Annotated in this window: 303 protein-coding genes, 5 tRNA genes, 8 pseudogenes and 2 riboswitches; of the genes and pseudogenes, 103 read left to right on the top strand and 213 right to left on the bottom strand. The window is 70.6% G+C overall.

From position 1 onward, the window contains the following. Together SY2F82_RS32435 and SY2F82_RS32430 are read right to left on the bottom strand one after the other, a co-directional pair. Positions 1-1,042: hypothetical protein (locus tag SY2F82_RS32435; RefSeq protein WP_200422726.1), on the bottom strand; the 1,042-nt coding region annotated here is incomplete at its 3' end. Positions 1,043-1,615: 573 nt separating this feature from the next. Next, positions 1,616-1,918, bottom strand: a complete 303-nt coding sequence (locus SY2F82_RS32430; protein WP_200422725.1) for a hypothetical protein — start codon at positions 1,916-1,918, stop codon at positions 1,616-1,618. Positions 1,919-2,009: 91 nt separating this feature from the next. Here SY2F82_RS32430 and SY2F82_RS32425 point away from each other — a divergent pair, with 91 nt between their 5' ends. From SY2F82_RS32425 to SY2F82_RS32400, 6 genes are all read left to right on the top strand, one after another. Continuing rightward, positions 2,010-4,517 (top strand): toxin glutamine deamidase domain-containing protein, encoded by a 2,508-nt coding sequence (locus tag SY2F82_RS32425; protein WP_200422724.1) that lies wholly within the window; start codon positions 2,010-2,012, stop codon positions 4,515-4,517. A gap of 14 nt (positions 4,518-4,531) precedes the next feature. Next, a complete protein-coding gene (locus SY2F82_RS32420) occupies positions 4,532-6,670 on the top strand; it encodes an SUKH-4 family immunity protein (protein WP_200422723.1) in 2,139 nt (712 codons plus the stop codon). Positions 6,671-6,718: 48 nt separating this feature from the next. After that, positions 6,719-6,967 carry an immunity 49 family protein gene (locus SY2F82_RS32415; RefSeq protein WP_200422750.1) on the top strand — a complete coding sequence of 83 codons (249 nt, stop codon included), beginning with the start codon at positions 6,719-6,721 and terminating at the stop codon, positions 6,965-6,967. A gap of 257 nt (positions 6,968-7,224) precedes the next feature. Then, positions 7,225-8,571: a hypothetical protein gene (locus tag SY2F82_RS32410; protein ID WP_200422722.1), complete on the top strand. Its 1,347-nt coding sequence runs from the start codon at positions 7,225-7,227 to the stop codon at positions 8,569-8,571. A 498-nt stretch (positions 8,572-9,069) separates the two neighbouring features. Beyond that, entirely contained in the window at positions 9,070-9,552 is a 483-nt protein-coding gene (locus SY2F82_RS39260; RefSeq protein WP_236041912.1) for a hypothetical protein, read from the top strand. Positions 9,553-9,659: 107 nt separating this feature from the next. Then, entirely contained in the window at positions 9,660-10,304 is a 645-nt protein-coding gene (locus tag SY2F82_RS32400; protein WP_236041911.1) for a hypothetical protein, read from the top strand. A 48-nt stretch (positions 10,305-10,352) separates the two neighbouring features. On the opposite strand, the gene SY2F82_RS32395 is transcribed toward SY2F82_RS32400, so the two are convergent. The 5 genes from SY2F82_RS32395 to SY2F82_RS32380 form a co-directional block, all read right to left on the bottom strand. Further along, positions 10,353-10,883: a type VII secretion target gene (locus SY2F82_RS32395; protein ID WP_200422720.1), complete on the bottom strand. Its 531-nt coding sequence runs from the start codon at positions 10,881-10,883 to the stop codon at positions 10,353-10,355. 30 nt (positions 10,884-10,913) lie between these two features. Continuing rightward, complete coding sequence (locus SY2F82_RS32390) at positions 10,914-11,345, bottom strand: hypothetical protein (protein WP_200422719.1); 432 nt, start codon at positions 11,343-11,345, stop codon at positions 10,914-10,916. 548 nt (positions 11,346-11,893) lie between these two features. Further along, positions 11,894-12,025: a hypothetical protein gene (locus SY2F82_RS39580; RefSeq protein ID WP_268980415.1), complete on the bottom strand. Its 132-nt coding sequence runs from the start codon at positions 12,023-12,025 to the stop codon at positions 11,894-11,896. A 97-nt stretch (positions 12,026-12,122) separates the two neighbouring features. Continuing rightward, positions 12,123-13,265: a PE-PGRS family protein gene (locus tag SY2F82_RS32385; RefSeq protein WP_200422718.1), complete on the bottom strand. Its 1,143-nt coding sequence runs from the start codon at positions 13,263-13,265 to the stop codon at positions 12,123-12,125. A 20-nt stretch (positions 13,266-13,285) separates the two neighbouring features. Continuing rightward, positions 13,286-13,612 (bottom strand): WXG100 family type VII secretion target, encoded by a 327-nt coding sequence (locus tag SY2F82_RS32380; protein ID WP_200422717.1) that lies wholly within the window; start codon positions 13,610-13,612, stop codon positions 13,286-13,288. Between the two features lie 191 nt (positions 13,613-13,803). Here SY2F82_RS32380 and SY2F82_RS32375 point away from each other — a divergent pair, with 191 nt between their 5' ends. The 6 genes from SY2F82_RS32375 to SY2F82_RS32350 all read left to right on the top strand — a co-directional run bounded on the left by SY2F82_RS32375 (position 13,804) and on the right by SY2F82_RS32350 (position 18,781). Next, entirely contained in the window at positions 13,804-14,322 is a 519-nt protein-coding gene (locus SY2F82_RS32375) for a hypothetical protein (protein WP_200422716.1), read from the top strand. 30 nt (positions 14,323-14,352) lie between these two features. Next, positions 14,353-14,934, top strand: a complete 582-nt coding sequence (locus SY2F82_RS32370) for a hypothetical protein (RefSeq protein WP_200422715.1) — start codon at positions 14,353-14,355, stop codon at positions 14,932-14,934. Between the two features lie 163 nt (positions 14,935-15,097). Further along, positions 15,098-16,375 (top strand): hypothetical protein, encoded by a 1,278-nt coding sequence (locus SY2F82_RS32365; RefSeq protein WP_200422714.1) that lies wholly within the window; start codon positions 15,098-15,100, stop codon positions 16,373-16,375. Between the two features lie 721 nt (positions 16,376-17,096). Continuing rightward, positions 17,097-17,345, top strand: a complete 249-nt coding sequence (locus SY2F82_RS32360; protein WP_200422713.1) for a hypothetical protein — start codon at positions 17,097-17,099, stop codon at positions 17,343-17,345. A gap of 18 nt (positions 17,346-17,363) precedes the next feature. After that, positions 17,364-18,491: a hypothetical protein gene (locus SY2F82_RS32355; protein WP_200422712.1), complete on the top strand. Its 1,128-nt coding sequence runs from the start codon at positions 17,364-17,366 to the stop codon at positions 18,489-18,491. Next, positions 18,488-18,781, top strand: coding sequence for a hypothetical protein (locus tag SY2F82_RS32350; protein WP_200422711.1), 294 nt, complete (start codon positions 18,488-18,490; stop codon positions 18,779-18,781). Before SY2F82_RS32355 ends, SY2F82_RS32350 begins: the two co-directional genes overlap by 4 nt. 202 nt (positions 18,782-18,983) lie before the next feature. Here the strand turns inward: SY2F82_RS32350 and SY2F82_RS32345 are convergent, their stop codons facing one another. From SY2F82_RS32345 to SY2F82_RS32320, 6 genes are all read right to left on the bottom strand, one after another. Then, positions 18,984-20,129 (bottom strand): hypothetical protein, encoded by a 1,146-nt coding sequence (locus SY2F82_RS32345; protein WP_200422710.1) that lies wholly within the window; start codon positions 20,127-20,129, stop codon positions 18,984-18,986. 459 nt (positions 20,130-20,588) lie between these two features. Next, positions 20,589-21,203, bottom strand: coding sequence for a hypothetical protein (locus tag SY2F82_RS32340; RefSeq protein WP_200422709.1), 615 nt, complete (start codon positions 21,201-21,203; stop codon positions 20,589-20,591). 4 nt (positions 21,204-21,207) lie between these two features. Beyond that, complete coding sequence (locus tag SY2F82_RS32335; RefSeq protein WP_200422708.1) at positions 21,208-21,948, bottom strand: hypothetical protein; 741 nt, start codon at positions 21,946-21,948, stop codon at positions 21,208-21,210. Then, the gene (locus SY2F82_RS32330; RefSeq protein WP_200422707.1) at positions 21,945-23,237 is read right to left on the bottom strand and encodes a hypothetical protein; all 1,293 of its coding nucleotides are present in this window, start codon (positions 23,235-23,237) and stop codon (positions 21,945-21,947) included. The genes SY2F82_RS32335 and SY2F82_RS32330 overlap by 4 nt, the downstream gene beginning before the upstream one ends. Before the next feature lie 5 nt (positions 23,238-23,242). Continuing rightward, complete coding sequence (locus SY2F82_RS32325; protein WP_200422706.1) at positions 23,243-23,548, bottom strand: hypothetical protein; 306 nt, start codon at positions 23,546-23,548, stop codon at positions 23,243-23,245. Between the two features lie 872 nt (positions 23,549-24,420). Beyond that, a complete protein-coding gene (locus SY2F82_RS32320; RefSeq protein WP_200422705.1) occupies positions 24,421-24,819 on the bottom strand; it encodes a hypothetical protein in 399 nt (132 codons plus the stop codon). 85 nt (positions 24,820-24,904) lie between these two features. Between SY2F82_RS32320 and SY2F82_RS32315 the strand changes: the two genes are divergently transcribed. Together SY2F82_RS32315 and SY2F82_RS32310 are read left to right on the top strand one after the other, a co-directional pair. Further along, positions 24,905-25,222, top strand: a complete 318-nt coding sequence (locus SY2F82_RS32315) for a type VII secretion target (RefSeq protein WP_200422704.1) — start codon at positions 24,905-24,907, stop codon at positions 25,220-25,222. Positions 25,223-25,343: 121 nt separating this feature from the next. Further along, positions 25,344-25,985, top strand: a complete 642-nt coding sequence (locus SY2F82_RS32310) for a hypothetical protein (protein ID WP_200422703.1) — start codon at positions 25,344-25,346, stop codon at positions 25,983-25,985. Between the two features lie 6 nt (positions 25,986-25,991). Here the strand turns inward: SY2F82_RS32310 and SY2F82_RS32305 are convergent, their stop codons facing one another. The 14 genes from SY2F82_RS32305 to eccB form a co-directional block, all read right to left on the bottom strand. Further along, positions 25,992-26,582 carry a hypothetical protein gene (locus SY2F82_RS32305; protein WP_200422702.1) on the bottom strand — a complete coding sequence of 197 codons (591 nt, stop codon included), beginning with the start codon at positions 26,580-26,582 and terminating at the stop codon, positions 25,992-25,994. 223 nt (positions 26,583-26,805) lie between these two features. Next, positions 26,806-28,005: a S8 family serine peptidase gene (locus SY2F82_RS32300; RefSeq protein ID WP_236041910.1), complete on the bottom strand. Its 1,200-nt coding sequence runs from the start codon at positions 28,003-28,005 to the stop codon at positions 26,806-26,808. Positions 28,006-28,013: 8 nt separating this feature from the next. Further along, a complete protein-coding gene (locus tag SY2F82_RS32295) occupies positions 28,014-28,706 on the bottom strand; it encodes a hypothetical protein (protein WP_200422701.1) in 693 nt (230 codons plus the stop codon). Between the two features lie 670 nt (positions 28,707-29,376). Further along, positions 29,377-29,952: a hypothetical protein gene (locus SY2F82_RS32290; protein ID WP_200422700.1), complete on the bottom strand. Its 576-nt coding sequence runs from the start codon at positions 29,950-29,952 to the stop codon at positions 29,377-29,379. A gap of 328 nt (positions 29,953-30,280) precedes the next feature. Beyond that, the gene (locus SY2F82_RS32285; RefSeq protein WP_200422699.1) at positions 30,281-31,621 is read right to left on the bottom strand and encodes a hypothetical protein; all 1,341 of its coding nucleotides are present in this window, start codon (positions 31,619-31,621) and stop codon (positions 30,281-30,283) included. Positions 31,622-31,698: 77 nt separating this feature from the next. Then, positions 31,699-32,823 carry a WXG100 family type VII secretion target gene (locus SY2F82_RS32280; RefSeq protein WP_200422698.1) on the bottom strand — a complete coding sequence of 375 codons (1,125 nt, stop codon included), beginning with the start codon at positions 32,821-32,823 and terminating at the stop codon, positions 31,699-31,701. Next, complete coding sequence (locus SY2F82_RS32275) at positions 32,820-33,158, bottom strand: hypothetical protein (protein WP_236041909.1); 339 nt, start codon at positions 33,156-33,158, stop codon at positions 32,820-32,822. The genes SY2F82_RS32280 and SY2F82_RS32275 overlap by 4 nt, the downstream gene beginning before the upstream one ends. Before the next feature lie 1,394 nt (positions 33,159-34,552). Then, positions 34,553-35,902, bottom strand: coding sequence for a type VII secretion-associated serine protease mycosin (mycP, locus tag SY2F82_RS32270; protein WP_236041908.1), 1,350 nt, complete (start codon positions 35,900-35,902; stop codon positions 34,553-34,555). 87 nt (positions 35,903-35,989) lie between these two features. Then, the gene (locus SY2F82_RS32265) at positions 35,990-37,543 is read right to left on the bottom strand and encodes a hypothetical protein (RefSeq protein WP_200422696.1); all 1,554 of its coding nucleotides are present in this window, start codon (positions 37,541-37,543) and stop codon (positions 35,990-35,992) included. A 41-nt stretch (positions 37,544-37,584) separates the two neighbouring features. After that, positions 37,585-37,950 (bottom strand): hypothetical protein, encoded by a 366-nt coding sequence (locus tag SY2F82_RS32260; protein WP_200422695.1) that lies wholly within the window; start codon positions 37,948-37,950, stop codon positions 37,585-37,587. Between the two features lie 51 nt (positions 37,951-38,001). Continuing rightward, positions 38,002-39,339, bottom strand: a complete 1,338-nt coding sequence (gene mycP, locus SY2F82_RS32255; protein ID WP_236041907.1) for a type VII secretion-associated serine protease mycosin — start codon at positions 39,337-39,339, stop codon at positions 38,002-38,004. Positions 39,340-39,539: 200 nt separating this feature from the next. Further along, the gene (locus SY2F82_RS32250; protein ID WP_200422694.1) at positions 39,540-39,827 is read right to left on the bottom strand and encodes a WXG100 family type VII secretion target; all 288 of its coding nucleotides are present in this window, start codon (positions 39,825-39,827) and stop codon (positions 39,540-39,542) included. Positions 39,828-39,958: 131 nt separating this feature from the next. Next, positions 39,959-40,270, bottom strand: a complete 312-nt coding sequence (locus SY2F82_RS32245) for a WXG100 family type VII secretion target (RefSeq protein WP_103843682.1) — start codon at positions 40,268-40,270, stop codon at positions 39,959-39,961. A gap of 208 nt (positions 40,271-40,478) precedes the next feature. Continuing rightward, positions 40,479-42,077, bottom strand: a complete 1,599-nt coding sequence (gene eccB, locus SY2F82_RS32240) for a type VII secretion protein EccB (RefSeq protein ID WP_200422693.1) — start codon at positions 42,075-42,077, stop codon at positions 40,479-40,481. Positions 42,078-42,571: 494 nt separating this feature from the next. On the opposite strand from eccB, the gene eccE reads away from it, so the two are divergent. The 3 genes from eccE (at position 42,572) to SY2F82_RS32225 (ending at position 47,914) form a co-directional block, all read left to right on the top strand. Beyond that, entirely contained in the window at positions 42,572-43,888 is a 1,317-nt protein-coding gene (gene eccE / locus SY2F82_RS32235; protein WP_200422692.1) for a type VII secretion protein EccE, read from the top strand. Further along, positions 43,888-44,730, top strand: coding sequence for a hypothetical protein (locus SY2F82_RS32230; RefSeq protein WP_200422691.1), 843 nt, complete (start codon positions 43,888-43,890; stop codon positions 44,728-44,730). Before eccE ends, SY2F82_RS32230 begins: the two co-directional genes overlap by 1 nt. 235 nt (positions 44,731-44,965) lie before the next feature. Further along, positions 44,966-47,914, top strand: coding sequence for an SCO5717 family growth-regulating ATPase (locus SY2F82_RS32225; RefSeq protein ID WP_200422690.1), 2,949 nt, complete (start codon positions 44,966-44,968; stop codon positions 47,912-47,914). Positions 47,915-48,037: 123 nt separating this feature from the next. On the opposite strand, the gene SY2F82_RS32220 is transcribed toward SY2F82_RS32225, so the two are convergent. From SY2F82_RS32220 to rimP, 9 genes are all read right to left on the bottom strand, one after another. Next, positions 48,038-48,268 carry a DUF397 domain-containing protein gene (locus tag SY2F82_RS32220; protein WP_200422689.1) on the bottom strand — a complete coding sequence of 77 codons (231 nt, stop codon included), beginning with the start codon at positions 48,266-48,268 and terminating at the stop codon, positions 48,038-48,040. Positions 48,269-48,364: 96 nt separating this feature from the next. Further along, positions 48,365-49,321 (bottom strand): bifunctional riboflavin kinase/FAD synthetase, encoded by a 957-nt coding sequence (locus tag SY2F82_RS32215; RefSeq protein ID WP_200422688.1) that lies wholly within the window; start codon positions 49,319-49,321, stop codon positions 48,365-48,367. 375 nt (positions 49,322-49,696) lie between these two features. Next, a complete protein-coding gene (gene truB, locus SY2F82_RS32210; RefSeq protein WP_200422687.1) occupies positions 49,697-50,602 on the bottom strand; it encodes a tRNA pseudouridine(55) synthase TruB in 906 nt (301 codons plus the stop codon). Further along, positions 50,599-51,051, bottom strand: a complete 453-nt coding sequence (rbfA, locus tag SY2F82_RS32205; RefSeq protein WP_200422686.1) for a 30S ribosome-binding factor RbfA — start codon at positions 51,049-51,051, stop codon at positions 50,599-50,601. The genes truB and rbfA overlap by 4 nt, the downstream gene beginning before the upstream one ends. A gap of 45 nt (positions 51,052-51,096) precedes the next feature. Next, a complete protein-coding gene (locus SY2F82_RS32200; protein WP_200422685.1) occupies positions 51,097-51,390 on the bottom strand; it encodes a DUF503 domain-containing protein in 294 nt (97 codons plus the stop codon). Positions 51,391-52,060: 670 nt separating this feature from the next. Continuing rightward, positions 52,061-55,132, bottom strand: coding sequence for a translation initiation factor IF-2 (gene infB / locus SY2F82_RS32195; protein ID WP_200422684.1), 3,072 nt, complete (start codon positions 55,130-55,132; stop codon positions 52,061-52,063). Positions 55,133-55,278: 146 nt separating this feature from the next. Then, positions 55,279-55,590, bottom strand: coding sequence for a YlxR family protein (locus tag SY2F82_RS32190; protein WP_200422683.1), 312 nt, complete (start codon positions 55,588-55,590; stop codon positions 55,279-55,281). Positions 55,591-55,717: 127 nt separating this feature from the next. Continuing rightward, the gene (nusA, locus tag SY2F82_RS32185) at positions 55,718-56,713 is read right to left on the bottom strand and encodes a transcription termination factor NusA (protein ID WP_200422682.1); all 996 of its coding nucleotides are present in this window, start codon (positions 56,711-56,713) and stop codon (positions 55,718-55,720) included. Between the two features lie 2 nt (positions 56,714-56,715). Then, the gene (rimP, locus tag SY2F82_RS32180; protein ID WP_200422681.1) at positions 56,716-57,225 is read right to left on the bottom strand and encodes a ribosome maturation factor RimP; all 510 of its coding nucleotides are present in this window, start codon (positions 57,223-57,225) and stop codon (positions 56,716-56,718) included. Between the two features lie 262 nt (positions 57,226-57,487). Here rimP and SY2F82_RS32175 point away from each other — a divergent pair, with 262 nt between their 5' ends. Genes SY2F82_RS32175 through SY2F82_RS32165 form a run of 3 tightly spaced genes read left to right on the top strand, consistent with a single transcriptional unit; the run spans position 57,488 to position 59,478 of the window. Continuing rightward, entirely contained in the window at positions 57,488-58,015 is a 528-nt protein-coding gene (locus tag SY2F82_RS32175; protein WP_200422680.1) for a hypothetical protein, read from the top strand. Continuing rightward, entirely contained in the window at positions 58,012-58,500 is a 489-nt protein-coding gene (locus SY2F82_RS32170; protein WP_236041906.1) for a ferritin-like domain-containing protein, read from the top strand. Before SY2F82_RS32175 ends, SY2F82_RS32170 begins: the two co-directional genes overlap by 4 nt. Before the next feature lie 57 nt (positions 58,501-58,557). Continuing rightward, positions 58,558-59,478, top strand: coding sequence for an aminoglycoside phosphotransferase family protein (locus SY2F82_RS32165; RefSeq protein WP_200422679.1), 921 nt, complete (start codon positions 58,558-58,560; stop codon positions 59,476-59,478). A gap of 214 nt (positions 59,479-59,692) precedes the next feature. On the opposite strand, the gene SY2F82_RS32160 is transcribed toward SY2F82_RS32165, so the two are convergent. The 7 genes from SY2F82_RS32160 to SY2F82_RS32130 all read right to left on the bottom strand — a co-directional run bounded on the left by SY2F82_RS32160 (position 59,693) and on the right by SY2F82_RS32130 (position 65,819). Next, entirely contained in the window at positions 59,693-60,424 is a 732-nt protein-coding gene (locus SY2F82_RS32160; RefSeq protein ID WP_200422678.1) for an ABC transporter permease, read from the bottom strand. Further along, complete coding sequence (locus tag SY2F82_RS32155) at positions 60,424-61,215, bottom strand: ABC transporter ATP-binding protein (protein WP_200422744.1); 792 nt, start codon at positions 61,213-61,215, stop codon at positions 60,424-60,426. The genes SY2F82_RS32160 and SY2F82_RS32155 overlap by 1 nt, the downstream gene beginning before the upstream one ends. Before the next feature lie 231 nt (positions 61,216-61,446). Further along, positions 61,447-63,147, bottom strand: coding sequence for a proline--tRNA ligase (locus SY2F82_RS32150; RefSeq protein WP_200422677.1), 1,701 nt, complete (start codon positions 63,145-63,147; stop codon positions 61,447-61,449). Positions 63,148-63,220: 73 nt separating this feature from the next. Further along, on the bottom strand, positions 63,221-63,769 hold the full coding sequence (locus SY2F82_RS32145) for a GNAT family N-acetyltransferase (RefSeq protein ID WP_200422676.1): 549 nt from the start codon (positions 63,767-63,769) through the stop codon (positions 63,221-63,223). An 88-nt stretch (positions 63,770-63,857) separates the two neighbouring features. Next, entirely contained in the window at positions 63,858-64,706 is an 849-nt protein-coding gene (locus tag SY2F82_RS32140) for a GNAT family N-acetyltransferase (protein WP_200422675.1), read from the bottom strand. Between the two features lie 106 nt (positions 64,707-64,812). Continuing rightward, positions 64,813-65,013 (bottom strand): DUF397 domain-containing protein, encoded by a 201-nt coding sequence (locus tag SY2F82_RS32135; protein WP_200422674.1) that lies wholly within the window; start codon positions 65,011-65,013, stop codon positions 64,813-64,815. After that, entirely contained in the window at positions 65,010-65,819 is an 810-nt protein-coding gene (locus SY2F82_RS32130; protein ID WP_200422673.1) for a helix-turn-helix transcriptional regulator, read from the bottom strand. The genes SY2F82_RS32135 and SY2F82_RS32130 overlap by 4 nt, the downstream gene beginning before the upstream one ends. Before the next feature lie 135 nt (positions 65,820-65,954). On the opposite strand from SY2F82_RS32130, the gene SY2F82_RS32125 reads away from it, so the two are divergent. Then, on the top strand, positions 65,955-66,419 hold the full coding sequence (locus SY2F82_RS32125; protein WP_236041905.1) for an ATP-binding protein: 465 nt from the start codon (positions 65,955-65,957) through the stop codon (positions 66,417-66,419). 27 nt (positions 66,420-66,446) lie between these two features. On the opposite strand, the gene ispG is transcribed toward SY2F82_RS32125, so the two are convergent. The 5 genes from ispG to dxr form a co-directional block, all read right to left on the bottom strand. Next, positions 66,447-67,604, bottom strand: coding sequence for a flavodoxin-dependent (E)-4-hydroxy-3-methylbut-2-enyl-diphosphate synthase (gene ispG, locus SY2F82_RS32120; RefSeq protein ID WP_103845339.1), 1,158 nt, complete (start codon positions 67,602-67,604; stop codon positions 66,447-66,449). A 174-nt stretch (positions 67,605-67,778) separates the two neighbouring features. Continuing rightward, positions 67,779-69,497, bottom strand: coding sequence for an ABC transporter ATP-binding protein (locus SY2F82_RS32115; protein ID WP_200422672.1), 1,719 nt, complete (start codon positions 69,495-69,497; stop codon positions 67,779-67,781). A gap of 75 nt (positions 69,498-69,572) precedes the next feature. Continuing rightward, positions 69,573-71,387, bottom strand: a complete 1,815-nt coding sequence (locus tag SY2F82_RS32110) for an ABC transporter ATP-binding protein (protein WP_200422671.1) — start codon at positions 71,385-71,387, stop codon at positions 69,573-69,575. A 295-nt stretch (positions 71,388-71,682) separates the two neighbouring features. Continuing rightward, positions 71,683-72,987 (bottom strand): RIP metalloprotease, encoded by a 1,305-nt coding sequence (locus tag SY2F82_RS32105; RefSeq protein ID WP_200422670.1) that lies wholly within the window; start codon positions 72,985-72,987, stop codon positions 71,683-71,685. Then, the gene (gene dxr / locus SY2F82_RS32100; RefSeq protein ID WP_200422669.1) at positions 72,984-74,240 is read right to left on the bottom strand and encodes a 1-deoxy-D-xylulose-5-phosphate reductoisomerase; all 1,257 of its coding nucleotides are present in this window, start codon (positions 74,238-74,240) and stop codon (positions 72,984-72,986) included. Before dxr ends, SY2F82_RS32105 begins: the two co-directional genes overlap by 4 nt. Positions 74,241-74,262: 22 nt before the next feature. On the opposite strand from dxr, the gene SY2F82_RS32095 reads away from it, so the two are divergent. Beyond that, complete coding sequence (locus SY2F82_RS32095) at positions 74,263-74,685, top strand: PIN domain nuclease (protein ID WP_236041904.1); 423 nt, start codon at positions 74,263-74,265, stop codon at positions 74,683-74,685. Positions 74,686-74,692: 7 nt separating this feature from the next. Here SY2F82_RS32095 and SY2F82_RS32090 read toward each other — a convergent pair whose 3' ends face one another. After that, positions 74,693-76,642, bottom strand: a complete 1,950-nt coding sequence (locus tag SY2F82_RS32090) for an acyl-CoA dehydrogenase family protein (protein WP_200422668.1) — start codon at positions 76,640-76,642, stop codon at positions 74,693-74,695. A gap of 471 nt (positions 76,643-77,113) precedes the next feature. Between SY2F82_RS32090 and SY2F82_RS32085 the strand changes: the two genes are divergently transcribed. Continuing rightward, on the top strand, positions 77,114-78,127 hold the full coding sequence (locus SY2F82_RS32085; protein ID WP_200422667.1) for a LacI family DNA-binding transcriptional regulator: 1,014 nt from the start codon (positions 77,114-77,116) through the stop codon (positions 78,125-78,127). Between the two features lie 126 nt (positions 78,128-78,253). After that, positions 78,254-80,296, top strand: coding sequence for a TIM-barrel domain-containing protein (locus SY2F82_RS32080; RefSeq protein WP_200422666.1), 2,043 nt, complete (start codon positions 78,254-78,256; stop codon positions 80,294-80,296). Positions 80,297-80,368: 72 nt separating this feature from the next. On the opposite strand, the gene SY2F82_RS32075 is transcribed toward SY2F82_RS32080, so the two are convergent. From SY2F82_RS32075 to SY2F82_RS32065, 3 genes and pseudogenes are all read right to left on the bottom strand, one after another. Further along, positions 80,369-81,082 (bottom strand): hypothetical protein, encoded by a 714-nt coding sequence (locus SY2F82_RS32075; RefSeq protein ID WP_200422665.1) that lies wholly within the window; start codon positions 81,080-81,082, stop codon positions 80,369-80,371. Next, the gene (locus SY2F82_RS32070; protein WP_200422664.1) at positions 81,064-83,313 is read right to left on the bottom strand and encodes a glycoside hydrolase N-terminal domain-containing protein; all 2,250 of its coding nucleotides are present in this window, start codon (positions 83,311-83,313) and stop codon (positions 81,064-81,066) included. The genes SY2F82_RS32075 and SY2F82_RS32070 overlap by 19 nt, the downstream gene beginning before the upstream one ends. Continuing rightward, a pseudogene (locus SY2F82_RS32065) lies at positions 83,310-83,873 on the bottom strand (beta-galactosidase trimerization domain-containing protein); the annotation flags it as partial. The gene SY2F82_RS32070 and the pseudogene SY2F82_RS32065, both read right to left, overlap by 4 nt. A gap of 379 nt (positions 83,874-84,252) precedes the next feature. Between SY2F82_RS32065 and SY2F82_RS32060 the strand changes: the two are divergent. Continuing rightward, positions 84,253-87,084 carry a glycoside hydrolase family 3 C-terminal domain-containing protein gene (locus SY2F82_RS32060; RefSeq protein WP_200422662.1) on the top strand — a complete coding sequence of 944 codons (2,832 nt, stop codon included), beginning with the start codon at positions 84,253-84,255 and terminating at the stop codon, positions 87,082-87,084. 136 nt (positions 87,085-87,220) lie between these two features. On the opposite strand, the gene SY2F82_RS32055 is transcribed toward SY2F82_RS32060, so the two are convergent. Then, complete coding sequence (locus SY2F82_RS32055; protein WP_200422661.1) at positions 87,221-88,024, bottom strand: tetratricopeptide repeat protein; 804 nt, start codon at positions 88,022-88,024, stop codon at positions 87,221-87,223. A 638-nt stretch (positions 88,025-88,662) separates the two neighbouring features. Between SY2F82_RS32055 and SY2F82_RS32050 the strand changes: the two genes are divergently transcribed. Next, entirely contained in the window at positions 88,663-89,007 is a 345-nt protein-coding gene (locus SY2F82_RS32050; RefSeq protein WP_200422660.1) for a hypothetical protein, read from the top strand. Positions 89,008-89,223: 216 nt separating this feature from the next. Here SY2F82_RS32050 and SY2F82_RS32045 read toward each other — a convergent pair whose 3' ends face one another. The 3 genes from SY2F82_RS32045 to SY2F82_RS32035 form a co-directional block, all read right to left on the bottom strand. Then, complete coding sequence (locus tag SY2F82_RS32045) at positions 89,224-90,669, bottom strand: aldehyde dehydrogenase family protein (RefSeq protein WP_200422659.1); 1,446 nt, start codon at positions 90,667-90,669, stop codon at positions 89,224-89,226. A gap of 181 nt (positions 90,670-90,850) precedes the next feature. Further along, positions 90,851-92,533 (bottom strand): PucR family transcriptional regulator, encoded by a 1,683-nt coding sequence (locus tag SY2F82_RS32040; protein ID WP_200422658.1) that lies wholly within the window; start codon positions 92,531-92,533, stop codon positions 90,851-90,853. A gap of 135 nt (positions 92,534-92,668) precedes the next feature. Further along, complete coding sequence (locus SY2F82_RS32035; protein WP_200422657.1) at positions 92,669-94,786, bottom strand: ATP-binding protein; 2,118 nt, start codon at positions 94,784-94,786, stop codon at positions 92,669-92,671. Between the two features lie 290 nt (positions 94,787-95,076). On the opposite strand from SY2F82_RS32035, the gene gabT reads away from it, so the two are divergent. Continuing rightward, positions 95,077-96,411 (top strand): 4-aminobutyrate--2-oxoglutarate transaminase, encoded by a 1,335-nt coding sequence (gene gabT / locus SY2F82_RS32030; protein WP_200422656.1) that lies wholly within the window; start codon positions 95,077-95,079, stop codon positions 96,409-96,411. Between the two features lie 324 nt (positions 96,412-96,735). Here gabT and SY2F82_RS32025 read toward each other — a convergent pair whose 3' ends face one another. Beyond that, positions 96,736-97,164 (bottom strand): DUF5959 family protein, encoded by a 429-nt coding sequence (locus SY2F82_RS32025; protein WP_200422655.1) that lies wholly within the window; start codon positions 97,162-97,164, stop codon positions 96,736-96,738. Between the two features lie 91 nt (positions 97,165-97,255). Here SY2F82_RS32025 and SY2F82_RS32020 point away from each other — a divergent pair, with 91 nt between their 5' ends. Then, positions 97,256-97,906 carry a phosphatase PAP2 family protein gene (locus SY2F82_RS32020; protein WP_200422654.1) on the top strand — a complete coding sequence of 217 codons (651 nt, stop codon included), beginning with the start codon at positions 97,256-97,258 and terminating at the stop codon, positions 97,904-97,906. Positions 97,907-97,923: 17 nt separating this feature from the next. On the opposite strand, the gene SY2F82_RS32015 is transcribed toward SY2F82_RS32020, so the two are convergent. The 6 genes from SY2F82_RS32015 to SY2F82_RS31990 all read right to left on the bottom strand — a co-directional run bounded on the left by SY2F82_RS32015 (position 97,924) and on the right by SY2F82_RS31990 (position 105,177). Then, positions 97,924-99,342: an FAD-binding oxidoreductase gene (locus SY2F82_RS32015; RefSeq protein ID WP_200422653.1), complete on the bottom strand. Its 1,419-nt coding sequence runs from the start codon at positions 99,340-99,342 to the stop codon at positions 97,924-97,926. A gap of 36 nt (positions 99,343-99,378) precedes the next feature. Beyond that, positions 99,379-100,179: an ABC transporter permease gene (locus SY2F82_RS32010; RefSeq protein WP_200422652.1), complete on the bottom strand. Its 801-nt coding sequence runs from the start codon at positions 100,177-100,179 to the stop codon at positions 99,379-99,381. Between the two features lie 3 nt (positions 100,180-100,182). Further along, entirely contained in the window at positions 100,183-101,115 is a 933-nt protein-coding gene (locus SY2F82_RS32005) for an ABC transporter permease (RefSeq protein ID WP_200422651.1), read from the bottom strand. Further along, the gene (locus tag SY2F82_RS32000) at positions 101,115-102,299 is read right to left on the bottom strand and encodes an ABC transporter ATP-binding protein (protein ID WP_200422650.1); all 1,185 of its coding nucleotides are present in this window, start codon (positions 102,297-102,299) and stop codon (positions 101,115-101,117) included. The genes SY2F82_RS32005 and SY2F82_RS32000 overlap by 1 nt, the downstream gene beginning before the upstream one ends. 5 nt (positions 102,300-102,304) lie before the next feature. Then, positions 102,305-103,552: a spermidine/putrescine ABC transporter substrate-binding protein gene (locus SY2F82_RS31995; RefSeq protein WP_200422649.1), complete on the bottom strand. Its 1,248-nt coding sequence runs from the start codon at positions 103,550-103,552 to the stop codon at positions 102,305-102,307. Positions 103,553-103,623: 71 nt separating this feature from the next. Continuing rightward, positions 103,624-105,177: a gamma-aminobutyraldehyde dehydrogenase gene (locus tag SY2F82_RS31990; protein WP_374707222.1), complete on the bottom strand. Its 1,554-nt coding sequence runs from the start codon at positions 105,175-105,177 to the stop codon at positions 103,624-103,626. A 181-nt stretch (positions 105,178-105,358) separates the two neighbouring features. Between SY2F82_RS31990 and SY2F82_RS31985 the strand changes: the two genes are divergently transcribed. Next, positions 105,359-105,988 (top strand): NADAR family protein, encoded by a 630-nt coding sequence (locus tag SY2F82_RS31985; protein ID WP_200422648.1) that lies wholly within the window; start codon positions 105,359-105,361, stop codon positions 105,986-105,988. Here SY2F82_RS31985 and SY2F82_RS31980 read toward each other — a convergent pair. Next, positions 105,962-106,888 carry a DUF4190 domain-containing protein gene (locus SY2F82_RS31980; protein WP_200422647.1) on the bottom strand — a complete coding sequence of 309 codons (927 nt, stop codon included), beginning with the start codon at positions 106,886-106,888 and terminating at the stop codon, positions 105,962-105,964. The genes SY2F82_RS31985 and SY2F82_RS31980 overlap by 27 nt on opposite strands. 73 nt (positions 106,889-106,961) lie before the next feature. On the opposite strand from SY2F82_RS31980, the gene SY2F82_RS31975 reads away from it, so the two are divergent. Together SY2F82_RS31975 and SY2F82_RS31970 are read left to right on the top strand one after the other, a co-directional pair. Then, positions 106,962-108,116, top strand: coding sequence for an adenosine deaminase (locus tag SY2F82_RS31975; protein WP_374707221.1), 1,155 nt, complete (start codon positions 106,962-106,964; stop codon positions 108,114-108,116). A gap of 71 nt (positions 108,117-108,187) precedes the next feature. Continuing rightward, positions 108,188-108,895, top strand: coding sequence for a glycerophosphodiester phosphodiesterase (locus SY2F82_RS31970; RefSeq protein WP_200422645.1), 708 nt, complete (start codon positions 108,188-108,190; stop codon positions 108,893-108,895). On the opposite strand, the gene SY2F82_RS31965 is transcribed toward SY2F82_RS31970, so the two are convergent. After that, a complete protein-coding gene (locus SY2F82_RS31965; RefSeq protein ID WP_236041919.1) occupies positions 108,877-110,529 on the bottom strand; it encodes an RNA polymerase sigma factor in 1,653 nt (550 codons plus the stop codon). The genes SY2F82_RS31970 and SY2F82_RS31965 overlap by 19 nt on opposite strands. A 429-nt stretch (positions 110,530-110,958) precedes the next feature. Between SY2F82_RS31965 and SY2F82_RS31960 the strand changes: the two genes are divergently transcribed. Further along, positions 110,959-112,113 carry a serine hydrolase gene (locus tag SY2F82_RS31960; RefSeq protein WP_200422643.1) on the top strand — a complete coding sequence of 385 codons (1,155 nt, stop codon included), beginning with the start codon at positions 110,959-110,961 and terminating at the stop codon, positions 112,111-112,113. 341 nt (positions 112,114-112,454) lie between these two features. Here the strand turns inward: SY2F82_RS31960 and SY2F82_RS31955 are convergent, their stop codons facing one another. Next, positions 112,455-113,894 carry a gamma-aminobutyraldehyde dehydrogenase gene (locus tag SY2F82_RS31955; RefSeq protein WP_200422642.1) on the bottom strand — a complete coding sequence of 480 codons (1,440 nt, stop codon included), beginning with the start codon at positions 113,892-113,894 and terminating at the stop codon, positions 112,455-112,457. A gap of 165 nt (positions 113,895-114,059) precedes the next feature. Between SY2F82_RS31955 and SY2F82_RS31950 the strand changes: the two genes are divergently transcribed. The 6 genes from SY2F82_RS31950 to SY2F82_RS31925 all read left to right on the top strand — a co-directional run bounded on the left by SY2F82_RS31950 (position 114,060) and on the right by SY2F82_RS31925 (position 119,518). Further along, the gene (locus SY2F82_RS31950; protein WP_200422641.1) at positions 114,060-114,575 is read left to right on the top strand and encodes an Lrp/AsnC family transcriptional regulator; all 516 of its coding nucleotides are present in this window, start codon (positions 114,060-114,062) and stop codon (positions 114,573-114,575) included. After that, positions 114,560-115,942: an aspartate aminotransferase family protein gene (locus SY2F82_RS31945; protein WP_374707220.1), complete on the top strand. Its 1,383-nt coding sequence runs from the start codon at positions 114,560-114,562 to the stop codon at positions 115,940-115,942. The genes SY2F82_RS31950 and SY2F82_RS31945 overlap by 16 nt, the downstream gene beginning before the upstream one ends. 218 nt (positions 115,943-116,160) lie before the next feature. Continuing rightward, positions 116,161-116,898 (top strand): ABC transporter ATP-binding protein, encoded by a 738-nt coding sequence (locus tag SY2F82_RS31940; RefSeq protein ID WP_200422639.1) that lies wholly within the window; start codon positions 116,161-116,163, stop codon positions 116,896-116,898. Then, a complete protein-coding gene (locus tag SY2F82_RS31935; protein WP_200422638.1) occupies positions 116,880-118,094 on the top strand; it encodes a hypothetical protein in 1,215 nt (404 codons plus the stop codon). The genes SY2F82_RS31940 and SY2F82_RS31935 overlap by 19 nt, the downstream gene beginning before the upstream one ends. Positions 118,095-118,197: 103 nt before the next feature. Then, positions 118,198-118,605: a VOC family protein gene (locus SY2F82_RS31930; RefSeq protein ID WP_200422637.1), complete on the top strand. Its 408-nt coding sequence runs from the start codon at positions 118,198-118,200 to the stop codon at positions 118,603-118,605. A 226-nt stretch (positions 118,606-118,831) separates the two neighbouring features. Then, on the top strand, positions 118,832-119,518 hold the full coding sequence (locus SY2F82_RS31925; protein ID WP_200422636.1) for an LAETG motif-containing sortase-dependent surface protein: 687 nt from the start codon (positions 118,832-118,834) through the stop codon (positions 119,516-119,518). 69 nt (positions 119,519-119,587) lie between these two features. Here SY2F82_RS31925 and SY2F82_RS31920 read toward each other — a convergent pair whose 3' ends face one another. From SY2F82_RS31920 to rpsB, 11 genes are all read right to left on the bottom strand, one after another. Next, positions 119,588-120,028: a GNAT family N-acetyltransferase gene (locus SY2F82_RS31920; RefSeq protein ID WP_200422635.1), complete on the bottom strand. Its 441-nt coding sequence runs from the start codon at positions 120,026-120,028 to the stop codon at positions 119,588-119,590. A 10-nt stretch (positions 120,029-120,038) separates the two neighbouring features. Continuing rightward, positions 120,039-121,070, bottom strand: a complete 1,032-nt coding sequence (locus SY2F82_RS31915; protein WP_200422634.1) for an ABC transporter ATP-binding protein — start codon at positions 121,068-121,070, stop codon at positions 120,039-120,041. A gap of 2 nt (positions 121,071-121,072) precedes the next feature. Next, a complete protein-coding gene (locus SY2F82_RS31910; RefSeq protein ID WP_236041903.1) occupies positions 121,073-122,749 on the bottom strand; it encodes an iron ABC transporter permease in 1,677 nt (558 codons plus the stop codon). Further along, the gene (locus SY2F82_RS31905; protein WP_374707224.1) at positions 122,713-123,753 is read right to left on the bottom strand and encodes a thiamine ABC transporter substrate binding subunit; all 1,041 of its coding nucleotides are present in this window, start codon (positions 123,751-123,753) and stop codon (positions 122,713-122,715) included. Before SY2F82_RS31905 ends, SY2F82_RS31910 begins: the two co-directional genes overlap by 37 nt. A gap of 126 nt (positions 123,754-123,879) precedes the next feature. After that, positions 123,880-123,985, bottom strand: a riboswitch (TPP riboswitch). 32 nt (positions 123,986-124,017) lie between these two features. Then, positions 124,018-125,124 carry a 23S rRNA (adenine(2503)-C(2))-methyltransferase RlmN gene (gene rlmN / locus SY2F82_RS31900; protein WP_200422632.1) on the bottom strand — a complete coding sequence of 369 codons (1,107 nt, stop codon included), beginning with the start codon at positions 125,122-125,124 and terminating at the stop codon, positions 124,018-124,020. A gap of 101 nt (positions 125,125-125,225) precedes the next feature. After that, positions 125,226-125,903, bottom strand: a complete 678-nt coding sequence (locus SY2F82_RS31895; protein ID WP_200422631.1) for a YceI family protein — start codon at positions 125,901-125,903, stop codon at positions 125,226-125,228. 164 nt (positions 125,904-126,067) lie between these two features. Beyond that, positions 126,068-127,195, bottom strand: coding sequence for a phosphatidate cytidylyltransferase (locus SY2F82_RS31890; RefSeq protein WP_200422630.1), 1,128 nt, complete (start codon positions 127,193-127,195; stop codon positions 126,068-126,070). Next, positions 127,195-127,752, bottom strand: a complete 558-nt coding sequence (frr, locus tag SY2F82_RS31885; protein WP_044388432.1) for a ribosome recycling factor — start codon at positions 127,750-127,752, stop codon at positions 127,195-127,197. The genes SY2F82_RS31890 and frr overlap by 1 nt, the downstream gene beginning before the upstream one ends. A gap of 168 nt (positions 127,753-127,920) precedes the next feature. Continuing rightward, entirely contained in the window at positions 127,921-128,679 is a 759-nt protein-coding gene (gene pyrH, locus SY2F82_RS31880; protein WP_103839950.1) for a UMP kinase, read from the bottom strand. A gap of 191 nt (positions 128,680-128,870) precedes the next feature. Then, the gene (tsf, locus tag SY2F82_RS31875) at positions 128,871-129,707 is read right to left on the bottom strand and encodes a translation elongation factor Ts (RefSeq protein ID WP_103839951.1); all 837 of its coding nucleotides are present in this window, start codon (positions 129,705-129,707) and stop codon (positions 128,871-128,873) included. A gap of 219 nt (positions 129,708-129,926) precedes the next feature. Next, the gene (rpsB, locus tag SY2F82_RS31870; RefSeq protein ID WP_103839952.1) at positions 129,927-130,820 is read right to left on the bottom strand and encodes a 30S ribosomal protein S2; all 894 of its coding nucleotides are present in this window, start codon (positions 130,818-130,820) and stop codon (positions 129,927-129,929) included. A gap of 247 nt (positions 130,821-131,067) precedes the next feature. Here rpsB and SY2F82_RS31865 point away from each other — a divergent pair, with 247 nt between their 5' ends. Then, the gene (locus SY2F82_RS31865; RefSeq protein ID WP_200422629.1) at positions 131,068-131,748 is read left to right on the top strand and encodes a M23 family metallopeptidase; all 681 of its coding nucleotides are present in this window, start codon (positions 131,068-131,070) and stop codon (positions 131,746-131,748) included. A 78-nt stretch (positions 131,749-131,826) separates the two neighbouring features. On the opposite strand, the gene SY2F82_RS31860 is transcribed toward SY2F82_RS31865, so the two are convergent. The 18 genes from SY2F82_RS31860 to proS all read right to left on the bottom strand — a co-directional run bounded on the left by SY2F82_RS31860 (position 131,827) and on the right by proS (position 146,500). Next, a complete protein-coding gene (locus SY2F82_RS31860) occupies positions 131,827-132,384 on the bottom strand; it encodes a TetR/AcrR family transcriptional regulator (RefSeq protein WP_200422739.1) in 558 nt (185 codons plus the stop codon). 98 nt (positions 132,385-132,482) lie between these two features. Next, positions 132,483-133,325 carry an RNA polymerase sigma factor WhiG gene (whiG, locus tag SY2F82_RS31855; protein WP_200422628.1) on the bottom strand — a complete coding sequence of 281 codons (843 nt, stop codon included), beginning with the start codon at positions 133,323-133,325 and terminating at the stop codon, positions 132,483-132,485. A 271-nt stretch (positions 133,326-133,596) separates the two neighbouring features. Further along, positions 133,597-134,757, bottom strand: a complete 1,161-nt coding sequence (gene dprA, locus SY2F82_RS31850) for a DNA-processing protein DprA (protein WP_200422627.1) — start codon at positions 134,755-134,757, stop codon at positions 133,597-133,599. Next, a complete protein-coding gene (locus SY2F82_RS31845; protein ID WP_200422626.1) occupies positions 134,754-136,379 on the bottom strand; it encodes a YifB family Mg chelatase-like AAA ATPase in 1,626 nt (541 codons plus the stop codon). The genes dprA and SY2F82_RS31845 overlap by 4 nt, the downstream gene beginning before the upstream one ends. A 1-nt stretch (position 136,380) precedes the next feature. Beyond that, positions 136,381-136,782 (bottom strand): YraN family protein, encoded by a 402-nt coding sequence (locus tag SY2F82_RS31840; protein ID WP_200422625.1) that lies wholly within the window; start codon positions 136,780-136,782, stop codon positions 136,381-136,383. 90 nt (positions 136,783-136,872) lie between these two features. Then, the gene (locus SY2F82_RS31835) at positions 136,873-137,181 is read right to left on the bottom strand and encodes a DUF2469 domain-containing protein (RefSeq protein ID WP_003965949.1); all 309 of its coding nucleotides are present in this window, start codon (positions 137,179-137,181) and stop codon (positions 136,873-136,875) included. 56 nt (positions 137,182-137,237) lie between these two features. Then, positions 137,238-137,774: an NUDIX hydrolase gene (locus SY2F82_RS31830; RefSeq protein WP_200422624.1), complete on the bottom strand. Its 537-nt coding sequence runs from the start codon at positions 137,772-137,774 to the stop codon at positions 137,238-137,240. Then, positions 137,764-138,510, bottom strand: a complete 747-nt coding sequence (lepB, locus tag SY2F82_RS31825) for a signal peptidase I (RefSeq protein ID WP_200422623.1) — start codon at positions 138,508-138,510, stop codon at positions 137,764-137,766. The genes SY2F82_RS31830 and lepB (SY2F82_RS31825) overlap by 11 nt, the downstream gene beginning before the upstream one ends. Positions 138,511-138,588: 78 nt before the next feature. Next, positions 138,589-139,542: a signal peptidase I gene (lepB, locus tag SY2F82_RS31820; RefSeq protein WP_200422622.1), complete on the bottom strand. Its 954-nt coding sequence runs from the start codon at positions 139,540-139,542 to the stop codon at positions 138,589-138,591. Beyond that, positions 139,427-140,515 carry a signal peptidase I gene (lepB, locus tag SY2F82_RS31815; protein ID WP_200422738.1) on the bottom strand — a complete coding sequence of 363 codons (1,089 nt, stop codon included), beginning with the start codon at positions 140,513-140,515 and terminating at the stop codon, positions 139,427-139,429. Before lepB (SY2F82_RS31815) ends, lepB (SY2F82_RS31820) begins: the two co-directional genes overlap by 116 nt. Next, positions 140,508-141,263: a signal peptidase I gene (lepB, locus tag SY2F82_RS31810; protein WP_200422621.1), complete on the bottom strand. Its 756-nt coding sequence runs from the start codon at positions 141,261-141,263 to the stop codon at positions 140,508-140,510. The genes lepB (SY2F82_RS31815) and lepB (SY2F82_RS31810) overlap by 8 nt, the downstream gene beginning before the upstream one ends. A 45-nt stretch (positions 141,264-141,308) precedes the next feature. After that, positions 141,309-141,659: a 50S ribosomal protein L19 gene (gene rplS, locus SY2F82_RS31805; RefSeq protein WP_200422620.1), complete on the bottom strand. Its 351-nt coding sequence runs from the start codon at positions 141,657-141,659 to the stop codon at positions 141,309-141,311. 138 nt (positions 141,660-141,797) lie between these two features. Then, positions 141,798-142,631 carry a tRNA (guanosine(37)-N1)-methyltransferase TrmD gene (trmD, locus tag SY2F82_RS31800; RefSeq protein ID WP_200422619.1) on the bottom strand — a complete coding sequence of 278 codons (834 nt, stop codon included), beginning with the start codon at positions 142,629-142,631 and terminating at the stop codon, positions 141,798-141,800. Next, positions 142,628-143,173 carry a ribosome maturation factor RimM gene (gene rimM / locus SY2F82_RS31795; protein WP_200422618.1) on the bottom strand — a complete coding sequence of 182 codons (546 nt, stop codon included), beginning with the start codon at positions 143,171-143,173 and terminating at the stop codon, positions 142,628-142,630. The genes trmD and rimM overlap by 4 nt, the downstream gene beginning before the upstream one ends. Positions 143,174-143,254: 81 nt before the next feature. Beyond that, the gene (locus SY2F82_RS31790; protein WP_007384965.1) at positions 143,255-143,494 is read right to left on the bottom strand and encodes an RNA-binding protein; all 240 of its coding nucleotides are present in this window, start codon (positions 143,492-143,494) and stop codon (positions 143,255-143,257) included. A gap of 2 nt (positions 143,495-143,496) precedes the next feature. Then, entirely contained in the window at positions 143,497-143,925 is a 429-nt protein-coding gene (rpsP, locus tag SY2F82_RS31785; protein ID WP_200422617.1) for a 30S ribosomal protein S16, read from the bottom strand. Positions 143,926-144,227: 302 nt separating this feature from the next. Continuing rightward, positions 144,228-144,824, bottom strand: coding sequence for a hypothetical protein (locus SY2F82_RS31780; protein WP_200422616.1), 597 nt, complete (start codon positions 144,822-144,824; stop codon positions 144,228-144,230). Positions 144,825-145,084: 260 nt separating this feature from the next. After that, positions 145,085-146,500, bottom strand: a complete 1,416-nt coding sequence (gene proS / locus SY2F82_RS31775; RefSeq protein ID WP_200422615.1) for a proline--tRNA ligase — start codon at positions 146,498-146,500, stop codon at positions 145,085-145,087. 237 nt (positions 146,501-146,737) lie between these two features. Here proS and SY2F82_RS31770 point away from each other — a divergent pair, with 237 nt between their 5' ends. Continuing rightward, complete coding sequence (locus tag SY2F82_RS31770) at positions 146,738-147,598, top strand: SAM-dependent methyltransferase (RefSeq protein ID WP_200422614.1); 861 nt, start codon at positions 146,738-146,740, stop codon at positions 147,596-147,598. Between the two features lie 82 nt (positions 147,599-147,680). Here the strand turns inward: SY2F82_RS31770 and ffh are convergent, their stop codons facing one another. From ffh to SY2F82_RS31745, 5 genes are all read right to left on the bottom strand, one after another. Continuing rightward, the gene (gene ffh / locus SY2F82_RS31765) at positions 147,681-149,231 is read right to left on the bottom strand and encodes a signal recognition particle protein (RefSeq protein ID WP_200422613.1); all 1,551 of its coding nucleotides are present in this window, start codon (positions 149,229-149,231) and stop codon (positions 147,681-147,683) included. 88 nt (positions 149,232-149,319) lie between these two features. After that, the gene (locus SY2F82_RS31760) at positions 149,320-151,764 is read right to left on the bottom strand and encodes a [protein-PII] uridylyltransferase (protein WP_200422612.1); all 2,445 of its coding nucleotides are present in this window, start codon (positions 151,762-151,764) and stop codon (positions 149,320-149,322) included. A gap of 25 nt (positions 151,765-151,789) precedes the next feature. After that, positions 151,790-152,128, bottom strand: a complete 339-nt coding sequence (locus SY2F82_RS31755; protein ID WP_103839971.1) for a P-II family nitrogen regulator — start codon at positions 152,126-152,128, stop codon at positions 151,790-151,792. Next, complete coding sequence (locus SY2F82_RS31750; protein ID WP_200422611.1) at positions 152,125-153,465, bottom strand: ammonium transporter; 1,341 nt, start codon at positions 153,463-153,465, stop codon at positions 152,125-152,127. Before SY2F82_RS31750 ends, SY2F82_RS31755 begins: the two co-directional genes overlap by 4 nt. Before the next feature lie 455 nt (positions 153,466-153,920). Further along, entirely contained in the window at positions 153,921-155,399 is a 1,479-nt protein-coding gene (locus SY2F82_RS31745; protein ID WP_200422610.1) for a hypothetical protein, read from the bottom strand. Positions 155,400-155,847: 448 nt separating this feature from the next. Here SY2F82_RS31745 and SY2F82_RS31740 point away from each other — a divergent pair, with 448 nt between their 5' ends. Then, on the top strand, positions 155,848-156,510 hold the full coding sequence (locus SY2F82_RS31740; RefSeq protein ID WP_200422609.1) for a bifunctional DNA primase/polymerase: 663 nt from the start codon (positions 155,848-155,850) through the stop codon (positions 156,508-156,510). A 116-nt stretch (positions 156,511-156,626) separates the two neighbouring features. Here the strand turns inward: SY2F82_RS31740 and ftsY are convergent, their stop codons facing one another. After that, positions 156,627-157,829, bottom strand: a complete 1,203-nt coding sequence (ftsY, locus tag SY2F82_RS31735; RefSeq protein ID WP_200422608.1) for a signal recognition particle-docking protein FtsY — start codon at positions 157,827-157,829, stop codon at positions 156,627-156,629. Positions 157,830-157,965: 136 nt separating this feature from the next. Here ftsY and SY2F82_RS31730 point away from each other — a divergent pair, with 136 nt between their 5' ends. Beyond that, on the top strand, positions 157,966-158,943 hold the full coding sequence (locus SY2F82_RS31730) for an LLM class flavin-dependent oxidoreductase (RefSeq protein ID WP_200422607.1): 978 nt from the start codon (positions 157,966-157,968) through the stop codon (positions 158,941-158,943). A 136-nt stretch (positions 158,944-159,079) separates the two neighbouring features. On the opposite strand, the gene SY2F82_RS31725 is transcribed toward SY2F82_RS31730, so the two are convergent. The 4 genes from SY2F82_RS31725 to SY2F82_RS31710 all read right to left on the bottom strand — a co-directional run bounded on the left by SY2F82_RS31725 (position 159,080) and on the right by SY2F82_RS31710 (position 165,398). Continuing rightward, entirely contained in the window at positions 159,080-160,498 is a 1,419-nt protein-coding gene (locus SY2F82_RS31725) for a sugar porter family MFS transporter (RefSeq protein ID WP_200422606.1), read from the bottom strand. Between the two features lie 260 nt (positions 160,499-160,758). Next, positions 160,759-164,322 carry a chromosome segregation protein SMC gene (gene smc, locus SY2F82_RS31720; protein ID WP_200422605.1) on the bottom strand — a complete coding sequence of 1,188 codons (3,564 nt, stop codon included), beginning with the start codon at positions 164,320-164,322 and terminating at the stop codon, positions 160,759-160,761. 210 nt (positions 164,323-164,532) lie between these two features. Continuing rightward, positions 164,533-164,739: a hypothetical protein gene (locus tag SY2F82_RS31715; protein WP_200422604.1), complete on the bottom strand. Its 207-nt coding sequence runs from the start codon at positions 164,737-164,739 to the stop codon at positions 164,533-164,535. 377 nt (positions 164,740-165,116) lie between these two features. Next, on the bottom strand, positions 165,117-165,398 hold the full coding sequence (locus SY2F82_RS31710) for an acylphosphatase (RefSeq protein ID WP_200422603.1): 282 nt from the start codon (positions 165,396-165,398) through the stop codon (positions 165,117-165,119). A gap of 139 nt (positions 165,399-165,537) precedes the next feature. On the opposite strand from SY2F82_RS31710, the gene SY2F82_RS31705 reads away from it, so the two are divergent. After that, positions 165,538-166,503 (top strand): CAP domain-containing protein, encoded by a 966-nt coding sequence (locus tag SY2F82_RS31705; protein ID WP_200422602.1) that lies wholly within the window; start codon positions 165,538-165,540, stop codon positions 166,501-166,503. Between the two features lie 91 nt (positions 166,504-166,594). On the opposite strand, the gene SY2F82_RS31700 is transcribed toward SY2F82_RS31705, so the two are convergent. Beyond that, complete coding sequence (locus SY2F82_RS31700) at positions 166,595-167,179, bottom strand: flavodoxin family protein (RefSeq protein WP_200422601.1); 585 nt, start codon at positions 167,177-167,179, stop codon at positions 166,595-166,597. A 135-nt stretch (positions 167,180-167,314) separates the two neighbouring features. Between SY2F82_RS31700 and SY2F82_RS31695 the strand changes: the two genes are divergently transcribed. Next, positions 167,315-167,716, top strand: a complete 402-nt coding sequence (locus tag SY2F82_RS31695) for a helix-turn-helix domain-containing protein (protein WP_200422600.1) — start codon at positions 167,315-167,317, stop codon at positions 167,714-167,716. Here the strand turns inward: SY2F82_RS31695 and mutM are convergent. The 8 genes from mutM to recG form a co-directional block, all read right to left on the bottom strand. Next, a complete protein-coding gene (gene mutM / locus SY2F82_RS31690) occupies positions 167,689-168,549 on the bottom strand; it encodes a bifunctional DNA-formamidopyrimidine glycosylase/DNA-(apurinic or apyrimidinic site) lyase (protein WP_200422599.1) in 861 nt (286 codons plus the stop codon). The two genes, SY2F82_RS31695 and mutM, sit on opposite strands and share 28 nt — an antisense overlap. 461 nt (positions 168,550-169,010) lie before the next feature. Further along, positions 169,011-169,838 carry a ribonuclease III gene (rnc, locus tag SY2F82_RS31685; protein ID WP_200422598.1) on the bottom strand — a complete coding sequence of 276 codons (828 nt, stop codon included), beginning with the start codon at positions 169,836-169,838 and terminating at the stop codon, positions 169,011-169,013. Positions 169,839-169,857: 19 nt separating this feature from the next. Further along, positions 169,858-170,031, bottom strand: a complete 174-nt coding sequence (gene rpmF / locus SY2F82_RS31680; RefSeq protein WP_003951102.1) for a 50S ribosomal protein L32 — start codon at positions 170,029-170,031, stop codon at positions 169,858-169,860. A 2-nt stretch (positions 170,032-170,033) separates the two neighbouring features. Then, positions 170,034-170,678 (bottom strand): DUF177 domain-containing protein, encoded by a 645-nt coding sequence (locus tag SY2F82_RS31675; protein WP_200422597.1) that lies wholly within the window; start codon positions 170,676-170,678, stop codon positions 170,034-170,036. Positions 170,679-170,862: 184 nt separating this feature from the next. Further along, positions 170,863-171,915, bottom strand: a complete 1,053-nt coding sequence (locus SY2F82_RS31670; protein WP_200422596.1) for an ATP synthase F0 subunit B — start codon at positions 171,913-171,915, stop codon at positions 170,863-170,865. A 122-nt stretch (positions 171,916-172,037) separates the two neighbouring features. After that, on the bottom strand, positions 172,038-172,517 hold the full coding sequence (gene coaD / locus SY2F82_RS31665) for a pantetheine-phosphate adenylyltransferase (protein ID WP_200422737.1): 480 nt from the start codon (positions 172,515-172,517) through the stop codon (positions 172,038-172,040). Between the two features lie 26 nt (positions 172,518-172,543). Beyond that, positions 172,544-173,131 (bottom strand): 16S rRNA (guanine(966)-N(2))-methyltransferase RsmD, encoded by a 588-nt coding sequence (gene rsmD / locus SY2F82_RS31660; protein WP_200422595.1) that lies wholly within the window; start codon positions 173,129-173,131, stop codon positions 172,544-172,546. Positions 173,132-173,231: 100 nt separating this feature from the next. Beyond that, entirely contained in the window at positions 173,232-175,448 is a 2,217-nt protein-coding gene (gene recG, locus SY2F82_RS31655; RefSeq protein ID WP_200422594.1) for an ATP-dependent DNA helicase RecG, read from the bottom strand. A 167-nt stretch (positions 175,449-175,615) separates the two neighbouring features. Between recG and SY2F82_RS31650 the strand changes: the two genes are divergently transcribed. Both SY2F82_RS31650 and SY2F82_RS31645 read left to right on the top strand, forming a co-directional pair. Then, positions 175,616-177,472, top strand: a complete 1,857-nt coding sequence (locus SY2F82_RS31650; protein WP_200422593.1) for an HSP90 family protein — start codon at positions 175,616-175,618, stop codon at positions 177,470-177,472. Then, positions 177,469-180,369, top strand: a complete 2,901-nt coding sequence (locus tag SY2F82_RS31645; protein ID WP_200422592.1) for a tetratricopeptide repeat protein — start codon at positions 177,469-177,471, stop codon at positions 180,367-180,369. The genes SY2F82_RS31650 and SY2F82_RS31645 overlap by 4 nt, the downstream gene beginning before the upstream one ends. Before the next feature lie 55 nt (positions 180,370-180,424). On the opposite strand, the gene SY2F82_RS31640 is transcribed toward SY2F82_RS31645, so the two are convergent. Then, the gene (locus tag SY2F82_RS31640) at positions 180,425-182,125 is read right to left on the bottom strand and encodes a DAK2 domain-containing protein (RefSeq protein ID WP_200422591.1); all 1,701 of its coding nucleotides are present in this window, start codon (positions 182,123-182,125) and stop codon (positions 180,425-180,427) included. Positions 182,126-182,411: 286 nt separating this feature from the next. On the opposite strand from SY2F82_RS31640, the gene rpmB reads away from it, so the two are divergent. The 3 genes from rpmB (at position 182,412) to SY2F82_RS31625 (ending at position 186,966) form a co-directional block, all read left to right on the top strand. Further along, complete coding sequence (gene rpmB / locus SY2F82_RS31635; protein WP_003993230.1) at positions 182,412-182,597, top strand: 50S ribosomal protein L28; 186 nt, start codon at positions 182,412-182,414, stop codon at positions 182,595-182,597. Between the two features lie 110 nt (positions 182,598-182,707). Then, the gene (locus SY2F82_RS31630; RefSeq protein WP_200422590.1) at positions 182,708-185,728 is read left to right on the top strand and encodes a BTAD domain-containing putative transcriptional regulator; all 3,021 of its coding nucleotides are present in this window, start codon (positions 182,708-182,710) and stop codon (positions 185,726-185,728) included. Positions 185,729-185,763: 35 nt separating this feature from the next. Continuing rightward, the gene (locus SY2F82_RS31625) at positions 185,764-186,966 is read left to right on the top strand and encodes an FAD-dependent monooxygenase (RefSeq protein WP_200422589.1); all 1,203 of its coding nucleotides are present in this window, start codon (positions 185,764-185,766) and stop codon (positions 186,964-186,966) included. An 11-nt stretch (positions 186,967-186,977) separates the two neighbouring features. On the opposite strand, the gene SY2F82_RS31620 is transcribed toward SY2F82_RS31625, so the two are convergent. Further along, positions 186,978-187,940, bottom strand: coding sequence for a thiamine-phosphate kinase (locus SY2F82_RS31620; protein ID WP_103838079.1), 963 nt, complete (start codon positions 187,938-187,940; stop codon positions 186,978-186,980). A 206-nt stretch (positions 187,941-188,146) separates the two neighbouring features. On the opposite strand from SY2F82_RS31620, the gene SY2F82_RS31615 reads away from it, so the two are divergent. Then, positions 188,147-188,380 carry an Lrp/AsnC family transcriptional regulator gene (locus SY2F82_RS31615; RefSeq protein ID WP_028802415.1) on the top strand — a complete coding sequence of 78 codons (234 nt, stop codon included), beginning with the start codon at positions 188,147-188,149 and terminating at the stop codon, positions 188,378-188,380. 20 nt (positions 188,381-188,400) lie between these two features. Next, on the top strand, positions 188,401-188,883 hold the full coding sequence (locus SY2F82_RS31610) for a DUF3515 domain-containing protein (RefSeq protein WP_200422588.1): 483 nt from the start codon (positions 188,401-188,403) through the stop codon (positions 188,881-188,883). A gap of 36 nt (positions 188,884-188,919) precedes the next feature. Here the strand turns inward: SY2F82_RS31610 and SY2F82_RS31605 are convergent, their stop codons facing one another. From SY2F82_RS31605 to SY2F82_RS31595, 3 genes are all read right to left on the bottom strand, one after another. Continuing rightward, the gene (locus tag SY2F82_RS31605) at positions 188,920-190,077 is read right to left on the bottom strand and encodes a D-alanine--D-alanine ligase family protein (RefSeq protein ID WP_200422587.1); all 1,158 of its coding nucleotides are present in this window, start codon (positions 190,075-190,077) and stop codon (positions 188,920-188,922) included. Positions 190,078-190,159: 82 nt separating this feature from the next. Continuing rightward, the gene (locus SY2F82_RS31600) at positions 190,160-191,170 is read right to left on the bottom strand and encodes an NAD(P)H-dependent glycerol-3-phosphate dehydrogenase (RefSeq protein WP_200422586.1); all 1,011 of its coding nucleotides are present in this window, start codon (positions 191,168-191,170) and stop codon (positions 190,160-190,162) included. After that, entirely contained in the window at positions 191,167-191,937 is a 771-nt protein-coding gene (locus SY2F82_RS31595; protein ID WP_200422585.1) for a 1-acyl-sn-glycerol-3-phosphate acyltransferase, read from the bottom strand. The genes SY2F82_RS31600 and SY2F82_RS31595 overlap by 4 nt, the downstream gene beginning before the upstream one ends. 200 nt (positions 191,938-192,137) lie before the next feature. Between SY2F82_RS31595 and cofC the strand changes: the two genes are divergently transcribed. After that, a complete protein-coding gene (cofC, locus tag SY2F82_RS31590; RefSeq protein WP_200422584.1) occupies positions 192,138-192,785 on the top strand; it encodes a 2-phospho-L-lactate guanylyltransferase in 648 nt (215 codons plus the stop codon). A 349-nt stretch (positions 192,786-193,134) separates the two neighbouring features. Beyond that, positions 193,135-193,338 (top strand): hypothetical protein, encoded by a 204-nt coding sequence (locus tag SY2F82_RS31585; RefSeq protein WP_200422583.1) that lies wholly within the window; start codon positions 193,135-193,137, stop codon positions 193,336-193,338. Between the two features lie 63 nt (positions 193,339-193,401). Here SY2F82_RS31585 and SY2F82_RS31580 read toward each other — a convergent pair whose 3' ends face one another. The 4 genes from SY2F82_RS31580 to leuC form a co-directional block, all read right to left on the bottom strand. Next, the gene (locus SY2F82_RS31580; protein ID WP_200422582.1) at positions 193,402-194,034 is read right to left on the bottom strand and encodes an HU family DNA-binding protein; all 633 of its coding nucleotides are present in this window, start codon (positions 194,032-194,034) and stop codon (positions 193,402-193,404) included. A gap of 127 nt (positions 194,035-194,161) precedes the next feature. After that, positions 194,162-194,392: a hypothetical protein gene (locus SY2F82_RS31575; protein WP_200422581.1), complete on the bottom strand. Its 231-nt coding sequence runs from the start codon at positions 194,390-194,392 to the stop codon at positions 194,162-194,164. A 278-nt stretch (positions 194,393-194,670) separates the two neighbouring features. Further along, positions 194,671-195,264: a 3-isopropylmalate dehydratase small subunit gene (gene leuD, locus SY2F82_RS31570; protein WP_200422580.1), complete on the bottom strand. Its 594-nt coding sequence runs from the start codon at positions 195,262-195,264 to the stop codon at positions 194,671-194,673. A 5-nt stretch (positions 195,265-195,269) separates the two neighbouring features. Beyond that, complete coding sequence (leuC, locus tag SY2F82_RS31565; protein ID WP_200422579.1) at positions 195,270-196,700, bottom strand: 3-isopropylmalate dehydratase large subunit; 1,431 nt, start codon at positions 196,698-196,700, stop codon at positions 195,270-195,272. Between the two features lie 190 nt (positions 196,701-196,890). On the opposite strand from leuC, the gene ndgR reads away from it, so the two are divergent. After that, a complete protein-coding gene (gene ndgR, locus SY2F82_RS31560; RefSeq protein ID WP_023546516.1) occupies positions 196,891-197,607 on the top strand; it encodes an IclR family transcriptional regulator NdgR in 717 nt (238 codons plus the stop codon). Between the two features lie 67 nt (positions 197,608-197,674). Here the strand turns inward: ndgR and SY2F82_RS31555 are convergent. Further along, a pseudogene (locus SY2F82_RS31555) lies at positions 197,675-197,886 on the bottom strand (monooxygenase family protein); the annotation flags it as partial. On the opposite strand from SY2F82_RS31555, the pseudogene SY2F82_RS31550 reads away from it, so the two are divergent. Then, positions 197,884-198,150, top strand: a pseudogene (locus tag SY2F82_RS31550) (transcriptional regulator); the annotation flags it as partial. The pseudogenes SY2F82_RS31555 and SY2F82_RS31550 sit on opposite strands and share 3 nt — an antisense overlap. A gap of 44 nt (positions 198,151-198,194) precedes the next feature. On the opposite strand, the gene SY2F82_RS31545 reads toward SY2F82_RS31550, so the two are convergent. The 6 genes from SY2F82_RS31545 to SY2F82_RS31520 form a co-directional block, all read right to left on the bottom strand. After that, positions 198,195-198,267: transfer RNA gene (locus SY2F82_RS31545), tRNA-Glu, on the bottom strand. A 26-nt stretch (positions 198,268-198,293) separates the two neighbouring features. After that, positions 198,294-198,365: transfer RNA gene (locus tag SY2F82_RS31540), tRNA-Gln, on the bottom strand. A gap of 21 nt (positions 198,366-198,386) precedes the next feature. Next, positions 198,387-198,459: transfer RNA gene (locus SY2F82_RS31535), tRNA-Glu, on the bottom strand. A gap of 23 nt (positions 198,460-198,482) precedes the next feature. After that, a tRNA-Glu gene (locus SY2F82_RS31530) sits at positions 198,483-198,555 on the bottom strand. A gap of 39 nt (positions 198,556-198,594) precedes the next feature. Beyond that, positions 198,595-198,666, bottom strand: a tRNA-Gln gene (locus SY2F82_RS31525). A gap of 91 nt (positions 198,667-198,757) precedes the next feature. Next, positions 198,758-199,489, bottom strand: a complete 732-nt coding sequence (locus SY2F82_RS31520; RefSeq protein ID WP_200422578.1) for an HAD family hydrolase — start codon at positions 199,487-199,489, stop codon at positions 198,758-198,760. A 109-nt stretch (positions 199,490-199,598) separates the two neighbouring features. Between SY2F82_RS31520 and SY2F82_RS31515 the strand changes: the two genes are divergently transcribed. Then, positions 199,599-199,883, top strand: a complete 285-nt coding sequence (locus SY2F82_RS31515) for a type II toxin-antitoxin system RelE/ParE family toxin (RefSeq protein WP_200422577.1) — start codon at positions 199,599-199,601, stop codon at positions 199,881-199,883. A 52-nt stretch (positions 199,884-199,935) separates the two neighbouring features. On the opposite strand, the gene gltX is transcribed toward SY2F82_RS31515, so the two are convergent. The 3 genes from gltX to SY2F82_RS31500 all read right to left on the bottom strand — a co-directional run bounded on the left by gltX (position 199,936) and on the right by SY2F82_RS31500 (position 202,872). Then, positions 199,936-201,411, bottom strand: a complete 1,476-nt coding sequence (gene gltX / locus SY2F82_RS31510) for a glutamate--tRNA ligase (RefSeq protein WP_200422576.1) — start codon at positions 201,409-201,411, stop codon at positions 199,936-199,938. Then, positions 201,404-202,180 carry a fumarylacetoacetate hydrolase family protein gene (locus tag SY2F82_RS31505; protein ID WP_200422575.1) on the bottom strand — a complete coding sequence of 259 codons (777 nt, stop codon included), beginning with the start codon at positions 202,178-202,180 and terminating at the stop codon, positions 201,404-201,406. Before SY2F82_RS31505 ends, gltX begins: the two co-directional genes overlap by 8 nt. A gap of 503 nt (positions 202,181-202,683) precedes the next feature. Further along, positions 202,684-202,872, bottom strand: coding sequence for a hypothetical protein (locus SY2F82_RS31500; RefSeq protein ID WP_200422574.1), 189 nt, complete (start codon positions 202,870-202,872; stop codon positions 202,684-202,686). 601 nt (positions 202,873-203,473) lie between these two features. On the opposite strand from SY2F82_RS31500, the gene SY2F82_RS31495 reads away from it, so the two are divergent. The 8 genes from SY2F82_RS31495 (at position 203,474) to SY2F82_RS31460 (ending at position 213,954) form a co-directional block, all read left to right on the top strand. Next, positions 203,474-207,184 carry a nitrate- and nitrite sensing domain-containing protein gene (locus SY2F82_RS31495; protein ID WP_200422573.1) on the top strand — a complete coding sequence of 1,237 codons (3,711 nt, stop codon included), beginning with the start codon at positions 203,474-203,476 and terminating at the stop codon, positions 207,182-207,184. 9 nt (positions 207,185-207,193) lie between these two features. Further along, positions 207,194-207,607 (top strand): roadblock/LC7 domain-containing protein, encoded by a 414-nt coding sequence (locus SY2F82_RS31490; RefSeq protein WP_103838061.1) that lies wholly within the window; start codon positions 207,194-207,196, stop codon positions 207,605-207,607. 111 nt (positions 207,608-207,718) lie between these two features. Then, a complete protein-coding gene (locus tag SY2F82_RS31485) occupies positions 207,719-208,117 on the top strand; it encodes a DUF742 domain-containing protein (RefSeq protein ID WP_103838060.1) in 399 nt (132 codons plus the stop codon). Further along, entirely contained in the window at positions 208,098-208,673 is a 576-nt protein-coding gene (locus tag SY2F82_RS31480) for an ATP/GTP-binding protein (RefSeq protein WP_054219273.1), read from the top strand. The genes SY2F82_RS31485 and SY2F82_RS31480 overlap by 20 nt, the downstream gene beginning before the upstream one ends. Before the next feature lie 367 nt (positions 208,674-209,040). Then, on the top strand, positions 209,041-212,292 hold the full coding sequence (locus SY2F82_RS31475) for a nitrate- and nitrite sensing domain-containing protein (RefSeq protein WP_200422572.1): 3,252 nt from the start codon (positions 209,041-209,043) through the stop codon (positions 212,290-212,292). Positions 212,293-212,302: 10 nt separating this feature from the next. Beyond that, on the top strand, positions 212,303-212,716 hold the full coding sequence (locus SY2F82_RS31470; protein ID WP_004983065.1) for a roadblock/LC7 domain-containing protein: 414 nt from the start codon (positions 212,303-212,305) through the stop codon (positions 212,714-212,716). A 97-nt stretch (positions 212,717-212,813) separates the two neighbouring features. After that, positions 212,814-213,392 (top strand): DUF742 domain-containing protein, encoded by a 579-nt coding sequence (locus SY2F82_RS31465; RefSeq protein ID WP_200422571.1) that lies wholly within the window; start codon positions 212,814-212,816, stop codon positions 213,390-213,392. Further along, positions 213,373-213,954, top strand: coding sequence for an ATP/GTP-binding protein (locus tag SY2F82_RS31460; protein ID WP_200422570.1), 582 nt, complete (start codon positions 213,373-213,375; stop codon positions 213,952-213,954). Before SY2F82_RS31465 ends, SY2F82_RS31460 begins: the two co-directional genes overlap by 20 nt. 201 nt (positions 213,955-214,155) lie before the next feature. Here SY2F82_RS31460 and SY2F82_RS31455 read toward each other — a convergent pair whose 3' ends face one another. Together SY2F82_RS31455 and SY2F82_RS31450 are read right to left on the bottom strand one after the other, a co-directional pair. After that, the gene (locus SY2F82_RS31455; protein WP_200422569.1) at positions 214,156-214,353 is read right to left on the bottom strand and encodes an acyl-CoA carboxylase subunit epsilon; all 198 of its coding nucleotides are present in this window, start codon (positions 214,351-214,353) and stop codon (positions 214,156-214,158) included. Positions 214,354-214,410: 57 nt separating this feature from the next. Continuing rightward, positions 214,411-216,003: an acyl-CoA carboxylase subunit beta gene (locus SY2F82_RS31450; RefSeq protein ID WP_200422568.1), complete on the bottom strand. Its 1,593-nt coding sequence runs from the start codon at positions 216,001-216,003 to the stop codon at positions 214,411-214,413. A 422-nt stretch (positions 216,004-216,425) separates the two neighbouring features. On the opposite strand from SY2F82_RS31450, the gene SY2F82_RS31445 reads away from it, so the two are divergent. Further along, positions 216,426-217,028, top strand: coding sequence for a YceI family protein (locus tag SY2F82_RS31445; protein ID WP_200422567.1), 603 nt, complete (start codon positions 216,426-216,428; stop codon positions 217,026-217,028). An 81-nt stretch (positions 217,029-217,109) separates the two neighbouring features. Here SY2F82_RS31445 and SY2F82_RS31440 read toward each other — a convergent pair whose 3' ends face one another. Both SY2F82_RS31440 and SY2F82_RS31435 read right to left on the bottom strand, forming a co-directional pair. Next, positions 217,110-218,477, bottom strand: a complete 1,368-nt coding sequence (locus SY2F82_RS31440; protein ID WP_200422566.1) for a hypothetical protein — start codon at positions 218,475-218,477, stop codon at positions 217,110-217,112. Positions 218,478-218,561: 84 nt separating this feature from the next. Then, on the bottom strand, positions 218,562-221,588 hold the full coding sequence (locus SY2F82_RS31435; RefSeq protein ID WP_200422565.1) for a glycoside hydrolase family 3 N-terminal domain-containing protein: 3,027 nt from the start codon (positions 221,586-221,588) through the stop codon (positions 218,562-218,564). A gap of 250 nt (positions 221,589-221,838) precedes the next feature. Here SY2F82_RS31435 and SY2F82_RS31430 point away from each other — a divergent pair, with 250 nt between their 5' ends. Beyond that, on the top strand, positions 221,839-223,701 hold the full coding sequence (locus SY2F82_RS31430; protein ID WP_200422564.1) for a ricin-type beta-trefoil lectin domain protein: 1,863 nt from the start codon (positions 221,839-221,841) through the stop codon (positions 223,699-223,701). 61 nt (positions 223,702-223,762) lie between these two features. Here SY2F82_RS31430 and cimA read toward each other — a convergent pair whose 3' ends face one another. The 10 genes from cimA to SY2F82_RS31385 form a co-directional block, all read right to left on the bottom strand. Beyond that, a complete protein-coding gene (cimA, locus tag SY2F82_RS31425) occupies positions 223,763-225,373 on the bottom strand; it encodes a citramalate synthase (protein ID WP_200422563.1) in 1,611 nt (536 codons plus the stop codon). A 282-nt stretch (positions 225,374-225,655) separates the two neighbouring features. Then, entirely contained in the window at positions 225,656-226,969 is a 1,314-nt protein-coding gene (locus SY2F82_RS31420; RefSeq protein WP_200422562.1) for an MFS transporter, read from the bottom strand. A 164-nt stretch (positions 226,970-227,133) separates the two neighbouring features. Next, the gene (locus SY2F82_RS31415; protein ID WP_200422561.1) at positions 227,134-228,222 is read right to left on the bottom strand and encodes a branched-chain amino acid aminotransferase; all 1,089 of its coding nucleotides are present in this window, start codon (positions 228,220-228,222) and stop codon (positions 227,134-227,136) included. Between the two features lie 298 nt (positions 228,223-228,520). Further along, on the bottom strand, positions 228,521-229,564 hold the full coding sequence (locus SY2F82_RS31410; RefSeq protein WP_200422560.1) for a 3-isopropylmalate dehydrogenase: 1,044 nt from the start codon (positions 229,562-229,564) through the stop codon (positions 228,521-228,523). Between the two features lie 206 nt (positions 229,565-229,770). Next, on the bottom strand, positions 229,771-229,902 hold the full coding sequence (locus tag SY2F82_RS39575; protein WP_103838047.1) for a hypothetical protein: 132 nt from the start codon (positions 229,900-229,902) through the stop codon (positions 229,771-229,773). A 287-nt stretch (positions 229,903-230,189) separates the two neighbouring features. Next, on the bottom strand, positions 230,190-230,729 hold the full coding sequence (locus SY2F82_RS31405; RefSeq protein ID WP_200422559.1) for a GNAT family N-acetyltransferase: 540 nt from the start codon (positions 230,727-230,729) through the stop codon (positions 230,190-230,192). Positions 230,730-230,811: 82 nt separating this feature from the next. Then, a complete protein-coding gene (locus tag SY2F82_RS31400) occupies positions 230,812-231,666 on the bottom strand; it encodes an alpha/beta fold hydrolase (RefSeq protein ID WP_200422558.1) in 855 nt (284 codons plus the stop codon). Between the two features lie 78 nt (positions 231,667-231,744). Further along, entirely contained in the window at positions 231,745-233,376 is a 1,632-nt protein-coding gene (pruA, locus tag SY2F82_RS31395; RefSeq protein ID WP_200422557.1) for an L-glutamate gamma-semialdehyde dehydrogenase, read from the bottom strand. Positions 233,377-233,426: 50 nt separating this feature from the next. Next, entirely contained in the window at positions 233,427-233,567 is a 141-nt protein-coding gene (locus SY2F82_RS31390; RefSeq protein WP_200422556.1) for a hypothetical protein, read from the bottom strand. Further along, entirely contained in the window at positions 233,560-234,486 is a 927-nt protein-coding gene (locus SY2F82_RS31385) for a proline dehydrogenase family protein (protein ID WP_200422555.1), read from the bottom strand. The genes SY2F82_RS31390 and SY2F82_RS31385 overlap by 8 nt, the downstream gene beginning before the upstream one ends. A gap of 161 nt (positions 234,487-234,647) precedes the next feature. Here SY2F82_RS31385 and SY2F82_RS31380 point away from each other — a divergent pair, with 161 nt between their 5' ends. The 3 genes from SY2F82_RS31380 to SY2F82_RS31370 all read left to right on the top strand — a co-directional run bounded on the left by SY2F82_RS31380 (position 234,648) and on the right by SY2F82_RS31370 (position 240,111). Beyond that, complete coding sequence (locus SY2F82_RS31380) at positions 234,648-235,886, top strand: CdaR family transcriptional regulator (protein ID WP_200422554.1); 1,239 nt, start codon at positions 234,648-234,650, stop codon at positions 235,884-235,886. Between the two features lie 101 nt (positions 235,887-235,987). Next, the gene (locus tag SY2F82_RS31375; RefSeq protein ID WP_200422553.1) at positions 235,988-237,175 is read left to right on the top strand and encodes an FHA domain-containing protein; all 1,188 of its coding nucleotides are present in this window, start codon (positions 235,988-235,990) and stop codon (positions 237,173-237,175) included. Positions 237,176-237,246: 71 nt separating this feature from the next. Continuing rightward, a complete protein-coding gene (locus tag SY2F82_RS31370) occupies positions 237,247-240,111 on the top strand; it encodes a protein kinase (RefSeq protein ID WP_200422552.1) in 2,865 nt (954 codons plus the stop codon). Positions 240,112-240,115: 4 nt separating this feature from the next. Here the strand turns inward: SY2F82_RS31370 and SY2F82_RS31365 are convergent, their stop codons facing one another. Beyond that, on the bottom strand, positions 240,116-240,694 hold the full coding sequence (locus tag SY2F82_RS31365; protein WP_200422551.1) for a TetR/AcrR family transcriptional regulator: 579 nt from the start codon (positions 240,692-240,694) through the stop codon (positions 240,116-240,118). A 95-nt stretch (positions 240,695-240,789) separates the two neighbouring features. Here SY2F82_RS31365 and SY2F82_RS31360 point away from each other — a divergent pair, with 95 nt between their 5' ends. Next, the gene (locus SY2F82_RS31360; RefSeq protein ID WP_200422550.1) at positions 240,790-242,322 is read left to right on the top strand and encodes an MFS transporter; all 1,533 of its coding nucleotides are present in this window, start codon (positions 240,790-240,792) and stop codon (positions 242,320-242,322) included. Positions 242,323-242,392: 70 nt separating this feature from the next. Here SY2F82_RS31360 and serA read toward each other — a convergent pair whose 3' ends face one another. From serA to SY2F82_RS31330, 6 genes are all read right to left on the bottom strand, one after another. Further along, positions 242,393-243,982 (bottom strand): phosphoglycerate dehydrogenase, encoded by a 1,590-nt coding sequence (gene serA / locus SY2F82_RS31355; RefSeq protein WP_200422549.1) that lies wholly within the window; start codon positions 243,980-243,982, stop codon positions 242,393-242,395. A 241-nt stretch (positions 243,983-244,223) separates the two neighbouring features. After that, positions 244,224-245,222 (bottom strand): ketol-acid reductoisomerase, encoded by a 999-nt coding sequence (gene ilvC, locus SY2F82_RS31350; RefSeq protein ID WP_200422548.1) that lies wholly within the window; start codon positions 245,220-245,222, stop codon positions 244,224-244,226. A 118-nt stretch (positions 245,223-245,340) separates the two neighbouring features. After that, positions 245,341-245,865, bottom strand: coding sequence for an acetolactate synthase small subunit (ilvN, locus tag SY2F82_RS31345; RefSeq protein WP_166002432.1), 525 nt, complete (start codon positions 245,863-245,865; stop codon positions 245,341-245,343). A 21-nt stretch (positions 245,866-245,886) separates the two neighbouring features. Continuing rightward, positions 245,887-247,734, bottom strand: coding sequence for an acetolactate synthase large subunit (locus tag SY2F82_RS31340; protein ID WP_200422547.1), 1,848 nt, complete (start codon positions 247,732-247,734; stop codon positions 245,887-245,889). Between the two features lie 341 nt (positions 247,735-248,075). Further along, positions 248,076-251,135: an EAL domain-containing protein gene (locus tag SY2F82_RS31335; protein WP_200422546.1), complete on the bottom strand. Its 3,060-nt coding sequence runs from the start codon at positions 251,133-251,135 to the stop codon at positions 248,076-248,078. A gap of 547 nt (positions 251,136-251,682) precedes the next feature. Further along, positions 251,683-252,624: a 2-hydroxyacid dehydrogenase gene (locus tag SY2F82_RS31330; RefSeq protein ID WP_200422545.1), complete on the bottom strand. Its 942-nt coding sequence runs from the start codon at positions 252,622-252,624 to the stop codon at positions 251,683-251,685. A 74-nt stretch (positions 252,625-252,698) separates the two neighbouring features. Between SY2F82_RS31330 and SY2F82_RS31325 the strand changes: the two genes are divergently transcribed. Together SY2F82_RS31325 and SY2F82_RS31320 are read left to right on the top strand one after the other, a co-directional pair. Beyond that, positions 252,699-253,697 carry an aldo/keto reductase gene (locus tag SY2F82_RS31325; RefSeq protein ID WP_200422544.1) on the top strand — a complete coding sequence of 333 codons (999 nt, stop codon included), beginning with the start codon at positions 252,699-252,701 and terminating at the stop codon, positions 253,695-253,697. Between the two features lie 118 nt (positions 253,698-253,815). Then, positions 253,816-254,973 carry a sorbosone dehydrogenase family protein gene (locus SY2F82_RS31320; protein WP_200422543.1) on the top strand — a complete coding sequence of 386 codons (1,158 nt, stop codon included), beginning with the start codon at positions 253,816-253,818 and terminating at the stop codon, positions 254,971-254,973. A gap of 14 nt (positions 254,974-254,987) precedes the next feature. Here the strand turns inward: SY2F82_RS31320 and SY2F82_RS31315 are convergent, their stop codons facing one another. The 12 genes from SY2F82_RS31315 to SY2F82_RS31260 all read right to left on the bottom strand — a co-directional run bounded on the left by SY2F82_RS31315 (position 254,988) and on the right by SY2F82_RS31260 (position 267,304). Next, entirely contained in the window at positions 254,988-255,182 is a 195-nt protein-coding gene (locus SY2F82_RS31315; protein ID WP_200422542.1) for a DUF6191 domain-containing protein, read from the bottom strand. Positions 255,183-255,216: 34 nt separating this feature from the next. After that, positions 255,217-258,261, bottom strand: coding sequence for a helix-turn-helix transcriptional regulator (locus tag SY2F82_RS31310; RefSeq protein ID WP_200422736.1), 3,045 nt, complete (start codon positions 258,259-258,261; stop codon positions 255,217-255,219). A gap of 158 nt (positions 258,262-258,419) precedes the next feature. Then, the gene (locus SY2F82_RS31305; RefSeq protein ID WP_200422541.1) at positions 258,420-258,593 is read right to left on the bottom strand and encodes a hypothetical protein; all 174 of its coding nucleotides are present in this window, start codon (positions 258,591-258,593) and stop codon (positions 258,420-258,422) included. 193 nt (positions 258,594-258,786) lie between these two features. Further along, positions 258,787-259,362, bottom strand: a complete 576-nt coding sequence (locus SY2F82_RS31300; RefSeq protein ID WP_200422540.1) for a hypothetical protein — start codon at positions 259,360-259,362, stop codon at positions 258,787-258,789. A gap of 76 nt (positions 259,363-259,438) precedes the next feature. Further along, positions 259,439-260,014: a GNAT family N-acetyltransferase gene (locus SY2F82_RS31295; protein WP_200422539.1), complete on the bottom strand. Its 576-nt coding sequence runs from the start codon at positions 260,012-260,014 to the stop codon at positions 259,439-259,441. Continuing rightward, a complete protein-coding gene (locus SY2F82_RS31290) occupies positions 259,992-262,232 on the bottom strand; it encodes an MMPL family transporter (RefSeq protein ID WP_200422538.1) in 2,241 nt (746 codons plus the stop codon). The genes SY2F82_RS31295 and SY2F82_RS31290 overlap by 23 nt, the downstream gene beginning before the upstream one ends. Positions 262,233-262,502: 270 nt before the next feature. Beyond that, positions 262,503-264,017 carry an Asp-tRNA(Asn)/Glu-tRNA(Gln) amidotransferase subunit GatB gene (gene gatB / locus SY2F82_RS31285; protein WP_200422537.1) on the bottom strand — a complete coding sequence of 505 codons (1,515 nt, stop codon included), beginning with the start codon at positions 264,015-264,017 and terminating at the stop codon, positions 262,503-262,505. Positions 264,018-264,033: 16 nt separating this feature from the next. Next, a complete protein-coding gene (locus SY2F82_RS31280; protein ID WP_103838024.1) occupies positions 264,034-264,276 on the bottom strand; it encodes a hypothetical protein in 243 nt (80 codons plus the stop codon). Continuing rightward, positions 264,273-265,775, bottom strand: a complete 1,503-nt coding sequence (gene gatA / locus SY2F82_RS31275) for an Asp-tRNA(Asn)/Glu-tRNA(Gln) amidotransferase subunit GatA (protein ID WP_200422536.1) — start codon at positions 265,773-265,775, stop codon at positions 264,273-264,275. The genes SY2F82_RS31280 and gatA overlap by 4 nt, the downstream gene beginning before the upstream one ends. 5 nt (positions 265,776-265,780) lie before the next feature. Beyond that, positions 265,781-266,077 carry an Asp-tRNA(Asn)/Glu-tRNA(Gln) amidotransferase subunit GatC gene (gene gatC / locus SY2F82_RS31270; protein ID WP_004925108.1) on the bottom strand — a complete coding sequence of 99 codons (297 nt, stop codon included), beginning with the start codon at positions 266,075-266,077 and terminating at the stop codon, positions 265,781-265,783. A gap of 329 nt (positions 266,078-266,406) precedes the next feature. Continuing rightward, positions 266,407-266,901: a cupin domain-containing protein gene (locus SY2F82_RS31265; protein ID WP_200422535.1), complete on the bottom strand. Its 495-nt coding sequence runs from the start codon at positions 266,899-266,901 to the stop codon at positions 266,407-266,409. Positions 266,902-266,932: 31 nt separating this feature from the next. Then, entirely contained in the window at positions 266,933-267,304 is a 372-nt protein-coding gene (locus SY2F82_RS31260) for a DUF4267 domain-containing protein (RefSeq protein WP_200422534.1), read from the bottom strand. A gap of 107 nt (positions 267,305-267,411) precedes the next feature. Between SY2F82_RS31260 and SY2F82_RS31255 the strand changes: the two genes are divergently transcribed. Next, on the top strand, positions 267,412-267,996 hold the full coding sequence (locus SY2F82_RS31255; protein ID WP_200422533.1) for a TetR/AcrR family transcriptional regulator: 585 nt from the start codon (positions 267,412-267,414) through the stop codon (positions 267,994-267,996). 16 nt (positions 267,997-268,012) lie between these two features. On the opposite strand, the gene SY2F82_RS31250 is transcribed toward SY2F82_RS31255, so the two are convergent. The 5 genes from SY2F82_RS31250 to SY2F82_RS31230 all read right to left on the bottom strand — a co-directional run bounded on the left by SY2F82_RS31250 (position 268,013) and on the right by SY2F82_RS31230 (position 275,192). Then, positions 268,013-270,346, bottom strand: a complete 2,334-nt coding sequence (locus SY2F82_RS31250; protein ID WP_200422532.1) for a bifunctional diguanylate cyclase/phosphodiesterase — start codon at positions 270,344-270,346, stop codon at positions 268,013-268,015. Between the two features lie 225 nt (positions 270,347-270,571). Then, complete coding sequence (ligA, locus tag SY2F82_RS31245; RefSeq protein WP_200422531.1) at positions 270,572-272,767, bottom strand: NAD-dependent DNA ligase LigA; 2,196 nt, start codon at positions 272,765-272,767, stop codon at positions 270,572-270,574. Positions 272,768-272,782: 15 nt separating this feature from the next. Beyond that, complete coding sequence (locus tag SY2F82_RS31240; RefSeq protein WP_200422530.1) at positions 272,783-273,790, bottom strand: methionine synthase; 1,008 nt, start codon at positions 273,788-273,790, stop codon at positions 272,783-272,785. A gap of 148 nt (positions 273,791-273,938) precedes the next feature. Then, the gene (locus SY2F82_RS31235) at positions 273,939-274,637 is read right to left on the bottom strand and encodes an SDR family oxidoreductase (RefSeq protein WP_200422529.1); all 699 of its coding nucleotides are present in this window, start codon (positions 274,635-274,637) and stop codon (positions 273,939-273,941) included. 15 nt (positions 274,638-274,652) lie between these two features. Further along, on the bottom strand, positions 274,653-275,192 hold the full coding sequence (locus SY2F82_RS31230; RefSeq protein ID WP_200422528.1) for a TIGR00730 family Rossman fold protein: 540 nt from the start codon (positions 275,190-275,192) through the stop codon (positions 274,653-274,655). Between the two features lie 51 nt (positions 275,193-275,243). Here SY2F82_RS31230 and SY2F82_RS31225 point away from each other — a divergent pair, with 51 nt between their 5' ends. Next, positions 275,244-275,567 carry a DUF427 domain-containing protein gene (locus tag SY2F82_RS31225; RefSeq protein ID WP_200422527.1) on the top strand — a complete coding sequence of 108 codons (324 nt, stop codon included), beginning with the start codon at positions 275,244-275,246 and terminating at the stop codon, positions 275,565-275,567. A gap of 36 nt (positions 275,568-275,603) precedes the next feature. Next, positions 275,604-276,386, top strand: coding sequence for an alpha/beta fold hydrolase (locus SY2F82_RS31220; protein WP_200422526.1), 783 nt, complete (start codon positions 275,604-275,606; stop codon positions 276,384-276,386). A gap of 97 nt (positions 276,387-276,483) precedes the next feature. Here the strand turns inward: SY2F82_RS31220 and SY2F82_RS31215 are convergent, their stop codons facing one another. The 3 genes from SY2F82_RS31215 to SY2F82_RS31205 all read right to left on the bottom strand — a co-directional run bounded on the left by SY2F82_RS31215 (position 276,484) and on the right by SY2F82_RS31205 (position 281,507). After that, complete coding sequence (locus SY2F82_RS31215) at positions 276,484-277,233, bottom strand: M48 family metallopeptidase (RefSeq protein ID WP_200422525.1); 750 nt, start codon at positions 277,231-277,233, stop codon at positions 276,484-276,486. A gap of 50 nt (positions 277,234-277,283) precedes the next feature. Further along, entirely contained in the window at positions 277,284-280,853 is a 3,570-nt protein-coding gene (locus SY2F82_RS31210) for a type I restriction endonuclease subunit R (protein ID WP_200422524.1), read from the bottom strand. A 114-nt stretch (positions 280,854-280,967) separates the two neighbouring features. Then, entirely contained in the window at positions 280,968-281,507 is a 540-nt protein-coding gene (locus SY2F82_RS31205) for an ATP-binding protein (RefSeq protein WP_236041901.1), read from the bottom strand. A 256-nt stretch (positions 281,508-281,763) separates the two neighbouring features. Between SY2F82_RS31205 and SY2F82_RS31200 the strand changes: the two genes are divergently transcribed. Together SY2F82_RS31200 and SY2F82_RS31195 are read left to right on the top strand one after the other, a co-directional pair. Continuing rightward, entirely contained in the window at positions 281,764-282,615 is an 852-nt protein-coding gene (locus SY2F82_RS31200) for a Scr1 family TA system antitoxin-like transcriptional regulator (RefSeq protein WP_200422523.1), read from the top strand. 2 nt (positions 282,616-282,617) lie between these two features. Continuing rightward, complete coding sequence (locus SY2F82_RS31195; protein ID WP_308437800.1) at positions 282,618-282,824, top strand: DUF397 domain-containing protein; 207 nt, start codon at positions 282,618-282,620, stop codon at positions 282,822-282,824. Positions 282,825-282,839: 15 nt separating this feature from the next. On the opposite strand, the gene SY2F82_RS31190 is transcribed toward SY2F82_RS31195, so the two are convergent. The 5 genes from SY2F82_RS31190 to mnmA form a co-directional block, all read right to left on the bottom strand. Beyond that, entirely contained in the window at positions 282,840-283,904 is a 1,065-nt protein-coding gene (locus SY2F82_RS31190) for a restriction endonuclease subunit S (RefSeq protein WP_200422522.1), read from the bottom strand. A gap of 124 nt (positions 283,905-284,028) precedes the next feature. Next, positions 284,029-286,644 (bottom strand): class I SAM-dependent DNA methyltransferase, encoded by a 2,616-nt coding sequence (locus SY2F82_RS31185; RefSeq protein ID WP_200422521.1) that lies wholly within the window; start codon positions 286,642-286,644, stop codon positions 284,029-284,031. A gap of 102 nt (positions 286,645-286,746) precedes the next feature. Continuing rightward, on the bottom strand, positions 286,747-287,538 hold the full coding sequence (locus SY2F82_RS31180) for an RloB family protein (RefSeq protein WP_236041900.1): 792 nt from the start codon (positions 287,536-287,538) through the stop codon (positions 286,747-286,749). Beyond that, positions 287,535-288,815: an ATP/GTP-binding protein gene (locus SY2F82_RS31175; protein WP_200422520.1), complete on the bottom strand. Its 1,281-nt coding sequence runs from the start codon at positions 288,813-288,815 to the stop codon at positions 287,535-287,537. Before SY2F82_RS31175 ends, SY2F82_RS31180 begins: the two co-directional genes overlap by 4 nt. Before the next feature lie 159 nt (positions 288,816-288,974). Further along, positions 288,975-290,099 (bottom strand): tRNA 2-thiouridine(34) synthase MnmA, encoded by a 1,125-nt coding sequence (mnmA, locus tag SY2F82_RS31170; protein WP_200422519.1) that lies wholly within the window; start codon positions 290,097-290,099, stop codon positions 288,975-288,977. A gap of 84 nt (positions 290,100-290,183) precedes the next feature. Here mnmA and SY2F82_RS31165 point away from each other — a divergent pair, with 84 nt between their 5' ends. Beyond that, positions 290,184-290,840, top strand: coding sequence for an N-acetylmuramoyl-L-alanine amidase (locus SY2F82_RS31165; protein ID WP_236041899.1), 657 nt, complete (start codon positions 290,184-290,186; stop codon positions 290,838-290,840). Between the two features lie 34 nt (positions 290,841-290,874). On the opposite strand, the gene SY2F82_RS31160 is transcribed toward SY2F82_RS31165, so the two are convergent. The 3 genes from SY2F82_RS31160 to SY2F82_RS31150 all read right to left on the bottom strand — a co-directional run bounded on the left by SY2F82_RS31160 (position 290,875) and on the right by SY2F82_RS31150 (position 292,641). Then, positions 290,875-292,038 carry a cysteine desulfurase family protein gene (locus SY2F82_RS31160; protein ID WP_200422517.1) on the bottom strand — a complete coding sequence of 388 codons (1,164 nt, stop codon included), beginning with the start codon at positions 292,036-292,038 and terminating at the stop codon, positions 290,875-290,877. Positions 292,039-292,125: 87 nt separating this feature from the next. Then, positions 292,126-292,434 (bottom strand): DUF4190 domain-containing protein, encoded by a 309-nt coding sequence (locus SY2F82_RS31155; protein ID WP_374707219.1) that lies wholly within the window; start codon positions 292,432-292,434, stop codon positions 292,126-292,128. A 39-nt stretch (positions 292,435-292,473) separates the two neighbouring features. After that, positions 292,474-292,641: a hypothetical protein gene (locus SY2F82_RS31150; RefSeq protein WP_200422516.1), complete on the bottom strand. Its 168-nt coding sequence runs from the start codon at positions 292,639-292,641 to the stop codon at positions 292,474-292,476. Between the two features lie 134 nt (positions 292,642-292,775). On the opposite strand from SY2F82_RS31150, the gene SY2F82_RS31145 reads away from it, so the two are divergent. Further along, positions 292,776-293,402 carry a TetR family transcriptional regulator gene (locus tag SY2F82_RS31145; RefSeq protein ID WP_200422515.1) on the top strand — a complete coding sequence of 209 codons (627 nt, stop codon included), beginning with the start codon at positions 292,776-292,778 and terminating at the stop codon, positions 293,400-293,402. Between the two features lie 138 nt (positions 293,403-293,540). Here the strand turns inward: SY2F82_RS31145 and SY2F82_RS31140 are convergent, their stop codons facing one another. Then, a complete protein-coding gene (locus tag SY2F82_RS31140; protein WP_200422514.1) occupies positions 293,541-294,506 on the bottom strand; it encodes a YafY family protein in 966 nt (321 codons plus the stop codon). 113 nt (positions 294,507-294,619) lie between these two features. Here SY2F82_RS31140 and SY2F82_RS39255 point away from each other — a divergent pair, with 113 nt between their 5' ends. Beyond that, the gene (locus SY2F82_RS39255; RefSeq protein ID WP_236041898.1) at positions 294,620-295,249 is read left to right on the top strand and encodes a TIGR03086 family metal-binding protein; all 630 of its coding nucleotides are present in this window, start codon (positions 294,620-294,622) and stop codon (positions 295,247-295,249) included. Between the two features lie 442 nt (positions 295,250-295,691). On the opposite strand, the gene SY2F82_RS31130 is transcribed toward SY2F82_RS39255, so the two are convergent. After that, positions 295,692-296,552, bottom strand: coding sequence for a thioesterase family protein (locus tag SY2F82_RS31130; RefSeq protein ID WP_200422512.1), 861 nt, complete (start codon positions 296,550-296,552; stop codon positions 295,692-295,694). Between the two features lie 220 nt (positions 296,553-296,772). Here SY2F82_RS31130 and SY2F82_RS39735 point away from each other — a divergent pair. Next, positions 296,773-297,573, top strand: a pseudogene (locus SY2F82_RS39735) (alpha/beta hydrolase); the annotation flags it as partial. Between the two features lie 289 nt (positions 297,574-297,862). Here SY2F82_RS39735 and SY2F82_RS31120 read toward each other — a convergent pair. The 10 genes from SY2F82_RS31120 to SY2F82_RS31075 all read right to left on the bottom strand — a co-directional run bounded on the left by SY2F82_RS31120 (position 297,863) and on the right by SY2F82_RS31075 (position 309,672). Then, positions 297,863-298,561 carry a trimeric intracellular cation channel family protein gene (locus tag SY2F82_RS31120; RefSeq protein ID WP_200422731.1) on the bottom strand — a complete coding sequence of 233 codons (699 nt, stop codon included), beginning with the start codon at positions 298,559-298,561 and terminating at the stop codon, positions 297,863-297,865. A gap of 68 nt (positions 298,562-298,629) precedes the next feature. Continuing rightward, positions 298,630-300,030 carry a M1 family metallopeptidase gene (locus SY2F82_RS31115; protein WP_200422511.1) on the bottom strand — a complete coding sequence of 467 codons (1,401 nt, stop codon included), beginning with the start codon at positions 300,028-300,030 and terminating at the stop codon, positions 298,630-298,632. A 105-nt stretch (positions 300,031-300,135) separates the two neighbouring features. Then, complete coding sequence (locus SY2F82_RS31110) at positions 300,136-301,665, bottom strand: dipeptide ABC transporter ATP-binding protein (RefSeq protein WP_200422510.1); 1,530 nt, start codon at positions 301,663-301,665, stop codon at positions 300,136-300,138. A gap of 23 nt (positions 301,666-301,688) precedes the next feature. Next, positions 301,689-302,786 carry an ABC transporter ATP-binding protein gene (locus SY2F82_RS31105; RefSeq protein ID WP_200422509.1) on the bottom strand — a complete coding sequence of 366 codons (1,098 nt, stop codon included), beginning with the start codon at positions 302,784-302,786 and terminating at the stop codon, positions 301,689-301,691. Beyond that, positions 302,783-303,781, bottom strand: coding sequence for an ABC transporter permease (locus SY2F82_RS31100; protein ID WP_200422508.1), 999 nt, complete (start codon positions 303,779-303,781; stop codon positions 302,783-302,785). The genes SY2F82_RS31105 and SY2F82_RS31100 overlap by 4 nt, the downstream gene beginning before the upstream one ends. Positions 303,782-303,890: 109 nt before the next feature. Further along, on the bottom strand, positions 303,891-305,681 hold the full coding sequence (locus tag SY2F82_RS31095) for an ABC transporter substrate-binding protein (RefSeq protein WP_200422507.1): 1,791 nt from the start codon (positions 305,679-305,681) through the stop codon (positions 303,891-303,893). A gap of 68 nt (positions 305,682-305,749) precedes the next feature. Next, on the bottom strand, positions 305,750-306,757 hold the full coding sequence (locus SY2F82_RS31090) for an ABC transporter permease (protein ID WP_200422506.1): 1,008 nt from the start codon (positions 306,755-306,757) through the stop codon (positions 305,750-305,752). 321 nt (positions 306,758-307,078) lie between these two features. Then, entirely contained in the window at positions 307,079-307,873 is a 795-nt protein-coding gene (locus SY2F82_RS31085) for an enhanced serine sensitivity protein SseB C-terminal domain-containing protein (RefSeq protein WP_200422730.1), read from the bottom strand. Positions 307,874-308,109: 236 nt separating this feature from the next. Continuing rightward, the gene (locus SY2F82_RS31080; RefSeq protein ID WP_200422505.1) at positions 308,110-308,901 is read right to left on the bottom strand and encodes an enhanced serine sensitivity protein SseB; all 792 of its coding nucleotides are present in this window, start codon (positions 308,899-308,901) and stop codon (positions 308,110-308,112) included. Between the two features lie 66 nt (positions 308,902-308,967). Continuing rightward, positions 308,968-309,672, bottom strand: coding sequence for an AAA family ATPase (locus SY2F82_RS31075; RefSeq protein WP_200422729.1), 705 nt, complete (start codon positions 309,670-309,672; stop codon positions 308,968-308,970). 215 nt (positions 309,673-309,887) lie between these two features. Then, positions 309,888-309,999, top strand: a riboswitch (glycine riboswitch). Between the two features lie 184 nt (positions 310,000-310,183). Here SY2F82_RS31075 and gcvT point away from each other — a divergent pair. The 4 genes from gcvT to SY2F82_RS31055 all read left to right on the top strand — a co-directional run bounded on the left by gcvT (position 310,184) and on the right by SY2F82_RS31055 (position 314,540). Next, entirely contained in the window at positions 310,184-311,302 is a 1,119-nt protein-coding gene (gene gcvT, locus SY2F82_RS31070; RefSeq protein WP_200422504.1) for a glycine cleavage system aminomethyltransferase GcvT, read from the top strand. A 109-nt stretch (positions 311,303-311,411) separates the two neighbouring features. Further along, a complete protein-coding gene (gene gcvH, locus SY2F82_RS31065) occupies positions 311,412-311,789 on the top strand; it encodes a glycine cleavage system protein GcvH (RefSeq protein WP_200422503.1) in 378 nt (125 codons plus the stop codon). 15 nt (positions 311,790-311,804) lie between these two features. Beyond that, positions 311,805-313,067, top strand: a complete 1,263-nt coding sequence (gene glyA / locus SY2F82_RS31060) for a serine hydroxymethyltransferase (protein WP_200422502.1) — start codon at positions 311,805-311,807, stop codon at positions 313,065-313,067. A gap of 105 nt (positions 313,068-313,172) precedes the next feature. Further along, a complete protein-coding gene (locus SY2F82_RS31055; RefSeq protein ID WP_200422501.1) occupies positions 313,173-314,540 on the top strand; it encodes an L-serine ammonia-lyase in 1,368 nt (455 codons plus the stop codon). Here SY2F82_RS31055 and SY2F82_RS31050 read toward each other — a convergent pair. After that, complete coding sequence (locus SY2F82_RS31050; RefSeq protein ID WP_200422500.1) at positions 314,527-314,673, bottom strand: hypothetical protein; 147 nt, start codon at positions 314,671-314,673, stop codon at positions 314,527-314,529. The genes SY2F82_RS31055 and SY2F82_RS31050 overlap by 14 nt on opposite strands. A gap of 200 nt (positions 314,674-314,873) precedes the next feature. On the opposite strand from SY2F82_RS31050, the gene SY2F82_RS31045 reads away from it, so the two are divergent. Then, positions 314,874-315,431: a GNAT family N-acetyltransferase gene (locus SY2F82_RS31045; protein WP_200422499.1), complete on the top strand. Its 558-nt coding sequence runs from the start codon at positions 314,874-314,876 to the stop codon at positions 315,429-315,431. Positions 315,432-315,540: 109 nt separating this feature from the next. On the opposite strand, the gene SY2F82_RS39245 is transcribed toward SY2F82_RS31045, so the two are convergent. The 5 genes and pseudogenes from SY2F82_RS39245 to SY2F82_RS31025 all read right to left on the bottom strand — a co-directional run bounded on the left by SY2F82_RS39245 (position 315,541) and on the right by SY2F82_RS31025 (position 320,692). After that, on the bottom strand, positions 315,541-316,662 hold the full coding sequence (locus SY2F82_RS39245) for a cytochrome P450 (RefSeq protein WP_374707223.1): 1,122 nt from the start codon (positions 316,660-316,662) through the stop codon (positions 315,541-315,543). A 132-nt stretch (positions 316,663-316,794) separates the two neighbouring features. Continuing rightward, positions 316,795-318,159, bottom strand: a pseudogene (locus SY2F82_RS31040) (NAD(P)/FAD-dependent oxidoreductase); the annotation flags it as partial. After that, complete coding sequence (locus SY2F82_RS31035; RefSeq protein WP_200422498.1) at positions 318,156-318,383, bottom strand: ferredoxin; 228 nt, start codon at positions 318,381-318,383, stop codon at positions 318,156-318,158. The pseudogene SY2F82_RS31040 and the gene SY2F82_RS31035, both read right to left, overlap by 4 nt. A 34-nt stretch (positions 318,384-318,417) precedes the next feature. After that, complete coding sequence (locus tag SY2F82_RS31030) at positions 318,418-319,770, bottom strand: cytochrome P450 (protein WP_236041897.1); 1,353 nt, start codon at positions 319,768-319,770, stop codon at positions 318,418-318,420. 433 nt (positions 319,771-320,203) lie between these two features. Then, complete coding sequence (locus SY2F82_RS31025; protein ID WP_200422497.1) at positions 320,204-320,692, bottom strand: hypothetical protein; 489 nt, start codon at positions 320,690-320,692, stop codon at positions 320,204-320,206. Between the two features lie 482 nt (positions 320,693-321,174). Here SY2F82_RS31025 and SY2F82_RS31020 point away from each other — a divergent pair, with 482 nt between their 5' ends. Together SY2F82_RS31020 and SY2F82_RS31015 are read left to right on the top strand one after the other, a co-directional pair. Then, the gene (locus SY2F82_RS31020; protein ID WP_200422496.1) at positions 321,175-322,206 is read left to right on the top strand and encodes a phosphatidylinositol-specific phospholipase C domain-containing protein; all 1,032 of its coding nucleotides are present in this window, start codon (positions 321,175-321,177) and stop codon (positions 322,204-322,206) included. A 96-nt stretch (positions 322,207-322,302) separates the two neighbouring features. After that, a complete protein-coding gene (locus tag SY2F82_RS31015) occupies positions 322,303-322,860 on the top strand; it encodes a glycoside hydrolase family 25 protein (RefSeq protein ID WP_200422495.1) in 558 nt (185 codons plus the stop codon). A 34-nt stretch (positions 322,861-322,894) separates the two neighbouring features. Here the strand turns inward: SY2F82_RS31015 and SY2F82_RS31010 are convergent, their stop codons facing one another. After that, positions 322,895-323,761, bottom strand: a complete 867-nt coding sequence (locus SY2F82_RS31010; RefSeq protein WP_268980416.1) for an NADPH-dependent F420 reductase — start codon at positions 323,759-323,761, stop codon at positions 322,895-322,897. 455 nt (positions 323,762-324,216) lie between these two features. Next, complete coding sequence (locus SY2F82_RS31005) at positions 324,217-324,909, bottom strand: FadR/GntR family transcriptional regulator (RefSeq protein WP_200422494.1); 693 nt, start codon at positions 324,907-324,909, stop codon at positions 324,217-324,219. 209 nt (positions 324,910-325,118) lie between these two features. On the opposite strand from SY2F82_RS31005, the gene SY2F82_RS31000 reads away from it, so the two are divergent. Together SY2F82_RS31000 and SY2F82_RS30995 are read left to right on the top strand one after the other, a co-directional pair. Next, positions 325,119-326,843 (top strand): 2-isopropylmalate synthase, encoded by a 1,725-nt coding sequence (locus tag SY2F82_RS31000; RefSeq protein ID WP_200422493.1) that lies wholly within the window; start codon positions 325,119-325,121, stop codon positions 326,841-326,843. Continuing rightward, positions 326,840-327,628 carry an ABC transporter ATP-binding protein gene (locus SY2F82_RS30995; protein ID WP_200422492.1) on the top strand — a complete coding sequence of 263 codons (789 nt, stop codon included), beginning with the start codon at positions 326,840-326,842 and terminating at the stop codon, positions 327,626-327,628. The genes SY2F82_RS31000 and SY2F82_RS30995 overlap by 4 nt, the downstream gene beginning before the upstream one ends. A 45-nt stretch (positions 327,629-327,673) precedes the next feature. On the opposite strand, the gene SY2F82_RS30990 is transcribed toward SY2F82_RS30995, so the two are convergent. After that, entirely contained in the window at positions 327,674-327,886 is a 213-nt protein-coding gene (locus SY2F82_RS30990; protein WP_200422491.1) for an EF-hand domain-containing protein, read from the bottom strand. A gap of 59 nt (positions 327,887-327,945) precedes the next feature. Beyond that, positions 327,946-328,857, bottom strand: a complete 912-nt coding sequence (locus tag SY2F82_RS30985; protein WP_200422490.1) for a MerR family transcriptional regulator — start codon at positions 328,855-328,857, stop codon at positions 327,946-327,948. Positions 328,858-328,966: 109 nt separating this feature from the next. On the opposite strand from SY2F82_RS30985, the pseudogene SY2F82_RS39235 reads away from it, so the two are divergent. Further along, positions 328,967-329,038: pseudogene (locus tag SY2F82_RS39235) on the top strand (GNAT family N-acetyltransferase); the annotation flags it as partial. 69 nt (positions 329,039-329,107) lie between these two features. Here SY2F82_RS39235 and SY2F82_RS30980 read toward each other — a convergent pair. The 6 genes from SY2F82_RS30980 to SY2F82_RS30955 all read right to left on the bottom strand — a co-directional run bounded on the left by SY2F82_RS30980 (position 329,108) and on the right by SY2F82_RS30955 (position 335,689). After that, a complete protein-coding gene (locus tag SY2F82_RS30980; protein WP_200422489.1) occupies positions 329,108-330,280 on the bottom strand; it encodes a YncE family protein in 1,173 nt (390 codons plus the stop codon). After that, positions 330,280-331,158, bottom strand: coding sequence for a polysaccharide deacetylase family protein (locus tag SY2F82_RS30975; RefSeq protein WP_200422488.1), 879 nt, complete (start codon positions 331,156-331,158; stop codon positions 330,280-330,282). Before SY2F82_RS30975 ends, SY2F82_RS30980 begins: the two co-directional genes overlap by 1 nt. Before the next feature lie 62 nt (positions 331,159-331,220). Continuing rightward, positions 331,221-331,724 (bottom strand): ATP-binding protein, encoded by a 504-nt coding sequence (locus SY2F82_RS30970; protein WP_200422487.1) that lies wholly within the window; start codon positions 331,722-331,724, stop codon positions 331,221-331,223. Positions 331,725-332,037: 313 nt separating this feature from the next. Beyond that, entirely contained in the window at positions 332,038-332,805 is a 768-nt protein-coding gene (locus SY2F82_RS30965) for an enoyl-CoA hydratase/isomerase family protein (protein ID WP_200422486.1), read from the bottom strand. Between the two features lie 87 nt (positions 332,806-332,892). After that, positions 332,893-334,122 carry an Ig-like domain-containing protein gene (locus SY2F82_RS30960; RefSeq protein ID WP_236041896.1) on the bottom strand — a complete coding sequence of 410 codons (1,230 nt, stop codon included), beginning with the start codon at positions 334,120-334,122 and terminating at the stop codon, positions 332,893-332,895. A 352-nt stretch (positions 334,123-334,474) separates the two neighbouring features. Continuing rightward, the gene (locus SY2F82_RS30955) at positions 334,475-335,689 is read right to left on the bottom strand and encodes an Ig-like domain-containing protein (RefSeq protein WP_200422484.1); all 1,215 of its coding nucleotides are present in this window, start codon (positions 335,687-335,689) and stop codon (positions 334,475-334,477) included. 150 nt (positions 335,690-335,839) lie between these two features. On the opposite strand from SY2F82_RS30955, the gene glgX reads away from it, so the two are divergent. After that, positions 335,840-338,101, top strand: a complete 2,262-nt coding sequence (gene glgX / locus SY2F82_RS30950; RefSeq protein ID WP_200422483.1) for a glycogen debranching protein GlgX — start codon at positions 335,840-335,842, stop codon at positions 338,099-338,101. 25 nt (positions 338,102-338,126) lie between these two features. On the opposite strand, the pseudogene SY2F82_RS30945 reads toward glgX, so the two are convergent. Then, positions 338,127-338,369, bottom strand: a pseudogene (locus tag SY2F82_RS30945) (response regulator transcription factor); the annotation flags it as partial. Next, a pseudogene (locus SY2F82_RS30940) lies at positions 338,350-338,718 on the bottom strand (ATP-binding cassette domain-containing protein); the annotation flags it as partial. The pseudogenes SY2F82_RS30945 and SY2F82_RS30940, both read right to left, overlap by 20 nt. A 222-nt stretch (positions 338,719-338,940) precedes the next feature. Here SY2F82_RS30940 and SY2F82_RS30935 point away from each other — a divergent pair. The 9 genes from SY2F82_RS30935 (at position 338,941) to SY2F82_RS30895 (ending at position 356,608) form a co-directional block, all read left to right on the top strand. Next, positions 338,941-340,845, top strand: coding sequence for an ABC transporter ATP-binding protein (locus SY2F82_RS30935; protein ID WP_200422482.1), 1,905 nt, complete (start codon positions 338,941-338,943; stop codon positions 340,843-340,845). After that, positions 340,842-342,710, top strand: coding sequence for an ABC transporter ATP-binding protein (locus SY2F82_RS30930; RefSeq protein WP_200422481.1), 1,869 nt, complete (start codon positions 340,842-340,844; stop codon positions 342,708-342,710). The genes SY2F82_RS30935 and SY2F82_RS30930 overlap by 4 nt, the downstream gene beginning before the upstream one ends. A gap of 48 nt (positions 342,711-342,758) precedes the next feature. Next, on the top strand, positions 342,759-344,489 hold the full coding sequence (locus SY2F82_RS30925; protein ID WP_200422480.1) for an ABC transporter ATP-binding protein: 1,731 nt from the start codon (positions 342,759-342,761) through the stop codon (positions 344,487-344,489). Further along, positions 344,486-346,252, top strand: a complete 1,767-nt coding sequence (locus tag SY2F82_RS30920) for an ABC transporter ATP-binding protein (RefSeq protein WP_200422479.1) — start codon at positions 344,486-344,488, stop codon at positions 346,250-346,252. Before SY2F82_RS30925 ends, SY2F82_RS30920 begins: the two co-directional genes overlap by 4 nt. Before the next feature lie 147 nt (positions 346,253-346,399). Next, complete coding sequence (locus SY2F82_RS30915) at positions 346,400-347,317, top strand: hypothetical protein (protein ID WP_200422478.1); 918 nt, start codon at positions 346,400-346,402, stop codon at positions 347,315-347,317. Then, positions 347,314-351,840, top strand: coding sequence for a caspase family protein (locus tag SY2F82_RS30910; RefSeq protein WP_200422477.1), 4,527 nt, complete (start codon positions 347,314-347,316; stop codon positions 351,838-351,840). Before SY2F82_RS30915 ends, SY2F82_RS30910 begins: the two co-directional genes overlap by 4 nt. 253 nt (positions 351,841-352,093) lie before the next feature. Beyond that, positions 352,094-354,136, top strand: coding sequence for a M4 family metallopeptidase (locus SY2F82_RS30905; protein WP_200422476.1), 2,043 nt, complete (start codon positions 352,094-352,096; stop codon positions 354,134-354,136). 241 nt (positions 354,137-354,377) lie between these two features. Beyond that, positions 354,378-356,036 (top strand): M4 family metallopeptidase, encoded by a 1,659-nt coding sequence (locus SY2F82_RS30900; RefSeq protein ID WP_200422475.1) that lies wholly within the window; start codon positions 354,378-354,380, stop codon positions 356,034-356,036. A gap of 65 nt (positions 356,037-356,101) precedes the next feature. Beyond that, a complete protein-coding gene (locus SY2F82_RS30895) occupies positions 356,102-356,608 on the top strand; it encodes a DUF1990 family protein (RefSeq protein WP_200422474.1) in 507 nt (168 codons plus the stop codon). A gap of 84 nt (positions 356,609-356,692) precedes the next feature. On the opposite strand, the gene SY2F82_RS30890 is transcribed toward SY2F82_RS30895, so the two are convergent. Continuing rightward, complete coding sequence (locus SY2F82_RS30890) at positions 356,693-359,317, bottom strand: glycosyltransferase family 1 protein (protein WP_200422473.1); 2,625 nt, start codon at positions 359,315-359,317, stop codon at positions 356,693-356,695. Positions 359,318-359,726: 409 nt separating this feature from the next. Between SY2F82_RS30890 and SY2F82_RS30885 the strand changes: the two genes are divergently transcribed. Both SY2F82_RS30885 and SY2F82_RS30880 read left to right on the top strand, forming a co-directional pair. Further along, positions 359,727-360,929: a S8 family peptidase gene (locus SY2F82_RS30885; protein ID WP_200422472.1), complete on the top strand. Its 1,203-nt coding sequence runs from the start codon at positions 359,727-359,729 to the stop codon at positions 360,927-360,929. A gap of 233 nt (positions 360,930-361,162) precedes the next feature. Beyond that, positions 361,163-362,163, top strand: a 1,001-nt coding sequence (locus tag SY2F82_RS30880; protein ID WP_200422471.1) for a maltotransferase domain-containing protein, incomplete at its 3' end; no start/stop codon positions are given.

Raw genomic sequence — 362,163 nt, 5'->3', positions numbered from 1 at the left:
AGGGCACCGACAGCGCCTGGGAGGCCATCAAACAGACCCCGCAGACCCTCGCCGAGGGCGTGCGCGACAGCCTGGGCGAGAAGGCCGGCCACCGCGCCCACCACGCCATCGACAGCCGCATCGACGGGCATGAGGCGTCGGGGAGTGAGGGCCGGGACGGCTCGGGCGACGGTGACGGGGACTCCGGCTCGTCCGGGAGCGATGGGGATTCGGACTCCTCCTCGAACAACTCCTCCGACTCGTCCTCCAGCTCCTCGTCCTCCGATTCGTCCTCCAGCTCCTCGTCCTCCACAGATTCGTCCTCCGCCGGCTCCCACTCCGGCTCCGACGGTTCCGACTCGTCCGGGTCGGACTCCTCGCCGTCGACGCGTTCGGACAGCGGCCCGGGCACGAACATAGGCGGCGGGATATCCGCCGACACCGGGGGCACCCACGTCGGCACGCCCGATCTGGGTGCGGGCCCCGACTCCGACGGCTCCGGCCCGGGGACCGGGCAGAACCCTTCCACCTCGGACATCCCGACCCCGAGGCATACGACGTCGCTGTCGGACTTCGACGACCCCTCCCCCGGCACACCATCACACAGCGCCCCGGACGCCACCGGCTCGCCCAACGCTCCCAGCACGTCAGGCCCCACCGGCACCAGCGGCGGCTCTTCCCCGTCCGGTATCTCCTCACCGACACCGCACGCCGCACCCAGCCGCGCCTCCTCCAGCGGTACGGCATCCCCGGCGGAAGGCGGCAGCGGCGGCGGAATCGGCACGTCGATCGACAGCCTGGCGGCCAGCGTCCCCACCCACTCCGGTGCCGCACCCACACCGACGACGAGTGATCCGTCCCCTGCGGCCACCGGTGGCGGGGGCCGTGTGGATGGCGTCTCGGCCATCCCGACGCCTCCTGTCGCGCCTTCCACGACGGGCGGCGTGGCCGGTTCGCACCAGGGCGGGAGTACGTCCGGCAGCGCCTCGCCCGCAGCGACCCCGAGCAGCCCGACCGCCAACTCGGGTGCGGTGAGGGCCGCTTCCGCCAGTACCTCCGGCACGGCTTCCCCCACAGGAACCGGACCTGCCTCCACCCCGAGCCCCACGTCTCCGACGACACCCCGGAGCGCCCCGAGCCCGACGGCGGACGGCCGGGCATCCGGAACGGCGGACGGCCGGGTATCCGGCACGGCGGACAGCCGAGCATCCGGCACCGCGGACAGCCGGGTATCCAGCACGGCCGACGGACGCGTTTCCGGAACAGCGGACGGCCGGGCATCCGGCACGGCCGACGGACGCGTTTCCGGAACAGCGGACGGCCGGGCATCCGGTACAGCAGACGGCCGAATACCGACCCAGCGCACGCCCGGGAGCACGACACCGGGCGACGGCACCACGCCGCGCAACCCGCCTGGTACGACGCCTGGTGACCGCACGTCACCTCGCGACACCCCCGGCACGAGGCCGGGCGACGGGACCACACCCCGCAACACGACCCCGGGCGACGGCACCACACCCCGCAACACCCCCGGTACCACCCCGGGGGACCGCACCGCACCCCGCAACACCACGGACCCGGCTGGCAGCACCCCTACCCGTACTCCGGGCCAGAACCCGAGCACGAGCACCCCGAATCAGAACCCGTCCCAGTCGTCGCCCCCCAGAACCAACCCGCCCTCCACGAGCACCTCCACGACGACGCCCCCCACCTCGAGCGGCACCGGGTCCGAGCGAGGATCGACACCGAGCAACGGCACCTCGGACTCCTCGACACCGAGCAGCCGTACCCCGAATTCCTCAACCCCGCCCGGCCCCGCCGACAGCCCCACCGCCCAGAGCACACCCGGCACCTCCGGTGCCCAGAACCGGCCGGGCACCGACACCGGCTCCGCCCCCACCAGGCCGCCCCAGGAGCCCGCGGGCAGCACGCCCCGCACCCCCAACGCTCCACAGCAGCCTGCCGCACAGCCGAACACGCCGTCGCAGAACGCACCGTCCAACAACCCGCAACAGCAACAACACCACCAGGTGACGGCGATCCCGATCCACACCCCCGTCCACACCCCGAGCGCCTCGGCCTCACCGTCGCACTCGGCAGGGCCTGCCACGCCGCACCACCCGGGCTCCCCCCAGGCCACTCCCGGCACCCCGAACCACCAGCAGCACCCGCAGCAGGACAGCCTGGAGGACATTCGCTCCGACCTGGACCACTACCCGGGAGGCCTGTCCGAACCCGACCCCGCCGACCAGCAGGCACTGGTCGACGCGGTGCCGCACAACGAAGACGGCACCCCGCAACGCTTCCCGGACCCCTTCGGTCACTGGTCCCAACTCCAGAACGACGGCGGCAACACCGTCCCCGGACGCAGCAACAACTGCGCCGACTGCTCCCGCTCGTTCCTCGAGACCTGGTACGGAAATCCCCAGGTCTCGGCGCCCCGCACCCTCGACACCGACGAACACGGCAACCCCGACGTCTGGTCCCCCGAGAACAACGCGAACGACAACCAGATCCGCTGGACGGGCGCCGCCCACACCTACGCCGGCCCCGGTGGCGACCCCGACACCGCCAACAACATCGCCAACACCCTCCAGCAAGCCGGTCACGGCTCAGCGGCCATCGTCCAGGTCGACTGGCCCGGCGGAGGCGGCCACGCCTTCAACGCCGTCAACCACCACGGCGACATCGTCTGGATCGACACCCAGACCGGACAGGTCAGCCACGACCCCATTCACATAGACAACGCCGAGCACGTCTGGCACATCCCGCTGGACGCCGACCGGAACCCCATTCACCCCGCTCAACCCGACACCGACACCTCCCACCAGGAGACGGACACACACCAGGAAGGCGCCGACACTTCCCACCAGGATCCGGACAACTCCTCCCAGGCAAACGGGAGCCCCGAGGCCACGGAGCCGAACCCGTCGGACGGAACCCCGGACAACGTCCCCGGCAAAACCCCGGACCACCCCGAAACCACTCCCACCGCGGAAAAAGAGCCGTCACTCACCACCCCCGACGGCCACACCGAGGACAGCCCGACCCACGCGGACACGCCGAAGTCCGAAGAAACCTCGACTGGTCGCCCGTCCGACAGCACTCACAGGCCGGACGCCAACCCAACGCACACCAGTGGTGGCAGCAGGGACGGGAACGCAAGCGATCGAGAGCCCCTTGCGCGGCACGGCGCGCCGGAAACGAACAGCGGCACACAAACCGACGACAGGACCACGCACAGCGGTCGGACCACCGATACAGCCCCTGAACAGCACACGTCTTCACCGACCAGCCGTCCCGGTGATACCCCGTCCAGCCCCGCAGGCACAGACCATGTGAAGCCCGAGGATCCGGCGGGCACACAGCCGGGCGCCGATTCCAGCGACCCCTGGCACGACGAAGGGGACGGCATCGATGACGGAGAACACTCCGCTGCGCCTCCCGAGAGTTCGTCGCCGTACGAGGAGAAACAGCCGGAGAATCACCAGCACTACGGCATGCTCGGTGACCAGGCACAGCGAGACCTCCGGGACCGGGACGTACACCAAATTGATCAAGAGCGCGTACACGATTACCTGGAAACCCTGGCGAACAATCACAACGATCAGTTGCGCCACCTGCTCGAGGGCAGCGAGAACGGCACCACTTGGCGCCGCAGCGACTTGATGCAGCTCCCCGGATTCGGAGACCTGACGCGCGGGCAGCAATTGGCGACTGTCGCTGTTCTGGCACGGCTGAGCATCCACTTTCATACAAACCAGGGAGTCGGAGCGAGTCCATATGCGCGTGAGGGCGAGAACTCTGCTTACAAATGGCGGGAAGACGCAGAGCGCGAGCCGCTCCGACAGCGCGATGTTCTCCGGCAAAAGAACTACGACGGCGTCGACAACCACAACTCGTCGCGTGCCGCCGGGGTGCGTGCAAAGTCGGACTTCTCCAACGTGGAGGGTTCTGACAACAAGAGCAGCACCCCCGCTCAGCGCACGCGGCACTACCTCGACGAGAAGTACGGCGAGAGCGTGGCCGAACAGGTGGTCGCGGCAACCAGCGACATGAAGCCCGACTTCTCCGGCCGAAACTTTGCCGTTATCGAGGTGTTCGATCCGCACACGCAACAAACACACTACGTGGCTGATAGTTCATTCAGCCACGCCGGACCACGTCCGGCGCACTCGGAACCACATATAGGCGGCTGGATAGAACGCCTCAACGAAGACCGCGCAGCTCAGGGGCAGAAGCCCCTTGACGTGCTGCACATGTACACGGAGCGGGAACCATGTGGACACCCTTCTGAGTCTCCGGGCCACGCCGACTGCTCAGGGTACATCCTGAAGTACCTGCCCAAGGACATGCCGGTAAGCTATGCAACTGGATACCGGAAGGGCGAGCAGGTCGTTCCCTTCACCGACCCCAAGGGGCGAGAGGGCGTGAACACCCCGCGCCAGGCAATGGATGCGGACTTCCAGCATCATCTCAACAGAGTGGCAGACATCCTCAAGGCATACGCTGTCCCGGCGCCCGCGTCGGATTCCTAGAAACGACTCGAGGTATGAGCACATCCGTCCCCGGCCCGAACGAGGTCTCCCGCGAGCTCGCCTTGGACCGCGCACTGTGGTGGATCGACAGGCCACGTGACAGCAGTGCTTGGTTGTGGATCGGCGGCAAAGAAGGGGCCGGCAAGACCGAACTGCTTCGGGAGATCTCAGAGCGGCAGTCCGATGCGCTCTTCTTCGATTGTGCCGGCATGCAGTCGGAGGAGATCGCTCGCAAGCTGGCTGATTTCCTTGGTGTTGCCGCACTCGATACCTATGGCCGCAATTTTGCGGAGGCGGTCGCCAGGATCACCACAGGACCGGTGGTGATCCTGGCAAATACCCAGTGGGCAGGAACTCTCCGCACCACGCGCGAGCCGGAACGACTCATGCATCAGGTGGTGCAGACGCTCATCAGGAATCACAGGCGCAGCGTGCGGATGCGGCTCCTGATCGAGGTCGAGGACACAGCGCAAGCGATGGCGGCTCTGGGCGGCCGCGAGTTGACATTGCGAGGCCACAATGACCACCACGCGTCCCCGACCGACACCGCAAACCCGGTCGAGGCCGCAGCCTTCCGTGCCCTCGCATTGTCCGAATCCCGGGCCGTCCCGCTGCCCGTCTGGCCAATTCTGTGCGCGGCCCAGGGACAGAACGTCCCCGTCGAGCAGTTGGAGCGGCTGGCAGCATCGCACTCAGCAGACATACTGAAGGAAGACAGCGCAGGCTCCGCCTGGTCGAACGTCGCTTTCCGTCGCGAGGCCGTGGCCCAGGTGTGGCGCGAGACGGTCTCCCAGGAAGAAGCGGAGCGCTTTCATGTACAGGTGCTCTCCGCGTTGCGGTCGGCGGGACCGACGTCCGCAATCCATTGGTACGTACATCGTGCGGCAGCCGGCCACGCCGCCGCGGCCGGAGACCTTGAGTCTCTGCTCGACGACGCGCCCACTCTGGTAAAGGTCAGCCATCACAGCCTGTTCGAGGCATTCGAAGCCGCTCACCACAACCGCGCCGTCCCCCCGGCAAGTCTCGCCGCCAACCTGTACTACCTCGCCGAACGCGGTGTCTGGCCCTCCGCACACGGCGAGTGGCTGGCTCTTCTGCACCACTCTCTCCTCAATCGGGGACCATCGGGCAAGGCCTTGGCCGATCGACTTCTCGCCGCTGTCGACACCTCCACGTTGCCATGGCACACCCTGTGGGCACACGGCACCGGTCCCGGGCTCGCCACCACGGACCGCTTGGTCAAGCGGCCGACTGTACGCTCGCTACGAGTGGTACAGGCTGATTCGGGCCCTTTGGCCATTGCCACGGATGGGCAGGGAAACAGCGAGGTGTGGCATCTGGACAGCGGGGACCCCGCTGTCGACCCCGGTGACGCTCCCATGGCGCCTGAGTCTGTCGCGGCGGATCAGGGCCTTTCGGGATGGAGGCCTGCTGGAGCGGCTGAAGGGCACGTGGACCTACCTCGTATGCCGCGTCATGTACGACGTGCCGTTCGTGTAGGTGACCGTGCTGTGATGTCGTCCACTGACGGGGTCTTCGCCGTTGCCATCCGCTCGGCGGAGGCGGGGGCCCAGTCAGGCATTCTGAAGAGAATGCTGCGTACGGCGGCCAGACTGGGAACCGCCCCTCTTCCCGCCAACGTGCTGGGAGCTTCCGCCGAGTGGTTCGAAAACGTATGGGGCGCAGCCCGGGTCAAGCGGGTCGCCCAGGACGCACTGCCCTCGAGCCTCTCCGATGGGGACGCACGCCAGTTCTTGACCGAGGTCGGCTTCCCTCATGTGAGCGGCTTCCTGGAGCTTGAAACCCGGGATCTGACCGCTGCCGGTCTGACGGAGGTCTCCGATTCTCCAGTCGGCCAAGGGTCCGGATTTCTGCTGGGCACCTGGCAAGGAGCACAACTGCTTCTGGACGGGGCCAGTGGGAAGGTCCTGCAGGACGGGTCATCCGGAATCAGTGATCCTTTGGCCGGGAGTTCGCTGCGACAGTTCGTCACCATGGTCCGGCTCTACTACTGGTGGTTCGCCTCCGACTGGCCCATCGAAGATGCTGAAGCCGACCTGCGCTCGTGGCTTGCCCGCATCGACCCCGACGCCTACTCGGCCCAGTGCTGGCAACGTGTCTTCGAGGACTACAACTTTGCTGATCGGCAATGAACCGGTCGGACAGCAGGCTGACGGGGCGAAGACAAGACCCCGACATGCATCCTCATCTCAGGCAAGCTGCGCACGATCCCCTCCACAGGCCCGCATCCGCCGGCCAACGCGGGCAACCGGCTCACCGCCTTCTACTTGGCGCTCGTCTGCCGGGATCACCAACGACTCACAGAGCTGAGCAACGTACCGCTCTCGCTGCTGCGCGAATCCGGCGCGGTGTACGACGAGTACGTCTACGACTGGGTCGACACCCTCCAGACGTGCGCTCCCCGTCGCCTCGGACGAACCGGGCCGTAGCCGAAGCCGACTTCTACCGGCTCCACATGAAGAAGTCCGATCGACGGCCGACGGCCCCGCGCAACCGCGGTCGCTGATGGTGCGTCGTCAAGGAACATGATCCAGACTTCCGATGCCTCCGACCCTCGAACCGCCGAACTGCTCGAGGTTTGGAACCGCGTTCAGGCACATACCGAGCCCGCCGAGGCTGAACCCGTCGTGCTCGACTGCCACGCCGCCTCCTCGCCGATCCCGGTGGTGAGACAGCGCATGTGTGGGTGGCCGGGCTCGCGGAGATGGTCCCCTATCTCGCTGGTCGGCCCAGCCCTGAGGCCGAGCAGGCCGCGGTCGAGGCGCTGCTGGCCGCTGCATCGGAGTTCGGCGAGCGCAGTTGCGAACACGAAGCGCACCCGTACGAGCAGAGCCTCGGCGAGCTCGCCGAGGACGACCCGGGCTGGGCGGGGCTGCGCGCCCGGTACATGTTCGCCGATTCGCCCGGGCGGCCCCGTGGCGAGGCCGACCTGTGCCCGGCCAACATCTCCGGGATCGCCCGTGTCACCGCCGATACGATCCGCCCCTTCGCGGCCGACGGCATACCCGCGGAGGTGCCGGAGGACCACACCTCGTCGGTGGACAGCCTGTCCTCCATCCTCTGGGACTACCCCGGCTCCGACCCCGCCACAGATCTCGAGGTGAATGCAGGCGGCGTGGCCTGGCTCGCCACCAAGGGCGCGCGAGCGGGTTACGTCATCACCCAGCACGCCAGCTGCTGGTACGCCGTGTACCGGATCACGGAGCGGTCGGTCTTCGACGCGATGATCGAGGGCTTGGAGACGGTGCTGCCGATGCTCGGGGACCCCACGGCCTGCACACACGGCGACGACGAACATCCGGACCCCGAGTTCGAGTCGGCCGACATCGCCGAGATCGGCTTCAAGTTGCGCAGCCCCGGAGGCCGGTCCGAACTCCGGGACATCTTCGACACGTACCCACCCGATGCCTGGCTGTGCCCGCGCTATCTGCGCGACCTCGCCGACGAGGCACTCACAGAGTTGCGGACCGCGCACGCGTCGAAGTTCGGCGTACGCGACACCAGCGCCCTGGACAGCACCTGTGTACTGCCCGATGGAACCCTGGACATCGTCACGTTGACCACGTACGTCGTCGACGCCGACGACTTCGACGAGCATGCCGAGAACGTCGCCCTGTGGGCCGCCCGCCGACACCCCACAGCACAAGGTGCGCACGAGCAGCTCGTCCTGCTGCTTCTCGCCCTGTGGGTCACGCAGATCCGCGGCCTGCCCTACGGCGTGGGCCGTGAGGTCCGCGCGCTGCTCCGCACCGTCGATTGCGCGCCGCCGGAAGTGGCCTGCCCGCACGACGACGGCCACCCGGGCGAGGACGTCAGGCTCTGGAACAGCCGCAAGTTCGCGGCACACCTCCACCATCTGTACGCGTCCGACGTCTTCCCCGCGCCCGAAGGCACCTGGTCCGCCGACGTGTGGGGCTGTCCCCGCTTCCTCGCCGCCTGGGCCCGCGACCTCATCCTGGAGCTGAACGGCGAGTACCGGTGGATGGACCAGGAGGACGGCGAGGAGGAGAGCGTGTACAGCAGGGAGCAGTGACACACCCGCCGCGGCTTGCCTGCCCGCGGCACGTTCCGCGCGGGTCGGGCCGGCCCGGGTACCTCGTCAACGGGGAACCGCTTCGGCGCACTTGCCCCTTCAGAGCCCTTCACGCAGCTCGCTCCGGGTCCGACGGCCGCCTCCTGATCTCACTGATAACTTGCTGTTTCTGCCAGTTGACGCCATGGGGGAATCATGAGCCAGCCGCCGTTCCAGCCACCACCACAGCCTCCGCAGCCACCACCGAACCTCTCCAACCCGTACGCCCAGCCTGCCCCGCCGCAGCAGCCGCCGGGATTCGGGCCGCCGACTGCCCCTGGGCAGCCCGCGATGCAGCCCGGGCCGCCGCCGGTTCCGGGGCAGCAACCGGTGCAGGCCGGGTTGCCACCCGTTCCGGGCCAGGCTCCGGTGTACGGCGGGCCGCCGCCCGTCCCAGGTCCGCCGCCGGCGCAGCTGCCCTACCCGGTGCAGCCCGGCCCGCCGTTCCAGGCACGCCCCTTGGGACAGCAGCCGAGCGCGAGCGGTAATCCGGTCGGTGCGGTCCTCCTGGGATTCTTCGTCTCGGTCGTCGTCTCGCTGCTCTACAGCGGTCTCATCCTGGCCACGTACAAGGATCAGTCGCTCACCACGGCCAACACCCTCTACCTGGCGCACGCGCTGCTGAACGGCGCGATTGTCGGCTCCCTCGTCGGCCTGATGGCTCACCGGAGCAACGGCGCCCGCATCGGTGGGGCCGTCATCGCCGCGCTCGGCGCCTTCTTCGGCTACGTCAACGCCATCCCGCTGGTCTTCGCCTGGGAGCGGTCGCCCATGGCCCTCATGGACCTGCTGGAGGCCGAACCCTTCTTCCCGGCCAAGGCCTGGTGGACCAGCGAAGCCCACGGTGGAGTCGACTGGTTCTCCCCACTGGGCCTGGTGGTCGCGGCTGCCGCAGCCTGGGGTCTCGCGTACGTGGTCGGCAACAGGCGCGGGCAGATCTGACGGTTCGCCGGTGCCGGTCCGGGCCGCTGTCCGCGGCCCGATCGGTAGCCGGCAACAATCAACTCCCGGTCGGCTGCGAGCCGATGATGTTCCCTACACTCCTCCTCATGTCGACTTCCCCCTCCCCCACCGCCACTGTCGTGCCCACCGGCCGACGAGCCGCGCGGCGGATGATTCCCCTCGGCATCGTGCTCGCGACCATCAGTGCCCTCGTACTGTTCGGCGGCATCGTGATGACGGCTGGGCTGGGGGACGGCGGCCCGAACCCGAAGGGGATCGGGGGAATCGTCATCGGGCTGTTCATGGGCTTCGTCAGCGTCATGAGCCTGGTCACCGCCTGGTCGGCTCGGAACTCCAGCGTGAGCGTCGACCACATGGGGCTGTGGGTCGGCAACGGCAAAGCGCAGAACGTCATCCCCTGGCAGAGCCTTGCCGGTGTCGGGCTGCACTGGAGCAAGGTGGGCAAGCGCGGCGTGAAGGTGTACTCCGTCGAGCTGTGCCCCAGCGCCCCCGTCGACCGCGACGACCCGGTCCTGTGGCCCCTGGTCCGCGAAGAGGAACCCCTGCACCCCACCCTTCCTCGGCTGCGCTACCGCCTCCCTGTCCCCGCGAGCTCCCGGGTGGCCCTGGTCGCTGCGATCCAGCAGCAGGTCCCCCAGCTGTGGCTCGGCGAGACCGAGCGTGAGGCCGGCTACATGGGCGTTCCGGACCGCAAGGGGCACCGGGAGCGTATGCGCGGATCCTCGCGCTGAGAAGGGCGGCCACGGACGTCCACCGCAGCCTCAGTCACGTGCAGCGAGTCAGCCGAAGTCGTTCGTGCCGGGCGTGGGGCGGGTGCCGACGGTCTCGTCGTATGTCGGCATGTTGGTGCCGTACGAGGTGCGCGGGTCCAGCGGACCGTCGCCGGACGGGCGGCCCCCCGGGTCGAAGCCCGGGGCGGCGCCCGGGTGCCGGACGGGGTGCTGCTCGCCCCCGCGCGGGCGAAGCACCGCGGGCATCACACCGGGGGTGGCCTGCGTCGCGGTGTCCGTGCCCGTCTTCTCGAAGTCCTGGGAGACCCGCTCGTCGTTCCACTCATGGCCGTTTGCCGAGGACCTGAGATTGTCCCCGCCGGCTTGGATACGGGCGTGCAGGCCGTCGAGCGCGGGCTTCCAGCTGGTGGCGATCTCCGCCAGGGCGGGTCCGATCGACCAGCCGGTGAGTGAGGCACCCGCGGTGCCGGTCTCCTTGACCGCCTTGTCGGCGGGGTCCTTCATGGTCCGGGCCATGCCGTCGCAGGCTCCGGCGGAGGCGCGGAGTTCAGCCGGGTCGACGTCGGTGCGCTGGGACACGTGCGGTTCCTCTCAGTTCCTCGTGGCCGTTCAGAACTGCTGCTGCTTCACTCCGGGCGGGAGCATGCAAGGGGTGCGTACGGCGAAGGAGAGTTCCTGTGGCTCCGTCTTGCCCGAACCGACGGTGTCGGCAGTGACCACATAGGAGTTCTTCTTGTTGCGGGCTCTGAACACCGCCGACGCATAAGCGTTCTTGAACTCCCGGTATGAGGTGACCTCGTACCCTTGCCGAGAGAGTTCCCGGCGGAGTGTCCGCACGACGCGTGTGTGCTCCGTCACAGGGGCCGGGGAGTTGACGTAGTAGAAGAGGCTGTACCGGCCGTCCTCGGCGACCTCGTCGTTCTCCCCGATGCACGCCTCGAAATTCACCTTGGCCGTCGAGGGGGTGAGTTCGACATCGGTGAGCCGGGCCATGTACGCGGTGGAGTCCTTGGCCCATTTCACCGCGGCGTCCTTTTCCATGCGGGGCAGCGGAGCGTTCGGGTCGTCACCTTGAGACATACAGCCTCCAGTCAGGAGCAGGGCAGCGGAGACAGCCAGTACCGTGCGGAGGAGGGAGTCAAAGGCCGGATACGATCTGAGCCTCCGGTGGCAGGTCCTCCTTGGGAACCTCCGTAAGCTGCTTCCCCGCGATGACTGCTCCCTGGTTGGCGAGTAGTCCTGTTTCATCAGCCGGGAGAGGTCAGAAGCCACGCCGGCTCCCGGTCGGCCGGGCCGAGTGCCCCTCAGGGCATGGCACGTCCGCCCAAGTGGACACAAGGCAACCCCCGTTGCTCCTGCTCACTCATGAGTTCGAGGCGCACAGCCTATCCGACGGCTTCGTCGCCGGAGCGCTCCCCAACTCGGCCCGGCCGTGGCCCGTTTCGACCGATGCAGGCCAAAGCACCCGCACCGTGCCGCCGTACCGAACGACCTGTTGTTCGGATACTGCCGCCGTACCGAACGACCCCTTGTTCGACATGAGCCGCCGTATCCGAACGGCTTCGTGTTCGGACACAGTCACCCGAAGCTCAGCGCTGCTCCGACCGCCCTCCCCGGTCGGAGCCGTGGACCGGCGCATCCCGCTCGGCACGCTCGGCCTGCTCGGGGTCCCGGGCGATGCCCGTGAGCTCCTCGTCCCGGATCTCCCGGTCGGCAGTCACAGGTCGCGCACGCCCTTCCTGAGGGCGGGGGAGGGCGGGAAGTGCGGTCAGGGCGTGGGGCGATGGCGCGACGGGGCGGTGAAAGGCAGCGTCGGCGTCATCCGAACTCGCTTCGGGCCCAGTCGTCCGTGCTCTCCGAGGTGTTCGAGGAGCTGGAGCGGGCCGCGGAGGCGGTGGCTACGGCTCTGTCGGACGCCTGCGTGGTGCCCGCGGAGCTGGAACCCTCGGTGGAGGCGGTGGCCTCAGCGCCGCCTGACGCCTGCGTCGCATGGGCACCGTGTCCGGCCACCGCGTCGACACCCCGCTGTACGCGGTCCCCGACCGCCCCGCTCGCCTTCTCGGTCGCGCTGTCCACGGCATTGTCCACGTGCCCGGACACGTCGGTGTAGCCGGCGAGCGTCGAACCCTCGCCCCCGGTGACCTCGTTCTTGAGGCCGTCGACGTACTCGCCGGCCGCCGTCTTGGCGACGCCCGCCGTCTCCCCGAGGTCGATGCCGGACCGCGCGTCGAAGTAGGTCTCGATGCTCTGCCGGCCGATGTTCTGCGCCATTCCGATGGCGGCCTCTTTGGCCTTGTCCTTGGCGGCGTCGACCACCTTCTCCTGGACGAACTGCTTGGCCTGCTCCTTGATCTGCTGCTTGGCGTACTGCTTGACCTTCTCCTTGGTGATCTTTTCGAGCTGCTCCTTGGCGATCTTCTTGAGAGCGTCCATGGAGGCGTGCTCCATTGCCTTGGTGATCGCCTCCATGACCTCCCTCTTGAGCTTGTCGAGCAGCTCCCGGACGATCACACGCGTGGCCTGCGTCGCGCCCAGCCCGCCGATCTCGGACAGTCCGAAGGTGAAGGGCGCCGACGCCTGCGCGGCGATGATCTCCAAGGCGAGGGCGACCAACTGCGCGATCACGGACAGCTTTGCCGTGAGGACCGCCACCGCGGCCGCGTCGAAGGCGAGGGCGATCACTTCGCACGCGGTCTTCGCGTCGGGGATGTATCTGTCCTCGCCGTTCGCGCCGGTATAGGCACCCCAGGACTTGCTGAATCCGTCGACGGCCGTGCCTACGTTGGCGGCGACGACGGTGCGGGCGAAGCCTTCGCCCTGCGTCTCTATGTCGTCGAGCGCCTCGCCGAAACTCCGCCAGGCTTCCGCGACCTCGTGCAGTGCTTCTTCGTCGGCCTCGGGCCAGCTGTAGCCGAGGAGGTCGAGCACCCAGACGAGCTCGCTGGGCAGTGTGAGCGACATGCCAATAGCCCCGTATGTGATTAGATGTGGCCGGAAATTCCGTTCAGCAGGTCGCTGTTCGACGCATCCGATCCGTCGTAGTCACGTGCCATGTCCTGCAGGTTGTGCCCGATTTGCTGGAGCCGTTTCGCAAGACTTTCCATCGATGTGAGGATTCCGTCGCGAATCGGGGTGTAGACCTGGCCGAAAAGCTCCCCGAAGTCCGCGTCCTCCCAGGGCTCCCCCAACCCTTCGAGGGTGTCCTGAAGCCCTTTGGAGGCTTTCGAGAAATCACCTCCGAGGTCGACGAAGTTCTGCCCCTGATTCCGGAGCACGGCCGTGTCGACGTCAAAGGTTTCGAACTCCATCGCTCTCCCCCGGGTTCCCCGTTGCTGCAGTTCGCATTGCACGACAGGCCGATACCTTAGACTCCTCGCGCACGACCCAGCCAGCCCGTCAGTCAAGAGATCGTCAAGTCGCCCGGGGGGAACCGACAGTGCTGACAGCACAGCCGAGTTACAGCAGTACAGGGAGCCTGTGGGCGGGAAGACTCCTCGGGTTGGGACTGCTCGTCGTGGCTGCGGTCGTCGCCGCGTTGACCATTCCGGAACTGCGCAGCGAACTCGCCGGCGAGGGCACCGACGGAACCCTCACCGTCTCTTCATGCGAAGCACACACGAAGACCCACTACGGCACGCACAGGCGCACCACGGAACTCAAGTTCAGTTGCACCGGGACCTGGACCGCACAACACGGTGGGGCGACCCACCAGGACGTGACGGTGCAGACTTCGTCGCGTTTCGAGACCGGGACGAAAATCCCCGTTGTACAAGTGGACGACACCTTCGTGCAGCCGCAGGACCGGGATCCCGGAAAGGACGCCGCGATTCTCGCGTTCTGCGTCTCCTTGCTGGCATTCGGCAGTTACTGCCTCCTCACCGGCTTCGGCACACGCAACGGCCCCGGTTTCACGGCCTCCTGGCAGCGCCTGCCGGCCGCGACCGTGACCGGCCCCGTCCTGGGCGGCGTCTTCGCCGTGGGCGTCCTGGCAGCGCTCGTATGCTCATTCGCCCTGTGACGCCCGCATCTCCATCCTGAGGAACCCTCAATGACCCAAGTACACGGGAACGCCGCGACGAATGCCTCCGCATCCGGAGACCGGATGCGCCTCGGCCGCCTCATCGGTGCGGGCCTGATCCTCGTGGGCCTCGTCCTCCTGGCCCTCGGCGCCTTCCTCGGCCCCTACACCTACGCCACGTCCACACCGGGCAAGCTCACCGTCGAGACCTGCACCGTCGACTACAAGTACCGGAGCACGTCGAGCAGTTCACGGAAGAAGACCAGGACCAGGTGGTGCTACGGCACCTTCACCGCCGACGACGGCAGCGTCAAGGACCTCAACGCCGAACTCAAGAGCGACGCCCTGTACCAGCGCGGCCACATCCTCGAGGCCCGCAGGACCGGCGACACCTCCTACCAACTGGACCACGGTTGGGTCGGCGCCATCGCCGTCGGATGCGCATGGTGGTTCGGCGCCCTGATCCCCCTCGCCGTCGGCCTCCTCGGCGCAGTCACCGGCTTCTCCTCCGGGCAGTCGGCGAGCCAGGCCCTGCTGCGCACCACCGTCATACTGGTCGCGGTGGGCGTTGTCGGGTTCGCCATCAGCCTGCTGGTGACGTTCTTCACGTGACGGAGGCCCCCGGCGCGCGTCTGTCGTCCACCCGCCCTTCTGAGGCGGCGCTCCCCGCGCATGCGGGGATGGCCCCTCCTGCTCCGCCGGCCATGCCGACGGTGTCGCCGGCGAGGCACGCCGGGTTGTGCTGCTTGATCGAGTGTGCTTAGTTTTCCGCCTCATGACCATGACACGGAGAACGATCCTCAAGGGGCTGGCCACGGCCCCGTTCGTCGCAGCCGCCGGCAGCCTGACGGTCCCCACCGTCGCCGAAGCGGCCACGATCGACGCGGGACAGTTCAGCCTCAGCAGCCGATCCTCCAACAGTTACGGCGAGTTCGCCGATCTGACCGCCGGTCTGGCGACCAAGCTGACCAAGGTGGACGCGACGGCCGTCATCGCCGACACCAACCGCAACGCCACCCACCTCACCAGCGCCCCCAGCACCGTCGAGGCGTTCGCGACCGGATTCGCCTGGGACAGCGCCGACCAGGCGGTGGACTACTGGATCCCGCAAGGCGTCACGACCAGCGCCGACGCCTACGGCAACGGGGTCTACCCGGCAGGCGGCAGCAACAGGGTCGTCCTCGTCTCCTGGTACTTCGAGACCGACCCCGACGACGACGGCGTCGACGAGTACGCGCTCGACAAGGGCCTGAGGCTGACGTTCGTCGACTACACCACCGCCGGCACACCGACGTACCGGCACGTCCTTCTCGTAGAGCCGGTCATGACCGGCACCGGGGAGTACTCCTTCAACCCCATCCACAAGCATGCCGGCGGCATCATGTGGTACGGCAACCTGCTCTATGTCGTCGACACCTACAAGGGGTTGAGGGTGTTCGACCTGAACACCCTCTTCAAGGTCGCCACCACTCAACCGGATGTGTGCGGACTGCACACCGACGGGTCGTACTACGGCTATGGGTACCAGTACGTCCTGCCGCAGAGCTACGCCTACGACAACGCCGGGAAGTACCTGCGCTACACCACGATCGGGCTCGACCGGGCCAGCAGCCCCGACAGCCTGGTGGTGAGCGAGTACTCCCTGTCCGGGACCGTCGACTACACAGACGGCACCTTCAACGGCACGGGCCCCGGTACGACCACACCCAAGGTGGTCCGCTGGAACCTCGACTACACCGACCGGCAGATCGCCTCGCTCACCGCGTCAGAAGCTGTCACCGTCGCCCAGCAGAAGATTCAGGGAGTGGTGTCGCGCAACAGCAAGCACTACCTGTCGACGAGCGCCGGCACGTCCACGAAGGGTTCACTGCGCACCTTCAACTCCGGCGACTCCACCGCGACCACCGTCTGCGACCTGGCCATCGGCTGCGAGGATCTCAGCTACCACAGCAGTGGCGCGTCCGGCTGGGCCTACAGCGAGTCCGTCATCTGGAACCTGAGCGAGTACGTCGGCAAGAGGTACGTCTACGCGGTCCACGCAGACGGTTCGTAGCCGCGTTGGGGGACGGCCCGAAGCAATCGCTGTCCCCATCCGGCTGCATCCGGTTGGTGGCCACGACCCCGTCCGGGCCGGGCCGGAAGCACACCCCGAGCGGGGTCGGCGCACTGGAAGCAGACGGGGCCTGCTGAGCGGAGCCCGCGGGCAGATGCCCGATCGGCCTCTGCGGCCTGCCGGCTGCAGGCGGTGCAGGCGGTGCAGGCGGCTGCAGCAGCCGACAGGGCCGCCCTGCACCGACAACCTGCCGGCGCGCAGTTGCGGCCCCCATTCCGCGGGAGCTCAGCGTCGCGGTCGGGTTCCGCTCGTCGCCGCGCGCGAGGAAGAGCGACCCCTGACAGCGTCCCGCGCCGAGCCATGTGCACGGCTCCGGCGCGGGCACGTGCCCCGGCGTGTGCGGTTCAGGGAGATGTCACTGGCATGTCAAGTGCCTACTGGCCTACGCTGAGCAAGAACGTTCCTTCCGCACGGGGTGAGGGCCGGCCAACCGGCTCCGGGAAAGGCGACGATGAACCAACCGGTCGATCCGAGGCTGGCCTATGCCCAGGTATCGGCACCAGCCACGACCGCTGCACCGCAGCCTGAGCCGTCGCCCTCGCCGGGCCCTCCGCCCACACCCCCGCCGGCCTCGCCACCGGTCTGGGGCGGCGATCCGGACGTCGGCGTCAGCTCGTCCTTCCTCCGGGCCAGGGCCGGCGTGTGCGACAGCACGTCCGAGATGCTCCGCAAGACGCGGGGCGCGGCCGAGGACGCCGACGGCGACCTGGCGAAGGCGGCGCCCGGATGGTCGTTCGTCGACAGCATCGACGACATGCAGCTCCGCTGGGAGGGCCTGCTCAAAGTCGTCACGGACCGCTTGGCCGAGGCCTCCCAGAACTTCCGCGACGGCGCGGACGCCTACGACCGGAACGAGCTCGCGACCGCCTCGCAGTTCGCCGACCCGCACGCCCCCAACCCGTTCGGCTGAGCCGGAGGCAGCAGCACCGTGGTCACCTTCCACCAACTCATGGAACTCGACGCGAACGCGCTGGAGACGTTCGCCGACAGGTGGAACGCCATCCACCGCAAGATCGACGAAGCCCGTACGGAGTTCCACGACGGCGTGGTCCAGAAGCTGCACCAGGACCACTGGCAGGGCGAGGCCGGTCAGCGGGCGCAGGTGTTCTGCGACCGCGTGCAGATGGACATCGACGCCCTGGACAAGGAGGTCAGGGGGCTGCGCGACTTCATCGACACGGAGGTCGACGGAGCCAAGGGCACCGGCGGGACCAAGGGTTTGCAGGCACTCCAGCGCCAGGCCCAGGAGATCCAGCAGGAGGCCCTGGAGCAGGGCATGACGGTCAGTGCGGACGGTCGGATCGAGTTCTGCGTCGTCGACGACCCGGACGACCCCGAGGTGCACGAGAACTACGAGAAGCACCAGAACACCGCTGACCGCCTCCAGGAGCGGCTGAACAAGGTCCTCGGCCAGGCGAGCGAGGAGGACGAGTGGCTGGCCAAGAGCCTGAAGGTGGTCTTCGGCACGGCCCACAACTTCGAGAGCGAGAACCGGAAGTTCGCCATCGAGGAGCCGGACGCCAAGGACCACAAGGTCCGCAACCAGCTGAACAACGTCGGCGCGTACTTCGCCACGGTCAAGGGCTGGCCCACGGCGGCCGGACTGATCCAGCACTACCTCGACTGCAGTGGCAAGACGGTCGAGGTGGAACCGCAGACCATGATGGATCAGATCCCGGCTTTCCAGTCGGACGTCGACGACACGTTGCGCAAGGACGTCCACGGCCGCCCGGACGGCCCGTTCACGACCGAGTGGAAGTCCACCGCTCCCAATCCCGCGGACGGGGACAGCAGCACGGAGTGGTACTACGCGCTCAACCACTTCCAGTACCGGCTGACCGGCTACGTCCACGACGGGGAGGTCACATACCGGGTCGAGGTCAAGAAGCGCTACGACTGGGGCATTCCCAGCGAGCACCGCGCCAACGCGACCGGGGGCTGGGGGCCGGCCAGCATGAACCTGGAGCAGGCAGACATCGCCCACCTCAACACGGTGGGCATGGGCCGGGACTTCGATGTCGTCGGCACCTCTGACGAGATGACGTCCTGCGCATGACCGGCGGGCACACCCCCAGCAACGACGCTCGCAGGGACTCGGACCCGGACCCGGACCCGGACCGTGACTGGGACCGGGACCCCGCCCCGACAGCCGAGCCGACCCCTGGCCGCCGCGGAGCGGTGAGGTCAGTACTACGGGTCGTACTGTGGCTGGCGGCACTGGCCGCCGTCGCGTTCACCGTCGTCGTGGTCTACGGCTTCATCAGACTCGACCACGACATCGACCACCCGCAGGACGGCTTCTCGGGCTGGCAGTGCGCTAGCCAGTCGGGGACCTGCGATCGGTGAACCCGGCCGGGCGGGTGGGCCAGGTCTGCCGTCCCATGACATCGGTTCTTCGCCGTCAGGCCTGACCGCATCTCACCCCCAGGGACGGCCGTAGGACACCGGCCGCCGGTGCGTGCCACTCTCGCCCTCGCAAGGCACTGGCCACTGGACGGCGTCTGCACCAGGACACACCCCGCTTCCACTGGGGCTCCGGTGCGCCGGATCAGCGTCGCGGGGGTGGGACGATGCCCTGACTCAGCGCCTCCAGAGCCCGGGCCTGCTCCTTGGTCGCCTCGACTGCAGCCATGGAGCCGTCGGCGAAGTGCAGGTCCACGCGTTCCGACAGCGATGTGTGCCGGATGACGACGTTCCGGAGCTGTCCCGGCAGGATCTCGCCCAGACGCCGGGCCTCCCTGAGCGGCGTTCCGGGCGGGACCTTGCCGAACAGGGGCACCTTCTTGGTGGAGACCGTGCACATCAGCAGGATCCTGCGGTCGGTGAAGACCATCAGCGCCCGCTCATTGTCGTAATCCGTGCGCGAGGTGTCGGGTCCGGTGCGCACAGCGATCGCGAACTGGCCGGCCATGCTCTGCCATCCACCCGTGAGACCGGCCCCGCGCACGATACGTCGGAGCCTGCGGATGATGCCGAAGTCGAGGTTCTCGACGGCATCCGCGGCCGAGAGGGCACCTTCGAAGGCGCCCTCCACCGCGCCCCGCGTGCCCGTCCACTGCTTGCCAGTCCGCAACTCGCGAGGCAGGGGGCGGCGGATCAGATCGCTCAGCTTCACTTCGACGATGCCGAGCAGCCGCTCATGCGGCTGCAGCGACAATGCGATCAACGGCACAGGGGAACCGCCGCCGAACAGGCGCGGCTCGAAGACGGGCTGTGGCGGACCGTACTGGCCGGCACTCATCCGAAGTCCTCCTCGATCCGTGTCTTCGGCACACGATACGGGGCCTCGTTCTTGCGCCCGTCGAACTGACCGGTCACGGCGTCGATGGCGGGGTCCTTGTTCAGTCCGTCCGTGACGGCGCTCGTCGGCACCCAGGACTGCCCCGATGCCGCCTGCGATGGTGCCTTTTGCGGCGCCATACACGGCCTTGGTGCCCCTGGCGGCCGCGAACTCCCCGAGGTTCTCCATCGACGGGGAGCGGACCAGGTCCTTGAGCCGGTTGCCGGTGACCTGCTCCAGCATGCCCATCAGCCCGGTGGACTCGAGCGCCGCCTTGACAGGGCTGTCCAGATCTACGTCCAAGCCGTCCACGACGGGATTCTCGATCTTCGGCAGTGGGATCAGCGGCTCGTCGACGAAGTCCCGCGTCCACTTGTACGCGTCGCCGACCTGTTGGAAAGTGCCGCCGCTCACTGTCCGCCCCCGAAGGCGGCCTGGATGTGCACGTCCTGACCCTCGTAGTTCATCGCGGTGTCCTGGAGACCTCACAGGTGTCGCGAAGGATCTCGAGCAAGTCGGCAAAGTTGTCGTGCTCGGCCTGCAGGTGCTCGCGTTACGCCTCGTAAAGGTTGTGTGCGTTCGGCAGCTTGCCGAAGTCGGTCGACGAGAGCGGCACCGACTCCAGCCTCGGCCAGATCCGCGCGACCTGCTCAACCTGGGCCTGGATGACGTTGTCGTACGACTTCAGCGCGCCCGGATGAACCCGACATCCCTGATCCCCCGATGGGCGACGCCGGTCGGTCGATGATCTCGGTCTCCAAGGAGGCGAAGCACCTCTCGGCGACGGCGTTGTCGAGACATAAGCCGGTGCGGCCGCTAGAAGGCCGGATCCCCCACCTCAGAAAGCCGCGCAGGCTGCCGTGGACTCGTAAGTCAGTCAGCGACGCGCGCGCCGATGGCCCGGGCGCGGCGGCGGGCTTCGGGGCTGACGCCTTTCCGGCGAGGGGAGCTTCGGGGATGCCAGGCGGCGGAATCGACCACGTAACTGAGCGACTTCAGCCCCGGCCGGGCCACCACACAGGCGAACCGAGGGTCGCCCGCGTACCAAAGTTCCTCCTGGAAGCCTTTGCGCGCGACGCGGTCCCACAGCTTCAACAAGTTGCCCGGCTCCTTGGGCGACACTGTCTTCTCGGGGCGGTCCGGATCAGGCAAGACGAAGACGGCGGACTTTCCTTTGAGCCGCACGGCGTCCGGCTGCTGCTGCCAGGGGTAAACGGTGAGGATACGTCGCAGCAACCAGACCTTCTTCAGGCGTCGTACCGCCATGGCCACCAGATATCCGGTCACTGCCAGCGGCAGGGTCATGAAAGCGGCCGCCCAGACGGGAAGCATGACCACCGTAATGGCAACCAACGCCCACCACAGCGCGGACCAGCCCACGATCTTCGACACTTGCAGTGCCACCCACCGCACCAATGCACGGGCGGTGCCCGGAGCCTCCCAGGCGACAGGGCCTTCGTAAACCCCCGAGTTTTTGCTCACGTTCATGCCGTCATCCAAAGTCGGCGGTGATGCGGTCAGCGATGCCGTCTCCGCTACCGTCGTCATTGCCACGTGCGGCGCGCTCGATCCCGGGCATGGGGTCGGTGAAAGACACGGTGTACGCGATCGCCTCCATCAGGTCCCGATAGTGCTTGCGAGAGCCGACGGCCGTGGTGCTCAACGTAAGGACGGCCAGCTGTACGCCCGACGGCGCGGCGATGTAAAGATTGCACTGGTACAGCTCCTGTGCGGGCATGCTGGCGAGGGCAGGCATGGTGACCATGGTGTCGGACACCGCACCAGGTCGACCGCCCGGCAGGGTCAATAAGGCGACGTTTTCTGTGCACTCTCGTAGTGAGACCGCTCGGACCACCGTGAGCTTGGGCGGTGCCCATTCGATGTCACGCAGCGCCACAGTAACCACGGAGACGGCCGACGAACCGTCGTCGGCGCGGTGCATGCCGAGCGAGCAGCCGATGATGCCCTCGCGCTGCATCTGTCGCACCATGTACCGCACGTCACGCAACGCGCCCGCGTAACGTTCGCGTTCCGGCTCGGGCGCGCAGTCGGCGATGAGCGCCATGACGTGGTCGAGCTGCGCCTCGTACTCCGAGCCGGGCTCGGCGTCAAGGGCGTCGAGTGGGAGGTCGACGTACCCACCAGGCAGCGCGTACCAGATCTTCGCACTCGGGTCTCGGGCCGAGTCATCTATTACCAGCCGTAGCGGGGTGTTCATGGTCTTCTGCGTCATCCGAACAGCCTCACTGTGTTGCCGATCAAACTGGCCGCGGCAGGGCCGTCGAACAGGCCTGCCCTCCCCGTGTCGATCGCGGTGGCCGCCCCCTTGCCGTCGTTCAGCCCGTCGATGTTGTCGGCCGCGAGTCCAAATCCGGCCGTGCCGACGCCGGCCACCGGTGAGGCGAAGTCCATAGCCGTCTTGAGCCCCTGGCCGCCGCCGACGGCCCGTACAACCAGGTCTCCGACGGGGTTCGCACCCGAGGTCATGATCCTCCCGGCAGCGGTGACGGTGTCGTCGGCGAAGCGCCCGAGGAACTGCCCGGTGCTCACCGCCTCGGATGCGAAGCGCGTCGACTGGACAGCGCCGTTGAGGCCACGTGACACAGCCCCGATGCCCGGCACTGCACCAAGGAAGTCACCAGCGAGCCCCACTGAGTTCTCCCAGAAGTCCGCGTCGAACTCACCCTTGGTGAACCCGTCCTTCAGCGAGGCCCGCACCTGTGGGTCGGAGAGCCTTGATGCCATCGTGGCCACGCTCAGCGCACCCGCGGCGAGCAGCATGGCAATCCCGAATGGCCCGGTGCACAACAGCGCAAGCAAACCTGCCACCGCACCAAGCACACCAAGAATGTTGGTGAGATTGTCACCGATCCAGCCCAGCGCCTTGCTGAGCCACCCCGGTTCCTCCGGCGCCAGGTCCTTCGTGGAGTCCTGCAGCTTCTTCGCGAGGTCCCGCGCCTCTGCCTCGTGTGTCCCCTCCAGTTCCCGCGCCTTGCGCATCACGTCGTCGAGGGCGCCCTGCGCTTTGTTGACCGCCGTGACGGCGTCGTTGAGCCGGGCGGTGGCTGCGTTCAGGCGGGCCTGCGCGGCCTGCAGCTCAGGGCCTTCCTCAAAGGTCTGCCCCGCGAGCTTCAGGTCGGGATCCTGCTTGGCCGCCTCGTGGCGGGAGTTCGCAGCCTTCAGCTCACCCTTGTGGTCGGCCGCCTCGGCGTCATACTTGTGCGCCAACTCCCTGCGGCCGGTCAGGCCTCCGTGCCACGCGCCGAGGTGGCCGGCAGCGAGAGTCAGGGACCTGTGGGCGTCCTTCATGTACTTCGGCAGGTCACCGTCGAGGGCCTCGCGGAAGCCCACAGCGGCGTCGCCCTCCCAGAAGCTGGATTCGCCGAGCAGCCTGTCGATCTTCTGGTACGCAGTTTGTAGTGCGCTCGCCGAATTCACGAGCTGGATGCGGAGCTTCTCGACTTCCCCCGGCTCCCCCGGCACGGGATTCCACCCGAGGTTCACATACGGATTCTGTGCCATCGCAATCACCTCCCCGCAGCCGCGGCGCGCTTGAAGCTCTCCTCCAGGGAGGTTTCAACTTCGCGGTAGTTGTCCGTATTCTTCTGGAGGCCTTCGGTGAGCTTGGCGATGCGATCCTTGATCTGCTCGTTGCCGTACTTCCACCGCTCCTGGAACGTGTCGCATGCCTCGTCCAGCTCCGGCGTCCCGATCTGGTCGGCTCGCACGTGCTGCAGGGCGGTCCGCACCTGCTCAAGGCAGTCGTTGGCTTCCTTGAGGTCCTTGGTGAAAGCGGCGAGCTGATCAATGTCGGTCTTGAAGTGGTCACCCACGCAGGCCTCCTGTTGCGTGTCGACGGTCGCATCGGCAAACGACACGGGCAGTTGAATCGACCGATCATGCCACGGCTCGGCACCAACTCCGCACAAAAGCCGCCAAGTTGGCTTGGGCCGACCTCCCCCCGACTGGACCGCCCGGATCCCGCGACTGGGCACCAGCCGTTACTCAACCGGTCGTCGCAGTTCCGGCCTCCCACCATGCGGGGCGGATCCCGCGCCTCAACAGGCGCCACCTGCGAAGCACTGTCGGCGATCGCGCGGACCCCACCCCTGTTGCAGCACGGTCGATCACTGCAGATGGTCACGGAAGACGCTCGACGCAACGTGACTGAACCCTGCACGGGCCGGTCCGGCGCTTGCTGTCGCGTACAGGGATTAGGTCAGGGACGCAATCGATCATCCACGCGGTTGCCCGCCCACCGCTGTAGTTGCTCGCGCGTCAACCGCTTGCACGAATCCGTTCGGTCGGGATGGCAGCCACACGTCGGCGGATCAGACAGCCAGGCTCGTCAGCCAGATCAGCAGGGCGCCTGCACCGTCCGACACCACCATTGCCAGGCTGGCGAGGGAAACGAAGGACAAGCGGCGCGCCATCGTTTCGCGCGCTGAAGCGCCAGAACTCCGTTGCTCGATCTCTCTTGGGGAGACTACCTGGAAACCTTGCGGTCGACCTCGGTCGGTTCGCCGCAGCGAGGATGGGCGTGCCGCTGCGGGCACTGAGCAGGGCGGCGGGTACGGGACCGGCCGGGCGGGCGCCGCAGCCGCTCATCGGCTTTGTGGGCAACCTCGGCGCCTGGCCTACCAGCCGCTTCCAGCCCGCCTCGCCGCGCGACCGGTGGGAGTCCCGCACCTGCCCCCAGAATGCTTCACAGCTGCCAGCCACGGCTATGGTGCCGGGCTGCCGCACCCTTCTTGCCCGTCCCTCGCTCCCCCTGCCGCTCAGCTTGCTCCCTGTCGATCTCCTTCTGGTACTCGTCCAATTGCCGTTGGCCCTGGGCTTCTGCAGCCCGGCGCTCTTCAGCACTCATCTGCTCGTACGCACGCCTTCCCAGCGTGGCGCTCTCTTGCAGCGCCTCCCGGTAGGCTCCCGTCCGCATCGCTTGGCGCAACCCGACCCTGCCGGTCAGCACTTCGCGGGCCATCTCCCGCAAGGTTTCGTCTCCGCTACCCGCGAGCCTCTGCAGCGACTTGCGCAACGCCCGGGCCCGAGCCGGGTCCTTGGCGATGTCGAGGAATTCGTCGTCTCCGACCTCGCGTTCATCCATGCGCACTGCTCCTCACGTGGGGTTGCTGGACGGGCGCTAGAGTAGCTGGCGGCTGTAGAGCGGAAGCATGTTGACGGGGTGAGGAATGACGTTCGAGGTCAAGCCGGATGATCTTGATGGGTACAGCCGCCAGGTGGAGCGTGCAGCTGAAGACGTACATCAGGCGCAGGAGTACATCAAGAAGTACGGCGATATGGGGGCAGTCACCGGGCAGGGGCTGTTCCTATGGGCGACCGGCATGCATGCGCAGGCAATGGACGGCGTCAACAACGTGGTCACCCGACTTCACGGTCTCCTGACTGCCAGCGCAAAGGAGCTGTCGAAGTCCGCAGAGTACTACCGCACAACCGACCAGGACCAGGCGTCAAAGCTCGACGCCACCTACCCGCCGAGCAAGCGCTGACGCACCTGGAGACCTCACTCACATGAGTTTTACGGACGCTGTCGAACCTGTCACTCACCTCAAGGCACCAAGCCAGCCTGAGGAGTTCTCCAAGGGAATTGTCGGTGACACTGTCAGCACGGTGAGCGACTTCCTCAGCCCCAGCGAATGGGCGCTCTCGACGATTGAGTTCGTCTTCGGCTTCAATCCTTTGGAAGAAGCCATCGCCTGGTTCACCGGTGACTGGGAGTCGTACGTCAAGTGCGGTGAGATGTGGGCAAACACCGGAAAGCTCGCCAAGGACGTAGCAACGAACCTGAAGTCCGGTAACAGAGAGCTGGACGCGACGTGGAACGGCAATGCGGCCGATGCCGCCTACGTCTACTTCAATGAGCTGGCGAAGAAGATCGACTCCCTGGACGGGGACCTGAAGGAGCTTCAGAGCGCCTACAAGGAGGTCGGCCTCGCTGTGGCCAGGGGCGCGGACCTCATCAAGGGCCTCCTTGAACAACTGGCGGATGAGGCAATCATCGCGGAGGTCGAGCTCGCGGCGGGCACACTGCTGGCCGAGACGGGTGTGGGTGCCGTCGTGGGCTATGCGGCTGCTGCTCTGGAAATCGCCGAAATGATCAAGACGTGGGGGCGTATCACCGAAGCGTACAGTGCCGCCCAGCAAGTCGTGGATGTGGCCACGACCGCCAGCGGGTTGGTGGTCGGCAGGCTCAGCGTCGCCCTGAACAGCTTTCCCGAGCCAGGGAAGAGCTATGACAATCCCGCGGTGTAGCCGCCCTCAGCTCAGGAGCCAGGCCAGCAGTGTCAGGAGGAGGCAGACACCAGCACCGGCCAGGCCTCCGCGAACGAACCACTTTCGCACCATGCCGACCCTGGTTCCTGACACCGCCCGGGTGATCAGGGCCACTTGCATCCCGCTGCGGGGGAACATGCCTGTGGCGGCGAACGCCATGCCGAACGCCGCCACAAGCCAGCCGAGGAAGAACATGGCGATCCACCGGGTCGTCTCACCGAAGCCGACCTTCACGTAGCCGCCCCCAGCCTGCTGCACGGAAACCCTGTTACCCGGTTTCACCTTCGCCCGGATGCTCGCCTGATCGTCGATGACCTTGCCGTCGTCGGACCTGAAGGTCCCCCCGCATACCGTGGTGTCGCCGGAGCTGCGGCTACCTTGTTTGACCCAACAGCGCTCCACGGTCAGAGTGCCATGGGTGCCGACGACGCCGGCCGCGTGGGACGCGTTGTAAAGCCCGACCCCGAAGATCACCAGAGCGACAGCGAAGAACAGTCCCCCGAGAGCACGGCCCATGACGCCAGGTTGGGGGAGCGTCGTGATCGGTGCGAGCGGCGTCAATTCCGGCTGCGTCACTACGTGCCCTCTCCCATGTCGTACTTCTCGACCAGCTCACGGTCGCACCTCGTGCCGTCCCTCGGCACCGACTTCACACTGCACCGACCGTGTCGCCCTCTGCCATACGGCCCAAGTAAACCAAGACGCCGGCCCGGCGAGCAGTCCGGGTGTGGAGAACCCGTGGGCGGAAGGCCAAGAACGGACTTCCGCCCACCAGGAGCGTTGCTGTTCGGCCGAGGGTTCAGCCCCGGAAAGCCCCCTGAGGCTGGTGCATGCCAGCTGCCACAGCCGAGTGCTTGCGCCGGCCCCACATTGCAAGTAGTGCACCGCCGATCAGGAACACCAAACCCCCGCCGGCAGCGGCCAGACCCGTCATCCACAGCCCCTGCTCCAGCGGCGCGTTCTTGGTCTTCGGTGTGCCGTCCGGAGCCGCCAGGTGCACCTTGCCTTTGTACGCCACCGGAGCCGTGGTGTCCTTGGGGGGCGAGGCAGCGGCCTTCACCGCTGCGGCCGCGTTGATCGGTCCGTAGCCGAGCAAGGCGCTGCCTCCACCCGCGGGGTGATGGGCGGTTGCGCTCAGGATGTCGTTCGCTTGGGCCGGGGTCAGCTTCGGGTTCTTCGCGTGCATGAGGGCCACGACACCGGCGGCCAGTGCACAGGCCGGCGAGGTGCCATCGACCGTCTCGTAGCCGCCGGTGTTCGTGGCGCTCGTGATGCCCACGCCAGGTGCAGCCACGTCGTTGTAGGTATGCACCGTGGAGAAATCGGCATGCCCGTTGCCGGGTTTGGTGGCGGCCACCGAGATCACGCCCGCGTAACCAGAGGGGTACTGGGCAGCGTTGAGCCCGTCGCCGTCATTGCCGGCCGAGGCGAGCAACGTCACCCCCGCGCGCAGGGCATAGGCCACGGCCCGGGTCTCTTCGGCGTCAAAGCTCAGGAACGTGTCATTACTGCCGAACGACATGGAGATCACGTCGGCTCCGTGGTCGACCGCGTACCGAATGCCTTTGGCGACCCGGCCCTGGCCCTGCTTCATGGCTTCTTCCTGCTCCTTCTCACCAGCCTCCGGAGAGTCCTTGTCGGAGGTGACGCGCACAGAGAGGATTTTGGCCTTCGGGGCCACCTTGAGGACGTCAGAGGCCATGGCGGTCCCGTGCTGCCCCCACTTCGAGTCCCCCGGCTCCAGCCCGTCCTGGCGGTAGTCGGGCCCGGTGGTCACTTTGCCTTTCAGCGCTGGATGGTCGACGTCCACGCCACTGTCGAGCACCGCGACAGTCACTCCCTGGCCCTGGCTAAGCCGCTGCGCTGCCGACAGGCTGAGTGCCTGCCCTTCCCAACCAACTGGCGTACTCGCAGCCTGTGCGGGCCCTGTGGCCAGGGTGCACATCAGACCGGCGAGGGCAACCGCGGTGCCGGTCGCGCGCATGGTCCCGAACTTCACTGCGGGTCTCACCTCTCCAGGTCCCCGATGTTGGAGTAGAAGATCTTGCTGAGGGCGTCGGCCTCAGCCATCCAGGGCATTTTGTCCTGGCCGTTCCCGTCGTACTTGCCGTATTCACCGGGCAGGTCGCCCGTCGTACGGCCGTCGACCGCGCCGGTGGTGACGGCGATGGCATAGGGGGAGTTGTCGCCCAGACCGGTCCCGCCCATACCGTTGCGCCGGTTCGCCTGCCACTTCGCCGCGAGCGTCCCCGGAACTTTCAGCGGCACCACGGCAGCGTCAGGAACATCTTCGCTCTCCTGGTCGTGGAGGTACTCGCCCATCTCCTGCGCTGCGGTTCCTGGGGGCAGCACGATGATGGCGACCGTGGCGACCATCTCACCGCTGAGATCGACGTACGTAGCCCGCAGCACGGCCTTGCACCCGAGCTTCTCAGCCCTCTCCTTGGTCTCCCCGCTGAGCCCTTCGGCGCACGAGGTGTCCTGGGAGATGCCCATCCGGTTCCACTGCGCCGCCTTCTTGTCCGACACCTTGCCGTAGCCGGACGCGTCGCCGACGGTCGCCGGGAAAAGGTTCTCGGCGGTCTCGTTCCGCCAAAGCACCGGCCCGTATGCCTCGGAGTTGGGCACCTGCTGCTGATGGTTGTTGTACGCATGAGCTGCCAGCGCTCCGCCGCCCAGCATGCCGAGTACGCCGAACACGCCGAGCAGACCCCCGAAGACCTGTCGGACAGTACGGCCTCCACCCGAAGGGGGGACTGGTGGCGTCCCGGACACAGGACTCCCAACCGGATAGTAGGCCCCGTGCTGAGATGGCCCCGGCTGAGCGGAAATGCCGGCCGGGTTCACCCCTGGAGGTGCCGTCGGCATCGGCGGCGCAGGACTCGCTCCCTGCCATTGCTGCTGCCAACCACTCTGCGGGGGCGGCTGCCCATACGGATTACCGCCTCCGGGCGGCGTGGGGTAAGACATGGGTTCCCTCTCACAGGCCAATCTGCGAGGAAGCACGCTGGGCGAGTCGGGCCTCACGTGACAGAGCCCACATCTCAACCGACTCGCACCCCAGATTGCTACGAGGCCCAACTACAGCCTGTCGCATACCTCTTGGCGCCCTCGCGAATCTCACGACAGCTTATGACCTTCGCAGACGCAAGTATCTTCAGCTCCGTAGAGCTCATATAACGATCTCGTTGAAGACCCTGACCGATCATGCCCAATGCGACGACTCCATCTGACCGAGCCGGTGCTACCGCTAGGCCGCAGCAGTCGCACTTGCCCAGCATCACCGCCGATCGCGCGCACGCCGCCCGTGTGATCGACATCCACTCACTGGACTGCTACATCATGGGGCGGCGGAGTACGACCACTGCGGCTAAGAAGCAATCGACTCCAGCAGGTTGGCGATCCAGCCCAGGACACCGACAACGAGGCAACCGACGGTACCGAAGCCCATTCGCTGGGCCACCTTCTCGCGCCGCGAAGTATCCCGGCTCCGATGCGCCTTGCCCAACTTGGGGGGCCTGATCACCAGGTACGCCAGCCAGCAGAGAGCGGCCGCAGCAAACCCGACCTGCCACAGCTCCCCCACGACACCCTTGATCCCGGCTCGCTGAATCGTCTGCGGGTCAAGCCCCTGCCGTGCGTCGAACTCGGTGCCGTCCGGGTAGTCATGCCCGGTGTCCTCGAGGTGGACATAGACGGCATCGTCGGCGCTGCCACCCTCCGGAATGAATTTCCCGTAGCAGGAGATGTCAGAGTTCTTACGGCTGTCGTTCGTGTCGTAGCACCTCTCCACCCTGTAGGTGCCTGGCGTGCCGTAGAAGCCCGCGGAAAGAGCGAGATCGGTGGTCGCGGTGACCGCCCAGAAGGCGGCGACGAACGCGGCGATGACGCCGCAAATCCAGAGGATCACCCGGGTGACGGGGCCTCGGGTAGGAGAGATGGTCATGGGGAGCCAGTACTCCAGCAGCCTTTCGTGATCTGGCCTCGTCAGAGGCGTCGCGCGGGGGGGTGGGTGACACGATTGGAGGGCCACCACTCCGGCCGGCGCCATCCAAAGTCGCTCCCAAGCTGAGACGTGCCCTGACAGAAGTGACTCGACCCGTGTCGCTCGCAACCGGCTGCGAGACAATCGCGGAGCGGCTCACCGCTCTCGGAGAAGAAGCCGACTCCGCCCGGCTCCTGCAGACGCATGCCCTTCGCCACGGGCGGCCCGCAGCGCTGCCCGCGAGTCAGGCCACCACGAGCTTTGAGCTGGCGCCCGCTGCCAACACATTTCATTGCGTCCCCGACTTGGCCATTTCGGGGGAAAGACTCACATACGGGCTGGCCCCTGCAACTACGCTGAGCACGCCGACACCTCCAGCTACCCAACGCCACATAATATCCAGATCAAGCGTCAGTACTGCAGCGCAGACAGTGGCCACGAAACAGAGACCGAGAAACAAGGGAGAAATGGACAGTGGCCACTTGGCGCGCGGATCGAATAGCCTGAGAAGGTGATTCCTCTGCACAGAAGAACTGAGCTTTTCAACAGAGGAACCGACGTTTCTCAACGTCTTTACCCCGTCGACATTCAGCATTCCGTGAATCACCCAATCGCTGTCGAAGACCAGCGCAGCCGGCGTCCTCTCCGCAGAGAAACGCCGAGCCTGCGATCCCCGCCGGGCATCCCAGCACAGCCAAAGCGGCTGACCCTCCATTTCCGTTGGCAATCCATAATCGGAAATGTCCGTTAGGAAGTGTATCCACCCAGCATCAGTCTGGATCTCAAGGTATTTGCCGTTGCTCGGCTCCCCGCGCCCCCCGGCACGCTCGTGATGGTACTTACCAGTCCTGACGTACCGCCCTCGAACGGCCTTGTCTCGATCACTCAATCGGGAGAATGCGCGAAATCCGTGCTTCCTCGAAACAGCGTTCAACACGACCGAAACGCCGAGGATCCACAAAGTAATGCAGCCCCACCGGAGATACGCCGGCATCACTTCCCCACGCAGTTCCGTTCCTAGTTTGCGGTCATCTCCCGCCACAGCTCCCAATCGTGGCTCACTCGGGGCATAGAGGACTTCCACACGATCACCAACGTTCAAGCGATCGTATGTTTCTGCTCTAACGGTGGCGTGTACGGATTCACCTTTTGTGGCATCAGGCAGCTGAACCACTACAGTTGCTACATAGGGGTCCTTACCGCTGCGTGAAAGTTGGCGCACATCACTTACTTTTTCCACTGGCACCAATGAAAACTCAGCGCCAGCATCATAGAGACGCTGGACCAGTTCTGACCGTTGCGGCATCCCTGCTGCCAGCGCAACAATGCCGATAATCGCCGTACAGACGCCCACACCCCATAGAAGGGTTCGCTGCTGCTGCCTTCTTCGTGACGGTAGGACACGTGGCAAATCGGCCGAATCGGTGGCGCTGGACCAATTCGCCTGCACCGTCTCAGAGAGCTCTGCCGCGACGACCTCACTGAATGGCTGCCAACCCCCTGCGCGCCGCTGGCGCGCAGCGAGCAATAGCAGGCAGACCAGCGTACAACCCAAGGCCACCAGAATCGCTTTCCGGCGGAGGTCCGGTTCCCTGGAAAACAGCCATAGCACTGGCACAAAAGTGACCACCAAGCAACCTAGGCCAGCACAAAGTGTCTCAGTCGTGCGAGATCCTGTGACGCCCACTGAACGACTCCCCGTCAGCACTAGCCGAAATCCTCGCGAATCCGATCCGTTGCCGACTGGTGGTTCCCCTCGACGCCCCGCTTGGCGGCTTTCTGAGCTTGTCCTGCGCTCTTGTCCACGTCACCGAACCCGTCCTTCGCCGTGTTGGCGGAAACTCCTCCCGCTACGGGAGTAGAACCGCCGAAGGCGGCGTCAATTCCTGCCTGCTGGTGCTCTGGACGATCCACGTTGTAGGCGAAGTCACTGTCGTTTTTCAGACCTCGAGCCATGTCGTCAAAGCCCCTGTCCACCGCCCTTGCCCCGCCACCGAGTCCTCCGGCAGCCCCTCCGGTGACAGCGGTGACGACTTCTTGTCTGATGTCGAAGTCCTCACCCTTGCGTAGAGAGTCCAGGTAGTCTCCGGAGACCCCTCCAGCCGCACCGCTCACCATGCCGCCGACAATATCGCCTGCGCCCAGCGCGTTCACGGCCTTGCCGGCGGCAGTGCCAACGGTCGCACCAGCCAAGCCGCCGATCATGTTGGTCCCGACTTCCCAGCCCTTACCGCTCAGCTGACTGGTAACCATGCCACCCACGGTGCCACCAGCCCAGTTGAGCACTCCCTCAGTAAGGAGCCTCCCCACTTTGCCCATGTTGTAGAGCTTCTCGAATGCGGTCGCGATCAACCGCAGGAGCCTGCCCATCCGACCCGCAGCTTCCAAAGCCCTGGTAACCAACATGGTGACTCGCGCTGTCCCAGCGGCGGCTGACACACCCAGGGTAAGGAATGACATACCTACCGAGACACCAATGGAGATCCCAATCTCCAAGTAGATTTCGTGGACTTCCTCGTTTACCTCACGAATACACTTGGCGGCATCCTCAAGACCTTTGGCAGCCTCGTCAAAGTCTTTTGTGGCGTCCAGTACGGCAGCAGCGAATTCCTCCCAATGGGCCTCGAAAGCATTCGCCGCCTCGCCACGCCACGTATGTCCGACCGTTCTCTTGACTTCCTTGTCCAGGTCCTTGATGAGGCCCTCGACATCGGATTGCAGCTTACGCCACGCCTTGGCTGCTGTTTCCAAGTCTTCCGGGCGACCACCGGGATTGATGACCTCGATACCGAGTTCGATGATCTCTTCAGCCGCCGACTCGTCGCCGCTCACCGGTCACTCTCCGAGTGCTTCCCGAAGAGGACAGCCAGATCATTGTCGGTGACCTCGGTGTTCCTGTTCACCTTACGCAAGGCATCTGCAATCTTGTCCAGGTGCTCATGCACAACCTTCATGGCGCTGGCAACGTCCGAGGAGTAAGCGATATAGGCGGACGTGACCTCCGCGGACTCAGTCAGGACGCCGAATCCGTCAGTGATCGCCTCTTCACCTGTCTTCTCCTGGAATTCCTTGAGGTAGGCCCTCAAGTCATATGCCTGCAGCTCAAACTTGCGGGCCAGTTCCCTTCCCGCTCCGGGTTCGTAATACGAGGTACCATCGTCAGCCATCTACTGTCCTGATCTTGATGATGAGAGTGATGCCGGCCGCGAGCGATGAACGGAACCGGCTACTGGCCTGAGTGTGAGGTCGTTTGTATGTCAGGGTCGGGATGCTGCGCTGGTCATCTCTTGCGAGCGTGGTGGCTTTTGTGGTGGGGCGACCGTCGACCTGAGAGGCCTCCCCGATCAGTCCTTACCGGACCACCCGATCCAACTCCCCCAAGCCATCAGCCCGGCGCAAGATGAGCCACCCGGGGAGATCTCTTGTTCCATCGGAAGTCGGCAAGTAACCGTACTCACGAGCCACCTGTAGAGCTCGTGTCGCCCCCAACTGACGGAAGTAGCTGTTGTGAATCTCTACCCGCCCGTCCCGGTGCCGCCACAGCGTTCCGCTGCTTTGCCGCCCCAGCAGAATCGGTGTCCTGCCGTTGAACAGCCCCCTCAATTGGTCCTCCAACCAAGGTAGGTCAGTCGAAATTTCCCGCACCACCCGCTTGCGATCCAGCCACATACGCCGCCGCCAGCGAAAACGACGCCCGCTTCCGGGCATCCCTGGGGGATCGAGATCCCACACCACACAGAAAGGAAGAAAAGCCAGATACAAGCAGAGCACGATGGCGTACGGCGCAAGCCAGACACCCCTAATACGGGGAACCACAACCACTGAGTGGCGTAGCGAACGCGCGAGGTCACTGGGGACTTCGGGGGTCGCGCACCATGAATAGTGTCTGCTGTGACTTCCAAGGTTCTTCTATTCGGCGTATGGGTTGGGGTGCTGTGGCGGCTGTATAGGAGAAGCAGGGCGCCCGTATCCCTGGTCGGGGGGTGCCGTGAGGAATGACTGTTGGGCCGTCGGGTACGTCGCCTGCTGAGGTGAATAAGCCGTGTTCTGCGTATGTGAGCCACCGTTCCCGATGCTGGAGCGGCCGCGGGTTACCGCAAAGAGGACGGCGACGGCGGCAAGTACGACTCCCATGCAGATAACACCGACGAGAAGGACGATGGCACCCATTGAGGAGATCCCTTCTTGCTCTAGGGGTGGTTCACTAAGCTGTCGTTTTCGCCGACATGCCGTCGGCCAGCGGATCCGGCCGATCCACTCCTGAGTTCTTTCGGCCACTTCAGCACACACAGCGGTAGTCACTCCTGCAAGCGGCGGCCAATCTCCCTGACGAGCGTTGCAGCAACGCTGCCATCACCACGCATACGGCGCGCAGGCAAGAGAGCCCAGAACCAGCTGCCACCCAGCTCTGGGTCGCCAATCCTGGAGAGCGCCATGGAATGCTTACGACTCGCGTGTACCTGAACCATTAGCCGAAGTCCGGGCAAATCCAGGCTGTTGCCCAAGCATGGTTGCCTGAACTTCCAGGATTCCTCCACGGCTGCTGGACCGTGTGCTGCTTCTACTGCCCTTGGTGCGGCGGCTGCTGGGCGTAGGGGTTGGGGTGCTGCGCGTTCTGTCCTGGAGGCGCGGGATATCCCTGGTTGGGGGCTGCGTTGGGGTACGGCTGGTGGCCCGTCGGGTACGGAGGCGGATAGCCCGTACCCTGAGGGGGGACCCCGCCGCCGGAGCCGGGGCCGCCGTTACCTCGGTTGCGACGGCTGCGGATTACCGCGAAGACGATCGCGATGACAACCACGACGGCTGCGATGCCGGCGATGAGGAAGATGCTGCCAGAGGAGGACTTCTTCTCTTCCTTGGCCGGAATCGTGCCGTCGTTACCCTTCGAGGCGCTGCCGGACTGAGTGGACGTGGAAGGCGAGGCCTGGGCGAGAGGGCCTTCTTTGGGGCCGGCGGGGATATTCATCGTCAATGCCTTGTACGGGCGGATGATGCCGTAGCCGTACTTCTCGTCTGGCGCCTTCTTGACATCCTGATTGAGGAAGGTTGCCGACTTGATTAGGCGGTTGATGACCTGGCCTGCGGTCAGGTTGGGGTACTTGGCGCGGATGAGTGCTGCCGTGGCGGAGACGTATGCGGTTGCGTCGGAAGTACCATCAGCTTCTGCATAGCCATTGGAATGACCCGTGTCCGCCCGGACAATGTTCACTCCTGGAGCAGCCAATGTCACTCCGTCACCGTAATTGGAGTCAGACCAGATCTTCAAAGACTCATCAACAGCACTCACCGCCACCACGCCGGGGAGTTTTGCTGGATAATCCAAGCCGGCGTTTCCGTCATTTCCCGCACCGGCCACGACAACAGCGTCGTGCTGCTGAGCATACTTGATAGCCTTTGCCGCTTCCGATCCGGGACGGGCAGAGGAATCAACAAATGACAGGTTGATTACCGATGCTCCGTGATCCACTGCATACCGAACCCCAGATGGCCATCCCTCACCTGCGCCGTCATCTCCGGTCTTAATCGGCAGAATCTTGGCCTTGGGCGCCAAACCGATCACGCCTGCAGAATTGTTTGCTCCGTGCCCATGGCCAGCAATGAGACTTGCCATGCCGGTGCCATGACCATCAGTGTCGTCTTGGGCGTCTCCGCCACTCCCCCCAGTGAAGTCCTTCCCCTTCAACACCTGTCCAGTCAGGTCAGGGTGATTACCGTCCACTCCACTATCGACGACAGCAACCGTGACCCCTTGCCCCTGTGACTCTGTCCAGACTTTCTTGAAATCGATGACGTCAATGACCCACTGCTTGTCTCGGACGTAGTCCGCTGAGGCAGTAGGAGCCGAAGTGAGGAGCAAGGCTCCCGTCAGTGCCACGACACCTGTCGTGGACCAGACTCGCTTGAAACCCAATTCCTTGCTCCTCACTCAGACTTGGCTGGTGCCCCAGCCTTCACACCTGGGCAGACGGCGACTTTCCGTCTGGCCCCTCTTGCGTACTTACTCGATGGTCCGCGGCACGTTGCGGTTGCGGTCCTCTTCCGAAATCCAGGTCTCTTCGTCCTCGACCAAGTAGTCGGGACGGTCGCCCTGGGCATTCCCCTTCTCGGACCGTCGACCCTTGCCGCCCGCTCCGCCGGCTGCGCCGGCCTGCGTTCCGCCTCGGCTGCCGTGCAGGCCTGCCCCGCCGCCGGCACCCTTGCCAGCGCCCTTGGCCGCACCGACCACTCCACCACGGGCTCTCGCGAGGGCTCCACGACCGCCAGCGCTGGCACCGCCTCGGCCAGCTGCGCCGGCTCCGCCACTCATGCCACCCATACCGGCTCGGCCTGCTGTACCGCGGCCTGTTGCCGCGCCACCAGCCAAACCACCGCGTCCGGCTACAGCTCCGATCCCGCCAGCGGAACTGCCCGCAAGGCCCGCAGCCCCACCAGGCACCCTGATGCCTGCGCTCTGTGCACCACCAGTACCGAGGCCGCCACCAGCACCGACGCTTGCTCCGCCAATGCCCGTGCTGGGACCATTCCCAGTCAAGCCGGGGGAGATACTGTCCACGTTCGTCCTGGCCGTCGGGAGCTCTGACGACTTGGCTGTCGGGAGCTGCGAACCTCCGGCGATGCCCGGGTCACGAGGCACCGCAGGGGCCGGCTTGATACTTGTAGTTGGGCCTGCGCTCCACGGCTTGTTAGCCACCCGACCCGCACTGGGTCCCCCCGGCGAAGCGCTCGGGATTGAGATTGGCGGAGGCATTGCCACGTTGTTGTTCGGCGGACTGACGCTTCTTTCGTTTTGGTCAACCCACTTGTTTTTGTTAAGATTCTGCGTATAAACCTTGTAGTTGGTCGCCAGCTCCTCCATCACAGCAACCGCCTGCAGCTTTCGCTCCATCCCCAGCGACAGGTTCTTCTCGTTCGCCTTGGCGACGGTGTCGGCGCTGGCGCCCGCGGCCAGGTCCTTCATCGCCTGGGCGTCGTCGCGACCGTCGTCGTTCATTTTGTCGCCGGCGCTCTCGAGCTTGGACGGTTCGTGGATGTCCTGCATCCTGGTCTTGGCGCTATCGAGGTCGGTGCTGATCGCAAAAAGTTGCTCTGCCGTGAAGTTGGCGTACGCAGCTCCATTCCGAATCTGGACACCGATCTCGCCAGCCCTGCGCTTAAAGGCTTCGGCGGCCTGACCTTCCCAGTGTTCGAGGACGTCGTCTACGGCCTTTTGGAGGTCCCCGGCGATGCTGCCCTTGGCCGATTCCGTGTCCACGGCACCGGCCTTGCCGTCGCCGTCACCGCCGGAAAGGATCTGATGAACGCTCTTCCAGTGATCGCCAACCGTCGAGATTGTTCCGGGATCGGAGTCCAGGATCATCTTGCGCAGGCCGTTGACCGAGTACTCCATGAAGTCCGTCTTGAAGGCCTTGCGGTCGATGGCCTTGCCATGGCGTTTGACCGTGTCGGACTCAATTAGACGGTCATGCTCTTCCTTCTTCTCTGCCTTCTCTTCCTTTTCCCGCTTCTGCTGGGCCTGCATGCCGGCCGGGGTGTCCTGATAACGATCAGCCACGGCTCACTCCCCTCGTCAGTGTTTTTGCCGAACTCGACTACCTAGGAAGCCAACTTGCCCTTAGTAGAGCCACCCGAGTCTCCCCCCATGCCGTGCTTGATCTCGTGCTCCTTGTTGTTGTACCTGTCCCGAACCTGCGAAGTTTTGGTGCTGAAGTCGTCGATCAAGCCGTGGAGCTTCTCGATGATCGCTTCGATCTTGGTCTTCATTTCCCTATGGGCCGCGTGCAGCTCTGCGGCCTCGTGGAACACGCAAGAATCCCCGGTAGCCTGGCCGAACGCGTTCGCCGGGATTTCCGTGCTGTACTTCGACGTGGTGCCGGCCTTGTCCATGTCGTCCAGCAGTCTCCAGAGCCTGCGGATGACCTCATCCAGCGCGCTCAGATCGACACGCATTCCGTTGCTCATACCCCGTTGTCCTCTCCCCTGTTATTAAAGTTCTCAGCACCCGCTCGGTGCTCAAGCCGCCCAGTGATCGCCGGACCGACCGGCCGAATGCACGACCGCGCCACCCCGCCGACTCCGCCAGTCCCGCACAGCCACCCCGCACCCCGCGGCCGTAAGAACCAGGATCAGTCCCGTCCCCAGCACATAAATCGCCGTCCGGCGTTGCCGTTCCGCCTCGCTCTCCCCCATCGTCACCGCCATCGGAATGACTCCGCCAGGCCCGGCCTTCACCGGCGGGTCCGGAGTCGGGGACGAGCCCGGTGTCGAGTCGTCCGACAGTGCCGCGACCGGGTCGACGACCCCCCACCCGATGAAGCGGTTCGGACCACGCCCCGGCCGCTGAGCCGTTTGCTCGATGCGGGTGGCGATCTGGGCCGCCGTCCAGTTCGGGTGCTTCTCCTTCAGCAGGGCCGCCACGCCCGCGACGTACGGGGCCGCGAAGCTCGTGCCGTCGGCGGTGCACTGGCCCCCCTTCGGGACCGTGGAGACCATGCCGACGCCCGGTGCCGCGACGTCGACGAAGTCGCCCGCCTGTGAGAAGAAGGCTCGTTCGTCGTTGCGGTCGGAGGCCGCCACCGCCAGGACGCCCGGGTACGAAGCCGGAAACGTGTCCGCGGATGCACCGTCGGCTCCGTCGTTGCCGGCGGCGGCGACGATCAGGGCGCCCGCATTCACGGCCGCTGCCACCGCGCTCCGCAGGGTCGGGTCGTCCTTCTTGTTCGCGGTGTCCGACGAGATGTTGATGACGTCCACGCCCTTGGCGACCGCGTCGCGGATCGCCGAGGCCATCGTCCCCGAGTTGCCCTGCTTGTTCTCCCCGCCCGTGTAGCGGAGAGAAAGGATCTTGGCGTTCGGAGCGATGCCCTCGAAGCCCGTGCCCTTCATCGGGCGAGCCGCGATGATGCCCGCCACCCGCGTGCCGTGGCCTTCCAGGTCCTGGGTGCCGGAGCCGCCGACGTAGGACTTGCTGCCTGACGCCACGGCTGCGCTCAGCTGGCGGTTGGAGCTGTCCACTCCCGTGTCGATCACCGCGACCGTGACGCCCTTGCCCGTCGCCTGTGCGCGCAGCTGGTCCAGGAGGATCCGCTGGAGTGACCACGGCGTCGACTTGATGACGGGGCCGCCGAACGTGCACTCGCTCGTGGCCGTGTCGCCGGATCCGGGGTCCGAGTCGGTGAGGTGGGTGGGCGCCGCCACTTGGGCCGGGGCCGGGGCGGCCAGTGCCGACGTACCCGGTGCGAGGCAGATTCCCGTGGCTGCGAGCACGCCGAAGGCCCGCCGTACGGCGGCGGTTCCAGCGGTGCGGCTACGCGAACGAGCGGTCGTGCCCCGCATGTTCAGGTCCCCCATGTTCACGCCCTGAGGGCTCTCTTGCTTCCTTGCTTCCTTCGAAGCTTGGTCATGTGTACGTAGATGAAGATGCGCCGACGCGTGTGAAGATTCCAGGGATTTACCGTGCACCGGCCCCGGACAAGGGCTCGGCCCAGCGGACGCCGTGGCGTCGGCTGGGCCGATTCTCCTCATCTCATGTCCCTCGGGCCGCCGACGGCTCAGCCCCAGGTCGAGGCGTTGCTCTTCTCGGTGGCCTGGTAGTTCTCGGCCGCGTTCTGCAGAGCCGCGGCGATCTTCAGCAGCGTCGCGTGCAGGTCCGCGGCGGTCTTGTCCCACTCGCGCTGCTTGCGCTGGTAGCCCTCCTGGGCCTCGCCTTCCCAGGTGTTGGCGACGCGCTTGACCGCGGCCTCGAGGTCGTCGAGCTGCTGCTTGATACGACCGGCGGTGGTGCGCACGTCCGAGGACGCGTTGGTGATGGTGGCGTAATTTACGAGGATGCCCGACATCGTCGTTCCCTTTCAGGAAGAGTCGAAGGAAATCGGTGGCAACCGGTCACAATCGGCGGCAACCGGCGACCACCGCGGAAAGTGGTGAAGAGCTCTGGAGAGCAGGAAGAGTCGAGTCCTGAGCGTTCGGCTCAGCCGAAGTCGGACATGATCTTGCTGATCTCGGAGTTCTGCTGCTCTTCCGACGCGGAGTAGTTGCTCCGCGTGGAGTCCACGGCTTCCTTGATGTCGTTGAGGATGTCGCTCATCCTCTTCGCGTCCGCGTTCCAGCGTTCCTGCAGCTGGTGGTAGGACTGGGCCGCCTGGCCCTGCCAGCCGCCCGCGATCTGGTCGATCACTCCGTTGAGGCGGCGGATCTCGCCCTGAAGCTGACCGTTCACGGTGTTGATGTCGCCGGAGAGCTTGGTCAGTTCATCTTCTGTTACCCGGAACTGGCCGGCCATGTTGAACCTTCCCCCATGTCGTCGTTGATCCGGGAAACCTGCACCAGTACCCGGAGAAGCGGCCCATCCGTGAGCGCTGAAGGCACTCTATCGTCCGGCCGTCACACATCCACAAGCAAGGCCTAGGCGTTACAGGGTTCACACAGTTGAGCGATGATCCTGTGATCCACTACGGCCAAGTAGCGTGTGTTTTCGGCCAGTTGGCCTGTCACTGACTCTGCGGCTGCGCCGCGCTGCCGGTGTCCAGGGTGGGGCCCTTCGGGATGAACGTCGCCCAGGACTGCGGCACGACCGCGGGGTTGGACACCTTCTCGTAGCCCAGCCGGGTGCGCGCCTTGTCCGTCTCGCTCGCCCCCTCCGACGAGGAACTGGCGTCGCCCGAAAGGGACGAGCCGGTGCCGCCGCCCTGCGCGGCGCTGTCGTTGTTCGACGGCAGGGAGTAGCGCAGACCCGTGTCCGTCAGCAGATACGTCGCACCGCCTCCCTGCGCCGTCCCCGTGACCTCCTGGAAGAGCAGCCCGGAGCCGGACGAGACGTAGGCGCTCAGGGAATCCGCGACGACCTTCTTGGGGTAGGCCGTCCCGGCCCAGGCGGCGAGCTGCGGCTTCCGGTCCTCGCCGATGGTGCCGTTGTAGACACTGCACGAGGTGGTGCGGGCCTCCTCGGTCGCCGTCGCCGCGGGGTTGGCCTGCCGGGGAACGGTCTGGGGCCAGCCCTTGTCCGCGTAGAAGGTGTCCGCCTGACCGCCGTTGGCCGCGATGATGTCCGGGGTGTCGACCCGGATGTCGCTGATCGTGTTCGTCCCGTACGCCAGCTTGGCGGAGGGCGCACTCTTGAGCAGGCTGGCCACGAACGGCGTGATGGCGGCGACCCGGTCCCGCAGGACGACGTAGTACTGGATGCCCTGCGCGTCCTGCGCCTTGAGCACCCGGCCCACCGTCCGCGCGTCCTGGGGGAGCCCCGAGACCGAGGTCGTCTGTCCGGCGGACGGAACCTCCGGGAAGGTGATGACCCCGCCTTCGTTGAGGGTGTGCAGCCACTGCTGGCTCACCGGCTGTGGCTTGGCCGTGGTGCCGATGACCGCGGCGCGCAGCTGCTCCATGGTGGTGCTGTCGAGCCCCGAGGGGCCGCCCAGCAGGAAGGCGTTGCCCTTGCCGTCGACCAGGTACTCCCGTGCGGTCTTGGGGTCGACGACGTACAGCGCCTCGCTCGCGTCGACCTTCCCCTCGTTCCCCAGCGTCTTCGCGTCGTCGGCGTCGAGGACGAAGACGGCACGGTCGATGGCGTCGTTCGAACCGGGGGCCGGCCGTTCGCACACCGCCCAGGTCTTCGCCTTCTCCGCGTCCGCCGCGGCGGGCAGCCGGTCGGGGGCGTACGGGATGCCGAGGGTCGCGCCGTGCGGGATGCCGCTCTTGTCGATCTCCTTGCCGGGAACCTCGATGACGCTGCCCTTGCCCTTGTCCAGGAGGAGCTTGGCGGAGGCGTAGTTGAGGACGGGGTGGAGTGTCGGGATCTCCTTGCCGTTCGTCGCCTTGTCCTTGAGGACGACGTAGCGCGTCGTGGAGTCGCTGTCGACGATGATGTACTCGCCGGGAGTGTCCCAGCCCGCCGGCGCCGACGGCTTGATCACGCCCCAGGCGATGAAGCCCACCACCAGCACGACGCCCACCGCGAGGCTGGGCATCACCGTCTGCATGGGGCGCGGCGCGCCTTCGTCCGAGCCCCCCGGCGATGGCGCCAGGAACGCCGCGACGGTGCGCTTGCGAGCGAACGTGTAGGCAGCGAGCTCATCGCGACGCTTTGCCATGGTCCCCAGGTCTCCCGTTGTGTGATGCTCGACGTGCTCGGTTGTGGTGCTCGGTTGCGGTGCTCGATCCAGCTGTGGATCCAGCTGCTCGATCCAGCTGCGCGACCTCAACTGCTCGATCTCAACTGCTCAAGGTCTACTGCTCGATGGAACTGCCGGACGGAGCTGCTCGATGTGCTCGAAGGGCCGCCTCGGCCGAGCAGGCACTTACTATGCCCTGTGCCGTCGGGCGACGTTCCATCAGGTACGTGGCGGGCCCCGCATCTTCACAGAGCCTCAACCCCTGCGCCCCACCATGCGCGGCCGGTCCGTGAAAGGCTGGCCACCTGGGGTTTCGGTGTCCCCTGTGTCCGCCCGCGTGCAGCAGCGGGTACCGTGAGCCACTCGCATGGATGATGTGGGCCATCGGTGCCCCTGGCCGGTCGCCGGGATCTCCAACAGAGGATCTCCGCCCGACATATGGCCACTACTTCGCGAAAGGGATGTCCCGGGGGATGACCAGCGCTACGAGCACTCGGCGCGGAGGCCGCGCACAGCAGCAACAGGACGGTCCGGGCCGCAGACGCGGGCCGGCTCCGGCCCCCGCCGCCGCGTCGCCGCGCATGCTGCCCAGCCCGGGCGGCATGGGCCCGCTGCGGCTGCAGCAGCTCATCCTCGTGGAGCTCGCGGCGGCCGTCATGCTGGCCGCCTGGGCCGCGGACGCGTCCTGGCTGCTGGCCCCGGCCGGTGGGGTGGCGGCGCTGCTGCTGCTCCTGGCGGTCCTGCGCCGGGGCCGCCGCCCGCTGCCCGAGTGGTACGAGACGACGCGCGCGCTCAGGCGCCGCCGGCGCGATGCCAAGCTGCCCGTCCCTCCCGGCACGGACCCGTTGCTGGCCCCCACCGTCGAGTGCGACCCGGCCCTGCGGACGTACCGCTTCGTGTCCCGCGACGATCGCTCGATCGGCATGATCGGTGACGGGACCTTCCTGACCACCGTGCTCTTCGTGCAGCCGGCAGACCAGCCGCTGCGTCCCGAGTCCGCGGGGCGGCAACTACCGCTGCACCTGGTCCAGGAGGCGCTGGAGGTCGACGGGATCCGTCTGGCGTCCGCACAGGTCGTGCAGCACACCCAGCCGGCGCCCGCACCGCATCTGCCCCCGCAGTCGGTCGCCGCGCGGTCGTACGGCCCCCTTCAGGCGCAGACGGGTTCGCCCGCGCTCCGGCTCACCTGGGTCGCCCTCAAACTCGACCCGGAGCTGTGCCCGGAGGCGGTCCAGGCACGCGGGGGCGGCGTTCCCGGGGCGCAGCGCGCACTGCTTCGGGTGGCGGACCAGCTGGCGAGCCGGCTGGCCGGGGCCGGCTTCCAGGCGACCATCCTGGACGAGACCGAGCTGGTGCAGGCGCTCGCGACGTCCAGCTGCCTGAACCCGCGGGCCAACGCGCAGCACGCCCAGGACGGGCGCTCCCCCCAGCGGCGCACGGTCGAGTCGGTACGGAGCTGGCGGGTCGACGACCGGTGGCACACGACGTACTGGCTCTCCCGCTGGCCTCAGTTGGGGAACGGGGGTGTGGCGCTGCCCGAGCTGATCACGCGGTTCACCTCGCTCCCGGTGCTCGCCACGACGTTCAGCGTGACGCTGGGCAAGGCCGGCAGCCGGGGCGTCTCCCTGGCCGGGCATCTGCGCGTCACCGCCCGTGGGGACAGCGAACTCGCCGAGGTCGCCCGTGAGTTGGAGCGGGCCGCGAGTGCCGCGAAGGTCGGTCTGGTCCGCCTCGACCGGGAACAGGTCCCCGGAGCCCTCGCCACTTTGCCGCTCGGAGGTACGTACTGATGTCCCACCCCGCCACGGCCACGGACCCGCGGCAGCACGGCCGGGCCACCGGACGCACGCCGGCGCACGTGGCCTCGCCCACCGACACCGGCATGATCCCCATCATCCGGCAGCCGGAGTCCCCGCAGCAGCAACGGCGCATCTTCAGCCCGGGTTTCGGGCTGCGCGGCCCGCGCCGGAACCGCCATGTCGTCACCGTCGACGAGCTCGCGGCCATCAGCATGCCGATCGGCGACGATGGCGTGATCATCGGTACCGACCCGGAGTCGCAGCCGGCCGTGCTCGGCCTGTCCCGTCCCACCCCCTTCGACGTCGTGCTCGTGGGCGGCCTCTGGCTCGCCCAGGTGCTCGCGCTGCGTGCCGCCGCGACGGGGGCGCGTGTGGGCGTCGAGACGGGCCGTCCGCAGGCCTGGCAGCAGTTGGCCCAGGTCGCGGGTGGCGGCCAGCAGTGTGTGACGGTCTATCCGGTCGGACGGGTGCCCGCGCAGGGACCCTCCGTCTCGAGCCCGGTGGTGTTGATCCGGGACTGCGGCGTTCGTCCGCCCCGCGGGCGGGTCACCTCCCTGCCGTGGCAGGCCGTGGTGACGGTGCTGCCGTTCGTCGGCGAGCACGCGCCGCGTTGGCTGGCCCAGGCCCAACTGGTCGGAATCCAGCGCATCTCGCCCCAGGAGACCGAGATCGTGCGCGACACTCTGGGCATTCCGGACGAGCATCTCCAGCTGCTGCCCACGCTGTACGACGGCGTCGCCCTGTGGTGCACCCGTAAGCATCGAAAGTTCGTCATGACCGAGCCCACCGATGCGGAGACGGGCCTGCTGGGCGTGGCCCGCCGTATGGACTGACGCGTCGTCCGACGGTTCGTCCGACGGCTCGCCCGGCGGCTCGTCCGACGTCTTGTCGTCCCCGGATCGCGGTGCCTGCCGGTCGGGTCGACAGTCACTTTTCCGTACCGCGATCCAAGTGATTAGTCTCTTCTGGTGATGCGGTGACGATCGCAGCCGCGTGGGAATCGCCACTCGGTCCGCCCGGCCGCGACGACGACCAACTCAGCAGCAGTGGCTGACCAGGAGGCAAGCAGTGAACAGCGATCGGTCCGAGTACAACGGCGGCAGCCCGTCCTCGGACGGGGACGATCAAGACGTGGACCTCACCGGCGAGTTCGAAATCGTCTACACCCCTCCCGCCTGGTACGCCCAAAGCACGCAGGGTGGTTCCACGGCCGGCGGACAGCGCGACGCCGGACCGGCCGCGCCGCCTCCGCCGCCCGGCCCACCCGTCGGACCGCCCACGGGACCCCCGGGCGGCCCCGCACCGCAGCCTCCCGCACCGCAGCCTCCCGCACCCCAGGCGACCGCGCCGGCACAGCCGTACACCCAGGGTGCTCCGCAGCAGCCCGCGCAGGGCGTGCCCGGGGCGAGCCAGAACAGCACGGGTGGCTACGGCTTTCCGCAGCCGCAGCCGCAGTCCGCTCCCAGCACCCCGCAGACGGCGGGAGGCGCGCCGGCGCCCGGCGCATACGGCTACCCCCAGCAGACGGGAGCGGGCGCACCCCAGCAGGGCCAGGACACGTCGGTCGGTCACGGACAGCCTCAGCCCCAGGCGCCGGCCCAGCCTCCCGCGCCCGGCTTCCCCGTGCTGCGGCCGGTCGACGAGGACGCCCAGGCCGCCCCGCCCCAGGCCGCTGCCCCGGCGGCCGGAGCTCCCCAACAGCCCGCCCCCGCACAGCCGCTGCCCGCGCAGTCGGTGCCCGAGCCGTCGACGGCGGAGCTCAACCATGCCGCCGCCGACGCCGAGGCGGCGAGGCTGTTCGGCGGAGCCGACGACGACGAGAAGCCGGAGGAGGGGCGGAACGACCAGCCGGAGTCGGGTGACTCCGCCGGATCCGAGGTCTCCGGTCCGGAGGGCGACGAGACGGCGGACGCCCGTTCCGAGGCGGAATCCGCCGCGCGGACCGATGCCGAGGCCCCGTCGGCGACCGGGGAGGCAGAGCCGGAAACAGAGGCGGACACGGAGCCGGCGCCCGCCGCTCCCGAAGCCGCGCCCGCGCCCGCCGCGCAGGGGCAGCAGCCACAGGCGGCGCCCGCTGCACAGGCCCCCGCCGCGCCCCAGGCCGGTCAGCCCTCGGCCGGTCAGCCTCCGGCCGGTCAGGAGCTTCCGCCGCTGCCCCAGGGCTACGTGCCCGCCCAGGGGGCACCGCAGCAGGCAGGGCAGCCGGACCAGCAGGCCGCGGCGGCAGCCGCGCAGGCCGCCGGATACGGCTACCCGCAGCCGCCCGCCCAGCCGGTAGCCGGGCAGCCCGGGTACCCGACGCCTCCGCAGGGCACGTTCGGCCCGGCTCAGCCTCCCGCGTACCCGGCCCAGCCTCCCGCGTACCCGGCGCAGGGCGGGCACCCCGCACCGGGGGACCCGCGGCAGGCGCCCCAGCCCCCGCAGCCGCAGCCGCAGCCGCAGGCCGCCGGATACGGTTACCCGCAGTCGCCGGCCCAGCCGCTGCCGCAGCAGCAGCAGCCCGGACCGGTCGGTTACGGTTACCCGCCCCAGCAGGCGGGCTACGGCTACCCCCAGGCCGCCCCGCCGCAGCAGCCCGCGCCCCAGCAACCGGCTCCGCCCCAGCAGGCCGGCTACGGCTACCCCCAGGCCGCCCCGCCGCAGCAGTCCGCGGCCCAGCAACCGGCTCCGGCCCAGCAGCAGCCCCCGGCACAGCCGCTGCCGCAGCAGCAGGCGCCCCAGCAGACTCCCGCTGCGCCGCCCGCCCCCTACGGCAACCAGGGCTGGACCGCCCCGGTCGGCCCCCAGGCGGGACCCGGCGCCCCCCAGCAGCAGGCCGCACCCGGCACGCCGCTCGGCTACAACGCCGCCGTGGAGCTCTCCTCCGACCGGTTGCTGCGCCATCAGCCGAAGGCGCGCAAGAACAACACGGGTCCGTCCCGTTTCAAGTTCGGCGCCAAGAAGGAGGAGGCCGAGCGGCAGCGGAAGCTGGAGCTGATCCGTACGCCGGTGATGTCCTGCTACCGGATCGCGGTGATCAGCCTCAAGGGCGGCGTCGGCAAGACCACGACGACCATGTCGCTCGGCGCGACGCTCGCCACCGAGCGCCAGGACAAGATCCTGGCGATCGACGCCAACCCGGACGCCGGCACCCTCGGCCGACGGGTGCGGCGCGAGACGGGCGCCACCATCCGCGACCTCGTCCAGGAGATCCCGCGGCTGAACAGCTACATGGACATCCGCCGCTTCACCTCGCAGGCGCCCTCGGGGCTCGAGATCATCGCCAACGACGTGGACCCGGCGGTCTCCACGACCTTCAACGACCAGGACTACCGTGCCGCGCTCGACGTGCTGGGCCGGCAGTACCCGATCATCCTCACGGACTCGGGCACCGGCCTGCTCTACAGCGCGATGCGCGGAGTCCTGGACCTCGCCGACCAGTTGATCATCATCTCCACGCCCTCGGTGGACGGTGCGAGCAGCGCCTCGACGACGCTGGACTGGCTGTCGGCCAACGGCTTCGCCGATCTCGTCCAGCGGTCGGTCACCGTGATCTCCGGTGTCCGCGAGACCGGAAAGATGATCAAGGTGGAGGACATCGTCGCGCACTTCGAGACCCGCTGCCGCGCTGTCGTCGTGATCCCCTTCGACGAACACCTCGCGGCGGGCGCCGAGGTGGACCTCGACATGATGCGTCCCAAGACCCGCGAGGCCTACTTCGACCTCGCCGCCGTCGTCGCCGAGGACATCGCCCGTACGCAGCAGGGCTTCGGCAACCCGAACCTGCACTTCCAGCAGCCCCCGCAGGGATACGCAGCCCCGCAGCAGCCGCAGCAGCCCTACGCCCAGCCCGGCGGCGCCCCGCAGCCGGGGCAGGGCTGGCAGCAGCCCCCGCAGCAGCCCGGACCGGGGCAGGGCTGGCAGCAACAGCAGCCCGGACCGGGCCAGAGCTGGCAGCAGCAGCCGGCCCCGGACCAGAACCCGCAGCAGCCCCAGCCCCCGCAGGGCGCCGTGCCGCCCGGCTGGACGCAGCAGTAGCGAACGGGCCCGCAACGCCGGAGGGCCGGCACCGTCACGGTGCCGGCCCTCCGGCGTTCGCGTAGTACGTCGCGGCGCGAGCGCACTCGTCCCCGGTATCGCTCCGGGAGCACTGCTTCAGCACTACTTCAGGTCGAACTCCCCGTCGCGCGCCCCGAGTACGAACGCCCGCCACTCCGCCGCGGTGTAGCGGAGCACCGTGTCGGGGTCCGCGGAGTTGCGCATCGCGACGGCGCCGCCCGGCAGGTAGGCGATCTCCACCCGCTCGTCCTGGGGACCCTCAGGGGAGCCGACCCACTCGACGCCGCTGATGTCCATGGCGTACAGCGCTTCCTTCTCCTGCTCGGTCGCCACCGGGTCCACTCCGTTCCACCGACCTTACGGACAAGGGGGATTGTACAACTGGGGGCGGCGACGGGGGGTTTGAGCGAACGGACGCGGCCGTCGTTCTCAGGCGGGGTGTCCGGCCGCCGCGATCAGTTCACGGCAGCGCTTCACGTCCTCCGCCATCTGCGCCAGCAACCCGTCCAGCGAGTCGAACCTGGCCTGGCCGCGGACGAACGCCAGGAAGTCGACGGCGACGTGCAGCCCGTACAGATCCAGTCCCACCCGGTCGATGGCGTACGCCTCCACGGTGCGCTCGGTGCCGTCGAACTGGGGGTTGGTCCCGACGGAGATCGCGGCCGGCATCGCCTCGCCCTCGACCTGGAGCCAGCCGGCGTAGACGCCGTCGGCCGGGATCGCGGTGTGCGGGAGCGTCTCGACGTTGGCGGTCGGGTAGCCGAGGTCGCGGCCGCGCTGGGCGCCGCGTACCACCACACCCTCCACCCGGTGCGGACGTCCGAGGATCTCGCGCGCGCCCTCGACGTCGCCCTCGGCGATCAGCCGGCGGGTCAGGGTGGAGGAGAAGGGCTCGCCGCCGCCCGCCTCACCGGTCACGTAGAGATCGACCACCTCTACCTCGAAGTCGTACGTCTTGCCCTGCTCGGCCAGGAACTCCACGTTGCCGGCGGCCTTGTGGCCGAAGCGGAAGTTCGGGCCCTCGACGACGGCCTTGGCGTGCAGCTTGTCCACCAGCACCTTGACCACGAAGTCGGCCGGCGAGAGCCGGGAGAACTCGGTGGTGAAGGGCAGGACGAGGACCGCGTCGACACCCAGTTCGGCGCACAGTTCGGCGCGGCGGTGGTGCGGGGCGAGCAGCGGCGGGTGGCTGCCGGGGCGCACGACCTCGCTGGGGTGCGGGTCGAAGGTCACGACGACCGAGGGAACGCCCAGCTCACGGGCGCGTTCCACGGCATGCCGGATGATCAGCTGGTGACCGCGGTGGACTCCGTCGTAGGAGCCGATGGTGACGACGCTGCGCCCCCAGTCCTCGGGGATGTCCTCCAAGCCACGCCAGCGCTGCACTGTGACCGCTCCTCGTCGAACCCGTGTCCGTCTCTGCCTTGTACGCAGGTCTAAGGGTGCCATGCCGGGCGGCGTCGGCCCGCATCGGCATGGGGGCTGTGACGGGCGGCACGTCGTATCAAGGGAGGCGGCGGGCAGATCACGGGGGGTGGACGGCGGTCAGGCGCCCGCCGTGCGCGACCTGTGGCACCGGCCGGGACGATCGTGCGGTGAACGCGCCCCCTTCCGCTCCCTCGGTTCACTCCGAGCGCCTGCTCCCCGGGGTGAATAGATACGGGCGGATGGATACACCTCTGTGAGGGGGAACCGAGGGGGGACCGTGGAGCGGCGACCGGCATCCCGCGATCGCCGCTCCACGGGCAGGCACGGCGTACGTCAGCCGAACACGGCCACGCTCTTCGCCTTCCCCCGGTGGGCCTCCACGAGCGCCAGGAGGCGGTCTTCGGGGCCGAAGACGGCGACGGGGCCCGCGCCCGCGTACTCGTCGGGCATCTCCAGCCGCACGCCGTTGGCGAGCAGCCGGGCCCGCTTGGCGTCCACGTCCCAGCGCGGGAAGGCGGCCGCGGCGGCCTCGGCGATCGGCATCACGGTCAGCTCCTGCTGGAGCTGCTCCAGGGTGCGGGCGGCGTCCAGCTTGTACGGCCCCACCCGGGTGCGGCGCAGGGCGGTGAGGTGGCCGCCGACGCCCAGGTCCGCGCCGAGGTCGCGGGCGAGGGCCCGGATGTAGGTGCCGGACGAGCAGGCCACGGACACCAGCAGGTCGAGCACCGGGGTGCCGTCCTCGGCGACGGCGTCCCGGACGTCGTACACCGCGAAGGACGAGACGGTGACCGGCCGGGCCGGGATGTCGAAGTCCTCGCCGTCCCGGGCCCGCTTGTACGACCGCACGCCGTTGATCTTGATGGCGCTGACCTTGGACGGCACCTGCATGATGTCGCCGGTCAGCTTGGCGATCCCGGCGTCGATGGCGTCCCGGGTGACCTTGGAGGCGTCGGTGGAGGAGGTGACCTCCCCCTCGGCGTCGTCCGTGACCGTCGTCTGCCCGAGGCGGACGGTGCCCACGTACTCCTTCTCGGTCAGGGCGAGGTGCCCGAGGAGCTTGGTGGCCTTCTCCACGCCGAGGACGAGGACGCCGGTCGCCATCGGATCGAGGGTGCCGGCGTGGCCGACGCGACGGGTCCTGGCGATCCCGCGCATCTTGGCGACGACGTCGTGCGAAGTGAAGCCCGACGGCTTGTCGACGATGACGAGGCCGTCGGGCGTGGTGTGCTGCTGGGTCATTCGGCGGTGTCGTCCGTCTCGTCGTCGGAGCCGGGCTTCCGGTACGGGTCGGCCTCACCGGCGAACGACTTGCCCGTGGCCGCCTCGCGCACCTTCGCGTCGGAGGCGCGCGCCTTGTCGAGGAGGTCCTCGATCGTCCGGGCGGTGTCCGGGAGGGCGTCCGCGACGAAGGTGAGGGTCGGGGTGAACTTCACGCCGGCGGCGCGTCCGACCTCGGAGCGCAGGATGCCCTTGGCGCTCTCCAGGCCGGCCGCGGCGGCCTTCCGCTCCTCGTCGTCCCCGTACACGGTGTAGAAGACGGTCGCCTCCCTCAGATCGCCCGTCACCCGGGTGTCCGTGATGGTGACGTGCGAGCCGAGCCGCGGGTCCTTGATCCCGCGCTGCAGCTTCTGGGCCACCACCTCTCGGATGAGGTCCGCCAGCCTCTTAGCCCGCGCGTTGTCGGCCACTGGTCCGTCTCCCTGTCTTTCCTGTCTGTGTTCTTCGGTCAGTCGTCAGTCGTCATCGCCGTGGAGGCGCCGCCTGACGGACAGCAGCTCCACCTCGGGGCGTCCGGCGACCAGCCGCTCGCACCGGTCGAGTACGTCGGTCAGGTGCCCCGCGTCACCGGAGACCGCCGCGAGCCCGATGACGGCCCGCCGGTAGAGATCCATGTGGTCCACCTCCGCGGCGCTCACCGCGTACTTGCGCTGGAGCTCGGCGACGATCGGGCGGACGACGGAACGCTTCTCCTTCAGCGACCGTACGTCGCCGAGGAGGAGGTCGAAGGACAGGGTCCCCACGTACATGTGTGTCCGGATGACCCGCCGGTACGGGATCGGTGGCCCTGCCGTCGGTGTGGGCAGGGACACGAAAACCGTACAACGAACCCTGCGGGCCACTCGACGGGATTGTTCTCGCCCCCGCCGCCCTTGCCCTTCCCTTCCTCCAGGGGTTCCGCCCCTTCAACCCCACCGGGGCTTCGCCGCGGACCCACGCGGGGACCAGGACCCCAGAACCCTCACCGAGCACCGCTTCCCTGCAACCCGCCGCGACTCCGCCACAGACCCTGCCGGGGACAGCGTCCCGCCGGGGCACCACCCTGCAAGCCACCAGGGCTCCCCCTGGGACCCGGGCCGGGCTTCGCGCTCCGTACTCGGGCGGGGACTACGTCCCCAGCACCCCTCACGGAGCACGCTCGATAAAACCGCTGCGGCTTCGCCCCAGGTCCCGTCCCGGGGGGGGAGCCCCCCGACCCCCACTCCTGAAACGCCGGAGTGCCTGAATTCAGGGCCCCTGCTCGAAGAGCCCGGGGGGTCATGGGACGAGGCCGCAAGGGCCACAACGGGGGCCGGGGGCAGCAGCCCCCAGAGTCGGGAAGGGAAGGGGGCGGCGGGGGCGAGAACCCCTCACCGCCCGGCTGCACGCGACCGCCGGCCGACGGAACCGTGGTTCCGTCGGCCGGCGGTGAGCCCGGGATTACGCCCGCGGCTTCTCGCGCATCTCGTACGTCGCGATGACGTCGTCGACCTTGATGTCGTTGAAGTTGCCGAGGTTGATACCACCCTCGTAGCCTTCGCGGATCTCGGTGACGTCGTCCTTGAAGCGACGCAGGCCCTCGATGGTGAGGTTCTCCGCGACCACCTTGCCGTCGCGGATGAGGCGGGCCTTGGTGTTGCGGCGCACCTCGCCCGAGCGGATGAGGACACCGGCGATGTTGCCCAGCTTGGACGACTTGAAGACCTCGCGGATCTCCGCCGTACCCAGCTCGACCTCTTCGAACTCCGGCTTGAGCATGCCCTTGAGGGCCGCCTCGATCTCCTCGATCGCCTGGTAGATGACCGAGTAGTACCGGACGTCCACACCCTCGCGCTCGGCCATCTGCGCCGCGCGGCCGGCCGCGCGGACGTTGAAGCCGATCACGATGGCGTCGGAGCCCATCGCCAGGTCGATGTCGGACTCCGTGACCGCACCGACGCCGCGGTGCAGGACGCGGATGTCGACCTCTTCGCCGACGTCCAGCTGGAGCAGGGAGGACTCCAGGGCCTCGACGGAACCAGAAGCGTCACCCTTGATGATCAGGTTCAGCTGCTGGACCTCGCCGGCCTTGAGCACCTTGTCCAGGTCCTCCAGCGACACGCGGCGCGTGCGCTTCGCGAAGGCCGCGTTGCGCTCACGGGCGGCACGCTTCTCGGCGATCTGACGGGCCGTACGGTCCTCGTCGACCACCAGGAAGTTGTCGCCCGCACCCGGGACGTTGGTCAGGCCCAGGACCTGGACCGGCGTCGACGGGCCGGCCTCGGCGACGTTGTTGCCGTTGTCGTCGAGCATGGCGCGCACACGACCGTAGGCGTCGCCCACGACCATCGTGTCGCCGACCCGCAGCGTGCCTCGCTGGACGAGGACCGTCGCCACGGCACCACGGCCGCGGTCGAGACGGGACTCGATCGAGATGCCCTGCGCGTCCTGGTTCGGGTTGGCCCGCAGGTCGAGCGAGGCGTCGGCCGTCAGGATCACGGCCTCCAGCAGCGAGTCGATGTGCAGACCCTGCTTGGCGGAGATGTCGACGAACATGGTGTCGCCGCCGTACTCCTCGGCCACCAGGCCGTACTCGGTCAGCTGACCGCGCACCTTGGTCGGGTCGGCACCCTCGACGTCGATCTTGTTCACCGCGACCACGATCGGCACGTCGGCCGCCTTGGCGTGGTTGAGCGCCTCGACCGTCTGCGGCATGACGCCGTCGTTGGCCGCGACGACCAGGATCGCGATGTCGGTCGACTTCGCACCACGGGCACGCATGGCGGTGAACGCCTCGTGACCCGGGGTGTCGATGAACGTGATCTTGCGCTCTTCGCCGTTGACCTCGGTCGCGACCTGGTAGGCACCGATGTGCTGGGTGATGCCACCGGCCTCGCCCGCGATGACGTTCGTCTTGCGGATAGCGTCGAGCAGTCGGGTCTTACCGTGGTCGACGTGACCCATGACGGTCACCACCGGCGGACGGACGACCAGGTCCTCCTCGGAGCCCTCGTCCTCGCCGAACTCGATGTCGAAGGACTCGAGCAGCTCGCGGTCCTCCTCCTCCGGGCTGACGATCTGAACCGCGTAGTTCATCTCGTCGGCGAGGAGCTGCAGCGTCTCGTCGGAGACGGACTGCGTCGCGGTGACCATCTCGCCGAGGTTCATCATGACCGCGACGAGGGACGCCGGGTTGGCGTTGATCTTCTCCGCGAAGTCGGTGAGCGACGCGCCGCGGGAGAGACGGATGGTCTCGCCGTTGCCGCGCGGCAGCATCACGCCGCCGACGCTCGGGGCCTGCATGGCCTCGTACTCCTGGCGCCTCTGCCGCTTCGACTTGCGGCCACGGCGCGCGGGACCACCCGGGCGACCGAAGGCGCCCTGCGTGCCACCACGGCCACCGGGACCGCCGGGACGGCCACCGAAGCCGGGACGGCCACCGCCGCCACCGCCGGGACCACCCGGACGGCCGGCGAAGCCACCGCCGGCGCCACCGCCACCGGGACCACCGGGACGACCGGCGAAACCGCCACCGCCGCCGCCACCGGGACGGCCGGCGAAGCCGCCGCCACCCGGACGACCGCCGCCGCCACCGGGACGACCGCCGCCACCGGGACCGCGGCCGCCGGGGCCGCCGCCGGGACGCGGGCCCGCAGCGGGACGCTGCGGCATCATGCCCGGGTTCGGACGCGGACCGGCGGGGCCGCCGCCGGGACGGGGACCGCCCTGCGGACGCGGCATCGAGCCCGGGGTCGGGCGCGGACCGCCCGGAGCCTGCGGACGCGGACCGCCACCGGCCGCACCCTGCGGACGGGGACCGCCCTGGCCCGCGGCCTGCGGACGCGGACCGCCGCCGGGAGCGCCGGGACCACCCGGACGCGGGCCCTGCGGACGGGGCGCCTGCGGGCGCGCCATGCCGGTGGAGCCACCGGAGGTGAAGGGGTTGTTACCCGGACGCGGACCGGCCGGACGGGCACCCGGACGCGCGCCGGTGCCACCCGGACGCGCGGCGCCGGGACGAGCGCCCTGGGCACCGCCCTGGCCCTGCCCCTGACCGGGCGCGGCCGGACGTGCGCCGGGCTTGGGTGCGCCGGGACGAGCACCCGGGCGCGGGCTGGGAGCGGCCGGAGCCGCCGGAGGCGCCGTGAACTCCGGGGCACCCGGAGCCGGGGACGCCGGAGCGGGCCGCGGCGCGGGCTTGGGGCCCGGCGTCGGGCGCGGACCCGGGGCCGGAGCCGCGGGCTTCTCGGCGGCCGGGGGCTTGGGGGCCGCCGGACGCGGGGCAGCCGGACGTGCGGCCTGCGCCGGGGAGGGCGAGGCCGGCTTCGCCGGGGAGGCCTTGCGCGGGGCGGCGGACTTCGCGCCACCGCCGTTGCCCTGCTGGAGGGCGTCGGTCAGCTTGCGTACTACGGGCGCTTCGATGGTCGAAGACGCCGAACGGACGAATTCACCGAGTTCCTGGAGCTTGGCCATGACGACCTTGCTCTCCACACCGAACTCCTTGGCGAGTTCGTAGACCCGGACCTTAGCCACTTCGCTCCTTTGAGGTCCGGGTTGAAGCCGGACCGTCGCTAGTTCATGGGCGTACTCATCGCGTACTCATCGAGTGCTCATCGCAATCTCGACCTGCTTTCGACTCGCGAGGTACCAGGACCGCACAGGGATCCGTGCGGCACGTCTTACGGTGTTGCCTGCCCAGCTGGCTGCTGCTGACAACTGTCTTCCTGCTCGACGTACTGGCGCAACGCCTTTGTGTCGAGCGGACCCGGGACGCGTAGCGCCCGCGGGAACGCCCGGCGGCGGATTGCCAGGTCGAAACAGGACAGTGCGGGGTGCACGTACGCACCCCGGCCGGGCAGCGTACCGCGAGGATCGGGGACGCAGGCGTCCTCGACCGCCACGGTGCGCAGCAGTTCGATCTTGGCCGCTCGCTCCCGGCACCCCACACAGGTGCGTTCAGGGCATGCTCCGGCGTGCGTCCGGCCAGACACGGTTAAGTCTACCTCCCCGCGCCGACCTCACCCCTTCGGGGCAAGAGTCGAACAGCTGCTGCACACAAAACTGTCGTGATCTCAGCGTCGCACGGCCGGGATCTATTCCCGGCCGAGGTCACGCGCCTCAGGCCTGCCTCTCGGCGGGCTGTTCGGTGTCGGGGCGGATGTCGATCCGCCAGCCGGTCAGCCGGGCCGCCAGACGGGCGTTCTGCCCCTCCTTGCCGATCGCCAGCGACAGCTGGTAGTCGGGGACCGTCACGCGCGCGGAGCGGGCCGCGAGGTCCACGACCTCCACCTTGGTGACACGGGCCGGGGACAGGGCGTTCGCCACCATCTCGGCCGGGTCGTCGGACCAGTCGACGATGTCGATCTTCTCACCGTTCAGCTCGCCCATGACGTTGCGCACACGGCCGCCCATGGGGCCGATACAGGCGCCCTTGGCGTTCAGACCCGAACGGGTGGACCTGACGGCGATCTTCGTACGGTGACCGGCCTCACGGGCGATCGCGGCGATCTCCACGGAGCCGTCGGCGATCTCCGGCACCTCGAGCGCGAACAGCTTCTTCACCAGATTGGGGTGGGTGCGCGAAAGAGTGACGGACGGACCGCGCACGCCCTTCGCCACCCGGACGACGTACGAGCGGATGCGCTTGCCGTGTTCGTACGTCTCCCCCGGCGCCTGCTCCTGCACCGGCAGGATGGCCTCGAGCTTGCCGATGTCGACGAGCACGTTCTTCGGGTCGCGGCCCTGCTGGACCACTCCGGTGACGATGTCGCCCTCGCGGCCCGCGTACTCGCCGAGCGTCGCGTCGTCCTCGGCGTCGCGCAGACGCTGCAGGATGACCTGCTTGGCGGTGGTGGCGGCGATGCGGCCGAAGCCCGACGGGGTGTCGTCGAACTCGCGCGGCTCCTGCCCCTCCTGAAGATCCTCGGGATCCTCCTTCGCCCACACGGTCACATGGCCGGTCTCCCGGTCGAGCTCGACGCGCGCGTGGCGGCGGCTTCCCTCGGTGCGGTGGTAGGCGATGAGGAGGGCCGCCTCGATCGCCTCGACCAGCAGGTCGAAGGAGATCTCCTTCTCCCGTACCAAGCCCCGCAGGGCACTCATGTCGATGTCCACGGCTACGCCTCCTCCTCTTCCTTCATGTCCTTCGTGTCCTTGCGGCTGAACTCCACCTGGACCCGCGCCCTGGCGATGTCGGGGAAGGCGAGTCTGCGGGTGGTGGCCTTGCGGCCCTTCACACCGGGCACCTCGAGGTCGACACCGTCGTCGTCGACCTGCTGAATCCTGGCGACCAGTTCTCCGCCCTCCGCCAGCTGGAACCTCACCAGCCGGCCCAGGGCCCGTACGTAGTGCCGGTGTTCCTGGAGGAGGCGCTCCGCGCCCGGGGTTCCGACCTCGAGGGTGTATTCGCCCTCGCCCATCGCGTCCGTCTCGTCGAGCTTCGCCGAGAGCGCGCGGCTCACATCGGCGATCTGGTCCAGGTCGGCACCGGTGTCGGAGTCGACGACGACGCGCAGCACACGCTTGCGCCCGACGGCGTCCACCGCGATCTCCTCGAGATCGAGCCCCTGGGATGTGACGAGCGGTTCCAGCAGTTCTCGCAGCCTCTCGCTCTGGGTGGTGCTCATCCGGGTGACTCCTCGGCCGCGTGTGCTGTTGTGGGATGGTCGCTGTCAGGTCAAAGGGTATCCGGTCCAGGAGGGTGATGCCGTCCACCTGGGCCGCACGGCGAACGGCGGTCCGGCGGGCGCCACGCGCGCGTGCGCGCTGTCGAGCCGAGCCGATGGCAGGCACGGGCGGGGTACGCGGGTACGGTGATCATCGGGCTCCCGCCCATTCGTCGGGCTCCCGCCCATCCGTTCGTACCGAAGCCCCCGAGGACGGTCTGCCGTGCCCCTCCCCCCGCCTGCACGCGCCCCGCTGCGCAGAAGGAGCCTGTTCGCCTCGGCCGCGGGTGCGGCGCTGCTGGCGGGCTGCTCCGGCGCCTCCGATTCGGGCGCCACGGGCGGCAGTCCGGCGGCCGCCGACCGGGCACGCGCGCGTGCGGCCCGGGACAGCGAGGCACTGGCGGCGCGGTACGCGGCGGTCATCGACGCCCATCCGGACCTGGCGGCGCGGTTGCGGCCACTGCGGGCGGAGGTCGTCCGGCACGCACAGGCGTTCGGCGGCGGGGCCGGCGCCTCGGCGTCCCCCTCCGCCGGCTCGGCCGGCGCCTCCGCGTCCCCCTCGGCCTCCGCCTCCCCCGTACCGGCGGACGCCAAGTCCGCACTGGCCGGTCTGGCCGCGGCGGAGCGCGCCCTGGCCGACCGGCGCGGCAGGGCGTTGCTGGAGGTGCCGGGCGAGCTGGCACGGCTGATGGCGTCCGTGGCCGCGGCCGGGGCCGCGCACGCGTACCTGCTGACGGAGGGCGGAAAGTGAGCACGAGCAGCACCGGCACACCGACGCCCGTGAGCGACGAGCTGACGGCCCTGCGCGCCGCCCTGCGCGCCGAGCACGCCGCCGTGTACGGCTACGGCGTCGTCGGCGGCCGCATCGAGCAGGCGCGGCGCGCGGAGGCGCTGGCCGCCTACGACGCCCACCGCGCCCGGCGGGACGAACTGGCCCGGGCGGTACGGGACCTGGGCGGCACGCCGGACGCCGCCGCGGCCGGGTACGCGCTGCCGTTCCCGGTCCCCGACTCCGCCGCCGCCGTGCGGCTGGCCGCCGAGCTGGAGGAGCGGGTGGCCGGGGTGTACTCGGATCTGGTGCGGGCCTCGACGGGTGCGCGGCGCGGCTTCGCCGCCGGGGCGCTGCGGGAAGCCGCGGTGCGGGCGGTGCGCTGGAGCGGCGAGAGCGTAGCCTTCCCTGGTCTCGCCGAGCGGGCGGCGGCCACCCCCACCCCGTCGGCGACACCGCGAACCTGACGCGTACGCGCTCGACCGTACGCGTGCGAAGCCGACCTGGAAGGGAACAACTCGCGCATGGCTTTCGAACCGCCGCAGCGCCTGGTGAGGGCGCTCGGCGAGACGCAGCGGGACGGTGGCGCCGACTGGCTGGGCAGGCTCCCGGAGCTGGTCCGGCGGGCCGTCGGTCTACGCGAGTTGACCGTGGAGCGGGTGCAGGCGCCGGGCGGCCGCAGCAGTCTGGTGCTGCTGGTGCGGCGGGCCGACGGGACGCCCGCCGTGCTGAAGCTGGTACCGCCCTGGGCCCGTCCGTGCAGCGAGCGGGCCGCGCTCGTGCGGTGGGACGGCTTCGGGGCCGTACGGCTCCTGGATGCGGACGCCCCGGACACCTCGGACGCCGGGGAGGGCGTGCTGCTGCTGGAGCGCCTGCACCCGGAGATGTCCGTGCGGTCGCTGCCGGAGGCGAAGGCCCTGCTGGAGGCGGCCGGCACGCTGCGGCGGCTGTGGGTCGAGCCGCCCGCCGCCCACTCCTTCGAGACGGTGGCCGCACGCACGGGACGGCAGGCCGAGGCGATGCGCAGGAGCGCGGAGACGGACCCGGAGGCGGCGCCGCTGGTCGAGGCGGCGCTGGCGGCCCGTGAGCAGCTGCTCGCCGCCCCGCCCGAGGAGCGGCTGCTGCACGGCACCTTCCGGCAGAGCAAGATCCTCGCCGGGGAGCGGATGCCGTGGCTCGCGGTGGGTCCGGACCCGGTGGTGGGCGAGTGCGCCTTCGACCTGGCCAGGCTGGTGCGCGACCGGGTGGAGGACCTGATCGCGGCGCCCTCCGGAGCGGCGATCACCCGCCGCCGGGTGAAACGGCTCGCGGAGTCCCTGGACCTGGACCAGGAGCGGCTGCGCGGCTGGACGCTGTTCCGGGCGGTGGAGTCGGGAGTGCGGGCGCGCCGGGTGGGCCGCCCGGGGGACGCGGAGCTGTTGCTGGAGTTCGCGAGCTGGCTCTAGACGAGGCGGGCCGACAGCCCCCTCGCCCGCCCCGGTCAGCCGTACCGAAGGCCCGAACGGCCCTGCGCCGGGCGCCTTTCGTCTCCGCCCCTCGCACTGCCGGCGGCGTACGGTCGGGATCAATCTGGCCCGGATCGGCCGCGGACTGCCGACGGCCGTGCGACGCCGGCCCCACGCGCAGAGGTGATCGGGTCGCAACGCCCGCGGCCGGGCGTCAGGGGGTGCGCCGACGAAGGGTGGCGGCCGCGAGTGCCAGGGCGGCCAGGGCGGAACCGGCGATCACCGAGAGGTCGCGGACGAGGTCGGCCGTGCCGGTGGTGCCCGCGGCGGCCCGGCCCAGGGCGTCGACGGCGTAGGAGAGCGGGAGGACGTCCGAGGCCCAGCGGAGCGGCTGCGCCATGTGCGCCCGAGGGACGAACAGCCCGCACAGCAGCAGCTGCGGGAAGACCACCGCGGGCATGAACTGCACGGCCTGGAACTCCGTCCGGGCGAAGGCCGACACGAACAGCCCCAGCGCCGTGCCGAGCAGGGCGTCCAGCACCGCGACCGTCAGCAGCAGGCCCGTCGACCCGGACACCGTCAGCCCGAGCGGCCGCAGGCTCACCCCCGTGACCGCCAGCGCCTGGACCACCGCGAGCAGGCCGAAGGCGCAGCCGTAACCGGTCAGCAGGTCCAGCTTGCTCAGCGGCATCGTCATCAGCCGCTCCAGCGTCCCCGAGGTGCGCTCGCGCAGGGTCGTCACCGAGGTGACGAGGAACATGACGACGAACGGGAAGATGCCGAGCAACGCGGGGGCGACCCGGTCGAAGGCGGCCGCCGAGTCGAACATGTAGCGCAGCAGGACCACGAGCAGGACCGGGACGAGCAGCAGCAGGGCCACCGTGCGCGGGTCGTGACGCAGCTGGCGCAGGATGCGGCGTGTGGTGGCGCGGCTCGCCGAGGTCATCACGGCCCGGTCTCCTCGTTCTCGTGGGGCTGGGTCCCGTGGTGCTGGGTCTCGCGAGGCGCGACGTCCTCTATCAGGCGGAGGAACGCCTGCTCCAGGTCGGCGGTTCCGGTGCGGTCGCGCAGCGCGTCGGGGGTGTCGTCGGCGAGGAGCAGGCCGTCGCGCATCAGCAGCAGCCGTCCGCAACGCCCGGCCTCTTCCATGACGTGGCTGGAGACCAGCAGCGTGGTGCCGTCCGCCGCCAGGGTGCGGAAGAGCTGCCAGAGCTGGTTGCGCAAAACGGGGTCGAGGCCGACGGTGGGCTCGTCGAGCACCAGCAGCGGCGGGCCGCCGAGCAGGGCGGCGGCGATGCCGGTGCGCATCCGCTGGCCGCCCGAGAGGGAGCCGACCGCCTGGTCGCGCTGCCGTTCCAGGTCGGTGGCGGCGATGACGCGTTCGACGTCCGGTTCGGCATGCAGCAACGCGGCGAAGTACCGCAGGTTCTCGGCGACCGTGAGGTCGGGGTACAGGGCCGGGCTCTGGGTGGCGTAGCCGACGCGTCCGCGCAGCCGCCGGGATCCAGCCGGCTCACCCAGGACGGTGACCGTACCGGACGCGGTGATCTGGGTGCCGACGATGCTGCGGATGAGTGTGGTCTTGCCGCAGCCGGAAGGGCCCAGCAGGCCGGTGACCGTGCCTCGGGGCACGGTGAACGAGAGGCCGCGGAGCACCTCCCGGCCGCCGCGGACGACCCGCAGCCCACGGGCCTCCACCGCCGGGGGCCGCAGGCCGCTGCGGTACGGCGCCGGCACGGTGGGGGCCCCTCCTGCCGGTGGCCGGGTACGCCCGTGCCGCAACCGGGCGGGGCCGAACCGGAACGGGTGCCGGCCGGTCGTGTCGGACACGGGCGTCCTCCGGGTGATACGGGTCCGCAGATGCTTGGCGTGCGGGCCTCATCCTGCCGGACGCACCTGCCCGTCCAGTAGGGACAGGTGACGCCCGCCATGGGCTGGTCGGCCCTGGCGGGCGCCCTGAGGCACGGATCAGGCGGTGAGGCGGGCGATCGCCTCGTCCACCGTGAGTTCCTCGCGCTCGCCCGTCCGGCGGTCCTTGAGCTCGACGACGCCCTCGCCCGCACGACGCCCGGCCACCAGGATCTGCGGCACGCCGATCAGCTCGGCGTCGGTGAACTTCACGCCCGGCGAGACACCGGCCCGGTCGTCGACCAGGACGCGGACACCGGCCGCCGCCAGCTTCTCGGAGACGTCGAGCGCCAGCTCGGTCTGCAGGGCCTTGCCGGCGGCCACCACGTGCACGTCGGCCGGGGCGACCTCCTTGGGCCAGCACAGGCCCTGCTCGTCGGCGGTCTGCTCGGCGAGCGCGGCGACCGCGCGGGAGACGCCGATGCCGTAGGAGCCCATGGTGACGCGGACCGGCTTGCCGTTCTGGCCGAGGACGTCGAGCTTGAGGGCGTCGGCGTACTTGCGGCCGAGCTGGAAGATGTGGCCGATCTCGATGGCGCGGTCCAGCTTGAGCGCGGTGCCGCACTTCGGGCAGGGGTCGCCCTCCTGCACCACCACGACGTCCACGTACTCGTCGACCTCGAAGTCGCGGCCGGCGACCACGTTCCGGGCGTGGGTGTGCGCCTTGTTGGCGCCCGTGATCCACGCGGTGCCCGGCGCCACGCGCGGGTCGGCGATGTAGCGGACCTTCTCCAGGCCCTGCGGGCCGACGTAGCCGCGGACGAGGTCGGGCCGGCCCGCGAAGTCGGCCTCGGTGACCATCTCGACGCCGGCCGGGGCGAAGTGCGCCTCGACCTTGTCCATGTCGACCTCGCGGTCGCCGGGGACGCCGACGGCGACGATCTCGCCGTCGACCTTCACGAGGAGGTTCTTCAGGGTGGCCGAGGCCGGGACGCCGAGGGAGGCGGCGAGGGTCTCGATGGTGGGGGTGTCGGGGGTGGGGATCTCCTCGGCGGCCGGGACACCGGAGGCGTCGACCGGCTGGAGCGCGTAGGTGATCGCCTCGGTGTTGGCGGCGAAGTCGCAGTTCGGGCAGTCCGCGAAGGTGTCCTCGCCGGCGCCCGCCGGGGCGAGGAACTCCTCGGACTTGGAACCGCCCATGGCGCCCGCGGTCGCGGCGACGATCCGGTAGTCGAGGCCGAGGCGCTCGAAGACGCGCTGGTAGGCCTGGCGGTGCAGGGCGTAGGACCGGGCGAGGCCCTCGTCCTCCAGATCGAAGGAGTACGAGTCCTTCATCAGGAACTCACGGCCGCGCAGGATGCCCGCGCGGGGCCGGGCCTCGTCACGGAACTTGGTCTGGATCTGGTAGAGGATCACCGGCAGGTCCTTGTACGAGGACGCCTGGTCCTTCACCAGCAGGGTGAAGATCTCCTCGTGGGTGGGACCGAGCAGGTAGTCGCCGCCCTTGCGGTCCTTCAGGCGGAACAGCTCGGCGCCGTACTCGTCCCAGCGGCCGGTCGCGTCATAGGGCTCGCGGGGCAGCAGGGCGGGCAGCAGCACCTCCTGGGCGCCGATGGCGTCCATCTCCTCGCGGACGATCCGCTCCACGTTGGCGAGGACCTTCTTGCCGAGCGGCAGCCAGGTCCACACACCGGCGGCCGTGCGGCGGACGTAGCCCGCGCGGACCAGCAGCTTGTGGCTGAGGACCTCGGCGTCGGCCGGGTCGTCGCGCAGCGTCTTCGCCATCAACTGGGACATGCGCTGGACCGGTGCGTTGGCCATGGTTCTGGTACTCCTGCCGCGTAAGGGTGATGGCTAGGAGGTTAGCCGGGCTTGCCGTGCGGGTGGAAATCCGTTAACGGCGTCGCAGGGGCAGCGGGGCGCCCATCACCGCGTACGGTTTCGGCGCGCTCGGGAAGAGGACCTGCCGCGCGAGATCCACATAGCCCAGCGAGTGGTACAGGCCGCGGGCCGGGCTGTCGGTGTCGATCGCGGAGAGGATCGAGCGGGGCTCGGTGGCGCCGTCGGTGATGGTGGTGATCAGGGCGCGGCCGATGCCGCGGTTCTGGTACCGCGGGTGGACGTGCAGCTCGGTGATCACGAACGAGTCGTCGAGCCAGTCGTCGTGGCCCTGGGCGCGCAGATACGGTTCGACGACGGTGGACCACCAGTGCGCGCGGTCGTTGGGCATGCCGTACACGAACCCGACGAGCCGTCCGTCCGCGGTGGTGGCGCCGAACGCGCGGGCTGCCGGGTAGGTCATGTGCCGCAGCACGATCTGGCGGCGTACGGCGACCTCGTCGGCGCCCAGCCCGAACGCGAGGGCCTGGACGGCGAGCGCCTCGTCGACACGGGCGGACAGGTCCAGGGGGCCGATCACGACGTCGTCGACGGTACGAGGCATGGTCGTGAGCCTACAGGGGTACGCGGTGGGGCTCGGCTGCGGGCCGTCTGCGACGTGCCCTTCAGCGCCCGGGGTCCCTGCGGCGCGCTCAGAACAGGACGCTCATGAACGCCCCGACCTCCTGGAAGCCCACCCTGTGGTACGTCCGTCGCGCGGGGGTGTTGAAGTCGTTGACGTACAGGCTCACCACCGGGGCCACATCGGTCAGCGCGTAGCGCAGCACGGCCGCCATACCCGGTGCGGCCAGGCCCATCCCCCGGTACTCGGGGGCCACCCACACCCCCTGGATCTGGCAGGCCAGTGGGGTCGCGGCACCGATCTCCGCCTTGAAGACGACCCTGCCGCCGTCGTCGAGGCGGGCGAAGGAGCGGCCGGCGCCGACCAGTTCGGCGACCCGTGCCTGGTAGAGCAGCCCTCCGTCGCCGGCCAGCGGGGAGACGCCGACCTCCTCGGTGAACATCGCCACGCACGCCGGCATGATCGTCTCCATCTCGTCCTTGCGGATGCGGCGGACGTGCGGATCGGGGGCGATGTCGTCGGGCATGCGGTCGGTGACCATGAGCGGCTGGTGGGCCCGGACCTCGCGGGCGGGGCCCCAGCTCGGCTCCAGCAGCCGCCACAACTGGGCGGTGGACTCGGCGGGGCCGACGATCGAGGAGCAGCGGCGGCCGGTGCGCCGGGCGCGGTCGGCGAAGGCCCGCACCGCGCGCGGGGTGGCACAGATCGGGACGAGGTTGGCGCCGGCGTAGCACAGCGAGGTCAGCATGCCGTCCTCGTACCAGCCCCACATCTCCCCGCCGAGGCGCCAGGGATCGAGGCCCGCGACATGGACGCGGGACGTCACGAAGGCGTTCGCGACGGGGTCGCGGTCGAGGACGGCGAGTGCGGCGTCCAGGTCACTCGGTTCGAGGACCCGGGTGGTCGTCTGCGTCAACACGTGCGGGAGCCTCACCCTTGGGTCTGCTGATCTCCGCACTGTACCTGCCGCGCCTGGACGGTGCCCCCCGGTGGGGGTCTGCTGTGGCTTTTGGGACCGCCGTGACTCACTGCCGAGCGGTGAACCCTATGAAGGCCTCCCAGGACGCGAACGGGATCATGAGGGTGGGGCCGGTTTCGGGGGTGTGCTTGGAGTCGCGGATGTGGATGGTGGCGGGGACCGTGGCGACCTCGACGCACTGGCCTCCCTGTCCGTCGCTGTAGCTGCTCTTGATCCATTTCAGCCTGGACAAGTCTTCGACGTTCATGTCTCCCCCAGCAGCTTTTCCACGAAGGCCAACGATTCGCGTGGCGTCAGAGCTTGTGCACGCAGGACGCCATATTGCTCTTGGAGCTCCCTGACGGTCCCGCGATCGGTGAACAGGCGGCTGTGTTTGTACGCCTCCACGTAGGCGATCCTGCGCCCTTCCTTCGTCTCGATCAAGGTGAACGGGCCGGTGAGTGCGGCATGTTCTTCACGGTCGGTCGGCATGACCTGGATCTCCACATGCCGTCGCTGCCCGATGAGCAGGATCTGTTCCAGCTGCCCGCGTGTGACCATCCGCCCTCCGAGGCGCCTGCGCAGGACCGACTCCTCGATCACGAAGCTGGTGGTGGGCAGCGGCTTCCTGGAAAAGAACTGTTGTCTGGCCAGACGGGCCGACACGCGCTGTCCAATCGTCTCCTCATCCAGCACAGGGCGGTGCATGGTGAAGACCGAGCGCGCGTAATCCTCCGTCTGCAACAGGCCATTGACGACCCTCGTGTCGTACACATGCCACTCCACCGCCTCCCTCTCCAACTTCGCCGCGTCCCGGAAGAACGGCGGATACTGCGCCCTCTCCATCTCCTCGACCAACTCCAGCAACACCCCGTGCGCCCCGAGCACTTCGTCCGCCCGCGCGATGAACTCCGCCGACGGGATCCGTCTCCCCTGCTCGAACGACGCGATGGTCGACTCGGAGTAGCCCGTCCGCGACCCCAGTTCGGCCCGCCCCATCTCCGCTGCCGTGCGCAACCTCTTCAACTGCCGTCCGAAGATGTGCGGTACGCCCGTCCCCTGTTCCTCGCTCATGCACCCCTCACCGCTCTCGCGCAGCCGTGGTCACGGCTCGCCGCGCGTACAGACGCGACCCTCCCGCGTACAACCCGCGGTGGTCCCGGCTGAGCCCCTGTCCAACGCTACGCAGAGTGCGCGACGGTGAGCGGTATGAAGTCGGCAAGCTCCTCCAACTGGCATATTCAGAACCGCACCGCGCCCGCACACGAGTTCGCCATGCGGTTCACGTCCACTCCGCGCGGCGCGCGGCTCGCCAGGCGTCTGGTGTCCCACCGTCTCGACGAGTGGGGGCACCCCTACGACGGCCCCCTCAACGAGACCGTCACGCTCATCGCCTCCGAGCTGGCCGCCAACGCCGTACGGCACGGTCATGTGCCGGGGCGGGACTTCCACGTACGGCTCACCGAGACGCCGGAGGTGGTGCGTCTGGAGGTCGCCGACACCCGTACGGAGCGGCTGCCCGAGTCCCGGCCTCCGCAGGACCCGGCGAACGACGAGTCCGGACGTGGGCTCCTGCTCGTGGAGGCGCTGGCCGATGTGTGGGGTGTCCTACCGCGCAACCCCGGGAAAGGCGTCTGGGCGGAAGTACGACGGAGTCCCGCCACCGACGGGTGACGGGACTCCGGGAAGAAGAAGCGGTGCTCAGCCCGCGACCGACACCGACGGCTCGCCGGAGGCCGCGCCGTCCTTCTGCATCTGCTCGGCGAGCTTCATGGCCTCCTCGATGAGGGTCTCCACGATCTTCGACTCGGGCACGGTCTTGATGACCTCGCCCTTGACGAAGATCTGGCCCTTGCCGTTGCCGGACGCGACGCCGAGGTCGGCCTCGCGGGCCTCGCCCGGGCCGTTCACCACGCAGCCCATGACGGCGACGCGCAGCGGCACGTCCATGCCGGTCAGGCCCGCGGTGACCTCCTCGGCCAGCTTGTAGACGTCGACCTGGGCGCGCCCGCAGGACGGGCAGGAGACGATCTCCAGGCCGCGCTCGCGCAGGCCGAGGGACTCCAGGATCTGGATGCCGACCTTGACCTCCTCGACCGGAGGCGCGGACAGGGACACGCGGATGGTGTCGCCGATGCCCTGGGACAGCAGCGCACCGAAGGCGACCGCCGACTTGATCGTGCCCTGGAAGGCGGGACCGGCCTCGGTGACGCCCAGGTGCAGCGGGTAGTCGCACTGGGCGGCGAGCTGCCGGTAGGCCTCGATCATCACGACCGGGTCGTTGTGCTTGACGGAGATCTTGATGTCCCGGAAGTCGTGCTCCTCGAAGAGGGACGCCTCCCACAGCGCGGACTCGACGAGCGCCTCGGGGGTCGCCTTGCCGTACTTCTGGAGCAGCCGCCTGTCCAGGGAGCCCGCGTTGACGCCGATCCGAATGGGAGTGCCGTGGTCCTTGGCGGCCTTGGCGATCTCCTTGACCTTGTCGTCGAACTGCTTGATGTTGCCCGGGTTGACGCGGACGGCGGCGCAGCCGGCCTCGATCGCGGCGAAGACGTACTTCGGCTGGAAGTGGATGTCCGCGATCACCGGGATCTGCGACTTCTTCGCGATGGTCGCGAGGGCGTCCGCGTCGTCCTGCGTGGGGCACGCGACACGGACGATCTGGCAGCCCGACGCCGTCAGCTCCGCGATCTGCTGGAGGGTGGCGCCGATGTCCGACGTACGGGTCGTCGTCATCGACTGCACGGACACCGGGGCGTCTCCGCCCACCGCCACAGGTCCGACCTGGATCTGCCGGCTCTTCCGGCGCTCGGCGAGCTTGGTCGGAACGGACGGCATGCCGAGTGAAATCGCAGTCATCTGCTGTGCAACCCCAAGTTGTGGATCAAGGTGCGGTCCCGGAAAACGGCGGGCTCCAGGCTCCGAGATTACGCCACGTACATGAACGCGGAGACACAGCATCCCAGGAGTCCACCCGATGGTGGTCCCGGGTGTGGCGGCCGTCCTCGCCACGATCAGGGCCACCCGGGGGCGTCAACCGGTCGGGGCGTAGGCGTTGGCCTGGATCGAGTACAGGTCGGCATAGCGGCCGCCGAGCAGGACCAGTTCCTCGTGGGTGCCCGCCTCGATGAGTCGGCCGTGGTCCAGGACCAGGATCAGGTCGGCGCCGGTGACCGTGGAGAAGCGGTGCGAGACGATCACGGTGACCGCGCCGGTGCGGGTGGCCAGGTCCCGGGCCCGCTGCATGTAGCGGGCGAAGATGGCGTCCTCGCTGGGTGCGTCCAGGGAGGCGGTCGGCTCGTCGAGGACGAACAGCAGCGGATCGGGCCGCATGGAGGCGCGGGCGAGCGCGGTCTTCTGCCACTGGCCCTCGGAGAGGTCCACACCGTCGAACTCCCGGCCCAGCTGGCTGTCCAGCCCGTCGGGCAGCCGGGCCACCAGCGACTCGGCGTCGGCGGCACGCACCGCCTCGGCGATGCGTTCGCGGTCCTCGACATGCGCGAGGTCGCCGAGCCCCACCGCCTCGGCGAAGGAGGTGTGCAGACGGCCGAAGTCCTGGAAGGCGGCGCTGGAGCGGGAGCGCCAGTCCTCGGTATCCAGTTCGGCGAGGTCCCTTCCGTCCACCGTGATGCGGCCGCTGTCCGGGCGGTAGAACTTGGCCAGCAGCTTGACCAGGGTCGTCTTGCCCGACCCGTACTCACCGACGATCGCGACCACCGAGCCCGCGGGCAGGGTGACATCGACTCCGTCCAGGGCGAGCCGGTCGGTGCCGGGGTAGGCATAGCTGACGTTCTCGAAGGCGATGCCCGCGCGCAGTACCTCGGGTGCCTTCTCGCCGCCCCGGACCCGGGCGCGGTCGGCCGTGACCCAGTCGCGCAACCACAGGTACGGTTCGATGAGCCGGCTCGCACTCGCCGTGTCGGTGGCCCGGACGACGGCGAAGTGCACGGACTCACGCAGGTTGTTGGCCACCGCGACGGTGAGCACGATGTCACCGACCGTGCCGTGGCCGTGCGCCACCCGGTGGGCGACGAGCGCCAGTCCGGCGACGAAGCCCGCGGTGAACAGTCCCCATCCCGACATCTTCCACACCGCGGCGCTGATCCGTGCCCTGGCACGTCCGCGCATCGCCTCGTCCCAGGCCTCCTGCTGGAGCCGGGCCAGCCGGGGTCCGGATCCCGCCACCCGCAGTTCCTTGCCCGCCGAGGGCGAGGTCGCCAGCTCGAACAGATGCCGCTGCAGCCGGAACGCCTCCGCCGTAGCCGTCTCCGCCTCCTTCACCGCCCGCAGGCCGCGCTGGTCGAACCACAGCGGTACGGCGGCGAAGGCGAGCAGGAACAGCAGCCAGGGGTTCATGGTGCCCAGCAGCACCAGCGCGACGATCACCTCCACCACGTTGAACACCGCGTCGACCGAGGCCCACAGGCTGTCGGCGATGCCCCAGGCGGAGTTGCGGACGACGGTGACGCGGTCCAGGAAGTCCGTACGCTCCAGGTGGTCCAGGCCCTCGACGGTGGCGATGTCCCGGTGGATCTGCTGCAAGAGGTCGGTCAGCCCGACCTTTTCCACCAGCAGGATCCGCAGGCTCCCCGTCGCGCCGCGGAAGAGGGAGGTGACACCGTAGGTGAGCGCCGCACCCAGGGCGGCTGCCACGGCCGGGCCCGCGTGGTGGGCGAGGGCCGCGTCGACGGCCTCGCGCAGGGAGAGAGCGGAGGCGGCGACGGCGGCAACGGAGGCCGTCCGGGCCGCCAATAGGCCCCCCGACCAGCCGTGGCTCCTTCCGCCAGGACAGTCGGAAGAGTTCGGCCCACAGGGCCAGATAGCGCTTCACTCAAGCTCTCCGTCCTCGATGCGGTCGTCGAAGCCGGCGACGAAGCGCTCGGCCTGGATGGCGAACATCTCCGCGTAGGAGCCGCCGAGGGCCATCAGTTCCTCATGGGTGCCCGACTCGGTGATTCGGCCGCCGTCGAGCACGACGATGCGGTCGGCCTGGCGGACCGTGGACAGCCGGTGGGAGATCAGCACGACGCTGCCGCTGCCCCGGTGCGCGGTCAGCCGGGAGAAGACATCGAACTCGGTGCGCACGTCCAGGTGCGCGGTCGGCTCGTCCAGCACCAGCAACCGGGCTCCGCTGCGTACGGCATACAGCGCGCGGGCGAGCACCACCTGCTGCCACTGGCCGCCGGAGAGGTCCACCCCGCCGGTGCGCGAACGGGCCACCGGGGTGTCCCAGCCGTGGGGCAGCCGGCCCAGCACCTCGTCAAGGCCCGCGTCTCGGGCGGCGGCTTCGGCGCGGGTGAGGTCGGGGGCGGTGCCGTCGGCCTGCCCGAGGGTCACATTGTCGGCCAGGGTGAGGTGGTAGCGGACGAAGTCCTGGAAGACGACCGAGATCCGGCGGTGCCACTCGGCCGGCCCGAGCTCGGCGATATCGGTGCCGTCGGCAGTGATCCGGCCGGCGGTGGGTTCGTACAGCGAGGAGAGCAGCTTGATCAGAGTGGACTTGCCGGCGCCGTTCAAGCCGACGACGGCCAGCAGTTCGCCGGGACGGATTTCCAGGTCCAGACCGTCGAGGACCTTGCGCTCGGTGCCGGGGTAGGTGAACTCCACCTGCTCGAAGCGGACCAGGGGAGCATCCTTGGGTCGGCTTGCGGGGGCCGCATCGGCCGGGGCGGCGGGAGCCCCGAGCTCCTCATCCAGCTTCCGGGCCGCCTGAAGAACCGGCAGGGCACCGAGGCGGTTGCGCCAGTCGAGGCCGTCGAGTGCGGTGAACACCGACCAGCCCGCCGCGAACACAGCGGTCTCGACCGCCACCGTCGTCGTGCCGTGGGCGGCGTCCAGAGCCACCGGCACATAGGCCGCGACCAGGCCCAGCACCGTCAGGGCGAGTCGGCCCCACTGCCGGTTGAGATCGCGCACGCTCGCCGCCCAGGCGCGGTCGAACATGCCGTGGATGTGGTGCTGCTCGCGTTGCAGCCCCCACTCGGCGAAACCGAAGACACGCACCTCCTTCGCCTCCGCCGGCTGGGTGAGCACCTCCTGCCACATATGGGCGCGACGTCCGTGCGGGACACCGGCCAGCCACAGACGGATGAAGGCCAGGCCCTGCCGGTACCCGACGGACCGGGCGGCGACCGCGGCGAGGAGCACGACCGGGACCAGCCACCAGGCATAGCGGGCGAGCACCAGGCAGGAGGCGGTGATGCCCAAGATGCGGACGAACTCGCCCAGCTGCGCCAAGGCGCCCTGGCCAGGAGTGCGTTCGGTCCAGTTGTCCGGGTCGGCGCGGGCCAGCCGGATCTGCTTTTGGACCTCCGGCCGCTCCAGGGCACCGATGGTGGGGCTGCCTGCCGCGAGCCGGGCGATGCGCGCCCGGTGCGCACCGTCCATCCGGGCCTCGGCGACGAATCGCAGCGGCTCCGCCAGCGCGTCGACCACATGCCCGGCGAGCAGGACCGCGCCGAAAGCGAGCAGTGGCCCCAAGGCGACGGCGAAGACCTCGCCGCTGCTGCTGGTGCCGAGCCGCGAGACCAGCAGCGCCATGGTGACCGCGGTCGCGGCGGGCACCATGGCCTCCGCGATCTTCAGCAGAACGAACCCGACAAGTAGCGGACCTCCGGTGTCTCGTAGTGGTCGCAGAAGCATCCATCGCTCACGAACGGTCAGCCCCACAGCGCCTCCGACAGGCCGGGAAGGCTCCCGATGCTTGTGTCGAACACCTTCCGCCGCAAGTCGTTTACGGTGACTGCAGGCCGGACACGGCAGCTCCGGTTCGTGATCTTCGCCGTCGGCGGTCATGTGGTGGCGGCTGCGGTGACCTCGTTCCAGCGGCGGTGGCAGGTGCCGCGCGGCGTCGTACGCAAAATGCGTGCTCTTCACTCGCGTGAGTTACGCAAGGGAAGAGCACGCACATGGTCATCGCAACAGAAGTGACCGTTTGCTAGCTGATCTTGACCGGGTTAACGACATCCGCGATCAGCACCAGCAGGGTGAAGCAGACGAAGATCCCGGCGACCACGTACGCCACCGGCATCAGCTTCGCCACGTCGAAGGGTCCCGGGTCGGGGCGGCGCAGCAGCTTGGCCAGGTTGCGGCGCAGCGACTCCCACAGGGCACCCGCGATGTGCCCGCCATCCAGCGGGAGCAGCGGAAGCATGTTGAACAGGAACAGGGACAGGTTGAAGCCCGCGACGAGCATGAGCATCATCGCGATCTGCTGGGACGGCGGGATGTCGAGGGTGAAGACCTCGCCGCCGACCCGGGCCGCGCCGACCACGCCCATCGGGGAGTCCGGCTGGCGCGGGGCGTTGCCGAAGGCCGCGTCCCACAGGCCGGGGATCTTGCCGGGCAGGGAGACGATCGACTCGACGCCGTTCTCCATCATGTCGCCCATGCGCTGCACGGACTGGTCGAGGGACTGCTGCACGATGCCGGTGGCCGGGGTGAAGCCGAGGAAGCCGGCGTAGACGTACTTGCCCTCGACGTAGCCGCCGTTGCCGTCCGTCTTGCTGACCTGGTTCTTGATCAGATGGGCGTGCAGGTCGACCGTCTGTCCGTTGCGCTCGACGGTGATCGTGACGTCCTTGCCGGGGTTGGCGCGGATGTCGGACTGGAGGGTGGACCAGTCCTTCACCTGCTTCCCGTCGAACCCGACGATCTTGTCACCCGGCTTCAGTCCGGCGGCCAGGGCGGGCGCGGCCGGGTCGCCCTTCTCGCACTTGGTGCGGTTCTCGCTCTGCTGGATGACGCAGTCGGAGATCTTGGAGACCGTGGTGGTCTGGGTCTGGACGCCGAAGGTCATCATCACGCCGAGGAAGACCACCACGGCGAGGATCAGGTTCATGAAGGGGCCCGCGAACATGACGATGACGCGCTTCCACGGCTTGCGCGTGTAGAAGAGCCGCGTCTCGTCACCGGGCTGCAGCTCCTCGAAGGACTGCGCCCGGGCGTCCTCGATCATCCCCCGCCACGGCGAGGTGGAGCGGGCCTCGATCCGGCCGTCGGGGCCGGGCGGGAACATGCCGATCATGCGGATGTAGCCGCCGAGCGGGACCGCCTTGATGCCGTACTCGGTCTCGCCCTTCTTCCGCGACCAGATGGTCGGGCCGAAGCCGACCATGTACTGCGGCACGCGGATGCCGAAGAGCTTGGCCGTCGACAGATGCCCGAGCTCGTGCCACGCGATCGAGAACAGGAGGCCGACCACGAAGACGACTATGCCGAGGATCATCATCAGGGTCGTCATGCACGAGCCTCCGCCGTTGCCGTCTGTGCCGTCAGTTCCCTGGCCCGGGCGCGCGCCCAGGTCTCCGCTTCGAGGACGTCCGCGACGGTCAGGGAAGTTCCCCGACGAGGGGTGCCGTGCTCCTCGACCACCCGTGTGACCGTATCCATGATGCCGAGATACGGCAGGCCGCCGTTCAGGAACGCGTCCACGCACTCCTCGTTGGCCGCATTGAACACCGCCGGGGCCGTGCCCGCGAGCTGCCCGACGTGCCGGGCGAGTCCCACCGACGGGAACGCCTCGGTGTCGAGCGGGAAGAACTCCCAGGTCGACGCCTTGCTCCAGTCGAAGGCGGGTGCTGCGTCGGGCACCCGTTCGGGCCAGCCGAGTCCGATGGCGATCGGCCCCCGCATGTCGGGGGGCGTCGCCTGCGCCAGGGTCGATCCATCCGTGAATTCCACCATCGAGTGGACATACGACTGCGGGTGTACGACAACCTCAATGCGATCGAAGGGAATGTCGTACAGCAGGTGCGCCTCGATCACTTCCAGGCCCTTGTTGACGAGGGTCGCGGAGTTGACCGTGATGACCGGGCCCATGGCCCACGTGGGGTGGGCGAGCGCGTCCTTGGGCGTCACGTTCGCGAGCTGCGCCTTGGTGCGGCCTCGGAACGGCCCGCCGGAGGCGGTCACGACGAGTTTGCGCACGTCGGCCCGGGTGCCGGAGGCGAGGGCCTGGAACAGGGCGGCGTGCTCGGAGTCCACCGGGATGATCTGGCCGGGCTTGGCCAGGGCCTTCACCAGCGGGCCGCCGACGATGAGCGACTCCTTGTTGGCGAGCGCGAGCGTGCGGCCCGCCTCCAGGGCGGCGAGGGTGGGCGCGAGGCCGATGGAACCGGTGATGCCGTTCAGGACGGTGTGGCCATCGGAGCCGGCGAGCTGCGTGGCCGCGTCGGGTCCGGCGAGTATCTCGGGGAGTGTCTCCCCCGGCCCGTACTGTGCGCTCAGGGCCTCCCTCAGGGCCGGTACGACGTCCTCGCGGGCGACCGCGACCGTGCGCACGCGCAGTCGGTGGGCCTGCTCGGCGAGCAGTCCGACGCGGCCGCCGTTGGCGGAGAGCCCGGTGACGCGGAACCGGTCGGGGTTGCGCAGCACGAGGTCGATGGCCTGGGTGCCGATCGAGCCGGTGGAGCCGAGGATCACGACGTCCCGCACTCCGTCCACGGGGTCGAAGACGAGATGGGGGTCGGCAAGAGGGGCTGGGCTGTCGCTCATCCCTCCATTGTGGCCGTAGGCGGTGCGCGAGCGGTCAGGGTGTCCCTCTCTGGGCGGTGGCGTCGACGGGTCCGTCCGGCAGCCGGCCCGCTCGCTCTGGGACGAACCTCTGGCAGATTGCCTCGTCGCGCGATGCCCGAGTACCGAGATCGAGTTCCTGTACAGCGCGAAGAACACCTCGGACCGCGCACAGTCGGTCGAGGACCTGGACGCACTGCTCGACTGGACACCGCTGGACGACCGCGCACCGACGCGGGCACGGGCCGTACAGCAGGAGCTCACCGCGAAGGGATGCCACCGCTCGGCGGGCGCGGTCGATCCGCTGGTCGCCGCGACCGCCGAGCCGCAGGGTCTCACCGTGCTGCACCATGACAACGACGTCGAGACCATCGCTTCGGTGACCGGCCGGCCGACCCGGTGGCTGATGCCCCCGGGCAGCCTGTAGCCGTAGGTCACCGGATGGGACGGTGGACGTTCTCCTTGCGGGACGGGCCGGGTGCCGCCTCCGCGATCCACGGGCCGTCGCCGGACGGGTCGATGACCCCCTGCTCCAGCCACTCGTACGTGCCGGTCAGCACGCCCTTGACCACCTTGCGGTCCAGGTCGTCCGTGTTGGTCCACAGGCGGTCGAACAGTTCGTCGACGCGGATGCGGGACTGCCGGCAGAAGGCGTCGGCCAGCTGGTAGGCCTCGCGGCCATGGTCCCCGGTCCTGCGCAGGTGCTCGGCGCGTACGCAGGCCGCGGCCATCGCGAACAGCTCGGCGCCGATGTCCACGACCCGGCCCAGGAAGCCCTGCTTGGTCTCCATGCGACCCTGCCAGCGGGACATGCCGTAGAAAGTCGAGCGGGCCAGCTTGCGGGCGCTGCGCTCGACGTAGCGCAGGTGCGCGGAGAGGTCGACCTCCCGGCGGAACTCCCCGAACGCGCCCGGCACCTGCCCCTGCCCGGCGACCAGCTTCGGCAGCCACTTGGCGTAGAAGACGCCCGCGTTCGCGCCCGCCCTCGCCTTGTCGGACAGGGACTTCTCCGGATCGATCAGGTCACCGGCCACCGACAGGTGGGCGTCGACCGCCTCCCGCGCGATCAGCAGGTGCATGATCTCCGTGGAGCCCTCGAAGATGCGGTTGATGCGCAGGTCGCGCAGCATCTGCTCGGCCGGCACGCCCCGCTCGCCGCGGGCCCGGAGGGATTCCGCCGTCTCGAAGCCGCGCCCGCCCCGGATCTGGACCAGCTCGTCGGCCATCAGCCAGGCCATCTCGGAGCCGTACAGCTTGGCGAGGGCGGCCTCGATACGGATGTCGTTGCGGTCCTCGTCGGCCATCTGGGACGACAGGTCGACGACGGCCTCCAGGGCGAAGGTGGTCGCCGCGATGAAGGAGATCTTCGAGCCGACCGCCTCGTGCAGCGCGACCGGTTTGCCCCACTGCTCCCGGGCCGCCGACCACTCGCGGGCGATCTTCAGGCACCACTTGCCCGCGCCCACGCACATCGCGGGCAGGGAAAGCCGGCCGGTGTTCAGCGTGGTCAGGGCGATCTTGAGGCCCTGGCCCTCCTCGCCGATGCGGTTGGCCGCCGGGACGCGCACGCGGTGGAAGCGGGTGACGCCGTTCTCCAGGCCCCGCAGACCCATGAAGGCGTTGCGGTTCTCGACGGTGATGCCCTCGGAGGCCGACTCGACGACGAACGCCGTGATGCCGCCCCTGTGGCCCTCGGACTTCGGCACCCGCGCCATGACGACCAGCAGATCGGCGACGACGCCGTTGGTGGTCCACAGCTTCACCCCGTCGAGGACGTAGTCGTCCCCGTCGGGGACGGCCGTGGTGGCCAGGCGGGCGGGGTCGGAGCCCACGTCCGGCTCGGTGAGCAGGAACGCGGAGATGTCGGTGCGGGCGCAGCGCGGCAGGAACGTCTCCTTCTGCTCCTGCGTACCGAACAACTTCAGCGGCTGCGGTACTCCGATCGACTGATGCGCGGACAGCAGCGCGCCGATCGCGGGGCTCGCGGAGCCGACGAGGGCGAGCGCCTTGTTGTAGTACACCTGGGTGAGGCCGAGACCGCCGTACTTCGTGTCGATCTTCATGCCGAAGGCGCCGAGCTCCTTGAGCCCGGTGATCGTCTCGTCGGGGATCCGGGCCTCGCGTTCGATCCGGGCGCCGTCGATGTGCGTCTCGCAGAAGTCGCGCAGCTTGGCGAGGAACTCCTCGCCGCGCTGCACGGCCTCCTCGGCGGGCATCGGGTGGGGGTGGATGAGGTCGAGCCGGAAGCGGCCGAGGAACAGTTCCTTGGCGAAACTGGGCTTGCGCCAGTCCTGCTCGCGCGCGGCCTCCGCGACCTGGCGGGCCTCACGCTCGGTGACCGTCGGCTTGGTCGGCTTGGGAGTGGGGGCTGTTGGTGCGGTCATGAGGCTCACCTCGCCGCGAATCGGGATGTTTGGGGCGTACACCGCTCGAGGGGCCGTACGGCGACCATGGGTGCCGTACGGCGATCTTGCGGGCGTACGTTACTGACCGGTGCTACTCGATCGTTGGTACCCCGATCCGGGCAAGGTCACCAGTCCTCGCGCAGCGACCGGCCGCGGAAAAACGCTCAGCCGGCGCCCGCCGGGTACATCTCGGTGTCAAGTCGGCCGACTCCCTCGAAGTCCTTGCGCCGGGGGGCCTTCTGGGGGGACGGTTCGGATACGCCCGTTCGGTGGCCGTCAGGAGCCGGTGGGCCCGACTGGCCGCTCGGTGAATCCCGTTTGGCTGTCGAAGCGCTTCGACAAACTATGGACAGCCCACTTCACGTCAAGCTACTGTCGATCCACCCTTACACGTCCTTGTTCCACGACGCGCGCACTGTCGAAGCGCTTCACTCACGCTTGGAGAGCTGGATGGTCACCCTCGCCGAGGTCGCCCAGCACGCCGGAGTGTCGGCGAGCACGGTGAGCTATGTCCTCAGCGGCAAGCGGTCCATCTCCGCGACCACCCGGCAGCGGGTCGAGCGGAGCATCCGGGAGCTCGGCTACCACCCGAACGCCGGGGCGCGCGCCCTGGCGAGCAACAAGTCGAACATCATCGCGCTGATGGTCCCGCTCCGCACCGACATGTACGTGCCGGTGATGATGGAGATCGCCATCGCGGTGGCGACCACCGCGCGCGCTCACGGGTACGACATCCTGCTGCTCACCGGTGAGGAGGGCCCGGACGCGGTGCGCCGGGTCACGGGCAGCGGCCTCGCGGACGCCATGATCCTCATGGACGTCGAACTGGACGACGAGCGGCTGCCCCTGCTGCGTGAGACGGACCAGCCGTCGGTGCTCATCGGCCTGCCCGCCAGCACCTCCGGACTGACCTGTGTGGACCTCGACTTCGGGGCGACGGGCGCGCTGTGCGCCGAGCACCTCGCGGGCCTCGGCCACCGTGACATCGCTGTCATCGGCGAGGCGCCCGCCGTCTACGAACGGCACACCGGCTTCGCTGAGCGCACCCTCGACGGCCTCAGGTCCCGCTCCCGTGAGCTCGGCCTCAGGGTGCTGCACCGCCCCTGCGAGGGCGGGTACGACGCGATGGCCGTGACCCTGGCCCGGATCCTCGACGAGCGGCCGGGGACCACCGGGTTCGTCGTGCAGAACGAGTCCGCGGTCGAACCGCTGCTCGCGCTGCTGCGCCAGCAGGGCCGGGCCGTCCCCGAGGACGTCTCGGTGATCGCCGTCTGCCCGGACCAGGTGGCCACCCAGGCGTCGGTGCGGCTGACGTCCGTCGCCATCCCCGCGCAGGAGATGGGCCGGCGCGCCGTCGAACTGCTGGTCGCGAAGCTGGACGGCCACGGCACGGACGAAGTGGTCCTCCTCGCACCGGAACTCACGGTCCGGGCGAGCACCGGCCCGGCGCCGTCCGCGCCCTGACACCACAGCTCCACGCCCACGGCCGCAGGGGCACCCCACGCCGTACTCCTCCCAGGCGCCTGCCGTTCCCGGCGCCCGAAGTTCCAGGCAACCTTCCTGTCTGCACTCCTCCAGGAGCACCCCACCGTGAATCAGCCTGCCGAAGCCCAGCCCAAGGTCAGCCTCGCCCAGTCCTCCCCCACCGTGGGCACCTTCCGTGAGCGGGACGGTGCGCTGGAGTGGAGCGGACGTCAGGAGACCGTACGCATCGAGCCGTGGGGGCCGGACGCCGTCCGCGTGCGGGCCCGGCTCGGCGGTCCGGTCCTCGACGGGCTGCCGGGCGCCCTGCTCGACCAGCCGCCGGCCGCCGGGAGCACCGTCAAGATAGAGGAGGGGCGGGGGCGGCTCACGGTCGGCGCGCTCACGGTGGACGTGGACGCCGAGGGCCTGATCCGCTTCCTGCGCACGGAGGACGGCGGCGAGCTGCTGGCCGAGGAGCGCGCCCACTTCTGGTGGCCGGGCCCGCGCCTGTACACGGCCGTCGGCAACGGCCACCACCGTCTGGAGCAGCGTTTCGCCGCGTACGACGACGAGAGGCTGTACGGCCTGGGCCAGCACCAGCACGGGCGGCTGGACCAGAAGGGCCTGGTCGTCGATCTGGTCCAGCGCAACGCCGAGGTCTCCGTCCCGGTGCTGACCTCCAGCCGCGGCTACACCCTGCTGTGGAACAACCCGGCGATCGGCCGTGTGGAACTGGCGGGCAACGGCACCCGCTGGGTGGCCGACTCGGCCCGCCAGATCGACTACTGGATCACCGCGGGCACCCCGGCCGAGGCGCAGCGCGCGTACAGCGCGGTCACCGGCCGCACCCCGATGCTTCCGGAGTGGGCGGCGGGCTTCTGGCAGTGCAAGCTGCGCTACCGCACCCAGGACGAACTCCTCGCCGTGGCCCGGGAGTACAAGCGGCGGGGCCTGCCGATCGACGCGATCGTGTGCGACTTCTTCCACTGGACGCACCTGGGCGAGTGGAAGTTCGACCCGAAGGAGTGGCCGGACCCGGCGGCGATGGTGCGGGAGCTGGACGAGCTCGGCATCAAGCTGGTCGTGAGCGTCTGGCCGTCCGTGTCGCCACTGAGCGAGAACCACCCGGTGATGGAGCAGCGCGGCTACTTCATCGGCACCCAGTACGGGCCGATGGCGCACGCCGACTGGCCCGACAAGGAGGTCGCCTCCACCGTCCAGGTCGCCTTCTACGACGCCACGAACCCGGACGCCCGGGAGTTCGTGTGGTCACGGGTGAAGGATAACTACCTCGACCCGTACGGCATCAAGGCGTTCTGGCTGGACGCCTGCGAGCCGGAGCTGAAGCCCGGCTTCCAGGAGAACCTGCGATACTGGGCGGGCCCGGGCCTGGAGGTCGGCAACATCTACCCGGCGGAGAACGCCCGCACCTTCTACGAGGGCATGCTCGCGGCCGGTGAGACGGACGTCGTCACCCTCAACCGCTCGGCGTGGGCGGGCAGCCAGCGCTACGGCGCCGCCCTGTGGTCCGGCGACATCGGCACCGACTTCGCGACCCTGCGCCGCCAGATCGCGGCCGGCCTGAACACCGCGCTGTCCGGGATCCCCTGGTGGAACACGGACATCGGCGGCTTCCACGGCGGCGACCCGGACGACCCGGCGTACCGGGAGGTGATGGTCCGCTGGTTCCAGTTCGGCGCGCTGTCCCCGCTGATGCGCCTGCACGGCTTCCGCGACCCGGGCATGCCGCTGGGCCCGGAGATGACCGGCGGCCCGAACGAGGTCTGGTCGTACGGCGAGGAGGTCTACCCGGTCCTGGAGAAGTACCTGCGGCTGCGCGAGCGCCTGAAGCCGTACGTGCTGAAGGTGATGCGGGAGGCCCACGAGGAGGGTCTGCCGGTGATGCGGCCGCTGTTCCTGGAGTTCCCCGGCGACCGGGCGGCCTGGTCGGTCGACGACGCGTACCTCTTCGGCCGTGACCTCCTGGTGGCCCCGGTGCTGGAGGCCGGCGCCACGACCCGTACGGCCTACCTCCCGGCAGGCTCGCGGTGGACGGACGCGTGGACCGGTGAGACGTACGAGGGCGGTACGGCCGTGACGGTCGACGCCCCGCTGGACCGCATCCCGCTGTTCCTGCGGGACGGGGCGCAGCTGCCGATCGCTCAGTAGCCGCCCCGGACGCGGACGTGCGGCCGGTCCCGTAGGGGAGGGACCGGCCGCACGCTCATGCGCGGGGGCGGCTCAGCTGCTGCTGACGCTCTCGCTGTTGGTGACGAAGTTCAGGCCGCCGGACGAGGACGTGATCTCGAAGCCGAACTGCAGGTCGCCGATGGTGACGTTGCCGAACCAGCCCTTGGTGTCCTTGATCCACTTCAGGATCGGCAGGATGTCGACCGTGCCGGAGCTGGAGTTGGAGCTGCGGACGAACGAGAACACGTCGTTGGAGCCGTTGTTGCCCTTGTAGACGGCCCAGGTCGAACCGCCGAGGGTCACGGTGCCCTGCGAGGTGCCGAGCGGGCCGACGGCTCCGGTCTTGTTGACCCAGAGCATGATCTCGTAGGCGTGGTTGGTGTCCCAGATGTCGTACGAGGTGTTGTACGCGCCGGACGACGGCACCGTGACGTTGTAGCTGCTGGACAGCGAGGAGAGCGAGGTGATCGACTTGTTGATCACCTTCTTGGCGTTCGGGTAGGACTTGATCCCGCCGGTGTTGGGGTGGTCCGCCCACACGCCCCAGTTGGTCCCGGAGTTGGCCCAGATGCACTGGCTGCCGGCGCCGGAGCCCCAGATGTTGTTGTAGAGCGTGTAGCCGTTCAGTGTGGTGCTGCCCCACTGGTCGCAGGAGTTCCACACGGCGGCCTGGGCGGGGGCGGAGGCGATGCCGACGGTGGCGCCGAGCGCGAGCGCGGGGGCGATCAGCGCCTTGGTCAGCCTGTTCAGCGTGCGTATTGCCATGGTGTCCCTTCCATGGGTGGGGGGAATTGCTGCTGGTCCTGCGGCCCCGTGGTGAGGACGCAGTCTTCGCCGGCGACGAGGTCGAGCGGGGTCGCGCCGGCGGAAGTCCTGAGGTCGACGCGGCAGCTGCGGGTGGGGCGCAGTACGGCCGTCGTCCGCTCGGGGCTCCAGATGAGGTCGAGTTCGGCGCCGAACCGGGTGCGGACGCCGAGGAGCCGGCCTCGGGGGTGGGCGGCGGGCAGCGCGGGGAGCAGCACCAGCCGGCCGGGCGTCGACTGGACGAGCGCTTCGATGAGCACGGCCGGGAGCGCGTGGGCCGCGTCGGCGTTGTAGACGTCGAGGTGCGGGTAGTGCGCGCTCATCAGGGAGGCGTGGAAGTAGTCGCCTGCCAGTACCTGGCCGAGGGCGTGCGCGACCCGGGCCGCGTCGCGCAGACGTGCGGCGACGAGCGCGTGGTGCAGGTGGCCGTGTGCCGAGTCGTTCTCGGCGCCGCGCAGTTCGAGCGCCCGGTGGGCGGCCGCGGCGAGGCCGGGCGTGTCATAGGGGTTGATCTCGTCGAGCGGCCACACGCCGTAGAGGTGGCTGAGATGGCGGTGGTCGTAGGTGTCTTCCAGGTCCGGCCAGGCCCATTCGGCGAGGGCGCCGTCGGCGTTGACGCGGTGCGGCGGGAGGCGGTCGGCGAGGGCGCGCCAGTCCTCCGCCCGGTCCGGGTGGTAGGCGGCGGCCGTGAGCAGGGCGTGCCGGGCCGCCGAGAGGTCCATGGCGGCGTTGATCGTGCCCCAGCTCGCGTTCGCCGGACGGTTCTCGGGCGAGTAGGAGGGGACGACGACGAGCCGTCCCTCCTCGTCGGTGCGGGTGAGGAAGTCCTCGTAGAACGCGGCGACTTCGGCGAGGACGGCGGCGGTGCGGGGGTCTCGCCTGCCGTAGGTCTCGTCGTGGTCGACGAGCGGCTTGAGCAGCCAGTCGGCGCCCGCGGTCCACAGGTGCAGCGGGTACTCCCGGCTGAAGTGGTACGCGTAGCCGGACTCCCCGTCGGTGTGCGCGGGGGCGACGACACCCCGGGCGCCGTGGACGGCGCGGGCGTTCTCCCGCCAGTGGTCGAGTTGGCCGTGGATCAGCGCCGCGTGGGCTTCTGTGACCTCGGGCAGGGCTCCCGCCGACGCGGAGGCGGTCTGCAGGTTCAGGTTGGCGTCGGTGGTGAACGCACCGGACCACGCCGTGTTCCAGTCGCCGGTCCACAGGCCGGTCAGGCGGGGCGGGAGCATGCCGCTGGAGCTGAGCAGGTGGTAGCGGCCGGCGGCGAAGAGCCGCTCCAGAAGGGCGGCGCTCGTGGGGCGCCGGAGGAGCTCGCTGCCGGGCAGGGCGCGTTCGGCGGCGTCCGCGTCGAGGTCGAGGGTGGCACGGAGGTAGGCCGGACGGTGGAGCGCCAGATGGCGGTCGAGGAGTCCGGCGAAGGGTTCCTCGGACGGCAGCAGGGCACGCAGGGCACGTGCCTCCGCGAGGGCGTCCAGTTCGCCGGTGTGCCGGTGCACCCGGGTCAGCAGCAGGACCGACTCGGCGTCGGTGATGCGTACGCCCTGCGGGGCGAGGACGGTCGTGCCGCCGGTGACGACGGCCAGCGTCACGCCGGTGTAGGCGCGGTCGCTGCCCGGGTAGCGGGCGCGCAGGGTGAGGAGGGCGCCCTCGGCGGTGAGGGCGGTGCCGTGGCCGACGGCCAGGTGGCGTGGGGCGCCGGGCAGCCGGTGGTCGAGGGACAGCTCGAGTACCGGTCCGGGGGCGGTCACGTACTGCACGATCACGTCGTCCGCGCGCGAGACGAAGACCCGGCTGCACCAGCCCGCGCACCCGGCCGTCATGACGCCCGTGGTGAAGTCCACCGACCGCCGGTAGTCGCGTCCCTCCCCCGCGGGCCGCCGCAGCCGCGTCTGGAACGCCGGGTGGAACGGCTGCACCCACTGCAGCTCCCGCCCGTCGGTGAAGTGTTCGGCGGCGGCGGTCTCGCCCGCGAGCAGCCGGTCCTGGAGGTCTGCGAGCCGGGAGGCCAGCTCGGGCGGCCGTGCGTGTTCGCTGCCGTTGGGGCGCACGAGGGCATGGTGCGTGACGATGACCCGGTCGTCGTTCGGATCACCGAACGCCATGGCGCCATGTCGGCCGTTGCCGCTCAGGAAGGCGTCCTCCCAGCGGGCGGCGGGACGGGGCTCCCAGGTTCCATGCATGACTTCACCGGTCATGGGCGCAGCACCGCCACTCCGTATCGGCCGAGGGTGAGGGTGTCCGTGACCGTCCCGCCGGTGAGCAGGTCGTGGTGGGGGCCCGGCACCGTGACCTGGACCGGCTCGCGCCGGTGGTTGAGCACGAAGAGCAGGTCGCCGCGCCGGACGGCCTCGACCCCGATGGGCAGATCGTCGAGCACGGGCCGTGCGCCCGCGTCGGCGACGATCCCCGCGAGCAGGTCGCGCAGCGCGTCCGGTTCGGGGAGCGTGGAGAGGTACCAGGCGCGGCCGGTACGCAGGACGGCGGGGAGTCCGTCGAGTTCGCCGCCCTTGTAGCGGGCGGCCACGGCGTCCGGATGTGCGGCCTGGAGTTCCTCGGACCACAGCGTGCCGCGGAAGCCGCCTCGGGGGCCGTCGCACTCGACGGTCTCCCCGGCGTCCAGCGGCCACCACTCGTGCAGGGTGCCGATGCCGAAGAGGTGCCGCAGCCATGGGTCCATGCCGCCGGGCCGTATCCGGTCGTCCTCGTCGGCGACACCGGTCAGGAAGCCGCAGACGAGGGTGCCGCCGCCGCGGACGGAGTTCGGCGTCATTGCGTCAACCCTTCGTGGCGCACCAGGACACCCGGCGGAGGAGCCGTCGGCTGCGGTGTCTCGAGTGGAATGAGCTGAAGCGGCGGTGACGGCGGAGGGAAGGGTGAGCACGCTGAGCGGGCCCTCCACAGTCGAAGCGCTTCGATGTTGCTGCGAGGTTAAGTGAACACCTGGGGGCGCACAAGGGTCGCTTCCAAGATTCCTCCCAGGCGCGGAGACACCGGTCGAGCGGGTTGGAAAGGCTTGGAATCACGGTGAGGAAACGGAGTTGTCGTGTCTGGGTGTCTTGACACGCGCCCCGAAGGCGAATGAGCATCGAAGCGCTTCGAAAGCGCCCGTCGCTCGACCTCCGAAGGATCACCACGTGACCGCACAGACGCCACCCGCGCCCTCTTTCCGTGATCCGCAGCTGCCGTTCGCTAAGCGCATCGACGACCTGGTGGCGCGGCTGACGCTCGATGAGAAGATCGCGTTCCTGCACCAGTTCGTGCCGGCCGTCGAGCGCCTCGGCATCGCCGCGTTCCGCACCGGCCAGGAGGCCCTGCACGGAGTGGCGTGGATGGGCCCGGCAACCGTGTTCCCGCAGGCGATCGGGCTCGGCGCGACCTGGAACGACAACCTGGTGCGCCGGGTCGGCGAAGCGGTCTCCAAGGAGGTCCGCGCGATGCGCGCCCGCGACGAGCGCGTCGGCCTCAACGTCTGGTCGCCCACGGTCAACCTGCTGCGCCACCCGTTGTGGGGCCGCAACGAGGAGGGCTACTCGGAGGACCCGCAGCTGACCTCGGCGATCGCGACGGCGTACACACGCGGTCTGCGCGGCGACCATCCGACGTACTGGCGCACCGCCCCGGTCCTCAAGCACTGGCTCGCCCACAACAACGAGACGAACCGCGACACCACCTCCTCCTCGGTCCGTCCGCGCGTGCTGCACGAGTACGACCTGCGGGCTTTCCGTGAGGCCGTTCAGGCGGGCTCGGTGGCCGGGGTGATGCCCGCCTACAACCTGGTCAACGGCCGCCCCAACCATGTCTCGCCGTATCTGCGCGAGCACCTGCGCCGCTGGAGTGACCAGGAGTTGCTGGTCTGCTCGGACGCGGGCGCGCCGTCCAACCTGGTCGACTCCGAGCACTACTTCGACACGCACGAGGAGGCGACGGCCGCGGCGGTCCGGGCCGGCGTCGACAGCTTCACCGACCACGGCACGGACAGCTCGACGATCGTCGCGCGGATCAAGGGCGCACTGGTGAAGGGGCTGCTGAACGAGGAGGACATCGACCAGGCGGTGCGCCGGCAGCTCTCGGTGCGGTTCCGGCTGGGCGAGTTCGACCCGCGCCTGGACCCGCATGCGGGGACCCGGGACTTCGACACCCCGGCCCATCGGGCGCTCGCCCAGGAGGCCGCCGAGCAGGCGGTCGTGCTGGTGAAGAACGACGGCCTGCTGCCCCTCGCCGACGGTGTGCGCGTCGCGGCGGTCGGGCTGCTCGCCGACGAGTGCAAGCTCGACTGGTACAGCGGCACGCTGATCCACCGGTCCACGCCTCTGGAGGGCCTGTACGAACGTTTCGGCGCCGATCGCGTGGAGTTCGCGGAGGGTGTGGACCGGGTACGTCTGAAGACCTCCGCCGGTGCGTATCTGCGAGTGCCCGTGGCCGACGCCGACGACGAGGTGCGCGGCGCGGAGGGCGCCCTGGACCCGGCGCTGCTGCAGGGCCGCACGGACCTGCCGCCGCTCACCGCCGACGAGCACGGCAGCGAACTCGCGCTGATCGACTGGGGCGAGGGCCTGCTGACCTTCCGCGCCCCCGACGGGCGGTACCTCTCGGTCGCCGACGACGGGTACGTCCGCGCGTCCGCGGACCAGCCCGGCGGCTGGGTCGTCCAGGAGACGTTCCGCCTGGAACCCCATGGCAGCGGTCACCTCCTGAAGCACCTCGGGACGGGCGGGTACGTGTCGGTCGCCGCCGACGGCGTGAAGGTTGCCGAGGACCAGAGGGAAGTCTTCGAACTGGAGGTCGTCGAGCGCGGCGAGGAGGCGGTCACCCGGGCGGCCGCGGGTGCCGACGTGGTGCTCGTGTTCGCGGGCAACGACCCGCACCTGAACGGCCGCGAGACCGAGGACCGTACGACGCTGCGCCTGCCCGATCACCAGGAGCGGCTGCTGCGCGCGGCCCGCGCGGCGAACCCGCGCACGGCGCTGGTCCTGGTGTCCGCGTACCCGTACGCGGTCGACCCCGCCGAACTCCCGGCCGTGCTGTGGACGGCACACGGCGGCCAGGCCGCGGGCACCGCGCTGGCCCGGGTTCTGTCCGGCGACGTCTCCCCCGCGGGCCGTCTGCCCCAGACCTGGTACGCAGACGACGCGGACCTGCCCGATCTGCTCGACTACGACGTGATCGGCAGCCGTCAGACGTACCTGTACTTCGAGGGAACGCCGCTGTTCCCGTTCGGGCACGGGCTGTCGTACGCGTCCTTCGCCTACGGCGACCTCGCCGCCCGGGTGGAGGACGGGCGAGTGGCGGTCTCCTTCACGGTGACCAACACGAGCACACGGGCCGCCGACGAGGTCGCCCAGGTGTACACCCGGGCCGTCGATCCGTCGGTCCCGCGTCCGCGCCGCGAGCTGGTCGCCCACCGGCGCGTGCACCTGGCGCCCGGGGCCTCGGCGGAGCTGGCCTTCGAGGTGCCGCTCAGCGCCTTGGAGTTCTGGGACGTGGCGCACGGGCGGTGGCGGCTCGAACCGGGCCCGTACGAGATCCTGGTGGGCGCGTCGAGCGAGGACATCCGGCTGCGGACGACGATCGAGCCGCCCGGTGAGCCGGCCGGACCGCGTCCGGTGCGCGAACGCGGGCTGGAGGCCGCCGACTTCGACGAGCAGCGGGGCACGCTGATCGTCGACCGCACGAAGGAGTCGGGGGACTCCGTGGCACCGGTGGAGGGCAGGACGGGCGAACTGCTCTTCCGTCGCTGCGACTTCGGGGACGGCGTCACGGGCGTGACGGCGCAGCTCGCGGGCGAGGGGACCCTCGAGGTCCTGTTGGACGGTGGCGATCCGTCGGCCGAGCTCACGCTCACCGCGCCCACGGGACCGTACGACTACACCACCGTGGACGCCGCCTTCACCGCCTCAGGTGTGCACGACGTCCGCCTCAGGCTGCGCGGCCCGTTGCGGCTCGCGCGCGTCGGCTTCTCCGGTTGAGGGTCCGGACCAGGCCGACGCAGTTCGGCCGGTCCTGGACCTCCGTCCTGCAGCCACGTGGACGCGCCAGTGGGAGGCAGCGGGGGGTGTGCGGCTCAGGTGGTGTCCGGTGATCGAGGTCTGGCTGGGCACTTCCTCAGGTTCGGCGGCCGCCTAGAACTGTGCCGATCAGGACCTCGGCCGCCCCAGGATCGCCTGCTAGCCGCCCGGCGTCGCGGATCTGCTCCTCGTCCAGGGCCCCGGCCTTCGCCAGCTGGATCGCCTCGTGGATGCCGTTTCCGTCGCCGTGCGCGAGCATGACGAAGAACCAGCGCACTGCCTGCACCAGGTCCGGCGTGGTTCCGAAGCCATCGCGGTACCAGCAGGCGGCAGCGTTCATCGCTCCCGTGTGCCCGCGCTCCGCCGCCCAGACGTACCAGCGCAGCGCCTCCTCGTCCCGGTCCATTGCCGACAGCCGGTCGGCGAGGACGGCACCGGCCGCGACGATCCCCGCGCGTGCGGCAGTCTCCAGCAACTGCAGGGACTCGTTGGGGTCGTCAACCAACTGGGCGAGGTTGAACATGCCGTAGGCGTCCCCGCCCTCGGCGGCCGCCCGGAACAGCTCTGCGGCATGCGCGCGGTCCTCTTCGACGCCGAGCCCCGTCACCAACATGTGCCCGTAGGTGCGCTGTCCGGCCGGAAGCCCGGCCTCGGCCGCCGCGCGGGCGTAACGCACGGCCATGGGTAGGGCCGACTCGTCGAAGTACTCCAGGTAAATCCCGGCGAGCAGCGCGGCGGCCTCCGCCGACCCGCCATCCGCCAGCGGCACCAGCTCGACGGTCACCCGGGTCGCCAGCTCTGCACCCTCCGCGCTGCCCTCCATTGCGGCCCGGACGAAGGCGTGCCCTGCGGCCACCCAGTCCCCGGCTTCGGCTGCCCTTCGACCTTCCTCCAGCTGCATGCGGAAACGTTATGCCATCATCCGGTGGTCATGCTCGGAGCCATAATCGAATCGCCTTCGCTCGACCGTCACCCAGCAGGGCCGTTTCCCGGAACAAGGCCGGGACGGTCCCGACCACAGCATCGATGGTCAACTCGTCGAAGCCCGCTTGATCACGTAAGTTCCGGAAGGCCAAGGCGAACTGGGCTCGCGGCCACATCGTCGGGGTCAAGAGGGCGTTGGACGTCGCGGCATGGCCCCCGGGGCGTTGTCTCGCCAATAGCGCGCGCTTTGTGCTGGGATCGTCTCGCCCCTCTGGGTGCCTGCCACGACGGGCCTCGATCCTGAGATCGTCAAAACGGTCTTCACTGCCTGGCAGTCGCCTCGTCAACCGCTGCTTCAGCAGTGCACGAGTCGCGTCAGAGCCACACCAGCGCGACAATTTCGTTGATAGGGCGACGCACCGGACGAACCGCTCAGGTGGGGGAGGACGGTACAGGATGCAACTTCTTCCGACTACCAGACTCCGCAGTACCGCAACGGTCGCGGCAGCCAGCGGGCTTCTCCTGGCGGGCCTCACCGCCGCCCCCGGTGCTGGTGCGGAAGCGGCGACCGCCGGGGGTCCAAGCGGCGACAAGGCCCCGTACACGACGTGCTATGTGGACGGCCAAAGCTTCGGCGAAGGCACCCCCGTCGGGAGCGGTCCGCTGAAGTGGCAGTACTCCGGGACCCCATGGGCCGGCGCTCGTTACGACCGCTGCAAGAACACGGTCACTCTCTACTACGGCGGCTACAAGGCCCCCGCCTGGTACCAAGTCCGCTGGAGCCTCTCGCCTCAGCAGACCTTGGACACGTACAACACCCAAGGGGCCGGGGCGCGTCACAAGACGATGGTTGCGTCACACGCAGACAACACCACCAGCTACACGTTGCAGGTGCGGGCATGCAGCGGGACCCTCTGCACTCGATGGTCTCCCCTCATCATCCTGTCGTACTACCCCTGACAGGTCGGCGACGGAAGCCGGACGGCTTGTGGGAGATCGCGGAGCCGTTGATCCCGGAGCGACGAACACAGCCGCAGGGCGGTGTTCCCGCCCTGTTCCCACAACCTCGCGAGAACCAGCCGAAATTCAACCGTTGCAGCAGGTCAGGACAGTGGTGTACGCCGACGGCCGGAGCCCCCGCACAGCGGGCTCCGGCCGTCGATCAAGCAGGTGGGGTCAGAGGGCGAGGCCCGTCAGGACCAGCACCCGCTCGTAGGTGTAGTCCTCCATCGCGAACTTCACGCCCTCGCGCCCGACACCGGACAGCTTGGCACCGCCGTAGGGCATCTGGTCGGCGCGGTAGGACGGCACGTCACCGATGACCACGCCGCCGACCTCGAGGGCGCGGTGGGCGCGGAAGGCGACCTGGAGGTCGTGGGTGAAGACGCCCGCCTGGAGGCCGTACTTGGAGTCGTTGACCGCGTCGAACGCCGCGGCCTCGCCGTCCACCTTCTGCACCGTGAGGACGGGCCCGAAGACCTCCTCGCAGGAGATGGTCACATCGGCGGGGACGTCGGTGAGGACGGTCGGCGCGTAGGAGGCGCCGTCCCGCTTGCCACCGGTGAGCAGCGTGGCTCCAGCGTTCACCGCCTCGTCGACCCAGGACTCCACGCGCTTGGCGGCGTCCTCGCTGATCAGCGGGCCGACATCGGTCGCGCCGTCGGAGGGGTCGCCGGTGGCCTGGGCCTCGACGGCGGCGACGATGCGCGGCAGCAGCCGGTCGTACACCGAGGCGTCGGCGATCACGCGCTGCACGGAGATGCAGGACTGGCCGCCCTGGTAGTTGGAGAAGGTGGCGATGCGGTTCGCGGCCCGGTCCAGGTCCTCGTCGCTCGCGTAGTCGGCGAGCACGACGGCCGCGCCGTTGCCGCCCAGTTCCAGCGTGCAGTGCTTGCGCGGCACCGAGTCCATGATCGCGTAGCCGACCTTCTCGGAGCCGGTGAAGGAGATGACCGGCAGGCGCTCGTCCTGGACGAGGGCGGGCATGCGGTCGTTGGGGACCGGCAGGATCGACCAGGAGCCGGCGGGCAGCTCGGTCTCGGCGAGCAGCTCGCCGATGACCAGGCCGGACAGCGGGGTGGCCGGGGCGGGCTTGAGGATGATGGGGGCGCCGGCGGCGATCGCCGGGGCGACCTTGTGGGCGCACAGGTTCAGCGGGAAGTTGAAGGGCGCGATGCCGAGGACGACGCCCTTGGGGAAGCGGCGGGTCAGCGCCAGACGGCCCTGGCCGCCGGCGTCCGTGTCGAGGCGCTGGGCCTCGCCGCCGTTGAAGCGGCGGGCCTCCTCGGCGGCGAAGCGGAACACGGAGACGGCACGGCCGACCTCGCCGCGCGCCCACTTGATGGGCTTGCCGTTCTCGGCGGAGATCAGCTGCGCGATCTCCTCGGTGCGCTCCGCGAGCCGCTTCGAGACGTGGTCGAGGGCGGCGGCACGGACGTGGGCCGGGGTGGCGGCGAACTCGTCGCGCACGGCGTACGCGGCGGCCACGGCGTCCTCGACCTGCGCCTCGGTCGGGACACTGACCTTGCCGACGAGCCGGCCGTCCCACGGCGAGGTGACGTCGAAGGTGGTCTCACCGGTGGCCTGGCGGCCGGCGAGCCAGAAGGCGTGGGTGGAAGTCATAGCGTTCAGTCCCGGCCCTTCCGAGGTTGGCTGGTGCTTGGGGGGTGCGTGGTCCACGGTAGGGCCGGGATGTCCGGGGGTCGTTTGTCCGGGGAGTAGCACTGCCCGGGCGGGCTTCTACGCAATGTACAGCGGGGCTCCGCGCAGGGCCGTACGGCGGTGCTGCCGTACGGCGGTGGCGTCACTCCCCCGCCGCTGCCGTGGCCTTGAGCGCGAGCCACAGTTCCATCCGGACGTCCGGGTCGTCCAGGGAGCGGCCCAGGATCTCCTCGACCCGGCGCATCCGGTAGCGGAGCGTGTGGCGGTGGACGCCGAGGTCGGCCGCCGCCGCGTCCCACTGGCCGTGGCGGGACAGCCAGGCCCGCAGCGAGGCGACCAGGTCGCCGCGGCCCGTCGCGTCGTGTTCGCGCAGGGCGCGCAGCAGTCCGTCGGCGAAGGCGCGTACGGCGTCGTCCTGGAGCAGCGGCAGCACCGATCCGGTCGCCAGTTCATCGTGCTCGACCAGCGCCCGGCCGCGCCGCCGGGCCACCGAGAGCGCCTGTTCGGCCTGTTTGTAGGCGGCAGCCGCGGCGATCGGCCCGGCGGGCGCCGACATCCCGACCACGAGTTCGCCCTCGTCGGTGGCCGACTGCTCGCGGGCGGCGGCCCGGGCCGCCTGGACCGCCGGCGCGTACTGCCGGCAGGCGGCGACGGCGGCGCCCCCGTCGGCGGCGAGGATCACGAGGCGGGCCTCCCCCTCGGGCACGACGAGCACGGCCTCGCCGGTGCGGGCGGCGGCGGACTCCACGGTCTCCGCGAGCCCTTCCAGGGGGTCGCCGTCCGTGTCGGCCGCCGCGAGCACGGCGGCGGTCGGCTGCGCGGTCACCACGCGCGCGTGCCCGTCCGCGTGCGCCCGGGCGGCCGACGCGGACGCCGACTCGGCCACGATCACCCGGAAGGGCGCGTCCAGGAGGTCGCCGTACAGGTCCCCGGCCACGGCGCGGGCGTGGTCCGGCTGCCCGGCCAGCAGCATGCGCAGCACGGCCCCGCCGATCCGCTGCTCGGCGGCGTGCAGGGACCGGGAGCGTTCGGTGGTGAGGGTGAGCAGGGCGATGGCGGAGTGCACGGCGTACCGCTCGGCGGTGCCCAGCGGGGCGGCCGTGCCCACGGCGAGCGCGGCGCGCGGGCGCCGGCCGGTGCCGAGGGAGTGCAGTTCGACCCGGTCCTCTCCGTTCGCCTCTCCGCTCGCCCCGCCGACCACGGACGTGGCCGGCGCGGACCGCTCCCGCAGGCGCTCCACGTCGGCGGTGAGCCGTGCCGCGCGCCGTCCCGCCCACTCGGGCGCGGCGGCGACGACTGCGCCGGAGGCGTCGTACAGCGCGGCCCAGCCGTCGACCTGGGCGGCGAGCGCGGCAAGCAGTCCCTCCGGGCCGTCGCTGAGGGCCTGCCTGGTCAGCTCGCGCTGCGCGGCGAACCCCGCGGTCACGGCCCGGTACTGGTCGGCGGCGAGCGCGGCGGAGACGGCCTTGCTGATGGCGAGGAACGGGGTGCGGCGCGGCACCTCGAGCAGCGGGAGCCCCTCCTCGCGGGCCGCGTCCACGAGGGCCTCGGGTACCTCGTCGTAGTTGACGCCGACGGCGAAGCCGAGGCCGACCACGCCCGCGCCCACCAGCCGCTTCACATAGCGGCGCATGGCCTCGGGGTCCTCCGCGTCCAGCTTCAGCGCGGTGATCAGGAGCAGTTCGCCGCCCTCCATGTAGGGCACGGGGTCGGCGAGTTCGCTGACGTGTGCCCAGCGGACGGGGACGTCCAGGCGGTCCTCGCCCGCGCGCACGGTCAGCTTGAGCGCGGAGTGGTGGACGAGCGAGGCGAGGGTGAGGGGCATCGGGCCTTCGGATCCTGTGTCGTCTCGGCGATCGGTGCGATCATCATGTGATCGTTGTGATCCTTTGGCCGCCGCGTATGAACGACCTATGCCGATTCTGCCTCACCGTAAGGTCGGCGCGTGCCCTGATCCCCCTCAGTTCCGTAGATCCACCAGCAGCGGCGGGGCGTGCTCGCCCTTCACGTTCGTCAGGGAGAGCACCGCGTGCCCCGGCGGCACCGCGTGCGCCAGTTCGGACGCGGACCACCGCTCGCGCTCGACCTGGCGGACGGTCACCGCGCGCGCGGTCGGCGCGTGGCCGGTGATCACCCGGCGCAGCATGTGCAGGGCCTTGCCCGCCGGGGTCTCCGCGATGATCTGCCGATCGGTGACGTCCCGGGTCTCGGTCCACTCCTTGCCCCACACCTCGGCGAAGTCCTGGCCGTCCCAGGGGGTGAGGCCGGACAGCGCCATCCGGCACCCGGTGGCGCCGAGCAGGGGCCCGCGCAGCGGTCGGGGCACGTCGTCCAGGGTGCGCAGGGTGAGGACGACACCGGCGTTCGCGGACCTGAGCCGCTGGATGCCGCGGACGGCATCGGGGGTGACGACCCCGCTCGCGTCGTCGAGGAGCAGGCAGGCGAACAGCGACCGGTCCTCGCGGGCGGCGACACTGGCCGTGAACTGGGCGAGCACCAGTCGCGCGAGGATCCGCGAGGCGTCGGCGTGGCCGCGCTCGGGCAGGTCGATGCGGACCCGCACCGGGTGGTCGAGGGCGCGCAGGGAGAACGGCCGGGTCTGCCCGGAGGTGTCGAAGAACTGTGCGAAGGCCGGCCGGTCGAGCAGCGCGACCCGGTCGGCGAGGACGCCGCCGACGTCGCCGGGGTTCCGGGACTGGCGCTCCCGGGCGTCCAGTTCGCGCAGCAGGGCGTCCTGCCCGGTGTCCTTCAGGGCCTTGCGCAGGGCGGCGAGGGGCCCGGGGGCGCCGTCGAGGAGCTGGCGCAGCTCCGGTACGGACGGGAAGCGGCCGTGGACGGCCCGGTAGGGCCCGAGGAGCTGGGCGAGGACGGTGGTGGAGCGGCGGCTGTCCCCGCCGGGGTGCGGGTCGGCGAGGTCGCCGACGAGCGCCTCGGCGAGCACGGACGCCGCCTCGTCCGGGTCGGTGGTCCCGCCGTACAGGTCCAGGTCGTACACGGATTCGGGGTGTCCGACGCGTACGACGACGTCGTAGGCGTCCGCCGGTCCGAGCCCGGCGCCGGCCGCCCCGACCACGACGACGGCGGCCCGCCCGGTGAGCGCGTGCAGGCACAGCGACTCGGCGAGCGGCCACACCAGCGAGCTGGTCTTGCCGGACCCGGCTGGCCCCACGGCGACCAGGGAGGTGGCGAGCAGGTCGGGGCCGAGGGCGAGCCCGCTGCCGCGGTAGGCGTAGGGGTTGCGGGGGTCGTCGACGGTGGTGCCGAGCCGGACCTGGCCGGTGAACAGGTCGTGGCGGGCGAGCCGGGCGGGCAGGTCCCGCTCCCCGGAGGGGTGCGGGCAGGCGGCGGCGCCGTCCTTGAGCACCGCTCCTGTGAACGTGGCCAGGTCGTGCCGCCCGCTGAGCACGCCCTGCCAGGCGCGGGTGATGCGGGCGTGGTCGACGTCGCGCATCAGCCCGGAGTGCGCTTCGGCGGCGAGCCGGTCGGCGGCCTCGTGCGCCCCGGCGGCGCGGAGCTGGTTGAAACGGGCGGGGTCGTCCTCGGGTGCCGGGGGCTTCTCGGCCTCGGGGGTGGCGGGGCGCCAGGCGGGCGGTCCGAAGCGGCGCCAGACCTCGCCCCAGCGGCCGAGCTTGCCGACCGTGAGCATGATGGCGAGGGCGATCACCGTGTAGTAGCCGTACCAGAGGACGGCGTTGCCGACGCGGTCGTTGCTGTGCCGCCAGGAGTCGGGGGTGAAGAGGTCCAGCGGTACCACCCACCAGCCGCCGAGGTAGCCGTTCCACAGCAGCGACCAGATCAGCCAGCCGACCAGGAAGGCGATCAGCGCTCCGCTGAGCAGCTGCCGTGTCGGGATCCGCTCCGGTTCCTGCTCGGGCCGTGGCCGGTGCCCGAAGCGCCACACGCCGGGCAGCGCGGGCGGGCGTGGCGCCCGCAGCCAGGCCAGGAACGCCGAGCCGTCCGGCCGCGGCGGCAGCCCGGGGGCGTGCGCCGGGCGGGGCGGCACCGGGGGCGGCCCCGCCGGACGCGGCACGGGATCGGCCCGTGTGCTGCGTGCGTCCTGCGTTCCGTCGCTGTCCATCGCCTTCGCCCCCTGACCAGCCGCTCCGTCCACCATCAGCGAGTCAATCTAACGTCCCCGCAAGGGGAGTTCACCGCATACGCGACCGGGTGTCCGATGACGCGTCCCCTTCCGTGGCGTCCACCGCTATGTCCACGGCGGACAAGCGGGCGCGCGCAAGGCGCCCACATGGAGCATGCCCACCCTCCGCGGCCCGTCTTAGCCTGCGAGAAAAGAAGGCAAGCGTCCGAAAAACACCTTCGTCGACACGACCGTCGACATGCCGAACGCAAGATCATCAGGGAGCCCCCATGACCGCACTTCCGCAGGAGCGTCGCGTCGTCACCGCCATCCCCGGCCCGAAGTCGCTCGAGCTGCAGGCCCGTCGCACCGCCGCGGTCGCGCAGGGCGTGGGCTCCGTGCTGCCGGTCTTCACCACGCGCGCGGGCGGCGGGATCATCGAGGACGTCGACGGCAACCGGCTGATCGACTTCGGCTCCGGCATCGCCGTGACGTCCGTGGGCGCCTCCGCGGAGGCCGTCGTACGCCGGGCCTCCGCCCAGCTGCAGGACTTCACGCACACCTGTTTCATGGTCACGCCGTACGAGGGCTACGTGGCCGTCGCCGAGGCGCTGGCCGAGCTCACGCCGGGTGACCACGCCAAGAAGTCGGCACTGTTCAACTCGGGCGCCGAGGCCGTCGAGAACGCGGTCAAGATCGCCCGCGCGTACACCAAGCGCCAGGCGGTCGTCGTCTTCGACCACGGCTACCACGGCCGCACGAACCTCACGATGGCGCTCACGGCGAAGAACATGCCGTACAAGCACGGCTTCGGCCCGTTCGCGCCCGAGGTCTACCGGATGCCGATGGCGTACGCCTACCGCTGGCCGACCGGCCCGGAGAACTGCGGCCCCGAGGCCGCCGCGCAGGCCATCGACCAGATCACCAAGCAGGTCGGCGCGGACAACGTGGCCGCGATCATCATCGAGCCGGTGCTCGGCGAGGGCGGCTTCATCGAGCCGGCGAAGGGCTTCCTGCCCGCGCTGCGGAAGTTCGCCACGGACAACGGCATCGTCTTCGTCGCCGACGAGATCCAGTCGGGCTTCTGCCGCACCGGCCAGTGGTTCGCGTGCGAGGACGAGGGCATCGTCCCGGACCTGATCACCACCGCCAAGGGCATCGCGGGCGGCCTCCCGCTCGCCGCTGTCACCGGCCGCGCCGAGATCATGGACGCCGCGCACGCGGGCGGCCTGGGCGGCACCTACGGCGGCAACCCGGTCGCCTGCGCGGGCGCGCTCGGCGCGATCGAGACGATGAAGGAGCTCGACCTCAACGCCCGGGCGAAGGAGATCGAGGAGACCATGAAGGCCCGCCTGACGGCGATGGCCGAGAAGTTCGACGTGATCGGCGACGTCCGCGGCCGCGGCGCGATGATCGCGATCGAGCTGGTGAAGGACCGTACGACGAAGGAGCCGAACCCGGAGGCGACCTCGGCGCTCGCCAAGGCCTGCCACCAGGAGGGCCTGCTGGTCCTGACCTGTGGCACCTACGGCAACGTGCTGCGCTTCCTGCCGCCGCTGGTGATCGGTCAGGACCTGCTCAACGAGGGACTGGACATCATCGAGCAGGCGTTCGCACGCATCTGACCACCAACGTCAGGGGGTGTGAAGAAGGTGTGCGAGGTGGATGGCGGGACCCGATTCGGACTGTCGGAGCGGTTTTCCCTGCCGTAGGTTCTACCCAGATGAGAGATACACCCGCCCACAGGGGACTGTGGGCGGCACTGGGCCGGGGCCTCCCCAGCTTCGACCTGGTCGTGCCCTCGCGCACACAAGGAGCCTTCGGCTCCGGATCTCCTCATGATCGGACGGCCGCACGCCCCAAACCCCCCGGGGCGGGCGGCAACCCGGTCACTACGGCCGCCCCGGAACCACCCCCCCTGTTCCGGGGCGGCCGTTCCGCGTTCTGCCTCACCCGTTCAGGGGCCAGGCATCCCAGATCAGGTCCAGGCGGTGGTACGCGTCGTCGAACCACTCGTCCTTCAGGGGGACCGTCACGGTCACCGTGGTCAAGGACGTCGAGGCGTCCTCGACGGTGACGCGGCACCGCTCGCCGTCCCCGTCGCGTTCGACGAACAGCCGGGGGCCCCGTGTGCCCTCACGCCAGGCGATGTCCCGGCCGGCGTCCAGCGCGTCCAGGGCCTGCTGCCACTGCCGCAGGTCCTCGGGCAGGAGCCAGGCAGCGACACTGCCCCGCACGAACGGTGTGTCCACCAGGAACTCCCCGGTCAGTGCAGGCGTCGCGTCCGGATCCCTCTGCGGCTCCATACCCGTGATCCTGAGCACGACGCTGTTGCCCTCGCCTTCCAGGCGCATCAGGTCGATCGGCGCATCGGCCATTCCAGCCTCCCCCACTCGAGTGCTGCTCCACACTAACCGCCGCCACCGACACCGGGCGGGACCCGACCACGGCGGCCCGCCCGATGGGAAAATGTCCGATGTGTCGTCGCCCCGAGAACCCGCCCCCCACCGCAGGTGGCCGGCCTGCGTCCTGGCCACCGCCGTCCTCCTCTTCCTCCTCGTCACCTGGCAGGTCGTCGCTCATGGGCCGCTCGCGCGGGCGGACCGGCGGCTGAGCGGGGACCTGGTCCGACCCGACCGGGTCTCCGGGGCTCTCGCCGCCCTGGGGAACGTCTCCGTCGCCGTCCCGGTCCTCGCCGTGGTACTCGCCTGCGTCGCCTTACGTGCCCGGCGCGCCGGTACGCGGCGGTGGTGGCTGCCGTCCGTCGCCGCGGCCGTCCTGATGGCCGTCGTCCCGGTGGTCGTCATCCCGCTCAAGGACATCGTCGCCCGGCCGGGCCCACCCCTGATGAGCCCGGCCATCGGCTTCTTTCCCTCCGGCCACACGGCCACCGCCGCCGTCGCCTACGGTTCTGCGGCCCTCGTCCTGTGGCCCTGGCTGCGCACTGCGTACGCCCGCCGCGGCGTGCTCCTCGCCTGCCTCGCCCTCAACCTCGGTGTGGCCTTCGGCCTGGTCCGCCACGGCTATCACTGGCCCCTGGACGTCGTGGCCAGTTGGTGCCTGTGCACCGTGCTGCTGACCGGGCTCGCGGTGTTCCTCGCCCGACACGACAGACCGTAGGGGTCGGCGGCAGGTCCTCAGCTGTCGAAGCCCAGGCCCAGTCTGTCCATGGCCCTCAGCCACAGATTGCGCCGCCCCGCGTGCGCGTCCGCCCGCGCCAGCGACCACTTCGTCAGCGCGATGCCCGTCCAGGCGAACGGCTCGGGCGGGAACGGCAGTGGCTTCCTGCGGACCATCTGCAGTTCCGTCCGCTCGGTGCGCTCCCCCGCCAGCAGGTCGAGCATCACCTCCGCGCCGAAGCGGGTCGCGCCGACGCCGAGGCCCGTGTAGCCGGCCGCGTACGCCACTCGCCCCTGGTGGGCCGTGCCGAAGAACGCCGAGAAGCGCGAGCAGGTGTCGATGGCCCCGCCCCACGCATGGGTGAAGCGGACGCCCTCCAGTTGCGGGAAGCAGGTGAAGAAGTGCCCGGCGAGCTTGGCGTACGTCTCCGGACGGTCGTCGTACTCGGCGCGCACCCGGCCGCCGTACGGGTAGATCGCGTCGTAGCCGCCCCACAGTATGCGGTTGTCGGCCGAGAGCCGGAAGTAGTGGAACTGGTTCGCCGAGTCCCCGAGGCCCTGGCGGTTCTTCCAGCCGACCGAGGCCAGCTGGTCGGCGGTGAGCGGCTCGGTCATGAGCGCGTAGTCGTAGACCGGAATCGTGTACGAGCGGACGCGTCGCACCAGGTTCGGGAAGACGTTCGTGCCGAGCGCGACGCGCCGCGCGCGCACCTCGCCGTACGGGGTGCGGACGGCCATGCCGGCGCCGTACGGCTTCAGGGTGAGGGCGGGCGTGTGCTCGTGGATGCGGACGCCGAGCCGCAGGCAGGCCCGCTTGAGGCCCCAGGCGAGCTTCGCCGGGTGCACCAGGGCCACGCCCCGGCGGTCGTACAGGCCCGCCAGGAAGGTCGGCGAGTCGACCTGTTCCCGTACCGCGTCCGCGTCCAGGTACTCGACGCCGTCGGCCAGGCCCCGGCGTTCCATCTCCTCGTGCCAGTCCTTCAGTTCCCACGCCTGGTACGTCTCGGTCGCCACGTCGATCTCGCCGGTGCGCTCGAAGTCGCAGTCCAGCGAGTGGCGGGCGACCGCCTTCTCGATCTCGTCGAGGTTGCGGGCGCCCAGTTCCTGCAGCTTGTGGATCTCGTCCGGCCAGCGGGCGAGGCCGTTGGCCAGGCCGTGGGTGAGGGAGGCGGCGCAGAAGCCTCCGTTGCGGCCGGAGGCGGCCCAGCCCACCTCACGGCCCTCCACCAGCACCACGTCCCGCCCGGGGTCGCGCTCCTTGGCGATCAGCGCGGTCCACAGTCCGCTGTAGCCGCCGCCCACGACCAGCAGGTCGCAGGTCTCGGCGCCGGTGAGCGCGGGCTCGGGGCCGGGCCTTGCGGGGTCGTCCAGCCAGTACGGGACCGGCCGGGCTTCGGAGAGGGATCTCGTCCAACGGGTCATGGCGCTCGGGGCCATGATGTCAACTCCCTACGGAATCCAAGGAACGGAGGACTACGCCTTCTGACGCCTTCTGCGGTTGCCGACGGTCATGGACGCCAGCACGAACAGGACGGCGACGATGAACATCGTCGTGCCGATGACATTGATCTGGACGGGCGTTCCGCGCTGCGCCGAGCCCCACACGAACATGGGGAAGGTGACGGTGGAGCCCGCGTTGAAATTGGTGATGATGAAATCGTCGAAGGACAGTGCGAAGGCCAGCAGCGCGCCCGCGGCGATTCCGGGGGCGGCGATGGGGAGCGTGACCCTCAGGAACGTCTGCGCCGGGCCCGCGTACAGGTCCTGCGCCGCCTGTTCCAGCCTCGGGTCCATCGACATCACGCGGGCCTTGACCGCGGTGACGACGAAGCTGAGGCAGAACATGATGTGCGCGATCAGGATGGTCCAGAAGCCGAGCGATGCGCCCATGTTGAGGAACAGGGTGAGCAGCGAGGCCGCCATGACGACCTCGGGCATCGCCATCGGCAGGAAGATCAGCGAGTTCACGGCGCCGCGCGCGCGGAAGCGGTAGCGGACCAGCGCGAAGGCGATCATCGTGCCGAGGACCGTGGCGCCGAGCGTCGCCCACACGGCGATCTGGAGGCTGACCGCCAGCGAGCCGCACATTCCGGCGACGCCGCACGGATCCTTCCAGGCGTCCATGGAGAACTGCTGCCACTCGTAATTGAAGCGGCCCGTCGGCTTGTTGAAGGAGAACACCGTGACGACGACGTTCGGAAGCAGGAGATATCCGAGCGTCAGCAGTCCGGCGACGACGACGAGATGGCGCTTGAGCCAGTTGAAGAAGGTCATCTCTTAAACCAGATCCTCCGTGCCGGACCTGCGGATGTAGACCGTGACCATGACGAGGATCGCGGCCATCAGGATGAAGGAGAGGGCTGCGGCCTTCGGATAGTCGAGGACGGTCAGGAACTGTGTCTGGATGACGTTGCCGACCATACGGGTGTCCGTGGAGCCGAGCAGATCGGCGTTCACGTAGTCGCCGGCCGCCGGGATGAAGGTCAGCAGGGTGCCGGAGACCACGCCCGGCATCGACAGCGGGAAGGTGACCTTCCGGAAGGTGGTGAAGGGCCGGGCGTACAGGTCGCCGGCCGCCTCGTGCAGGCGCGGGTCGATGCGCTCCAGCGAGGTGTACAGCGGCAGGATCATGAACGGCAGGAAGTTGTACGTCAGTCCGCACACCACCGCGAGCGGGGTGGCCAGCACGCGGTCGCCGGAGGTCCAGCCGAGCCAGTTGGTGGCGTCCAGGACGTGCAGGGTGTTCAGGGCGCCGACGACCGGGCCGCCGTCCGCGAGGATCGTCTTCCAGGCGAGCGTACGGATCAGGAAGCTGGTGAAGAACGGCGCGATCACCAGGATCATGATCAGGTTCCGCCAGCGGCCCGCGCGGAAGGCGATGAGGTACGCGAGCGGGTAGCCGAGGAGCAGACACAGCAGCGTCGCGGCTGCCGCGTAGAGGACGGACCGCACGAACTGCGGCCAGTACGCGGACAGCGCGTCCCAGTAGGTGGCGAAGTGCCAGGTGACCTTGTAGCCCTGCTCCAGGGAGCCCGTCTGCACCGACGTGGACGCCTGGTAGACCATCGGCAGCGCGAAGAAGACCAGCAGCCACAGGATGCCGGGCAGCAGCAGCCAGTACGGCGTGAGGCGGCCCCGTCTGCGCGGGGGCTTCTGCTTCTGGGGAGCGGTGGGCGCGAGGGGCGGGGGCGCCTCGGTGACGGCGGCCATCAGGCGGCCACCTCCTCTTCCGGCTCCACGGTCTCGACGCCGGCGTCGCCCGTCGTCCCGGCAAGCAGGGACTGAGCCGCGTCGAGGCCGAAGGTGTGGGCCGGGTTCCAGTGCAGGACGACCTCCGCACCGGGCACCAGACGGGGGTCGCGGTCGATGTTCTGGGCATAGACCGCGAACTCGGGGCAGACCGGGCTGTCGACGACGTACTGGGTGGAGACGCCGATGAAACTCGCGTCGGCGATCCTGCCGGTGATGCGGTTGCGGCCCTCGGGGACCTCGCCCGCGTCGTCGGCGTGGGTGAGGGAGATCTTCTCCGGGCGGACGCCGACGAGCACCTTCCCGCCGTTTCCGGTGGGCGCGGAACAGCGCGCCTCGGGGAGGGTGAGCCTGCCGCCGCCCGCCTTCAGAACGATCTCCCCGCCGTTCTTGGCGTCGACCTCCGCCTCGATCAGGTTGGAGGTGCCGAGGAAGTTGGCGACGAACGTCGTCCGCGGGTTCTCGTACAGGTCGGTGGGCGAGCCGAGTTGCTCGACCCGGCCCGCGTTCATCACGGCGACCGTGTCGGCCATCGTCATGGCCTCCTCCTGGTCGTGCGTGACATGGATGAAGGTGATGCCGACCTCGGTCTGGATCCGCTTGAGCTCCAATTGCATCTGGCGGCGCAGCTTGAGGTCGAGGGCGCCGAGCGGCTCGTCCAGGAGGAGCACCTTGGGGTGATTGATCAGCGCACGGGCCACGGCGACGCGCTGCTGCTGCCCGCCGGAGAGCTGGTGCGGCTTCTTGCGCGCCTGTTCGCCGAGCTGCACCAGCTCCAGCATGTCCTCGACCTGCTTCTTCACCGACTTGATGCCGCGCCGGCGCAGGCCGAAGGCGACGTTCTCGAAAATGTCGAGGTGCGGGAAGAGGGCATAGGACTGGAAGACCGTGTTCACGGGGCGTTTGTACGGCGGCAGGTGCGTGACGTCCTGGTCGCCGAGGTGGACGGTGCCGCTCGTGGGCTCCTCCAGGCCGGCGATCATGCGCAGGGTCGTGGTCTTGCCGCAGCCGGAGGCGCCGAGCAGGGCGAAGAAGGAGCCCTGCGGCACGGTCAGGTCGAGCGGGTGCACGGCGGTGAAGGAGCCGTAGGTCTTGCTGATGCCCGTCAGGCGGACGTCGGCGCCGGTGTCTGTCGTGGTGGTCATCGTCGTCACGCCCCTGTGAGCTTCGCGAACTTCTCTTCGTAGGCCGTCTCTTCCTTCTGCGTCAGCGAGCGGAAGGCGTGGGACTTGGCGGCCATGGCCTTGTCGGGAATGATCAGCGGGTTGTTCGCCGCCGACTCGTCGATCTTCGCGAGGTAGTCCTTCACGCCGTCGACGGGGGACACGTAGTTGATGTAGGCGGCGAGCGCGGCGGCCTGCTCGGGCTCGTAGTAGAAGTCGATGAGCCTCTCGGCGTTGCTCTTGTGGCGCGCCTTGTTGGGGATCAGCAGGTTGTCGGTCGACGTCATGTAGCCGCTGTCCGGGATGACGTAGTCGACGTCCGGGCTGTCCGCCTTGAGCTGGACGACGTCGCCGCCCCAGGCGACGCAGGCGGCCAGGTCGCCCTTGGTGAGGTCGGACGTGTAGTCGTTGCCGGTGAAGCGGCGGATCTGGCCCTTGTCGACGGCCTTCTGCAGGCGGGCCAGCACCGCGTCGAAGTCGTCGTCGGTGAACTTCGCGGGGTCCTTGCCCATGTCGAGCATCGTCATGCCGACGCTGTCGCGCATCTCCGACAGGAAGCCGACTCGGCCCTTGAGCTTGGGATTGTCGAGCAGGTCGGACACCGACCTGACCTCGATGCCGTCCAGGGCCTTCTTGTTGAAGGCGATGACCGTGTCGATGCCCTGCCAGGGGTAGGAGTAGGCGCGGCCGGGGTCCCAGTCGGGGCTGCGGAACTGGGCCGACAGGTTGGCGAAGGCGTGCGGCAGGTTGGACGGGTCCAGCTTCTGCACCCAGCCCAGGCGGATCAGCCGGGCGGCCAGCCAGTCGGTGAGGACGATGAGGTCGCGGCCGGTGTCCTGGCCCGCGGCGAGCTGCGGCTTGATCTTGCCGAAGAACTCGTTGTTGTCGTTGATGTCCTCGGTGTATTTGACCTTGATCCCGGTCCGCCGGGCGAACGTGTCGAGCGTCGGGTGGTGCTTGCCGCTGTCGTCCACGTCGATGTACTCGGGCCAGTTGGAGAAGTTGACGACCTTCTCCTTCGCCGAGAAGTCCTGCGTGGACGTGCCGCCCTGTGTCTTGCCGGCCGGCGGGATGCCGCAGGCGCTCAGCGCCCCCAGGCCGCCCACAGCGAGCACACCGCCCGCGGAGGCGCGCAGCAGCGAACGGCGGGTCAGGGCGGCCCTGCCGCTGCGGAAACTGCGCCGCATGGCGGCCACTTGGGCCGGGGTCAGGCGGTCGGGCTCGTACTGCTCCATGCGCGTGGTGCCCTTTCGGAGGTGGTGGCCTTTGGGGAGGGTGTGCGGCCGCGGGTCGGGCGGCCCGTCTGCTAGCGGTCCCCGAAGATCGTGCGGTGCCAGTCCTTGCGGGCCACCGCCGTGTTGTCGAACATGACGTGCTTGATCTGGGTGTATTCCTCGAACGAGTACGCGGACATGTCCTTGCCGAAGCCCGAGGCGCGGTAGCCGCCGTGGGGCATCTCGCTGATGATCGGGATGTGGTCGTTGACCCAGACGCAGCCCGACCTGATCTCGCGGGTCGCGCGGTTCGCCCGGTAGACGTCCCGCGTCCAGGCGGAGGCGGCGAGGCCGTAAGGGGTGTCGTTGGCGAGCCGGATGCCCTCGTCGTCGCTGTCGAAGGGCAGGACGACCAGCACGGGCCCGAAGATCTCGGACTGGACGATCTCGCTGTCCTGGGGTGCGTCGGCGATCAGGGTGGGCCGATAGTACGCGCCGTCCTTGAGGTCGCCCCCGGGGGCCTCCCCGCCGGTCACCACGCGCGCGTAGGCACGCGCCCGGTCGACGAAGCCGGCCACACGGTCCCGCTGGACGTGCGAGATCAGCGGGCCCAGATCGGTGCCGGGAGCGAACGGGTCGCCGAGCCGGACGGTCTCCATGAGGGCGGCCGTCCGCGCGACGAACTCCTCATAGAGGGGCCGTTGCACGTACGCGCGCGTGGCGGCCGTGCAGTCCTGGCCGGTGTTGATGAGGGCGCCCGCGACCGCGCCGTGCACGGCGGCCTCCAGGTCCGCGTCGTCGAAGACGACGAAGGCGGCCTTGCCGCCGAGTTCCAGGTGGAGGCGCTTGACGGTCGCGGTGGCTATCTCGGCGACGCGCCTGCCGACCGTGGTCGAACCGGTGAAGGAGGTCATGGCCACGTCGGGGTGACCGACGAGATGCTCGCCGGCCTCCTTGCCGGAGCCGGTCACGATGTTGATGACACCGTCCGGGATGCCGGCGTACGTGGCGGCCCGCGCGAAGAGCAGGGAGGTCAGCGGGGTCGGCTCGGCCGGTTTCAGGACGATCGTGTTGCCCGCGGCGATCGCCGGGAGGATCTTCCAGGCGGCCATCTGGAGGGGGTAGTTCCAGGGCGCGATGGAGCCGATGACGCCGATGGGTTCGCGACGGACGTAGGAGGTGTGGTCGCCGGAGTACTCACCGGCGGACTGCCCCTGGAGGTGGCGGGCGGCACCGGCGAAGAAGGCGGTGTTGTCGATCGTGCCGGGTACGTCGAACTCCCGCGTGAGCTTCAGCGGTTTCCCGCACTGGAGCGATTCGACGCGGGCGACGTCCTCGGCGCGGTCGGCGAGGACGGCGGCGAAACGGTGCAGCGCGTCGGAGCGTTCGCCCGGGGTCGCCGCGGACCACTCGGGGAAGGCTGCGCGGGCTGCGGCCACGGCACGGTCGACGTCGTCGGTGCCGGCCAGTTCGTAGGTGTACACCTCGGTGCCGGTGGACGGGTCGATCACCGAGTGCGTACGGCCCGAGGTGCCCGTGGCCGGCCGGCCCGCGATGTACTGCGCACCGTCCGCGAAACGTTCCTGTACCTCGTCCCGCATCGTCGGGCGGGTGTCGGCGTCGCCGGCGTTGCCGGGGTTCTGCATGTCGCTCTCCTCCGCCGCCGGCCCCGCGTGCGCTGCAGAGGCCGGCGTAGCTTCGGCTCGATGTGAGTGCCGATCCTGACAGAGGGAGGGGAGGCCAACAAGTGATTCCGTTGTTGCCTTTTGGTTACGCGACGGAATCTGTCGACCAGGTGTCGAGTGCGGCCTATAAAGGGGGGACGGAATGTCAGTGGTGCCTGCCAGACTCGGCGGCATGGAGAAGATCGGTTCTTGGGACGCCCTGATCGGGGAGGTCCGCGCGGGGGCGAGGATCAAGTACCTCCACTTCTGGGGGCACCGGCCGCGCGGGGACGGGCAGATCGGGGCGAGCTGCCTCAGCCAGTGGTGGCCGTCGCCGTTCACCGTGGACGGCGTGGAGTACGCGACGGCGGAGCACTGGATGATGGCGTCGAAGGCGCGGCTCTTCGACGACGCGGAGGCGGAGCGGAAGGTGCTTCAGTCGCCGGAGCCCGCCCTCGCGAAGAAGGCGGGACGGCTGGTGCGCGGCTTCGACGAGGCCGTATGGGAGCGCGAGCGGTTCGGCATCGTGGTCGAGGGCAGCGTGCACAAGTTCGCCGCGCATGAGGAGCTGCGGGACTTTCTGCTGGGCACCGGGGAGCGTGTGCTCGTCGAGGCGAGCCCGCTGGACCGGGTGTGGGGCATCGGGCTCGCCGCGGACGACGAACGGGCGGCGGATCCGGAGCGGTGGCGGGGGCCGAACCTTCTGGGGTTCGCGCTGATGGAGGCGCGGGAGCGGCTGGCCGCGGGTCAGGGGGTGTCCGATGACTCAGCCGGCGGCGCCCGTCACCAGTGAGGTCGAGTAGCCGTCGTCGGTGCCCGTCCACGGGTCGTCGCCGCTGTCGTCCGGGACGGCGAGGAGGACGATGAGCAGGACGGCGCTCAGGACGAAGCCGACCGCTCCGCAGATGAGGCCGGCCAGGGCCATGCCTCCGTTCGTCGCCTCCCCTCGGCCCGCCCTGCGGCGGCCGATGATGCCGAAGATCACGGCGAGCACACCGACGATCAGGGCCACCGGCCAGAGGCAGAACAGGACGAGGGAGATGACGCCGAGCACCAGCGAGGCGATCCCCATGCCGTTGCTCGGCGGGAGGGGCATACCGGGCCAGCCGTAGCCGGCGCCCTGGGAGCCGTAGGGCGCGCCGTACCCCGGATGTCCGGTGTACTGGGGAAAGCCGTACGGCACCTGCCCCGGCCCCTCGGGCCCGATGGGGGGCGGCGGTACGGGGCCGTCCTGGGCGGCGGGCGAAGGAGCGAAGGGGTTGCCGGGGGCTGCGATGCCGGGGCCCGGAGCGGCGTACTGAGCGGCGTACGGAACGGCCCTGCCGGGTCCCGGAGCGGCGTACGGGCCGGCCCAGGGTCCCTGGGGCGGGGTGCCCGGCAGGGCGGGGCCCGGCGGCGGGACGGCCGTGGGCCGGGCGTGCCCGGAGGGGGCACCGCCGCCGGAGGCCACGGTGCCCTGGGGGTCGACGGGGGGCGCCCACGGGTCGGGGGCGGACTTGTCGAGCCGTACGCCGGAGGGCTGATCGGCGGGGGTGGCGGACGCACCCGGTATCCAGCCGCCCGCACCGTCCGGGGCGCCCGGCGCCTGTCCGCCCGCCACCCTGTCCGTTCCGTCCGTCCCGTGGCCCGCGGAGGCCCACCCGTCCGGAGCCGTGTCCTGAGGTGTTCCCGGGCGCTGGGCGTCGTCGGACATGCGTGGGTCCCCCTCTGTCGAATGTCCCGTCATGCTACGGCCGCGTCTCCCCGACGTCGGTCCGCGTCCTACGATGATCCCGCACGTCACCGATCAGCCGATCACCCGCGTCCCGGCCGAGCCGTGGCTCCACCGCCCGGCGCCGGGACGCCGTTCCCGGGGAGGGACCTTGACCGACCACCGCGACGCTCCCGCCGTGCGCGATCTGCACGCCTTCATCGCCGGACTGCCCAAGGCCGAACTGCACGTGCACCACGTCGGCTCCGCCTCCCCCCGCATCGTCTCCGAACTGGCCGCCCGCCACCCCGACTCCAAGGTGCCCACCGACCCCGAGGCCCTGGCCGACTACTTCACGTTCACGGACTTCGCCCACTTCATCGAGGTGTACCTGTCGGTCGTCGACCTGATCCGGACCCCCGAGGACGTCCGCCTGCTGACGTACGAGGTCGCCCGTGACATGGCTCGCCAGCAGGTCCGCTACGCGGAGCTGACCATCACGCCGTACTCGTCCACCCGCCGCGGTATCGACGAGCGCGCGTTCATGGACGCCATCGAGGACGCCCGCAAGGCCGCGGAGGCCGAGTTCGGGACCGTGCTGCGCTGGTGCTTCGACATCCCGGGCGAGGCCGGGCTCGTATCGGCCGAGGAGACGGTCCGGCTCGCCACCGACGACCGGCTGCGTCCCGAGGGGCTGGTCTCGTTCGGGCTCGGCGGTCCCGAGGTCGGCGTACCGCGGCCGCAGTTCAAGCCCTACTTCGACCGGGCCATAGCGGCGGGCCTCCACTCCGTTCCGCACGCGGGCGAGACGACCGGGCCCGAGACGGTCTGGGACGCGCTGAACGAGCTGCGGGCCGAGCGCATCGGGCACGGCACCAGTTCCGCCCGCGACCCGAAGCTGCTGGCCCACCTCGCCGAGCACCGCATCCCGCTTGAGGTGTGCCCGACCTCCAACATCGCCACGCGCGCGGTCCGCTCGCTCGACGAGCACCCCATCAAGGAGTTCATGCGCGCCGGTGTCCTCGTCACCGTCAACTCCGACGACCCGCCGATGTTCGGCACCGACCTCAACAGCGAGTACGCGGTCGCCGCGCGGCTCCTCGACCTCGACGAGCGTGGTCTGGCCGCTCTCGCCAGGAACGCGGTCGAGGCGTCGTTCCTCGACGACGCCGGCAAGGCGGCGCTGTCGGCCGAGATCGACGCGTACACCGCCGCCTGGCTGGCGCCCTGACGGCCCGGCCGTCTCCCGGCCGCCACCCCCGGCGGGCCGCTGCGCGGCGCCGCACCGTCACAATGAGCCCCATGCGTACCGTGACCGCCGTGGCCCATCGCGGCGACCCCTACCGTCACCGTGAGAACACGATCGACTCGCTGCGTTCCGCGCTCCGGCGTGGCGCGGACGCGGTGGAGATCGACGTACGGCTCACCCGGGACGGTGTGCCCGTGCTGCTGCACGACGGGACGCTGAAGCGTCTGTGGGAGCAGGACCGCCCGCTCGCGGCGCTCTCCGCGGACGAGGTGCGGGGCCTGACGGCGGGCGGTGTGCCGACGCTGGCGGACGCGCTCGCGGCGACCGACGGCAGCCGGGTGATGATCGACCTGCCGGGCGGCCCCTCGTCCCGGGCCGTACGCCGGATCGTCGACATCGTGCGGGACTGCGGGGCGGCGGAGCGCGTGTACTACTGCGCGGGAGCCGAGACCATGCTGGCGGTGCGCGCCGCCGACCCCACGGCGGAGATCGCCCTGACCTGGACGACCCTCGCCCCGCCGCGGCCCGCGCTGCTCGACGCGGTGCGCCCGCGCTGGCTCAACTACCGCTTCGGCCTGGTCGACCAGGACCTGGCGGCCCGGGTGCACCGGGGCGGCCATCTGCTGTCCGTGTGGACGCCGGACACCCGCCGCTCGATGCGGCGCCTGCTCGCGACAGGCGTGGACTCCATCACCACCAACCGCATCGACGCGCTGCATGCGCTGCGCCGGCCCGCGGGCGGCTACACGCGCGAGCGCTGAGGGACCGTGGCCGGGTCGGCCGGGAGGGAGCGGGTGGCGTACTGGGGCACCGGTGCGGTGTCCTCGCCGTTGTCGCGGACCAGGCCGTAGCGGATCGCGCCCCGGGCGGGCCCGGTCATGACGTCCTTGTGGACCTCGTCCCAGCTGGACGGGAAGACGATCAGGCCGTAGTCGCAGCCCCGTTCGTTCTGGGTGAGGGTGACGGAACCGTCCAGGTAGAAGTACTCGTTCTGCCACATCTGCTGGGTGCCGGCCGGCAGGACGGCGTACCCGATGGCCGGTCCGCCCATCCCGGTGGCGTATCCGTTCGGGCTGCCCGGCAGCGGGTCGTCCATGCGGCGCCCACCACCGGACGCGACGTGGAACAGCTTGCCCTCGAGCCCGGTCCAGGTCGGCATGACCAGGGCGCCGGGCCGGTTCTTCGGGGAGATCTGCCAGCGCACCAGGACGTATCCCCGGCCCTTGAGCATGACGCTCTCCCCGCGGTGCTGCAGGACGGCCTTCGGACCTCCGCTGCTGGTGATCCCGGATTCGGGGCGGTGCGGCAGCGCTCCCGGCGGGATGTTCGCGGGGGGCGCGCTGTCGACGGAGTCGACGACGGTGCCGTACAGGTCCACGGTCCTCGACGGTGCCGGGCTCGCCGTCGAGGGGGAGGGCAGGAGGCTCGGCGGGGTGTGCGCGGGCGGGCGGGCCGTGCTCGCCGCGGTGGGTGCGATCCGAGGGGCGGGCGGCGCCTGTGGCGTTCGGGTCACGACGTACGCGCCGCCCGCGGCGATCGTCGCGCCCGCCGTGACGACGACGGCGGGCTTGGTGAGCGCGCCGAGCACCTTGGCGGACCAGCCGACGGAGACGGCCGCCACGGACGTCTTGCCGCCCAGCGCCAGCGACAGGGCGAAGCCGGCCGGGACGGGGACGAGCGCGATCCCGGCGAGCAGCCGTTCGGCGGGCACGACGGCCTTCTCGACCCCGGCGCAGACCGGACAGCCGCGGATGTGCCGGGCCAGCCGCTTGCGCCACACGGAGCCGGGACGGCCGTCCCAGCGGGCGGTGACGGCGGCCAGCTCGGGGCAGGCGCCCTCCAGCGCCCGTACGATGCCGCGCGCCACCTCCAGGCGCGCCTTCATCCGCTGCACCCGGACGGCGGCGTGCTGGCGGCTGATGCCGACGGCGGCGGCCAGCTCCCGGCGGGTGAGTTCGCCCGCGACCTCAAGCCACCACAGCGACAGCAGCTGCCGGTCCTCGTCGTCGAGCCAGCGCACCGCCTCCGCGACCTCGCGCCGCTGTCCCTCCAACTGCAGGCGCAGCACCGTGAGTTCGGCGAAGTCGGCGGCCCGGTCCCCCGCGTCCCCGGCCAGCGGCTCGGACGTCCTGCGGCGCGCCCGCTCCCGTATCTGCCGCATGGCGATGGCGACCAGCCAGGAGCGGAAACTGTCCGGATCGCGCAGGGCGCCGATGTTGCCGACGGCGCGCAGCATCGTCTCCTGCACGACGTCGTCGACGTCGGCATGGCCGTTGAGCGCGCGGCCGACGATGTTGTAGACGAGCGGCAGCCAGCCCGCGACCAGCTCGTCCAGCGCATGCCGGTCACCGGCCTGCGCCGCCGCGATGGTGGAACGCCACTGCCGGGTGTCCACGTGCGTCCCCTCCCTGGTCGTCGTACCGCCCTGCGGACGTACAGCCTCAGCCACGGCCGGGATCCACGGGACGGGCGGTCCACGACGGCTCACGGCGAAACGCCGGATGTCCGTCGATACCGGGACGGGCCATCGGTCGTGGCCGGCGGTGGGGGCGGGTGCGGTCGCCGTGCCCATGCCTCACGCGGTTCGCTCCTGTGCGTCGGGATCCGGGGCGCTGAGGGAGACGGAGGGGCGGGGGCCGGGATAACAGTTTTTCGGGCGCGACGCGGACCACACGCTCCCGCGCTCCCGTGCCGGGCCGGCTCCGTCCCCTAGGGGCGCCCCCCGGCCCCATGCCCGGGGCCGTGCCCTCCTTCGAGAGGATCCCCCACCGCCTGAAGGGTCCGCAGGATGATCACCGACATCCCCTCGATCAGGGAGCATCCCATGCAGTCACGTCCGACCGCCGTCGCCCTCGCCACCGCCCTCACCGTGAGTCTGACCGCCCTCCCCCTGGCGGGAGTCGCCTCCGCCCACTCCGCGGCCGCGGCATCCGCGGCACGGATGATCCCGGCGTCCGCGACCGAGGGACCCGACACCGAGGCGCTGCGCGCCGCGATCGCCGGGCTGCCCGACCACGACGCCACCGCCGCGCTCATCCGCGTGGGCGGCAAGGGCAGTTGGCGCGGCGTCGCGGGGGTGCGCGATGTCCGGACGGGGGCGCCGGCGTTGGACGACGCCCGCTTCCGGGCCGGTTCGGTGACCAAGGTAGTGACCGCGGCGATCGTGCTGCAGCTCGCCGCCGAGGGGCGGATCGGCCTGGACGGAACCGTGCAGCAGTATCTGCCCGGGCTGCTGACCAGGGACTTCGAGCCCATCACCGTACGGCAGTTGCTCAACTACACGAGCGGACTGCAACCGGGAGCGTCCCTCGGGGAGACGGTCGAGGAGGGATACGCGCACCGCTTCGAGACGCTGACACCACGTCAGGTCGTAGCGGCCTCGGCCGCCAAGGGCCCGGAGTTCGCGCCTGGCACACAACAGGACTACTCCAACATCCACTACACCGTCCTCGGCATGCTGATCGAGAAGATCACCGGCGACTCGTACGCGCACCAGGCGGCCGTACGGATCTTCCGGCCGCTCGGCATGCGGAACACCTCGTTCCCGAACGGGTCCGATCCGCGCATCCACGGTCCGCACAACCGCGGATACGACTGGATCGACGGCAGGCTGGTCGACGTGACCGACTGGAACATGTCCGACCGGTGGGCGGCCGGCGACATGATCTCGACGACCGCCGACCTGGAACGGCTGCTGGTGGCGCTGTTCCGCGGCCGCGTCGTGCCCGGACCGCAGCTGAAGGAGATGTTCACGCTCCCCGACGTGCCGGGGGCGCGGTACGGGGCGGCGCTGGAGCGGTTCGAGCTGAACGGCAGGGTGATCTGGGGCAAGACGGGCTCCCGCCCCGGCTACGCCACGGTGATCGCCGCCACCCGCGACCTGTCCCGGACCCTCGTCTACTCCGTCAACGCCACCGACGCGAAGGGCGACGGCGCGGCCGTCGCGCAGCGGTTCGGGTTCCCCGCGTTCAACCGCTGACGTTCGTCCCGGGCTCCCGCAGCCGGCGCTCCCGGCCGCGCCATGGGCGGCCGGGTCGGGGCAGGTGGATGGGGCAGGGGCGCGGGCGCAGACGGCCGGAGGCCGGGGCCCGGACCGGAGCCCGGGCCGGCCATCTCGCCCGCGGCGGCGCCCGGCGCCGCTCTCCCGGCCGGCCTCCACCGCCCACGGACGGCCGTCCTGTGCGGGCCCCCGGCCCCGCCGCTCTCGCCCACCGTCGCCCGGCCACGTGCGGGCCGCGCTCGGCCTGACGCCTTCCGGGCAGGCCACGGCCCCGGGCGGGAACCCTCGCCCGGGGCCGTGCGTTCGCGCCGCCCGGAGGCCTACGCGTCGAGCGACGTCATCACGTGCTTGATCCGCGTGTAGTCGTCGAAGCCGTACGCCGACAGGTCCTTGCCGTAGCCGGACTTCTTGAAGCCGCCGTGCGGCATCTCCGCGACCAGCGGGATGTGCGTGTTGATCCACACGCAGCCGAAGTCGAGGGCCTTGGACATACGCATCGCGCGCGCGTGGTCCTTGGTCCACACCGAGGAGGCGAGGGCGTAGTCGACGCCGTTCGCGTACTCGACGGCCTGCTCCTCGTCGGAGAACGACTGCACGGTGATGACCGGGCCGAAGACCTCGTTCTGGATGATCTCGTCGTCCTGCTTGAGGCCCGAGACGACGGTCGGGGCGTAGAAGTAGCCCTTGTCGCCGACCGGGTGGCCGCCGGCCTCGACCTTGGCGTGGGCGGGCAGGCGCTCGATGAAGCCGGTGACCTGCTTGAGCTGGTTCGGGTTGTTCAGCGGGCCGTAGAGCACGTCCTCGTCGTCCGGCTGCCCGGTCTTCGTCTCGGAGGCGGCCTTGGCGAGCGCGGCCACGAACTCGTCGTGGATCGACTCGTGGACGAGGACGCGGGTGGCGGCCGTGCAGTCCTGGCCGGCGTTGAAGAAGCCCGCGACCGAGATGTCCTCGACGGCCTTGGCGATGTCGGTGTCCTCGAAGACGACGACCGGCGCCTTGCCGCCCAGCTCCAGGTGGACGCGCTTGAGGTCCTTGGACGCGGACTCGGCGACCGACATGCCGGCGCGAACGGAGCCGGTGATGGAGGCCATCGCCGGGGTCGGGTGCTCCACCATCATGCGGCCGGTGTCCCGATCGCCGCAGATGACGTTGAAGACGCCCTTGGGCAGGATCGAACCGATGATGTCGGCGATCAGGACGGTGGACGCCGGGGTGGTGTCCGACGGCTTCAGCACGACGGTGTTGCCCGCCGCGATCGCCGGGGCGAACTTCCACACGGCCATCATCATCGGGTAGTTCCACGGCGCGACCTGCGCACAGACGCCGACCGGCTCGCGGCGGATGATCGAGGTCATGCCCTCCATGTACTCGCCGGCCGAGCGGCCCTCGAGCATCCGGGCGGCGCCCGCGAAGAAGCGGATCTGGTCGATCATCGGCGGGATCTCCTCCGACCGGGTCAGCCCGATCGGCTTGCCCGTGTTCTCGACCTCGGCCGCGATCAGTTCCTCGGCGCGCTCCTCGAACGCGTCAGCGATCTTCAGCAGGGCCTTCTGCCGCTCCGCGGGCGTGGTGTCGCGCCAGCCGGGGAAGGCCGCCGCGGCGGCCGCCATCGCGGCGTCGACGTCCGCCTGCCCGGACAGCGGGGCGGTCGCGTACGCCTCGCCGGTCGCGGGGTTGACCACCTCAGTGGTCCGTCCGTCGGCGGCGTCTCGGTATTCGCCGTCGATGTAGTTGCGCAGACGACGCAGCTCGGTGCTCACTGCGGGCCCTCCAAGTTCGGGTGTCCAATCGCTGAGACACCCACCCTAGTCCGAAGGCCGACGTTTACAACACCCTCGATTGCGCCAGTACTGCGAAATCCGCAGACTTGGATCACAGAAACAACGAATTTCATCGATCCTGCCTTGCGGAACTGTCGATACGTCGTGCACAGTGAGGTCGTGGCCAGTCGAAGCGCAGACCAGAGGGACTCCCGCGAGTCCAAGAACGGCACACCCCAGCTGGACGCCGTCTCCCTCGCCATCGTCGAACAGCTCCAGGAGGACGGCCGCCGGCCGTACGCCGCGATCGGCAAGGCCGTCGGCCTGTCGGAGGCGGCGGTACGCCAGCGCGTCCAGAAACTGCTCGACCAGGGCGTGATGCAGATCGTCGCCGTCACGGACCCGCTCACCGTGGGCTTCCGCCGGCAGGCGATGGTCGGGGTGAACGTCGAGGGCGACGTGGAGTCCGCGGCCGACGCGCTGGCCGCGATGGACGAGTGCGAGTACGTCGTGATGACCGCGGGCTCCTTCGACCTCCTGGTGGAGATCGTCTGCGAGGACGACGACCACCTGCTGGAAGTCATCAACAAACGCATCCGGGCCGTCCCGGGAGTGCGCTCCACCGAGAGCTTCGTCTACCTCAAGCTGAAGAAGCAGACCTACATGTGGGGAACCCGATAGCCGTGAGTACCAAGGACCTCAGCAAGACCGCGTACGACCACCTGTGGATGCACTTCACCCGCATGTCCTCGTACGAGAACGCGCCCGTCCCCACCATCGTCCGGGGCGAGGGCACCTACATCTACGACGACAAGGGCAAGCGCTACCTCGACGGGCTCGCCGGTCTGTTCGTGGTCCAGGCGGGCCACGGCCGCACCGAACTGGCGGAGACGGCGTTCAAGCAGGCCCAGGAGCTGGCGTTCTTCCCGGTGTGGTCCTACGCCCACCCCAAGGCCGTCGAGCTCGCGGAGCGGCTCGCCGACCACGCGCCGGGCGACCTGAACAAGGTCTTCTTCACCACCGGCGGCGGCGAGGCGGTCGAGACCGCCTGGAAGCTCGCCAAGCAGTACTTCAAGCTGGTCGGCAAGCCCACCAAGCACAAGGTCATATCCCGCGCGGTCGCCTACCACGGCACCCCGCAGGGCGCCCTGTCCATCACCGGCCTGCCGGGCCTGAAGGCCCCCTTCGAGCCCCTGGTTCCGGGCGCGCACAAGGTGCCGAACACCAACATCTACCGGGCCCCGATCTTCGGCGACGACCCGGAGGCCTTCGGCCGCTGGGCCGCCGACCAGATCGAGCAGCAGATCCTCTTCGAGGGCCCGGACACGGTCGCCGCGGTCTTCCTGGAGCCGGTGCAGAACGCCGGCGGCTGCTTCCCGCCGCCGCCCGGCTACTTCCAGCGGGTGCGCGAGATCTGCGACCAGTACGACGTACTGCTGGTCTCCGACGAGGTCATCTGCGCCTTCGGCCGCCTCGGCACGATGTTCGCGTGCGACAAGTTCGACTACGTCCCGGACATGATCACCTGCGCCAAGGGCATGACCTCGGGCTACTCCCCCATCGGCGCGTGCATCGTCTCCGACCGCCTCGCCGAGCCGTTCTACAAGGGCGACAACACCTTCCTGCACGGCTACACGTTCGGCGGCCACCCGGTCTCCGCCGCGGTGGGCCTGGCCAACCTCGACCTGTTCGAACGCGAGGGCCTGAACCAGCACGTGCTGGACAACGAGGCCGCGTTCCTCTCCACCCTGCAGAAGCTGCACGACCTGCCGATCGTCGGTGACGTCCGCGGCAACGGCTTCTTCTACGGCATCGAGCTCGTCAAGGACAAGGCGACCAAGGAGTCCTTCGACGAGGAGGAGACCGAGCGCGTCCTGTACGGCTTCCTGTCCAAGGCGCTGTTCGACAACGGCCTGTACTGCCGCGCCGACGACCGCGGCGACCCGGTCGTCCAGCTCGCCCCGCCGCTGATCTCGAACCAGGAGACCTTCGACGAGATCGAGCAGATCCTGCGCGCCACCCTCACGGAGGCATGGACCAAGCTGTGACCCGTCGATGCGGGGTTCATCCTCCCGGATGATCGGCAACGGCCCCGGGCCACCCGTTCGAGTGAGAAACGGGGGTCCGGGGCCGTTCGCTGTCCGGGCTCACGGGTTCCGCCTGCTTAGCGTGCGAGGTGACCGATCGCCCTTGCCATCGTTCGCCCGAACGGGTCCCCCGGACGGGGATCGGCACGGGAAAACGGATCAGAACCGAGGTGTACGCGATGGTGGCCCCGCCGGACAACGACGTGCTCTGGGCACGCGCCCTGCACTTCCAGCACAACGGCTCACCCGCGCTGCGCGGGGTCTCCCTCGGGGTGCGCGAGGGTGAGATCCTGGCCGTCACCGGCCCGCGCGGCAGCGGCAAGACGACCCTGCTGCAGTGTCTGGCGGGGCTGCTGCCCGCCCAGCAGGGCGAGGTCTGGTTCAACAGCACGCCCGTGCACACCATGGGCCCGATCACCCGCGAGAGGCTGCGGCGCGACCGGTTCGGCTGGATCGACCCGGTGCCGATGCTGGTCCCCGAGCTGAACGCCTGGGAGAACGCGGCGCTGCCGCTTCTGCTGCGCGGCACCAGCCGCCGCCGCGCCAAGACCGCCGCGCTCGAGTGGCTGGAACGCCTCGACATCGGCGACAGCGCCCGCAAGCGCCCCCATGAGCTGACCCAGGCGCAGCGGCAGCGGGTCGCCGTCGCCCGGGCGCTCGCCACCTGCCCGACCGTGCTCTTCGCGGACGAGCCAACCGCCTCCCTGCACCGCGCCGACGGCGCCCAGGTGCTGCGCACGCTCACCACGGCGGCCCGCTCACACGGCATCACCGTCGTCATCGCCACCCACCCGGCCCAGGCCGCGGGCCTCGCCGACCGGACGGTGTCGCTGCTGGACGGGCGGCGCGTGAACACCGTCCACCTGCCACCGGTTTCCGAGACGGAAGGCCGTCAGACGTGCTCGCTCTCCGCCTAGCCCGCGGGGCGCGCCCCCTGGTCCAGTTCCGCCGGCTCCTGGTCGTCGCGGCCTCCGCGGGCACGGGCTTCCTGCTGCTGTTCACGCTGGGGTACGCGCTGGGGCACCCGGAGGCGGCGGACGGCTCGACACTGCGGCTCGCCTGGTGCCTCGCGCCGATCGCGGCCACCGTGTACCTCGCGGTGGCCGTGGCCCGCACGGACCCCGGCACCCGTCCACGGTCCGGTCTGGCGGCGATCGGCCTCGGCCCGGCCCGGCTGATGGCCCTTTCGGCGACCACCACGGCCCTCACGACCTCGCTCGGCTCGCTGCTGGCCCTGCTGGGCTTCCTGCACTTGCGCGGCGACCCGACGGGGATGCCGTTCGACGGCGCGGCGTCGGACCTCCTCGCCGCCGACCAGCCCCTGCCCGTCCCCGCGGCGCTCACGCTGCTGGCGCTGGTGCCGTTCACGGCGTCCGTGGCGACCGCGGTGGCGCTGCGCCCGCGAGGCGAACGGCCACCGCGCCGCGGCGACGCCGACACCGAGGCCGACGACTCCCCCGAGATGCCGGCCGAGGATGCGGTACCAGAGCCTCCCACCGCCCCCGAGCCCACCCCCGGCGGCCTGCCCTGGGGTGTGGCCGCGCTCGCCGCGGGGTTCGCCGTCGAGGCGCACGCGAGCCGGCCGGGCCCGGCGCCGAGTGCTCCGCTGCCCGGCGGGCTCACGGGCGGGCCCGTGGCGGTGCTCGCGGGCTGGGCGCTGACCGCTCTGGGGCTCGCGCTGGCCGGCCCCGCGCTGACGCATCTGTGCGGGTGGCTGCTGCAGGCGGTGCGCCCGGGTGCCGTGCGGCTGCTGGCCGGGCGCGGTCTGCAGGAGGAGGCACGGCGGATCGGCCGGCCGCTCGGGGTGGTGTGCGCGGTGGCTTCGGGTTTCTACGCCATGGCGGCGCTGTACGCCGACACGCGCCCGTCCCCGGGACCGCTGACGACGCTGGGCGCGGCGGTGGTGGGGGGCTGCGCGGTCGCGGCCTTGGCGACGGCCGCGGTCGAGGCGAGGCAGGCGCGTACCGACACGGTCGCCGCGCTGGTGCGGCTCGGCGCCCCGGCCACCGTGCTGCGCACCGCGGCACTGCTGCGCGCGGGCGCTCTGGCGGTGGTGTTCACGCCGCTGACCTGGGTCGTCGCGGAGCTGGCGGCGATGCCGCTGACGGGCTGAGAGCATCCCGGAAGGTTTTTTCGCGAGCGGCGATGAGTTTCGCATCGGCGCGCGGTCCATCTCTGCGTACGGCTCATCCGCCACGTTGAAAGAGAGGCCGCCCATGTACCAGCAGATGATCTTCGTGAACCTGCCCGTCGCCGACGTCGAGACGTCGAAGAAGTTCTTCACGGAGCTGGGCTACGCCATCAACCCGCAGTTCACGACGGACGACTGCGCCTGCGTCGTGATCAGCGACACCGTCATCGCGATGCTGCTGAGCCACCGGCACTACGCCAACTTCACCAAGAAGGAGATCGCGGACGCCACCAGGACCAGCGAGGTGCTGCTGTGCCTGAGCGCCGAAAGCCGCGAGAAGGTCGACGAGTTGGTCGACCGGGCGGTCGCCGCGGGCGGCACGGAGTCCGGCGAAAGGCAGGACTACGGCCACATGTACGGCCGTGCCTTCGACGACCCGGACGGTCACACCTGGGAGGTCATGTGGATGGACCCGGCGGCGGTGCAGGGCTGAGCACACGCAGGTGAACGGGGGTACTGCGACGGCGGGTTGAGAACGGTTCTGCGGGTTTCAAACACATGGCCGGTTAATGAGCAGGCAAAGACGACCGTCATGCCGGACATCGGCGTTGACAGCACTTAGCTACCGCTTATAAACCTGTGAGCCTCTCGGGGATGTTGTGACGACAGCGCAACATCTCCCGAACCCCCCGCAGTTGCGCATCCCGTGAAGGGCAATCGTGTCCATATCCTCCCGCACCGCTCGAACGGTGCGCATCCTCGGCGTCGCTTCGGCCTCCGCCGCGCTCGCACTCGGCGTCGCCGGCAACGCGCTCGCCTGCAACATCCGTGACTTCTCGGCCGTCGCCTCCTGCGACAGCGGGAAGGGCAGCATCACCGTCACCGACAAGGACGCCTCGCGCAAGGAGGCGACCGTCAGCGTCTACCTGGAAGAGAACGGCGCGGACGCGAAGAAGGTCGGTGAGAAGACGGTCACCGGGTCCAAGGACGGTGCGATCGTCACGTTCTCCGAGGACTGGGCGGCGAACGCCAAGTACCGCGTCCACATCGACGTCGAGGGCATCCTCCACCAGGACCTCGACATCCTGACCACCCCGTCGACGGCCTGCGCCACCTCGGAGACCACACCGCCGGCCTCCGAGTCCACCCCGCCGGCCTCGGGCACCCCGACCCCGTCGGCCACCCCGTCCGCGTCCGCCACGCCGTCACAGGCGGAGAGCACGGCCCCCGCCACGACCGGGGACAACTCCCCCTCGCCCGCGGCGGGCAGCTCCAACCTCGCCGAGACCGGCGCCGGCTCCAACACGCCCATGATCGCCGGTATCGCCGGCGGCCTGGTCGTCATCGGTGGCGGCGCGGTGTTCTTCGGCATGCGCCGCCGCGGCAGCGCATCGAAGGGCAACTGACGCCTCCGCGCCCGTACGCATCGACGGCCCGCCCCTTCTGCCGGGGCGGGCCGTCGTGCGTGCCGCACATCAGTCCGGCTTGCGAACCATGAACACGTCCACCGGATCCTCGCTCTCCACTGTGAACCCGTGCCGCTCGTAGAGCCGTCGGGCGGGACTGCCCTGGAGCACGTTCAACCGGACCAGGACACCGCGGGAGTCACACCGCTCCAGCAGCTCGCGCAGCACGCCCGAACCGATGCCGCTGCCCTGAAGATCGGGCGTCAGGTAGAAGTGCTCGAGCCAGTGGGCGTCCTCGGCCGGTCGCAGTGCCACGCAGCCGGTGAACGCGCCGCCCACCTCGATCACCCATGTGTGGGCCGGGTCGAATCGGTCCCGCAGCCGCTCCCGCACCCGCTGCTCGTCGTACCGTCCGAGCCGTTCCAGGTCCGCCCGCATCACCACGGCACGCAACTCGACCACTGCCTCGACGTCCGAAACCGACGCCGGGCGCATGTCCCACTCCGCCATGATCGCCACCCTAGGTGGCGGACGCGCCTGCGAGCACCACGATTTCCGCTGCGTCGAACACGACCCCGACCTCGTCCCCGGCTTCCGGCGCCGACCGCAGCGGGCAGGCCGCCTCCAGTGCGGGGGCCTCCTCCGGTTGCAGGCGTACGGCGACGTGGGTGCCGCGGAACGTCCGGGCGGTCACGGTGCAGCCCAGGCCCTCGGTGGGGTCGGTCAGCCGTACGCCCTCGGGACGCACGAGCAGCGTGCCGGGCCCCTGCGGGGAGCCTTCCGGGACCGGCAGCTTGCCCCACGGGGTGTCCGCGGCCTCACCGGCGACGGTCGCCTCCACCACGTTGTCGAAGCCGAGGAAGCGCGCCACGAACTCGTTCGCGGGCCGCTGCCACACCTCGAGCGGCGTACCCGACTGGGCGATCCGCCCGTCGCGCATCACCACGACCCGGTCGGCGAGCGCGAAGGCCTCGCCCTGGTCGTGGGTGACGGCGAGCACGGTCGTGCCCAAGCGGCCGAACAGGTCGCGCAGTTCGACGACGAGCCGCTCGCGCAGGGACCGGTCGAGCTGGCCCAGCGGCTCGTCCAGCATCAGCAGCCGTGGCCGGGGCGCGAGGGCGCGGGCGAGCGCGACGCGCTGCTGTTCGCCGCCGGAGAGCTCCGACACCGCCCTGCGCGCGGCCCCCGGAAGTCCGACCAGGTCGAGCAACTCCGCTGTGCGTGCCTCCCGTTCGGTACGCGCGGTTTTGTGCATGCGCAGCCCGAAGGCGACGTTCCCGCCGACGTCCCGCTGCGGGAACAGCTGATGGTCCTGGAACATCAGGCCCACCCCGCGCCGGTGCGCGGGCACCCCGTCCAGGTCACGGCCGTCGAGGAACACCCGCCCCCCATCGAGGGGTTGCAGCCCGGCCACCGTCCGCAGCAGCGTCGACTTGCCGCTGCCGCTCGGCCCGAGCACGCACACGATCTCCTGCTCGGCGACCTCGAGGTCCACTCGGTCGAGCGCGGTGCGCCCGTCGAAGCGCACGGTCGCGCCTTGCAGCGTGAGCATCGTCAGAACTCCCCCGTCCGATCGGTCCGCAGCCTCTCCAGGACGCCCAGCGCCACCGCGCACACCACCATCAGAATCGTCGACAGGGCCATCGCCTGCCCGTAGTTGAGGTCGCCGGGCCGCGCGAGCAGCCGCGCCACGGCCACCGGCAGCGTGGGGTTGTCGGGCCGCGCGATGAACACGGTCGCCCCGAACTCGCCCAGCGACACGGCGAACGCGAACCCGGCCGCGATCAGCAAGGCGCGCCGCACCATCGGCAGATCGACCTCGCGCCACACCCGCCACGGCGACGCGCCGAGCACGGCGGCCGCCTCCCGCAGCCGTTCGTCCACGGCCCGCAGCACCGGCAGCATGGTGCGCACGACGAAGGGGGCGCCCACCAGCGCCTGCGCGAGCGGCACCAGGATCCAGGAGCCGCGCAGGTCCAGCGGCGGTTTGTCGAGCGCGATGAGGAAGCCGAACCCGACGGTCACCGCGGACACGCCGAGCGGCAGCATCAGCAGCGCGTCGAAACCCCGTACGAGCCGGCCGGCGTCCCTGCGGGTGAGGGCCGCGGCGGCGAGCGAACCGATCAGTACCGCGATGAGGGTGGCCGCGACGGCGTACTGGAGGGAGTTCACGATGGCGTCGACGGGCGGGACGAGGAAGGTGCTGTCGTCGGTGCGGGTCAGCGCCTTGTAGTAGGCGAAGCCGGGCACGTCGAGCGAGCGCTGGACGAGGACGGCGAGCGGCAGGACGAGCAGGAGGGCGACGGTCGCGAGGACCGCGCCGAGCAGCGCCCACTGTGCGGCCCCGCGCGGCCTGCGCGCCGTGCGCGACGGGTCGACCAGCTTCAGCGCGCTCTCCCGGCGGCGCACCGTCCAGGCGTGCACCCCGAGGATCGCGCCCACCGCGGCGAACTGGACGATCGTCAGCACGGCGGCGGTGGACAGGTCGAAGATCTCCGAGGTCTGCCGGTAGATCTCCACCTCGAGGGTGGAGAAGGTGGGGCCGCCGAGGATCTGCACCACTCCGAAGGAGGTGAAGGTGAACAGGAACACCATCAGCGCGGCGGCGGCCACCGCCGGTGCGAGCGCGGGCAGCGTCACCGTCCGCCAGGCCGTGAGCCGGGAGGCGCCGAGCACGCGCGCGGCCTCCTCCTGGCGGGGGTCGAGCTGCGCCCACAGCCCGCCGACCGTGCGGACGACGACGGCGTAGTTGAAGAAGACGTGGGCGAGCAGGATGGCCCACACGGTGGTGTCGAGCCGTACGCCCCACAGGTCGTCGAGGAGTCCGCCGCGCCCCACCAGCGCCAGGAAGGCGGTGCCGACGACGACCGTGGGCAGCACGAACGGGACGGTGACGACGGCGCGCAGCACGTGCCTGCCCGGGAAGTCATAGCGCGCGAAGACGTACGCGCCGGGCAGCGCGATCAGCAGGGTCAGAGCGGTGGACGCGAGCGCCTGCCAGGTGGTGAACCACAGCACGTGCCGCATGTCCGGCTCGGCGAGCACGTCCACGACCCGCCCGAGCCTCCACACCCCGTCCGCCTTCAGACCACGTGCGACGATCGCGGCGACGGGGTAGGCGAAGAGGACCGCGAAGAACGCGACGGGCAGGGCCATCAGCCCGAGCCGCGCCGCGTTCCCCCGCCTGCGTGGGGTCACTTCAGTACGAGCGACGTCCACGACTTGACCCATTGGTCACGGTTGGCGGCGATCTTCGTGGGGGCCATGGTCTCGGGGTCCTTGGCCGCGGGCCCGTACTCGGTGAACTCCGCGGGCACCTTCGCTCCCTCGACCACCGGGTAGACGAACATGTTGAGCGGCATGTCCTCCTGGAACCTCCTGCTGATCAGGAAGTCGAGGAACGCCTTGCCGCCCTTGGTGTTGTGCGCGTTGCTCAGCAGACCGGCGAACTCGATCTGGCGGAAGCAGGTGCCGGTGGCGACACCGGTCGGCGCGGTCTTGGGCCGGGGGTCGGCGTAGACGACCTCGGCGGGCGGCGAGGAGGCGTAGGAGACGACGAGCGGCCGGTCGCCCTTGGCCTTCTTGCCGCCGGCGGAGCCGGAGAACTCCTCGTTGTAGGCCTGCTCCCAGCCGTCGACCACCTTCACGCCGTTGGCCTTGAGCTTCTTCCAGTAGTCCGGCCAGCCCCCGTCGCCGTACTTCGCGGCGGTGCCGAGCAGGAAGCCGAGGCCGGGCGAGGACGTGGAGGCGTTCTCGGTGACGAGGAGGTTCTTGTACTCGGGCTTGACGAGGTCGTCGAAGGACGCCGGCGGGGTCAGCTTGTGGTCGGCGAAGTACTTCTTGTCGTAGTTGACGCAGATGTCGCCGTAGTCGATGGGCGTGACCCGGTGCTTGTCCCCGTCCAGCCGGTACGGGGAACCGACCTGGTCGAGGCCCTTGGCCTCGTACGGCTGGAAAAGGCCGTTGTCCAGCGCCCTGGACAGCAGGGTGTTGTCGACGCCGAAGAAGACGTCGCCCTGCGGGTTGTCCTTGGTGAGGATCGCCTTGTTGACGGCCTGGCCCGCGTCGCCGTCCTTGAGGACCTTGACGGTGTAGCCGGACTCCTTCTCGAACGCCGCGATGACGCTCTTGGAGGCGGCCCACGAGTCATGGCTGACGAGGGTCACGGTCTTGGAGTCGCCGCTGCCGTTCCCGCTTCCGGAACCGGACGACCCGCACGCGGACAGCGTGACCATGCCCAGTCCGACGGCCACGGCCGCCCACTGCTTACCGGTGATGCTCAACTGGATTCCTCCTGGGGGTGACCAGGAAGAGACGCGGCCCTGCCCCGGACCTCGGGGGTCCCGGGCAGGGCGCAACAGCTCGAGTGAAGACCGAACTCCCTACCCAGAATGACCTGGGCGAGGTTCAGAGGGTCTGCGGTCGCTACCGCACTCTCAGCGCTGTGGCGCTCCCCTGTCGGAATATGAAGATGTACGTACTGACTGACGGCCCTCAGACTACCGCTCGGTGGCGGCGAGCTGACCGCACGCCCCGTCGATCTCCTGACCCCGGGTGTCCCGGATCGTCACCGGCACACCGTGGGCGGCGATCGCCTCGACGAACGCCTTCTCGTCCTCGGGGCGGGAGGCGGTCCACTTGGAGCCGGGCGTCGGGTTCAGCGGGATCAGGTTGACGTGCACGGGCTTGCCCTTGAGCAGCCGGCCCAGCAGATCACCGCGCCACGCCTGGTCGTTGATGTCCCGGATGAGGGCGTACTCGATGGACAGCCGGCGTCCGGACTTCTCGACGTAGTCGAACCCGGCGTCGAGGACCTCGCGCACCTTCCACCGCGTGTTGACGGGGACGAGGGTGTCGCGCAGCTCGTCGTCCGGGGCGTGCAGGGAGATGGCGAGACGGCACTTGAAGCCCTCGTCGGCGAACCGGTGGATGGCCGGCACCAGTCCCACGGTGGAGACGGTGATGCCGCGCTGCGAGAGGCCGAGCCCGTCCGGCGCGGGGTCGGTGAGGGCGCGGACGGCGCCGACGACCCGCTTGTAGTTCGCGAGGGGCTCGCCCATGCCCATGAAGACGATGTTGGACAGCCGCGCCGGGCCGCCGGGGATCTCGCCGTCGCGCAGCGCCCGCATGCCGTCCACGATCTGGTGCACGATCTCGGCGGTCGACAGGTTGCGGTCCAGGCCCGCCTGGCCGGTGGCGCAGAACGGGCAGTTCATGCCGCAACCCGCCTGCGAGCTGATGCACATGGTGACCCGGTCCGGGTAGCGCATCAGCACGGACTCGACGAGCGTGCCGTCGAACAGCCGCCACAGCGTCTTACGGGTGGTGCCCTGGTCCGTCGCCAGATGCCGGACGACCGTCATCAGCTCCGGCAGCAGCGCCTCCTGGAGCTTGCCACGGGAGGGCGCGGGGATGTCGGTCCACTGCTCCGGGTCGTGCGCGAACCGCGCGAAGTAGTGCTGCGAGAGCTGCTTGGCGCGGAACGGCTTCTCGCCGATCGCGGCGACCGCCTCCTTGCGCTCGGCGGGCGAGAGATCAGCGAGATGCCGCGGCGGCGTCTTGGCTCCGCGCGGCGCGACGAAAGTGACTTCTCCGGGCTTGGGCATGGTCCTCCCAGTGTCTCAGATCCACTGGTGTGGCCCGCGACCGAAGATGCACGGGGCCGCGAGGGCCGGTTCGGTCTCCTGCCGCCGGCCCGTGTGCTCCGTCAGGTGGTGGCGGTGGTGCGGATGGCCGCGATGTCGAACTGGAGGCGGACCTTCTCGCTCACCATGGCGCCGCCCTCGGCGAGCCTGGCGTTGTAGGTCAGGCCCCAGTCGGAACGGTTGATCGTGGTGGTGCCGTCGAAGCCGACGCGCTCGTAACCGAACGGGTCCGTCACATGGCCGATGTAGGTGAGCTCCAGGTCCACGGGACGGGTGGTGTCCTTGATGGTGAGGTCACCGGTCATGCGGTAGACGTCCCTGCCCGCGAGGTGCACAGCGGTACTGGTGAAGATCATCCGCGGGTAGGTCGCGGAGTCCAGGAAGTCGCGGCCGACCAGGTGCGCGTCGCGTTGCTCGACACCGGTGTCGACGCTGGCGGTGAACAACGCGATGTCGGCACGGGAGCGGGCCGGGTCGCGGCCGTCGAAGTAGAGGCGGCTGTCGTACTGCGTGAAGGCGCCGCGCACCGTCGTCACCATGGCGTGCCGCACGGAGAACCCGATCCTGCTGTGCGCGGGGTCGATCATCCACTCGCCGGTGAGCGCCTGCAGGGCGGGATCAGGCAGAACGCCGGCACCGGTATGCGCCGGGGCGGCGGGGCTCAGTGGGGCACCAGGGGCCACGGGTGCGGCGGGAGCCGCCGCGCGTCGGAGTGGAGAGCTGCGGCCGAAAAGGTTCATGACGCATGTAGTTATGTCAGGTGGACCGGCGCCCGCAAGGGCTGGTCAGGAAACCCGACCCTTCATCGGCAGACCTTCACAGGTGGGCGCATCCGCTGGGTGTCGACATGGCAGAGGGGCCCACCGCCCTGTGGACGACGAGCCCCGTGCCGGGACAGCGCAGGTCAGGCCGACCCGACGAAGATCACCATCAGCAGCCACACCACCGGCGCCGTCGGCAGCAAGGAATCGAGGCGGTCCATGATGCCCCCGTGGCCCGGCAGCAGCGTGCCCATGTCCTTGATGCCCAGGTCTCGTTTGATCATGGACTCGCCGAGGTCGCCGAGGGTGGCGCTGGCCGCGACCGCGAGCCCCAGCAGCAGGCCCTGCCACCAGGAACCGCCGTCGATCAGGAACTGCATGCACAGGGCGCCCGCGCCCATCGCGAAGGTGACCGCCCCGATGAGACCCTCGCGAGTCTTGCCGGGACTGATGCGCGGGGCCAGCTTGTGCCGGCCGAAGCGCCACCCGATGGCGTACGCGCCCGTGTCGCTGACGACCGTCAGGAGCAGGAAGGTCAGCACGCGCTGCGGGCCGTCGCCGGCCGTGAGCATCATGGCGACGAACGTGGCCAGGAACGGCACGTAGAAGGCTGCGAAGACGCCTGCCGTGACGTCCCGGAGGTAGCCGTCCGGCGGTTCCGTCATGCGCCACACCAGGGCCGCGAGCGAGGTCAGCGCCATCGCCACCCAGGCTCCCTCGGCGCCCCGCACATACCCGGCGACGACCATCGCCGCGCCGCCGACCGCGAGCGGCACCAGCGGCGCCTTGATGCCTTTGCGTTCCTCCAGCCGCTTCGTCAGCTCCCACAGGCCCACCACCACGGCGACTGCTATGACGCCGACGAACACGGCCTTGACGATGAACAACGAGGCGACGATCACGACGCCGAGCCCGACGCCGACCCCTATGGCCGCGCCCAGGTCACGGCCCGCACTCTTCTTCTGAGGTGCGGCTGCCGGCTGCGGGGCGTCGGGCATGGGCTCCGTATTCTGCGGCGCCGCCCACGGGGACGGCACCTGCGGCGTCTCGTCGCGGAACAAGGGGCCGCGTCGACGGGCGGCGACCCCCCGGTCGTCATCCTGGTCTCCGCCGGGCGCGGGTACCTCGGGCACGATGGGCATGGGGCGAGTCTGCTGGGCGTCATGCGCATCGTACGCGGGACCCGCCGGGCCGACGCCCTGGCCAGGCCCCTGCTCGGTGGGCCCCCAGTACCCGGCCTGTGGCGGCGCCCCCCAGGAAGAGTCGTTCATCAGACCTCGAGGAGCTCCGCTTCCTTGTGCTTGAGCAGCTCGTCCACCTGCGCGACGTACTTCGCGGTGGTGTCGTCGAGCTCCTTCTCCGCACGGCGGCCCTCGTCCTCGCCGACCTCGCCGTCCTTGACGAGCTTGTCGATGGCGTCCTTCGCCTTGCGGCGCACGGAGCGGATCGAGACCTTGGCGTCCTCGCCCTTGCCCTTGGCGACCTTGATGTACTCGCGGCGCCGCTCCTCGGTGAGCTCGGGGAACACCACACGGATGATGTTGCCGTCATTGCTCGGGTTGACGCCCAGGTCGGAGTCGCGGATCGCCTGCTCGATGTTGCGCAGTGCGCTCTTGTCGAACGGCGTCACCACGGCCATACGCGGTTCCGGCACCGAGAACGAGGCCAGCTGGTTGATCGGCGTCGGTGCGCCGTAGTAGTCGGCCACGATCTTGTTGAACATCGCCGGGTGCGCACGACCGGTGCGGATCGCGGCGAAGTCCTCCTTGGCGACCACGACGGCCTTCTCCATCTTCTCCTCGGCCTCGAGGAGGGTCTCTTCGATCACCACTTGCTCCTGCGTGTCTTGAGTAGGCCCGGCAACGGTCCTCATCGGTCTGCGGCCGGCTGCGTCGCGTCTTCTTCCTGCACGGTTCCCGACCGGCAGGACATTGTCCATCCCTCGGTCAGGGTCCCTCGCCCGGACGGGGTTCACCCCCGACGGGTCTGCCTCCGGTCACTCCCGGCCGCCTTGGTCACCCACGAGTGTGCCGATCTTCTCACCCTTGACCGCCCGGGCGATATTGCCCTCAGCCAGCAGCTCGAAGACGAGGATGGGCAGCTTGTTGTCCCGGCACAGCGTGATCGCGGTCATGTCGGCGACCTTCAGATCGCGGGTGATGACCTCGCCGTAGCTGAGCGAGTCGAACTTGACGGCCTCGGGGTTGGTCTTCGGGTCGGAGTCGTAGACGCCGTCCACACCGTTCTTACCCATCAGCAGCGCCTCGGCGTCGATCTCGAGGGCGCGCTGGGCGGCGGTCGTGTCGGTGGAGAAGTACGGCATGCCCATACCGGCACCGAAGATGACCACGCGGCCCTTCTCCAAGTGACGCACGGCGCGCAGCGGGATGTACGGCTCGGCGACCTGGCCCATGGTGATGGCGGTCTGCACGCGCGAGTCGATGCCCTCCTTCTCCAGGAAGTCCTGGAGGGCGAGGCAGTTCATGACCGTGCCCAGCATGCCCATGTAGTCGGAGCGGGCCCGGTCCATGCCGCGCTGCTGGAGTTCCGCGCCGCGGAAGAAGTTGCCGCCGCCGATGACGACGGCGATCTGGGATCCGTCGCGCACCACGGCGGCGATCTCACGGGCGATGGCGTGCACCACGTCCGGGTCGACACCCAGTCCGGTGCCGCCGGAGAACGCCTCTCCGGACAGCTTCAGCAGGAACCGGCCGCGAACTTTGCCGTCGTCGCTCTTCTCGGCCTTGGTGGTCATGGAGATCTCCTCGTGGTGCACATACGAAGAAGGCCATTGCCGGTGGGGCGTGTTTCGCATCCCATGCGCGGCAATGGCCTCCTCGTCAGATCTGCTGTCGTCCGCCACACGCGTGTGCGGGTCGGCCTACGCGATTGCGCAGACGACTGCTTTCGACCCTACCGGGGTCGCGCGTCGATCGCGGTCCGGACTCAGATGCCGACCTTGATGCGCGTGAAGCGCTTCAGGGTGACACCGGCCTCTTCCAGGACCTTCTGGACGGACTTCTTGTTGTCCAGCGCGTAGGGCTGGCCGAGCAGCGTGGCGTCCTTGAAGAAGCCGTTGAGGCGACCCTCGACGATCTTCGGCAGGGCGGCCTCGGGCTTGCCCTCGGCGCGGGTGGTCTCCTCGGCGATGCGGCGCTCGGACTCCACGACCTCGGCCGGGACGTCCTCCTTGGAGAGGTACTTCGGCGCGAAGGCGGCGATGTGCTGGGCGACGCCCTTGGCGACCTCGGCGTTCGGCTTGTCGAGCTCGACGAGCACACCGATCTGGAACGGCAGGTCGGGCATCGTGCGGTGCATGTACGCCGACACGTAGCCGTCGGCGAACTGCGCGAAGCGGTCGAGGACGATCTTCTCGCCGAGGTTGGCGTTGGCCTCGTCGACGAACGCCTGCACGGTCTTGCCGGGCTCGATCTCGGAGGCGAGCAGGGCCTCGAGGTCGGCCGGGGAGGTCTTGGCGACGTGCTCGGCGATCGCCTGGGCGACGGCCTGGAACTTCTCGCCCTTGGCGACGAAGTCGGTCTCGCACTTCAGCTCGACGAGGACACCGGAGGAGTTGTCGTCGGCGATGATGGAGACCACGGCGCCGTTCTCGGCGGAGCGGCCCTCGCGCTTGGCGACGCCCTTCTGGCCCTTGATGCGGAGCGCCTCGACGGCCTTGTCGACGTTGCCCTCGGCCTCGTCCAGCGCCTTCTTGCAGTCCATCATGCCGGCGCCGGTGAGCTCACGGAGCTTCTTGACGTCGGCGGCGGTGTAGTTCGCCATGATTCTGTGAATCTCTTCTCGGAGTTCGAAGTCTCGAAGCGGCGGCCGCCGACCCGGGGCGGGCGGCCGCCGAAGATCTACGGGCTACGGAGATCTGCTGCCGGTGAAGATCCGCCGATGCGGATCCGTCGGCCTGAAGCAGATCTAAGGGCTGCGGATGAACGGCGGGTGGCGCTCACGGCGCCGCCCGCCCTCACATCAGCCGAACGGCCCTGAAGTTCAGGCCTGCTCGCCCTCGGCGGCCGGAGCCTCCGCAGCCGGAGCCTCGGCAGCCGGAGCCTCGGCGGCCGGAGCCTCGGCCGGCTTCTCGGCCTCGGCGGCGGGGGCCTCCTCGGCCTTCTTCTCGCCCTCGAGCAGGTCACGCTCCCACTCGGCGAGCGGCTCGCCGGCGGCCTTCTCGCCCTTGCCCTCGGCGGCCACGCCGGAACGGGCGATGAGGCCCTCGGCGACCGCGTCGGCGATCACACGGGTGAGCAGGGTGACGGAGCGGATCGCGTCGTCGTTGCCCGGGATCTTGTAGTCGACCTCGTCGGGGTCGCAGTTGGTGTCGAGGATGGCGACGACCGGGATGTTGAGCTTCCGGGCCTCACCGACCGCGATGTGCTCCTTCTTGGTGTCCACGATCCAGACGGCGCTCGGCACCTTCTGCATCTCGCGGATACCGCCGAGGGTCTTCTCCAGCTTGGCCTTCTCGCGGGAGAGGACCAGGAGCTCCTTCTTGGTCAGACCGGAGGACGCGACGTCCTCGAAGTCGATCTGCTCGAGCTCCTTCAGGCGCTGCAGACGCTTGTAGACGGTCGAGAAGTTGGTGAGCATGCCGCCCAGCCAGCGCTGGTTGACGTACGGCATGCCGACGCGGGTGGCCTGCTCGGCGATGGCCTCCTGCGCCTGCTTCTTCGTGCCGACGAACATGACCGTGCCGCCGTGGGCGACGGTCTCCTTGACGAACTCGTAGGCGCGGTCGATGTACGACAGCGACTGGAGCAGGTCGATGATGTAGATGCCGTTGCGCTCGGTGAAGATGAAGCGCTTCATCTTCGGGTTCCAGCGACGGGTCTGGTGACCGAAGTGGACGCCGCTCTCCAGCAGCTCCCGCATCGTGACGACGGCCATGGCCGTTCTCCTTGTGTTTTCTCGGTTGTCCCTGACGCCCGCGTGCGCCGTGCCGCGAAGGACCGAGGAGGCGCTGACACCGGCCCGTGAGGGCCCGTTGTCGGGGCGTGCGAAGTCGACCCGGTGACCCGGATCGCCACAAGAAGTGTACGGGACCGCCGGGGCGGCGGGTGACGCCGCTGTCCACAACCGGGCAGTTGTCCACAGGTTCCGGCAGGCCCGGCCCGTCCTCCGGCACGGTACTCCCATGCGAACGAAACGATCTGTGCGGACATGGCCGACGGCACTGCTGCTGGTCACGGCCGGGGTCCCGGCCTCGGCAGCGTGGGCGGGCGGCTGGCCTTCGGCGGCGGTGCCGATGCCGGCCCGCGGACCGTCGGCAGCGGTGCCTGCGGCGGCCCGGGGACCCTCGCCGGGGACGCCTGCGCCGGACCCCGGCAGCTCGGTGCCGGCCGTGGGCCGACTCTGGCCGGTGGGTGTGCGCCCCATGGTGGTACGGGGCTGGGAACCCCCGGCGACTCCGTACGGCCCGGGCCACCGCGGCGTCGACCTGGCGGCAGCCGCAGGCGATCCGGTACGAGCGGTCGCCGCCGGGCGGGTGACGTTCGCGGGCCGGGTGGCGGGACGGGGCGTGGTCTCGGTCGACCTGACGGGCACCGGCGACCCACCCCTGCGCACGACGTACGAGCCGGTGCGCGCGTCGGTACGGGAAGGGGACGAGGTGGCCCCGGGCGACGTCCTGGGCGTGCTGGAACCGTCGACGGCCCACTGCCCGGGCCCCTGCCTGCACTGGGGCCTGCGCCGAGGGGACACGTACCTGGACCCGCTGTCGCTCCTGCCACCGTGGCTGCTGCATGCGGGGCCGTCTCGGTTGCTGGCCGTGGAGGGGGTGCCTGTGCCGGAATCGGTGTTTGTGCCGGTGCCGTAGGTGGGGCTGTGGGCGGGGGCTTGGGTGGTGGGGGTGGGGAGGGAGGGGGGAGGGGGAGGCCCCCCCAAGGAGTGAAATTCAGCCCCGAACGCCGCGCAGCGTCATCGCCACCGCCACCTCCGTGATCGCCGCCGGATCCTCCGCCGCGCCCAGTTCGATCCGCCGTACCGCCGCGTCGACCACGCCTTGGAGCAGCATCGCGGCCAGTCGGGGTTCGCGGTGGCCCATGTCGCGCAGGGCTTCGACGATCATCGCGACGAGCCCGCCGTGCGCCGCCCTGATCTTCTCGCGGGCCCCGGCGTCGAGTTCGCTGGCCGAGATGGCCACCACGGCCCGGTGGCGCCGGTCCCCCACGAGCGCGAGCTGCTGTCGTACGTACGCTTCGATCTTGGCCTCGGGGCCTTCCGCCGACGCCATCGCGGCTTCGACCTCCGCGGCCCACACGGGGAAGTCGACCGCGCAGAGTTCCTCGACGACGGCCGCGCGGGAGCGGAAGTACTCGTAGACGGAGGAGCGGGCGAGGCCCGTGCGCTCGGCGAGGGCCGGGAAGGTCAGTGCCTCCGTCCCTCCCTCGGACAGCAGGGACCGTGCCGCGTCCAGCAGGGCGGCTCGCTGCATCGACCGGTGCTCGGCCACGGAGGCCGCTCGAATCCTTGGCACGTCCCCCACTGTACGGACGGACCGCCGGTGACGGCAGTCACTCGCGCCACACGCGCCGTTGACGGGATCGCGCCTCAGCGGCCGAAGGCGGCCAGCTTGGCGCGCAGCTGCAGGACCGACTTCGTGTGGATCTGGCTCACGCGGCTCTCGGTCACGCCGAGCACGTTGCCGATCTCGGCGAGGGTGAGTCCCTCGTAGTAGTAGAGCGTGACCACGGTCTTCTCCCGCTCGGGCAGCGTGTTGATGGCTCGGGCCAGGAATCTCCGCAGTTCCCGGTCCTCGGCCACCTCGACCGGGTTGTCGGCGGCGGTGTCCTCCAGCGTGTCCATGAAGCTCAGCCCGTCGCCGTCCTCACCGCCCACGTGCAGCAGTTCCTCCAGGGCGACCACGTTCGCGAGTGACAGCTGGCTGAAGACGGCATGGAGCTCCTCCACGCCGATGCCCATCTCGGCGGCCACCTCCGCCTCGGTCGGGGTCCGCCTCAGGCGCGCCTCCAGGGTCGCGTACGCCCGCTCCACGCTGCGCGCCTTCTGCCGTACCGATCGTGGGATCCAGTCCAGCGCCCGCAGTTCGTCGATCATGGCGCCCCGGATCCGGGTGATCGCGTACGTCTCGAACTTGATCTCCCGGTCGATGTCGAACTTCTCGATCGCGTCGATCAGCCCGAAGACCCCCGATGACACGAAGTCGGCCTGGTCCACGTTGGCCGGCAGGCCCACGCTCACCCGGCCGGCCACGTACTTCACCAACGGTGAGTAGTGCAGGATCAGCTGCTCCCGCAACCGCTCGTCCCCCGTCTCCTTGTACGACCGCCACAACTCGTCGAGCGTCGAGGGAGCGGGCGGGCGCACGCTGCCGCCGTCACGGGCGGCTGGGGGGTGCGCCGCCCGGTCGGACCCGGAGGTGTGCTGGGGCATTCGTTGCCTTGTGCCGTTCTGCCGTGAACTGGTGATGCCTGGGGAGCTGTCGGTCTGGTGTCGAGATGGCCTGTCTGAGTCGGAACCTCGTGAGCGTAGCGTGACTGTGGTGTCGCAGTGTGCGAAGGGCAGCGGATCACCCGTGCGCGAACGGGCCGTGTGGGGCGGTTGCCGCGGGTGCCGTGGTAGCCCTCTGTGATCGCTGGAAAGGGTCAACTGCGGGAAACGCCAAGGCTGTCGGGGGTCGCCCGGACGGCCGAAACACGCTCGGTCAGCACCAGAGGTGATCTTGTCGACTGGCTGTGATGGCCTGGCGTGTCAACTTCCAGCCATCGCCGTGTCGTTCGACGAATCCAAGTGATCGGAGTTCGTACAGTCTCCCGACCGCGTCGTCCTGGGTCGTCTGCGCGCCGCGGGCGATCTCGGCCGCGGACGCGGTGCCGCGTGCGGGCAGGGCGGCCAGGATCCGTCGGGCGGCGGGTTCCAGCAGGTCGCGGGGCAGCACGGGGCCCCGTCGGTCCGGGGCCAGTTCGCCCATGTCGCCGACCAGTTCCACGACGTCGGCTGCGTCGGTGACGAGCAGGGCTTCGCCGCGCAGCAGTTCGTGCACGCCGGCCGAGAGTCCGCTGGTGACGGGTCCGGGGACGCCCATGACGAAGCGGCCGAGCCGTTCGGCGGCACGCGCGGTGACCAGGGAGCCGCTGCGGTGGGCGGCCTCGACGACGACGGTGCCGCGGGTGAGTGCGGCGATGACCCGATTGCGGACGAGGAACCGGCTCGGTGTCGGATGTTCCCCGGGCGGCAGTTCCCCCACGACCAGCCCCTGTTCCGCGATCCTGCCGATCAGCCGGCTGTGTCCGCGTGGGTAGGGCCGGTCGACGCCGCAGGCGAGGACGGCGACGGTGGCGCCGCCGGCCCCGAGGGCGCCCCGGTGGGCGGCGCCGTCGACGCCGTAGGCGCCCCCCGACACGACGACCCAGCCGCGTTCGGCGAGGTCGGCGGCGAGGGTGGCCGTGATGTGTGCGCCGTACTCGGTGCAGGCCCGTGCGCCGACGAGCGCGACGGACTTCAGGGCCCACATCCGCAGACTGGGGTGCCCTCGCACCCACAGCCCGATGGGGCGGGCGTCTCCGAGGTCGTCGAGCTGGGCCGGCCACTCGGCCGTCCCGGGGCACACGAACCTCATGCCGGCGTCTCGGGCGGCTGCCCAGTCCCGCTCCGGTTCGGCTCGTGCGGCGCGCGCGAGCAGTCCCGCCCACCGTTTGTCCGTGACCCCCGGCAGCCGCCTGCCGCCTTCGCGCAGTCGTCGGGCCAGCTCTTCGGGGCCGCGTTCCCGCAGCCAGCGGCCGGCCACCTCGTCTCCGGGTTCGATGATCCGGGTGAGGTAGATCCGGGCGAGGGATGCGGCGTCGAGGGTGCTGTCCTCGTTCACGCCGATGCTCCGATCGTCATCGGCACGCCCCGAGGAACGCCGGTGCGCAGTTGCAGGGCCAGGGCGACGTCCGTGGCGTTGGGCCGGTCGTGGCCCACGAGGTCGGCGATCGTCCAGGCCACGCGGAGCACGCGGTCGAGTCCCCGGGCGGTGAGCACGCCCCGTTCGAGGTTGCGCTCGGCTTCGTCCATGGCGCCGGGCGCGGCGTGCCAGCGGCTGCGCAGTTCGCGTCCCGGCACTTCGCTGTTGGTCCGCCAGGGGGTGTCCGCCAGGCGTGTCGCCGCTCGCTGCCTGGCGGCGTGGACCCGGTCGGCGACGGTCGCGGTGGTCTCGCCTCGGGCTCCGCGGTCGGTGAGTTCGGCCCGGGTGACGGGGTCGACCTCGACGCGCAGGTCGACCCGGTCGAGGAGGGGGCCGGAGAGCCGTGCCTGGTAGCGGCGGATCGCCGAGGATGGGCACTCGCAGTGGGTGTCGCGCCGGGAGAAGCGTCCGCAGGGGCAGGGGTTGGCGGCGAGCACCATGAGGAATTTCGCGGGGAACCGTACGACACCGGCGCTGCGGGCGATCACGACGTGCCCGGACTCCAGGGGTTGCCGCAGGGCGTCGAGGGCGTGGCTGCTGAATTCGGGGGTTTCGTCCAGGAAGAGGACCCCTCGGTGGGCGAGTGACACGGCGCCGGGCCGGGCGACGCCTGGGCCGCCTCCGACGAGGGCCTGCATGGTGGCCGAGTGGTGGGGGGCGCAGTAGGGGGCGGTGTCGATCAGGGGTTTGCCGGGTGGGAGCAGGCCGGCCACGGAGTGCACCGCCGTGACTTCCAGTGATTCCTGTCTGCTGAGTGTGGGCAGGATGGCGGGCAGCCGTTCGGCGAGCATGGTCTTGCCGGCGCCGGGCGGGCCTTCGAGGAAGAGGTGGTGGCCGCCGGCCGCGGCCACCTCGACCGCGGTGCGCGCCGAGTTCTGGCCCACGACGTCGGCGAGGTCGTGGCCGGTGTCGTGCTGTGCGGCGCCCACGCTGTGCATGCCGGTGGCGGCTCCGGTGCCCGGGACGCGCAGGCCGGCGAGGAGGGGATCGGGGCGGCCCTGCACGTCCGGCTCCTCGTCGGGTACGGGCTCGTCGGCGAGGACGGCGATCAGTTGCCGCAGGCTGCGGACGCCGAGTACGGACACGCCGGGTACCAGTGAGGCTTCGGCGGCGGCGCATTCCGGCACGACCACTTGTTCGTAACCCGCGTCCGCGGCGGCCAGGACCGCGGGCAGGATGCCGCGGACCGGCCGGACCCGTCCGTCCAGGCCGAGTTCGCCGATCATGACGATGTCGGCGAGCACCCTGGGGTCGATGCGTTCGGCGGCGCCGAGCACCGCGCAGGCGACGGCGAGGTCGAATCCGCTGCCGGCCTTGGGCACGGAGGCGGGGCTGAGTCCGACGGTGAGCTTTTTCTGGGGCCATTCGCCGCCCGAGTTGACCACGGCGGCCCGGACGCGGTCCCGGCTCTCCGTGAGGCTCTTGTCGGGCAGGCCGACAAGGGTGAATGCCGCGACGCCTGGTTCCAGGTCGGCCTGGACCTCGACGACCACGCCTTCGACGCCGACCAGTGCCACGGAGCATGTGCGTGCGAAGCCCATGTCAGGCCACCCCTCGCGCGTGCTGGACGGCGGGTGCGCCGCGCTGCGGGAGCAGGACGCCGATGAGGTCGATGCGGACGCCTCCCGGTGGGGCGCCGCCGTGGGCCTGGATCCAGCGTTCGGCGAGGTCGCGCAGCCGCTGCGCCTTCTGGGGGGTCACGGCGGCCATCGGGTGCTCGAAGGAGCCGCCCCTGCGGGTCTTCACCTCGCAGACGACCAGGACGTCGCCGTCCCTGGCCACGATGTCGATCTCGCCGCTTCTGCCGTCGCGCCAGTTGCGCTGCAGGATGGTCATTCCGGCGGCCGTGAGGCGCCGGGCGGCCACGTTTTCTCCGTACCGGCCGAGTGCGTTGCGTGCCTGGTGTGTGTTCATGTCGGCACCACCTCCGGCGCCAACCGTCACGCATCGGGCTCCACCGGATGGATCTTGGTGGACTACTCGGCGGTTGTGGAGAACTCCGTCACCCACACGGGTGCGTCACGGGCGTGTTGCTCAGCCGCCCGGCAACTCCAGGTCGCTCTTGTTCAGCTCCTCGATGTTCACGTCCTTGAATGTGAGGACGCGTACCTGCTTCACGAAGCGGGCGGGGCGGTACATGTCCCACACCCAGGCGTCCGCCATGGACACCTCGAAGAACACCTCGCCCTGGACCGAGTGCACCTGCATCTCGTAGTCGTTGGTGAGGTAGAAGCGCCGTTCGGTCTCGATCACGTATTTGAACAGACCGACGACATCGCGGTACTCCCGGTAGAGCTTGAGCTCCATCTCGGTCTCGTACTTCTCGAGGTCCTCGGCGCTCATGGCATGTTCCCCTTCAGCCGTGCGATCCCCCCATTGTGCGCCACTCCTGTGAGGCCCTAGACGATTTCCGTGTCCAGGGTCACAGGTTCGGCGGGAGGACCTTCGTCGAGCAGTGTGCGCAGCAGCTCGGCGAGTCTCTTCGGATACACCGTCTCATGTGCCGCGGCCAGTTCCCCGCACGTCCACCACCGTGCTCCCGCGACGCTGCGCTTTTCCAGTTCCGTGAGGTTCGGCGCGGCCGTGGCCGTCTGGGTCGTACGGGCCAGGTAGTACCACTCGTCCTGGTTCCAGCGGCGGCCCGCGAACGGGAACGAGCACCTGCGACGCCACAGTACGGGGCCCAGGTCGACCTGCGTGATACCGGTCTCCTCGGCCACTTCCCGCAGCGCGGCCTGCTCGCGCGTCTCGTCGCCCTCGACACCGCCGCCGGGGGTGAACCACCAGTCGTCCGCGGGGTCCTCCGGCTCGTGGCCGTGCAGCAGCAGGATGCGGTCGTCGGGGTCGAGCAGCACCACCCGGGCCACTTTGCGCGGCTCGTCGGCGCCCGGCTCGTCGGGCGAGGCGGGCGCGGGCGAGGTTGCCTCAGCGGGCACGGGCCGGCTCCGTCCGCACCGCGGTGCCGCGCCCCCGTCGCGCGAGCCCCGCGATCGGCCCGTAGGCCGCGCCTCCCAGTACCAGCACCGCTCCCGCCACGATCACGCCGAGGATCAGCCGCAGCGGCCCGGGCGACGAGAGGGCGCCCAGTGTCTCGAAGCCCGTCGGGCGGGCCAGCATGCCGTTCATCGGCCACACCACGGCGTCCACACGGGCGTCCACCGCGTTGCGCGGCACCGTGCCGTTGAAGGCCTCGGTGAGGTGGGCGGAGGAGTCCAGGGAGCCGCTGCGCTCGTCGCCGAGCACGAACAGCCGGTCCTTGGGGACCGTGATCGTGGGGATCGTCTTGTACTCGGCGGGCTCGCCCTTGGCGAGGTAGGACTCGTCGATCTGCTTGCCGTTGACGGTCAGCTTGCCGTCGGTGCAGCAGCCGACGGTGTCGCCGCCGACCGCCACGACCCGCTTGACCAGCGGCATGTTGCCCCAGGCCGTCTGGCGGAAGACGACGACGTCGCCGCGCTTGACGTCGGCGCCGTCGACGCGCTGTGCGAGGACCCGGTCACCGGCGGCGATGGTGGGCGACATGGAGTTGGTGGGCACGGTGTAGGGCCGGTAGACGATCGCGCCCCAGACGAACCCACCGAGGAAGAGCACACAGCCGAGGGCCACGGCCAGCCCCGACAGCCTGCTGCCGAGCCGTCCGCGGCCCTTGTCCGCACGACCAGTCCCGCTCATTCCCACAGCTCCCAGGTCGGAGAATCGATCCCGCGGCCACAGCCGGGCCGCGGAAGATCGGCGATCTGGGACGGCACCCTACCCGGCGGTACCGCTGCCGGAAACCCGCGGGTTTCCGTCGGTAAGGCGCGCGGTGAGGCGGCGCCTGCGCCACATCACCAGCGGCACGGCGCCGATCAGGCCGAGGGCGGAGGGGGCCACCGTGTTCAGGCCCTGGTCGAAGGTGTCCGGGATCGGCAGCGTGTCCCAGCGGGTGGGCGGCCAGGCGATCACGATGGCGCGGCCCACGACGTTCCCCGCCGGCACGAAGCCCCGGTACTTGTCCTGCTGGTGGTAGCGGGAGTCGAGCGAGTTCTGCCGGTGGTCGCCCATGACCCAGATTTTGCCCGGGGGAACCGTGACCTTGAACTGGCCGCCCTGGTCGTCGACGCTGCACGGGGTGTTGCCCGGGTAGACGTACGGCTCGTTGAGCGGCTTGCCGTTGACCAACAGCGGGCCGGTGTTCTTGCACTCGATGGTGTCGCCGGCGACGCCGATGACCCGCTTGATGAGGTCCTTCTCCTCGGCGGACGGCATCAGGCCGATCCAGCTCAGCGCCGTCTGCAGGGCGTTCGGCGTGCTGGTGGGCTCGCCCGCCAGCCAGTTGTCCGGGTCGTGGAAGACCACGACCTCGCCGCGCGAGGGCTTGGAGCCGAACCACGGGGTCAGCTTGTCGACGAGGACGCGGTCACCCTGCTGGAGGGTGTTCTGCATCGAGTCCGAGGGAATCGAGAACGCCTGCACCAGGAACGTCTTGATCAGCAGCGCGAGCACCAGCGCGATGCCGATGAGGAGCGGAAGTTCCTTCCAGAAGGAGCGCTGCTTCTTGGGGCCGCCGCCCTGTCCGCCGCTCTCCTGCGCGCCGTGCGCCGGGGAGTCACTCCCGGTGCCGACGTGCTCTTCCGCGGCCGGGGCAGCCGCCTCGTCGGGTCGCTCCGGCCTCTCCTCGGGACCCTCGTGTCCGGACCGTGCGCCGACCGCCAAATCCCCCACATCCACTCCTCACTCCGTACCGCCGCCGGCGCCCCTGTCGACGCAGGCCCACCACTCCCATAACGAGCGGGAGTTCCGCAGGGCTCGGGAGGGGGATCAATCCGTATCGATCCGCGGAGGCCACCCTATGCGACGGACCTGGTGCGCCGACCGCACCGCCCGGCACCGACGCGTAAGTGTCCGGCTCCTTCAATCGGGTCCAGTGCCCAATGGGCCAGGCGATAACCATGGCGCGGCCCACGACGGACTCCTCCGAGACAGTACCGCCGTACGGCTCGTTGCGGTGGTAGCGGGAGTCGGCCGAGTTGGCCCGGTGGTCGCCCATCACCCACAGACGGCCCGGTGGCACGGTCTCCGAGAACGAGAAGTCCGAAGGTTTGTTCCCCGGGTGAATGTACGGCTCATTCAGCGGCACGCCGTTGACCGTGACCCGCCCTTGCGTGTCGCAGCACTTGACGGTGTCTCCGCCGACCGCGACGACCCGTTTGATGAGGTCCTTGTCGTTGTCGGACGGCAGCAGGCCGATCCAGGTGAGCCCTTCCTTGACCTGCTTGACGACGATGGGGTCGTTCTTCTGGGGCGTCTTCTCGCCCGCGAGCCAGTCGCCGGGGTCCCGGAAGACGACGACGTCCCCGCGCTGCGGCTTGGAGCCGAACCACGGGGTCAGCTTGTCGACGAGGACGCGGTCGCCGATCTGGATCGTGTTCTCCATGGAGCCCGACGGGATGACGAACGCCTGCACGAGGAAGGTCTTCAAAACGAGCGCTATGAGGACGGCGACACCGACGAGGAGCGGTATCTCCTTGACGGCGGAACGCCTCCTCTTGCGCTTCACCTTGCGCTGGAGCTTGCGCCGCTCGGCACGGCTGCGTCCGGTGGGGGCCGAGCCGACGGCGCGTCGCGCGCCGGTGGGCAGCAGGTTCTGCGTGGCGGTGTCGGACGGCGCACCGCGCGGTTTGCCGCGGTTACCCATGCGCACCGCCCGCTGTCTGCGGCGGGTTCGTCTCCGGGACGCTCGCGCCGGGCGCGGGCACGCGCGCGTAGGCGCCGGGGCGGGTGATGTGCCTGAAGTGCGCGGAGGGCCAGATCACCCAGTCGGCCCGGCCGATCACCGCGCTGACGGGGACCATGCCGCCGCCCGGCGAGCCGAGGTGGTCCCGGGAGTCGCTGGAGTCCCTGCGGTGGTCGCCGAGGACGAAGAGCGCGCCCTCGGGCACGACGACGTCGAAGGGGACGTCGGACGGACTGTTGCCGGGGTACAGAAACGACGACTCGTCGACCGACCGGCCGTTCACCTCGAGCCTCCCCTCCTTGTCGCAGCAGACCACGTGGTCTCCCCCTACACCCACTACCCGTTTGACGTAGTCGGCGTTCCCGAAGTACCCGGTGCCGTCGAACACGACGACATCTCCCCGCTGCGGCTCGGATCCGAAACGGTACGCCAACTTATCTACGAGAACGCGGTCCCCGATCCTCAATCCGCGCTCCATGGAACCGCTCGGTATGTCGAACGGCTGCATCACAAACGTGCCGAGGGTGAGGAGGAACAGCAGGCAGACCAGCACGGTGAGGGTGATCCGGCCCCCGGGTAGCCAGTCGGCGACACGGGACCGCAACGCGAAGCGCGACCGCTCCTCCGGCCCCCTTGTGTCCGAGGTCTCCTCGGGCTGAGCGGGGTGGGAGGAGCGGTCGCGCTCCACGTGCTGTGCTTCGGTGTCCATCGGGGCCAGATGCTATCCGGCCCCCTTGTGAACTCCCTCAGGCGCTCAGTTCTCGCGCTTCTCCTTGATCTTCGCGGCCTTGCCGCGCAGGTCGCGCAGGTAGTACAGCTTGGCGCGACGGACGTCACCGCGGGTGACGAGCTCGATCTTCTCGACGATCGGGGTGTGCACCGGGAAGGTGCGCTCGACGCCGACGGAGAAGGAGACCTTGCGGACCGTGAAGGTCTCGCGCACGCCGGAGCCCTGGCGGCGGATCACGACGCCCTTGAACTGCTGCACACGGGAGCGGTTGCCCTCGATGACGCGGACGTGGACGTTGACGGTGTCACCGGGACGGAAGGCCGGGATGTCGGAGCGCAGCGACGCGGCGTCGACGGTGTCGAGCAGGTGAGACATTTCGTCTGCTTTCTTCGCCGATGCCACAGGTCATCGGCGGTACGTAGTTTTTTCGGCAAGAGAGTGGTGGCCGTCGTCGGGGCGGGCGTCGTGTCCCCCTGTGGCAGGGGCGCACGCCGGACGGCGGGCAACAGCGCACTATTCTTCCATGCCGTCCGGCCTGCGCCAAAATCGGCCGTGGGGCTTGCCCTCCGGGTCCGGCGTCCAGCCCAGGATGGAGAGCATCTCGCGGTCCTTCTTGTCGAAGGCGGCGGGCTCGCAGCGCTCGATCAGGTCGGGCCGGTTGGCCGTCGTGCGCTTCAGGGCCTCGTCTCGGCGCCAGCGGGCGATCTTCCCGTGATGGCCGCTGAGCAGCACGTCGGGGATGCCCCGGCCGCGCCAGGCGGGTGGCTTGGTGTAGACGGGGCCTTCGAGGAGGTTGGCCATCGCGCCGGGGGCGAAGGAGTCGTCCCGGTGGGACTCGGCGTTGCCGAGGACACCGGGCAGGAGCCGGGCCACCGCCTCGGTGATGACGAGGACGGCCGCCTCACCGCCGGCGAGGACGTAGTCCCCGATGGACACCTCGTACACCGGCATCCGGGTGGCGTACTCGTCGACGACGCGGCGGTCGATGCCCTCGTAGCGGGCGGGGGTGAAGACCAGCCACGGGCGCTCGGAGAGTTCGACGGCGAGCTTCTGGGTGAAGGGGCGGCCGCTGGGGGTCGGCACGATCAGCGCGGGCTCGTGGGAGCCGGTCTCGTAGCCGTCGGCGAATATCTCGTCCAGGGCCTCGCCCCAGGGCTCGGTCTTCATCACCATGCCGGGGCCGCCGCCGTACGGCGTGTCGTCGACGGTGTTGTGCCGGTCGTACGTCCAGGACCGCAGGTCGTGCACATGGACGTCGAGCTGTCCACGCGCGCGTGCCTTGCCCACGAGGGAGACGTTCAGCGGTTCCAGGTACTCGGGGAAGATCGTGACGACGTCGAGTCTCATGCGCCCTCGTCCCTCGACGAGACGATCTCGGCGCGGTCGTCGATCAGCCCGGGCGGGGGGTCGATGACGGCCCGCTGCTGCTCGAGGTCGATCCGAGTGACGATCTCCTGCACGAAGGGGATCATCACCTCGGTCCCGTCCGGGCGCTCGACGACGAACAGGTCCTGTGTGGGCAGGTGCGAGATCTCGGTGATGCGGCCGACCTCGACACCGTCCTCGGTCACCACGTCCAGGTCGATGAGCTGGTGGTCGTAGTACTCGTCCTCGCCCTCGGGCAGCTCGTCGGGGTCGACCTCGGCGATCAGCAGGGTGTTGCGCAGCGCCTCGGCGGCGTTGCGGTCCCTCACCCCCTCGAAGCGGAGGAGCAGGCGGCCGCTGTGCACCCGGCCCGTCTCGATGGTCAGCGGTCCGGCCGAGGCGGGGTCGGTGGCCAGTACGGCGCCGGGGGCGAGCCTGAGTTCGGGCTCATCGGTACGGACCTCCACGGTGACCTCGCCCCTGATCCCGTGGGCGCGGCCGATCCGTGCGACTACCAGCTGCACTGTGCTTGATCTCCTGTCATACGACTACGGGCCGGGGACGGCCCAGTGGCCCTCCCCGGCCCGAGCCGGTGCTGCGTTGGTTCAGCGAACGTGGTCCACGTCGACGAGGTCGACCCGGACGCCGCGGCCGCCGATGGCGCCCACGACGGTGCGCAGAGCACGTGCGGTGCGGCCGTTGCGGCCGATCACCTTGCCGAGGTCGTCGGGGTGGACCCGCACCTCGAGCACACGCCCGCGACGCAGGGTGCGCGAGGCCACCTGCACATCGTCAGGGTTGTCGACGATGCCCTTCACGAGGTGCTCGAGAGCCTCCTCGAGCATGCTCAGGCCTCGGTCGACTCAGACGCAGAGGACTCGGCCGGGGCCTCGTCCTTCTTCTCGGCCTTCTTCTTCTGGGTGATCGCCTCGCCCTTGCCCTCGTCCTCGCCGCTGATGGCCTCGAACGACGGACGCGCGGCCTTGGTCTCCGGCTGCAGCAGCGGCGCCGGGGCGGGCTCGCCCTTGAACTTCTGCCAGTCGCCGGTCTTCTTGAGGATGGCGAGCACGGGCTCGGTCGGCTGAGCGCCGACGGAGAGCCAGTACGCCGCACGCTCGGCGTCGACCTCGATCACCGACGGGTTGTACGTCGGGTGGTACTTGCCGATCTCCTCGATCGCCCGGCCGTCACGGCGGGTGCGGGAGTCGGCGACGACGATGCGGTAGTGAGGCGAACGGATCTTGCCCAGACGCTTCAGCTTGATCTTGACTGCCACGGGAGTGGGTTCTCCTGGATTTGACGTGGTTGGGCACGGCGAAGTGGCCGCGTGGGGTTGCGGTACCCGAGTGCCCGATGGACGCGTCAGCCGGAGGAGAGAGGGGTCCTGTGCGGCTGTCGAGTACAGCTAGCCATTGTGCCATACCCTGCGGGTCGCTTCTGGCCGAGGGGGCGGTGTGCACGGGTGCGGACATGCCGAAGAGGCACCCGGCGCCGGGGTCCCCCGGGCGTTGGTCACGCCACCCGGCGCTCACGGATGCCTGAGCAAGCGAGGTACGGCCGCCACGAGCAGCCGTCGGCTCAGCTTGCCGCCGCTCCCACCGGCTCGGGGATGCGGAAGGGTTTTCCGCAGCCGCCGCACACGATCGGGGCCTGGGCCAGGACCGAGGGGACCACACGGACGTTGCGGCCGCAGTCGCAGACCGCCTTGACGCGGACGCCGCCTCCGGAGGAGCCGTGGCGGGCGGCCGGGCCCCGGAACGTGCGGGCCGTGTCGGCGGCCGTCGCCTGCGAGTGGGCCTTGAGCGCGCGCTGGAGCCGCTCGATCGTCGGGCGGTAGCGCCGCTTCGCCTCGGGGTTGAGCGTGACCAGGGAGAAGCCGCTGCTCGGGTGCGGCTCCTCGGGGTGGTCCAGGCCCAGCTCCTCGGCGATCGCGAGGAATCTGCGGTTGTGGTAGCGGCCGGCACGGGAGGTGTCGCGCACTCCGCGCGCGGCGGCGATGCCGTGGACTGCTTCATGGAGCAGTCGCTCGAAGGAGAGTTCGTGCCCGCAGGCGGACGACGACTCTCCGATCAGTGACTCGGGCGCGGCAAGATCGGGCAGCTCGGGGTGGTACCGCTGAATGTCGGCCCACGCCTGCGCCAGCTCTGCGGCGAGAACAGGTGGTGTCGTGCTCACGTAATGACAACGAGCCTGAGGCCCCCCGTGTTCCTATTCCGGGGCATCCCAAATAATTTGCACGTACCAGTCAGTTGCCGCTGATGCGTCCTGACGAGGGCGGGTGCGCCGAACTGCGGAGAAGCCGCACAGCTCATCCCAAGGTGGTGCGTAGCGACGCCTACGGCCCGGCGCGTAGAGGAACTCCGCACGCCGGGGCTGCTGTGGTCCTCGGATACGCAAGAGGCGTTTCGGCCGCTCTCGGCCCACCGTCCGCTGTCTCAGTAAGCGCGCGCAACGACGGCGACGTTACCGGGTGCGTCGTCGGCGTCGGGAACCGACCCGTCCTCGGCGACCAGACACCGTACGGTCACCGCGTGCTCGGCCAGCCCGGCCTCGCCGTCCTCGCCGAGCACGGCCCACGGGATGCGCGCCCAGCATCCCGCGGCGGCCGCCTCGACGGCCTCCTCGATCGTGGACACGTCCGCCGTGCGGGACTCCCGGCGCTCCCGCGACTGCTCCAGCAGCAGCGCCTGGTCCTCCTCGAGGATCCCGGGCAGCATCCCGGCGAGCGCGTCGACCGGGATCGGCTCCTTGCCTCCGGGGATCCGGCGGACCAGCATCGCGGTGCCGTTCTCCAGGTCACGCGGCCCGATCTCGACGCGTACGGGCACGCCCTTGAGCTCCCAGTCGACGGCGCGGCGGCCGAAGGGGGTGTCGGTGCGGTCGTCCACGTGGACGCGGAGGCCCGCCGCCCTCAGCCGGTCGCCGGTCTCGCGGACCGTGGCCAGAACCGTCTCATCGCCCTTGATCGCGAGCACGACCACCTGGACCGGGGCGAGGCGTGGCGGGACTCGCAGACCGTCGTCGTCGCCGTGCGTCATCACCAGGGCGCCGATCATGCGGGTGGTGGAGCCCCAGGAGGTCTGCCAGACGAGTTCCTGTCTGCCGTCCTTCGCCAGGTACCGCGTGTGGAACGCCCTGGCGAAGTTCTGGCCCAGCTCGTGGCTGGTGACCATCTGCAGGGCCTTGCCGTCCCCCATCATGCTTTCGAGGGTGAGGGTGTTGATCGCGCCGGCGAAGCGCTCCCTGGCCGTCTTGCGGCCGGACACGAAGTCCGTCGCGAGGGCGTTGCGCAGAAAGTCCCCGTAGACGTCGCGGTGGATACGGGCCGCGAAGTCCCGGGCCTCCTCGTAGGTGGCGTGCGCCGTGTGGCCCTCCTGCCACAGGAACTCGGAGGTGCGCAGGAAGAGCCGCGGCCTGAGTTCCCAACGCACCACGTTGGCCCACTGGTTGATCAGGAGCGGAAGGTCGCGGTAGCTCTGGATCCACTTGGAGAAGTACTCGTTGATGATGGTCTCGGAGGTGGGCCGGACGACCGCCGGCTCCTCCAGTTCCTTGCCGCCGCCGTGCGTGACCACGGCGAGTTCGGGCGCGAAGCCCTCGACGTGTTCGGCCTCCCTCGTCAGATACGACTGGGGGATCAGCAGCGGGAAGTAGGCGTTCTGAGTGCCCGTCTCCTTGATGCGGGCGTCCATCTCCTGCTGCATCCGCTCCCACAGCCCGTACCCGTACGGTCGGATCACCATGGTGCCGCGCACCGGCCCGTTGTCCGCCAGTTCGGCCTTGTTCACGATGTCCTGGTACCAACGGGGAAAATCCTCCGCCCGGGGCGTGAGGACGGGCGCCTTTGCCATGGCGCGATGGTACGGGGGCACGCGTGTGCCCGGTGCATCATTTTTCGCCCGGGGGCGGACCAGGGGCGCGCGGACGGCGCACACCGAGTACCCCACGACCCCTGGACGCCACGACGGGCGCGGAGTTTCCTGGCATACGGAGGCCATACGGGGGCCACGGGGGCCGAGTGCGAGGGCACGTCACGGGGGACGGCATCGTCAGACAGCGGCAACTCACGGCGGATTGGGGCGCTTTCGATGACACCTACGCCCGTGCGGCAGCACCTTTCCCACGCGGGCGCGGTTCCTCGCGTGGACCGGGGTGCACGCGCGCGTGACTGGGCGGAGATTCAGGAGCGGATGCTGGTGCCGCTCTACGAGGCCGTCTACGAGCGGCTGGAAGTGGGTTCCGGGACGCGGCTGCTGGGGCTCGGATGCGGTACGGGGCTGGCGCTGCTGATGGCCGCGTCCCGGGGCGCATCGGTCACCGGCGTGGACTGCGGGGCGTGCGAACGACTGGCGCTCGCGCGCGAGCGGCTGGGGCCCGCGCCGTGGGGCACGCGCGCGTGTGCCGGTGCCCGGATCGTGGAGGGCTCGCCACGGGACGCGGCGCCCGCAGCCGATGAGCCGGCATACAACCTGGTGACCGCGTTCGAGCCGATCGGCTGTGCGGCCGGTGACGCCGAGACCCTTGAGGAGCAGCTGGTGGCCGCGGCGCCGTTCACGGAGCGCGGGACGCCGGTGGTGCTCGCCGGATGGGGTCCGCCGGAACGGTGCAGCACCGCGTCCGTCCTGCGTGTCGCCGCCAAACTGGCCGATCCGGAACGTGGCGGGGGCGGTTGGCGGCCGGCCCGGCGCGACGATCTGGAGGAGGCCGCGCAGCGCTGCGGGCTCAGGCCGGACGGGTCGGGGCGGGTCGCCTGCCCCTTCGGATACGCCGACATGGACAGCGCGCTGCGGGGGATGCTGTCGACGGGGTTGTTCGACGCGGCCATCGACACGACGGACCAGGAGCAGGTCGACAAGGAACTGGCGGAGGCGCTGCATCCGCACCGGCGTGCGGACGGCACGGTGTGGATGCCGAACGTCTTCCGCTACCTGATCGCACGCATCCCCTAGACGACGCGCCGGGGGCGCCCCTCCTCAGAGGGGCGCCCCCGGCGTCGTACGAGTCGAACGAGTCGTACGCGTCGAACGCGGGTCAGCCCATGAACTTCTTGAACTCGTCCGGCAGCTCGAACTCCTGACCGCTCTGCTGCGGCAGGCCGAAGGCGCCCCCGCCCTGCGCCGCGGCGGCGCGGCGAGCGGCCTCCTCCTGTTCCTGCTGCTTGCGCTTCATCGGGTTGCCGGAGCGCTGCTTGCCCTTGGCCTTCTTCTGCTGCTTCTTGGCACGGCCGGGGCCGCCGCCCATGCCCGGGATCCCCGGCATGCCGGGCATGCCGCCGCCCTGGGCCATGCGGGACATCATCTTGCGGGCCTCGAAGAACCGCTCGACGAGGTTCTTCACCGCGCTGACCTCGACACCGGAACCCTTGGCGATACGGGCGCGGCGCGAGCCGTTGATGATCGTCGGGTCCTGGCGCTCGCCCGGGGTCATCGACTTGATGATCGCGGCGGTGCGGTCGACGTCGCGCTCGTCGATGCTGTTGATCTGGTCCTTGATCTGGCCCATGCCCGGCAGCATCCCGAGCAGCTTGGAGATGGAGCCCATCTTCCTGACCTGCTCCATCTGGGCCAGGAAGTCGTCCAGGGTGAAGTCCTGGCCCTTCTTGGACGCCAGCTTCGAGGCCATCTTCTCGGCCTCTTCCTGGCTGAACGTCTTCTCCGCCTGCTCGATCAGGGTGAGCAGGTCACCCATGTCGAGGATGCGGGAGGCCATCCGGTCCGGGTGGAAGGCGTCGAAGTCGTCGAGCTTCTCGCCGTTCGACGCGAACATGATCGGCTTGCCGGTGATCTGGCGGATCGACAGGGCCGCACCACCGCGGGCGTCACCGTCGAGCTTGGAGAGCACCACACCGTCGAAGCCGACGCCGTCACGGAAGGCCTCCGCGGTGTTCACGGCGTCCTGGCCGATCATGGCGTCGACGACGAACAGGATCTCGTCGGGCGAGACCGCGTCCCGGATGTCCGCGGCCTGCTGCATCATCTCCTGGTCGATGCCGAGGCGGCCCGCGGTGTCCACGATCACGATGTCGTGGACCTTCTGCTTCGCGTGGTCGATGGAGTCCTTGGCGACCTTGACCGGGTCGCCGACGCCGTTGCCCGGCTCCGGTGCGTAGACGGCGACGCCGGCGCGCTCGGCGACGACGCTGAGCTGGTTGACCGCGTTCGGGCGCTGGAGGTCGGCGGCGACCAGGAGCGGGGAGTGCCCCTGCTCCTTGAGCCACTTGCCGAGCTTGCCCGCGAGCGTGGTCTTACCGGCGCCCTGCAGACCCGCGAGCATGATCACGGTCGGGGGCTGCTTGGCGAAGCGCAGGCGGCGGGTCTCGCCACCGAGGATGGTGACCAGCTCGTCGTTGACGATCTTGAGGACCTGCTGGGCGGGGTTCAGCGCCCGGGAGACCTCGGCACCGAGGGCGCGCTCCTTGACGTTCTTGATGAAGGAGCGGACCACGGGCAGGGCCACGTCGGCTTCGAGGAGCGCGATGCGGATCTCACGCGCCGTGGCGTCGATGTCCGCCTCGGAGAGCCTGCCTTTTCCGCGGAGGCTTTTGAAAGTCGCGCTAAGGCGGTCGGAGAGGGTGTCGAACACGGCGGCGTCGGTCCTCGGGGTCGGGGTCGTCTTGGGCTGCCCTCCAGGGTATCCGGCCGCGCGGGGAAAACGTCCCCGCCCGCCGACCTCACCCCCGCAGCGTCCCCTCCAGGGCCCGTGCCACCGACACCGCGTCCTCCGCCGGCAACGGCGCGCCCGTGCCCGTCGTCACATAGAAGGCGTCCACGGCGTTGGCGCCCAGCGTGGAGACGTGGGCGCTGCGCACCCGCACCCCCGCCTTCTCCAGTGCCCGCCCGATCCGGAACAGCAGCCCCGGTGCGTCCTGGGCGCGGACCTCGATCACCGTCGCGTGGCGGGAGGCCGCGGGGGCGACCGTCACGCGCGGCGGCGGGGGCACCACGCCCCGGCGGCGCGGGTAGGCCGCGTCGCGCTCCGCCAGGCGGGCCGAGATGTCCAGGGAACCGTCCAGGGCGCGTACGAGGTCGGCGCGCAGCCGGGCCGCCTGGGGCAGGGAGCCGTACTCCGCAGCGACCCGCCAGTCGAGCAGCAGCACCGAGCCGTCCATGCCGTCCGGCAGGTCCTGGGCGCGCAGCTCGGCGGTGCGGACGGTGAGGCGGTGCATGGCGAGCACCCCGGACACGGCGGGCAGCACGCCCGGCTGGTCCGGCACGGCGATGAGGAGTTCCACACCGAGGGGTTCCGGTTCGCCGGACGGCTCCTCGGCGGGCGGCTCGGTCTGTGCGCGCAGTGCCAGGACCGGGCCGCCGGTGCGGTACGCCTCGACCGCGAGCCGTTCCTGCTCGGCGGTGGGCGCGGCGGCCTCGGGGTCGGCGGGCTCGTCGCCGGCCAGTACCGCGGAGACCCGTTTCACCAGGTCGGTCACGAGCGCGCTGCGCCAGGTCGACCATGCCGCGGGTCCGGTGGCGAGCGCGTCCGCCTCGGTGAGGGCGTGGAGCAGCTCCAGGGTGCTCTGGGAGCCGACGGCCTCGGCGACGGAACTGACGGTGGCCGGGTCCTCCAGGTCGCGCCGGGTCGCGGTCTCGACGAGGAGCAGGTGGTGGCGTACGAGGGTGGCGAGGACGGCGACGTCGTCGCGGTCGAAGCCGATGCGTCCGGCCACGTCACGCGCGATGGTCTCGCCGGCGAGGGAGTGGTCGCCGGGCCAGCCCTTGCCGATGTCGTGCAGGAGCGCGGCGACCAGGAGGAGGTCGGGGCGGCCCACGCGGCGGGTCAGCTCGGAGGCGCGCACGGCCGTCTCGATCAGGTGCCGGTCCACGGTCCACAGGTGCACGGCGTTGCGCTGCGGGCGGCAGCGCACCCGCTCCCAGTCGGGCAGCAGGCGGGTGATCAGGCCCTCGGCTTCCAGGGCCTCCCAGACCTCGACGGTCGGGCGGCCGGAGCCCAGCAGGGTGACGAGCTGCTCGCGCGCCTCGGCGGGCCAGGGCGTGGGCAGGGGGCGCGCGGAGCCGGCCATGCGCCGCACGGCGTGCAGGGAGAGCGGGAGGCCCGCCTGGGCGGCGGCAGCGGCGGCGCGCAGCGGGAGCACGGGGTCGCGTTCGGGGCGCGCGGCGCGCGCGAGGACGACTTCGCCGTCCTGCTCCACCACGCCCTCGGCCAGGGGGGACCGCTCGGCGACCGGCTTGCCGCCGCCCAGCATGGCGCGCAGCCTCGGCCGTACGGCGCGCGAACGCAGCACACGCCCCACTTCACGCCACGTGACGTCGCTCGCATACGAAATGACGCGCGCCGCCTCGTACACCTGCCGCAGCAGCGTGTCGGCGTCCAGCAGGCCCAGCTCGGCGGCGACCTGGTCCTGCTCCTGCAGTGCCAGCCGGTCGGTGGCGCGTCCGGTGGCCAGATGCAGCGCGTCGCGTACGTCGAGGAGCCTGCGCCGGGCGTCGGCGAGACCCTCGCGCGGGGCGTCCGCGAGCCAGGAGGCGGCGACCGCCCGCAGGGCCGTGGCGTCGCGCAGCCCGCCCCGGGCCTCCTTGAGGTCCGGTTCCAGCAGGTACTGCAACTCGCCCTGCCGCTCGGCCCGCTCGGCGCACAGCTGCTGGAGTTCGGGGAGACGTTTCGGCGCCTGGTTGCGCCAGTCGGCCAGCACGGCCGTCCGCAGGCCCGCGGTGAGCCCGAGGTCGCCCGCCAGGTGCCGGGCGTCCAGCAGGCCGAGCTGCACCTTGAGGTCCTCACCGGCGGTCTTGCGGGCCTCCGCCGGGGTGCGCACGGAGTGGTCGAGGGCCAGACCGAGGTCCCACACGGGGTACCAGATGCGATCGGCGAGGGCGGCGACCGCCTTGCTGTCGCTCCCGTCGTGCAGCAGGAGCAGGTCGAGATCGCTGCGCGGGGACAGCTCGCCGCGGCCGTACCCGCCGACGGCGACCAGGGACACACCGCGCACTCCCTCGGCGCCCGCGGCGAACAGCTCCGCGAGCCAGGCGTCCGTCAGGTCGGACAGGGCGGCACGGCGCGGCGGCCCGGACTGCGCCCCCTCCGTGAGGAGGCGCAGCCGGGCCGCCGCGTAGCCGCTGGGTCCCGAGCCCTCTGCTTCCGTACGTGCGTCCGTACTCGTCACCCAGCGACTCCTGTTCCGTGCGTGTCTAGAGCGCGTCGGGTCCGCGCTCGCCGGTCCGGACCCGTACGGCCGTCTCGACCGGGATGGACCAGACCTTGCCGTCACCGATCTTGCCGGTGCGGGCCGCCTTGACGATGACCTCGATGAGCTGTTCGGCGTCGTCGTCCTCGGCCAGCACCTCGATACGGATCTTGGGTACCAGGTCGACCGTGTACTCGGCGCCGCGGTAGACCTCGGTGTGTCCCCGCTGCCGACCGTAGCCGCTCGCTTCCGTGACCGTCAGTCCGTGGACCCCGAAGGCCTGGAGGGCCTCCTTGATCTCGTCGAGCCGGTGCGGCTTGACGACGGCGGTGATGAGCCTCATGCGTCCACCTTCCTGGTCTCCGTGGCGGCCAGGGCCGAGGCGACGGTCCCGGCGACACCGCCACCCGCGCCGCTGAAGTCGTATGCGGTCTCGGCGTGCTCGGCCTGGTCGATGCCCGAGACCTCCTCGTCCTCGGTGACCCGCATGCCGATGGTCTTGTCGAGGAGGAAGGCGAGGACCGCGGAGACGACCAGGGAGTAGGCGAGCACCGCGCCGACACCGGCGCACTGCTTCCACAGCTGGGTGAAGCTGTGGTCCCCGTAGAAGACGCCCGTGGCGGTGGACTGGCCCTTGCCGGTGGCGAAGAAGCCGATCAGCAGGGAGCCGATGATGCCGCCGACCATGTGGACGCCGACGACGTCGAGGGAGTCGTCGTAGCCGAACTTGAACTTCAGGCCCACGGCCGCGGCGCAGGCGACACCGGCGATGGCGCCGACGGCGATCGCGCCGAGCGGGGAGACCGCACCGCCGGACGGGGTGATCGCGACCAGACCGGCGACCGCGCCGGAGGCGGCTCCCAGCGTGGTGAACGCGCCGTGGCGGATCTTCTCGTAGGCGAGCCAGGCCAGCATGGCGGCGGCCGTCGCGACCTGCGTGTTGACGAACATCAGCGCGCCGACGCCGTCGTCGTTGCCGAGCCAGGAGCCCGCGTTGAAGCCGAACCAGCCGAACCACAGCAGACCCGCGCCGAGCATGACCAGCGGAAGGCTGTGCGGACGCATCGGGTCCCTCTTGAAGCCGACGCGCTTGCCGATGACGAGGATCACGCCGAGCGCCGCCGCACCGGCGTTGATGTGGACCGCGGTGCCACCGGCGAAGTCGATCACACCGAGCTTGAAGGCCCAGCCGTCGGAGCCCCAGACCCAGTGGGCGACCGGGACGTAGACGATCGTGAGCCACAGCGCGATGAACAGCGACCAGGCCGAGAACTTCACGCGGTCCGCGAGGGCGCCGCTTATCAGGGCCGGCGTGATGATCGCGAACATCATCTGGAAGACCATGAACACGAAGATCGGGATCGTGTAGCCGGGCCAGAGCTCGGTCAGGCCGATCTTGTGGAGGCCGAACCAGTCGGAGTCCCAGCCGATGAAACTGTTGTTCGTGCCGAAGGCAAGGGAGAAGCCGTAGAGCACCCACAGAATGGTGATGATGCCCATGCTGATGAAGCTCATCATCAGCATGTTGAGGGTGCTCTTGACGCGGACCATGCCTCCGTAGAAGAAGGCCAGGCCCGGGGTCATGATCAGCACCAGGGCTGAAGCGATGAGCATGAAACCTGTGTTGGCGGACGACAGCTTGGGTGCGTCCGCCGCAAGCGTGATGGCGGCTGGTGCCATCGGCGTCTCCTCGTCGGTTGGTACGGCCCCGTGCGGGCGAAGCCGGAGAGCGGTCCGGTCATGAGGGCGTGGGGGTTATGGGCCACGAGATTGACGCAGCGCCGTTTCGGTCGAAGCCCCTCGATGTTTCACCGCAGTGACGAAGGCGCCCGGCGTGTTACGCGTTGATGAACTGCCGGATGCCGGTCACGCTGATCGTTATCGTGGCGCAACCTTCAGATGGTGGGCAGCACGGCCATCGGCCGAATCACACAGCAACCATCAATTGAGCAACCCCCACGGCGAGCAACCACGTCCGCGAGAGCGGCGCCGGCTTAGGCGCAAAAAGGTGTCCGGCCGCGGCGGCCATCCGATGACCTGGCATGGGGGGAGCCGAGTCGGGCGGTTCGGGATGGCGGCCGCGGCCGGAGTCCCAGGGGCCTTCTGGCCCTGGGAGCCTGGGGCTCGGGGAGGATTCAGACCGCTTCGGCGGTCTCGGGCAGATGGGTGGCGAGGTGGTCGGTGAGTTCGACGATCTCCGTGAGATCACCGAAATCGCGTACAGCCGTGTCGACGGTTTTTCGAATACGAGTGTTGACACGTTCCGAGCGCACTTTTTTGGCGACCTCCAGGGCCCGCTTGGTGAGCACCGCGCTCTGCTCGGGTTCGCGCTGGAGAAGATGCACGGTGGCCATGCCGATCAGGTTGAGCGCGTACGACCGCTGATGCTCGCTGTCCTCGGCGAACCGGTCGACGGCATTCCGCATCAGGGGCTCGGCGAGGGAGGCGTAGGTGGGGCTGCGGCCCGCCACATAGGCGAGGTCACGGAAGGAGTGGGAGTTCTCCGCGTACAGCTCGGCCTCGGAGAAGAAGCGGATCCAGTCGGGGTCCGGCTCGTCCCAGTCCTCGGCGTCGGCGAAGGTGTCCTCGGCCATCCGGACGGCACGCTTGCACCTGCCGGGCTGTCCCATGTTGGCGTAGGCGCGGGCCTCCATCGCATACAGCATCGCCTGGGTGCGCGGGCTCGCGCAGTCACGGCTGCCGTACTGGGCGAGGTGGATGAGTTCCAGGGCGTCCTCGGGCCGGCCCAGGTGGATCATCTGGCGGCTCATGCTGGAGAGGATGTACGAGCCGAGCGGCTTGTCGCCCGCCTCCTTGGCGGCGTGCAGGGCGAGCACGAAGTACTTCTGGGCGGTGGGCTGCAGCCCGACGTCGTAGCTCATCCAGCCGGCCAGTTCGGCCAGCTCGGCGGCGACCTTGAACAGGCGCTTGGCGGTGGCCTCGGGCTGCGGCTCCTGCAGCAGGTCGGTCACCTCGTGCAGCTGGCCGACGACCGCCTTGCGGCGCAGTCCGCCGCCGCACTGGGCGTCCCACTTGCGGAACATCACCGTGGTGGTCTCGAGGAGGTCCAGCTCGGGCTGGGAGAGCCGGCCGCGGGCGCGCCCGGACGGCTGCGGGGGCGCGGTGCCCTCGCGCGGGGAGGCGGGGCTCGGCACCAGCCAGCGCTGCACGGGCTCGATGAGGGACGGGCCCGCGGACAGGGCCAGCGAGGTTCCGAGGAAGCCGCGCCGCGCCAGCATCAGGTCGCTGCGCGAGAACTCGCTGATCATGGCCACGGTCTGCGGGCCCGTCCAGGGCAGGTCGATCCCGGACACGGAGGGTGACTGGTGGGCGGGGCGCAGTCCGAGGTCCTCGACGGCGACGACACAGCCGAAGCGCTCGGAGAACAGCTCCGACAGGATCCGCGGGATCGGCTCGCGCGGGTTCTCCCCGTCGAGCCAGCGGCGCACCCGGGAGGTGTCCGTGGAGATGTGGTTCGCGCCCAACTGGCGCGCCCGGCGGTTCACTTGACGCGCCAGCTCGCCCTTGGACCAGCCGCTGCGCACGAACCACGAGGCGAGCAGCTCATTGGGGCGCTTGTCAGCGTTCGTTGCGCTTCCGTCACTGCCGCCCACTGGAACGCCCCCATCCCTCAGACCACTTGTCGCTGTGCGCGCCAAGCACTACCAGAATGCCGGTGCCCACGGTCCCGCGTCCGGCGGTTCTCACCCCTCGGACGGGAACCGACTTGCCTCCGGCATACCCACGAGTGCATGAGTCCCCAGGAACCGTGCACTCAAAGTAGTCCTACGATCACCCGTCCAGCCATGGCGTACACAGAAACGCCACCATTCGCCACCCCTTCGAATGAACCAAGGGCAGGCTCCGCACGATTCACTTGACACATGACAGCCGGAATCGGGTGGAGGCGTGCACTCACCGGCGCGCACGGACCGCGCACCACCCCGGGATGCAACCGGGCGCTGCCCGGAGCCCCGCAGAGACGACCGACGGGCCGGAACTCAGAGTCACATTCCGCTTTCATGGCGTAACCACCGGCGCGCTGGACCCGTTGGAGGGGGCATGGGCTTCACGATCGGCGGCACGCGGGGCATCCGCGACATCCGCTCCGGTGCTCGGCGCCGGGGCCGCTCGTCGGAGTGCACGGCCGTGGCCGAGTACACGGGACTGTGGGGCTGGGACGTGGTGCCCGGCGCACGGGCGGTCGCCGGGCAGTGCTCCTGCGGCAAAGCGGACTGCGGCGCGCCCGGCGCGCACCCGCTGGACTTCGCGCCCGTCGTGGGCGCCGGCGCGACGCTCGGAGAGGTGACCGAGACCTGGGCCGAGGTGCCGGGCGCCGCGGTGATGCTGCCGGTGGGCCGGGCGTTCGACGTGATCGAGGTCGCCGAGTCGGCCGGGCGGCGCGCCCTGGTCAGGCTGGAGCGCATGGGCCTGCCGCTCGGCCCGGTGGCGGCGACGCCGGAGGGTCGCGCGCACTTCTTCGTCGCCCCCGGGTCAGCCGCGGAGCTGCCGGACCTGCTGTACCGGATGGCGTGGGACGACACCGCCCTCGACCTGCACGCCCTGGGCCCCGGCGCGTACATCACGGCCCCGCCCTCCGACCGCGGCGGCCTCGGCCCGGTCCGCTGGCTCCGCTCCCCCGCCCTGGACTCCGCGACGAGCCCCCCGGCGGCGCGCCTGCTGATCGGCACGCTGGCGTATGTGGCGCATCGCTCACCCGTGTAGGCCGGCCGGTTCGAGAAGGCCGGCTCCCCCGATGCGGAAGGGCCCCGTTCCAGCTGCACCATGGAACGGGGCCCTTCCTTCCTACGGTCACGCACGCACCGCGTGCGTCGGCGTGCTCAGTCCCCGATAAGCGCATCCACGAACGCTTCCGGCTCGAACGGCGCCAGGTCGTCGGCACCCTCGCCGAGGCCGACCAGCTTCACCGGTACGCCCAGCTCCCGCTGGACCGCCACCACGATGCCGCCCTTGGCCGTGCCGTCGAGCTTGGTCAGCACGATGCCGGTGATGTCCACGACCTCGGCGAAGACACGGGCCTGGACGAGACCGTTCTGCCCGGTCGTGGCGTCCAGGACGAGCAGCACCTCGTCGAGCGGGGCGTGCTTCTCCACGACGCGCTTGACCTTGCCGAGCTCGTCCATGAGGCCGGTCTTGGTGTGCAGGCGGCCGGCGGTGTCGATGAGCACGACGTCGTAGCCCATCTCCTTGCCCTCCTTCACCGCGTCGAAGGCCACGGAGGCCGGGTCGCCGCCCTCCGGCCCGCGCACGGTGTAGGCGCCGACCCGCTCGCCCCAGGTCTGCAGCTGGTCGGCGGCGGCGGCACGGAAGGTGTCGGCGGCGCCGAGGACGACGGTGCGGCCGTCGGCCACCAGGACCCGGGCCAGCTTGCCGGTGGTGGTGGTCTTGCCGGTGCCGTTGACGCCCACGACCATCACGATGCCGGGCTTGCTGGACTCCGGCTCGGTGCGGACCGTGCGGTCCATGTCGGTGCCGACCAGCGTGAGCAGCTCCTCGCGCAGCAGACTGCGCAGCTCCTGGGGCGTGCGGGTGCCGAGCACCTTCACACGCTCGCGCAGCCGCTCGACCAGCTCCTGGGTGGGCTGCACGCCGACGTCGGCGGTGAGCAGCGTGTCCTCGATCTCCTCCCAGGTCTCGTCGTCGAGGTGTTCCCGGGACAGGAGGGTGAGGAGCCCCTTGCCGAGCGCGTTCTGCGAACGGGACAGACGGGCGCGCAGGCGGACCAGACGGCCGGCGGTGGGCTCGGGGATCTCGATCGGGGGCGCCTCGACGACGGGCGGCTCCTCGACGGCGACGGGAGCCCCACCGCCCGGAAGATCCACCTCCTCTATCGTCCGGCGTTCCTCGTCGCGCGGCGTCTCGGCCTCGTCGCCGACGTGCGGCTCGGCCGGAGGGGCGGTGAGGTCGGGCGTCGTCGGGGGCGGCGGGGGCAGCGGCTTCCGGCGCCGGCTGCCGACGATGAGCCCGCCGAGCGCGCCGAGCACGACCACGGCGATGACTACAGCAAGGATGACGGTTTCCATAACGCGTCCAGTATGCGCGACCGGGCACCGCCCCGTTCGGCGGCGGCTCCGGGGCTGCACACCCTGGTTGTCTGACGACCCGTCAGTTACTCTCCTCCCCGCACACCCGCCCGGCGAAGGTGAAGGGGGCCTTGTCATGGCCGTATCGGTCGTACGGTTCAACCTCGTCGAGCCCGGTGCGACCCCCGCCTCACTCCGCGCCCGCTACCGGGCCGCGGTGGAGATGGCCGCGTACGCCGACGACCGGGGGGTCACCACCGTGCAGACGGAGGAGCACCACGGGGCGGCGAACAACTGGCTGCCGTCGCCCTTCGTCTTCGCCGGTGCCGTGCTCGGGGCGACCCGACGGCTCACGGTCACCGTCTCGGCGGTGATCGGGCCGCTGCACGACCCGCTGCGGCTGGCCGAGGACATCGCCGTGCTCGACCTGATCAGCGGCGGCCGGCTGGTGACCGTCGCCGGGATCGGGTACCGGCCCGAGGAGTACGCCTCCTTCGGTGTCGACTTCGAGCGCCGCGGAAGCCTCCAGGACGAGCTGCTGGAGACGGTGCTGAGGGCGTGGACCGGTGAGGAGTTCGCCTACCGGGGCCGTACCGTGCGGGTCACCCCGCGCCCGTACACGCAGCCGCACCCCCTGTTGCTGGTCGGCGGCTCCTCGAAGGCGGCGGCCCGCCGCGCCGCCCGGCTGGGCCTGCCGTTCTTCCCGAGCGCGCACCTGCCGGAGCTGGAGGCCTACTACAAGGAGCGGCTGGCGGAGTACGGCAGGGAGGGCTGGACGATGATGCCCGCGGAGAGGACGCCGCTGCTGCACCTCGCGGAGGATCCGGACCGGGCATGGGCCGAGTACGGGCAGCACTTCCTGCACGAGGCGCGGACGTACGCGTCCTGGCAGTCCGGCGGCCGTGGCGTCCGCTCGGCGGTCAGGTCGGCGGCCACGACGGTGGAGGAGCTGCGGGCGGAGGGCGTGTACCGGATCGTGACGCCCGAGGAGTGCCTGGGCCTGGACCTGGACAGCCACGTCCTGCATCCGCTGGCCGGCGGGATGCCGGTGGACGAGGGCTGGCGCAGCCTGCATCTGTTCTGCGAGAGGGTGCTCCCCGGGCTGGAGAGCTGAGCCTCGTGCACAGGGGACCGGCAGAACACCGCCGCCCGGCTCGGGCAGTGGCCGAGCCGGGCGGCGGGAGGGTCCGAGGAGAGGGGCAGCGGGGACTTGGCCCTTCTCCTCGAGTTCGAGGAGCCTCTTGTCAGGCTCAGCCCATCTCCTCCAGCGCCTTGCCCTTCGTCTCCTTCACGAACTTCAGGACGAACGGGATGGAGAGCGCGGCGAAGACCGTGTAGATCACGTAGGTGCCGGACAGGTTCCAGTCGGCGAGCGACGGGAAGCTCGCGGTGATGGCCCAGTTGGCGATCCACTGTGCGGCGGCGGCCACACCCAGCGCGGCGGCGCGGATCCGGTTCGGGAACATCTCGCCGAGCATGACCCAGACGACCACGCCCCAGGACAGGGCGAAGAAGAGGACGAACACGTGGGCGGCGATCAGGGCGACCCAGCCCTGGGTGCTCGGCAGCTTGCCGTCGACCAGGTGGAAGGAGAACGCCCAGGCCTCCAGTGCGAGGCCGACGGCCATGCCGATGGAGCCGATGAGCGCGAGCGGCTTGCGGCCGATGCGGTCCACGAAGATCATCGCGATCACGGTGCCGACGATGTTGATGATCGAGGTGGTGAAGGAGTAGAAGAACGAGTCCGTCGGATCGACGCCGACCGACTGCCACAGCGTCGAGGAGTAGTAGAACGCGACGTTGATGCCGACGAACTGCTGGAAGACCGACAGGCCGATGCCGATCCAGACGATCGGCTTGAAGAAGAAGCCGCCGCCGAGCAGGTCCTTGAAGCTGGACTTGTGCTCGCTCTTCATGGCGTGCTCGATCTCGGCGACGCGGGCGTCCAGGTCGGTGCTCTGGCCCTCGACCTCGGCGAGGATCTCCCGGGCGCGCTCACGCCTGCCGACGGAGATCAGGAAGCGGGGGGACTCGGGGATGGCGAAGGAGAGCAGGCCGTAGAGGACGGCCGGGACGACCATGACGCCGAGCATGACCTGCCAGGCCTCCAGGCCCATCAGCTTGCCGCGCTGGTCGCCGCCGGCGGCGTTGAGCAGGCCCCAGTTGACCAGCTGCGAGATGGCGATGCCGACGACGATCGCGGCCTGCTGGAAGGAGCCGAGCCGGCCGCGGTAGGCGGGCGGGGCGACCTCGGCGATGTAGGCGGGGCCGATCACGGAGGCCATGCCGATGGCGAAGCCGCCGATGACGCGCCAGAGGGCGAAGTCCCACAGCGCGAAAGGCAGGGCGGAGCCGACCGCGCTGACGACGAAGAGGACCGCCGCGATCTGCATCACCCGGATGCGGCCGAGGCGGTCCGCTATGCGGCCTGCGGTGGCGGCGCCGACGGCACAGCCGATCAGGGCGATGGCGATGACCTGGGCCAGCGCTGCGGAGCCGATGTCGTAGCGGTCCCGGATGGCCTCGACGGCGCCGTTGATCACGGAGCTGTCGTAGCCGAAGAGGAAGCCGCCCATCGCGGCGGCCGCCGCGATGAAGATGACGTGCCCGAGATGATCGGGGTGAGCCGTACCGGCTCCCGTCCTGGATGCCTGCGCTGTGCTGGTCAACGTGTACTCCTCGAGCCACCGGCAACGCTGCCGGGGGTGGGTGAGCCCTCTCGGGTATGGCCGGCGTTGCAAGTACCCGGGGAGCACTCGTTAACGCCGCTCATATCTGAAGGTAAAAGCAACGTTGCAGAGACTATGCCTTCAAGTTTCGAAGTCAATACCGCAAGTCTGTGACCTTTACGTCATGCGCAGGAGAGGTTGCGTTCAAGTGTTGAAGATGTGAAAACGTGCCGGTGGCAACTGGTGTAGGGAGCAGCCTTCTAGTGGAGCCGCTGCGAGATGACCTTCGACACACCGTCGCCCTGCATCGAGACGCCGTACAGCGCGTCGGCGACCTCCATCGTCCGCTTCTGGTGCGTGATCACGATGAGCTGCGAGGTCTCCTGCAGCTCCTGCATGATGCGGATCAGCCGCTGCAGGTTGGTGTCGTCGAGCGCCGCCTCGACCTCGTCCATCACGTAGAACGGGCTGGGCCGGGCCTTGAAGATCGACACCAGCAGGGCGACGGCCGTCAGCGACCGCTCGCCGCCGGAGAGCAGGGAGAGCCGCTTGACCTTCTTGCCCGGGGGCCGCGCCTCGACGTCCACGCCGGTGGTGAGCATGTTGTCCGGGTCGGTCAGGATCAGCCGGCCCTCGCCGCCGGGGAACAGCCGGCTGAAGACGCCCTCGAACTCGCGGGCCGTGTCCCGGTAGGCCTCGGTGAACACCTGCTCGACGCGCTCGTCGACCTCCTTCACCACCTGAAGCAGGTCGGCGCGGGTCTTCTTCAGGTCGTCGAGCTGCTCGCTGAGGAACTGGTGGCGCTCCTCCAGCGCGGCGAACTCCTCCAGGGCGAGCGGGTTGACCTTGCCGAGCTGCTGGTAGGCGCGTTCGGCGGCCTTGAGCCGCTTCTCCTGCTCGGCACGCACGAACGGGCGGGGCTGGTTGCGCGGATGCTCCGGGTCCTCGGGCAGCTGCTCGCCCTCGGCGGGCGGGGACGGCGGTACGAGCTGGTCGGGGCCGTACTCGGTGACCAGGACCGTCGGCTCGACGCCCAGCTCCTCCAGCGCCCTGGTCTCCAGCTGCTCTATGCGCAGCCGTTTCTCGGCGCCGAGCACCTCGCCGCGGTGGACGGAGTCGGTGAGCTTGTCCAGCTCCGCCTTGAGGTCGCGGCCGTGCGTGCGGGCCGCCGCCAGCTCCTCCTCCCGGCGTGCCTTGACCGCCTCGGCGGCGGCGCGCTCGGCCTCCGCCCGGCTCAGGGAGACCTCGACATGAGCGAGGAGCTGCCGGGCGCCGGAGGCGACGGCCTCGGCGACGGCCGCCTCGTGGCGCAGCCGGGCCCGACGCTGCTCGGCACGTGCGCGTGCCTCACGTTCGGCGCGGGCGGCCCGGTCCAGGGAGTCGGCGCGTCCGGCCAGGCCCTTGACGCGCTCCTCGTGGGTGCGGACCTGGAGGCGGGCCTCCATCTCGGTCTGCCGCGCGTTGGCGCCGTCGGCGGCGAGGCGGTCGCGTACGGAGGTGTCGGGCTCCTCCTCGACCGGCATCTCCTCGGCGACGGCGAGCCGCTCGGCGAGTTCCTCGACCTCCTGCAGGGCCGCCTCGAGCGCCTCCTGAGCGCGCGCGGCGGCGGCGGTGCTGCGCTCGGCCTCCCCGGCGGCCCCGCGCGCCTGCCCGGCGAGCCGACCCAGCTGCTGGGCGACCTGGGACTTCTCCCGCTCGGCGGCCCGCCGCCGCTCCCCCAGCTCCTCGACGAGCGCGGCACACTCCTTGCGCCGCTCCCCCGCGAACCGCTGCGCCTCGGCCAACTCCTCGCACCGCACGGCGAGTTCCTCCAGCTCGGCTGCGGCCTCGTCGACCGAGGCCTGCACCTCCAGCAGGCTGGGCGCCCCGGCGGACCCCCCGTGCGCGAGGTGCGCCCCGAGGAGATCGCCCTCGGCGGTGACGGCGGTCAGCTCGGGTCGCGCCCCGACCAGCTCCTCGGCGTCCTCGAGGGTGCCCACGACGACGATGCCGCGCAGCAGCCGGCGTACGGCGGGCATGAGGTCGGCGGGACCGCGGACGAGATCGGCGGCGAAGGGATGCCCGTCGGCACCGCCGCTGTCGCGCACGTCCGCCGGCTCCTGAGGCGCCCCCGCCACCAGCAGCGCCGCCCGTCCCCCGTCCTGCTTGCGCAGCAGGCGAAGCGCGTCGGCGGCCGAGGCCGGGTCCGTGACCGCGAGGGCGTCCGCCGCCGTGCCGAAGGCCGCGGCGAGGGCGGCCTCGTGGCCCGGGGTCACGGTCAGCAGTTCCGCGGCCGGGCCGAGCAGGCCGGCCAGGCGGTCCTTGGCGTTCAGCAGGGCGCCGGTGCCGTCCTTGCGGCGCAGGCCCATGGCCAGGGCCTCGTGCCGGGCCTGGGTGGCGGCGCGCCCTCGTTCGGCCGCCGTGGCCGCCTCGCGTGCGGCGGTCAGGGCGGCCTCCGCCTCGGCGAGCGCGGCTTTGGCCGTCTCGTGCCGCTCGGCGAGGTCCGCGTCGCCCGCGTCCAGCCCGTCGACCTCGGCCTTGAGGGCCTCGTACTCCTCCTGGGCGGCGACGGCGCGCTGCTGTGCCTCGTCGCGCGCGGCGGCCAGCCGGTCGATCTCGGCCTGGGCGGCGGCTGCGCGTGAACGGGCGGCGCCCACCTGCCCGTTCAGTCGGGCGAGCCCTTCACGCCGGTCCGCGATGGCGCGCGCCACGTCCTTCAGGCGCCGTTCCTCGAGCGCCAGTTCGCGCTCCAGCTCGGCGCGGTGCGCGACCGTGTCCTCCAGCGCGCGCTCGGCGGCCTCCAGGGCCGCTTCGAGTTCGGCCTCCTGCTCACGGATGCGGGCGGCCTCACGCTCCATGTCCTCGGGGTCGCGTCCGCGCCGCTCCTCCGGCGGCTGGGAGGTGGCGCTCTTGACCCGGGCGTCGGCCAGCGAGATCGTGCCGCGCACCCGCTCCGCGAGCTGTGACAGCTCGTACCAGGTCTGTTGGGCCCGTTGCAGACGCGGCGTCAGCTGCCGTACCTCGTCCTCCAGGAGCGCCTCACGCTGCAGGGCCTTCTTCAGCTCGGCCTCGGCGGCGTCCTTGCGTTCCTTGAGCGCGGCCTCGTCGGCGATCTCGGCCTTGAGGGCCTCCCGGAACCGTACGAGGTCGTCGGCCAGCAGGCGCAGCCTGGCGTCGCGCAGGTCCGCCTGGATCACGGCCGCCCGGCGGGCCACCGCCGCCTGCCGGCCGAGCGGTTTCAGCTGGCGGCGCAGCTCGTCGGTGAGGTCCTGGACGCGGGCGAGGTTCGCCTGCATGGCGTCCAGCTTCCTGAGCGCCTTCTCCTTGCGCTTGCGGTGCTTGAGGACGCCCGCGGCCTCCTCGATGAAGGCGCGGCGGCCCATGGGGTCGGCGTGCAGCACGGAGTCGAGCTGGCCCTGGCCGACGATCACGTGCATCTCGCGGCCGATGCCGGAGTCGGACAGGAGTTCCTGGATGTCGAGGAGGCGGCAGGTGTCGCCGTTGATCTGGTACTCGCTGCCGCCGTTGCGGAACATGATCCGCGTGATGGTGACCTCGGAGTACTCGATCGGGAGGGCACCGTCGGAGTTGTCGATGGTCAGCGACACCTCGGCGCGGCCGAGCGGCGGGCGGCCGGTGGTGCCGGCGAAGATGACGTCCTCCATCTTGCCGCCGCGCAGCGACTTGGCTCCCTGCTCGCCCATGACCCAGCTGAGCGCGTCCACGACGTTGGACTTGCCCGAGCCGTTCGGGCCGACGACGCACGTGATGCCCGGCTCGAACCGGAGCGTGGTCGCCGAGGCGAACGACTTGAAGCCGCGGAGGGTCAGGGCCTTGAGGTGCACGCCGCTGGACTCTACCGTCCGGGTCTGTCTCACTCCATGAACCCGCGGTTTCACCCCTGAACGGGCAGGGCACACCATCCGTTAAAGACAGCGAAGGGGTGCACGGGGGCAAGAAAGAAGGGACGCCGAGGCGTCCCTTGCAATTCTGACAACATCAGCGGTGGGTACGGGCAGCCCGACCACTGCATGTGCCGTGGCGTGATGCAGTGATCAGGTGAGCGCAGGCTCCGCCTGGTGTGCGTCGACGCTCTCCATGATCCTGTCATGAGAAGCGGCAGCCGAGGACAGCGCGTCGTTCTCCGCCTGGATCCGTCCGAGCTCGGCTTCGAGTTCCTGGACGCGCTGCTGAAGCCGTCGCATCTCGGCGAGGAGTCGCGGGTCGGAGCCGCCGACGTAACCGAGAAGCGCCTTTGCCATGATGGATGGTCCTCCACAATGAGTGACCGACCGATGCGGTGTGGGTCGTGAGGGATTCGCACCCGCGGTGCCCGGCATGGTGAGTTCTACGCCGTGCTTCCATGCCAAACAGCTAAGGTGCGCGGGGCTTTCAGCGTCTCACCAAAAAGTTTGACGGTCAACACGATCACGCCCTGCGCTGGCGGGCAACCCAGGGGCGCGCGGCCCTGAGCGGGCGGCGCTGCGGCACCTTCGGGCCCCTGCGGGCGTGGAGATCATCCTTACCCGCGGAGCCTGCCACGACAAGCGGTTCTTGGCAACCACCAGCACCTTTCCGCTCGGGGCAGATGCCGGTGGCACGTCCCTGCCCTTCGCGGCGGGGGTCTTCGGGCTCCGGCTCAGCGGATTTCGAAGCCGTCGTAGCCGCCGCGGGGCGTGTCCCAAATCTCAGTGACTCCGTCCACACGCCCGGGTGTGTCGTCGCCCCGGAGCCACTCCAGCAGACGCTCGCACCCCTTCCGCGGCCCCTCGGCGACCACCTGGACCCGTCCGTCGTCCAGATTGAGAGCAAAACCCTTCAGGTCGCCGATCTCCAGCGCCTTGGCCCGGGTGAACCAGCGGAAACCCACCCCTTGGACACGTCCGCGCACCCACGCGACCAGCCGTGCGTCGTCGTTCATGGGTGCACGCTAACCGGCCAATGTCCCTCCCGGCACATCCGTCCCGTGCGCGATGCGGTACCGTCCCCACCCATAACTCTCACGTGAAACTCACACGATCGTGTGAGTTGCGCCGACCGCAAGACCAGGAAGGCCAGCAATGGGACGCCACCGACGCTCCGCCGCCGGACGCGCCGCCACGGGGGGCCGCGCCAAGAGGGTCACAGAGAGCTACGACATTCCGCCGGAGCGCTACGGCCCGGAGAACCTCTACGGCTTCGCCGCGGTCCTGGAGGCCGAGCGGCGCGCGACCCGCTCGCACCGCAGGAAGAAGGCCCCGACGCCGGTGCGCACGGGCCTGCTGGGCGTCTCCGCCGCCGTGGCGCTGGGCACCGTGGCGGTCGCCACCGGGGTGCTGCCCGGCGGGAACCACTTCTCGGTGAGCGGTGACTCCGGCGATGTGCAGGCCGGCGGCACCACCCCGTCGGGCTTCGCCACCCAGCAGGGCGGCACGAGCGGCACCGCGGACTCCCGAGGGTCCTCGTCCACCAGCCGTGACGCCGACCGCTCGCCCACACCGGCGGCGACCGCGACTCCCTCCGCCCCCTCGGCGTCCTCGGCGGCGCCGACGACCCAGCCCACGCAGACACCGTCCCCCACCGCGACAGGGAGCACGGCGACGACCGCGCCGCCGTCCGAGCAGCCCACGAAGAAACCGGGGACGATCCCGGCCCAGAAGGTGACCTCCGAGGCCGCCGCCGAGGCCGAGGTGCTCAAGCTGGTCAACCAGGAGCGGGCCAAGGTGGGCTGCTCCCCGGTGACCCCGAACGGCCCGCTGCGCAAGCTGGCGGAGGCGTTCAGCGAGGACATGGCCGCGCGGAACTTCTTCGACCACACCGACCTCGACGGCAAGGACCCGTGGCAGCGGGCGGCCGTGCTCGGCATAACGGACCTGGGCGGCGAGAACATAGCCCGCGGCCAGGCCACCCCGCAGGACGTCATGGACGCCTGGATGAACAGCCCCGGCCACCGGGCGAACATACTGAACTGCGACTTCACGACGCTGGGTGTCGGAGTGCACTTGGGTTCCGGCGGCCCCTGGTGGACGCAGGACTTCGGCTACTGACGCACTCCTGTACGGCCACAGCCGTACCAGCCGAACGCTCGTGCCCCCGCCCGGAGTGTCCGGGTCGAGGGCACGGCTGTGTGCGGGAGGTTCAGGCGGCCGCGCGGCCGAGCGTGAAGACGCGTGCCGCCTCCGCGACGCGGCGGCCGAGGTGCCGGGCGGTGGCGATGTCGGCCTTGTGGACGGCCTCCGGACCCTCGTCGTTGTTGGTCTGGGCGGCGGCACCGGCGAAGACGCCGAGGCGGTTGAGGTCGTGCTCGGAGCCGGTGCTCACGTTCCAGCCGGGGTGCAGACCGAGGTTGACCCAGTTCATGCCGTGCTGCGCGGCCAGGATCTGGAAGAACTGCAGGGTGTGCAGCTTGTCGCCGCTCTTGGACCCGGAGTTGGTGAAGCCGGCGGCCAGCTTGTCCTTCCAGTCCTGCCCGAACCACCGCTTCGAGGACGCCTCGGCGAAGACGTGGAAGGCGCCGGACGCGGTGCCCATGTAGGTCGGCGAGCCGAAGACGATCGCGTCCGAGGCGTCGAGGGTCGCCCACTGCTCTTCGGTGATCTCGTCGACCTTGATCAGGTGGACCTGGGCGCCGGCGTCCGCGGCGCCGTCCCGTACGGCCTCCGCGAGGACGGCGGTGTGGCCGTAGCCGGAGTGGTAGGCGATGGAGACAACAGGGGTGGTCACGGTTCGCTCTCCTCAGAGGTCATGAAACGGCGGCCACGACGGAGTGCGCAGCTCACCGGCGGCAACTCAAGGAAAGCACTAACTTTTGGTTAGTGCAACCTGGTGGTTAGCGCTGCGCTCGCGTACGCTGGAAACATGAACGGCACCCAGGAGCGCGCGGAGGAACAGGACCTCGCCTACAACGTGTTCGCCAAGGCATGCCCCTCGCGCGGCACGCTGGAGCACGTCACGGGCCGCTGGGGCGGACTCACGCTCGGCGCGCTGTACGAGGGCTCGATGCGCTTCAACGAGTTGCGCCGCCGGGTCGACGGCGTGAGCGAGAAGATGCTGTCCCAGACCCTGCACGCCCTGGAGCGCGACGGCCTGGTGCACCGCGAGGCCCAGCCGACCAACCCGCCGCGGGTGGACTACGAACTGACCCCCCTGGGCCGCGAGGTCGCCGAGCGCCTGCTGGCCCTCATCCACTGCGTGGAGGGCCGTATGGACGACGTCCTGGCGGCCCGCGAGCGTTACGACGAGACGCGCGGCGCCCTCTGACAGCTCGGGCAGAAGTAGCTGGAGCGGTTCATCCAAGGGCGGCGGCGCAGGGGCGTTGTGCAGCGCCGGCAGGGCTCGCCCTCGCGGCCGTACGCGTCCAGCGACCGGTCGAAGTAGCCCGACTCACCGTTGACGTTCACGTAGAGGCTGTCGAAGCTGGTGCCGCCGACGGCGAGGGCCGCGTTCATCACGTCCCTGATGTGACCGAGGAGTTCCGCGGTACGGGGGCGCGTGAAGCCGGCGGTGGGGCGCTCGTAGTGGATGCGGGAGCGCCACAGCGCCTCGTCCGCGTAGATGTTGCCGACGCCGCTGATCAGCGACTGGTCGAGCAGGGCCCGTTTGATGGTGGTGCGCTTGCGGCGCAGTGCCTGGTGGAAGGCCTCGTCGTCGAAGAGCGGGTCGAGCGGGTCGCGGGCGATGTGCGCGATGACGTCGGGCAGCCCGTCGGGGGCGGTCTCGTGCAGTGAGAGGCCGCCGAAGGTGCGCTGGTCGACGAAACGCAGCTCGGTGGCGAGGGCGTCGTCGAAGCGGACCCGGATCCTGAGGTGCTTCTCGTCCGGCGCCTGGTTCGGCTGGACGAGGAGCTGACCGCTCATGCCGAGGTGGGCGAGGATCGCCGTGCCGGTGGTCTCGACGGGGATCCAGAGGTATTTCCCGCGGCGGCTGGGGGTGCCCATGCGTTGCCCCTTCAGCCGGTGCGCGAAGTCGTCACCGCCGGCCAGGTGACGGCGGACGGACCGCGGGTGCAGCACCTCCGCCTCGGCCACCGTCCGGTGGGCCACCCAGCGCTCCAGCCCGCGCCGCACGACTTCGACCTCGGGCAACTCGGGCACGGACTCCTCCGGAGGGGTGAACAGGGGGCGACGTCCGCAGCGTACCTCTTGGTCCGGAACGGGTGACGCCCCGTCCGGAACGGCGGGACGGAAGCGCGCCGACGGCCGGTGCGTACCGGCGCGGAAGGACGGCGCGACGCGCACGGGAGCGGAGGCAGGCCGTACCGCTCGCCCGGCGGGGTATCGCCTCAGCGCTCCTGGCGCGACGCGCGGACGTCGCGGACCTCGCGGACGTCGCGGACCTCGCGGACGTCGTCGCAGCGTCTTCGGGCGTTCCGAAGCGTCTGCGGGTGTTCCGAAGCGTCTGCGGGCGTTCCGAAGCGTCTGCGGGCGTTCCGAAGCGTCTGCGGGCGTTCGAAGCGTGTTCGGGCGTGTCTGTCAGCACGCCTCCCGGCCGGGTCGTTCCATGAAACGGCCCCTGCCCCGGCGCAGATGCCGGGGCAGGGGCCGTGACGAAGGAATCAGGCCGTGGCCGTGTCGCTGGCCGGAGCCGTGGCGGCGGTCTCGGTGGTCCCGTCGGGGGCCCCCGCTTCGGCCGCCGCCTTGGCACGCTCGTCCGCAGCGGCGCGGATGGAGCGCCAGGCCGACTCCGCGGCCTGCTGCTCCGCCTCCTTCTTGCTGCGGCCGGTGCCGGTGCCGTACGAGACGCCTCCGACGCGGGCGGCAGCAGTAAAGGTCTTCTCGTGGTCCGGGCCGGTCTCCGTGACCAGGTACTCGGGAACGCCGAGCCCCTCGGTCGCGGTCAGCTCCTGGAGGCTGGTCTTCCAGTCCAGGCCGGCGCCGAGATTCGAGGACTTCTCGATCAGCGGGTCGAACAGGCGGTGCACCAGCTCCGCCGCCGATTCCAGCCCCTGGTCGAGATAGACAGCACCGATCACCGCTTCGAGGGTGTCGGCGAGGATGGACGCCTTGTCCCGGCCGCCCGTGCCCTCCTCGCCCCGGCCGAGCCGGATGAAGGAGCCGAGGTCGAGCCCGCGGCCCACCTCCGCCAGCGCACGCGAGTTGACCACCGCGGCCCGCAGCTTGGCCAGCTGGCCCTCGGGCAGGTCGGGGTGGGTGCGGTACAGCGTGTCGGTGACGACGAGACCGAGCACGGAGTCCCCGAGGAACTCCAGGCGCTCGTTCGTCGGCAGACCGCCGTTCTCGTACGCGTAGGAGCGGTGGGTCAGCGCACGCACCAGAAGGGCGGACTCGACCTTGTAGCCGAGCCGCCCTTCCAGAAGCGTGTGGGACGAGGCTGTGTTGTCCGCCTTATTCCTGGCGTTTGGGTCCGCCTTGGCGTCAGACATCAGACCTCTCACCAGCCGCTCAGACCTCGAGGACCTGGCGCTTGTTGTAGGTGCCGCACGACGGGCACGCGATGTGCTGCTGCTTGGGCTCGTGGCAGCGCTCGCACGCGACCAGGGTGGGGACCGCAGCCTTCCACTGCGACCGGCGGTGGCGCGTGTTGCTGCGCGACATCTTCCGCTTCGGAACAGCCACGGCTACTTCTCCTGCTTCTCGTCGACGCCCGCTTCGGCGCCGCTCGTATCGTCCTTGTCGCCACTCTGGGATGAGTCGGCGAATCCCTGCAGTGCCGCCCAACGGATGTCGACGGCGTCGTGGTGGTGGTCCGGGTCGTCCGCGAGCCGCACCCCGCACTCGGAGCACAGGCCCGGACAGTCTTCCTGGCACACCGGCTGCATCGGCAGTGCGAGCACCACCGCATCGCGCAGCAGAGGTTCGAGGTCGAAGAGTCCGTCCTCGAGGAAGAACCTGTCCTCGTCGTCCTCGGCGTCGTCGCCCGGTTCCGCGATCACACGGCCCCGGTCGTCGGCGTCAGGGTACGAGAACAGTTCCTGGAAGTCCGCTTCGAGCTCCAGCTCGACCGGCTCCAGACACCTTACGCACTCCCCCTCGGCCGTGGCACGGGCGGTGCCCGTGACGAGCACCCCTTCCATGACCGACTCCATACGGAGTTCGAGCTCCACCGGGGCGCCTTCCGGCACTCCGATGACCCCGCGGATACCGAAGTCCTTGGGGGCGTCGACCGTGCGGGTCAGGCGCTGCAGCGCACCAGGCCGCCGACCCAGCTCGTGCGTGTCGAACACGAGGGGGTTGCGGTGGTCGAGGCGGGCGTTCAGGGCCATTCCTGCTTTCGGTCTTCGAAGCTCGGGGGACGCTGCCCTCCGGTGTTCCCGGGCAGCGGTGATCGCGGACGTCTACGAAACAGCGTGTGCGTACGCGCGACCGAAGAGCCAGGATACTGGACCTTCCGCTCTCGGCCCAATCCGGTCCGCCCGAAGGGGTTCCGGGCCGCGTGCGTCGAAGCGCTCAGTGACCGCCGCGTTCCTGTTCGTAGGCCCGCAGCTGCTCGGCGCTGATCATGCTGGTGTCGAAGAGGCTGGTCTCGTCGAGGGCGCCTGTCCCGCCGTATCCCTGCCGGCTCTGCCCCTGGTCGTACGCGGCATGCTGGTGCTGGTCGTAGGCCCCGGCCTGCGGGTAGGCGGCGTACGGGTCGGCCTGCTGGTAGCCGTAGGCGTCCTGCTGGGCGTACGTCTGCTGGTAACCGTACTGGTCGGGCTGCTGGTAGCCGTACGGGTCCTGCGCCTGTGCGTACGCCGGCTCCGTCTGCTGGGCCGGGATCGCAGGCGCCGGGTCCGGGGTGTCGGCGAGGGCCGCGAGGTCGGCGAGGTAGTCGGCGTCGCTGGTGTGCCGGACGGTGCTGGTGTCGCCGGCCAGCGCGCCGAGGTCGTCGGTGGCGATCCGGCCGTGCAGCTTCTGGCGGCCCTTGCCGACGGCATCCAGGGTCTTGGCGAGGACGGCCTCGAAGGCGCCTAGCTTGGCGTCCACGTACGCGTCGGCGTCGCGGCGCAGAGTTTCCGGGTCGTGGCTGCGCTCGGGGGCGTCCTCGTCCTCGTAACCGTTCTCGTCCAGGCCGGGGCCGGTGCCGAGGAGCTTCTCGCGGCCGCGGCCGACCGAGCCGAGCGTCTTGGTGAGGACGACCTCGAAGTTGGCGAGCTTGGAGTCGACGTAGTCGTCGGCCTCGGCGCGGATCTCCTCGGCCTCCTGGCGGGCCTCGGCGAGGATCCGGTCGGCCTCCGCCTGGGAGCGGCGGGCGACCTCGGTGTCGGAGATCAGGGAGCCGCGCTGGGCGTGCGCGCTCTCGATGATCCGCTCGGCCTCCTGGCGGGCCCGCTCCACCATCTGCTCCCGGTCGCCGATGAGCTCCTGGGCCTCGGCCAGGGAGTCGGGCAGCGCCTGGCGGACCTCCTCGAGCATCGAGAGCAGTTCGGCGCGGTTGACCACGCACGACGCCGACATGGGCATGGACCGGGCGCTGGTGACCACCGCGACGATCTCGTCGAGCTTCTTCTGCACGTCCACCGTGTGCTCGCCACTCTCTACGGATGTGTTGGAGACGGACGGATCGACTGTACGGCCACTGCCGCACCACCCGACACCGGATGAGGGCCCGTCAGGCTCTCGGGGGTCCCGCCCGGGACCGCTCAGTCCTTCTTCAGGCGCTGGTCGAGGGCCTGAAGGACGATCGGGGGCACCAGGTGGGAGACGTCCCCGCCCCAGGCCGCGACTTCCTTGACGAGCGAGGAGGACAGGAAGCTGTAGGTGGGGTTGGTGGGGACGAAGAGGGTCTCGACACCCGAGAGGCCGTTGTTCATCTGGGCCATCTGCAGCTCGTAGTCGAAGTCGCTGACGGCGCGCAGGCCCTTGACGATGGCGGGGATGTCGCGCTGCTTGCAGAAGTCGACGAGGAGGCCGTGGAAGGACTCCACCGTGACGTTCCCGAACTCGGCGGTGACCTGGCGGATCAGGTCGATCCGCTCGTCGATCTCGAACAGGCCCTTCTTGGCCTTGTTGATCATCACCGCCACGTACACCTCGTCGTACAGCTTGGAGGCGCGGGCGATGATGTCGAGGTGTCCGTTGGTGATCGGGTCGAACGACCCGGGACAGACGGCGCGGCGCACTTGTGATCCCTCGCTCTCCGGTCCGGTCATCGTGCGTCTTCGCACGTAGAGGCGGCGCGACCGTACCAAAACGTGCCCTCGCCGTAGCGACGGGCCCGGATCGCGTCGAAGCCGTCCGGCCACCGGAATTCCCCGCCTCTGGTGCTGCGCTCCACGGTGACGAGGGCGTCGGCCGCGAGCCAGCCCCCCGAGCGGAGTGTGAGCAGAATCTCGCGAAGATCGTCGTCGGACACGGCGTACGGCGGATCGAGGAAGACGATGTCGTACGGGTCCGCCGGCGCCGATGTCCGGATGATCTGTTCCGCTTTGCCCGCCCTGACTTCGGCGCCGGGCAGGCCGAGCGCTCTGACGTTCTCCCGGACGGTGCGGGCGGCGCGGGCGTCGGCCTCGACGAGGAGGGCGTGGCCGGCGCCGCGGGACAGGGCCTCCAGGCCGACGGCGCCGGAACCGGCGTACAGGTCGAGCACCCGTTCGCCGTCCAGCGGGCCACCGAGGAGGGCCTGCCAGGTCGAGAAGAGGCCCTCGCGCGCCCGGTCGGAAGTGGGGCGGGTTCCGTGCCCGGGCGGAACTGCAAGCCGGCGCCCGCCGGCGCGACCGGCGATCACGCGGGTCATCTCTTCGGTCCTTGTCGGTCTTGTCGGTCTGCGTGCGGTGACGTCTTCAGTCTCTCAGCCATGTCCGGCGCCGAGCACGCGCGCCCCGGGAGCGACGGGGTCAGCCCTTTTCCAAGTACTGCTCCCTCTCGTCGTCCAGCAGTGCCTGAAGTGCCGTGCGCAGCCCGGGCAGGTGTTCCAGGTCCGGGTCGGCCGCCACCACCGCCGTGGCCTCCTCACGGGCCTGGGTGATGATCTCCTCGTCATCGATGACGGCGAGCATGCGCAGGGAGGTGCGGGCGCCGGACTGGGCCTGGCCGAGGACGTCGCCCTCGCGGCGCTGCTCGAGGTCGAGCCGGGAGAGTTCGAAGCCGTCGAGCGTGGAGGCGACCGCGGTCAGCCGCTGGCGGGCCGCGCTGGCCTCCGGCATCTCGGAGACCAGGAGGCACAGCCCGGGCGCCGAGCCCCGCCCGACCCGGCCGCGCAGCTGGTGGAGCTGCGAGACCCCGAAGCGGTCGGCGTCCATGATCACCATCACGGTGGCGTTCGGGACGTTGACGCCGACCTCGATGACCGTCGTCGCGACCAGGACGTCGGTCTCGCCGGCGGCGAACCGGCGCATCACCGCGTCCTTGTCGTCGGGCTGCATCCTGCCGTGGAGGACCTCGACCCGAAGGCCCTTCAGCGGCCCCTCGGCGAGCAGGCCGGCCACGTCGAGCACCGCGAGCGGCGGTCGCTTCTCCGCCTCGTCCTCCGGCGACTTCCGCGCCTTCCCGGGGTCTTCCTCCTCGTCGCCGATCCGCGGGCACACCACGTACGCCTGATGCCCGCCCGCCACCTCTTCCCGGACCCGCTCCCAGGCGCGCGCCAGGAAGTGGGGTTTGTCCGCGGCGGGCACCACATGGCTGGCGATCGGCGACCGCCCGGCCGGAAGCTGGTCGAGGACGGAGGTCTCCAGGTCGCCGAAGACGGTCATGGCGACGGTCCGGGGAATCGGCGTGGCGGTCATCACCAGCAGGTGCGGTGGCTGCTTGCCCTTGCCGCGCAGTGCGTCGCGCTGCTCCACCCCGAACCGGTGCTGCTCGTCCACCACCACCAGCCCGAGGTCGTGGAACTGCACCTTGTCCTCGATCAGGGCATGGGTGCCGATCACGAGCCCGGCCTCCCCGGTGGCGAGATCGAGCAGCGCCTGCCGTCGCGCGGCCGCGCCCATGGACCCGGTGAGCAGCACCACCTTGGTGGCCTGCTCGGCCCCGCCGAGCATCCCCGACTCGGCCAGCTCGCCCATCATCTCGACGATCGACCGGTGGTGCTGCTGGGCGAGTACTTCCGTGGGCGCGAGCATGGCGGCCTGCCCGCCCGCGTCGACGACGGCGAGCATCGCCCGCAGGGCGACCAGGGTCTTGCCGCTGCCGACCTCGCCCTGGAGCAGCCGGTGCATCGGGTGCTCCGTCGCCAGGTCGGCGAAGATCTCCTTCGAGACCTCCTGCTGGCCTTCGGTGAGCGTGAAGGGCAGGCGCTCGTCGAAGGCCGCCAGGAGGCCGTCCGGCTTCGGTCTGCGGGCCACCGCCGGGAGTTGGGTGTCCGCGTGGCGGCGGCGGGCCAGGGCCACCTGGAGGACGAACGCCTCGTCCCACTTCAGGCGGGAGCGGGCGTCGGCGATATCCGCCTTCGTGTGCGGGCGGTGGATCTTCAGTAGTGCCTCGGGGAGGGAGATCAGGCCGCGGCCCGCGCGGAGCGACTCCGGCAGCGGGTCGATCGCCTCCTGGGCGCTGGGCAGCACCGTCTGCACCGCCTTGGCGATCTTCCAGGACTCCAGCTTGGCCGTGGCCGGGTAGAGCGGGATCAGGGCGCCCGCCCAGCTGTCCACCGCTTCGGCCACGTCGTCGCCGCGCAGCAGTTCGTAGGCCGGGTGGGCGAGTTGGAACCTGCGGTTGAAGACCGAGACCTTGCCCGCGAACAGCGCGCGGGTGCCCGGCAGGAGTTCCTTGTGGGGCTTGTGCACGCCGTTGCCGAAGAAGACGAGTTGGAGGCGGCCGCTGCCGTCGGTGATGGTCACCTCCAGGCGCTGGCCCTTGCCGCGGGGGGCCTTGGCCGAGGCGAACGTGTGCAGACGGGCGTCGGCGACCTGGGCGACCACCGTGACGTGCTCGTCCATGGGGAGGTCGGCGAGGTGGGTGAGCTGTCCGCGCTCCTCGTATCTGCGCGGGTAGTGGTGGAGCAGGTCGCCGACGGTGTGCAGGCCGAGGTGCTCGGCCATCACCTTCGCGGTGGCGGGGCCGAGCACTGACTTCAGTGGTTGTTTCAGCGGTTCTTGCAGTGCGGGCACGAGATCCATTGCACACCACGGCACCGACAATGCCGTATACGTCTTGCAAAACCGCTGGTCAGCGGGGTGGTTCCGGGCCTACGATGGCCCACCCCCGGCTCGCTCCGCGGTCACCGCCCCACCGGGACCGCCCGACCCCGCGCCGTCGAACGTCCCCCACCCGCGGCGCCGTGACGATGGATTCCCAGACCTCACAGTCCTCACAGGCCTCACAGTCACCCACGTCGGCCCATACTTTCCAGGTCGACCTGCGTGGTCTGGTGGACCTGCTCTCCCATCACCTCTACTCCAGCCCCAAGGTCTACCTGCGCGAGCTGCTGCAGAACGCGGTGGACGCCATCACCGCCCGCCGCGCCGAGCAGCCCGACGCGCCCGCCACGGTCCGGCTGTACGCGGACGGCGGCGCGCTGCGCGTGGAGGACTCGGGCATCGGGCTCACCGAGTCCGATGTGCACAACCTCCTCGCCACCATCGGGCGCAGCTCCAAGCGGGCCGACTCGGCCGCCGGGCTCCAGGAGGCGCGCTCCGACTTCCTCGGGCAGTTCGGCATCGGCCTGCTGGCGTGTTTCGTCGTCGCCGAGCGCATACGGGTCGTCAGCCGCAGCGCCCGTACGCCGGATGCGCCGCCCGTGGAGTGGACGGCCGCCGACGACGGTTCGTACGTCGTGCGCACGCTGCCACCGGACGCCCGGCCCGAACCCGGCACCACCGTGCACCTGGTGGCGCGCCCGGGTGCCGGCGACTGGCTCTCCGCGGACCGGGTTCGGTCCCTGGCACGGGACTTCGGGTCGCTGCTGCCGTACGACGTCCGGGTCGGCGACGAGCCGGTCACGGATCTGCCGGCGCCCTGGGACCGCCCCCACCCCTCCCCCGCCACTCGCAGGACGGCCCTGGCGCGCCACTGTCACGACCTGTTCGGCTTCACCCCGCTGGACTCCATCGACCTGGACGTGCCCCTCGCGGGCATCCGGGGCGTGGCGTACGTGCTGCCGACCGCGGTGAGCCCGGCGCAGCGGGCGGGTCACCGGGTGCACCTGAAGGGCATGCTGCTGACCGAGCGGGCCGAACAGCTGCTGCCGGACTGGGCGTTCTTCGTGCGCTGCGTGCTCGACACGGACAGTCTGCGGCCCACGGCGTCGCGCGAGTCGCTGTACGAGGACGAGACCCTCGCGGCCGTGCGCGACGCCCTCGGGGAGCGCATCCGGTCCTGGCTGACCTCTCTCGCCGCCGGTGATCCCGAGCGGCTCGCCGCGTTCCTGTCGGTGCACTACCTGGGCGTGAAGTCGCTGGCGCGGCACGACAAGGAGATGCTGCGCACGATGCTGCCGTGGCTCCCCTTCGAGACGACCGACGGGCGGCTGTCCCTGGAGGAGTTCGCACAGCGGCACCCCGTCGTGCACTTCACCCGGACGGTGGAGGAGTACCGCCAGGTCGCGCCGATCGCGTCCGCGCAGGGCGTCGGGGTGGTCAACGGCGGCTACACGTACGACAGCGAGCTGATCGAGGCGCTGCCGTCGGTGCGTCCGGGCACGGCGGTCGCCGAACTGGACGCGGACACGGTGACCGCGCACCTGGACGCGGTCGACCCGGCCGAGGAGCTGGCGCTCGCCGCTTTCCTGGCGGCGGCGCGCGCCAAGCTCGACCCGCTGGGCTGCGACGTCGTGCTGCGTGCGTTCCACCCGCTGTCCGTGCCCGCGCTGCACCTGGACGACCGGGAGGCGCGCCACGAGCAGGCACGCGCCGAGGCCGAGGAGCAGGCCGACGAGCTGTGGGCGGGCATCCTGGGCTCGCTGCGGGGCAGTGCTCCCCGCGCGCGTCTGGTGCTCAACCACCTCAACCCGCTGGTCCGCAGGATCAGCTCCCTGAAGGATACGGAGCTGATCGGCACCGCCACGGAGTCGCTGTACGGGCAGGCCCTGCTGATGGCCCAGCGGCCGCTCAGGCCCGCGGACTCGGCGCTGCTGAACCGTGCCTTCATCGGCCTTCTGGAATGGGCCACCCACACCGACTCGCCCAAGGACGGCTTCCGATGAGCCAGGTCATGGACTTCGACGCGCTGCGCCAGGCGATGGCGGACAACTACGAGCAGCCGGAGGGTCCGGCGCGCAACGCGCGCGCGGAGCAGCTGCTGGTGGAGGCGGAGAAGCTGGGCATTCCGCTGGCCGTGATCGAGGCGCTCGGACACCAGCTGAAGGTCTACAACTACAGCTCCGAGAAGGACAAGATGTTCGTCCCGTTCGCGCGGCTGCTGCGCATGTGGGACGAGCGCCCGGAGGACTTCGACGAGTACGAGTCCCATTCGCTGCACTGGGTCTTCAAGTGGGTGTCGGCGGGCATGCTGGGCCAGCCGCACATCCCGCTCGCCTCCATCGAGAAGTGGCTCGGCGAGATGGAGCACCGCTACCGGCTGGCCGGATACTCCGAACGGGCCGTCCGGAGCGCCGAGTTCAACATCGCCTCGCACGTCGGGGACCTGGAGCGGGCCGAGCGGGCGTACGCGGCGTGGCTGGCCGCCGACCGGGACGCGATGGCCGACTGCCACGCGTGCGAGCTGCACGACCAGGGCTGGTGGCAGTCCCGCACGGGCGAGGACGAGCGGGCGCTTCAGTTGTGGCGGCCGGTCCTGGAGGGCGAGCACGTCTGTGCGCACGAGCCGCACGCCGTCCTCGCCTCCTCCCTGCTGCCGCTGCTGCGGCTGGGCCGCCTGGACGAGGCGCGGGCGCACCACCTGCGCGGGCTGCGGCTGGTGCGGGCCATGGAGAGCATGCGCTCCTCGTACGCGGACCATGTGGAGTTCTGCGCGCTGACCGGCAACGAAGCGCGCGGCCTCGAACTGCTGGCCGAGCGGCCGGCGTACTTCACGAACTCCGGGGATCCGCGCAGCAAGCTGAACTTCCTCGCCGTGGTGACGCTGCTGATGGACCGGCTGGTCGAGCGCGGGCTCGGCGACCAGGTGGTGCCGGGCCCGGCGGGCCGGGAGTGGACCGCCGGGGAACTCGCCGTCCACGCGCGCGGGGAGGCGCTGGCGCTGGCCGCCCGCTTCGACGCGCGCAACGGCACGCCGTACGTCGGGGAGCGCGCCCGTGAGCGCATGGACCGCCGCCCGCTGGTGGACCGGCTGCCGCTGGGCGTGCGCGCGACGCGCCCGGCACCGGTGGCACCGCCCCCGCCCGCCCCGCGGGCCGAGGAGCGGGACCTCGCGGACCTGCTCGCCGAGGCGCGGCGGCTCGCGGACGCCCTGGACCCGGCCGCCATGGACGCCTGGGCGGCGGTGGCGCGTGCCGCTCGGGGCCGGGAGCTGGACCCCCGGGACCAGGCGGACCTCGTCGACCACGAGGCGATGAGCCGGGGCCCGGAAGGTGTCGGACTGTTCGAGCGGGCGGCCGAGTTGTACCTGTTGGCGGGCGACCCCGGTGAGGCGCTGGCGGCACGCGCGCGTGCGGCCTTCGTCCGCTCCCTGACGGGCCGGCCGGACGAGGCGCTCGAGACGGTCACCGCGCTGCGCGAGGAGGCGCTCGCCCTGTTCGAAGCGGGCGGGACGGGGGTGCGGCAGACGGCCGCCGTGCTCGTCGGGCGGGCCCGCGTCCTGATGAACCGGCTGCACGAGGACGGCGGCGACGCCGGGGCCGCGGAGGAGGCCGCCCGGGAACTGCTGGCGTTCGCGGGGCCGCACACCGCCGATCGGCACCTGGCGTATCGGGCCGCCGAGGCCAAGGCCATGCTCGGGGAACTGGCGCTGGACGCCGGGGACCCGCAGGCCGGGGCGGAGTGGCTGGCCCGGGCGGCCGAGGAGTACGTCGCGGCCGGCCTGCCGTGGTTCGCGGTGGAGCACGAGGCGCGACTGGCCGGCATCGCCCGGCAGCTCGGTGACATGGAGTCGGCCGAGCGGGCGGCCCGTGCGGCGCTGGAGCACGGCCGGGGGCACCTGGAACCGGCCGGGCAGGCGCAGCTGCACCTTCAGGTGGCGGAGGTGCTGGCGGCGTCGGGGCGGGTTCCGGAGGCCGCCGGGCACGCCCTGGAGGCGGCGCACTGGGCCGACGAGGCGGGCGAGGGCCCCACGCTGGGCGCCTGGGCGCGGCACCAGCTGGGCGGGTTCCTGCTGCGGCAGGGGCGCTTCGCGGAGGCGGCGGAGGTGCTGGAGTCGGCGCTGCCCGACCTGACCGTCGAGACGCACGGCGACGGGGCGATCGTGCAGACCCAGTGGTGGCTCGGCGACTGCCACACGCAGCTCGGTGAGCACCGGGAGGCGGCCGAGCGCCGGCTGCGAGCCGCGGAGATCGCCCGGCACTGGCCGGACCAGCGGGACCACGCCATGCTGGCGCACCTGGCCGCCGAGGCGCTGGGCCGCGCGGACCTGCCGGCGGAGGCGGACCGGGCGTACGCACGCGCCGGTGACCTGTGGCGCGAGCTGGGCAACACGCCGGGGCTGATACGCGCGCTGCGCGCCCGGGCGTGGCTCGCGGCGGGCGGGGAGGCGGGCCTGGACGCGGGGCGGGAGCTGATGGCCGAGGCGGCGCGGGAGTGCGCAGCGGCGGCGGACGCCACGGCGGACGACGACGCGCGCGCCCGGCTGATCATCGAACTCGGCCATACGCACCGCCAGTTCGGCGAGCTGGTCGCCCGGTCGGTCGATGACGGCGCGGACGAGGAGGCGACGCACGCGGCGTTCGAGGAGGCGCTGAGGCACCTCACGGAGGCGATCGCCGCCTTCGCGTCCCTCGGCGCGGGCGCCCTCGGTCCCCGCACGGCCGCGGAACTGGCCGCGGGTTGGCTCGAGGCCGACCTCGGGCGTCCCGACGAGGCGTCGGCACGCGCGCGTGCGGTGCTGGCGGCCTACGAGGAGGCGGACGCCGACGCGGAGACGGCCGAGGCCCGGCGCGCGGAGGCGGAACGCCTGCTGGAAGTGGCGGCCACCCGGCAGGACGGGTGACGGTCGCCGCCGGGCGTCCGCCTCCTCGGGGAGGGGCGCCCGGCGGCGCTCCGGATCACTCCACGCCGATCAGCAGCAGCGGCCCCTGGCGGCCGCCCCGGTAGACCACCGTGTCCACCGCCAGGTACGACTCGCGCACCCGCGCCTCCAAGTGCTCCGCGACGGCTTCCGGAGCCTCGTCGGCGAGGACCAGGGTGACCAGCTCGCCGCCCGCCGCGAGCATGCGGGTGAGGACCGTCTCGGCCGTCGCCGTGACCTCGGAGCCGATGACCACGACATCGCCGTCGATCAGGCCGAGGACGTCCCCGGCCTGGCAGATGCCGGCCATCGTCCAGGACCGCTCCGCCGCCACGGTCACCTCGGCGTACCGGGTCGCCCCGGCCGCCGACGTCATCGCCACGACGTCCTCGTCGAAGCGCCGCTCCGGCTCGTGCACGGCCAGCGCCGCGATGCCCTGCACCGCGGACCGGGTCGGGATCAGCGCCACGCGGACGCCCTCGGTGCGGGCCTGCTCGGCCGCGGCGGCCGCGGTGTGGCGCAGGTCGGCGTCGTTGGGCAGCAGCACGACCTCGTGCGCGTGCGCCCGCCGTACCGCCTCCACCAGCTCCCCGCTCGCCGGCGGCTCCCCCGGGCGGGCGAGCACGGTGGTCGCCCCGGCCTCCTGGTAGAGCCCGGCCAGGCCCTCGCCCGGCACCACGGCCACCACCGCCCGCTGCACCCGCTCGCGCGGCGGTCGCCCGGCGCCCGCGGTGTGCGCGTCATCGGCGCCGAAGTGGGTGATCCGGATCCGGTGCGGCCGCCCGGCCTCGATGCCCGCCTCCACGGCGGCGCCCGCGTCGTCGACGTGGACATGGACGTTCCACAGCCCGTCCCCGCCGACCACGACCAGCGAGTCCCCGAGTGCGTCGAGCCGCTCCCGCAGCCGCGCCACGGCCGCGTCGTCGGCATCCAGGAGGTAGATCACCTCGTACGCGGGCCCGCCCCCGTCGGCGGAGCAGTCCCCGGGCCCCTGGCGGGGCACGGCGGTCCTGGGGTCCGGCACGCGCGCGTGGCCGCCGGAAACGGCGGCCGCCGCCTCCAGGGCCACCCGGGGCGCCTCGCCGGTCAGCGACTCCACCAGCGCCGCGAGCACCGCCACCAGCCCCCGGCCGCCCGCGTCGACGACTCCGGCGCGCTCCAGGACCGCCAGCTGTCCGGGCGTCGCCGCCAGGGCCGCCCGCGCTCCCTCGTAGGCCGCCCGTGCCACGCTGCCGCAGTCGCCCTCGGCGCCGGTGACCGCGTCCGCGGCGGCCGAGGCGACGCTGAGCACGGTGCCCTCCACGGGATGCGCGACGGCCTGGCGCGCGGAGTCGGCGGCCTGCCTCAGGGCGAGCCGCAGCCCCTGCGCGTCGGCATGGGCCGTCTCGCCGTCGGCGGCGAGCACCTGCGCCATGCCGCGCAGCAGCTGCGCGAGGATCGTCCCGGAGTTGCCGCGGGCCCCGATGAGCGCGCCGTGCGCCATGGCCCGTACGGCGTCGGCGAGCGCCGGCCGCCCCTCGCTGCCGGCGGCGCCCGTCTCGTAGCCGGCGAAGACCGCCTCGACGGCCGCCGCAGCCGACTCCACGGTCAGATACAGGTTGGTGCCGGTGTCTCCGTCGGCCACGGGATAGACGTTGATCGCGTCGATCTCCTCGCGCGCCCGCCCCAGCGCCTGAAGGGCGAGAGAGCACCAGGAGCGCACCGCGAGAGCATCCAAGGGCTGCGGCACCTGCGCCACCTGCGCCTCCTTCAGCTGCTGGACGTGGGAGGCAGCGTAGACCCACAAGGGGTCCGGGCCGGAAGAGGGCCGGGGGGACGCCCGTGGTCGGACCGCCCACAGGGCCGCGAGGAGGTGCGGCGGGGCCGTGGTAGTTTCGTTCTACGGGCGCAGCCGATGTATGCTGCTCCGGTTGCCCGATCCAGGTCGGGTGTTTCCCCTGGCAGCGCCACTCAGATCATGCGATCTCGATCCCGGCATGCCGGGACCATAACCGTAAGTGCATCTGAAGTCTTTGGAGTGACCCGTGGCTGCCAACTGCGACGTCTGTGGCAAGGGGCCGGGCTTCGGCAACAACATCTCGCACTCGCACCGCCGTACGTCCCGTCGCTGGAACCCGAACATCCAGCGCGTGCGTACTGTGGTCGGCGGGACGCCGAAGCGCGTGAACGCTTGCACCTCGTGCATCAAGGCCGGCAAGGTCTCGCGCTGACGTCCAGTTAAGCGCGCGGCCACCGCTGGTTCGCTGCACTGAGCCGGTCCACCTCGGTGGGCCGGCTTTTTGCTGTGCCCGCGCGGGCGATGCCTGCCAGAATCCGCCGCATGCGCTTCGGCATCCTCGGCCCCCTCGACGTCCGCACCGAGGACGGGACCCCGCTCGACGCCGGCGGCCCCCGCCCCCGGGCGCTCCTGACCCTGCTCCTCCTCGACGCCGGGCGGACGGTGTCCTACGAGCGCCTCACCGACGGCCTGTACGGCGACGAGCCGCCCGCGGGAGCCGCAGGCGCCCTCCAGTCGCAGATCTCCCGGCTGCGCAGGCGGCTGGGCCCCCACGCGGAGATCGAGACGGCCCCCACCGGCTACCGCCTCGCCGTCTCCCCCGACACGGTCGACGCGCACCGTTTCGAACAGCTCGCCCGCGAAGGCTCCACGAGCCTCTCCGGCGGCGACCACCGCGCGGCGGCCGCCGTGCTGCGGGAGGCGCTCGCCCTGTGGCGCGGCTCCGCGCTCGCCGACCTTCCCGACGCGTCGGCCGAGCGCACCCGGCTCGAGGAGCTGCGGCTGGGTGCCCTGCAGGACCGTGCCGAGGCGGACCTCGCCCTCGGAGCCGGCTCCGACCTCGTACCCGAACTGCGCGCACTGCTCGCCGCGCACCCGCTGAGCGAACGTCTGTACGAGCTGCTGATGCGGGCCCTGCACGCGACCGGGCGGCCCGCCGAGGCGCTCACGGTCTACGAGCAGGCGCGCCGCACCCTCGCCGACGAACTCGGTGCCGACCCCTCGCCCGGGCTGTCCGCCCTGCACCAGGAACTGCTGCGCGGCACGGGTCCCTCCCGGGCCGCGCGCGTGCCGACCCACCTGACCGGCTTCGTCGGCCGCGCCCCGGAACTGGCCCGCATCCACGATCTGCTCACCGCGCCCGGCACCCGCCTGGTCACGCTCACCGGCCCGGGCGGTGCCGGCAAGACACGGCTGGCCACGGAGGCGGCCCGCCGGCACCCCGACGTCCACTTCGTCGAGCTGGCCCCGCTCACCGACGGCTCCGCCGTCCCGTACGCCGTCCTCACCGCGCTCGGTGTGCGCGACGGCTTCCGCGGGCCGGCCGTGGACGCCACGGACCGGCTGCTGGCCGCCCTGGAGGACCGTGAGCTGCTGCTGGTGCTCGACAACTGCGAGCACCTCGTCGAGGACGCCGCACACCTCGCCGCGCTGGTCCTCGCCGCCTGCCCCGGCGTACGCGTCCTGGCGACCGGACGCGAGGCGCTGGGCATCACCGGCGAGGTGCTGTGTCCGGTGCCGCCGCTGCCGCCGGAGCACGCCGAGCGGCTGTTCCTGGACCGGGCCCGGGCGGTGCGGCCCGGTTTCGAGGGGCACGCGCGCGTGGCGGACGTCTGTGCCGCGCTCGACGGGCTGCCACTGGCCATCGAGCTGGCCGCGGCCCGGCTGCGCACCCTGACCCCGGACGAGCTGGCCGACCGCCTGGACGACCGGTTCCGGCTGCTGTCCCGGGGGGACCGCACCAAGGCGCCCCGGCACCGGACGCTGCGCGCGGTCGTGGAGTGGAGCTGGGACCTGCTGGACGACGAGGAGCGGGAGCTGGCCCGGCGGCTGTCCGTGTTCTCCGGCGGCGCGACCCTGGAGGCGGTGGAGGCGGTGTGCGACGTGCCGTTTCCGGAGGACCTCATGGCGTCGCTCGCCGAGAAGTCGTTCCTGGAGGTGGCCGAGGGGCGCTACCGGATGCTGGAGACCATCCGCGCGTTCACCGCCGAGCACCTTGACCGGGCGGGAGAGCGGGAGCGGCTCAGGGACGCGCACGCCGCGTACTACCTGCGCCTGGCCGAGCGGGCGGAGCCGTACCTCCGCAGTGGGGAACAGCTGCCCTGGCTGGCCCTTCTCACCGCCGAGCACGGCAACCTGGAGGCGGCGCTGCGCCACCTCGTGTCCACCGCTCCCGCGGACGCCCTGCGTCTGATGGCCGACCTGTCCTGGTTCCGCCGGCTGCGCGGGCCGCACGGCGAGCAGGTTCCCCTCGCCCGGGCGCTGCTGGCGGCCGTCGGTGACGAACCGCCCGAGCGACTGGCCGAGGAGTACGCCCTGTGCGTGATGAACACGATCACCGGACGCGGCGACGACCCGGCCGAACCCGAGCGCATCGCGCGGGTCTCCACGGTCATGCGCGCTCTCGACGGGCCGCTGCAGCGGCCGTCCGCGATGGTCCTGTGGGCGCTGGTCGGGGGCCCGCTGCTGTCCGCCGACACGGAAGCCCGGGCCGTCCAGGTCGGTGACGCCCCCTGGGGCCGCGCCGTGCTGGACCTCGGCCTCGCCTACCAGGCGCTGTTCTCGGGTGGTGCCGCCGCCTCGGAGGCCGCCTTCACCCGCGCCCTGGCCGGTTTCCGTGCCACCGGCGACCGCTGGGGCATGGCCAACTGCCTCGATCCGCTGGGAGCCTTCGCCGACTGGCGCGGCGAGTACGAGCTGGCCCTGGAGCTGCTCGACGAGGGCCTGGCGCACGCCCGGGAACTTCAGGCCCCGGAGGAGACCGCGGACCTGCTGCGTTCCCGGGCGACCGTGCTGCTGCACCTCGGCGACTTCGCGGAGGCGGCCGCCCAGTTCGAGCAGTCGGCCGCCCTCGCGCACTCCGCGGGCGCCCCCGACAAGGTGGCCGGCGCCCGGCGCGGCCTGGGTGACCTGGCCCGGCGGTCCGGTGACACGGCGCACGCGCGCGTGCGGTACGAGAGGGCCCTGGAGGCTTGCGCGGCCAGCTGGTTCAGCGCCGGTGAAACCGTCCGCATCCTCATCGGGCTCGGCCGCACGGCCGCCGCCGAGGGCCATCCGCAGGAGGCCCGCGACTGGCTGGCGCAGGCCGCCGATCTCGCCGCCGGGCAACCGGGTGTGCTGGAACTCGCGGAGACCGCCGAGGCGTTGGCGTCGATCGCGGAGTCGCCCGAGCGTGCGGCCGTCCTCCTCGGCGCCGCCACGGGCCTGCGGGGAGCATCGCTGCTGGGTGACCCCGAGGTCATGGGCATCCGCCGGGGCACCCGCGCGAAGCTGTCCCCCGAGGCGTACGAGAAGGCCTTCGAGGAGGGCCGGCGGCTGCGGTCAGCGGCGGTCAGCGAACGGTAAGGGCACGGTCAGCGGCTCCGGCGACGCTCCTCGCCATGACGAACACACACCGCCTCGGCCACCTGAACGTCCTCGTCTCCGGCGCCAGCGTCGCCGGACCCGCGATCGCGCTGAACCTCGCCCGGTACGGCGCCCGCGTCACCGTCGTCGAGAAGGCGCCCGCCCTGCGCGGCGGCGGCTTCGCGGTCGACTTCCGCGGACACGTGCACCGCAGGGTGCTGACCGCGATGGGCATCTGGGACGACATCCACGCCCACCAGACCCACATGGGACGGCCGACGGTCGTCGGCCCCGACGGCAGCCCGCGCGTCGATCTGCCGTCCGAGATGATGAGCGGCGACGTGGAGATCTTCCGCGGCGACCTCGCCCGGATCATGTACGAACGCACCAAGGACCGTGTGGAGTACGTGTTCGGCGACTCCATCGCCACGCTCGACGACACCCCCGACGGCGTCGACGTCACCTTCGAGCGCGGCGCCCCTCGCCGTTTCGACCTCGTGGTCGCCGCCGACGGCCTGCACTCGCACACCCGGCGCCTCGTCTTCGGCGACGAGTCCCGCTACCTGCGCTTCTTCGACCACTACGTGGCCGGCTTCGACATCCCCAACCACCTGCGCCTGGACCGCACCGGCCGCCTGTACAGCGAGCCGGGCCGCGCGGTCGTCATCGGCAACTACGACGGCGACCCGGACCGCGCGGGCGCCCTGCTGGTCTTCCGCTCCGAGCGGCTCGCCTACGACCGCCGGGACATCGCCGCGCAGAAGCGGATCCTCACCGAGCGGTTCGCGGGCATGGGCTGGGAGGCCCCGGCGGTGCTCAAGGCGCTTGAGGACGCCGACGACCTGTACTTCGACGCGATCGCCCAGATCCATGTGGACCGCCTCACCAAGGGACGCGTGGTGCTGCTCGGGGACGCCGGGTACGGGGCCACGATGGGCGGCATGGGCACGGGCGTGGCGGTCGTCGGCGCGTACGTCCTGGCCGGTGAACTCGCCCTCGCGGGCGGCGACCACCGCAGCGCCCTGGCGGCCTACGAGGCGAGGATCCGGGACTTCGCCAAGGGCTGCCAGAAGACCTCCGGCAACGCGGGCCCGTTCTTCGCCCCGGCCACCGAGCGGCGGATCCGCACCCGGGACCGGATGTACCGGCTGCTGAGCTCCCGGCCTCTGGCGAGCTTCTTCAAACGGCTGACGGAGAAGTCGGCGACGGCCATCGAGTTGCCGGAGTACCCGTTGTGAGACCCCGGCTGCTACTCGATGTCCGAGAAGTGGTCCCAGCCGCCCTTGCTGGTCCACGGCGCCCCGTCGACCGTCACCTGGGGCAGCGCCGACGGGTTGAGGACCTCGCCGATCACCTTCCAGCGGGCCGGCAGCTTCACGTCCGGCGGGAAGGTGGCGACGATCGCGTGGTCCTCGCCGCCGGTGAGCACCCACTGCAGGGGATCCACGCCCACGGCCTGCCCGATGTCGTTCATCTGGGAGGGGATGTCGATGGCGCCGGAGCGGATGTCGATCCGCACCTTGCTCGCCTCCGCGATGTGCCCGAGGTCGGCGATGAGCCCGTCGCTGACGTCGCACATCGCGGTGGCGCCGAGCCCTGCGGCGGCCGGACCCGCGTGGTACGGCGGCTCGGGGCGCCGGTGCGCCTCCACGAACGCGCGCGGCGAACGGAAGCCGCGGGAGAGCACCGCGTACCCGGCGGCGGACCAGCCGAGCCAGCCGGTGACGGCGACCACGTCGCCGGGCTGGGCGCCGGCCCGGGTGACCGGCTCCTGGTTGCGCAGGTCGCCGAGCGCGGTGATCGAGATCATGATGGTGTCGCCGCGTACGACGTCGCCGCCGACCACCGCCGCGCCCGCGACCTGGCACTCGTCGCGCAGGCCGTCCATCAGCTCGGTGGGCCAGGTGGCGGGCAGTTCGGCGGGGACGACCAGACCGAGCAGCAGCGCGGTCGGCACGGCGCCCATGGCGGCGATGTCCGCGAGGTTCTGCGCGGCCGCCTTGCGGCCGACGTCGTACGCCGTCGACCAGTCGCGGCGGAAGTGCCGGCCCTCCAGCAGGATGTCGGTGCTCGCCACCACCCTGCGGTCGGGCGCGGCGACCACCGCGGCGTCGTCGCCGGGGCCGACCCGGACCGCCGGGGTGGTGGTGAGCCGCGAGGTGAGCTCCCTGATGAGCCCGAACTCGCCCAGCTCGCCCACGGTGCCCTTCATCGTCGTACGTCCCCTTCTCTTGCCTTCCGCGCCCGGTCGCGAGCCCTCATCGTCCTCGGTACGGTCGTCTCGACCGTCACCTTGTGCCGCCGGTGTCGCCCGGCGCTCACGCCACAGCCCCCGCGGGTCTCCCCTCGGCGAGCGACGACGCGGTACCGTGGCGTCCCTTCTCTCCACATGATCCTCGTGGCCGCCCTGGAGGTTCCGTGGTACAGGCGTACATCCTGATCCAGACGGAGGTCGGCAAGGCGTCGACCGTCGCCGAGACGATCAGCAAGATCCCTGGGGTGATCCAGGCCGAGGACGTGACGGGTCCGTACGACGTCATCGTGCGCGCCCAGGCCGACACCGTCGACGAACTCGGCCGCATGGTGGTCGCGAAGGTCCAGCAAGTGGACGGCATCACCCGCACCCTGACCTGCCCGGTGGTCCACCTGTAGCCCCCGTCTACGCTTGCCCGGTGAACATCCTGCGTCACCGGCTGCTCGGTCTGCCCGCTCTCACCCTGCTGATCGCCGCCGTGGGCTGCACCTCGAGCGACGCACACCCCTCGGCCGCGGTTCCCAGCCCGGACGCGAAGGTCGCGAAGCTGTGCCGGAACCTGGACGAGGTGCTGCCGCGGAAGGTGGGCGGCCAGGGCCGGAACGACCCCGAGCCCCGGTCCGCGCTGACGGCGGGCTGGGGAAGCCCGGCGATCATACTGCGCTGCGGGGTGGAGCGGCCCGCGGAGATGTCGGACCCGGACGCCGACGGTGTGGAGGTCAACGGGGTGGGCTGGCTGCTGCAGAAGGAGAACGACGGGTCGTTCCGGTTCACGACGACGCTGCGGCAGGCGTATGTCGAGGTGACCATTCCCAAGGCGCGGACGGCCGGGGGCGCCGGACCGCTCGTCGATGTGGCCCCTGCCGTCAAGAAGGCGATCCCCGAGGGGATCGCCTCCTGAGAGCGGACGGGACACGGGCTCCGAGCCGTACGGTCCTCAGCGCAGCCCGGTCGCGCGGTCCAGCGCCGCCTGGATCAGGCGGTCGACCAGTTCGCCGTAGGAGATCCCGGTCGCCTGCCACATCTGCGGGTACATCGAGATGGGCGTGAACCCGGGCATGGTGTTGATCTCGTTGATCACGAACTCGCCCTCCTCCGTCAGGAAGAAGTCCGCGCGGACCAGCCCTTCGCAGGACGCGGCCTCGAACGCCGCCACCGCGAGCCGCTGCACCTCGGCGGTCTGCTCGTCGGTCAACGGGGCGGGCACGATGCCGGGCGTGGAGTCGATGTACTTCGCCTCGAAGTCGTAGTAGGCGTGCGTGTCCGGCGGCGGGATCTCGGCCGGTACGGAGGCGCGCGGGCCGTCCTCGAACTCCAGGACGCCGCACTCGATCTCGCGGCCCCGCACCGCCGCCTCGACCAGGATCTTCGGGTCGTGGCGCTGGGCCTCGGCGATCGCCTCGTCGAGACCGGAGAGGTCCTCGACCTTGGTGATGCCGATCGACGAACCCGCCCGCGCGGGCTTCACGAACAGCGGCCAGCCGTGCTCGCCGGCGAAGTCGACGATCTTCTTGCGGGCGGCGGACTCGTCGCGCTGCCACTCGCGCGGACGGATCACCACGTACGGGCCGACCTTGAGCCCGAACGAGGCGAACACCCGCTTCATGTACTCCTTGTCCTGGCCGACGGCCGAGGCGAGCACGCCCGAACCCACATAAGGGACGCCGGACAGCTCCAGGAGACCCTGGAGGGTGCCGTCCTCGCCGTAGGGGCCGTGCAGCACGGGGAAGACCACGTCGACCTCGCCCAGCGCCTTGGGCACCGAACCGGGCTCGCTGTAGACGACTTCGCGGCTCGCCGGGTCGACGGGCAGGACGACGCCGCCCTCCTGGGACTCCGCGAGGTCCTCGACGCTGGGCGTGCGGCGTTCGGTGATCGCCATGCGCTCCGGCGCATCGGCCGTGAGCGCCCAACGGCCGTCCTGAGTGATGCCGATCGGCAGGACGTCGTACTTCGTCCGGTCGATGGCGCGCAGCACCGCGCCGGCGGTGACCACGGAGATCCCGTGTTCGGAGCTGCGGCCGCCGAAGACGACGGCGACACGCGGCTTGCGGGGCGGCTGCCCAGGGCTCTGGAGGAGGTTCTCGGTGCTCATATCGCGTTGAGAGTACCCGTAGGTAGTGCCCTGGGTCAGCGTGCGCCCCGCAGGCGAACGATCAAAAACGGGGCGGGATCGCTCAGCGTCGTTCGGGCTTCGCGCTGCGCGACATCAGTTCCTTCAGAGCGACCACTGGGGGCTTGCCCTCGTGGACGATGCCGACGACCGTCTCCGTGATCGGCATGTCGACACCGTGCCGGCGGGCCAGATCCAGCACGGACTCACAGGACTTGACCCCCTCGGCGGTCTGCCGGGTGACCGCGATGGTCTCCTGAAGCGTCATGCCCTTGCCGAGGTTGGTGCCGAAGGTGTGGTTGCGCGACAGCGGCGAGGAGCAGGTCGCGACCAGGTCGCCCAGCCCGGCCAGCCCCGAGAACGTCAGCGGGTCGGCGCCCATGGCGAGCCCGAGCCGGGTCGTCTCGGCGAGGCCGCGGGTGATGAGCGAGCCCTTGGCGTTGTCGCCGAGGCCCATGCCGTCCGCGATGCCGACCGCCAGACCGATGACGTTCTTGACCGCGCCGCCGAGTTCGCAGCCGACGACGTCCGTGTTGGTGTACGGACGGAAGTACGGCGTGTGGCAGACGGCCTGCAGCCGCTGCGCGACGGCCTCGTCGGTGCAGGCCACCACGGCGGCGGCGGGCATGCGCGCGGCGATCTCACGGGCCAGGTTGGGCCCGGTGACGACGGCGACGCGCTCCGGGACGACCTTGGCGACGTCCTCGATGACCTCGCTCATCCGCATGGCGGAGCCGAGTTCGACGCCCTTCATCAGGGAGACGAGGATCGTGTGGGGCGCGAGCAGCGGTGCCCACTCGGCGAGGTTCCCGCGCAGGGTCTGGGAGGGGACCGCGAGTATCGCGAAGTCGGCGTCGCGCGCGGCCTCGGCGGGGTCCGTGGTGGCGCGCAGATTTGCGGGGAGTTCCACGCCCGGTAGGTAGTCCGGGTTCGTACGGGTGGAGTTGACCGCCTCGACGAGTTCGGCGCGGCGCGCCCAGAGGGTGACCTCGCACCCGGCGTCGGCGAGCACCATGCCGAACGCCGTCCCCCACGATCCCGTTCCGAACACGGCCGCCTTGACCGGCTTGCTCACTGGCCCTGCCCCTCCTTCTCCCGCACCGTCTGCTGTGCGGCGGCCCGGCGGCGCTGCTCGATGCGCACCTCGCGCGGGTCGTACGGCTTCTCGGGCGCCTTCTCGCCGCGGATCTCCTCCAGCTGGCGGGTGATGGCGGCCATGATGACCTCCGTCGCCTCCTTCAGGAGGTCGGGGGACATCTCCTTGCCGTAGAAGCGCGTGAGGTCCACGGGCGGGCCGGCGAGCACATGGTGCGTCTTGCGCGGAAAGAGGTTGGGCTTCTTGGCGTAGGGCGGCAGCAGCTCGTTGGCGCCCCACTGGGCGACGGGGATGACCGGGCACCTGGTCTGCAGGGCGACGCGGGCGGCGCCGGTCTTGCCGGTCATGGGCCAGCCGTTCGGGTCGCGGGTGAGGGTGCCCTCGGGGTAGAAGGCGACGCACTCGCCGCGCTCCACGGCGTCGATGGCGGCCCGGAAGGCGCTGAGCGCGTCCGTGGACTCCCGGTAGACGGGGATCTGGCCGGTGCCGCGCATCGCGGCGCCGACGAATCCCTTCTTGAAAAGGCCGCTCTTCGCGAGGAATCGGGGAACGCGCCCGGTGTTGTACTGAAAGTGGGCGTAGGCGAAGGGGTCCACATGGGAATTGTGGTTCACCACGGTGATAAATCCACCCTCGGCCGGAATGTTCTCCATTCCGCGCCAGTCCCGCTTGAGCAGAACCACCAGCGGCGGTTTGCAGAGGACCGCTGCGAAGCGGTACCAGAAGCCGATTCTGCGGCGGGGCACGCGGACACCTTCCTCTAGGGACCCGGCACGAGGGGCCTGGCGCTTGGCTGTGGGCCGCACAAGTGTCGCCCCAGGCCGCCCGTCTGTCGAGAACACCGTACGCCCGCCTGTCTCCGACGACCGCGCTGCATGCGGCTTCGCACATGTTCTCCAAGGGGGCGGGAGACAATGGGCGCGACGAGGACAGGGACGGAGCGCTCGTGCAGTGGACTGTGGTCGTACCCCTAAAGGCCTTGGCGCGGGCCAAGAGCAGACTCTCGGACACCGCGGCGGACGCGGTGCGTCCGGGGCTGGCGCTCGCCTTCGCGCAGGACACGGTGGCCGCGGCGCTGGCGTGTGCCGCGGTGCGTGATGTGGCGGTCGTCACGGACGACCCGGTGGCCGGGCGGGAGCTGGCGGCCCTGGGCGCCCGTATCGTCCCGGACGAGCCGGCGGGCGGGCTGAACGCCGCGCTCGCGCACGGGGCCGCCGCCGTACGGGCACTGCGTCCGCGCGGTGCGGTGGCGGCGCTCAACGCGGATCTTCCGGCGCTGCGGCCCATGGAATTGGCCCGGGTCCTTGACGCGGCCGCGGAATTCCCGCGCGCCTTTCTGCCGGACGCCGCCGGAATCGGTACGACGCTGCTGGCCGCGGCCCCCGGCGGTGAATTGCGGCCGTCTTTCGGCCCTGATTCCCGGGCACGGCATCGGGCGTCGGGAGCGGTGGAACTCGACCTCGACGAGGTGCCTTCGGTACGCCAGGACGTGGACACGGGCGACGACCTGCGCGCGGCCCTGTCCCTGGGCGTGGGCCCGCGCACCACGGCGGCTACGGCCCGGCTGCTGATTCCCGGGCAACCGGGGGGCTGACGGACGCCTGCGGCGCGTGCGCGGTACGGCGGGCCCGTGACCGGGTGCGTCCGTGACGAACGGCGGCACGCCGTCCACATGCCGTCCACACGCCGTCCAGTGGAGAGCGGCCGCTCGGCAGGCGAGGCCGGCGCTCGTGCGACGCACGGACGCGGATGGTGCGCCGAAGCGGAGCCGGCGGCCCTCTCCTCGGTGCCGTCCGAACCGGCAGTGCGGTCGGGCCGCCGCCACTCGGCGCCGGGCGCCTCGGCGCCATCACAGCGGGCGTCCAGGGCGCGTCGGCGCTCAGTCCCGCCTTCGTGCCCCTGCCGCCGGGCTCGGCGCCCACCGGCGCCGATAGGCTGCGGTCATGCAGGCGACCGCGTACACCTACGACCCCGACAGCCACACCGGGCAGGTGCTGCTCGACGACGGCACCCCGGTCCCCTTCGACGCGGCGGCGTTCGACGCCGGCGGGCTGCGCCTGCTGCGGCCGGGGCAGCGGGTGAGGGTCGAGATGGAGGGCGAGGGTGAGGGCCGGCGGATCACGCTGGTGACCCTGCACACCTTCTGAACACACCGCGGGCCGGGCTCCTGACGGGAGCCCGGCCCGGCGCGTGAGTGCCCTGCGCCCCGGTTACCTGCGGGCGGTGGTCTTCTTGGCGGTGGTCTTCCGTCCCGTGGACTTCTTGGCCGGAGCCTTCTTGGCCGGGGCCTTCTTCGCCGCCGCCTTCTTGGTGGTGGTCTTCTTGGCCGTGGTCTTCTTGGCGGCCGCCGCGGTCTTGGCGGGCGCCTTCTTGGCCGTGGTCTTCTTGGCGGCCGTCGTGGTCTTCTTGGCGGGCGCCTTCTTCGCCGCGGCCTTCTTCGTGGCCGCCGCCGTGGTCTTCTTCGCCGCCGCCTTCTTGCCGACGGCCTTGGCGATGGTGGGCGGCGCGCCGGACAGGCTGCCCTTGGGCGCCTTCTTGACGGCGACCTCACCACCGCGCGGGAGCTTCTTCGTGCCGCTCACCAGGTCCTTGAAGCCCTGGCCCGCACGGAAGCGCGGCACGGAGGTCTTCCTGACCCGAACCCTCTCGCCGGTCTGGGGGTTGCGGGCGTAACGGGCCGGACGCTCGACCTTCTCGAACGAACCGAAGCCGGTGACCGAGACCCGCTCGCCCGCGACGACAGCGCGGACGATGGCGTCCAGGACATGATCGACAGCATCGGCGGCCTGCTGGCGGCCACCCAACTTGTCGGCAATCGCTTCTACGAGCTGCGCCTTGTTCACGTCTTCCCCTTCGGAGACATCGCCGGAACGAAAGTGTTCAAGCTTTTTCGCACGTTAGGCAGATATATACCGCAAATCAAACACGAAACGGGCTTATCACCCTTGTGCCGCAACAGACTCGGCCGCCTCAGACTTCCTCTTCGGGGATGCGCTCCTCGTCCAGGTCGCCCATGAACCACTCCAGACGCCGGGCCGCTTCGGCGGGATCGTGCTTGGCCGCGGCCGTGATGACCAGCAGCTTCCGGGTCAGCGCCATCCGTACGCCCTCCGGGACTTGCAGTGTGCGCACCCTTGCATGCGCTTCCTTGAGTTGGCCCGCGACCGCCGTATAGAGCTGGAGTTGGCCGTCGTTGTCCATGCACAGATTGTGCCATCTGGGGCGAGTTGTCGCCCCCGCTGGGGGCAACTGCCGCGCCCCGGAGGCTCTCCGGGCGTCTCGGCACATCGCGGTGTCACGATGCGGGTACCCAGGCAATGACCTCTGTAACTGCGGTAGTTGATGACCAACGCGGCGACCCGCGGACCCTCCCCGGGGCAGATACGGCTGTACCCCCAACCGTCCACGATTGGGGGTACAGAGCGGTCCTGCGATGGCCGAAACCAGCTCTTGCGCGAGGGCCGGGCGTCAGACCTGTGTCAGACCTGGAGCGTCCGCGGCTTGTAGGAGGGGCGGCGCGTCTCGTACGCGGCGATGTCGGCCTCGTTCTGGAGCGTGATGGAGATGTCGTCGAGGCCGTTCAGCAGCCGCCAGCGGGAGTTCTCGTCCAGCTCGAAGGCGGCGGTGATGCCCTCGGCGCGAACCTCACGAGCCTCAAGGTCCACAGTGACCTCAGCAGTGGGGTCCTTCTCCGTGAGCTCCCAGAGCGCGTCAACGATCTTCTGCTCGAGGACGACCGTGAGCAGGCCGTTCTTGAGCGAATTGCCGCGGAAGATGTCGGCGAAGCGGGAGGAGATGACCGCCTTGAAGCCGTAGTTCTGCAGCGCCCAGACGGCGTGCTCACGGGAGGAGCCGGTGCCGAAGTCGGGGCCGGCGACCAGCACCGTGGCGCCCTGCCGCTCGGGGCGGTTGAGCACGAACTCCGGGTCCTTGCGCCAGGCCTCGAACAGCCCGTCCTCGAACCCGTCGCGCGTGACCTTCTTGAGCCAGTGGGCGGGGATGATCTGGTCGGTGTCGACGTTGCTGCGGCGCAGCGGGACGGCCCGGCCGGTGTGCGTGGTGAATGCTTCCATGACTCTCAGACTCCAGCGGGCGTACGAGTGTCGGCGTCGGACAGGTCGGCGGGGGACGCCAGGTGACCGAGGACGGCCGTGGCGGCGGCGACCTGCGGCGAGACCAGGTGCGTCCGGCCGCCCTTGCCCTGCCGGCCCTCGAAGTTGCGGTTGGAGGTGGATGCGGAGCGCTCGCCCGGGGCCAGCTGGTCCGGGTTCATGCCGAGACACATCGAGCAGCCCGCGTGCCGCCATTCGGCGCCGGCCTCCTTGAAGACCACGTCCAGGCCTTCGGAGACGGCCTGGAGACCCACCCGCGCGGAGCCGGGAACGACGAGCATCCGTACACCGTCGGCGACTTTGCGGTCCTTGAGGATCGCGGCGGCGGCACGCAGGTCCTCGATACGGCCGTTGGTGCAGGAGCCTACGAAGACGGTGTCCACCTTGATGGAGCGCAGCGGCTGTCCGGCCTCCAACCCCATGTACTCCAGGGCCTTTTCGGCGGCCAGGCGCTCCGAAGCGTCTTCGTACGAAGCCGGGTCGGGGACCGACGCCGAAAGCGGCGCGCCCTGGCCGGGGTTGGTGCCCCAGGTGACGAACGGCGAGAGGGAGGCCGCGTCGATGTGGACCTCGGCGTCGAATTCGGCGTCGTCGTCGGTCCGCAGCGTCTTCCAGTACTCGACGGCGGCGTCCCAGTCGGCGCCCTCGGGGGCGTGCGGACGGCCCTTGAGGTACGCGAAGGTGGTCTCGTCCGGGGCGATCATGCCCGCGCGGGCGCCCGCCTCGATCGACATGTTGCAGATGGTCATCCGGGCCTCCATCGAGAGCTTCTCGATGGCCGGGCCGCGGTACTCCAGGACGTAGCCCTGGCCGCCGCCGGTGCCGATCTTCGCGATGATCGCCAGGATCAGGTCCTTTGCGGTGACGCCCTCGGGCAGCTCGCCGTCGACCGTGATCGCCATGGTCTTGGGGCGGGCCAGCGGCAGCGTCTGCGTGGCCAGCACGTGCTCGACCTGCGAGGTGCCGATGCCGAACGCCAGCGCGCCGAAGGCGCCGTGCGTGGAGGTGTGCGAGTCGCCGCAGACGACCGTCGTGCCGGGCTGGGTCAGGCCCAGCTGCGGGCCCACCACGTGCACGACGCCCTGCTCGACGTCGCCCAGCGGGTGCAGGCGGACGCCGAACTCCGCGCAGTTCTTGCGCAGCGTCTCCAGCTGGGCGCGGGAGACGGGGTCCGCGATGGGCTTGTCGATGTCGAGGGTCGGGGTGTTGTGGTCCTCGGTCGCGATGGTGAGGTCGAGCCTGCGCACCTGGCGGCCGCTCTTGCGCAGCCCGTCGAAGGCCTGCGGGCTGGTCACCTCGTGCAGCAGGTGCAGATCGATGTAGAGGAGGTCGGGCTCGCCCTCGGCGCGCCGGACGACATGGTCGTCCCAGACCTTCTCCGCGAGTGTCCTACCCATCGCTTTCCCTCCGGTCGGCAAAGAGTGCACCGACCCAACTAGAGATCCTGGGGTGGCGGCGCCCGTACCCCTGGTTTGCGGGCGTGTGCCGCCGGGCCCGATGGTCCGCGGGCCGCCGTGACATCAAGGGTGGCGCGTTCCACGAAAAATTGAACTTGCGTTTCACAGAGTGAGACGTGAGTATCGTTGCATGGACAACAGTAGCGGCGTCGGCGTTCTGGACAAGGCGGCCCTCGTCCTGAGCGCTCTGGAGTCCGGTCCGGCCACCCTCGCGGGCCTGGTCGGCGCCACCGGACTGGCACGACCCACGGCGCACCGCCTCGCCGTGGCGCTTGAGCACCACCGCATGGTGGCGCGTGACATGCAGGGCCGTTTCATTCTCGGCCCCAGGCTGGCCGAGCTGGCCGCGGCGGCGGGCGAGGACCGCCTGCTGGCGACGGCGGGCCCGGTGCTGACCCACCTCCGCGACGTCACGGGCGAGAGCGCGCAGCTCTACCGACGCCAGGGTGACATGCGCATCTGTGTGGCCGCGGCAGAACGCCTGTCCGGCCTCAGGGACACGGTCCCGGTCGGCTCGACGCTCACCATGAAGGCGGGCTCCTCGGCACAGATCCTGCTGGCCTGGGAGGAGCCCGAGCGGCTGCACCGCGGACTGCAGGGCGCCCGCTTCACGGCGACGGCCCTGTCGGGCGTGCGGCGCCGCGGCTGGGCCCAGTCCATCGGCGAGCGCGAGCCGGGCGTGGCGTCCGTCTCCGCGCCCGTACGCGGCCCCTCGAACCGCGTCGTGGCCGCGGTGTCCGTCTCCGGCCCCATCGAGCGCCTGACCCGCCACCCGGGCCGTATGCACGCCCAGGCGGTCATCGACGCGGCCGCCCGCCTCTCGGAGGCACTCCGCCGCTCGGGCTGACCATGCAGTACGTCCCCGGGGAGGGCCCGCCTCAACGCCGCGGCAGGCCCCTCCCCGGCGGGGCGGCTCAGGAGGCCCGCAGCCGGTCCGCCGCGCGGTCGCCCCGGCGGCCGACCGGTACGAGGCCCGTGGCCTTGGCCAGGCCGTAGGCGGGCATGTTCATGCAGATCGCCTCGTGAGCGCCGGCCGGCACGACGTACGTCTCCTGCCAGATGCCGACCTTGCCCTTCCCCCGCGCACCCGCCGATTGAAAGCGGCCCAGGCAGGCCGGCGCCGCCGGCACCCGCGTACGACATGCTGGTGGCCGCGATCGTCACACTGTCGCGGCTCGGTTACCCCTGCGCCCTGGAGGACTTGGAGCCCTACGCCCGCGCGATGCAGCGGATCGCCGTCACCGACCTGGACGTTGTGGAGCGCTACGAGACGCCGGACGAACAGGTGGAGGCCGCCGTGACACTGACCGTGCTGTACGAGCCGGTGTTGCTGAGTCTGCGCCGGCTGGCGGAGGCGGAGGAGTCACGCCGCCGGTGTGGCGGGAAGTGAGCCACGCACAAGAGCCCTCCCGAGGGAGGGCCCTTGTGACTGCGTACCCCCGACCGGATTCGAACCGGCGCTACCGCCTTGAGAGGGCGGCGTGCTAGGCCGCTACACAACGGGGGCGAGGATCATGCGTTTCCGCAGATCAGCTGGTCTACCTGGACTCGAACCAAGACTAACTGAACCAGAATCAGTCGTGCTGCCAATTACACCATAGACCAAAGGTGGTTTAGACCTTTCAGTACCCCCGACCGGATTCGAACCGGCGCTACCGCCTTGAGAGGGCGGCGTGCTAGGCCGCTACACAACGGGGGCCCATGTGATCCTGGAAGGATCCGTACCCCCGACCGGATTCGAACCGGCGCTACTGCCTTGAGAGGGCAGCGTGCTAGGCCGCTACACAACGGGGGCTTGCGGATGAGATCCGCGGGTGCAGATGAGCTCTGCGAGCTGGCCTACCTGGACTCGAACCAAGACTAACTGAACCAGAATCAGTCGTGCTGCCAATTACACCATAGGCCACTGGAACGCAAGCCCCTGAGGGGATCTTGTTCTAGTTCTACGCTGCTGGGTTCCGGCCTTCCGGCCCGCTCCCCGCGGCGCAGGAAGAACATTACCTGAAGGTGGACGGCGCTCCAAAACGGGTATCGGCGCGGAGGATCGCGGGGAGTTCGGCGAGGGACGAGATCCGGCGGGGGCCCTCGGTGGCGTCGCCGCTGATGAACGCGGTGTCACGGCAGATCCAGACCGACAGCAGACCCGCCTCGGCGGCGCCCCGCCCGTCGATCTCCGGATGGTCGCCGACGTACGCCACCTGGTGGGGGGCGAGCTCCAGGGCGTCGCAGGCGGCGCGGAAGGCCCGGGCGTCCGGCTTGGAGACGCCCAGCTCGGCGGCGCACAGCACGGCCTCGAAGCGGTCGCGGACGCCGAGAGTGCGGAGCTTGTGCTCCTGGACGTGGACGCTGGAGTTGGACAGCACGGCGTGTCGGTGGCTGGCGGCGAGGGCGTCGAGGACGGGCAGGACGTCCGGGAAGAGCGCCCAGGCGGCCTCGTAGTGCTCCCTGTACCGCCGGAACCAGGCGTCGGCCTCGTCGTCGGTCAGGTCCCTCCCCAGAAAGACCCGCACCCGGTCGCGCCGCTGCCCCTCGAAGGAAACCTCCCCCGCCGCGTACCGCGCCCACTGCGCGTCGGTGATCTCCCGCCAGCGGGCGAGGGCCTGCTCGACGGTCGCGAAGCCGTCCAGCTGGCCCTCGGCGGCCAGATGGGCACGCATCCCGGCACGGTCGGCGGTGGTGTAGTCGAAGAGGGTGTCGTCGACGTCCCAGACCACGGCCCGAATACTCATGGTGCGACAGTAACTCGGACCGGTGACGCCTCTGTCGTTTTCCAGGGATCGGTCACCCGCAGATGTCGTAGCGTGGTGGAACCGACGAGCGAGAGACCGAGCCACAGCCATGACCGAGTACCGCGTCCAGTTCACCGTCGAGGCCCGTGCGACGTACGACGGCCTGCCCGCGGAGCGCCGGGCTCAGTTGGACAAGGCGCTGCGCATACTGGCCCGTGACCCGTTCCACAAGACGGCTACCGCCCAGCTCGGCCCGGACGAGCATCTGCGCAAGGCTTACGTGGCTCCCGGCGTCGTACTCGAGTACATGGTGGCGGGCGCGATCATGGTCGTCGTCGTCCTGGAGATCTTCGATGAGAGCCACTACCTGATCGACGAGAACGACGCCGCCTGACGTACGCCGAAGGGGCGGCACCCGGAGTCCGGGTGCCGCCCCTTCGGCGTGCTCACGCTGCCAGCTTCACCAGCGCCGCGTCGATGCGCGCGATCGTCTTCTCCTTGCCCAGGACCTGCAGGGACTCGAAGAGGGGCAGGCCGACCGTGCGGCCGGTGACGGCCACGCGGACCGGCGCCTGGGCCTTGCCGAGCTTGAGGCCGTGCTCCTCGCCGGCCGCCAGCACGGCGTCCTTCAGCGACTCCGGGCTGCTCCAGTCGGCCTGCAAGAGCTTGGCGCGGGCCGTGGTCAGCAGGGCGTCGGAGCCCTCCTTCATCGCCTTGGTCCAGCTCGCCTCGTCGAACACCGGCTCCGGGAGGAACAGGAAGTCGACGTTGTCGGTGATCTCCGACAGGACCTTGACGCGGGTCTGCGCGTGCGGCGCGATCGCCTGCCACTTCGCCTCGTCGAAGTCCTCGGCCGCCCACGGGGCGAACGGGGCCTTCAGCCACGGCCGGCAGCGCTCGGTGAAGTCCTTCACGTCGAGCAGCCGGATGTGGTCGGCGTTGATCGACTCGGCCTTCTTCAGGTCGAAGCGGGCCGGGTTCGGGTTCACGTCCGCGATGTCGAAGGCGGCGACCATCTCCTCGATCGAGAAGATGTCGCGGTCGGGTGCGAGCGACCAGCCCAGCAGGGAGAGGTAGTTGAGCAGGCCCTCGGGGAGGAAGCCCCGCTCGCGGTAGAGGTTCAGCGACGACTGCGGGTCGCGCTTCGACAGCTTCTTGTTGCCCTCGCCCATCACGTACGGCAGGTGGCCGAACTCGGGCACGGCCTTGGCGATGCCGAGCTCGATCAGCGCCTTGTACAGGGCGATCTGCCGCGGCGTGGAGGAGAGCAGGTCCTCGCCGCGCAGGACGTGGGTGATCTCCATCAGGGCGTCGTCGACCGGGTTGACGAGCGTGTAGAGGGGAGCGCCGTTGGCGCGGACGATGCCGTAGTCCGGCACGTTCTCCGGCGTGAAGGTCAGCTCGCCGCGGACCAGGTCGGTGAAGGTGATCGGCTCGTCGGGCATCCGGAAGCGGACGATGGGCGTGCGGCCCTCGGCCTCGTACGCCGCCACCTGCTCGGCGGTCAGGTCCCGGCAGTGCCCGTCGTACCCGGACGGCTTCCCCGCGGCGCGCGCGGCCTCACGGCGGGCGTCCAGCTCCTCCGTGGTGCAGTAGCAGTGGTAGGCGTACCCGCCGTCCAGGAGCTTCTTCGCGACGTCCTTGTAGAGGTCCATCCGCTGGGACTGGCGGTACGGCGGGTGGGGGCCGCCGACCTCGGGGCCCTCGTCCCAGTCGAAGCCCAGCCAGCGCAGCGAGTCCAGAAGCTGGACGTACGACTCCTCGGAGTCGCGGGCCGCGTCCGTGTCCTCGATGCGGAAGACGAACGTGCCGCCGGTGTGGCGGGCGAACGCCCAGTTGAACAGGGCGGTGCGGACCAGGCCCACGTGGGGGTTGCCGGTCGGGGACGGACAGAAACGTACGCGGACGGAGCCGTTAGCCACGCTTGATCACCTTGTTGGTGAGAGTGCCGATGCCTTCGATGGTGACGGCGACCTCGTCGCCGACGTTGAGGGGGCCGACCCCCGCGGGGGTGCCCGTGAGGATCACGTCGCCGGGGAGCAGCGTCATGGCCTCGGAGATGTTGACGATCAGATCCTCGATCGGGTGGATCATCTCGCTGGTGCGGCCGAGCTGGCGCTGCTCGCCGTTGACCGTGAGCTGGATGGTGAGGTCGCCCGGGTCGACGTCGGTCTCCACCCAGGGGCCGAGCGGGCAGGAGGTGTCGAAGCCCTTGGCCCGGGCCCACTGCTTCTCGCGGCGCTGGACGTCGCGCGCGGTGACGTCGTTGGCGCAGGTGTAACCGAGGATCACGTCCTTGACGCGCTCGCGCGGGACCTCGCGGCACATGCGGCCGATCACCACGGCCAGCTCGGCCTCGTGGTGCAGCTCCTGGGAGAAGGAGGGGTAGGCGATCTCGTCGCCGGGGCCGATCACCGAGGTGGACGGCTTGAAGAAGGCGAACGGGGCCTCGGGGACCTCGTTGCCCAGCTCGCGCGCGTGCTCCGCGTAGTTCCGGCCGAAGGCCACGACCTTGTTGGGGAGCACCGGCGGCAGCAGCCTGACCTTGCTCAGCGGGACCTTGGTGCCGGAGAGCTCGAAGTCCGCGAACGGGATGCCCTTGATGATGTCGAGGACGAGCTCGTCCGGCTTGTCACCCTCGACCGCGCCGAAGGCGACGTTCCCGTCGATGGAGAATCTGGCGATGCGCACGGGATCCTTGCGCCCCTTAAGTGAGCTGGCTGGAGTCTGACGCTCCAGGCTAACTCGGCAAGGGGCGCGCACCTCGCGCTTTACGGGCGCCACGGGTCCGGTACGGGATCGGCGGGGCGCCTGCGGCGTACGGGTCGGCGGCCGCCGGCAGGTCGGCGGGCCGACGGGACGCCACCAGCCCGACGCACGGCCGGCGGGACGCCGGCAGCCCGAAGGCCGATCGCCGGGACCCGTCGGACCCGTCCGGATCGGCGCAACGCCATGGGACCCGTCCGGCTCGGCGGCCACCGCCGAACACGGGCGTCACCGGGCGGGCACCGCCGGACCCGGGCGCCACCGGCGGGCACCGCCGGACGCATGCCTGATCGGTACGCGTCGGGAGACGATCATCCGCCTGCCAGTGGTGAGCGGCCGCTCACCGGGCGCGACTCGATCCGGCACGGCATACGCGGGCGCCCCACGATGCCCTCGTCCTGTTGAGCGTGCGGCGCCCGCCGCGCGTACTACTGCGCGACGGAGGCCTGGACCGGGACCTCCATGAGGACGGTGCGCTTGGGATTGGCGGTCTGGGTGGGAAGGTCGACGGAGTGTTCCGGGGTCGCCGGCGCCTGCAGCTCCTCGGCGTCGGTGAGGTGCACCAGCGTCGTCCGCCGCGGGTTCGCTATGGTGCGGAACATCATCGTGGTCTTCACTGTTGTCGTTGACCTCGTCGTTGCGGGCGCCGGGCGGGCCTCAAGGGCCGCCGCCGGGGCGCGGGTTGTCGGATTCGCCATCCCTGTAAAGCGTCAGGCTAAACATGCAATTCCCACGCAAAGCCCTGAAGAGGGTCTGATCACCGTGTGAGTTTGCTCACTGACGGACAGACAAAAGGGGCAATCAACACCGGCAACCCCCTTCAGCGAAACGGACATTGCTCCATTGAAGCCCGCATTCCGCTCCTGATCATGGCGACTGGGACACCGGGCACGCGCCAACGCCTCGTCCCCATGTGCCCGTTATGTACGGGATCAGTTTCTACATCCCGTGACGCACCCCTCACTGGGTGTCACGGTGAGCACACGCTCGCCCGTTGGCCTTGTTGCAGATCCGGCACTGTGCTGGAATTCCACGGACCGCCGCGGTCTCGCACCGGCGCACAGGGGGCGCAACGCAGCGCCGAAGAGCGGCGGGAAGGGGGAGCCAGCGCCGGTCACTCACGACCACCCGGGGAGCGCATTCAGGGCGCCCCCCACGACGCCGACACCGTCCCACCGCTCGCGCGGAGGGGCGCCTGGTCCAGAGGTTGCGACGCTAGTGCAGGGACGTTTCAAGAGGGATGGCAGCGCTTCGGCGGAGCCGGAGCCGCACGGCGGGACCGACCGCGGTTCCTCGCCCCAGCACGCCCAGAACCCGGGACCGACACCGGCCGCCGGCGGCCCCGAGCGGCCCGGACGCACCGGCGCGCCCACGCTCGGCACGTCGACCACGCCGCCCCCCGCGCCCGCGGCACCCAAGGGCGGCACTCCCCCGATGGACGCCGGTTCACGCCTGGCGCTGCGCAACTGGCGCATCTCCACGCGTCTGGTGTCGCTGCTGGCGCTCCCCGTGGTCGCGGCGACCTCGCTCGGTGCCCTGCGCATCAGCGACAACGTGGACCAGATCCAGCAGCTCGACACCATGAAGCTGCTGACGGACATGACCCGGCAGGCGACGCAGCTCGCGGAGGCGCTCCAGGACGAGCGCGACCAGTCCGCCGGACCGCTCGCCCACGGCGCGACCCCGAGCGACTACACGGTCAAGGGCGTCCGCGACAAGACCAACCGCGCCCGCTCCGCCTTCCTGGAGGGCACCCAGGAGATCGGCGACGCCTCCGGCAGCGGCCAGCTCTCGGGCGTGCGCGACAGCATCGTCGGTATCGCGAGTGAGCTGAACAACCTCAGCGCGATACGCGCCAGCGCCTACAAGGACCCGCAGAACTCCACGCAGACGGTCGAGGCCTACCACCGTCTGATCACCGGCCTGCTCAGCCTGTCCCAGGACATGGCGCAGGCCACCAGCAACCCGGAGATGATCCAGCGCACCCGCGCCCTGGCGGCCTTCTCGACCGCCAAGGAATACGCGTCGATGCAGCGCGCGGTGATCGCGGCGGCACTGCCCGCGAGCAACACCACGTTCGGCCATCTCTCCGAGAACGACCGCCAGTACGCCCTCTCGGCCCTGGAGAGCCAGGACTCCGAGCTGGACAGCTTCCGCAGCATCTACGGCGACGGCGCCGAGGACCTGACGAAGCCGATCGACCAGGGCAGCCCGACGATCGAGGCCGCCGACCAGTACGCCGGCCGCGTGCTGAAGAGCGCCAACGGCCTGCAGTCGCAGGACAAGCGCTCGTACAAGGACTGGATCGACGACGACTCCACCAAGATCCAGCAGATGAAGAGCATCGAGGGCACGCTCCTGGAGCAGATGGAGCAGAAGGCCCGCGAGCTGAAGAACGTCTCCGAGCGAGAGGCGATCATCTCCGGTGCGCTGATCCTCCTCGTCCTCGGTGTCTCCCTCGTCGGCGCCTTCGTCGTGGCCCGCTCCATGATCCGCTCGCTGCGCCGGCTGCAGGAGACCGCGACCAAGGTCGCCCAGGAACGCCTGCCCGAGCTGGTCAAGCAGCTGTCCGAGTCCGACCCGCAGGACGTCGACACGTCCGTGGAGTCGGTCGGTGTGCACTCCCGGGACGAGATCGGCCAGGTGGCCGCGGCCTTCGACGACGTGCACCGCGAGGCGGTCCGCCTCGCCGCCGAGCAGGCCCTGCTGCGGGGCAACGTCAACGCGATGTTCACCAACCTCTCGCGCCGCTCCCAGGGTCTGATCCAGCGCCAGCTGTCGCTGATCTCCGAACTCGAGTCCCGCGAGGCCGACCCGGACCAGCTGTCCTCGCTGTTCAAGCTCGACCACCTCGCGACGCGTATGCGCCGTAACGGTGAGAACCTCCTCGTTCTGGCCGGTGAGGAGCCGGGCCGCCGCTGGACCCGCCCGGTCCCCCTGGTCGACGTGCTCCGCGCCGCCGCGTCGGAGGTGGAGCAGTACGAGCGCATCGAGCTGGCCGCGGTCCCGGCCACCGAGGTCGCCGGCCGCGTCGTCAACGACCTCGTGCACCTGCTCGCCGAGCTCCTCGAGAACGCCACCTCGTTCTCCTCGCCGCAGACCAAGGTCAAGGTCACCGGTCACGCACTGCCCGACGGCCGCGTCCTGATCGAGATCCACGACACCGGTATCGGTCTGTCGCCCGAGGACCTCGCGGCGATCAACGAGCGACTCGCCTCGCCGCCCACCGTGGACGTGTCGGTCTCCCGCCGCATGGGCCTCTTCGTGGTCGGTCGGCTGTCCCAGCGCCACGGCATCCGCATCCAGCTGCGCCCGTCCGACTCCGGTGGTACGACCGCGCTGGTCATGCTCCCGGTCGACGTCGCCCAGGGCGGCAAGAAGCCCACTCCGGGCAAGCCCGGCCAGGGTGCCCCGCACTCCGGTGGCCCGGCCGCCGCGCAGGCCGCCGCCGGCGCGGCCGCGGCCCGCCGCCAGGCGCAGCAGGGCAACCGGTCCGCCGGTGGCCCCGGACTCGACGCCGCCCCGGAGCGTGGACAGGTGGGCGCCGGTCAGGGCCCGCGCGCCGCGCTGCCCGGCACCTTCCCCGGCGGCCGCCCCGGCACCCCCGGCGGAGCGCAGGGACCCGTCTCCCCGCAGGGCCGTCCGGCCCCGGCGGGCGCGGGTACCGGAGCCTTCGGCCAGAGCGGCCCGCAGGGACTGCAGGCCGCCCAGCCCTTCCAGGAGCCCGGTTCCCGGCAGGGCGGCTTCGGTGACGGCGGCCCGGGTCTGCGCTCGGCCGGGTTCGGCGACAGCGCCCCCGTACCGCCGCAGCAACCTCAGCAGCAGCAGTCGCAGCAGCCCAAGGAGCGCGGTGGCCGTCGCCGTCCGCAGCTGCCCGGGCGTGGCGGCTCGCGGCCGGAGCTGCCCGGTGCCGGCGCGCAGCAGCGCACGCCGAGCTGGAGCGACGAGAACGCGCAGCCGCCGGTGCCGCGCGCCTCGCTGGACGCCCCGCGCGGCCACGAGGAGCCGGACGCACTGACCTCGACCTCGCCCATGCCGCGCGTCGACGACCGCCAGCAGTTCCCGCGGATCGACGACCGACAGGGCCCCGGCTCCACCTCCGAGTACCCCCGGCCGGACTTCAACGCCCCGCGCCCCGCCGCCGATGCCGCGGACAACGGGCAGTTCGTCCGCTCCGACGTGTTCGGCGCCCCGGGCGCGGGCGGCCCCACGGGCCAGTACCCGGCGGCCGGACAGGGGCAGGACACGGGCCGCTTCCCGGCACCGGGCCGCGCCCAGGGCCCGGCTCCGACGGGCCAGTTCGCCCCGCAGGGCTACGACGGCTCCAGCACGGGCCAGTTCGCGTCCCCGGGCTTCGGCAACCGTCAGGACCCGTCGTCCACCGGGCAGTTCGAGCGTCCGCAGGCGGGCGGTGACGCCTACGGCGCGCCCCGGCCGCCGGCCCCGCAGCAGCCTCAGCGTCGCCAGGAGCCCGAGGCCCTGCCGCCGGCGGCGGGCCCCGGTGACGGGCGCACGCCGCTGTACGACACGCTCGAGACGAACTGGTTCCGCGAGCGGCAGCAGGGCGGCGCCTCCACGCCGCCGCAGGCCGCGCCCCAGGCCCAGCCCTCCCCGGGTCCCCAGCGTCCGGCCGGTCCGGCCTGGCGGACCACCCCGAACGACGAGCTCGTCCGCCAGGCCGAGCGCGTGCGGCAGCCCGCCTCCGGCGGGGTCACCACCTCCGGCCTGCCGCGCCGGGTCCCGCGCGCGAACCTCGTGCCGGGCACGGCCCAGCAGCAACAGCACCACAGCGGTCCGCAGGTCTCGCGCGCCCCCGACGACGTGCGCGGTCGGCTGACCAATCTCCGACGGGGCATCGCCCAGGGTCGCCAGGCCGGTACCGGCCAGACCGGCAGCTTCCCCAGCCCCACTCACCAGCAGGAGCGTTAGTTGAGCCCGATGAGCCAGGCGGCACAGAACCTCAACTGGTTGATCACCAACTTCGTGGACAACACCCCCGGGGTGTCCCACACCGTCGTCGTGTCCGCCGACGGCCTCCTGCTGGCGCTGTCGGAGGGCTTCCCGCGTGACCGCGCCGACCAGCTCGCGGCCGTGGCCTCCGGGCTCACGTCGCTGACGGCAGGAGCCTCCCGGATCTTCGAGGGCGGCACCGTGGCACAGACCGTCGTCGAGATGGAACGCGGCTTCTTGTTCCTGATGTCCATCTCGGACGGCTCGTCCCTCGCCGTGCTCGCTCACCCCGAGTGCGACATCGGCCTGGTCGGCTACGAGATGGCGCTCCTGGTCGACCGCGCGGGCGCGGTACTCACCCCCGACCTGCGCGCCGAGCTCCAGGGCAGTCTGCTCCACTGACCGGCCCCGGTACCACCCACCTCACGAAATCACCGTCAGGCCGCCACAGTCCCCCCACCGGCCCCGTCAGACGGCTAGCCCGACCGACTTGCTGTCCCGCCCGGAGGATTCATGACCCCGCCCACCGCCTCTCACGATCCGTACGCCGAGCCGTACGGGGACGAGGGCGACCAGCCGCTGGTCCGTCCGTACGCGATGACGGGCGGCCGGACCCGGCCGCGCTATCAGCTCGCGATCGAGGCGCTGATCAGCACCACGGCCGACCCGGCCCAGCTGATGGGACTGCTGCCGGAGCACCAGCGGATCTGCCACCTGTGCCGCGAGGTGAAGTCGGTGGCCGAGGTGTCGGCGCTGCTGGCCATGCCGCTCGGTGTGGCCCGGATTCTCGTCGCGGACCTCGCCGAGGCCGGACTCGTCGCGATCCACCAGCCGGGTGGCGACGAGAACAACGGCGGCGCGCCGGACGTGACACTGCTCGAAAGGGTGCTCAGTGGACTTCGCAAGCTCTGACGGAGGGCGGGCGACCACCTCCGCGAAGATCGTGGTGGCGGGGGGCTTCGGCGTCGGCAAGACCACGTTCGTGGGCGCCGTCTCGGAGATCAACCCGCTGCGCACCGAGGCCGTGATGACCTCCGCGTCCGCGGGCATCGACGACCTCACCCACACCGGGGACAAGACCACCACCACGGTGGCGATGGACTTCGGCCGTATCACCCTCGACCAGGACCTGATCCTCTACCTCTTCGGTACGCCGGGCCAGGACCGCTTCTGGTTCATGTGGGACGACCTGGTCCGCGGCGCGATCGGCGCGGTGGTGCTCGTGGACACCCGGCGCCTGGCCGACTGCTTCCCCGCGGTCGACTACTTCGAGAACTCGGGTCTTCCGTTCGTCATCGCCCTGAACGGTTTCGACGGGCACCAGCCCTACACGCCCGACGAAGTGCGGGAAGCCCTGCAGATCGGCCCGGACACCCCGATCATCACGACGGACGCCCGGCACCGTGCGGACGCGAAGAGTGCGCTGATCACGCTGGTGGAACATGCGCTCATGGCCCGCCTGCGGTAGATCAAGTCGGCGGCACCACACGGCAGTTGTCGTGGATCACCGGGCGCCGGCTGTGGCGTTTGACACGGTCGGCCCCGGTGTTCATAACGTTTCGACAGAGAAATTCGGTGGTACCGACACACCGCGCGGTCGGTCGGTACCGCTGCGCTCACAAAAGCCCCGCCTTTTGGCGGGGCTCGCTCTTTATGACCGTTTTATCTAGGGCATCCGGCGTTCGGAATCCCGGATTCCGAGTGTTTGGAATCGCGCAGGTCGACGTGCTGGAATGCCTGAACTGCCCAGTAGTCAAAGACGTACAAGTCTCGGACAGGGCTCTGGAGACACCGCGGCACGACGTAGGTGCCGTCGCCGAGAGGTTGTTGGTCGAGTGAGGCGAAGCAAGAACGGTCCCGAGCCGTCGGCACGGGGCAACTTCACCCCGCCGCCGCGCGGAGCGGCACCCGCACAAGTGCCCGGCCCGGAGGCGACGGCTCTCCCGCCCGCGGGCAGCCGCTTCTCCCCGCGCAACTGGCGCGTGCCGACCAGGCTGAACGCGATCCTGCTCATACCCGTGCTGGTCGGCCTGGTGATGGGCGGCTTCCAGGTGAAGAGCTCGATCGACACCTGGCGGCAGGCGCGGGACGCGGAGAACACGGCCCGTCTCGTCCAGGCGTCCCTGACCTACGCCAACGCGCTCGTCACCGAGCGCGACGTCAGCGCCGCTCCCCTCCTCCAGGGCAAGGGCCAGAACGACTCGACGGTCGTCCAGGCACGCGGCGCCACCGACCAGGCCGCCAAGGTCTTCGACCAGGCAGCCCAGAACATGCCCCACACGTCGGGCCTGGAGCGCCGCCTCTCCATCTTCCGCAAGGCCGAGGCCAAGCTGCCGGCGCTGCGCCAGGGCGCCTACACCTCCGCCCTGAGCGGGGTGCAGACCGAAGAGGGCTACGTCCAGGTCCAGCACCCGCTGATGGAGTTCGCCAACGAGCTCGGTCTGGGCACCGGCAACATCACCAGCTACGGCCGGACCGTCTACGCCATCTCGCTGACGAAGGCCGCTCTGTCCCTGGAGCGCTCGATCGGTATGCACATGCTGATCAAGCCCGGCACCTCGGACACCAGCCTCGCCAAGCAGCGCGTCGCCCTGTCCTCGTACGCCTACCTCGAGGGCATCGCCGTCGAGGAGTACATCGGCGGCGGTACCCAGGCGGACGCCGACAAGCTCACGGTCCTCCAGAAGAAGATGCAGTCCGACGGTGCGGCGATGGCCCAGCAGGCCAAGGCCAAGGACCCGAGCTACGTGCCCCCGCCGTCCGACCCGACCAAGATGGTCGCGGCCCTCGCCTCGCTCCCGTCCACCGACACCACCGCCCGCGCCGCGCTCGCCCAGCAGGGCATCACGCCGCAGAACTGGTGGGCGGTCAACACGCTGAAGTTCAACGCGTACCGCCAGATCGAGTCGGACATGGCCGACAAGGCCGTGGCGGACGCCTCGGCCATCGCCGACGACGCCAAGCAGTCCGCGTTCGTCACCGGCGCCATCGTCGTCGTCGCCCTGCTCGCCGCGTTCATCATCGCCGGTCTCATGGCCCGCCAGATGAGCCGCTCGATGCGCCAGCTGCGCAACGCGGCCTTCGGGGTCGCCGAGCAGCGCCTGCCGATGCTGGTCGACCAGCTCTCGCGGACCGACCCCGGCCGTGTCGACACCCGGGTCGCGCCCATCCCGATCTCCTCCACGGACGAGATCGGCGAGGTCGCCCGCGCCTTCGACCAGGTCCACCGCGAGGCCGTCCGGCTCGCCGCCGAGCAGGCCCTGCTGCGGGGCAACATCAACGCGATCTTCACCAACCTCTCGCGCCGCAACCAGTCGCTGATCGAGGGCCAGCTGACCCTGATCACCGAGCTGGAGAACAACGAGGCCGACCCGGACCAGCTGGAGAACCTGTTCAAGCTGGACCACCTCGCGACCCGTATGCGCCGCAACGGCGAGAACCTCCTCGTCCTCGCCGGCGAGGAGCCCGGCCGCCGCTGGGACCAGCCGGTCCCGCTGATCGACGTGCTGCGCGCCGCCTCCTCCGAGGTGGAGCAGTACGAGCGCATCGAGCTGTCCGGCGTCCCGGAGGCCGAGATCCACGGCCGCGCCGTGACCGACCTCGTGCACCTGCTCGCGGAGCTGCTGGAGAACGCCACGACGTTCTCCTCGCCGCAGACCAAGGTCCGCGTGACCGCGACCCGTCTCCCCGACGGCCGCATCATGGTCGAGATCCACGACAAGGGCATCGGCCTGACCGCCGAGGACTTCGCGGACATCAACCACAAGCTGGCCAACCCGCCGACCGTGGACGCCGCGATCTCGCAGCGCATGGGCCTGTTCGTGGTCGGCCGGCTGTCCGACCGGCACGGCATCCGGGTCCAGCTGCGCCCCTCGGGCGAGCAGGCCGGCACCACCTCGCTGGTCATGCTGCCCGACGCCATCACCCACGGCGGTGGCGGCGAACAGCCGCTGGAGCGCGACGAGTTCACCGTCTCCCAGATCATCCCGCAGCAGCCCTTCCAGGGTGAGAGCTTCGACGGGCAGCCGCTGCGGACGGCGGCGGAGCTGGGCTTCGACGACAGCCGCTACACGGAGGTCCCGAACGACCTACGGGAGTTGGACCCCGTCGGCCGCTCGCTGATGCGCGAGGAGCGCCGTGCGGCCCTGGAGGCTCAGGTCCAGGGCACGAACCGGCAGCAGGAGCCGCAGGAGGGCGATCGGACCGCCCCCTCGTACCAGGACGGCTTCGAGTCGCAGCAGCCGGCGTACGGCGAGGGACAGCACGCGTACGACAACGGCCAGTCCTCGTACGACACCGGGCAGCACGCGTACGAGGAGCAGCGGGCCGCGTACGACCAGCAGACGGCGTACGCGGAGCCCCAGCAGACTGCGTACCAGGATCCGTACTTCTCCCAGAACGGCGGCCTGCCGCAGAACGACGGCTTCCCGTCCGGTGGCGGCTACCCGGAGCCCGCGTATGCGGAACAGGTGCCGGAGGGCCGTACGGCGGACCGGTCCGGCCCCGCGGAGACGTTCTCCTCCTTCGAGGAGTCGTCGTACCAGGACGACTGGCCCCAGCGGGACGACTTCCAGAGCGGCTACCGCTCCGAGTACGCTCCCGAAGCGGAATCCGCGCAGGCCGGTGACGTAAGTGAGCGGGACCGCGTAGGCTTCGACCGTCCGGGACCGGCCCCCTCCGCCGGCCACGAGCTGACCGATGCCGGACTGCCCCGCCGCGGCTCCACCGCGAACGGCACCGCCGGCCGGCCCCAGCCCGTGACCCAGGATCCGCCGGCGGCCAAGGAGACGGGCGGCGACTGGCGCTCCGCGAACGACGAGCGGTGGCAGCAGGCAGCCCAGCTCCGGAAGCCCAAGGCGGGCGGGGTCACCGCTTCCGGTCTGCCTCGACGGGTACCCAAGGCGAACCTGATCGAGGGCGCCGCGGAGGCGACCCCGCAGGGAGGCCCCCAGGTCTCCCGTGCCCCCGAGGACGTCAGGGGCAGGCTGAGCAACCTGCGCCGAGGCGTCCAGCGGGGACGCCGAGCAGGCAGTGAAACGAACGGCCAGGGCTTCGGTCCTGACAGCACCTACAACCAGGAGCGTTAGTGTGAGCCCGATGAGCCAGGCGGCACAGAACCTGAACTGGTTGATCACCAACTTCGTGGACAACACCCCCGGGGTGTCCCACACGGTGGTGGTCTCCGCCGACGGACTCCTTCTGGCGATGTCCGAAGGCTTTCCGCGCGATCGCGCCGACCAACTGGCGGCCGTCGCCTCCGGTCTGACCTCGCTGACCGCGGGTGCCTCCCGCATCTTCGAGGGCGGCAGTGTGAACCAGACGGTTGTGGAGATGGAGCGGGGATTCCTCTTCATCATGTCCATTTCCGACGGTTCGTCGCTCGCGGTTCTCGCACACCCGGAGGCGGACATCGGCCTCATTGGGTACGAGATGGCGCTTCTGGTCGATCGTGCCGGTACGGTCCTGACTCCGGACCTTCGTGCGGAGCTCCAGGGGAGCCTTCTCAACTAGAAGACGGACGGTGGGTTTGAGCGTCCCGGGGCCGTAAGGTTTCGGGACGCGGCTTCCACAGGCATGGGTGCCCGGCGCAGTCGGAGGAGGAGAGAACGTGGCAACACCCCCAGGCGGTTCGCCTACCGGCAACTGGTCCTACGGCCCCGGTCAGGGCCCGGGTCAGGGTGACCAGAACCGGTACGACTTCCCCTCCGCGCCGGGCCAGTGGCGGCAGCCGTACGCGCCGCAGGGCCCCCAGGGTCCGTCGCCGTACGACCAGCCGCCGGCACCGCGTATCCAGCCCGTGCAGCCGCAGCGCCGCTCCCCCGAGCCGGCGCCCGCCGGGTCCTCGAACAACCCTCTGGTGCGTCCGTACGCCATGACGGGCGGCCGCACCAGGCCGCGCTACCAGCTCGCCATCGAGGCGCTGGTGCACACCACCGCACAACCGCACCAGATGCAGGGCCAGTTGCCCGAGCATCAGCGGATCTGCAACCTGTGCCGGGAAATCAAGTCGGTGGCCGAGATCTCGGCCCTCCTCACGATCCCTCTCGGCGTGGCCAGGATCCTCGTCGCCGACTTGGCGGAGGCGGGCCTGGTCGCCATCCATCAGCCCGGCGGCGACGAGAACGCCGGCGGCCAGCCAGACGTGACACTGCTCGAAAGGGTGCTCAGTGGACTTCGCAAGCTCTAGCGGCGGTCCTTCCCGCTCCACCACCTCCGCGAAGATCGTGGTGGCGGGCGGCTTCGGCGTGGGCAAGACCACGTTCGTCGGCGCCGTCTCGGAGATCAACCCGCTGCGCACGGAGGCCGTCATGACGTCTGCTTCGGCGGGCATCGACGACCTCACCCACACCGGGGACAAGACCACCACCACGGTGGCGATGGACTTCGGCCGTATCACCCTCGACCAGGACCTGATCCTCTACCTCTTCGGTACGCCGGGCCAGGACCGCTTCTGGTTCATGTGGGACGACCTGGTCCGCGGCGCGATCGGCGCGATCGTCCTGGTGGACACCCGGCGTCTCGCCGACTGCTTCCCCGCGGTCGACTACTTCGAGAACTCGGGTCTTCCGTTCGTCATCGCCCTGAACGGTTTCGACGGGCACCAGCCCTACACGCCCGACGAGGTGCGCGAAGCGCTGCAGATCGGCCCGGACACCCCGATCATCACGACGGACGCCCGGCACCGTGCGGACGCGAAGAGTGCGCTGATCACCCTCGTGGAGCACGCGCTGATGGCGCGGCTTCGTTAGGCGGAGTTGCGGCTACCGGGCTGCCCCGTATGCCGCACGCCGTCTGCGGGCCGTACCTGGCTGGTCGCGCAGTTCGCCGCGCCCCTTGGGGGCGCACCCAAGGGCCCCTTCTTGCGAAGGGGCCCTCACCCTTTTCCCGGCGCAGCAAGAAGGGCCCCTCCGTGCGGAGGGGCCCTTTCAGGAACGGCTCAGGCAGCGCGGCTACGCGTGCCAGCTGTGCGGGGCGCGGAAGCCAGGTTCGCGCTCGAGGCGGCGCCAGCCCGCCTTGGCGCGGCCCCGGTGGGATGCGGTCGTGTCCGGGGTCCGGGCCGCGGCGCGGGCCAGGAGGACGGCCGTGATGGCGGCCACTTCCTCGGGCTCGGCGTGGCCCTTCTCGACGCGGATGTCAGGGTTGCTCATGGCTGTCAGTCTCCGTGAGAGAGGGGTCCGCGGGGTTGCCGCGGTGGGTCCGCCCGGTTACTGCGGGGGGTTGCCGTGCTTGCGGGACGGCAGGTCGGCGTGCTTCGCGTGCAGCATCGCCAGGGACCTGATCAGGACCTCGCGGGTCTCGGCCGGGTCGATGACGTCGTCCACCAGGCCCCGCTCGGCCGCGTAGTACGGGTGCATGAGCTCGGACTTGTACTCCTTGACCATCCGCGCCCGCATGGCCTCGGGGTCCTCCGCCTCGGCGATCTGGCGGCGGAAGATGACGTTGGCCGCGCCCTCCGCGCCCATCACGGCGATCTCGTTGGTCGGCCAGGCGTAGGTGAGGTCCGCCCCGATGGACTGGCTGTCCATCACGATGTACGCACCTCCGTACGCCTTGCGCAGGATCAGCGAGATCCGCGGCACGGTCGCGTTGCAGTACGCGTACAGCAGCTTCGCCCCGTGCCGGATGATGCCGCCGTGCTCCTGGTCGACACCCGGGAGGAACCCGGGAACGTCCAGGAACGTCACCAACGGGATGTTAAAAGCGTCACACATCTGCACAAAACGCGCAGCTTTTTCACTGGCCTCGATGTCGAGCACACCGGCGAGCGTCTGCGGCTGGTTGGCGATGATGCCGACCACCTGGCCGTCCAGCCGGCCCAGCGCGCAGATGATGTTCCGCGCCCAGCGCTCGTGGACCTCGAGGTACTCGCCGTCGTCGACGATCTCCTCGATCACCTTGGCCATGTCGTACGGCCGGTTGCCGTCCGCCGGCACCAGGTCGAGCAGGACCTCCGAGCGGCGGTCGACGGGGTCGGTGCACTCCACCCGCGGCGGGTTCTCCCGGTTGTTCTGCGGGAGCAGGGAGAGGAGGTAGCGCACCTCGGCGATGCAGGTCTCCTCGTCGTCGTACGCGAAGTGGCAGACACCGCTGGTCTCGGCGTGGACGTCCGCGCCGCCCAGGCCGTTCTGCGTGATCTCCTCGCCGGTCACCGCCTTGACCACGTCCGGGCCGGTGATGAACATCTGCGAGGTCTCACGGACCATGAACACGAAGTCCGTCAGGGCGGGGCTGTAGGCCGCGCCTCCCGCGCACGGGCCGAGCATCACCGAGATCTGCGGGATGACACCGGAGGCCTTGGTGTTGCGCTGGAAGATACCGCCGTAGCCGGCGAGCGCGCTCACGCCCTCCTGGATACGGGCGCCCGCACCGTCGTTGAGGGAGACCAGCGGCGCCCCGGCCGCGATGGCCATGTCCATGATCTTGTGGATCTTGGTGGCGTGGGCCTCGCCAAGCGCGCCGCCGAAGATGCGGAAGTCATGGGCGTAGACGAAGACCGTGCGGCCCTCCACCGTGCCCCAGCCGGTGATCACACCGTCGGTGTACGGCTTCTTCGACTCCAGGCCGAACCCGCTCGCCCGGTGCCGGCGCAGCTGCTCGACCTCCTGGAAGGAGCCGGGGTCCAGAAGCAGTTCGATGCGCTCCCGGGCGGTCAGCTTGCCCTTGGCGTGCTGCGCCTCGGTCGCCTTCTCGCTCGGGCCCGCGAGCGCCTGCTTGCGGATCTCGTGCAGTTCGGCGACCCGCCCGCGCGCGTCCGCGGGCTCGCTCCCGGAATCCACAGCCTCGTCCAAAACGGTCATGTAGCGACCTTACGAAGTCCACCAAGGAAAGCTCGCCGTCGACTCCGTACAGTCTCAGGCCCGTTTTCCTGGTAACCCTGAACAGAATACAGCCCGGATGCAGCCGTTCTGACTGCCCAGAGGGCCTCGGCGTTGTCGGCCTCCCACAAAGCGGGGGACGCAGAGTGATCACACCTTGGTGGGCGGCACATGCCATCCCCCGGGTGACGAGGGGCCTCGAACGGCCGTAGGGGACCTGCCCACGGTACCGGTCGGCCGAAGCCGGCGCGCCGCCGCGCCTCCGTGGGCGACACGGACGCGATGACGTTGAAAGTCGAACGGAATAGGTTTACCGTCTCTTCTGTTGAGCTCGTTGAATCTTAAACAGCTTCGAGCCGCGGCCTCCCTCCGGGACCGCGATCCGTCCCCCAAAGGAGCACGTCATGAGCATCTTCAGCCGCAAGAACGGCAACGAGACCGCACCGGCCGCCGCAGTGAGCCCGGACCTCGCCGCCCTGACCGGCGAGTACACGCTGGACCCGGCGCACAGCGCCATCGGGTTCGTGGCCCGGCACGCGATGGTCACCAACGTCAAGGGCAGCTTCAAGGACTTCACCGGCACCCTGCACCTGGACGGCTCGGACCCGTCGAAGTCCACGGCTTCCATCGACGTGAAGATGGACAGCATCGAGACCGGCTCCGCCGACCGCGACAACCACCTCAAGAGCTCCGACTTCTTCAGGATCGACGAGCACCCGACGATGACGTTCCGCTCCACCCGCGCGGAGGCGCTCGGGGGCGACGATTACCGGATCACCGGCGACCTCACGATCCTCGGCACGACCAAGCCGATCACCATCGACCTGGAGTTCAACGGCGCGGCCAAGGACCCGTTCGGCAACGAGCGCGTCGGCTTCGAGGGCAAGGCGGAGATCCTGCGCTCCGAGTGGGGCCTGACCTGGAACGCGGCCCTCGAGACGGGCGGCGTGCTGGTCTCCGACAAGATCAAGCTGGTCTTCGACATCTCGGCGATCAAGCAGGCGTGACCTCGCCGGAACCACCGCGAGCGCCCGCCCTCCCGGACCGGGAGGGCGGGCGCTCGCGTCTTCTCCCGACCTCTGCCGCGGTCAGAACCCTCCGCTGAAGTCCCCGCCGCCCCCGCCGAAGTCGCCTCCCCCGCCGAAGTCCCCTCCCCCGCCGTCGCCGAAGCCGCCGCCGAAGTCCCCGGGGTCGAAGTCGGCGCCCGAGACGTCGCCGCCCTCGTACCCGCCGAAGTCGCCGTAGCCGGTGCCGTAGTCGGCGGCGTACGAAGGGGTGGCCATCATGCTGCCGAGCAGCGTGCCGACGAGCAGGCCGGGCAGGAGGCCGCCGCCGAAGTAGCCGCCCGCCCAGGGGCCGTAGGCGGGGCCGGCGTCCCAGTACGGACGGCGGCCGTACTCCGTGTCCACCTCGCGGATCATGGGGTCGCGGCCGTCGGCCAGACGAGCCTGGTCGGCCGCGCAGACCGGGACCTCGCGCGGGGCCCCGCCCGGAGGCGTCCAGATCGCGTCGGCGACGGACGGGCCGTGGCGCGGGTCGAAGAAGCAGGGCGCCCGGCGCTCGGGCAGTGGGCGGCCCTCGCGGCGGGCGGCGAGCGTCGCCAGCGCGAACCGGCCGTCCTCCAGGGCCTGGGTCACGGCCTTCACGTCCTCCGGGCGCCGCGCCGCCGTCATGGCCGACTTCGCCTCCTCGTACGCGTCCAGGGCGCGGGCGTAGTCCGCGCGCATCGCGTCGTCGGCGCCGGGCTCCCCCGGCCGGAAGTCGAGGCGGTCGAGTTCCTCGCCGAAGGCGGTGATGTCCTCGTCCACCACGACCCGCAGCTTCTCCAGCGCGGCCTGCTGCTCCTCCTCGCGCCGGCGCCGGCCGCGCCGTACGAGCATGTAGGCGCCGGTGCCGCCGAGCACCAGGACCACGGCGAGCATGATCAGCGCGGTGGACGACGCCCCGTGGTTGCTGCGGGAGGTACCCCAGGTCGAAGGGGCGTGTCCGCCGACGTTGGCGAGGGCACGGTCGGTGAAGTCGTTCAGCTGGGCCGTGGCGCTCTCACCCTGGACACTGGTGACCAGGTTCCGCACGGCACTGTGCCCGAGGACCGAGGAGTCGGCGCGGGCGTCGAAGCGGTCGCCGAGACGGACGCCGTACAGGCCGGTGATGCCGGTGGCCGTGCGCAGGTCGGCGAAGAGGTCCCGGGTCGGGTAGTCGGCGGGCAGGACCACGAGGAAGACCGGCTTGCCCGCGTCCTCGATCTTTTTGGCGAGGGCGTCGGCGTCCGCGACGGACAGCTGCCGGGAGGCGGCCGGATCCACGTAGACAGGACCGCTGCGGAGCGCCTGTGCGATGGCGGAGACGTCCGTGGCGGCCTGGGCGCGGGGCGCTCCGGTGGACAGCACCGTGAGCACGGCCATGAGCAGGGCGACCAGCGGTACGACCAGTCCTCGACGGAGCACGGCGTTCATACTTCGAACCTACCGGAAGGCGCCCGAACCCGGAGTTCGGTGCGGGTGGGCGGCAACGCACCGCCCACCCGTACCGGGTTTCCGTCAGGCCGCTGCCCGGTAGGCCCGCGTCAGCTCGGCCACGGCTGCCGCGTACCTGCCCGTCAGCAGCAGGTGGTCGGCGTCGGCGAACGGTTTCGCGATGGCCGCCGTCATCGCGGACCCCGCCTTCTGCTGGACGAGCAGCCGGGCCCGGGTGACGATCTCGCGTCCGGCCCGGTCGGAGCCCGTCCTCTCGGCCGCGGCGGCCGCGAGCGCGAGCGCCTTCAGGGTCGCCGTGCCTCCCTCGGGGACCGCGGTCAGCGTGGTGAGCCCCCACCCGTACGGGAACTGCGGATCGTACGAGGCGTCGCCGACGTTGATCGGCAGCTGGTTCTCCGACCTCGGCCAGGTGACGGGGAGCTGCCCGGTGAAGGGCCGCCTGCCGTAGAGGACGTCCGCCACACCGTCGCCCTCGGTGCCCGGCAGCCAGGACGCCACGAGCGCGTCGATCTCGCCGAGCCGGTCGCCGATGATCTGCGGGCGCCCGGAGACCATGAGCACCGCGCACTTCATGGCCCCGCACACCTTGTCGACGGCGGCCTGGTCGGCGGCGGACAGCCGCAGGTCGTGGCCGTTGCCGACGTCACCGACACCCTCGGCGTAGGGGGTCTCGCCGACGACGACCACACCGACGTCGTAGCCGTTCGTCGGTGCCGAGGCGTCCTTGGAGTAGGTGATGGCCGTGTCCGGCGCGGCCTTCCGCATGCCCTGGAGGATGGTCGTGCCCTGGGTGTGGGTGCCGGAGGCGCCCTGCCAGGTGAGGGTCCAGCCGCCCGTCTGGTTGCCGAGGTCGTCGGCGTTGGAACCGGCGACGTACACCTTCTGGTTCTTCTTCAGCGGCAGCACACCGTGCGCGTTCTTCAGCAGCACCTGGGACTCGGCGGCCGCCTGCCGGGCCACGGCCCGGTGGGCCGCCGAGCCGATCCGCGCGGCACCGGTGGTGTCGGCGTAGGGGTGCTCGAAGAGCCCCAGCCTGAACTTCTGCGTGAGGATGCGGGAGACGGCGTCGTCGATGCGCCGCTCGCTGATGCGCCCGGCCTTCACCTCGTCGACGAGTGTCGTGCGGAAGTCCTTGTACGTGTACGGCACCATCATCATGTCGACACCCGCGTCGACCGCCGAGCGGACGTGGGACGCGTAGTCGCCGGGGAGCTGGTCGATGGCGTTCCAGTCGCTGATGACGAAGCCGTCGAAGCCCATACGGCCCTTGAGCACACCGTTGATCATGTCGCCGCGGGCGTGCATCTTCACAGGGCCCTGGCCGTCGCCGACGATGTCGAGCGAGGAGTACGACGGCATGACCGAGCCGATGCCGCGCTCGACGGCCGTCTTGTACGGCGCCAGGTGGACGGCCTCCAGCTGCTGCCGGGTGACCGTGGTGACGCCCTGGTCGATGGTGTAGGAGCCGGTGGTCGACGAGCCGTACGCGGTGCCGCCGTCCCCGACGAAGTGCTTGGCGGTGGCGAGCACCTTGTCGTCGCGGCCGAGGTCGCGCCCGTCCGGCCGTCCCTGCAGGCCCTGGATGATCGTCTCCATGGACCGCACGAGCGCCGGGTCCTCGCCGAAGGACTCGTAGGAGCGGCCCCAGCGTTCGTCACGGGTGACGCACAGGCAGGGCGCGAAGTCCCAGGGAACGCCGGTGGCGCGTACCTCGGAGGCGGTCACCGCCCCGGCCTTCTCGGCCAGTCGGGGATCTCTGGTCGCTCCGATGCCGATGTTGTGCGGCATGATCGTGGCGCCGGCGAGGTTGTTGTGGCCGTGTACCGCGTCCACGCCGTAGATCAGCGGGATCTGGAAGCGGGTGGCCTGCGCCTGGAGCTGGAAGCCGTCGATCATCTTCGCCCAGGCGTCGGGGGTGTTGGGCGTGGGGGTGGAGCCGCCGCCCGAGAGAAGTGAGCCGAGGGCATAGGTGGCGATGTCGCCCTGGTCGGTGAGGGCGGCGCGCTCGGCCTGGGTCATCTGGCCGGCCTTCTCCTGAAGGCTCATACGGGAGAGGAGGTCCGCGACCCGCTTCCTGATGGGCAACCTGCTGTCCAGGTACGGCAGTCCGTGGGCGTCGATGACCACCTGGGGTGTCTCGGCCGGCGCCTTGGCTCCGGTGACCGTGAGCTTGACCGGGATGGTCTCGGCGGGCTCGGCGGACCTGTCCTTCAGGGTGGGGACCTGGATGGTCCGGGATGCGCCGGAGGCGGTGCCCGCGGGGAAGGTGAGGGTGCCGGAGACCGCGGTGTAGTCCTTGCCGGGCTCGGCGCTGCCGCCGCCCGTCTCGTACCGCACGGTCACGGGCTCGTCGATCGGAGCGGAACCGGTGGTGGCGACGGTGACCCTGACGGTCGCCGTTCCGCCCTCCTTCACCGGGTGGACGGGGGCGTCGGTGGTGACGGAGGCGCGCAGCGACTGGTCGGCCCTGCCGTACAGCTCCACGTCGTCCATCGCGAAGTGGCCCTTGACTCCGGCCGGCAGGGTGAGGGCGTAGCCCCACATCTGCGTCAGGCCGAGGACGTGGTCGATTCCGCCGACCGGCTGGTAGTCCGTGCGATAGGTGAAGTCGGTGAAGGGGATCTCGATCTGTTTCCAGCCGGTGAAGTCGTCGGTGAAGGAGGTGGTCCACAGCTCCGACGCCTCGCCGTTCGCGCCGCCGTCCTTGATCTCGAAGGCGATCTTCTTGCCGTTGTCCTGACCGTCCCACCAGAAGCGGATTCCCTTGTGGGAGGACCAGTCATGGGCCGGCCGGTCCGCGGCGAAGTCGTGGGTGAAGCCGCCGTAGCCGCTGATGTCGTAGCCGCCGGTGAGGACCTTGGCGCCCTCGGGGGCGTCGGCGCGGTCGGCGAGTTGGAGCGTGGGCGGGTCGTCGCTGTCGCCGCCCCAGGTGAAGATGCCCTCCGCCGGCTGCTGGGCGAAGGGCACCTCGCCCTCGAAGCGGTCGACGGGGACGGGCGTGGGGGCGGGGTCGTCGGCCGCGCGCGCCGACGCCAGGGGGATCAGGGCGGTGAGCAGGGTGGCGGAGGCGAGCAGGGCGGTTCTTCGCATGGACGGACCTTCCCTCGACTCATCAAGTCGTCATGGTTCACTCATGACTTAGATCACGCCGTGAGTTAACTAGCGCCCCGGGCACCCGTCAAGAGTTCACGTCAGAAGGGCCGCAGACGCAACTCCCTTCTGAATCCGTCCCTTTGTCGCTTCAGATTCTGAACGCGCACCCCCTTGACGTGTATACGAAGCCGTCATTTACTCACGCCTCGCACGCCCCCATCCCCCACCTTCAGAAGGGCGGCGCTCCATGAACAGACACAGGCGCACGGTCCGGCTGCTGCTCGCCGGGCTGCTCACCGCCGCCGGGTTCGCGGCGGCCACGCCGGCGCACGCGACCGGTGAACAGGTCACCGTCTGGCTCACGACGACCGACGACTCGGGCGGGCGCCATGTGGTGCGGGGTCTGCAGCCGCAGACGCCGTTCGCCTTCCAGTCCGGAACCGGTGGCAGCGGTGAGAACATCACCGTGGACGAGAACACGCGCTACCAGACCTTCACCGGCGGCGGGGCGTCCTTCACGGACACCGCGGCCTGGCTGATGAACAGCAGCGGGGCGCTCACGCAGGCGACGCGGGACGCGACCATGCGGAAGCTGTTCTCGCCGACGGACGGGATCGGCCTGTCGTTCCTCCGCAATCCCATGGGCGCCTCCGACCTGGCGCGCTACGGATACACGTACGACGACGTGCCGGCCGGTCAGAGCGATCCGTCGCTGGCGAAGTTCTCCATCGCACACGACCTGGCGGACGTGGTGCCGCTGACGAGGCAGGCGCTCCAGCTGAACCCGCAGCTGACGGTGATGGCCTCCCCCTGGACGGCGCCCGCCTGGATGAAGGACAGCGGGCAGTTGGCCGGAGGCTGGCTGAAGGCGGAGGACTACGGGGCCTACGCCTCGTACTTCGTGAAGTACCTCCAGGCCTACCGGGACCAGGGCATACCCGTCTCGTACGTCACGGCCCAGAACGAGCCGACGTGCTGCTCGGGCTATCCGTCGATGAGCTGGAACGCGTCCGGGCTCGCCTACTTCACGAAGAACGAACTGCTGCCGAAGCTCCAGGCGGCGGGTCTGACGACGAAGGTGCTGGCGCACGACTGGAACTGGGACACGTACGACTCCTACGCCGCCCAGACGGTGGACGACGCGGCCATCCGCTCGCACCCGAACTTCGGCGGGATCGCCTGGCACGGGTACGGGGGTGACGTGACGAAGCAGACGGCCGTCCACAACCGGTACCCGCAGCTGGACGCGTTCGGCACGGAGCACTCGGGCGGCACCTGGATCGCGAACCAGCAGCGCGAGGACATGCTCAACATCGTGGACTACACCCGGAACTGGGCGAAGTCCGTGACGAAGTGGTCGCTGGCCGTCGACCAGAACATGGGGCCGCACAACGGCGGCTGCGGCACCTGCACCGGGCTGATCACGGTGCACAACGGCGACGGTGCGAGCGGGACGGTCGACTACACGATCGAGTACTACACGATGGGGCATCTGACGAAGTTCGTACGGCCGGGCGCGCAGCGCATCGCCTCGACGGCGTCGTCGTCCGTGCCGAACGTGGCGTGGCGGAACCCGGACGGTTCGAAGGCACTGATCGCGTACAACGACGGCACGTCGGCGAAGACGGTGACGATCGACTGGGGCGGGCAGCACGCGACGTACTCGTTGCCCGGGAAGACGTCCGCGACGTTCACGTGGTCGGGTGCGCAGTCGGGCGGCGGCGACCGGTCGGGGGCGTTCGTGGGGCCGGCGGGCAAGTGCCTGGACGTGGCGGGGGCGTCGAATGCCAACGGCACGGCCGTGCAGCTGTACGACTGCAACGGGACGGCCGCGCAGCAGTGGACGGTGAAGACCGACGGGTCGATCCAGGCACTCGGGAAGTGCCTGGACGTGACGTCCGGGTCGACGGCTGACGGGGCGAAGGTGCAGTTGTACGACTGCAACGGCACGGGAGCGCAGCAGTGGTCGTACAACTCGTCGACGGGTGACGTGGTGAACATCGCGGCGAACAAGTGCCTGGACGTCACGGACAACTCGTCGGTGAACGGGGCGCGGGCGCAGATCTGGTCGTGCACGGGTGCGGCGAACCAGAAGTGGCGGTTGCAGTAACCCGCCGATGCCGGGCCGAGTGCTGCTCGCAGCCTCGGCCCGGCATCGGCGGCCCCGGGAGCTACTCCGCCGGTTCCACGCCGGCCCGGAGCAGGCCGTATGTGTATGCGTCCTCCAGGGCCTGCCACGATGCCGCGATCACGTTCTCCGCCACGCCCACCGTGGACCATTCGCCCTTGCCGTCCGACGTGGAGATCAGGACGCGGGTCGTGGACTGGGTGCCGTGCACGCCCTCCAGGATGCGGACCTTGTAGTCGACCAGGTCCAGGGCGGCCAGCTCCGGGTAGATCTTCTCCAGGGCCACGCGCAGGGCGCGGTCCAGGGCGTTGACCGGGCCGTTGCCCTCCGCCGTGGCCACGATCCGCTCGCTCTTCGCCCACAGCTTCACCGTGGCCTCGTTGGCGTGCGTGCCGTCCGGGCGGTCCTCGACGATCGCCCGCCAGGACTCCGTGCGGAAGTAGCGCAGGGGCTTGCCCGCCACCTCCTCGCGCAGCAGGAGTTCGAACGACGCGTCCGCCGCCTCGTAGGTGTAGCCCTTGAGTTCGCGCTCCTTGACGCGCTCGACCACCCGGCCCACCACCTCGCGGTCGCCGCCCAGGTCGATGCCCAGTTCCTTGCCCTTGAGCTCCACCGAGGCGCGGCCCGCCATGTCGGAGACCAGCATCCGCATGGTGTTGCCGACCAGTTCCGGGTCGATGTGCTGGTACAGGTCCGGATCCACCTTGATGGCCGAGGCGTGCAGGCCCGCCTTGTGGGCGAAGGCCGAGACGCCCACGTACGGCTGGTGGGTGGAGGGGGTGAGGTTCACGACCTCCGCGATCGCGTGGCTGATGCGCGTCATCTCGCGCAGCCGGCCCTCCGGCAGCACCTTCTTGCCGTACTTCAGCTCCAGGGCCGCCACCACCGGGAACAGGTTGGCGTTGCCCACCCGCTCGCCGTACCCGTTCGCCGTGCACTGCACGTGCGTCGCGCCGGCGTCCACCGCCGCGAGGGTGTTCGCGACCGCGCAGCCCGTGTCGTCCTGGGCGTGGATGCCGAGCCGGGCACCCGTGTCCGCCAGCACCGTCGAGACCACAGCGTGGACCTGGGCCGGCAGCATGCCGCCGTTCGTGTCGCACAGGATGACCACGTCCGCGCCCGCCTCGGCCGCCGTACGCACCACCGACTTGGCGTACGCGGCGTTCGCCCGGTAGCCGTCGAAGAAGTGCTCGCAGTCGACGAAGACCCGCCGGCCCTGCGCCCGCAGGTGGGACACCGTGTCGCGGATCATCTCCAGGTTCTCGTCGAGCGTCGTGCGCAGCGCCAGTTCGACATGGCGGTCGTGGGACTTGGCGACCAGCGTGATCACCGGAGCCCCCGAGTCCAGCAGCGCCTTGACCTGCGGGTCCTCCGCGGCCTTGCCGCCCGCGCGGCGCGTCGCGCCGAAGGCCACCAGCTGGGCGTGCCGGAAGGCGATCTCCTGCTGGGCGCGCGCGAAGAACTCGGTGTCCCGCGGGTTCGCGCCGGGCCAGCCGCCCTCGATGAAGCCCACGCCGAAGTCGTCCAGGTGCCGTGCGATGGCCAGCTTGTCCGCGACGGTGAGGTTGATCCCCTCGCGCTGCGCGCCGTCGCGCAGCGTCGTGTCGAAGACGTGGAACGAGTCGTCGAGCTCGCTGGTTGCCGTCTCGGTCATGGTCTCAAGGCTCCTGTTTTGGATCTCGGTCTTACCGGAATGACCGGTTCCACCGTCCCCCCATACTCCCTCGCGCTCCGCCCCCGGCTGAAGGTGGGCCAGGAAACGAAAAAACCTCTCGCGGGTGCGAGAGGTCTGCGCGCGGGTCGAGGACGACGGTGGCCACCCGTACCTGGTCGTACGTGGCGGTCACTGCGGACCGGCGCGCCTGCTGCCAATAATCATGGCGAACGAGAGCACGGGGGCAGTCTGGCACAGTCCGCCCCCGCGCTCACCGTCGTCTCAGGATGCGGTCGTCACGGAGGAGGACTGCCCGTCCTTCATCCGAGTGAGGTCCAGGTCCCTGGTCTCCCGCATGCTGACGTACACGACCAGCGAGACGGCCGCACAGGCCGCGACGTACCAGAAGAAGCCGGACTCGGCGCCCGCGTCCTTGAACCACAGGGCGACGTATTCCGCCGTTCCGCCGAACAGGGCGTTGGCCACCGCGTAGGGAAGCGCCACACCCAGCGCGCGGACGCCCGTCGGGAACAGCTCGGCCTTCACACAGGCGTTGATCGAGGTGTACCCGGTGACCACGACCAGGGCCAGCAGCGCCAGGCCGAGCGCCGGCCAGAAGCTGTCCGCCTGCTTCAGCAACGTCATGATCGGGACCGTCAGCAGGGTGGAGCCGACGGCGAAGGTGATCAGCAGCGGACGGCGGCCGATCCGGTCGGAGAGCCGGCCGGCGAGCGGCTGGAGGCAGGCGAAGACGATCAGCGCGGTGAAGGAGACCAGGGTCGCGGTCTGCTTGGGCAGGCCCGCGGAGTTCGACAGGTACTTCGTCAGATACGTGGTGTACGTGTAGTACGCGACCGTGCCCCCCATGGTCAGCGCGATCACCAGGAACGCCTCGCGCTTGTGCCGCCACAGCGCGCGCAGCGTGCCGCGGCCCTCGCCCGCGTCCTCGTTCTCGTCGGCCTCGGCCTCGTAGACGTCCGTCTCCAGCATGTTCCGGCGCAGATAGAAGACCACCGCCGCGCCGAGGGCGCCCAGCACGAAGGGGATGCGCCAGCCGTAGTCGTGCAGCGCGTCGTCGGACATGGTGCGCTGGAGGACGATCTGCAGGCCGAGGCCGACGATCTGCCCGGCGGTCATCGACACGTACTGGAAGCTGGAGGCGAAGCCGCGCCTGCGCGGGTCGGACGCCTCGGTGAGGTAGGTCGCGCTGGCCGCGTACTCGCCGCCCACCGACAGCCCCTGGAGCAGTCGGGCGACGAGCAGCACCGCCGCGCCGCCGTACCCGGCGACGGCGTACGTCGGCGCGATCGCGATGAGGATCGCGGAGGCGGACATCAGCGTGACCGTGAGGGTCAGCGCGGCCTTGCGGCCCCTGCGGTCACCGACCCGGCCGAGCAGCCAGCCGCCGACCGGGCGCATGAAGAAGCCGACCGCGAAGATGCCCGCGGTGTTCATGAGCTGGGCCGTGGGGTTGTCGTCGGGGAAGAACGCCCCGGCGAAGTAGGTGGCGAAGCTGGCGTAGACGAACCAGTCGTACCACTCCACCATGTTGCCGGCCGAGCCGATCCAGATCTTCTTCCAGTGCTCTCGTCCCATGGCCCGTAACGTGCCGGGCGTTCGCGGGTGCGACAAGAGCGCCTCGGGTTTCGTTCATTGCGTTCATGACGCATCCGCGGGCCGGCCGCCTGCCCCCGTGTGGGCGAAAGAGGGCCGCCCCGGAGGTGAAGTCGGGGGCGGCCCCTGAAGGGGTGCGGCGGGCGTCAGCCCAGCTTGTGCATCCAGCCGTGCGTGTCCTCGCGCGTGCCCCGCTGGATGTCGAGCAGCGCCTCGCGGAGCTTCAGGGTGACCTCGCCCGGCTCGCCGCCGGACTGCTTCCACTCGGCGGTGGCGCGCTTGACCGTGCCGACCGGGGTGATGACCGCGGCGGTGCCGCAGGCGAAGACCTCGGTGAGGGTCCCGTTCTCGGAGTCGGCCTGCCACTGGTCGATGGAGATCCGGCCCTCCTCGGCCTCGTAGCCGAGGTCACGGGCGACCGTCAGCAGGGAGTCACGGGTGACGCCCTCCAGGATGGAACCGGTCAGCTTCGGGGTGACGATCTTGTTGCCGTACACGAAGTACAGGTTCATGCCGCCGAGCTCCTCGACCCACTTGTGCTCCACGGCGTCGAGGTAGCAGACCTGGTCGCAGCCCTTGGCGGCGGCCTCGGCCTGGGCGAGCAGGGAGGCCGCGTAGTTGCCGCCGGTCTTGGCGTCGCCCATGCCGCCGGGGACGGCGCGGACGCGGTCCTCGGACGCCCAGATGGAGACGGGCTTCACACCACCCGGGAAGTACGCGCCGGCCGGGGAGGCGATGACCAGGAAGAGGTACTCGTTGGCGGGCTTGACGCCCAGGCCGACCTCGGTGGCGATCATGAAGGGGCGCAGGTAGAGGGACTCCTCACCGCCGTGCGCCGGCACCCACGCCTTGTCCTGCTGGACGAGCAGGTCACACGCCTCGATGAACGTCTCGACCGGGAGCTCGGGCATCGCGAGGCGCTTGGCGGAACGCTGGAAGCGCAGGGCGTTCATCTCCGGGCGGAAGGTGGCGACGGAGCCGTCGGGTCGGCGGTAGGCCTTGAGGCCCTCGAAGATCTCCTGCGCGTAGTGCAGGACGTTGGTGGCCGGGTCGAGGGAGATCGGCGCGTAGGGGACGAGCTGACCGTCGTGCCAGCCCCGCCCCTCGGTCCACTTGATCGTCACCATGTGGTCGGTGAAGTGGCGGCCGAACCCGGGGTTGGCCAGGATCGCCTCCCGCTCCGCGTCGGAGAGCGGGTTGGAGGAGGGCTTCAGCTCGATCGTGGGCGTCGTCATGTGTGGTTGTCCTTCACCGGTTGTCGTGACGGGCCGCGCTCGCTCCCGCACCGGCAGTGGCCGGTGCTAGGACGTCCGAGCATTCCCTCATTCCGCGGCTCCGCGTTCGATTATGGCAAGCGGGTGAGGGATGGGGGCACCCCCACGCCTTTCGGGCTGTGAGGGAGAAACGGTGTGAATACGGCCCTAGGGGTAGCACAGGGTGGGTCGATGGTGACACCCGGCGAGGGCATGGGAAAGCCGCCGGGTGCGGTTGCGACCCGGCGGCCTTGACTCAGGGGGTGAGTAGGGCGGCGGGTCAGCCGGCTACTCGTACGGCGAGCGCGTCGCCGATCTCGTCGGTCGTGCGGGCGGGCTTGCCCACGCGCTCCGCGAGGTCGGCGGAGACGGCCTCCTCGATGCGGGCGGCCTCGGCCTCGTAGCCGAGGTGACGCAGCAGGAGGGCGACCGACAGGACGGTGGCCGAGGGGTCGGCCTTGCCCTGGCCCGCGATGTCGGGCGCCGAGCCGTGCACGGGCTCGAACATCGACGGGAACTCGCCGGACGGGTTGATGTTGCCGGAGGCGGCGACCCCGATGCCGCCGGAGATGGCGGCGGCGAGGTCGGTGATGATGTCGCCGAAGAGGTTGTCGGTGACGATCACGTCGAAGCGCTCGGGCTGGGTGACGAGGTAGATCGTCGCCGCGTCGACGTGCATGTACTCGGTGGTGACCTCGGGGAACTCCTCGGCCACCTTGTTGAAGATGTTCGTCCACAGGTGACCCGCGAACGTGAGCACGTTGTTCTTGTGGACCAGGGCCAGCTTCTTGCGCGGGCGCGCCTGGGCGCGGGCGAAGGCGTCCCGGACCACGCGCTCGACGCCGAAGGCGGTGTTCACGGACACCTCGGTGGCGACCTCGTGCGGGGTGCCCTTGCGGATGGTGCCGCCGTTGCCCGTGTACGGGCCCTCGGTGCCCTCGCGGACCACGACGAAGTCGATCTCGGGCTGCCCCGCGAGCGGGGTCGCGACGCCCGGCAGCAGCTTGGAGGGCCGCAGGTTGACGTGGTGGTCGAAGGCGAAGCGGAGCTTGAGCAGGAAGCCGCGCTCCAGCACGCCCGACGGCACCGAGGGGTCGCCGATCGCGCCGAGCAGGATCGCGTCGTGCTGCTTGAGCTGCTCGAGGTCGGCGTCGGTGAGGGTCTCACCGGTGGCGTGGTAGCGCCTGGCGCCGAAGTCGTACTCCTTGGTCTCCAGCTTCACATCCTGCGGAAGGACGGCGGAGAGGACCTTCAGTCCCTGGGCCACGACCTCCTGGCCGATGCCGTCACCGGGAATCACTGCGAGATTGATGCTGCGAGACATGACGGCACCGTACTCCTCGTCCCACGCAATGACACGGGGCGTCCGCGATGCGGACACCGCTCAACATCGAGGTGCGGCGCGGCAGATGGCGCGGGGCGCCCGGCCGCACCGCACCTCGTGCGGGTGCGGCTCCCGGCTCATGGGTGCAGCCTCATGGGTGAGGGTGCGGGCCGTACGAGTGACGGCCCGGGGAGCGGAGGCGCGGCTCAGTGGCCGGTCGCGCCGCCGTTGTCCCTGCGGTCGAGGGCGCGCTGGAGCGCCGCGGCGGCGTTCTTGCGGTCGGACTCGCTCGTACGGGAAACGTGACGGACTCGGCGGCGGGCGGTCGTCTCGGCCATGGGAAATCGACTCCTTCGACATCCGGGAGTGCGGAAAGGGGTTTCGAGACCCCCCCACTGCTGAACGCGTGGGAGGTACCCCCAGCCGAGGCGGAGAGCGGTGCCGCAGGGGTTGCCTGCACGGGGCCCGGCTCACGACCGCCATTCGCTTGATCGAGCGAGACGTTCGGCTTCTACAAAAGTAAGTGAGGACCGGGCGTCTGTCTCCACAATTACTCGGACTTCCTACTATCTGAGACGGTGCAGTGGGCCGTATGAGCGTGACCTGCGAAAACCGTCGCCGACGGTCAGAGGACGTCACCGTCGCGCCAGTCGAAGACCAGCTTGCGTTTGAAGTCGAGGTCGCCCGCGGCGGCGGGGCGCACATAGGTGCAGTCCTCGTCGTCACGCAGACGGACGACACCGCGGGGGCCGAGGCCGTACAGACGGCCGCGCCAGAGCCGCCAGCCACGGGCGGCGTAGAGGGGGGCGCCGTCGTCGCTGGCGGAGAGCGCCCCGAGGTCGTAGGCGCGGTCGATGATCCGCTCGACTTCGGCCATGACACGCCCGCCGAGCCCCTGGCGCCGCACGTCGGCGCGGACACCCACGCCCTCGACGTACCCGACGCGCAACCAGCGCTTGCGGTACCGGGCACGTCGCTGGATGACGGACCCGTGTGCGGCGAGCCCCTGCTCGTCGCTGACGAGCACGTGCATCCCGCCGAGCGCGTGCTCCCAGTCGTCGTCGTCGTAGCCCCCGTCGAACGCGGCGCCGAGCAGCGCGCGCACGGCCCGGAGCTCGGCGGGGTCGAGGTCGGCGGTATGGGCGGTACGGACTCCGACTGTCACGTGATCAGTATCACTCGCCACGTCGCCTTCTCCCCGCCCGACGCCACACCTGCCGCTCCCCTGCGGGACGCCGGGCCCCGGGTCACAGCACGTCCGCGACCGCCTGGCGGAATCCCTGCGGGTCCTCTGTCCACGGCATGTGACCGGCGTCGGGCAGGACCACCCGCCGCACCATCGGCAGGACCCGTTCCAGGGAGTCGACCGCCGGACGCGGTCGGACGTCCCGGCCGCCGTCGACGATCAGCACGGGCACGTCGAGGGTTCGGCAGGCGGCGTGCAGCTCCGGAGTACCCCAGGTGCGCTTCCGCTCCTCGTTGAGGGCCCTGTTGCACTCGTCGTTGACGCCGAACCAGGGATCGGCCATGCGTCCGGCGTGCTCCAGAGCCCGCTCGCGGTCCTCGAACTCGATCGACCACTGCAGGACGGCCCGCTCCCGGTCCTCCTCACGGGTGCGCTCGGCGCGATCGGTCAACTCCCGCCAGCGCAGCAGGTTTTCAGGCTGCTCACCGAGTCTGGCGAGGAAGTTCTCACGGTACGCGGGGTGCCAGGTGTCGTCCGAGTCGATGCCCGTACCGGAGACATAGATCAGCGCGCTCACCCTCTCCGGGTGCGTCAGCGCATAGCTCAACGCCAGCTGCGCGCCCCAGGAGTGGCCGAGCAGGGCCGTGCGGTCGAGGCCGAACCGCCGTCGTACGGCGTCGAGATCTGCCACGAAGCGGGCGCTCGTCCAGGGTCCGCCGCACCGCTGCGACCGCCCGCAGCCGCGCTGGTCCCAGCGGACCACCGTGGACCGGTCCCCGAGCAGTTCCGCCACGTCCTCGAACATGTCCCACAGGCCGGGCCCGCCGTGGCACAGGATCAGCGGATCGCCCCGGCCCGACCGCGCCGCCCACAGGTGTACGCCGTCGTCGGCGGTCACCGTCCGCTCATCGATCATGCGGCCAGTCTGCCCCGGGACGCACGCGAACGGGCCGGGTCCGCACAGGGACCCGGCCCGTTCCGGCCGCCGCGGGCGTCAGCCCATGTGCGGGTACGTGTAGTCCGTCGGCGGGACCAGCGTCTCCTTGATCGCGCGGGTCAGGGTCCAGCGCAGCAGGTTCTGGGGGGCGCCCGCCTTGTCGTTCGTGCCGGAGGCGCGGCCGCCGCCGAAGGGCTGCTGGCCGACCACGGCGCCGGTCGACTTGTCGTTGATGTAGAAGTTGCCGGCCGCGTAGCGCAGCCTCTCGGCCGTGTACGCCGCCGCAGCGCGGTCGTTCGCGATGACCGAGCCCGTCAGGGCGTAGTCCGAGACCGACTCCATCTGGGTGAGCATCTCGTCGTACTTGTCGTCCTCGTAGACGTGGACCGCGAGGATCGGGCCGAAGTACTCGGTGCGGAACACCTCGTTCTCCGGGTCGCTGCACTCGATGACGGTCGGACGGACGAAGTAGCCGACCGAGTCGTCGTAGGAACCGCCCGCGACGATCGTGCAGGCCGGGTCCTCCTTGGCGCGGTCGATCGCGGCCTTGTTCTTGGCGAAGGCGCGCTCGTCGATGACGGCGCCGATGAAGTTCGACAGGTCGGTGACGTCACCCATGCTGATGCCGTCGACCTCGGCCGCGAACTGCTCCTTGAAGCCGTCGTTCCAGATCGACGCCGGGATGTACGCGCGGGAGGTGGCGGAGCACTTCTGGCCCTGGTACTCGAAGGCACCGCGGGTGAGCGCCGTCTTCAGCACCGCGCGGTCGGCCGACGGGTGGGCGACGACGAAGTCCTTGCCGCCGGTCTCGCCGACCAGACGCGGGTAGGAGCGGTACTTCTCGATGTTGTTGCCGACCGTCTTCCACAGGTACTGGAACGTCTTGGTGGAACCGGTGAAGTGGATGCCCGCGAGGTCGCGGTGCTCCAGAGCGACCTCGGAGACCTCGATGCCGTCGCCGGTGAGGAGGTTGATGACGCCCTTCGGCAGGCCCGCCTCCTCCAGGAGCCGCATCAGCAGGACGGCGGCATGGGTCTGGGTCGGGGACGGCTTCCACACCACGACGTTGCCCATCAGTGCCGGCGCCGTCGGCAGGTTGCCGGCGATGGCGCTGAAGTTGAACGGCGTGATCGCGTAGACGAAGCCCTCCAGCGGGCGGTGGTCCAGGCGGTTCCACACGCCCGGGGAGTTGGCCGGGGGCTGCTCGGCCAGGATCTGGCGGGCGTAGTGCACGTTGAAGCGCCAGAAGTCGACCAGCTCGCACGGGGTGTCGATCTCGGCCTGCTGGGCGGTCTTGGACTGGCCGAGCATGGTGGAGGCGGCCAGCGTCTCACGCCAGGGACCGGCCAGCAGCTCTGCGGCGCGCAGGATGATCGCGGCGCGGTCGTCGAAGGACATCGCGCGCCAGGCGGGCGCGGCGGCGAGCGCGGCGTCGATGGCGTCCTGCGCGTCCTGCCGGGTGGCGTTGCGGTAGGTGCCGAGGACGGACTTGTGGTTGTGCGGCTGCACGACCTGGAACTCCTCGCCGCCGCCCATGCGCTGGACGCCGCCGATGGTGCAGGGCAGGTCGATCGGGTTCTCGGCCAGCTCCTTCAGCTTGGCCTCCAGGCGGGCACGCTCGGGCGAGCCGGGGGCGTAGCCGTGCACCGGCTCGTTGACGGGGGTGGGGACCTGGGTCACAGCGTCCATGGGTTCCGTAACTCCTTGACGTGAGCGGTGTTGCGAGCGGGGGTGCGGGCTCAGCCCTTGGTGACCATCGAGCGGACGAAGAAGCGCAGGTTCGCCGGCTTCTCCGCCAGGCGGCGCATGCTGTGTCTTCCCGGGGGACACCCTCCGGACCCCCGGCCGAAGCCGCGGCACAGCCCTGTTGCCTCAGCCATGAGTGACCATGCTCCTCAGGAAGAAGCGCAGGTTCGCCGGCTTCTCCGCCAGGCGGCGCATGAAGTAGCCGTACCAGTCGGTGCCGTACGCCGTGTAGACGCGCATGCGGTGGCCCTCGGCGGCCAGGCGCAGGTGCTCCTCGCTGCGGATGCCGTACAGCATCTGGAACTCGTACTCGTCCATCTTGCGCCCGGCGCGGTGGGCGAGTTCCTGGGCGATGGAGATCAGGCGCGGGTCGTGGGAGCCGATCATCGGGTATCCCTCGCCCTCCATGAGGGTCCTCAGGATGCGGACGTACGCCTTGTCGGTCTCGTGCTTGTTCTGGTAAGCGACCGACGCGGGCTCCTTGTACGCCCCCTTCACGATACGCACGCGGCTGCCGCTCTCGGCGAGGCGGCGGGCGTCGGCCTCGGTACGGAAGAGGTAGGCCTGGATGACGCAGCCCGTCTGCGGGAAGTCCTTCCTCAGCTCCTCGTGGATGGCGAACATCGAGTCGAGGGTGGTGTGGTCCTCCGCGTCCAGCGTGACCGTCGTGCCGATGGCGGCGGCGGCCTCGACGACCGGACGGACGTTCTTGAGGGCCAGCTCGTGGCCGTCCTCCAGTGCTTGGCCGAACATCGACAGCTTCACCGACATCTCGGCGCGGGTGCCCAGCTCCAGGGGCTCCAGCCGGTCGATCAGCTCCAGGTAGGCGTCGCGCGCGGCCGCGGCCTGCTCCGGGGTCGTGATGTCCTCGCCGACGACGTCCATCGTCAGCTCCAGCCCCTTGCCGGTGAGGTCCTGGATGATCGGCACCACGTCGTCGACCGTCTCGCCCGGGATGAAGCGGTCGACGACCTGCTTGGTCACCGGGGCCGCCGAGATCAGGCGTCGCATCCGGTCGCTGCGCGACGCGGCGAGAATCACGGGACCCAGCACGGGGCACCTCCACAGAACAGGCAAGAGGCCGCGACCCGACGATTCGGGTACGGCACGGAGAACCACCGTGAAACCTAAGGATCCCTCCGATCGTCGGCCATCGACAGCTGTCACGCATCCGTGCCCTGGATCTCAGACAGGTGTATGAGCGAGATGGGAAAATGCGGGAGAATGCCCGTGTGGCGGATGTTTTCAAGGCTGGGCGCGGTGATTACCAGGAGCTCGTCGACGAGATCTCCGCACTGCTCGGCGCCCCGGCGACCCTGGAGAACCGGGACTTCGAGCTGATCGCCTTCGCCGCGTACGACAGCGAGGGCGACTTCGACGAGGCGTCCCTCGACCCGGTGCGCACCCGCTCGATCCTCACGCGCCGCTCCACGGCGGCGGTGCGGAAGTGGTTCGAGGGCTTCGGCATCGCGCGCGCCACCGGGCCGGTGCGGATTCCGCCCACTCCGGAGGCCGGCGTGTACCGGGGAAGGATCTGTCTGCCGGTACGCCATCGGGGTGTCGTCCTCGGCTATGTGTGGCTGCTGGCCGACGAGCCGGGCCCGTCCGAGGCGCAGCTGTCGGCCGCGATGGAGATCGCGGCGCGGATCGGCGACCTGCTCGCGGAGGAGGCGCAGGCGGGCGCGGAGGTGACGCGTGAGCTGCGCGCGGTGCTGACCGCGGAGCGCGGCTGGCCGCAGGACATGGCGGTGGCCGAGTTGCGGACGGCGCTGGGCGCGCGCGGCGAGGGCCTGCACACGGTGGTCTGCATCGCGCCCTGGCCCTCGGCCGACCCGGACGACGCGCCGTCGGCCCGGACGATCCCGGCGGCGACCGCGCTGTGCACGGTGCCGTGGGGCACCAGGGGTCAGAGTCTCGCGCTGCTGGTGCGGCTGCGCTCGGCGGACGTGCTGACGCCGGCGCTGACGGCGGCCACCCGGCTGCTGCGGGAGGCGGGACACCAAGGCGCGGGCTCCGCCGCCGAGGTGGCCGGCGCCCGGGGCTCCGCGGCCGGGGTGGCCGGCGCCCGGCACGGCCTCGCCGAGCTGGGCGCGGCCTGGCAGGAGGCATCGGCGGCGGCCCGAGCGGCCCTGGCGGAGCCCCGGCTCGGCCCGATCGCCCAGTGGTCCGCCATCGGCCCGTACCGCCTGCTGACGTCGCTGCCGCCGCAGGCGGCCCACGACCCGGCCGTCAGCGCCCTGCTGGCCCCCGCCCACCGCGAACTGGCCCGCACCGCCGAGGTGTTCCTGGACTGCGCGGGCCAGGCGGGACGCACGGCCACGGCCCTCGGCATCCACCGGCAGACGCTGTACTACCGCCTGTCCCGCGTCGAGCAGCTCACCGGCCTCGACCTGGACGACGGGGAGGACCGGCTGTTGCTGCACATGGCGCTGAAGGGGGCGCGGCTGGCCTGAACGGCATCGGGCGGGAAAGCCGGACATCGCCACATACGGGCCTGCGGAGCGCTAGCCTCTCGACACGGGGCGTGCGGCCCGGAAGTCGGGGGACGAGGTGCGTGACGAACGACATGGCGGCGCTGCGCCGCATGGAACGCCATCTGCTGGGCACGGCACAAGAGGCCAACTACCTGGTCGACCTGTCCAACGTGGTGCGGGACCGGGCGCTGGGCGGCGGATCGGCCCGGGAGCTGCGCAGGTTGCGGCTGGTCCTGCGGGCCCTGCGTGAATCCACGGGCGACCGGGACGTCACCGTCCACGGCATCGCGGACAACAGCCTGCTGCACCCGCGGCACGACGGGGAGTTCCCCGATCCGGCAGAGGGCGCGCTGCTGCGCGAGTGGCGGGACCGCGGTCTGATCGCCGCCATCGACAAGGCGGACCCCGATCTCCTTGACCATGCCAGGGAGCTCGGCACCAGGGTGATCAGCAGCGACAACTTCACCGGCCACCGGAGCGAGCACCCTTGGATCCAGGGCGACCGCGAACACTTCCTCAGGCCCGAACGCGAGGAGGGCGGTCGGGTCCGACTGGTCCTGCGGGACATGCGGGTCTTCGCGGACCGGGAGATCTCACGCGAGGGCGAGCGCGACACGCTCAAGGCCCGGAACCTGCTGGACTTCCAGGGCCGGCCACGCTCGAACGTGCTGGGGCGTTCCTGGCGGTGCCCGCACCCGGACTGCCGCCCCAGCCCCGCGATCCAGCGGGGCAAGGTGGTGTGCCGCACCCACCGGATGCTGTTGACGGACACCGGCCCACGCCGCCGCCGGATCCAGCTGAAGATGTTCGTGGACGGCACGTGCCACGCCTGGGAGAACATCACCGAGGGCCCCGAAGGGCAGGACCGGGAGTTCGTGCTCGGGCGCGGTCACTTCGTCCGGATCGATGAGTGCCATCTGTCCGGGGAGCGGCGGCGCCGGATCAGCAGGGAGCATCTCCTGCTGATCTGCGGCCGGGGCGCGCTGTGGGTCCTCGACACCAGCACGGCGGGCAGCAGGATGCGCACCGTCCGCCCGGGCGGGGAACCCACCGCATGGCGCGCCCTGCCGCGCCGCGGCACCGGGGCCGCCGCAGCGCCCGGCGAGCGGGCGCCCCGTGGCTTCGGTCCGGACGACGAGATCGAACTGGTCCCGGGGGTCGTGCTGCGCCGCAGCGGCCAGCGGTGGCCGGAGGAGCGCGCGGAGGGAGTCCGTGCCAAGCCGCCGAGGAGGCCGGCGGGCGGCGAGGAGTTGACGAGTCCGGGCTGAGCGAAAGCGACGGCCGGGGGGCGTACGGGCGGAGTCAAGACGGGCCACGGGTGGACCGGTTGGGGGGTCGGGTGGAACCGCTGCGGGAGGGCGATCCCGAACGGATCGGCGGCCACGAGTTGTTCGCGAGGCTGGGCGAGGGCGGTTGGGGGACCGTCTACTTCGCCCGGACGAGCAGGGGCCGTTCGATCGCGTTGAAGACGATCCGGCCCGCGTGCCTGGAGGAGGACCCGGAGCGGTTCCGTAAGCGTTTCGCCAGGGAGGTCGAGGCGGCCAAGGCGGTCGACCCCCGGCACACCGCGGAGGTCGTCGACTCCGACACGCGCGCGGCAGAACCGTGGTTCGCCTCCCGCTACATCCCGGGAGTCAACCTGGCCGAGGCCCTCGACCACTGCGGGAACCCGCTGCCGCAGCGCACCTGGCGGGTACTGGCGGCCGGCCTGGTCGACGCCCTGCGCAGCATCCACCGCGCCGGCCTCGTCCACCGCGACCTCAAACTCGCCAATGTCCTGCTGGGTGCCGACGGCGCCTACGTCATCGACTTCGGTATCGCCCGGCACCTCTCCCCCACCGACGGTACGACGCTGACCAGGACCGGCACCAGCCCCCGGACCACCAGCTTCGCCTCGCCCGAGCAGCTTCGGGACGAGCGCGTGGGATGGGCCGGCGACATCTTCGCCCTGGGGCTGGTGCTGGCCTACACCGCCCTGAACCGGCACCCTTTCGGGACCGGCTCACCTATGGAGATCGCCGCGAACATCGTGATCGGCAGGCCGTCGCTGGACGGGTTGCCGCCCGCGGTGGAGAAGGTGGTCCGCCCGTGTCTGGAGCCGGAGCCGGGCAACCGGCCCGGCCCGGCCGAGATCGCCGACCTGCTGGCGGCCGAGGCGTCGCCGACGGCGCAGGACTGGCTGCCGCCGGGCCTGCGCGCCAGGATCGACCAGCGGTCCCGTTTCGCCATCGACATCGACCGGCCGCTGCGTCCCGGCCGGAGCAGCCCCAGGGCGGCGGGGCCCACGCCCGCACCGGCCGCCCGGTCCTCCTCGGGACTCACGACCGACCCGACCCCGCCGGAGGCGAGGTCCGCGCCGAACGCCCGGCTGCTGCGGGAGAGGGACCTGGAGCCGGCACCGGCTGGGCAGACGGAGACGGAGAAGACCACACGACCGGCCGCGGCCGCTCCCGGCAAGAAGGACACCGCCGGCCCCGGCGACACGGAGGCCAGGATGCGGGCCTCCGCCCAGGCGGGCAACGCCGAAGCCATGCGCTGGGTCGCGGCCCACTGCAAGAACACCGGCGACCTGGAGGCGGCACTGCTCTGGTACAGGCGCGCGGCCGACGCCGGCAACGCCACCGCCGCCCGCGAGGCAGGTCAACTGCTCGAAAAGCACTTCCCGAGGCGACGGGCGGAAGTCCTGGCCCTTTACCAGAGGGCCTCGGACGCCGGCGAGCTGTTCGCGCGCACGCGGCTGACCCGACTGCTGGCCCAGGAGCAGGACAAGCCGGGCCTGGCCCCGAAGGCGGAGCCCACGACTCCGCCCAAGGCGGCCGCTGCGGCGGGTGGGAACGCCGAGGCCCCGGGTGGTGACGGAACGGCGCAGAGCGGCGGCGCCGCGGGCGTCCCGGCCCCGGTCTCCGCGGCCGAACAGGAGCTGCTCCGCCAGCACCGGACCGCCGCCATGAACGGGAAGATCAACTCCGTGCTGGCGCTGGCAGACTGGTACCGGCAGCAGAATCGCGACCAGGACGCGCTCGTCTGGTACTGGCGAGGCGCCGAGGGCGGGCATCCTCACTGCATGTTCGTGACCTCGGTGCTGCTCGCCAAGGATCCGCGACGGGAGGGCGAGTCGCTCCGGTGGTTGCGGGCGGCGGCCGATGCGGGCAACACGGCGGCGCTGCACCGCCTGGGGCAACGCGTGGAGAAGGATCGGCGCCCGGCGGACGCGCTCCGTTTCTTCCGCTCCGCCGCCGAGAAGGGACATGCGCCGTCCATACTCGAGACGGCGCGCCTTCTGGAGCAGTCGGCACAGCCGGTCCAGGCACTGGAGTGGTTCGTCCGCGCCGCTGCGAAGGGCAGCGCTGCGGCAGCCGAGGAGGCCGACCGCATCCGTGCCGAACTGCGGCGCAACGCCTCGTCACCGCCCCCTTCGGGGGAACAGTCTCCCAAGGCCGCACCGCCCCGGAAGAAGACCTCGTCCAAGGCCGCCCCCGCCTCCGGCACCACGAATCCCACCGGCGCCAAGACCCGCACCGCGACGACCGCCACCGCCACGAAGACCACTCGGCCGAACGCGTCCGTGCTGCGCAGGGAGGCCGAGCGGCACGAGCGGGAAGGCCGGCTCCACAAGGCCCTGGACAGCTATGCCCAGGCGGCGGAACAACTGGGCGACACGGCCTCCAAGCGGGATGTCGCCCGGCTGTGCCTGAGCTTGAGCGGCAGTGCCGAGAGCCCGGAGGAGCGCAGACGCTTCCGGAAGCGGGCCGTCCGGCTCTATCGGAAGCTGGCTCAGGACGGAGACCCGCAGTCGATCCGGGCGCTCGCGGAGCTCGGGTTGACCGTCGACAGCCGGGAGCAGAACACCAAGCAGTTGCAGACCCAGCTGGAGGCGCAGCTGCAGGCGGCCGGCGAGGGCAGTTCGAAGGCCATGCGCCAAGTGGCCCGCACGTACCTGAGGCTGGGCTCCGAGGAGCACGTCCAGGCGGCGCTGGCGTGGCTGCGCCGGGCCGGCGAGATGAACAACACCGGCGCCATGCTGGACGCGGCCCGCGTGTGCGAGGAGCGCGGGCAGCACCGCGAGGCCCTGGAGTGGTACTGCTGGGCCCGGGACAGCGGTGATGGGGCGGCCGTGGCGCATATCGAACGCCTGGCGGCCGACCACCCGGGCGCCGCCCTGATGACCCGCCTGTCCAGGCGACTGCGCCGCGCCTGGACCTGACGGGTCACCTCCGGGTGGCGGCCTCGATCACCTGGCGCAGCCCCTCGGTGAGCCGGTCGGCGTCGGGGGCGCTCTTCGGGTCGAAGGTCCACTGCGTGATGAGCCCGAGCATCAGGGTCGTGTAGAAGGTGCCGAGCGTGTCCACGGTCTCCTCGGGGACGTCCTCCTCGCGCACGCCCGTGAAGAAGGCCACGAAGCCGCGCGAGCCCTCCCGCTGGGCGCGCGCCAGGTGGTCGCGCAGCTCGGGCATCTGGTCGCCCATCGCCACGATCTCCACGCTCAACCGCCACAGGGAACCGGGCTCCCGCATGGTCGCGATGATGTTGGACCACACCTCCCGGAACCGTTCCAGCGAGCCGGGCTCGCCACGGATCTCCTCACTCCCCTCGAAGGTGTCGGACATCTCCTCGACCAGCGCCACATAGGCCTGTGCGAGCAGCGCGTCCTTCGACCCGTAGTGGTAACCGATCGAGGCCAGGTTGGTCCCCGACTCCCTGACGATGTCGCGCGCCGTCGTACGCGCGAACCCCTTGTCCAGCAGGCAGCGCTTGGCGCCCTCGAGCAGATCCTCACGGTGTCCCATGCGACCACCTTACCCCGATCCATACGCGTGTCCTAGACGAGCGACTTAAACGTTCGTACTAGACAAGCGTTTAAGACGCCCGTACAGTCCCTGGCATGACGAACCCGACGAGCACAACCCCGGCCGCGCCGCCCACCGGAACCCGCGCCGGCCGCCGTGAATGGACGGCCCTGGGCGTCCTGATGCTTCCGCTACTGCTGGTCTCGATGGACGTCTCGGTCCTCTACTTCGCGATCCCCGCGATCAGCGCGGACCTGGAGCCGAGCGGCACCCAGCAGCTGTGGATCTTCGACATCTACGCCTTCGTCCTCGCCGGGCTGCTGATGACGATGGGCTCGCTCGGCGACCGCATCGGCCGCCGCAGGCTGCTGCTGCTCGGGGCCGCCGCCTTCGGGGGCGCCTCACTGCTGGCGGCCTACGCCAACAGCGCCGAGACCCTGATCGCGGCCCGCGCCGTCCTCGGTATCGGCGGCGCGACCCTCATGCCGTCGACGATGGCGCTGATCCGCACGATGTTCACCGACCCCGGTCAGCGCGCGAAGGCGATCGGCCTGTGGTCGGGCGTCATGACGGCCGGCATCGCGCTCGGCTCGGTGATGAGCGGTGTCCTCGTCCAGTACTTCTGGTGGGGCTCGGTCTTCCTGGTCAACCTGCCGGCGATGGTCTTGCTGCTGGTCCTCGGCCCGTTCCTGCTCCCGGAGTCGAAGAACCCCGAGCCCGGCCGCTTCGACCTGCTCAGCGTGCCGCTGTCGATGGCGGCGGTGCTTCCGGTGGTCTACGGCCTGAAGGAGATCCCGGCCGAGGGCTGGCACGTCCAGTACGTGCTGGCGGTGACGGTCGGTCTGCTGTTCGCGGCGCTGTTCGTGTACCGCCAGCGCACCACGGCCTCGCCGATGATCTCCCCCGCCCTGTTCCGCGGCCGGGGCTTCGCGCCCGCCGTGGTGCTCAACCTGATCTCGTCCTTCGGGATGATGGGCTCGGCCTTCTTCACCACGCAGTACCTGCAGTCGGTGCTCGGCAAGAGCGCGATGGAGGCGGCGCTGTGGGCGCTGCTCCCCTCCGTGCCGATCGGCATGGCGGCGCCGATCGCCACCCAGCTGGTGCAGAAGGGCGTCAACCGCGCCTACGTCGTCACGGCCGGGTTCACGATCGCCGCGGCCGGCTACGGAATGCTCGTCCTCGCCGACACCGACTCCCTCTGGCTGGTGCTCGCGGCCTGCGGTGTCCTCGCCTCCGGGATCGTCATCGCCATCTCCCAGATGACGGACCTCGCGATGAGCGCGGCCCCGGTCGCGCGGGCGGGCTCCGCGTCCTCCCTGCTGGAGACCGGTGCGGAGTTCGGCGGCGCGCTCGGGATGGCGGTCCTGGGCTCGATCGGTACGGCGGTCTACCGCCACGAGATCCCGGCCTCGGCCCCGTCGCCGGCCCACGAGACGCTGGGCGGCGCGCTCGCGGTGGCCCACGGGATGCCGGGCCGGGCGGGAGCGGAGCTGCTGGCCACGGCGCGGGAGGCGTTCACCACCGGGATGCACGGGGCCGCTATCGCCGGGGCGGTGGTCCTGGTGGGGGCGGCGGTACTGGCGGCGACGACCCTGCGCCGGATCCCCGTACGCGACACCGAGGAGTGACGGATCAGGAAACGAGCCGGGGCCCGGCCACCCTGAGGTGGCCGGGCCCCGGCTGTCGTGCGTAGCGCTGTCAGACCAGGTTCACCGAGCGGGCGGACGTCGCGCCGATCTCCTCCGCGACCTCCGTCAGCACGTTCTGCGGCACCGTGTCGTCGACCGTGAGGACCGCGAGGGCCTCGCCACCGGCGATGTCGCGGGCCACCTGCATGCCCGCGATGTTGATGCCGGCCTCGCCGAGGATGCGGCCGACGGTGCCGACCACACCGGGACGGTCGGTGTAGCGGAGCACGATCATGTGGTCGGCGAGCGACAGGTCCACGTCGTAGTCGCCCACCGCCACGATCTTCTGGTGGTGCTTCGGGCCGGCCAGCGTGCCGGACACCGAGACCTCCTCGCCGTCGGCGAGCGTGCCGCGGACGGTGACCACGTTGCGGTGGTCGGTGGCCTCGGAGCTGGTGGTCAGGCGCACCTCGACACCGCGCTCCTGAGCGAACAACGGAGCGTTCACGTACGACACCGTCTCGTCCACGACGTCCTCGAACACGCCCTTGAGCGCGGACAGTTCGAGCACCTTGACGTCGTGCTGGGTGATCTCGCCGTACACCTCGACGTCGAGCCGGACCGCGACCTCGCCCGCGAGCGCGGTGAAGATGCGGCCGAGCTTCTCGGCGAGCGGCAGACCCGGCTTGACGTCCTCGGCGATGACACCGCCCTGGACGTTCACCGCGTCCGGCACCAGCTCGCCGGCGAGCGCCAGGCGCACCGACTTGGCGACCGCGATGCCCGCCTTCTCCTGCGCCTCGTCGGTGGAGGCGCCGAGGTGCGGGGTGCAGACGACCTGGTCGAGCTCGAACAGCGGGGAGTCCGTGCACGGCTCCTTCGCGTACACGTCGAGGCCGGCACCGGCGACGCGGCCCTCCTTGAGCGCCGAGTACAGCGCCTCCTCGTCGACGATCCCGCCGCGCGCGGCGTTGATGACGCGCACGCTCGGCTTGACCTTGTGCAGCGCCTCGGAGCCGATCAGGCCGAGCGTCTCGGGGGTCTTCGGGAGGTGGACGGTGATGAAGTCGGAGACCTCGAGCAGCTCGTCCAGGGTCAGCACCTTCACGCCCATCTGCGCGGCCCGGGCAGGCTGGACGTAGGGGTCGTAGGCGACGACCTTCATGCCGAACGCGGACATGCGCTGCGCGACCAGCGCGCCGATGCGGCCGAGGCCGACGACACCGAGGGTCTTCTCGGCGAGCTCGACGCCGGTGTACTTGCTGCGCTTCCACTCGCCGTTCTTCAGCGCCGCGTTGGCCTGCGGGATGTTGCGGGCGGTGGAAATGATCAGACCGCAGGCCAGTTCGGCCGCGGTCACGATGTTCGAGGTGGGGGCGTTGACGACCATCACGCCGGCCTTGGTGGCGGCGGAGACGTCCACGTTGTCCAGGCCGACGCCGGCTCGCGCGACGACCTTCAGCTTCTTCGCGGCGGCGATGGCCTCGGCGTCGACCTTCGTCGCGGAGCGGATCAGGATGGCGTCGACGTCGGCGATCGCGGGCAGCAGCTCCGCCCGGTCGGCGCCGTTGCAGTGGCGGATCTCGAAGTCGGGGCCGAGGGCGTCGACGGTCGCGGGCGACAGCTCTTCAGCGATGAGTACGACGGGTTTCGAGCTCACGTGAGTCCTCACATGTCCAATGCGGACGGCCGTCCCGACGGCCGCTGGCGGTGGAGGGGTGCTTGCCGCGTGGAAGACGCACGACGCTGTGGGCCTGACGCGATTGTTGTGCAGCAGTCTAGTGGCGCGGCGGGGGGCGTAATGCGCCTGCGCGGAAGGATCACCCGGACGTGGCTGGCCGGTGTGGACAACAAGAATAATGCGGCGGCGCCCCCGGCAAAGGGCACCGCCGCATCAGAGGTCACGCCTCCTCGTTCACCCACGACATCAGCTTGCGCAGCTGCTTGCCGGTGGTCTCCAGCAGGTGCTCGGAGTCCTGCTTCTTGTACTCGTTGTACTTCTTCAGACCGCCGTGGTACTCGTCCATCCAGTTCCGGGCGAAGGAGCCGTCCTGGATCTCGGCGAGGACCTTCTTCATCTCGGCCTTGGTGGCGTCGGTGATGATGCGCGGGCCGGTGACGTAGTCGCCCCACTCGGCGGTCTCGGAGATCGACCAGCGCATCTTCTCCAGGCCGCCCTCGTACATGAGGTCGACGATCAGCTTCAGCTCGTGCAGGCACTCGAAGTAGGCGATCTCCGGCTGGTAGCCCGCCTCGGTCAGCGTCTCGAAGCCCGCCTTCACCAGCGCGGCGGTGCCGCCACAGAGCACGGCCTGCTCACCGAACAGGTCGGTCTCGGTCTCCTCGGTGAAGGTCGTCTTGATGACGCCGGCACGGGTGCCGCCGATGCCCTTGGCGTACGACAGGGCCAGCGCGAAGGCGTTGCCGGTGGCGTCCTGCTCGACGGCGGCGATGCAGGGAACGCCGCGGCCCTCCTCGTACTGGCGGCGCACCAGGTGGCCCGGACCCTTCGGGGCGACCATGCAGACGTCCACGCCGGCCGGGGGCTTGATGAAGCCGAAGCGGATGTTGAAGCCGTGGCCGAAGAACAGCGCGTCGCCGTCCTTCAGGTTCGGGGCGATGGACTCCTCGTAGACCTGGGCCTGGATCGGGTCCGGCACCAGGATCATGATCACGTCCGCCTCGGCGGCGGCCTCCGCCGGGGTCACCACGCGCAGGCCCTGCTCCTCGACCTTCGCCTTGGACTTCGAGCCCTCGTGCAGACCGACACGGACGTCGACACCCGAGTCGCGCAGCGACAGCGCGTGGGCGTGGCCCTGGCTGCCGTAGCCGATGACCGCGACCTTGCGGCCCTGGATGATGGACAGGTCGGCGTCAGCGTCGTAGAACAGCTCGGCCACTTTGGGTTCTCTCCTTGAGTGCAGGTGTTGCGTCCCACCGTATGACGGCGGGCGGAACGGAAGTTTCGGGGTCTCGGAATACGGGCGGCCGGTCGTCCCCGGCCGCCCGGACACCGTCTTACGCCGACCGGTCGAGGGCCCGCAGGGACCGGTCCGTGATCGAACGGGCGCCGCGGCCGATCGCGATCGTGCCGGACTGCACCAGCTCCTTGATGCCGTACGGCTCCAGCATCTTCAGCATGGCCGACAGCTTGTCGCTGGACCCGGTGGCCTCGATGGTGACGGCCTCCGGGGAGACGTCGACCGTCTTCGCGCGGAACAGCTGGACGATCTCGACGATCTGGGAGCGCGTCTCGTTGTCGGCGCGCACCTTCACCAGAACGAGTTCACGCTGAACGGCCTGCGACGGCTCCAGCTCGACGATCTTCAGCACGTTGACGAGCTTGTTGAGCTGCTTCGTCACCTGCTCCAGGGGCAGGTCCTCGACGTTCACCACGATGGTGATGCGGGAGATGTCGGGGTGCTCCGTGACACCGACCGCGAGGGAGTCGATGTTGAAGCCGCGGCGGGAGAACAGGGCGGCGATCCGGGCGAGGATGCCGGGGGTGTTCTCGACCAGGACCGAGAGGGTGTGCTTGGACATGGTTCTTGACTCAGCTCTCTCTCAGTCGTCCTCGTTGTCGCCGAAGTCGGGGCGGACGTCCCGGGCGGCCATGATCTCGTCGTTGGAGGTGCCGGCGGCGACCATCGGCCACACCATCGCGTCCTCGTGGACGATGAAGTCGACGACGACGGGGCGGTCGTTGATGGAGTTCGCCTCTTCGATGACCTTGTCCAGGTCGTCCGGGGACTCGCAGCGGATCGCGTAGCAGCCCATGGCCTCCGACAGCTTCACGAAGTCGGGGACGCGGGTTCCCCTGGCCGCCGGGTCGACGTCCTCGGGCCCGGAGTGCAGCACCGTGTTGGAGTACCGCTGGTTGTAGAAGAGGGTCTGCCACTGGCGGACCATCCCGAGGGCGCCGTTGTTGATGATGGCGACCTTGATCGGGATGTTGTTCAGGGCGCAGGTGGTCAGCTCCTGATTGGTCATCTGGAAGCAGCCGTCGCCGTCGATCGCCCAGACCGTACGGTCCGGGGCGCCGGCCTTCGCGCCCATCGCGGCCGGGACCGCGTAACCCATGGTTCCGGCGCCGCCCGAGTTCAGCCAGGTCGCGGGCTTCTCGTACTGGATGAAGTGCGCGGCCCACATCTGGTGCTGGCCGACGCCCGCGGCGAAGATCGTGCCCTGCGGCGCGAGCTGCCCGATGCGCTCGATGACCTGCTGCGGGGAGAGCGTGCCGTTCTCGGGCAGGTCATAGCCGAGCGGGTAGGTCTCGCGCCAGCGGTTCAGGTCGTTCCACCAGGCGGTGTAGTCACCCTGGTGGCCCTCGCTGTGCTCCTTCTGCACGGCCTGGATCAGATCGGCGATGACCTCACGGGCGTCCCCGACGATCGGCACGTCGGCGGCGCGGTTCTTGCCGATCTCCGCCGGGTCGATGTCCGCGTGGACGATCTTGGCGTACGGGGCGAAGCTGTCCAGCTTGCCGGTGACGCGGTCGTCGAACCGGGCTCCGAGGGCGACGATCAGGTCGGCTTTCTGCAGGGCGGTGACGGCTGCCACGGAACCGTGCATGCCGGGCATGCCCAGGTGCTGCGGGTGGCTGTCGGGGAACGCGCCGAGCGCCATCAGCGTGGTGGTGACGGGCGCCCCGGTGAGCTCCGCGAGGACCTTCAGCTCGGCGGTGGCCTGCGCCTTGAGGACGCCGCCGCCGACGTACAGGACGGGCCGCTTGGCCGAGGTGATCAGCTTGGCGGCCTCGCGGATCTGCTTGGCGTGCGGCTTGGTCACCGGGCGGTAGCCGGGCAGGTCCATCACCGGCGGCCAGGAGAAGGTGGTCCGTGCCTGGAGGGCGTCCTTGGCGATGTCGACCAGGACCGGGCCGGGACGGCCGGTCGAGGCGATGTGGAACGCCTGCGCGATCACCCGCGGGATGTCCTCCGCCTTGGTGACCAGGAAGTTGTGCTTGGTGATCGGCATGGTGATGCCGACGATGTCCGCCTCCTGGAAGGCGTCGGTGCCGATCGCCTTGGAGGCGACCTGACCGGTGATCGCGACCAGCGGCACCGAGTCCATGTGGGCGTCCGCGATCGGGGTCACCAGGTTGGTGGCTCCCGGTCCCGAGGTCGCCATGCAGACGCCGACCTTGCCGGTGGCCTGGGCGTAGCCGGTGGCCGCGTGGCCCGCGCCCTGCTCGTGCCGCACCAGCACGTGGCGCACCCGAGTGGAGTCCATCAGCGGGTCGTACGCCGGAAGGATGGCACCACCCGGAATGCCGAATACCGTGTCGGCGCCGACCTCCTCGAGAGAGCGGATGAGGGACTGCGCACCCGTGACGTGCTCGGGCGCGGACTGCTGTCCTCCGGATCGGGGCCGCGGCTGCGGGTGATGGGCCCCGGTGGCCTGCTCGGTCATCGGCATTCTCTTCTCGATGCTGAGGGTTTTGGCGAGGTTTGGGCGTTGTTCGGCTGGTGCCTGTGCAACAAAAAACCCCTCGTGCCATGAGGCAAGCGAGGGGAGCGCGCCGGGTGTGGTCGCTGGGTCTTCCGGTTCATGCCCGGTGGGTCCCAGCTCAGCCGACGCGCTGTCCAAGTACGAGAATTCGGGTGCGCATGGCACAGACCCTCCCCCCGGCACGGCATCACTGTCAAGTGAGTGGGACGGGAGTCTCATTATGTGAGCGTAGGGCCGTCCCGCCTCCGAAAACGGCAGGCACGCCACTCGTGTACACCCCCGCGGCCCTCTCCGTGAGCTGTTCACCTACGGGGCGCCCCGGTCGGTGTCGAGGCCGCGACCGGGCTCAGCCCCTCGGGCCTGCGCGCTCCCCCACTCTCGGCTTCGCCAGAGCGGGGGGACCCCCATGCGCTCTCGACATCGACGCGCTCCTTCGGCTCTCTCACTCCGCCCGCGAAGGCCGGCTCCGCCGGACCGAGCGGCACGCGGTAGTGGCCGGAAGTGAGCGCCCTGCGCAGCCGGTACTCGTCCAGTGGGCCCGAGAATGCCATGCCCTGACCGTGCGTGCAGCCCATGGCGCGCAGAGCGACGACCTGCTCGGGCAGGTCCACCCCGTCGGCGACGGAGGTGAGGCCGAGGTCGCCCGCGATGCGCAGCAGCCCACCGGTGATCTTGTGCAACCGCGCCGACTCGACGACCCCCTCGACGAGGTTGCGGTCCAGCTTCAGGACGTCGATGGGGAGCCGGCGCAGCGCCGCGATGGCCGCGTAGCCGCTGCCGAGGCCGTCCAGTGCGATGCGGACGCCGATCCGGCGGAGGTTGCCGAGTCTGCGTTCCAGCTCCTCCAGGGAGATGCGCGGGTCGATGCCGGACAGCTCGATCATCAGGCCGCCGGAAGCCAGACCATGCCGGGTGAGCAGGGCCTCGATGGAACCGAGCGGCAGGGAGCGGTCGAGCAGCCGGCGGGCGCTCACCCGGACGGCGACGGGTACGACGAGCCCTCCGGCAGCGCGCTCGGCGGCCTGCCGTACGGCCTCCTCGAGGATCCAGCGGCCCAGCTCGGCGGCCTTGTCGCTGTCCTCCGGGACACGCAGGAACTCGTCCGGTGTGAAGAGCACGCCCTGGGAGGACCGCCAGCGCGCCCGGGCGCTGACGGACGCGATACGGCCGTCCTCGAGCGAGACCACGGGTTGGTGCAGCAGGGTGAACTCGCCGTCGTCGAGCGCGGCCCGCAGCCGGGTGGCCAGCTCGGCCTTGCGCACGACGTCCTGCTGCATCTGGGGCCTGTACAGCTCGACGCGGCCCTTGCCTGCGGCCTTGGCGCGATACATGGCGAGGTCGGCGTTGCGCAGCAGCTCACCGGCGCCGAGGCCCGGCTCGGCGAAGGCCACGCCGATCGAGGCGGCCACCCGGACATCGTTGCCGTCGATGTCGTACGGCTGGGAGAGGGTGACCCTCAGCCGGTCGGCGAGCTCGAGGATGTGCCTCTCGCGCGCGGTGCGGTCCCGGGTGCCGTCGCCGACGATGAGGGCCGCGAACTCGTCGCCGCCGAGGCGCGCGGCGGTGTCGCCCTGCCGCACCGACTCCTGGAGCCTGCGGGCGGCCTGGACGAGCAGTTCGTCGCCGGCCTGGTGCCCGATGGTGTCGTTGACGGCCTTGAAGCCGTCGAGGTCGATGAACAGGACGGCCGTGCCGCGGTCGGAGGAGCGACGGCCGGAGAGGGCCTGCTGGACGCGCTTGGTGAACAGGGCGCGGTTGGGCAGATCGGTGAGCGGGTCGTGCTCGGCACTGTGCTGCAGCTGGGCCTGCAGGCGCACCCGCTCGGTCACGTCCCGGCTGTTGAAGATCAGGCCGCCCTGGTGGCGGTTGACGGTGGACTCCACGTTGAGCCAGCCGCCGTCGCCGGAGCGGAAGCGGCACTCGATGCGGGTGGTCGGTTCCTCGGTGTGGCTGGCGGCGAGGAAACGCCGTACCTCGTGCACCACGCAGCCCAGGTCATCGGGGTGGATGAGCGCGGCCAGTTCGGTTCCGACGAGTTCCTCGGCGGGCCGGCCGTAGACGCCGGCGGCGGCCGGGGAGACGTAGTTCAGGATGCCGTCGGGCGCGGCGATCATGATGACGTCGCTGGAGCCCTGCACCAGGGAGCGGAAGTGGTTCTCCTTCTGCGCCAGTTCCTGGGTGAGGGTGATGTTGTCGAGCAGCATGATGCCCTGACGCACGACGAGCGCGAGGACGACGGCGCCCGCGGTGATGAGCACCACGCGGTCGACGCTGTGGCCGTTGAGGACGTTGTAGAGGATCCCCAGCGTGCAGACGGCGGCGGCCAGGTAGGGCATGAGCGCGGCCAGCGATCCGGCGATCGGGCGCGTGGCCCGGTACCGGTCGTGGTCGGCGTCCGGCGGGGGTGAGGCCGGATACCGGTCGTGGGCCGGTCCCTGCGGGAGCCCGGGGGCCGGGTCCTGGTCCCGGTGCCCTTCCTCGTGGCCGGCGGCCCGGGGTTCGCTCTGCCGCTGCTCGGGGACGTGTTCGTGCACCACGCGCGTGTGCTCGTCGTCCGGCATCCGGCCGGGCCGGGCGCCGACCCAGGGGGCGTAGGCGAGGAGCAGCGAGCCGGAGAACCAGCCCGCGTCCAGCAGTTGGCCGGAGTGGTAGTTGCTGTGCAGCAGCGGCGAGGTGAACAGGGCGTCGCACAGCACGGTCAGGGCGAGTGCGCCGATGGCGGTGTTGACCGCGGAGCGGTTCACCGCCGAGCGCCTGAGGTGCAGGGCGACCACCATGCTGATCAGGGCGATGTCCAGCAGCGGGTACGCGAGCGACAGCGCGGTGTGCGCCACGCTCGGCCCGTCGAACTTGGCCGCCTGCGCGAGCGCGAGACTCCACGACAGCGTCAGCAGCGAGCCGCCGATCAGCCACGCGTCGAGCGCCAGGCATACCCAACCCGCCTTGTTGGCGGGCCTTTTGGCGAGCACGAGCAGTCCTACGATCGCGGGTGGGGCGAAGCAGAGGAAGAACAGGTCGGCACAGCTGGGCGAGGGGACGGGACGGTCGAGGACGACCTCGTACCAGCCCCAGACGCCGTTGCCCAGAGCGGCCATGGCGGAGGAGAGCGCGAACAGCAGCCAGGCCGGTCGAAAGCGGCTGCGGCGGCTGCGGGCGTACAGCAGGCAGGAGACCGACGCGGTGCCGGCCGCCGCGCTCAACCCGAAGTCGCCCATGACCAGCGCGAGGGTCCGGGAGCCCCAGTCGAGCGCGGAACCGACGGCGTATCCCGCGCACACCAGGGCCAGGACGAGTTGCGGAGCCGGGTGCGCCCGGCCGCCCGGTGCCGGACGGCGGGCCGGCGGTACTCCCGGGGACCTCACCGGTCCCTCCCGGTCCGTGGCGCCGGGTCCCGCTGGGCCCGGCGTGCCGGGTGGGCATGCCTCTTGCGGTCGGCGTCCCCGGGGTGGTGACAGTGGCCGGCGTGGTGACGACGGCTGCCGTGAGCGCTGTGACCGCGTCTGCGCGCCGCGGTCCGCCAGGGTCGTCGCCCGCGGCCACGCCGCGTCGGGTCGTTCGTCCATAGGCCGTGCATCGCCCGTCGCCCCCCTCGTATGTCTGAAAATTCCGTCCCCGGCGCCGAACGGTGCGCGGCGCAGCCCTGTCGGGGACGATACACCAGTCTCGTCACTCAGGGACATAGTCCCTCTACTCTCCGTGACGACCAGGGCGAATGCGGGTACGTACCGCGTTCGGGGGACTGCGGAGCGTACCGGAAGCGGACCGGTGGTGCGCCGGCAGCGGTGTGTGCGCCGGTGGTGCGACCGTTGGCGGGCGCGTGCGCGGGTGGCGGCGATGGCCGGATTCGTGTGCCACGTCGGCCGTGCGCGGGGTCTGCCCCGCCCCGACGCCCGCGCCTGCCGCGCCGGTTCAGCCGCCGGTCGTCAGGACGACGTTCTCGAGGGGTTCTCCCTGCGCGAAACGGTTCAGCTGAGAGCTGAGGAGACGCTTGGCCCGGGGCCAGAACGCCGAGGTGGGGCCGCCGACATGAGGGCTGATGAGCACGCCCGGCGCATGCCAGAGGGGGTGCCCTGCCGGCAGCGGTTCGGGGTCGGTGACGTCCAGTGCGGCGGTGATACGGCGGGACTCCAGCTCGGCCAGCAGGGCCTTGGTGTCGACGATCGGGCCACGCGCCACGTTGACGAGCAGCGCTCCGTCCTTCATCCGGGCCAGGAACTCCGCGTCGACCAGGCCTTTCGTCTCCTCGGTGAGCGGGGTGACCAGGACGACGACATCGGCGTCGGGAAGAAGTTCCGACAATCGGGAGAGAGGATGCACAAGGCCGCGCGCTGTGTTGCGCTCGCGGCGCGCGACGCGCGCCACCCGCGCGACTTCAAAAGGCGCGAGCCGGTCCTCGATGGCGGCACCGATCGCGCCGTAGCCGACGATGAGGACGGACTTGTCGGCGAGCGCGGGATGGAACCCGCTCTGCCAGCGCTCCTCCGCTTGAGCCCGTACGAAGCCGGGGATGCCGCGCAGCGAGGCGAGGATCAGGGCGAGCGCGAGCTCGGCCGTGCTCGCCTCGTGCACTCCGCGCGCGTTGCACAGCCGCACGCCCGGCACGACGGACGGCAGGTGGGCGGTGATGTCGTCGACTCCGGCCGTCAGCGTCTGGATGACCCGCAGGTTCCGCATCCGCTCCAGCGGCCGGACCTTGACGTCCTGACGCTTCATGTACGGCACGGCGTAGAACACGCAGTCGGCCGGGTCGGCGGGGAAGTCCTGCCCGCCGTCCCAGTAGCGGTACTCCAGGCCCTTGGGCAGGCCCTCTATCTCGTCGGTGCGGAACGGAAGCCAAACGTCGTCGGTCATGGTCAGGAGGCTATGCCAAGGATCCGGTGCCGCATTGGTTAGTTTGGGGTGCCAGCAAAGGAGGACACGGCCAGGTGGAGCGCAGGACGATCGGCGCGGCGACGCTCGAAGTGGGGGCCGTGGGACTCGGGTGCATGCCGATGAGCTGGGGGTACTCCACCTCCCGGCAGCGGGGCGACGAGTCGCTGCGGACGGTGCACCGGGCGCTCGACCTGGGGATGACACTGCTGGACACCGCCGACATGTACGGGCCGTTCACCAACGAACTGCTGGTGGGCCGGGCCCTGAAGGAGCGGCGCGCCGAGGCCTTCGTGTCGACCAAGGTGGGGCTGCTGGTGGGCGAGCAGCACATCGTGGCCAACGGCCGCCCCGGCTATGTGAAACGGGCCTGCGACGCGTCGCTGCGCCGTCTGCAGACGGACGTCATCGATCTGTACCAGTTGCACCGCGCCGACCCGGAGGTGCCCGTCGAGGAGACCTGGGGCGCGATGGCGGACCTGGTGCGGGCGGGCAAGGTGCGGGCTCTGGGGCTGTGCGCGGTGGGGGTGCGCGGCGGGCGGCGGACCGGGACCCGGCGGTACGACGGAACGATCAGGCAGCTGGAGCGGGTGCAGCAGGTGTTCCCGGTGAGCGCGGTGGAGGCGGAGCTGTCGGTGTGGTCGCCCCAGGCGCTGGACGCGCTGCTGCCGTGGTGCGCGGCGCGCGGCGTGGGCTTCCTGGCGGCCATGCCGCTCGGCAACGGCTTCCTGACCGGCACGCTGACCCCGGGCGAGGGTTTCGAACCGGACGACCTGCGCGCCCGGCATCCCCGTTTCACGGCGGAGATGATGGCGGCGAACCAGCCGATCGTGGCGGGCCTGCGCCGGGTGGCGCACCGCCACGGCGACGCCGTCACCCCCGCCCAGGTGGCCCTGTCCTGGGTACTGTCCCAGGGCCCCCACGTGGTCCCGGTCCCGGGCGCCAAACAGCGGCGGTGGGTGGCGGAGAACGCGGCGGCCTCCGTGCTGCGGCTGACCCCCGAGGACCTGACGGAACTGGCGGGACTGCCCGCGGCGCAGGGGTCGTGGGACTGAACGGGCCCCGTACCGCGTGCCCGAATGGGACGGTCGGTGGAGGGAAGACCGGCGGTGGGAACCCCAGGGGTGTCCGAGGCGTAGGTAAGGGAGGAAGGCCCGTGGCGGAGGGACCTGGATGGTGCGACGTCGAGTGGTGACGGCCGTGGTGGCCGCGACCGCGCTGCTGGCGGTCGGCTGCTCCTCCGGTGGCGGAGGCACACCGGGTGGTGGCGAGAGTTCCTCGGCCGGCTCGGCGGCGCCGTCGGCCTCCGGGCGGACCGCCGAGGAGACACCGCCGGCCAAGGGGTCGGTGCGGGTGGTGCGCACAGTCGCCGATCGCCTCAGGACACCCTGGGGCCTGGCTGCACTGCCCGGCGGCGGGCTCCTGGTCTCCTCCCGGGACGACGGGACGATCACCCGGGTCAACGACAGGACCGGCCGGAAAACGCTCCTGGGCACGGTGCCGGGCGTCGCCGCCGACGGCGAGGGCGGTCTGCTGGGCATCACGCTCTCCCCGGACCACTCCTCCGACCACCTGGTCTACGCCTACCTGACGACCGACTCCGACAACCGCATCGTCCGCATGCTGTACGACCCGCGGAAACCGGCCGGTGAGCAGCTCGGCGCACCGGACACCGTGTTCAAGGGCATCCCGAAGGGCTTCATCCACAACGGCGGCCGTATCGCGTTCGGCCCCGACGGCATGCTGTACGCGGGCACCGGCGAGTCGGGCGACCGGGGTCTGGCCCAGGACCGGAACTCGCTGGGCGGCAAGATCCTGCGTATGACCCCCGAGGGCGAGCCCGCCCCCGGCAACCCCTTCGGGAACTCGGTGGTCTACTCGTACGGGCACCGCAATGTGCAGGGTCTGGCCTGGGACGGCAAGCAGCGGCTGTACGCCTCCGAGTTCGGCCAGAACACCTGGGACGAGCTGAACGCGATCAAGCCGGGCGGCACCTACGGCTGGCCGGACACCGAGGGCAGGGCGAGCGACCCCAGGTACCAGAACCCGATCGCCCAGTGGCACACCGACGTGGCCTCCCCCAGCGGCATCGCCTACGCCGAGGGATCGATCTGGATGGCGGGTCTGCGCGGGCAGCGGCTGTGGCGCATCCCGCTGAAGGGCACGGAGGCCTCGGCACCCCCGCAGGCCTTCCTCACCGGCAAATACGGCCGTCTGCGCACGGTGGTCGCGGCCGGCGGCGACAAGCTGTGGCTGACCACGAGCAACACGGACGGCCGGGGCAAGCCGTCGCCCGCCGACGACCGGATCCTCGAGGTGGAGGTGTCGTAGCCGGCCGGGCCGGTTCAGCCCTGGTCGGGCTCCGGCTCGGCGGGAGCCGGTTTCGGCAGGCGTATGACCACCGTGCCCGACGCCAGGTCGATCGGGCCGCGGCCCGGATCGCCGTCCGTGACGTCCAGCCGGGTCAGTTCCAGGCGCTTCTGCTCATCGTGGGTGTGCTTGCGGCCCGGCGCGAACAGTTCCTCGAACATGTTGAACACGGCGCCTCCCTGGGGCCTCTCGTCAGCGTAAGCCTCAGCCTGCGGCCTGGACAGGGGGCGCCTCCGCCGGGAACAACCGCAAGCGGTGCGCCACCGCCGCCGCCTCGCCCCGCCCCGCGACACCCAGTTTCGCCAGGATGTTCGACACGTGGACGCTGGCGGTCTTCGGGGAGATGAACAGCTCCTCGGCTATCTGCCGGTTGCTGCGGCCGATCGCGACCAGGCGGAGCACGTCCCGCTCCCGGTTGGTCAGGCCCAGGGACTCCGCGGGATCGAGCGCGGCCGGTTCCGGGGCGGGGGTGAGGGTGAGGCGGGCGCGCCGGGCGAGCAGGGCGACCGAGTCGGCGAGCGGCCGGGCACCGAGGTGGTCGGCCACCGCCCCGGCCAGCCGCAGCAGCTCGGCGGCCCGCTCGCGCGCGTCCTCGTCGCCGCCCGGGGCCAGCAGGGACTCGGCGAGCCGGTGCCGGACCCGGGCCAGGTCGTACGGGCGGTCCAGGGCCTCGAAGGCGGTCACGGCCTCCGCCCAGACGTCCGGGGTGGCACGCCCCTCGGCGCGCAGCAGCTCGGCGCGGACCCAGCACGCGTACGCCTGCCACACCGGCACGTTCGCGGCGAGTGTCTTCGCGGTGTCGCGGATCCGCTCCAGCGTCTCGGCACGGCCCGGCTCGGCGGCGGGCAGCCCGAGCGCATCGGCCTCGGCGGTGGCGGCGGCGAGCAGCAGCGGCCAGCCGTAGCGCTGGGTGCCGGGCGGGAACCCCCTGGTCAGTGCGGTGGCGAGGGCGGCGCGGGCGTCGGTGAGGCGACCCTCGCCGGCGGCGATCCCGATGGTGACGTGCTCCAGCCTCAGCTCGTGCTGCGGCATGGTGTCGTGCGTGCCCAGGTACCCACGGGCGGCGGCCAGCTGCCGTCCCGCCTCGGTCAGGTCGCCACGGGCGAGCGCGAGGTGGGCGTGGATCGTGGCCCGGAAGGCGCGGGGCTTGGCGCTCTGGCCGACCCGCTCGGACTGGAGCCCGGCCTCCGCGGCCTCGTCCCAGCGGCCCAGGGAGTAGAGGGAATCGCCGAGGTTGCCCCACACCCAGGCCTCGGAGTCCGTCAGCCCGAGCTTGCGGGTGATCTCCAGGCCTTCCCGGAGCACCTCGACAGCCTCCCGGGAACGGCCGATGCCCTCCAGGTGGGACGGCAGGTTCACATGCAGACGGCCCCTCACGTAGGCCTCGCCGAGGGCGGCCGCCTGCTCCTTGACCTCGTAGATCTCCTCCAGCCCGGTGTCGATGTCGCCCGCGTCGACCAGGAGGCCGCCCAGGGTGAGGCGGGCGTTGAGCTCGATGTCACGGGCGCCGACCATGCGCGCGTACTCCACGGCGCGCTCGGCGGCCGAAAACGCGTCGGGGCCGGGCTCGTGCAGCATCGACCAGCCGGCGACCATGGCGAGCACCTCGGCGTGCACCTCGGAGGGCGGCAGTCCCCGCACCAGCTCCTGGGCGGTGGCGAGTTCCTTCCATCCGTCGCCACGGCCCGTGTTCTGCACGAGCCGGGAGCGCTGCACCCAGAACCAGGCGGCGCGCAGCGGGTCGGGGTCCTCCTCCAAGAGGCGCAGGGCCCGTTTGGTGATCTTCAGGGCGCGGTCCCGCTCTCCGCACAGCCGGCCCGCCACGGCCGCCTCGGCCATCAGGTCGAGGTAGCGCAGGGGTGTGATCTCCGGGTCGCGGCCGCAGGGAGGGTAGACCTCGGCGTGGTCCACGGGCCGCAGGGCCGCCCGCACGTCGTCGGGGGCGAGGTCCCACAGCTCCATCGCCCGCTCCAGGAGCCGGAGTTGTTCGGAGTGTGCGTGCCGGCAGCGGGCCTCCACCGCGGCGTCGAGGACGGCGGGCAGGGCCTTGGCGGCGTCGTGCGCGTGGTACCAGTAGCTGGCCAGGCGGGTGGCGCGCTGGTCGGCGGGGACGAGCGTGGGGTCGGCCTCCAGGGCCTCGGCGTAGCGCCGGTTGAGCCGCGAGCGCTCGCCGGGGAGCAGGTCGTCGCTGACGGCCTCACGGACCAGGGAGTGGCGGAAGCGGTAGCCGTCGCCGTCCGGGGTGGCGAGGAGGATGTTGGCGCCGACGGCGGCACGCAGGGCCTCGATGAGGTCGTCCTCGGCGAGTGAGGCGACGGCCTCGAGGAGGCGGTACTCCACGGTGGAGCCGCCCTCGGCGACGGTCCGGGCGACCCGCTGCGCGGTCTCGGGCAGCGCCTCGACACGGACGAGGAGGAGGTCGCGCAGGGAGTCGGTGAGGCCGGTGCAGCAGCCGTCCTGGGCGGCCACCGCCAGTTCCTCCACGAAGAACGCGTTGCCGTCGGAGCGGGCGAAGATGTCGTCGACCTGGGCGGGGTCCGGGTCGGCGGCGAGGATGCCGGCGATCTGGCGTTCGACCTCGGTGCGGTTGAACCGGCCCAGCTCGATGCGATGGACGGTGCGCAGACGGTCGAGTTCCGCGAGGAGGGGGCGCAGCGGGTGGCGGCGGTGGATGTCGTCGGAGCGGTAGGTGGCGACGACGACCAGACGGCCGCTGCGCAGCGTGCGCAGGAGGTAGGCGAGCAGGTGGCGGGTGGAGGCGTCCGCCCAGTGCAGGTCCTCCAGGGCCAGGACGACGGTGCGGCGGGCGGCGATCCGCTCGAGCAGGCGGGCGGTGAGCTCGAAGAGGCGGGCCATGCCCTCCTCGTCGTCCCGCGGGCCGCGGCGGGCCTCGCCGAGTTCGGGCAGCAGCCGGGCGAGCTCCTCCTCCTGGCCGGCGGCGGCCTCGGCGAGCTCCTCGGGGAGCTGGCGGCGCAGGGCGCGCAGCGCGGTGGAGAACGGCGCGAAGGGCAGCCCGTCGGCGCCGATCTCGACGCAGCCGCCGAGCGCGACGACGACGTCGCGGCGGGCCGCGGCCGCCGTGAACTCCTCCAGCAGCCGGGTCTTGCCGACGCCCGCCTCGCCCCCGACGAGCAGCGCCTGGGGCTCTCCGGCTGCGGCGCGGGCGAGCGCGTCGTGCAACGCCCCCAACTCCTCGTCGCGGCCGACGAAAACGGGGCTGACGGACCTGGTCTCCACGCCCCCGAGCATGTCACGGGGCACTGACAGCGCGGCACCGATTATCCGCTCCGCTGACGCCGAAGCGGCCGCCCCCGGTGGTTCCGGGACGGCCGCCGCGTCGGATCGGGCGAGGTCGGCGTGCGCCGGGAGCGCGGGGCCCGTGCCGCCGTCCCCGCGAGGCCGCGTGTTCACGCCGCGCGGGTGAACCCGCTCGTGCCCCGGCGGGCACTATGGGACCGGGCCTGACGGGCCGCGTCGTCGGCGGACTGCCGGCGGCGCCGGGCCGTACGGGCGAGGCGGTAGTCGTCGGCCTCGCGGATCAGCTCGGCGGAACGGATCTTGTGCAGCTCATACGCGAACATGTCAGTCCCCCTGGGAAGTTGTGGTGCGGCATCGCTTTCTGCGCTGCCTCAACCTTCGTTTCCGAGGGGGGTCCTTCGCATCGGGAAAGTTCCGCATCTTCCGGCTCGGTAGGGGCCTTAGATGCGAAGAGGGGGTCTTAGGGCCCCGGCGGGAGTGCCGAGGACGCCCCCAAGACCCCTCATATCGCGTTCCTCAACTGGCGGTCGGCAGGCCGAGCAGGATGTCCGTGTACTTCAGCACGGCCAGGAACAGGCCGATGACACCCAGTACGACACCGCCCCACGCGACCGACTTGATCCACGCGGCCTGCGGCTTCCCGGGCGCCCCGAACGCCGGCCGGGCCAGCACCACGACGCCCACGATGAGCGCGGCCAGCGCGAACAGGCCGGCCCACAACGCGGTGGCGTGCCAGGCGTCGCCGTAGACCGCCTTGATCTGCTTGGCGACGCTCGCCTGGGACGAGGTCCGCAGCTGGCCGATGAGCTGCTGGCGCGCTCCGGCCACAGTGCCGAGCCAGCTTCCGCTGAGCGAGACGAAGCCGAGCGCGGCCGAAACCACCGCCCCGGCGCCCTGGCCGATACCGGAGGGGCCCTTCGGCGCGGCCTCCTCGGAAACCTCCGTGGCCTCCGTGGCCTCCCCGGCCCCGGCCTCCCTCGCCTCGGTGGCCTCACTCGCTTCGTCGACCTTGGTGGCCTCCGCCCTCTCCTCGTCGTTCGTCGCCTCGACGCCGCTCGCGGCCTTGGCCTCGTCCACTGTCTTGGTTCCCATGCCTCGCACCGTACGGACGCTGTCTGAGAGGTCTCTTAATGATCGCTCTTGGTGATCGACTGTCGGCGATCGTCTCTTAGTGATCGGCCCGGTCGTCCTGCGCGCGTGCCGCGCTCCACTCGGGGGCGAGCACCGACCAGACCTCGATGTCCTGACGCACGCCCCGATACGGGTACACCTCGCGGAGCACCCCTTCCCGGGTCATGCCGAGCCGTCGCGCCACATTGATGCTCGGTTCGTTGGCGGACGACGCATACCACTCCACACGGTGCATGCCGCGCTCGTCAAACGCCCAGTCGACGAGCACCCGCGCCCCACGGGTGACAAGGCCCCGCCCGGCCGCCGCGGGCTCCAGCCAGCAGCCGAGCTCGCAGTTGCCGGAGGCGGCGTCGAAGACGCGGAAGAGCAGTCCGCCGACCAGCTTGCCGTCCAGCCACAGCCCGTGCAGGAAGCCGCTGTCGGCGGCGCGCTTGTCGGCGTACCCCTTGAGGATCTCCTGGGCGGAGTCCACGTCGGTGGCGTTCTCCCCGAACCGCATGTGCCGGGTGATGAACTCCCGCCCGCGGTCCAGGTGCGCGAGGAACTCCTCCGCGTGCCACGGCTCCAGGGGCCGCAGCTCGGCTCCGTCGTCACCCAGGGATATCGCGTACATCCTGTTCCCGCTCCTTCAGCAGTACGTCGACCAGGGCGTCCTCCTCCGGACGCCGCCCAGGGATCGTCACACGGCACTCGGGCGGTTCGATGCTGATCCGCGGCAGCCGGCGCTCCAGCCAGGAGGGCAGCCACCAGTTGGCGGCGCCGAGGAGGTGCATCAGGGCGGGGACGAGGAGGGTGCGCAGGACGAAGGCGTCCAGGGCGACGGCGGAGGCGAGGGCGATGCCGAACATGGCGATCACGCGGTCGCCGCCGAGCACGAAGGAGAGGAAGACGGAGATCATGATGACGGCGGCCGAGTTGATCACCCGGCTGGTCTCGGCGAGGCCGATGCGCACGGCGCGGCGGTTGTCGCCGGTCTCCAGCCACTCCTCGTACATGCGGCTGACCAGGAACACCTGGTAGTCCATGGACAGCCCGAAGAGCACCGAGACCATGATCACGGGGAGGAACGGCTCGATCGGGCCGGCGCTGCCGAGGCCCAGCAGCTCGCTCCCCCAGCCCCACTGGAAGATCGCGACGACCACGCCGAAGGCGGCGGCGACGGCGGCGAGGTTCATCGCTGCGGCCTTCAACGGGACGCCGAAGGACCGGAAGGCCAGCAGGAGCAGCACGCAGCCCAGGCCGATCACCACGCTCACGAACAGCGGCAGCTTGCCGACGATCACACTCGCGAAATCGTCGTAGCCGGCCGTCACCCCGCCCACGTACAGGTCGAGCGTGGTGCCCTTCTCGGCGCGCGGCAGCACGTCGGAGCGCAGCCGCTTCACCAGGTCGCTTGTGTGCTGGGACTGCGGGGCGGAGTCGGGTACGACGGTGAGGTACGCCGTGGTGCCGCTGCCGTTGTACGTCACCGGCGTCACGGCGGCGACGCCCTTGGTCGCGGCGAGCGTGGAGTCGAGATTGTCGAGGGCGAGCTTGTCCTCGGCGCCGCCGACCTTGCCGACCAGGGTGAGCGGGCCGTTGACGCCGGGGCCGAAGCCCTCGGCGAGGAGATCGTACGCCTGCCGGGTGGTCGACGACTTCGGGTCGTTGCCCTGGTCGGAGGTGCCCAGGTGGAGGGAGAGCGTGGGCAGCGCGAGCAGCGCCATGACGGCCAGGGCGACGGCGCCGAGCTTCTTGGGGTGGCGCTCGACGAACGCGGACCAGCGGGCCGCGAGCCCGGTCGGCATCTCGGGTTCGGGTCCGTGTTCGTAGAGCCTGCGCCGCTCGCGCCTGCTCAGGGCGCGCGGGCCGATGAAGGAGAGCAGGGCGGGCAGCAGGGTCACGGAGGCCGCGACGGTGAGCAGCACGGTCAGGCAGGCGGCGACCGCGACGCCGTTGAGGAAGCCGAGCCGGAGGATCAGCATGCCGAGCAGCGCGATGCACACGGTGGCGCCCGCGAAGACGACGGCCCGTCCGGTGGTGGCGACGGCGTTCACGGCGGCCTCGGCCACCGGGACGCCGCGCTTGAGGCTGCGGCGGTGCCTGGTCACGATGAACAACGCGTAGTCGATGCCGACGCCCAGCCCGATCAGCAGGCCGAGCATGGGCGCGAAGTCGGCGACGGTCATCGCGTGCCCGAGCAGGTCGACGCCGAAGTAGGCGGTGCCCACACCGATCAGCGCGGTCGCGATGGGCAGCAGGGAGGCGGCGAGGGAGCCGAAGGCGAGGAAGAGGACCACGGCGGCCACTGCCACGCCGATGGCCTCGGCGAGGTGCCCGCCCTGCGCCTCGGTGAGCGAGACGGCGCTGCCGCCGAGCTCCACCTGGAGCCCGCGGGTCTCGGCGGCCTTGGCGGCGCTGACGACGGCCTGGGCCTCGCCCTTCTTGATGTCCTGGGCCTCGTGGGCGAAGGTGACCGTCGCGTACGCGGTGTGGCCGTCACGGCTGATCGCGTCGCCGCGGTCGCCCTCGTAGGGGTTGGTGACGGAGGCGACGCCCGGCAGGTCCTCGATGCGGTCCAGAGTGCGGGTCATCGCCTGCTGGACGCCGGTGTCGCGCACGCTGCCGTCGGCGGTGTGCCAGACGACGGTGTCGCTGTCGCCGCCCAGGTGCGAGAAGCTCTTCTGGATCAGCCGGTAGGCGCGGTCGGACTCGGTGCCGGGGGCGCCATAGTTGTTCGAGTACGCGGAGCCCGTGACGGCTGCCGCGGAGGTGACGCCGGCGAAGGCGACCAGCCACAGCAGGACGGTGACGAGGCGGTGGCGGACACACCAGCGTGCGAGGGCTGCCACGGACGTGCTCCCTGGGGTATTTCGTGGATCTTTGCCCGGGGACAGCCGCTAAGAGAACTGAACAGCCCGCAAAGAACACATGAGCAATCCACAACACTTTCGCAGCCGGAAAAGATCGTTTGTCACTTTCGTGGCGTTACTCACGGGAATGGGACCCAAGTCACAGGACAATCCCAGCAACTCTGTCGCCGCATAAGGTTTTTGTAAGCGAACGAGGGGCAGTACACCAGGTTCGGTGCACTGCCCCTCGGGAGCGTTCCGCGCCGTCTCTCAGCTCTCGCTGACGCCGAGCTTCTGAAGGATCAGCTCCTTGACGCGGGCCGCGTCGGCCTGGCCGCGAGTGGCCTTCATGACGGCGCCGACCAGGGCGCCGGCCGCGGCCACCTTGCCGCCGCGGATCTTGTCCGCGATGGCCGGGTTGCCGGCGATGGCCTCGTCGACGGCGGCGGTCAGGGCGCCCTCGTCGGAGACGACCTTCAGACCGCGCTTCTCGACGACCTCGTCCGGGGCGCCCTCGCCCGCGAGGACGCCCTCGATGACCTGGCGGGCCAGCTTGTCGTTCAGGTCGCCCGACTCCACCAGCTTGGTCACGCGCGCGACCTGCTCCGGCGTGATCGGCAGCTCGTCCAGGGCCTTGCCCGACTCGTTGGCGTTGCGGGCGAGCTCGCCCATCCACCACTTGCGCGCGGCGGCCGCGTCGGCGCCCGCGTCGATGGTGGCGACGATCAGGTCCAGGGCACCGGCGTTGAGGATCGCCTGCATGTCGGTGGCGGAGACGCCCCACTCCTCGCGCAGCCGGTTGCGGCGCACCAGCGGCAGCTCGGGCAGCGAGGCGCGCAGCTCCTCGACCCACTCGCGCGGGGGCGCGACCGGCACCAGGTCCGGCTCGGGGAAGTACCGGTAGTCCTCGGCCTCCTCCTTGGTCCGGCCCGAGGTGGTCGTGCCGGTGTCCTCGTGGAAGTGGCGGGTCTCCTGGATCACCGTGCCGCCGCTGCCGAGCACGGCGGCGTGGCGCTGGATCTCGTAGCGGCAGGCGCGCTCGACGGAGCGCAGCGAGTTGACGTTCTTGGTCTCGCTGCGGGTGCCGAACTTCTCCGCGCCCTTGGGCATCAGCGAGAGGTTCACATCACAGCGCATCTGGCCCATCTCCATGCGGGCCTCGGAGACGCCGAGCGCCCGGATGAGCTCGCGCAGCTCACGGACGTACGCCTTCGCCACCTCGGGCGCGCGCTCGCCGGCGCCGACGATCGGCTTGGTGACGATCTCGATCAGCGGGATGCCTGCGCGGTTGTAGTCCAGCAGCGAGTGCTGGGCGCCGTGGATGCGGCCGGTGGCGCCGCCGACGTGCGTCGACTTGCCGGTGTCCTCCTCCATGTGCGCGCGCTCGATCTCCACGCGGAAGGTGGTGCCGTCCTCCAGCTGCACGTCCAGGTAGCCGTTGAAGGCGATCGGTTCGTCGTACTGGGAGGTCTGGAAGTTCTTCGGCATGTCCGGATAGAAGTAGTTCTTCCGGGCGAAGCGGCACCACTCGGCGATCTCGCAGTTCAGCGCGAGACCGATCCTGATCGCGGACTCCACGCCGGTCGCGTTGACGACCGGGAGGGAGCCGGGCAGGCCGAGGCAGGTGGGGCAGGTCTGCGAGTTGGGCTCGGCGCCGAGCGCCGTGGAGCAGCCGCAGAACATCTTGGTCCTGGTGCCGAGTTCGACATGGACCTCGAGGCCCATGACGGGGTCGTACGACGCCAGCGCGTCCTCGTACGACACCAGGTCGGTCATGGTGGTCACGGTGAAACTTTCCCTCTCAGCCCAGCAGGACGTCGTCGTCGCCCAGGCGCTTCAGCTCCCGCACGAGCAGGGCCAGGCCGGTGACGATGGCGGCGGCGGACACGGCGGCGTCGATCAGGCGCAGCGTGTCGTGTTCGAGGCGGGCCTTCTTGACCTGCTTCGCGACACTGATCGCGCCGAACGCGGTGGTGGCCATGGACAGGTACGTACCGGACTTGGACTTCTTGAAGCCCTTGGCCTTGGACAGTGCCTTACTCACAGCGACGGAGCCTCCTCGAGAAGCGGGTGCCCCCACTTTTCCACGAAGGCGGCCTCGACGGCGGCGCCGACCTTGTAGAGACGGTCGTCCCTCATCGCCGGGGCGATGATCTGCAGGCCGACGGGGAGGTTGTCCTCGGGCGCCAGACCGCAGGGCAGCGACATGGCGGCGTTGCCGGCCAGGTTGACCGGGATGGTGCACAGGTCCGCCAGGTACATCGCCATCGGGTCGTCGGCGCGCTCGCCGATCGGGAAGGCGGTGGTGGGGGTCGTGGGCGACACGATCACGTCCACCTTCTCGAACGACTTCTCGAAGTCGCGGGTGATGAGCGTGCGGACCTTCTGGGCCGAGCCGTAGTAGGCGTCGTAGTAGCCGCTGGACAGGGCGTAGGTGCCGAGCATGATGCGGCGCTTGACCTCCGGGCCGAAGCCCTCCGCCCGGGTCAGCGAGGTGACCTCCTCGGCGGAGTGCGTGCCGTCGTCACCGGTGCGCAGGCCGTAGCGCAGGCCGTCGAAGCGGGCGAGGTTGCTGGAGCACTCGCTCGGCGCGATCAGGTAGTACGCCGCCAGCGCCAGGTCGAAGGACGGGCAGTCCAGCTCGACGATCTCCGCGCCCAGCTCCTTCAGGAGCGCGACGGACTCGTCGAAGCGCTGCAGGACGCCGGCCTGGTAGCCCTCGCCCCGGAACTGCTTGACGACACCGACGCGCATGCCCTCGACGGAGCCGTTGCGCGCGGCCTCGACGACCGGCGGGACCGGGGCGTCGATGGAGGTGGAGTCCAGCGGGTCGTGGCCCGCGATGACCTCGTGCAGCAGGGCCGCGTCCAGGACCGTACGGGCGCAGGGACCGCCCTGGTCCAGGGAGCTGGAGAAGGCGACCATGCCGTAGCGGGAGACACCGCCGTAGGTCGGCTTGACGCCGACCGTGCCGGTGACGGCCGCGGGCTGGCGGATGGAGCCGCCGGTGTCGGTGCCGATGGCCAGGGGCGCCTGGAAGGAGGCGAGCGCGGCGCTCGACCCACCTCCGGAACCGCCGGGGATACGGGTGAGGTCCCACGGGTTGCCGGTCGGCCCGAACGCGCTGTTCTCCGTCGAGGACCCCATGGCGAACTCGTCCATGTTGGTCTTGCCGAGGATGACGACGTCGGCTGCCTTCAGCTTCTTGGTGAGGGTCGCGTCGTACGGCGGGATCCAGCCCTCGAGGATCTTGGAGCCGACGGTGGTCGGGATGCCCTCGGTGGTGAAGATGTCCTTCAGCGCGAGGGGCACACCGGCGAGCGGGCCGAGCTTCTCGCCGCGCTCCCGCTTCTCGTCGACGGCACGGGCCTGGGCGAGCGCGCCCTCACGGTCGACGTGCAGGAAGGCGTGCACCTTCTCGTCGACGGCCTCGATCCGGGCGAGGTGGGCCTCGGTGACCTCGACCGCGGTCAGCTCGCCGGAGGCGATCTTCGCCGCGGTCTCGGCGGCGGTGAGCCGGATGATGCTGTTCTTGTCCGTCATGGCGGCTACTCCTCCCCCAGGATCTGCGGCACCTTGAAACGCTGCTGCTCCTGGGCCGGGGCGCCGGACAGCGCCTGCTCGGGGGTGAGCGACGGACGGACCTCGTCCGGGCGCATGACGTTCGTCAGCGGCAGCGGGTGAGAGGTCGGCGGTACGTCTTGGTCGGCGACCTCGCTGACGCGGGCGACCGCGCCGATGATGTCGTCGAGCTGGCCTGCGAAGTGGTCGAGCTCTTCGGGCTTCAGCTCCAGACGCGCCAGCCGGGCGAGGTGGGCGACCTCCTCGCGCGTGATGCCAGGCATGCAGCGATCCTCTGGGGTGAGTGTGTGTGGTTTGGACCTAGGGCCTGTCGGCACATTCCCGTCGTCCGCCCGAAGGGCGGGCCGTGCGGCGTCTGGTGCGTGCGATCGCAAGGCGCCGGAGCGTCCTCGTGGCGGAGCCACGTGGACGATTCGGCAACCCGGCTGGGGGTCCCCCCTGCTCGAAGAGCTTGGGGGAGTGCGTGCCAGGCGTCGCACGGCAGGCGGGAATGTGTCGACAGGTCCCAATCCTATGGGGCGGGGGCCGGTCGCCGTGAAACGGTTTGCCGGGCCCGCCCCTCGGCTTCGCGCCCGGGAAGGACGCCCGCCCCTCAGCCCCGGTGCCCTTCCCACGCCTCGCTGCGCAGGAAGTGGTTGTCGTACAGGTCCTGCACCTCCAGCAGGCTCTCCGGGGTGGCCTCGCCGAGGGCGATGCGCTGGAGGTGACGGAAGTACTCGAAGCGCTCGACGCCCGGGGTGATGACGATGAGCAGGTCGGCGTCCGCACCGGGCACGGCGGCGAAGGCGTGCGGCTTGCCGGGCGGGACGATGACGAGGTCGCCGGGTCCGGCGGTGACGACGTCCTCCCCGGAGAGGATGTCGGCGGCGCCGTCGAGCAGGAAGAACATCTCGGCGGAGTTGTCGTGCCAGTGCGGCTTGGCGCCGTCGGCGCCGCCCTTGAGGGTGACGCGCTGGGTGGACAGGGCGCCGCCGGTCGCGCTGCTGTCGGCGAGCAGACGGATGGTGGTGGGCGCGCGGCCGACGACTTCGGCCTCGGCCTCGCGAACGATCACGGACTCCTCGAACTTCGGCACGAACAGCGACATGTGTGACCCCCTGGTGTCGGTATCGGTGTGATCAGACGGCGAAGAGCAGGCCGGCACTGATCAGTACAACGACCGCGGTGGCGAAGTGGATCCCGAAGGCCACGGCCTTCGTGCCGCCGTGACGCAGGACTATCAGCGTGTCGAGGAACGGGACGAGTGCCACGCAGACCATGAACCAGGCCTCGGCACGAGCACCGGCGAAGGCCAGCAGCGCCAGGCCCACCAGCCCGAAGGTGCCGTCCCTGAGGCCCTTGATCGACAGGTAGGCGCCGGCTTCGCCGTGGGGGTCGGCGGGGACGCCGTAACCGGCCGCGGCGGCGGCGGGCTGGAACCAGAAGCGGTAGCCGATGAACACGCAGAGCAGGTTGAGCAGGACGGCCAGGGTGTAAGCGGTGACGGTCATGTCTCTTCTCCCCCATCGAGGTGGACCAGCGTCACTAGCGGCGCTAGCGGCAAGAGCGACACTAACAGAGCATCGACAGATTGGCTAGCATCGCTAGACTTGCACGTGTGCCCATCCAGACGCGCCGGGAGCGCGAACGAGCGGAACGCGAGCGGCTGATCGTGACGGCCGCGCGGGAACTGGCGGAGGCCGAGGGCTGGGACGCCGTCACCACCCGGCGGCTCGCCGCCGAGATCGAGTACAGCCAGCCCGTGCTGTACAGCCACTTCAAGGGCAAGGACGCCATCATGGCGGCGGTCGCGGTGCAGGGTTGCGCGGACTTGGCGGGCGAGCTGCGCGCGGCGCGTACGGCGGCCGAGGGCGCGCGCGGGGCACCGGCAGCGGTGGGGAAGGCGTACACGGACTTCGCGCGGCGACGGCCCGCGCTCTACGACGCCTTGTTCACCCACAGCGTGGACCTGCCGTTCGCGACACCGCAGGCGCTCGCGGCCCTGCAGAAGGCGTTCGGCGAACTGCTCCGGGCCGTGGAACCCGTCGCGCACGAGGGCGACGACCCGGGCCTGCTCGCGGAGACGTACTGGGCCGGGCTGCACGGCCTGGTCATGCTGATGCGCAGCGGACGCCTGCCGGCCCAGGCCCATGAGCGCCGGCTCGCCCTGCTGATCGGGCACTTCGCGGCGGGAACGAGCTGATCACGCGGCCGTCGGGTCAGCCGAGCCGCCCCGGGTCGTCGGCGGTGGCCGCCGGCAGCGCGGCCCGGGGACGCTGCCACCCGCGCACACCACGGGCCCGCAGCCACGCCGTCGTCTCCTCCGCGGGCATCGCCGCGGCGACCAGCCACCCCTGCACCGCGTCGCAGCCCAGGTCCCGCAGCCGCTCCCACGTCTCGTCGTCCTCGACGCCCTCGGCCACGACGAGCAGGCCCAGCGAATGTGCGAGGTCCACCGTGCAGCGCACGATCTCGGCGTCCTCCGCGTCCACCGCGAGCCGCGCCACGAACGACCGGTCGATCTTCAGCTCACTCACCGGCAGCCGCCGCAGATGCACGAGCGACGAGTAGCCCGTACCGAAGTCGTCCAGCGACATCTTCACGCCGTGCCCGGCCAGCCCCGCCAGCGTGTCCGCGGCCCGCTGGGGGTCCTCCAGGAGCACGTGTTCCGTGATCTCCAGCTGGAGCGCCCCCGCCGGAACCCCGTGCCGCGCCAGCCGCGCCGCGACCGACCCGGCGAACCCCGGCGTGTGGACGTCGCGCGGCGAGACGTTCACCGCGACCGGCACCGTGAGACCCTGCGCGCGCCACCGCGCCACCTGCTCGAGCGCCGTCTCCAGCACGTACTCCGTCAGGTGGGGCATCAGCCCCGACGACTCGGCGATCGCGATGAACTCGTCCGGCGGCACCTTCCCGCGCTCGGGATGCACCCACCGCACGAGCGCCTCGAGCCCGGCGACCTGCCCGTCGAAGCGCACCTTCGGCTGGTAGTGCAGCTGCACCTCGTGCGCGTCCAGCGCGCGCCGCAGATCCCCCAGCAGCCCGAGCCGGTCGGGAGTGTTCGAGTCCCGCTTGGACTCGTACACCTCCACCCCGGTGCGGTCCCGCTTCGCCTGGTACATCGCCACGTCCGCCCGCCGCAGCAGCCCCTCGGCGTCCAGCGCGTGGTCGGGGAAGACGGCGACCCCCGCGCTGGCCTCCAGGACGAGCGTGAGCCCGTCCAAGTCGAGCGGCGAGCTGAGCGCGGCGACCAGGTTGCGGGCCGCCCTCGACGCGGACGTCGTGGAGTCCGCGACGGGCAGTAAGACCGCGAACTCGTCGCCCCCGAGCCGCGCGGCCTCGGCCCCGCGCGGCAGCGCCAGCCGCAGCCGCTCGGCCACCTGCAGCAGCAGTCGGTCGCCCGCGAGATGGCCCAGCGTGTCGTTCACGGACCGGAAGCGGTCGAGGTCGATCAGCATCAGGGCGGCCCGGGCCCCGATCCGCTCGGCGTCGTCGAGGGCCGTCCAGGTGCGCTCCAGCAGCCACTGGCGGTTGGGCAGCCCGGTCAGCCCGTCGCGCAGCTGCTCCTCGGCGCGGGCACGGGCTATCCACAGGGTGGAGTCCAGGGCGATGAGCGGGATGGAGAACAGCGGCAGCAGCACCGGCACCGCGACGGCGACGACACAGACCAGCGGGGCGATGCCGAGCAGCGCGACGGCGACGAGTCCGTGCCGGACCAGGGCGGTGCGGGCGACGGTGGGCAGGCCGCCGGTGCGCGGCGCGTGCAGGTACCACAGCAGCAGCCGGGTCACGGCGAGGTACGCGACGGCGACGAGGACGACCTGGGGGGCGGCGTAGAAGGTCCAGGTGCTCGGGTCCCAGGGCGTCTCGACGGTCGGGACGCGCCCGAAGGCGGCCAGTACGAGGGCTCCGGCGCCGATGCCGAGGAGGTCGACCGCGCCGTGCAGTACGCCCTGCCGCCAGCGGCCCAGCCGGGCTGCGCCGACCAGGACGACCACGGTGAGGCTGACCATCACGGCGGGCACCCAGCCGTACAGCAGCAGGACGGCGAGGGTGAGGGCGGCGCCCGAGCCCGTGCCGCCCCACCAGCGGGAGCGGCCCAGCATGACCAGGTGGCCGACGATGACGCCGGTGAGCAGGGCCAGGGACCAGCCGACGGCCCCGGAAGGGAACAGCGCGTGGTTTTCGCCGAACGCGCGGTAGAAGCCGGCGCCGAGGACGAACCCGGCGGCCGCGACGACCACCGCCGGCAGCGCGGGCCACGAGAGGTGCCGCCCCCCGTCGCGCCCGGGCGGCCCGGAGGAACTCCCGTCGGCGAGCGCGCCGGTGCCGGGCGGCAGGGCCGGCAGCGAGGTCGTGCCCGGGGTGCTCCCCGCCGGGACTCCGGCGACGGGGCCGGCGGGCGCCCCCGGCAGGGCGCGTAGCAGGGCACACGGGCCGCCCGTACCCGCGTGCCCGGACGGCCGTACGATCCGGCGCCCCGCCCGCCAGGCGCCGGACACCCGGCGCAGGCGCAGCCGTGAGTCCGGGGCGGCGCTCTTGGTCGGTTCCATTCCCGTCCCTCTCACAGCCGGTGCCCTCGCCACGCGGCCCGATTGCCCGACGAACCGTCAACGGCACCGCGACTGAAAACCCACCACGCGTCGGGGCACGGCAGGCGCACAGCTCAACAGTAGGCCGCAGAAGGCTTTCACGGGCAGCGGTCGTCGACGGTTGCCCGAATGCGACCCGGCCACCCGTATGCATCTGATATGCGCCGAACGGGTGACCTTCAACCGCTACTCCCCGGTCGGAAGCGCGACTTCCGCAGCTGCTTCCGGCCCTCGTTCCAACAGGACGGCGAAACCGTCCTCATCCAGCACGGGGACCTTCAGCTGCATGGCCTTGTCGTACTTCGATCCGGGATTCTCGCCCACCACGACGAAGGACGTCTTCTTGGAGACAGAACCGGTCACTTTCGCACCACGGCTCTGCAGCGCCTCCTTGGCGCCGTCCCGGGTGTACTGCCCGAGCGTTCCGGTGACGACCACCGTGAGCCCCTCCAGCGGACGCGGTCCCTCGTCCTCGCCGGAACCCTCCTCCTCCATACGGACGCCCGCGGCCTTCCACTTGCGGATGATGTCGCGGTGCCAGTCCTCGGCGAACCACTGCTTGAGGGAGGCGGCGATGATGGGCCCGACCCCGTCGGTGGCCGCCAGCTCCTCTTCGCTCGCCTGGTCGATCCGTTCGATCGACCGGAACTCTCGGGCCAGCGCCTCGGCCGCCACCGGGCCGACGTGACGGATCGACAGGCCGGTGAGGACGCGGGCGAGCGGACGCTCCTTGGCGGCCGCGATGTTCTCCAGCATCGCGAGCGCGTTCTTCTTCGGCTCGCCCTGCTGGTTGGCGAAGACCGTGGCGATCTTCTCCTCGCCGGTCTTCGGGTCACGCTTGGGCAGGCCGCTGTCCTGGTCGAGGACGTACGCCTTGATGGGCAGCAGCTGTTCGACGGTGAGGTCGAACAGGTCACCCTCGTCCTTCAGCGGTGGCTCGGAAGGCTCCAGGGGCTGGGTGAGGGCGGCAGCGGCGACGTATCCGAAATGTTCGATGTCCAGCGCCTTGCGGCCCGCCAGGTAGAAGAGGCGCTCGCGCAACTGAGCGGGGCAGGAACGTGCGTTCGGGCAACGTAGGTCGACGTCGCCCTCCTTCATGGGCCGCAGCGGTGTGCCGCACTCGGGGCACTCGGACGGCATCACGAACTCGCGCTCGGTGCCGTCACGCAGGTCGACGACCGGGCCGAGGATCTCCGGGATGACGTCACCGGCCTTGCGCAGCACCACCGTGTCGCCGATGAGCACACCCTTGGCCTTGACCACGTCCTGGTTGTGCAGGGTGGCGAACTCGACCTCCGAGCCGGCCACCGTGACCGGCTCGACCTGCGCGTACGGCGTGACCCGGCCCGTACGCCCCACGCCCACGCGGATGTTGATGAGCTTGGTGTTGACCTCCTCCGGGGCGTACTTGTACGCGATCGCCCAGCGCGGGGCGCGGGAGGTGGAGCCGAGGCGGCCCTGGAGCGGGATCTCGTCGAGCTTGACGACGACTCCGTCGATCTCGTGCTCCACGGAGTGGCGGTTCTCCCCGAAGTAGGCGATGAACTGCCGTACGCCGTCGAGGTCGTCGACCACCTTGTTGTGCCGGGCGGTGGGCAGGCCCCAGGACTTCAGCAGGTCGTACGCCTCGGAGAGGCGGGTGAGGCCGTCCTTGAAGCCCTTCAGGGCGCCGATGCCGTGGACCACCATGTGCAGCGGGCGGGTGGCCGTGATGCGCGGGTCCTTCTGGCGCAGGGAACCGGCCGCCGCGTTGCGCGGGTTGGCGAAGGGTTTGTCGCCGCCCGCCACCAGCCGGGCGTTGAGTTCCTCGAACTTCTCCATCGGGAAGTAGACCTCGCCGCGGATCTCCACGAGGTCGGGGACGTGGTCGCCCTCGAGGCGGTCCGGGATCTCCGTGATCGTGCGGACGTTCGGGGTGATGTCCTCGCCGGTGCGGCCGTCGCCACGGGTCGCCGCGCGCGTGAGGCGGCCCTGCTCATAGGTGAGGTTGACCGCGAGGCCGTCGACCTTCAACTCGCACAGGAAGTGGTACGCGGAGGTGCCGACCTCCTTGGCGACGCGGTCGGCCCAGGCGGCGAGCTCCTCGTCGTCGAACGCGTTGTCCAGGGAGAGCATGCGTTCGCGGTGCTGGACGGCCGTGAACTCCGTCGCGTACGCCCCCGCGACCTTCTGGGTGGGCGAGTCGGGGGTGCGCAGCTCCGGGTACTGCTCCTCGAGCGCTTCGAGGGAACGCAGGAGCCGGTCGAACTCCGCGTCGCTGATGACGGGAGCGTCCTTCACGTAGTACCGGAAGCGGTGCTCCTCGATCTGCTCGGCGAGCTGCGCGTGCTGCTCCCGGGCCTCGGCGGGCACCGTCGTCTCCGCTTGCTTGTCGCCGGCCACCGTGTTGTCCTCCCGTTACTCTGGGTTGTCCGCGAGGGATCTCGCCGCCCGGACGCAGTGGGCGAGCACCTTGCGCGCGTAGTCCGGCGAGGCGCCCGCGAGCCCGCACGTCGGCGTGACCGTGACCGCGTCCGTGAGAAGCCCCGGATTCAGCCCCAGCCTGCGCCACAGCGTCCTGACACCCATGACGCTACCGGCAGGGTCTGACAATGGGCCGTCCGTGGACGGCACGACCCCGGCGAACAGCCGTGTACCCCCTTCGACGGCTTCCCCGATCGCCTCGTCGTCACGCTCGGTGAGCAGGGAGAAGTCGAAGGAGACGGCGGCGGCACCGGCCCTGCGCAGGAGGGCGAACGGAACGTCCGGGGCGCAGGAGTGCACCACGACCGGGCCGTCCGCGTGCACGCCGACCACGTCGCGCAGCGTGGCCTCGACGATCTGCCGGTCGACGGCGCGGTGGGTGCGGTAGCCGCTCGCGGTCTTCACCCGGCCGCGCAGGACGGCGGTGAGGGACGGCTCGTCGAGCTGGAGCACGATCCGGGCGCCGGGGACGCGCCTGTTCACCTCGTCGAGGTGGAGTCGCAGACCCTCGGCGAGCGAGCCGGCGAGGTCGCGGCAGGCGCCCGGGTCGGAGAGGGCGGCCTCGCCGTTCTTCAGCTCCAGCGCGGCGGCGAGCGTCCACGGGCCCACCGCCTGCACCTTCAGCGGCCCCTCATAGTCCTGGGTGAACTCCTCGAGCGCGTCGAGGTCCTCGCCGAGCCAGGAGCGGGCCCGCCGGGTGTCCCGGCCCGGCCGGTCCCCGAACCGCCAGCCGCTCGGCTCCACGCGCGCGTACAGGTCGACGAGCATCCCCGCGGTCCGCCCGATCATGTCCGCGCCGGGCCCCCGCGCGGGCAGCTCGGCCACAAACGGAAAGTCCTCGAAGCTCCCGGTGACGGTCTTGGCCGCCTCCCGGGCGTCCCCACCGGGCATGGAACCCACGCCGGTGGCGGCACCGAAGGTGAACTGGCTGTTCTCACTCACCCCGGCAGCGTAGGCCCTCCCGGCCGGACCGCACTCGGGGACCTCCACCGGCGGGCGCCCGGTGGCACAGCCCCGACTGGGGGCCGCGCCCCCCGAACCCCCATCGGCCCTCTGCCTCGTCCTCAATCGCCGGACGAGGTGCACATCACTACCGCCCCGGTCGCACGGTCAGGTCGTTGACCACCGCGTCCCCCGGCAGGTCCAGGCACATCAGGACCGTCGTCGCCACCGACTCGGGATCGATCCACCGGGACGGGTCGTACTGCTTGCCCTCCTGCTGGTGGACCTTGGCCTGCATCGGGCTCGCGGTGCGGCCGGGGTAGACGGAGGTGACCCGGACGCCGTTCGCGTGCTCCTCCTCGCGCAGGGAGTCCGCGAGGGCCTTCAGGCCGTGCTTGGAGGCCGCGTACGCCGACCACTCCGCGTGGGCGTTCAGGCCGGCCCCGGAGTTCACGAACACGACGTGGCCGCGTGCGGCCCGCAGCTGCGGCAGGAAGAGGCGGGTCAGCTCGGCGGGTGCGATCAGGTTGACGTTCAGCTGGTGGTGCCAGGACTTCGGGGTCAGCTCGCCCACCCGGCCCAGGTCGACCACGCCCGCGATGTGCAGCAGGGAGTCCACCCGGTCCGGCGGGCTCTGGTGCGAGAGGGCCCAGGACAGCCTGTCGGGCTCCGCGAGGTCGCCCACCAGCGTCCGCGCCCCGGGGAACTCCGCCGCCAGCTCCTTCGCCCGGCCCGCGTCGCGCGCGTGCAGCACCAGGTCGTCCCCGCGCGCGTGCAGGCGGCGGGCGACGGCCGCGCCGATGCCGGAGCCCGCACCGGTGATCACATGAGTAGCCATGCCCGCCATGCTCGCACCACCGCGTCACTGGATTCCCAGCGACTCCTCCAGGTACGCCAGCGCCCCCACCGGCTCCTCGGCGAAGAACACCAGGTCCGCGAGGGGCCTGGGCAGGAAGCCCTCGTCCTCCATGCGCCGGAACTGCTCCTTCAGGCCGTCGTAGAAGCCCGCGGTGTTCAGCAGGACCACCGGCTTGTCGGTGTGCCCGTGCTTCTTCAGCTCCAGGATCTCGGTCGCCTCGTCCAGCGTCCCCGTGCCACCCACCATGATCACGACCGCGTCGGCCTTCTCCAGGAGCAGCCTCTTGCGTTCGGCGAGGTCCCTGGCGACCACCATCTCGTCGACGCCCGCCCTCGCCCGGTCCGAGAGGAACTCGACGGAGACGCCCACCAGCCGCCCGCCGGCCTCGTGCACCCCGTCCGCGACCACCTTCATCAGCCCGACGTCGGAGCCGCCCCACACCAGGGTGTGCCCGCCCTTGCCGAGCAGTTCGGCGAACTCGCGGGCGGGCCGCGTGTAGGTCTCGGAGAGGTCGGCGGCGGAGAGGAAGACGCAGATGTTCATGCCGACCACCGTACGCGGGAAGAACCGGGTCCCCGCGAGCGCTTTTCAGGTATGGCCGAAGGACACACGATCACCATCGAGCAGGGCGACCGGCACGTGCGCGTGGTGCACGGCGGACAGGTCCTGGCGGACAGCGACCGCGCCCTGGTGCTGCGCGAGACCGGCTGTCCCGTGCGGTACTACATCCCCGTCGAGGACGTCCGGACGGACCTCCTGACCCCCTCGGACACCCACACGGTCTGCCCCTTCAAGGGGACGGCGTCGTACTGGTCCCTGCCGGACGCGCCGGACCTCGTCTGGGCGTATCCGGACCCCAAGCCGGACGTCGCCCGGATCAAGGACCACCTCTGCTTCTACGAAGTAGAGGTGTCGTGACCGATCGGCGGCGTGGTCTGCGGCAGTCTCACAGTCATGGACAAGCAGACCATCTCGCGCGACGGCACCCCCATCGCCTACGAACGCACCGGTAAGGGCCCGGCGGTCGTCCTCGTGAGCGGCGCGATGTCCACGGGCGCCACGGTTGCGCCCCTGGCCGCGCGCCTCTCGGACCGCTTCAGCGTCATCGTGTACGACCGCCGGGGCCGCGGCGCGAGCGGAGACACCGCGCCGTACGCCGTGGACCGGGAGGTCGAGGACCTGGCGGCGCTCATCGAGGCCGCGGGCGGCGAGGCATCGCTGTACGGCGTCTCGTCGGGCGGCGCGCTCGTGCTGCGGGCGGCTGCGAGCGCGCTGCCCGTTCGCCACGTCGCCGTGTACGAGGCGCCGTTCGCCGACTACGGGGAGGGCGGCGCCGAGGAGCGCGCGGAGTACACCCGGAATCTGACCGAGGCGCTCGCGGCCGGGCGGCGCGGGGACGCGGTGGAACTGTTCCTGAGGCTCACCGGCCTGGCCGAGGCGGTGATCGCGACCGCCCGCCAGTCCCCCATGTGGGCGGACATGGAGGCGATCGCACACACGCTCGCCTACGACGACGCCGTGATGGGCGACGGGCTGGTGCCCCGGGAGCGGCTGGCCTCGCTCACGGTCCCCGTCCTGGCCGTCGCGGGCGACGCGAGCCCTCCGTGGCTGCGCAGGGCGGCCGAGGCGATCGCCGAGGCGGCGCCCCGAGGCACACACCGCACGCTGCAGGGCCAGACCCACATGGTGGATCCCGAGGTGCTGGCACCGGTGCTGGCGGAGTTCTTTTCCGCGTAAACCTAGGAGGGGGTGACGCTCCGCGGCGGCTCCACAATCACACATCTCGGGCGCGTGGACGAGAAACTTCCGGTGAGCTGGCGGTTCTGATCAGCCATCACCGACTTGCACACGGGCGGACCAGACCACGCCACATCATCGGCTCCTCCACGGCGAACCAGCTCTCACGCCGGTCGGCGTCAGGAAGCGCCAGTCGCATCTCTCTCCGGAAGCCAGGACCGTGCCCTGGCACCTTCAGATGGCACAGTTCGTGTGTGATCACAAAGTCGAGCAACAGCGACGGTAGCTGCATGACGGCCCAGTGCAGGGTGATCACACCGTCCGGACCACAGGCCCCCCAGTGGTCCGGCAGATCCGCAATCTCCACCGCCTTGGCCACCACCCCTACCCGGGATTGCAGAGAGGGCAGGCGGGCACGCGTCCACGCTGAGCCTTTCTCGATGTACCAGGCAGCGATGCGGCGAGCGCCTTCGTCAGCGCTCGCGCATCGGGGCAGTTCGAGCCAGCCCCGATGGAGCCGCGCCTTTCGCCCGGCCGCCGGGGCCACCAGCCGCAGCCGGTACCGGCGGCCCAGGTACGCGAAGCTGCTGCCGCTGATCAGTTCCTTGACCGGCTCGGGCGGCCGCTCACCACGCCGTCTGATCTCCTCCGCCAGCCGGGGCAGCCTCCTGCGCACGGCCGAGGCCACATCCGCCGGGTCGGCGTCCGCCGGTACGGAGAACAGGACGTGACCGTCCGGAGTCACCTCGATCCCGAGCGTCGTCCGCCGCGGCCGCACATCGACGCGCCACCGCCACGCGGCAGGGAGCGGCAGCGCGGCGATGGCCTGCTGGACGGGAAGACTCACCCGCCACTTCTACCATTCGTCGCTGACAGCTCCGTCCACGTGAGGGCGTCTTACGAGGCCCTGTCCTCGCTGCGCCGGCCATAGCGCAGAAAGTCCTCGTGGCGCTCGACCGCCAGTTCCACCAGCAGGTTGGCCAGGGGGCCGGTCACCTCCCAGTCGACGTGCAGTTCGTCCTCCAGGAAGAGGCGCACCTGCTTGCGCACCCTCTCGCGCGCCTCTGGACGCCGTGGGAAGTTCGGGGACTGCACCTGGACTGCGAGGCAGGCCGCGATGTCCCGCGCGGCCTTGATCCGCTCCTGCGCCTTCGGCAGGACGGGCCCATCGGCCTCCGGGTAGTCACGCCCCAGCAGTCCGTGAATGGGCTGCTCGGTCCACGGGTCGAGACCGCCGGCCCCCGTCGCGTTCCCGCTTTCGGCGTCCCTCACCTCGCAGGCCAGGTTCTCCAGCGCGTCCGCCGCCTGTTCGAAGTCCTCCCCCATCCGGCGGATGACCTCTTCGAGCCGCTCGCTGAACCGCTCGTAGCGGGCTCGGTCGGCGTTCAGGCGCGCGGTGATGTGGGTGCTCAGGCGGCTGCGCAGGTACGACACCCGGGCCCGGGGGTCGCGGTTTGCCCGGACGCGCTCCAGGAAGTCGTCGGCGGTGAGCTGAACGGGCGGCACCCGCTCTTCGATCCCCGAGGCGATGATGTGCCGGGCGATGAGGTCACGCACCTTGGCCCCGTACCGCCGCGGGCTGAACTCGTCCCGACCGTCGAGCCGACGGGCCCGCGCCAGGTACTGCAACACGCCCACCTCATGCGCGAACGTCTCGTACGCCAAGGCCTCCAGACGCGGCAGTACGGCGTTGAGGGCGGTGAGGAAGCCGCGGACCCGTTCGTCGAACTCCCCGCACAGCAACGGGTCGTCGTCCAACCGGGCCAGCAGGTCCTCGCGCTCGTGCTCGTCACCGGGATCGGTGAGACCGAGCCTCCCGAGAAAGTCGGTGAGTCCTCGGTGACGGTCGGCAAGGAGGGCGTCGGCGGCCGCGTCGGCCTGGAGCCACAGGCGGTCGCGTGTGGGCTGGGGGCCGACGTGTTCCGGATCCAGATGGTCGAGCGAGAGATCCTGGTAACCGAGAACGGCCCGCAGGTGCGCCGCCTCGTACTCGGCAATGGAGCGGGCGAGTTCGGGACCCACGCCGACGTAGTCCACGACCAGGCCGAAGTCCTTGGCGGGGTAAGGCCGGTTCGTACGGGCGATGCCCTGGAGCAACCCGGCGCCCGTCAGCATCCGGTCCAGGTACAACACCTGTTCGGGCGGGGCGTCGAAACCGGTGAGCAGCATGGAGTTGACCACCATGAAGGCGATGGGCATGCCGTCGCCCGCGCTGCCCGAACCCGTCGGCGCGGCAGTGGGCCGGGGAGTGTCGTTCCAGGCACCGGTACTGGTGACCGCCCGACGCCGGTGCGTGGAGCGCCGTGCATCGGTGTTCCAGGGCTGCCTCACACCGGGATCCCGTGCCGGCACCCCCTGCTTGAAGCGCTCGATGTGGTCGTCCTGGCACCGCTTGTCCGTCCACGGTTCCCACGCGCGGTCATCTCCCCGGCGCCCCGAGATAACGGCCGCGATCTCGATGCGGGCGAGCAGGCCGCGGTAGCTCGCGAGGCGGATCAGCTCCCGTCGCTCGGGGTCCGTCTCCCGCTCCTCAGCCTCCGGGTCGTACCGGAGGGCACCGAGGGCGTCGATCCGGCGGACGAGTCGGTCCCGAGCGGCGGTCAACTCCTGCTGGTAGAGGACGGCGGCCCGCCGGGAGACCGCGACGACCTGGGCGCTGAGACCGTCCCTCATCGCGGTGGTGGCCCAGTGCCACATCATGTGCTCGGCCTTGACCCGGATGACGGACGGGGACTGGAGGATCTCCTTGCGCCGCCCGAACTTCCGCAGCGCCCGGCGGCGCCGGTCCGGATCGGCGGGGATACGCTCGTCGAACCCGGCGTCCAACCGGGCCTTGTCCAGCACCTCCAACGACACGCTCTCGGCCGCGTACCGCACGGGCACGACGGCGCGGTCACGCTCGGCGTCACGCAGCGTGTAGGTGTCGAGGAACGGGCCGAAGACCTCCTCGGTGGTCTTGTGGACCCGGCTGATGAGAGGGGTGCCGGTGAAGCCGACCATCACGGCGTTCGGCAGCATGGCCCGCAGCCGGGCGTGCTGCCAGGCGTACTGGCCCCGGTGGGCCTCGTCCACCAGGACGATGATGTCGTGCGCGCCGTTGGCCACTTGGTTGTGGACATGGTCGGTGCCGCCGGGCTCGGTGGCCAGGAACTCCTCACGCCCGTCGAAGGCGGTGTCGTCGCGGCGCGCCTTCTGCAGCATGACCAGGACGACGTCGGGCACGTCCACCGCCAGGTAACGGCGGGCCTGCCGAACGTTCCGTGACCGGTAGATCCGCTCGTTCGCGGCGGCAAGGCTGCGACGGATCTGCTTCTCCAGGTCGCGCCGGTCGGTGACGACGACGACCTTGTGCCCCGACAGCTCCGGCGTGCTGCGCAGATGGCGTACGAGGAACGCCATGGTGAGGCTCTTGCCGGAGCCCTGGGTGTGCCAGGTGAGGCCGCCGCGGTGGTGGGTCTCCTTCCCGGCGGCATGGGCTTCCCGGCGCTCGCGCAGCATGCGGGCGATCCGGTGCACGGCGCGGAACTGCTGGTAGCGCCCGATGACCTTGACGGTACGGGGCCCGCGCCCGGCCTGCGTGGTGAAGTCCCGTACGAGACTGAGCAGGTGGGCCGGGCGCAGCACACCGGCGACGAGAATCTCCTGCCCGGTGAGCTTCCGCCCCTCGGACGCGCCCAGTTCCGCACGGACGTCCTGCTCACGGGCCGGGTAGCAGGTGCGCCAGGCGGCGAAGTCGGCCGGCTCGGCGGTGACGGTGCCGATCTCGGCGTGGGTTCCGTCGGTCGCCACGAGGACCTGGGCGAACCGCGTGAACTCCGTTACGGCGTCGGCTTGGTCGGCACCGGCGTACCCGACGACCTGGCCGACGGCGGCGTCCAGCGCGATCCGGCTCTCCGGGCTCGCCAGGACGGGCGCCTTGCACTCGATGACGGCCCAGGGCAGGCCGTTGACGAACAGAACCAGGTCCGGCGTAGCCCTTGGCGGCCCTCCGCGCTCGACGCGGAACTGCGAGACCGCCAGCAGGTCGTTTCCGCGCGGATCGCTGTCGCTGCGGCGGGCGGGCTGCTCCCAGTCGACGAGGCGTACGTGCTCGGGCTGCCCCTTCCGCCAGCCCGGGAGTGTACGGGCGTTGACGCCCTCGCGGAGCATGGCGGTCACGTGCAGATTCCCGGCGACCCCACGGGAGGCGTGCGGGTCCTGTCCCTGTCCACGCCCCATGAGTCGGTCCAGGATGAACCGCAACTGCTCATTGCCAAGCCAGCGTTCGCCGTCCGGACCGGGGTTGAGACGGGAGACGGCATCGAAGAACCGCTTCTCGTAGACCACCTCCTGAAAGGAGGCACGGCCCGAGTCGGCGGGGCCGGCGGCCGGCGCGCCGGGCGGCGCCCCCTCACAGTGCGTCCACCCCATGGCGACGAGCTGGTCGATCAGAGGTTTCTCGACCAGCTCGTACTCCGGCTGCGCCATCCCCGGAACTCCCGCCCCTCGTCACTCGGCCCGCCCCTGTGCGAACAGGGGTAGGAGCTGAGTCTAGTGACCGGGACCGACAGTGGGGGCATGCAGCGAACAGACGTCCGGGACTCAGGCGGCGAGCGCGGGTGGTTCGGGCTCCGGCGAGTTGAGGCGCAACTCGAACCAGATCGTCTTGCCGCCCTCGCCGCCCCACGGGCCCTCATGCATCGCGCAGCCGCCCCACCGGTCCGCGAGCGCGTCGAGGATCAGCAGTCCGCGCCCACCGTCCGCGTGCGGCCCCACGGGCGCGGGGCGCGCTCCGGCGACCAGGGGCAGGTCCGGGCAGCTGTCGCACACGCTGACGCGCAGGACGGGATGCAGCCACTGGAGTCGGACGGATGCGGACCCCTTGGTGTGCCGTACCGAGTTGGTGGCCAGCTCGCAGGCCAACAGTTCTGCCCGACCGGTCAGTTCGTCGAGCCCATGCGCGCCGAGGACAGCCCGGAGGGTGACGCGGGCGACACCGGGGCCTCGCGGGTCGCGGGGGAAGTGCAACTCGTAGTGCCAGGGCGCGGTGAAGGCGAGGGGCGGAGGGTGCGGGACTCCGGTGAGCGGGTCGAGGCACGGGAGGAGGAGGGAGGGGTCCGGGTTCTGTTCCGTGTTGCTCACGTGGCACCTCCTAGGTGCGCGGTGGTGATGGTCAAGTGGGCTTGCGCCACAGGTGTTCCGCCTACGGCCGGTGGCTCCGCCGCATGCCTGAGGCTGATGCGGTGCACTTCCGCGCCGGGGAGCGGTGGCGCGCATCACAAAGTAGCGTTGCCATTTAACCCGTGCCAGCACTTACACCTATACGAGTTAAATCCTCAATTGGGAGTGGAGCGAAGCCCAAGGCGCCCGGCACACTGTGCGCCAGCGAGGAGGACGCATGGCACCTGGAAACGTCCCGACGATCCGTCAGCGACGATTCGGCTTGGAACTACGGCGATTGCGGGAGGCGGCCGGGATGTCCGCTCCGGCCGCAGCCGCTGCGTTGGGCACTGATCGGACGAACATCTCCAACATCGAGGCGGGCCGTTACGGCATCAGCGAGGAGCGGCTCCGCCGACTGGCGAGCATCTACGAGTGCAACGACCAAGCGCTCATCGACACACTCGCCTCGATGACGGGAGGGCGAAAAACAGGATGGTGGGACGAGTACCGGGGCAAGGTCCCGCCCGGACTGCTCGACATCTCGGAGCTTGAGCACTACGCGACTCGCCTGCGCACCATGCAGACATCCCACCTGCCGGGTCTTTTCCAGACCGAGGACCACGCCCGAGCGATGTTCGAGCTGGTCGTTCCCAAACTGCCCCGTCTGGAGGTGGAACTCCGCGTCGCTCACCGGCTCGGCAGGCAGCGAGTCATCTCCGGGGACGCACCTGTGCCTTACCTGGGCATCATCCACGAAGCCGCTCTGCGCATGCAGTTCGGCGGCAGGGACGTGGCACGAGCCCAGCTACGGCACCTCCTCGAAGAGAGCGAACGCGACAACGTAACGCTACTGACCATCCCGTTCGCCAATGGCGGGTTCCCCATGGCAGGCGAGTCGATCCTGTACGCAGAGGCAGAGAACCCTCACTTGGACACCGTCCACATGGACTCACCCGCCGGCCCGCTCTTCTTCGACCTCCCCACCCAGCTTGAGAACTTCCGCCTGCGACTGGACTTGGCCGAGCGTGTGGCGTTGACTGCGAAGCAGTCCGTGGAGTTCATCCACTTGATTCTCAAGGAGATGTAAGGGTGCATGTGTTGTCCGAGGCGGAGTGGCGCAGGTCGTCCTATTCGGGAGACGGCGGGAACAACTGTGTCGAGGTCGCCGTGATACCACACGGCATAGCCATACGCGACAGCAAGCGCCCCTCCCCAATCCTGACGTTCAATCCGAAGGCGTTCACAGCACTCGTACGCAGTGTCGCCGCAGGCCCACTCGGCCCGCCGACCGAGTGACCTTCCGACGCATCGTCAGGCGGCAGCGGCTCGCCCCCGGCCAGCGAGCAGGTCTTCCGCTACGGCTTGCTGGACGGTCCGGAGCTTGGAGATCTGGCGAATATGGGCCCGGATACGTCGCTGAATGGCGGCAACTCCCGCCACGGTCTGACGCTGGCCTTCCAACGGCACATCAGGGACTAGCAATTCGCGGATCGCAGCCTGACTGATGTTCTTCATGCTCGCGCTTGATCCTGTAGCCGCAGTCTGAATCTGCCTGCGGACGCCCAAGCTGGCCAGCGCAAGGGCGATGAACTCAGGGACGGCCGCACTCTTGTCCGGGACCAGCCGCAGTGTTTTGTCACTGAGCAGAAGTCGCGGTCCAGGATCGTTGGCCACACAGGCCAAACCGACGAGTTCTTCGGTGTTCGCACGCGTCATGAGCAAGTCGCCCGGCCGCACCTCGTATCGCTGATCGACGAGCTGAGGGTCACGAAGCACCTTGTTCTCGGTGCGATCGAACCATCCTGCTTGGACGGCGCTGACCTTGAGAACCCCCCACTCGCCCTCTCCAGCCGGAGCGTCTTCTGCGAGTGGGCTTTTACCCGACTCGATACCGGCCAGCCAGGCGCCCAAGGGCACACGGCGGGATGTCCCGAGGGCACTCGCTACGGAGGTTCCTTCAACTACCCGCAGCTTGGCCAGCGCCCGCTCCAGCACCCCGATCCGCCGCTCGAACGCGGCGTGGGCGGCGACGATGCGGTGCTGCTCTTCCAACGTAGGCAACGGAATCTCGATGTCTTCCACGAATGAGGCGCTGATCTTCACCATGCTGTCGCTGGTTCCTCGCGCCCCGGCGTGAATTTCACTGCGGACGGTGCTCGAACGCAAAACAATCTCCAGATAGGCGCCACTGCACCGGCGCTCGTCCGGAAAAAGCCGCATCATCAGATCCGGGTAGATGCACGGCACCCCATCGCTTGCGTACCGACCGACCATTCCTACGAGGTCACGTGTATTGGCACGGCTAATAAGCAGGTCACCGTCCGCAAGAAGAAACCTGCGGGCATGCTCGCTGTCAGGGACGTTTTTGAGCTGCACTGGACGGTAGCCCGTCGGCGTCAGACATCCAAGACCCAGCGTCCGAAGCCCGGTCCACTCGGGGACGTCTTTGGGGGAGTACCCATTCCTCGGACTCTTAAGAAGCACCTCCCCCAGCCGAACCTCACCCCGCATACCCAAGCTCCTTAAGCCACCGCCCCAGCTCACCCGCCGCCGCCTCGCTCTCGCCCTCAAGATCCTCCAGCGAGACCTCGTACTTCGCCGCCCACGACCGGAACGCCGCAACCAGCTCACGCCGCCCCGCCGCCACCGCCGCGTCCAGGCGGTCCGACAGCCCGGCGCCGAAGACTTCCAGGGCCACCCAGCGGGCGCCGTTCTCCTCCGCCTTGGCCAGGTCCGCCGCAGCCTTCAGGTCATTCAGAAAACGGTCGTCGAGGTCCGAACGTCGGCGGGAGGCCGCCGTACGCTCCTTGCGTAGGCGGGCGATCTTCTTCTCCAGGCGATCGATCTCGGCCGGGTCGGCGGGCTCTCCGCCTTCGACCGCATCCCCATCGGGTTCCTCCTCGTCTCCGGCAGCGCCCGCCGACACCTGCGCCGCAGCCAGCTCTGCCTGCGACTCCTTCAGCGCCGCCTCCGCCCGTGCAAGCTCCGCGTCCGCGCGCGCCACCTCCTCCAGGAACTCCGGAATCAGCGCCCGTACGACCGGCTGGTCCAGCGCCCGGCGCCGGTCCGCCGTCGTGACCGACGACTTACGGCTCTTTCGGCGGCCGGTACCGCCGTTGCCCGCGTCGTCGTTCTCGTCCTCGTCCGGCAGGACCGGGTCGACCATGTTCTCCACGGAGTCGATCCAGCCGTCGAGGACCCGGTCGTACCCGCCGGCCGCCAGGGCCTTGAGGTCGTACCGCACGGCCATCCACCAGTCGGCGACGATGCCCGCCGCCTCGTAGCGGTCCAGGACACCGACGCCCCGGACAGCCTCGGTGAAGCCCTCGACCAGACGGGCGCGCAGCGGCAGAAGGGCGTTGTGGCCGACGAGAGCCGTGAAGTGAGGCTCCTGCCGCCCCCACCACTCCTCGAAGGTCCGGCGGACCTCCGCCTCCTTCGGCGCCGCCACGTCCGGGATACGAGCCGCCGTCGCCTCGGGGCCCTCGGGCAAGAAGTCGACGTACGCCGGGTCGTCGTCCCTCGGGGCGAAGAGGTCAGTGATGTCCACCCCGTACGCGCCGAACGCCTTCGCCTTCGCCTCGACCTCCACGACCGGGACACCGCCGTACAGGTGGGCCCATACGTCCTGGGGGTCGGGCGGTGGGGAGTTGTCCACCCAGCGGCGGATGTTGAGGTTGGCGTCGGCGGCGAGCAGGGCGTCGACGTCCACGACGGCGGAGTAGCCTGGTTCCTCGCGCCACTCGCGGTAGACCGTGACGATCTTCTCGGCGTGTTCCTCGCCCAGCTCGTTCTGGTTGCGGGCCGCCCGGAACTCCCGGTCGGCGTTGATGAAGAGGACCTTTCCGGCCCGCTTGGGTGCCTTTCGGCCCGGTCTGCGCAGGACCAGGATGCAGCCGGGGATGCCGGTGCCGTAGAAGAGGTTGGGGCCGAGGCCGATCACGGCCTCGACGCAGTCGGCCTCCAGAAGCCCGACGCGGATATCGCGTTCCTTACCGCCCCGGAAGAGGACACCGTGCGGCATGACCGTGGCGGCCACGGCCTCCCGGTTCTCCTCCAGCACCGCGATCATGTGCTGTACGAACATCAGGTCGGCCTTCTTGCCGCTCTCAGGGGCGTATCCCCAGCGCATGCGGCGGCCGTGGTCCTCGTCGGCCTTGTTCACCAGTTCGGCGTCGTAGTTCAGGGAGAACGGCGGGTTCGACAGGACCTTGGTGAAGGTGTCCAGGCGGCCACCGGTGAGGTGCAGGGGCTCGGTGAGGGTGTCGCCGTGCTGGAGGTCGAACTCACGGATGCCGTGCAGCACCATGTTCATGCTGGCCATGGCCCAGGAGGGGCCGCTCTTGTCCTGGCCGTTGACCGACAGGTCGTCCGGCCCGCCGCCGCTCTCCTCCACGTACTCGTGCGCGGCGATCAGCATGCCGCCGGAGCCCGCGCAGGGGTCGTAGACGCTGTCGCCCGGCTTGGGGTCGACGAGGCGGACCATCATGCGCACGACCTCGCGGGGCGTGTAGAACTCGCCGCCGCGCTGGCCGGCACTGTCCGCGAACCGGGCCAGCAGGTACTCGTAGGCCGCGCCCAGCATGTCGGGGAACTCGAAGTCCTCGTTGCGCAGCCGGTAGAGGCTGAAGTGCCGGATGAGGGTGCGCAGTTCTTTGTCGGTGAAGCGGGGCCTGGTGCCGACGACCTCATTGAAGCTGATGTGGCTGGCGATGCCGCCGAGCTTGTCGTTGCTCTCCTGGATCGCCGCGAGCGCCTGGTCGAGGGCCTCGCCCACTCGCTCGGTGAGGGCGGAGATGCCCGGTGCGGGGCTGCCGGGGGTCGCGGGGTCGATGTGCGGGCCCTTCCACCAGCGAGCCCTCGGCGGAACGTAGAAGACGCGGGGGTATTTGTCCGGGTCGTTCGCCCGTGCCAGGGCCTTTCGCTCGTCCTTCTCCCGGTCTAGGGTCTGCGCGTAGACCCGCTTCCACTCCGGCTCGAACTCGTCGGAGGCCCGCTTCAGGAAGAGCATCCCGAAGATGAAGTCCCGGTACTCCGAGGCGTCCATCCGGCCGCGCAGGATGTCGGCGGCGGAGAAGAGATGCCGCTCCAGCTGGGGCAGGGTGATACGGGCCAAGGTGAGCCAGTCCTTCGTACGTGAGCAGTCACGGTGGTGAACCCAGGCAGCCTAGTCGGAGTGGCGGGGTCGGCGGAAACCGTTCGTCCCGGTGCTCTTCGATTACCGGCTTTCGTCCGCTCCGATGCCGAGGCTGACCAGCAGGCGCCACACATCGGACGAAGGATCGCGCTCGGCCGGATCGCAGCCGGGTGCGTGCCCAGTACGCCTGGTCCATGCGTCGTACGGCTCATTCGGCTCGGGGATGGGTTCCACCGTGAGGCCGCGGGCCGAGCAGCCGCCGTGCGGGTGCGGGCACTGCCGGACCAGTGCACGCGCGTTTCGGATCGCGGTGCCCTCCCGGCGGAGCAGGGCTTGGCCGCGTCGGCCCCCGAGGCTCTTGCCCCGGTCGCCCGACTGGGTGTCGTAGTCGGCGTACCCGTCGGCGTCGGGATGTCTGCGCAGCTTGTCGATGACGACGGCGTTTCGGCCGTTCTCGGGGCTGGTGTGCTGCTGGAAGTGGAGCAGGAGCCACAGTTCGAAGGACGGGTGGGACAGGGCCACCTGCACTCCGTGCCGAGCAGCGAGCCGCATCGCGTCCCGGATCTCCTGTGCGGTCTTGTCGCCTGAGTCGCGGTCGAAGAGCGCCCACATCTCGGCGCCGGTACCAAGCGCCGCCTCGACGACCGTCTCGACGACCTCCTTCGGTCGCAGGCCGTTGCGGTCGGGATGCGGGCAGAACCGCAGGAAGAAGCCGTTGTCCCTGGCGTAGACATCGTTGAGGAGCTTGACGTAGTCCTGCTCTGTCCTGGCCCCCTCCGTGGCCACGTACACCACACGCTGAGAGAGGTCCCGATAGGAGGCCAGGGAGCGACGGACCGCTCCGCCCGCCTGCCGCTGTCGTCTTCTGCTCACGCCGTGGCCTTCAGCCCCTCTTCGAGCAGGGCGAGCTGCCGGGCGACCTCTCCGCTGGTCAGACGGGGCACGCCCCCGTAGCTTCCCTGGAGGTAGCGGCGGACGAGGTTTTCGTCGTTGCGGACCTTGCGGGCGGCCGTGAGCGGGTACAGCTCGGTCTCCCCGGTACGGTTCTTGAGTGTGATCCACACCTGGTCGCGGTCCAGGGGCCGCTCGGCGACCGTGGGGCCGAGCAGAGTCGCGTCGTGTGTGGTGAAGACGAGCTGGGCCGAGCGCGGATTGACCTCGGGGTCCTGGAGGATACGGATGACCTCGGCGGCCAAGAGCGGGTGCAGACTGGAGTCCAGTTCGTCGACCAGGAGTGTGCCGCCCCTGTCCAGGACATGCAGCAAGGGGCCCAGGAAGGCGAACCAGGCGTGCGTGCCGAGCGACTCCTCGGTCCAGAAGTCGAGGGGCTTGCTTCCTCCGTCGGCGGCCTGGTGAAGAAACACCGGGTCGCCGGTCTCGGGGTCGACCGTGAGGTCCGCGATACCGAGGTCCGCTGCCCGTAGCCAGGTGGCGAAGCGATCCCTGAGGTCGGAGTCCGCTCCGCCGATCAGTTCCCTGGTCCAGTGGGTCCGTTCCTCCACGTCCTCACCGCCGGCGACGAGCCACAGGTTGTCCTGGAACCAGCGGTGGATCGCCGACAGCTGCGGGTGGTTCATGGCGGCGGCCACCGTCAGGAAGAGGGAGTTCGGCCGGGTGAGGCTCACATAGGCCTCTTTGGCCCCGCGCAATCCGCGGCTCGGAAACCTGATCTCGCCGCCGTCCTCAGCAGGTCGGTCCGCCTCGCGGTCGAACCACACCTGGCGGCGCCCACTGGGATAGGCGTGCAGCCACTCGGCTTCCACACGCTCGTCCGACAGTTCGAAGCCGTAGGTGTAACGGATCCGCTCGCCTCCCGTCGGCAGCAGCAGATCGGCCTCGAACAGGCTGGTGTCCTGGCGTGCACGGGGATCCAGTGTGAAGGGCTCACGGGGCACGCCGGGATCCTTGCCCCATTCGGCGAAGGACTCGCGGACGGCCCTGCGCATGAAGTGCATCGCCAGGAGCACGTTCGACTTGCCGGAGGCGTTGGCGCCGAAGATTCCGACCACGGGCAAGGTCTTCAGCTCCTTGCCGCGTGAGCGGACGCCGGTGTCCCGGGCGAAGCGGCCGTCCAGCTCCGAGGCCGCCAGCGACAACTCCATCTCGTCTCTGATCGACCGGTGGTTGGCCACGCGAAAGCTGAGCAGCACAGCGGGTGGCCTCCTTACCGGTGGGAGAGCGTCCGGTTGATCTGTTGCTTGGCGCCATTTCGTACGGGTAACCCGTACAGCAAGCTTATGACGAGCGGCGAGGTGTGGCCAGAGGACGTCAGCGCATGCTGACGGAAGGATTGCTACGGTGCGGCCAAATCAGAGAGAGGCGGCCGTCGCCCGCCGGGTCGACGCGATCGTCGCCGAGCCCACCACGCGCGTGCCGTCGTACAGGACGATGGCCTGGCCGGGGGCCACCCCGCGGACCGGCTCGGCGAAGCGGACCCGCAGTTCGCCGTCGACCAGTTCTGCGGTCACCTCCGTCTCGCCGCCGTGCGCGCGGAGCTGGGCCGTGTACGTGCCGGGACCGGCGGGGGCCGTCCCGCACCAGCGGGGCTTGATCGCCGTCAGGGCGGAGACGTCCAGGGCGGACGCCGGGCCGACGGTGACCGTGTTCGTCACCGGGGAGATGTCCAGGACGTAGCGCGGCTTGCCGTCCGGGGCCGGGGTGCCGATCCTGAGACCCTTGCGCTGGCCGATCGTGAAGCCGTACGCGCCGTCGTGCGTGCCCAGCCTGGCGCCGGACTCGTCGACGATGTCGCCCTCGGCCTTGCCGAGCCGGCGGGCGAGGAAGCCCTGGGTGTCGCCGTCGGCGATGAAGCAGATGTCGTGCGAGTCGGGCTTCTTGGCGACCGCGAGGCCGCGCCGCTCGGCCTCCGCGCGGATCTCGTCCTTGGTGGTGACCGTGTCGCCGAGCGGGAACATGGCGTGCGCGAGCTGCTTGTCGTCGAGCACGCCGAGCACGTACGACTGGTCCTTCGCCATGTCGGAGGCCCGGTGGAGCTCGCGGGTGCCGTCGGGCAGGGTCACGATCTTCGCGTAGTGGCCGGTGCAGACCGCGTCGAAGCCCAGCGCCAGCGCCTTGTCGAGCAGCGCCGCGAACTTGATCTTCTCGTTGCAGCGCAGGCAGGGGTTCGGGGTGCGTCCGGCCTCGTACTCGGCGACGAAGTCCTCGACCACGTCCTCGCGGAACCTGTCGGCGAGGTCCCAGACGTAGAACGGGATGCCGATGACGTCCGCGGCGCGGCGGGCGTCGCGCGAGTCCTCGATGGTGCAACAGCCGCGCGCACCCGTGCGGAACGACTGCGGGTTCGCGGACAGCGCGAGGTGGACGCCGGTCACGTCGTGGCCGGCCTCGGCGGCGCGGGCGGCGGCGACGGCGGAGTCGACCCCGCCGGACATGGCGGCGAGGACGCGGAGGGGGCGCTGCGGGGTGTCAGTCATAGCCCTTCAAGGGTACGGGGCCGTGGGAACCGCTGTCGGCGAGTATCCGTTGACGGTCACAGCGGGGATCACATGGGGGATCACATGGCGGACAGGGACGGCGACCGGCGGCTCGGGCGGCGCGCGCTGATCCTCGGCGGTGCGGCGGCCGCCGTGGGCACGGCCGTGCTGGCGCGGCAGGAGCTGGCACATGTGTGGTGGCGGCTGCCCGGCGTCGAGAAGCCGCGGGTGGAGGGCGCGGTCGACTTCCCCGGTGCTCGATGGCTGGCCGCGTCGCCGGCGAACCTGCGGCGCGCGGACCGGCCGGACGACTACGACATAGACCGTGTGGTCGTCCATGTCACCCAGGGCGGCTACAGCAGCGCGGTGAAGGTGTTCCAGGACCCCGGGCACGGTGCGGCGGCCCACTACATCGTGCGCCGGGACGGAGGGGTCACGCAGATGATCCGCGAGCTGGACGTGGCGTTCCACGCGGGCAACCGGGAGTACAACGAGCGCAGCGTCGGCATAGAGCACGAGGGGTTCGTGGAGCGGGCGTCGTCCTTCACCGACGCGATGTACGCGGCGTCGGCGCGGCTCACGGCTGCGGTCTGCGGGCGGTACGGGATACCCGTCGACCGGGAGCACATCATCGGGCACGCCCAGGTGCCGGGGACGGACCACACGGACCCGGGACCGCACTGGGACTGGGAGCGGTACATGCGGCTCGTACGGCGGGAGCGGGCGGCGCGGGCCCGGTAGGGCTCGGAGGCCCGGTAGGGCTCGGAGGCCGGTGTCAGGTCAGCCCCGCCGTGCGCGCGCGCTCCACCACGGGGCCGATCGCCTTCGCGACCGCCTCCACGTCCGCCTCCGTGGACGTGTGGCCCAGGGAGAAGCGCAGGGTGCCGCGGGCGAGGTCCGGGTCGGTGCCGGTGGCGAGCAGGACATGGCTCGGCTGGGCCACCCCCGCCGTGCAGGCGGAGCCCGTGGAGCACTCGATGCCCTGGGCGTCCAGCAGCAGGAGCAGGGAGTCGCCCTCGCAGCCGGGGAACGTGAAGTGGGCGTTGGCCGGGAGCCGGTCCACCGGGTCGCCGCCCAGGATCGCGTCCGGGACCGCCTTGCGGACCTCCTCGACCAGGTCGTCGCGCAGGGCGCCGATCTCGCGGGCGAACCACTCGCGTTGCTCGGCGGCGAGCCGTCCGGCGACCGCGAAGGACGCGATGGCGGGCACGTCCAGGGTGCCGGAGCGCACATGGCGTTCCTGGCCGCCGCCGTGCAGCACCGGGACGGGGCTGTACTGGCGGCCGAGGACCAGCGCGCCGATGCCGTACGGGCCGCCGATCTTGTGGCCGGAGACCGTCATCGCGGCGAGGCCCGAGGCCTCGAAGTCGACGGGGACCTGGCCGAAGGCCTGGACGGCGTCCGCGTGCAGCGGGACGCCGAACTCGGCTGCGGTCTCGGCCAGTTCGCGGACCGGCATGACCGTGCCGATCTCGTTGTTGGCCCACATCACGGTGGCGAGGGCGACGTCGTCGGGGTCGCGGGCGATGGCCTCGCGCAGGGCCTCGGGGTGGACGCGGCCGTAGGAGTCGACCGGCAGGTATTCGACGGTGGCACCCTCGTGTTCGCCGAGCCAGTGGACGGCGTCCAGGACGGCGTGGTGTTCCACGGGGCTCGCGAGGACCCGGGTGCGGGCCGGGTCGGCGGCGCGGCGGGCCCAGAACAGGCCCTTCACGGCGAGGTTGTCGGCCTCGGTGCCGCCGGAGGTGAAGACCACCTCACTGGGGCGGGCGCCGAGGGCCTCTGCGAGGGTTTCGCGGGCCTCTTCGACGGTTCGCCTGGCGCGGCGGCCCGATGCGTGCAGCGAGGAGGCGTTGCCCGTGATGCCGAGGTGCGCGGTCAGGGCCTGTGCCGCCTCGGGGAGCATCGGGGTGGTCGCGGCGTGGTCGAGGTATGCCATGGTGACGCCAATTCTAGGCCCCACCCGTTTGGTGGCCGGTGTGGCCGGGCCTCGGCGCAGCCGGACCCGGCGCCGTGGTGGCGGCGGTCAGAAGCTCCAGGAGACCGTGTGGTCCAGCTGCATGAACGTCACCAGGAGCACCAGGTCCGCCACGCCCAGGCCGAGGCCCAGCAGGGCGCGGCCCCGGCGGGTCGTGCCGCGCCACAGGGCCACCGCGGCCAGGGCGATGGCGATCGGGCCCAGCACCACGTTCAGGACGAGCAGGCCGAGCAGGCCGAGGATGAAGGACGCGACGGCCATGCCGTTCGCGTCGCGCACGCCGGTGCGGCCGGCCGGGGCAGCGGTCTCCTTGCCGTGTGCGGTGGTGCCCTTGGTTCGTACGGCGGTGAGTTGCATGACGGTCAGCTCCCGAGAGTCGAAGGACGTGCGGCGGTCTTAGTGGGCCGACGTGTGCCGGCGGCGCCCCTGCCGTTCGCGGACCGCGAAGACCACGAGCCATACGGCGATGACGGCCGCGGCGACGAAGGTGAAGGAGAGCGGGGCGTGGGCCACGGTGCCCAGGACGGTGCCCAGCAGCAGAAGCGCGGCGACGAGGAACAGCATGGGACGAGATCCCCCTTCGGGATGCCTCTCGTGACGATTCGGTGAACGGTTGTGGTTACAGTTGTTCACTGACTTCCCAGTCTAGCGCCTCCCATGGCTTTCCAATTCCAGAGAACAGTTGTTAACTGCATGGCATGAGTCACACCCTCGGCATCCGGCAGGCCCAGAAGCAGAAGACCCGGCAGGCGCTGCTGGACGCGGCGCTCGGCCTGCTGGAGGAGCAGAGCCTGAGCAGCCTGGGGCTGCGCGAGGTCACCCGTGCGGTCGGCGTCGCGCCGACCGCCTTCTACCGGCATTTCCGGTCGACCGCGGATCTCGGCGTGGAGCTGGTCGAGGAGGCCCTCGGCAGCCTCCACCCGATGATCGAGTCCACGGTCTCGGCGACCGGCGACAGCGACGAACGCATCGAGCGCGCCGTCGGGCTGATCGCCCGTCATGTGGACGCGTACCCCGCACACGTACGGTTCATCGCCCGGGAACGGCACGGTGGCGTCCAGCCGGTGCGGGAGGCGATACGCCGGCAACTCGCCCGGTTCGCCGAGGAGGTGAAGGTCGCGCTGGCCGAACACCCCGAGTCCGCCGGGTGGAGCGAGGAGGACCTGCTGATGCTCGCCGGTCTGTACGTCGACCAGATGCTGGTGACCGCTTCCCAGTTCCTGGAGGCCATGGAGGGCGCCGCCGAGGACCGGGATCGGGTGGCCCGGCTCGCCGTCCAGCGGATGCGGCTGATCAGCATCGGCCGCCACCACTGGAGGGAGTGACGGTCCACAGATCGACGTGCGCGTCTCCTGCCCGCGGTGGCCGCTTGGGGCTTGACCCACGGCGTCCTGTGACGCGGCTGTGCGGCGGGCGAACGGGGCCCCAAATAACCTTGCCGACCTGCGTGTTCGTCCCGGAGCTCAGTCCCCGCGCCGGTACAGTTCCGTGACGGAGGCCGCCGCCCGCGCCAGTTCCTCGCGGGCCTCGGGTGGCGCCAGGATCTCCAACCGGTCGGCGAACATCAGCAGTTGGCGCACCTCGCGGACGAACCCGTACGACAGCCGGGCGGTCGCCCAGGGACTCTCGCCGTCGTCCTCCGGCAGGGCGACGAGCGCGGAGGCGGTCAGCCGCTGGAACATGTCCAGGATGTCGCGGCGCACCCGGACCGTCACCTCGAAACCGCCCGGCCGCTCCTCGACCTGCCGGCGCAGCACCTCCCACGCGTCGGCGAGTTCGACACCGGGGCGCCGCCGCACCGGGTCCGGCAGCAGGGTCGCCGAGCGCACCCGGTCCGCGCGGAACAACCTGGGGGTACCGCGGCGGTCGGCGACCAGGTACCAGACACCGGCCTTCGAGACGAGCCCGTACGGGTCCACGGTGTACGTGCGCGGGGCCGTGGCCCCGCTGTGCCGGTAGTGCAGCCTGAGGCGCCGGTCGGCGAACACCGCGTCCTGGAGGGTGTCCAGGTCGACGGCGGACTGCGGGCCGCCCTTCCAGCGCGTGGCGTCGACCAGGATGCGGCGGCTGGTGGCCTCGGCGGCCGGGCGGTGCGGGGCGGGCAGCGCCGCCATCACCTTGCGCAGCGCGGAGCCGAGGGCGGCGTCGAGGCCGAGCGCGGCGTGCGCGCCCTGGGCGGCCAGGATGAACAGGGCGCGGGACTCGTCGGCGGTCAGGCCCGTGACGTCCGTGCGGAATCCGGCGAGCAGTTCGATGCCGCCGTGCCGTCCGCGTTCCGCGTAGACCGGGACGCCGGAGGCCGAGAGGGCCTCGATGTCGCGGTAGATGGTGCGCACCGACACCTCCAGCCGCTCGGCGAGTTCGTGGGCGGGGACGCGGCCGCGGGTCTGGAGCAGCAGGAGGATCGACAGCAGGCGGTCGGACTTCACCGGCACAGGATCGCGGGCACGGGTACGGCCGCGCAAATGTTGACGGAAACTGTCAGGTTATGGCGCGAGTCTCCAGTCATTCCCTCGCGGACCCGAACAGAACGGAGAGGACCATGACCTCCGAGACCGCCATGGCCCACGGCACCGGCACGACCACCGACACCATGACCGACCCCCGCCCCGTGTACGCCCGCGCCGCCGAGCAGGCCGCCGCACTGATCGAGACGGTACGCCCGGGACAGCTCGCGGGTCCGACGCCGTGTACGGAGTTCGACGTACGGACGCTGCTGTCGCACATCGTCGGTGGCACCCTGCGGATCGCCCAGGTCGGCGCGGGCGGCGACGGGATGGCCCTGCATCCCTTCGTGGACGGCGTTCCGGACGACGACTGGGCGGCCGCCTACGACGAGGCCAGGTCCGCGGTGCGGCGGGGCTGGGCGGACGACGGCCGGCTGGACGCGGCGGTGCGCGTGCCGTGGGGAGAGGCGCCGGGGCGCAGTGCGCTGTCCGGGTATGTGATGGAGTGCGTGGCCCACACCTGGGATCTCTGGCAGGCCCTGGGGCGGCCCGGTGACCTGGACCCCGAACTGGCGGAGTTCGCGCTCGCGGTGGGCCGCCTCGTCCTGCCGGAGGCGGAGCGGGGCGACGACCTGCCGTTCGCGTCGGCGGTTCCGGCCCCCGAGGGGGCCGACGCCTACGCGCGCCTGGCGGCGTGGCTGGGCCGCCGGCCGCTGGACGGGTAGGACCGGGGCCGCGGGGTGGGCCGGTGCCGCTGGTGCGGCGGGTGCCGCCGATGCCGCCGGTGCCGCCGATGCCGCCGGTGCCGCCGGTGCCGCCGGTGCCGCCGGTGCCGCCGGTACAGCCGGTACAGCCGGTACAGCCGGTGCGGCCGGTGCGGCGGGTGCGGGCTTCGCCCCCGCCGCCCTTACCCGCTCCCATCCCCCGGGGGCTTCGCCCCTTCGACCCGCCAGGGGCTCCGCCCCTGAACCCGACCGGGGCTCCGCCCCCAACCGCCTGACGGGATTCCGCCCCTGAAGCCCGGCGGGCTCCGGCCCTGAAGCCCGGCGGGCTCCGGCCCAGCACCCCTTCGGGCTCCGCACCTGCACCTCGGCCGCCATCCCCGACCCGGCGGCTCCGCCCCGGCACCCCGACCGCTGTGCCCCGTGCCCCGGTCCCGTGACAGGGTCAGGGCAGTTTGACGCGGGCCAGTTGGCGGGACTGGGCGACCAGGCGGTCGTCGGTGTCCCAGACCTCCGCGTCCTCCTCCAGGAAGCCGCCGGCGAGGTTGCGTGTGGTGATCGAGACGCGCAGGGGGCCCGGAGCCGGGCGGGAGCGTACGTGCACGGTCAGCTCGATCGTCGGTACCCAGCCGGAGATTCCCAGCTCGAAGGCGGTGGGCGGCAGCGCGTCCACCGCGAGCAGCAGGGACAGGGGGTCGGCGTCCCGGCCGTCGGCAAGGCCGAACCAGGCCCGCATCTCACCCTTCCCGGAGGGCGCGCCGAGCGCCCAGCCCAGGGTCGCGGGGTCCAGCTTGAGCATCAGTCGGTCGGTGATGGCGGAGCTGCCGGGGACCGGCGCCGGAGCGTCCTGCGGGCCGAAGCACTGCTCCAGAGGCGGCATCGCGGGCGGCCGCGCGCTCGTACGGACGTCGTCGGGGAGGGAGTCCAGGTCGCCGTAGGAGGCGAGGACGCGGATGCGCTCCACCTCGTGGCCCTCCTCGTCGAACTGGAAGAGGGACGCCTGGCCCGTGGAGAGGGTGCGGCCGGTGCGCACCACGTCCGTGCGCACGACGGCCGGGCCCGGCTGGGAGGCCGTCAGGTAGTGCGCCGAGACGGTGAAGGGGTCCGGGTGCGGCAGGGCGTCCGCGAGGGCGCGGCCCAGGACGGCCAGCAGATAGCCGCCGTTGACGGCGTTGATGATCGTCCAGCCGGCGGAGAGGTCGATGTCGTAGACGCCGGGTTCCCGTCGGGTGACCGCGGTGTCGCGGTCGAACTCGCTGTCGCCGATCGTGGCCCGCGCGGCCGGTGCGGTAGCTGCTTCTGGCATGCCAGAACCGTACAACAAGAAATTACTAAGCAGTAGCTTTGGAGGCGGCCGAGTGGGTGACGTCGCGCCGGACCTCCGCGCGACTTTCGGCCATTCTCCGGTGAGGTTTTGGCAATTTCCCGGTAAGTGTCCCCACACGTCCGTGACCGACGGCCCGCTCTCTCCCTCTCAGAGGATGTACAGCCCGTTCCGCCCGTTCACAGGAAGAGCCGCATAGCCGATGAGCCTGACCGGGACGCCGTTCCTCATCACGTCGATCGCCCTCTTGGCGGTCGCCCTCATCCTGCCTCTGCTCCTGTGGTCGCGGCTGCGGGGCCCGATGGTGCTGCGCCAGGCCGTCCGGGTGCTCATGCTCGTGTTCGCCCAGGCCACGGCGGTCACCCTCGTCTTCGTCCTGGTGAACAACGCCAACAGCCTCTACGACAACTGGTCCGACCTGTTCGGCACGGGCGACCACGTGCAGCAGGCCGCCGACCTCGGCAAGGACGGCACCGGCGGCATCCAGGTCAAGGCCCTGCCCAAGGTCAAACAGACGTTCACTCCGGCGAACGGCCCGGGCATGCGCGCGGCCGGCGGGGTGGAGGTCACCCAGCTCAAGGGCCGGGTCTCCGGCGTCGACGCCGAGGTCTACGTGTGGCTGCCGCCGCAGTACAACGACCCCGCCTACAAGGACAAGAAGTTCCCGGTGGTGGAGCTGCTGTCCGGCTACCCGGGCTCGGCCAAGGCCTGGTTCGGCTCGCTGAAGGTGCACGAGCAGCTGCTGCCGCTGATGAAGAGCGGGCAGGTGGAGCCGTTCATCCTGGTGTCGCCGCGCACCAACCTCATCGCCAAGGTCGACACCGGCTGCGCGAACATCCCGGGCGCCGTGAACGCCGACACCTGGCTCAGCATCGACGTGCCCAAGATGATCACGGACAACTTCCGCGCCCAGGCCGCCCCGGACGGCTGGGCGGCCGCCGGGTACTCCGCGGGAGCGCACTGCGCCGCGAAGCTCGTGGTCGCGCACCCCGACCGCTACCGGGCAGCGATCAGCCTGTCCGGGTACAACGACCCGATCGGCGAGCGCAGCTCGCTGGCCGCGCGGAGCGTCGCGCTGCGCCGGGCGAACAACCCGTACTTCATCCTGAAGGGCTACCGCACCCCGCCGCGGATCTCGCTCTACCTGTCCGGCGAGGACGGCGACGGCTACCAGGCGGCCGCCGCGCTGCAGGCGATCGCGAAACCGCCGACGCTGGTGCGTGCGGTGCGGATCCCGCGCAGCGCCGGCGGGCACAGCATGGCCCTGTGGCGGCCGCAGATCCCGACGGTGTTCACCTGGCTGAGCCAGCAGATGACCGGCCAGGCCACGGGGAGTCTTCCTCAGCCACATTGGACCGCCGGTTCCAAGCGCGCGGAGCTCGCCAGTGGTACCTCATCGCCATCAGGCGTAGTACGAAAGCGGTGACGACCGCGAGCCCCGAGGTGAACGGGGTCAGCGCGTCGAAACGTATGCAGAGCGCGACCATGGTGGCCCCGACGATCGCCGGGACCGCGTAGAGGTCGCGGTCCCAGCGCAGCAGCGAGGGCACCTCGTTGGCGAGGACGTCGCGCAGGACACCACCGCCCACGGCCGTCGCGAGGCCGAGGGCGGCGGACGCGGTCAGGCCTAGCCCGTAGGCGTACGCCTTCGTCGTCCCCGCGACGCAGAACAGCCCGAGGCCGGCCGCGTCGAAGACGTTGACGGCGACCTGGATGCGCTCCACCTGAGGATGGAGGAAGACCACCAGGAGGGCGGCGAGCAGCGGGGTCAGGAAGTACCCCAGATCCGTGAACGCGGCCGGCGGCACGGCGCCGATGACCACATCCCGGAACAGCCCTCCGCCCAGCGCGGTGACCTCGGCGAGCACGGCGATGCCGAACACGTCGAAGTTCTTGCGGACGGCCAGCAGGGCGCCGGAGATCGCGAAGACGAAGATGCCGACGACATCCAGCGTGTGCTGGACGGAGGGACTGAACAATTGCTGGAGCACCCTTACATTCTCACCCATCCAGCAGGGTGCACCTTACAAAGCAAGGAGAACTCCGGGTTGCGCCGAAGTTACAGCGCCGGCTTGCCCGTGGTGAAGATCCATTTCTGGAACAGGTCGTCGAGCTGCCGCCCGGAGATCCTCTCCGCGAGCCGGATGAAGTCGCCGGTGTTCGCGTTGCCGTAGCGGTGGAGCCTGGTCCAGGCGGGCAGCAGCTCGAAGAACGCCCTGTCGCCGATGCGCTCGCGCAGTGCCTGGAGCGTCATCGCCCCGCGCTGGTACACCGCGGAGGCGAACATGGTGTCGCGCTGCGGGTCGGCCACCTTGATCTGCCAGAACGCGTTGTCGGCGGGGCGGGCGTCGTACGCCGCGACGAAGGAGTCGTGCGCCGAGCGGCTGCCCTTGTGCTCGGCCCACAGCCACTGGGCGTAGGTCGCGAAACCCTCGTTGAGCCAGATGTCCTTCCAGTGCGCCACCGAGACCGAGTCGCCGAACCACTGGTGGGCCAGCTCGTGCACGATCGTCGTCTCGTTGCGGACGGCCGAGTACGCGGGCTTCGACTGGACCTCCAGGGAGAAGCCGGCCTCGGGCATGTCGTCGACGATGGCGCCGGTCTCCTCGAAGGGGTACGGGCCGAAGACCTTCGACCAGTAGTCGGTGGCCTCGGCGGTGACGGCGTACACGTCGACGCTGTTGCTGTTCTTCAGGACGGGGTCGATGGCGACGTAGATCGGGATCCCGGACGGCGTCTTCCCGGTCCGCACGTCGAACTTTCCGATGGTCGCCGTCGCCAGGTAGGTGGCCATCGGCTTGGACTCCCGCCAGTGGGTGACGGTCTGGTCCCCCTTGTCGTACGTCGATATGAGCCGTCCGTTGGAGACCGCGGTCAGGCCCTTGGGCGCCTTGATGCGGATGTCGTAGGTGGCCTTGTCGGAGGGGTGGTCGCTGGACGGGAACCAGGTGGAGGCGGCGTTGGGCTCGCAGGCGACGAAGACGCCGTCGGCGGTCTTCATCCACCCGTACTTGGAGCCGAAGACGATCGGGCCGCCGAGGGGCTGCGGGATGCCGCCGTAGGTGACGGCGACCGTGAAGTCCCGGCCCCGGGGGAGAACGCCGCGCGGGGTGATGCGGATCTCGTCACCCTGGCGCGTGAAGCGGGCGGGTCTGCCGTTCACCTCGACCCTCGTGACCTGAAGCTGCTGCAGGTCCAGGTCGAAGGAGGTGAGGCTCTGGGTGGCACGGGCCGTGATCGTCGTACGGCCGTCGAGACGGCCGGTGGCCGGGGCGTACGCCACGTCGAGGGCGTAGTGGCGGGCGTCGAAGCCGCCGTTGCCGAGCTGCGGGAAGTAGGCGTCACCGATGCCGTCGGAACCCGGGGCCGGGGCGGAGGACGCCGCGACGGCGAGGAAGGAGGCCGCCGCCGTGGCCAGAACCCCTAAGCGCGCCGAACGTGCCGAACGGGAGAGTGCCATGGAGTCATCCCTTCGAGCGTGCGCCGATCAGTCGATCGGACGGTCACGCCAGACTCTGCACTCTCCCGTTCGGTCATGTGCATGACTTTGCCAAGTTGTCATGCCTTACTTGTCGGTTGACTCCTGACGATCCGCTGCCGCGGGCTTGTCGGGAGCGGGCTCCTTCGAGGGCGCCTCGTCGGCGGTCTCCTCCGAGTCCGACTCGCCGGAGGGCGCGTCCGAGGGCGTCTCGCCGGAGGGCGCGTCCGAGTCCGACTCGCCGGAGGGCTCGTCCGAGGGCGTCTCGTCGGCGGTCTCCTCCGAGTCCGACTCGCCGGAGGGCGCGTCCGATGGTGCCTCGCCGGCGGTCTCCTCCGCGGACTCCTCGCCCGCGGATGCCGGGGTCTCCTCCGCGGAGGGTGCTTCCGCGTCCTCGGAGTGGGCGGATGCCTCGGAGGGCTCCTCCGCCGCAGCCGGTGCACCGGAGGCCTCGGCCTCGGCTCCGACCGCCGCGGCCACCGCCGCCGACGTCTCCGCGGACTCCGCCAGCACCTCGTCGGCGACCAGCTTCGCCGCCTCCTTGGCGTCGGAGAGCAGCACCGTGTCCTGCGGAGCCTGGTCCTCGAAGTTCTCCGGGTGGTGGCATGCCACCCGCTGCCCCGGCTTCAGCTCCACCAGCTGCGGCTCGGTGGTCCGGCAGATCTCCGTAGCCTTCCAGCACCGGGTGTGGAAGCGGCAGCCGCTCGGCGGCGCGATCGGCGAGGGGACGTCGCCCTTGAGCAGGATGCGCTCGCTCTTGGCGTTCTTCCGCTTCGGGTCCGGGATCGGCACCGCCGACATCAGCGCCTTGGTGTACGGGTGCATCGGCGCCTTGTACAGCGAGTCGCGGTCGGCCAGCTCGACGATCTTGCCGAGGTACATCACCGCGATCCGGTCCGAGACGTGCCGGACGACCGACAGGTCGTGCGCGATGATCACGTACGTCAGGCCCAGCTCCTGCTGGAGGTCGTCGAGCAGGTTGACGACCTGCGCCTGGATCGACACGTCGAGCGCGGACACCGGCTCGTCGGCCACGACCAGCTTCGGGTTGAGCGCGAGCGCCCGGGCGATGCCGATGCGCTGGCGCTGACCGCCGGAGAACTCGTGCGGATAGCGGTTGTAGTGCTCGGGGTTGAGACCCACGACCGACAGCAGCCGCTGCACTTCCTTCTTGATGCCGCCCTCGGGCGTGACGCCCTGGAGCCGGAAGGGCGCGCCGACGATGGTGCCGATGGTGTGGCGCGGATTCAGCGACGAGTACGGGTCCTGGAAGATCATCTGCACATCGCGGCGCAGCGGGCGCATCCCGCTCACCCCGAGGTGCGTGATGTCCTTGCCCTCGAACTCGATGGTGCCTTCGCTCGGCTCGAGCAGCCTGGTGATCAGCCGGCCCATGGTGGACTTGCCGCAGCCGGACTCGCCCACGACGCCCAGCGTTTCGCCGGCCTTGACCTCGAAGTCGAGGCCGTCGACCGCGCGCACGGCGCCGACCTGCCGCTGGAGCAGGCCCTTACGGATGGGGAAGTGCTTCTTGAGGCCGGTCACCTTCAGCAGGGTCTCGCCGGGTGCGGCGTCCTTGGTGAGGGTGGCACCGTCGCTCTGCGCAGGAATCGTCACTGCCGCGTCCTTGGAGTTCTCGCTCACAGCTTCGGCGCAATCTCTTCGGTCCAGATACGCTCCCGCTGCTCCTGCGACATGTGGCAGGCGGCCCAGTGCCGGCTGCCGACCTCGGTCAGCTCGGGCCGGACGGTGCGGGTGACGTTGTCCTTCGGGACGTCGGCGTACGGGCAGCGTGGGTTGAAGGCGCAGCCGGACGGGATGTTGATCAGCGAGGGCGGGGAGCCCTTGACCGGGATCAGACGCTCCTGCTCCTCGCGGTCCAGGCGCGGCATCGAGCCGAGCAGGCCCCAGGTGTAGGGGTGGCGGGGCTCGTAGAACACCTTCTCGGCCGGGCCGCGTTCCACGCAGCGGCCGCCGTACATCACCAGGATGTCGTCGGCCAGTTCGGCGACGACCCCCAGGTCGTGGGTGATGATGATGACGGCGGAGCCGAACTCCTTCTGCAGGTCGCGGATGAGGTCGAGGATCTGCGCCTGGACGGTGACGTCCAGGGCGGTGGTCGGCTCGTCCGCGATGAGCAGTTCGGGGTTGTTGACCAGCGACATCGCGATCATCGCGCGCTGGCGCATACCGCCGGAGAACTCGTGCGGGTAGTTGTCGACCCGCTTGTCCGGCTGCGGGATGCCCACCCGGTCGAGCATCTCGATCGCCCGTTTGCGGGCGGTCTTCTTGTCGACGTCGTGGTGGATCCGGTACGCCTCCACGATCTGGTGGCCGATCGTGAAGTACGGGTGCAGCGCGGACAGCGGGTCCTGGAAGATCATCGCCATCTCGCGGCCGCGCATCTTGCGCACCCGGTCGGGGTCGGCGGACAGCAACTCGGTGCCGTTCAGCCAGATCTCGCCGGAGATCTGCGCCTTGCGCTTGCCGTACTGGCCCGTGGTGTGCAGGCCCATGATGCCGAGCGAGGTGACGGACTTGCCGGAACCCGACTCGCCCACGATGCCGAGGGTCTTGCCCTTCTCCAGCTGGAAGCTGAGCCCGTCGACGGACTTCACCAGACCGTCGTCGGTCGGGAAGTGCACCTTCAGGTCGCGCACCTCCAGGAAGGAGGTCGGCGCCGGCGAGGAACTCGTGGGTTCACCCACGGCTGCTCCGGTCTTGCTGAGTTCGCTCATGCGAGCCTCACTCGGGGGTCGATCACGGCGTACAGGAAGTCCACCACGAGGTTGGCGACGATCACCGCGAGCGAGGTGATCAGGGTGACGCCCAGGATGAACGGCAGGTCCTGGTTCTTGATGGCGTCCAGCACCTTCTGGCCGAGACCGGGCAGGCTGAACGTGGTCTCGGTCAGGACCGCGCCGCCGATGAGGGCGCCGAGGTCCATGCCGAGCATGGTCAGGATGGGCGTCATCGTGGAGCGCATGGCGTGCTTGCCGATGACGACCTGCTCGGTCAGGCCCTTGGCGCGGGCGGTGCGGATGTAGTCCTCACCGAGGATCTCCAGCATGGTGGCGCGGGTGATCCGGGCGTACATCGCCGCGTACAGGAAGGCCAGCGTGATCCACGGCAGGATCATGCCGCCGAGCCAGCCCGTGAAGCTCTGGCCGATGGACACGTACTCCGCGTCGATCCAGCCCAGTCCGTAGCTGAAGATCGCCAGGCTGAGCAGGCCGGTGAAGTAGATGGGGAGCGAGACGCCCGCCAGGGCGACGACCATGGCGCTGCGGTCCCACACGCTGCCCCGCTTCAGGGCGGAGAGAACACCCGCCGCGACACCGAAGACCAGCCACAGGACGGCGGCACCGAGCGCCAGTTCCAGGGTCACCGGGAAGCGGTCGGTCAGCACCGGCCAGACGGCCTGCTCGCTGCGGAAGGAGTAGCCGAAGCACGGCGCGGCGCAGTGGGTGACGTCACCGCCGGCCGCGTAGGTGCGGCCCGCGAAGATGCCCTTGAAGAAGTCCCAGACCTGGACGTAGACCGGGTCGCTCAGACCCAGCTTCTCCCGCACCGCCTCCACGGCGGCGGGGTCCGCCTGCTTGCCCACGAAGCTCGTGGCGATGTCGACGCCCGCCCACTTGGGGACGAGGAAGAAGATGCTGAAGACCACCAGAATGATGACCACCAGCATCACTGCGGCGGCGATCAGCCGCCTGATGAGGTAAGCGAGCACAGCTAACGGCCCGCCGCGGACCGCGGGCCACCGGTGGTCCTCCGGTGGCCCGCGGTCACGCCGCGCCGGCCTTCACCTGCCTTTCGTGCCGTACGGCGGGTGTGCCGGGTTACTTCGTGGACTTCAGACCCAGGTTGACGAAGTCGTACTCACCGCTGTACGCGTTGGTGGTGTACACGTTCGCCAGCCGGTTCGAGCGCCAGTTGATGAACTTCTCGAAGACGAAGGGCAGGTAGTAGCCGCCCTCCATGACCTTGTGGTTGATCTCCGTGGCGATCTGGGTCTGCTGCGCCGGGGTCGTCGCCTTGGTGTACTGGTCGAACAGCCCGTCGATCGTCTTGTCCTTGATCAGGGCGTAGTTCTGGTTACCGCTCTCGTTGATGTACGAGCTGTCCCACAGCGGCAGGCCGTAGCCCTGCACGGACGGGAAGTCCGGGCCCCAGCCCATGATGATGATGCCGTAGCCCTTCTTCTTCACGTTGTCGGGGCTGCCGATGATGCCGGTGGTCTGCGAACCGTCGTACTGGTCGATCTGGGCGTTGATGCCGATCTTCTTCAGCGACGCCTGCAGGGACTGGGCGGTGGCCACCTCGACCGGCTTGTTGTTGCGGACGGCGATGGTGGTGCTGAAGCCGTTCGGCTGGCCGCAGGCCTTCAGCTCCTCCTTGGCCTTGGCGACGTTGCCGTTCTTGTTCGCGCCGGCGAGGCCGAAGGGGTCGTACTTCTGGCCTTCGGAGCCCGGCACGGACGGCGGCAGCATGTTGGTGCCGATGTCACCACCCGCGATCGGGCCACCGCGCGCGGTCTGCAGCGACACGTGGTCCGCGCCGTAGATGACGGCGTTGCGGCAGTGGATGTTGTCGAACGGCTTCACGCTCTGCGGGAAGGTCGCGTAGCGGATGTAACCGGAGACCGGGTTGTCCAGGTTGCCCTTGTGCTGCTTCAGGGCGACGGTACGGCCCTGCGGGGACATGCCGGTCTGGTTGAGGTCCAGGTCGTAGTCGCCCGCGATCAGGCGCTGGTCCATGTCGTTGGCGTTGGTGAAGAACTTGATGCTGATCTTGTCCGGGTACGCCTTGCGGACCGGGTCCGAGGACTGCTTCCAGCTGGCGTTGCGGACGAGGACGAGGTCCTTGCCCGGGTCGTACGACTGGAACTTGTAGGGACCCGAGGAGAAGGGGCGCAGCGCGTACTTGGACTTGGTGTCCTTGTCCTGGCGCACCGGGGACGCCGAGGGCAGCGCGATCATCTGCAGGAAGTCCGAGTTGGCCTCGGGCAGGTGGAAGACGACCGTCTTGTCGTCGGGCGTGTCGATCGCCTTCAGGCCCAGGTGGTCCGCCGAGGAGTCCTTGTAGGGGCCCTTGTACGCGTTCTTGGGGTCGAGCACGTTCTTGAGGTAGACCGGACCGCCCGACAGGACGTCCTGCGCCCACTGGCGCTCGATACCGTACTTGACGTCCTTGGAGGTGATCGGCTTGCCGTCCTCCCAGGTGAGCCCGTCGCGCAGGGTGAAGGTGTACGTCTTGCCGCCGTCGGACACCTTGCCCATGTCGGTGGCGAGGTCGGGCTGCAGCTCGGCGCCCGCCTTCCCCGGCTCGGTCTTGTAGGTGACCAGCTGACGGCTGTAGTAGCGCATGAAGTTCCACGCCATGCCGTAGTAGCCGCGCGTGGTGTCCCACGAGTCGGCGTCCTGGGCGCTCGCGAACTTCAGCTCGCCGCCCTTCTTCACCATCGAGGCCTGAGCGACCTTGTCGTTCGCCGCGTTGAAGCCGGCCGCGCCGTCCTTCGAACCGCCGCCGTTGTCACCGCCGCCGCACGCCGCCGTGGTCAGCAGCCCGGCGACCACGACGGCAGCGGCCATGGCCTGCTTGCGCCGCCCTGAGGTGCGTTGGGTAGTCACGATCTCGGATCCTCCGAATAGATGAGAGACCCCGTGCATGTGCCACGGGTCGCTGGGGGTACGGCAGTTCAGCGGGAGCCCTTGGGGTCCAGCGCGTCGCGCACGCCGTCGCCGAAGAGGTTGAACGCAAGGACGGTGATGAAGATCGCCACACCGGGGACCACCATGTACATGGGGTCCGAGTCGTAGTAGTCGATCGCGTTGGAGAGCATCTGTCCCCAGGAGGCGGTCGGCGGCTTGACGCCCACGCCGAGGAAGCTGAGGGCCGCCTCGGTGAGGATGTTGGTCGGGATCATCATCGTCGTGTACACGATGATGGGCGCCACGAGGTTGGGCAGCAGTTCCTTGAAGAGGATGTAGAACCGCCCGGCGCCCAGGGAGCGGGCCGCCTCGACGTACTCGCGTTCACGCATCGACAGCGTCTGGCCGCGCACGACGCGTCCGACGTAGGGCCAGCCGAAGAACCCGATGACCAGGATCATCACGAAGACGCGCACGCCCGTGCCGGTCAGGCCCAGCAGCTGGGTCGGCATCACCGAGACCAGCGCGATGATGAACAGCAGCTGGGGGAAGGCGAGCAGGCCGTCCATCACCCGGCTGATGACCGAGTCGACCCAGCCTCCGAAGAAGCCGGCGAGGATGCCCAGCACGGTGCCGAGGACGACCGCGACCAGCGCGGAGGCGAAGCCCACGAGGAGCGAGATCTGCGCGCCGTAGACGATACGGGCGAAGATGTCGCGGCCGTTGACCGGTTCGACGCCGAGGAGGTGGTCACCGCTGATACCCCCCAGGGACCCCGTGGGCGTTCCGAACAGCGGGTCGATCAGGTTCTCGTGGTACGCGTCGGGGTCCTGCCCGACCAGGCTGGTGATCAGCGGAGCGAGGACCGCGACCAGGATCAGCAGCAGGACAACGATGCCACCCGCCAGGGCGAGCTTGTCCCTCTTGAGCCGCTCCCAGGCGATACGGCCCAGGGAACGCCCCTGGACGGCCTTCGCTTCGGCGCTGGCTACGGCCGCTTCCTCGGCAGCACTCGCGGCCGCTTCCGCAGTCGGCTCGTGCAATGGTGCCGTCATCTGGCAGGGACCCCTCTCAACCGGCGGTGGCCGGCCCGCACTTGCCGCGGTGGCGGCATGAATCAGTCCGTCGTACACAGGGGCGAACCCCTTGAAGCGGGAGTCTTCAACGCTTCGGTGATCAGTGGCCAGACTTGACAATGAAAGGATGCATAAACGTGATGCGGACTGGGGAGATCCGTTATCCGGACAGCTGGTAGCGCGGTGCGGACGCAAGCAAATGGGGACACTTCACGCGAGAGAGGGACCATCCACCTTCATCTACGCGCGAAGAAGAGCTCCGGGCACCGAACCAGGTCCTCCGCCCGGGAAGTGCGGACGTCAGTACGCCCCGCGCACCGGCGGATAGCCGTAGCCGCCCGCCACGGGGGCCGGTGCCGGGGCGTGGGCCTCACGGTCGTAGAACGGGCGGGAGTTGACGCGCAGCCACATCGCCACCGGGTCGTCCTCGTCGGACAGCGCGACCGTCGACACCGGCAGGCCCTCCGGGACGGCCGTGACGGACTGCTGCATCATCGCCCGCACCGAGTCGACGGCGGGCGGTGAGGTGTCGTAGACGTCCAGGCCGATCGCCAGGTACGGGGCGCCGAGGGCGGGTTGCACCCAGGCGCGGCGCAGGGAGCGCACGGCCGGCGTGCGGTGGGCGTTCTGGGTGAGCAGGGCGTAGAACTGCGGAATCTCGATGGCCGGTTCGGACAGCCTGAGGGGGCCCGCGGGCTGGTGCTCCAGGCCGGCGGCGATGCGGCGCAGGTCCAGCCAGGGGATGCCGACGCCACCGCCGGGCGCGTGCGGGTTGAGCCAGAGGCCGTAGTGGCCGGGGTAGAGGGCGCGGGCCGCGTCGGCGCCGTCGATCACCTCGTAGGAGCGGGTCCAGCCGCTGGCCGAGAGCTCCTGTGCGGAGGTGACGCACGGCGCGTAGCCGTGGCCGTCCACTTCCATGGTCGCGTACTGGGCGTCGGGCGAGCCGGCCTGGCCGTGCCACAGCAGCATCCAGACTTTGCCGGTGGACGGGGTGGCGAGCGCGCGCAGGAGCGCCTCGTAGGCGTCGTAACGCCCGGGCGTCACCTGGCGCAGCATGTGTTCGACCTGGCCGGCCGTGGTGCCGCTCGCGCTCACCCCGCTCACCCTTTACCGCCCCTTCGCCGACGATGTGCTCCGCATATGAAACCAGGTTAGGCGGGTCCGCTGACAGCCGGTGCGCGGTGGCTGTCCCCGGCTGTGGGCCCTACGAGCTCGGGGCTTGCCGCCGGTGGACGGGTGCAGGTTCGTCGTGGCTTGTCGCTCCCACGCGGCGGAGCCGCATATCGACACGGCCCCGCGCCCCTTCAGGGCGCCCCTGACGGGCGCCCTGCTCAGTACCCCTGCTGGTAGAACGGCCGGACCTTCTCCCTCATCCAGTCGGCCACCGGGTCCTGGGCGACGTCCAGGAGGACCAGGTTGACCGGCCACTTGACCGCCACCTTGGCCAGGGCGCGGCCCAGGGCGTCCATGGGGAGGGTGCGGAGGTCGCCCTCCCACTGGGAGAGCTCCACGCCGACGAACAGCACCGGGTCCGCCGTCTCCACGGCGGCGAGGCAGCGGCGTGCCGTGAGGACCACGCCGGTCGCCGTGAACTCGGCGGACGCGGCGGCGAGGAAGTCCACCGGGTCGTCCTGCCAGTCCGGTTCGAAGAGTCGGACGCGGCCGCCGGTCGTGGGGCCGTCCAGCGGGGTGCGTCCGACGCGGCACAGTTCGGCCACCGCCTCCGGAGGCAGGGGTATGCCGACCACGCCGCCCGGGTTGACCGCGATGCCGACCTGCGGGGGCAGCCCGCGGGCGAACTCGGCGGCGGGCGCGATGGTGTACGACATGTGGGCGCCGGCGGCGTGGCGGAACTGCTCCTCCGAGCTGAACACCGGGACGTATGCCTGGCCCTCGATCTCCAGTGTGGGCAGGTCGAGGGGGCCGCTGTGCGGGCCGCCGCCGTTCGGCAGCGGCACCCACAGGAAGCTGCGGCCGAGCACCTCGACGATCCGGCCGCCCGCCGAGGGGATGCCGAGCGAGGCGGAGAGCACCTCCTCCAGCTCGTTGCCCGGCCATCCGCCGTGCGGATGGGGGTGAGCCTGTGCCGGGAAGTCCGCGGGAAGGTCCGCCGGGATGTCCATCTGCCTACCGCCTGCCGAGTACCACTGGTGTGGCGAAAAGGCTAACGGGTGCGCGGGCACCGCGATTCATTCCGCTCCTTCCGCCCGGTCCGCGAAGTCGATCCGGCGCAGCACGTCCGCCGCGTCCCGGTCGAGCAGGACCGCCGAGCCGCAGCCCTCCGGGAGCCGGCCCCGCTCGACGGCGCGCAGCAGATGACGGGTGGCGCGGCGGTGGCGCAGGAAGGCGTACCGGGAGACGCCTCGGCCCCGCTCGCGCTGGCCGTCCAGGGCCGTGTCGGGGGTGACGTCGAGCACGAGCAGATGCAGCGTGCCGCCGCGGCGCCGGGCCTCCCGGGCCAGCCAGGTGCGCACCCAGGTCTGGGTGCCGCAGTCGTGCACGACGACTCCGCTGCCCGCGCGCAGGGCCCGGCGCAGGCCCGCGTAGTGCGCGAGGCGGACCAGGGGGCGGTAGACCCCGTACGGCAGGAAGCGAGCCAGGCGCGCGTCCCAGCGGTCGCGGGTGTCCTGGGAGTCGACGCGGGCGCCGCGCACCGTGCGCCGCATGAGCGTGGACTTGCCGCTGCCGGGCAGGCCGGTGACCACGACGAGGTCGCGGGCGCCGAAGGTGAGCCCGTACGGGCTGTGGCCCCCTCGGTCGCGCAGGTCGCGGACCACGGGCGCCGGCACCGGCGCGCCGGCCTCCCGGCCGGCCTGCCGGGCCGGGGCTCCGGGCTGCCGGGGTACCGCGACGCCCGTGCTCATGGCGTACGCCGTCGTCCTGTTCACCGTGATCGTCCTCCCTTGCGGTCAGGAAGTCCCATCCCCGCCGAATGTAAAGAGAAGGTAATGGACGGTTTCTCCCGATGGCGTTCGCGTACTGCCACAAGCCGGTCACAGATACGTCCGGAAGCCGGTCACGGGGGCGGTCCCGGGCCGGATGCCCACGCGGCCTGCCACGATCGGGCGAGGCGTGCAATGATGTGCGCGCCAACTGCATACCGGCCGCTTGAATCCGCGCGGGAGAGTTCCGGGGACGTACGGGGTACGTACGTGGGCCCGGGCGCCGAAGGAGCAAGTCCCTCCCTTGAATCTCTCAGGCCCCGATACCGCGCGGGCGAGGCACATCTGGAAAGCGGGCCGCTTCTCGGTGGCTCCACCCAAGGTGCAAGCCGTGACGACCCGCCGTGCGGGCGTTCACGGCGAACCTCTCAGGTTCCGATGACAGATGGGGAGGACCGACCTCGCCCTCCCCCACGCTCGAATTCGCTCGCGCGGGGGGACCCACGCCCTGGGAGCACAACCGATGAGCAGTAGCCCCCTGCGCCGCACCGCGCTCGATGCCCTGCATCGTTCGCTCAGCGCGACGATGACCGACTTCGCCGGCTGGGACATGCCCCTCAGGTACGGCTCCGAGCGCGACGAGCACGTCGCCGTCCGTACCAAGGCGGGGCTGTTCGACCTCTCGCACATGGGCGAGATCACGGTGACCGGGCCCGAGGCGGACCGGTTCCTCAACCACGCGCTGGTCGGCGACATCGCCTCCGTCCGCGTGGGCCGGGCCCGCTACACCATGATCTGCCAGGAGGACGGCGGCATCCTGGACGACCTGATCGTCTACCGGCTGGCCGACGCCGAGTACATGGTCGTCGCCAACGCCTCCAACGCCCAGGTGGTCCTCGACGCGCTGACCGAGCGTGCCGCGGGCTTCGCCGCCGCGGTGCGCGACGACCGGGACGCGTATGCGCTGATCGCCGTCCAGGGCCCCGAGTCGCCCGGCATCCTGAAGTCCCTTACCGACGCCGATCTCGACGGCCTGAAGTACTACGCCGGCCTGCCCGGCACGGTGGCGGGCGTCCCCGCCCTCATCGCGCGCACCGGCTACACCGGCGAGGACGGCTTCGAGCTGTTCGTCGCGCCCGAGCACGCCGAGAAGCTGTGGCAGGCGCTGACCGAGGCGGGCGCCCCCGCCGGTCTGGCCCCCTGCGGGCTCTCCTGCCGGGACACGCTGCGCCTGGAGGCGGGCATGCCGCTGTACGGGCACGAGCTGAGCACCTCGCTGACGCCCTTCGACGCCGGGCTCGGCCGGGTGGTGAAGTTCGAGAAGGAGGGCGACTTCGTGGGGCGTGCCGCGCTGGAGGAGGCCGCGGCCCGTGCTCAGGAGAACCCGCCGCGCGTCCTCGTCGGCCTGGTCGCCGAGGGCCGCCGCGTGCCGCGGGCCGGGTACCCGGTCGTCGCGGGCGGCGAGGTGATCGGCGAGGTCACCTCCGGGGCGCCCTCCCCCACCCTGGGCAGGCCGATCGCGATGGCGTACGTCGACGCCGCGCACTCCGCGCCGGGCACGCCCGGGGTCGGGGTGGACATCCGGGGCAGCCACGAGCCGCACGAGGTCGTGGCACTGCCGTTCTACAAGCGCCAGAAGTAGGCACTCGGCGGACAGGTGACGTGATCCCGCGCACCTCCGCCGTGCTCACGCACGTCTCCAGCAGTACTCCCCTCACCACCACTCCCCCGCGTACAGGAGAATTCAGGCCATGAGCAACCCCCAGCAGCTGCGCTACAGCAAGGAGCACGAGTGGCTGTCGGGCGCCGAGGACGGCGTCGCGACGGTCGGCATCACGGAGCACGCGGCGAACGCGCTCGGCGATGTCGTCTTCGTCCAGCTCCCGGAGGTCGGTGACACCGTGACCGCGGGCGAGACCTGCGGCGAGCTGGAGTCGACGAAGTCGGTCAGCGACCTGTACTCCCCGGTCACCGGCGAGATCACGGAGGTCAACGAGGACGTGGTCAACGACCCGTCGCTGGTGAACTCCGAGCCGTTCGAGGGTGGCTGGCTGTTCAAGGTGCGCGTGTCCGAGGAGCCGGCCGACCTGCTGTCCGCCGACGAGTACGACGCCCACATCGCCGGCTGAGGAGCGCACCCGCAGATGACCGTTCTGAACACGTCCCTGCACGAGCTCGACCCGGAGGTCGCCGCAGCGGTCGACGCCGAGCTGCACCGTCAGCAGTCCACCCTCGAGATGATCGCCTCCGAGAACTTCGCCCCGCTGGCGGTCATGGAGGCGCAGGGCTCGGTCCTCACCAACAAGTACGCCGAGGGCTACCCCGGCCGCCGCTACTACGGCGGCTGCGAGCACGTCGACGTCACCGAGCAGATCGCCATCGACCGGATCAAGGAGCTGTTCGGCGCGGAGTACGCCAATGTGCAGCCCCACTCCGGCGCCTCCGCCAACCAGGCCGCCCTGTTCGCGCTGGCCCAGCCCGGCGACACCATCCTCGGCCTGGACCTGGCGCACGGCGGCCATCTGACCCACGGGATGCGGCTGAACTTCTCGGGCAAGCAGTTCGACGTGGTCGCCTACCACGTGGACGAGTCCGGCCTGGTCGACATGGCCGAGGTCGAGCGGCTCGCCAAGGAACACCGCCCGAAGGTGATCATCGCGGGCTGGTCGGCGTACCCGCGGCAGCTGGACTTCGCCGAGTTCCGCCGGATCGCGGACGAGGTCGAGGCGTACCTGTGGGTGGACATGGCGCACTTCGCCGGTCTGGTCGCGGCGGGCCTGCACCCGAACCCGGTGGAGTACGCCGATGTCGTCACCTCCACCACCCACAAGACGCTGGGCGGTCCCCGCGGCGGCATCATCCTCGCGAAGAAGGACTTCGCGAAGAAGCTGAACTCGTCCGTCTTCCCGGGCTTCCAGGGCGGCCCCCTGGAGCACGTGATCGCGGCCAAGGCGGTGTCCTTCAAGGTCGCCGCGTCGGAGGAGTTCCGCGAGCGCCAGCGCCGTACCGTCGAGGGCGCGAAGATCCTCGCCGAACGGCTGACGGCCGCCGACGCGCGCGAGGCCGGCGTGAACGTCCTGACGGGCGGCACGGACGTGCACCTGATCCTGGTCGACCTGCGCGACTCGGAGCTGGACGGGCAGCAGGCCGAGGACCGCCTGCACGAGGTCGGCATCACGGTCAACCGCAACGCCGTCCCGAACGACCCGCGCCCGCCGATGGTCACCTCGGGCCTGCGCATCGGCACGCCGGCCCTGGCGACCCGCGGCTTCACGGCCGAGGACTTCGCGGAGGTCGCGGACGTCATCGCCGAGACGCTGAAGCCGTCCTACGACGCGGAGGGGCTGAGGGCCCGGGTCAAGGCCCTGGCCGAGAAGCACCCGCTGTACCCGGGTCTGAACAAGTAAGTCGCCTTCTGCGGGGCACCGCGCACACTGGGAGTACCGGCGTGCGCGGTGCCCGCACCCCTGTACCACCCCTTTTTGCACCACCCCCGTAGTGAGGAGTCACCCGTGGCCGTCTCGGTCTTCGACCTGTTCTCGATCGGCATCGGCCCGTCCAGCTCCCACACGGTCGGCCCGATGCGCGCGGCCCGCATGTTCGCCCGCCGGCTGGGCCACGAGGACCTGCTGGCGTCGGTGGCGTCCCTGCGCTGCGAGCTGTACGGCTCCCTCGGCGCGACCGGCCACGGTCACGGCACCCCGAAGGCGGTCCTGCTGGGCCTGGAGGGCGCCTCCCCGCGCACGGTGGACGTCGAGACGGCCGACGAGCGGGTCGAGGCGATCAAGGCGCAGGGCCGTCTGAGGCTCCTCGGCGAGCACGAGATCCCGTTCTCCTTCGACGACGACCTGGTCCTGCACCGCCGCAAGGCGCTGCCGTACCACGCCAACGGCATGACGGTGTGGGCGTACGACGCCGAGGGCAAGGAGCTGCTCTCCAAGACGTACTACTCGGTCGGCGGCGGCTTCGTCGTGGACGAGGACGCGGTGGGCGCCGACCGCATCAAGCTCGACGACACGGTCCTGAAGTACCCCTTCCGCACGGGCGACGAGCTGTTGCGGCTGACGAAGGAGACGGGCCTGTCGATCTCCTCGCTGATGCTGGAGAACGAGCGGGCGTGGCGTTCGGAGGAGGAGATCCGCTCCGGGCTGCTGGACATCTGGCGGGTCATGCAGGCGTGCGTGGCGCGGGGCATGTCCCGGGAGGGCATCCTGCCCGGCGGCCTGAAGGTGCGCCGCCGCGCGGCCGTCACCGCCCGCCAGCTGCGCGCCGAGGGCGACGCGACGGCCCGCGCGATGGAGTGGATCACGCTCTACGCGATGGCGGTGAACGAGGAGAACGCGGCCGGCGGCCGGGTCGTGACCGCCCCCACGAACGGTGCCGCGGGCATCATTCCGGCGGTCCTGCACTACTACATCAACTTCGTGCCCGGCGCGGACGAGGACGGCGTCGTGCGCTTCCTGCTGGCCGCCGGAGCGATCGGCATGCTCTTCAAGGAGAACGCGTCCATCTCCGGCGCCGAGGTCGGCTGCCAGGGGGAGGTCGGCTCGGCCTGCTCCATGGCGGCGGGCGCGCTGGCGGAGGTGCTGGGCGGCACCCCCGAGCAGGTGGAGAACGCGGCCGAGATCGGCATGGAGCACAACCTCGGTCTGACCTGCGACCCGGTCGGCGGTCTGGTCCAGATCCCGTGCATCGAACGCAACGGCATGGCCGCGGTGAAGGCGGTCACGGCGGCCCGGATGGCGATGCGCGGCGACGGCTCGCACAAGGTCTCCCTCGACAAGGTCATCAAGACCATGAAGGAGACCGGCGCGGACATGAGCGTCAAGTACAAGGAGACGGCTCGGGGCGGGCTCGCGGTGAACATCATCGAGTGCTAGGGAAGTGGGCTCTGACCAGCGCGTCCCAGGTGTCCACCAGCAGCGTGGCGAGGTCGTCGGCCCATTCCTCAGGGTGGTCGGCGCGCGTGGGCCACGATGTGCGGTGACCCCGCACCGCGGGTTCGAATCCCACGCCCTCCGCAGGGGGTGTGGCCCCTGACCAGCAACCATGGTCAAGGGCCGCCTGGCTTGCCGGCCTCGGGCGCTGTCCGTGACCGACCACTCTTGTCCGGTGTTGACCGCCCCCACCGGCACGCATCAGGCACGGGGCCGACAGGGCCGCCTCGGCGTGTCTGTTGGCCTCGCGCACAGTGCAAGGTGATCGAATAGGGCATGGCATCGTCCTGGACCGGTAAGCGGGTGCGCCTGCGCGCTATTGAGCCCGATGACTGGACGGCGTTCGCGCGCTTCGCGGACGATGACGGGCGGCGAGTGGGCCGGTTGGAACTGCCGCGGTCCGCCGAGAGCTATCGTGCCTGGGCGAAGGAGCAGGCCGTTGCCGAGTACGGTGACGACCGTTTCCGGTTGGCGATCGAAACGACGGCCACGCGGGAGTTGGTCGGCGCGGTCGGCTCAGATCGCACCGGTCGCTGTTCGGGCTGGTTCGAGTGTGATGTCATGATCGGCGCCGACCACCGGCGCAAGGGCTACGCGGCGGAAGCCGTCGTGCTGTTGCTGCGCTTCATGTTCGCCGAGCGGCGCTATCACAAGTGCCTGGCGGCGGTTTTGGCCCACAACGAGGCGTCGTTGGCACTTTTTCGCCGGCTCGGCTTCATCGAGGAGGGGCGCTTGCGGGAACACGTCTTCTTCGCCGGCGGGCACCACGACCTTGTCATGATGGGCGTGCTCGCCGACGAGTTCGACCGGCGACACACGGTGAGCGTGCCGTGAACAGATCGTCCGGGCGCGTGCGGAACGGTACTCGGACTTGAACGACGTTCGCTGTTGAGCCGGCCGGGCCGTCCGCGGCGCGACCTTGCCACTGCCCTCGGCTGCCGCGTCAACCGTCACCCTGCTCGATGTCCAGATGGATCGGACCCCGAAGAACGGGGCTGCGCCGGTACGGCGGCGGGTCGGCGACCAGCCTGGGGCGGTCGAGCCGGCGTACCAACTCTGTCAGCGCGATCTGGGTTTCCCGCCGGGCCAGCGGGCCGCCGAAACACAGGTGGATGCCGCTGCCGAACCCCAGGTGCTGGTTGTCACGTCGGTCCGGGTCGAAGCGGTCCGGATCGTGGAAGCGCTTCGGATCGCGGCTGCCTGAAGCCAGCATGAGCATGATCTGCGAGCCCTGGGGGATGACGGTGTCTGCGACGGTGACGTCGCTGTACGCCACCCGCCAGGGAATGATGTGCACGGGGGGCTCGTAGCGCAGCAGCTCCTCGACCAGCGGCACGACGAGGTCCGGTTCGTCGCGCAGGCGCTGCAGTACCCGCGGGTGGCGCAGCAGCGTCAGCATGCCGTTGGTGATGAGGTTGACGGTGGTCTCGTGGCCGGCGACGAGCAGCAGTCTGGCGGTGGCGACGATGTCGGCGTCGGCCATCCGGCCGTCGGGCCCGTCGTCGTTGGCCAGCCGGCCCAACAGACCGTCGCCCGGCCGGCCGTGGCGCTGTTCCACCAGTTCGCCGAGGCGCTGGCGCAAGTCCTTGCGGGCCTGTACGCCCTTGTCCAGTTTCTCCTTCGGGTCGGTCTCGGGGTTGTAGTCGACCGAGTTCATGATGTCGTTCACCCAGCGGTGGAACCTCGGTTCGTCCTCGCGTGGCACGCCGAGCAAGTGACAGGTCACGGTTACCGGGAGCGGGAAGGCGAAATCGTCGACGATGTCGATTCGCTCCTTGCCCGTGAAGTCGTCGATCAGGCTGCCGACGGTGGCGGTCAGGTCGCTTTCCATGCCGGTCACCAGCCCCGGGGTGTGCGGGGGGCCGAAGTGGCGCATCGCCATGCGCCGCAGGCGATCGTGCTCGGGCGGGTCCATGTGGATGAACGACGACGTGGCCCCTCCCTCGACCGGGGGTATCGGATGCGACAGATTGCGCAGGTCGGAGCTCAGGTGCGGGTCGTTCAGCGTGTCCGCGATCTCACGATAGGTACTGATGACGTAGCTGCCGTCCTCCTGCAGAGCCACCGGCGTCTCGCGCAACTCGGCATACAGCGGGTACGGGTCGGCCCTGGCGGAGTAGTCGAAGATGCGTTGCAGTGTGCCGGGCGTCTCGGTCGTGGTCGTCCGGCCTTCCGCCTGCCGATGCTGGTGCACGGCGCGGCGCTCGCCCGGTTCATCGCCGGTGACGACCACGGTGGCGCCCTGAGCGAGCAGGGTGGGGCCGGGGAGGTCGACGGGAACCGGTTTCATGTCGGCCGGCTGGTCCGGCGTGGGGCAGGAGGGCGGGAAAGGTGCGGCCGTCTCGATCAACCGTCGGTAGTGGTTCAGCCACTTGGCGTTGTTGAAGCTCACGGCAGCCGTGACGCGGCCCCGGTAGCCGTATGCGGTGACGAAGCGGTGGTCGTCGAGCGATCCCTGGGTGACGGCCACCTCGTCGGCGAAGGTCGGCACGCCGACGGACTTGATGTTGACGCCGAACTGGATCGACCAGAACAACGGGACGGACACGTGTGGCCGGCGGTCCTGAGGGGCGCTGACCATGTTGTGTGCCGCGACCTCTGCCTGCTCGACGGCGTTGGCCCAGTGCTCCATCGAGATGAGCCGGTTTTCGTAGAGGGGGTTCGGGCAACGCGCCACGTCTCCCGCGGCGAAGACGTCGTCGGTGACGCGGCCATCGATGCCGAGGGCGCGGCAGCCGGTGTCGCAGGTGATTCCCCATACGCCCGCCGCCAGTCCCGACTCCCGCAGCCACTCGGTGTTGCGGACACTCCCGAGTGCCACCACCGCCACATCGGCGTCGACCGTAGTGCCGTCGTCGAAGTGAGCACGGCGAAACCGTCCCTGCGCGTCGCCCTCCAGCCGGGCGACCTTGACACCGCACCGTAGGTCGACGCCGTGAGCGCGCTGCATGTCGGCCGCAACCTCGCCGATCATGGCGCCGAGCGCCCCGACCAGCGGGGCCGGCGCGAGTTCGGCGACGGTCACCGGGATGTCCCGCTCGCGGCAGACGGAGGCGATCTCGGAGCCGGTGAATCCCGCACCGATGACCAGCACCCGGGAGGGCCCGGCGGCGAGGGCCCGCTGCAGGCTCTCGGCATGCTCGCGTGTACGTACGACGAACACTCCGTCCAGGGCCGCCTCGGACTCGACGCACCACGGCCGGGCCCGTACCCCGGTGGAGATCAGCACCCGGTCGAAGGGAATCTCGCGTCCGTCGGCGAGACGCACGTGGTTCGTGGCGAGGTCCAGCCCGCTGGCGGGGACGCCCAGCAGCCACTCCGCATCGATGCCGCGACGGCGGGGCAAAGTGGTGCCCCCGGCCGGCACCCACCCGGTCAGTACTTGCTTGGACAGGGGAGGCCGATCGTAGGGCTCGCCCAACTCGTCACCGATCATGGTCAACGATCCGGTGAAACCCTCGTCTCGCAGAGCCTCCGCGGCCCGCAGCCCCGCCAGCGAAGCCCCGACAACCACGATGCGGCCTTCGCGCTTGAACGCACGCAGGTTGTCGGCGCTCGTCATGACGGCGACACCTCCGCCGGTGCGTGCCGCGCCTCCATCCGGTCGACCAGGATCGCCTGGACCGGGCAGGCCGCCGCGGCGCGGAGGACCTGGTCGCGCTGGGCGTCGTCGGGGTTCGGGTCGTACATGAGCGCTTCCTCACCATGCACCCCGAACGCCTCCGGAGCCAGGAACGCGCACTGCGCATACCCCTCACATCGGGAAAGATCAACGACAACTTTCACCCCGACCTCCACAGGGAGTGGGAGCTGCAGACCCTCACGTTGAGGCTTTGTCACCGAAGGGGGGACTGCCCCGGCCGCGCACGGTGGCACGCAGGTGCAGGCCGGGGGTTGCGAGACCTTCGAAGGTGGTGACCCGGTAGCCGGGTTCCGGGCCGTCGCTCAGGTGGTAGCGGTGGGCGGTCTGCGCGGTCAGGACCGTGAGCACGGCCATGGCCAGAGCAGCTCCCTCGCAGCTGTGGGGCCCGGTGCCGAAGGCGAGGAAGACCCCGGGTTTCGCCCGAGAGCACGAATCGTCGAGCCAGCGTTCGGGGCGGAACCGGTCCGGATCGGGGTGTTCCCGTGCGTCGCGGTGGGCGGTGTAGGGGCATACGAGAACGGTGGACCCGGCGTTGATGGTGTAGTCGGCGAGCTGGGTCCGCCGCGGGGCGCGCCTGGTCAGCAGCCAGCTCGGGGGCTGTAGCCGGAGCACTTCGCGTACCACTGCCCGAGTGTATTGCAGGCGCTCGAGGTGGGTGCTGGTCGTCGCGGCCGCGTCTGCGGGCAGGAGGGCGGCTTCGGCCGCGATGCGGTCCGCGGCCCAGGGGTGGCGGGCCAGGTGAAGCAGGATCCATCCGGCTGCCCGGGAAGGTGTCTCGAAGGTGGCGACGGTGATTCCGGGCAGAGTGTCGAGGATGGCCCCTTCCGACAGTGCGCCGTAGCGGCAGGAGGGGCGGAGCATCTGTCCGAGCACGTCGTCACCGAGCCGGCCCGATGAACGGCGCCGGCGGACGATGGGCCGCAAGGCGTTGATGAAGGCGACCTGTTGCCGGGTGCGGAACCGCCGAGCCGGTGTGGGGACCCAGCCCGGCCATACCCAGCGCGTGGGGCGAACGAGCACCTCCCGGGCCACGAAGAGCTGCCGGGCGAAGGGCAGCAGGGTGGGAGCGTCTTCGGAGAAGAGGTAACGCACGCCGACCTCCGCCAGGACCGACCGGAGCAGAGGCAGAATCTCCACGTCCCGGCCCGTGGGCCACTGGTCGGCAAACCGAACGGTCCCGGACGCGATCTCACCGATCCGGGCCGCAACCGCCTGCGGGCGCAGCCCCCGCATACGGGCGGCGCGCGCGTGCGCACGCTCCTCGGACGTCGGCGCGCCGCCGGCCCGCTTCAACGGCGGGAAGAGGGGTGAGGGCGGCTTGGGGAAGTCCTGCGCACGGTGCAGGACTTCTTCACACGGCCCGGCCGTGGCGGCTACGTAGACACCCGACTCCAGCTGCCAAACGTCCCCGCACTCGTCAGCGCCACGGCGCGCCATGGCCAGCCGGTCACGGCTCCAGGCCGCAAAGTTGCCTTCGGGCAACCGCGGCGGCTCATTCACCCGGCCCATGAGATCGCCCCTGACGCTCATACCTGGGCCGATATCGGCAGCACGGCCGGGAGCCGACGGGCGCCCGAGGCGCCCGCAGCGACGTCACGCCTTGTCGGCGGACGTACCCCAGTCGTGGGCCCCGTACGCACCGTAGTTGCGAGTGAACGACAACTTGGCGAGCAGCTTGGCGATCATGATTCACTCCTCTCGCCTGTCTTCAGTGCCACATGTGCTATATGTGCTATTTTTACACATTTCATGGATCAGAGCGTCGGCGTGGATATAAGGCGCGTGCTTGCGTGCCGGGCCCGCAGCCGGCCAGCCCCACCCCCAGCCCGAAGAGGCTGCGCCGGCACTCCGGGTGTGCGCCCGCCCGTGCCGGATGAGGACGGCGGTCACCGCCAGGGGCAGCTGCAGCCACGCCCCAGGAGCTTGCCGGGCTTCGGTGCGCGTGGCGAGGCGTGGCCTGTGATCAGCCGCCCCCGCCGTCGGCCTTGCCTCCCCGAGGAGCGCCGGCCCGAGTGGACGCAGAGCGCGGCGGGCCGGTGATCAGAAAGCCCACGAGCGAGGTCACAGCGCCGACGGCCTCGGCGATCGCGCTGCCGGTCCTCTTCGGCCCCCAGAACGGCTCGTACATGTTCGGCAGCGGACCGAGAGCGCCCACGTTCACGTATCCATAGAGCAGCACGGCGCCCAGCGCGGAGACGGACACCAGGAACGCGAACACCCACACCGGCCGCCGGCGACCGAGCAGCAGGACCAACAGCGCGGCCAGCGACGCCACGGCGGCTTCGAGGCGAAACAGCGTTCCCTGGCTGATCTGCCGCCCGACCACATCGTAGGGGGCGGCGAGGTCGGCGTGCACGTAGGCGTCCACGGCCAGTGCGGCCGCAGTCACCACTTGGAGCAGCACCCGGATGACCGTGTGGCGGCGCGGGCGGTCGCCGTGTCCGGGAGCCATGGCTACTGCCCGACCGCGTTTGCTGCGGCCCTGCCGGGCGCCGGGGACGCCGGGCCGTTTCCGCCGACCCGGAGGTGGGTGTCCATGGCGAGTTCCTTGTGCTTGTCGATGGGACTCGGACCCCGGTCAGGGCCGGGCCGAACTGCTGGAGCGCGCAGTGGCAGCGGTCCGCACGGCGAGTGGCAGGAACCGCAGTCCGGCGCGGGCGCCCCGCGGGAATTCAACAACGTGCACGACCATGTTTCGGGGCCTCCCTTCCGGGACGAGACTGGCCCAAGTTCCCGATCACGCCAACGCCGACACTCGCCCCGCACGGGCCATCACCTGGTCGGGCGAGGATGTGCCCGGTGCACGCTCCAGGTCGATGTTTCTCCTGAACCTTGCGGCCGACGCGCTCCTGCGCTTCGTCCGGGGGCTACCGCACGGTAACCACCTTCTCCTACGCTGCCGCCAACTCGGTGACGACGAAAGGGAGTTGGCCCATGCGTGTGGTGAGACGGCTGGCGGCGCTGCTGGGTGCCGCCGCGATGCTGATGGTGGTGCCGGGGAACGCCCGCGCGGCGTCGCCCACGTTCGCGGACGCGACCACGATCGGGACGCACAACGCGTACGAGAAGGACAAGTACACCTACTTCGCTCAGGCCCTCGACTCGGGGGCCTCACTTCTGGAACTGGACGTCTACACCGACAGCATCAGCAAGCGCTGGCGGGTCAGTCACAGCAATCCGTTCGGCGACGACAACAACTGTGAGGCCGCGAAGAGCCCGAGCGAGCTGTACAGCAAGAACCGCAACCAGGACCTCGGCAGCTGCCTCGACAACATCGCGGCCTGGCACCAACTGCACCCCGACCACCGGCCGATCGTCTTCAAGGTGGAGATGAAGAACGGCTTCAACAACAACGGCGGCCTCGGACCCGACGAATTCGACGCGCTCGTGCAGCAGAAGCTCGGCAGCATCGTCTACAAGCCGTCCGACCTGCTCGGCTCCTCCTACTCCACGCTCGACGCCGCCGCGAAGGCGAACGCCTGGCCGTCCCGGGACTCCCTCAAGGGCAAGGTCCTCTTCGAACTCATCCCCGGTACGGTCGAGATGAACAACCCGTTCGACCACTACTGGACCGACCGGGAGTACGGCGACTACCTGCGCGACCTGTACGCCGCCGGGAACATCTCCAAGGCTCAGGCCTTCCCCGCGGTCCTCGGCGCGGCCTCCGGCGACCCGCGCACCAGCCGCTACGACGCCTCCATCCGCCCGTGGTTCGTGTTCTTCGACGGGGACGCGGCGACGTACGTCAACAACGGCTACGACACGTCCTGGTACGACACCGGCCACTACATCCTGATCATGACGGACGCGGCCGGCGTCGCCCCGGCGATCTCGTCCACCGACCCGACGGACGCCGAGGTCGCGGCACGCCTGTCGCTGCTCGCCCACGACCATGCCAGTGTGATCACCTCCGACTGGACGGCGAAGTCGGCGTCGATCCTCAGTTCGGCGGCCGACCGGGGCTGACGCCCGAACGCAGGGGGCATACCACCCGTACAAAGGTGACAACAGGCATCGATCCGTGCCGATGCCTGTTCCCCCCACCACCTCCAGGGAGCACCCATGCTGCGAGGCATCGACGTCAGCGCGTACCAGTCCTCCGCGTACGACACGGACGGCCTCTCGTTCGTCTTCATCAAGGCGACGGAGGGGCGTTCGTATGTGAACCCGAAACTCTCCGCCCAGACGAAGACCGCCCGGGACGCCGGTTGCGTGGTCGGCTTCTACCACTTCCTGTGGCCGGGTGACATCACCGCCCAGGCCGAGTACTTCGTCGGCAAGGCTCCGGAGGGGGCGGGCGATCTGCTCGCCTTGGACTGGGAGACCACCGGCGACGGGACGCACGCGAGCAACGCGGAGAAGGACGCCTTCATCCGCAAGGTGAAGCAGCTCCGCCCACACAACCGCGTGCTGCTCTACACCAGCCGCCACTTCTGGCTGACCATCGACACCACGTCCTACGCCGGGGACGGCCTGTGGATCGCCGACTACGTCACCGCGGGCAAGCCCCGGATCAAGGCCCCGTGGCGCTTCCACCAGTACACGTCGGACCCGGTGGACCAGAACGTGGCGAACTTCTCCAGCAAGGCGGCGCTCAGGGAGTGGGCCGGGGACGCCTGACCGACCCCGGCCCGCCGGTCCGACGAGGCGGCGGCTACGCGCGGAACTCCGCGGAGCGCTCGGGCGACGCCTGCTCCAGTGCCTTGGTGACCTCGTCGACGCCGGCACGCAGGCCGTACACCGGCGTGCCGGGCTGCTGGCGCCAGGAGTCGTCGATGCCGCCCGCGTCCACCGTGTCGAAGCCGAGCTCCTCGATCAGGTCCCTGACCTTCGCCTTCGCCGACTCGTCGTCACCCGCCACCGGGAGCGCCATGCGGTCGGGGGCGCCGGCCGGGCGGGGGCGCTCCAGGATGTCCTGGGCGTAGGTGCCGTTGAAGGCCTTGATCACGGGGTGGCCGATCTGCCGTTCGGTCCAGCGGCTCTCGGTGAGGCCCTCGTCCTCGATCGCCGCGATCCTCCCGTCCCGCTGCTGCGGGTAGTAGTTGCCGGTGTCGATCACGGCGACCCCCTCGGCCGCGCCGTCCAGCAGCCCGGACGGCAGGTCCGGTACGGCCTTCACCGGGATCGTGATCACCACGACCTCGGCGTCGCGGGCCGCCTCCTCGACCGTGACGGGTGTCGCGCCCGTCTCCTCGGCGAGTGCGGTGAGCGTGTGCGGGCCGCGGGAGTTGGCGACGGAGACGTCGTGGCCGAGGGCGGTGAGCCGCCGGGTGAGGTTGCCGCCGATGTTGCCCGCGCCGATGATGCCGATCTTCATGGCTCGTCTCGCCCTTCCGGGGGTCGGTGTTCGTGCAAGCGTCTGCCGGTAGCACCAACCCCGCGGACACGTCGGGCCATTCCGGCTCGCGGCGAACGGGTGACGTCGGATCGGCACGGCACCGGCCCACCGCACGACCTGGATCGCGGCGGTTCCCACACCGCTGGAGGCGCCGATGATCAGCAGCCGGTGGCTGGGGACCATGCCCGCCCGTTCCATCAGCGCGCCGTACGCCGTCGTACGGGTGAGCCGGACGGCGGCCGCCGTGACTGCGTCGACCTCGGCCGGGCGCGGCAGGAGCGCGCTGTGGGGCACCACGATCCGGTCGCCGTGGACGCCGTGGGCGCTGAGCTCTTCGCGGCGCTGCGGGCGAGCCACGGCGACCCGGCGCACCCCTGGACGGTCCAGGAACTCGGTGCCACGGGCGGCCCGTCCCGGGGTGGCCTTCGCCTGCCGGTTCGTCGCGCTGGTGGGCGAGCCGCCGCTGACGTGTCTGACGTGGTGGCGCATGACGACGGCAGGCCGCCTGCTGCGGACCGACGGCCTCTCGCTCCCTCAGGTGGCGCAACGGACCGGGATACAGCTTCGAGTTCGCCTTCACCAAGGCGTTCAAACGGGAGCTCGGGGTGGCACCCGGAGCAGTACCGCAGGCGTGCTTCCTAGGCCTGCTCCCGAAGCAGGGCGAGTGTTCCCTCCAGCTCCTCGCGCAGTACGGCGCCGGCGGCCTCCGGGTCCCCGTCCGCCACGGCCCGCACGAGGGCCGCATGGGTGTCGTCGCCGGTGTTCGCGTCCTGGTCGCGCAGGCCGGTCAGGGACAGCATGGTGACGAGGCACTCCCTGAGCGCGGGGGTGAAATCGGCGAAGAGGTCGGCGAGTACGGCGTTGTGGGCGGCGGCGACCACCGCGGTGTGCAGCGCGATGTCGGCGTCGACGAACGCCGCGTCATCGGCCGCCGAGGCCGTGCGCCGGCGCTCCAGCGCCGCCTGGATCGCCGTGATGTCGTCGGGGGTGCGGCGGTGCGCGGCCAGGCGGGCCGCATGGACCTCGACCGCCATGCGGACCTCGTAGACGTCCGTCACCGCTGCCCGCCGCAGCCGGGTGGGCCAGTCCTCGACGGGCTCGGTGGCGATGACGAAGACGCCGGAGCCGTGGCGGGGCTGCACCAGGCCGGCGCCGGCGAGCGCGCGCAGCGCCTCCCGGACCGTGGAGCGGCCCACGCCGAGCTCCTTGGCGAGCGTGGTCTCGCCGGGCAGCCGGGTGCCGACCGGCCAGTGGCCGCCGGCGATCTGTTCACGCAGCCGGTCCGTGGCCTGTTCGACCAGCGGGCTGGGGCGGAGGGCGCCGAGCGGCATGTCACGTCACCAACTTGTCCGAGGAGTACGGGGGTTACCGGAGATTCTCACTTGTCTGAGGAGCTGAGCAGTGGATAGCGTACCGGCATGACGCTCTGCGGTCTCCTTCTTCTCGGCTGCCGCGGCGGGGTTTGATCGCGACCGGCGCCCCGCCGCGGGGTGCCGTGCTGCCGGTCACCGCCCGACCGAGCCGAAGGCAGCAGCAGACGATGACCACCGCCCACGAGACGCCAGTGTGGAATCCCCAGCGTCCCGGCCCCATGCCGTACCACCGCTACCGCCCCTTCCACGAGCGCGTGCACGTCCCCGCCGGGGACAGGGACTGGCCCTCCGCCCGCCTCGAGCGCGCACCCCTGTGGGTCCCCGTCGACCTGCGCGATGGCAACCAGGCGCTGGCCGAGCCCATGGACACACCCCGCAAGCGCCGATTCTTCGACCTGCTCGTCGCCACCGGGTTCAAGGAGATCGAGGTCGGCTACCCGTCCGCGAGCCGCACCGACTTCGACTTCGTACGCCATCTGGTGACCACGGGTGCCGTCCCGGACGATGTCACGCCCGTCGTGTTCACGCCCGCGCGCCCCGATCTGATCGACACGACGTTCGACGCGATCGAGGGGCTGCCGCGGGCTGTCGTGCACCTGTACATCGCGACTTCTCCGGTGTGGCGGGAGGTGGTGCTCGGGCGGGACCGTGCCGAGGTGTGGCGGACCGTGCGGGAGGCGGCGACGTACATGGCGCGGCGGGCGGGGAGGATGCGGTCGTCGTACATCCGTTTCCAGTTCTCGCCAGAGACCTTCAACCTCACCGAGCCGGACTTCGTCCTCCAGGTGTGCGACGCGCTGACCGAGTTGTGGGACGCGAGCCCCGACCGGCCGGTCACCCACAATCTTCCCGCGACCGTCGAGATCGCCACGCCGAACGTCTACGCCGACCAGATCGAGTACATGCACCGGCACCTCGCCCGCCGGGACGCGGTGATCCTGTCCGTGCACCCGCACAACGACCGCGGCACGGGCGTCGCCTGCGCCGAACTCGCCGTCCTCGCCGGTGCGCAGCGCGTCGAGGGCTGCCTCTTCGGCAACGGAGAGCGCACCGGCAACGTCGACCTGGTCACCCTCGCTCTCAACCTCTACGCACAAGGGGTCGACCCGATGCTCGACCTCCGGGACCTCGACGCGGTCCGCGAGACGGTCGAGCACTGCAACCGGCTGCCGGTCCACCCGCGCCACCCGTATGCCGGCGACCTGGTCCACACCGCGTTCTCCGGCACGCACCAGGACGCGATCAGCAAGGGACTCGACCATCAGGCGCGCGTGGCGGCCGAGTCGGGGGTGCCCGAGAGCGAGGCACCGTGGGCGGTGCCGTATCTGCCGATCGACCCGGCCGACGTGGGGCGTTCGTACGAGGCGGTGATCCGGGTCAACTCACAGTCGGGGAAGGGAGGTGTGGCGTATCTGCTGCGTATGCACGCGGGTGTCGACCTGCCGGCCCGAATGCGGCCCGACTTCTCGCGTGTCGTCCAGGAGGCCACGGACGACAGCGGGCGGGAGGCGACAGCGAAGGAGGTGTACGAGCTGTTCCGGGCTGCCTATCTCGATGACGGCGAGGTGCGGTTGGCCGCCTGGTCCACCCACCCGGCCGCCTCCGGCACGCACCGTTTCGTCTGCACCCTCGAGACCGACGACCGCAGCGGGGACCACGAAGGCACCGGCAGCGGTCCTCTGACCGCCTTCGTCGACGCGCTCGCGGGTGCCGGCCACACCGTCGAGGTGTTGGACTTCGCCGAGCAGCCGGGTGTGGACGGGGACGCGGTCGCCTACGCCGAGTGCCGGGTCGACGGCATCACGGTCTGGGGCGCGGGCCGGGACAGCTCGCCCGTCGCGGCGTCGGTCCGGGCCGTGCTCTCCGCGGTGAACCGGGCGGCGAACCGATGACGGAGGTGCTGCGGGCGGAGGGCGTCGATGTCGTACGGGACGGGCGGCCGATCCTCCAGGAGGTGTCCCTGACCGTCCGGGCCGGCGAGCACTGGGCCCTGCTCGGCGCGAACGGCGCGGGCAAGTCCACCCTGCTCGGCCTGCTCGGGGCCCTGATCCACCCCACCCGGGGCACTGTGGACGTCCTCGGGCGCCGTCTGGGGCGCGTCGACCTGCGGGAGCTCAGGTCCTCGGTGGGTCATGTCAACCCGCGTCATCCGCTGAGCTCGCCGCTGCGGGTGCGGGACGTGGTCCTGACCGGGCTGACCAACTCCGTCGAGCCGGTCCCCCGGTGGCGGCCGGCACCGGAACAGGAGGAACGGGCCGCTGAGCTCATCCGCACCCTCGGACTCGCCGACCACCGTGAGGCGCGCTGGCCCACGCTGTCCCAGGGTCAGCGCGGCCGGGCCCTGATCGCCCGCGCGCTCATGCCGCAGCCCCGGCTCCTGCTGCTGGACGAACCGGCCACCGGTCTCGACCTGCCGGGCCGGGAGCAGCTGATCGGCGCGCTGGAGGAACTGCGCCTGGCGCATCCGCGTCTGGCGACGGTCCTGGTCACGCACCACCTGGAGGAGCTGCCACAGGGCACCACGCACGCCGTGCTGCTGCGCGAGGGCCGGGTGCTGGCCCAGGGTCCGGTCGCCGAGGTACTGACCGACGACCAGGTCGGCAAGTGCTTCGACCTGCCGCTCAGGCTGGAGCGCCGGGACGGGCGTTGGAGTGTACGGGTCAGCCGCCGCACCTGACGAAGGCGGCGCCGGCCCGCGAGGACCGGCGCCGCCCGTATCGCGTCACTTGCTCAGGTGGGCCCAGAACTCGTCGAAGGACAGGACCTTGTCGCCGTCGAGGTCGCGGGACTTGATGATGGCCTCGGCCACGGCCTCGGTGACGTTCCAGTCGCCCTCCTGAGCCAGGGCGGTCTTGAACTCGGCGGCGGTGATGAAACCGTCACCGTCCGCGTCGATCCGCGCGAAGTGCTTGCGTGCTTCCTCGATGTCCGCCACCGGTCCGCCCCTTTTGTGTCGCGTTCGTTCTTCGTGTCGTCGTACTGACGCAGGTCAGACTAACGGTCCGCGCGAGCCCTCAGTGCGGCGACCACCCAGGCGAACTCCTCCTGGTGCGGCGGCCGGGGCTGGTCGTTGACGAGGGACAGCAGTTCGCGGTAGCGCGCGACCCGCTCGTCGAAGGCCGCCTCCATGCGTTCCAGCACAGCGGCCCGGTCGGTGTCTCCGAGCAGGTCCCGCAGCACGGCGTCGGCCTCGGGCGCCTCGGGAGTGATGCCCCGCTCCCGAGCCCCGCCCGCCAGTTCGACGAGTCGTTTGGCGAACCACAGGGACGCCCCGGCGGGGACGTCGGGCCCCCGGTCGGCGGCGTTGAACTCGGCCGCCCTCCGCATCTGCGCCCGGAACTCCGGGTCCTGCATCATCTCGGCCAGCTCCACCCAGGCGTCGACCTGCTCGGGCGTCGGGTCATCGGGCAGGTCGGCCGCCGTGCGCCGCATCCGCTCCCGGATCTCCGGGTCCACGGCGTCCAGCCCGTGGAGCATCTCGTCCACGAACTCCTCCACGATCCTCTGCCGCTCGGCCGCCGACAGCCGCGCCAGTTTGTTCATGAGAGTCATCTCCTCCGCACTCGAGCCCCGTCGTGCCACCGTCGACAGCACCGCCCTGGTCACCTTCAGAGCCCGGATCTGCGCGTCCAGGGCCGCCACGTGCGCGGCCGCCACCTCCGCGACCGTCCGCTCGCCCGCCAGCACTCCGCGCACGTCTGCCAGGCCGAGGCCCAGCTCGCGCAGGGACCGGATCAGCTCCAGGCGCGCCACGGACGCGGCGTCGTACAGCCGGTAGCCGCCCGCGGAACGGGCCACCGGGGGCAGGACCCCCTCGTCCGACCAGTAGCGGATGGTGCGCACGGTCAGTCCGGTGGCGCGGGCCAGGTCGCCGATGGTGAAAAGGCCGGTGCCGTCGTCGATCACGTCTGCGAGTCTGGGCCTTCCAGTGGGTGGAGACTCAAGGAGCGTGCGGTGGCGGTGGCGGAGAGTCTGCGGGCCGTCCTGGACGCGGCGGCACGGTGATCACGCCTGGAACGCCCGCAGCGTGCGGGCGTTCCAGGCGGCGGGGTACCTGCCGGTCGGCGCGGAGGCGCTGCTCCTCGCGCTTGAGGGGCCTTGCACTGTGAGCCCCCCGACCCGGGCGGGCACCGTGCAAGGACCCCTCAGGGCGGCGTCAGCGGAAGACGCCCGTGTGACCGAGCGAGTAGCGGCCCGGCTGGGGGTAGACGGCGAGGCCGTGGGGACCGCTGCCCACCCTGATCCGGGCCAGCTCCCGGCCGGTCTCCGTGTCGATGGCGTACACCTCGGAGTTGTAGCGGCCGGACAGCCACAGCACCTTGCCGTCCGCCGAGACACCGCCCATGTCGGGGCTGCCGCCGCCCGGCAGGCGCCACTTCTTGGTCAGCCGGTTCTCCTTGAAGTCGAAGACGGAGACGGTGCCCTCGCCCCGGTTGGAGATGTACATCTCGCGGGAGTCGCGGCTGACGTACAGTCCGTGCGCACCCTTGCCGGTGGGCAGGAAGGACGGCTCGGCGAAGGTGTCGCCGTCCAGGATCCACATGCCGTCGGCGACCATGTCGGCGATGTAGAACTTCCTGCCGTCCGGGGAGACCTTGACGTCCTGCGGCATGGCACCGCGGTGCGGCAGCCTCTGCTGGCCGATCACCTTCATCTTCTCGGTGTCGACCTTGAGCAGTTCACCGCTGAACTCGCAGGAGACGACGAAGTAGCGTCCGTCCAGCGAGAAGTCGGCGTGGTTGACGCCGTAACAGCTCACCGGCACGGCCTTCTTCACCTTCATGGTGTGCGCGTCACGGAAGACCAACTGGCGGTCCTTGGAGGCCATCACCACCGCGTACTTGCCGTCCGGTGTGAAGTACAGGTTGTAGGGGTCGTGGACGGCGACCGGCTTGCCCGCCTCGCCGGTCCTCGGGTCGATCGGGGTGAGGGAGTTGCCGAGGTCGTTGTTGACCCACAGCGTCTTCAGGTCCCAGGAGGGCACCACGTGCTGGGGCTGGCGGCCGACCCGGATCGTCTCGATGACCTCGTAGGTCTGCGGGTCGATGACGGAGACGGTGTTGGAGTTGGTGTTGGGTACGTAGACCCGGGACCGGAAACCCTTGACCACCGGGGAGAGCCGCCCCGGGCGGTCGGCGGCGTAGACGTCCTTGGGATCGAGGACGGGCGGCATGCCCGGCAGCCCGTGGACCTGCGGCTGGGCGCGCCGGACGGGGGCCTTGGAGGCGGTGTCCTCGTCCTTCTTGTGGGACGATCCGCTGCTGCAGCCGGCCAGCACGGCGAGGGCGGCGCCGGCGATCAGTACGCGCGTGACGGTCGAGGGATGCATCAGCTCAGCAGCTCCGTGGTGGTCACCGCGGCGAGGCCGCGGTCTTTGAGGGCGTGCAGGATGTCGGGGACGGCGGCGACCGTGTCCGGGTACCCGAAGTGCAGGCTCACCACCGATCCGTTGCGGATGTCGTCGGTGACCTTGCGGGTGACTGCGGCGGCGCCCGGCGAGGTGTAGTCGAGCGAGTCGACGTCGTACGACAGGATGTGCGGATAGCCGGCGCGGCGGGCCAGGCGTTCGACGAGCGGCGTGGCGCGCTGCGCCCGGGACGGGCGGAACCAGGCGCCGATGCCTCCGGTGAGGTGCCGCAGCCGCTCGGCGCATCCCTTGATCTCGGCGAACGCCTGCGGCTCGGACATGGTGTTGATGTCGAGGTGACGCAGGGTGTGGTTGCCGAGGTCGTGACCGCCCTCGAGGATGCGGCCGGCGACCTCGGGGTGCGCGTCGAGCCAGGTGCCCACCGCGAGGACGGTGACCTTGGCGCCCGCCTTCTCGGCCGCATCGAGGATGGCCTTGGCGTAGGAGGGGTCGCCCTGGCCGTGGAAGGTGAGCGCGACCAGGGGGCGGTTGCGTGGACCGCTCGTGATCTGGGCGGGCAGACCCGGGAAGGAGCGTGGGACGGGTGCCGCGACCGGGGCGCGCGATCCGGTGGCAGAGCGCGGGGTTCCGGTGGCGCGGGACGGGAGGGCCCGGTGGACGACGGTGTCGCCCGGGGAACAGGCGGCGGCGAGGGCACCGGCGGCGGCGAGCCCCGCGCCCGCGCGCAGTGCCGCGCGGCGGCCGGGCGCCGTGCGCGCGGTGTCCGTCTCGCGGTCGGTCCCGCGGTCGGTCTCCGGGTCGGGCGAGGAGGGAGGGACGGGGGTGGTCACTCTCCCCATTTAAGGACGGGTTGATGTCGAAATCGACGATTTGACCTTTTCCTGGAAGGGGCGGGTCGCGGTCACCGGTCGGCGACCCGCATCTCGAACCAGGTGGTCTTGCCGCGCGGCAGCAGGTCGACGCCCCAGCGGTCGGCGAGTTTGTCGACGAGGAACAGGCCACGGCCGCTGAGGTCCAGTTCCTGAACGGGCATCAGGCACGGCAGTCCGCGGGAGGGGTCGCGGACCTCGACGCGGATCCAGCCGCGGCGTCGGCGCATCCGTAATCCGAAGACACGTGCGCCGGTGTGGCGTACGGCATTCCCGACGAGTTCGGAGACGAGCAGGACGGCGTCCTCGGTCATGCGCGGGCCGAGCCCCCACTGTCGCAGGATCACGACCTGGGCGAGCCTGCGCGCGATGGCGGCGGATTCGGGCCGGGACGGCAGCGGCACATCGGCCTCGGCGGGGTTGCCGTACAACTCCAGTGCCTTGAGCGCCTGTTCGTCCTCGATCGCAGGCGACCAGCGTGCCGCGGTGGCACCCCCGTGCCGCCGCGGCGGCTCCATACCCTCCAGCCCCGCCATGGACCCATCATGGCCGTCCGGAGGGGGGCTCGGGGTCGTTACGACGGAATACGCCCCCCGGAAGCACACATTCCTCACCATTCGCCCGGCATATGCCAGTCGCAATCCGAAGGCCGTCGCACCCCAACTGGCCTGCGAGAACGAGCCAGTTGGGGGCAATCGCCGGGTGAGGTCGGCGCGACAGTCTTAAGGTTGCCTTAAGGCTTCCATAATCCGCCCCATCGGGGGACACGGAAACGGACGTGGCGTCAACTGCGGGTACATCAGCGGGACTTGCTGAACAACCCTCACGTTACGCCTTCCAGGCGGGTCCTCAAACGAACTTCGCCTTGCCCGGCCCCTCCTCCACGAAGCTGCGCATCCCGCGCTCGCGGTCCTCCGTCGCGAACAGGCCCGCGAACCAGTTGCGTTCGACCGCGAGACCGGTCTCGATGTCCGTCTCGAGACCCGTGTCGATCGACTCCTTGGCCGCGCGCAGCGCGATCGCCGGGCCCTGGGCGAGCTTCGCGGCCCAGGCGTGCGCCTCGGCGTACACCTGCTCGGCCGGGACGACCCGGTCGACCAGGCCCAGCGTCAGCGCCTCGTCCGCCTTCACCTGGCGCCCCGTGAAGATCAGGTCCTTGGCCTTGGACGGGCCGATCAGCCGGGCCAACCGCTGCGTGCCGCCCGCGCCCGGGATGAGGCCGAGCAGGATCTCCGGCTGCCCGAGCTTGGCGTTCTCGCCGGCGATGCGGTAGTCCGCGCACAGCGCCAGCTCGCAGCCGCCGCCCAGGGCGTAGCCGGTGACGGCGGCGACGACGGGCTTGGGGATGCGGGCGACGGCGGTGAAGGAGTCCTGCAGGGCGCGGGAGCGCAGGACCATCGCGGTGTGGTCCATGCCCTGCATCTCCTTGATGTCCGCACCCGCCGCGAACACCTTCTCCCCGCCGTAGAGGACCACGGCGCGCACGTCGTCGCGGCGCGTGACCTCCTCGGCGAGCTCCTTGAGCCGGTCCTGGGTGGCGACGTCCAGCGCGTTCATCGGCGGGCGGTCCAGACGGAGGGTGCCCACGCCCTCGGCTACTTCGAGATGCACAGTCATGGGACGAGGTTAACGGTGACTAACGACAGCGGGCCCGGTGTGCTCGCTCACAGCGGCACACCGGGCCCGGTCACTGCGGATCGGCCGTTACTTGATCCACTGGTCCCAGGGCATGTTCCAGCCGTTGAGCCCGTTGTCGGGCGCGACCGTGGCGTCGTGGGAGTTCTTCACGATGACGACGTCACCGAGCATCGAGTGGTTGTAGAACCAGGCGGCCGCCACCGAGCTGTCGTAGCCGCCCTTCACATCGCGCAGGCCGACGCAGCCGTGGCTGGCGTTGTAGTTGCCGAAGGCGTCGCCGCCCCAGTAGTTGCCGTGGATGAAGGTGCCGGAGTCGGTCAGGCGCTGGGCGTGCGGCACGTCCTTGATGTCGTACTCGCCCCCGTAGCCGACCGTTTCGCCGTTCATCCGCGTCACCACCTGGCGCTCGCTGATGACCATCTGGCCGTTCCAGGTGTCGTAGCCGGGCTTGCCCGTGGTGACCGCGAGGGTCTTGACGACCTTGCCGTCCTGCTTGACGACCATCGTGTGCGCCTTGGCGTCCACGGTGGAGACCTGGCTGCGGCCGATGGTGAAGCTCACCGTCCTGACCTGCTCGCCGTAGACGCCGGGGCGGCCCTCGACTCCGTCCAGGTTCAGGTTCACGGTGACCTTGGTGCCGGGCTTCCAGTAGTCCTTGGGCCGGAAGTCGAGGCGGTCGTTGCCGAACCAGTGGCCGCGGACCTCGACGGCGGGCTCGGTCTTGATGGTGATGGCCTTCTCGACGTCGGCCGGGTGGGTGATGCCCCGGCTGAACCGGATCGAGAACGGCATGCCGACGCCGACGGTGGAGCCGTTGTCGGGCGTGTAGACGCCGACGAAGGTCTTCTTCGGAGTGAGCGTGGTGAACGAGGAGTCCGCGGTGGCGGCGAGGCCCGACGCGTCCTTGGCGACCGCGTGGACCTTGTACGTGGTGGCCGCGGCGAGGTGGGTCGACGGGGTCCAGGAGGCACCCCCGCCGGTGATGGTCCCGGCGATCTCGCGGCCCTTGGGGTCCTCGACCCTGACCTGGGTGAGTGTGCCCTTGGCCGCGGTCACCTTGAGGGCGCCGCCGGTGTCCACGCCCTTGGCGCCGTCCTTCGGGGCTATGGTGACGACGGCCTGCGACTGCTTGGCCGCGGCCTTGCCGGAGTCCTTGCCCTTGGCGTCACCGCCTCCCCCTCCCCCACCGCATGCGGTGACGGTGAGCAGGAGGGCACCGAGTATCAGCGCCGAGAACCTCTTGCCGCCACGTCCCCGCGCACCGGTCGACGCGCCCGATATGGGTCGCCCGTTCACGTTCCCTCTCCCCTCGCACGGCCTGATCACCTCAGGCCCCCCACTGCGCAGCGCGTCCCGCACGCGCATTGCGCAAATCAATCACACGCCACGGCCCGATGACTCCCCGCCGCTGTCACTGTTCAGTCCCAACTCGGGACCGCGCGAAGGGGCACCGTCGACTGCCGGATGCGCCCCCTGACGTGCCCCTGAACCGGCCTGTCGCCCTTTCAGGTGATCGCGGGCCACATCTTCGTTCCATAGCACTTGATGCTTGTCACCGGCCTGAGGTTGCGCGGCGGTGGCCGAAGGCGTGGGCGAAAGTCCGTTTCGATGCTCGAAACGCCGAATACTCCCGCCGACACCGGTCCGTTCAGGATGGGTCGACGGCCCCGCCCGCTGTCCAGTCGCTCCAGCTCATGTTCCACCCGCCCAGCCCGTTGTCGGGAGCGACCTGCTTGTCGTCGCTGTGCACGACCTCGATGACGTCGCCGACGAGGCTGTGGTCGAAGAACCAGCCCGCCGGGGTGTCGGAGCCGCCGCCCTTGACGTCCTTCAGGCCCACGCAGCCGTGGCTGACGTTGCTGTGCCCCGGGGCCTCCGGGGCCCAGTAGTTGCCGTGGACGAAGGTGCCGGACTCGGTCAGGCGCATGGCGTGCGGGACGTCCGTGATGTCGTACTCGCCGCCGAAGCCGACCGTGCGGCTGTTCATGCGGGTGACCGGGAGCATCTCCATCACCACCATCTTCCCGTTGTACGTGGTGGTCTTCGGGGCGCCCGCGGTGATCGGCACGGTGGCGAGCAGCCGGCCGTCGCGGCGGACCCGCATCGTGTGCCGGGCCGCGTCCACGAGGGAGACCTGGCTGCGCCCGATGGTGAAGGCGACGGTCCGGTACTGCTGTCCGTAGACCCCGGGCGCGCCCTCCACGTCGCGCAGCCGCAGGGTGACGGTCACGCGGGTGCCCGGCTTCCAGTAGTCCTCGGGCCGGAAGTCGAGGCGGTCCCTGCCGAACCAGTGCGGGCGGATCTCGACGGCGGGCCTGGCGGTCACACGGATCGCGCGCTCGACGGCGGCGCGGTTCTCGATCTGCCGGTCGAACTGAACGGACACGATCATTCCGGTGCCGACGGTGGAGCGGTCCTCCGGGGTGACGTACCCGATGAACCGCTGCTCCGGGACGTAGGTCGTGAACGTCGCGTGACGGGCCGAGCGGCGGCCGCCGCTGTCGCGGGCCACCGCGTCGACCGTGTACCGGGCGGCGAGGGCGAGGCGGGGGTCGTCCGGCTCCCAGACGGTGCCGTCCGCCGAGAGACGGCCGGGGACCACGGACTGCCGGGCGCCGAGGGACCTGACGACGGTCACCGACTCCAGGCGGCCGCTCGCCACCCGCACCCGCAGCCGCCGGTCGGCGGGCACGGCCCTGCTTCCGTCGTCGGGGGAGATCCGGATGAGGTCCGCGGGCGCCGGGTTCTTTCCGAAGACGCCGTCGAGTCCATGGCCGGTGCAGCCGGCCAGGAGGGCCGCCCAGGTCAGTGCCGCGACCAGTGCGGCGCCCGCGCGCCGCACGCGCGTGTGTACGTGCGTCACGACGATCTCAACGACCCGGCCGCTCCCGGGAAACGTGAGTGCGAGCCGCGCACTGGGCAGAACAGGGGGGAGGACGACGGGATCAGGTACGCGGCCGGGACGCCGTGCACCCGTTTTCCCGTCGTTCCGCGAGCCGCGGGAGGCGTGTACGTGTCCAGCGCAGCCGAGCAGGAGGCAGTGCAGGAGGAGCAGGCGGGCGAGGGACGGTCCGCGCGCTCTGCCGCCGTGCTGAACGGCAGGCGGCGCCCGGTGCCCACGGTGCCCGTGTGGCCGGGTGCGCCGACCCCGCTCGGGGCGCGCTTCCGGGCCGGCCCGGACGGGGTCGCGGGCACCAACTTCGCGCTGTGGGCGGGGGGCGCGGAGGCGGTCGAGCTGTGCCTGTTCGACGGCCCGGGTCCGCAGAGCCGGGAGACCCGGGTCCGGCTGACCGAACTGACGCACGAGATATGGCACGGTTTCGTCCCGGGCGTGATGCCGGGGCAGCGGTACGGCTACCGGGTGCACGGCCGCTGGGACCCGTGGACCGGTGCCCGCTGGAACCCGGCGAAGCTGCTCCTCGACCCGTACGCGCGCGCGGTCGACGGGGAGTTCTCCCTGCCGCCCGAGGTGTACGGGCACGTGCGGGACTGGCCCGACCAGCACGTCGCCGACACCGTGCGCGACGACCGGGACTCCGCGCCGCACGTCCCCAAGGGCGTCGTGGTGCACGATGACGACGACTGGGCGGACGACCACCGCCCGAAGACGCCGTGGGCGGACTCGGTGATCTACGAGCTGCACGTGCGCGGCTTCACGCGCCTGCACCCGGACATCCCCGAGGAGCTGCGCGGGACCTACGCCGGCCTCGCGCACCCGGCGGCGATCGAGCACCTGGTGAAGCTGGGCGTGACAGCCGTGGAGCTGCTGCCCGTGCACCAGTTCGCGCACGAGGACCACCTGTTGCGCCGTGGCCTGAGGAACTACTGGGGCTACAACTCGATCGGCTACTTCGCCCCGCACGCCGCCTACGCCTCCACCGGCACGGCCGGCCAGCAGGTGGGCGAGTTCAAGCGCATGGTGAAGGCGCTGCACGCGGCCGGGATCGAGGTGATCCTCGACGTTGTGTACAACCACACCGCGGAGGCGGGCGAGCTGGGTCCGACGCTGTCGCTGAAGGGCATCGACAACCGCGGCTACTACCGGTTGCAGTCCGACCCGCGCCGCTACGCGGACTACACCGGCTGCGGCAACACCCTGCACGTGGTGCAGCCGCAGGTGCTGCGCCTGATCACCGACTCGCTGCGCTACTGGGTGACGGAGATGGGCGTGGACGGCTTCCGCTTCGACCTGGCGGCGGCGCTCGCGCGGTCCATGCACGACGTCGACATGCTCTCCCCGTTCCTCGCGGTCATCGCCCAGGACCCGGTGCTGCGCCGGGTGAAACTGATCGCGGAACCGTGGGACGTGGGCTCGGGCGGCTACCAGGTCGGGGCGTTCCCCCCGCTGTGGACGGAGTGGAACGACCGCTACCGGGGCGCCGTACGGGACTTCTGGCGGGGGGCGCTGCCGGACGTGCGGGACCTCGGCTACCGCCTGTCGGGGTCGAGCGACCTGTACGCGTGGGGCGGCCGCCGCCCGTACGCGTCGGTCAACTTCGTGACCGCGCACGACGGTTTCACCCTGCGCGACCTGGTGTCGTACGAACGCAAGCACAACGAGGCCAACGGCGAGGGCAACCGGGACGGCTCCGACGACAACCGCTCCTGGAACTGCGGCGCGGAGGGCGACACCGACGACGAGCGGATACGGGCGCTGCGGCGCCGGCAGCTGCGGAACCTCCTGACGACCCTCCTGCTCTCGACGGGCGTGCCGATGCTGGTCGCGGGCGACGAGATGGGCCGCACCCAGCGCGGCAACAACAACGCCTACTGCCAGGACAACGAGATCGGCTGGGTGGACTGGACCCTGGAGGCCGACCCCGGCTGGCGGACGCTGCTCGACCTGACGTCCCGTCTGATAGCGCTGCGTCACCGCCATCCGGTGCTGCGTCGCCGGGCGTTCTTCTCCGGCCGACCGCAGGCGGCGGACGGCTTGAGGGACCTGGCGTGGTTCACGCCCCACGGGGCGGAGATGACGGAACGCGACTGGTACGCGCCCGCCGCGACCCTCGGCATGTATCTGTCCGGCCGGGACATACCGGGCCGGGACGCCCGAGGCGCACCCGTGGTGGACGACAGCTTTCTCGCGGTGCTGCACGCCGGGGACCGCCCCGTGAGCTTCGTGCTGCCGGGGCCGCCGTGGGCCGAGCGCTACGAACTGGTCGTGGACACCTCCCGCGAGGAACAGGCGGAGGCCCCGGGGACGGAGTACCGGGCGGGCGCGACGGTGACGGTGCCGGCCCGGGCGGTGCTGCTGCTGAAGGTCGCCGGCTGAGGGCCCGTCCCGGGCTCTGCCGCCGTCAGCCCAGGATCCCCCGGTCGTAGGCCACCGCCACCGCCGCAGCGCGGTCGTTGACGCCGAGTTTGGCGTACAGGTGGCTGAGGTGGGTCTTCACGGTGGCCTCGCTGATGAACAGTTCGCGGGCGATCTCACGGTTGGAGGTGCCCTTCGCGACCAGGGCGAGGACCTGCCGTTCGCGGGCGGAGAGGGGCTCGCTGCCGGGGGCCGGGGAGCGGACGGCGGAGACCAGACGGGAGGCGACGCCAGTCGGCGGGGTGCGGGTAGAACGTCGCGTACAGCTCCAGTGCCTCGCGCACCGTCAGTTTGGGCTGCAACTCGCTCTGCTGGAGCTGGGCACCGAGCACGCGGGAGACCTGCTCGTGGTCGGCGACGGGGTCCAGGCCGGTGACCCGGACGCGGCCCGCGTCCGGGACCCTCAGGCCCTCGACGCACTCGACGGTGGTGGTCTTGCCGGCGCCGTTCGGGCCGAGGATCCCGAAGATCTCGCCCTCCTCGACGGCGAAGGAGACGCCGTCGACGACGGCCCGGCCGCCGTAGGACTTGCGCAGAGCGTCGACTTCGACAACGGGTTGCCCGGTCGTCCGGGTCATGCTGGTCATGCTGGTCATGCATCGAGGGTCCCGGGCGGACCGGGTCCGGCACATCGGCCGTCCCGCTCGAAGGGATCAACCGATCGGCTGACCGGGTGATACGACCGCGTGACCGCCAGATCGTACGGCCCCTCGAACACCCAGGTCGTAGGACCAGCGGTGGACCTCGGCCGGGCCGAAACTCGGTGGGCAGTGTCAGTGCCGATCCGTAGGCTCGCACTGATGCCGACGACACGTGCAACCACCAGCGACCGTTCCGCCGTCCGCACCCTGCTGCGCCTGTGGCCGTATGTGCGCCCGGTGCGGCTGCGGCTGTTCACGGCGGCGTTCGTGGCGATCGTCGCCTCCTGTGTGGGGCTCGTCATCCCGCTCGTCCTGAAGTGGATGGTGGACGGCCCCGTCACCGACCGGGACCCGGCGGGGGTGTGGCTCGGCGCGCTGTACCTGCTGCTGCTCGGGATCGCCGAAGCCGGGCTGTTCGGGGTGCGGCGGTGGCTGGTGGCTCGGCCGCTGTCGCGCGTCGAGGCGGAGATGCGGGCGGACCTGTACCGGCATCTGCAGCGGCTGCCGGTCGCCTTCCACGACCGGTGGGCGTCCGGGCAGTTGCTGTCCCGGGGCACGACGGATCTGATGCTGCTGCGTCAGTTCCTGGCGTTCCCGCTCACGTTCCTGCTGGTGAACGGCGTGACGATCCTGGTGGGTGTGGTCATCATGCTGCTCCAGGACTGGACCCTCGGACTGGTCGTGCTGGGGCCCGGCATCCCGGTCGTCGTGATGTGCTGGGTGTTCGAGCGGCGGTACGCGCTCGTGGCGCGGCGGGCGCAGGACCAGGTGGGCGACCTGACGACCGTGGTCGAGGAGAGCGTGCTCGGCATCCGCATCATCAAGGGGTTCGGGCGGCACCGCAGCCAGGCCCGGGCGTTCCGGGAGCTGTCGCGGACGCTGCGCGGGACGGAGCTGGCGAAGGCGCGGCTGCTGGCGGCGATCTGGGCGGTCATCGTGACGCTGCCGGAGGTGGCCCTCGGGGCGGCGCTGGTCGTCGGGGCGGTGCAGGTCGCGGACGGCGGGCTGTCGGCGGGAACGCTGGTGGCCTTTCTCTCCACGGCTCTCGCGCTGCGGTGGCCGGTGGAGTCCATCGGCTTCCTGCTGGCGATGAGCCAGGAGGCGGCGACGGCAACGGAGCGGTACTTCGAGGTGATGGACGAGGAGCCGGAGGCCGACCTGGCTGCGGGCAGTCCTGCCGTTGGGGGGATGGGGGTCCCCCCGCTCGAGCGAAGTCGAGAGGGGAGGACGGTGGGCGCGGCAGCGTCTCGGACCGCCGAGCTGCGGAACCGACCCCCGGCCGGCACCAGCACCGAGCAATCCGACGGCCTACGGTTCGACAACGTTTCCTTCCGCTACCCCGACGCACCGACCGGCTCCAAGCCGATCCTCGACGGCATCGACCTCCACATCCGTCCCGGCGAGACCATGGCCCTGGTGGGCGCCACCGGCAGTGGCAAGACCACCCTCACCGCGCTCATCCCCCGCCTGCACGAGGTGACCTCCGGACGCATCACCCTCGACGGAGTCGACATCACCGCCATGTCCCGGGAAGAGCTCCGCTCCAAGGTGGCCGTCGCGTTCGAGGAACCCACCCTCTTCTCCGCCACCGTCGCCGCCAACGTCCTCATGGGCGCCCCCGACACCGCCGGCGAGAAGGAACTGGAGCGCGCCCTCGCCGTCGCCCAGGCCGACTTCGCCCACGCCCTCCCCCAGGGCACCCGCACCCAGGTCGGTGAGCAGGGCCTCAGCCTCTCCGGAGGGCAGCGGCAGCGCCTCGCGCTCGCCCGCGCCGTCGTCGGCAGCCCCCGCTTCCTCGTCCTGGACGACCCCCTCTCCGCCCTCGACGTGCACACCGAGGCCGCGGTCGAGGCCGCCCTGCGCCGCGTGCTCGACGGCACGACGGCCCTGGTCGTCGCGCACCGCCCGTCCACCGTCCTGCTCGCCGACCGCGTCGCCCTGCTCTCCGGCGGCCGTATCGCCGCCGTCGGCACCCACCAGGAACTGCTGCGCGGCAACGCCGAGTACGCCCATCTGATGTCCGGAGACCCCGCACCCTCCCAGGACAGCGAGGAGGTCCTATGACGGCGCCCACGACGACCGCGCCGAACGACGAGGAACAGGACCGGGAGGGACCCGCCCCGGACCCCGCCGCCTCCGACGACCCCTTCGACCGCGACGCCCTCCCCACACCCCCGGGAGCCACCGCCGCGCTGCTGCGCTCGCTGCTCGCCCCGCTCAAGGCCCGAACGGCCCTGACCTGTGTCCTGCTGCTGCTCCAGCAGGCGGCGGTGCAGGTGGGCCCGCTGCTGGTGGCGTACGCCATCGACCGCGCCGTACCGGCGTTGCGCCACGGCGACCACGGCCCGCTGATCGCGGTGGCGGTCGGCTACCTGCTGTCCGCCGCTGCCTCCGGCGTCCTGCAGTACGCGTTCACGATCGCCTCCGCCCGCGTCAACCAGGATGTGCTGCTCGATCTGCGCGGCCGCATCTTCCGCCACGCGCAGGCGCTGAGCATCGACTTCCACGAGCGCTACACCTCGGGCCGGCTGATCTCGCGGTCCACGACGGACGTCGAGTCGCTGCGCGAACTGCTCAGCGAGGGCCTTCAGGAACTGGTCACGGTCATCCTGTCGTTCGTCTACATCTCGGCGATGCTGCTCTGGCTCGACCTGGGCCTCGGCGCGGTCGCGGTGGCCTCCCTGGTGCCGCTGTACGGGCTGGTCCGGCTCTACCGGCGCCGGGCGGGACGCGTCTTCCGCAGGCGGTCGACCGCGATCGCCGCGGTGATCGTGAAGTTCGCGGAGACCATGAACGGCATCCGCCCGGTGCGCGCGTTCCGCCGGGAGGAGGCCAACGACGCCGACTTCGGCGTCCTGAACCGGCGGCACGAGCGGACCAACGGCGACGCCCTGCTGGAGATGGCCCGCTATGTCACCGGCTCCCGGCTGATCGCCAACTCGACGGTGGCCGGAATCGTGCTGTGGGGCGCGTACCGGGTGGCGGAGGGCTCCCTCGCGCTGGGTGTCCTGGCGGCGGCGGTGCTGTATCTGCGGCGGCTGTACGACCCCATCGACCGGCTCGGCATGTTCCTGAACTCCTACCAGTCGGCCGCGGCCTCGCTGGAGAAGATCGCGGGGCTGCTGGCGCAGACGCCGTCCGTGCCGGAGCCGGCCCACCCGAGCGGGCTCCCGCCGCTGAAGGGCGACCAGCCGGGCCGCGAGGTGGTCTTCGAGGAGGTCCGCTTCGCGTACCGCACGGGCGGCGAGGTGCTGCCGCGCTTCTCGCTCACCCTGCCGGCCGGGCAGACGGTGGCGGTGGTCGGCGCGACCGGCGCGGGCAAGTCGACGCTCGCCAAGCTGCTGGCCCGTTTCTACGACCCCACCGACGGCCGCGTCCTGCTGGACGGCGTGGACCTGCGCGACCTCGCGCTGCCCGACCTCAGGCGCGGAGTGGTCATGGTGACCCAGGAGGCGTTCCTGTTCTCCGGGACGGTCGCCGAGAACATCGCGATCGGCCGCCCGGACGCGACCCGCGAGGAGATGGAGCGGGCGGCGAAGGCGATCGGCGCGCACGACTTCATCGCCGCGCTGCCGGAGGGCTACGACACCGACGTCCGCAAACGCGGCGGCCGGATCTCGGCCGGGCAGCGGCAACTCGTCGCGTTCGCCCGGGCGTTGCTCGCCGACCCCGCGGTGCTGATCCTCGACGAGGCGACCAGCTCCCTGGACGTCCCCGGCGAACGGGCCGTGCAGCGGGCGATGGAGACGGTGCTGCGGGGCCGTACGGCCGTGGTGATCGCGCACCGGCTGTCGACGGTGGAGATCGCCGACCGGGTGCTCGTGATGGAGGGCGGCCGCATCGTCGAGGACGGCAGCCCGGCGGAACTGATCGCGGGGACGGGACGGTTCGCGGATCTGCACCGGGCCTGGCGGGACAGCCTGGCGTGAGCGGAACGGCGAGATCGGCGAGAACCGGAAGAACGGGGAGACGGGACGATGATCGACGCGTACGAGGATCCCGGGAAGCCCGACTGCCGTGACGGCTGGCGGTATCTGTGGTGGCTGGTGACCCGGCAGCCGGGGCGGTCCGTCGCGGGGGCGCTGCTCGGCAGCGTCTGGATGGTGCTGATGGCGGCGACGCCGTACCTGATGGCCCGTGCGGTCGACGAGGGTCTTCGCCGGGGTGACACGGGCGCCCTCGCCGGATGGTCCACGGCGCTGTTCGCGGTGGGCGCGTTCAACGCGTGGCTGAGCATCATGCGGCACCGGGTGATGACCCGGGTGCGGATGGACGCCAACTTCCGCACGGTGAAGGTGGTCGTGGGGCACGCGGTCCGGCTGGGGGCCGCGCTGCCGCGGCGGGCCGGGGCCGGTGAAGTGGTCACCATCGGTGTGAGCGACGTGCAGACGATCGCCGGCGCCCTGACCGTCGTGGGCCCCGGTGTCGGCGCGGTCGTCGCCTATCTGGTGGTCGCAGGGCTGTTGCTGTCGGTCTCCGTGCAACTCGCCGCGGTGGTGGTGCTCGGCGTGCCGGTGATCGCCCTGATCGTCGGACCGCTGATGCGGCGCCTGCAGGACACGGAGGCGGAGTACCGGGAGCGGCAGGGTGTGCTCACCGCCCGGATCGGCGACCTCGCGGGCGGGCTGCGGGTCCTCAACGGCCTCGGCGGCAAGGGGCTGTTCGCGGACGCCTTCCGCCGGGACTCCCAGCGGCTGCGGGAGCAGGGATACCGGGTCGGGTCGGTGACCAGCTGGATGCAGGCGCTCGGGGTGGGGCTGCCGACGCTGTTCCTCGCCGTCGTGACGTGGCTCGCGGCGCGGCTGGCCGCCCGGGGGGACATCACCGTGGGTGAGCTGGTGGCGGTGTACGGGTATGTCGCCGTGATCGTGCGCCCGGTCGCGGCCTTGATCGACTGGGGTTACCAGGTCGGCCGGGGCGTGGTGGCCGCCCGGCGCGTCGTACGGCTGCTGCGGATGGAGCCGGAGCCGGACGACGGCACGCGCGACGCTCCCCCGGAGCCGTCCGTGCTGCACGACCCGGAGTCCGGGGTGCGGGTGGTGCCGGGGCGGCTGACCGCCCTGGCCGGGGCACGGCCCGCGGACACCGCAGCGGTCGTCGACCGCCTGGGGCGGTACGTCCCGTCGGAGGCGACCTGGGGCGGGGTGCGCCTGGACGACATCCCGCTGTCACAGGTGCGGGAGCGGATCCTGGTCGCCGACAACGAGGCCGACCTGTTCGCCGGCACGCTGCGCGAGCTGGTCGCGGGCGCCCGGCAGGCGGAGGACGTCGATGACGCGGCGATCGGCAGGGCGGTGCACGCCGCTGTCGCCGACGACATCGTGCAGGGCCTGCCGGACGGGCTCGGCTCGGCGATCGACGCGCAGGGACGCAACCTGTCCGGCGGCCAGCGGCAGCGCGTCCGGCTCGTGCGGGCGCTGCTCGCCGACCCCGAGGTGCTGCTGGCCGTCGAGCCCACGTCGGCGCTGGACGCGCACACCGAGGCGGCGGTCGCAAAACGGCTGAGGGAGGCGCGCGAGGGCCGTACGACCGTGGTGACCACCACCTCCCCGCTGGTCCTGGACCGCGCGGACACCGTCCACTACCTGGTCGACGGCAAGGTCGCGGCCACCGGGAGCCACCGGCGGCTGATCGAGGCGGAGCCGGGCTACCGGGCGCTGGTGGCGCGGGACACCGACACCGCCGATGCCGAGGAGGTCGTGGCGTGAACCGGGGACATCTGCCCGTGGCCGAAGCCGTCGACGTGCGGCGGGCCGCCGTACGGCTGGTGCGGGCCGACGGGCGGGCCTTCACCGCCGTACTGGTCCTGAACGCGGCGGCGGCCGGGGCCGGGCTCGCCGGGCCGTGGCTGCTCGGGCGGATCGTCGACGAGGTCCGGTCCGGGGGCGGCGTCGGTGCGGTGGACCGTCTGGCGCTCGGCATCCTGCTGTGTTCGCTGGCACAGTTGCTGCTGTCGCGCTGGGCCCGGTACGTGGGGCACCGCTTCGGGGAGCGGACCCTGGCCCGCGTGCGCGAGGAGTTCGTCGACCGGGTCCTCGCACTGCCCGCGTCCGTGGTGGAGCGGGCCGGCACGGGGGACCTGACCGCGCGCGGCACCGCCGACGTGGCCACCGTGGGCACCACGTTGCGCGACGCCGGCCCCGAGCTGCTGATCAACACCGTGCAGGCGCTGTTCCTGCTGGGCGCGGTCTTCGCGCTGGACCCGCTGCTCGGCGCGATCGGCGTGTTCGCCCTGCTGCCCATCTGGTGTGTGCTGCGCTGGTATCTGCGCCGGGCCAGGGACGGTTACCTCGCCGAGGGCGAGGCGAACTCCCAGGTCGCGGAGATCCTGGCGGCGACGGCGTCCGGGGCGCGCACGGTGGAGGCGTTCCGGTTGCAGGAGCGGCGGATCGTGACGAGCCGGGACGCGCTGGACGTCTCCCGGCGCCGGCGCCTGTACACGCTGTCCCTGCGGTCCGTGTTCTTCCCGGTGGTGGAGGTCTCCTATGTCCTTCCGGTGGCCGGGGTGCTGCTGGCCGGCGGGGTGCTGCACGCGCACGGGGTGATGAGCCTGGGGTCGGTGGTGGCCGCGGCGGTGTATCTGCAGCAGTTCAGCTCACCGCTGGACGAGATCCTGATGCGGGTCGAGCAGTTGCAGAGCAGCGGTGCGTCCTTCGCCAGGGTGGAGGGGCTCGCCCGGGCCCCGCAGGCCGACCCGGAGGGCACGCCGGCCGTCCCGGCGGACGACCGGATCGACGTGACGGACGTGCGCTACGCCTACGACCGCGGGGGTGAGGTGCTGCGCGGGGTGGACCTGTCCGTGCGGCCGGGGGAACGGCTGGCGGTGGTCGGCCCCTCCGGCGCCGGCAAGACCACCCTGAGCCGGCTGCTGGCGGGCATCGACGCGCCGACCGGGGGCTCGGTGACGGTGGGCGGTGTGCCGGTCGCGGACCTGGGGCCGGAGCGGCTGCGCCGCCAGGTGGTCCTCGTCACCCAGGAGCACCATGTCTTCCTCGGCACGGTCCGCGACAACCTGCTCGTCGCCGAACCGTCGGCGACGGACGAGCAGTTGTGGGCGGCGCTCGCCGCGGTGGGCGCCGACGACTGGGTGCGGGAGCTGCCGGACGGCCTGGACTCCGGGCTCGGGCCGGCCGGGAGCCGCACGGACGGCTCACAGGCCCAGCAACTGGCCCTGGCCCGGGTGGTGCTGGCCGACCCGCACACGCTGATCCTCGACGAGGCCACGGCCCTGCTGGATCCGACGACGGCCCGCCACACGGAGCGCGCGCTGGCGGCGGTCCTGAAGGGCCGCACGGTCATCGCGATCGCCCACCGCCTCCACACGGCCCACGACGCGGACCGGGTGGCGGTGATGGAGAACGGCCTCCTGACGGAACTGGGGACGCATGAGGACCTGGTGACGGCGGACGGGGCGTACGCGGCGCTGTGGCGGACGTGGCACGGGGACGGCAGGTCCCCGGCCGCCGGGTGACGGCACCCGGAGAAGCCGGACAACATACCGCCACCGGCGCCCTGTCGGATCCTGAGCGCCCGAAGACGCGTCCGGTACACCGGATTCGGTGTGCGCCGCGAGCCGCTGCGCAATCATGGCCCTGCGGGTCGAGACGAGGAGGGCCGCGTGGCACGAGTGGTCGTGGTGCATGGAGTGGGACAGCAGTTCCTCGGGCGCAACTCCCTGCGTGATCCGGTCGCCGCGGCACTGGCCGACGGAGTGGAACTCGCCGGCGCGGCCGACGGCTTCGGCCCGCAGCTCGTGGATGTCGCCTTCTACGGGAACGTCTTCCGCGCACCCGGCGCCAAGGGCGACGGTGGTCTTCCGCAGCGTGCGACCGACCTCGACGACCCGTTCGAGATCGAGCTCCTCGACGCCTGCTGGGCCGCCGCCGCGCAAGCCGAACCCGACCGGGTGCCGCCCCCGGAGGGCTCCGCGGCGGGCAGCAAGGCGCCGACCCCGCAGACGGTGCAGCGGGCGATGAACGCGCTGCTGCGGTCGCGGTTCCTCTCCACCGCGGTGGCGGAGCGGTTTCTGCTCGGTGTGCTGCGCCAGGTGCGCCGCTACTTCACGGAGGAGCCGGTGCGGGCGCGGGCCGTCGCGGCCGTGGCCGCCCGGATCGAGGCGGACACCACGGTGCTCGTCGGTCACTCCCTGGGCTCGGTCGTGGCGTACGAGGCGCTGTGCGCGCATCCGCACTGGCCGGTCCGAACGCTGGTGACCCTCGGTTCTCCCCTGGGCATGCCCAAGCTCGTGTTCGACCGTCTGCGGCCGTCGCCGGAAGCGGGGCGAGGCCACTGGCCCGAGGGCCTCGAGAGCTGGGCCAACGTGTGCGACCGGCACGACGTGGTCGCCTCGGTGAAAGAGCTCGCCCCGTGGTTCACCCCGCCGGCCGCCGACGGTGAACGCCCGGCCGGGCGGTCGGCACCGGAGATGCTGGACGTCCTGGTGGACAACGGCTGGAAGGTGCACGACCTGCTGCGCCATCTGACGGCCCGGGAGACGGGAGAGGCGATCGGCAAGGGCCTCGGGACCGTGCGGTGAGCACCGGCGGCCCACGGCGCCATGTGCTGGCCTTCGGCACCGAGCGGTACACGCACGAGGAGCTGCCCGCGTTGCCGGGCGTGGTCGAGGACCTCCCCGCCGTCATCGGCTCGCTGGCCGGTCTCGGCTACGAGTCGGCGGCGGTCTTCCCTGAGGGACTGCTCAATCCGCGGGGGCCCGATGAGGTCGTACGGCCGATGCTCCGCTGGCTCGACGAGGCGTTCGAGGACGGCGACACGCTGGTGATCTACTTCAGCGGTCACGGCCAGGAGGAATCCGGACACCACTACCTCCTGTGCGCCGACTCCGAGACGGGCCCGGCGGAGCTGCGGATCAGTGCCTTGCCGGTCGGACGACTCGTGGAGTTGCCCGCGCTGAAGGGCGTGAGCCGTCTGCTGCTGGTGCTCGATTCCTGCTACGCGGGAAGGGGCGCGGTCGACGCCCTGGAGCAGGCGGTACGGGCGAAACTCGCCGTGGCCGACGCACCGGGTGCCGATCACCGCTTCCTCAAGGCGTTCGGGGTGCTGTGTGCCGCCAGGATCCTTCAGGAGGCGCGCGACGGGGTCTTCAGCGCGGCGCTCTCCACGGTGCTGACCGATGAGGCCCGGCTCGGCAACCGCGCCAGTCACATCAGCCTGCCCGAGCTCGTGAGGGGGCTGAACGCCGAGTTCCGCCGCCGGGGCGTCGAGCAGCGGGCCGACTGGGCCCAGTTGTGCGACGACACGGTGGAAGGCGACCTGACCACGGGTTTCTTCCCCAATCCCTACTACGTGCCGCAACTGCTCGTGGAGGGACGCGAGTTCGACCTCGCCGAACAGCGCTTCTTCGTCCGGCGGCTGGGGCTGCGCACGCAGTCGGAACTGGCCGAGCAACGGCGCCGGGACGCCGAGCTGATGGACCACTTCTCCCCGCGCGGGACCGGCAGACAGACCGTCAACGAGGTCGGCCACTACTTCACCGGACGCGGCCGGGTGCTCGAGCGGCTGGCCGGCTGGCTCAGAGGAGAAACCGAACGCCAGGTGCGTGTGTTCGTGGTGACCGGGCCTCCGGGCGTGGGCAAGTCGGCGGTCCTGGGGCGGCTGGTGGCCCTCTCGGATCCACGGGTGCGCGAGACCATACCCGCGGACACCGTGTCGGCGGGCGCCCGACTGCCCGTCGGGGTCGTCACGGTCGCGGTGCACGCCCGGTCCCTCACCCTCGCGCAGATGACGGCGGCCCTGGCCGCGGCCGTCGAGGCGCCCGAGCCGACCGCACGGAGCCTGCGCGAGCGGCTCGCCTCACTGGACACCGTCGCCACGATCGTGGTGGACGCCCTGGACGAGGCAGGATCGTCCCAGGGCGAGGAGCGGCAGATCGCCCAGTTCCTCGGCCGGCTGGTGGCGGACGCCCCCAAGCTGCGGCTCCTCATCGGCGTCAGGCCGCACATCGTCGGCACCGTCGTCACCGGCGTCCGGCAGGCGGAGGTCATCAACCTCGCGGACCCCGCCTGGACGGACCCCGACGACCTGGTCATGTACGCCGAGCAGCTGCTGCGCGCTCCGCACGGCCCGGGCAGCGACACCGGGTTGCCCGCGGAGCACATCAACCGCATCGCGACGCACATCGCCGCCTCCAGCCACCCCCTGTTCCTCGTGGCCCGGCTGGTCGCCCGTGCCGTGGCCACCCGCGGGGCCGGGGACGCCCCCGGCCCGGCGGAGCTTCCCGCGCCGGTCCGGGAGCACAGCCCGGAGGCCGCCGTGGGCCGGGCCTTCACCTGGGCGCTGGAACTGCAGCTCGGCCGGGAGGAGGCCGCACACGTACGGACGTTGCTGCTCCCGCTGGCCTACGCGGAGGGCCAGGGCATGCCGCTGTCGCAGATCTGGTCGGTCCTCGCGTCCCGCCGGCCGTCCGAGGCCGCGCGGACCGCCGAGCGGCTGCTGCACCTGCTGCGCAGCGATGTCGTCGGACCGTACGTCGTCGAGGCGGTCGACGACGAGGGCCGCTCCGTCTACCGGCTCTACCACCAGTCCCTCGCGGACAACCTGAAGAAGGACGCGCCTGACGACGTCTGGGCCCGCTGGTACCGGCGGCTCCTCGGCACCGTTCCCCGGACCCCGGACGGCCGCCGCCTGTGGCGCCAGGCCGACCCCTATGTGCTGCGCCATCTGCCGGCCTGCGCGGCGGGCGCCGGGCTGCTGGAGGAACTCGTCGGCGACGCCGAGTTCCTGGTGTACGCCCACCCGGTCGGGCTGACGCCGCTGCTGCGCGGTCTGCAGTCCGAGTCCGCACGTCTCGCCGCCGCCGTCTACCGGGCGCACCTGGAGCAGCACCGGGGACTGGAGCCCGAAGAGCGCCGCCATGTCCTGAGCTGCGACGCGGCCAGGCACCGGTACGACGCCATGGTGCGGAATCTGAACCGCGGCGGCCGTCACCAGCGCTGGAAGCCGCTGTGGGCGGCCGCGGGCCGGCCCCCGGCGGCGCTGTCGCCGCAGCTGGTGCTGGAGGGGCTGCCTGCTCCGGTCGTCGCCGTGTGCCACGCGGAGCTGGAGGGCCGCGGCGTCGTCCTCGGGGCCGAAGGGCACAAGGTACGGGTCTGGGGCGCGGAGACCGGCCTGCCGCTCGGTGAGTTCGAGTACGGGGAGCAGGAGCGGGTCAGCGCGTTGGCGTGCACGACGGTGGACGGACACAGCACGGTGGCCGTCGGCACGGAGGACGGCACCGTGTGGCTTCACGACCTGGTCACGCACACGGTCGTCGCCGCGCGGGGGCACAGGGCACGGGTGACCGGCCTGGTCTGCACCGCGCTGCAGGGCGACCCGGTCGTGGTCAGCGCCGACGCGGACGGCACGCTGAGGACGTGGGACCCCGCCGGCGGGGCGTCCCTGCCGCATACCCTCACCCTCGGGGCCGGTTGCTCCGGTGCCCTGGCCGGTGCCACGGTGCGCGGACGGCCGGTGGTGGTCGCCGGTGACCGGCTGGGCGCGCTGCACGTCTGGGACCTGACGTCCGGAGACTCCCGCTCCTCGGATCCCACCGACTCCCGTACCTGGAAAGCCATGGACCACCGCCCGTGGGACATCACATACTCCCGGCCCTCCAAGGCACCGCGGCAACGGTTCGCCATCCGCGCGGTGTCCTGTGCCGTCGTGCACGGGCAGCCGGTCGCCGTGACCGCGGACGGCGCGGGCGTGCGGCTGTGGGCGCTGACGACCCGGGGGCCGATGGAGATCTCCGCTCGGTTGCCGGCTGTGCAGGCGACCGGCGTCGCCTGCATCAGCCTCGACGAATGGGCCGTCGCCGTCATCGGGGCCCGGGACGGCTCCGTACACCTGCTGGACCTGGCACTGCGCGAAACCGTCGCCTCCTCCGGGTCCGCGACTTCCGGCGCGGTCCTCGCGGTGCACGGCTTCGGCACGCTGGGCGTCGCCACCGCCGTCGTCGGGACCGAGGACGGCTCGGTCCGGGTGTGGGATCTCGCCCTGGCTCCCGGCGGATCGTGGGAGGGGCACAGCGCACCGATACGCGCGGTCGCCCTCAGCCACTACCGGAGCCGGCCGGTCGTGGTGACCGCGTCCGAGGACACGACCCTGCGGGTGTGGGACATGGCCACGGGCGCGCCCGCCGCTCCCGTGGTCACCGACGGCATCAGCCTGTTCATGGCGCTGGCCGCGGGACGGTCGCACGACCGTGCCCTGGCGCTGACGAGTTCGGCGAACCGCCCGGCGGAGGTGTGGGACCTGACGACCGGCACCACCATGGACCATTTGGCGCCGTGCTGGGCCACGGCGGTCGCGGTGAGCACGGTGCAGGACCGTGCCGTCGCCGTCACCGCCGACCATCTGCACCGGCTGCGTGTCCGGGATCTCGAGACGGGTATGGCCCTGTTCGGCCTGCCGGGCCACACGGCACGCGTGACCGCCCTGTGCGGCACGGTCGTGGCGGACCGTCCGGTCGTGGTCTCCGCCGCCGAGGACAGGACGGTCCGCCTGTGGTCCCTGGTGGACCAGCGCGAGGAGTCCTGTCTGGCCTGTCTGTTCCCGCCCGTCGCACTCGCCTGCGTGAGCCTCGGCGACCGGCCCGCCGTGCTGATCGCCTTCGAGGACGGCACGGTGCGGATCTGGGACGGTCACCGGGATTCCGTCCTCCTGCGCCACCCGGGCATCATCACGGCCCTCGCCTGCACGGTCGTCGACGGCCGCCTGGTGCCCGCCACCGGAGGCCGGGACGGCGCGGTGGCGGTGTGGGAACCGGACCACGGGGAGTGGCCGGAGCTTCCCCCTCAGAACCCGGCGGACGTGTTCTCCACACCCGCCCGATCGCCGGTACGCGGCCTTGAGTTCGGGCCGGGGGGCCGGCTTGTCGTCTGCGTGGACCGGGACGTCTACGTCTTCGGAAGGGCCCGTGACGCGGCGCCCGACGGGGATCTCCCCCAAGTCCCCGGGTCGGGCCACGAACTGCCACCGCGTCCCGTATCCGCCCAGGAGCCCGGACACATATCACCTCCTCCCCGAACCTCTGGAAAACGATCCGTATATCGGACGTGACCAACCGGCCAACGAACGATTTCCGGCCAACCTCTTGATGCGATCCTGACAACTTCATCGCTCTCTGCCACGCTTCCCACGGCCCCTCCACAGCAACCCCACAGCTTCGACCGCTGTGCCGGGCCGAGGCACCCTTCACGCACTGCGCACCCGCACCTGGTTCCGCGTTCCGCCCCTGTTCTGCCCGGACGGCCCACCCTCCGTCCGGTCTCCCCTGGCCGCGCGACCCGCGGCCACGCAGAAGGAGTCAGTGTTGAGAAGCAGTTCCTCTCGCAGACGCACCTCCCACACCCCCTCCCGCCGCGCCGCCGCCGTCGCCCTCGTCGGCGTCTCGGCCCTGCTCGCCGCCGCCGTCCAGTCGGGCGCCGCGAGCGCCGCCCCGGCCGGCCCCGCCGCCGGGAAGTTCGACCCCGCCCACGCGGCCATGAAGCTCTCCCCCTCGCAGCGCGCCGAGCTGATCCGCGACGCCGACGCTGCGAAGGCGGACACCGCCAGGGCGATCGGCCTCGGCGCCCAGGAGAAGCTGGTCGTCAAGGACGTCGTCAAGGACGGCGACGGGACGCTCCACACCCGCTACGAGCGCACCTACGCCGGCCTTCCCGTCCTCGGCGGCGACCTGGTGGTCGACACCGGCAAGTCGGGGACGCCGCAGAAGGTCGTCAAGGCCACGCAGGCCGCCCTCAAGGTCGCCTCGCTGACCCCCGCGATCGCCCCCGCGAAGGCGGAGACGCAGGCGCTGTCCGTGGCCCGGGCGGCGGGCTCGAGCAAGACCTCCGCCGACAGCGCGCCCCGCAAGGTGATCTGGGCGGCGAGCGGCAAGCCGGTGCTGGCGTACGAGACGGTCGTCGGCGGCTTCCAGGACGACGGCACGCCCAACGAACTGCACGTCATCACCGACGCCGCCACCGGCAAGGAGCTGTACCGCCACCAGGGCGTCGAGACCGGCATCGGCAACACCCAGTACAGCGGCCAGGTCACCCTGACCACCACGCAGTCCGGGTCGACGTACACGCTGAACGACGGCTCGCGCGGCGGGCACAAGACGTACAACCTCAACCGCGGCACCTCCGGCACCGGCACGCTGTTCTCGCAGTCGAGCGACACCTGGGGCAACGGCACCACGTCCAACGCCGCGACCGCGGGCGCCGACGCGCACTACGGCGCGGCCGTCACCTGGGACTTCTACAAGAACGCCTTCGGCCGCAGCGGCATCAGGAACGACGGCAAGGCGGCCTACTCGCGGGTCCACTACGGCAACGCGTACGTGAACGCGTTCTGGGACGACGGCTGCTTCTGCATGACCTACGGCGACGGCTCCGGCAACGCCGACCCGCTGACCTCGCTCGACGTCGCCGGGCACGAGATGAGCCACGGCGTCACCTCCAACACCGCGGGGCTCAACTACAGCGGCGAGTCCGGCGGTCTGAACGAGGCGACCAGCGACATCATGGGCACCGGCGTGGAGTTCTACGCCAACAACGCCTCCGACCCCGGTGACTACCTCATCGGCGAGAAGATCGACATCAACGGCGACGGCACCCCACTGCGCTACATGGACAAGCCCAGCAAGGACGGCGGCTCCGCCGACAGCTGGTACTCCGGCGTGGGCAACCTCGACGTCCACTACTCGTCGGGCGTGGCGAACCACTTCTTCTACCTCCTGTCGGAGGGCAGCGGCGCCAAGGTCATCGGCGGGGTGAGCTACAACTCGCCGACGTCGGACGGGCTCCCGGTCACCGGCATCGGCCGGGACAAGGCGCTGCAGATCTGGTACCGGGCGCTGACCACGAAGTTCACCTCGACCACCAACTACGCCGGCGCCCGTACCGGCACGCTCGCCGCCGCGGGTGAGCTCTACGGCACCACCAGCGCCGAGTACAAGGCGGTGCAGGACGCCTGGGCGGCCGTAGCGGTCGGGTCGCGCTCGGGCGGGGGCGGCGGCGGTGGCACGTCGTACGAGAACACGACCCCGGTGTCCATCCCGGACAACGGACCCGCCATCACATCGTCGATCACCGTCTCCGGCAGGACCGGCAACGCGCCGAGCAACCTCCAGGTGACCGTCGACATCACGCACACCTGGCGCGGTGACCTCGTGATCGATCTGGTCGGTCCCTCGGGCACCTCCTACCGCCTGAAGAACTTCAGCTCCTCCGACTCGGCGGACAACGTCAAGGCGACCTACACGGTCAACGCCTCCTCGGAAACGGCCAACGGAACCTGGAAGTTGAAGGTCCAGGACCAGGCGGCTCAGGACGTCGGCACCCTCAACAGCTGGAAGCTGACCTTCCCGTAAACCGCCCCCGAGCAGCGCGGAGAGGGCACCGTCCCCGAGGTGGGCCACCTCGGGGACGGACCCGTTTACATGCCCGCAACGTTCACCTGCGAGTCGACTTTCGGCCAACATCACTTCGAAGTCCTGACATGTACGCGACCGCATGTCACGCTTCCACCGCTGCCGCACATGCACCGCAACTTCACGACCGATCCGGTCGGTAACCCCACGCCGACCGGAATCCCCCACAGAAGGAGCTTGTGTGACTCCCCGCTACGCGCGTCACCAGCGCACCACGCTGGCCATCGCCACCGCCGTCGCCGCCGGAGCCCTCCTCACCACGGGCCTGACCGCGAACGCCTCGGCCCAGACCCAGGCCGCCTCCGCCGGCCAGGCGCCCCTCGCCGCCGCCCCGACCTATCTGTCCGCCGCGGCCCGCACCTCGCTCATCGCGAAGGCCGAGGAGAACGCCACCGAGACCGCGCGGCAGATAGGCCTCGGCGCCCAGGAGAAGCTGGTCGTCAAGGACGTCGTCAGGGACGTCGACGGCACGGTCCACACCCGCTACGAGCGCACCTACGCCGGCCTTCCGGTCCTCGGCGGCGACCTCGTCGTCCACTCGAAGTCCGGCAGGACCGAGGGCGTGACCAGAGCGAGCGGCGCGGCCATCAAGGTGGCCTCGCTCAAGCCGCAGATCGCCCCCGCCAAGGCCGAGAAGCAGGCGCTGACCGTCGCGAAGGCCGCGGGCTCGGACAAGACCGCCGCCGACAGCGCGCCCCGCAAGGTGATCTGGGCGGGCAGCGGCAAACCCGTCCTCGCCTACGAGACGGTCGTCGGCGGCCTCCAGGACGACGGCACCCCGAACCAGCTGCACGTCATCACCGACGCGGCCACCGGCAAGAAGCTGTACGAGTACCAGGGCATCGAGACCGGCACCGGCAAGAGCCTGTACTCGGGCACGGTCACCCTGAACACCACCCTGTCCGGGTCGACCTACCAGCTGTACGACACCACGCGGGGCGGCCACAAGACGTACAACCTCAAGCACAGCAGCAGCTCGTCCACGGGCACCCTGTTCACCGACTCGGACGACGTCTGGGGCACGGGGACGGCCTCCAGCTCGTCCACGGACCAGACGGCCGCCGCCGACGCCGCCTACGGCGCCCAGGTGACCTGGGACTTCTACAAGAGCACCTTCGGCCGCAGCGGCATCAAGAACGACGGCAAGGCGGCCTACTCCCGCGTCCACTACGGCAACGCCTACGTGAACGCGTTCTGGGACGACAGCTGCTTCTGCATGACCTACGGCGACGGCTCCGGCAACACCCACCCGCTCACTTCTCTGGACGTGGCGGGTCACGAGATGAGCCACGGCGTCACCTCCAACACCGCGGGGCTCAACTACAGCGGCGAGTCCGGCGGTCTCAACGAGGCGACCAGCGACATCTTCGGCACCGGCGTGGAGTTCTACGCCAACAACGCCTCCGACCCCGGTGACTACCTCATCGGCGAGAAGATCAACATCAACGGGGACGGCACCCCGCTGCGCTACATGGACAAGCCCAGCAAGGACGGCGGCTCCGCCGACTACTGGTCCTCCGGCGTCGGCAGCAAGGACGTGCACTACTCGTCCGGTGTCGCCAACCACTTCTTCTACCTCCTGTCGGAGGGCAGCGGCGCCAAGACGATCAACGGCGTCAGCTACAACTCGCCGACGTCCAACGGCTCCACGGTCACCGGCATCGGCCGCGCCAAGGCGCTGCAGATCTGGTACAAGGCGCTGACCACGTACATGACGTCGACGACGAACTACAAGGGCGCCCGCACGGCGACCCTGAACGCGGCGTCCGCCCTGTACGGCTCCGGCAGCACCGAGTACAACGCGGTGGCGGCGGCCTGGTCCGCGGTCAACGTGAACTAGCACGCACGCCGACACGGCGGGCCCCGGCGGGAAGGTCACGCCGGGGGCCGCCCTAGGCTGGGCCCATGTCCTTCACCTACGAGGATGTCGGCGCCACCCGCGAGCCCGGCCACTGCCCCGAGGGCTTCCGCCCCCTGCACGTCCGTGCTCGCATCGGCGAGGGCGAACAGGTGTTCCACAGGGCCGCCGAGGCGGTCCTGACCTGGGAACTGCACCGGGCGATCGGCGTCGGAGTCTCGGTCACCGAGGACAGGGCCGCCCCGGGGGTGGACGTCACCATCACCCTGGCCGGCATGATCAAGGCCCCGTGCCGCGTGGTCTGGACGCTCGAGGAGCCCCGCCGCGCCGGCTGGGCGTACGGCACGCTGCCGGGCCACCCGGAGTGCGGCGAGGAGTCCTTCGTGGTGGACCGCACGGGCGACGGCACGGTCTGGCTGACGGTCAACGCCTTCAGCCGCCCGGCGAAGTGGTACTCCCGGGCGGGCGGTCCGGCGGCGCGGGGCTTGCAGCACGCCTATGCCCGACGGTGCGGGGCTGTGCTGCGGAGGCTGTGCGGGGATCCGGACGAGTGAACCGTGCGGCCGCGCGGTCGGTTGCGCGCAGCCGCACGGTCGCCGGCCCACGATCTGCCTGTTCGGCGCTCCCTCGGGCGGCCCCTACCGCATCAGCACCCCCGCCGCCCCCACCACGTCCTCCGACGGCACCGTCACCAGGCCCAGTTCCGCGCTCGACGCCAGCAGCCGGTGCGACGGCAGGATCCGGACCGTGTAGCCGAACGGGCCCGTGCGGTCCAGGGACAGGGGTCCCTCGTACAGCCAGCGGCCTTCGGTGTCCGGGCCGCCCGCCGGTTTCAGCGGCACCGGTGTCGCGTCCTCCAGGCGGTCCTCCATGTCCACACGGCCCGCCACCGCCTGCACCTCCACGTCGTCCGGCCCCAGCTCGCCGAGGCCGACCCGGACGCGGAGCGCCAGCGTCGTGCCCAGTTCCGCCGTCTGAGTCGTGGCCGACGTCTCGACGTGGTCGACCGTGACCGACGGCCAGGCGGAGCGCACACGCGCCTTCCAGCCCGCCAGCTCCCGCGCCGCCTGAGGTGTCATCGACCGGTGCGCGTGGGCCGCCGGGGTGTACAGGCGCCCCACGTACTCCCGGACCATCCGGCCCGCCAGCACCTTCGGGCCCAGGTGCATGAGGGTCTGGCGGACCATCTCGATCCAGCGGTCCGGCAGCCCGCCCTGGCCCCGCTCGTAGAAGCGCGGCGCCACCCGCTGTTCCAGCAGCTCGTACAGCGCCGCCGCCTCGAGGTCGTCGCGCCGGTCCTCGTCCGTGCCCGCGCCGTCGGCGGTGGGGATCGCCCAGCCGAAGTCCGGCTGGAACCATTCGTCCCACCAGCCGTCGAGCACCGACAGGTTGAGGCAGCCGTTGAGCGCCGCCTTCATCCCGCTCGTTCCGCACGCCTCCAGCGGGCGCAGCGGGTTGTTCAGCCACACGTCACAGCCCGGGTAGAGCTTCTGCGCCATCGCCATGCCGTAGTCGGGGAGGAACACGATGCGGTGGCGTACGCGTGGGTCGTCCGCGAACCGGACCAGCTCCTGGATCAGGCGCTTTCCGCCGTCGTCGGCGGGGTGGGCCTTCCCGGCCACCACGATCTGGATCGGGTGTTCGGGGTGCAGCAGCAGTTCCATCAGGCGGTCGGGGTCGCGCAGCATCAGCGTCAGACGCTTGTACGACGGAACGCGGCGCGCGAAGCCGATCGTCAGGACGTCCGGATCGAGGACGCCGTCGATCCAGCCCAGCTCCGCCGTTCCGGCGCCACGCTGCCGCCAGGACGCGTACAGCCGCTCCCGGACCTCGAGGACCAACTGCTCGCGCAGCACCCGGCGCAGGTCCCAGATGTCCTGGTCGGGGATCTCCGCGATCGCGTCCCAGCGCTCGCGACCGCCCTCCGTCATGGCGTCCTCGGTGCGCTCGGCGCCGATCTGCCGCGCGCCGAGCCGGAACACCTCCGGTGCCACCCAGGTCGGCGCGTGCACCCCGTTCGTCACGGACGTGATCGGCACCTCGTCGGCGTCGAAGCCCGGCCACAGACCCGAGAACATCTCCCGGCTGACGTTGCCGTGGAGGAGGGACACCCCGTTGGCGCGCTGGCCGAGACGGAGGCCCATCACGGCCATGTTGAACAGGTTCGGTTCGCCGCCCGGGTAGGTCTCCATGCCGAGCCGCAGGATCCGTTCCACGTCGATGCCCGGCAGCTCGGCGTCCGGGCCGAAGTGGCGGGCCACCAGCTCGCGGTCGAAGCGGTCGATGCCGGCCGGGACGGGGGTGTGGGTGGTGAAGACCGTGCCGGCGCGCACGGCTTCCAGGGCGGAGTCGAAGTCGAGGCCGCCCTCGCACAGTTCCGCGATCCGCTCCAGTCCGAGGAAGCCCGCGTGCCCCTCGTTGGTGTGGAACACCTCCGGCTCGGGGTGGCCGGTCAGCCGGCAGTACGTGCGCACGGCGCGCACCCCGCCGATGCCGAGCAGCATCTCCTGCAGCAGCCGGTGCTCGCTGCCGCCGCCGTACAGCCGGTCGGTGACGCCCCGCTCGCCGAAGTCGTTCTCCTCCACGTCCGAGTCGAGCATCAGCAGTGGTACCCGGCCCACCTGGGCGAGCCAGACACGGGCCTTCAGACGGCGGCCGCCGGGCAGGCCGAGGGAGACCTGGGCGTGGGTGCCGTCCGGCTCGCTCAGCGGCGTGAGCGGCAGCTCGTGCGGGTCGAGCACCGGGTAGTGCTCCTGCTGCCAGCCGTCGCGGGAGAGCGTCTGCCGGAAGTAGCCGTGCCGGTACAGCAGGCCCACGCCGATCAGCGGGACGCCGAGGTCGCTGGCCGCCTTCAGATGGTCCCCGGCGAGGATGCCGAGCCCGCCCGAGTACTGGGGCAGCGCGGCCGTGATGCCGAACTCGGGCGAGAAGTAGGCGATGGCGGCGGGGAGGCCGGAGGACCGGTCCTGGGACTGGTACCAGCGCTCGCCGGTGACGTAGTCGTGCAGATCGTCGGCGGTCGCGGTGAGGCGGCGCAGGAAGCGGCGGTCCTCGGCCAGTTCGGCGAGCCGGGCGGGTGGCACGCCCCCCAGCAGCCGCACCGGGTCACCGCCCGAGGCGGCCCACCGCTCGGGGTCGACGGACTGGAAGAGGTCGCGGGTCTCGGCATGCCACGACCAGCGCAGATTGCGCGCCAGATCGCTCAGCGGCTGGAGGGGTTCGGGGAGGACGGGACGTACGGTGAACCTGCGGATGGCCTTCACGAATTCCACCTTCACGGAGGACGTACGTAGCGTCTCCGACGGTACGCTGCGCTCCGCCGTGAGGGCGACGGCGGCTGCGCGGGTTACCGCCGGGTTCGTAGGCACCCGGGAGTGCGGCGGCCGTCGCCGGGGGCTCCGGCCCCGTACCCCCGATCGGCCTGAACGGCCTCGTCCCCAAGGGCCGGGCGGGCTGGTGGCACCGGACCCGGCTGCGCCGCGGACCCGTAGCTCTCCATGCGAGCCGACCGAAAAACAACGCAACTTTTACACATCCGCCATCCACCGATATGGCCGATTCCCCACGCATAGGCGACCTTGTGGCGGTTCGCCCTCGCACGAGAGGCTTCAGGCGGCGTACCGGTCGTGAACTGCGGCCGGGCCGCGCCGAGTTGGGAGGGGAACTCGAGTCATGGCACGGATGAGAAAGGCGCGTCTGCGCTGGGCGGGCGGTCTGACCACCATCGCCACGGTCGCGGCGCTCGCGGCCGTCGCACAGCCCGCGCAGGCCGCCCCGGAAGGAACCGTCCTCGGCGCCGGTGCTCCCGGCGCCGTCAGCGGCAGCTACATCGTGACGCTCAAGGGGGGAACGGAGGCCCTGTCGGCCGCCGGCAAGGGCATCGCCGAGAAGTACGGGGCGAGAATCAGCCACACCTACGGCAGCGCGCTCAACGGCTACGCGGTGACCGTCGACGAGCGGCAGGCCCGGCGTCTCGCGGCCGACTCCCGCGTGGCCTCGGTCGTCCAGGACACCCGGGTCGCACTCGACCACTACCAGAAGAACCCGCCCTCATGGGGCCTGGACCGGATCGATCAGCCGAACCTGCCGCTCGACAAGGGCTACACCTGGCCCGAACCGGCGGGAGCGGGCGTGACGGCGTACGTCATCGACACCGGCATCCGCATCTCGCACAAGGACTTCGGCGGCCGGGCGACCTACGGCTGGGACTTCGTCGACAACGACGCGACCGCCCAGGACGGCAACGGACACGGCACGCACGTGGCCGGCACCATCGCGGGCACCACGCACGGGGTGGCCAAGCAGGCCGAGGTCGTCGCCGTGCGCGTCCTCGACGACAACGGCTCCGGTACCACCGCGCAGGTCATCGCGGGCATCGACTGGGTGACCAAGCACGCGAGGAAGCCCGCGGTGGCCAACCTGAGCCTGGGCGGCTACGCGAACGCCCAGCTGGACGCGGCCGTGCGCAACTCCATCGCCTCCGGCGTCACCTACGCGGTCGCCGCCGGCAACGACGGGCTCGCGGCCGGCCTGTACTCCCCGGCCCGGGTCGATCAGGCCATCACGGTCGGCGCCAGCGACCGCAAGGACGCCCGGGCGAGCTTCTCCAACTGGGGTCCGAGCCTGGACCTGTTCGCCCCCGGCGTGGCGATCACCTCGGACTCGAACACGAGCGACACCGGCACCGCCACGCTCTCCGGCACATCGATGGCGACACCACACGTCGCAGGCGCCGCCTCCCTCTACCTGGCCCGCCATCCCAAGGCCACCCCGGCGGACGTGAGCCAGGCCCTCGTACGGCGGGCGGTCTCCGGGAAGATCAAGGGAGCGGGGATCGGGTCGCCCGACAGGCTGCTCCAGGTCGACAATCCTTGACCCCCGGTTAACCGGACACGCGTACGCTGACCGGCCTCGCCCCTTGTCACGGGCGGGGCCGGTCCTCTTGGCTGTACTGAATGCGGCCGGTCTTGAGCGTAGACATACGCGTGAGTAGTTAACAAAGTGCCGGAATGCCCACCCGTACTGCGGGAAGGCTCCTCCGGTAACCCCGCCGGCCCACCTTCCGACACCCCATCCGCCCGGACATGTTGACGCGGACAGGAGCGGTCATGCCCCCGACGCACCACTCGCCGGCACCCCCGGCACCTGGCACCAACCCCGCACGACACACCGACGCCGGTCCCCCCGCCCAGCGGCAACCCGCCTCGGACGCGGGGCCGAGCCCGGCGCCGGACACCGGCCCCGTCCTCGGACGCATCCCCATCCTCGACGTGCGCCCCCTCGTCCTCGGTGGCCGACGTCCGGCCAAGGCCGTGGTCGGTGAGGAGTTCGAGATCTCCGCGACGGTCTTCCGCGAGGGCCACGACGCCGTCGCCGCGAACGTCGTCCTCACCGACGCCGAAGGCCGCCGGGGACCCTGGACACCGATGCGTGAACTGGCCCCCGGCACCGACCGCTGGGGCGCCACCGTCTCTCTGCCGAGTGAGGGCCGCTGGACCTACGTCGTGGAGGCGTGGAGCGATCCGGTCAGCACCTGGCGCCACCACGCGGGGATCAAGATCCCGGCGGGGATGGACACCGAGCTCGTCCTGGAGGAGGGCGCACGGCTGTACGAGCGCGCGGCCACCGGCGTCCCCGAAGGCGAGGACGGGCAGGGCGTGCTGCCGGCCGCGGCCCGTGCCCTGCGCGACACCGGCCGCCCGGCCGCCTCCCGCCTCGCGGCTGCGCTGACTCCCGAGGTGGATGCGGTGCTGGCGCGGTATCCGCTGCGTGAACTGGTGACGGTTTCGGATCCGTTGCCGTTGGTGGTGGAGCGGGAGCGGGCGTTGTTCGGGTCGTGGTACGAGTTCTTCCCGCGTTCGGAGGGGACTGCGGAGCGGCCGCACGGGACGTTCCGTACGGCGGCGCGGCGGCTGCCGGTGATCGCGGGGATGGGTTTCGATGTGGTGTATCTGCCGCCGATCCATCCGATCGGGACGACGTTCCGCAAGGGGCCCAACAACTCTCTGTCGGCGGGGCCGGGGGATGTGGGGGTGCCGTGGGCGATCGGGTCGTCTGAGGGCGGTCATGACGCGGTGCATCCGGATCTGGGCTCGGTCGAGGATTTCGA

The sequence above is a fragment of the Streptomyces sp. Y2F8-2 genome (assembly GCF_014905555.1).
In the GTDB taxonomy this organism is placed as follows: Bacteria; Actinomycetota; Actinomycetes; order Streptomycetales; family Streptomycetaceae; genus Streptomyces; species Streptomyces cynarae.
Note: the sequence above shows the minus strand (reverse complement) of the source record. Positions and strands in the feature narration are given on the sequence as shown.

Coding starts and splice junctions, on each gene's coding strand:
- SY2F82_RS32420 (WP_200422723.1), top strand. CDS start 4,532: ATGAGCACATCCGTCCCCGGCCCGAACGAGGTCTCCCGCGAGCTCGCC.
- SY2F82_RS32400 (WP_236041911.1), top strand. CDS start 9,660: ATGTCGACTTCCCCCTCCCCCACCGCCACTGTCGTGCCCACCGGCCGA.
- SY2F82_RS32390 (WP_200422719.1), bottom strand. CDS start 11,345: ATGGAAAAGGACGCCGCGGTGAAATGGGCCAAGGACTCCACCGCGTAC.
- SY2F82_RS32385 (WP_200422718.1), bottom strand. CDS start 13,265: ATGTCGCTCACACTGCCCAGCGAGCTCGTCTGGGTGCTCGACCTCCTC.
- SY2F82_RS32380 (WP_200422717.1), bottom strand. CDS start 13,612: ATGGAGTTCGAAACCTTTGACGTCGACACGGCCGTGCTCCGGAATCAG.
- SY2F82_RS32370 (WP_200422715.1), top strand. CDS start 14,353: ATGACCCAAGTACACGGGAACGCCGCGACGAATGCCTCCGCATCCGGA.
- SY2F82_RS32365 (WP_200422714.1), top strand. CDS start 15,098: ATGACCATGACACGGAGAACGATCCTCAAGGGGCTGGCCACGGCCCCG.
- SY2F82_RS32360 (WP_200422713.1), top strand. CDS start 17,097: ATGCTCCGCAAGACGCGGGGCGCGGCCGAGGACGCCGACGGCGACCTG.
- SY2F82_RS32350 (WP_200422711.1), top strand. CDS start 18,488: ATGACCGGCGGGCACACCCCCAGCAACGACGCTCGCAGGGACTCGGAC.
- SY2F82_RS32340 (WP_200422709.1), bottom strand. CDS start 21,203: ATGAACGTGAGCAAAAACTCGGGGGTTTACGAAGGCCCTGTCGCCTGG.
- SY2F82_RS32335 (WP_200422708.1), bottom strand. CDS start 21,948: ATGACGCAGAAGACCATGAACACCCCGCTACGGCTGGTAATAGATGAC.
- SY2F82_RS32330 (WP_200422707.1), bottom strand. CDS start 23,237: ATGGCACAGAATCCGTATGTGAACCTCGGGTGGAATCCCGTGCCGGGG.
- SY2F82_RS32320 (WP_200422705.1), bottom strand. CDS start 24,819: ATGGATGAACGCGAGGTCGGAGACGACGAATTCCTCGACATCGCCAAG.
- SY2F82_RS32315 (WP_200422704.1), top strand. CDS start 24,905: ATGACGTTCGAGGTCAAGCCGGATGATCTTGATGGGTACAGCCGCCAG.
- SY2F82_RS32290 (WP_200422700.1), bottom strand. CDS start 29,952: ATGACCATCTCTCCTACCCGAGGCCCCGTCACCCGGGTGATCCTCTGG.
- SY2F82_RS32275 (WP_236041909.1), bottom strand. CDS start 33,158: ATGGCTGACGATGGTACCTCGTATTACGAACCCGGAGCGGGAAGGGAA.
- SY2F82_RS32260 (WP_200422695.1), bottom strand. CDS start 37,950: ATGAGCAACGGAATGCGTGTCGATCTGAGCGCGCTGGATGAGGTCATC.
- mycP (WP_236041907.1), bottom strand. CDS start 39,339: ATGGGGGACCTGAACATGCGGGGCACGACCGCTCGTTCGCGTAGCCGC.
- SY2F82_RS32250 (WP_200422694.1), bottom strand. CDS start 39,827: ATGTCGGGCATCCTCGTAAATTACGCCACCATCACCAACGCGTCCTCG.
- SY2F82_RS32245 (WP_103843682.1), bottom strand. CDS start 40,270: ATGGCCGGCCAGTTCCGGGTAACAGAAGATGAACTGACCAAGCTCTCC.
- eccB (WP_200422693.1), bottom strand. CDS start 42,077: ATGGCAAAGCGTCGCGATGAGCTCGCTGCCTACACGTTCGCTCGCAAG.
- eccE (WP_200422692.1), top strand. CDS start 42,572: ATGACCAGCGCTACGAGCACTCGGCGCGGAGGCCGCGCACAGCAGCAA.
- SY2F82_RS32230 (WP_200422691.1), top strand. CDS start 43,888: ATGTCCCACCCCGCCACGGCCACGGACCCGCGGCAGCACGGCCGGGCC.
- truB (WP_200422687.1), bottom strand. CDS start 50,602: ATGACCCAGCAGCACACCACGCCCGACGGCCTCGTCATCGTCGACAAG.
- SY2F82_RS32200 (WP_200422685.1), bottom strand. CDS start 51,390: ATGTACGTGGGGACCCTGTCCTTCGACCTCCTCCTCGGCGACGTACGG.
- rimP (WP_200422681.1), bottom strand. CDS start 57,225: ATGAGCACCACCCAGAGCGAGAGGCTGCGAGAACTGCTGGAACCGCTC.
- SY2F82_RS32165 (WP_200422679.1), top strand. CDS start 58,558: ATGGCTTTCGAACCGCCGCAGCGCCTGGTGAGGGCGCTCGGCGAGACG.
- SY2F82_RS32160 (WP_200422678.1), bottom strand. CDS start 60,424: ATGACCTCGGCGAGCCGCGCCACCACACGCCGCATCCTGCGCCAGCTG.
- SY2F82_RS32150 (WP_200422677.1), bottom strand. CDS start 63,147: ATGGCCAACGCACCGGTCCAGCGCATGTCCCAGTTGATGGCGAAGACG.
- SY2F82_RS32145 (WP_200422676.1), bottom strand. CDS start 63,769: ATGCCTCGTACCGTCGACGACGTCGTGATCGGCCCCCTGGACCTGTCC.
- SY2F82_RS32135 (WP_200422674.1), bottom strand. CDS start 65,013: ATGAACGTCGAAGACTTGTCCAGGCTGAAATGGATCAAGAGCAGCTAC.
- SY2F82_RS32130 (WP_200422673.1), bottom strand. CDS start 65,819: ATGAGCGAGGAACAGGGGACGGGCGTACCGCACATCTTCGGACGGCAG.
- SY2F82_RS32125 (WP_236041905.1), top strand. CDS start 65,955: ATGAAGTCGGCAAGCTCCTCCAACTGGCATATTCAGAACCGCACCGCG.
- ispG (WP_103845339.1), bottom strand. CDS start 67,604: ATGACTGCGATTTCACTCGGCATGCCGTCCGTTCCGACCAAGCTCGCC.
- SY2F82_RS32110 (WP_200422671.1), bottom strand. CDS start 71,387: ATGCTTCTGCGACCACTACGAGACACCGGAGGTCCGCTACTTGTCGGG.
- SY2F82_RS32105 (WP_200422670.1), bottom strand. CDS start 72,987: ATGACGACCCTGATGATGATCCTCGGCATAGTCGTCTTCGTGGTCGGC.
- dxr (WP_200422669.1), bottom strand. CDS start 74,240: ATGAGCGACAGCCCAGCCCCTCTTGCCGACCCCCATCTCGTCTTCGAC.
- SY2F82_RS32090 (WP_200422668.1), bottom strand. CDS start 76,642: ATGACCGCACCAACAGCCCCCACTCCCAAGCCGACCAAGCCGACGGTC.
- SY2F82_RS32085 (WP_200422667.1), top strand. CDS start 77,114: ATGGTCACCCTCGCCGAGGTCGCCCAGCACGCCGGAGTGTCGGCGAGC.
- SY2F82_RS32075 (WP_200422665.1), bottom strand. CDS start 81,082: ATGGCAATACGCACGCTGAACAGGCTGACCAAGGCGCTGATCGCCCCC.
- SY2F82_RS32070 (WP_200422664.1), bottom strand. CDS start 83,313: ATGACCGGTGAAGTCATGCATGGAACCTGGGAGCCCCGTCCCGCCGCC.
- SY2F82_RS32055 (WP_200422661.1), bottom strand. CDS start 88,024: ATGCAGCTGGAGGAAGGTCGAAGGGCAGCCGAAGCCGGGGACTGGGTG.
- SY2F82_RS32045 (WP_200422659.1), bottom strand. CDS start 90,669: ATGACTTCCACCCACGCCTTCTGGCTCGCCGGCCGCCAGGCCACCGGT.
- SY2F82_RS32040 (WP_200422658.1), bottom strand. CDS start 92,533: ATGCCCCTCACCCTCGCCTCGCTCGTCCACCACTCCGCGCTCAAGCTG.
- SY2F82_RS32035 (WP_200422657.1), bottom strand. CDS start 94,786: ATGGACAGCGACGGAACGCAGGACGCACGCAGCACACGGGCCGATCCC.
- gabT (WP_200422656.1), top strand. CDS start 95,077: ATGACCGCACTTCCGCAGGAGCGTCGCGTCGTCACCGCCATCCCCGGC.
- SY2F82_RS32025 (WP_200422655.1), bottom strand. CDS start 97,164: ATGGCCGATGCGCCGATCGACCTGATGCGCCTGGAAGGCGAGGGCAAC.
- SY2F82_RS32020 (WP_200422654.1), top strand. CDS start 97,256: ATGTCCGATGTGTCGTCGCCCCGAGAACCCGCCCCCCACCGCAGGTGG.
- SY2F82_RS32015 (WP_200422653.1), bottom strand. CDS start 99,342: ATGGCCCCGAGCGCCATGACCCGTTGGACGAGATCCCTCTCCGAAGCC.
- SY2F82_RS32010 (WP_200422652.1), bottom strand. CDS start 100,179: ATGACCTTCTTCAACTGGCTCAAGCGCCATCTCGTCGTCGTCGCCGGA.
- SY2F82_RS32005 (WP_200422651.1), bottom strand. CDS start 101,115: ATGGCCGCCGTCACCGAGGCGCCCCCGCCCCTCGCGCCCACCGCTCCC.
- SY2F82_RS32000 (WP_200422650.1), bottom strand. CDS start 102,299: ATGACCACCACGACAGACACCGGCGCCGACGTCCGCCTGACGGGCATC.
- SY2F82_RS31995 (WP_200422649.1), bottom strand. CDS start 103,552: ATGGAGCAGTACGAGCCCGACCGCCTGACCCCGGCCCAAGTGGCCGCC.
- SY2F82_RS31990 (WP_374707222.1), bottom strand. CDS start 105,177: ATGCAGAACCCCGGCAACGCCGGCGACGCCGACACCCGCCCGACGATG.
- SY2F82_RS31985 (WP_200422648.1), top strand. CDS start 105,359: ATGTCAGTGGTGCCTGCCAGACTCGGCGGCATGGAGAAGATCGGTTCT.
- SY2F82_RS31980 (WP_200422647.1), bottom strand. CDS start 106,888: ATGTCCGACGACGCCCAGCGCCCGGGAACACCTCAGGACACGGCTCCG.
- SY2F82_RS31975 (WP_374707221.1), top strand. CDS start 106,962: ATGATCCCGCACGTCACCGATCAGCCGATCACCCGCGTCCCGGCCGAG.
- SY2F82_RS31970 (WP_200422645.1), top strand. CDS start 108,188: ATGCGTACCGTGACCGCCGTGGCCCATCGCGGCGACCCCTACCGTCAC.
- SY2F82_RS31960 (WP_200422643.1), top strand. CDS start 110,959: ATGCAGTCACGTCCGACCGCCGTCGCCCTCGCCACCGCCCTCACCGTG.
- SY2F82_RS31940 (WP_200422639.1), top strand. CDS start 116,161: ATGGTGGCCCCGCCGGACAACGACGTGCTCTGGGCACGCGCCCTGCAC.
- SY2F82_RS31930 (WP_200422637.1), top strand. CDS start 118,198: ATGTACCAGCAGATGATCTTCGTGAACCTGCCCGTCGCCGACGTCGAG.
- SY2F82_RS31920 (WP_200422635.1), bottom strand. CDS start 120,028: ATGGCGGAGTGGGACATGCGCCCGGCGTCGGTTTCGGACGTCGAGGCA.
- SY2F82_RS31915 (WP_200422634.1), bottom strand. CDS start 121,070: ATGCTCACGCTGCAAGGCGCGACCGTGCGCTTCGACGGGCGCACCGCG.
- SY2F82_RS31910 (WP_236041903.1), bottom strand. CDS start 122,749: ATGGGTCAAGTCGTGGACGTCGCTCGTACTGAAGTGACCCCACGCAGG.
- SY2F82_RS31905 (WP_374707224.1), bottom strand. CDS start 123,753: ATGGTCACGCTGTCCGCGTGCGGGTCGTCCGGTTCCGGAAGCGGGAAC.
- rlmN (WP_200422632.1), bottom strand. CDS start 125,124: ATGCCCAAGCCCGGAGAAGTCACTTTCGTCGCGCCGCGCGGAGCCAAG.
- SY2F82_RS31895 (WP_200422631.1), bottom strand. CDS start 125,903: ATGAACCTTTTCGGCCGCAGCTCTCCACTCCGACGCGCGGCGGCTCCC.
- SY2F82_RS31890 (WP_200422630.1), bottom strand. CDS start 127,195: ATGAACGACTCTTCCTGGGGGGCGCCGCCACAGGCCGGGTACTGGGGG.
- pyrH (WP_103839950.1), bottom strand. CDS start 128,679: ATGACCACCAAGGCCGAGAAGAGCGACGACGGCAAAGTTCGCGGCCGG.
- tsf (WP_103839951.1), bottom strand. CDS start 129,707: ATGGCGAACTACACCGCCGCCGACGTCAAGAAGCTCCGTGAGCTCACC.
- rpsB (WP_103839952.1), bottom strand. CDS start 130,820: ATGGCCGTCGTCACGATGCGGGAGCTGCTGGAGAGCGGCGTCCACTTC.
- SY2F82_RS31865 (WP_200422629.1), top strand. CDS start 131,068: ATGCGAACGAAACGATCTGTGCGGACATGGCCGACGGCACTGCTGCTG.
- whiG (WP_200422628.1), bottom strand. CDS start 133,325: ATGCCCCAGCACACCTCCGGGTCCGACCGGGCGGCGCACCCCCCAGCC.
- SY2F82_RS31845 (WP_200422626.1), bottom strand. CDS start 136,379: ATGGGCTTCGCACGCACATGCTCCGTGGCACTGGTCGGCGTCGAAGGC.
- SY2F82_RS31835 (WP_003965949.1), bottom strand. CDS start 137,181: ATGAGCGCCGAGGACCTCGAGAAGTACGAGACCGAGATGGAGCTCAAG.
- lepB (WP_200422623.1), bottom strand. CDS start 138,510: ATGAGCGGGACTGGTCGTGCGGACAAGGGCCGCGGACGGCTCGGCAGC.
- lepB (WP_200422738.1), bottom strand. CDS start 140,515: ATGGGTAACCGCGGCAAACCGCGCGGTGCGCCGTCCGACACCGCCACG.
- lepB (WP_200422621.1), bottom strand. CDS start 141,263: ATGGACACCGAAGCACAGCACGTGGAGCGCGACCGCTCCTCCCACCCC.
- rplS (WP_200422620.1), bottom strand. CDS start 141,659: ATGTCTCACCTGCTCGACACCGTCGACGCCGCGTCGCTGCGCTCCGAC.
- trmD (WP_200422619.1), bottom strand. CDS start 142,631: ATGAGACTCGACGTCGTCACGATCTTCCCCGAGTACCTGGAACCGCTG.
- SY2F82_RS31790 (WP_007384965.1), bottom strand. CDS start 143,494: ATGCTCGAGGAGGCTCTCGAGCACCTCGTGAAGGGCATCGTCGACAAC.
- proS (WP_200422615.1), bottom strand. CDS start 146,500: ATGGCAAAGGCGCCCGTCCTCACGCCCCGGGCGGAGGATTTTCCCCGT.
- SY2F82_RS31770 (WP_200422614.1), top strand. CDS start 146,738: ATGACACCTACGCCCGTGCGGCAGCACCTTTCCCACGCGGGCGCGGTT.
- SY2F82_RS31755 (WP_103839971.1), bottom strand. CDS start 152,128: ATGAGGCTCATCACCGCCGTCGTCAAGCCGCACCGGCTCGACGAGATC.
- SY2F82_RS31750 (WP_200422611.1), bottom strand. CDS start 153,465: ATGGCACCAGCCGCCATCACGCTTGCGGCGGACGCACCCAAGCTGTCG.
- SY2F82_RS31740 (WP_200422609.1), top strand. CDS start 155,848: ATGGGCTTCACGATCGGCGGCACGCGGGGCATCCGCGACATCCGCTCC.
- ftsY (WP_200422608.1), bottom strand. CDS start 157,829: ATGGAAACCGTCATCCTTGCTGTAGTCATCGCCGTGGTCGTGCTCGGC.
- SY2F82_RS31730 (WP_200422607.1), top strand. CDS start 157,966: ATGGCCGTATCGGTCGTACGGTTCAACCTCGTCGAGCCCGGTGCGACC.
- SY2F82_RS31715 (WP_200422604.1), bottom strand. CDS start 164,739: ATGGCAAAGGCGCTTCTCGGTTACGTCGGCGGCTCCGACCCGCGACTC.
- SY2F82_RS31710 (WP_200422603.1), bottom strand. CDS start 165,398: ATGAACGACGACGCACGGCTGGTCGCGTGGGTGCGCGGACGTGTCCAA.
- SY2F82_RS31705 (WP_200422602.1), top strand. CDS start 165,538: ATGGGACGCCACCGACGCTCCGCCGCCGGACGCGCCGCCACGGGGGGC.
- SY2F82_RS31695 (WP_200422600.1), top strand. CDS start 167,315: ATGAACGGCACCCAGGAGCGCGCGGAGGAACAGGACCTCGCCTACAAC.
- rnc (WP_200422598.1), bottom strand. CDS start 169,838: ATGTCTGACGCCAAGGCGGACCCAAACGCCAGGAATAAGGCGGACAAC.
- SY2F82_RS31675 (WP_200422597.1), bottom strand. CDS start 170,678: ATGGCCCTGAACGCCCGCCTCGACCACCGCAACCCCCTCGTGTTCGAC.
- rsmD (WP_200422595.1), bottom strand. CDS start 173,131: ATGACCCGCGTGATCGCCGGTCGCGCCGGCGGGCGCCGGCTTGCAGTT.
- recG (WP_200422594.1), bottom strand. CDS start 175,448: ATGGATCTCGTGCCCGCACTGCAAGAACCGCTGAAACAACCACTGAAG.
- SY2F82_RS31650 (WP_200422593.1), top strand. CDS start 175,616: ATGGATTCCCAGACCTCACAGTCCTCACAGGCCTCACAGTCACCCACG.
- SY2F82_RS31645 (WP_200422592.1), top strand. CDS start 177,469: ATGAGCCAGGTCATGGACTTCGACGCGCTGCGCCAGGCGATGGCGGAC.
- SY2F82_RS31630 (WP_200422590.1), top strand. CDS start 182,708: ATGCGCTTCGGCATCCTCGGCCCCCTCGACGTCCGCACCGAGGACGGG.
- SY2F82_RS31625 (WP_200422589.1), top strand. CDS start 185,764: ATGACGAACACACACCGCCTCGGCCACCTGAACGTCCTCGTCTCCGGC.
- SY2F82_RS31620 (WP_103838079.1), bottom strand. CDS start 187,940: ATGAAGGGCACCGTGGGCGAGCTGGGCGAGTTCGGGCTCATCAGGGAG.
- SY2F82_RS31605 (WP_200422587.1), bottom strand. CDS start 190,077: ATGAGCACCGAGAACCTCCTCCAGAGCCCTGGGCAGCCGCCCCGCAAG.
- SY2F82_RS31585 (WP_200422583.1), top strand. CDS start 193,135: ATGCAGGCGACCGCGTACACCTACGACCCCGACAGCCACACCGGGCAG.
- SY2F82_RS31575 (WP_200422581.1), bottom strand. CDS start 194,392: ATGGACAACGACGGCCAACTCCAGCTCTATACGGCGGTCGCGGGCCAA.
- leuD (WP_200422580.1), bottom strand. CDS start 195,264: ATGGAAGCATTCACCACGCACACCGGCCGGGCCGTCCCGCTGCGCCGC.
- leuC (WP_200422579.1), bottom strand. CDS start 196,700: ATGGGTAGGACACTCGCGGAGAAGGTCTGGGACGACCATGTCGTCCGG.
- ndgR (WP_023546516.1), top strand. CDS start 196,891: ATGGACAACAGTAGCGGCGTCGGCGTTCTGGACAAGGCGGCCCTCGTC.
- SY2F82_RS31520 (WP_200422578.1), bottom strand. CDS start 199,489: ATGAGTATTCGGGCCGTGGTCTGGGACGTCGACGACACCCTCTTCGAC.
- SY2F82_RS31515 (WP_200422577.1), top strand. CDS start 199,599: ATGACCGAGTACCGCGTCCAGTTCACCGTCGAGGCCCGTGCGACGTAC.
- SY2F82_RS31490 (WP_103838061.1), top strand. CDS start 207,194: ATGAGCCAGGCGGCACAGAACCTCAACTGGTTGATCACCAACTTCGTG.
- SY2F82_RS31485 (WP_103838060.1), top strand. CDS start 207,719: ATGACCCCGCCCACCGCCTCTCACGATCCGTACGCCGAGCCGTACGGG.
- SY2F82_RS31470 (WP_004983065.1), top strand. CDS start 212,303: ATGAGCCAGGCGGCACAGAACCTGAACTGGTTGATCACCAACTTCGTG.
- SY2F82_RS31455 (WP_200422569.1), bottom strand. CDS start 214,353: ATGAGCAACCCTGACATCCGCGTCGAGAAGGGCCACGCCGAGCCCGAG.
- SY2F82_RS31450 (WP_200422568.1), bottom strand. CDS start 216,003: ATGACCGTTTTGGACGAGGCTGTGGATTCCGGGAGCGAGCCCGCGGAC.
- SY2F82_RS31445 (WP_200422567.1), top strand. CDS start 216,426: ATGAGCATCTTCAGCCGCAAGAACGGCAACGAGACCGCACCGGCCGCC.
- SY2F82_RS31440 (WP_200422566.1), bottom strand. CDS start 218,477: ATGAACGCCGTGCTCCGTCGAGGACTGGTCGTACCGCTGGTCGCCCTG.
- SY2F82_RS31435 (WP_200422565.1), bottom strand. CDS start 221,588: ATGCGAAGAACCGCCCTGCTCGCCTCCGCCACCCTGCTCACCGCCCTG.
- SY2F82_RS31430 (WP_200422564.1), top strand. CDS start 221,839: ATGAACAGACACAGGCGCACGGTCCGGCTGCTGCTCGCCGGGCTGCTC.
- cimA (WP_200422563.1), bottom strand. CDS start 225,373: ATGACCGAGACGGCAACCAGCGAGCTCGACGACTCGTTCCACGTCTTC.
- SY2F82_RS31420 (WP_200422562.1), bottom strand. CDS start 226,969: ATGGGACGAGAGCACTGGAAGAAGATCTGGATCGGCTCGGCCGGCAAC.
- SY2F82_RS31415 (WP_200422561.1), bottom strand. CDS start 228,222: ATGACGACGCCCACGATCGAGCTGAAGCCCTCCTCCAACCCGCTCTCC.
- SY2F82_RS31410 (WP_200422560.1), bottom strand. CDS start 229,564: ATGTCTCGCAGCATCAATCTCGCAGTGATTCCCGGTGACGGCATCGGC.
- SY2F82_RS39575 (WP_103838047.1), bottom strand. CDS start 229,902: ATGGCCGAGACGACCGCCCGCCGCCGAGTCCGTCACGTTTCCCGTACG.
- SY2F82_RS31400 (WP_200422558.1), bottom strand. CDS start 231,666: ATGATCGATGAGCGGACGGTGACCGCCGACGACGGCGTACACCTGTGG.
- pruA (WP_200422557.1), bottom strand. CDS start 233,376: ATGGACGCTGTGACCCAGGTCCCCACCCCCGTCAACGAGCCGGTGCAC.
- SY2F82_RS31390 (WP_200422556.1), bottom strand. CDS start 233,567: ATGGCTGAGGCAACAGGGCTGTGCCGCGGCTTCGGCCGGGGGTCCGGA.
- SY2F82_RS31380 (WP_200422554.1), top strand. CDS start 234,648: ATGCGGGAGAATGCCCGTGTGGCGGATGTTTTCAAGGCTGGGCGCGGT.
- SY2F82_RS31365 (WP_200422551.1), bottom strand. CDS start 240,694: ATGGGACACCGTGAGGATCTGCTCGAGGGCGCCAAGCGCTGCCTGCTG.
- SY2F82_RS31360 (WP_200422550.1), top strand. CDS start 240,790: ATGACGAACCCGACGAGCACAACCCCGGCCGCGCCGCCCACCGGAACC.
- ilvN (WP_166002432.1), bottom strand. CDS start 245,865: ATGTCCAAGCACACCCTCTCGGTCCTGGTCGAGAACACCCCCGGCATC.
- SY2F82_RS31340 (WP_200422547.1), bottom strand. CDS start 247,734: ATGACCGAGCAGGCCACCGGGGCCCATCACCCGCAGCCGCGGCCCCGA.
- SY2F82_RS31330 (WP_200422545.1), bottom strand. CDS start 252,624: ATGACCGACGACGTTTGGCTTCCGTTCCGCACCGACGAGATAGAGGGC.
- SY2F82_RS31320 (WP_200422543.1), top strand. CDS start 253,816: ATGGTGCGACGTCGAGTGGTGACGGCCGTGGTGGCCGCGACCGCGCTG.
- SY2F82_RS31310 (WP_200422736.1), bottom strand. CDS start 258,261: ATGCTCGGGGGCGTGGAGACCAGGTCCGTCAGCCCCGTTTTCGTCGGC.
- SY2F82_RS31305 (WP_200422541.1), bottom strand. CDS start 258,593: ATGTTCGCGTATGAGCTGCACAAGATCCGTTCCGCCGAGCTGATCCGC.
- SY2F82_RS31300 (WP_200422540.1), bottom strand. CDS start 259,362: ATGGGAACCAAGACAGTGGACGAGGCCAAGGCCGCGAGCGGCGTCGAG.
- SY2F82_RS31295 (WP_200422539.1), bottom strand. CDS start 260,014: ATGTACGCGATATCCCTGGGTGACGACGGAGCCGAGCTGCGGCCCCTG.
- gatA (WP_200422536.1), bottom strand. CDS start 265,775: ATGACGGACAAGAACAGCATCATCCGGCTCACCGCCGCCGAGACCGCG.
- gatC (WP_004925108.1), bottom strand. CDS start 266,077: ATGCCTGGCATCACGCGCGAGGAGGTCGCCCACCTCGCCCGGCTGGCG.
- SY2F82_RS31265 (WP_200422535.1), bottom strand. CDS start 266,901: ATGTCGCTGTTCGTGCCGAAGTTCGAGGAGTCCGTGATCGTTCGCGAG.
- SY2F82_RS31260 (WP_200422534.1), bottom strand. CDS start 267,304: ATGACCGTCACCGCTTACACCCTGGCCGTCCTGCTCAACCTGCTCTGC.
- SY2F82_RS31250 (WP_200422532.1), bottom strand. CDS start 270,346: ATGGAACCGACCAAGAGCGCCGCCCCGGACTCACGGCTGCGCCTGCGC.
- SY2F82_RS31235 (WP_200422529.1), bottom strand. CDS start 274,637: ATGGCGGGCATGGCTACTCATGTGATCACCGGTGCGGGCTCCGGCATC.
- SY2F82_RS31230 (WP_200422528.1), bottom strand. CDS start 275,192: ATGAACATCTGCGTCTTCCTCTCCGCCGCCGACCTCTCCGAGACCTAC.
- SY2F82_RS31225 (WP_200422527.1), top strand. CDS start 275,244: ATGGCCGAAGGACACACGATCACCATCGAGCAGGGCGACCGGCACGTG.
- SY2F82_RS31220 (WP_200422526.1), top strand. CDS start 275,604: ATGGACAAGCAGACCATCTCGCGCGACGGCACCCCCATCGCCTACGAA.
- SY2F82_RS31210 (WP_200422524.1), bottom strand. CDS start 280,853: ATGGCGCAGCCGGAGTACGAGCTGGTCGAGAAACCTCTGATCGACCAG.
- SY2F82_RS31200 (WP_200422523.1), top strand. CDS start 281,764: ATGGCACCTGGAAACGTCCCGACGATCCGTCAGCGACGATTCGGCTTG.
- mnmA (WP_200422519.1), bottom strand. CDS start 290,099: ATGACTGACACCCCGCAGCGCCCCCTCCGCGTCCTCGCCGCCATGTCC.
- SY2F82_RS31165 (WP_236041899.1), top strand. CDS start 290,184: ATGGCGGACAGGGACGGCGACCGGCGGCTCGGGCGGCGCGCGCTGATC.
- SY2F82_RS31160 (WP_200422517.1), bottom strand. CDS start 292,038: ATGGCATACCTCGACCACGCCGCGACCACCCCGATGCTCCCCGAGGCG.
- SY2F82_RS31155 (WP_374707219.1), bottom strand. CDS start 292,434: ATGCAACTCACCGCCGTACGAACCAAGGGCACCACCGCACACGGCAAG.
- SY2F82_RS31150 (WP_200422516.1), bottom strand. CDS start 292,641: ATGCTGTTCCTCGTCGCCGCGCTTCTGCTGCTGGGCACCGTCCTGGGC.
- SY2F82_RS31145 (WP_200422515.1), top strand. CDS start 292,776: ATGAGTCACACCCTCGGCATCCGGCAGGCCCAGAAGCAGAAGACCCGG.
- SY2F82_RS39255 (WP_236041898.1), top strand. CDS start 294,620: ATGACCTCCGAGACCGCCATGGCCCACGGCACCGGCACGACCACCGAC.
- SY2F82_RS31130 (WP_200422512.1), bottom strand. CDS start 296,552: ATGCCAGAAGCAGCTACCGCACCGGCCGCGCGGGCCACGATCGGCGAC.
- SY2F82_RS31115 (WP_200422511.1), bottom strand. CDS start 300,030: ATGGCACTCTCCCGTTCGGCACGTTCGGCGCGCTTAGGGGTTCTGGCC.
- SY2F82_RS31105 (WP_200422509.1), bottom strand. CDS start 302,786: ATGAGCGAACTCAGCAAGACCGGAGCAGCCGTGGGTGAACCCACGAGT.
- SY2F82_RS31090 (WP_200422506.1), bottom strand. CDS start 306,757: ATGACGGCACCATTGCACGAGCCGACTGCGGAAGCGGCCGCGAGTGCT.
- SY2F82_RS31080 (WP_200422505.1), bottom strand. CDS start 308,901: ATGGACATCCCGGCGGACCTTCCCGCGGACTTCCCGGCACAGGCTCAC.
- gcvT (WP_200422504.1), top strand. CDS start 310,184: ATGAGCAGTAGCCCCCTGCGCCGCACCGCGCTCGATGCCCTGCATCGT.
- gcvH (WP_200422503.1), top strand. CDS start 311,412: ATGAGCAACCCCCAGCAGCTGCGCTACAGCAAGGAGCACGAGTGGCTG.
- glyA (WP_200422502.1), top strand. CDS start 311,805: ATGACCGTTCTGAACACGTCCCTGCACGAGCTCGACCCGGAGGTCGCC.
- SY2F82_RS31045 (WP_200422499.1), top strand. CDS start 314,874: ATGGCATCGTCCTGGACCGGTAAGCGGGTGCGCCTGCGCGCTATTGAG.
- SY2F82_RS31030 (WP_236041897.1), bottom strand. CDS start 319,770: ATGAGCGTCAGGGGCGATCTCATGGGCCGGGTGAATGAGCCGCCGCGG.
- SY2F82_RS31025 (WP_200422497.1), bottom strand. CDS start 320,692: ATGGCTCCCGGACACGGCGACCGCCCGCGCCGCCACACGGTCATCCGG.
- SY2F82_RS31020 (WP_200422496.1), top strand. CDS start 321,175: ATGCGTGTGGTGAGACGGCTGGCGGCGCTGCTGGGTGCCGCCGCGATG.
- SY2F82_RS31015 (WP_200422495.1), top strand. CDS start 322,303: ATGCTGCGAGGCATCGACGTCAGCGCGTACCAGTCCTCCGCGTACGAC.
- SY2F82_RS31010 (WP_268980416.1), bottom strand. CDS start 323,761: ATGGTCCCCAGCCACCGGCTGCTGATCATCGGCGCCTCCAGCGGTGTG.
- SY2F82_RS31005 (WP_200422494.1), bottom strand. CDS start 324,909: ATGCCGCTCGGCGCCCTCCGCCCCAGCCCGCTGGTCGAACAGGCCACG.
- SY2F82_RS31000 (WP_200422493.1), top strand. CDS start 325,119: ATGACCACCGCCCACGAGACGCCAGTGTGGAATCCCCAGCGTCCCGGC.
- SY2F82_RS30995 (WP_200422492.1), top strand. CDS start 326,840: ATGACGGAGGTGCTGCGGGCGGAGGGCGTCGATGTCGTACGGGACGGG.
- SY2F82_RS30980 (WP_200422489.1), bottom strand. CDS start 330,280: ATGCATCCCTCGACCGTCACGCGCGTACTGATCGCCGGCGCCGCCCTC.
- SY2F82_RS30975 (WP_200422488.1), bottom strand. CDS start 331,158: ATGGGGAGAGTGACCACCCCCGTCCCTCCCTCCTCGCCCGACCCGGAG.
- SY2F82_RS30970 (WP_200422487.1), bottom strand. CDS start 331,724: ATGGCGGGGCTGGAGGGTATGGAGCCGCCGCGGCGGCACGGGGGTGCC.
- SY2F82_RS30965 (WP_200422486.1), bottom strand. CDS start 332,805: ATGACTGTGCATCTCGAAGTAGCCGAGGGCGTGGGCACCCTCCGTCTG.
- SY2F82_RS30935 (WP_200422482.1), top strand. CDS start 338,941: ATGCCGACGACACGTGCAACCACCAGCGACCGTTCCGCCGTCCGCACC.
- SY2F82_RS30930 (WP_200422481.1), top strand. CDS start 340,842: ATGACGGCGCCCACGACGACCGCGCCGAACGACGAGGAACAGGACCGG.
- SY2F82_RS30925 (WP_200422480.1), top strand. CDS start 342,759: ATGATCGACGCGTACGAGGATCCCGGGAAGCCCGACTGCCGTGACGGC.
- SY2F82_RS30895 (WP_200422474.1), top strand. CDS start 356,102: ATGTCCTTCACCTACGAGGATGTCGGCGCCACCCGCGAGCCCGGCCAC.
- SY2F82_RS30885 (WP_200422472.1), top strand. CDS start 359,727: ATGGCACGGATGAGAAAGGCGCGTCTGCGCTGGGCGGGCGGTCTGACC.